The organism is Pantoea sp. MBD-2R (genome assembly GCF_039134845.1).
GTDB lineage: Bacteria > Pseudomonadota > Gammaproteobacteria > Enterobacterales > Enterobacteriaceae > Erwinia.
In genome coordinates, this window is sequence record NZ_CP152417.1 from 2407866 (window position 1) to 2869238 (window position 461373).

A 461373-nucleotide genomic window follows, 5' to 3' on the forward strand; every position below is an offset into this window, starting at 1 on the left:
CGCCAGCAGTTTGGTCATGTTATCCAGCGCTTTCTGAGCGGATGCCATATCAGCCGGTGCCGTTGCGCTTCCCGCCTGGCGAGATTCGACGGCACGCGTCAGTCGGGTAATAAAACGAAAATATTGATCGTTGCCTTTACTGAGCGTCGTCATTTGGTTGACCAGCAGGCGGTCAACTTCATTTCCCTTGCCCAGTGAATTTAATGAGGAAACGCTGTAAATTCCAACCCCGGTCCACATCAGGCAAAACAGCCCGAGAATCCAAAGCATCACGCTGCGGATGGTAAAGTTTTTTAGCAAATTCATAACTACTCCGTAACGATGTAATAAAGCCGATAATGTCGTCCATGAGGTCGGACGCTTACCGAGGATTATCGGCATCATGACAAAAATACTGAGTAATTATTTCTTGATATTCATTATGTTACGAAACGGAAAATAATGTTAAGTCGTTGCTAAATCAGCTTTTTTTGCCGGGTATGGCACCTGGAAAAATCTCCTGGTGAAATTGGTTTGTTAACAATTTAGCGTTTCAGACGCACCATGTGTTTCATTAACAGCCGAAACAGCTGGGTGCGACGACGCATAAAGCGATTTTCCAGCTTCAGGCCCGCCTCGCCTTTTTCGCCAAAACGCATGACTTTATCCGCCCAGGGCTGCCAGGCGGGCCAGCTCAGTTCTCCCGGCAGCTGATGGGAAAAAACACTCGCCTCTCTGGCAAAGTTCAGCCAGTATTCGCTGACCTTTCGGGCAAAAAGACGGTCATTATCGGTAAATGGCCGTTTACCCATCGTCGAGGCAAGCGCATCCAGCGTATTGAATACGTAGGGGATTTCGTTGCCGTGCCAGGTACCCTCAGGATAGATATCCCGCGAGTTTTCTGAAACGTAATCAAAATAGTAACGCCAGACAGGGACCCCAATGCGATGCTGAGAAAGGGCGACGACGTATCCCATCGTGGTAAAAGTGACATCCCTTGCCACCAGCCTGCCCAGCCGATCGTCGTCATAAACGCCGTCGTATAACATACGGATTAGCTTTAACCGCAGTCCCGGACGCCGTGCATGGCGTAGCTCTTTGATTATTTTTCCCGGATTGACGCCAAAATAGTTGAGCACGCTGGCTTCATCACTGTTGCTGCCAATCATCAGCGGCAGCTTTTGCTGACGGGAAGCGTTAAAGACATCCAGCACCGGCTGCGGTAATACCCGATCGCCCGCGATGGCAACCGGCCCGTTAGCAAAAGCGGGATCGAGCGGCCAGAAAGCTTCAGCAGGCAAAGCGCGAAGCTGTTCGGCGGTGGCGTTCGTCAGGTTAAAATGATGACTAAGTTTTTCACCGGTTTTCAGCGCCGTTTCCCGTGGAATATCGGGGAGCGCATAAGGACTTTGCGCAATCCCCTTATGAAACAGGCCGACGGCCAGCGGCGAGGCGAAAAGTGACAGAACGCTGCGGGCGCCGGAGGATTCACCAAAAATAGTGACGTTATGCCTGTCGCCGCCAAATGAATCGATATTGCGTTGAACCCATTGCAGCGCAGCAATTTGATCGAGTAAGGCGAAGTTATTGACGACTTCGCCAACGGGATACTCTTTATCCAACGCCGGATGGGCGAAAAAGCCCAGATGCCCCAGCCGGTAATTCAGGGTAACGACCACCACACCTTGCGATGCCAGCGGCGCGCCAATGTAGGGCGTTAATCCACCCGCCCCGATACTGAAGCCGCCCCCGTGGATCCAGACCATCACGGGCAAAGGCTTTGATGGCTCGGTTTCAGGCGTCCAGACGTTAAGATAAAGACAATCCTCACTGAAAACGCCCGGATCTCCGCCACCCACGGCGACGCAATAATCCCGGTTTTGCCAGCTGGCGGCAGACCACTGGATGGCATCCCGCTCGCCCTGCCATGGCTGAACGGGTTTAGGCGGCTGCCAGCGCAGTTTGCCGGTTGGCGGTGCAGCGTAGGGAATTCCCCGAAAAACAAAAATTCCCTCTTCCAGGCGTCCGCGTAACGCTCCTTCAGCCGTACCAATCCTTAACAATTGCTCGTTTTTCATTATTCTGTCATTACGCCATTAATAGCCTGTCGACTATTATTTGCAGACTGGAAACCTTTGTCCAACACTGGCGGTCATTTACAGATTATGCTTACCCCAGTCTCATTTTTAACTGGGCGGCAGGGAATATAAATCCCGATAATTCAACAGGTTTATCAGCCGGACGCGCTCTGCATCCGGAGACGGACATTCTGCTTTCTCGCCGGTAAAATTACGCCTGCCCGACTCGTGTATGGCCATAACGGCTTTTCGCCAACAGCATCAGCGAGGTCAATACCGCCGGGATCGCCAGGCTGGTAAAGACCTCGGTGATATGCCAGCCCATAGAGAGCATCTGCGCACCGGCAAACGCGCTGAGTATGGCGCCCATTCGCCCTACGCCATGCATCCAGCTGGAACCTGTGGCCCTGGCATGCGTGGGATAATAGCTGGCGGAAAGCGCGTTCATGCCGGTATTGGCTCCGTTCAGACAGAAGCCGCTACAGAAGGCAATCAGGCTGAGGATCAGCGTTTCTGCCGGCGCATAGCCAATGGCGACGGTCGCGATAGCGCCGGTGAAATAGATCGCCGCCAGCGCCAGGTTAGCGTTAAAACGATCCATTACCCAACCGGCAAAGAGCGAACCTACCGTTCCGCCGGCCTGATACATCGCCGTGACCAACGCCGCCTCGGTAACGGTCATCCCCATATCTTTTACCAGCGACGGTAACCAGCTTCCGATCAGATAGACCAGAAACAGCCCCATAAAATAGCTGCCCCACAGCAGCGTACTGCCGAGCAGATAAGGTCGGGTTAACACCAGTTTTACTGCGCCCTGACGCTGGGCTTTTTCATCCATTGCAAATTCACAGTCGTGACGAACCTGACCAGGCGCCATTTTCTCAACGATCTGGCGAATCTGTTGGGGAGGCGCCTGGCGGGCAAGCAGGAAACGCACGGATTCAGGTAGCCATTTCAGCAGCATCGGCACAATCAGCATCGGCAACAGGCCGCCCAGCACCAGCACGGCGTGCCAGCCAAAGTTAGGGATTAACCAGGAAGCCGCAAAGCCTCCACCTGCCGCGCCAAAGGTGAAGCCGCAGAACACCACGGTAATAATGAAAGCGCGTTTGCGTTCGGGAGAGTATTCCGCCACCAGCGTGCCAACATTGGGCATTGCCGCTCCCAGTCCAAGCCCGGTCAGGAAGCGGAACAGCATCATTTGATCGAGATTTTGTGAGAAGGCGGTGGCCAGCGTCCATAAACCAAAGAAAAACACGCTGCTAATAATGATCACCCGGCGACCAAAGCGGTCTGCCAACGGCCCTGCAAACATCGCCCCCAGCGCCAAACCGATCAGCGCAGCGCTGATGACCACGCCCAACTGAGTGGTGCTTACGCCCCATGACGTTTTTAACGCCGGCGCAATAAAGCCCATTAACGCAATGTCCATTCCATCCATTGCTACCACTGCAAAACAGAGGGCAATAATTCTTTGCTGATAGCGGCTGATGCTGCCTTCGTTGATCAAGGCACGCACATCTGTCGCAGCGATACTCTCCACGTTAGCGCTCCATAGCCAGGGTTGCACAGATAAGCTGGCTGTCGGTTCCTGAAAAAAGTGTCGGCTATCATAACGGATCGTCGGGCGCTCTGGCTGCAAAATTATGTGCTTTTCTGCTGCGATTTGGCATAAAAAAGCGAGCATCCTCAAGGACATTGGGGGCATCTATCGCTTTAACTGATGATTTAGCCAGTCAGCTAAGGGTGGAGGTTATGGAAAAGCGGGCTAATGTTAATTAAGTTTTGCAATATGGTTAACATTTATCTTTACAGAGGCTTGCCTGCTACCCGCCTCGCTGACTACTCTGGGATATGGAAAAAAATTATCTGTTTAACCAGCGCATTCGCCTGCGCCATCTGCATACTTTTGTCGCCGTCGCTCAGCAAGGAACGCTGGGGCGTGCCGCAGAAGTCCTTTCTCTCAGTCAGCCAGCGCTTTCTAAAACGCTTAACGAACTGGAAGAGCTGGTGGGAGCAAGGCTGCTTGAACGCGGTCGTTTAGGCGCTCAGCTTACCGTTATGGGCGAGCAGTTTCTCATTCATGCCGTCCGTATTCTGGATGCGCTCAACCATGCCGGACAATCTTTCAGCCCTGCAAAACCGCAGCAGCCTGATGTATTGCGCGTTGGCGTTTTAACCACCGTCGCGCTGGGCATGCTGCCGTCAATCCTTGAACGTTTTCATTTGCAGCAGCCACAGACTGTCGTGCAGGTAGCGACATTGCATAACAATGTCTTGCTGGCTGGCCTGAAGGCAGGCGAGTTTGATGTTGGCATTGGCCGTATGGCCGATCTGGATATGATGGCGGGCCTGACTTATGAACTGCTTTTCCTTGAGTCGTTAAGGCTGGTGGTAGGCCCGGATCATCCGCTCCTGCGTGACAACGTCACGCTCTCACGAGCCATGAGCTGGCCGGTGGTGATCTCACCGGAAGGCACCGCGCCCAGACGGCTGGCGGAAGCGATGCTGGAGGCACAGGGTTGCCAGCTCCCCGGCACGCTGGTTGAAACCTCAGCCACGTCTCTCGCGCGCCAGCTGGCGCTCCGTTATAACTATGTCTGGTTTGTTCCTTCCGGCGCGGTTAAAGAAGATTTGATGCACCGTTCTCTCACCGCCCTGCCGATTGCCTCACACGGGCCTGGCGAACCGGTCGGTATTATCACCCGCTCCGGCGCGCCGCTCAGCCTCAGTGCCGAAGTGTTGATGGCTGTTACCCGTAAAACCTCTGCGGACTGCGCTTAGCGACTGCGCTTGGCATGGCGCTCGCGATTTTCCAGACGCGCCTGCTCGCTTTTTTTCAGGCCAACATAGCAGGCTCCGCTGCCGCCATGATGACGCTGTGCACTGCAAAAGGCTTGCACCTGCTCAAACTGTGGCAGCCAGCGTGCCAGATAGCTGCGCACAATATTGGCATGAGCGTCATCCTCTCGCCCTTTACCATGAATAATCAGTAAGTTACGAAAGTTACCTCGTTGTGCCTGGAGCATGAAACTGTAAAGGGACTGTCGGCAGGTTTCGACCGGCTGACGCAGAAGATTAAGACTGGCATCAAGCGGATATTTCCCCTGCCGCAGCTTATCCAGCACGCCCTGTTGGATCCCCTCCGCTTTGTACTCCAGTGGCAAGCTAAGGGGAATAACATTCAGAAAGCCGCTGGTCAGCGGATTGTCCAGCTGCGCATCATCTTCAAATGCGCGGGGAGATTTTGGTGAGGGGGATTTCAACCAGTGGATATTTGCGCAATCCTTCAGCGGCGTGACGTCTTCCATCGCGTCTTTGAACAGATCTTCATCTTTAAGGCTCATCATACGGGTCCCCCGGTGGCAACAGATAAATGATGATGTGGTGACACAACCCACCGCGGTAGTTTAGCAAAAATTCAGCCCGGAACGCGCGTTGAATACGGCAGATCGTTCGGACAGCGTAAACCGCTGGTTCCGGCAAAAAAGTTGCGATGAAACACTGGTTATGTAACCAATAATCGACAAGCAGAAGGAAAGTTTGTTTTTAGATGGATTTTTAAACGGAATGTCACTAAACATGACATCCCTGGCTTTTCCAGGGATAAATCACGCGTGATGAGTTCACTTTAGTGACTAAAAAGTGTTAAAATTGACCTCAATCAATAATCACTCGAGCCACTACTATGATCCCGGAAAAGCGTGTCATCAACAGACGTATACAGTCTGGCGGTTGTGCGATTCACTGTCAGGATTGCAGCATCAGCCAGCTCTGTATTCCCTTCACGCTGAACGAGCACGAACTCGATCAGTTGGATAATATTATCGAGCGCAAAAAGCCAATCCAGAAAGGCCAAACGCTGTTTAAAGCGGGCGATGAACTCAAGTCGCTGTATGCGATTCGTTCCGGGAGCATAAAGAGCTACACCATTACCGAACAGGGTGATGAGCAGATTACCGGCTTCCATCTTGCCGGTGACCTGGTGGGATTTGATGCTATCAGCGTGGGTCAGCATCCGAGCTTCTCTCAGGCGCTGGAAACCGCGATGGTTTGCGAAATTCCATTCGAAACGCTGGACGACCTCTCCGGAAAAATGCCCAGCCTGCGTCAGCAAATGATGCGTCTGATGAGCGGCGAAATTAAAGGCGATCAGGAGATGATTCTGCTGCTGTCCAAGAAGAATGCGGAAGAGCGTCTGGCGGCCTTTATTTACGGCCTGTCCCGTCGGTTTGGCGAGCGCGGCTTTTCTCAGCGTGAGTTTCGTCTGACCATGACACGCGGCGATATCGGCAACTATCTTGGACTGACAGTTGAAACAATCAGCCGACTGCTGGGCCGATTCCAGAAAAGCGGCATGCTGGCCGTAAAAGGTAAATACATCACCATTGAAAATCACGATGAGCTGTCGATGCTGGCAGGCCAGAGCCGCGCCATCGCCTGATTTTTACTGCCGGGTCGCTCAGATCCGGCACTCCCTTCTCCCTGTTTTCCTCTCCCTCTTCGTTATGTCCTTCTTCAACAGATAAATAAAAATGAACGCTTTCAGTGAGCTTCGAGGTAAGAATGCGAGCCTTATCGCACTCGCCGTCTGAGAGAAGCTTTAATTGTTATAATATTGATCTGACAGTGACTTTTTGTTTCTCCTCCCGCTATGATTGGGCTATCTTTTAATCTGACACGCATAGCGTATGGAGAACCCGTTATGGCTAAGTATCAAAACATTCTCGTGGCGATCGACCCGCAGCAGGACGACCAGCCTGCGCTTCGCCGCGCTGTTTATCTTAACCAGCGTCTCGGTGGCCGCATCACGGCTTTTTTGCCTATCTATGACTTTTCCTACGAGATGACCACGCTGCTTTCCCCTGACGAACGGACTACCATGCGCAAAGGCGTTGTCAGCCAGCGTACTGAATGGATCCGCGAGCAGGCTAAGGCCTATCTTGAGGCAGGCGTAAACATTGAAGTGAAGGTCATCTGGCACAACCGGCCTTTCGAAGCGATTATTCAGGAAGTGCTGGATGGCGGCTACGATCTGTTGCTGAAAATGGCCCATCAGCATGACCGGCTTCAGGCCGTGGTATTTACACCAACCGACTGGCATCTGTTGCGTAAATGCCCTTGCCCGGTCTGGATGGTAAAAGACCAGCCCTGGCCTGAAGGCGGCAAAGCCGTCGTGGCGGTAAACCTGGCGAGTGACGAGCCTCATCACGATCCTCTGAATACCAGGCTGGTGAAGGAGACGCTGGAACTGGCGGAACTGGTCAATCATACAGAGGTTCACCTGGTGGGAGCCTACCCCGTTACCCCCATCAATATTGCGATTGAACTGCCAGACTTTGATCCGAGCGTGTACAACGACGCGATTCGCGGGCAGCACCTGCTGGCAATGAAAGCGTTAAGGCAAAAATTCAGTATTGATGAAAAATACACCCACGTTGATAAAGGACTGCCGGAAGAGGTGATCCCAAGCCTCGCCAGTCATCTTGATGCCGGCGTGGTGGTGTTGGGAACGATTGGACGTACCGGCCTCTCTGCCGCCTTTTTGGGGAACACGGCCGAGCAGGTTATTGACCATCTGCGTTGCGATCTGCTGGCAATCAAGCCTGAAGGTTTTACTTCCCCGGTCGAACTGGACGACGACGAGGACGATTGACGGAAGAAGAAGAAAGGCCGGGGAAAGCCCGGCCTTTAAGGACGTTATAACGCTTTCAGAATAGCGTCGACGGTGGCTTTTGCATCGCCGAACAGCATCTGGGTATTCTCTTTGAAGAACAGCGGGTTTTGCACACCGGCATAGCCGGTATTCATTGAACGCTTAAAGACCACCACGTTTTGCGCCTTCCACACTTCCAGAACCGGCATGCCCGCAATCGGACTACGCGGATCTTCCTGCGCGGCCGGGTTAACGGTGTCGTTAGCGCCAATCACCAGCACGGTATCGGTATCGCTGAAGTCATCGTTGATTTCGTCCATTTCCAGCACGATATCATAAGGCACGCGAGCTTCCGCCAGCAGCACGTTCATATGGCCTGGCAGACGTCCCGCAACCGGGTGAATACCGAAGCGCACTTTAATGCCCATTTTGCGCAGTTTCTCGGTGATTTCGGCAACCGGATATTGCGCCTGTGCCACCGCCATGCCGTAGCCTGGGGTGATAATCACTGATGACGAGTTTTTCAACAGTTCCGCCGTGCCCTGAACATCAATTTCGCGATGCTCACCCACTTCTTCACCCTCACCCGTTGAGCTGCTGTCGGTGCCAAAACCACCGGCAATTACGCTAACAAACGAGCGGTTCATCGCTTTACACATAATGTAAGAGAGGATCGCACCGCTTGAGCCAACCAGGGCACCTGTAACAATCAGCAGGTCGTTGCTGAGCATAAAGCCCGCGGCCGCGGCTGCCCATCCTGAATAGGAGTTCAGCATTGAAACCACCACCGGCATATCCGCACCGCCAATCGACGCCACCAGATGCCAGCCAAAAGCCAGCGCAATCAGCGTCATCAGGAACAGCGCAAAGCCCTGCACGCCGGTACTCTCAGTGCGCACAAAGATAATCAGCAGGCAGAGTGAAACCACCAGCGCCAGCAGGTTAAGCTTGTGACGATGCGGCAACGCCAGGGGGCGAGATGAAAGCTTCCCACACAGCTTTCCATAAGCTACCAGCGAACCGGTAAAGGTAACGGCACCGATAAAGATCCCCACAAAGACTTCGGTCAGGTGGATGTTTTCCAGTACCACATCCAGCCCCGGCTCGTGGTCAAGGTAGCTGTTAAAGCCAACCAGTACCGCAGCAAGGCCAACGAAGCTATGCAAAATCGCCACCAGCTCCGGCATTTCCGTCATTTCGACTTTTTTCGCCAGACGGACGCCGATAGCGCCACCGATCACCATAGCCAGCAGAACCCAGCCAACGCTGCTGCTGTACGGGCCAAGAATGGTTGCCAGCAGCGCGATAGCCATCCCGGCAATACCAAACAGGTTCCCCTGCTTAGAGGTTTCATGCTTCGACAGCCCCGCAAGGCTGCATATAAATAAAATTGCGGCAACAATGTATGCTGCAGTCACTAATCCGCCAGACATTGATTACCCCTTAGTTTTTACGAAACATTTTCAGCATGCGCTGAGTGACGGTGAAACCACCGAAAATATTGATGCTGGCAATCAGCACGGCGATAAACGACAGGAAGCTTACCCAGCCGCCATGGCCAATTTGCAGTACGGCACCGACAACAATGATGCCGGAGATCGCATTCGTTACCGACATCAGCGGCGTGTGCAGCGCATGGCTGACGTTCCAGACCACGTAGTAACCCACCACACAAGAGAGTGCGAAGACGGTGAAGTGTGACAGGAAAGCAGGCGGTGCTACGTTGGCGAACCAGCCAAACAGGATGATAGCCAGGGCGAAAAGCGCATATTTGCGGAAAGGTGAAGCGGGTTTCTCTTCGACCTTATCTGCCGCTTTCGCCGCAGCTGGCGCGGCTTTTGGCGCGGCGGAGACCTGAATGGGTGGCGCAGGCCAGGTAATTTCGCCATCACGGACAACCGTTACGCCGCGAATCACCACATCTTCAAAATCGACGCTGATTTCACCGTTTTTCTCTTTGCACAGCAGCTTCAGCAGGTTGACCAGATTGGTGCCATACAGCTGAGATGACTGGGTCGGCAAACGGCTTGGCAGATCGGTATAGCCAATGATCTTCACGCCGTTGTCAGTGGTCACGATCTTGTCAGCCACCGTCAGCTCACAGTTCCCGCCGGTTTGAGCGGCCAGATCGACAACCACGCTGCCCGGTTTCATTGAAGCCACCATGTCAGCGGTGATCAGTTTCGGTGCGGGTCGGCCAGGGATCAACGCGGTGGTGACAATAATGTCCACCTCTTCCGCCTGAGCTGCAAACAGCGCCATTTCAGCTTTAATAAAGGCTTCGGACATCACTTTGGCATAGCCGTCGCCGCTGCCCGCTTCCTCTTCAAAATCGAGTTCAAGGAACTCGGCGCCCATACTCTGCACCTGTTCTTTAACTTCCGGACGGGTATCAAAGGCACGAACGATGGCGCCCAGGCTGCCGGCGGCACCAATGGCGGCCAGACCGGCTACGCCTGCGCCAATCACCATAACTTTTGCCGGAGGTACTTTGCCCGCTGCGGTAATCTGCCCGGTAAAGAAGCGGCCAAACTCATGCGCGGCCTCAACGATGGCGCGATAACCCGCGATGTTAGCCATGGAGCTGAGCGCGTCGAGCGACTGCGCGCGTGAAATACGCGGCACCGCATCCATCGACATCACGGTCACTTTGCGCGCTGCGAGCTTCTCCAGCAGTTCAGGATTCTGAGCGGGCCAGATAAAGCTCACCAACGTGCTGCCTTCACGAGCCAGCGCAATCTCTTCGTCCGTCGGCGCGTTAACTTTCATCACAATATCAGACTGCCAGACCTCAGCGCTGTCAGTCAGCGTCGCGCCAGCAGCGACATAGGCCGCATCGTCAAAGCTGGCTGCTTTGCCAGCGCCTTTTTCAATGGCCACGCTGAAGCCCAAAGCCCGCAGTTGCTCAACCGTTTTCGGCGTTGCTGCAACTCGCGCTTCGTTGGGCAACCGCTCTTTGGTTATTCCAATCAGCATATTATTCCCTTACATCAGAAGTGATAGAGATGAGTGCACACTGCCCCGAACGGATAGCCGGGGCACAGTCTGTTTCAAACTGTTTATAAACTACTGAAATTATGTCCTTCAATCCAGACGCACCTGGCCCGAATAACGGTTTTAACGGTAAAAAACTGGATACAGATGGCAAATCTACAATTTTCAGTCTTAATTTAGATGACAAACCGGCAGAATCTGCTAGCTGACACGCAGCTTAACGTTTCTGGTGCCGGTTAAAAACCGTAGATTTAACAAAGAATTAACGATATTAGTAATATTAATTACCGCTTTAAGTGTTAAGCAACGAACATGTGCTTTAATTTAACAATTTTTTAATACTCTCACGAGCGAGACTGGCTGCTGGCTGGCTGGACCGCGCAAAATGCCTGAGACAGAACGCATTATTACATGCAATAATCGGCAGCTAATCTGTTACACATCAAGAGTCCAGCACGTTTTCGTACTCATTTTTTGCGTAAGGCGAAGGATTATTTTTATGAAGCTGAAGAACACCATTCTGGCATCAGCCCTGTTGTCACTCACATCATTAACCGCGCATGCGGCACAGGAACTGACCCCGGAAAAAGCGGCATCGCTGAAACCGTTCGATCGCATTGCCGTGTCAGGCCGCTTTAATGCGCTTAACGATGCCAGCGATGCTGTGTCAAAACGTGCAGATGAACTGGGCGCCACCTCCTACTACATTCAGGGCATTAACGACACCAACGGCAACGGCGGAAACTGGCGCGTGGTTGCCGACCTTTACCGTGGCGATGCGCCTAAAGCGGTTAAAAGCACCGATCGCATCATTAACGGTGTACGTGAACTGACCAAGGCTGAAGCTTACAAGCTGGAACCTTTCGACACGGTGTCAATTAGCGGCTTTTATCACAGCCAGCCTGACGTTAACGATGCCATTACCAAACAGGCAAAAGAGAAAGGCGCGGCCTCTTTCTTTATTATTCGTCAGATTGATGCCAACAGCGGCGGCAATCAGTACATCACGGCCTATGTTTATAAAGCCGATGCGAAAGAACGTAAGGTGCAGTCACCTGACCTGATCCCGGCAGATTCACAGGCAGGAAAAGCCGCTGTCGCTGCTGGCGGTGCCGCAGCAAAAACCGTACAGATCCCTGGCGTCGCCTCCTCCGAAACGCCTAGCAACAAAGTCGGCCGTTTCTTCGAAACCCAGTCGTCTACGGGTGAACGTTACACCGTCAGAACGCCAGCGGGTAAAAGCGTGCAGGAAGTGAATGCTATCACCGCCGCGCAAATGCAGCCTTTTGACAGCGTCACCTTTACCGGCCACTTTGGTACACCAACCGAGATCTCGGAAGCGGTTGGCCGTGCGGCGATCGATAAAGGCGCGAAGTATTATCACATCACGCGTCAGTGGTCGAATCAGAGCGGTGGTAACCTTACCGTTTCTGCGGATCTCTTTAAGTAATGTGTTGCGGGAGCGACCACGTCGCTCCCTTTATTGCATAGCTTCCCGCCTTATTTTGCATATTCACTCACTTTTCGCCCGATCGCGCATTGCATCTCACCAGCCCACTCCGTAAAATCGCCGCCGGTTTCAGGAGATTCCTTCACATTTATGCGCAGCTCAGCCCATGAAATGCGATCTAATTCTCCTGCTATGGTTTTTTATTCTGTTTTTGGGATGCATTTTTGGACAAAAAATTAGGTCTTACCGCGCTGACGGCGCTGGTACTGAGTTCGATGCTGGGCGCAGGCGTATTCAGCCTGCCACAGAATATGGCGGCGGTGGCCAGCCCGGCAGCGCTGCTGATCGGCTGGGTAATCACCGGTGTCGGCATTATTATGCTGTCGCTGGCGCTGCTGCTGCTGACCCGTTTCAAACCGGAACTGGACGGCGGTATTTTTACCTATGCCCGCGCCGGATTTGGCGAGCTGGTTGGATTTTGTTCCGCCTGGGGATACTGGCTATGCGCGGTGATCGCCAATGTTTCCTATCTGGTTATTGTTTTTTCGGCGCTGAGCTTTTTTACCGATTCACCCGGCCACGTGGTGTTTGGTGACGGTAACACCTGGCAATCCGCACTGGGAGCCTCTGTGCTGCTCTGGATGGTTCACTGGCTGGTGCTGCGCGGTGTGCAAACGGCAGCCAGCATCAATCTTGTTGCCACGCTCGGCAAGCTCGTTCCACTGGGCCTGTTTATCATTCTGGCGATTGTAGCCTTTAATTTCGACCGCTTCCGCTTTGATTTTACCGGCGTTGAGCTGGGCGTGCCTGTCTGGGAACAGGTGAAAAACACCATGTTGATTACGCTGTGGGTCTTTATTGGCGTAGAAGGTGCAGTGGTAGTTTCAGCCCGTGCGCGTAACAAAAAAGATGTTGGCCGGGCGACGTTGCTGGCCGTCGTTGCCGCGCTGATCGTTTACCTGCTGGTCACGCTGCTGTCACTGGGGATCGTTCCGCGCGCCGAGCTTGCCACGATGCGTAATCCTTCCATGGCGGGCTTGCTGACCAGACTAATGGGTTCCTGGGGTGACGTGGTGATTGCGGCAGGGCTGATTGTCTCTGTCAGTGGCGCTTATCTTAGCTGGACGATTATGGCTGCTGAAGTGCCGCTCCTGGCGGCACAACAGGGCGCTTTCCCCCGCTCGCTGGCAAAACAGAATGCACAGGGTGCCCCTTCCGGCTCACTGTGGCTGACCAATATTAGCGTGCAGGCTTGCCTGATTCTGATTTGGCTGACCGGCTCCGATTACAACACGCTGCTTGGCATTGCTTCCGAAATGGTGCTGGTGCCTTACCTGCTGGTTGGCGCTTATCTGTTTAAGGTGGCCCGCTCGCTGAAAAAGACCGGCGCAGTGGCTATCGCTTGTGGTGCCAGCGCTTACGGCCTGTGGCTGCTTTATGCATCCGGCCCGCTGCACCTGCTGCTTTCGGTCGTGCTGTATGCGCCTGGAATTGCGCTGTTCCTGTGGGCGCGTCGCGACGGCAGAGGAAACGCCCCGCTTTGCGCTATGGAGAAAATGGCGATGGTGCTGCTGGTAATCGGCGCAGCGCCTGCACTGTGGATGCTGGTGCGCTAAGAAACTGCTGCATATTGCCGGTTTATAATCGGCAATATGCACAGACTAGTGGGAAAATGCTGGCATATTGATCGTCAGGCGATCGTCGTGCTGCTCAAGATTGAGCGGCTTTACATATTCCTGGCGAATGGTTTCAAGCTGCTGTTCGGAAAGCGGGTAAGGCAATAAAATATCGAACTGTTCAATATGCTGTTGTTCAGCCAGCGTTATCAATCGCGCGATATTTATTTCGTCACTAACCTGGGTGGAAATAATTTGCAGAGCCAGTGCTTTCAGCCGTTCTGAAGGTGCACCAGGCAAATCCGGTGAATTTTTAGTCACCATGCCGAAGATCGGCATCACGCCATAAATTGCATCGACAAAGCTCCAGCGTTTTTTGCAGGAAGCTGAGAGAAAATCAATGTAATTCAGGCAGATATGGTCACTGTGCACCGCTGTAGCCAGCTCTTTATCAGACACCCTTTTCTCCCCTTTCTCCATTAATCGTTTCCGCTAATCGTCAGGAAACAACCCTGCGAACATAATGGCATATTTTACGCTATTTATACTATACATCGAGAGTTATTTAACATGAACTCGTAGTAGTTAGCCTGAACATTGGGTAATCTTACTTTTCATTTTCAGATAAGCCGCATTATGAACAAAATTGTATTTGTTGAAGATGACCAGGATGTGGGTGAATTGATCGCCGCCTATCTCAGTCGCCATGATATTGAGGTTATTGTTGAAAGCCGGGGCGATCGTGCCGAAGCGACAATAGCCGCTACCCTGCCAGATTTAGTTATGCTGGATATTATGCTGCCGGGAAAAGATGGCATGACGCTGTGTCGCGATTTGCGCGCCAGTTCCGCCTGGTCAGGTCCAATTGTCCTGCTAACGTCTTTGGACAGCGATATGAACCATATTCTTTCGCTGGAGATGGGTGCGAATGATTACATCCTGAAAACCACCCCACCTGCGGTATTGCTCGCGCGGCTGCGGTTGCATTTACGTCAGGCCGTTACGCAAACGCCGGACCAGCCTCCCTCCCTGACCAGCCAGAAAGCGCTGCGTTTTGGAACGTTGTTTATCGACCCGGTCAATCGTCAGATCACCCTTGCTGGCGAAGCGGTTGCCCTTTCCACGGCCGATTTTGATTTGCTGTGGGAGTTAGCGACCCATGCAGGATCGATTTTGAATCGCGATGCGCTGCTGAAAACGCTGCGTGGCGTCAGCTATGACGGTATGGATCGCAGCATTGACGTGGCGATTTCACGCTTACGCAAAAAGCTGATGGACAGCGCGACCGAGCCTTACCGTATTAAAACTATCCGTAATAAAGGGTATCTGTTTGCGCCACACGCCTGGGACGCTGAATAAATGAAGAAACTTTTCATTCAGTTTTATTTATTGCTGTTTGTCTGCTTCCTGGTGATGGCAATGCTGGTTGGGCTGGTTTATAAATTTACCGCCGAGCGGGCGGGACGCCAGTCGATGGACGACCTGATGAAAAGTTCGCTTTATTTAATGCGCAGCGAGCTGCGGGAAATCCCCCCGCGCGACTGGAATAAAACCATCGATAATCTGGAACTCAATTTATCTTTTAAGCTGCATATTGAGCCGATGAGTAATTACCAGCTTGATGCCTCTACGTTACGCCGCCTGCGCGCGGGCGAAATCGTGGCGATGGATGACGAATATACTTTTCTGCAACATATTCCGCGCAGTCACTACGTGCTGGTTGTCGGGCCTATCCCTTATTTATTCTTTTTGCATGAAATGCGCATTCTGGATATTGCGTTACTGGCGTTTATTGGCATTTCGCTGGCGTTTCCGGTCTTTATCTGGATGCGGCCGCACTGGAAAGATATGCTGCGGCTGGAATCCGCCGCACAGCGCTTTGGTCAGGGGCATCTTGACGAACGCATTCACTTTGATAACACCTCAAGCCTGCTTCGTTTAGGCGTGGCCTTTAACCAGATGGCCGACAATATCAACACGCTGGTCGCCAGCAAAAAACAGCTGATTGACGGCATTGCTCATGAATTAAGGACGCCGCTGGTTCGTCTGCGTTACCGACTGGAGATGAGTGATAATCTGGCCGCGAGCGAACGCGCTGCGTTAAACCGCGATATTGGCCAGCTGGAATCGCTGATTGAAGAATTGCTGACCTATGCACGCCTGGATCGTCCCCGCGTGGATCTGAATGTACAGTCGTTAGATCTTGCCGCCTGGCTAAGCGAAAAGCTGGAAGATATTCGTCTGGTGCATCCTGAATTTGCCATCGACCTTGATATGCCGCAGCGGGAGAATTCAGGCATGGCTGATACCCGGCTGATGGAACGCGTGCTGGACAATCTGGTCAATAATGCGCTGCGTTATGCCGAACAGCGACTGCGGGTAGGCCTGTGGTTTGACGGCAACACGGCCTGTTTACAGGTGGAAGATGATGGCCCCGGCATTCCGCCAGAGGAACGTGAGCGCGTGTTTGAGCCTTTTGTCAGACTCGATCCGAGCCGCGATCGCGCGACCGGCGGCTGTGGTTTGGGACTGGCGATTGTTCATTCCATCGCTGCCGCATTTGGCGGCTATGTGCAAATTGACGCCAGCCCGTTAGGCGGCGCCAGCGTTCGCTTTTGCTGGCCGGTTAATTTATTATCTTCCTCTTCTCACCGCGCTGTCTGACAGCGCCCGACAATCAAGGATCGCTATGTCATCTGCCTACGCTAATCTGACGAAGACCTTTACCCGACTCTCCCGCTTCAGTCACCTGTCGGCCATCACCGGCTGGGATATGATGACCATGATGCCACCTGGCGGCAGCAGCGCCCGCGGCGCCGCGCTGGCTGAACTGAGCGTGTTGCAGCATGAAATTCTGACGGACAAGAAGGTGGAACAGTGGTTGAAGGAAGCGTCCGACGCCTCGCTAAATGACGTTGAGCGCGCTAACCTGGCTGAAATGCACCGCGCCTGGCAGCAGGCCGCTCTGCTGCCCGCTTCGCTGGTCGAAGCCAAATCCGTTGCCGGTACGCGTTGCGAACATGCCTGGCGCCAGCAGCGTCCGGCTAACGACTGGCAGGGTTTTGCCACCAATCTGAAAGAGGTGGTCAGGCTTAGTCGCGAAGAAGCGGAAATTCGTGCTCAGGCGAACGGCTGCTCCCGCTACGACGCGCTGCTGGATATTTTTGAACCCGGCATGACCAGCGCCCGCCTGGATAAGACTTTCGGCGATATTAAAGAGTGGCTGCCTTCCCTGCTGAGCCGCATTGTTGAAAAACAGGCACGGCAGCAAGTTGAAGTGCCCGTCGGGCCGTTCGCCGTTGAATCGCAAAAACAGCTCGGCCACGCGCTGATGAAGCTGCTGAACTTTGATTTTAACGCAGGCCGCCTGGACGTCAGCGCACACCCTTTCTGTGGCGGTGTTCCTGAGGATGTCCGCATTACCACGCGCTACAATGAAAACGAGTTTATCAGCGCGATGATGGGGGTGATCCATGAAACTGGCCACGCTAATTACGAGCAGAATTTGCCGAAGCAGTGGGCTGGTCAACCCGTCGCTCTGGCTCGCTCAACGGCGATTCATGAATCGCAAAGCCTGTTCTTTGAAAAACAGCTGGGACGCAGCGCCGAATTCCTCAGCCTGATCCTGCCGCAGGTCAAACAGCTGATGGGCGATCGGCCGGGGCTGGAAGAAGGTAATTTTATTGCGCTTAACCAGCGTGTTAAACCGGGTCTGATCCGCGTCGACGCAGATGAAGTCAGCTATCCTGCGCATATTATTCTGCGCTATGAGATCGAACGAGCGCTGATCGAGGGTGATATTGAGGTCGATGACATTCCTGCACTGTGGCAGGAAAAGATGCAATCTCTGCTGGGTCTGGATACCACCGGCAACTATCGCGATGGCTGCATGCAGGATATCCACTGGACGGACGGCGCTTTTGGCTATTTTCCAACCTACACGCTGGGTGCGATGTACGCCGCGCAGCTGTTCCAGAGCGTGAAAAAAGCGTTGCCACAGGTGAATGACTACCTGCGTGAAGGCAATCTGCAACCGGTATTTGACTGGCTACAGCAAAATATCTGGCAGCATGGCAGCCGTTTCAGTACCCGTACGCTGATTGAAAATGCCAGCGGTGAAGATCTCAACCCGTTGTATTTTAAACAACATCTGGAAAATCGTTATCTGAACGGTCACTGATACAGCCCCCGCCCGGCCTTTAGCTGCCGGGCGTACTCTTCCCCTTCCTGCCCGCTTTGTACATTCGGTAACACAGCGATACCAATCACTCACGGAAGCGCTCATCGCAATCCCTTATATTCTCTTCACCGGCCCCGCAGTGGGCTGAACTTTGAAATAAAATAAACGAGGGTTTTGCAATGAAAAAATTATTTGCTCTGGTTGTAGCCGCTGCTATGGGTATGTCTTCAGTTGCTTTCGCTGCTGAAACCACTGCTGCTCCAGCTACCGCTCCAACGGCTTCTACAACGACTGCAGCGCCAGCTCATGCTACTAAGCACGTTAAAAAGCATAAAAAAGCTGCCGCACAGAAAGCTCAGGCCGCTAAAAAACACAAGAAAGCCGCTAAGAAGCCAGTTGCTCAGAAAGCACAGGCTGCGAAAAAAGTGCATCACAAGAAAGCCGCTAAGCCAGTCGCTCAGAAAGCGCAGGCTGCGAAAAAAGTACACCACAAGAAAGCCGCTAAGCCGGTAGCTCAGAAAGCCCAGGCTGCGAAAAAAGTACACCACAAGAAAGCTGCTAAGCCAGTCGCTCAGAAAGCGCAGGCTGCGAAAAAAGTACACCACAAGAAAGCCGCTAAGCCAGTCGCTCAGAAAGCCCAGGCTGCGAAAAAAGTACACCACAAGAAAGCCGCTAAAAAAGCTTGAGACCGACGTTAAGCAGGATCGAATCCTGAAGGACTCTCACTACAACACCCGGTTTAACCGGGTGTTTTTTTCTGGAGTTGCGGATGATGGTGCGTCGCTATTTATTCGAAATTATCCTGGGTTTTATGATCCTTTGCGGCATCATTGCTGCCAGCTTCTACCTGTAGTTTCCTAGCTTGCTGATATTTCAAATTAAACTCCCTTTTTAATCACTATCCGTCTATAGTTATTGTCACCGTATGGTCGTGATAATTCCTAATAATTCTCCATGTTGAGAGAGATATGCGCCTGACAGCTGTTTTTTTAATGGGGTGTTTAGCCTTATCGTTTTATACCCATGCTGATGACGACGTTCAAAGCGAACAAGAGACGAAAACCCTGTTCTTCGGCAAAGATGACCGCAAGGCCGTGGCAGACACAACCGCCCAGCCCTGGGAAGCCATAGGTCAACTGGAAACCGCCAGCGGTAATCTGTGCACTGCCACCCTGATCTCTTCTCATCTGGCGTTAACCGCCGGACACTGCCTGCTCACGCCTCCCGGAAAAATCGACAAAGTCATTGCGCTACGCTTTATCGCTACTACGGCTGGTGACTGGCGTTATGAGATCCATAATATTGAAACCCGCGTCGATCCTGCCCTGGGGAAAAAGCTTAAAGCTGACGGCGACGGCTGGATAGTTCCTGCTTCTGCGGCACCCTACGATTATGGCCTGGTGATTTTGCATAACCCACCGTCCGGCATCACGCCGGTGCCTTTATTTGCTGGTAGCCGTGGCGATTTGACCGCTGCGTTAAAAGAGGAGCAGCGTCGGGTGACTCAGGCGGGTTATCCGCTGGATCATCTCGATACGCTCTACTCCCATTCCGATTGCCTGATTACCGGTTGGGCACAGAAAGGCGTGCTGTCTCACCAGTGCGATACGCTGCCCGGCGACAGCGGTTCTCCGCTGTTGTTGAAGGTGGATAATGCCTGGCAACTGATTGCCGTGCAAAGTTCGGCGCCTGCGCCAAAAGATCGCTACCTCGCCGACAATCGCGCCATTGCCGTAACGGCTTTCCGCGATAATCTGGAAGCGCTGGCGCAGGAGTAAACTGCGCGTCAGTTTCTGATGAGTACTTTAATAAAGAGAGGGGAGCGAATGCTCCCCTTTGACTTATTGCTCCGGATCTGGCGCGAGGAACACGGGACTGGAACAAAGACGTAAAAATAACGTCCCTTATTCCACGATCTCATCCATCGCCTGCTGAATACGCTTCTCCGAAACCGGATAAGGCGTACCGAGCTGCTGCGCGAAGTAGCTCACCCGCAACTCTTCAATCATCCAGCGAACGGCTTTGACATCCTCATCGTCCTTGCGTACCGCAGGCAGCTTATTGAACCAGCTGCTCCAGGCCTGCTGAATTTTTTCCACCTTCAGCATGCGGGCACGATCGCTGTGCGGATCGACCGGCAATTTTTCCAGCCGCCGCTCAATAGCGTGCAGATAACGCAAGGTATCCGAGAGGCGATTCCAGCCGTTTTGCGTGACAAAACCGCGATAAACCAGACCGCTCATCTGCGCCTTAATATCCGACAACGCCAGCGCCATGGTCATATCAACGCGTCCTTTCAACCGCTTATTGATATTGAAAACCGAGGTAAGAATTTGCTCCACTTTTTTAGCAATCTCAACCACGGTGTCATTCAACTCGGCGCGAACTTTATCGTGCAGCTTGTTGTAACTCTCTTCCTGCCAGGTCGGGCCACCATATTCCGCAATCAGTTTATCAATGCCGCAGGCAATACAGTCGTCGATCAGCTCCAGCACTTTGCCGTAAGGATTGAAATAAAGTCCCAGCTTGGCTTTGTTCGGCAGTTTTTCATGCAGGTATTTTACCGGCGAAGGAATATTCAGTAGCAACAGCCTGCGCTGGCCGCGCCACATTGCCTTTTGCTGCTCGTGCTGAGAGTCGAACAGGCGAATAGCCACGCTCTCTTTTTCATCCACCAGCGCAGGCCAGGCCTTCACGCTATAGTTACCGCGCTTTTGCTCAAAATGGTCTGGCAAATCGCCAAAGCTCCAGATGTGCAGCCCGCGCTGTTCCAGTCCATCGTCAGCTACCTGCGACAGCGTTTCCTGAACTTTACCTTTCAGCGCCTGCTTCAGTTGCGACAGATCGCGCCCTTCACTCAGCTTGCGGTTGTTTTCATCCACCACACGGAACGTCATTTTCAGATGATCGGGCACCTGATCCCACTGCCAGGCCTCGCGCTCTATCGTCACGCCGCTCATTCGACGGAACTCGCGCTCCAAAGCTTCCAGTAACGGCTGTTCAAGCGGCGTTACCCGGCCAAGAAACGCTTCGGCGTAGTTTGGCGCAGGCACAAAGTGACGGCGTAACGGCTTCGGCAGCGATTTAATCAGTGCAATAACCAGCTCGCGGCGCACGCCGGGGATCTGCCATTCAAAACCTTTCTCTTCGACCTGATTCAGCAGCGGCAGCGGAATATGCACCGTGACGCCATCGGCGTCGGTGCCTGGCTCAAACTGATAGCTCAGCTTTAACTTGAGATTTCCCTGCTGCCAGAAGTTCGGGTAATCCAGCTTGCTGACGTTGTCCGCGCCCTGCTTGATCAGCATCTCTTTAGCAAAGTTCAGCTGCTCCGGCTGTTCACGGCTGGCTTTTTTCCACCAGCTGTCAAAATGGCGAGCGGAAATCACATCATGCGGGATGCGCTGGTCGTAAAAACTGAACAGCGTTTCTTCATCAACCAGAATGTCGCGACGGCGTGATTTATGCTCCAGTTCTTCTACTTCTTCCCGCAATTTCAGGTTGGCGCGGAAGAAAGCGTGACGCGTTTGCCAGTCGCCTTCCACCAGCGCATGCCGGATGAAAAGTTCACGCGACAGCACGGGATCGATCTGACCGTAATTGACCTTACGTGCCGCAACAATCGGCAGGCCGTATAACGTGACTTTTTCACTGGCCATCACTGCGCCCTGAGCTTTTTCCCAGTGCGGCTCGCTGTAGCTGCGCTTGATCAGATGCTGGGCGACCGGCTCAATCCATTCGGGTTCAATGCGCGCGGCAATGCGTCCCCAAAGGCGGCTGGTTTCCACCAGCTCCGCTACCATCGTCCATTTCGGCGGTTTTTTAAACAGCCCTGAACCAGGAAAAATGGAGAAACGGGCATTACGCGCGCCGGTATATTCGTGTTTATCCGTGTCTTTCTGTCCAATATGGGAAAGTAAACCGGTCAGTAACGCAGTATGGACGCCACGGAAGTCCGCCGGTTCGCTGTTCAGCGGAATACCCTGCTCGCGAACAACCTGACGCAGCTGAGTATAAATATCCTGCCATTCACGCACGCGTAAATAGTTCAGATAATCGGTCTTGCAGAGGCGACGGAACTGGCTGGATGACAGCGCTTTCTGCTGCTCTTGCAGGTAGTCCCACAAATTAACGAACGACAGAAAATCGGAGTCTTTGTCGGCAAAACGTCGGTGTTTCTCGTCAGAAGCCTGCTGTTTTTCAACCGGACGCTCGCGCGGATCCTGAATAGAAAGCGCTGCGGTGATAATCATCACTTCACGCGTACAGGCATATTTCTGCGCTTCAAGCACCATTTTCGCCAGGCGAGGATCGACCGGCAGCTGAGCCAGCGTGCGGCCGGAAGGGGTGAGTTTATAGTGCTGATTATCCAGCGTAATCGCGCCCAGTTCCTCTAACAGCTTGACCCCATCCTGGATATTGCGTTTGTCAGGCGCCTCCACAAAAGGAAAGGCACCGATATCCCCGAGCCCCAGCGCGGTCATTTGCAGAATGACCGATGCCAGGTTGGTACGCAAAATTTCCGGATCGGTAAACGCCGGACGACTCAAAAAATCATCTTCCGAATAGAGACGGATACAGATCCCTTCCGAAACGCGTCCACAGCGGCCTTTACGCTGATTGGCCGACGCCTGAGAAACCGGCTCAATCGGCAACCGCTGTACCTTGGTGCGGAAGCTGTAACGACTGATGCGCGCCGTACCGGGATCGATAACATATTTAATACCGGGAACGGTCAGCGAGGTTTCTGCAACGTTGGTCGCCAGTACGATACGGCGGCCCGTGTGCGACTGGAATACCCGGTTCTGTTCGGCATTCGATAAGCGTGCATACAGCGGCAGGATTTCCGTATGCGGTAAATCGCGACGGTTCAGCGCATCGGCGGTATCACGGATCTCCCGCTCGCCGCTCATAAAGATCAGGATATCGCCACGGCTTTCCTGGCCCAGTTCATCTACCGCGTCAAAAATGGCCTGTAGCTGATCGCGCTCGGTATCGTCCGCATCTTCAACAACGGGACGATAGCGCACCTCAACCGGATAAGTCCGGCCTGATACTTCAATTACCGGCGCGTTATGGAAGTGACGCGAGAAACGCTGCGGATCGATGGTGGCTGAGGTAATAATAATTTTCAAATCAGGGCGACGCGGCAGCAGCTCGCGCAGATAGCCCAGCAGGAAGTCGATGTTCAGGCTGCGCTCGTGCGCCTCATCAATGATGATGGTGTCGTACTGCAACAGCAGCCGATCCTGCTGGATTTCCGCCAGCAAAATCCCGTCGGTCATTAACTTGACCTGAGTAGTTTCACTGACCTGATCGTTAAAACGTACCTTGTAACCAATGCAGCCGCCGAGCGATGTTTCCAGCTCGTCAGCAATGCGATCCGCAACGGTCCTGGCCGCAAGACGGCGCGGCTGGGTGTGGCCAATCAGGCCGGTGATGCCACGGCCCAGCTCCAGACAGATTTTAGGTAGCTGAGTGGTTTTACCTGAGCCGGTTTCACCCGCGACTATCACTACCTGGTGATCGCGTATCGCCTCGGCAATCTCCTGCTTTTTCTGGCTAACCGGCAGGTTTTCCGGATAACGGATAGCGGGCGTCGCCGCTTTACGCTGTGCAACGCGCTGCTCCGCTATGCTAATGTCCCCGCTAAGCTCTTCAGCAATCGCCTGCTGTGCGGCGGGATTTTTGACTTTTTTTGCCCCGAACAGGCGTTTTTGCAGACGCTGACGATCGCGCAGCATCAGCGCATCGAGGCGAGGTTGCAGCGCCGTCAGCGGCGATTGGGGTAGATCAGACATAAAGTATCAGGCTCGCTAATTGCCAGCAGGCTGGCCAATGAATGCAGATGAAAAAAATTTTGCGTAGTGTAGCACATGCCCAGGCCAGTCTGAGGCTAAAGCAAAATTGCTGGCAGGTGTTGATTCTGTGATAAGAAATTATGCAGTAGTGGGCTGACTGGATTGATGAAAAACACCGTGAAAAAGGATTGCCTGGTCGATTAGCCTGATGCCAGCCGCTGCCGTTGTTCGCAGTACATGGGGGAAGCGTATAACGCGAACCCTTCATGGAAAAATCACCCGTGAAATTGATCATTACATTCATACGCTGGCGCACCAGCCACGCGGTATTAGCGGACAGGCGCAAGCTATAAAACAGATAAAGGCTTCCTGCAGGTCTAAGCACTCGCCAAAGCTCAGCGAGAAATTCATCCAGCCAGGTCAGGTAATCTTCTCCTGTTTCCTACTGGCAATCCTGTGCAGCCGATTTGACCAGATAATTTGGCGGGTCAGTTTTGGTGATTAAGGGGTGCGCCGTAGTGACCACTCTTAGCAGGCTACAACACTTTTAGCGTAACGCAGTTGAATTATTTATATTAATTGCAAATTTTTCGAAGGCGGTGGCGTTGCCGCGTTTAGAGCAATTACCAGGAGGGAGAAAGGAAGTTCCGGTCATGCGATTTTTTATAAAATTAAGCCATGGAAAGAAATTTTCTTATGAATCATAACGACGAAGCATATTCTTTCTTTAAAGATATAAACATTAAAATACATCCATGGATGATGATTTTCTCCTGTCTGTGGTTTGCAGCAACAGCGTGTTATATGTTGTTTGCCTTTTTCGGTCTGATTTTACCTTAGTTTCAGCATGGCCCGTGTCAGGGCCATTTTCTATTCTATATATGAGTGCATCAGAATCTGAACATAAAGGCCGTGCGCGGCATTTTTAGTCTGGGCTTACGATTTATAGCGCGCCTGGAACGTGTCCTCATCCTGCCACGGAGCTGATAACATAAGCATGCTACGCCCCTAACCGGGTAAGCTTGTTCAGTAAATTCGAACATCGGCCTCAGAATATTGCACTATCACTGAGAGATGTTTACCCATAAAGTGTAAAGCATTGAGCGGAAGCCCTTCCGCGTAACGCACAGGAAATTATCATGAGCAAAGTTTTAGTTCTGAAATCCAGTATTCTCGCCGGTTATTCTCAGTCCAACCAGCTGGCTGACCACTTTATTGCAGAGTGGAAAACCGCTCATGGCAGCGATGATATTGTCGTTCGCGACCTGGCCGCCAATCCAATCCCGGTACTGGACGGCGAGCTGGTTGGCGCGCTGCGCCCTTCTGATGCAACCCTGACTCCACGTCAGCAGGAAGCGTTGGATCTGTCGAATGAGCTGATTGCTGAAATTCAGGCTGCTGATACCGTAGTGATCACTGCGCCAATGTATAATTTCAATATCCCTACCCAGCTGAAAAACTATTTCGACCTGGTTGCCCGCGCTGGCGTGACGTTCCGTTACAGCGAAAACGGCCCGGAAGGCCTGATCACCGGTAAAAAAGTGGTGGTCATTTCCAGCCGTGGCGGCATCCACAAAGATACCCCAAGCGATCTGCTGACCCCTTACCTGAAGCTGTTCCTGGGCTTCCTGGGCATGAGCGACGTTGAGTTCGTCTTCGCTGAAGGCATCGCCTATGGGCCAGAAGTAGCGACCAAAGCGGCTAACGATGCAAAAGAAGCGCTGAAGCAGATCGTTGCTGCCTGAGATTTTTCCGTTCCGGGTGCCTGCTTCAGGCAGTTAACCTGAGATGAAGACCGAACCCTCTGCCAGCCCTGCTGTCAGGGGGTTTTTTGCAGGTTATCCTGATTTTTTAACAGCGTTTTTACATCGTCATCCGCTTTAATTCGAATGTCGTGCTCGATTTTGACGTTCATGTTGATGGTAATCGGCTCTTTCGGCGCCGCCACTTCAATACGCGGAACGCAGCCGCTTAGCAGCAGTACGCCGACCGGCATCAGCAGAATGCATTTCATTCAGTGTTTTCCTTGTTGCGATGGCAGAGTGGCGTGCTGCTCCAGCCATGATTGCAAATTATCGCCGTAACGCAGGCTGCGCCAGAGCTGGAAAAGATTTTCCTGCTGCGTATAGTTGAGTGAAACACGCTGGTTTTTATCACTGAAACGACTGGTGCCATTGACCTGCGCCTTCAGGTTCATCAGTCCCAGCCTGGTGATATCAAGCGTGGCCCAGCTGCGGGAAATCTCCATATAGCGCAGCCAGTCCATTGCTGCGCCGGCGGCAATATTATTGGCCGCAAGCGTGTCGGCAAAATCCTTATCCAGCCGAACGGTCAGCGGACCATTATTGGCGATCCAGCCGCCTTCAACCAGCCAGTGCGGATTGTCCAGCCACAGCGGCAGCGCCGCATTGACATGGCCAGACATAGCGATCTGCTTCGGTTTTATTGCCGTTACCAACTCGCTCATACTGATGTTTTTCAGGCGCAACGTCGCCGCTTCCCGCTGCGGCATTTGCAGGCTGACAAGCGTCATCTGCCCACCCAACACATCGACGCTAACGTTCGTTAAACGCAGCGGCTGACGAGCGTTCCATGGATACCAGCCCTGTAAATCGGCGGTGATATTATGCAGGGAGAACTGGTTTTTGACCTCCGCAATACGCAGCGATACCGGCCCTTTGGCGCCGAAATACCACTGGTGGTCTTTAAACCTGAACGGCAGCGAAAAATTGATCCCGTTAATACTGTTATCCGGCATCCACAGGCTGCCGCTGTTCACCACCCAGTGACCGCCTGCGGTAAATCCTTCACTGGCTGCCGAAAACGCCACCTGGGCTTTCAGCGTTCCGTGCTGAATTTTCATTTTTAAATCTTCACTTAGCAGCGACTGAAACGCGGTGAGATCCTGTTGAGGCCACCACGCCTGACCGCGCAGGCGTTCCCCATCCCACCGGCCGCGTACTTTTATCGGGCCGGTTGGCGGTGCGTCCAGATCGCCAGTGAACTGAAAAGTGGAAGGATCGACACCTTTTACGGCAATCAGTAGCGTGGCTGGCATCAGATACCCGCCGTTGCTGAAGTGGGTTTGCTGCGCCTCCAGGCGAAACTTTCCGGTGAATGCAGGATGCTGTTCATTGCGCTGCCAGCGTACCGGCGCGGTCAGGGTTAGCCTTGGATCCTGAACGTTAACGCTGCCGTAATTGATGTGATTAAAGCCGGTTGACAGTGACGCCAGCTCAATCAGCTGGTCCTGCCAGCGTCCCTGACCTTTCACATCCCAGGCTGCCGCCAGCGGCGCCAGTACCCCGTTTCCCCAGTAACGCCAGCGCCATTCACCTTTATCCGGCCAAAAATCGCTGGCCCGGCCATCCAGATGCAGGCGGAACTGGCCCCTCTGTGGGTCGTGCGCGGAAAGAATTGCCTGAAGCCGCCCGTCAATGCCGGCAGAGGAGACGTTGATACCGGAGAGCGGCCAGCGGGCTTCATCCACTTCCAGCGTAGAGAGCATACGTCCGCGCATCCGTAAAAGCGCACCGGGTTTGATATGCAAGAGGGGATCGAGCAGCGGCCCCTGCACGCTGCCCGGTATGCCGGCAAAGAAGAGCAGTCGGGCTAGTTTGCTTTCACCGGTCAGGCGAAACGGCAGCTCGCTGTCGGTCCAGTCCAGGCGGCCAGGCCCCAGCGTTAACACCACGTTCCCCTTTCCGCCGCGCCCCTGGGTCAGGACGTTCAGCCGACCGGTAATCTCAGTCGCAGACAGCCCTTTCTGCCAGTGCTGTAATGCCAGCGTGATGCCGCCCGAGACCGGCTGTGCGGCGTACGGCCAGCGCCATCTCCCCTGATCCAGGGTGATTTTATCCGCAGAAACCTGCCACGGCAGCAATGCCAGCGGTTCCGTCTCATCGGTCGGCTTTAGCATCAGTTCCCCTCGATCCTGCTGCCAGCGCAGCGTGGCTTTTAAGGGTGTGGGGATCTGCTGCAAAGCCAAATCAGCGCTCAAAATGCCGCTGGCGGGAAGCGTGTCAGGAATCTCAGGCAGCATCAGCGTTCCGCTCAGGTTCACAGGCTGCGTGAGCGCAGCAGCCGTTAGCGTTAGCGAGTGCAAAATGAGCTGCTGCCCCTGTAATTCCGCCTCAAGTGACAGGGATTTTCCCCGATAGGTTATTCGCTGCCGATCATCAACGTTAAGCGTCAGGGAACCCGCCCAGGTTTGCCAGGGGCTAACAAGCAGCCGATCGACAGTGACGGTCGCTTTGGGCAGCATCGCCTGCCATTCAGCCAGGGAACGCGGTGCTGTTGGCTGTGAAGGCGTGGCAGGCAACTGGCTGAAACAGGCACTGTTGATCTCGACCTGGCGGGCATGTAACAGCCAGCGGCCCGCTTTATGACTCAGTACCGGCTCGTTTACGGCAGCCAGCTCGCAATCTTTTACCCGGTAGTGGATAGCGGGCAGCTGAAGCCCTGCTGTTCCCCACACCGGGCGGCCCTCCAGGGAGAGCGTTGTTGTGGCAGGCAGCCAAAAACCCGCCAGTCGGGGAAGCCACCAGCTCAGGTTAAAAAAGGCCACCACCGGTAGCATCAAAATCAACAGCGCTGCAATCAGCCCTTTTCCGCCCCGGCTCATGACCGTTAATCCGCCCCATCCGTGAATATCATCAGGGTAAATGATGTCACGTTACGCGCGGCGGGAGAAGTTTTTAACCTGAAATTCATGCGTTAAGCATTAATTTTTCTGGTATAAACCCGGCTTCCACGGCTTAATGAGAACTATTATTAACCTTGAGCCTGGTTATATTTTCTTTACGGTCACAGGAGAGAAAGCATGAAACTCGCGGTTTACAGTACCAAGCAGTATGACCGGAAATACTTTGAGCAGGTGAACGAAAGCTATGGTTTTGAACTGGAGTTTTTCGATTTTCTGCTGACCGAACGTACGGCTAAAACGGCTACCGGCTGTACGGGCGTCTGTATTTTTGTTAATGACGATGGCAGCCGGGCCGTGCTGGAAGAGCTGGCTGCATTAGGGATCACATTTATTGCGCTACGCTGTGCGGGCTTCAATAACGTCGATCTTGATGCAGCGAAAGAGCTGGGGCTAAAAGTCGTACGCGTCCCGGCCTACTCGCCGGAAGCGGTAGCCGAGCATGCTGTCGGCATGATGATGACGCTTAACCGGCGGATCCATCGCGCTTATCAGCGAACCCGTGACGCCAATTTCTCTCTGGAAGGGCTGATTGGCTTTAATATGCATGGCCGTACCGCAGGAATTATTGGTACGGGAAAAATCGGCCTCGCGACTTTACGTATTCTAAAAGGCTTTGGCATGCGGCTGTTAGCCTTTGATCCCTATCCGAATCCTCAGGCGCTGGAGCTGGGCGCAGAATATGTTGATATCAAAACCCTGTTCCGTGAATCGGATGTCATTTCCCTGCACTGCCCGCTGACGCCGGAAAATAACCACCTGCTGAATATGGCGGCGTTTCAGCAAATGAAAGATGGCGTGATGATTATTAATACCAGCCGTGGTGGGCTGATTGATTCACAGGCGGCGATTGATGCCTTAAAACTGCAAAAAATCGGCTCGCTGGGGATGGACGTGTACGAAAACGAACGCGACCTGTTCTTTGAGGATAAATCTAATGACGTTATTCAGGATGATGTTTTCCGCCGGCTCTCTGCCTGCCATAACGTCCTGTTTACCGGACATCAGGCTTTTCTGACGGCGGAAGCGCTGACCAGCATCGCGAAAACGACGCTGGAAAACCTGAAGCAGCTGGAAAAAAATCAGCCTTGTGACAATGAGCTTACCGCTCAGAGCTGACTTACGGGCCGCCGGGCAGAGCCCGCCCAATCATTTTATTGCCGGAAAGCTAGCGGGCGCAGGTGCCGCTGGCGAGGGCATTTTCACCGCAGCGTCGACCATTAGCCAGCTGGCACATCCCAACGGCGCTGCCGTCAAGCTGGCGGGATAACGCCAGCGTGCCCCCGGCGCTGGCACAGGTGCTGGCGGCCAGTTCGGACATCATGACTTTTGGAACGTGCGCGCTGGTAGCCTGTTGCGGCGGTTCGTTGTCGGTATTGCTGCTACAGCCAGCCAGCAACAACGCGCAACCAGCTAACAGAAAGGTCGCTGCTTTCATTCAAAAAACTCCGGGATCAATGGACAGGGCGTGGGTCAGAATAAGCCATGAATTCTTATGGGTCGAGCGCTGTCACGAATATTTACTAAATAAAAAAATTCGAATGCAATAGCCACCGCTCTTATTTTTCCTTACCCTCTTTTAACAGGCTGTAGTTATTGAGTTTTACAACGAACTGAAAAGTCTATTTCAGTACCGGTGAATGTCCGGCAAAGGTATTAACAGTAAAGGAGAACAGGATGACCGATAAACATGTGCGTATCGTGGCGAAATTTACCGCCAGGGCGGGCAAAGCTGAAGAGCTGAAAAAAGTGCTTAATGCTGGCGTCAAACCCGCTCGCGCTGAAGAAGGCTGTGTGCATTACGATCTGTATCGCAGCGTGGAAGATGGCAACGTGTTTCTGTTTCATGAAACCTGGAAAGACGCCCAGGCCGTGGATGTCCATGGCAAACAGGCCCACTTCCTCACCCTGATGGCCGATGCCGAACCGCTGCTGGCCCAGCCGCCTGAAGTGATTAAGTTCTGAAACGTGCCGTCATAAGTGATCAATACGGCAAAACTAACCCCAGCCTGGCTGGGGTTAATTGTTTTATTTCAGCAGACGCGCCCGGCAGGATTTCCCTTTGATTTTCAGCTGCTGTAGCTGATTCATCACCTTACGTACGCTGTCATAACGAATCGCTACGTACGCCTGAGTCGGCCCGATATCAATTTTGCCGATAAGATCGCCGCTCAGTCCCGCTTCACCAGTCAGCGCTCCCAGGATGTCTCCCGGGCGAATTTTTGCCTTACGGCCGCCGTCCAGGCTAAGCGTCGCCATCGCGGCTGGCAACGGTTTTGCCGCCACGGACTTCAGTTCTGACAGGCTGTGCCAGCTCAGCTTTTGCTGTAAGAAATCTTCCAGCGCGTGAGCGCGGATCATTTCATCTGCCGCGACAAAACTTACCGCTGTTCCCTCTTCTCCGGCACGCGCAGTACGCCCGATACGATGAACGTGCACTTCCGGATCGAATGAAAGCTGATAGTTCACCACCATCGCCAGAGACTTGATATCTAATCCGCGAGCAGCAACGTCTGTCGCGACCAGCACACGGCAGCTGCCGTTAGCAAAACGGATGAGCACCTGATCGCGGTCGCGCTGTTCTAAATCGCCGTGCAGCGCCAGCGCGCTAATCTGACTGTTTTCCAGTGCCGCGGCAATATCGTCGCATTCGCGTCTGGTATTGCAGAACACCACGCAGGAAGGAGGCTGGCGATCGCTTAGCAGGCCAATTAGCGCGGTGAGTTTTTCACGCGGGCTTGCTTCATAGAACCGTTGTTCAATGGCGGGCAGATCGGAAACCACGTCCGTTTCCACGCTTAATGGATCGCGTTGAATACGCTGGCTGATTTGTGCAATATCCTGCGGCCAGGTTGCCGAGAACAGCAGCGTCTGACGGGCAGATGGCGTATGGCCGATAATGGCGTCGATGTCGTCGCGGAAACCCATTTCCAGCATGCGATCGGCTTCGTCCAGCACCAGGGTAGTAAGGCTGTTCAACTGTAGCGTTTCACGCTTCAGGTGATCCAGAATGCGTCCCGGCGTACCGACCACGATGTGTGGCGCATGCACCAGAGAATCGCGCTGAGCGCCCATCGGCTGTCCGCCGCAAAGCGTCAGAATTTTAATATTGGCAGTGAAACGCGCCAGACGACGCAGCTCTTTAGTCACCTGATCCGCCAGCTCACGCGTTGGGCAAAGCACCAGCGACTGGGTAACAAATTGGGTGGCGTCAATACGCTGCATCACGCCCAGGCCAAAAGCAGCCGTTTTGCCGCTGCCGGTTTTCGCCTGCGCACGAACGTCTCGCCCTTCGAGGATCGCCGGAAGCGAAGCTGCCTGAATTGGGGTCATGGTAAGGTAGCCCAGCTCGTTCAGATTCTCGATCTGGCTGGCGGGCAATGAAGTCAGGGTTGAAAAAGCGCTCACAAATTACTCTCTGAAAAAACCGGAGGAGGGATTGGCGCTGAGTGTAGCAGAAAACCCCTCCCCGATCGTCACCAACAGCAACTGATTTAGCCTGAAAAAAGTGAGTAGAGTGGCTGCATACAGCATCTTCTGATTACGCTTATTGCCAGATAATGTTCTGTTGCAGCTAAATCAATTCCCGTATTACTACCCGAATGTCTGTCAGATATTTGTCACATCAATAAACATGGCTTTATCGATGTTAGTGGAAGAAACCGTTGCTTCCGTAAACGCGTATTCTTCCCGCTCGCCTTCACGATCCAGCGGCAGATTTTCAAAGTCGAACAGATTGCGATCCGCCAGCTGGCTTGGGCTCACGTTCTGGATAGACTTGAAGACGCTTTCCACCCGGCCCGGATCTTTTTTATCCCATTCGGACAGCATCGCTTTGATTGACTGGCGCTGGAGATTTTCCTGCGAACCGCAGAGGTTGCACGGGATAATCGGGAAGTTTTTCTCTTCCGCATAGCGGATTAAATCTTTTTCACGGCAGTAAGTCAGCGGCCTGATCACCACGTTACGTCCGTCGTCAGAGCGTAGCTTTGGCGGCATCGCCTTCATGCGCGCGCCATGAAAAATATTGAGGAACAGCGTTTCGACGATATCGTCGAGATGGTGTCCCAGCGCGATTTTAGTGGCGCCGATTCGCTCAGCGAAGGAGTAAAGCGTGCCACGACGCAGCCTTGAGCATAATCCACAGGTCGTTTTGCCTTCAGGGATCTTCTCTTTCACCACTGAATAGGTGTCCTTATCGACGATGTAATAAGGAATGTTCAGCGTTTCAAAATAGTCTGGCAGAATGTGTTCCGGGAAACCGGGCTGTTTCTGATCGAGATTAACCGCCACCACATCAAACTTGATGGGCGCAACTTTCTGCAAATTCAACAGGATATCTAACATTGCAAATGAATCTTTGCCGCCGCTCATGCAGGCCATAACCACATCATTTTCTTCAATCATGTTGTAGTCGATGATGGCGTTGCCAACGTTTCTTCTGAGGCGCTTCTGGAGTTTGTTGAACTCAAGCGATTCTTTTCTTGTATCTGTTTGATTCATAGCTAATTTCACAACGACCGATAAAACCGGCTGTAGATTTCCTGGTTAGGCACTAAGTTGGCGCGGATTATACGGGTTTTTCGGAAAGGTGGGAATATCACTGGGTGGCCGGATGCGGATCCGGGGCCGGTTCACAGTATGACGTCAACCGGCCAGCCTTTACTTACATATGCAGCGGTGGATCGGTAATCGGATCCGGGACATCCGGTGGCGGATCGGGCATGGGCTGGGGCGTCGGGATAGGTTCGGGAATCGGAACGGGGTCTGTTGGGACCGGGTCAGACGCGCGTGGATTTTCCAGTGTGCTATATGACATCTCTTCCTCCTCAGACGTGACAGGAATTATAAGCATAGGCACGTCACGGAGCGCTGGCAAATGCGCAAAAAAAAGCCGGCTTGCGCCGGCCTGTATGAATTAAATGTGCTATGCAATAATTCAAAAAAGGAAGTAAGACAATATGGAGCGCAACGCCCATCGCTTGACGTTGCATTCACCTGCGAAAGAGAGTTTGCCTTAGGTGAGCAGGGATTTTATTGATGTCGATCAGCTTTAATCCCCCTTTTCCGCCTTTCGTCGCTTTGCGCCGTCCGCTTTTACAGCCATTTACGTCGATGTAACCACCAGGCAACGCCCATCACCAGTACCACTAACAACAGGCAAAACGTACTGAACCCATAATGCCAGTTGCCGCCCGGAATACCGCCCAAATTCACGCCAAACAGTCCGGTGAGGAAGGTTGTTGGCAAAAATACCATCGCCAGAAGCGACATGGTATAGGTTCTGCGGTTCATCGCTTCTGCCATCACCGTACTAATTTCATCCGCCAGCACGGCGGTGCGGGCTACGCTGGCGTCCAAATCGTCCAGGCCACGCCCGAGCCGGTCGGAAATATCCTGCATCCGGCGACGGTCGTCATCGCTCATCCACGGCAGCCGCTCGCTGGCAATTCGCGAAAACACGTCACGCTGCGGCGCCATGTAACGACGCATGATGATCAGCTGTTTACGAATAAGCGCCAGCTCGCCTCGTGGCGGAACCTGCTGCTCGACAACGGCATCTTCCAGCTCAATTATTTTGTCGTGTAATTCTTCAATGAACTCGCTGGTGTGATCATTCAGCGCATCGCACACTTCAACCAGCCAGCTTCCGCCATTAACCGGCCCATTACCGTTTTGTAAGTCAGTCAGCACTTCGTCGATGGCAAAAACCTTGCGTTGCCGGGTCGACACAATCAGCTTATCGTTAATAAATACCCGAATAACCACCAGCTGATCGGGACGCGACTCGCTGTTGAGATTGACGCTGCGCAAGGTGATCATGGTTCCATCACCCAACCGATTCACACGTGGGCGCATACTGTCGCCCCCTAATGCATCCCGCACCGCATCAGGGATCAGCGGCGTTGACATCAGCCAGTCCGCGCTTTCACGATGGGTATAGTTGAGATGCAGCCAGCACGGCTGGTCACAATTAATCACGTCTTTATCATCAATGGGAATCAACCCGCCTTTGCCATCCAGCTGGCAGGAAATGATGGCATCTGACACCTGTAAAGCTTTACCTTCTATGACGTCCACAGCCGCTCCACGTTTCTTTATTTCAATGAGATACAGTCTAGCCTGACCGACTGCTGATGCAAAACACCCTTCTCACTTGCGAATGTTGAAAAAAAGCGCAACCGGGACATAAAATCCGATCGGGTTCACGGATCGGGCACGTACCGTTATCCATTACTTGTTATTTTCGCGCAGCCAGGGAAATATCCCGTCAGCTAAACAGGATTGTGACTGTTCAATCAGGCAAAACCTAAACCGCTTAGTGTGCCATACCGGCACTGATAAGCGGTTTAGGTTTTTTTTTGCTTTTAATTCAGCAATATACCGCGACATCCGTTTCAGGAGCCTCATTATGGAATATCAGCAGCTGGCCCAACAGATTTTACGAGGCGTGGGCGGCAGGGAAAACGTTCAGTCTCTGGTTCATTGCGCCACACGTCTGCGCTTCAAACTAAAAACAGCGGCAAAAGCAGACACTCAACATCTGAAGCAGAACCCCGGCATTATTACCGTTGTCGAGAGCGGCGGTCAGTATCAGGTCGTCATCGGCAATCACGTTAGCGAGGTCTGGCAGGCGTTATTAAACGAAGGCGTAAGCGAAGGCGACTCCACGACGGAAACACAGGAAAAACAAACGCTGTTTGCCCGTTTTATTGATATCGTTTCCGGGATTTTTACCCCTTTTCTTGGCGTTATGGCCGCTTCCGGTGTTTTAAAAGGGTTGCTGGCACTGGCGCTGGCGACCGGTCTGTTAACCGAGCAGAGCGGCGGATACAAAATTTTGTTCGTCGCCAGCGATGCGCTGTTCTATTTCTTCCCGGTCGTGCTGGGGTACTGTGCCGGCAAAAAGTTTGGCGGCGATCCCTTTATTTGCATGGCGATCGGTGCCGCCCTGATTCATCCAGTCATGCTGGAAGCCTTTGTTCAGGAACAGACAGGCCTGGCACCGATGCGTTTTTTTGGCGTGCCGGTGGTGTTGCTGAATTACGCGTCTTCCGTAATTCCCATTATTTTTGCCGCCTGGACTTCCTGCCTGATCGAGCGGACCATTAACCCACGCATGCCAGGCGCGATAAGAAACTTTGCCACGCCGTTAATCTGCCTGATAGTGGTTATCCCACTGAGCTTTCTGCTGATTGGTCCACTTGCCACCTGGCTTAGCCGCCTGCTGGCCAACGGCTACGTGTTGATTTACGGTCTGAGCCCGCTGGTGGCGGGACTGTTTCTCGGCGGTTTCTGGCAGGTATTGGTGATTTTCGGGCTGCATTGGGGTTTGGTGCCGCTAATGATCAACAATCTCAGTATTCATGGCCAGGATACTATGCTGCCTCTGCTACTTGCGGCAGTAATGGGCCAGGCGGGTGCGACATTAGGAGTGATGCTGCGTACGCGTGATGCAAAATTGAAAGGCATCGCGGCGTCAGCATTTAGCGCCAGCCTTTTCGGCGTCACCGAACCGGCCGTTTACGGCGTAACGTTGCCAAACCGTCGCCCATTTATTTTTGGCTGTATCGGCGGCGCGCTGGGCGCTGCCCTCATTGGCTTTTACCAGACAAAAGTCTTTTCATTCGGCCTTGCCAGTATTTTTAGCGTTTTCCAGAGCGTCCCCAAAGCGGGCATTGATGCAACTGTTTACGCACTTATTGCTGGCTCGACGCTGGCGCTGGTTTTTGCGGCTCTCAGCACTTGCTTCTTTGGGCTAAGCAAAACAGCACCGCAGGCGGGTTCCCCTTCACTCGCCACGCCACGGGGTATGCCAACAGATGCCCTCCTCCGCACCTTATCAATCAGCAGTCCGATAGCCGGCAAAGTGGTGCCTTTGAGCGAAGTGCCGGATGAAACCTTTGCCAGCGGGCTGTTAGGCAAAGGCGTCGGCATCGTCCCCAGCAAGGGGCGGGTCTTGTCGCCGGTTAACGGGAGCGTGGCGTCACTTTTCCGCACCGGCCACGCTATTGGCTTACTTAGCCATGAGGGCGTAGAACTTTTAATCCACGTAGGATTGGATACCGTTAAGCTCGATGGCAAACACTTCACTGTCCACGTCAAACAGGATCAACCGGTATGCTGCGGCGATCTGTTGATTGAATTTGATATCGCCGCCCTTCATCAGGCCGGTTATGAACTGACCACGCCGATCGTTATTACTAACAGTGATGATTATCTGGACGTGCTTCCCGTTAATTCGCAGCAAGAAACCGCAGAAAATATGCCCTTACTAAGCCTGATCGTTTAACCGCTAACAAGGAGTTGCAGATGACCACGCGTTTTCCGGACACGTTTCTATGGGGCGGTGCGATAGCCGCCAATCAGGTTGAAGGTGCCTGGCAGGAAGAAGGAAAAGGCCTGTCGACCTCCGATTTACAACCCGAAGGTATTTTTGGCAAGCGCGTTGAGCGCAAGCCGGGTGATTTCAGTATTAAAGATGTTGCCATCGATTTTTATCATCGCTATCCGCAGGATATTAAGCTATTTGCGGAAATGGGGTTCACCGTGCTGCGTATTTCCATCGCCTGGACGCGTATTTTCCCGCAGGGCGACGAAAGCCAGCCAAACGAAGCGGGCCTGGCATTTTACGATCGTCTGTTTGCCGAAATGGCAAAATACAATATTGCCCCGATGGTGACCCTTTCGCACTATGAAATGCCTTACGGACTGATTAAAAATTATGGTGGCTGGGGCAACCGCAAAACCATTGGCTTTTTTGAGCACTATGCCCGAACGGTATTCCAGCGCTACAAAGACCGGGTTAAATACTGGCTGACCTTTAATGAAATCAACATGTCATTGCATGCCCCTTTTACCGGCGTGGGTCTACCCGAAGAGAGTGACAAACAGGCTGTCTATCAGGCTATCCATCATCAGCTGGTCGCCAGCGCGCGAGCGGTCAAGGCCTGTCATGAAATTGTCCCCAATGGGAAAATTGGCAATATGCTGTTGGGCGGCCTGCTTTATCCGCTCAGCTGTCGTCCGGCTGACATGCTGGAAACGCTGCAAAAAAATCGTGAGTGGCTGTTTTTTGGCGACGTGCAGGTACGCGGCTACTATCCCGCTTACATGAAACGCTTTTTTAAAGAACAGGGCATCACGCTTGCGATCGATGCTGAAGATAAAATCGATCTCCGGGAACCGGTCGATTATATCTCCTTCAGCTACTACATGACGGGCTGCGCCACCGCTAAAGAAAATCAGGATCGGCTGCGCGGTAATATTCTGGATATGGTGCCAAACCCGCATCTGCCCGCCTCTGAATGGGGCTGGCAGATTGACCCGCAGGGCTTGCGCCTGCTGATGAACACCCTTTATGACCGCTACGAAAAACCGCTGTTTATCGTCGAAAACGGCCTTGGCGCGCTTGATAAACAGGAAGCCTGCGGCAGCATTAACGATCATTACCGCATCGCCTATCTTAATGACCACCTGGTCCAGGTCCGCGAAGCTATTGAGGATGGCGTGGAGGTTTGGGGATATACCAGCTGGGCCCCCATAGACCTGGTTAGCGCCTCAAAAGCCCAGCTGTCTAAACGTTACGGATTTATTTATGTCGATCGTGATGACGACGGTAACGGTACGCTCGAACGTAAAAGAAAAAAAAGCTTTTACTGGTATCAGGAAGTCATTAAAAGCCAGGGCGAGTCACTGAAATAGTGTTTTCACGGCAGAATCATCTGCCGTGACCTTAATGGAAACTATTTTATCGGATCTGTTTCTATTTAGCGGATGAGATAAGGAATAATCAATGAAAAGGACCTCGCTAACGGCTTACTCCAGCAATCTTATTGCCTGGACGTTGTTAATCAATCTTTTTACCGCTGGCAGTGCTGTTGCTGATGAACAATGGCAAGGCGTTGCGTTGGGCTTTATGCCGCCGCAAACAGGATTATTGGGTGATATGGCTGGGATAAAACCCATCCTGGAAGAAAACGGCTTTCATTATAACCTCGGCTATTTAAGTCAGGTTTCTTATAATGCCGCAGGAGGATATAACCATGAGCCTCATGCGGCTTATATCGATCAATTTTCACTGACATTCCAGCAGGATCTTGCCGCGTTGACCGGTATTCCTGATGCAAAAATTGAAGGAAATATTGTTAACCGTAATCATGACGACAGCCTGACTACCCGACGATTGCAGGATCCTCGTGCCAATATCAGTGACATTTCTCAGGAAAGTTCAGGTCGCGGTTCTGTAACCCGTCTTGGCTGGCTGACATTTGCGCGCACGTTTAATCATCAGCGTCTTCACTGGCGAATCGGCATGATGAACAAGGTGCAGGATTTTGATCAAATTATCCCCTGTGATTTTCAGCTGCTGTCCCAGTGCGGTGGCAAATCTGCCTACGCTTTAACCTGGTATAACTGGAACGTGCACTATTGGGGAACGACTCTGCAATATAAGCTTAACGATGAACTCACCTTAAAAGCGGGATTGATGGAGCAAAATCCGCACAAGCAGGAACGCAGCCAGGCCTGGAGCGGGTCAACCAGAGGCAGCAAGGGGCTTCTGGTTCCGGTTGAACTGGAATTAAAAACCCATGTAAATGCCTTACCCGGCGCTTATAACCTCGGCCTGTTATTTACCAATGCCGGACAGCAGGATCTTTATAGGGGTAAGTCTGGCAGCACCGGCGCGGACGATCCGCTGGGCTATCGAAACCATAACCGCACCTGGTTTTTTTACGGCGGGCTTAACCAGCAGTTGACCCGCCATGGTGATGATGCGTCACGTGGACTGAGTACCTCCTGGAGCATTGGGGTAAGCGACAAGCGCTCAAACTACCTGCGTCTGAATGTCGCGGCCTCACTGCGTTACCACGGGCTGATGGATGCCAGACCCGATGACTGGATTGGTTTTGGCGCCAGCTGGATTGAAATAAGCGACGATTACCGTCGCGACAGGCAATATCGTAATCAGCTACAGGGTGTAAGTGATTACAGTGACCCACGTTATCTGCCTCTGCCGGGGCACGCATTGAATGCAGAGCTGTATTACCGTGTACAGGCGACAAGCTGGCTGCAACTTCAGCCCGGTATTCAATACTGGCATCGCCCTGGTGGATTTAAAGAAACGCAGGATGCCTGGGTGACAGGCCTCAAAACGGTGGTGAAATTCTGAAGGCTATTCGCAGCGGCATGTCGATGGATACCGCTGCACTTTGCAGCATGAACGTGTGCGTCCCACACATTGCAGGTTGCCACCCATCGCCCGCAGACGTGGTGTGACGAGGGGCATTAGGCCTCATCTTCGCTTTCTTCGAGCGCCAGTGTTTCTTTACGCACACGTTCAATATGGATGGTGAGGAACATGCGTTCTTCCGTGCCAAGCGCGTAGTCATAAGTTTTAATCACATGCCGGTCGATTTTCTCCACGCATCGGTAGGCTTGCGGGTAGCGGCTGCGTACCACGTCATGGAGTGACACATCGTCACTGACCACTCCCTGCTTACCCAATATTCGCTGAGCAAAAAATTTCAGATGCGTAACAAAACGGTTATAGCTGAGAGAGTCCGGCTGATAGGTGATTTGTAGCTGGTATTTTACGATATCGAGGATTTGCTGCATAAAGCGGGTGATATACATCACCTCCGGCATCTCGCTGTGCAGCTGAGCATTGATCAGATGCAGCGCGATAAACCCCGCTTCATCTTCTTCAAGCCTTACGTCTAAGCGCTGAAAAATAATCTCCAGCGCTGCCAGCCCAATCGCATATTCACGAGGATAGAGGGAACGGATCTCCCAGCGCAGCACATTACGCAGAGGGAGGTTTTCCCGCTGGCGCTGCACGGCAAAATTAATATGATCGGTCAGGCCTATCGCCAGGCTTTCGTGGAGATTGCCTGCAAACTCTTTACGGGCAAGCGCGATGATACACTCGCTGGTGGTGACGACTTCGATGGGGATTTCCAGCAGCAGTTCACCCAGTCGGCCGATCAATTCAGAACTTTGCAGCGCAAATGTTTTCTCCACGCACAGTGGGTTAATTTCCTCGCCCGCACTTTTATGAAAAGCCAGCCCGCGCCCCATAACAACCTGTTCCTTTCCCTGTGCGTCATGCACTATTGCAACGTTATTATTCAGTATCTTGATTATTTTCATATCCCGGCCTGCAATGAAAAAAAAACCTGACGCCGGACGTTTATCCGGCTGTCAGGTTTTGCCTGCAGCGAAGCAGTAACAATCCAGCTGCTACCTTAATCCAATCTCATGAGAGCTCAAGCCTCCAGAAATGGAACTGTGATATGCTTCGAAAATTACTGTCTAATCAGCTATGTAGCGTTGCCGGGCATTTTGCTGCTTCCAGCTTTTTCAGCTCACTCATCCGTTCATTCGCATGTTTTTGCGCCAGTCCTTTCGCCACACCGTTGCCAATGCCGAAATCGCCAATAAAGCCAAGAACCGTCAGGCCATCAAATTTTCCTGTTTTGTCAATCTGCGCCTGGATCTCCTGCTGGCTGGCGATCGCCTTCTCTACGGCCGGGCAATCCAGCGTGGTTTTTTGCACCGCGCTAACCGGCGGTGAAGCAGGATAACGTTTTAATGCACAACCCGTGAGCAGCAGTGAAAGACAAAGCAGAGCACACACTTTAACCATAAAACACCTGACCGAAAGAATGAAAACCTTATAGGAAACGCTATTATCAGGCATTTTATTAATAACGATGCGTTACAAAGGCGTATAAAGCGCACGTTAATTAATCAATAACCGATCGGCGCGCCATCCCCGCCCGGGTTAAAATCTTGCCCACAACCGGAGATGACTCACTGATTATGCTTAAGAATGTACATCGTTCGGCTGTAGGCCATATCTTCCGGGTTGGTAATCGGATATCCCTTCACCCATGGCTTGATCAACCGTCCATTGGTGTACTGATATAACGGTGCAATTGGCACCTGGTCAGCAATAATTTTTTCGGCGCGGTTATAGTCCTCATTACGGGAATCGCTGTTAGTTTCACGGCTGGCCTTCGCCAACAGCGCGTCGTACTCCGCACTGTTGAATTTAGCGATATTCCCGCTATGGCTGGCAGTTAGCAGGCTGAGAAAGGTGGAGGGTTCGTTATAATCACCGACCCAGGAAGCACGGATCACATCAAAATTGCCACTGTTGCGGCTGTCAATGTAGGTTTTCCATTCCTGATTTTGCAGCTTCACGTTGACCCCAAGGTTCTTTTTCCACATTGAGGCTACTGCAATGGCGATTTTTTGATTATTTTCAGAGCTGTTGTAGAGCAATATCAGATCCAGCGGATGATCAGGCCCATAGCCTGCCGCCGCCAGCAGCATTTTAGCCTGGGCGTTCAGCTCTTGTTGTGAATGCTGCTCCAGGAAGCCGGGCTGTGGCCTGAAACCGGCCGTGACATCTGGCGTAAAGTGCCAGGCCGGTTTTTCACCGGTGCCTAACACCTTTTCAGCAACGATCTTTCTGTCGATGCTCCATGAAAGCGCCTTACGCACCCGCACGTCAGCAGTTGGACCTTTTACGGTATTGAACGCGTAATAATAGGTGCCCAGCTGATCTGGCGTGTAGACCTCACCCGGGATCTGTTTTTTCAGCAGCGCATACATATTTTTGGGAAATGATTCGGTGATATCAATATCGTTAGCCCGATAACGTTTGGTGGCGCTCGATTCTTCATTGATTGGCACAAAGGTGACTTTATTTAACACGCTGTGAGCGTTGTCCCAATAATGTTCGTTACGCACCAGCACCAGTTTTTCGTTAACAACGCGCTCCTGCAATTTATAAGCGCCATTCCCTACCATATTGCCCGGCTGTGTCCAGGCCTGGCCGGATTTTTCAATCGCCTTTGCCGAAACGGGGTACAGACTGAAATTGGACGTCAGGCCGAGGAAATACGGTACGGGTTTATCCAGCATGACTTTCAGCCGGCGATCGTCCAGCGCCACCACGCCAAGTTTATCGGGTGACATCTCGCCTTTGGTAATCGCGGCGGCGTTTTGCATACCGGCTAATTCAGCAAACCAGGCAAAAGTGGAACCAACTTTCGGATCGACCAGCCGTCGCCAGCTGTAAACAAAATCGTTCGCCGTAACCGGTTCGCCGTCTGACCAGCGTGCATCTTTACGCAGAGTGAAGATCCATGTCTGGTTATCCGTCGTCTGCCATTGCGTCGCCACGCCCGGCACACTATTTCCTTTAGCGTCCTGGTTAGTCAGCCCTTCAAACAAATCACGAATAACCTGAATTTCAGGTAACCCGACAGCTTTCGCCGGATCGAGCGAAGCGGGTTCATCTTTGATATGCCGAACAATTTGTTGTACGGCAGCCAGGTCAGCGCCCGGCGGCACTTCAGCGGCATAAAGTGCGCCACTGGCCGCCATCGCCAGTAATGCCAGAGATAATTGAAAAGAATTGTGCATCAGGAAACCTCGCTAAATGCTTAAGAGCTAACAGTCGCACTTTAACGCAAATCGTTGATCGCCAGACACTCTTTTTCCATTGCTTTGCGCAACGGATCGAACTGCGCTTTTTTTCTGCTGAAATTTAAGCTAGCGTTAGCAAAACTTTTCGGGAGTTAAGTTATGTCGCGGATCCATCCACGTAGCGCGCGGGGAAAGCTGGAGATCGAATGTAAGATTTACGGGCACAGCGTGCTGGGCGCACCGCTGCTTTGGTTCCCAGCCCCCCTGGCAGATAGCGACAGCGGGCTGATCCTGGCTGGCACGCATGGCGATGAGGCCGCCGCAGTCGTCACGCTTTCCTGTGCTTTACGAACTTTGCAGCAGGAACACCGTCGACATCATGTGGTGCTGGCCGTTAATCCTGATGGCTGCCAGCTGGGTTTACGGGCTAACGCCCATGGCGTCGATTTGAATCGTAACTTTCCGGCAGCGAACTGGCAGTCTGGCGAGACGATTTATCGCTGGAACAGTGCGGCAGAAGAACGCGATGTGCGGCTCTCAACCGGCGACCGCGCAGGTTCTGAGCCGGAAACCCAAGCCCTTTGCAGCCTGATTTATCAGCTTAAACCGGCCTGGGTGGTCTCCTTTCATGAACCGCTGGCCTGTGTTGAAGATCCGCACAGCAGCAAACTGGGCGAATGGCTGGCAGAGAATATGTCGCTGCCGCTGGTGACAACCGTAGGCTATGCCACGCCAGGCTCCTTTGGCAGCTGGTGTGCCGATCTGAGCCTGCCGGTGATTACCGTTGAACTGCCGCCGGTTTCTACAGACGAGGCCAGTGAAAAGTACCTTATGGCAATGGTAGATTTACTGAGCAAGCCCTCAGGAGAGGGTTATTCTGCCGCAGCTAAAGGGTAAAGCGGGGTCAACATCCGCCGCGAGCCACGTTGGGCCGTCTAAATCCACGAAGCGAGCCGAGTTTACTAACGGAAGCGCAGCGCTGATTGCACGGGATGTACATAGCATACAGCCGAGCATCACCTCAAAACCGGCGGCTTTTGCCGCCTGCACCAGCGCCAGCGCTTCGGTCAGGCCGCCCGTTTTATCCAGCTTGATATTCACCATCTCATAACGCCCTTTTAGCGCGGGCAGATCGGCTCGCGTGTGGCAGCTCTCATCAGCACAAATGGGTAAGGGATGGATAAAGTTTTCCAGCATGGCATCGTCTGCGGCGGGAAGCGGCTGTTCAAGCATCACCACGTTTAGATCGGCCAGCAGCTGGCATCTCGCCGCCAGCCCTTCACTGTGCCAGGACTCATTTGCATCCACAATCAGCGTAGCTTGCGGTACTGCTGTTCGTATCGCCACCAGCCGCTCGGTGATCAGCGAATTATCGAGTTTGATCTTCAGTAATCGTGCGCCGTTTTGCCACAATGCCAGCGCGCTGCTGGCCATCACTTCCGGCATTTCAATACTAACGGTTTGTGCCATCTCGATAATCGCTGGCGGTGTGGCACCGGTCAGTCGCCACAGGTCGCTATTTAGTTTACGGGCCTGAAGATCCCACAGCGCTGAGTCGATAGCATTACGAGCGCTTCCTGCGGGCAGCAGCGACTGAAGCTGTTCACGCGTCAGCCCCTGCTCCAGCGCATTAATCAGTAAGGCGATTTGCGCCAGCACCGATGCTTCGGTCTCACCATAGCGTGGATAGGGCGTACATTCTCCAATGCCTTTGATCCCTTCCTCTTCCACTTCTACTACCACAACGCCCGCTTCACTGCGCGCGCCACGCGCAATAGCAAACGGCGTATGCAACGGCCATGTTTCCGGATATACCTTCACTGCTCTCATCAACGGATCCTTAAAGAAGAGAAAGAATTGCTACCACAATACCTTAGCCATTGTGGCCGCATTTGCGTAATGAACAAGCTCAGGGCAGGTTTTTTCTGGGTGAGTTAGCCTGTATGGCTTACACTCAGAACAATGTTTACCGTGCATATAAGGAAAGATTATGTCTCAGACAGTACTTTTTCAGGGTAATCCGGTGCCTGTCGCCGGTCAAATCCCCACTCCGGGTCAGGCTGCGAAGCCGTTTACGCTGGTCGCAAAAGACTTTTCCGACGTTCCTCTTTCCCATTTTGCGGGCAAGCGTAAGGTGCTGAATATTTTTCCCAGTATTGATACTGGCGTTTGTGCCGCCTCGGTACGTAAATTTAATCAGCTTGCGGGCGAAATGGATAATGCGGTTGTGCTGTGCATCTCCTCCGATTTGCCGTTTGCCCTGTCGCGTTTTTGTGGTGCCGATGGGTTGAACAACGTCGTGACGCTTTCAACACTGCGTGGTGCGCAATTTAAAGAGGACTACGGTGTGGCGATCAGCGATGGCCCGCTTGAAGGGCTGGCTGCACGTGCGGTAGTGATCCTCGATGAACAGGATCGTGTCTTATACAGTCAGCTGGTTGAAGAGATCGCCACCGAGCCGGATTATGACGCCGCGCTTGCTGCACTAAAGTAAAGCACTAAGGCCAGTCGATGACTGGCTTTTTAAAAAAATTTGATTAACAGAAACAATACGCAAATTTAAATTAGTGAGTCACCGGTTTAACTAAATCAAGGCCAACACCAAGACGCACCGCATGGCGGGCATTGGTTACACCCAGTTTTTTGACAATATTTGCCATATGGAATTTAACCGTTGTCGTTTTAATTCCTAAAATAATTCCCGTTTCAAGATAGGTTTTACCTACGCTTGCCCAGTAAAGGATTTCGTTTTCGCGATCGGTGAAAAGGTTTTTATTAACTGAATGCAATTCGTTATTTTCAGAAAGCATCATCAGCGCCAGATACCGTTCATGTACGGTGGTAAGCAGAATGTTAATATCGCCCCGATGCTTGAAAAGAAAATCCTCGATTTCGTTTCTCCGTTCAGGATCGATAACAAAAGAGAGTGTTGCCATGTTGTTTTTATAATCATGCAAAACAAACGTATAGCCATTTTTCACATTATGATTTTTTGCTTTATCGAATATGCCCGGCGAGCAAAATTTATTATCCGTTTCTGTTTTTTCATCCCACAGGAATGGCGTCAACCGGTTAAGCGCGTTAATAACAACAGGATCGGTAAAGTGCAAACTTTGTTCCTGATAGGTTTTCACCCACTCTTCTGGATAATTGGTTGCAAAAAACTGCACAGACATTTTGTTTTTTGACAGCACAACATATGCCCATGTGAATTCTCCCAGCTTACCTAATGCTGAAGCTAAATTATCTTCAATTACTTTCTGAATATCCATTAACGAAGCTTCTCCCGATAATTCCCTGAATTTACCTGCAACCCAATATTGACTGTCGTACGCCTGAATCAAAGCCCAGGCCTTGCGGCCGGGGCTGTGTCGTTAATCGATATATTATTGCCGGCTGGCATGACGATGCTTTTTACACGGTTTCAGAAAAAAATTTTCCCGCGCTATTTCCCTTCACCCTCGCCTTTCTTCTGGCTCAGACCATATTCACGCAGCTTATTCGCAATCGCGGTGTGGGAAACGCCCAGCCGTTTAGCCAGCTTGCGCGTGCTGGGATAAGAGAGATACAGTCGGGTCAGCACTGACCGTTCAAAACGGCTGGTGATGTCATCCAGCGATCCTTCCATCGCCTCTTCGCCCAGCGGCATATCCGTAGCAAATTCCGGTAGCACGATATCCTGTGGACGCAGTTCATAGCCTTCCAGCTGAGTCAACGCGCGGTAAAGCGCATTTTTTAACTGACGAACGTTGCCCGGCCAGGTGTAGCGGCTGAGAAACGCATTGAGCTGCGCGGAGAGTTTCGGTCGGGCAACGCCCTGCTCGTCGGCAAAGCGAGCGACAAACATTTCCGTTAACGGCAGGATATCCTGGGGACGTTCGCGCAGCGGCGGCAGATTGAGCGTAAGCACGTTAAGGCGGTAAAAAAGATCTTCGCGAAACTCGCCGCGATGCACCATCTCGGTAAGATTTTTTTGTGTGGCGCAGATTACGCGCACATCAACTTTGACCTCATGTTCTTCGCCCACCCGCCGGAAGGTACCGTCGTTAAGGAAACGTAGCAGCTTGGTTTGCATACGTGGCGTCATTTCGCCAATTTCATCCAGCAGAACCGAACCGCCGTTCGCCTGTTCAAAAAAGCCTTTTTTGCCTTCCAGCGCGTTCGGGTAGGCGCCTGCGGCATGACCGAACAGTTCGCTTTCAGCAACGTCATCCGGCAGGGAAGCACAGTTCAGCGCCAGGAACGGTTTCTTACCGCGCGCACTGCGTAAATGACAGGCACGCGCGAGCATATCTTTGCCCGTACCGGTATCACCGACAATCAGCAATGGCGCATCCAGCATCGCCAGCTTGCGCGCCTGATCCACCACCTGACGCATTTTAGGGGTAACCGCAACAATGTGCTGAAACTCGCTGTCGTCATTTACCGCCAGGTTTTGCAGCTGCTGTCCCATTCTGGCCGTTGATTTCAGCATCACCACAGCGCCTACCGGGTTACCCGGCTGCTCATTTTCTCCCGGCGCGAAAATCGGGGTAATTTCCATCAGGAAATCGCGTCCCTGAATCACAACATGGTGGGCCTGAGGCTCAATGCGCTCGCTTTCCAGCCAGCGCTGAAAATTAAAACCAGCAATCAGCGCACCGGCACCAAAATTGCGCATTTTGTCTTCGTTAAGTGAAAACAGCGCCTGCGCCGCAGGGTTTGCCAGCTCCACTTTGCTTTTCAAATCAATGGAGAAAACCGGCTCAGGCAAGGCGATTAGCAGCGCGCTGAGGGCACGATGCTCCCGCTCGGAAGGTAAAAATGCAATGGTGCGCACGTCCGTCACGCTGGGAATACGGCGAATTTCTGCCATCAGCTGGCTGAATTGATCAAACGAAACGGGCGTGAAATTGAGGTAAATACGCCCAATCGGTGCGATCTCGATTCCCCGCAAATCAATGTTTCTTTCTACCAGTAAATCAAGCAGTTCACGGGTCAGACCAAGGCGGTCGTGGCAAAATACTTCCAGACGCATGTAGAGCAACCTTCTTATTGTTCGGGCGATAACGAATAATACTCCATTGGTGCAGGCGTCAGAAGCATTCTGGAATGAAAAGTTGACAGTCGGCTACTTCTGCATCGTTTCTTTCAGCTGGGTAACCAAATCACGCCGAAAATCGCCAAGACGAGGCTTATCATCTTCCAGCCACGGCAGCGGTCGACACAGCTCCATGGTTTTTACGCCCAGGCGTGCGGTCAATAACCCCGCGCCAATGCCCTGAGCCGCTCGCGCAGAAAATCGGGCGGCCAGATCCTGCGACATCCAGTCCATCCCCACTTCACGCACCAGTTCAGAAGCACCGGCAAAAGCCATATTTAACAGCACCAGACGGAATAAACGAAGGCGGCTGAAGTAGCCCAGCTCAATGCCATAGATCACGGCGATACGGTTGACCAGCCGCAGATTACGCCAGGCGATAAACGCCATATCCACCAGCGCCAGCGGGCTGACGGCAATCATCAGGGTTGATTCTGCCGCGCTGCGACCGATTTCACGACGAGCCTGAAGATCCAGCACCGGCTGTACCAGCTGGGCGTAAAGCGCGACGATTTCCCGATCGTTGTGCGTTTCATGAAGCGATGCCTGCCAGCGCTGTAAAGCCGGATGCCCCTGATCCAACCCCGCCTGACGCGCCAGCTTTTCGCAAAACTCGCGCCCTTTTCCCACGCCATGGCTGTGTAACAAATCACGGGCCACGTCGCGTTCTTCTGCTCTTTTACGCAGCCGGTAAAGTCGCCGCCATTCGGCAATTAGCGAACCGGCACCGGCACAAACAACGAGCCCCCCCGCCACGCAGCCGCCCATCGCAATCCAGTCTTGCTGCACCCAGGCGTTATGCGCCCACTGTACGCCCTGCGCAACAATGCTTGCGCCAAATACCGCCAGCCCGGCCTTGACCATTCTTCGCCACAGGCTGCGTTTGGGCCTGAGCGCGGCCTCAACGGCTTTTTCGCCCGCGCCTTCCTCTTCAGCAGGTCGTTCGGGGTCTACTGCAACAAATCGCTCATCCTGTTGGGCAAAAAAATGCGCCGCTTTCAGCGTGTCGGTTTTCTCTGTTTCCAGCGGCTGAGCAAAATCAATCCGTGGTTTAATCGGGCTGTTCATCGCAATTTATCTCCCAGCAAAAATTCCAGCGCCGCATCCAGACGAATGTGCGGTAAAGGACGATCGGCATCCTGTTCCTGTGGCCTGAACTGCTCAAAATGAAATCCCTGCTGCTGCCAGAACGCGTTACCCGGCAGTCGCGGCGGCACTTCGCCGGGATAAACGGTTAGCGGCGCATTATCCGTTAGCCGGTGACCGCGTAACGCAGGAATTTTTTCACCGTTGTGATCCACTAAGCCACTTTGCGTCGCCTGTACCGAAGCCAGCCCAACGCAGTCCATCGTAATGCCTTCGAACGCGGCGTTCTGCCAGGCATCCTGCACCAGCTGTTGCAGGAGCGAAACCAGATTAGCGTGCTGATCGCTGGTAACGTGATCCGCTTTGGTTGCGGCAAATAAGAGCTTGTCGATAACCGGCGAGAACAGCCGACGGAACAGCGTTCGCTGCCCGTAAGAGAAACTCTGCATCAGTTGTGTCAGGGCGAGGCGCATATCATTAAACGCCTGCGGCCCGCTGTTAAGGGGCTGCAAACAGTCCACCAGCACGATTTGCCGATCGAAACGCAAAAAATGATTTTTGTAGAAGCCTTTAACGACATGCTGACAATAATAGTTGTAACGAGCACGTAACATGCCGATGTTGGTACTGGCATCCGCCTGCGCCAGTCTCGACTCGTTAACATCGCGAGTCTGTGGCCAGGGGAAAAACTGTAAAGCGGGCGCACCTGCCATATCGCCAGGCAGCACAAAACGCCCCGGCTGGATAAAGTGCAGCCCTTCCTGCTTACACTTCAGCAGATAATCGGTCCAGGCTGCAGCAATGGCCGCCAGACGGTTTTCGTCTGCCGGTGCGAGCGGATCCAGATCGGCACAGCGTTTTTGCCAGGTCTTCGACCAGTCGGCGCGATCGCCCTGAAGCAGCCCGGTCATTTGCCGTGACCAGCTGAGATAATCCTGCGCCAGCATCGGCAGATCCAACAGCCATTCACCTGGATAATCGACAATTTCCAGATACAGCGTGCCGGTTTCTTTAAAATGGCGCAGCAGGGATTCGCGAGAGCGGTAACGCAGCGCCAGCCGCATCTCACTGACGCCCCGCGTGGGCGTTGGCCAGTCAGGCGGCGAACCATACAGCTGCGATAAGCCTTCGTCATAGGTAAATCGTTGAATGCCCATATCGCGTTGCGGGACGCGCTTCACGCCCAGCAGGCGCTCTTCCCGCACGGCAGAAAACATCGGTAGCCGCGCGCCGGCATTAACGTTCAGAAGCTGGCTGACCAGCGAGGTGATAAAAGCCGTTTTGCCGCTGCGGCTAAGTCCCGTGACCGCCAGGCGCAGATGGCGGTCTGCACCTCTGTTCATTAGCGACAGCAATTCATTTTGAAGTCGTTTCATCCGAGTAACCAATGCCTTTTTTGAGCGAGCTATCCCTTTTTAAACGCCAGGCGTAGCAAATATTTAAAAATAACGCTTGAGGAGCCTTAGCGGTTCCAGCGGGAAGTGACGCCGCGCAGCGCACGACGGATAAGCGGTTCCAACGCCCAGGCCAGCACGATTTTAAGCGGTTTACGGGCGACGGATTTCACCGCCCAGCCGGTCAGGCCTGCGGGGCCGTAATTCAGTGCGCCGATCAGCGCAAATTTTCCGGCCGCCTTTAGCGCGGGCGCGGCATTACGACGAAAACCAGATTGCCAGTTGTGCATATTTCTCTCCAGAAAACTGGCGGCCTGACGCGGCCAGCCAGAGCGGTTACAGCTGACGGAAACGACTCCGCACGCTGAAAGTTTCCGAGGTGACGTAGCGTTCTATTTCACGCAGGTTTGCTTCGCCGCCGTTAAGTTCAGCATCAAGCTTTTCTAACAGCATATGCGCCGTCGGCCTGTTTTCTTCTTCGCGCGCAACGCTTTCAGGCATTTCATCCAGTACAAAAGCCAGCACGAAATAGACGATGGTGGTCACCATGAACAAGCCAAAAATCATCGACAGCACCACGATCACCCGAACCAGGCGTACCGGAATATCAAGGTATTCAGCCACGCCGGCACACACGCCTTTCACTTTACCGCGTGAGGGAATGCGGTAAAGCTTTTTGCCGTTAGCCATCATGACTGCCTCCAGTTCGGATGTTCTGCATCAAGGATCTCCTCCAGCGCCTGAATGCGTTCACGCATGCGCCGGGCGTCCTGAGTTAACTGTTGCAGACGCTGTAGCTCGCTGTTAGACAGTGCCGTATTGCCGCTCTGACGGCTGTAGTGCAGCCACAGCCAGATTGGCGCGACAAAAAGCACGAAAATGGTCAACGGTATAGCCAGAAATAATGCGCTCATTTACTCTCCTTGAAAATTCAGGCAAAGGTCAGTGGGCATCTTCAGCGGATGCCCCACACAGACGTTACTCGCTGCGGTTCATTTTTGCTTTCAGCGCGGCCAGCTGAGCAGAAATTTCATCATCGGCCTGAAGCTCAGCGAACTGCTGATCGAGGTTTTTCTGCTTGCCAAAGCTGTGGCTTTCCGCCTCGGCTTCCATATGATCGATCCGGCGTTCAAACGATTCAAAACGCGCCATCGCTTCATCGATTTTACCGCTGTCCAGCTGGCGGCGTACATCACGTGAAGAGGAGGCAGCCTGGTGGCGCAGCGTCAACGCCTGCTGACGGGCACGGGTTTCGCTGAGTTTTTTCTCCAGCTCACCAATTTCACCTTTCATCCGCAGCAGCGTTTCTTCTACCTGCTCCGCTTCGGTTTTCAGAGAAACGGTCAGATCGGTCAGTTTCTGCTTCTCAATCAGCGCGGCACGCGCCAGATCGTCTTTATCTTTACGCAGCGCCAGTTCGGCTTTTTCCTGCCATTCCGCCTGCTGGTATTCAGCCTGTTCGATACGACGCAGCAGCTGTTTCTTTTCAGCCAGCGCCCGGGCGGACGTGGAGCGGACTTCAACCAGCGTATCTTCCATTTCCTGAATCATCAGGCGGACAAGTTTCTGCGGATCTTCCGCTTTCTCCAGCAGTGAATTGATGTTGGCATTCACGATGTCGGCAAAACGAGAAAAAATACCCATAATCACACTCCTCAATTATTTATTTATGCGCGGTGCGCTGTGAGAAGTAATACAAATAGCGTGCCAGTTTTTATCTTATTGATTTATCAGGATTGACAGAGTTTACACCTCGTCGTCATTCAGATAAGGTGGTGTAAATAACCAATATGTGGTGAATTTCATGAGCGAACAGGAAACGCTGTTAGGCGAATCTAATAACTTTCTGGAAGTGCTGGAGCAGGTTTCACGCCTGGCGCCGCTGAACAAACCGGTGTTGGTTATCGGTGAGCGAGGTACCGGTAAAGAGCTCATCGCCAGCCGTTTGCATTATCTTTCCGACCGCTGGCAGGGGCCTTTTATCTCACTCAACTGCGCGGCGCTGAACGAAAACCTGCTTGATTCAGAACTGTTCGGCCATGAAGCCGGCGCGTTTACCGGCGCGCAAAAACGCCATCTCGGGCGATTCGAACGTGCCGATGGCGGTACGCTGTTTCTGGACGAGCTGGCTACCGCCCCGATGCTGGTGCAGGAAAAACTGCTGAGAGTGATTGAATATGGCCACCTTGAACGCGTAGGCGGCAGCCAGCCGCTTCAGGTCAGCGTGCGGCTGGTTTGCGCCACCAATGCCGATTTGCCGCTGCTGGCGGAACAGGGGCAGTTTCGTGCCGATCTGCTGGATCGGCTGGCCTTTGACGTGGTACAGCTACCGCCGTTGCGAGAACGTCGCAGCGATATCCTGGTCATGGCTGAACATTTTGCCATTCAGATGTGCCGTGAGCTTGGGTTAGCTTATTTCCCTGGGTTTTCCGCTGCAGCGCAACAAATGCTGTTGGACTACGGCTGGCCGGGTAACGTGCGGGAACTCAAAAACGTGGTGGAACGTTCGGTTTATCGACACAGCGAACCAGACGAAGAACTTAATGCCATTATTATCAATCCGTTCCAGCCTCGGCATCCGCAAGCTGCGCCTGCGGATGCCGTGACGGAAACGTCCCCTTCACTGCCGCTGGACTTACGCCGCTGGCAGAATCAGCAGGAAAAGACGCTGCTGGCAAAGAGTTTGCAGCAGGCCCGGTTTAATCAACGTCGCGCCGCTGAACTACTCGGCGTGACCTACCATCAGCTCAGGGCGATGATGAAAAAGCACAATGTTGAGATCAATGGCGAAACATAGCTCTCGCATTAAACAGACAAAAAATGCGCAATTTTATGGGTTTATTGCGACTGGGGTATCAATTTCGCCATAACCCTGTAGGGTGCACTCATCAGTACCCGCAAGCGTGTGCTGGTAAAATGGATTCCCTTTTGTCAGATTTATTGCCCGGTAACGCGGGCCTTTTTAATACCCTTATATTGAACAGGCGAGGTACTCCTACTACCTCGCAAGTGGGATGAAGCCTGCACAGGATGCAGGCTTTTTCTCGTCTGTCTGCATGACCGCAAGGCGCATGTTTATCACCATATTGCCTCTCAAACGCTTCTCTGCCAGCCGCTTATAATCAGGATTGTGCCTTTAGCAGCGACGCGTAAATCGCATAATTTTCCTGTTCAAAGCAGACGATATTAATATGATCAATATTCTCATTTGCCCTTGCTGAAATAACCTCAAGCGCAATTTCCGCCGCTAACGCTTTTGGAAAACGATAAATTCCGGTGCTGATATTAGGAAAAGAAACGGATTTTATCTGGTACTGGGCGATGAGATCGAAACAGCGATTCCAGGCGTTTCTTAACAGCGCCTGTTCTCCGCTTTTCCCGCCGTTCCATACCGGTCCTACGGTATGGATGACATAACTGGCTGGAAGATTGCCTGCGCGGGTAATAACGGCATCGCCCGTTTTGCAACTTCCCTGACGACTGATAATTTCACGGCACTCTGCGAGGATCGTTTTACCCCCAGCCCGATGTATGGCGCCGTCCACGCCTCCGCCTCCGAGCAGAGAAGAGTTCGCCGCATTGACGATCGCTTCAACGGGAATCTGAGTAATATCGCCTTGCAAAAGATTGATTTTACAATTCATAAGCGCTCCTATTCGACAGGCTAAGTATAGTCGATGGCTCGCCCCGCATTCCCTTTTCGCTGTGCGTTTGCGGCCAGCCTGCTTTGCGGTTTTCTGCATCAGCTGCCGGAACAGCTATCGCCTCCACGTCGGGATCTGACATAAAAAAAGCCCGCGCAAGGCGGGCTAAAAATACTGGAAGCAATGTGAGCAATGTCGTGCGTTTCAGCGGTAGAGCCACCGTCGAAGCGCAGGTGAATAATAATCATTCTCAACCAAATTTGTAAAGTACTTTGTTGAGAATCTTTCTCATTTCCATAGCAAGACCAGGCGTATTCTTCATCGCCCGGGCTTTATTAAGCACAGGGTTATTTTGTCCTCAGGTCGTCAACGCGCCTGACTGCTATTTCGCTTTCGCATGAAAAATCGTCACTTGCCCAGGCAAACTTTGGGCGACGCCGCAGAGTGCGGTACACTCTGACTATTGCCTGATATTTCAGATGACTTATGCGCACATTTCTCTCTTTTCTTTTCGCTGGCCTGAGCCTGTTCAGTGCTGCAGTTTGCGCCGCCGCGCCGGATGATATCCGCCAGAGCGGCTTTGTTTACTGCGTTAATGGCGCGGTAACCACCTTTAATCCGCAGATGGCCAGCGGCGGGCTGGTCGTGGATACGCTGGCGGCCCAGCTGTACGATCGCCTGCTGGATGTCGATCCCTATACATACCGGTTAATTCCGGAACTGGCCGAACGCTGGGAGGTGCTGGACGATGGTGCAACTTACCGTTTTCACCTGCGCCACAATGTCGCTTTCCAGAAAACCAGCTGGTTTGTGCCCACCCGGCCATTAAATGCGGATGACGTGGTATTTAGCTTTGAGCGCATTTTTAATCGTAAGTCGCCGTGGCACGACGTCAACGGCGGCAGCTATCCTTACTTTGACAGCCTGCAATTTTCTGATGCGGTGCAAAGCGTCAGGAAGCTGAATAACGATACCGTAGAGATCCGGCTGAACAGCCCCGACGCCTCTTTTCTCTGGCATATGGCAACACATTACGCCCCGGTGCTGTCGGCAGAATATGCGGCGAAGCTGGCAAAAATCGATCATCAGGAACAGCTGGATCGTCAGCCCATCGGCACGGGACCGTTTCAGCTGAGTGAATACCGCACCGGCCAGTATATTCGCCTGGCACGCAATCCAGGTTACTGGAAAGGACTACCACGCATGTCACAGGTAGTGATCGATATGGGCGCTGGCGGTACCGGGCGTCTTTCCAAGCTGCTGACCGGGGAATGTGATGTGCTGGCCTATCCCGCCGCCAGCCAAATCTCTATTTTGCGCGACGATCCGCGTTTGCGGCTAACGTTGCGGCCAGGCATGAACATTGCCTATCTGGCTTTTAATACCCGTAAAGCGCCGCTGGATCGCCCTGAAGTGCGTCAGGCGCTGGCGCTGGCGATTAACAATGAGCGTCTGATGGAGTCTATCTGGTACGGCACGGCAGAAACGGCAGCGTCGATTTTGCCACGTGCATCATGGGCTTATGATAATGATGCTCGGGTGACAGAATATAATCCGCAGAAGGCACGTGAACAGCTGAAGGCGCTGGGGGTCGAAAATTTGCAGCTGACTTTATGGGCACCCTCGGCTTCCCAGGCGTGGAATCCCAGCCCGTTGAAAACCGCCGAACTGATTCAGGCCGATCTGGCTCAGGTGGGCGTGACGGTGAAAATCGTGCCGGTCGAAGGACGTTTTCAGGAAGCGCGCCTGATGGAGATGAATCACGATCTGACCTTAACGGGCTGGGCGACGGACAGTAACGATCCGGACAGTTTCTTCCGCCCGCTGTTAAGCTGCGCCGCAATTAGTTCGCAGACTAACTTCGCGCACTGGTGCGATACTTCCTTTGATGAAACGCTGCACAAAGCGCTCCTCTCTCAACAGCTGGCATCGCGGATTGAATATTACAGCCGTGCCCAGGCGCAGCTGGCACAAAAGCTTCCGGTGCTGCCACTGGCTTATTCGTTGCGCCTACAGGCTTACCGATACGATATTCATGGTCTGGTATTAAGCCCGTTTGGCAATGCATCGTTTGCCGGTGTTTATCGTGATAAAGGCGGGGTGAAATAAAGTGGTTATCTATACGCTACGTCGTCTGGTGCTGTGGCTGGTGACGCTTTTTCTGCTGACGCTGGTGGGGTTCAGCCTGAGCTATTTTACGCCGCATGCGCCGCTTCAGGGTGCGTCGCTGACCGATGCTTTGCTGTTCTGGTATCAGGGGCTGATGCAGTTTGATTTTGGGGTATCAAGCATCAACGGCGAGCCGATTTCCCGGCAGCTGTTGGAAGTGTTTCCCGCCACGCTCGAGCTGTGCATGATGGCTTTCGCGCTGGCGCTGATTGTCGGCATTCCGCTGGGCATTGCCGCTGGCGTGATGCGCAATAAATGGCAGGACAAAACTATCAGCGCGCTTGCCCTGCTCGGCTTCTCCATGCCGGTGTTCTGGCTGGCGCTGTTGCTCACGCTGTTCTTCTCACTCGACTTAGGCTGGCTGCCGGTTTCAGGCCGCTTCGATTTGCTCTACCCGGTCAAAAACATCACCGGCTTTGCGCTGATTGACGTCTGGCTCAGCCATTCGCCGTGGCGGCATGAGATGCTGAAAAGCGCCTTGCTGCATCTGATCTTACCGGTCACAGCCCTGGCGGTGGCACCAACGACAGAGGTCATTCGTCTGCTGCGGATCAGTACCCGTGAAGTCATGGAGCAAAACTATATTAAAGCGGCCGCTACGCGCGGGCTTTCACGGCTGACGATTATTCGCCGTCACGTACTGCACAACGCCCTGCCGCCCGTCATCCCTCGCCTCGGACTACAGTTTTCAACGATGCTGACGCTGGCAATGATCACCGAGGTGGTCTTTAGCTGGCCCGGTCTGGGCCGCTGGCTGGTAGATGCTATACGTCAACAGGACTACGCCGCGATTTCCGCTGGCGTGATGATGGTCGGCGGCCTGGTCATCACCGTCAACGTACTTGCTGATATTTTGGGCGCGATCACCACGCCGCTGAAGCATAAGGAATGGTATGCCCTCCGATAATATCTATGCTGAAAAGCAGCTTCCCAGTCGTTTTCGCCACACCTGGCGTCTGTTTTACCGGGACACCACCGCAATGATCGGTTTTTACACCTTTATTGCGCTGATTTTACTTTGTCTTTTTGGCCGTCTGTTCGCGCCTTATGGCCTTGATCAGCAGTTTCTTGGCTATCAGCTGCTGCCGCCCTCCTGGTCGCGTTATGGTGATGTTTCCTTCTTCCTGGGGACTGACGATCTGGGCCGTGACGTATTGAGCCGGCTGCTCAGTGGTGCAGGTCCAACGGTGGGTTCAGCGATAGTCGTGACCCTGCTGGCTTCATTCTGCGCGATGGTACTTGGCGTCTTTGCCGGGCTGACGCGTGGGCTACGCTCGGCAGTCATGAACCATATTCTGGATACCTTTCTGTCTATTCCTTCGCTGCTGCTGGCGATAATCGTGGTCGCCTTTTTTGGCCCCAGCCTGCCCCATGCGCTGCTGGCGGTGTTTCTGGCCATCATGCCCCGTCTGGTGCGATCCATCTATACTGCGGTGCATGATGAGCTGGAAAAAGAGTATGTGACCGCTGCGCGGCTTGATGGCGCAAGCAGTGCCAACATTTTGCGCTATGCGATTTTCCCCAATATCCTGGCGCTGCTGGTCACGGAATTTACGCGTGCGCTGTCGATGGCCATTTTGGATATTGCCGCGCTGGGCTTTCTTGATTTGGGTGCACAGTTGCCTTCACCGGAATGGGGTGCGATGCTGGGCGATGCGCTGGAGCTCATTTATGTTGCGCCCTGGACGGTGATGCTGCCCGGAGCCGCAATTATGCTTAGCGTACTGATTGTTAATTTGTTGGGTGACGGCGTACGCCGGGCCATCGTTGCGGGAGTTGAATAATGCCGCTGCTCGATATTCGTAACCTGACCATTGAGTTCATGACCTCCGACGGGCCGGTGAAAGCCGTCGATCGCGTCAGTATGACCCTGACCGAAGGCGAAGTTCGCGGGCTGGTTGGCGAATCCGGCTCGGGCAAAAGCCTGATTGCGAAAGCGATTTGTGGCGTCACCAAAGATAACTGGCGCGTGACCGCCGATCGCATGCGCTTTGACGATATCGATCTGCTGAAACTTTCGCCGCGTGAAAGGCGCAGAATTGTTGGTCATAACGTGTCGATGATTTTCCAGGAGCCGCAGTCCTGTCTGGATCCCTCTGAAAGCATCGGCCGTCAGCTGATGCAGGCGATCCCTGGCTGGACTTACAAAGGCCGCTGGTATCAGCGTTTTCGCTGGCGGCATCGTCGTGCCGTCGAGCTGCTGCATCGCGTGGGGATCAAAGATCACAAAGACATTATGCGTAGCTTCCCTTACGAGCTAACGGATGGCGAATGTCAGAAAGCGATGATTGCGATTGCGCTGGCAAATCAGCCTCGCCTGCTGATTGCCGATGAGCCGACAAACGCGATGGAGCCGACTACGCAGGCACAAATTTTCCGCCTGCTGTCGCGACTCAACCAGAACAACAACACGACTATTTTGCTGATCAGCCATGATTTACAAATGTTGAGTCACTGGGCGGACCGCATCAACGTGATGTATTGCGGGCAAACGGTGGAAACCGCCGTAAGTGAGGAGTTGATTGTCTCTCCTCATCATCCCTATACGCAGGCGCTGATCCGCGCGATGCCGGATTTCGGCCTGTCGCTGCCGCATAAAAGCCGCCTGAATACGCTGCCAGGTGCTATTCCTTCGCTGGAACATTTGCCGATCGGCTGCCGTCTGGGACCACGCTGTCCGTATGCACAGAAGAAGTGTATTGAAACGCCTCGCCTGACCGGTGCAAAGTCTCACCTTTTTGCCTGCCACTTCCCGCTGAATATGGAGAGCCAGTGATGGATACCCTGCTGGAGGTGCGCAACCTCACCAAAACCTACCGATACCGCACGGGCCTGTTTCGCCGTCAGCACGTAGAAGCCGTGAAAGATGTCAGTTTTATGCTGCGCGAAAAGCAGACGCTGGCCATTATCGGTGAAAACGGCTCGGGCAAATCGACGCTGGCGAAAATGCTCAGCGGCATGATTGCACCCAGCTCGGGCGCTATTCTGATTGACGATCGTCCGCTGGAATACGGTGATTATGGCTATCGCAGCCAGCGCATCCGTATGATTTTTCAGGATCCGTCGACCTCACTCAACCCGCGCCAGCGTATCGGGCAAATTCTGGATTTTCCGCTGCGGCTTAATACCGATTTATCCTCAGAAGCGCGGGAAAAACGCATTATCGCCACCCTGCGCCAGGTTGGATTGCTGCGCGACCATGCCGCCTATTACCCCCATATGCTGGCACCTGGCCAAAAGCAGCGCGTCGGGTTGGCCAGAGCGCTTATCCTGCAACCTAAAGTGATTGTGGCCGATGAAGCGCTGGCGTCGCTGGATATGTCGATGCGCTCCCAGCTGGTCAACCTGATGTTAGAGTTGCAGGATAAGCACGGCATCTCCTACATCTACGTCACACAGCATCTGGGCATGATGAAACATATCAGCGACATGGTGATGGTTATGCACCAGGGCGAAGTCGTTGAGCGCGGCAGTACTGCCGATGTGCTTGCTTCCCCGTTACATGACCTGACCAAAAGGCTGATCAACAGCCATTTTGGCGAGGCGCTGACCGCCGACGCCTGGCGCAAAGATCGTTAAATTCCCCGTCTGTTTAGCCGAAAATCGCCCGCGCCCATAAAATCGGGCGTTTTTTCGGCACATCCTGCTTACGCCTTCAGCATTATGCTTTTCCGCTATTTATTAGCACCGATTGGTCTTTGGTCGGTTAATTCCCCTAAGCGAGGATAGAGTTGCCCTTCAGACCCGGCGGCCATGCTTCTCTGGCGGCCTTCGGGTCAGTTAACTTGAAAAGGAATGACCATGGAACAGCGCCGATTTGAAGGCAACAGCCACTGGTATCATGAAACGCAATCTACACTGACCACGCAAGCCGCCCCTCTGGTTCCCGAGGCGGCGGATATTGAAGACCGCTTTTTACTTGGTCTGGCCGCGTTGTGTAAAGATGAACTGCAGCAGAATTTGCAAGAGGCGCAGCCTGCGCTGCTGGCATCGAGAGATATTTATCAGCTGCTTTTCCCCCGGCAGCTGGTCACCAGCATGACGCATACGCTGACGCTGTACGATCGGCTCAGCACGGCGCTTACCGTGGCGCAGGTGACAGGCATCCAGCGTCTTTGTAATCATTATGCCGCCCGGCTGAATCCGCTCTCCGGGCCTGACTCTTCCCGCGAAAGCAATCGCCGTTTAACGCAGATTACGGAATACGCCCGTCAGCTGGCAAGCCAGCCAACGCTCATCGATAAAGCGGCATTACTGCGGCTGGATGAAGTCGGCCTGACGTCACCGGACATCATTACGTTTAGTCAGATTATTGGCTTTGTCAGCTACCAGGCGCGCGTGGCGGCGGGGATCAACGCGCTGCTCGCGCTGCCGGTACGCTGGATCCCGGGCGTTACCGTGCCTGATGATGCGGATTCACACCGTTTTGAGCAGCAGGCCAGCTGGCAGCCCGCTTTGGCCCCGGTGGAATTGCGCTATGCTTCGCCGCGTCAGCTGGAAGCCCTGACCTGGTGCCAGCCACAGCAGGCATTAAGTACAAGTGCCTGGCTGCTGGCACACGATGCGGAGGTTTTGTATGGCTGGAGTACGCTTTTCAACACGCTTGAAAGTACCGTTGATTCCCCGGAAGGTGCGTTAGCGGCGGCTGTTGCTGCACGCATCAACGGCAGCCCCGCCTGCTTCAACCGCTATGTCACCCCAACGCTGCGGGAAGCGCTGAAAGAAGGCGTGGACGTGGCAATTGCCGCAGCAGAACCAGTACAGCAGGCGGTGATCCACGCCGCTGCACAACTTACCCGCTCGCCGGAGCGCTTTAACGCCGCGCATCTTCAGCCGCTAAAAGAAGCGGGACTGTCGCCACATGCCGTCTTCAGTGTCATTATGAGCACCGCGCTTTCCAGCTGGAATAACCGCCTGATGCAGTCTCTGGGAGCAAGCTGACAAAACGCCCTTAACGCTCGCTTAACCAGCGGCGTACTTCATCAAAGAAGTGCTGTGAAAGCGGCGTTGCCCTGCCCGGCTCGGCGATCACTACCGCAGCCTGGCGGGTCATCGGCGCTATCGCCAGCGGCCTTGAACAGAGTTCAGGCGTCATAGCCGGCAGCAAATGTCCACGAGGCGAAATCAGACAGCCCAGCCCCACCTGGACACCCTGGATAAGCTGAAACACCGAGGTGGTTTCGAGAATGACGCGCAGCTGAATATCGGCCTCGCGAAAATGCGTGTCCAGATAACGCCGGAAATAGCGCGTTTGCTCCGCCAGGCAAAAAGGGATCGCTTTCAGCGCTGTCAGTTCAAGCGGCTCTTCCCCTTTCAGCTGCGGAAAATGTGCGGGATGGTAAACCACTTCCACTCCGCTGTCCTGCAACGGCTCCGCCTGAAAATGCAGTTCCCGCAGCGTTACCAGTTCAAAAAAACCAATGCCGACATCGACGGTATGGCTGTTGAGCGCATCCAGTAACTGATCGGCGCTCAGTACCGAAACGCGATAGTTAAGTTGCGGATAGCGCTCGCTAATTCCTTTCAGGATCGGCGGCAGAGAGATACTGCACTGCGGCACGACCCCAATTCTTAAGGTGCCGCTGACGCCGTGCTTGAGCGATTCCACTTCAAGTTTAAGCCCCTGATAGACAGAAACAATTTCACGAGCCCAGGTTAACACCCGATCGCCTTCGGGCGTAAAGCCGTCAAAGTTGTTACTGCGATTGATCAGCGACAAACCCAGCTCGCGTTCAAGATTTTTCAGGCGCATAGAGAGCGTCGGCTGGCTGACAAAGCTCGCCTCTGCCGCTCGCCCAAAATGACGCTCACGCTCAAGGTTACACAGATAAATTAATTGTTTGATATCCATTTTTCTTATTTTTCAGAAGGTTATAATTCGTGGATTTTATCAACTTTAAAATTATGTACCCGGCCGTGTACGAAATAAAGAATCTGTATGAGCAATAAAATTTGCTGACCGGACAGGATCTTCAGCCAGCCCGTCAGGGATGTCAATTTAAAGCGCCCTAAAGGATCATTCAACGCGGGTGTAGAGCCGGCTACGGCAGCATTTTTTGTCGTCATTTACTGCTAATGCCAGCAGATACTGGCAGAGTCACTTTGCCCAATTTTGGAGCATGGCAGGAATAAGGCTGGAAATAATACCATCACACCAGCATTTAATATCATTAAAATGCCTTTTATAAAAACATTTCCCTGATTTATAACATCCTGAACGGTTTAGCTGCATGATTCATCAAAACGTATCAAGCATGAAACGATTTACCCCAGAAACTGTTACACTAAGATAACAACAAAAACCCTATGGATTTATAAAATGAAAAACGCCCTGTTTTTTGAAGCAAAAAAAAGTCGTGCTTTCGCCATGATGAAGGCAAAAGGTATGTGGCACAGTACTTATGCTCCACCGTGTCACCGTATTCTATGGAACCTCGGATTCAAGGTCGCCCCGGCGACGCTTGCGCCTTTCTGGACTAACTTTCTCTGTTTTACCGCCGTCTATACGCCTTTCTGGGGTCTGGTGATGTGGTTCGTGTTCTGGGATGCACAATCCGTTGATTTCACGACTGCGTTAGTCACCACCCTGTTGAGTGGCTTGCTTTTCAGTACCGCGATGTCAGTTTTTCAACTGTGGCGCCAAAAAGCTAACCAGCTGCCAGACTGGGAAAGGGTATAACCAGCCCCGCAAGAACGGCACGCAGGCCGTTTTTCCCGGTTCTGTGAGCGACTATCTTTAAATCTTTTTTAATTATTTTAAACCACGCTGAAAATATGCAGTCAACGGTTGCCTGCACGGTGTGAAATAAAATTTAAACCAACACGTTCTCTGCGGAAAATAAAAAATAGTCCCGCTCCGCCATCACCTGTGTCAGCAAACTGCACAGCAACATCGGGTGCCGTTGATTTTCTACCAGACGACAATTTGGGATATTGCTGCTGCTCCGCAATCATCCTTTCTCCGGATGCATTCTTCCCCTCCGAATAAGCGAACACCAGGCCCGCCAGTGCGCTTTTTTGCCTTTAGCCAGGCTAATGGAAGCCTTCCAGCACGCGTCGCAGGGTGCATTCGGAAAATTATTACCTGAAGGGAAGATTAAAATAATTTATTTAGATGGGGACCTGAGCCGCTATTATAGCGGTTCTTTTTATTCCAATAAACCGGCTAAGCTGCCATAGAAAATGACTCGCTTTTTTGCGAGTCATTCCATAACGGCAACAACGATAATCCTTTCATTTAGTTATCAATATCGCTGACCAGCTCATTCATAGTTACATCCAGTGCACCGGCAATCTGATTTATTATCAGCAGTGACGGGTTGCATTTACCGCATTCGATATGACTGATGTAACTTCTGTCAAGATGCGCATCCTGGCTAAGCACTTCCTGACTAAGATGCCTGATTTTTCTGATGTGCTTTACTTTTTTACCAAAGCAGAGCAGCAGGGAAAGGTTGACTCCCGACCCTTTTGCGGCGTTTTTTAAGCTACGCATGAATTTCAAATAAAACGGACATGGTGTTTCGCCTTTATGATGTATAAAACTAATTGTACCACCTCTGTATATTTTTTGTTCAACTCTATTCAGAGTCATGTTCATTTATCGGCGCAGGCTGCAAATTAATATTTTTATCGGCCCGTCGTTGGGTTGTTGTTGCAGGGCCTCTGTGAATTTCACTAAACTCAGCCCTTTGAATATCACCGCATAATTTGATATGACGCTATGCAACATTGAATTACGCTCATCTGAAAATGGAATGACATGACCGACCACCCCGCCGCCCGCCTTTCCCGTAGCGATCTTGCTGACCTGAATGCTTTCAGAGTCGTTGAACGACAGCGCAGTTTCACCCGCGCCGCCGTTGAGCTGGGGATCACCACTTCCGCGCTCAGCCACGCTATCCGCAATCTTGAAACGCGGCTGGGCGTACGGCTTCTCAACCGCACCAGCCGCACGGTCGCCCCGACGGAAGCGGGGTCAAACCTTGCTCTGCGGCTGGATGTTGGTTTTCGGGAAATCGGTGACGCGCTTGACGATATCAACCGGATGCGTGACCGCCCGGTGGGTCGGTTGCGGTTAAACGTACTGAGCGATGGCGCCAGGCTTATCCTCGCGCGCCATCTGCCTAAATTTCTCAACAAGTATCCACAGGTGACGGTTGAAATCAGCGTGGACGATCGCAGGGTGGATATCGTCGCAGAGGGTTTTGACGCGGGGATCCGTTTTGGCGGAACGGTGCCGGAAGAGTTGGTGGCCATCAGGCTGGGTGAGGATCTCCGCTGGATTGCCGTTGCTTCGCCCCGCTACCTGTCTCACCGCTCCGCGCCGGTTATCCCGGAAGAGCTGCGCGAGCATGCCTGCATTCAGCTGAGAACCGGTCAGGGACTTATCGACAAATGGGCATTTTGCAAAGGCAAAGAGCATCGCGTTATTGATGTGCCCGGCCAGGCGTGCGTCAGTGAAACCACGCTGGCGATTGAACTGGCGCTGGCAGGTCACGGAATTGCTTACTGTCTTGAAGATCGGGTTGCCCATCATCTGCGGGCCGGTACGCTACGCGTGGTGCTGGCCGACTGGGCGCACGTAGCGCCAGCCATGTATCTCTACTACCCCGGCCACCGGCAATTACCTCCGGGATTGAAAGAGCTGATTGCATTACTGCGGGAAGAGATAGCCACAGAAAAGCGTTTACCCGAAGCCGCGCTGTGATGCATTAATCAGCGCAGTTTCTCTGCTGCCCTTTTTGTCACCTCAAACCTTTTAGCAATAAAAGCCGCTGATTGCTGTCTGGCCTGCGCAGTCAGTTCTGCCGGGGCGACCCGGGGCGATCCACAAGCAAACGGCGGAGCCGGATCGTATTCCATTTGCAGCTGAATATTCTGCGCAACTTCTGCGCCACGGAGCCGGGCCACCACGCTGAGCGCAAAATCAATGCCGGACGTCACGCCCGCACCGGTGATCCGGTTTCTGTCCTCCACGACACGTTCCGCCACCGGCTGCGCACCGAGCAAAGCAAGCTGGTCGAGCGAAGCCCAGTGGGTGGTAGCTTTGTATCCCTGTAACAGCCCCGCCGCGCCCAGAACCAGTGAACCCGTACACACTGACGTAATCAGGCTGACTTCTTCGCTTTTACGGCGGATAAACGCCAGCGTTTGTTCATCCTCCATCAGGGCTATCTGACCCGGGCCGCCGGGCACACAAAGCACATCCAGTGGCGGACAGCGATCGAAGGTTGTGGACGGTAAAATGGCCATACCCCGGTCGGCCACCACGGGATCGGATGTTTTCCAGATAAGGTGAACCGTAACGCCGGGTGTTCGGGCAAAAACTTCGTAAGGTCCGGTTAAATCGAGTTGCGTGAGGGCCGGAAAAAGTAACAGGCCAACAGATAAAGGGGAGGAAGTCATCTTTTATCGCTCCTTTTGAAAAGCACTATTTATGTCACGGTTTGCAGGTGTTAGCCATTGCCTACAGACAGGCTTTTCAAAAAAAGCGCACAGCTTATTCTGCATTCGCAATTATAAGTTTATTTTATTTTTCCCTGGTGTGCGGATGATTTACCGATGCGGATAAGGCCAGTTATGAACCCAGCCTCCCGCAGAGATTATGCCGGAAGCGATAAACCACACCGCCAGAAAAAGAAAAAGGAAAAGTACAGAAAACTCTATTATATCAGACGCTTTAACATGCTTCATTACTTACCCCTCACGGTTAACGTGGATTAATGACTCAATGCAAAAATAAGATGTTACCGGTAAAACCGCAAGGCGGGCAGGGTTTTAATTTGCATTAATTTTGTTAACTTAAGTTTCAGGCAAAGCATGAAGCAATGTGCAAGAAAGACGAGCCTGTCTGTCCAGGCATGGCTGGAGGGTCTGGTCGCAGCGGCGCGCGCGCGTATAGGCTGATCCGCAGGGCTTCAGGCCACGCCCAATGCCGTTTTGACTTCATGGGCGATTTTTTCCACCTGAGGCCCGTAAATCACCTGAACATCGTGATCGCTGACGCGGTTCACGCCGTTCGCGCCCGTGGTCATCAGCGTCTGGTCAACGACCTCTTTCATCTCTTTGACCCGCACGCGCAGCCGGGTAAAGCAGCAATCGACGTCCTCTATATTGCCCTCGCCGCCCAGCCCGCTAATGATGGTCTGAGTACGCTCATCCGCCGAAACCAGTTTGCGCTCCGGCTCGGCTTCCTCTGACTCTCTTCCCGGCGTTTCCACCCGCCTGCGAAGAATGATCCACTTAAAGCTATAGTAGTAGACCGGCAGATAAATCAGACCCAGCGCGATGCTCCACCACCACTGCGTTTTGCTGCCCCCCAGAATGCCGAACACCACTAAATCGATCGCGCCGCCCTGCACGTTGCCAATCATTAAATGCATCATCGACATCAGCATAAATGACAGGCCGCTGAGAAAAGCATGCAGCAGGTAAAGCACCGGCGAGACAAAAATAAAGCAGAACTCCAGCGGCTCGGTTATGCCGGTGGTAAAGGAGGTCAGCGCACCTGCCAGCACCAGCGCTTTCACCCGTTGCTTATGTTCCGGCCTGGCACAGTGATAAATCGCCAGCGCCGCGGCGGGCAGACCGAACATCATCACCGGAATTTTTCCCTGCGCCAGAAACTGCGTCGCATTGCGGATCGTGTCATCAGGAATCGAGCCCGGGTGCGTTAGCGCCGTATTGAAGATGTTTAGCGCACCGACGACGGTTTGATTATCCACCGTTGCAATGCCGCCAATGGGCGTAAAGCGCACGGTTTCATTGAGGATATGATGCAGGCCGGTCGGGATCAGCAAGCGCTCGCTGGTGCCATAAAGAAACGCGCCATACTGTCCGCTTTTACCAATCAGCTCGCCCACCCAGGCGATGCCCGCGCCGATGGTCGGCCAGATCATCGCCAGCAGGACGCCCACCAGCGGCAGAACCAGTACGGTGACAATAGGCACAAAACGTCGGCCGCCAAAAAAGCCGATCGCCGTCGGTAACTGCGTGGTGTAGAAGCGATTATGGATAACAACCGTCAGCAATCCGGCGATGACGCCGCCAAGCACGCTCATGTTGTAAGTAAAAATCCCTAACATTTCACTGTATTCTGCCGATGTCATCATAGCGGCAGTCTGCGCCATCCCTTTCGCCTGTAATGCTTCTGGCGTGGTGGTGGCGGCAGTTAAGCCCTGAGCGGCAAGCGTGGCACTTACGCCCACATGCATGGCGATAAAGCCAATTACGGCGGCAAAGGCAGCGGTGGGTTTCTCGGCTTTAGCCAGGCCAATCGCGCTCGCAACGGCAAAGAACAGCGGTAAATTAGCGAACAGCGCGCCAGCAACTTTACGGATAAAACCGATAATGAGCTGGGGCGTATGCAGGCTGGCGAAGGCTTCTCCAGTGATGGCAGGGTTCTGCATCGCTGCGGCCACGCCGAGAAAAATACCGGCCGCGGCGATGACCGAAATGGGCATCATCAACGCCTTACCAAAAGCATGAATTTTGCTAGCAAATTCTTTCACGGGCTGCTCCATTGAGGTCGCAAAGCCTAATTATTAGTCAGCTCGCTACGTGATGGAGGCAAAAGCATAACAATACGCATGATTCTTTGAAGCCGTTCACGCTTTAGCGATAAACCACAGCTATCGCATGATTAAAGCAATCAATTAGACAATTTTGTTACCGAGTTGCAGACTTACCGGATAAAAGAAGTAATAACTTCTTAACAACTCATAAACATAATAGACACCTGCGAAGCGATATGAAATTTAAAACTGCAATCAAACCCTACCAGGCGGCGGCGGGCGGCTGGGGCTCACTTGAGGCTACTACCCGTTTCGTTTTTGACAGCAAACAAGTTTTAAAAAATATGCGCAACCTGATGCGCATGAACAAAGCAAAAGGCTTTGACTGCCCGGGCTGTGCCTGGGGCGATGACAACAAAAGTACCTTCAGCTTCTGTGAAAACGGTGCAAAAGCCGTGACCTGGGAAGCGACGCGCCGCTTTATCGACGCCAGCTTCTTTGCTCAGTACAGCGTTTCTGCCCTCTATCAGCAGAGCGACTATTTCCTGGAATATCAGGGCCGCCTGACTGAACCTTTGCGTTATAACCGCGAAACCGACCACTACGAGCCTATCAGCTGGGACGATGCTTTTGCGCTCATCGCGAAGCATATTCAGGCAATGGACAATCCGCATCAGATGGAGCTGTACACTTCGGGTCGCGCCAGCAACGAAGCCTCCTGGCTTTATCAGCTGTTTGGCCGCATGAATGGCAGCAACAACTTCCCTGACTGTTCAAACATGTGTCATGAGGCCAGCGGCTCGGGCCTGAAGCGCAGTATTGGCGTGGGTAAAGGCACCATCCGTCTGGATGACTTTGATCATGCCGATGCCATTTTTGTCTTTGGCCAAAACCCGGGAACTAACCATCCTCGCATGCTACACAGCCTGCGTCATGCTGCTGACCACGGTGCTAAAATTGTCACCTTCAATACGCTGCGTGAACGTGGACTCGAGCGTTTTGCCGATCCACAAAAACCGCTGGAAGTGGTGACCAGTAAAGCCGGTACCATCAGTTCTACCTATTACCAGCCAAACCTCGGTGGTGATATGGCTGCCGTACGCGGCATGGTGAAAGTGCTGGCAGAAAACCATTTTGCGCTGATCGCTGCGGGTGAAAAAGGCCTGTTTGATGAAGTGTTTATCAATGCGAAAACGGAAGGTCTTGATGCTTATCTGGCCGCCGTTGCCGCGACCGAATGGCCGCAGATTGTGCAGCAGTCTGGCCTGAGCGAGCAGCAAATCCGCGAAGCGGCCGCTATTTATCAACATTCTGAGCGCGTGATCTGTACCTGGGCGATGGGGATTACCCAGCACAAACACTCGGTCGATACCGTGCGTGAAATCGTTAACCTTCAGCTGCTGTTTGGCCAGCTGGGCAAAAAAGGCGCTGGCCTCTGCCCGGTTCGCGGCCACAGTAACGTGCAGGGCAACCGTACCATGGGCATTGATGAGAAGCCGACCCAGGCGTTTCTCGACAGCCTGGGCAAGCACTTCAACTTTGAGCCGCCGCGTGAAATCGGTCACAACACGGTTGAAGCGCTGGAAGCGATGCTGCGCGATGAAATCAAAGTGCTGATTGCGCTGGGGGGCAACCTTGCGGCCGCGGCACCAGACAGTCCGCGGACTGAAGAAGCGTTGCGCCGCTGCGGCCTGACCGTACAGATCAGCACCAAGCTGAACCGCAGCCACCTCTGTCCGGGTGCGGTTGACGCGCTGATCCTGCCGACGCTGGGTCGTACCGAGCAGGATATTCAGGCAACCGGCCCGCAGTTTATTACCGTAGAAGACTCCTTCAGCATGGTTCACGCGTCTGAAGGCGTCGGTAAACCGCTGGCGGATACGCAACGTTCTGAAACGGCAATTGTGGCCGGTATTGCTCACGCGGTGCTGGGTTCGGAGAAAGTGGACTGGCTGGGCCTGGCTGCGGATTATAATAAAATTCGTGACCATATCGCCGCTACCATCCCAGGTTTCAGCGACTTTAACGCTAAGTGCGATATTAAAGGCGGTTTCTACCTGGGCAACGCAGCGGCAGAGTTCCGCTTCAATACGCTGAATAATAAAGCGCAGTTCAGCGCGGCTCGCCTGCCGGATTCCCTGTTCCCGCAGCTGGGTGATGTTGAAGTGCCATTCACGCTGCAAACGCTGCGCTCTCACGACCAGTACAACACCACGATCTACGGCCTCGATGACCGTTACCGTGGCGTTTATGGCCAGCGCGAAGTGCTGTTTATCCATCCTGATGATATGGCGAAACTGGGCTTCACCGCGGGCGAAAACGTCGATATCGAAACGCTGTGGAATGACGGTATTACCCGCAAAGTCTTTGGCTTTAAACTGGTGCCTTACAATATCCCTGAGGGCAACCTCGCGGCTTATTACCCGGAGACCAATCCGCTGGTTCCGCTTTCCAGCTTCGGTGACGGCAGCGGGACGCCAACGTCGAAATCTGTCCCGGTGAAAATCACCCGTTCAGAGGCGAAAAGCGACCTGCGTATTGCCTGACGGGACAGCTGTCCGAGTTCTTAAAGCCGGGATTTTCCCGGCTTTTTACTTGCCGCGAAGCGGTTAATCGCGTAAAACTGTCTGCCGCTCTTAGGCCACGAAAACTGTTGAGATTATGTTCCAGGATAACCCGCTGCTCGCGCAGCTCAAAGAGAAACTCCACTCCCAGACGCCGCGTGTTGAGGGTGTGGTAAAAGGCACTGAAAAAGGTTTCGGCTTTCTGGAAGTCGATGCCCAGAAAAGCTATTTCATCCCGCCACCGTTCATGAAAAAAGTCATGCACGGCGACCGCGTGAGCGCGGTGCTGCAAACGGATAAGGATCGTGAAGTTGCCGATCCGGAAACGCTTATCGAGCCTTTCCTCACCCGTTTTGTTGGCCGCGTTCAGCGTAAAGATGACCGTCTGTCTATCGTTCCCGACCATCCTCTGTTAAGGGATGCGATCCAGTGCCGCGCGGACCGTAGCGTACAGCATGATTTCCAGGCGGGCGACTGGGCCGTGGCCGAGATGCGTCGTCATCCCCTGAAGGGCGACCGTACTTTTTACGCTGAGCTGACCGCTTTTATCACCACCGCAGACGACCATCTGGCACCGTGGTGGGTGACACTGTCACGTCATAACCTCGAGCGCGAAGCACCAGAAGCCGTTACCGGCGAAATGAGGGACGAAGGCCTGGTGCGTGAAGATCTGACCGCGCTGGATTTCGTCACTATTGACAGTGCCAGCACCGAAGATATGGACGATGCGCTGTATGTGGAAGAACTGGCCGACGGCCAGCTGCGTCTGACCATCGCCATTGCCGATCCGACCGCGTACGTTGCGGCAGACAGCCCGCTTGATGCCATCGCCGCCGAGCGTTCGTTCACCAACTATCTGCCCGGCTTCAACATCCCGATGCTGCCGCGTCAGCTGTCTGACGATATTTGTTCGCTGCGCCCTAATGAGCGTCGTCCAGTGCTGGCCTGCCGCGTAACCGTAGCGGCTGACGGCACGCTGGGTGAGGATGTCCACTTCTTTGCCGCCTGGATTGAATCCAAAGCGAAGCTGGCCTACGACAATGTTTCTGACTGGCTGGAAAACAGCGGTACATGGCAGCCGGAAAACGACGCTATTGCGACGCAGATCCGTCTGCTGCACAAGCTGTGTCTGGCGCGCGGCGAATGGCGTAAAACCCATGCGCTGGTATTTAAGGATCGTCCTGACTTCCGCTTCCTGCTGGGCGAAAAGGGCGAAGTGCTGGATATCATTGCCGAGCACCGTCGTATCGCTAACCGCATTGTCGAAGAAGCGATGATCACGGCAAATATCTGCGCCGCTGCCGTGCTGCGCGATAAGCTGGGCTTTGGTATCTATAACATTCACCAGGGCTTTGATGCGGTAAACGCTGAACAGGCCGCTGCGGTGCTGGAAAACCACGGCGTGAAAGTAGATCCGGTCGCCATCGCTACGCTGGAAGGCTTCCGCATCATGCGTCGCGAACTGGATGCTCAGCCTACCCAGTTCCTCGACAGCCGTATCCGTCGTTTCCAGTCGTTTGCCGAAATCGGCATCGAGCCAGGCCCGCACTTTGGCCTTGGTCTGGAAGCTTACGCGACCTGGACCTCACCGATCCGTAAGTATGGCGATATGATTAACCATCGCCTGCTGAAAGCGATGATCAAAGGCGAAGCGGCGAGCCGTCCACAGGATGACGTCACGGTCAAAATGAGCGAACGTCGTCGTCTGAACCGCATGGCCGAGCGCGATGTGGGTGACTGGCTGTACTCACGCTTCCTGCAAAAATCTGCCGGAACCGATGAGCGTTTTGCTGCCGAGATCATTGATGTTTCGCGTGGCGGCATGCGCGTGCGCCTGACCGCTAACGGCGCGGTGGCCTTTATCCCTGCCCCGTTCATCCATGCCGTACGTGATGAGATGGTGTGCAGCCAGGAAAATGGCACCGTACAGATTAAAGGCGAAGTGGTTTATCGCGTTACTGACGTGATTGAAGTGACTATCGCTGAAGTCCGTATGGAAACCCGCAGTATCGTCGCGCGCCCGGTGGCGTAACGCGCTTAACAGGCGGGATAATCTTCCTCCCGCCTGTTTTCTTGCCCGCCTGCGTTAAGTTGCACCCTAATCCCCTCCTGCCCGTTCAACAAAAAATTCTTTGCTACCTCACAGATCTCTCCTGATTGGCTTTCATTAACAAATAATTACATTAGTTTTAACATCATCATTAACATTGAGCTGGCTGCGCCAGGGAGTTTGTCATGAGAAATGTTAAAACCGGGGTAATTTGGACGGGCGTCGCACTGATTGGCGCGACTGCCTTTGCCATGCTGGCGCTGAGTCGGGGGGAACACGTTAATGCTCTCTGGCTGGTGGTTGCCGCCGTAGCCTGCTACAGCATCGCGTGGCGCTTTTACAGCCTGTTTATTGCCCGCAATATTTTTGAGCTGGATGACCGCAGGCTGACGCCAGCCGAAAGAAAAAACGATGGTCTGGACTATGTTCCCACCAATAAATGGGTGCTGTTTGGTCACCATTTCGCCGCCATTGCGGGCGCGGGTCCGCTGGTCGGCCCTATTCTTGCCGCGCAGATGGGCTTCCTGCCCGGGACGCTGTGGATATTGATTGGCGTCATGCTGGCGGGAGCCGTACAAGATTTCTTGATCCTGTTTATTTCAACGCGACGTGATGGCCGCTCGCTGGGCGAGATGGCAAAGCAGGAGCTGGGCGCCTTTGCTGGCGTGGTGACGATGCTGGGCGCGCTTGGCGTAATGATCATTATTCTGTCTGCCCTGGCGCTGGTCGTCGTAAAAGCGTTGGCCAATAGCCCGTGGGGATTATTTACCCTTGCCGCCACCATTCCTATCGCGCTGTTTATGGGCATTTATATGCGTTTTCTGCGGCCCGGAAAAATCGCTGAGGTCTCGTTGATTGGTTTTGTGCTGATGATGGCGGCCATTATTTTTGGCGGCAACATCGCACAGCATCCCTTCTGGGGCCCCTTCTTTACCCTGAAAGGCACCACGCTCACCTGGGTCCTGGTAATTTATGGTTTTATCGCGTCGGTGCTGCCCGTCTGGCTGCTGCTGGCACCGCGTGATTACCTTTCTACCTTTTTAAAAATCGGGGTCATTATCGGCCTCGCCGTTGGCATTTTATTTGCCATGCCGGAAATGAAAATGCCGGCGGTGACAAAGTTTATCGACGGCAGCGGTCCGGTATTTTCCGGCAGCCTGTTCCCGTTTTTATTTATTACCATCGCCTGTGGTGCTATTTCCGGTTTTCATGCGCTGGTTTCCAGCGGGACAACGCCAAAACTTGTCGAACGCGAGAGCCATATGCGCCTGATTGGCTATGGCGCGATGTTAATGGAATCTTTCGTGGCTATCATGGCGCTGATCTGTGCTTCGGTCATCGACCCCGGCGTTTATTTTGCGATGAACTCTCCGGCGGCGTTAATCGGAACCACCGTTGAAACCGCCTCGCAGGCCATTAACAGCTGGGGATTCGTTGTTACGCCTGAAATGCTGACGGTTACGGCACGAGACGTGGGCGAAGCCACCATCCTTTCCCGAGCGGGCGGCGCGCCGACTTTCGCCGTAGGCATGGCGCATATCATTACTGACGTCTTTAACAGCCGGGCAATGATGGCGTTCTGGTATCACTTCGCCATTCTGTTTGAAGCCTTGTTTATTCTGACTGCGGTAGATGCCGGAACGCGTGCCTGCCGGTTTATGGTGCAGGATTTGGCAGGGACTATCGTGCCTTCACTGGCAAATAACCGCTCATGGTTGGGAAATCTGGCGGGCACCGCCGTTGCCGTCGCAGGCTGGGGATTCTTTGTTTATCAGGGCGTCGTCGATCCGCTTGGCGGCATCAATACGCTGTGGCCGCTGTTCGGCATCGGTAATCAGATGCTGGCATCCATGGCACTGATCCTCGGCACCGTGGTGCTGTTCCGGATGAAGAAGCAGCGCTATGCCTGGGTCACTATTTTACCGACCGCCTGGCTGTTTATCACTTCAATGACCGCTGGCTGGCAGAAGATTTTCCACGAGAAACCGAGCATCGGTTTTCTGGCTCAGGCACGTAAGTTTTCTAAAGGAGTGGAGGAAGGCGTCATTATTGCGCCCGCTAAAACTCTCGCGGATATGCAGACCATCGTTTTCAGTAATCAGATTAACGCCGCGCTCTGTGGTTTTTTCATGCTGGTTGCCGTGACCATGCTGATCGCCGCGTTTTTTGTTATTCGACGCGCGCTAACGAGCCCAACCCCTACCGTGCATGAATCGGAACAGATCCTGCGAAGTGAGGTGCGTCATGTCTGAGGCCATTTTTGCACGCGCTAAAAGGCGCTCATTGCAGGTGCGGCGTTGCTATCCACTACCGGCAGCGCCAGCGCCGCAGCCCTTTACGCTACGGCTGTTGATTTCGCGGCTGGCGCAAAGTTTTCGACTGATGGTTGGCGTACAGGATTACGGTAATTATGTTCGTCATATGCAGCTAAAACATCCTGATACTCCGCCAATGACGGAGAAAGCATTCCATCGCTACTGTCTTGATGCCCGCTACCCCTCAAAGGCGGGTAAAATAGGAAAATGTCCCTGCTGAATAACGGCCCCGAACATTCGCTCGGGGCCGAATTACTCTATACTTAATTCATTACATAAAAAATATATTACCCCTACGCCTTGAGATTCTGCCGATCGCCGAATACTGTTGCTTACGATGAAAGACCCTTACTACTTAGCATCCCTCAAGGAGATACGTGATGACCAGTGATGAAGGGCAATCATTGCTTTATACCTGGTTTGGAACCAGCAGCCCTCATTGGCGTTTAAAGTCTGACAGCGACGCACTTTTGTTTGCCGAAGATGAACTGGCCAGTACACATGTCGTCATTGCACTAACGCCTTCACAAGCAAATTTATTACGCGCCATGACGGTGATTACATCCAGCGTCAATCTGACGCTAAACCTCTATGGCGAGTCATTATCAATGCATCTTGTTGGACGTAAGGTGAACCAGTCCGAATGGGCTGGTAGTGCTTCCGCATGGGGCGACACTACGGCGGTCGCACGCGATCTGGTTTCGGGACTCTCTTTTGCCGAACAGGTCGTTTCTGAAGCCAATTCGGTGATTGTTATCCTCGATCAGCACGGTAATATTCAGCGTTTCAACCGTAAAAGCGAGGAATATACCGGGCTGAAAGAACAGGAAGTTATTGGCCGCAATGTGTTTCAGCTGTTTATGACACGCCGGGAAGCCGCGGCATCGCGCCGTAACGTCAGCGGTTTTTTCCGCGACGGTAATTCATATGAAGTGGAACGCTGGATTAAAACCCTTCAAGGTCAGCGTTTGTTCCTTTTTCGTAATAAGTTTGTGCACAGCGGCAGCGGCAAGAATGAAATCTACCTGATCTGCTCCGGGACGGATATTACCGAAGAGCGCCGTGCACAGGAGCGCCTGCACGTTCTGGCCAACACCGATAGCGTGACCGGCCTGCCTAACCGTAATGCGATAAATAATGCTATCGCCGAGGCGCTGGCGAACGATCAGCAAGTCGGTATCGTCTATCTTGATTTGGACAATTTTAAAAAGGTTAATGACGCCTACGGACATATGTTCGGCGATAGGCTGCTGCAAATGGTTTCACTGGCGATTCTGAACTGTCTGGATGAGGAGCAGACGCTGGCGCGCCTTGGCGGCGACGAATTCATCGTGCTGTCCAGACAGGCTACTCAGGTTTCGCTGGAAGCGATGTCGTCGCGTATTCTTCACCGGCTCAAAGAACCGTTCCGGCTCGGCCCGATTGAAGTTTACTCAGGCTGCTCAATTGGCATAGCTATCAGCCCTGAGCATGGTGAGGATCGCGAGAGTTTAATCCGTAATGCGGATACGGCGATGTATAGCGCGAAAGAGAACGGTCGGGGGCGGTTCTGCATTTTCTCAGCGGAAATGAACCGACGGGTATTTGAATATTTGTGGCTGGATACCAATTTACGTAAGGCGCTCGATCAAAATCAGCTGCTGATCCATTATCAGCCAAAACTGGACCGTGAAGGGAACGTGAACAGCGTCGAGGCGCTGGTTCGCTGGACATCACCCGAGCGTGGGCTGGTTTCTCCCAGAGATTTTATTTCCTATGCTGAAGAGTCAGGACTGATCGTGCCGCTTGGGCGTTGGGTCATCCATACCGCACTGGCGCAGGTTGTACGCTGGCGGGAAAAAGGCATTAACCTTCGCGTGGCGGTGAATGTTTCGCCGCGTCAGCTTATCGATCAGAATATCTACATCGATCTGAAACTGGCGTTGCAGGAGGCCCGGCTTGCCAGCTGCCCTATTGATATTGAACTGACCGAAAGCTGCCTGATTGAGAATGAGCAACAGGCACTCACGCTGATGGAGCAGTTTCGGCAGCTTGGCGCAGAAGTGCATCTTGACGATTTTGGCACCGGTTACTCCTCGCTTTCCCAGCTGGCACGCATGCCGATTGATACCATCAAGCTTGACCGCAGTTTTGTGCATAATGTTAATAATCAGCCGGTTTCGCAGTCGCTGGTACGGGCGATTGTCGCCGTGGCGAAGGCATTGGATTTAAAGGTGATTGCTGAGGGTATCGAAACCGTTGAAGAGGAAATGTTTATTATGGCGAGCGGTGTAGACGCTCGCCAGGGATTTTTATACGCCAGACCTATGCCCCCCGCTGAACTGGAGGACTGGCTGGCAACCGTTAAAGGTTAGCCCGCTTTACGCATAGCCTGCGCGCTGTGGCGATCCTGCAACTGAACCAGCCGTTCCATATAAGCAATATCTTTCGGCTCAATCGAGAAGGCAAAATCCACCCAGTCTTCGGTTATGTCCATTAATTCGGCCCGCGTCAGTTGAAGCACCCGCTGACGCGCTTTTAACATTGCCCTGACCCCATTCAGTTTCGGCCTCATCGTGTCAATAAAAGTACGCGTGGCCTGATAGCCTTCGCCCGGCTGAAAGAGCCTGTCCACCAGCCCGCGTGCTTCAAACCACTCGGCCGAGTGTGATTCCCCTTCAAAGATTAACTCTTCAGCCACTTTCATTCCTGCGCGACGGGAGACCAGTGAGTAGCCGCCCATCCCCGGAAACAGGTTAAAAGCAATTTCAGGGAAGCCCATTCTCGCCGTATCCTGTGCCAGGATAAAATGGTGAGCCAGTGCCGCCTCGAAACCGCCGCCTAACGCGCTTCCTTCTACCATTGCAATTGAGACGGCGCCGGTGTCAAATCCTCGTGCTGCCGCATGAATGCAATCAACACAAGCCCTGGCATAAGCCCGAAGCGCCTCACGCTGACCATTTTTGATGGACTCAACAAAAAAACGCAGATCGCCACCGGCATTAAACATGTTGGGCACCAGTGAACCCGTTACCCAAAAGTCTATCTGCAGACCTGAGCGTTGCGCGGCATAGCTGAGATTCATAATCTCTTCAATCAGCGCGTGGTTAAAGCTTGGGCGTGGCTGCGCCCTGAGCATCATCCACAGCGTGCGACGCCCTTCTTCATAGTACGCAGTGAGTTGCGTTGTTTGTCCAGCTTCAGTAAACAGCTTACAGGTTGTCTGATTAATTACGGTCATACTCTCATCCTTAGTTTATGGGTGCGCTTAAACGCGGCCCAAGCGTAATGCAGAGAATGACCTTGCTTAACTCAGAGATGATTTTTAAGGTGAAATAATTTGGTTATTACCATAAATACCCTAAAAACAGCAGCCGTAAGAGGAGAGACACCCCCTTACAACCATAAAAAATCGTTATATTACCTAATCTGGTTAATTTACTTCTTCTGACCATACCAGGCGTTGCTGCCGTGCTTACGCAGATAGTGACAGTCAAGTAGGGGTTGTTGGATAGCAGGCAGTTCTGCCGTCAGCTGTTGACTAAAAATGCCCATATAGGCGACCTCCTCCAGCACCACGGCCGCGTGGACAGCTTTTTCAGGTGTTGCCCCCCAGCAAAAAGGCCCGTGTGAATTCACCAGCACGGCGGGTATCGCTAAGGGATCGAGATCGCGTTCCTGGAAGGTTTCAATAATAACCTGCCCCGTTTCCCACTCATATTTTGTCTGAATCTCCTGCGGATACATCTGACGAGTACAGGGAATGGTGCCGTAAAAATCATCAGCATGCGTCGTTCCCCAGGCCGGGATCTCCCTTCCCGCCTGCGCCCAGATAGTGGCGTGCCGGGAATGCGTGTGGACAATGCCACCCACGTCAGGCCAGGCAAGATAGAGCGCCCGGTGGGTGTCGGTATCCGACGAAGGCCGCATATTTCCTTCAATAACCTCACCGCTTTCCAGCGCCACCACCACCATATCGTCTCTTTTCATCTCTTCATAACTGACGCCTGACGGTTTGATTACCATCAATCCGCTGGCGCGGTCGATAGCGCTGACGTTTCCCCAGGTAAACACCACCAGGCCATGGCGGGGTAACGCCAGGTTAGCATCCAGTACGCGTTGCTTCAGTTCTTCCAACATTTTCACTCTCCAGCCTGTTTTTCACTATTGTCACTGCTGGCTGAATATCAGGGTATGGAGGTAATGGCTGGATGCGTGGCAAAAACTGGCTACAGCAACAGAACGTTGCCCGAGAGTGACAGCCTGGGCAGTAATTCGGATTTTTTACCTGTAAAGGTGAACAGTAGTTGTTACAATATATATCTGTAATAGCAACAATAGTGATAATGAGAAGCTAAACTATTACATTCTGACGCAGCGCTGAATGGGCCTGTCGACGAAATTTTACCGCTAAAAATTTCAGTTTAGTGAGATAAATCGCTGTTAAATGCGCTGTTCCCGGGCCGTCATAAACGGACCAGGACTATACTTAAAAAGGTTTTCTGCAGCAGCAATAATGGAGAAGTAACTATGTCAATAAATGCAAAACGCATCACCGCGGGCCTGTTGGCCGCGACTTTACTGCTTTCTCTGGCCGGATGTTCGAATTGGTCTAAACGTGACCGTAATACGGCAATTGGGGCTGGCGCAGGTGCCATTGGCGGCTCCATCCTCTCTAACGGCAGCGGCCTCGGTACCGTAGGCGGTGCCGCAGTCGGCGGCATCATCGGACATCAGATCAGTCGTTAATCTGTCATGATGTTTGCAAGGGCCGCGATTCAACGCGGCCCTGATGTTTCAGCCGCCTGCCAGTTTGACCTTCATCCCTTTCGCTTCAAGCAGCGTTTTCAATAAATCACGCTTATCGCCCTGAATTTCAATGACGCCCTCTTTAACAGCGCCACCGCAACCGCACTTTTTCTTTAGCTCGGCCGCCAGCTTTTCCAGCTCTGCATCGGCCAGATCCACGCCCGTTACCAGGCAGACGCCTTTGCCTTTACGCCCGCTGGTCTGGCGCTGGATGCGCACAATGCCGTCGCCTTTAGGTCGCTGCACGGTTTCTTTCGGTTCGTCAATCCGTCCGGTTTCAGTGGAGTAAACCAGACGGCTGTTGTGATCGGCCATTATGCCTCCTGTAACGATGCAAGGATGCCGTCTAGTGCCGCAGCGGGATCCGCAGCCTGCGTCACCGGGCGTCCAATAACCATATAGTCCACGCCTGCCAGTTTTGCCTGCTGAGGCGTCATAATGCGGCGCTGATCGCCTGCATCGCTGCCGACGGGACGAATGCCAGGGGTCACCAGTTTAAACTCTGCGCCCAATGTCTGTTTAAAACGCGCCGCTTCCTGAGCTGAGCAAACCACGCCATTCAGGCCACAGTTTTGGGTAAGCCGCGCCAGGCGTTCCGCATGATCGGCAGGTGAAAGATCAATTCCAATACCGCGCAAATCTTCCGCTTCCATGCTGGTGAGGACGGTAACAGCGATCAAAAGAGGAGCATCGTTACCAAAGGGAACCAGCGCTTCACGAGCCGCGGTCATCATCCGCGCCCCGCCGCTGGCATGCACGTTGACCATCCACACGCCGAGATCCGCCGCAGCGGCGACCGCGTGAGCCGTCGTGTTGGGAATATCATGAAATTTCAGGTCAAGGAACACCTCAAAACCGCGCTGTTGCAGATCGCGTACCAGCTGAGGACCGAACAGGGTAAACATCTCTTTGCCCACTTTCAGGCGACAGCTGCGTGGATCGATGCGGTCGACAAATGCCATAGCGCTGGCGTGGTCAGCATAATCTAACGCTACCAGGATTTGGGAGCCGTGAGGTGATTGCATGATAAAACCCTCTGAAGATGGAGCACCGCATGGCGCAAGAGATAAACGGCAAGCATTCTACCTGCGACGTTAACAAAATCACAGGTTAGCGACCGGGTTTTCGCAATCCTCGCCTGCCTGACGGAAAACGATACCGTTGCTACTGGCATCAATTGAATCACAGCAATTAGTATGTTGTAACTAAAATAAAGGAAAGCGGTCAGTCATCTTACAATGGTTACTGACCGTCAAGGCCGCGAATCGGTTTAACGGATGACCAGGCACGACAGGAAGGACAGTGCCAGTAGAGAGCATGTGCAGTAAAACCACATTTGTGGCAGCGATAGCGCGGCTTGGTACGGATTTGTTCTCCGACCATATCGCGCAATACCATCAGGCTTTCTTTTGCCCGACCATCTTCCGCTTCGTGAAGATGGTAATCCATCAGGCGATGGAAAACGCGCATAGTGGGATGGCGTTGCAGCTGTCGGTTAATATAAATCTGGGCGACTTCGCCGCCTTCGTCATGTTCAATCACGTCGGACAGATAGAGTTCAGCCACTGCGCCAGTATTTTCTTCAACGCAACGTTTCAAATAATCGGCCCAGGCCGTTGGCTGTTGCAGCTTTGCATAACACGCTTCAAGCATCTCAAGCGTCTCACTGACTAACTCTTTATCCTGCTCTATTACGCGTTCAAACATCCCCACCGCTTTGGCGTAGTCGCCGTTCGCCATGTGGATACGGCCCATCATAATGGAGACGCGTGCGCTTTCCCGGTCGGCGGATTCGCCCTTTTTCAGCAGTCCCATAGCGCGATCCAGGTCGTCGCTGCTCATTGCCTGCAACGCCAGCTCGCAATAAAAATGAGCGATTTCCATTCGCTGTTTGTCTTTGCCGAGCTTGACCAGACGTTCGGCCACCTCAATGGCTTTTGGCCAGTCGCTGGTTGCCTGATGAATAATCAGCAGCTGCTGCAATGCGCCAATGCGGAAATCAGTTTCATCCGTCAGTTGGCTAAACATCTCTTCCGCACGATCGTAGAAACCGGCTGCCATATAGTCGCGGCCCAGTTGCTGAATAGCCAGCAATCGCTGATCGTAAGTCAGAGAGGCGCTCTCCATCAGCGCCTGGTGGATACGAATGGCACGATCCACTTCGCCCCGCGAACGAAACAGGTTGCCCAGGGTGAGATGAGCCTCGACCGCGCCGCTGTCTTCCTTCAGCATTTCCAGAAAGAGATCGACCGCTTTGTCCTGTTGATTAGAGAGCAGGAAGTTCACCCCGGCAACATAGTCACGCGACAGACGGCTGGCTTCTTGTTGCCTGTCCTGCTGCGCACTCCTGCGCCCCATGTACCAGCCATAGGCAGCGGCCACGGGTAATAACAGAAACAGCAGTTCCAACATGTGAAATTATTCCTTAACGGCAGGCACGGACGGCGATGCCTCTTCCGCCTGACCAATCTGATGCTGCAAACGCTTCAGCTTACGTTGTGAGGCTGCCAGCGAAACGCGCAGGCGCAGCCAGAACAGTCCACAAATCGCCCATCCCAGCAAGAAGCCGGCGGCAAACAGCGTCGCCAGCAGCGTGGAGACACGATATTGCCCCTGCGCCAGCAGATAGTTAAATGTGACAACCTGGTCATTATGCGCACCCAGCGTGACTGAGATGATAAAGATCACTAAAACCAGTAAAAAAATCAGCAAATATTTCACAGTCCGTCCCATAGTCTGATGATAATCAGATGAATTATGCCAAAAAATTAGCCCTGTTGCTTGCCTGAAACCTCATCAGCAGCCGATACCGCGAAAAATTTCTCCTGCGTTGATGTTATGGGGACAAATCCCCGGAACACAATCACCGCTCTTCTCGTTCGCTTATTTCCTGCTCTTCCGCTGGTGGAACGGTAAGCGGACCACTGTAGCGCTGCACCAGCCACGTTGCCAGCGTCACCAGCACCCAGCTGATGAGCGTGGAAGTAACAAGATCGCGCGGCCAGTGCATGCCCAGCACCAACCGGCTGGCCATCACCCCAACGGCCCAGAGTACCAACACCGTCAGCGTGACAATACGCCGACGTGGCCACAGCAGACCAACTGCCAACAGCGCCCAGCTTGCTGCAAACATAGTATGGCCGGAAGGAAATGCATAGCCGGTTTCAAATTCCCAGTGCGCTTTCAACCATGCAGGCAGTTGAGGATCGTCATTAATGGCCTCTCGTACCAGTACGCTTCGCTGCTTGCGGGTTTGCTGATAAAAGAATTGCTCATTCAGGCCGTCATACTGTTCCAGCCATACCACATAGGGACGGGGTTCACGCACCTGATCTTTAATAAAGGTTTTGCTGTACTGACCCGCCAGAATCGCTGCAATAACGATAACCAATAAAATAACCGCCGCCTTCAGTCGGTAACGCAGACACCAGAGAAACCAGCCGCAAAGCACGGTACTGGTGACAATGCCCCACGGGCTGGTAACGGTTTCCGTTAACCAAAACAGCAACTTATGACCGAATCCCATCTGCACGGGCTGCCACTGCCAACCGGAAAACCAGACGCCAAGCGGCATAATCAGCAGCAACACGGCACCCAGCGTGGTGCGTTTGGCAATCTCAAACATGGCTTCTCTCCTGGTAGTTCAAAACAAAAAGGTCATTTTCTGCTGACAATATGAGAAAAAATAATAACATACTGATTGAGATGGTGATAATTGTGCGGTATTACAACATTCGCGCTAAGACGTTAACCGCCGCTGCTCTGATTGTGGCAAAATGGCTGGCATTGATGATGCCAGATGGCTGGCAACCAGCGACGATAACTTAGCAACACCTGATGTACTGGAGAGTCACATGCAGCTTAAACGGGTAGCAGAAGCCAAACTGCCCACGCCATGGGGAGATTTCCTGATGGTTGGTTTCGAAGAACTGGCCACGGGCCACGATCACGTCGCGCTGGTTTATGGCGATATTACCGACAGCGAAGCCGTACTGGCTCGCGTGCACTCAGAGTGTCTGACGGGCGATGCCCTGTTCAGCCTGCGCTGTGACTGCGGCTTTCAGCTCGAAGCCGCGCTAAACCACATTGCGGAGGAAGGGCGTGGCGTGCTGCTCTACCATCGCCAGGAAGGTCGCAATATTGGGCTGCTAAATAAAATCCGCGCCTATGCCTTGCAGGATAAAGGCTATGACACCGTTGAGGCCAATCATCAGCTCGGTTTTGCGGCCGACGAGCGTGATTTCACCCTGTGCGCAGATATGTTCAAGCTGCTCGGCGTGAATGAAGTTCGCCTGCTCACCAATAACCCACGCAAAGTTGAGATCCTCAGCGAGGCGGGTATTAATATCGTTGAGCGCGTTCCGCTGATTGTGGGCCGCAACCCGGAGAACGCTCACTATCTCGATACTAAAGCCGCGAAAATGGGTCATCTGCTGTCAAAAGAGTGATATCAGGCATCCCTGCCCGCGCGCGTCCTGGGCCACCGATGGCTCAGGACGCGTTGTTACAGGCCGGCGATCCTCGTCAGCAGCCTGATCGTGCCGCCTAATTCAGCATATTACGAATCACGTAATGCAGAATGCCGTCGTTCTGGTAATAGGTTAATTCGTTGCCGGTATCAATACGGCAGCGAGCCTCCAGCGTTTCGGCGCTGCCGTCTGCACGCGTCAGCGTCACCTGCACCGTTCCGCCGGGTTTCAGTAAGTGAAGGTTTTTCACATCAATCTGTTCATCACCCGTCAGGCCGAGCGTTTTACGGGTTACGCCCTGCGGGAACTCCAGTGGCAGAATGCCCATCCCTATCAGATTCGAACGGTGGATACGCTCAAAGGATTCAGCGATTACCACCCTTACGCCCAGTAAGCGTGGCCCTTTGGCCGCCCAGTCACGGCTCGATCCCGAACCATATTCTTTCCCTGCAATCACCGCCAGCGGCGTTGACTGCTGCTGATATTTCATTGCCGCATCATAAATGGCCAGCTGTTCGTCGCCCGGAACAAAACGGGTAACGCCACCTTCAACCCCCGGAACCATTTCGTTGCGGATACGTATATTGGCAAAAGTACCGCGCATCATGACTTCATGATTTCCCCGTCGTGAACCATAGGAGTTGAAATCACCTCGCTCAACGCCATGATCCAACAGATAACGTCCGGCCGGACTTTCCGCTTTGATGCTGCCCGCAGGGGAGATATGATCAGTAGTGACGGAATCCCCCAGAATGGCGAGGATCCTTGCCCCGCTGATATCTTCAACCGGCTCAGGCTCTCTGCCCATATCGTCAAAAAATGGCGACAGGCGAATATAGGTCGAGCCTTCATCCCAGTCGTAGGTTGCCGCCTCGCTGACTTTAATTTCCTGCCATTCCGGGGTGCCTTCAAAGACTTCGGCATACTCTTTATGGAACATTTCAGTGGAGACCAGCTGTACCGCTTCTGCAATTGCTTCCGGTGATGGCCAGATATCATGCAGATAGACCGGTTTGCCGGTGTGATCTTCACCCAGCGGTTCGGTCTGCAAATTGATGTTCATATTGCCCGCCAGCGCATAGGCTACGACCAGCGGCGGCGAAGCCAGCCAGTTGGTTTTAACGTACGGATGGATGCGCCCTTCAAAGTTACGGTTGCCAGACAGAACGGCACCGACGGTCAAATCACCCTGCTTAATCGCGCTTTCAATCGCGTCGGGTAGCGGCCCTGAGTTACCGATACACGTGGTACAACCGTAGCCCACCAGGTTGAAACCCAGCTTATCCAGATAAGGCGTGAGCCGTGCCGTCGCCAGATAATCGGAAACGACCTTAGAGCCGGGTGCCAGCGACGCTTTTACCCAGGGTTTACGTTTAAGGCCAAGGTTAACGGCGTTTTTAGCCAACAGCCCGGCGGCCATCAATACGCTGGGGTTAGAGGTATTGGTACAGGAGGTAATAGCCGAAATCACCACTGCGCCATCTTCAAGCTGATGCTGCTGGCCGGTTGCCCGATCGCGATAACTTACGGCTTTATGCTGCTTCTGCGCCTGATTAACTTCCAGTTCATTACTTGCCTGGAAAGCCTGGGGTACATCGCCGAGCGACACGCGATCCTGCGGACGTTTCGGTCCGGCCAGACTCGCTTCAACCTCATTCATATCCAGCGCCAGCGAGCTGGTGAAAACCGGGTCATCGCCAGGATTGCGCCACATACCCTGCGCTTTTGCATAGGCCTCCACCAGCGCAACCTGTTCAGGCGATCGTCCGGTCAGGCTCATATAGCCTAACGTGATATCATCTACCGGGAAAAATCCGCAGGTCGCACCATATTCAGGCGCCATATTGGCGATGGTTGCCCGGTCCGCCAGCGGCAAGTCATCCAGACCATCGCCATAAAATTCAACAAACTTGCCCACCACGCCATGCTTACGCAGCATTTGAGTGACGGTCAGTACCAGGTCAGTTGCGGTAATACCCGGTTTTAATTTCCCGCTCAGCTTAAAGCCGACGACATCCGGGATCAGCATCGACACTGGCTGTCCCAGCATCGCTGCTTCCGCCTCAATGCCGCCTACGCCCCACCCTAATACGCCCAGCGCATTGATCATCGTGGTATGTGAATCCGTGCCAACCAGCGTATCGGGGTAAGCCACTTCTTCGCCATCCTGCGTTTCATGCCAGATGGCCTTACCTAAATACTCAAGATTGACCTGGTGACAGATGCCGGTGCCCGGCGGCACTACGCTGAATTTGTTAAAGGCTTTTTGCCCCCAGCGCAGGAAAACATAGCGTTCGTGGTTGCGTTCCATTTCCAGCCGTACGTTTTCTTCAAACGCATCATCATCGCCAAAATGATCCACCGTTACCGAATGGTCAATAACCAGATCGACGGGAGAAAGCGGATTCACTTTTGCAATGTCGCCACCAAGACGCTTGACCGCTTCACGCATCGCAGCAAGATCCACCACTGCTGGCACACCCGTAAAATCCTGCATTAATACACGCGCGGGACGATAAGCGATTTCGCGATCCGCATGCGCCTGTTCGAGCCAACCCGCCAGGGCGGCAATGTCATCAGCCGTCACGGACTCTTCATCCTGCCAGCGAAGCAAATTCTCCAGAAGAACCTTCAGGGATTTGGGCAGGCGGGAAAGATCGCCCAGCTGTTCTGCCGCTTTAGGCAGACTGTAATAGTGATAACGTTGGCCTTTAACATCCAGCGTGGCTTTCGTCGTCTGATGTAGGGTCGCCGACATTACTCCTCCTTCGTTTGTCTTATCATAACCTGAGTAACTATATGGTCTGATTTAAAGATAGTACAAACTGAGTGTAACGTTTTGATAACAACACAAATTGACACAGGCTGAAACAGCCGTATAAACAAAAAAGCCTCACCGGGAAGCGGAGAGGCTCTTTTATATAAATTCTTTTTTTAATCTGCCGATATTAATGCATTACCCTTCGATATTAATGCATTACCATTCCGAGCCAAAGCAGGCTCGACCAGAATAAGGCGGAAAACATCCAGGTGCTGAACCAGGTCATTTGGGTTAAATTCATTATTGCCCTCACTCAGGTCTGACTGACCAAAACGTATTACATCCCGAACTGCGGTTATTACCGGCAGATCTACCGTTTAATGCTGGTATTACATTCAACCCGGTGGCAAAAAACCTGACCAAAAGTATAGCGGTCATTAAAGCTCATTAACTGTTTGAATAACTGGACTCAGTAATAAGATTGAGTATTAATAGCGTGCTTATGAATTTTGATTCTTATCCATCATCATTTCGATGAAGTCGCGCTGCATTTCGCTAAGGCCCCAACTGCCTGGAATAGACGGTTGTTCACTGGCTTTCGCCTGATGGTACTGATCTTTGCTACTACCGGTTTGTTGCGTTTTCTGATTCAAATACTGCAGGTACATCGTTACCCCCAAATATGCCAAATCGCTACTGCAACAGCTCCCCAAAACAGCGCTGAACCCGCGAATACCGCTAACCAGGCTTTGCGTTTCAGATTCTCAGGACGCTGAGCCTTAAGTGCTTTGTGACCGAAGTCAGAACCTACCGTTATTCTGCTAGCCATAGTTTTTGATAATCACTCTCATTGAAACGATTGTTTTAACCAATCAGAAATTAGGATGAATCCTAAACATTTTATGGAGCGAAATCCAGTCATTTTTATTACGCACAACGATTAATTGTATTTATCAAAACAGAACAATTGTATCGATTGTCGTTAATCAAACTGTAGAAGAAAAATGACTCTTTAACACAAATTACCCCATGAATACTCCCGTTTCGGTCCAACCTTTTCTCAATATTTCTTGAGGTTACCTTACAACGCGCCGCGCTCAGCGATGTATAAATTGAGTATGGGAATCTTCCGAAGAACGCGCAAAGTTGCCGGGGCAAAAATGTGCCCTGTTTCGCATTTAATGAATAACAATGAAAAAACATGTGATGGGTCCGTCATTTACAAAAAAGAATAAGAAGATTTAATCGATGGGAGTAATAGACAGGACCAATGATAAAAAAAGGTCGCCTCAGCGACCTTTTTTACTCAATACGAATTCGCGGGCAGCGTTATCGCGCAGGCAGCTTAATATCCTTAAACATCGCTTCAATATCTTCGTTAGAGCGTAAGCCAACGGCCGTATCAACGACATCCCTCGTCAGATGCGGTGCGAAGCGCTGAATAAAATCATACATATAGCTTCTGAGGAAAGTGCTGCGTCGGAAACCAATCTTCGTCGTACTGAAGGTGAATACATCGGTAGCTTCTATTCTGACCAGATCCGGATCCGAGACCGGGTCCACCGCCATGCTGGCGATAACGCCCACGCCCAGCCCCAGCCGCACATAGGTTTTAATCACATCGGCATCAGTAGCGGTAAAGACAATGCGTGGCGTCAGGCCGGCACGGTTAAATGCCGTATCCAGCTCCGAGCGCCCGGTAAAGCCAAAGGTGTATGTCACCAGCGGATATTCAGCCAGCTCTTCAATAGACACTTTTTCTTTGCCAGCCAAAGGATGATCGGGGGTCACGACGATTGCCCGGTTCCAGTGATAACAAGGCAGCATAATAAGATCGTCATAGAGGTGCAGCGCTTCGGTAGCGATGGCGAAATCGGCGTTGCCTTTAGAGACCGCTTCCGCAATCTGCGTGGGCGAGCCCTGATGCATATGCAGCGAAACGCGAGGATAGCGCTCAATAAAACCTTTGATGACATTCGGCAGCGCGTAACGCGCCTGAGTGTGCGTGGTGGCAACATACAAAGACCCTTTATCGGGCCAGGTATGCTCACCGGCGACTGATTTAATCGCCTCAACTTTTGATAACACTTCACGGGCGATACGAATAATTTCCTGACCAGCAGGCGTAACCTGTGTCAGATGCTTACCGCTGCGGGCAAAAATCTGAATGCCTAATTCGTCTTCCAGCATTCGCACTTGCTTACTGATACCGGGTTGAGAGGTGTAGAGTCCTTCGGCGGTTGAAGAGACATTCAGATTATGATTGACCACTTCAACAATGTAACGCAGCTGCTGCAATTTCATGTTTGTTCCGTCCAGGTATGAAGCTATGCGCCGGCTACCCGTGCAGACAGAAACGCGCAGCACTGGAAAGTCCGGTCTAATGCGATTTGATAATAAGGAAAGGCATTTCTATAACAATCATACCAAAGATGACCGGAATGTATAGCACAGTAAAGGAAGGGAGATGAAAAAACGGGCCGGCATGTGCCAGCCCGTGAGATTACTTCTTCGCTGAGGCTTTGGTGGTGACTTCCCACTTGCCGTCAACGTAAAACGCTGACCAGCCGGTTGCCTTACCGTCTTTCTCGGTGCTGACATACTGCTGTTTGGTTTTACGGCTGAAACGCACCACGGATTTGTTGCCTTCATCATCGGCCGCAGGCGCATCCGCCAGATAGGCCAGTTTTTCCGGCAAACGATCGCGGAAGCGCTGTAGCTCTTCGACCAGCGGCGCACGCGTTTCCCGCGATTTCGGGAAGGTGTTTGCGGCCAGGAAAACGCCCGCCGCGCCATCACGCAGAACGAAATAAGCGTCAGACTTCTCGCAGGCCAGCTCTGGCAGCGGCACCGGATCTTCCTTCGGTGGCGCAACATCGCCGTTACGCAAAATTTTACGCGTGTTCTTACAGTCGTCGTTGGTGCAGGCCATGTATTTGCCGAAGCGCCCCATTTTCAGGTGCATCTCCGATCCACATTTTTCACATTCAACGATCGGGCCATCGTAGCCTTTGATGCGGAACTCGCCCTGCTCGATTTCATAACCATCGCAGCTTGGGTTGTTACCACAAACGTGCAGTTTACGCTGGTTATCAATGAGGTAGCTGTCCATCGCCGTGCCGCATTTCTGACAGCGACGGCGGGCGCGCAGCGCGTTGGTTTCGGCATCTTCACCTTCGAGAATATTCAGTACTTCATTCTCAGGGATCAGGTTAATGGTCTGCTTACAACGTTCTTTCGGCGGCAGCGCGTAGCCAGAACAGCCCAGGAAGACGCCGGTGCTGGCGGTACGGATCCCCATTTTTCGGCCACAGGTTGGGCAGTCAATGGAGGTCAGCACCATCTGGTTCGGCTGCATGCCGCCCTCTTCCGGATCCTTGTCCGCTTTTTCCAGCTGCTGGCTGAAATCGGCAAAGAAGTTGTCCAGAACGCTTTTCCACTGCGCTTCGTTGTTGGCAACCTGATCCAGGCTGTCTTCCATTTGCGCGGTGAACTCGTATTTCATCAATTCGCGGAAATTGGCTTCCAACCGATCGGTAACGATTTCACCCATCTTCTCGGCGTAGAAACGACGGCTTTCAACACGGACGTAGCCACGATCCTGAATGGTGGAAATGATTGAAGCATAAGTAGAAGGACGGCCGATACCGCGCTTTTCCAGCTCTCTGACCAGCGAGGCTTCGCTGAAACGCGCGGGCGGCTTGGTAAAGTGCTGGCTTGGCTTCAGCTGCTGGAGCTTCAGCTCCTCACCAACGTCAATCGGCGGCAGCGTACGATCTTCATCGCCCTTACGCAGCGCAGGCATCACTTTTGTCCAGCCGTCAAAACGCAGGGTTCGCCCCTTCGCTTTAAGTTTGAAATCGCCGGCGGTGACGGTCAGCGTTGTCGAATCGTACTGTGCAGGCACCATCTGACAGGCGACGAACTGACGCCAAATCAGCTGATAAAGCTTCTGCGCATCCGCTTCCATATCTTTTAACTGCTCGGCCTGGATAGCGACGTCGGAAGGACGAATCGCTTCGTGCGCTTCCTGCGAATTATCTTTGCTGGCATATTGATTAGCGGCTTTCGGCAGGTATTTTTCACCGAATTCGTTTTCAATGTAGCCGCGAACCATGCTCACCGCATCCTGACTAAGATTGGTGGAGTCGGTACGCATATAGGTAATGTGACCGGCTTCGTACAGACGCTGGGCCATCATCATGGTTTTTTTCACGCCGTAGCCCAGACGCGTGCTGGCCGCCTGCTGGAGCGTAGAAGTAATAAACGGCGCGCCGGGCTTGCTGCTGGTTGGCTTATCTTCACGATCGGCCACGACATAACGGGCTTTTTCCAGCAGGCTGACGGCCGCCTGAGTCTGCTCGCCGTTAACCGGACGGAATGGCTTGTCATGCTGATGCGTGACTTCCATTGGCAGATCGGTGCCTTTAGGCGTATTCAGATCGGCGTGCAGTTCCCAGTACTCTTCCGGCACGAACGCTTTGATTTCACGTTCACGCTCCACGACCAGACGCACGGCAACTGACTGTACGCGTCCCGCAGAGAGGCCACGGGCAATTTTCTTCCACAGCAGTGGAGAGACCATGTAGCCCACCACGCGGTCCATAAAGCGCCGCGCCTGCTGGGCGTTAACCCGATCGATATTCAGTTCGCCCGGCTTTTCAAAAGCCTGACGAATCGCATTTTTGGTGATTTCGTTAAATACGACGCGGCTGAAACGCGAATCATCACCGCCGATCACTTCCCGCAGGTGCCAGGCAATGGCTTCCCCTTCGCGGTCAAGGTCGGTTGCGAGATAGATGTGGTCAGCGTTTTGCGCCAGCGATTTCAGCTCGGCAACCACTTTTTCTTTGCCGGGAAGAATTTGATAATTGGCTTCCCAGCCGTGATAAGGATCGACCCCCATGCGGTTAACCAACGCCGCTTTTTCGTCCTTCTTCACTTTTTTAGTTGTTTTACTGGTTGTAGAGTCAGCGCTCTTTTTAACTGTTGATCCACTGGTCGGCAAATCGCGAATATGACCGACGCTGGACTTCACCACGTAGTCATTTCCGAGATATTTATTGATTGTTTTGGCTTTTGCCGGGGACTCAACTATTACGAGAGCTTTACCCATATTTACCTTTACCTGATTAAAACATCCGAGAGTAAATTGTGCCGTTTGCCCGTAAGCAGTCCAGCGCGTTAAGACGATAACGATCGGGGTAAGCCATGGCAACCCGCCGGTTTATCCCTGTAACAACTTCCTTACCGATCAGCTAACTCGCTGATTAACGACACCTTTTACAACCTGTTAAGTGCATCTCTAACAAAGCGTAAAGCCGAGTTTACGCCCGGAACCCGAAACGCCCACACTCTACCTGATAAAATCTGTTACGCAACTTAATTAGCATCTGCGCCTCATTTACGCCAGATCGTTGATGAAAAAGAGTTACCTGGCGCAAACCGCTTTCCTCATTGAGATTTTGTTGGCGGGAGGCGTAATATACTGGCCAGCAACGCCGTTAATAAAGGAGAGAAATCTGTGAAACAGACTGAAGCTATCGGGAAGGCTGCCCTGCTTCTCAAAGCGAACGAAATGATTGCCGCGCACGAAAATTATTTCGCCGGATTAGCCGCGAGCGATGTGGAACAGAAAGGGGATGTATTGGTATTTCGGGGCGATTATTTTCTCGACGAACAAGGGTTGCCCGGCGAGAAAAGCACGGTGGTATTTAACGTATTTAAATTTCTGGCCGTTGAGCTTTCGCCGCGCTATCACCTTGAGCAATAACGCCCGTCAGACGGGCGTTTTTAAACTCAAAGAAGCGGCTTTTCGCCACGCTGCCAGAGGCGCAGCAGCAGGCGTTCGGCGCTGCTGGCTGCGCTTTGCGTAAAGCGATCCATCATTTTTTTGCGTCGTACGTAATGCACCGCAATGACTTCACGTCCGGCAATCTGATCGATGATCAAATCGTCGCTGGTGCCGATTGCGTCAATCAGCCCTTTTTCCAGCGCCTGACTGCCAAACCAGTGCTCGCCCGTCGCCACGCTGTCGATATCGAGCGAAGGGCGCATCTGATGCACGAACTGTTTAAACAGTTCATGTGTTTCGTTCAGATCTTCGCGGAATTTCTCGCGGCCCTGCTCGGTGTTCTCACCAAAAAGCGTCAGCGTGCGCTTATATTCTCCGGCAGTGTGCAGCTCGACATCAATTTCGTTACGCTTGAGCAGGCGGTTAAAGTTAGGGATCTGCGCCACCACGCCAATGGAACCAATAATTGAAAACGGCGCGGCAACAATGCGATCCGCAACACAGGCCATCATGTAACCGCCGCTGGCAGCGACTTTATCTACCGCAACGGTCAGGCGAATGCCTTTATCGCGCAGGCGCTGAAGCTGCGATGAGGCCAGCCCATAGCCATGTACCACGCCGCCGGGGCTTTCCAGCCGCAGCAGCACTTCATCCTGCGGTTTTGCCACCGCCATGACGGCGGAAACTTCCTCACGCAGCGAGGCGACTTCATGCGCATCCATGCTGCCTTTGAAATCAATCACATACAGAACGGGCCTGCCGCTTTCGCTTTTCAGCCCCTGCTTTGCACGCTGTTTGGCCGTTTTCGCCTCCAGTTTTTCCTGCTTTTTATGCTCTTTATGCCACCGTTTTCTGTCCTGTGGCTTCATCTGCGCCAGCAGCATCTCGTCCTGCATGTCGCGATAATTATCGCCGAGATGCGTCAGCTTTAACTGGCCGCTTTGCGTCCGTTTGCGCATCGCCAGATGGGTAATCAGAATGGCAACGGCCGCAATCGCTACGACCACCGTGACCGTTTTTGCCAGAAAAAGTCCATAGTAAGAGAGTAATTCCACTCATTCCGCCTTATTTAACATCGTATTAGACTATCGCTAGTGTAGCCGAGTCGCTGCCCGCCGTCGCTTAAATCCCGCGCCTGAAAAAGTGTTTTACGTTGAACCGTCGGCAATTTTCAGGCATAAAGCGGATTATTCATTGCGGTCAAAGGATTACCGACTTAAGGTCGCCTTTGCCCCCCTTCATTCCGCCAGAGGATCGCCTCAATGCATTATCAACCCGACAACAATTTGCTGAACGATCGTATCATTCTTGTCACCGGTGCCAGCGACGGTATTGGCCGGGAAGCGGCCGTCAGCTATGCGCGCCATGGCGCTCAGGTTCTGCTGCTGGGACGTAATCCCCAAAAGCTTCAGGCTGTTGCCGATGAAATCGCCGCCAGCGGTAAACCCACTCCGCCCTGGTTTGTGCTGGATTTAGCCACCGCGACGCCTGAACAGTGCAATCAGTTAGCCGCCGAGGTCGCTCAGCAGGTCCCCCGCCTTGATGGCGTATTACATAATGCTGGCTTACTCGGCGACGTGGTGCCAATGGCCGGGCAGGATCCGCTTGTCTGGCAGCAAGTGATGCGCGTAAACGTTGATGCCACTTTCTTCCTGACCCAGTCATTACTGCCGCTGTTGCTGAAATCGGCGAACGGTTCACTGGTATTTACCTCATCCAGCGTTGGTCGTCAGGGACGTGCCGGCTGGGGCGCCTATTCCGTGTCGAAATTTGCCACCGAAGGCATGATGCAGGTACTGGCAGAAGAGTATCGCGACGCGGCGCTGCGCGTGAACTGTATTAACCCAGGCGGAACCCGCACTAAAATGCGCGCCAGCGCCTTCCCGCAAGAAGATGCTGATAAGCTGAAAACCCCTGCCGATATTATGCCGCTCTATCTTTATGTTATGGGCGACGACTGTCATGAAACCGGCGTCAGCTTTGATGCTCAGCCAGGCCGTAAGCCTGGAGCAGCAGAATAATGACGGACGATCGCCATCAGCAGCGTCAGCAGCGGCTAAAAGAAAAGGTGGATGCACGTATCGCGGCAGCAACCGAAACACGCGGCATCCTGATGGTTTTCACCGGTAACGGAAAAGGCAAAACAACTGCCGCTTTCGGAACGGTAACGCGTGCGGTGGGTCATCAGAAGCAGGCGGGCGTTATTCAGTTTATTAAAGGCGAGTGGCCTAACGGCGAACGCAATTTACTGGAACCAGCAGGCGTCGAGTTTCAGGTTATGGCCACCGGGTTTACCTGGGATACGCAAAACCGCGAAACCGATATTGCCGCCTGTCAAAGCGTCTGGCAGCACGGAAAACGCATGTTGCGGGATGCCTCACTGGATCTGGTGGTGCTGGATGAACTGACTTATATGGTCAGCTATGACTATTTATTACTGGACGAGGTCCTGACAGCCTTGCGTGACCGTCCGGCGCATCAAAGCGTCATTATTACCGGTCGTGGCTGTCATCGTGAAATTCTGGCGCTGGCGGATACCGTGACTGAAATGCGTCCGGTAAAACATGCTTTTGATGCAGGCATTCAGGCTCAGCAAGGGATCGACTGGTAAAGAGTGCCAAACGCCAGGCAATAAAAAAACCGCCCCCCGAAATGTCGTTACTGACTTTACATCCGGGGGGCGGTTCGCAACCGTTTCAGCGCTTACTTAACGCTTATTTGCCGGACGACGGCTGCCGTTAAGCTGAGTATGGCGCTTAACAGCGCGACGGATCTGATTCGCTTTAGTACGACGACGATCTTTTTCCACCGCCACTTTACTGGTCGTTTCTGGCTGAAGACCCACCAGTTCACGCAGATAGTTGGTTGGCGCCAACTCCAGCTCGGTGTAACCGCCGCGCGGCAGGCCTTTTGGCAGGTCGATATCGCCGTAACGCGTACGGATCAGACGGCTTACCTGCACGCCTACCGATTCCCAAAGGCGACGCACCTCACGGTTACGGCCTTCGGTCAGCGTCACGCTATACCACTGGTTGATACCTTCACCGCCAGCAAACTTCAGCGTTTTGAACGAGGCCGGGCCATCTTCCAGCTGCACGCCGCGGCTCAGCTGTTTCAGCTTGTCATCATCTACCTGACCAAAGACGCGAACGGCATATTCCCTTTCCACTTCACGGCTTGGATGCATCAGACGGTTTGCCAGCTCACCATCAGTAGTGAACAGCAACAGGCCGCAGGTGTTGACGTCCAGACGCCCTACGGCGATCCAGCGCGCGCCACGCAGCTTAGGCAGGCGATCGAATACGGTCGGGCGCCCTTCCGGATCGTTACGCGTGCAAAGTTCGCCTTCCGGCTTGTAATAAGCCAGCACGCGGCAAACTTCGGTAGTGGATTCGGCGACGGAGACCAGATGGCCATCAATACGAATTTTGAGTGATTTGCTTGGTTCAACGCGGTCGCCCAGCGTTGCTATTTTACCGTCCACGCTGACGCGTCCGGCGGAAATCATGGTTTCAATTTCGCGGCGAGAACCGTGTCCGGCGCGCGCGAGAACTTTCTGTAACTTTTCGCTCATGGAGCTACCTCTTTGTCGCCTTCCCAGGCGTCAGTGATTAAAGGATAAATCCTTTATAAAACAATATGTTAACTCTTTTTCAGTTTGCCATTATACAGGATTAAAACAGTGCTGTAACCTTTAATGTTTCATTCAATTTTGCATGGCAAAAAGCTTTGGCCGTGGCGAGTTCTGCCTAACCTCATCGGCCGCTATAAAAGAAGGGGCGTACAGTTTATCTCTTGCTGATAAGAGAGGCAGGATAAAAAGCTGCCTGGCTTCGGCCAGCAGACAGACGGTAAAAGCAGCCGCACGGGACAAACTTATCACTGAGCAATAAAATTAAACAATTATCATTCGGCGGGCTTAACAGTTAACCTTTTCTGTCGTTGCTTTATATCAAACTGCGCTGTGCCATTATCGGCAATGTTACATGAATGTTTATAGCAATATTCTTTTATTTTATTCGCCTCTTTCTTTGGAAAGTTGCCCCCAAACCCCACCAGAAAGGGAATTGAAACTTAAGTTATCAAATAAAACTTAACGCAGATATAAAAAAACACGTCGAGAATGTTTAATGGATGTTAATAGCAGCATTATACACCAGGGCAGTACCTTAACCCGACTTAACGCAAACTTACGCCAGCTAACGCAGGTAAATGACAACATGCCATGGCTAATTGATTTGAAGATTGAGTTAGTTCATGAATTTTGCTTTTTTAATTATTTACCTGCTTATATTTATTTGCAGCGCTAATAAGATTGTGTAGAATTCACCCAGGCAGAAGAGCGCCATATAAGCAGACTTTGAAGTACACATAATAATTTAATTTAAGTCAGACTTGAGTTTGAGCACTGTATTAAAGTCTAGTCGCTAGCGGCTACACGTTTAAATTGCATTTAAGTAATCTTTAAGTTAAATAAAAATTTAGTTTAAGTTTAAATATAAAAATAGTGATTTTTTTAGTTTAGAAATTAAAAACCGGAGAGATTACCTCTCTGAAATACGCTGACTTACGTCAGCATCGGCCTTGCACGTCATTCATCCTCACCAGGGATTTCCTGACGTGTCCGACTACATGTGACTATTATGAAAAAAATAATGCCCCTCGCGGCGTTAGCATTGCTGACGCTGACCGGCTGCTCTGTAGGCAAATATGAATACAGCAGCGAAGCTATGAAACGTGTCGATATGAATTTTACCGGCATTCCAACCATCCTGGGCATCGGTGCGCTCGGCACCAGCATACCCATTACTCCGGAATACAGCCTCACCGCCGCACACGTCGCTAAGCTCTCCGTGCAGCGCGTTAAGGCATACCATCCTTATTGCGATCTGGCGATTATCTACCATAAAAACGACATTAAAACCTTACCAAAATTCAGTAATGGTGAAGTCGGCGCGCAGGTTAAAATGTATGGCTACAGCTTTATTAGCGCAATGCCGGTGGAATCAACGGGCGTAAATCTGGCGTTGACGGGAATTCGTAATGAATGGAATAAACGTCCTTGTGTCGCAATGGCCTCTAACGCTGGCGTCGTAAAAGGCATGTCAGGCGGCGCTGTATATAATCATGACGACAGCATCAGCGGCGTGATTGTTGGTTTCACCAAAGAGATTAAACGCCATAAGGCAAGCACTGTGCCCCTGAAAGATGTTTCGCTTTATATCCCTTATCAGGACTTTAAAGCGTGGCTGACTCAGACGACAGCGTCGTAACCAGCAACACGGAATAAGTTGACACCTAATGTTTTTAATTGCACTTAAGGCTCACCAGAATTTAACTTGCTGGCGAGCCTGAGTTAATTACAGGAAAGGCTGCACGTCGCCCACGCCTTCACGAATCACTTCTGGCGTATTTTCGGTTAAATCCACTACCGTTGTCGGCTGCTGTCCTAAATATCCGCCATGAATAATTAAATCCACCAGCTTACCTATTTCATCCTGAATCGCTTCCGGATCGGATTCGGTAAAATCATTGCCCGGTAGCATCAGCGATGTTGACATCATCGGTTCATTCAGTGCTTCCAGCAGCGCCAGCGCAATCGGATTGGAAGGAACGCGCAGGCCAATGGTTTTACGCTTATCGTTCATCAGGCGTCGCGGAACTTCTTTGGTCGCCTTCAAAATAAACGTGTAATTTCCTGGCGTGTTATTCTTGATCAACCTGAAGGCGGTGTTATCAACATGCGCATAGGTAGAAAGCTCAGAGAGATCGCGGCACATCAGGGTGAAGTTGTGATTTCCGTCCAGCTGCCGGATACGACAGATACGTTCCATTGCGGTTTTATCTTCCAGCTTACAACCCAGCGCGTAGCCTGAATCGGTCGGATAGACGATAACGCCGCCTTTATTCAGCAGCTCTACAGCCTGTTTCACCAGCCGCTGCTGCGGGTTTTCCGGGTGTATATAGAAAAATTGACTCATAAAAAACCTCATGTTTGCCGCGCAACGGGCGGATCAAACCTGCGTAATTTCCGGGAAGCGTAGCCAGACAGCTTCAACGCCACCCGGAAGCCATAATTTTTTTCCCAGCTCAATCCACGGACAGGGCTGATGGAAGTCCGAACCCTGAGACGCGGCCAGCTGGTAGTCCTGCGCGTATTGCGCCAGCTGCGTTCTTTCATTAGGCGCCTGCTGACACTGTGCGACTTCCATTGCATCGCCCCCGACGTCACTAAAGTGGGCGATCAGACGCTTCAGCCATTTGGCAGATAGCCCATACCGGCCGGGATGCGCCAGTACGCTACGTCCGCCAGAATGATGAATAGCATCAATGGCTTGTTTAATTGTACACCACTGTGGCGGTACATAACCGGTTTTACCGCGCGCGAGATAATTTTTGAAAACCTGCGCCATATTATCGGCTTTACCCTGCGCGATCAGGAAACGGGCGAAATGCCCGCGCGTAATAGCCCCACCGTCGGCCAGCGCCAGCGCACCCGCTAACGCGCCGGGGATATGGGCTTTTTCCAGACGTTCAGCGATGAGCTGCGCGCGCGCCATTCGCCGATCGCTTTGTGCCTGCAAAAAAGCCGTCAGGACAGGATGATGGTGATCCACGCCCAGCCCGACGATATGAATTTCGTGGTTTTCCCACAGCGCAGAAACTTCCACTCCGGCAATCAGCTGCAGCGGCAGTTGGTGTTGGGCAATGGCTTCACGGGCAGGCTCGATGCCATCGACCGTGTCGTGATCGGTAATGGCCAGCACGCCAACGCGCTGTTCAACGGCCCTCAGCACCAACTCTTCCGGCGTCAATAAGCCGTCGGAAGCTCGGGTATGGCTGTGTAAATCGTAAATGGGCCAGGGATTAAGCGGGGTTGGGTCAGTCAAAACGACTCCATAAAGCGCGGAAAATGTCGCAGCATGATAACCAGAATTTTCGCTAAGGGAAAAAGAGTATTGACTTTTTCCTCATGAACTCGTTAACTAGTACGCAAGTTCACACTTATGGGTAGCACGATAATGAAGACGATAAAGGCAATAATGACTGGTTGGTGGCACACTTCTCCCTGAACGGGCGAAGGAGTCTTGCACGCAATCAGTCGTTGCACAGCTACCCAGGCCCGCCCGAAGCGGGCCTTTTTTTTAGCCAAATTCAGAGATGACCTTATGCAATATGCCAAACCTACAGTGAAGTTGATTACCGGCAATGCCCCTTACCGCCAGGATCCTGCGGCGGTTTTTCATCAGCTGTGTGGTGCTCGTCCCGCCACGCTGCTGCTCGAATCAGCGGACATTGACAGCAAACGCAATCTGAAAAGCCTGCTGATTGTCGACAGCGCGCTGCGGATCAAAGCGTTGGACAATATGGTGACTGTTCAGGCGCTGTCAGAAAATGGTCGCGCACTGCTGCCTTTGCTCGATGCGGCGCTGCCTGAAGGCGTCATCAGTACGGTGCGTCCCGATGGCCGCGAGCTGCATTTTCCTGCAAACACCGAGATTCAGGACGAGGATTCCCGCCTGAAGGCAACCTCGGTATTTGATGCGCTGCGACTCATTCCTCATTTGGTCAACAGCCCGGAAGAAGAGCGCGAAGCTGTGCTGCTCGGCGGCCTGTTCGCTTACGATCTGGTTGCCGGTTTTGAAGATTTACCGGCGCTGGATAACGATCAGCGCTGCCCTGACTACTGTTTCTATCTGGCAGAAACGCTGCTGGTTATTGACCATCAGAGCCAGACTGCTCGTCTTCAGGCAAGCCTGTTTACCACCACACCGGGCGAATTTTTACGGCTGCAAAGCCGTATTGAACAGCTGCACGGGCAAATGCTTCAGCCAGCCCAACCGCTGCCGGTTCAGCACGTAGAAAATATGACGCTGAGCTGTAATCAGAGCGACGAAGAGTATTGCGGCGTGGTACGTAAAATGCAGGAAGCGATTCGCATTGGCGAAATTTTCCAGGTGGTGCCATCGCGTCGCTTTTCGCTGCCCTGCCCGTCTCCGCTGGCGGCTTACGACACGCTGAAAAACAGCAATCCCAGCCCTTATATGTTCTTTATGCAGGACCAAGATTTCAGCCTGTTCGGCGCTTCCCCGGAAAGCTCGCTGAAATATTCAGCGGCCAGCCGTCAGATTGAAATTTATCCTATTGCCGGTACCCGCCCGCGTGGCCGTCATGCAGATGGCTCTTTAGATCGGGATCTGGACAGTCGTATTGAACTGGAAATGCGTACCGATCATAAAGAACTGGCGGAGCACCTGATGCTGGTGGATCTGGCTCGCAACGATTTAGCCCGTATTTGTCAGTCTGGCAGCCGCTACGTCGCCGATCTGACCAAGGTTGACCGCTACTCTTTTGTTATGCATCTGGTTTCGCGCGTGGTGGGCCGTCTGCGGGATGATCTGGACGTGCTGCATGCCTACAGCGCCTGCATGAATATGGGCACCTTAAGCGGCGCACCAAAAGTGCGCGCCATGCAGCTCATTGCTGGAGCAGAAGGCACCCGGCGCGGCAGCTACGGCGGCGCGGTGGGCTATTTTACTGCTAGCGGCGATTTGGACACCTGCATCGTGATCCGTTCTGCGTACGTTGAAGACGGTGTCGCCACCGTTCAGGCTGGTGCAGGCGTCGTCCTGGACTCTATTCCTCAGGCTGAAGCGGATGAGAGCCGTAACAAAGCACGAGCAGTGCTGCGGGCAATTGCCACCGCTCATCATTGCAAGGAGATTTTCTGATGGCTGATATTCTGCTGCTCGATAATATCGATTCATTCACTTACAACCTCGTCGATCAGTTACGTGCTTTCGGCCACAACGTGGTGATTTACCGTAACAGCGTACCGACCGAAACCCTGCTTGAACGGCTACAGGATATGGTCAATCCGGTGCTAATGCTGTCGCCAGGGCCGGGCGCACCTTCTGAAGCGGGCTGTATGCCCGAGCTGCTTACGCTGCTGCGTGGCCGCCTGCCGATTATCGGTATTTGCCTCGGGCATCAGGCTATCGTTGAAGCCTATGGTGGCCACGTGGGTCAGGCGGGCGAAATCCTGCACGGTAAAGCTTCTGCTATTGAGCATGATAACCAGGGCATGTTTGCCGGGCTGAGTAACCCGCTCCCTGTGGCCCGTTATCACTCGCTGGTGGGGAGTAACGTTCCGGATGCGTTAACCGTCAACGCGACTTTCAATGGAATGGTGATGGCGGTTCGTCATGATGGCGATCGCGTCTGCGGATTCCAGTTCCATCCGGAATCGATTTTGACGACACAGGGCGCACGCCTGCTGGAACAAACGCTTGCCTGGGCGCTGGCGGAATAATAAGGAGAGACTGATGAACGCTATTTTGGACAAACTTTACCAGGCGCAAGTTCTGACGCAGGCCGAAAGCCACCAGCTGTTTTCAGCGATTATTACCGGCCAGTTGGAATCTACTCAGCTGGCGGCAGCGCTGATTGCGATGAAAGTTCGTGGTGAACGCCCTGAAGAGATCGCAGGGGCTGCTACCGCACTGCTGGAAGATGCGCGACCTTTTCCGCGCCCCGATTACGCTTTTGCCGATATTGTCGGCACCGGCGGCGATGGCAGCAACAGCATCAATATCTCTACGGCCAGCGCCTTTGTTGCAGCAACCTGTGGGCTGAAAGTCGCCAAGCACGGCAACCGCAGCGTTTCGAGCAAGTCGGGTTCGTCGGATCTGCTGGCCGCCTTCGGTATCAGCCTGGATCTGCCCGCAGAGAAAGCGCGTCAGGCGCTGGACGATCTCAATGTTTGCTTCCTGTTTGCGCCGCAATACCACACGGGGTTTCGCCACGCGATGCCCGTCCGGCAACAGCTGAAAACCCGCACCCTGTTTAACGTGCTGGGACCGCTGATCAACCCGGCGCGTCCGCCACTGGCGGTTATCGGTGTTTACAGCCCGGAGCTGGTGCTGCCTGTCGCTCAGGTGCTTAAAATGCTGGGCTATCAGCGCGCTGCGGTAGTGCACGGTGGCGGCATGGATGAAGTGGCGCTGCACAGCGCAACACACGTGGCGGAATTACGTGAGGGGGAAATCACCCGCTATCAGCTGACGCCGGAAGACTTTGGCCTGAGCTATCACCCTCAGGAAGCGCTGGCAGGCGGCACGCCGGAAGAAAATCGTGACATTCTGACGCGATTGCTCCAGGGTAAGGGCGAGCAGGCGCACGAAGAAGCCGTTGCGGCTAACGTGGCGCTACTGCTGAAAATTTTTGGTCAGGAAGATCTACGGGAAAATGCCCAACAGGCGCTGAATGCCATCCGTAGTGGTCAGGCTTACGAGCGCGTTGTCGCACTGGCAGCAAGAGGATAATCATGCAGGAAACCGTACTTAACAAAATTGTGCAGGATAAAGCGGTATGGCTGGCCGAACGCCAGCAGCAACAGCCGCTGTCCGCCTTTCAGAGTGAGATTAAACCGTCCACCCGCAGCTTTTATCACGCGCTTCAGGGCGCCCGGACCGTTTTTATTCTGGAATGTAAAAAAGCCTCTCCTTCGAAGGGGCTGATTCGCGAAGATTTCGATCCGGCAACGATTGCAGGCGTTTATAAACATTACGCCTCTGCCGTTTCGGTACTGACCGACGAAAAATATTTTCAGGGAAGCTTTGATTTCCTTCCTGTCGTCAGCGCCGCGATTACGCAGCCCGTGCTGTGCAAAGACTTTATTATCGATCCTTACCAAATTTATCTGGCGCGTCACTACCAGGCCGATGCGATTTTGCTGATGCTTTCAGTACTGAACGATGAACAATATCGGCAGCTCGCCGCCGTTGCGCACAGTCTGAATATGGGCGTGCTGACTGAAGTGATCAGCGACGAAGAGCTGGAACGTGCGACTCAGCTGGGCGCAAAGGTCGTCGGCATTAATAACCGCGATTTGCGCGATCTTTCCATCGATCTGGATCGTACTCGCCGTCTGGCCCCGAAAGTGGCCCATGGCGTGACGGTGATCAGCGAATCCGGGATTAACAGCTATGCGCAGGTGCGCGAGCTGAGCCATTTTGCCAACGGTTTTCTGATTGGCTCAGCGCTAATGTCCGAAGATGACCTGGCGGCAGCAGTGCGTCGCGTCACCCTGGGTGATAATAAAATCTGCGGCCTGACCCGACCTCAGGATGCGCGCTGCGCGCTGGAAGCGGGTGCTATCTATGGCGGATTAATCTTCGCCGCAGGCTCGCCACGTCAAATCGATGCTGAACAAGCTAAAACGGTAATCGCAGCGGCTGCGTTAAAATACGTGGGCGTGTTTCGTAACAGCAGCATAAGTGACGTTGTCACTATAGCCCGGGAACTCCAGCTCGCTGCCGTTCAGCTACACGGTGACGAAGATCGGGCCTTTGTTGCTGAACTGCGCAGCCAGCTGCCGGCAGAGGTGAAAATTTGGAAAGCTTTCAGCATTAAAGAAGCGCTGCCGGCCCGCAACTGGCCGCATGTCGATCGTTATGTTTTTGATAGCGGCACCGGCGGCAGCGGCAAGCAGTTTGACTGGAGCCTGCTGACCGGACCGCTGGATAATGTGTTGCTGGCTGGCGGACTGGGCGCGGACAACTGCGTATCGGCTGCCCAGCTTGGCTGCGCCGGCCTGGATTTTAATTCCGGCGTGGAAAGTGAGCCCGGCGTAAAAGATGCCTCTAAAATTGCCTCAGTTTTTCAGACGCTGAGAGCCTACTGACCGTTGGGGCCTGAAAATGGCGCCATAAGCGAAAAGAGAAGCGATATGACTTTATTAAATCCCTACTTCGGCGAATTTGGCGGTATGTACGTACCGCAGATTCTGATGCCTGCGCTCAATCAGCTGGAAGAAGCTTTTGTCAGCGCCCAGCGCGATCCGGAATTTCAGGCTGAATTTATCGACCTGCTGAAAAACTACGCGGGTCGTCCGACCGCATTAACGCTGTGTAAGAATTTGACTGAAGGCACTAAAACGCGTCTTTACCTCAAACGAGAAGATTTGCTGCACGGCGGTGCGCACAAGACCAACCAGGTGTTGGGCCAGGCTTTACTGGCAAAACGCATGGGTAAAAAAGAGATTATTGCGGAAACCGGTGCCGGGCAACACGGCGTGGCTTCCGCCCTCGCCAGCGCCCTGCTGGGCCTGAAATGCCGTATTTATATGGGCGCGAAAGATATTGAACGCCAGTCGCCAAACGTCTTCCGCATGAAGCTGATGGGCGCTGAGGTTATCCCTGTGCACAGCGGTTCTGCCACGCTTAAAGATGCCTGTAATGAAGCGCTGCGTGACTGGTCCGGCAGCTATGAGACCGCCCATTATATGTTGGGCACGGCGGCGGGCCCGCACCCTTTCCCCACCATCGTGCGCGAGTTCCAGCGAATGATCGGGGAAGAAACTAAGGTACAAATTCAGGAAAAAGAAGGCCGCCTGCCGGATGCGGTAATCGCCTGCGTGGGCGGCGGCTCTAACGCCATCGGTATGTTTGCTGATTTTATTGACGATGCTTCTGTTGGGCTGATTGGCGTAGAGCCCGCCGGTCACGGCATTGAAACCGGCGAGCACGGCGCGCCGCTGAAACACGGTCGCGTAGGTATCTACTTCGGTATGAAAGCGCCAATGATGCAAACGGAAGAGGGACAGATCGAAGAGTCTTACTCTATCTCTGCTGGCCTGGACTTCCCTTCCGTTGGACCTCAGCACGCCTATCTGAACAGCATTGGCAGGGCGGAATACGTTTCCATTACTGACGACGAAGCCATGGATGCCTTTAAGCTGCTGGCGCGGCGCGAAGGGATTATCCCGGCGCTGGAATCGTCTCATGCCCTCGCCCACGCGTTGAAAATGATCCACGCTAACCCCGAGAAAGAGCAACTGCTGGTGGTTAACCTTTCCGGCCGTGGCGATAAAGACATTTTCACCGTTCACGATATTCTGACAGCTAAGGGAGAGATCTGATGGAGCGTTACGATAACCTGTTTAAACGCCTGGCTGAACGCAAAGAAGGCGCGTTTGTTCCTTTCGTGACGCTTGGCGATCCGACGCCGGAGCTTTCTCTGCAAATTATTGATGCGCTGATTGCTGGCGGTGCCGATGCGCTGGAGCTGGGCATTCCCTTCTCCGATCCGCTGGCAGATGGTCCAACGATTCAGAACGCTACGCTGCGCGCTTTTGCCGCAGGCGTAACGCCAGCGCAGTGCTTTGAATTACTGGCTGCGGTTCGCCAGAAATATCCGGATATGCCGATCGGCCTGCTGATGTACGCCAACCTGGTCTTTTCAGGCGGCATTGACAACTTTTATGCCCGTTGCCAGGAAGTTGGCGTGGATTCCGTGCTGGTCGCCGATGTGCCGGTGGAAGAGTCTGCCCCTTTCCGCCAGGCGGCGCTGAGGCATAATGTCGCGCCAATCTTTATTTGTCCGCCGAACGCCAGCGACGATTTGCTGAGAGAGATCGCCTCTCATGGCCGTGGCTACACTTACCTGCTGTCCCGGGCTGGCGTTACCGGTACAGAAAGCCGTGGCGTCAGCCAGTCTCTCCAGCATCTGGTAACAAAACTGACTGAATATCATGCAGCCCCTCCTTTGCAGGGCTTTGGCATTTCCGAACCTTCCCAGGTCAAAGAGGCGCTGACGGCCGGCGCGGCGGGGGCAATCTCAGGTTCTGCTATCGTCAAAATCATCGAACAGCATCATGCCAACCCTCCGGTGATGCTGGCCGAGCTGGAGGCGTTTGTCAGCCGCCTGAAAGCCGCCACCCGCTAGCTGCCCACTGCCTTATCCGCCCGGATAAGGCAATATTTTCATCTGCCTGCTTTCTTTCATGGCAAATTTATCAACCGCAACTAAGCTTCCCTGTACAGAGTCGTATCGTAATCACTGCTCTGGCTAATTCCACATAACAGGGAGAAAACAATGAAGTTATTCAACGTTGTGACGAGTATGGCTATTGCGGCAGTCGTGGCGCTTTCCGTTAGCGCCTGTGCGCCAACAGCAAAAAAAGAAGGTACCGGCGGCTATCTGGACGACACGGTCATTACCACGAAAGTGAAAACTGAGCTGCTGAAAGATGACTCGCTGAAATCGACTGAGATTAACGTAGAAACCTTTAAGGGACGCGTTCAGCTCAGCGGCTTCGTGACGTCTCCACAGATGGCTAACCATGCCGTTCAGGTGACACGTAGCGTGAAAGGCGTGAAGTCAGTTGCGAATAATATGCAGATTAAATAATTTTTATTCATGACAAAAGGCGCAGATTTTGCGCCTTTTTTGTGCCTGTCGGGTGCTCAGAAACGGTAGCCTGCCCCAAGGAAGAAAGCGAACGGATTGATGTGCGTATCAATGCTCTGACGCTGATCGCCGGCGTTGAAACGCACCTTGGTATTGATATCCATGTACCATACGGAGGCGTTCAGCATCCAGTCCGGCGTAAGCTGGTAATCTAAACCAACCTGACCCGCAATCCCCCAGGAATTCTTCACGCTGAGGTTGCTCAGGCCCGCATCGCGTCCGGTCTGATTAAAATCACTGTCATAAAACATGGTGTAGTTAACGCCGATGCCCGCATAAGGCTGCCATTTACTGGTATTGCCCATAAAGTACCATTGTGCCATCAGCGTCGGCGGAAGCTGATGTACGGTCGCCAGCGTGCCGGTAGAAGCCAGACCAACTTTATGACGGAAAGGCGTCGCACCCAGTAACTCAACACCAATATTATCGGTCGCCATATAGGTGAACGTCAGGCCTAACTGCGTGTTGTTGCTGACGTCAAACTCTCCCAGACCCAGGACATTATCCGATCCCCCCGTTGGACGAACGGTAACAGCGCCCGCGCGCATAAAGAAATCGCCTGCCTGATGAGCAGAGACGACCGCAGGTAATAATGCTGTTACTGCCAGAGCCAACACGTTAAGTTTCATAACCACTCCTTTGCGAGGTGAATAAGCGCATCTGCGCGTTTGTCATTTTTTTCTGCGCAGACTTTACCTTTATTTTCATAAAGATCACCTCATTCGTACCCTCCACAATGGCTAAAAGACAAAACATTGATTTGGATCAAAAATTCACTTATTTCATTAATAAAAATAATAGGATATTTTGCGCTATGTTCTCTTTTCGATTCTGGTCATAGTATTTCCTGAATACGAGAAATGATGCAGTCACATTTTGAGGCTTTGCTTTAAGGAAAGTTGTGTAAGTCAGGGTGCCAGGTTGCCTTCAGACCATGTACAATCGCCGGATCGCTAAATTCGGCTTTTCAAGGAGTGTACATGTCATTCACGGCGGCTTCGTTATACCGTGACACGGGGAATTTTTTTCGTCATCAGCTCATTACTATTGTCCTGATTTCACTGCTGACTTCATTTATTACCGTTCTGATTGGCCACGCGCTGACGCCAGGTGCCGATCAGCTGTCAATACTGACCGATGGCGATAGCGGCGCGGGCATGAGCCTGCTGGAAATGGTGCAAAATATGTCGCCGGATCAGCAGCGTATTCTGCTACGCGCCTCCGCTGCCGGAACATTTGCTTCGCTGGTGGGTAATACGCTGCTGCTTGGCGCGATGTTAAGCCTGATCCCGATGGTTTCGGCGGGAGAACGCGTTAGCGCGCTGCGGGCCATTGGTGCTTCTGCCCCCACTCTGCCTCGCCTGCTGCTGTTGGTCTTTGTTATGACGCTGGTTGTCCAGCTTGGCTTTATGGTGCTGGTGGTGCCGGGCATTTTCTTTGCCATTATGCTGGCGCTGGCACCGGTTATCCAAAGTACGGAAAAAAAAGGCATTTTTGCCGCCATGCGCGCCAGTATGCGCCTGGTCTGGCCTCAGCTTAAAGTGGTGGCACCTGCCGTTGCCGTCTGGCTGCTGGCGAAAATTGCGGTACTGCTGCTGGCCTCTTCCCTGACGGTTCTCCCTGCAAACGTCGCTTCAGTGGTGCTAAATGCCCTGAGTAACCTGGTTTCGGCCATACTGATTATTTATCTGTATCGCCTGTATATGCTGTTACGTTAATCAGCCGCCGTGCGCCTTTGCGCGCACGGCGTTTCGTTTGGTTTGATATCTGGAACCCTTATGAAGCAGTTACTTGATTTCCTTCCTCTTGTCGTCTTTTTCATCTTTTATAAGCTGTACGATATTTTTGTTGCTTCTGGCGCGCTGATTGTCGCCACCGCGCTGGCGCTGGTTATCAGCTGGGTTTTATATCGTAAGCTGGAAAAAATGACGCTGGTCACTTTTGTGCTGGTAACGGTATTCGGCACCCTGACGCTGGTTTTCCATAATGATGAATTCATCAAATGGAAAGTTACCGTTATCTATACGCTGTTCGCCGCCGCGCTGTTGTTTAGCCAGTTTTGGATGAAGCAGCCACTGATCCAAACCATGTTAGGCAAAGAGCTGACGCTACCCGCGTTTGCCTGGCGCAGACTGAACGTTGCCTGGGCGCTCTTCTTTTTCGCCTGCGGCCTGGCAAACATCTATGTTGCATTTTGGTTATCTCAGGAATTTTGGGTTAACTTTAAAGTCTTTGGGTTAACCGGCCTTACCATGCTCTTTACCCTGATCAGCGGCCTGTATATTTACCGGCTGATGCCGCAGGAAGAAAAATAATATTTAGCGCCCGATGGCTTTATCGGGCTGCTTTTCTTTACTTTGGAAGCAAGACAATGAACACAGAGACGCGGATCCCGCAAGGCGAAATGGTGTTGCGGACGCTGGCGATGCCTGCGGATACCAATGCAAACGGCGATATCTTTGGCGGCTGGCTGATGTCGCAGATGGATATGGGCGGCGCGATTCTGGCGAAGGAAATTGCTGGTGGTCGCGTGGTGACTGTCCGGGTGGACGGCATGACGTTTTTAAAACCCGTTGCGATTGGCGATGTGGTGACCTGCCATGCGCGCTGCATTCGTACCGGTAGCAGTTCCATCACTATTAACGTGGAAGTCTGGATTAAAAAAGTGTCGTCTGAACCTATTGGTCAGCGCTACTGCACTACCGAAGCGGTCTTTATCTACGTGGCTGTGGATGCTGAAGGCAAATCGCGCCCGCTGCCGCCGGGTAAAAGCAATTTTATGCATACTGAACAGGACTGACGCCGCGCGGACGCGGCGTGCTCAAAAAGGCGGGCTGAGGTGAACATTCTTTTCTGTGCTTTTCTCAGGCCCGTTTTTATTCGATGCTGGAACCACCGTTGATTTTAAAAACGATATTCATTGTTAAACCGCTGCCTGGCTTATTTGGCTCATAGCGCCATTTTTTCATCGCCTGCTTAACTTCCCGCTCAAACATATTACGTGGTTGCGCTTCAACAATCTGCACGTTCTGCACCTGTCCGGTACTGTCAACGTCAAACCGTACGCGAACCCGTCCTTCCAGACGCAGTGCAAAAGCACGTTGAGGATAGCCTGGTTTACCAATGCTAAGCGCTCTTGGCCCGGTTGAAACCGCGGTTGACGGCGCAGGCGAGGTCTTAGGTGCGGTAGACGGTTTGGCCGCCGTTGCCGTTTTGCTGTTATCCAGCGGCGCTGCCTGACGAGGTTCGCTCTTCGGCTTAACCTCTTTCTTCGGCCTGATCGCCTCTTTTTTCACCGGTTTTGGCTTGGGCTTTGGTACCGGCTTTGGAATCGGCACTGGCTCAGGCTTTGGCGGCTCTGGTGCGGGTTCAGGCTCGGGAACGGGCTCCGGCTCGGGAACGGGCTCCGGCGCGGGTTGAGGCGCCGGCTGCGGCTCGGGCTGGACTTCCGGCGCAACCATCGAAACGCTGATGGGCTGAGACGCTTTTGGCACTTCCACAACCTGGTGAAAAGAAGCATAAAGTATTCCCCCAATCACAACAGCATGCAGTCCGACAGAAAACAGCATGGGTAATGATATACGGCGGGGTAAAGAAGTTTGTGTCAGCGTCGTCATAATCTTTCTGCTGTGAATGTTGAGACGTAAGTGTAAATGCAAATAGCAATCAATTTCAATAAGTCGCCGCGCCACAGGCATCATTTTGTCAGAAAAGAGCGCATCAGCCCGGATAACTATCTTTCATTTGCACAACTGAGAACGATCACTTAACGTGTGACCGACTATTACCGACAGGAGTTGTAAACGTGCTCTACGTAATTTATGCCGAAGATAATGCGGACTCACTGGAAAAGCGTACAGCCGTGCGCCCTGCCCACCTGGCGCGTCTACAGCTTTTACAGGACGAAGGCCGTCTGATTGTTGCCGGGCCAATGCCGACAGTGGACAGTAATGAACCCGGCGTGGCGGGCTTTAGCGGCTCGACAATCATTGCAGAGTTTCCGTCCCTGGAAGCCGCTCAGTCATGGGCGCAGGACGATCCTTACATTGCTGCTGGCGTTTATAAGCAGGTCGCGGTGAAGCCGTTTAAACGCGTGTTTTAATCAAGACGCTTTAAAACCTCGTCAAAACGAGGTTTTCATCAGTAAGCCGGATGACAGCAGAACGGACAGTGATTTTCTGAATTAAACCAGCTGAGTAATAAACAGAATAGAACGGCGCTGCTGCTGGCTTAGCTGGTGGCGAATGGCATGCATACGTCCATAGCGCCTCGACTGCCCTTCAAGCCACCGTGCGCGGCGGCGCTGAATTTGGCGCGACATACGCCAGCGTGCGACTTCATTTCTACTCCGTCTCATTTTACCCTCTACGCTTAAAAAAACTCGCGCCGCATTATAAACACTTCTGCTCTGAGGCCAAGTCCGATGACTTTACAGGAAAAGGTTTCGTCTGCTGTCATCTGCACGTAAACTCCCGTTAATCAAGCGTGAACAGGACTTCCACTTACATGACGACTTTTTATACTCTTATCAGTTGGCTGTTGCTTTTCGGTTACTGGCTGCTGATTGCCGGGGTCACGCTGCGCATTCTGATGAAGCGCCGTGCGGTGCCGTCTGCCATGGCCTGGCTGCTGATTATCTATATTCTGCCGCTTGTAGGGATCATCGCTTACCTCTCTTTTGGCGAGCTGCATCTGGGAAAACGCCGTGCTGAGCGCGCGCGAACCATGTGGCCTTCAACCGCTAAATGGCTCGGTGATTTGAAGTCCTGCCATCAAATCTTTGCCAAAGACAACAGTGATGTGGCGCGCTCGCTGTTTCAGCTTTGTGAGAACCGTCAGGGCATTGCTGGCGTTAAGGGTAATCAGCTACAGCTGCTGACCTCTACCGACGACACGCTTCAGGCTCTGATTCGTGATATCCAGCTCGCGCGGCACAATATCGAGATGGTGTTTTATATCTGGCAGCCTGGCGGTATGGCGGATGAGGTGGCGGAATCGTTGATGGCGGCTGCGCGGCGCGGCGTGCACTGCCGGCTAATGCTTGACTCGGCCGGTAGCGTGACCTTTTTCCGCAGCCCGTGGGCGGCAATGATGCGCAACGCCGGTGTCGATGTGGTGGAGTCTTTAAAGGTAAGTTTGCTGCGTGTTTTTCTCCGCCGAATGGACTTACGTCAGCACCGTAAAGTGGTGTTGATCGACAACTATATCGCTTATACCGGCAGCATGAACCTGGTCGATCCGCGCTTCTTTAAGCAGGATGCTGGCGTGGGACAATGGATTGACTTAATGGCGCGGATGGAAGGCCCCGTCGCCACGACCATGGGCATCATCTACTCCTGCGACTGGGAAATCGAAACCGGTAAACGTATTTTGCCTCCTCCGCCGGACGGTAACGTGATGCCGTTTGAACAGGAGAGCGGGCATACCATCCAGGTGATCGCTTCCGGGCCAGGTTTCCCGGAAGATTTGATTCATCAGGCGCTGTTAACGGCGGTCTATTCTGCCCGCGAACAGCTGATTATGACCACGCCTTATTTTGTCCCCAGCGATGATTTACTGCATGCGATTTGCACCGCAGCACAGCGTGGCGTCGATGTCAGCATCATCGTACCGCATCGTAACGACTCGCTGCTGGTCGGCTGGGCAAGCCGGGCATTTTTCGCCGAACTGCTGGAAGCTGGCGTCAAGATTTATCAGTTTGAAGAAGGCCTGTTGCATACCAAAAGCGTCCTGGTCGACGGGCAGCTGAGCCTGGTCGGAACGGTTAATCTGGATATGCGCAGTTTGTGGCTCAATTTTGAGATCACGCTGGTGATTGACGACGACGGTTTCGGCGGCGACCTGGCCCGCGTACAGGATGATTATATCGCCCGCTCACGGCTGGTAGACGGCAAACGTTGGGCACGTCGTGCTTACTGGCAACGGATTGTCGAGCGACTGTTTTACTTCTTCAGCCCATTACTGTAAAACGAGCGGAGTTGCACAGCGTCCGCAAGGACATTATGGGAAATTTTTATGGATTTAAATAACCGTCTTACCGAAGATGAAACGCTTGAACAGGCTTATGATATTTTCCTTGAGCTCGCAGGCGATAACCTCGATCCGGCTGATATCATTCTGTTTAACCTCCAGTTTGAAGAACGCGGTGGTGCAGAGCTGCACGATCCGGCAGAAGACTGGGCAGAGCATGTCGATTTCGATCTGAACCCGGACTTCTTCGCTGAAGTGGTGATTGGTCTTGGTGAAACCGAGGAAGACCCGGTCACTGACATCTTTGCCCGCGTTCTGCTGTGCCGCGAGAAAGATCATAAGCTGTGTCATATTTTATGGCGTGAATAGCAGATAAGGCCGGGAAATCCCGGCCTTTTTTATTGCCCGACTAGAGCGGATCGACCTTCAGACACGAAACCGCATGGCGAAAACTCCCTTCCAGCAGCGGACGCGTTTTGGCACATTCAGGCCCGGCAATCGGACAGCGCGTACGAAACACACAGCCGGAAGGCGGATTGATGGGTGACGGTAACTCCCCTTCGAGCAGCTGAATGACCTTGTTTTTTTCCAGATCGGGATCGGGGATCGGCACCGCCGACATCAGCGCTCGCGTATAGGGATGCTGAGGATTTTGATAAACCTCGCTGTAGGTTCCCAGCTCTACCGCATGTCCCAGATACATCACCAATACCCGATCGGAAATATGCTTCACTACCGCCAAATCATGCGCGATAAAGATCAGTGAAAGCCCCATTTCGCGCTGCAATTTTTGCAGCAGATTAACGACCTGAGCCTGAATGGAAACGTCCAGCGCGGAAACCGGCTCGTCACAGATAATCAGCTTCGGCTCCAGGATCAACGCGCGAGCAATCCCAATTCGCTGACACTGGCCGCCGGAAAACTCATGCGGATAGCGGTTGATCAGATTCGGCAGCAGGCCAACCTTCATCATCATCGTTTTGACCCGCTCTTTCACTTCCTGGCGCGCCATCTTTGGATGATAGGTCCGCAGCGGTTCAGCGATAATATCGCCAATGGTCATACGTGGATTGAGTGAAGCCAGCGGATCCTGAAAAATCATCTGAATATCGCTGCGGGCTTTGCGCCACTCCTCTTCGCTCTGCCCAAGCAGGTCACGTCCCAGCCAGGCCACGCGCCCTTCCGTTGCTTTCACCAGCCCGATAATGGCCCGGGCCAGCGTGGATTTCCCGCAGCCCGACTCGCCGACCACGCCCAGCGTTTCGCCTTCGTATAAGCGCAGGCTGACGCCATCAACCGCTTTCAGCGTTTTCGATGGCTGCCAGAACCACTGTTTGCCATCTTTAATATCAAAATGCACCTTGAGGTCGGCAATCTCTAACAGCACTTTCTTTTCAGCTACTGCGTTCATACCAGCTCCTCCGCAGGTTTAAAGCAGGCACGCAGCCGTTCTTCGCCAAAAGGCAGTAGCGGCGGCATCGTGGCGCAGATTTCCATTGCATGCGGACAGCGCGGCTGGAACGGACAGCCTTTCGGCAAGCGCAGCAGGTTTGGCGGGTTGCCCGGAATGGTGGTAAGCGAATCGCCTTCTGCATCCAGTCGGGGAACGGCATTCAGCAAGCCGATAGAATAGGGATGCGTCGGCTGATAAAACACATCCCGCGCCTTGCCATATTCCATAGTGCGGCCTGCGTACATCACCAGCACCCGATCGCAGATCCCGGCAACAACGCCCAGATCGTGCGTGATCATAATAATGGCGGTGTTAAATTCGCGTTTCAGATCGTTGAGCAGCGTCATAATTTGTGCCTGAACGGTGACGTCCAGCGCCGTTGTCGGTTCATCAGCAATCAGCAGCTTAGGCCGACACAGCAGCGCCATGGCAATCATCACACGCTGGCGCATGCCGCCAGAAAATTCATGCGGATACATTTTCATTCGCTTACGCGCTTCCGGCATTTTTACCGCATCCAGCATGCGTACAGATTCTTCAAACGCCTGCGCGTTGCTTAAACCTTTATGCAGCTTCAGTACTTCCATCAGCTGCTCGCCAACCCGCATATAGGGATTGAGCGAGGTCATCGGGTCCTGAAAAATCATTGCGATTTGTTCAGCTCGCAGCCTGTTAAGCTGTTTTTCCGGCAGGTTAAGGATTTCGTTACCCTTAAACAGCGCCGAGCCGCCGATGCGCCCGTTACTGGCCAGCAAGCCCATCAGCGCAAACGCCGTTTGCGATTTGCCTGAACCCGATTCGCCAACAATCCCCAGCGTTTCACCTGCCCGCAGGCTAAAGTTGAGATCGTTTACCGCGGTGACGTCGCCATCCGGGGTAGCGAAGGTTACACGCAAATCTTTTACATCCAGCAGAAGCTCGCTTCCCGCTTTTTTTGCCATCGCTGACGGCATTTCAATTACGCTCATCGGGAAACTCCTTAACGATCTTTCGGGTCGAGGGCATCACGCAGGCCATCGCCGATAAAGTTGAAACAGAACAGCGTAACCACCAGAAAACCGGCCGGGAACAGCAGCAGCCATGGGGAAACTTCCATTGAATTTGCGCCGTCGCTAAGCAGAGCGCCCCAGCTGCTTAACGGTTCCTGTGTGCCAAGCCCCAGGAAACTGAGGAAGGATTCAAACAGGATCATGCTCGGCACCAGCAGTGAGGCATACACCACCACCACGCCCAGCACGTTAGGCACGATATGACGCAGTACAATATTGACCGTGGAAACACCACCAACATGGGCCGCTTCAATAAACTCTTTGCGTTTCAGGCTCAGCGTCTGACCTCGTACAATACGCGCCATATCCAGCCAGGAGACCAGCCCGATGGCGACAAAAATCAGCAGAATATTACGGCCAAAGAAGGTCACCAGCAGGATGACGAAAAACATAAACGGGAAGGAGTTGAGGATTTCCAGCAGGCGCATCATCACCGAATCGGTTTTGCCGCCGAGATAACCCGCCAGCGAGCCGTACAGCGTGCCCACTAACACGGCCACCAGCGCAGAAGCCACCCCGACCATCAGGGAAATCCTGCCGCCGATGGCTACCCTGACCAGCAAATCACGGCCGGAAGAATCCGTGCCAAAATAGTGCTTTGAAACGATATCCGGCGCGGCCGACATCATGCCCCAGTCGGTATCGTCGTAGGTAAAGGCCGAAAGCATCGGAGCGAAAACGACAAAAAGTGCAATCAGCAACAGCACGATCAGGCTGGCCAGCGCCGCACGGTTATGGATAAAACGACGGCGGGCATCCTGCCACAGGCTGCGTCCTTCGACCTCCAGCTTTTCGCTAAAGGCATCAAGAGCTGCGCTATTTTTCTTACTCAACATCATGGCAAGCTCCGGGATCAGTAACGGATTTTCGGATCGATGACCGCATACAGCACGTCAACAATCGCATTAAACAGAATGGTCAGTACGCCAACCAGAATTGTCAGGCTGAGCACTAATGAGTAGTCGCGGTTAAGCGCGCCGTTAACAAACAGCTGGCCAATACCCGGCAGGCCGTAAATCGTTTCAATCACCATCGATCCGGTAATGATGCCGACAAACGCCGGCCCTAAATAGGAAAGCACGGGCAACATCGCCGGTTTTAGCGCATGACGCAGTACGATACGATGCATCGGCAAACCTTTGGCGCGCGCGGTACGAATAAAGTTGGAGTGCAGCACTTCAATCATCGAGCCGCGGGTGATGCGCGCGATACTGGCGATGTAAGCCAGCGACAGCGCAACCATCGGCAAAATCATGTATTGCACCTGCCCACCGTTCCAGCCGCCGCCGGGCAGCCATTTCAGCGCAATCGCAAAAATCAGCACCAACAGCGGTGCGACGACAAAACTGGGGATCACCACGCCCGTCATGGCAATGCCCATCACCACAAAGTCCCATTTACTGTTTTGCTTTAACGCCGCGATCACCCCTGCCGTGACGCCAAGAATGATGGCCAGGATAAAGGCAGCCAGCCCGAGTTTGGCGGAAACCGGGAAGGCATGGCCGACCAGATAGTTCACCGAATAGTCTTTGTATTTAAACGACGGGCCGAAATCACCGTGCGCCAGCTGATTCAGATAATCAAGATACTGTTTCCAGATGGGGTCATTGAGGTGATATTTGGCTTCGATGTTCGCCATCACTTCCGGCGTCAGCGTCCTTTCACCGGTAAAAGGACTCCCTGGCGCCAGGCGCATCATAAAGAAGGAGATAGTAATAAGGATTAGCAACGTCGGTATCGCTTCCAGACACCGACGAAATATAAATTTTAACATTGCCCGTACCTGCTGGCCTGTGCTTCAGCACTGCTCAAAATAAACCCACGGGGGAAGGAGCACTTCCCCCAATCTTTGCTGCTTAGTGTTTTATTATGTAGAGATCTTTATCGTAGACGTAATTCAGCGGATCTTTACCGCTGTAGCCGCCGACATAAGGCTTAACCAGACGCGTGTTGGCGTAATAGAACACCGGCGCTATCACCGAATCTTTATCCAGAATCTGTTCAGCCTGGGTGTAAGCCGAGCTGCGCGCTTTATCATCACTGGCTGCCGTCGCGGCCGCCATCGCTTTATCGAAATCAGCGGATTTATAGTGAGAGGTGTTGTTGCTGCTGTCGGACAGCATGGTATTCAGGAAGGAGGTCGGTTCGTTGTAATCCGCACACCAGGCCGCACGGGCAACATCAAAGTTCCCCTGATGACGGGTATCCAGGAAGGTTTTCCACTCCTGATTATTCAGCTTGATATTCACACCGAGATTTTTCTTCCAGATAGACGCGGCGGCGATCGCCAGCTTTTTATGCAGGTCGGACGTGTTGTACAGCAGCTCGAAAGTCAGCGGCTTGTCGGCCGTGTAACCGGCTTCGGCCAGCAGCTTCTTCGCCTCTGCATTACGCTTGTCCTGTGACCAGCTGAACCACTCAGGTTTGGTGACATCAGCGCCGTCAATGGCGGGCGGTGTGTAGCTGTAAGCCGGCTGCTGTCCCTGAGCCAGCACTTTATTGACCATGATGTCGCGATCCAGGCCCAGCTTCAGTGCGGCACGAACGCGAGGATCGGTGAACGGTGCTTTCTGGTTATTGATTTCATAGTAATAGGTGCACAGATAGGGATCGACATGCAGCTCTTTCGGATTATCGCGCTGTAATTTCTTAAACAGCTCAATCGGCAAATTGGTGTAGGTCATGTCGCTGCCGCCGTTGCTGAAATAGCGATTAACGTCACTGACTTCAGACGGAATAGGCAGGAAGGTGACTTTGTCCAGTTTAGTATCGGCGTTGTCCCAGTACTGCGGGTTACGCACTACAACAATACGTTCATTGATAATGTGTTCCTGTAACTTGTAGGCACCGTTGCCCACCCAGTTTTCAGGCTGAGTCCACTTCTCACCAAATTTCTCGATAGCAGGCTTGTAAACCGGCGACATAGAAGGATGGATTAACAGCTTATAGAAATAAGGAACCGATTCGGTCAGCGTGACCTGTAGCGTATGCGCATCCAGCGCCTTCACGCCCAGCTGGTCAGGTTTTTTCTTACCGGCAATGATCTCATCGATATTTTCCAGATGACCATACTGCAAATAGCTGGCGTACGGTGATGCGGTTTTCGGATCGGCCAGACGCTGCCAGCTGTAAACAAAATCCTGCGCCGTAACGGGTTCGCCATTGGACCATTTGGCGTTATTACGCAGATGGAAAGTCCAGACTTTGCCCTCTTTGTTATCCCAGCTCTCCGCCACGCCCGGCACCGGCTGACCGTTGGTATCGTTAATGACCAGCCCTTCCAGCAGATCGTAACTGACGTTAGCTTCCGGGACGCCTTCAATTTTATGCGGATCGAGTGACTGCACTTCATCACCATTACCTTTAATCAGCTCCTGCTTCGCAGCGAGTTCCACCCCTGCCGGCACTGTCGCAGCAATGGCCATATTTCCAGCCAACGCCGTCAGGATGCTCAGTGCAACCAGGCTTTTCTTTGTGATGTTGGTCATTCCACTACTCCAGTTTTTATTATTGCTAATGTTATCTCAGCACACCTGTCTTTCAGGATTCAGCAGGCCGGAACGGAGGCTTACTGAACTGTTGCTGTGTCACTTACTTGCTATCAACACGGTATGGCAAAAACTTAATGCTTTGTAATGTAGAAATATTTCAGGTCAGGCTGGTCCTGAGGATCCTTGCCGGTAAACCCGCCAACCCAGGGTTTGATCAGCCGGGCACTGACACGGTAATAAACCGGAACGATGGCAGAGTCGCGATCGAGCTGTTGTTCAGCTTGCTGATAAAGCGCCGCACGCTGTGAGTCATCAGCGGCTTTGAGCGTTTCTGCCATTAACGAGTCAAATTTCTCGCTGTGATAAAAAGCAGTATTGCTGGAAGAATGGCTCAGCATGGCGTTAAGAAATGTCGAAGGTTCGTTGTAATCGGCGCACCAGGTCGCCCGGGCAACGTCAAATTCACCCTGGTGGCGCGTATCCAGCATCGTCTTCCACTCCTGGTTCTCTAACGTCACCTTCGCGCCCAGGTTTTTTTGCCACATCGATGCGGCAGCGATAGCCTGCTTTTTATTGAGATCGGAGGTGTTATACAACAAGGCGAACGACAGCGGTTTTGCCGCACTATATCCGGCTTCTGCCAGCAGTTTTTTTGCCTGTTCGTTACGCTGTGCCTGACTCCACGTCATCCATTCAGGCTGCGTAAGATGCGCGCCCGAAATAAACGGCGGCGTAAAACCACCCGCAGGTATTTGCCCCTGTCCCATAATTTTATTGGCGATGATGTCGCGATCCAACGTCAGCTTGACGGCCGTGCGTACACGCGGATCGTTAAAAGGCGGCCGTTTATTATTCAGCTCATAGTAAAAAGTACAGAGCAACGGACTGACATGAACCTGTGAAGCGATGCTTTTCTTCAGGATAGGGAAAAGATCGGGCGGCAGCGCGCTGTTGGTCATATCAATTTCACCGCTTCGGTAGCGGTTGACGTCACTCGTTTCAGAAGAAATTGGCAGGAAGGTTGCCGTCTCAATAATGGTTTTGCCATTGTTCCAGTATTGTGGATTGCGCCTGAGCACGATCTTTTCGTTAATCACCCAGTCGCTCAGCGAATAAGCGCCGTTTCCGACATAGTGACCGGGCTGCGTCCAGCTTTCGCCCCACTTCTCAATCGCGCTACGATTAACAGGCTTTAACGAGGAATGCGCCACCAGCGCGATAAAATAAGGGACGGGTTCGCTCAGCGTTACCTGCAAATGGTGGTCGTCCAGCGCCTTTACGCCAAGCGTATCCGGCGCTTTTTTGCCGCTGAGGATGGCGTCAATATTTTCAACGTGAGCATATTGTAAATAGCTCGCGTAGGGGGAAGCCGTTTTCGCATCGACCAGACGTTGCCAGCTGTAGACGAAATCTTTCGCGGTCACCGGTTCACCGTTGCTCCATCTGGCATTACTACGCAGGGTAAACGTCCAGATTTTGCCCTGCTCATTTTGCCAACTTTCTGCAACGCCGGGCACCACCGCTCCCTGATTGTCGGTTGTCACCAACCCTTCGAGCAGGTTCAGGATGATATTACTTTCCGGAACGCCCTCGGTTTTATGCGGATCAAGCGAAGCGACTTCACCGCCATTATTAATCACAATGGTTTGGTGCGCCGCCAGTGCTACCCCCGCCGGTGCGGCGGCGGCAAAAGGAACTTGGGTAAAGACAATCAGACTGCTCAGCAGAATGCGGGTATGACGCCAGGACGAGAACGGAATTTTCATTAAGCGTGAGTAACCTGTATCCGGGAACCTTATAGGTTCAATAAAATCAGCTTGCGGGTAGCGCACGGGATACCTGCACATCTGATGCCAGTTTTCAGCGAATCTTTCGAAAACTAACAGAATGCGGTAGCCCGCGCTAAATCTTATTAACAAAAATGTTAACCAATTCTCTTTTTCGCCAGGGAAAGTTTATAACAGCGCTATTATTTCTGACGCGAATTAACAGTCAAGATATTGATTTTTAATCAAAAATTTACAAATAAATCTCAATAAGACCTTCATCGCTTTCAGTTAAGTTATAAAGTAATCGCAAGCGGCTGTAAAAGCAGACTGGCAGGTAAATCCTCTGCCTATCCACAGATTGCGAGAATAATAGTTTGGATGTGGCGATAGTAGCGGAGATAAACGTTGTGAAGAAAATAACATTTCTGTATTAGCTTCTGAATAATTAGCAGCTTGCAGTAATTACATTAATAAAAGCGAATCGCTGTTAAGATTTAAGAATAATTGCTCTATTTTGGTGCGTAAAAGCCGTAATTCGCACCAGAGTGGTGCGAATTTTTATTAGACATGAGAAAAAAGCGTAGATTGTTCGAAGAATACGGGGTTTTTCAGTGCTTAATTAATGTACCAAACCTGGGAAGAGCGCCCTGATACCGGTGACAACAAACTCAATGCCTAATGCCATCAGCAACAGTCCCATAATGCGCGTGATAACGTTGATCCCGGTCTGTCCCAGCACCCTGACCATTAAAGGGGCCGCACGAAACAGCAGCCAGCAGCAGAAAGCAAACAGCGCAATAGCTACGCTAAATCCCAGCAGATTTTGCCAGCTGTAATAACGGGTGCTCCAGACGATGGTTGAACTGATCGCCCCCGGCCCTGCCATTAAGGGCAACGCAAGCGGAACGACACCAATGCTTTCACGAATAGCCGTTTCCGATTTTTCCTGCTTGTTTTGCTTATCTTCACCCAACTTTCCGCTGATCATCGACATGGCGATTGTCACTACCAGGATGCCCCCGGCGATGCGGAAAGAATCAATGGAAATGCCAAAGGTATGCAGGATGCCGTCTCCCAAAAACAGTGAAGTCCAGAGAATGATAGCCACCGAAAGATTGGCGGTAAGATTAGTTTTGTTACGGGCTGCGGGAGGCAGGTAGCTGGTCATGCTGATAAACACAGGAATAATCCCAACGGGATTGACCAGCGCAAACAGTCCGACAAAAAATTTAATATAGCCTGAAAGGTCCAGTAATGCCGGATTCACGCTCTTCTCCTCTATAGTAATTATGCAAGCCTGACAGGATTATGCAGGCCGTACGGTCTCATCGCCAACGTTGGCTTATTGTGTCAAATTGTTTGCAGTAAATTCACGTCGCATTCTCTTACTGGCGGCTATTTTCCCTGAAAGTATCACCCCCTGTTGCAACCTCAGGCAAACATCTCATAACGCGGCACGTTTGCCGATGCTGAAAGGTGTCAGCTTGGAAAATCGATGATTTAGATCAAAATCCTTCCCCCTCGGAATGCGTAAGATTCACTGCAACAGACGGACTTTTGTAAAGGCAGGCAGGCAGGCCTGGCCGCCAGAGACTCTTTCAGTAAACTTTTAGAACTTGCGACAGTAAAACTTATGTAGATTCTGTGTCTTTTCAGCGTTAACAAGCACGCGAGTCTATAATTGTCAGTTCTCACTTGTTTACTAATAGAGTTTAAACTTCCATCAGGAGAGCATTATGGCCGTTACTAATGTTGCTGAGTTAAACGCATTGGTTGAGCGTGTAAAAAAAGCCCAGCGAGAATACGCCAACTTCACTCAAGAGCAAGTAGACAAGATCTTCCGCGCCGCCGCCCTGGCAGCAGCAGATGCCCGAATCCCGCTGGCGAAAATGGCGGTTGCCGAGTCCGGCATGGGCATTGTCGAAGACAAAGTGATTAAAAATCATTTTGCATCAGAATATATTTACAACGCTTATAAAGACGAAAAAACCTGTGGCATCCTGGATACCGATGACACTTTTGGCACCATCACCATTGCAGAACCTACCGGCCTGATTTGCGGCATCGTTCCTACCACTAACCCGACTTCCACCGCTATTTTCAAAGCCCTAATCAGCCTCAAAACGCGTAACGGCATTATTTTCTCTCCTCACCCACGCGCTAAAGATGCCACCAATAAAGCGGCCGACATTGTGTTGCAGGCTGCTATTGCAGCTGGCGCACCTAAAGATATTATCGGCTGGATCGATGTCCCTTCCGTCGAGCTTTCCAACCAGTTGATGCACCATCCGGATATTAATTTAATCCTTGCTACCGGTGGCCCAGGCATGGTGAAAGCCGCCTACAGCTCAGGTAAACCTGCCATCGGCGTTGGTGCCGGTAATACCCCGGTAGTGATTGATGAAACAGCGGATATCAAACGTGCTGTCGCCTCGATCCTGATGTCAAAGACCTTCGATAACGGCGTTATCTGTGCATCTGAACAGTCCGTCATCGTTGTGGACTCTGCCTATGATGCCGTTCGTGAGCGCTTTGCCAGCCACGGCGGCTATATGCTGCAAGGTCAGGAGCTGAAAGCCGTCCAGGACATCATCCTGAAAAATGGCGGTTTGAATGCGGCAATCGTCGGACAGCCTGCGGTCAAAATCGCTGAGATGGCGGGCATCACTGTTCCGGCCAACACCAAAATTTTAATCGGCGAAGTTCAGCTGGTTGATGAATCAGAGCCTTTTGCTCATGAGAAGCTTTCCCCTACCCTTGCTATGTATCGCGCGAAAGACTTCGAAGACGCGGTAACGAAAGCAGAAAAACTGGTGGCCATGGGCGGCATCGGCCATACCTCATGTTTGTATACCGATCAGGATAACGAGCGCGAGCGCGTTAACTACTTCGGCGACAAAATGAAAACGGCACGTATTCTTATCAATACACCCGCTTCTCAGGGGGGTATTGGCGACCTGTATAACTTTAAGCTGGCACCGTCGCTAACGCTGGGCTGCGGCTCCTGGGGTGGCAACTCCATTTCTGAAAACGTCGGGCCTAAGCACCTGATCAACAAGAAAACCGTGGCTAAGCGAGCAGAAAACATGTTGTGGCATAAACTTCCTAAGTCTATCTACTTCCGTCGTGGCTCTCTGCCCATTGCGATGGAAGAAGTGGCCAGCGATGGCGCGAAACGTGCCTTTATCGTTACCGACCGCTTCCTGTTTAATAACGGCTATGTCGATCAGATTGTTTCTGTACTGAAAACCCACGGTATTGAAACCGAGGTGTTCTTTGAAGTTGAGGCCGATCCAACCCTGAGCGTTGTTCGCAAAGGTGCCGAACAGATGAACTCCTTCAAACCAGACGTCATTATCGCGCTGGGCGGCGGCTCGCCAATGGATGCAGCAAAAATCATGTGGGTGATGTACGAGCATCCTGAAACCCACTTTGAGGAACTGGCGCTACGCTTTATGGATATCCGTAAACGTATCTACAAATTCCCAAAAATGGGCGTAAAAGCCAAAATGATTGCGGTCACCACCACGTCAGGAACAGGTTCTGAAGTGACGCCATTCGCGGTTGTAACCGACGATGCGACCGGCCAGAAATATCCACTTGCTGACTACGCGCTGACGCCTGATATGGCGATTGTGGATGCCAACCTGGTGATGAATATGCCTAAATCACTTTGTGCTTTTGGCGGTCTGGATGCGGTTGTTCACTCACTGGAAGCATACGTTTCCGTGCTGGCAAATGAATATTCTGATGGTCAGGCCCTGCAGGCACTGAAGCTGTTACAGGAAAATCTGCCAGCCAGCTACAACGAGGGTGCAAAAAATCCGGTTGCTCGTGAACGTGTCCACAACGCGGCCACTATCGCGGGTATCGCTTTCGCCAACGCCTTCCTGGGCGTCTGTCACTCAATGGCGCACAAACTGGGTTCAGAGTTCCATATTCCTCATGGTCTGGCTAATGCCCTGCTCATCAGCAACGTCATTCGCTACAACGCCAATGATAATCCAACCAAGCAAACCGCATTCAGCCAGTACGACCGTCCACAGGCGCGTCGTCGCTATGCTGAAATTGCAGATCACCTGCGTCTTAGCCTGCCGGGCGATCGCACCGCTGAGAAAATCGAGCGGCTGCTGAGCTGGCTGGAAGGGATGAAAGCGGAACTGGGTATTCCTAAATCCATCCGTGAAGCGGGCGTTCAGGAAGCTGATTTCCTGGCTAAAGTCGATAACCTGGCAGAAGATGCTTTTGATGACCAGTGTACCGGCGCGAACCCACGTTATCCGCTGATTGCCGAACTGAAACAAATCATGCTCGACAGCTTCTATGGTCGCGACTACACCGAGCTCTTCGCCAATGTCGCTGAGGCAGCTGCCGCTCAGCCAGCAACCGCGAAGAAAGCGGAAAAGAAAGCTAAAAAGGCATAAAAGCTTTTTTATCTGAAACAAAAACCCGCCATATGGCGGGTTTTTTTATCGGTTAAATCTTTAGAAAAATTTATCATCAACAGCCGAAGCTTATCATCCACATTCCAAAGGTAACTATTGTAACCGCATGCGCTAATCAGAGCGGTTGATTGCCTTTTTCACCGTAAACGGCGCGCAGGCACTTCTGTTCAATAGCGGCCTTATAATGTTTACGACAGACGGAGACATAGCGCTCGTTACCGCCTATCACCACCTGCTCCCCTTCATTATAAGGCGTGCCGTTTTCATCCAGACGCAATACCATTCCCGCTTTTCTGCCGCAGTGACAAACGGTTTTTAATTCTACCAGCTTGTCTGACCAGGCTAACAAATAGTGGCTACCGCTAAATAACTCCCCACGAAAATCTGTACGCAACCCGTAGCACAGTACAGGTATATTAAGATTATCAACCACATCAGATAATGCTTTTACCTGATCGCGGGTCAGAAACTGACACTCATCAATCAGCACGCAGTGAACCGGTTCCATTTGCTGTTCTGCTTTAATCTCAGCAAAAAGTGCCGTGTCGTTATTATACAATTTTGCTGGAGAAGAAAGTCCAATTCTCGAGCTCACTTTACCGAAGCCAAAACGGTTATCAATCTCTGCGGTGTAGATTATGGTACGCATCCCGCGTTCCTGATAGTTATATGAAGATTGCAGTAATGCGGTAGATTTGCCCGCATTCATCGCAGAATAATAAAAATAAAGCTGAGCCATCGGGCTTTACTCCGGTTAAAAGGTTGCAGGTATTCATTCCAATTGTATCATAAGCCGCGCCGCGACAGGCACTGACCTCCACCTGTGCTATGGATAGCTGTACTTACGTAACTAAAATAACAGCTAATATTAATGCACCCTATTAAAGTATAGGGGAAGATTAATGCGCATTAATCGATTAAAGAGAGAGGGTTGATATTGATAGGATTCCCAGCCTTTTTCGTACCGCAGTTACTGCTTTTTCAAAGGAATTAATTGAACATGTTATTACCTTAAGTTACGTTTGTAATCGCGGTATCTGACGGAAAATGCAATCTCTGCTTATAGCGTTGACGTTAATAAAACAATAGATTAATAATGATACTCGCATGTCTTTTGCATAAACGATTTAACAGCACCGAAAAAATTAGCTATTGCAGTTCTTAGAGACCCACTCTATTATTATCCAGCAGAACATTCCCCATTATAATTTTTGAGACCAGGACAATGAGCGAAGCCCTTAAAATTTTGAACAACATCCGTACTCTGCGTGCGCAGGCAAGAGAATGCACGCTGGAAACGCTGGAAGAAATGCTGGAAAAGCTGGAAGTCGTTGTTAATGAGCGTCGTGAAGAAGAAAGTCACGCTCAGGCTGAAATTGAAGAGCGTACGCGTAAACTGCAACAGTATCGCGAAATGCTGATTGCTGACGGCATCGATCCTAACGAATTACTGGCAACGCTTGGCGCGACCAACAAAACCACGGCGAAAGCAAAGCGCGCCGCACGTCCAGCCAAATACAAATATGTCGATGAAAACGGCGAAACCAAAACCTGGACTGGCCAGGGTCGTACTCCAGCAGTAATCAAGAAAGCTATCGAAGAACAGGGTAAAAAACTCGAAGATTTCTCGCTGTAATTCAGGCCCACGTGCCTGTTAAAGGCTTTACCTGAGTGAAGACTTTATTTGCTTAACCAGCAGCGTGATATTCGTGTATTAAAAAAAGGAAGCTTTCGCTTCCTTTTTTATTGTTTCATACATCGTCAGACCTGATAAAAAGAACGATACCAGCTGACAAAGTGACTGATGCCCTCTTCCACGCCCGTTTGCGGTTTAAACCCTATCGCCTTTTGCAATGCAGTTGTATCCGCACTGGTTTCCAGAACGTCGCCAGGTTGCATAGGCAGCATATTCTTATCCGCGGTTATCCCTAACGCCTTCTCCAGCGCTTCAATATAGGCCATCAGCGTGACAGGATTGCTGTTACCGATATTATAGACCCGATACGGCGCTGAGCTGGTTGCCGGGCTTCCTGTTTCAACGCTCCACTCCGGATCGGCTTGCGGAATAACATCCTGTAAACGCACGATCGCTTCAGCTATATCATCTATATAGGTGAAGTCGCGGCGCATCTGGCCGTTGTTATAAACATCGATCTTTTCACCCGCAATCATTGCGCGAGTAAATTTAAACAGCGCCATATCCGGGCGTCCCCAGGGGCCGTAGACGGTGAAAAACCGCAGGCCCGTGGTCGGAATACCGTAAAGATGAGAATAGGTGTGCGCCATTAACTCATTGGCTTTTTTAGTCGCCGCATACAGCGAGACAGGGTGATCTACCGAATCATCGGTAGAGAATGGCATTTTGCGATTCAGCCCGTAAACCGAGCTTGAGGAAGCATAGAGCAGATGGCCGATTTTATTATGTCGGCACCCTTCGAGAATATTCAGATGGCCAATAAGATTGGCATCGGCATAGGCTAAAGGATTATCAAGAGAGTAGCGTACCCCGGCCTGCGCGCCCAGATGAATAACACGTTCAAAATGATCTTCGGCAAAAAGACGGGCAATCCCTTCTCTGTCGGCCAGGTCGAGTTGAATAAACGTAAATTCATTGTGAGGTTTGAGGATATCGAGGCGGGCGAGTTTGAGTTTTACATCGTAATAGTCATTCAGGTTGTCGATACCGACAACCTGGTGACCGGCGCTTAACAGGCGTTGTGAGACATGAAACCCAATAAATCCTGCTGCACCGGTAACCAGATATTTCATACTGCCCTCGTTAATTATGCAATTTGAATAGAAGCTCCGCGGCCGATTGCATAATAAACGAAACCGCGTTTGCTGACTCTTTCTGGATCATACAGGTTACGACCATCAAAAATCACGGGTTCTTTCAGAGCATTTTTAATGACGTCGAAATCCGGCGCGCGGAAATTCTGCCATTCAGTACAGATGACCAGGCCATCAGCACCCTGCAGAGCAGCTTCTTTGGTACCCATCAGCTTCAGATCGCTGCGGTGACCGTAGATGCGCTGTGCTTCGTCCATTGCTTCCGGATCGAAAGCCTGAACGGTTGCACCCGCCTGCCATAACGCTTCCATCAGCACGCGGGCTGAGGCTTCACGCATATCATCCGTGTTCGGCTTGAACGACAGGCCCCACAGCGCAAAAGTTCTGCCCTGCAAGTTGTCGCCGAAATGACGTTTGATGAACGTTGGCAGTTTGTTTTTCTGCGAGTCGTTGACGTCTTCTACTGCCTGCAACAGACGAGGCTTGTAGCCAATCTGCTCAGCGGTACGAATCAGTGCCTGCACGTCTTTCGGGAAGCAGGAACCACCGTAGCCACAGCCAGGGTAGATGAAGGAGTAGCCGATGCGGGAGTCAGAACCAATGCCCTGACGCACTTTCTCGACATCTGCGCCCAGGCGTTCAGCCAGGTTGGAGATCTCATTCATAAAGCTGATTTTAGTAGCCAGCATGCAGTTTGCGGCATACTTGGTCAGTTCTGCGCTGCGGATATCCATCAGGATCATACGATCGTGATTACGGTTGAATGGCTCGTAAAGTTCACGTAGCAGCTCAACAACGTCATCATTGTCGGTACCCACAACGATACGCTCAGGACGCATACAGTCATTGACTGCCGCGCCTTCTTTCAGGAATTCTGGGTTAGAAACCACGTCAAACGCGATTTCAACACCACGACCTTTCAGGGTCTCTTCCATGACTGCGCGTACGCGGTCTGCCGTGCCAACAGGAACGGTAGATTTGTCGATCACAACTTTATGATCGCCCATGTGCTGTGCAATAGTACGTGCTACCGCAGTAACATATTTCAGATCCGCAGACCCATCTTCGTCTGGAGGCGTGCCTACAGCAATAAACTGCATAATGCCGTGGTTGACCCCTTCTTCCGCATTGGTGGAAAACTTGAGGCGACCTGCCTCATAGTTCTGCATCACCAGCGGCGTCAGACCTGGTTCAAAAATTGGAATGATCCCTTTCTTCAGATTTTCGACTTTATTTTCGTCGACATCGATACAAAGAACGTCATGTCCGACTTCGGCCAGAACAGCAGCCTGAACCAGACCCACATAGCCGATACCAAATACGGTGACTTTCATTGAATTGTCCCGGTTAAAAATTAAACTTACTTATCGTTGCCAACAGTGCTTTCGAGCCACTCTTTGAAATCAGCGCCGAGCGTGCTGTGACGTACGCCGTATTCGACGAAAGCCTGCATATAGCCCAGTTTGTTACCACAGTCATGGCTGATGCCTTTCAGGTGGTACGCTTCAACGGTTTCTTTGTCCATCAGCATTGCGATAGAGTCGGTCAGCTGGATTTCATCGCCCGCGCCTGGAGGCGTTTTCGCCAGCAGAGGCCAGATGTCAGCAGACAGAACGTAACGTCCCACTACCGCCAGGTTTGAAGGTGCTTTATCCGCTTTAGGTTTCTCAACAACACCTACCATCGGTGCGCTTTCGCCTTCTTTCAGCTCTGCACCCTGGCAGTCAACCACGCCGTAAGCAGTAACATCAGCAACAGGCTCAACCATGATCTGGCTGTGACCGGTTTCATCGAAGCGACGCATCATATCGGCCAGGTTATCTTTAGCCAGGTTTGATTCGTACTCATCAATGATGACGTCTGGCAGGATAACGGCTACAGGCTCGTTACCAACAACCGGGTAAGCACACATCACTGCGTGGCCCAGGCCTTTTGCCAGACCCTGACGCACCTGCATGATAGTCACATGCGGTGGACAGATAGACTGAATCTCTTCCAGCAGCTGGCGCTTAACGCGTTTTTCCAGCATCGCTTCCAGTTCAAAACTGGTATCGAAATGGTTTTCAATAGAGTTTTTAGATGAGTGCGTTACCAGCACAATCTCAGTGATACCCGCAGCGATACATTCGTTAACGACATACTGAATTAACGGCTTATCAACCAGTGGCAGCATCTCTTTAGGAATGGCTTTGGTAGCCGGCAACATACGCGTTCCCAGACCAGCAACAGGGATAACCGCTTTTTTTACTTTGGACTTATAGGCAGACATCTAAGTACCTCTCTTTAGGCCGTTCAAGTTATTACTTGATATGTCGAGTTAAAAAACGAAGTGAGTATATCAGTTGAATCGGGATGGAATTATCCTGGTTGAACCAATTCAGCGTAATTTAAGACAATTACCTAAGTGTAAAGCTTAATGCTGGCCCTGTCGCCGGGGCTCAGCGATTAAAGAGAGGTGAATTGATTACTCAGTAGACAACATCAGACGCAGCCTGCCGCCCGCGCCCCAAACCTGACACTGCCACGCATCGCCACGCTGGCTAATTTGATTAAGATGTGTACTCCCTAAAGTACCAAGAGGCACACCATTACTGAGCTGAATTTGGTGAGAATGAATATTTAACGTGGCGTTTAACCCTGCCGAAACCAGAATCAGGTTTTTTAGCCCCTGATGATAGTAACCGACCAATAAAGGAAACTGACCTTGCAAATTAGCCTGACGCAACAACAGATTGACCTGTTTTAACAGGCCATTTAATTCTGGCAGGCGGTGAGTTTGGCCAGATAATTGATCTTGCAGCAAACCATTAAATAATGCTCTTAACAGCAGGGCGGCAAGCACGCCGTTATCACCAGCTCTGGTGACATCCAGACAATAAAACGCCAGATCTTTTTCAGATAAGGGTGCAATATCCAGTACCAGACCTGGCTGCTCTGCCGTCGTCAGCTGGCGATAATTAATACGACAATTGGAAATAACCTGTTGTACCGGCGGCTGCAACTGCTTCAGAAGTTTCGCTGCGGCCTGCGGATCGCGTACCAGCGCATCCCAGTCCTGAAATAGCTGCTCATCCTCTTCCACCTTTGAGCTGAACATAGAAGGATAGAGACATTCATACACCGCCTCACGCAATCTGTTCAAATCTTTCAGCGGCTTCAACAGTACGTCCTGCACGCCAAAGCGCAGCACGTGAGCGATATCGGACATGTTCTCCGTGGCGGAAATAACCAGAATAGGAACGGCACAGCCTTTGCTGCGCAGATGCTCAACCAGCTCAATCCCGTTCATGCGGGGCATATCAAGGTCGCAGATCATCAGCTCAAAGTCTTGCTGATGCATTTTTTCGAGGGCGTCCACGCCGTCGTCTGCTAATGTCACCGTTGCGCCAAGCGCGCCCAGGAAATTATCCAGCAGAGAGCGGAAAACGACTTCGTCTTCAACGATCAGAATCTGTTTTCCACTTAATGGCTTCTCCATTATCCCCCCTTGTTCGCCAGATAAGACAATAGTGGCTCAAAATCGACAATTACGCATCTCGGATTTGGCTGAAGTGTTGTCATTTATCGCTCCGGCAATGAGTATTGACGAACCAACGGGAGTAATTCGTCCATTTTTTTCTCAACGGCCAGCTTGCCGGCTGCAATCGCTTCATCCGCCCGATGAAAATCCAGCGTCGAGATTTGAGGGCAAAGCGGTTGAATCAGCACATCAGGCGGATCGCCAGCCATCCGGTTGCGCTTCACCCGGTTTTCCAGCACCTGAATGGAGGTGGTCATAATTTCCATGGCACCGGGCGTTTGGTTCATTTTTCTGTGCGTGGCGCGTCCCAGCGTCTGCCGCAGCCTGCCTCGCCAGCTGTTATCCACGATGGCCTCATTATCTTCCGACTGTGGCGTGATGGAGAGCAGATTTTGCTGCATAAGATGCGCATCATGTTGCAGGTCAACGGCAATCACAATATCTGCGCCCAGCGCGCGGGTCAGTGAAATGGGAACAGGGTTAACCACCGCACCGTCTACCAGCCAGTACCCATTCCACTCAACGGGTGCCAGTAAACCGGGCATACTGCAGGAGGCACGCACCGCCTGATGTAAATCGCCTTCCGTCAGCCACAGCTCGCGTCCGGTGCTGAGGTTGGTTGTGACGGCGCCAAACGGTAAATCGCATTGTTCAATGGTTTCGTGATGCATTAAACGGCGGACATGGCTGAAAACACGCTCGCCGCGCAATAACCCGCCGCGACGCCAGGAGAAATCCATCAGTCGAATAACATCCCAATAGCTGAAAGCGCGAACCCATGAGGTGAGAACAGGCAGGCGATTACTGGCATAGGCGGCACCCACCAGTGCACCTACTGAACAACCCGCAACAACATCAACCTTGATACCGGCTCTTTCCAGCGCGTTAATTACGCCGATGTGAGCCCATCCTTTAGCGGCACCCGACCCCAGCGCCAGCCCAATCTTAACCTGTCTCATTCAACCTCTGGTGTTCGTTTAACTAACCAATGGCGCCATTATCGTCGCTCAGTTACCATGACGCCTAAACTCACTCAGCCCTTATGTATTATCCATGGAGTCAACGTGTCGGAACATTGCCCGTGCTGTAGCGGATTGGATTATAGCTTATGTTGCCAGCCCTATCTAAATGACGTGGCTATACCTGATTCACCACAGGCGCTAATGCGCTCACGCTATACTGCTTACGTTCGCAACAATACAGATTATTTAATCGCCACCTGGCATCCTTCCTGCGACCCGGCGCGTTTCCGCGACAGTCTGGAGCAGAGCTACAAAGGGACAACGTGGTTAAGTTTACATATTATTGAAGCCGAAACGCCAGCCGATGAGGGCGAAGGGTTTGTGACTTTCTTCGCCCGATTTTCTGAAAATCAGCAGAGAAGCTTTATCCACGAGCGTTCCCGCTTTCTTCAACTGGCGCAACGCTGGTACTATATTGACGGAACATTCCCTGAGACAGGGCGAAACGATCGGTGCCCTTGTGGCTCCGGAAAAAAATTCAAGAAATGCTGTGGCCAGTGACGGTCCCTTCATTAATTAATGAATTGCTTCGACAGGATTACCATCGCAATGCAAGCGCAAACACTGCAACGAAAAGTTTTAAGGACCATTTGCCCTGATGCTAAAGGTCTGATCGCAAAAATCACCAATATTTGTTACAAGCACGAGCTGAATATCGTGCAGAACAATGAGTTTGTTGATCACCGTACCGGGCGCTTCTTTATGCGTACCGAGCTGGAAGGCATTTTTAACGACACGACGCTGCTCGCCGATCTGGACAGCGCGCTGCCAGCCGGATCGTTCAGAGAGCTTAATTCCGCGGGCCGCCGCCGTATTGTTATTCTGGTCACGAAGGAAGCCCACTGCCTGGGCGACCTGCTGATGAAAAGCACCTACGGCGGGCTGGATGTAGAAATTGCGGCGGTGATTGGCAACCATGAAACGCTGCGCACGCTGGTAGAACGTTTTGACATCCCGTTTATTCTTGTCAGCCACGAAGGCCTGACTCGTGAAGAACACGATAACAATATGGCGGCGGAAATCGATCGCTACCAGCCGGACTACGTTGTTCTCGCAAAATATATGCGCGTCCTGACGCCGGCTTTCGTCCAGCGTTATCCTAACCAGATCATCAATATTCACCACTCATTCCTGCCAGCCTTTATTGGTGCACGTCCTTATCACCAGGCCTATGAGCGTGGCGTTAAGATCATTGGTGCAACGGCTCACTACGTGAATGATAATCTGGATGAAGGCCCGATCATTATGCAGGACGTGATCCACGTCGATCATACCTACACCGCTGAAGATATGATGCGTGCCGGCCGCGACGTTGAGAAAAATGCCCTTAGCCGTGCGCTTTATCAGGTTCTGGCGCAGCGCGTGTTCGTTTACGGCAATCGTACTATTATTCTGTAAGCCATTTCGACCGCCGTCTGTTGCTGCCAACTGTTGTTTTGTCTGACAAAACAACAGTTGGGGCAAAAAAACGGCAAACGGTGTTTTTTAGTGAATTTCGGGGTTTACAGCGTTCCGACATTTGGTATGATGCGCCCCGCTTTAACGAAGAACAGCAAGGCCAGTGGTGGGGTTCCCGAGCGGCCAAAGGGAGCAGACTGTAAATCTGCCGTCATCGACTTCGAAGGTTCGAATCCTTCCCCCACCACCATTAACATGATTCACTCTGTTAATAAGAGGCAGAATTTTTCAGCTTCCCCATGGGGAAGGACGAGAAACTTCGACCTCGAAGGTTTGACCCGAAGGGCACGGAACGCAGTGACGTGAATCCTTCCCTCGCAGTGCTGTTTACCAGACGCTACGAGTTTTAGTTCAGCATTACGCTTCCCCTGGTGGGGTTCCCGAGCGGCCAAAGGGAGCAGACTGTAAATCTGCCGTCATCGACTTCGAAGGTTCGAATCCTTCCCCCACCACCATTTCAGCGACACTCCGCACCAGTAAACCTTGTAAGCACTTTCATATTCCCCACGGGGATGGATGAGAAGCTTCGACCTCGAAGGTTTGACCCGCAGGGCACGGAACGCAGTGACGTGAATCCTTCCCCCACCACCATTTCAGCGACACTCCGCACCAGTAAACCTTGTAAGCACTTTCATATTCCCTATGGGGAAGGATGAGAAGCTTCGACCTCGAAGGTTTGACCCGCAGGGCACGGAACGCAGTGACGTGAATCCTTCCCGCACGGTAGTACCCTTTTCTGCACCATTTCAGCGACACTCCGCACCAGTAAACCTTGTAAGCACTTTCATATTCCCCACGGGGAAGGATGAGAAGCTTCGAGAAGGCTTGCCCCTCAAAAGATGACAGCTTAGGGGACCATCTGCTACCATTCCTCCCTCTTTTTTCTCGTAAACCGGCCCGCGTCATGAAATTTCTTTCTTTTAATATCAACGGGCTGCGTGCCCGCCCGCACCAGCTTGCAGCCATCGTCGAACAGCACCAGCCAGACGTTATCGGCCTGCAGGAAACCAAAGTCCACGACGATATGTTTCCGCTGGAAGAGGTTGCCAGCCTCGGCTACAACGTTTTTTATCACGGCCAAAAAGGCCACTATGGCGTTGCCCTGCTGACGAAAGAGCAGCCGGTGATGGTGCGCCGTGGTTTTCCGGGGGATGATGAGGATGCGCAGCGCCGCCTGATCATGGCTGATATCGCCAGCCCGATTGGCAATATCACCGTTATTAACGGCTATTTCCCTCAGGGAGAAAGCCGCGACCACCCCACTAAATTTCCGGCAAAAGAAAAATTCTACCGCGATCTGCAAAACTATCTTGAACAGGAACAGACACCGGCTAATCCTGTGCTGATTATGGGTGATATGAATATCAGCTCAACCGATCGGGATATTGGCATCGGTGAAGATAGCCGCAAACGCTGGCTGCGCACCGGGAAATGTTCTTTCCTGCCGGAAGAGCGGGAGTGGATGGATCGGTTAATGAACTGGGGACTGGTCGATACCTGGCGCGCACAGAACGGCGACGTCAATGACCGCTTCTCCTGGTTCGATTATCGCTCAAAAGGCTTTGATGATAACCGTGGCCTGCGTATCGATCTTCTGCTGGCAAGCCAGCCGCTGGCAGAGCGCTGTGTGGAGACCGGCATCGATTACGATATTCGCAGTATGGAAAAACCCTCCGATCATGCCCCGGTCTGGGCGAAGTTCACATTGTGATAACGATGCAGCCACGGATCGATGTTGTCGCCGCGCTGATTTACCGTCGTAGCAAGCTGCTGCTGGCGCAGCGTGGAGAAAATGGCGATCAGGCGGGTCTTTGGGAATTTCCGGGTGGCAAAGTAGAAGCCGGTGAAACCCAGCAGCAGGCGTTACAACGTGAGTTACGGGAAGAGTTGGCGATTGATGCGCGGATCGAGCGCTACATCGCCAGTGAAAGCCGCGAAGTCGGCGGGCGGATAATTCATCTGCATGGCTGGCTGGTTACTGATTTTAAGGGCGATCTTAAGCCGAGTTGTCATCAGGCGTTGGTATGGTGCCTGCCCACAGAGGCGCTAACCTACGATCTCGCGCCGGCGGACATCCCCCTGCTTCAGGCCTGGCTGCCCACAATCTGATCGCCATCCGGTCGGTTAAACTTAGCAAAGCTTAACCGACCAAACTATCCCGCGTTTACTTAACGGTTTGCCAGATCAGATTGTTGGTGCCGAAGGATTTTTCATCCCGCACGCACTGAAGCAGCACGCCTTCCATTTTCACTACCGAGCCTTCGGTATAGCTGCGGTTTTGATAACTACAGCAGCGCAGGCAGGGTGGCTGATTATTTTGCCCCTGAGTCCAGACCTCCGGTGGCATATCTACCACCACATCGGCGTTAGTATTGCCACTGCTGGTGCTCTCACGCTCGTCATCATAATCTCGGTTGCTATTATTGCGATAGCGCTGTCCGCTATCGTTTTCATAACCGCGACCGCTCTCGTTCACGCTGTTGGTGTTACCCGTGCTCAGATGCCATCCCTCACTTGCGGCGAGAATCGGCTGGCTGAACAGGATTGAACCTGCCAGGAGGAGTAGTGCACCTGCTTTCATCACTCAGTTTCCTTCGCTTTTGCCGGCTTGCGCCTGGGCTTTTTACGATTATCCGCCGCAGGAAGGCCACGAAAAGCGTGGGCAGCAGGCTGCTGTCTGGCCTGATAAATCAGGTTATGCAGCGTTTCCACCAGCGGCTGCATAAAGTCCTGGTAGCGGCACTGCTTCTCACTGATTTTCGTTAGCGTGGACTCCCAGTGGGCGGTCATATCCGGACGCGCTGCCATTTCTGGTAGCGAGTGGATCAGCGCTCGCCCGGCGGGACTGGCATGAATATAGCGCCCTTTCTTCACCAAAAAGGCGCGTTTGAACAGTAATTCAATAATCCCGGCGCGCGTAGCCTCTGTCCCTAAACCATCGGTCGCTCGCAGTACTTTCTTTAGATCTTTATCCTGAACAAAGCGTGCAATGCCGGTCATCGCCGATAAAATCGTGGCATCGGTAAACGGACGAGGCGGCTGAGTTTGTTTACTGACCACTTCTCCGCGTTCACAAAGCAGTTCGTCGTCTTTGGCGACTACCGGCAGCGGCGTGCCGTCATTGTCTTCATCACGTTCTTTACTGCCCAGCAGCGCGCGCCAGCCCGCTTCGGCAAGAAAACGGGCTTTAGCCACGAATTTCCCACCGGCAATATCCAGCTCAATAACGCATTTACGGTAAACCGCATCCGGGCAAAACTGCATCAGATACTGTGTGGCGATCAGCCGGTAAATATTGCTCTCATTTTCCGTCAGGCGGATTTTGCCACTGCGAGCCGTGGGAATAATGGCATGGTGCGCATCGACTTTTTTATCATCCCAGCAGCGGTTTTTACGATCGCTGTCGAAATCCGCCGGCGGCGTCAAATCGGGCTGATGTGAATTAATCGCGTTTAATACCGCATGACGCCCGGCGAAATGCTCATCCGGCAGATAACGGCTATCTGAACGCGGATAGGTAATCAGCTTATGGGTCTCATAAAGCTTTTGACAGGTATCCAGCACCATCTGCGCGCTGAGGCCAAAACGTTTGGCCGCCTCTATTTGCAACGTGGACAATGAAAAGGGCAAAGGCGCCGTGTCGTTCTCACGCTTGTCATTATAGCTTGTGACCCGTGCAGGCTGACCGCCAATACGCGCGACGACATGCTCGGCCAGCGAGCGCTTAAGTAACCGCCCTTCTTCGTCCTGATAAGGCTCACAGGCGTCGCTGGGCTGCCAGAGCGCCACGAAACGTTCCTCAGCAGGCGTGACGATATGCGCTTTCACTTCAAAGAAATCTTTAGGAATGAAGTTTTCAATTTCCTCATCACGACGCACGACCAGGCCCAGTACCGGCGTCTGGACCCGCCCGACCGAAAGCAGCCCGTCGTAACCGGCATTGCGTCCAAGAAGCGTGTAGGCACGGGTCATATTGATGCCGTACAGCCAGTCTGCGCGGGCGCGAGCCAGTGCGGATACGCACAGTGGAATAAACTCTCTGTTAGCACGCAGACGCCCTACGGCTCTTTCTACCGCCTGGGGATTGAGGTCGTTAATCAGGCAGCGCTGGACATTGCCGCGGATCTCAGCCGGAAGTTCCAGATAATCGAGCACTTCATCCACCAGCAGCTGGCCTTCGCGATCCGGGTCGCCTGCATGAATCACCTCGGTTGCCTGAGCAAGCAGGCCTTTGATCACGTTGAGCTGCTTAGCCACCGAGGGACGAGGCTGGAGCCGCCACTTTTCCGGCACGATAGGCAAATCAGCCAGCGACCAGCGTGCAAAGCGGCTGTTATAGCTGTCAGGCTGCGCCTGCTCCAGCAGATGGCCTACGCACCAGGTAACGACCTGATCGCTGCCACAGGCAATATACCCGTCTCCGCGACGATGCGGCTTGGGCAAGACATCCGCAATGGCGCGGGCAAGGCTGGGTTTTTCGGCAATAAACAAACGCATCCGGCAATCGCTTCCTTCAGGAGATAAATTCAGTCACGGCATGACTGGCGCAGGCGTGCGGCGTCATCACTCTGGCATCAGATGAGGTTTCGCGGCCGCAGCAAACGTTGCGACAGCAGGGCATCAGGTGAAAAGCATCATCGGTCATGGGCAACGCCTCTAAGAATTTACCGGTGTTATGGTAACGCTTTCGGCACGGCGGCGTAAGGCTCTCGCTGTCTGATAGCTCATTAACACGACAACAGAAGAGAGGGGATTTTGGCACACAGACGATTGCTGCACGTGAGGCATGGAGAACATGGGCCGGTAAGAAAGCGTCCTGGGCCATGGACGGCCCAGGCCGAGCTGGCAGGGATGCCGCCTTTTGCGTCTTTCTGGACGGCCCATGTTCTTCATGCAGGCACTGTGTCACCCATCTCAAGGCTGGAAATCGTTAACCCTGTAGAAGAAACAATCAGAAATAACGAACAAACGGAGCGGTATCCGGTGGCAGAAGGGTGGTGGAAGATTTGAGCTGTGGCGTGCCTAAATAGAGAAAGCCCACGATGGCGTCCTGTTCACGGCAGTTAAAGGCCTGACGTACGGCATGATGCTCGGTCCACGCGCCGCTGCGCCAGATGCCGTTAAAACCCTGCGCCTGAGCCGCCATCTGCATAGCCATCACTGCACAGCCTGCTGAAACGACCTGTTCCCAGCGCGGCACTTTATGATGCTCTTCACAGTGGGCCACTACCGTAATGATCATTGGCGCACGAAACGGCGACTTTTTCGCTTTTTCAATCGCCTTGTCTTCCATACGATCGTCACGGGCGGCAGATTCAAGCAGCTGACTGAAACGCTCGCGTCCTTCATCTTCAATAATAATAAAACGCCACGGCTGCAACGTGCCGTGATCGGGTGCGCGCATACCGGCGCGCAGAATATTTTCCAGTGCCTCGCCTTTAGGGGCTGGCTCACTTAAGCGCGATGCGGAGCGGCGATTTACCACCAAATCCAGTGCGTCCATAACTTCCTCCTGATAAACATTCTGTGCAGCTGAAACTAGCACAGGATGATGATTTGTTACAGCATTGCACTTTTTCCTGCTGACAATTCCCCCCCTGCTCTTTAGGATGTCTCCTGACTCACTGGGTTTGGCCTGCCTGTATGCCACAGGCGAGCTTTTTTATTGCGATTATGGAGAGAGTATGCGCACTTTAGGGCGAGCGATCGCGGGTATTTTTAAATGGGCCTGGCGCCTGCTGAATTTCGTCCGGGAATTTATCCTGAATCTGTTTCTGGTGGTGGTGATTGTGATTTGCCTGGCGGTTTACTTCCAGTTCAGCAAATCTTCCACGCCAGCAGAACCTCAAAAAGGCGCACTGATAGTCGACCTGAGTGGCACCGTGGTGGATAAACCTTCCGTGAGCAACAAGCTGAGCAAGCTTGGCCGTCAGCTGCTCGGAACCAGCAGCGACCGGCTGAAAGAGAATTCGCTTTTTGATGTGGTTGACGCTATCCGCCAGGCCAAAACCGATGCCAATATCACCGGCATGGTGCTGGACCTGCGTGACTTCGCCGGAGCCGATCAGCCGTCCCTGCAATATATTGGCAAAGCCTTGCGCGAATTCCGCGACAGCGGGAAGCAAATCTATGCCACTGGCGACAGCTACAGCCAGGCACAATATTATCTCGCCAGCTTTGCTAACAAAATTTATCTCTCCCCTCAGGGCACGGTGGATCTGCATGGCTTTGCAACTAACGGCCTCTACTATAAATCCTTGTTGGATAAGCTGAAGGTCAGTTCACACGTCTTCCGTGTTGGCACCTACAAATCAGCCGTAGAGCCTTTCCTGCGCGATGATATGTCGCCTGCCGCACGCGATGCCGACAGTCGCTGGATTGGCGAACTGTGGCAAAATTATCTGAATACCCTTGCCGCTAATCGTCAGATCACACCAGAACAGCTGTTCCCGGGCGCTCAGGGCGTGCTGGATGGCCTGAAGAAAACCGGTGGTGATACGGCACGCTATGCGAAAGACAACAGGCTGGTGGATGAACTGGCTTCCCGTTCGCTGGTCGATCAGCAGTTAAGCAAAGTGTTTGGCTGGGACAAAGAGGCGAACGATTATAAAGGCACCAGCATTTATGATTACCAGGTGAAAGACAACAGCACGCCAGATGGCAATATCGCCGTCGTGCTGGCCAACGGCGCGATTATGGATGGCGATGAAACGCCGGGTAACGTCGGCGGTGATACCACCGCGATGGAAATCCGTCAGGCACGCCTCGATCCTAAAGTGAAAGCAATTGTACTGCGCGTTAACAGCCCTGGCGGTAGCGTCACCGCGTCGGAGACCATTCGTGAAGAGCTGGCCGCCGCAAAAGAAGCGGGCAAGCCGGTAGTGGTCTCAATGGGCGGTATGGCAGCTTCCGGCGGCTACTGGATCTCCACGCCAGCAAGTTACATTATGGCCAGCCCGAATACGCTGACCGGCTCTATCGGCATCTTTGGCGTGATCAATACCGTAGAAAACTCACTGGATTCGATTGGGGTTCACACCGACGGCGTAGCCACTTCGCCGCTGGCTGACGTTTCTACCACCAAAGCCTTACCGACCGAAGTGCAGCAGCTGATGCAGATGAGCATCGAAAACGGCTATAAAAACTTCCTTGGCCTGGTGGCTGCCTCGCGCGGCAAAACGCCCGAACAGATCGATTCGATCGCTCAGGGCCATGTATGGACCGGAAGCGATGCGAAAAATAATGGGCTGGTCGATGCACTGGGCGACTTTGATGATGCGGTCGCTAAAGCTGCCGAACTGGCAAAATTGCCGCAGTGGCATTTACGCTGGTATCAGGACGATCCGAGCTTTGTTGACATGCTGTTCAGCCAGGTTGATGCCTCCGCCCGGGCGATGCTGCCGGAAGCGCTGAAGGTTTATCTGCCTGCGCCAATGATTGATGTCATGTCAGCGATGAAAGATCAGCCCGGGTTGTTTGATAACCTCAACGACCCGCAAAACCGCTATGCGATCTGTCTGACCTGTGGTCAGGTAAAATAACAGTATTGCAGCCCTTAACCGGGCTGCATTTTTCAAATACCGCGTTTATTGAGTTAACCATGCAAAAGAAATCCATTTACGTCGCCTATACCGGCGGTACCATTGGCATGCAGCGTTCCGAACATGGCTATGTGCCGGTTTCCGGGCATCTGCAAACCCAGCTGGCTAACATGCCGGAATTCCACCGTGCCGATATGCCCGATTTCACCATCCATGAATATCAGCCGCTGATGGACTCCTCGGATATGACTCCGCAGGACTGGCAAACGATTGCGAACGATATCCGGGATAACTATGACGACTACGACGGTTTTGTGATCCTCCATGGCACTGACACCATGGCATTTACCGCCTCGGCGCTTTCGTTTATGTTAGAAAATCTCTCCAAGCCGGTTATTGTGACAGGGTCACAAATCCCCCTGGCCGAACTGCGCTCAGACGGCCAGCAGAATTTATTGAATTCGCTGTACGTCGCGGCGAACTATCCGATCAACGAAGTCGGACTGTTTTTTAATAACACGCTCTATCGCGGAAACCGCACGACCAAAGCCCATGCCGATGGCTTTAATGCTTTCGCCTCCCCTAACCTGTCGCCACTGCTGGAAGCGGGCATTCATATTCGCCGTCTGAATACGCCACCCGCGCCGGCGGGAACGGGCGATCTGGTGGTGCGTTCAATCACTCCGCAGCCTGTCGGTGTGGTCACTATCTATCCGGGTATCTCCTCGGATGTCGTGAGCAACTTCCTGCTGCAACCGGTTAAGGCGCTGATCCTGCGATCTTACGGCGTCGGCAATGCGCCGCAAAACCCCGCCTTCCTGAAAGAGCTACAGGAAGCGACTAACCGCGGCATCGTGGTGGTGAATCTGACGCAGTGTATGTCGGGTAAAGTGAATATGGGCGGCTATGCCACCGGCAACGCGCTGGCGCTGGCAGGCGTAATCAGCGGCTACGATTTGACGGTAGAAGCGACGCTGACCAAGCTGCACTACCTGCTTAGCCAGAATCTGCCCAGTGATGAGATACGCCGCCTGATGCAGGTCAACCTGCGCGGTGAGCTGACGCCAGACGAAAAGTGAGATGCTGAATGACCACACAGCAGGCCCTGATCCTGATCGATTTGCAGAATGATTTCTGCCCCGGCGGCGCGCTGGCGGTTAACGAAGGCGATGACGTTATCGCAGTGGCTAACCAGTACGCCGCAGCGTTTCATCAACGGGGCCAGCCGGTGGTCGCTACGCTGGACTGGCATCCGGCCAGCCATGGCAGCTTTGCCTCAAATGCAGGCGAGGCGCCGTGGAGTCTGGGTGAGCTGGACGGGCTGCCGCAGGTGTGGTGGCCAGATCACTGTATCCAGCACAGTGCTGGCGCGGCACTGCATCCTGCGCTTGAACAGCGCTATCTGAGTGCTCAGATCTGTAAAGGTCAGCAGCCGCAGATTGACAGCTACAGCGCCTTTTACGATAACGGTCATCGGTATCAGACCGCGCTGGACAGCTGGCTGAAAGCGCGCGGCGTCACGGCGCTAACCATAATGGGTCTGGCGACGGATTATTGCGTGAAGTACAGCGTGCTCGACGCGCTTGAACTGGGCTATAGCGTGACGGTGATTACGGCAGGCTGTCGCGGCGTGGAACTGTCACCGGGCGACGCTCAGCAAGCGCTGAATGACATGGCCGCTAAAGGCGCGGTAATTTTATAATTTGGGATGGCAAGCTGAACGGATCGTCAGCAAAAGATCCGTTCAGTTATTCCTCCAGGAATAATTTATTGCAGCGTGATTTGGGTGACATCGTCGTCGCCGATACCAAACTCTTCCTTCAGCTGCTTTTTGCTTTTCATCACCATCTCGCCGCCCTTGCCCACGCTCATATGTTGAGGTTCGTCGTTATGGCGCGCCTGCCAAAGCATGACAAGTTGCAGGCTGTTCTCTTTCTGCTCGGGCGTCAGCGCGACGCCGTCCGCCCATTTTCCCGTTTCAACCGCGGTGGCCAGACGCTGATAGACCTCAGGCGTCATCGCTGCAATCATCTCATCCAGCTCCATAACAGCTATCCTTTAATATTGTTGCCATCATCATCGGTGAAGCTTAACGAGGCAGAGTTAACGCAGTAGCGTTCACCGGACGGCTGAGGGCCATCGGGAAACACATGGCCAAGATGCGCATCGCATTTGCCGCAGCGAATTTCGATCCGCTGCATACCGTGCGAATCATCTTCAATATAGCGAATAGAATCATCGTGATAAGGCTGATAAAAGCTCGGCCAGCCGCAGCCGGAGTCATACTTTGTTTCGGAAAGAAACAGCGGAGAGTTGCAGACCAGGCAATGATAAATGCCTTCGTCTTTGTTGTGCAGCAGCTTGCCCGTGTAAGGCGGTTCTGTGCCACGCTGCTGGGTCACGTAGCGCTGCATCTCGTTTAAATCCGTTTCTGGATTCAGGGGCGTCGGGTGATTAGCCATATTAAGGGTCTCTGGCGAAGTGGATCACAAATTATCGGCTAACATTCTAACAAAGACTTAACAACATCAGGGGATTTTTTCCCTCTCAGTGTTGTCTTAAAGTGCTCCAAAGGTGAATTTGTGATTGAGATCACCCTTTGCATCTAACAGCCCTTTATATTCGGGCCGGAAGGCCCAACATAGGGGGAAGAAGTGAGTCAGGAAAGTCGCTTTTTACAAATTATTCCTGCATCAGGGTTTGATTTGTCGCAACTATTGAAGCGATTCCGCTTGACGCCTGGTAAGGTTTTTGTAATTTTACAGTCAACCTTTTATTCACTAACAACAGCTGGTGGAATATATGACTATCAAAGTAGGTATCAACGGTTTTGGCCGTATCGGTCGCATCGTTTTCCGTGCTGCTCAGCAGCGTTCTGACGTAGAAATCGTTGGTATCAACGATCTGCTGGACGCCGAGTACATGGCTTACATGCTGAAATATGACTCTACTCACGGTCGTTTCGACGGCACCGTGGAAGTCAAAGACGGCCACCTGGTTGTTAATGGCAAAACCATCCGTGTTACCTCTGAGCGCGATCCGGCTAACCTGAAGTGGAACGAAATCGGTGTTGATGTGGTAGCAGAAGCAACCGGTATCTTCCTGACCGACGAAACCGCTCGTAAACACATCGAAGCTGGCGCGAAGAAAGTTGTGCTGACTGGCCCGTCTAAAGATGACACCCCAATGTTCGTCATGGGCGTTAACCACAAAGCTTACGCAGGTCAGGAAATCGTTTCTAACGCTTCCTGTACCACCAACTGCCTGGCACCGCTGGCTAAAGTGATCAACGACAAGTTCGGTATTGTTGAAGCGCTGATGACCACTGTTCACGCCACCACCGCGACGCAGAAAACCGTTGATGGCCCGTCTCACAAAGACTGGCGCGGCGGCCGCGGCGCATCTCAGAACATCATCCCTTCTTCTACCGGCGCCGCTAAAGCCGTAGGTAAAGTGATCCCTGAGCTGAACGGTAAACTGACCGGTATGGCGTTCCGCGTTCCTACCCCTAACGTTTCTGTTGTTGACCTGACTGCACGTCTGGCTAAGCCTGCTTCTTACAAAGAAATTTGTGAAGCAATCAAAGCCGCTGCTGAAGGCGAAATGAAAGGCGTTCTGGGTTATACCGAAGACGAAGTGGTTTCTACCGATTTCAACGGCGAAACGCTGACTTCTATCTTTGATGCGAAAGCAGGTATCGCACTGAGCGACACTTTTGTGAAACTGGTTTCCTGGTACGATAACGAAACCGGCTACTCAAACAAAGTACTGGATCTGATTTCTCACATCGCTAAATAAGCGAGTGGATCTATCCTGAGGGCGACTGCGGTCGCCCTTTTTTTTTGCTCAACAACAGGTCATCTGATGAACGAAAAACTCTTTTCGCTTCCCGTAATTGAACAGATTACCCCTTACATTTCGCAACGTAAGATGGGTGAGCTACCCGTAGTGACGATCGTCCATCCAAAAGTACGCGCAGCGGTAACGTTGCAGGGCGCACAGCTGGTGGCATGGCAGCCCAGCGGCGAAAAACCGGTGATCTGGCTCAGTGAAAAAACCGCCTGGACGCCAGGCAAAGCGATTCGTGGCGGCGTGCCCATCTGCTGGCCATGGTTTGGTCCGGCAGGCGAACCGGCCCACGGCTTTGCCCGCAGTCTTCCCTGGACCTTATCAGCACACGATGAGAACGAAGAGAGCGTAGTACTGACGCTGACGCTGAAAAGCAATGAGCAGACCAAAAAGCTCTGGCCGCATGATTTCACGCTGTTTGCCCGTTTCCGCTTCAGCGACCGCTGCGATATCGAACTGGAAGCGCATGGTGACTTTGAAGCAACGGCCGCGCTACACAGCTATTTTGCGGTAGAAAACATTGCGGGCGTAGAAGTCAGCGGGCTTGGCTCAGGCTTTATTGATAAGGTCAACGATGGGGCGGTAAATACCTCAGCAACCGGCAAGCAAACTTACCCCGATCGCATTGATCGTATTTATACCCAGCCGGAAGATTGCAGCGTGATTACCGACACGGCCGGCAAGCGAACGATTGAAATTTATCATCATTATCACAGTGATGTAGTGACCTGGAATCCAGGGCCGGAACTCTCGTGCAGCATGGGCGATATGGCAAACGAAGGCTTCAAGACGATGGTCTGCGTTGAAACCGCCCACGTTTCATCACCGATGGTCAGTGCAGGCGAATCCCCTGCCCGTCTGGCAACCACCTTCCGGGTGCGTAAAACGGCTTAAAACGTGACTCAGGCGGGCTGACGGCCCGCCTGTTAGTCAGTGCGCTACACCACATCCAGAGGCATTTTACCCGTCGGAGGAGGAAAAGCCTGATTGATGGACGCCAGCTCATCGCTACTGAGCGTTATGTCCAGCGCTGCCGCATTTTCCCGGACGTGTTGCAGTGACCCCGCCTTGGGAATGGCAATCACCCCTTCCTTACGGATAACCCACGCCAGCAGCAGCTGAGCAACACTAATGCCCTTTTGTTGTGCAATCTGATTAAGTAACGGATGAGACATCAGGTCGTGCCGCAACCTCCCGGCCTGCGCCAGGGGGCAGTAGGCCATTAGCGGAATGTTTCTCTGCTGACAGTCGGGGAGTAAATCATATTCAATGCCGCGTGAGGCAAGGTGATAAAGCACCTGATTAGCCGCACAGTTTGCGCCCTCCTCTTCTGCCAGTAATTCGTTCAGGTCATCACTGTCAAAGTTAGAGACGCCCCAGCGCAGGATCTTACCGGCACGGCGCAACGTTTCCATGGCGGCAATGGTTTCCTGTAGCGGAACATTCCCCCGCCAGTGCAGAAGATAGAGATCGAGATACTCTGTTTGCAGCCGACGCAGGCTGCGTTCACAGGCTTCTACGGCATCGACTGCGCCTGCGTTCCACGGGTAAACTTTCGATACGAGAAAGGCCTGCTCACGCCTTCCCTTCAAGGCCTCGCCCGCCACCTCTTCCGCTCCGCCATCGGCATACATTTCTGCGGTGTCTATAAGCGTCAGTCCACTGTCCAGACCGCAGCGCAGCGCATCGACTTCCTGCCTGCGCTGAGCGGCGTTTTCGCCCATATACCAGGTCCCCTGGCCAATAGCGGGCAGTACTTTATGATCAGAAAAAATCACGGATTTTGACATTAAGCCCTCCTGCACTGTTTCAGATCGCCCAAATTATGCAAAAGGGCGCGAAGCGCCCTTAATAAGTGCATAACGTTAAATCAGAAGGTGTAGCTGATCCCGGTCCAGATTGTGACCTGGGAATCGTTATCCACCATCGGACTGTCTTTCACTTCGCTCCCCAGGCGCGTGTATCGGCCTGAGAAAGTAGCGTTCCACTGCTGGTTGATAGCCCACGCTGCCGTCAGTTCAAGATACGGGTTCCAGCTGTCGTCAGCATCGTAGCTGCTCAGTCCGCTACGGCGGGATTCGCTTTTTGATACGCCATAGTAATAGTCGTTCTGGTTTTCGCTGCTGTAGAGCGCACCGATACCCGGCGTAAGGCTAAACTGGCCAAACTGGAAGCGATAAAGCCAGGCCAAATCCCAGATGTAACCATCGCTGTTATCCAGCATGTCAGCCGCCAGCACGGTACGGATAATCCCCCAGTCCGCCACATGCCGATAAGCCAGACCGCCCATCATCGTCATATGACGTTTATCCAACGATTTCAGCTGTTTGTCGCTGGTATCGTCCGGATCGAAATTTTGTGGTGAGCCTAATACCGTCAGAGAAAGCTGATCCTGAGGGTCTTTCCACAGGTAATAACCCGCCTGCAGGCTGTGCAGATAAAAACTATCGCCATCATAATTAATAATTGGAAACGGGTAATAACGATCCTGGCCACTTTTATAAGGGCTTTGGCTGTAAATGACTGAAGCACCAACGGTTAATGGATTGGCTTGCGCCATCGCAGCGGAAAAACCGAGAGGCAATAACACGGCAAGCGCGCTAAATTTGAAATGGTTCACAATTTATTCGTTCCATAAATATAACAATCAGGACAGGCAGTTTATCAGCATGATGGCGTTTGGTTAAAATTTTACATCACCCGCAGCACGCAGAATCAACTTCCCGAATTCAGCGACGCAGCAATTGCGCTGTCTTATTTACAAAATCCATGCAGCCCGCATTCCACAAGGTCATCGCTTAGATGTTTTATGACTTTGTTATTGAAATTGCATTGAAAAAGAGAAGAGGTTCAGGAAATTTCTTAAATGCCAACTAAGCTTTAATGTAAGACGCTAAGTTTGAAGAGCAGAGTAACCATAAGTTTTGTGTATCCCGATAAAAAACGTCAGGTTGGCATGAGGGTTGCTGTACTCACTATAAGTTCCTTCAGGGGCTGTCACTGATTAGGCTCCTGGTACCTGTGCTAAAAATGAAAGGACGGGCATCGCTATGAATATATTCGATCACTATCGTCAGCGTTATGAAGCTGCCAAGGACGAAGAGTTCACATTGCAGGAATTTCTTACCGTTTGTCGGCAAGATCGCAGTGCATACGCCAACGCGGCAGAGAGACTATTAATGGCTATTGGTGAGCCTGTAATGGTCGATACTGCTTTGGAGCCACGCCTTTCCCGACTTTTCTCCAATCGTGTTATTGCGCGTTACCCCGCCTTCGAGGAGTTTTACGGCATGGAAGAAGCGATTGAACAAATCGTCTCTTACCTCAAACATGCTGCTCAGGGTCTGGAGGAGAAAAAGCAGATACTGTATCTGCTGGGGCCGGTCGGTGGGGGTAAATCTTCCCTCGCTGAACGACTGAAATCCTTAATGCAGCGCGTACCTATTTACGTACTTAGCGCTGATGGCGAACGCAGCCCGGTGAACGATCACCCGCTGTGCCTGTTCAATCCTCAGGAAGATGCCAACATCCTTGAGAAAGAGTACGGTGTGCCACGCCGCTATCTTGGCACCATCATGTCACCCTGGGCGGCGAAGCGTCTGCACGACTTTGGCGGCGATATCTCACGCTTTAAAGTGGTGAAAGTCTGGCCTTCCATTCTCGAACAGCTTGCTATTGCTAAAACCGAACCGGGCGATGAAAACAACCAGGATATTTCAGCGCTGGTCGGTAAAGTGGATATCCGTAAACTGGAAAACCACGCGCAAAACGATCCGGATGCCTATGGCTACTCCGGCGCACTGTGCCGCGCCAACCAGGGGATTATGGAATTCGTTGAGATGTTTAAAGCACCTATTAAAGTGCTGCATCCTCTGCTTACCGCCACCCAGGAAGGGAACTACAACGGGACGGAAGGGATTTCTGCCCTGCCGTTTAACGGCATCATCCTGGCTCACTCCAACGAATCAGAATGGGTAACTTTCCGTAATAACAAAAACAATGAGGCGTTCCTTGACCGCGTGTATATCGTCAAGGTGCCTTACTGTCTGCGCGTGTCGGAAGAGATCAAAATCTACGACAAGCTGCTTGATCACAGTGAACTGACCCATGCGCCTTGTGCACCGGGTACGCTGGAGACGCTGGCACGTTTCTCCATTCTGTCGCGTCTGAAAGAGCCGGAAAACTCCAGCACCTACTCCAAAATGCGGGTCTACGACGGTGAAAGCCTGAAAGATACCGATCCTAAAGCCAAGTCCTATCAGGAATATCGGGATTATGCGGGCGTGGATGAGGGGATGAACGGCCTTTCAACGCGTTTTGCCTTTAAAATCTTGTCGCGCGTATTTAACTTCGATCACGCCGAAGTGGCGGCTAACCCGGTACACCTTTTCTACGTGCTGGAACAGCAGATTGAACGCGAACAGTTCCCGCAGGATTTAGCAGAGAAGTACCTTGAGCACTTGAAAGGCTATCTGATCCCGAAATATGCCGAATTTATTGGCAAAGAGATTCAGACCGCCTATCTGGAATCTTATTCTGAGTACGGCCAGAACATTTTTGATCGCTACGTCACTTATGCTGACTTCTGGATTCAGGATCAGGAATATCGCGATCCGGATACTGGCCAGCTGTTTGACCGCGAATCGCTGAATGCGGAACTGGAAAAAATTGAGAAGCCTGCCGGGATCAGCAACCCGAAAGACTTCCGTAATGAAATCGTCAACTTTGTGCTGCGCGCCCGGGCTCATAACAGCGGCCGCAATCCGAACTGGACCAGTTACGAAAAACTGCGCACGGTGATTGAGAAGAAAATGTTCTCAAATACCGAAGAGCTGCTGCCAGTCATTTCGTTCAACGCCAAAACGTCCACTGACGAGCAGAAAAAGCATGATGATTTTGTCGACCGTATGATGGAAAAAGGCTATACCCGCAAGCAGGTTCGCCTGCTGTGTGAATGGTATCTGCGAGTCAGAAAGTCCTCCTGATATCAGCCTCAGAAGTGCCTGAAAGGGGTCAGGGAAACCTGACCCGGCTAGCAACGTATTTGGGGGAGCTCTATGGCCTATTTTATCGATCGGCGTCTTAACGGCAAAAACAAAAGCGCGGTAAACCGCCAGCGCTTTTTGCGCCGCTACAAGTCGCAAATCAAGCAGTCGATCTCCGAGGCCATTAATAAGCGCTCGGTGACAGACGTTGAGAGCGGCGAATCCGTTTCAATTCCTATTGACGATATCAATGAACCCGTATTCCATCAGGGCCGCGGCGGCCAGCGCCACCGTGTCCATCCTGGTAACGACCATTTTGTGCAGAACGATCGGGTGGAGCGTCCTCAGGGCGGCGGCGGTGGCGGCGGTAGTGGCCAGGGCAACGCCAGTCAGGACGGTGAAGGTCAGGATGAATTTGTCTTCAATATTTCTAAAGACGAGTATCTGGATCTGCTGTTTGAAGATCTGGCCCTGCCTAATCTGAAGAAAAATCAGCATCGTCAGCTTAAGGAATATAAAGTTCATCGGGCTGGTTTTACCTCTAACGGCGTGCCTGCGAACATCAGCGTGGTTCGTTCTCTGCAAAACTCGCTGGCCCGACGTACAGCGATGACGGCAGGTAAACGACGTATGCTGGGCGAGCTGGAAGCTTCTCTTGAGGCCGTGCAAAACACCGAGCCAGCCCAGCTGCTGGAAGAGGAGCGCCTGCGTAAGGAGATTGCCGAGCTGCGCGCCAGAATCAAGCGCGTGCCTTTTATCGACACTTTTGATTTACGCTATAAAAACTTTGAGAAACGTCCGGAGCCTTCAAGCCAGGCGGTGATGTTCTGTTTAATGGACGTTTCCGGCTCAATGGATCAGGCGACCAAAGATATGGCCAAGCGTTTTTATATTCTGCTGTATCTGTTTCTCAGCCGGACGTATAAAAACGTGGACGTGGTTTACATCCGCCATCACACCCAGGCGAAGGAAGTGGATGAACAGGAGTTTTTCTACTCACAGGAAACTGGCGGCACCATTGTCTCCAGCGCACTGAAGCTGATGGATGAGGTGGTTAAAGAGCGCTATGACCCAACGCAGTGGAATATCTATGCCGCTCAGGCCTCGGATGGCGACAACTGGGCTGATGATTCACCGCTTTGCCATGAGATTCTGGCCAAAAATATCTTGCCGGTCGTTCGTTACTACAGCTACATCGAAATCACCCGCCGCGCGCATCAAACGCTGTGGCGAGAATATGAACATTTGCAGGCGATGTTTGATAATTTTGCGATTCAGCATATCCGTGAACCGGAAGATATTTATCCGGTGTTCCGGGAACTTTTTCACAAACAGGCTGAAGAATCTTATTAGTAAATCAGGATGGGCAGTCAGAAACGCACGGGTTTCCGGCTGCTTTCCTTCAGGTGTTACGACTCTCTGATACCCTGCTGACTGAATGGGCTTCCTCGCTAAAATAGCGCTTTCTTCGCGTTTTCTTTTTCAATCCCCTGAATAACCCGCAAATCATGCCTTGATGATGGCTTTTACCCGCGGGTAAAATGCGCTATTGTCTTTTTTGGATAAAAAATCTCATTTCGCACTATTCACTATGCCGCTGCCAGGCCATTTGCGGTATTCTTACAACACACTGTTTAAGCAAGTTTTTATTCATTACAGGAGATCGCCCTATTGGAAGCCAGCGCTATTTACAGTCTGTTTATCATTGGTTCCGTGCTGGTCGCTGCAAGCATTTTGCTGAGTTCGTTCTCTTCAAAGCTGGGCATCCCCATTTTAGTCATTTTTCTTGCGTTAGGCATGCTGGCCGGTGTTGACGGCATCGGCGGCATTGCTTTCGATAACTATCCCGCAGCCTATCTCATCAGTAACCTCGCGCTGGCCGTGATTTTGCTGGATGGCGGCATGCGAACCCAGGCCAGTTCCTTCAAGGTTGCGCTGGGCCCGGCGCTGTCGCTGGCGACCGTTGGCGTGCTGATTACCGCAGGCCTGACCGGTATGGCGGCAGCATGGCTTTTCAATCTCAATATGATTGAGGGCTTTTTAGTGGGTGCCATTATTGGCTCTACGGACGCCGCAGCGGTCTTCTCCCTACTCGGCGGCAAAGGGCTTAACGAACGCGTTAGCGCCACGCTGGAAATCGAATCCGGCAGCAACGACCCTATGGCGGTGTTTCTGACCATCACGCTAATTGAGATGATTGAACAGGGCCAAACGGGCCTGAGCTGGATGTTCGTTGTGCATCTCATACAGCAGTTTGGCCTGGGCATTGTATTAGGAATGGGCGGCGGCTGGGCTTTACAGCAGTTGATTAACCGGGTCTCGCTGGCCAGCGGTCTTTATCCATTGCTTGCGGTCAGCGGCGGCATTTTGGTTTTTGCCATGACTACGTTGCTCGAAGGCAGCGGTATTCTCGCCGTCTACCTTTGCGGTTACGTGCTGGGCAACCGCCCGATCCGCAACAGACACGGCATTCTGCAAACCTTTGACGGTATGGCGTGGCTCAGCCAGATCGGCATGTTCCTGGTGTTGGGGTTGCTGGTTAATCCCAAAGACTTATGGAACATCGCGCTGCCGGCGATGCTGCTGTCGATTTGGCTGATCCTGTTTGCCCGCCCGCTTTCCGTATTTGTCGGCCTGCTGCCGTTTCGCGGCTTCACCACCCGTGAGCGATTCTTTATCAGCTGGGTTGGCCTGCGGGGCGCGGTGCCCATCATTCTTGCGGTGTTCCCAATGATGGCTGGTTTGCCGCACGCTTCGCTGTTTTTTAATATCGCTTTCTTTGTCGTGCTGGTTTCGCTGATGGTGCAGGGAACGTCGCTTGGCTTTGCTGCCCGAAAAGCGCGGGTGATCGTGCCGCCCACCGCCTCGCCAGTTTCACGCATTGGACTGGATATTCACCCGGAAAACCCCTGGGAACAGTTTGTTTATCAGCTGGGTGCCGACAAATGGTGCGTGGGTGCCGCGCTTCGTGAACTGAAAATGCCGAGAGAAACCCGCATTGCCGCCCTGTTTCGCGATAACCTGCTGCTGCATCCGACCGGGAATACGCGCCTGCGTGAGGGGGACGTGCTGTGCGTTATCGGCCGTGAAAAAGATCTGCCGGAACTGGGCAAGCTGTTTAGCCAGTCGCCGCCGGTGGCGCTCGACCAACGCTTCTTCGGTGATTTTATTTTGCAGGCCGATGCCCGCCTGCACGATATTTCTGAGATTTATGGTATTGAGCTGGATGAGGACGTCAATGTCCAGGAAACGCTGGGTCATCTGGTGGCCGGCATGATCGGCGGCGCGCCGGTGGTTGGCGATCAGGTTGAATGGAAGCGAATGATCTGGACCGTGGCTGAAAAGCTGGATAATGAAATTATTAAAATTGGCGTGCGCGTGGCGGAAGATAAGGAATAATCCTGGTGCTGATGGCTCGATCTCTGTGAAATAACGACTAACCTTAAAGTTCGTGTCTTTCCAGAAGGGAGAAAATCATGGGTCATGTCGTGAAGATTGGTCGCTATGAAATTATCGATGCGGAAATGGATGCGCAGAATGTCGATACCGTCAGCATTCCCTGTCAGACCAATCCAGGACTGAGCTACCAGCTTGATGGTTGGGACAATGAGACCAGCGTTCCTGCCTGGATTGATGGTGAACCGGTTGACCTGGCCATTGGCCATTATGATAAGCAGGAAGATCGCTGGGTGCTGAAAAAACCCGCCTGATGACTGTTTATCTCTTTAACGCCGCGAATATTCGCGGCGTTAAACGATTATTTTCCTGCCCTCTCACTGTCCTCTTATTGTCATAATTAATTGCTATGGATTTCTTCCTGCGCTTCGCTTAATTATTTCACTCTCTTTTTTTATAAAAAAAGCACTTCTGACATTTTCGGAATTACCCGTATTAACTAACCCAAATAACTTCGGCATACTCATTAAACTGCTTCATGATGAAACGGAGTGTGTTTCATTTATCTTTTGCGTCAAAACGCTGGCAAGAAAAAATAACCGGTTGAAGTTATACAATTTTTTTGTATATCACGACTCCTGAACGCGTGCGTGATCCTCGTCAGGTCACTGATCCTTCTTGAAAAGAGAGCAGGTATTATGGCTAGTACTCTGGTACTGAATGACCGTCGTCGCGCCTTTAGCGGCACCCGAAAAAACATTATTGCCAAAGTGACATTAAGTCTTAGTGATTTAATCTCAATAAATCTGGCCCTGTTTTTATCAGCGGCTACCGTACGGGCTATTTGGGGAAACTTAGATCTCTTTATCCCACCCCAGGAAGTTCAGATCCGTTTTACTGCTCAGTTTGTTATGTCTGTTGTCTGTACCGCGTGGTTTTGGATGCGGCTACGGCATTATACTTACCGCAAACCGTTCTGGTTTGAGCTGAAAGAAATTATTAAAACCCTTGTCATTTTCTCCCTGTTAGATTTAGCGCTGATTGCTTTCTCTAAATGGGACTTCTCTCGCGTGCTGTGGAGCTTTACCTGGGCCTATGCGCTGATTCTGGTGCCCCTGCTGCGTTCAAGCGTTAAGCATGCCATCCTGAAAGCCGGACAGTGGCAGAAACACACCATCATCATCGGCTCAGGTAAGAATGCCCGCGAAGCCTATGCCGCGCTGCAAAGCGAAGAGATTCTGGGTTATGAGGTGAAAGCCTTTATCGCTTCAAACGGCCATAACGGCGCTGAAAGCCTTAACGGCGTCCCAATCATCACCGCAAAAGATATTGTCTGGGATACGGTCGATCTGGAGAACACCCAGTTTATCGTTGCCATGGAATATGAGCAGCAGGCAATGCGTGATAAGTGGCTAAAACTGCTTTCTAAAAAGAAATGCCGTTCGGTTTCGGTGGTGCCAACGCTGCGTGGCGTCCCCCTTTACGGCACCGATATGTCCTTTATCTTCAGCCATGAAGTGATGATCCTGCGGGTCAGTAATAACCTGGCGAAACGCTCGTCACGTTTCCTGAAACGCGTGTTTGACGTGGTGGTCGCTTCCCTGCTGCTGCTGTTCCTTGCGCCCGCTTTCGCGTTGATCTGCTGGATGGTGGGTCGCGATGGCGGCAACAAAATTTACGGGCACGAACGTGTGGGCCAGGACGGGAAGAAATTCAAATGCCTGAAGTTCCGCTCAATGGTGACCAACTCCAAAGAAGTGTTGGAAGAACTGCTGGCCACCAGCGCTGAAGCCCGCGCCGAATGGGATAAAGATTTTAAGCTGAAAAACGATCCGCGTGTCACCAAAATCGGCGCGTTCCTGCGTAAAACCAGCCTGGATGAACTGCCGCAGTTATGGAACGTCATTCGCGGTGAAATGAGCCTGGTGGGGCCACGCCCGGTTATTGAAGCCGAGCTGGAACGCTACGCTGGCGATGTGGATTATTATCTGATGGCTAAGCCCGGTATGACAGGCCTGTGGCAGGTTAGCGGTCGCAATGACATTGACTATGATACTCGCGTTTACTTCGATTCCTGGTATGTAAAAAACTGGGCGCTGTGGACCGATATCGCCATTTTGTTTAAAACGGCAGGCGTGGTGCTGCGTCGCGACGGCGCTTACTGATCTTCAACTTCAGCGTCATGTTGACCCATATCGACATGACGCTGGCCTCTTCGCAAAATTGTGCTTCTTTTTCTTTTCTTTTCTCCCCGTTATCACTACCCTGTGCGGCTTGCTTTTTATTGGATATCGCCTCGCTCAATGCAAAAGTTCACCTTACTTCTTCTCAGCCTGGTGCTGCTTGCACCGCTGGGGATCGATCTTTATTTGCCTACGCTGCCTGAGATTGCGCTGGGGCTGAATACGCCCGTCAGCACAATCCAGACCACTATCCCGCTCTTTTTACTGGTAATGGGTCTGGGACAGATTGTTGCCGGCCCGCTGGTGGATAATTGGGGCAGAAAACCCATCGCGCTGGCGGGTCTGTTGTTGTATGTACTTGGCAGCGTCCTTGCCGCGACGGCAGCCGGGTGGCCACAGTTCCTCTGCGCGCGGATCGTGCAGGGCTGTGCCGTTTGCTGTACCGCCGTCGTTGCCTTCAGCGGCGTACGTGACCGGTTGGACGGCGAAGAAGCGGCCCGTGCCTATGGGTTCCTGAACGGCGCGCTTAATATTGTGCCGGCGCTTGCGCCTATGCTTGGTGGTTTTCTGGCAGATGCCTTTGGCTGGCGTGCGCCCTTCTGGTTCCTGACCTGCTATGCCCTGGTGATTGGCGTGCTGGTAATTTGCTTCCTGCCGGAAACGCGTCCGGCCGGAACGCTGGCGGTAAAAGGTATTCCGCTGCGTCAGTACTGGCAGATCCTGCGTCAGCCGCGCTTTCTGGCTTTTGCCTTTGCAAACGCGGGCGCGCTGGGAATGGTTTTAACCTACGTTTCGCTGGCTCCCCAGGTTCTGATGACCGAAGGGAAACTGTCGGCGCTGCAATTTTCCATCGCCTTTGGTGCGAACGGCTTCTGGATTATGTTAGTCAGCGTGCTGGTGAATAAAATGATCCGCAAAGTGGGCCGTCCTGTCTGTCTGGCAACGGGCAGTTTTGCTATGGCGTTGGGGGCTGTCACGCTGATTGCTGGCGTGATGCTGTTCCCGGCGGCATGGCAGAATAACTGGGCGCTCTATATGCTGCCGGTTGCGATTTCCGTTGCGGGCCTCGCTTTTACCGTAGGCCCGGCCACCAGCTACGCGCTGGAGCCTTATCAGCAACAGGCGGGCGTCGCTTCTGCGCTGGCTGGCTTTATCCAGATGGCGGGCGGATCCTCTGCGGGGCTGCTGATGATGGCACTGCCGCTGCCGGAGAAATCGGCGCTGGCGTTAATGATGGTTGTGGGAGCGGTGCTAACAGGCCTGGCCTGGATGTACAGTAAGAGAGTGCGCGGCACGCTGACCGCGCTGAAATCTTAGTTCTCACCGATCTTAACCGGTACGCGCGGTGCTAAAGCACACATAAGCTCATAGCCTACCGTACCGGCTGCATGGGCAACCTCGTCAATTTTGATATTGTTGCCCCACAGCTCAACCTGACTGCCAATCCCGGCCTGTGGGCAAGGCGTCAAATCCACGGTAATCATATCCATCGAAATCGCGCCGACGGTACGGGTTTTCACGCCATCAACCCATACTGGCGTGCCGGTTGGCGCATGACGCGGGTAGCCATCGGCATAGCCGCATGCCACTACGCCAATCCGCTCCTCGCCGCTGGCACGATAACGAGCGCCATATCCCACGCCCTCTCCCGTTTTCAGCGATTGCACCGCGATAATTTGACTGTTTAGCGTCATGGCCGGTTTCAAACCGCAGCTGGCAATGTCCTGCCATTCACCGCTCGGTGAAGCCCCATACAGAATAATACCGGGACGCACCCAGTTGTAATGGGTTTCAGGATGCCAGAGCGTGGCGGCAGAGTTAGCCAGTGAACGGGGGCATTCCAGTCCTTCCGCTGCACGATTGATACGCTGCATCGGCTCAACGATCCCGTCGCTGTTCTCCGCCTGAGCAAAATGCGCCATAAGCGTAATATCACCGACGTTCTCCAGCGCTCGCAGCGAGCGAAAGGCCTGATGCACCTGCTCCGGCTGGAAGCCAAGGCGATTCATGCCGCTGTTGATTTTCAGATAGATATCAAGCGGAGCGCTCAGTTTAGCTTTTGCCAGCGCCTGAATTTGCCAGTTGCTGTGCACGCTGGTGGTCAGACGATAGCGATCGAGGATATCGAGTTCGTCAGCGTGAAAAAACCCCTCCAGCAGCAGGATGGGCTTATTCCAGCCGCGCTCACGCAGCAGAATGGCTTCTTCCAGATTCAGCAGCGCAAAGCCATCCGTAGCAGATAAACTTTGCCAGACGCGATCGATACCATGCCCGTAAGCATTGGCTTTTACCACCGACCAAAGGCGGGAATGGGGTGCAGCCTGGCGGGCGACCGCCAGGTTATGTCGCAACGCGCTGGTGTCGATGGTTGCGACAATCGGACGAGACATAACTTCTCCTGGGTTTTTAACCAAAAAAACTAACGGGCGCCGTGTAAAACGCTATCGCTTACCGGGTAAAAACCCGGCAGATAACGCATTACCGACAGGTCATCTGCTGCAATGGCTGGCGTACGTCCCGAGATAATATCAGAAAGTAACTGTCCCGAACCGCAGGCCATCGTCCAACCGAGCGTTCCGTGACCGGTATTGAGATAAAGATTTTTTAACGGCGTCCGCCCCACTATCGGCGTACCGTCTGGCGTCATGGGTCGCAGGCCGGTCCAGAACGTCGCCTGCTCGATATGGCCGCCCTGTGGATAGAGATCGCTGACGACCATCTCCAGCGTTTCACGCCGTGCGGTTTTCAGTTTGGTGTTATAACCGACAATTTCAGCCATGCCGCCTACGCGGATCCGATCGTCAAAGCGCGTAATGGCAATTTTATAAGTCTCATCCAACACGGTAGAAACGGGTGCGGCTTGCGCATCTTTGATGGGGATTGTGAGGGAATAGCCTTTCAGGGGATAGACCGGAATATCAACCACCTCCTTCAACAGCGAGGTAGAGTAAGAGCCGAATGCCACTACGTACGCATCCGCAGTGATGATTTCTGTGCCGCATTTCACGCCAGCAATCCGGTTGCCTTCCTGTAGCAACGCATCGACTGGCGTATTAAAACGAAAGGTCACGCCCGCCGCAGCCGCCATTTCCGCAAGGCGTTGGGTAAAGAGCTGACAGTCGCCGGTCTCATCATTTGGTAAACGCAGACCGCCCGTTAATTTGTGGGCAGTTTGTGCCAGCGCGGGTTCCGCATCGGCCAGCTGGCTGCTCTCCAACAATTCATAGGGCACGCCCGCTTCTTTCAATACCGCAATGTCCTTAGTGGCGCTTTCAAACTGTTGCGCAGTGCGGAAAAGCTGTAGCGTTCCTCCCTGACGCCCCTCATAGGCGATACCGGTTTCCTGACGCAGCGTTTTCATACAATCACGGCTATATTCCGCGATCCTCACCATCCGGCTTTTATTTTTTTGATAATGCGACATATCGCAGTTACGCAGCATTTGCCACATCCATTCCAGCTGGAAGCGACTGCCATCAAGCCGAACGGCCAGCGGTGCATGGCGCTGGAACATCCATTTAATCGCCTTCAGAGGCACACCCGGCGCGGCCCACGGAGCCGAGTAGCCAGGGGAAATCTGACCGGCGTTACCGGCACTGGTTTCCAGCGCGACGGCAGGCTGACGATCGATAACCGTGACCTCATGCCCATTCTGAGCGAGATACCACGCGCTCGCCACGCCCACCACGCCACTTCCCAGAATGACAACTCGCATACCCACCCCGCTGGTTACAATAGAAGAATAAACTGCTTATCAGTATGACTTGCGGACGAAAACACCACACCACACAAGCAACAACGCTTTGACAAATATCACATCTTTTTACCCTGGGAGGGAATAAAAACAAGATGCCACTCTTAATTTGGCATGAAATATCGCTTTAAAGCCCCTTAAAGCAGTAAATAATTGCAAAACAGGCATTTCTCACTCTTTACAGCAGAATATGACTGCTACAGATCTTTCTCTTATATACAGAATTTTATTCTGCAAAACAGGACATTATCTGCATTTCTCCCGACGTAAAAATTATTTTCAATTGTCGACTCTATTTTCTACTAAAGATTTCCATTGCATTCGTCAGAGCGATCCTGAAGAGTGAACTATCATTGAAAGACTGGCTTCAATTCCAGGCTTGCCTTCGCTTCGGCAAAAGCAAGTCGACCGGCTGTTGTGGCGTGACAAAGTGACGCTGCAACCCGGTTTTTAAAAAGGGGTGCGCTATGACGACTATCTTTGATGAGCCGATTACCCACGGTCAACGACTCAGCGATGGGCCTGACTGGACTTTCGATCTTCTTGATGTCTATTTAAAAGAGATCGACCGCGTCGCCAAACTTTACCGGCTGGAAACCTATCCGCATCAAATAGAGGTAATTACTTCTGAACAGATGATGGACGCCTATTCCAGCGTGGGGATGCCGATTAATTATGCCCACTGGTCTTTTGGTAAAAAGTTTATCGAAACCGAGCAGCGCTACAAACATGGTCAGCAAGGCCTTGCTTACGAAATCGTTATCAACTCCAATCCCTGTATCGCCTATCTGATGGAAGAGAACACCATCACTATGCAGGCGCTGGTGATAGCGCACGCCTGCTATGGCCATAACTCGTTTTTCAGAAACAACTATCTGTTTCGCAGCTGGACCGATGCCAGTTCGATTGTCGACTACCTGATTTTTGCCCGTGGTTATATCGCTAAATGCGAAGAACGCTATGGCGTAGAAGAGGTTGAGCGCCTGCTGGATTCCTGTCATGCATTGATGAACTACGGCGTCGATCGCTATAAACGTCCACAGAAAATTTCGTTGCAGGAAGAGAAAGCACGTCAGCAAAGTCGCGAGGAGTATCTGCAAAGCCAGGTCAATATGCTGTGGCGTACGCTCCCCCGCCGTGAGAAAGAGTCTGCCCAGGCCGAAGCTGCGCGCTATCCTTCTGAACCGCAGGAAAACCTGCTCTATTTTATGGAGAAAAATGCGCCGCTGCTGGAATCCTGGCAACGTGAGATTTTGCGCATCGTACGTAAGGTTAGCCAGTATTTCTATCCGCAAAAGCAGACGCAGGTAATGAATGAAGGCTGGGCGACGTTCTGGCACTACACCATCCTCAATCACCTTTATGACGAAGGAAAAGTCAGCGAGCGTTTTATGCTGGAGTTCCTGCACAGCCATACCAATGTCGTTTACCAGCCGCCTTATAACAGTCAGTGGTACAACGGTATCAACCCTTACGCACTCGGCTTTGCCATGTTCCAGGACATCAAACGCATCTGCGAGGAGCCAACGGAAGAAGACCGCTACTGGTTCCCGGATATCGCCGGTTCTGACTGGCTGGAAACGCTGCATTTTGCTATGCGTGAATTTAAAGATGAGAGCTTTATCAGCCAGTTCCTGTCGCCTAAGGTGATGCGCGATTTCCGCCTGTTCACCGTAATGGACGATGACCGTAATAATTTCCTGGAGATTGCCGCTATTCATGATGAAGCGGGTTATCGGGCGATCCGCCAGCAGCTGTCGGCGCAGTATAATCTGAGTAACCTGGAACCTAATATCCAGGTTTATGATGTGGATTTACGCGGCGATCGCTCTCTTACGCTGCGTTACGTTCCTCACAGCCGTGCGCCGTTAGACAAAAGCCGCCGTGAAGTGCTGAAACATGTGCATCGCCTGTGGGGATTTGATGTGCATCTGGAACAGCAAAACGAAGATGGCAGCACGGAAATTCTTGACCGTTGTCCGCCTCGTCCATCAACGCTGTAGAGACAAAAAGCCGGTTTGATTAAACCGGCCCAGACGGCTAACGAACGTGAAGCGCGGGGAACACAGGCCTGGAACAAAGCGTCCTGGGCCATGGACGGCCCAGGCCGAGCTGGCATGGATGCCGTATTTTGCGTCTTTGTGGAAGGCCTGTGTTCCCTGCGCCTGCAATGTATTTCAACAAACTCAAGCCGGTTTAATCAAACCGGCTTTTTTTATCGACGCTGTGGCACGGCTTCAGTCGGCATGGTGTTCTGCATTCCATGCCAGAGCGTGCCGCTACGATGCCCATATTCACGAACAATTTCCGTAATTTTCTCAACCTGTTCGTTATGGCAGATAGTCAGTAGCTGCTGATAAAAATCACGCGCCAGCTGACGCGCTTCGGGATTGGAAAAATAGTGGCGGCCAACGCGCGTATAAAGCCCTTTCAGCCCGTTAAGGATTAACCCGTAAATCGGGTTGCCGGAAGCAAATGCCAGCCCACGGAAAATATTGTAATCCAGCTCGGTATAGGCTTCGGCTTTATCTTCGACCTGTTCCACAGCCACCAATACCTCTTTCGCTTTATCCGGATAGTTGCGAATAGCGCGGCGGATAAAGACAGAGGAGATATCGGTGCGTACAGAGAGCAGATTATCAATAAGCTGCGGCACGCTGTCGTGATCGAGACGCGCCAGCGTTTCTAAAATATTGAGACCGGAAGTTTCCCAAAAATTGTTCACTCGCGTTGGCTTACCATGCTGAATAGTCAGCCAGCCGTCTCGGGCCAGACGCTGTAGCACTTCACGCAATGTCGTTCGGGTAACGCCGATGAGCTCGGAAAGCTCGCGTTCTGCGGGCAAGATTGAACCTGGCGGAAAGCGGCTATTCCAGATGCTTTCGATAATATACTCTTCAGCGAAACCCGCAGGGCTCTGCGCCTTAATGACCATAGCGTTTTGTTTCCATTGCGTTCAAACAGGAAAAATTCGGCTCATCATACCAGATGCCCCCGCCATCACATAGATCGTCGGCCGGGTAAACGGCGATCGCGTTACCACTTTTTCAAAAACGACAGATCGCACCCGCTAAGGTGGCAGGGGTCAGGTCAGGCGCAGCCTTTGCCTGAAGAGAAAATTCGGGCGGGTCTGACTATCTAAATCATATTTAAGGTTAAAATTTCTGTCCGACGGCTGGCAGGGGCGGACTTTTGGTTTACACTGCCGCTTTGACGCTCACTACATGGAAAGAATATGTTGCGATATTTGAATAGCTGTTCCCGAGGACGTGGTGCCTGGCTGTTGCTGGCCTTAACGGCTCTGGCTCTTGAAATGACCGCGCTCTGGTTCCAGCATGTCATGTTGCTTAAGCCCTGCGTGATGTGCATTTACGAACGCTGTGCCCTGTTCGGCGTAATGGGCGCCGGACTGGTTGGTGCCATTGCACCAAAAACGCCGCTACGCTGGGTTGCCATCCTGATTTGGCTTTACAGCGCCTGGGAAGGCCTGCGCCTGGCGTGGGAACACACCATGATTCAGCTGCATCCCAATCCGTTTGTCACTTGTGATTTTGCGGCCCGTTTCCCTGGCTGGCTACCGCTGGATAAATGGCTGCCTTCGGTATTTGTCGCCAGCGGGGATTGTTCTGAGAACCAGTGGTCTTTGTTTACGCTGGGCATGCCGCAGTGGCTGATTGGTATTTTCGCCGCCTATCTTTTAATCGCGCTTTTCGTGCTTATTGCTCAACCTTTCAAAGCGAAAAAACGCGATCTGTTCTCTCGCTAGTTTTGCCGTGTAGCCCGCCTGGGGTGGGCTGTGCCGCCAGCCCTCCCTCCTGTCCTGACGTACCGCAGCCGGTTGAAAGAGCGCAGACCAGCAACTACGCTAATAAGACCTCAACATTGTGGAAAGGGATTCAATGAAAAACATTGCCTTAGCACTGTCTCTCGTTTTCTCACTCACCTTACTTGCCGGTTGTGCTCACTGGGGCGAACGCGATACTCACAGTCCGCCGCCCGCCCCTCCAGGCGGGCAACAGCTTCCTGGCGCACCGGGTGGCAGCGGTCCGGTTGGACAACCTCAGGCCTGAGCACCTCAACCACAGGAGCCTGGGCATACTCAGGCTCTTTCTGCCGGGCTTATTAAAACTGCGAACCAGCAACGGCGGGTCTCACGAAGACATCCCTTTATGGATGACATTTAACACTTTACTGAGATCGTCCAGCGCCACCTGACCTGAAGCGGACGCGTCACCAAGTGAGGCAAACGTCAGCGCCGATCCCGACAGCTCCCCACTCATCCTTGTTAATACGCCCGTGTCGCCCATGGCCATGGTTAGCAGCGGCCGCTGCGCAAAGCGCTGATGCATTTCCAGCGTGGCGGAAAGGAGCCGGAGAACGTCGCTGGCGTCGGCGGGCATAGCCGCCAGCTTAAGAATATCGGCTCCGCGCATTTGCTGTTCACGTAAACGAGAAACGATCTCCTCCGCTGATGGCGTGGCGTGAAGTTCATGGCTGGAGAGGATCACATGCCTGCCGCGTTGATGCACAAGATCGATAAGCGGTTCAGTTAAGAGCCGGTCGCGGTACATTTCAATATCCAGCAGGTCAAACTCGCCCTGCTGCAATAACACCTGATAAAGCTGCGCATACTGCCGATCGCTCACCGCTTTTTTACCGCCTTCAGCTTTGGTACGAAAAGTCAGCAGCAGGAGTTTGCCCGGCAGACGTTTGGCGACCTTATGAGAGAGCGTAGCCATAGCCTGACCATCAGTGCCGTTTTCCAGCGAGTCCAGGCGGAGCTCTAACATATGGAAGTCGGTTCTTGCCGCAACGCTATCGACAAAATGCAGCACCTCGGATTCCGTCGTTGCGGTGGTAGGGATAATAATTTTGGGTTCGCCTTCGCCTATCGCAATGCCTTTCAGCTTCAGTACCGGTTTTTGCAGCGTCAGCGGTGGTGATTTTATCTGTGGCGCGTCAGCAGCGCTGCCTGATGAAGACATTAAGGAAAGTGCAATGATGGCGCTTCCAGACCCAATAAAATCTCTGCGATGCATAGCGATCTCTACCCCTGTTTTACTGGTAAAGACTTCAAGCATAGCAAAACATTCCCCGCCCCTGGCCTTGCTACACCCCCGCAGAAATGCAACATCCCTTTGCCGTGCAGATATTGCCCCATTAAAAAAATTAAAAAAAGCCAGAAAGTTGCCGATGTTAAAGCCACTGACGTAATTCCACCCTTGAAGAGGCTTACATGGCAAACAAACATCCCGGCACTTGCCCACACTGCAGAAAAATAGTTTCTCCGCGCGTTCTTGGTGAAAACTTTCTGAGAAGAGACAAATGCGAGTGCACCTCGTGCCAGGGTATCGTCTACGCTTGCCGTACGCCAGGCTGCGGTCATTATGCTAAAGGCAGCGAAGCTTATGATGCCGAGTTTTGCCCGGCATGTGCAAATTCTCTTTCTGAGAGCGTCGCGTCGGTAGCGCAAAGTATTTTAGCTACCATCGCGGCGGGTGCAGCGGCGAAAGCAACCCGTAAGTTTAGCCCGGCAGAAGAGTAAGTTAAGCCTGAAATATCAGAGGCAACGCGACGTAAAAGTATTGCCTCTGTGACAAACCCGGCAAATACACAGATCAAAAAAGTGAAGCGGTGCAGGCTTGTTATAATGACCTTATCAACCGCAAACTTTTGGTGACGTATGCTTTGGCTCGAACAAGGTCTGTACCTGAGGGTAAAAGAGATGGATAACGGTCCTCGCCCTCTGCCCCTGCAAAGCGGTTTTAGTAGCGATACCGCTTATCGGGCGTTGGGCTGTTTTAACCCCTCCGAAACGTCGGACGCCTATTATATTCTTTCTAACGATCGTGACGAGATTTGGTTTATCTGCAATCGTCATCTGCGCACCGTTTGTCTGGCCAGCGCCAGTGATGAATTTCGCATTCCACTGTTAAACAGCCAGCAAATTATCGGTGAGGTGGCAGGCATGGGTATTCGTCACAGCTGACCGGCAATATTGAGCGGCCTGATTTTCACAGGCCGCATTTATTTTAGTGTCTCAATGGTTGAACCGTGAGAATTCATCACGTACACCCGATCCCCCGGATAGATGTACTGATACAGTACGCCGTCCGCTTCTTTGATCCCGGGCATTTTCACGCTGTCTACGTCGTTAATCAGCACGGCAACTGCATCTTCAACCAGTACGCCCTCCCTTTCACTGACCAGAATTTCCTCTTTTTGCAGGGTCTTTGTTTTTTCGGCATCTTCAAAAATGCCGGGCATTACCTCGGCAAAATCAGGATTGGGATGTTCACCGGTAAGCGCCAGTACAAATTCAAAGGTTTCAGAGCCTCGTCTTGCAATGGTGATGCTGCCTACCTCACAGATATGGGTCACTCCGCCAATAATACTTTTTACGGTAAGCATGGTTATCTCCTGCCGTTCATCGCATTCATCCGCTCGCGAGAGCGAGGCCCGATAGCTTTCAGTTTGTCCATCAGCGCTGATCGATCCTTACGTCAGAAAGAGCGCCCTTTCTCGCTGACGGCGTTGCAGCAGCAGATCCGCCTTATTCCCGGCCCGCTTCCATTGCAAAAATTGATCCGCTGCCGCCTGGTAGTTGCTCTGATTAAGCTCACGCAGCAGTGTGGAACCGGTGAATGCAGCTTTCCCCACGTTGAAGACGAAGCTGCACAACGCATCATACTGATTCTGCGTGAGCGGCACCTTCACGTTGCTGCTTATGGCCGCTTCCACCCAGGCCAGATCGTTTCGCAGAATGCTGGTTGACTGGTCCGGGGTGACGGCTATCCCTCTGGCAACAGGTTGCCCTTCTACCGTGCCCGTATGCCCGACACCAATAGTCCAGATGCCGACCGAATCCTGATAAGCCGTAAGACGTTCGCCCTCTTCCTGCTTGATAAAGGCAATACCGTTAGTGCTGATTTTCATAGGTCGTATCTCCTGTCTGCAAAGCTACCCGGCGGGTGCTTTTTGCTGAGCGGGTTAACAAAATGAAAAAAGGCCCACCGAAGTGAGCCTCTGAAGAAGGGATCCAGACAAATGTACCGTGCAGAAACGCAAAAGCCCCGACCGGCAAAGGTCAGGGCTTTCTTTAATTTTATTGCTCAGCTGTCACGAGCTTACCGAAAATATAGAAGTCGCGCGTAACACCTTCAAGTTTTCATGCGATCATTTTGCTGTTCATCACGTTTAGGCAACAGGTTCGCGGCTTTAGCCTTTCAGATGAACGCCGTAATCGTAATGCAGAACAGGTTGTTACGGTTTGTTTTCAAACCCAATTCCGGCAGCTTCGGCAACGTTAGTGAGCCCTTTTTCATCGAGTTCACTGTCTGATTGCTCTACAAGCTTGGATATTGAAAGCAGTTCCTGGAATTCAGCAAGGAGCAACGCTGCATCGGATTTTAAAATCTCGTCTGCCTCAGCAGATTCTATCACCGTATTAATGGCTTTATTAGCGCTCTCCACCATATTGGTGACGCCGCCCCTTTTACCTACGGCTAAAACCAGAGCGCTTATGAGTAAAGATTGAGCTTCGATTCTTGCGGTTAGCTTTTTCGTTTCTGCATCAAGCTTAGAGATTTTAGCAAGCATGCTCAAAATGACATTTTTCATAAACTTTCCCAGGTGCAAAGAGAAAAAGTCTACTCTTCAGAGGAGAAGCCGCAATACAAATAAATCTTAAATTTTCCCTGGTATTCCGGGGGAGGGTCAGATTGATAAAGCGCGGTATTGCTTAAGCGGCCTCTGTGTCAGCCCCAGTCGCTTACGGATAACGCGTAAGTTATTCACAGGCTCCTCCTCAAAACTAAATAATACATTTTGTATATTAATGCATCGAGATAGATATACAAAATGTGTATCGCGCAAAACAATACGGATTGTATTATTCAATCATGAATATGAAATGGAATGAGCTCGCTAAAATCCGCATGCGTGACATGGGGATCGGGCAAGAAAAATTGTCTGAGCACCTTGGCATCACCAAAGGTGCTGTCAGTCATTGGTTAAACGCGCGCAGAGAACCCAGCCTCGAAGATATAGCCAAAATTATGCGCTATCTTGGCCTGAAGGCGTTCGTTGTAAACCATGATGGAACCATAGCGCCAGCAGGTTCCATTAGTAATGTGGGTGGATATAAACCCTATACGCCAGGCAAGCGTTATCCCGTACTGAGTAAAGTGCAGGCCGCAGCATGGGCTGAAGCTTGTGAGCCCGACAATCTCAAGGATATTGACTTGTGGCTTGAGTCAGACGCCTGCCCCCAGGGAGAAGGGTTTTGGCTCGAGGTGGACGGCGATTCCATGACTGCACCGATGGGACTCAGTATCCCGGAAGGTACGTTCGTGCTGTTCGACACCGGACGGGAGCCGATAAATGGCAGCCTGGTCGTGGCCAAACTGGTTGACGATAACCCGGCGACTTTCAAGAAGCTGGTTGTAGACGGCAGTCAGAAATACCTGCGGGGGCTAAACCCGCAGTGGCCCATGGTGCCCATCAACGGCAACTGCCGGATTATCGGCGTGGCGATTGAGACAAAGATGCGGCTTGTTTAGGTTACCGCTTCTAAAGGATGTGGATAGTAAAACTGATTTAAGGAGTATTTTAAATAGCCCGCCACTAAGCGGGCTTTTTTGTGCCTGCGGCTTATCTCCCGCCTGAGATTTGCCCTCTGGAAAATAACCTTAAAAAACGTCACATAGCGTATACACCACAAAATAAACATACATTTCGTATTATGCAGTAAAGTTACATTTTGTATATTAAACCCCATCAGCAGTAAACGAGTGTAGTCAAGCTGAAAGAATGCTCACCGCACCAGAATGGGACGCCAGCAGGCAATAGTGGTTAACCTGCGTGAGAAGGATAAGACAAGGGTTGATACTTCATTGCCCGGCAGATGGGGCACCCTTCATCGCAGATGATTTACAACGTATACGGCAAATAGATGAGCGAGAACAGTCTGGACCAAATTGGTCTTTTAAACGCCAGATTTAGCAGTAATGCCCCACTCATGCCACAGAGTGATGTAAGTTGACCATCAATCTCTTTTAAATCAACTATTTACCGTACCAGCGTGGCTTGTTGATTATGTGATCTTCCCAATCCTGTACTTCGCTTTCGCGCACGGCAATATGCCTGACAGAAATACGGGCTGAATGCATCGCTGCCTTGGAGCCGCTGCGCAGCGGATGCCAGACGGGCAGATTTTTCCCTTCGGCCAGCACACGATAGGCGCAGCTTGGCGGCAGCCAGGAAAAAGTGGGCAGATTGTCACGCGTTAACTTGATGCAGTCCTCTTCTAAATCGAAGCGGCGTTCATAGTTATTGCACTGGCAGGTTTTGATATTGAGCTGGTTGCAGGCCACGTTAGTGAAGTAAATTTCATCCGTGTCAGCATCCTGCAACTTATTCAGGCAGCACTGGCCACAACCGTCACATAAGGATTCCCATTCCTCGTCACTCATTTGTTCCAGCTTTTTCTGCTGCCAGAAAGGGGTATCTGTCATGTTAGTGTCCTGATTAAGTAAAAGCCCGCACCTTATAAACAGTTCGGGCTCCAGTTGCAAGTCTTACAGAACGCGAGTCGACACACCACGGCCGCCCAGCGAGACTTCAAGTTTGTCGCCCGAGACCATTGGGCCAACGCCTTCTGGCGTTCCGGTCAGGATAATATCGCCCGCGCGCAGGGTGAAGAACTGGCTCATATAGGCAATTAACGGCAGGATTTTGTGGATCATATCCTGTGTGCTTCCCTGCTGGCGCACTTCGCCGTTCACCACCAGTTTCAGCTCAACGTCTTGCGGATCGGCATCAAACTCATTCAGCGGAATAAAACCAGAAATTGGGCAGGAATTATCAAAGCCCTTGGCTTTTTCCCACGGCTGGCCAGCCTTCTTACAGCCTGCCTGCACATCGCGTAGCGTCAGATCAAGCGCAACGCCGTATCCGGCAATCGCCTTAGCGACGTGATCTTCTGAAGCGTGCCTGAGCGTTGAGCCAATCAGCACGGCCAGCTCAACTTCATGATGAACGGCCCCAAGACTCTGTGGAATAGATAACGGCTGACGAATATCGCAGAGCGCCGTTTCCGGTTTGATAAATAACACAGGTTCAGACGGCGTTGCACTGCCCATTTCTTTGATGTGTTTTGCATAGTTACTGCCCACGCAGACCACTTTGCTCACCGGATAATCTAACAAAGCGCCCTGCCAGTTATGATGCTGATACATACTGTTCCCCTGCCTGTTATGAGTTGGATGGCCATCGCTGGCCATCATTCCGTTACTGAGAAATCGCATCGGCCATCATGCCGATACTGATGGCAAAATAATATGACCGATTCCAGTGCATGATCACACGGAAATTGTCATAAACCATAAATGCCCGGCCAGGTGCATCATCGGGCGTAATAATCCATGCGCGCTGTGAGGTATCGGGCAATGCCGCATCGCTGTTCATTCGTACGCCAAGCTTTTGCCACTCACCAACGGTTTTTGCCTGACCATTTTTCAGGCCAGCCTGCTCCGGCACAAAATCTACCGGCAGGATCACTTCCCGGCCCCAACTTTGCCCGGGTTTCCAGCCTTCAGTGGCCAGATAATTAGCCGTTGAGGCGAAAACATCATTAATGTTATTCCAGATATCGATTTTACCGTCGCCATCGCCGTCAACGCCGTAGCGCAGGAAAGAGGAAGGCATAAACTGGTTTTGCCCCATCGCGCCCGCCCAGGAGCCTTTCATACGATCTGCGGTAATGTGCTGCTGCTGGATAATCTGCAATGCTGCGTTCAGTTCTTTGGTGAAGAACGCCTCACGGCGTCCTTCAAACGCTAACGTTGCCAGCGCGGAGACAACATCTTCCCTACCCTGGATTTTACCAAAGCTGCTCTCCATCGCCCACAGCGCCACTATATACTGCGGCTGCACGCCATATTGCTGGCTAATCGGCAATAATGCGCTCTGCTGCTGTTGATAATTATCGCGGGCCTGCTGAATTTTCCACTGGGGTAAAACACGGTTCAGGTAATCGCCCAGCGTGACCTTTTTCTCCAGCTGGTTACGATCGGAAGAAATGACATGATCGACGAAATGAACGTTGGCAAACGCGCTGTCGAGAGTCGCCTGATCGATCCCCTGCTGTCTGGCCTGCGTCTTGAGCTGTTCAACATAGGCGGGGAATTCGGCGGGATCGCGACCCTCTGTCGCCAGCGTCGTTTTACCGGCGGTGGCAGATTGCGCCGTCGATTTGGCCGGGGCACTATTTTCAGGCGTGGGCGCGGCGTTGTTTTTACTGGCACATCCGGCCAGTACGAGTGAGAGAATAAGAGTACTGAGGGAAGTAAGCTTCATGCGGGCGGCCTTTTAAGAGATTCCCGCCACAAATTAAATTCAGTTCAGCGTGTCTGCGGCGGGAATATATTCTACAGATGATTCCTAATTAATGTTTTTTCTCTTTTTCCAGATGGATCTTAAGCAGGCTTTCCAGCGGAGGCGGCATTTGCAAATAATACCCCTGCTCTTCCAGTGCCGCTTTAACTTTAGCCAGGTCAGCGTTTGCCAGCCGTTTGCTCCCGTCGAGCGGCAGCATCATTGCCAGCTGGGGTTTGCCAAATCCCTGCATCAGTTCAGCAGGAACGCGTGAGAAATCGTCTTTTTTTTCGACATAAAGATAAGTCTGGTCACGCTTAGGGCTTCTGTAGATCACACAAAACATAGATTTTACTCGAATTAACCTGGATGGTGGCTTGCCTGAATATAGCAGTAACTATAACATGCTTGCAGAACTTCGGAATATTGTCCCGATGCGATTAAACGTCAGCCTGACGGCATTTAAGCATCGGGATTATAAATAACAGGACCGAGCGGGACAGATGTCACAAACGCCAATCGAGTTAAAGGGCAGCGGTTTTACTCTGTCTGTTGTTCATCTACACCACCATGATGCAGAAGTGGTGCGTCAGGCGCTTCAGGATAAAGTCAATCAGGCGCCTGCCTTCCTGAAAAATGCGCCGGTGGTTTTAAACGTGGCCTCCCTGACCAGCGACGTTGACTGGCGGCAAATGCAACAAGCTATTGCTGCCACCGGCCTGCATATCGTTGGCGTCAGCGGCTGCAAAGATGATGCGCTTAAGCGCATCATCAGCCGTGCCGGTTTGCCTTTGCTGTCAGAAGGTAAAGAACAAAAAGCAGGTGCGACTGCCGAACCTGCAAAACCTGTTGAGCTCCCTGCTACCAAAACCCGGGTGGTCAATACGCCCGTTCGTTCCGGCCAGCAAATTTATGCCAAAAACAGCGATCTGATCGTTACCAGCAGCGTGAGTGCCGGTGCCGAGCTGATCGCCGACGGGAATATCCATATTTACGGCATGATGCGTGGCCGTGCCCTTGCGGGTGCAGGCGGCGATCGTGATTGTCAGATTTTTTGCACCAACTTGTCAGCAGAGCTGGTTTCCATCGCCGGTGAATACTGGATTATGGACCAAATCCCTGCTGAATTTTTTGCGAAAGCATCGCGTCTTTGTTTAAAAGACGGTGCTTTGACTATACAGACACTGAACTGAGCCAGGCTCACGAGCCCTTTCTTTTCTTAAGGAAATCATTATATGGCACGCATTATTGTAGTTACGTCAGGTAAGGGAGGCGTGGGGAAAACCACGTCCAGCGCGGCCATCGCTACCGGTTTAGCCCAGAAAGGTAAAAAAACCGTGGTCATCGATTTTGATATCGGTCTGCGGAATCTTGATTTAATCATGGGCTGTGAGCGTCGGGTAGTTTACGACTTTGTTAACGTCATTCAGGGCGATGCTTCCCTGAACCAGGCGTTAATTAAAGACAAACGTACCGAAAACCTGTTTATTCTGCCCGCTTCGCAGACGCGCGATAAAGATGCGCTGACCCGTGAAGGCGTTGAAAAAGTGCTGAACGATCTCACCAGCATGGATTTCGAGTTTATCGTTTGTGATTCACCCGCGGGTATCGAAACCGGCGCGCTGATGGCACTGTACTTTGCCGACGAAGCGATTATCACCACTAACCCTGAAGTCTCTTCCGTACGTGACTCAGACCGTATCCTGGGTATTCTGTCCTCTAAGTCTCGCCGGGCGGAAAACGGGCAGGATCCGATCAAAGAACATCTGCTGCTGACGCGCTATAACCCAGGCCGCGTAAGCCGTGGTGATATGTTGAGCATGGAAGATGTGCTGGAGATCCTGCGTATTCCACTGGCTGGCGTTATCCCGGAAGACCAGTCGGTGCTCAGAGCGTCCAACCAGGGTGAACCGGTGATTCTTGATACCGAATCGGACGCGGGCAAAGCCTATGCGGACACCGTAGATCGTATTCTTGGAGAAGAACGTCCCTTCCGCTTCATCGAAGAAGAGAAGAAGGGTTTTCTGAAACGCCTGTTTGGGGGATAAACCATGGCCTTACTCGATTTCTTTTTATCCCGTAAAAAGAGCACAGCCAATATAGCCAAGGAACGGCTACAGATTATCGTGGCGGAACGCAGGAGGGGCGACAGCGAGCCCCACTACCTGCCGCAGCTGAAAAGGGATATTCTGGAAGTCATTTGCAAATACGTGAAGATCGACCCGGAAATGCTCAGCGTGAAGCTGGATCAAAAAGATGATGACATTTCGATTCTTGAGCTTAACGTCACGCTGCCTGAGGCAGAAGATACGCCGAAATGACCCCATCCTGCGCCTGATCCTCCCCTGCTTTTTGGCAGGGGAAGATTAATGCCTAACAGGCCACAAGGATCTGTTTAACGTCTTCAGCAAGCAGCTCGCCGCGCCAGCCGTCAATCAGTTCCGGTAGCGAAGTCCGTGGCTTCAGGTTCCAGTGCCAGTTCAGTAACTGGTTGATCTGACGACGAGAAGCCAGCAGTTCCTGGCTCACGCCATTTTTTTCCGCTACCTCTGCCATCAGTGCTTTCAGCTCTTTAAAGACCTTTTTATAAGCTGGCTTATCGATCAGGTTCTCAAGCGGCCTGGGCAGTTCGCTCTCATCAAGCTCATTTGCCGCTGCAACCAGCGCCACCAGCGTTTTACCGTGGAAGCGGATTTCCTGCCCTGCCAGGCCAAGATGATCGAGCTCCGCCAGAGAACCCGGCATAAAGCGCGCGACTTTCCAGAGATTCTCTTCACGCACCACGAAATTGACCGCCATGTCTTTCTCACGTGCCAGCTCCAGACGCCATGCCGCCAGCAGACGCAGCGCCGCCAGTTGACGAGGACGTAACTGCCAGGCATTAGTTATCTCGCGCCAGGCTTGTTCTGGTGCTACCACGCGTTGACGTCGCTTACACAGCAAACCGCACTCGTTCAGGGCCGCACCAATTTTGCCGTTCGCCTCGGCTTCGGCCATCAGTTTTTCGGCAATCGGCAGCAGATAAAACACGTCGGCGGCAGCATACTGACACTGTTTTTCGGTCAGCGGACGTGCAAGCCAGTCGGTGCGGGATTCGCTCTTGTCCAGCGCGATGCCGGTAAAGGATTCAACGATAGTCGCGAAGCCACAGGAGAGCGGCCGGCCGGTAAAGGCAGCCAGAATCTGAGTATCGATCATCGGCTCAGGCAGCACGCCATATTCATGCAGAAAGACTTCAAGATCTTCGCTGCCGGCGTGCAGGAACTTGATGATGTTTTTATCAAGGATCAGTTCGCGGAACGGCCCCCACTCGGTGATCGGCAGCGGATCGATTAACGCAATCTGCTGGCCATCGAAAAGCTGGATTAGCCCAAGGGCGGGATAGTAGGTGCGGGTACGAACAAATTCAGTATCCAGCGCCACGGCGGCGACCTGACGGGCGGCATTGCAAACTTCAGCCAGCGCCTCGTTGGTGGTTATCATGGTGTAATTCAAAGTGATCCTCTCGCTGCGGCTTGAACTGCCTCAGTGTGATTCAATAAAAACGCCGGCTTGACCGGCGTTTGTGTATTCTCAGAGCCCGCTAGCTTTAACTGACCTGCGCCGCTTTCAGCGTTTCATCGCGCAGCTGACGTCGCAAGATTTTTCCGACGTTAGTTTTCGGTAAATCTTCACGAAACTCAACGATTTTTGGAATTTTATAGCCGGTCAGATGTTTTTTACAGTGCGCAATCAGCTCATCTTTGGTCAGGGAAGCCTCTTTCTTAACCACGCAGATTTTGACGATCTCACCCGCGACCGGATCGGGTACGCCGATCGCTGCGGCTTCACGCACTTTCGGGTGCAGCATCAGCACATCTTCAATCTCATTAGGATAAACATTGAATCCGGAAACCAGAATCATATCCTTTTTGCGGTCGACAATTCGAATGAAACCTTCCGGATCAACCCTAACAATATCACCGCTGTGAAGCCATCCATTTTTCAGCACTTCATCGGTCTCGGCGGGACGCTGCCAGTAGCCGAGCATTACCTGCGGCCCCTTAATACACAGCTCGCCAGGCTCCCCGTTACTGACCTCATTCCCCCGATCGTCCACCAGCTTAATATCGGTAGAGGGTACGGGCAGCCCAATGCTGCCGCTGTGGTAACGAATATCGTAAGGATTAACCGAAACCAGCGGCGAACACTCGGTCAGGCCGTAACCTTCCAGGAGATAATGCCCGGTCAGCTTTTCCCAACGTTCGGCCACGGCTTTTTGTACCGCCATGCCGCCGCCTGCGGAAAGCGTCAGGCTGGAGAAATCTAACTTCTGGAAGTCGTTATCATTTAATAATGCGTTAAACAGCGTGTTGACACCGGTAATGGCAGTAAAACGGGTTTTAGCCAGCTCTTTTACCATCCCAGGAATATCGCGCGGATTGGTTATCAGCAGATTGGCACCGCCCAGCTCCAGAAACAGCAGACAGTTAACCGTCAGCGCAAAAATATGGTACAGCGGCAGCGCGGTTACTACCGTCTCTTTTCCGTCCTTGAGTAAAGAACCATAGGTCGCTTTAGTCTGTTCAAGGTTGGCCTGCATATTACGATGGGTAAGCATGGCGCCTTTCGCCACGCCTGTGGTGCCGCCGGTATATTGCAAGAAAGCCAGATCGTCATTAATAATTTCAGGCCGCGTATACTGCATTCGATAGCCTTTATGCAGCGCACGCCTGAATGAGATAGCATCCGGCAAATGGTATTTCGGTACCAGACGCTTAATATAGCGAACAACAAAATTCACCAGCGTCGCTTTAGCGGGTGATAACTGGTCGCCTAAACGGGAAAGAATAACGTGCTTAACCTGTGTTTTTGCGACCACTTTTTCCAGCGTGTGCGCAAAGTTAGAGACAATAACAATGGCGCTGGCACCACTGTCATTCAGCTGATGTTCCAGCTCACGAGGCGTATATAAAGGATTAACGTTCACCACCACCATACCGGCACGCAAAACGCCAAATAAAGCAACAGGATACTGCAACAGATTCGGCATCATCAGCGCAACCCTGTCGCCTTTTTTCAACCCTAATCCCTGCTGCAACCAGGCAGCAAAAGCCCGGCTGCGTTCTTCCAGTTTCCGGAAAGTCATTGCCTGACCCATATTGATAAATGCAGGGCGATCGTCATAACGCCTGACGGCCTGTTCAAAAAGATCAACCAGGGACGTATAACGATCGGCGCTGATTTCAGCCGGAACATCGGCAGGATAACGGTTTAACCAAACCTTATTCAAGGAAACACCTCTGAAACGTGTATTTGTTGTCATCGCCACCTCAGCTTAACCGCCGTTAACATTATTTTAACTCAGCGTACCAGTTTGCTGAACACGTCGTTTTGAGGTTGCGAAGCGCATCACTAAATTAATCTCATCCTGAGATAATGGATAAAAAATGACCCGGCGACTGAATTCAGCCGTCGGGTCATAAATGAATTCTGTCTGTCACTATTCAGTGAGAATAGTTTGCACTTCAGCCGGCCCCTGATTATAAAACATCATGCCCGGCGGCGGCCCCCAATATCCACCACGATGGTGGCCACGCGGCGGCCCGTACCAAATCCAGGGATCCATCGGCGGCGGCGCCGATACCACCTGCTGGGTCAAATGCCAGCGCTGATAACCGGTTACGGCAATCGTTACAAACTGATAGGCCGCCTGCCCGACTTCGCCTTGCTCCGTTCCCTTAATGGTGCCAACAACCGTCACCATCTGATTGTTGAAATCAACCGGGTCGACGAAGCCATTGATGTCAGCATAAATGCGGCCGATTGACGGGCTTCCCAGCACCGGCCTGGCGGTTTCGTCCAGACGCATGGCGGCAATTTCCAGCCGGGTGGTGCCATTTTTATTGGTCACCTTCACCACTTTTCCACCAAAACGCGACTCCTGGCCAACATAAATCTGCGGCGCGTTCAACACCCGAACCAAATCCTGCTGTGGCATGGGTGACGAGCCTTTTACGGAATCCGGCACGCTAACACACCCCGACAGCAGCAGCGCAGCCAGCAGTAAACTTCCTAATGGTAACAACATACTTTTACGCATAACGTTCTCCAGGAGACTGCTAACTTTGACTGCAAGCGGGCAGATTAGTTGCTGAAATTACTCACGGCCCGGTAATTTTTTCCATGTCACTTCGTTACGCAGATAAGTGGGTTCCGCCTGCTCCACCGCCACGGTTTTCCCTGCCGCGAAGTCGATAGCCGCCAGCGGCAGCATATCTTCTGCACAAGGTAATTCGACCTCTGTGGCATGAAGTTCCAGCGGGCTGGCTTCAGCCAGCTGTGGATGGGCTTTCCAGCCGGTGCCGACCATCGCCCAGCTGCCGGTAAGCGCAGCCATGCGTGTTAAGGCGTCTTCTGGCTTTAACACCGCTTCGCTTGCTTCTCCCTGCCAGACGCCCTGCTCATCACGCTGATATTCAGCCCAGTAAACTTCCCCCATGCGCGCATCAATCGCCGCAAGCACGCGGCTGGCGCCCTGTAAACGCCAGGCGCTTTGCGCCATGGTTTTCAGCGTTGAAACGCCAATCATGGGCAAGTCAGCACCCAGCGCCATCCCCTGTGCAATGCCTATCCCGATACGTACGCCGGTAAAGCTCCCCGGCCCACGTCCGTAAGCCAGCGCATCCAGCCCGGTTAGCGCCATTTGCTCTTGCTGAAGAAGTGTCTGCACCATCGGCAGAATTCGCTGCGTATGTTCGCGCGCGCAAAGCTCGAAGTGGGCCGTCACGTTCTCATCATTCAGTAAAGCAACGGAACAGGCCTCCGTAGCCGTATCAATAGCTAAAATTCGCGTGGACATACTTATCTCTGAACCTCTGGCGGGAGAAAAATTTTCGGCGCGCAGCATAGCATACTGCGCGAGGAATTACTGCGCTGACGGCGGCTTGAGAAAATCCACAGCCTGCTGGATATCACGCGTGCGCGGTGTCGGCGGCAGGCTGTTAAGAAAGACCGCGCCATAAGGCCGCATCACCAGACGATTATCGCAGATCACCAGCACCCCCCGATCGTCGACATCGCGGATTAAGCGGCCTACGCCCTGCTTTAAGGTAATCACCGCATCGGGCAGCTGAACGTCCGCAAAGGGATCGCCGCCGCGCAGCTTGCAGTCTTCCATCCGCGCTTTTAACAACGGATCGTCGGGTGAGGTAAACGGTAGCTTATCGATGATAACCAGCGAAAGCACATCGCCACGCACATCCACGCCTTCCCAGAAGCTGCTGGTAGCGACCAGCACCGCGTCGCCTGCGGCAATAAACTGTTTTAGCAACTCACCTTTGCTGGTTTCCCCTTGCAGCAATACGGGCAGCGTCAGCATGGCGCGAAACTGTTCGGCCAGATCGCGCATCATTTTATGCGAGGTGCACAAAAAGAAGCAGCGGCCGTTATTGGCTTTAATCAGCGGCAGCAGCATCTGCGCCATCTGCCGGGCGCTGCCGGGCTGATTCGGCGAGGGAATGTTACGCGGCACGCAAAGCAGCGCCTGGCTGGCATAATCAAACGGGCTGTCGAGGATCAGCGTTTTAGCATTTGCGACGCCAAGCCGTTCAACAAAGTGGGTCATCTGCTCGTTTACCGCAAGCGTTGCGGAAGTGAAGATCCAGCTGGCTGGTCGCTCGTCCATCACTTCACGGAAGCGATCCGAGACCGACAGCGGCGTCAGCGCCAGCACGAAGTGCCGTGAGTTGCATTCGTACCAATAGCTGAAACCCGGCTGGGAGACATCCTTCAGCCGCTTTAACCGGCCACGATAGAGCGCCGCCCGCTCAAAAGCCGCATCGAGTAAAGCGGAACGCCCCAACGACAGCTTCGCCACGTCGTAACACAGCTCCAGCGCATCGTCCAGCAACAGCAGCGCACGCTGAATAGTGGGATTGTTTAACACATCGCGCAAATTGCCCCGGAAACCCGGATCGCCCAACGCCAGCCGAAAATCCTGCGCGCTCTGTGCAAGGCGATCGGCAGACTTTTGCAGCTGCTGCGCATCACGGATCTCAGTGCGGTAAGCAATAGTAATATCTTTCGCAAGATCGATAAGCTGCTTGCTGGAAAGCTGCTGGCCGAAATACTGGCTGGCAATATCCGGCACCTGATGTGCTTCATCGAAGATCATCACGTCAGCCTGCGGGATCAGTTCAGCAAAACCGCTCTCTTTAACCACCATATCGGCCAGAAACAGGTGATGATTCACCACCACCACATCGGCATCCATCGCTTTGCGGCGCGCCTTGACCACAAAGCAGTCCTGATACAGCGGGCAGTCGCTTCCCAAACAGTTATCGTTGGTGCTGGTCACCAGCGGCCAGACGGCGCTGTCTTCCGCTACGCCGCCACAGGTGCTGATATCACCATCCACCGTCTCGCTGGACCAGCCGCGCAGATGCACCAGATCGCTCATTGCCTGCGCAGCCAGCTCGCCGCCCGCCATTGACTGCTGCTCCAGCCGTTCAAGGCACAAATAGTTGGAGCGCCCCTTCAGCAAGGCCAGGATGCCTTTGAATTTTAGCGCACGGGCAACGGTAGGCAGATCGCGACTGTAGAGCTGATCCTGAAGCGCTTTAGATCCGGTGGATATGATCACTTTTTTGCCGGATCGTAGCGCAGGAGCAAGATAGGCGTAGGTTTTACCGGTGCCGGTACCGGCTTCGACGACCAGCTCGCGCTTATCATCGATGGCTTTGCTGACCGCATCGGCCATCAGGCGCTGAGGCTCACGTGGTTTAAAACCTGGAATAGCCAGCGCCAGTGCGCCATCAGCTGCAAAATCGTTTACCACATATCCTCACTACCGATGAAAAAACACTGTGATTATGTCAGTATCAAGCCGCGTATGTAAAATGCTAAGAAGCCGCAGTTACGGCGGGACTGACCGTTAAAACTGGCTCAGGTTTTACTCACCGCATAGCTAAAAACCTTTCCTTTATTAAGCTGTACGGTCAGCGTTTTCCCTTCGGTAGTGCTCATTGTTCTGGCCTGACTGTAAGACCACATCATCAGCGTATGCCCTTCCGGATAAGGCGTTTCACTGGTGGGCTGCCCGAACAACGCTATCAGCTGCTGTCGGGTTGTCACGCCGTTATGGATTTTTGTCAGGGCGCTCTCGTCAAAGTTTTTTCCAGAAGAGGCGGCACAGCCCGATAAAATAAACAGGGTACACAAGGTTAACAGTCGTTTTTTCATGTCGTCTCCGGAAAATCCCTGAGGGTTCAGCTCGCGCCACATCCGACGCCTTCACAGTAATTCCAGCTGCCCGCTTTTAGGTTTAGGTTTGGGCCTGACTTTTTTTGCTGGCGCAGGGCGTTTCATCTCCTGACGAAGCCAGTGCAGGATCACCTCAACGGCCCAGGCCTGCTGTTCAGGCGTCATAGCCGTGTGCTGAGGAATACCGTGCCACTGACTTAAACAGCCACGACAGCAGGTGGCGGTAGCATGTTGAGCAATAAAAACGGGGTGCCCGCGCATGGGCGTCTGCTTGCCGTCATTAGCCGGGTCCGCAGGCGCCAGCCTTTCACGAATAAAATCTGCTGCATGCTGCTTTACGCACGCCTCACCCTTCTCTTCGCAATAATGATATTCCGTGTGGCCCAGATGAAACTTCTGGCGGAAAGACGAGCGTGATAAGCGCAAAAAAAGGGCGTGAATAGCAGTCATAGGCGTCCGGTATCGCAGGGTTTCAGGCGCATTATAACATTTGCCGTTCGGTCAGTACCTTTGAGATGACAATCCGCTGTGAATTATGTCAGGCTGTCCGCCTTTTCGTTGCACTTTAAAAAGGAACACTGATGACTATTGAACGTCTTGATCCCGAACATCGCATGTCTGAAGCGGTTGTTCATAACGACACTATTTATTACACCAGCGTGCCCGAGAATCTGGATGACGATGCCGAAGCGCAAACGGCCAACGCGCTGGCGGTGATCGATCGCATTTTAATCCGCCTGGGATCGGATAAAAGCCGCATCCTGGATGCCACTATTTTCCTGGTGCATAAAGAAGATTTTGCCGCCATGAATCGCGCCTGGGATGCCTGGGTTTCACCAGGAAATGCCCCCGTGCGCTGCACGGTACAGGCAGGCCTGATGAATCCTAAATATCGGGTCGAAATTAAAATCGTCGCCGCGAAGTAAACTTATGGGCGCTTTAGCGGCCTGACGCGAAAAGCGCCTGCTTGCCTTCGGCGGAGGGAAATACACAGCTCACCTTATGACCACAGCCCGCCACGATATGCAACTGATGCGGCCCTGGGGGCTTTAATATTTCACTGTCATAACGCGCATAATTTATTCCTCTGTCCAGCCGGTAAAATCCCTGAAGCCTCGCCCCGCAGGATTTATCAAGGATGCGATAGTAGCGCCCTTTTCCTTTACCGCGATCCTCTGCGCCTTCCAGATAAGTGATATTGGCTCTGCGGTAACGTTCGCGCGCCTGAGCTGCCTGAGCTTCCAGCCCAGAAGGCATATTTTCCAGGCCATATTTCCACCGAGATGCTTGTGGACAGAGTGCGGTTGAGCGAACGGCATCAAAATAGAGCCAGCTGCCGGGATCGCTGACCACATAGCGCATTTGCAGCCCCTGCGGCGGCTTTGCAAAGCCTGTGTAATGTTGAACAAATTGCCCGCCAGCGGAAAAACCGGCTATCGTCACCTGCTGTAAATCTGGCCACTTCTGTTTGAGATGAATGAGCAGTTGATCCAGCACCTGAAAAGACCCGATATTTTTTGCCTGATCCAGCCCGCCATCCAGCCATGACTGGCAGTCCCACAGTGCATCACCTGGTGCAGGCGCAGGCAGCCCTGTCGACGAACAACGACCGTTGAGCCGCGCTGGAAGCGGGAAAAAAGGGGCGATAACCGGCACGGAACCTGACGCAGGGACGCTTTTGGCCGCCTGCAACGCAGCGCTTAGCGTATTAAGCGCATCATGCGGATAACCGTGAATCACCACCAATGCTGAAGTGACAATGTCACCTTTTTGGGCGGGTTTTATGAAGTAGTGGCTGTTTCCTGCATTCCTGGCTAACGCGAAGGTTTGCTGACTCACGCCCGCGGGATACGCCAGCAAGCGCTTCTGTTGCGCCGCGATGGGGAAAGAACTGAGAAACCAGCAACACGCCACAAAGAAAAGGCGCACCGGGAATGAGATCGTCACCGAGTCTTGCCGCCGCGCCTTATTCATCGTTATTCGTCTTCGTCTTCTTCTTCGTCTTGTTGATATTCTTCGTTTTCGTCGTCGTCGTCTTCTTCATCCTCAAAGCGCGCGGCGACCATATCGCCGGTATGCGTTTCACGGATTTCCGCCGCCACCAGCTGGATCGCCTGGCCGCTGCTCATTCCTTCCGACATCAGCTGTTGAATACGTTCAACTGCCTGTTCCTGTTGCTCGCGCGAGAGCGCTGGTAAACCTGTAATCATATCTACTCCTGAACGGGTCGCGAAGATTATTCCACGCGTAACAAACAGATGCCAGAGGGGGAAAAATATGTCAGGCTTAGGGCCTGTTATTGTCCAATCTGTTTAAATCATGCCACCTGTTTATTATCCGCTTGAGTATACGCCAGAAAGCCTCGGGGATCTGTTTGCTTGTGTTTCCGACCAGCCCTGGGCGATGTTGCTGCATTCCGGTTTTGCCGAACACAGCGATAACCGTTTCGATATTATGGTGGCGGAACCGCTCACCACGCTAACCACTCGCGGTAAAACGACCCGTATTGCACATAATAACATCGTTACCGAAAGCGAGGCCGATCCGCTGTACCTGCTGCACACTGCCCTGCAACAAAGCGGACTGGTGGCAAACGAGCAGGATGATTATCCGTTTCAGGGCGGCGCCTTAGGGCTCTTTGGTTACGATCTGGGTCGTCGCTTCGAAACGCTGCCCGAAAAAGCGCAGCAGGATCTCTTTACGCCCGATATGGCAATCGGCATTTATGACTGGGCGCTGATTGCCGATCACCATCAGCAGACGCTGACGTTGATTGTGCATGGTGATGTTCAGCAACGCCTGCGCTGGCTCGGTGAATTACGCCAGCCGGCAAGCGAGCCTTTCAGGCTCACCGGTTCATGGTCTTCGAATATGACGCGTGAAGAGTACGGCCAAAAATTTCGTCAGGTTCAGAGCCTGCTGCGCAGCGGCGACTGTTATCAAATCAATCTCGCCCAGCGTTTTCAGGCTTCCTACTGTGGCAGCGAATGGCAGGCCTTTCGCCAGCTGAACCAGCAGAACCGTGCGCCATTCAGCGCGTTTATACGCCTGCCGCACAGCACTATTTTAAGCCTGTCGCCGGAGCGCTTCCTGAAAGTTGCCGGTGGCGCGGTGGAGACTCGTCCGATTAAAGGGACACTTCCGCGCCTGAGCGATCCTGAAGCAGACCGCCTGCAAGCTAAAAAGCTGGCGCAGTCACCCAAAGATCGGGCAGAAAATGTGATGATCGTGGATCTGTTACGTAATGATATTGGCCGGGTTGCCGAGCCGGGTAGCGTGCGCGTGCCTGAGCTGTTTGTGGTTGAACCCTTTCCGGCGGTACATCATTTGGTGAGCACCGTTACCGCCCGGCTGAAAACCTCGCTCAGCTGCTGTGATCTGCTGCGTGCCTGCTTCCCCGGCGGCTCGATCACGGGTGCGCCGAAAGTGCGGGCGATGGAGATTATTGATGAACTTGAGCCTCATCGTCGTAACGCGTGGTGCGGCAGCATTGGCTATCTCAGCGCCTGCGGCAAAATGGATACCAGCATTACTATTCGTACGCTGACGGCAGAACAGGGCCAGCTGTTTTGCACCGCGGGTGGTGGCATTGTGGCGGACAGTGATGAACAGGCCGAATATCAGGAAACGTTCGATAAGGTAAACCGTATCCTTCCCTGCCTGGAATCCGCCGATGACCAATAACGACTACGGGCTTGATCGGTTCCTCAGCCGTTTTGTTTTACAGCGACCGGACAGCCAGCCACAGCCGCTTCCACTCCGTCGGGCAGCAGTATTGGTACCCATAGTCAATCGTGAACGCCCCACCTTGCTCCTGACCCGACGTGCAGCGACGCTGAGGAAACATGCAGGCCAGGTGGCTTTTCCTGGCGGCATGATGGATGAGGAAGACAAATCGCTTATCTTCACCGCGCTGCGTGAAGCGGAAGAGGAAGTGGCCATTCCTCCCGCCAGCGTGCGTGTTATTGGCACCTTGCCTGCTGTCACCAGCAGCACCGGCTTTCAGGTGACGCCTGTGGTGGGTATTGTTCCGGATACCGTACGCTGGCAGGCCAGCGAGGCCGAGGTTGAATCGGTGTTTGAGATGCCGTTGCAGGAAGCTTTGCGCTTAGGCCGCTACTCCCCGCTGGATATTCACCGCCACGGGCAATCTCATCGCGTCTGGCTTTCCTGGTTTGATGATTATTTTATCTGGGGAATGACCGCTGGCATCATTCGCCAGCTGAGTTTGCAGGTCGCGGACTGACATTTCGCACAAAATAGTGCCATTCTGCGCGTACGCCAGTGAGTTCTGTCACTTTTTGAACGAAATGCGCTATTTAAGTGAGTCAAACCTCTTCACAATCGCACCGAATCCTTTATATTGCTGCGCGGATTGCACAGAATACTTTCAGCGCGTCAGTGACTATTTTGCCCTACTCAGGATTGGGCATAAGAATAAGCAAGTTAGCGACCCGACGCGCTTAGCTATAACATTCTTATCCGATCCTGATTAGTTTATTTCATGCGATTATCCATCCCATGAAGATTACCATTATCTAAAATTTATAACGATTGTCTGCGGACCAGGGAGCAGAGTGTGATTAGCGTTTTCGACATGTTCAAAATCGGTATTGGCCCGTCCAGTTCCCATACGGTAGGTCCGATGAAAGCGGGCAAACAATTTATTGATGAGCTGGAAAACCAGGGCAAGCTTACGGATATTACCCGTATCGCCGTGGACGTTTATGGCTCTCTCTCCCTGACCGGCAAAGGTCACCATACCGATATCGCCATTATTATGGGGCTCTCTGGCGCGTCACCGGAAAGCGTGGATATTGATGCCATTCCCGGTTTTATTCGTGATGTGGAAGAGCGTCAGCGTTTGCTGATTGCAAATGGCCGCCACGAGGTCGATTTCCCTCGTGAAGGCGGCATGATTTTCCGTAGCGATAATCTCTCTTTGCATGAAAATGGTATGCAGATCCATGCTTTCGCAGGCGAAACGCTGCTGCTGAGCAAAACCTATTATTCGATTGGCGGCGGTTTTATCGTTGACGAAGAACATTTTGGCCAGTCAACGCTGAATGAAGTCTCCGTGCCCTACTCGTTCAACTCGGCTAAAGAGCTGCTTGCGCACTGTCACGAAACCGGGATGTCGCTTTCCGGCGTGATGATGAAAAACGAACTGGCTTTGCACAGCCGTGCGGAAATTGAAAATTACTTTGCGGATGTCTGGCAAAGCATGCGCGACTGTATTGACCGCGGTCTGAATACCGAAGGCGTCCTGCCTGGGCCGCTGCGTGTGCCGCGTCGTGCTTCGGCGCTTCGTCGCCTGCTGGTTTCTTCCGACAAGCTTTCCAGCGATCCGATGAATGTGATTGACTGGGTCAACATGTTTGCGCTGGCCGTTAATGAAGAGAATGCCGCGGGCGGGCGTGTGGTGACAGCGCCAACCAATGGTGCCTGCGGGATTGTCCCTGCTGTGCTGGCCTATTACGATCATTTTATCGCCTCCGTCAGCCCGGATATTTTTATTCGCTATTTCCTCGCCGCCGGCGCGGTGGGCATTTTATATAAAATGAATGCGTCAATTTCCGGTGCTGAAGTCGGCTGTCAGGGCGAAGTCGGCGTGGCCTGCTCAATGGCTGCGGCTGGCCTGGCCGAGCTGCTGGGCGCCAGCCCGGAACAGGTTTGTGTGGCAGCCGAAATCGGTATGGAACACAATCTGGGGCTGACCTGCGATCCGGTTGCCGGTCAGGTTCAGGTTCCCTGCATCGAGCGTAACGCTATCGCCTCGGTCAAAGCGATTAACTCGGCGCGTATGGCAATGCGCCGTACCAGTGAAGCCCGCGTTTCGCTGGATAAGGTTATCGAAACCATGTATGAGACCGGTAAAGATATGAACGCTAAATACCGCGAAACCTCCCGTGGCGGCCTCGCGATTAAAGTTCAGTGTGATTAATTAAACGAGCTGGCGCTTTTATAAGTGCCAGCTTTTTTATAACGTTATCTCTTCCCGCCTTTTCAAAATGCCCTTTTTCACCCGTTTTTCCTCTGGTCACCCATCGCCCCTTTTCCTGAAAGCTCGCCGCGTTAAGTCGCTGTTTTAATTAATGCCGCTTTTCCGTTTTGTCAGACTAAACTTACCGTTGTGATTGCCGATAACCGATATTTGAATTCTGTGCTCGCGTTTCGCTTAAAGGATGGTTACTGATGCAGGTGTCCCAGGAAGCTTCCGGACAATTTCGCCGCAGGCGTTTAGTTATTGCTGCAGTGGTGGCCGCGTTGGTGCTCATCCTGACACTGGCCTTTCGTTTTGTGGAAGCGAAAAACCACATTGCGCTGCAATCACGGACGTTTGCCAGTGAGGCGATCCAACGCTTCGATCGGTTGTTTTCGCCTTTAGACGTGGCCGCCAATAATACGATGGGCCTTGTTGGGCTCCCTTGCGATCAGGTCCGCTTTCCCTTAGTTGAAAAGCTGGCCTCATTGCAAACCGTCCGCGCTATCGTACTGGTGCAGGATGATGTGATGTATTGCTCCAGCATTTTTGGCAGCAGCAATGTAAATTTCAGCACCGCCTATCCTGAACTGGCGGTCAATAACGAGCGCATGATGCTCAGCACTGATGACCATCTGCTGAAAGGTTCGCCTGTGCTGCTGTTATGGACGGCGCATGACACAGATAATCGTGCCGGGATCCTGCAAATCATTAATATTGAGATGATGAGCAATTATCTGCTGGAGCCAACGCTGCCGTGGGTTGAGCGAGCGGTATTTAATGTCGGTGAGCAGAGTCTGGAATATGGCAATCCGATGATTGAAAAAGCGCGGCCTTCAGAAGATGAAGTCAGCTATCAGGACGCCTCGTTACGCTACCCGTTCACCATTACGCTGTTTGGACCGGCTCCGGCGCAGCTGGCCTTAATGACGCTGCCTTCACAGCTTCCCCTGGCATTATTGCTCAGCCTGTTGACGGGCTATATTGTCTGGCTGGCAACAGCGAATCGCATGAGCCTTTCCTGGCAAATTATCTATGCCATCAATGCCCGTGAATTCAGGGTCTACTGCCAGCCGCTGATTAACGCCCGCACCGGCGGATGTGATGGTATTGAGCTGCTGTTACGCTGGCATAATGCTCGTCAGGGATGGGTTTCACCCGATCTGTTTATTCCCCTGGCCGAACGGCACAATTTAATCGCGCCACTGACGCGCTTTGTGCTCAGTGAAGTTGTCCGTCATCTACCCCTTCTGCCAGCCTGTTCGACCTTTCATATTGCAATCAACGTTGCCTCAAGCCATTTTCATCATCGGGAAATCATCAACGATTTACAGCAGCTTTGGTGGCCTGCCGAGCCTAAACCACAGCTCATTGTCGAGCTGACCGAGCGTGATGCCCTGCCCGAGATGGATCAGCGCGTGGTCACGCAACTGCATGATATCGGAGTAAAACTGGCTATTGATGACTTCGGCACCGGACACAGCTCGCTCTCTTATCTTAAAACGCTCAGCCCGGACGTCTTAAAGATCGACAAAGTGTTCACAGCCGCTATCGGTACGGATGCGATTAATGCCACGGTAACGGATATGGTGATTTCACTGGCCCAGCGTTTGAATATCAGCCTGGTTGCAGAAGGCGTGGAGACCGCGGAGCAGGCAGACTATTTGCGCGAGAAAGGCGTTGATGTGTTACAGGGGTATTTCTTTGCCCGTCCTATGCCGCTGGAAGATTTCCCGCACTGGCTGGAAGAGCGGCAAAACGCGAGCCGGGAAAACCCTGCTGAAAACGGATAAACCTGGCAGGGGCAGAGTGTATACCCTGCCAGGTATCAGCGCGTTACTGCTCTTCTTCGGCGTGAGGACGCTCCCGCGTAACCCGCACCAGATCGATACGGTAGTCGGTAGCTTCCAAAATCTGGAACTTCACTGGCGGTAGCTCAATCACTTCGCCTGGCTGGGGCAGCTGGCCTTTTTGCTCGATCAACAGACCGGCTAACGATGCGTGATCGTCTTCAGAATTAACCAGTACCTGCGTATCCAGCAGCTGCTGCAAAGAGTGCAAATCCGTGCCGCCTTTAACCAGCCATCCGTCGCCGTCCGCCACAATATCTGGCGTTTCATCTTCATCCGGGAATTCACCGGCAATGGCTTCCAGCACGTCCAGCGGGGTGATTAAGCCCTGCACAACGCCAAACTCGCTGGTGACCACCACAAAACTGCCTTTCGCCCGGCGCAACACGCCCAGCAGGTTAATCGGATCGAGCGTCTCAGGTACAATGATGGGTGGCGTGGCCGAAGCAAAAGCGGCAACATCGGCGCCCTGATCCAATGCCACCAGCAGCTCTTTCGCTCGCACTACACCGATAATTTCATCAAGCTCACCACGACATACCGGGAACAGGCTGTGAGGCGTATCAAGCAGCTGCAAGCGGACTTCATCTGTTGGACGCGTCGCATCAACCCAGGAAATTTCTCCGCGCGGCGTCATGATACTGCGAACCGAGCGCGAGGCCAGCGTCAGCACGCCGTTGATCATGTAGCGTTCTTCATCCTTAAAGGCTTCCTGTGGCAATATTTTTGCCATTTCCGTCCCTTCACTGCTGCTGCTTTCCTGGCTACGGCGGCCGCCCATCAGGCGTAAAATCGCTTCGGCCGTTCGCTCACGCATCGGCCTTCTGGCCTGATGACGCATAAAATTAACTCGCGCAATCTGGTTAAACAGCTCAATCAGGATGGAGAAGCCAATTGCCGCGTAGAGATAGCCTTTCGGAATATGGAAACCAAAACCTTCTGCTACCAGGCTAAGACCAATCATCAACAGGAAACTTAAACACAGCACAACGACTGTCGGATGCGCGTTAACAAAATTGGTTAAAGGCTTTGATGCCAGCAGCATAACGCCCATGGCAATAACAACCGCAGTCATCATGATTGCCAGGTTGTTTACCATCCCTACTGCGGTTATGACGGCATCCAGCGAGAAAACCGCATCCAGCACAACGATTTGGATCACTACAGCCCAGAAACTGGCGTAACCTTTGTTGCCGTCTCCGTTATGCTCCCGATTTTCCAGCCGTTCGTGGAGCTCCATCGTGGCTTTAAACAGCAGGAACAGTCCACCGATCAGCAAAATCAGATCGCGGCCCGAAAAAGCAAAATCGCCAACGCTGAACAGCGGACGCGTTAGCGTGACCATCCATGAGATGAGCGAGAGCAGCCCCAGGCGCATTACCAGCGCGAGAGACAGGCCGATCAATCGGGCCTTATCACGCTGTTTAGGCGGCAGCTTATCGGCAAGGATGGCGATGAACACCAGGTTATCGATGCCAAGGACGATCTCAAGGACGACCAGCGTCAGCAGACCTGCCCAAATTGAGGGGTCTAAAAGAAATTCCATCACAGACTCCGGAAAAAGGTACAGGAAGAGAAAGCCAGCGGTCGAATTAACACGCCAAGCAGGGCATTCAGAAGAACAGAAAATGTGCCGTTTAACGGCTGAAACGGGGAAAAACTGGCCGGGTGACCCGGGGGCATTAATGAGCGACTTCGGTGACAGTCCATAGGGAGGGCTGAGGCCCGTTACTCCTGTGTTAAATAAGGATCCCTACTGTAATCACACCGTTGACTGACGTCAAAATATTTTCTTACATTTACATTATCATGCATCATCCTGCGTCCAAAGATGATGCACATGCTGAATTTGCTTATTCCTGCCCGGCCTGGGAGGACTCTGCAATATCACGGGTTCGCTGCCATAAACGCAACGTGAAATCGGTTTCCACTGCAAATTCTGCGGTTGTCGCCAGTACGCCCCACACTTCCGGGCGCGCACGCCATGCGAAAGGCGTCATCTGGAGCAGAGCGGCTGACTCTTCGCTATTGAGCCGCATTGGATAATTCAGCGAATGCTCTTCAACCAGCGTAAAGCCGCCAAGCTGCTCAGGCGTTTCATCGTGCAGTTTAACCTGCTGATAAATCAGCTCTTTGAACTGAATTAGATGGCGTGGCCCGGGCGTAACGGTCAATACATAGCCTCGATCCTTAACCACTCGCGCCAGTTCTTCTGCCTTGCAGGGCGCGTAAATACGCAGTACAGCATCAAACTGGTTATCAGCGAAAGGCAAACGGTGGCTGGAGGCGACGCAAAACTTAACGTTATGGTAGCGCTTAGCGCCAAAGCGCACGGCCACTTTTGACACATCCAGCGCATGTACGTCAGCCGGGCCTTTTTCCTGCATCCGGTTAGCGACCGCATGCGTGTAATACCCTTCCCCACAGCCGATATCCAGCAGGCTTAAGGCGTCGCCTTCCAGTACACGCGCAAAGATATCGCACACTTTTTGCTGCAACGGCTGATAGTGACCGGCATCAAGAAACTCGCGCCGTGCCAGCATCATATCGGCACTGTCGCCCGGCTGTTTAGAGCGCTTATGCTGTACCGGCAGCAGATTAACATAGCCCTCTTTTGCCTGATCGAACTGATGCCGGTTTTCACAGCGCCATGAGGACGCTTGTGATGACAGGGGCTGATGGCAAAGGGGACACTGGTACGACATAACAACTCTCCGGCAATATTGAGGGCGGCAGTTTACCGGAAACCCAGGCGCTGCGGCAGTTTTTCTTCGCGTAACAGAAAAAGCCCTGCCATTTCTGGCAGGGCTTTAAAATTCAGATTCGTGCCTGATTACGCGAGGCAATAACAGGCTCAGATCGAAAATTAGATAGCGGTGACGTTCACAGCAGCAGGGCCTTTCTGGCCGTCCTGAATTTCGAACTCAACGTTCTGGCCTTCAGCCAGAGTTTTGAAGCCATTACCCTGGATTGCAGAGAAGTGTACGAACACATCTTTGCTGCCATCAGCTGGGGTGATGAAACCAAAACCTTTAGACTCGTTGAACCACTTAACCTGACCTTTAATCTTTGCCATTTTGCAAATTCCTTAGAGTGTTAATTCGCCCGAGGGCTTGACGTACAAAAAAATCAGAGACACAACTGCATGAGGCATAAATTAAGGCTCGGCAAGGAAGCGGTATTCAACGTAACGTCTTTACTCAGAACTTCTTTACTGAAGATGCCATACATAAACAGAACTGTACCCCGTTTTACCAAAAGCGTTATCACATATTCGTTTATTAATGGCAAGTCATTTTTAAACAGTGATAGAGATGCTGCACACAATTGAAACGGTAAGTCATGGATCGCACATTATGTATGGATTATCACAAGCGTTAATCGCAAACACCAAATAATGGTGGCCTGAATGCTTCTCAAAACTTAGCCCTATGTTAACCTGCCGGCGCACTGAAGTCCATTGCGCTTTAAAGGCTGGCTTCCATTGTCGGCTGAATTGATTGCAGAAATATGGCATAGCTTACTCAAAAAACTTCATTCAAAAATGGTATTCATTGCTTAAAGAAATGTCAGGCCTGACTGCACAAAAAGAAGCCTTTGGTTCAAAATGAAATTTAAATTGCACCAAAATCAGGAAAATGGTTTTTGCGTTGCCCCATTTATAAGCAAGACGGCCGTCTGCTTATTCCCGACCGAAGCATCAGTCATTTTGGATTAACGGCTCGTACCTCCATCTTTGGCAAGAGTTAAATTAAGCAATTTAGGACTATTCCTAATTAATATTATTTAGTGTAATTTTTGCACCAATTTTCCAGGCGCTGAAACGAATATCATCCAGCCCGGCGGCACGCATCGCCGCTGCTAACACGCGTGGAGGTTCATCAAGCGATTCATCAGCCAGCTCAAAGACTCCCCAGTGAATCGGAATAGTGAGCGGCTGCCCTAAATCGCGATGCAGCGAAACAGCCTGTGTCGGGTCCATGTGTTGCCCGCGCATAAACCATGTAGGAGCATAGGCCCCCACAGGCAACGCCGCAAGATTAAACGGGCCAAGGTTGCGTGGCACAGCAAGAAGGTTCTCGGAGTATCCGCTGTCACCTGTAAACCAGAAACTGAGGGCGGTATTTTTTATCACCCAACCACACCATAGTGAGCGATTACGATCTTTAAGGGTGCGCATACTCCAGTGGCGTGCAGGCACTGCATGCAGCGTTAACCCGGCTGCCTGGGTACTTTCCCACCAGTCCAGCTGCGTAACCTGCTTCGCGCCCCGCTTATCAAACCAGGGCTTCAGCCCCAGCGGCACGACAAACTGCACCTGCGGGAAACGATGAAGAATTTTTTTGATGGTAGGACGATCGAGGTGGTCGTAATGATTATGGGATATCAACACGCAATCGAGAGAGGGTAAATCAGCAATATTGAGGGCCGCTGGCGTTTTACGTTTAGGACCATAAAAACTCACTGGCGACGCTCGCTCCGAAAGTGCCGGGTCGATTAGCGTATATTTTCCCGCCGTTCGTAACAGCAGACAAGCATGTCCCAGCCACCAGACCGCATCATCATTACCCGATAAATCAGCACGCTGCCACCACTGCTGGATAAATTCATCGTAGCCGTGAGCTGGGGGAAAAGGTAAACCCTGCGCCTTACGCTCCTTGCGCCAGCGTTTAAGGTCGCCTTCTTTACGTAATTCAACCTCAGGGTTGCGGAACCCCTCAGGCGTGTGGTGTGCCTTTTGCGGATCGTACCAGGGATTTTGCCAGGCCATCTTTTTTCCTTATTTGAAGTATTAGCGCTCCGGGATCAAACGGGTAAAGTCTTTACTGCCCTCTTCGTCAGACGCTGTTTTTTCTTTCCCGGCCACTGCCTCAGCGAGCCGCATCAGCAACGCATTCTGCCGCTTCTGTTCTTCCAGCAGCGCTTCAAGTAAACGAACCTGCTCATTGGCTCGTACGCTGGCACGGTTGATAAAAAACCAGGCAAGCAGCCCAACAATGATTAATCCAACGATGAAGCCTAAGGACGCCATCCCCATCGCACCGCTTGCTAACTCATTCATCACGACCTCAAAATTTTATGATTACCGGCCTTTTATCGCGGCCAGGGAAGATTTTACCGGCTCAGGCTTAAATTGACAGCCGCCATGCGTAAAATTCAGAACCTTCACGCAGGCGATTTAGAGATAGTTGTGTATGCTTCACTCGTAATGCGTAACGCATCGTAAAAACGTAGTAGCGTGATGGCAGACAGCGTGGAAGTAAAACAGGAAGCTGTCTCTAACAAAAAAGGAGAAAGGATGAAATTTTTAGTGCGTATTGTTGCCTTACTGATCGTGGTCTGGCTTGGCCTGCTGGTAACAGGCTATGGCGTACTGGCAGGCAGCGCTGAGAACGTGGCGGGTATGGGGTTGCAGTGTCAGTATCTGACAGCACACGGCATGACTACCGCTCAGTATCTGCATAGCGATAGCGGCATTGTTGGCGTTACAGATTGCCCGTTACTGAAAAAAATTACAAAAGTTGTCGATAACTGATGTAAAAAAGGCCAGTTTTATACTGGCCTGCTTGTTCAGAAAGGCCAGTCGCGATAGCCCATCTGCTCGGAAATAATGCGTGCAGAGTGGTGCAACATTTTGACGTAGCTACTTTTCTCTTCTTCAGAGAAGCGGATTGTCGGGAAGGAGATGCTCAGTCCGGCAATCACCACGCCGAAACGATCGAATACCGGTACCGCAATACATCGCAGCCCTTCTTCCTGCTCTTCATTGTCCTCGCCAAACCCTTGCGAACGCACCTTATCCAGCTCTGGCAGAAGCGCACTGATGCTGGTTAGAGTACGTGAGGTACTGCGCTCAAACGCCACTTCTGCGAGGATCTGCTCGACTTCTCCACGATCGCGCCAGGCCAGTAAAACTTTCCCAATCGCCGTGCTGTAAAGAGGATTACGGCGACCTATGCGTGAATACATACGCAGGTTATAGAGGGAATCTATCTTGTGAATGTAGACAATGCTGTCTTCTTCCAGCGCGCCCAAATGAATGGTTTCTTTCGTCAGTCGGGATATTTCACGCATTTGCACGTCTGCGCTACGAATCAAATCAACGTTTTGCAGCGCTTTTGCTCCCAGCTCAAACAGCTTTAGCGTCAGGCTGTATTTTTCGCTATCGCCTTCCTGAGAAACGTATCCAAGAGATTTCATCGTCTGCAAGAAACGGTAGACGGTACTTTTAGACATCATGACCCGCTGGGACAGCTCGGTAATACCTTGCGCCCTCTCCTCACCCAGCGCCTTTAAGATGCCGAACACTTTCAGCACCGAAGAGACTGAATCAGGCTGTTTATCCATATCATCCTTCGCCATCATCTAACCTTTATTGTTTTATAAAAAATGGAACACTATTTCTATTATAGATTTTTCGCCGTCGGTGGCGCAACGCTCAGCGTAATAACTTCGACACATTTACTGATGATTAATGTTAACCAAAAATGGCATAGTTATTAAAAAATCATTAGCATAGTGATATTCACTCTTCTGACTACTTTTCCCCATGCCGATAACACCTCCACAAGATGGTTTGCCCATTCCACAGCGTTATGGCGCAATTCTCGCGATTGCGCTTGGCATCACTGTTGCTGTTCTTGACGGTGCCATCGCCAACGTTGCTTTGCCTACGATTGCCCGTGAACTGCATGCCAGCCCGGCAGAATCAATCTGGATCGTCAATGCTTATCAGCTGGCGATTATCGTTTCCCTGCTTTCGTTATCTTTTTTGGGGGATATCCTCGGCTACCGACGTATCTATCAGGCCGGCCTGGTGTTATTTACCTGTACCTCACTGTTCTGCGCCCTGTCCGGCTCGCTAGAGATGCTGACTTTTGCCCGCGTGCTACAGGGTTTTGGCGGCGCAGCTTTGATGAGCGTTAATACAGCACTGATCAGAATTATCTACCCGCAGCGCTATCTGGGCCGGGGCATGGGGATTAACTCGCTGATTGTTGCGGTATCAACCGCAGCCGGCCCGACCGTGGCAGCGGCGATCCTTTCTGTTGCATCGTGGAAATGGCTGTTTTTGATCAATGTGCCGGTTTGCCTGGCGGCGCTTTACCTTGCGCTGCGTTTTTTACCGGATAATCAGCAGAAAGCGCAGGAGCAGCGGTTCGACGTGCCCAGCGCCATAATGAACGCGCTAACCTTCGGTCTGATGATTTCGGCGCTTAGCGGTTTCGCTCAGGGTCAGAGCGGCAAGCTGATTCTGGCAGAAGTTGTCGCGCTGGTTATCGTTGGCGCCGTGTTTATCCGCCGCCAGCTGCGTTTACCTTTTCCGCTTTTCCCGGTGGATTTACTGCGCATCCCTGTCTTTTCACTGTCACTGGGCACATCGGTCTGTTCATTCTGCGCACAGATGCTGGCAATGGTTTCACTGCCCTTTTTCCTGCAAACCGTTCTGCATCGCAGCGAAGTGGCAACCGGACTGTTATTAACGCCGTGGCCGCTTGCCACCATGGTGATGGCGCCGATTGCCGGAAGATTGATTGAGCGCTTTCATGCCGGGCTGCTAGGTGCGGTTGGACTGACTGTTTTTGCCCTCGGACTGTTTGCCCTGGCGCTGCTGCCTGCCACACCCGGTGATGGTGATATAATCTGGCGAATGATCCTGTGCGGTGCAGGCTTTGGCCTGTTTCAGTCGCCCAATAACCATACGATTATCACTTCCGCGCCCCGCCATCGTAGCGGCGGAGCCAGCGGGATGTTAGGAACCGCGCGCCTGCTGGGGCAAACCAGCGGCGCAGCGCTGGTCGCGTTGATGTTTAATCTGTTTGATGCGCGTGGTACTCACGCTTCCCTGCTGCTCGCGGGCTGTTTCTCGACGGTGGCCGCAATCGTGAGTGCAGTTCGTATGACTCAGCCGCGCGCCTGATTTATCTGGCATGAATAACCAAAATTCAGACGTAAAAAAACCGGGCCTGCTGCTGAATATTCAGCCACAGACCCGGTTAGCGTTGATACCTGACGGTTATTTCAGATACTGTCCGCTGCGCAGTGCTTCAATGCGCTTATCCAGCGGCGGATGCGACATAAACAGTTCGCTCAACGATTTCGATTTACCGTTGATGCAGAAGGCCATCATGGTGCTGGCTTCCTGCGGCTCGTAGCTGGTTTTCAGACGCTGCAACGCGGCAATCATCTTCTCACGCCCGACCAGTCTGGCCGATCCGGCATCCGCGTGGAATTCACGGTGACGTGAGAACCACATGGTAATGATGCTGGCCACAATACCGAAGACCAGCTCCAGCACCATCGACACGACAAAATAGACCATCGGATTACCGTTGTTGCTTTCCCCTTCCTCACGATCGCCTGACAGAAAGCCTGCGGCGATCTGCGCAAGAATGCGGGAAATAAAGATAACAAAGGTGTTCACGATCCCCTGAATCAGCGTCATCGTCACCATATCACCATTCGCGATATGGCTGATTTCATGCGCCAGCACGGCTTCCGCCTCGTCGCGGCTCATGTTCTGTAACAGTCCCGTAGAGATCGCCACCAGCGAAGCATCGCGACGGGCACCGGTGGCAAAGGCATTGATATCCGGGGCGTGATAAATCGCCACCTGCGGCATCGCGATGCCTGCCTGCTGAGACTGTTGCGCAATGGTCTGCATCAGCCAGCGTTCTGTTTCGTTACGCGGCTGTTCAATGACTTCACCGCCAACGGAACGCAACGCCATCCATTTGGACATCAGCAGTGAAACAAACGCACCGCCGAAGCCAAACAGGCCTGCCATAATCATCAGACCCTGAACGCTGCTTGACTGGATCCCTGTCAGACTGAGGATCAGCCCAAAAACCAACATCACTCCCAGGTTGGTCAACAGGAAAAGCGCAATACGCATCATAAAATTTCATCTTCCTCGGTTAAAATAGGCGTGTAGCGGATACCTATCCTATGGGCGCGGCAAAACATTTCAAGCGCTGGTTTGTTTTAAGTGTCTAAAAAGACATAACTTTACATTTTGTCGCACTTTCTGACGCCGCAGAGTCAGCGGTTGTCAGTTTGCTGTCAATATATGTTGGCTATAGCGGAGTATGAAAAGTCTGCGGATAAAAAAAACACCCCGTCAGCGTCATGCTGACAGGGTGTAGAGGGCTAACAACGCGCTGGCCGTTTAGTTTGCCGAGGCCTGCGTTTTTTCAAGCTGGGCTAAGTCGTTGGCAATATCCACCGTTTCGTCCAGGTAAGGATCCGGCTCTTTGTAATCCTTTGGCAGATCTTCAAGCTTCGCCAGTGGTTTTTTGCCTTCACGCTGGAAACGCGCGTTAATACGCTCCAGGCGCAGCGCATCATCTTCACGGTTCTCTTTCTCGCGCTCTGCCAGATTGAGGGAAATGATATTGCGCTTATCTTTCATCGCGTTAAAGCGGGCAATGTCTTTCAGGATGTACTGGAATTCAATATCTTTCGCAATACGATCCTGATGCTGCTTCAGCAGCTGCGGCTCTAACGGTTTCAGATCGCCGGTTTTCGTGTAGGAAGCAGCGTTGATGCTGTCCCACGGCAGTGCGTTATCCTCAAACTTCTCACCGGTTTCTACCGCTTCCACGCCGGTTGGCATCAGCAGATCGGGCGTCACGCCTTTACGCTGAGTACTGCCGCCGTTGACGCGATAGAACTTCTGGATGGTGTAAGTAATGGATCCTAACGCAGGCCATTCCGGACGCAGCATCTGATCGTAGATGCGGTTCAGGGAACGGTACTGCTGCACGGTGCCTTTACCAAAGGTTGGCTCGCCCACAATCAGTGCGCGTCCGTAATCCTGCATCGCCGCGGCAAAAATTTCCGATGCCGATGCGCTGAAGCGGTCAACTAACACAACCAGCGGACCTTTGTAGTAAACAATGCCGTCCGTATCGCTGTCTTCGCGCACTTTGCCGTTATTATCACGCACCTGCACGACCGGGCCAGACGGAATAAACAGGCCGGATAGCGAAACGGCTTCGGTTAGTGCGCCGCCCCCGTTGGTGCGCAGATCGATCACCACGCTGTCGACGTTCTGTTTTTGCAGTTTCTGTAGCTGCACTTTTACGTCGTCAGTCAGACCAACGTAGAAACCAGGAATGTCGAGCACGCCAACTTTTTGTTTGCCAACATTGTGCACGGTCATTTTTACCGCACGGTCTTCCAGGCGAATTTTTTCACGCGTCAGGCTGACAATACGGGTTTTCGTTCCCTTGCCTGCTGGCAGAATTTCCAGTCTGACTTTGCTGCCTTTCGGCCCTTTAATCTGTGCAACAACATCGTCAAGACGCCAGCCGATGACGTCAACAACGGGTTTGCCCGGCTGACCCACACCGACGATACGATCGCCAACGGTGATGTTTTTGCTTTTCGCCGCCGGACCACCGGCTACCATGGAATTGATCACGGTATAATCATCATCCATCTGCAATACCGCGCCGATCCCTTCCAGAGAGAGGCTCATTTCCGTATTGAACTGGTCGGTGTTGCGCGGAGAAAGATAGCTGGTGTGCGGATCGATTTCACGAGCAAAGGCGGTCATGGCCAGCTGGAAAACGTCTTCGCTGTTGCTTTGCGCCAGACGGCGGATGGCGAACTGGTAACGCTTGGTCAGAACCTCGCGGATCTCTTTTTCTTCTTTACCGGTAAGCTTGAGGCTCAGTTCGTCATATTTGACTTTGGCATCCCACAGCTTATCCAGTTCGGCGGTGGTTTTTGGCCACGGAGCCTTACTGCGGTCGATATCGATCGACTCGTTCCCGGAGAAATTCATTGGCTTGTTCAGCACCGACAGCGCGTAGTGATAGCGCTCGAAGCGGCGTTTTTGTGCCAGGTTATATAAATCATAAAACACGTCCAGCTGGCCCGATTTTAACTCGTCGCCTAACGTGGTTTTTTTCTGAGCATACTGCTCAACGTCTGAAGCCAGCATGACATTGTGGCTGTAGTCCAGCAGATTGAGATAGCGCGCGAAAATCTTCGCGGAGAAATCTTTATCCAAATCAAACTGGCGATAATGCGAACGGGTGAAGCGCGAACTAACACGCTCGCTTACCGTCGCATGCTGCGGTTCCTGATGAAGCTGGGGGATCTGATCGGCACGCGTAATGGTATCGGCAGCGAAAACGTTCCCGGCAAACAGCAGTCCGGCGATAACGGTGGTTTTAAAAAAGTTGTTCATGCCCTGATTGGCCTCCGTATCAGAACTGCAAGTGTTCTGCGCGTACTATCATTGCCAGGCCGGAAGCCAACTGTACCCGGACGCCATCTTTGGTGATCTCAAGAATGGTTGCATCCATCGCACCTTTGCCCGCGGTGACTTTGATATTCTGACCCACTTGCAATGCTGCGGTATCGGTAACGGGTTTGGTAGGTTGTGGCTGACGCTCTTTAGCAGGAGCGCTGCCAGCATTACGCTGTGGTTTACTGCGAGCCGGTTTAGACTGTTCGCCTTCAGCAGATGCTTTACGCACCGGCTTACGAGGACGACGAGGGGCAGTATCGGTACCCGCTTCGCGTTTTTTCGCCTGCTGCTGTTCGCGCTGTGCCTGAACACGCGCTTTCGCCTCTTCGAGCTGCTTACGAGCATGTTCGACATGCTGCTCGTCGAGAACACCGCAGGCGTTGCCATCCAGGTCAACGCGGATGGCACCCGCTTTGATGCCATACAAATAGCGCCAGCTAGAAGTATACAGGCGCAGTGCGGAACGAAGCTGAGTTTTACTCAGGCTCATTTCACCCTGCACACGTTCGACTAAATCCTGAAAGATTCCGATTTTAAGCGGTCGTGCTTCGCCTTCGGCACTGAAGCATTGTGGGAAACGCTCCGCCAGAAAGGCGATAACTTCTTTGCTGCTATTCAACTTGGGTTGATTTTCCATGAAATTTCCTGATTACAACGGGTTTGCCAATCAGCGCAGGCATGAACAGGCGTCATTATAATGACACCATCGGCAAATGCTACGTGATCCAGCACTTTAGCTGCGTTTCATGTGAATAAATTTTTCCACGTCAGAGCCAGCAAGCACTTCGCTCAGCCCTTCAACAAGGATTGCCAGACCAGCTTCGTCTTCACTGTCGAAGCGATTATAGGTCACGCTGTCGATGTCCAGCACGCCAATTGTCTGGCCGTTAACCACCAGCGGCAGAACAATTTCAGCGTTGCTGGCGGCATCGCAGGCGATATGGCCAGGAAAAGCATGGACGTCATCAACGCGCTGAATAGCGCTTTCGGCTACCGCTGTACCGCACACGCCTTTACCTACCGGGATTCGGACGCAGGCGATTTTGCCCTGAAACGGCCCCAGGACCAGCGTATTTTCTTCGGTTAACAGATAAAAACCCGCCCAGTTCACGCCTTCCAGACGTTCGTACAATAATGCGCTACAGTTACCCATGGCAGCAAGGAAGCTCGTTTCGCCAGCGAGAAGTGCGCGTAAATCACGGTTGAGGTCCGAGTAAAATTCTGTCTTAGTCATTTTTTAACCATTATGAAAACAATTGGCGAAGTCACTGGACTTCGCCGGAGAAAATAAGCATTAAATGTCCAGACGGACAAGGTGAAACATACCACAGGTTAATATAACCTAGCGGTTCTGGAGTTTTAAAAGCATAACAAGAACAGGTCATTCACCGCGGTGGCGACTCATTAAGAACCACCGGCCCAAAACCTGCAACGTCCGGGCAAGCACCTTAATCGGAAATATGAAAATACACGTTATCAGCCATGCTCTGCCTCAGGCACGTTATCAGCGTTGTCCGCAATGCGATACCCTTTTTTCCTTACCAGATGTTAAATCTAACCAGTCTGCGCACTGCCCGCGCTGCAATGCCCGTATTCTGAACGGGCGGGACTGGTCGATGACCAGACTGACCGCGATGGCGGTCACTATGCTGCTGCTGATGCCGTTTGCCTTCAGTGAACCGCTGCTGACCATCCGCCTGCTCGGCACCAACATTCGCGCCAGCCTGATGGAAGGCATAGTGCAAATGGCGCAACAGGGCAACGTGATTACCGCGTCGATGGTGGCATTCTGTACCATCGCTGCCCCTGCAACGCTGGTCGGCTCAATTGCTTACCTGTTTTTTGGCAATAAGCTTGGCATGAATTTACGGCCGGTATTATTAATGCTCGATCGGCTGAAAGAGTGGGTAATGCTGGATATTTATCTGGTCGGTATTGCCGTAGCATCGATTAAAGTCCAGGACTATGCCGACATTACGCCCGGCCCCGGGCTGGTGGCATTTATCTCGCTGGCGGTATTAAGCCTCGTCACGCTAATCCATATGAACATTGAACAGCTGTGGCACCGGTTTTATCCGCAGCCGCAGCCGCATGTCGCACCAGAACGTTTGCGGGTTTGCCTGAACTGCCATCACACCGGCTTGCCGGACGAGCGGGAACGCTGCCCACGCTGCCATACGCCGCTCTACTTTCGGCGCAATTTCAGCCTGCAAAAATCATGGGCTGCACTGATTTCGTCAATCGTGCTGCTTATTCCCGCTAACCTGTTGCCAATATCTGTTATTTATCTGAACGGCGCTCGTCAGGAAGATACCATTCTTTCCGGCATCCTTTCGCTGGCTTCAGGAAACGTTCCGGTAGCGATAGTGGTATTTATCGCCAGTATTCTGGTGCCTTTTACCAAGGTTATCGTGCTGATCACGCTGCTTTGCAGCATTCATTTTAAATGCGAACAGGGCCTGAAAACTCGCGTCCGCCTGCTGCGGGTCGTTACCTGGGTGGGCCGCTGGTCTATGCTGGATCTGTTTGTTATTTCACTCACCATGTCGCTGGTCAATCGCGATCAGCTTCTGGCTTTTACCATGGGGCCGGCTGCCTTCTATTTTGGCTCAGCGGTCATACTCACTATCCTTGCCGTTGAGTGGCTGGATAGCCGTTTACTTTGGGATGCTCATGCAACAGGAAACGCCGACTACACCGACTAACGCACGCATTAAAAGCCGGCGCAGAATTTCGCCTTTCTGGCTGCTGCCGCTTATTGCTCTGCTTATCGCAGGCTGGCTCGTCTGGACCAATTACCAGGAGCGCGGCACGACGGTTACTATTGATTTCGCAACCGCGGATGGCATTGTGCCGGGCCGAACGCCGGTGCGTTATCAGGGTGTCGAAGTGGGTCTGGTGCAGGGGATCAGCATGACTGACGATCTGCGCACTATCAAAATCAAAGCCAGTATCAAAAGTGATATGAAAGATGCGCTGCGTGAGCAGACGCAGTTCTGGCTGGTGACGCCGAAAGCGTCGCTGGCGGGCGTGTCGGGTCTTGATGCGCTGGTGGGCGGTAACTATATCGGCATGATGCCCGGTAAAGGCAAGCCGCGTGAGCAGTTCGTGGCTCAGGATACCCAGCCAAAATATCGCGTTAATACGGGTGAAATGCTGATCCATTTGCACACGCCTGATTTAGGATCGCTGAATACCGGTTCGCTGGTCTATTTCCGCAAGATCCCGGTGGGTCGCGTTTATGATTACAGCATCAACCCTGGCAATCAGGGCGTCACGGTTGATGTGCTGATTGAACGACGCTTTACCAATCTGGTGAAAAAAGAGAGCCGGTTCTGGAATGTGTCGGGCGTAAAAGCGGACGTTGGTCTGAGCGGCGCGAAAGTTCAGCTCGAAAGCCTGGCGGCGCTGGTCAACGGCGCCATCGCCTTCGATTCGCCGCAGCAGTCGCCTCAGGCCAGCAGTGAGGACAATTATCAGCTCTATCCCGATCTGGCGCATAGCCATCGCGGCGTGGTGATCACGCTGGATCTGCCTGGCGGGAAAAACCTGAAAGCAAACAGCACGCCGCTAATGTATCAGGGGCTGGAAGTCGGCACCCTGACCGCCATGAAGCTGTTGCCGAATGGCAGAGTGACTGGCGAACTGACTATCGATCCTTCAGTCACAGGATTAATGCGCACCAGCACCCGCATTGAAATGCGCAGCCCGAAAATCAGCCTGACCGATACCAGCCTCAGCAGCCTGCTTACCGGCGATACGCTTGAGCTGATCCCGGGCGAAGGCGAGCCGGAAGATCATTTTACCGTGCTGCAAAGCAATGAATCCCTGTTGCAGCAGCCCAATGCGCTGTCACTTAAGCTGACCGCACCTGAGAGCTACGGTATTGATGCTGGTCAACCGATTATGCTGCACGGTATGCAAATTGGTCAGGTCGTTAGCCGCAAGCTGAGCGAGCAAGGCGTTGATTTTGTTGTCGCACTGGGCGCTGACTTTCGTCATCTGGTGCATGGCGACAGCAAGTTCATTATTAACAGCCGGCTCGACGTCAAGCTCGGTCTGGACGGCATGGAAGTACTGGGTGCCAGCGCCAGCGAATGGGTAAACGGTGGCATTCGCCTTGAGCCGGGCAGCAAGGGCAACGTTAAGGAAAGCTATCCGCTCTATGCCAATGCCGAAAAAGCGGCGGAAGGCATTACCAGCAATCAGCTTCCGGTCACGTTGACGCTGACCGCCAACAGCCTGCCGGATATTCAGGCGGGTTCGGTAGTGCTTTACCGTAAATTCCAGGTGGGCCAGATTGTTGACGTGACACCGCGAGCAAACGAGTTCGATGTGCGCGTTCATATTAAACCGGAATACCGCAAGCTCCTCACGCCTAACAGCGTGTTCTGGTCAGAAGGCGGCGCACGGGTTCAGCTCAATGGCGCGGGCCTGACGGTACAGGCTTCTCCGCTTAACCGTGCGCTGAAAGGCGCAATCAGTTTCGATAACCTCTCTGGCGCAGGCGCAGGCCTGACCAGCAAAGACAAGCGCGTGCTGTACGATTCTGAAACCGCAGCCCGCGCCGTCGGTAGCCAGATTACGCTGCATACTTATGATGCCAGCAAGCTCTCTTCCGGTATGCCAATTCGCTATCTCGGCATCACCATTGGGCAGCTTGAATCGTTGGCGCTGAATGCGGACAAAAATCAGGTGATCGCCAAAGCGGTGCTTTACCCGGAATATGTAGAGGATTTCGCCCGTCTGGGCAGCCGCTTCTCGGTGGTTTCGCCAGAGATTTCGGCCGCAGGCGTTAATCATCTTGATACGCTGCTACAGCCCTATATCAACGTCGATCCCGGTAAAGGTCGCGCTCAACGTACCTTTGAACTACAGGAATCGACGATTACCGATGCCCGCTATCTTGATGGTCTGAATGTCGTGATGGATGCGCCGGAGGGCGGCTCGCTTTCTGTCGGCACACCGGTACTGTTCCGGGGTATTGAAGTGGGTACGGTCACCGGCACGTCGCTCGGCTCAATGGCGGATCGCGTGCAGATTACCTTGCGCATCAGTAAAAAATACCAGCATCTGGTCCGTAACAACTCGGTGTTCTGGCTGGCTTCCGGCTACAACCTGAAATTTGGGTTGATCGGCGGCGTGGTGAAGACCGGCACCTTCCAGCAGTTCATTCAGGGTGGCATTGCCTTTGCCACGCCGCCAACGGTTCCGCTGGCACCTCGGGCTTCTTCCGGCAAGCATTTCCTGCTGGAAGACGAGGAGCCAAAAGACTGGCGCAAATGGGGTACGGCGCTGCCGAATTAACCCAAAAAGAGGGCATGGTGCTGGCTTGAGGGACACAGGCTGTCCATAAAGACGCAAAAGACGGCATCCATGCCAGCTCGACACGGGCCGTCCATGGCCCGTGACGCTTTATTACCAGCCTGTGTCCCTCCCGCTTTGAGTTCATCATTCGTCTAAAAGGGGTAACTTACCGCCCCTTTTTTCTGCCCACCGCAATTGTGCTAAACTCCCCCCACTTTTTTCCTGCCGGAATTTTTCAGTGTCTTCTTCTTCACGCGTGTACTTCCCGGAACTCTTTTTAGATCAAATGCGCGACCTGCTGCCTGATGCGGCAGAGTTCGATCGGTTTATCGCCTTCAGCCAGCAACCCCTTCGCCGCAGCCTGCGGGTGAACACCTTAAAAATCAGCGTGGCGGATTTCCTGACGCTGGTTGAACCTTATCAATGGGCGCTGACGCCGATCCCGTGGTGCGAAGAAGGATTTTGGATCGCCCGTGACGATGCCGATACGCTGCCGCTGGGCAGTACCGCTGAACATCTGGCGGGACTGTTTTATATTCAGGAAGCCAGCTCCATGTTGCCCGTTAGCGCACTGTTTGCGGGCTGTCCGGCACCACAGCGGGTAATGGATGTGGCGGCGGCACCGGGCTCGAAAACCACACAGATCGCCGCCCGCATGCAGAACCAGGGCGCAATTCTTGCCAACGAGTATTCGGCCAGTCGGGTAAAAGTGCTGCATGCCAATCTCAGCCGCTGCGGCGTAAGCAATACCGCCATGACCCACTTTGACGGTCGCGTTTTCGGTCCGGCGCTGCCTGAACATTTCGATGCGGTTCTGCTTGATGCGCCCTGTTCCGGCGAAGGCGTGATCCGTAAAGATGCCGATGCGCTGCGTAACTGGTCGCCGGAAAGCACAGAAGCGATTGCCGCCACTCAACACGATCTGATTGAAAGCGCCTTTCATGCGCTCAAGCCTGGCGGCACGTTGATCTATTCAACCTGCACGCTTAACCGCAGTGAAAATCAGCAGGTGATTAGCTGGCTGTTGGAGCGTTACCCAGGCGCGGTGGAAATCGAACCCTTGCAGGCGCTGTTTGCCGGAGCCGAACGCGTCAGTACGCCAGAAGGTTTCCTGCACGTGTTCCCGCAAATTTTCGACAGCGAAGGCTTCTTTGTGGCGCGTCTGCGCAAGCTGCAAAGCATCGAGCCGCTGCCCGTCCCCGGTTATAAAGTGGGTAAGCTGCCCTTCTTACCGGTCAGACGCAAAAAAACCGAAGAGATTGCAGCCGCAGCGGCGAAATCTGGCCTGGTATGGAACGCTGACACGCACAGCCTCTGGTCACGTGATAAAGAGCTGTGGTTATTTCCTCAGGCAATCGAACCACTGCTGGGCAAAGTGCGTTTCTCTCGCATCGGCCTGAAGCTGGCGGAAACCTTCCCGAAAGGCTATCGCTGGCAGCATGAAGCGGTGATTGCCCTGGCGCAGCCTCAGGCGAAGAATCGCTTTGAACTCACCCATGCTGAAGCCGAAGAGTGGTATCGCGGACGCGATATTTATCCGGAGCGGGCGTTGCCCGCCGATGAAGTTATCGTTACCTGCCAGCAGCAGCCAGTCGGACTGGCAAAAAAGGTCGGCAGCCGGATCAAAAACAACTACCCGCGCGATCTGGTTCGTGACGGCAGGCTGTTTTCTTCCTGACCGTTATTGAACCTGTTCCAGCGTAAGCTGATTGCCGAACACGGCACCGGTATCAATATAGTGCTGGTTGAAAGCGTGTAGCGCGTTGGGCAGCGGCGTGTGACCGAAGTAGAAATCATCCGCGCCGCTAATCGGTTCGCCCTTCCCCTGCTGGATGCGCTCGATACGGGCGCGGCTCCAGACAACATCGAAAGGATCGACCGGCGCTTCCCATTCATATCTGGCCGCCGGATAGTCGGCATGTGCCACCACAATCAGCCGGTTTTTCAGCTGTAAATGAATAATCAGCGGCATCAGGCGGCAGCGGCTGAGCGCATGCTTCGCCTCAATCATCTTCATGCCTTCCAGCTTATAAAACCAGTCACCGCCGTTGCCAATCCACTGTTGATGATTGCCTTTGCTGAGCGCATTCATCGCCATCTCTTCATGATTGCCACGTACGCTACGAAACCATGGCTGAGTCAGTAGCGCCACGCAACCGGGGCTGTCCGGCCCGCGATCGATCAGGTCGCCGACGCTAATCAACAGATCCTGTTTAGCATCAAAACGCACCGTCTCCAGCCGATCCTGCAATAGCCGCAGGCAACCATGCAAATCCCCCACAATATAAATATGCCGCCAGTTTTCACCATTAAGGTATTGGTATGTCATAGTCGGATCCTGAACTGTTCACGTAAAAGGCGACGGGTAGCGCGGCTAAACAGATAAAGTGTAGTCTGTTAATAACCCTCTCATCGACAGAACGTTGGCATAACAGCGTTAATTTAAGGCGGGAGATAATCGTGGTCCTCAGTGCATAAATCAGTACGATTTTGCCAGCTGAGGACGTCGGTGTTACTGGCTTTTCAGCGCGCGGGGATTTTTTCTGAGAGAAGCGGTCCAGTTAAACTCTTTCACTTCGCTTTCTTTTGCATTAGCCGGTTTACGCGGTTTTTTTGCAATAACCGCTTTGGTGGTCTCTTTTACGACCCGATCTTTCATCACAATACGCTTGGCCTCTTTCAGGATCTCCTTTTCCTCTTTTTTAGTCGGCACATGACCTTTTTTTAGCGTCAGGGCCTTTACCTTAGCGTCTACCAGCGTTTTTTCAGCGTCGGTAAACTGGTCTATCGAAATTTCTTTCTCATTTTTCATCAGGTTGGCTCCAGCCAGAACTTACAGGCGCGATGCTCGCGAGGTGATGCTGCTCATGAGACTAGTGGTTTGACCAGAGATAAACAAGCTAAACACGCGAATTCGAAGCGGGGAGGATCGGTAGTCACCCGGAAACCGCCCGCTTCCTTTACTTTTCGCTGCAAATAACCTTAATTTATCGCACGAGACTGACGCGATTACTGCGATATTTCACCGGTGAAACGGCAAGGTTCTGCTGGAAAATCGCGCAAAAATATTGCGGCGTGTTGTAACCGCATAAGCGGCTGATTTCCGCTACCGGTAATGAGGTGGTCTCCAGCAGCTCTTTTGCCCTCGCCAGCTTTTCAGTTTGAATCGCTTTATGAATAGTCATGCCTGTTTCCAACGTAAACCTTTTATCCAGGTTAGAACGTGAGGTACCAACCGATTCCAGCACATGCTCAACGGTAATACCACGACAGGCGTTTTTACGGATAAACGACAGGGAACGAATAACCATGGTATCAATAACCGAACGGTAATCGGTTGACTGTCTGGCAATCACGCCTTCCGGCGCTATCACCACCGGCGCATCTGGCACAGCGCGCCCGGCCAGCAATCCATCCAGCAGCTTCGCCGCTGAATACCCCATTTTTTGCGTACCCTGCACCACCGAAGAGAGTGAAATGCGTGACAGGTAGCGCGTCAGTTCTTCATTATCAATGCCGATCACACACAGGCTTTCCGGTACGGCAATCCCCAGATACTCGCAGGTTTGCAAAATATGACGTGCGCGGGAATCCGTGACGGCGACGATCCCCGTTTGAGACGGCAGAGATGTCAGCCAGTCAGCCAGATTGCGCTGTGCGCTCTCCCAGGTTTGGCTGTCGGTTACCATTCCTTCAAAGATTTCGCCCGGATAACCTCGCGCGCCCGTCTGGCGCAGAAAGGCCGCCCTTCGCTCCTGTGCCCAGTGCTTATTTGCCGCGGCAGGCAAACCATAGAACGCAAATCGCTCCAGCCCCTTTTCAATCAAATGGTTTAAGGCGCAGGCTACCAGCGCTTCGTTATCGGTGGCGACGTAAGGCACGGAAGGGTAATCCTGACGGTGATGATAGGACCCGCCTACGCCAACCACAGGAACATCAATTTGACTTAGCTGCTGAGCCATTTCCACATCGTCAAAGTCTGCGATAATGCCACGACTTGAAAGGATGTTGTAATTAAAGTGATGCACGCTGAAATCTTCTTCGATATAGATATCCCAGCCACATTTTGAGGAATAAAAATATTCGCCAATACCGGCTATGATTTGCCTGTCGTAGGCTTTATTGGCATTGAAGAGCAGTGAAATTTTCGCCTGGGGTGGCGAGGCGTCATGGCTTCTGTTCATTCAGCATTCCTGACCGGCTACGGATAAGCCAATATAGTGCTTTTTTCATTCTGTCTCATCCGGGTAAGCCATGGCGCGTGCAGAGAGTGTGATCGACAAAAGAGTTTGCGCATTGTTATCGCACAAAGTGAGGGGCAGAGCAGGAAAGCGGCTCCGTCAAAAGAAAGAGCCGGGGAAACGTATTAAGACGACAGAGCTAAACGATGGCGCGGGTCTGTTGATAGAGCTGGTGAAAACGCTGTTGTCGTTGCTGATAAAACGCATGGCGTTCCGCTTGTGGCGTATAGCGATATTCCAGCGGCAGCGCCGGCAGCAAATCCTGCGGTGAAGCTGTGGGATAGCAACTCATTCTTGCCAGCCGCGCGGCGCCCAGAGCCGGCCCCACATCGCCACCGGTACGGTAGTCCAGCGCCATTCCCGTAATATCTGCCAGCAGTTGCCGCCACAAATGGCTTCGCGACCCACCGCCAATCAGGGTAACAGACTCAGGAGTCACCCCGGTAGCATGCAGCGCGGCCATGCCGTCGGCCAGTCCAAAACTTACGCCTTCGAGTACCGCCATCGCCAACGCTTCCGGCCCATGTTGATGTGTCAGCCCCCAGAAAAGCCCGGTGGCATGCGCGTCGTTATGCGGCGTACGCTCGCCGGAAAGATAAGGTAAGAAACAGGGCGAGCGCTCGTCAACGACGGCTTTCTCTGCCAGCATCAGTAAGGCCTGTACCGATGCCTGACCGGTCAGACGAGCAGCCCAGTCAAGACAGGATGCGGCGCTCAGCATCACCGACATCAAATGCCAGGTGTCAGGCAAAGCGTGGCAAAAACTGTGTACGGCCTGCTCTGGATTACTTTGAAAACCCTCACTGACCGCAAAATAGACGCCGGATGTCCCAAGAGAAAGCATCGCCTGCCCCTGACGCCAGATGCCCGCCCCTATCGCCCCGGCCGCATTATCGCCCCCTCCCGCAACCAGCGGAACCTTTGCAGGCAAATGCCAGCGCTGGCAAAGCTCGGGCAGCAGCCTTCCCGTCACCTGATTGCCTTCAAACAGCGTCGGCATCCGATCGCGATCCAGCCCGCATGCCGCCAGCAGACTGTCGCTCCAGTCGCGCTTGCCAACGTCCAGCCACATCGTCCCGGCTGCGTCTGACATATCCGTCGCGAACTGACCGCTCATTCGCCAGCGCAAATAATCTTTCGGCAGCAGCACCCGGTTAATCTGCCGAAAAACAGCCGGCTCGTGCTGCTTCACCCACAGCACTTTCGGGGCGGTAAAACCGGGCATCATTAAGTTGCCGGTAATTCGTCGTGAATCCCTCACGCTCTGTTCGAGTTGACGGCAGGCCGCAGCGCTGCGTCCATCGTTCCACAGGATGGCAGGACGCAAAACCTGCTGCGATCGTCCCATTAGTACGGCACCGTGCATTTGCCCGGTCAGCCCAATAGCGTGAACAGCCTGCAATGAATGCTGCTGCGCCAGAGAAAGCATGGCCCGATCGGCGGCCTGCCACCACATTTCCGGATCCTGCTCTGACCAGAGCGGATGAGGCCGTGAAACCGTCATCGTTTCCGTCTGGCTGGCCAGCACCTGGTTCTCATCATTTAGCAGAACCGCCTTTACCCCGGACGTACCGAGATCGATACCTATATACATGCCCTTTTCCTCTGGCGCTGCCTGGCGTTAGCGATAGATAGCCTGATTAACGATATTTTCCAGCCGCTCCTGCTGGCCGCTGCGATGCGCAGGATAAAGCGCGGCTTTTTCGCTATAGCCTGCCAGATCGTTGAGCGACAGATTACCCGCCAGGATATCCTGCCCCAGCTGGCCGTTCCAGCCCGCATAGCGCGCCTCGCGTGCCTGCTCAAGCCGCCCTTCTTCCATCAGTCTGGCGGCAATCCGCAAGCCCTGTGCCATGACATCCATGCCGCCAATATGACCATAGAACAAATCGGCGGGATCGGTGCTTTGCCGACGCACTTTGGCATCAAAGTTCAGGCCACCGGTAGTGAAACCGCCGGCTTTCAGGATCTCATACATAATCAGCGCATTTTCTTCGACGCTGTTGGGGAACTGATCGGTATCCCAGCCCAGCTGCAGGTCGCCACGGTTAGCATCTACCGAACCGAAGATGCCCAGCGCCGCCGCCGTGGCAATTTCATGTTGAAATGAGTGACCCGCGAGCGTGGCGTGATTGGCCTCGACGTTAACCCGGATCTCATTCTCCAGACCAAACTGCTTCAGGAAGCCATAGACGGTAGCAACATCGTAATCATACTGATGTTTGGTTGGCTCCTGAGGTTTCGGTTCGATCAGCAATGTGCCGGTAAAGCCGATACGGTACTTGTGCTCCACCACCATCTGCATAAAGCGGCCAATCTGTTCGCGCTCGCGCTTCAGGTCAGTATTCAGCAGAGTTTCATAGCCTTCACGCCCGCCCCACAACACGTAGTTTTCGCCGCCTAATTTTTGCGTCGCCGCCATTGCCGCGTTGACCTGTGTTGCAGCCCAGGCAAAAACTTCCGGATCCGGACTGGTTGCCGCTCCCGCACCGTAGCGGGGATGGGTAAAACAGTTTGCCGTTCCCCACAACAGTTTTACCCCCGTTTGCTGCTGTTTTTCCGCCAGCAGATCGGTGATAACCGCGAAATTATGCAGATACTCTTTCACCGAATTTCCCTGAGGCGCCACGTCGGCATCGTGAAAGCAGTAAAAGGGCACGTTCAGCTTGTCGAAAAATTCAAAGGCAATTTCCGCTTTCAGTTTGGCCTGTTCCAGCTCGCTGCCCGCCTTGAACCAGGGACGATCGAACGCGCCCGTGCCGAACATGTCCGTACCGGCCCAACAAAAGGTGTGCCAGTAGCAGGCAGCGAAACGCAGATGATCTTTCATCTTCTTACCCAGAATGATTTCATCCGGATTGTAGAAGTGAAAGGCGAGATCGTTCTGGCTGTCAGCGCCTTCGTAATCAATTTTACCCACGTGTTCAAAATATTCTTTCACCGGAAATTCCTTATTTATTCACTGTCAGGAAATAACACTATGCAAAGTCCGCTTCGCGTCTGACAATTATAAAATCTCACATTGTTATTCTGTAATATCCCATCCATGACCGGGATCACATGACAACACCAGCGTCTATTAAGCCGTTAAAATTTGACATGTGATGGTTATCATAAAAAGCAAAAAGACGGTTACGATTACCATAAATTGTAATTTCCATTGCCACCCGCCAGGCCTATGTTGGGTTCACAACAGCCCACCGTCGTTTATTTGTTGCAAAGCAGAGTATCTGCAAGATGCGGTAGCCTGCGGATAAATAAAAAGGCTCCGCCTGATTCGGTATATTTTATCAAGAGGTAACTATGGCAATATCCCCAGATATCAAAGCCAGCAACCGCTATGTCATTTCCATCACGCTGGTAGCAACATTAGGCGGATTATTATTCGGTTATGATACCGCCGTTATCTCCGGTACGGTTTCATCGCTCGATGCAGTGTTTATTTCTCCAAGGGGGCTGAGTGAATCAGCAGCGAACTCTCTGCTCGGCTTTTGCGTTGCCAGCGCGCTGATTGGCTGTATTATCGGCGGGGCCTGCGGCGGGCCGCTGAGCGCACGCTTCGGCCGTAAAAAAACGCTGATTGTCGCGGCCGTGCTTTTCTTCCTGTCCGCTGTGGGATCGGCTTTCCCCGAACTGGGCCACCGCTCCGTAGATGCAGATAACGGCGTTCCCTGGTATCTTTCCGGCTATCTCAGCGAATTTGTTATTTATCGTATCATCGGCGGTATCGGCGTTGGACTGGCATCAATGGTTTCGCCTATGTATATTGCTGAAATAACGCCGGCAAAAATCCGTGGCAGAATGGTGGCTTGTAATCAGTTCGCTATTATTTTAGGCCAGCTGCTGGTCTACTGCGTTAATTACGGCATTGCGTTATCGGGAAGTGAAACCTGGCTTAATACAATGGGCTGGCGCTTTATGTTTCTTTCCGGCGCCGTGCCGTCGCTCCTTTTCTTTGTATTGCTGTTTGCCGTACCGGAAAGCCCTCGCTGGCTGGCAACAAAAGGATTGACCGTAAAAGCAGCTGAAATTTTGGAAAAACTTGTTGGCAAAGCGCAGAGCGTGATTGAATTACGCAATATTACGCAGTCAGTGAATAATAAAAACGCCTCGCACTCTCTGTTCTCTTTTGGGATGGGTATCATTGTTATCGGTATTTTCTTGTCAGTATTCCAGCAGTTCGTGGGCATTAACGTGGTACTTTATTACGCGCCAGAAGTGTTCCGCTCAATAGGATCCAGTACGGACGTTGCGCTGCTGCAAACCATCATTGTTGGGGTAATTAATTTAATCTTTACCACTATCGCTATTATGACTGTCGATAATTTTGGCCGCAAACCGCTGCAAATTATCGGCGCATTAGGCATGGCGGTAGGGATGTTCACGCTCGGCACTGCGTTTTACAGCAAGCTTTCTGGCGTTGTCGCCTTGGGCGCAATGCTGTTTTACGTCGCCTCATTTGCCATTTCATGGGGGCCAGTATGCTGGGTATTACTGGCTGAAATTTTTCCAAACCGTATTCGCAGTAAGGCAATGTCAATAGCGGTTGCCGCTCAGTGGATTGCAAATTATCTGGTCTCCTGGACTTTCCCGATGATGGACAAAAATAGCTACCTGAATGCGCACTTCAATAATGGCTTTGCTTACTGGCTGTATGGCGTAATGGGCCTGATGGCCGCACTGTTTATGTGGAAATTTGTGCCGGAAACGAAAGGGAAATCGCTGGAAGAGCTGGAAGAGCAATGGCAAAAACCCGCGCCGGAACGCCTTAGCGAGGCCACCGTGAAAGATTAATATTTATCAGGGTAGTGTCCGGTCAAATCGCCGGGGCCATGCATGAATGGGCCCCGGCATCAGGCTAATCCTTTTCGTAAGGATCCTGTTTGTCGTCTTCACTGTCATCCCGGTGGCGAGGGATTTCTCCATGCTGATCGGGAGCGTCCTTCGCCGGATGGTCGTCTTCTTCATAAGGATTTCCCGCCGAAGGTGCCGCCTCCGGCAAGCCTTTATGTACATCACCCTCTTCTTTACGTTTTTCGTTTGCTTTTTTTTCTGACATCTTCCTCTCCTTTTATTTCCAGTCTGTTAAGTGTAGTTGAGGAATTTTTAAGCCGTAAAATAGCCAACATGCTGTTATCAGCTCTGCTCACGTTTGATTTTCAGCGCAGGTCATTAAAAACGCGTGAGTGATGCAAAACCCACTATCTGTAACACATTAATAATAAAGCTTTAATTTATTAATTCTATAATATTGCTTTGTACAATCTGAAAAAAGCTGTACAAGTATAAGAAACATGCTTCACCGGGCCTTATACGCGCCCGGACAACTTTTGATCAGCAGAGGAATGACGCATGCAGCAGAATGGATATCATGCCTTATCGGTTAACAAGATGGCCCATTACTTTAGCAGCGCTTCCCTTCCTTCTCAGCAGGAAACGTTGGGGAGTATCGTTGTTGAAATTTTGCGAGCAGGAAAGTACCTCAACCTTAAATCTGTCTGCACTAAACTTTTGCGTCGTCTGGAAGTTGCCCGCAGTGCAGAAGAAGAGAAACATTACCAGGAGCTGATTCGCCTGTTATTTACGCAATATGCGTAAAACTATTTGCCCCGCGGCTGGCAGGTGCCGGAGTCACTGGGTGATCAACCACTATCCTCGTAAGCAGAGCTCCCCGGCGCTGATGTCAGCGAAATCGCAGCGATGCGGTGCATTTAACATTTTTTCTGCCGTTGTATAAACTTAGTAACTTTCTGAATCTGTATATCGCAGGGAGTTATTATGATTGATCATCTGGACCACCTTGTACTGACGACACGCGACATCGCTTCATGCACGGATTTCTATACGCGCATCCTGGGTATGGAGAGAATCGGCTTTGGCGAAAATCGCCAGGCCTTCATGTTTGGCTCGCAAAAAATTAATATTCATGAATACGGGAAAGAAATTAATCCGAAGGCGCACCTGCCCGTTCCCGGTTCGCTGGATCTGTGCTTTATCTGCTCTCAGCCGCTTGAAGCGGTCATCGCTCACCTGAAAGCGACAAATACTGACATCATTGAAGGCCCGGTTAAGCGTACTGGTGCCCGGGGCAACATCACCTCTGTTTATGTGCGAGATCCTGATTTAAATCTAATAGAATTGTCACGTTACGATGAACAGCAGTCTTAACAGAGGCCGGGGAGCATAATTTTTTACCGCTTCTATTCCCAGAGCGCTAAGGTTACGCTCAGGCAAGCCGATAACCTCAACCTGGAGGCAGTATTGCCTTATTAAGCTTAAACTCTCTCAGGTTGAGGTGTGCATGAACATTACGCAGCGTCTTTTTTTAACATTTGCTATGCTGGCCCTGGCGTTATGCAGCCTGGCCTTTGTTTCGTTCTCGATCATATCCGGCTTTCAGTCGCGATTTGAATACGTGCAAAACAATACTATCCCAAGCATTAAGGATCTTAACAAATCAATCAGTGCAGCCAGCAGTCTGGGCATCTTGCTTTATAAACATCAGTCCGTAATTAATGATGAAAAATTCCCCGAAGCTGAACAGAATATTAATAACGTTCTGGACGAGTTAAAGAAACTCACTGATTATTATAAAAATAATGATATTTCCAGTGAGGAAGACAGCCAAATCACTAATCAGGTTTATCAGGATATTGATGCCGTTCGTGCCGCGCTGCCTGCGTTTTTGGAGGCGTCACGTGCTCATAATCATGCTTTGACAATAGCCCTGCTTCAGGGCGATACCGGCATCGGCAAGGCCGGCAGAAAACTGGCAGCCGACTTAAACAAACAGATTGAATTGAATATCGAAATTGGTAACGCGCTGAAAGGCCAGAACCAGGAGATTTATACCAAAACCATCTGGATTATGTCCGTCAGTGTGGCATTCATTATTATTTTATTAAGCTTCTTTGCGATCAGAACCATTACCACCATCAGGAAAAGCTTAATTAATATTGAAAATACCATGCTAGAGGTGAGCAGTAGTCTTGATTTGACCCGTCGGGCTGATGACACTAAACAGGATGAGATCGGTAAAACCGCATCTGCTTTTAATAAGCTCCTTGGCAAATTTTCTGAGACATTATCATCCGTTAACAGCTCTGCTTTGTCGGTCAGTACCGGCTCATCGCAGATTGCTGCGGGTAACGAAGACCTCTCTTCACGTACTGAAGAACAGGCTGCCTCGCTTGAACAGACGGCTGCCAGCATGGCGGCACTCAGTGAGACGGTTAAAAGCAACTCGCTCAGCGCAGATGAAGCCAGCACGCTGGCTAATACCGCCAATAATCTTTCCGTTGAGAACGGTGCCTCCGTTAAGGCGATGCTGCTGACGATGAACGATATCCGTACAAGTTCAGGCCAGATTTCGGAAATTACCGGCCTGATTGAGAGTATCGCTTTCCAGACCAATATTCTGGCGCTTAACGCTGCGGTTGAAGCAGCAAGAGCCGGCGAGCATGGACGTGGCTTCGCCGTCGTGGCCAGCGAGGTGCGTAACCTGGCACAGCGATCTTCCTCTGCCGCCCGTGAGATTAAAGGATTGATCACTACCTCTGTACAGCATGTAGAGAACGGCACGGCTCAGGCTGCTAACGTGGGTGAGAACTCAGAAAAAGTAACCGAATCCATCAAGCAGGTAGCAACGATTGTGAACGAAATAGCCAGTTCTGCTACCGAGCAGAGCCGTGGCATTGAACAGGTGCATCAGGCCATTGGTCAGATGGATGAAGTGACCCAGCAGAACGCCGCGCTGGTTGAAGAGGCTTCTTCCGCTTCTCATTCACTCCAGAATCAGGCCGAAAATCTCAGTAAACTGGTGTCATCGTTTAAATTGATGTCTGAAGTATATGGTAATCATCAGGCTGAAAAACCCGTTAAGCAGCCGGTAAAACGTCCGGCAAAACCAGTTATCTCGACACAGGATGAAAGCTGGGAAAGTTTCTAATCGGTAAAAAAGGTGCTGTTTACCCGGTTGTAATCAGCACCTTTTGCTCAATTAATTAAAAGTACAATCGCGTCCTGAGGGTGCACCAATAATCCGGGACATTTTATCACAGACAATAACAACCTGGTTTCCCTTCTTCAGCGACATAGCGGCGGCTTTTTGGGAGTCTTTCATTTCCATTCGCGCAGCCATAAACTGGTTATCCGTTTTAAGACTGATAATAATGGAATCGGTGAAATCCTTATCAATCGACTGCACAATCCCTGTTACCGCAACCCGCTTGCCTTTAAGCGCTTCATCCGTTGCCACTTCATTCTCTTCATAAGCATTGAACAGCTTACGAGCGGTAGTTTCATATACCGGTTTTTGTTGCGCTGCCGAGGCTTCAGATTGAGCCGCTGAGTTTGATGAGGTTGCCTGAGAGGTGCTGCCTGATGATGAAGCGTTTTCATCTTTACCAACAAAGAAGCCAAGTAAAATTAATGCAACAACGATGTAAAAAACCCACCTAAAAAACTTTTTCATGGATATCCTTATTTAATCCTAAACAGAGCTTTTAAACTTTAATGTTCCCTTACAGGGCATGGCATTAACACCACAGTGAGAGCTGAATACTTTCCCTGGAATGCTAATTTTCTATCCGGAATGCTGATACGTTACCAGCTTCCCTGATTTTTAACACAGCAGCAACTTTTCAGATCGGCCAAAAATCTGAGACGGATTCAAAGCGCTGTAATGTTATGATTTCACTGGATATCAAACATTGATCGATGTAACAAAAGCCATAAACAATCAGTTTTCCAGCTATTAATTTACCCTTTTTTGTTTCTTAATTTTTTGGCTTACGTTATTCATCGCACTGGTCAGGAAATTTTGGGACTTTATCGGCAGATTTTCACAGTTCATCGAATCACCGTTGTGAGGTTGATAAAATGTTAAAATTACTTACCGCAAGGTGCAGGCGATAAAGTGCGGCCTGGATAGACGGCACAACATCCCGTGGCTGTGCCTGATAAACAGAAACAAGCAGCTTTTATCAAAGATCCTCACGGGTCGTCTCGAACAAAAATATGAATTTTTATCTGGTTGAAACGTCACCTGGTACAGGCGCTTGCGGAACGCTGGCTGAATGAATTTAATAGCGAGACGCTTAATATCGCTGCTCGCGCTCCGGGAAAGACGCAGCATCATGAAATTCATTAATATTTTAAAATATGATCGCCATCACATAATTTCCTGCACCTAAGTTAGTTCTTAAAGCAGCGGTTAACCATGACTTTACCTTAAATGCATCGATATGATTAATCGTAAAATTTATAAATGACAAATTGAATTTATCGTCCCGAACCATTTTACTTTAAATATAATTATTTCTTTTATTAAAAAATGGTTAATAGTATAAATCAACCTCAGGCTTGTTTAACAAACCTCAATACCAGCGGCAATTAAAAACAACACATATAACACTCATCAATGTGAATGGGTTTTAAAAAAGCCCTGTTTTAAATTAAACATTTTGTTGTCTCAACTGGATGCTTTGCGATCGTAACTTCATGTTAAAAATCAGCAAACCACTCAATCCCCGGAGGCGTATTATGGCCACGTTAATCACTCTTAACGTCACTAACATGAACAAAATGGATAAAGATATATTTATCTTTCAAGAACCTTCTTTATATGAAGGAGGCGAAACTCCGTTTGTTAATAGCATTTACACCGGCAAACTTTATAACGATCAAATATTAACGTTTAGAATATATGTGCAATATTATGGTGGCGTGCAAGAAAACAAATCAGAACCAAAAATAAATGAACCCTCAGGCGAAAGATCGGCTATAAAAATTGTTGAGCTTACGCCTAATAACAACGAGGAAGTAAATAACTCTATCAATATGGTGATGGATGATGAGGAAAATTAGTATTTAGAAAACGCTATTTATGACCCAGAAACACAAGCGGGTGCATTTAGAATATCGACGCCGACATATGGGTCTTTCGATAAAGTTTTCTATGCTGGTTGAGCCGTAAGGGCTTCCAGTGGTGAAGTTATTATGTCAAATTTCATCGAAGCAAGCCCTAACAGCAACATGGATTTTCAACCTCAGCTTAAATTCTATGTTCAGGTTGGGAGTTATGAAGCTGGAAATGTAATGGATTTCACAACATCTTCAAAAAATGCAGGATTTTGTGATGCATCAAAGGGAGATTATACATTCAATGTTATCTATACAGACAAAGGTGAATGGGAAGTGACAGCAGATGAAAAAACCTTTGAACCAACAGAAGGTGAGGCTGGCAGTATTAAGATAGAAAAATCCCTCACAGCAGCCTAAAGGTGCCATGCACAGTAAAAATAAAATTAATTTACGGCTTAGCTAAAGGAATGCTGAGCCGTACTTTTAACTTTCATCTTTTATTAAGACGGGTTAAAGATTTTAAATAACCCCCCCTTCGCATCGCCCTGGACTTTATTTATGTCACTTTTCGCTAAGTTAATTACCAGTTAAAAAGTGAAAAATGCTAACACAAAAAATATTGGCACCGATTTATATAGCCAGGGAGTTTAAATGCTTTATGCCGTACATTTTTTTGATAATCCCGCCTGGCTTGAGATACGTATTTACGCCGGAGCGTGCAAGAGGCCGTCACCAATCCAAAAAAAAGACCAAAGACGATTCCTGTCTTTGGTCCAGGGAAATGGCTCGTTGAGAGCCGTGCGCTAAAAGTTGGCATTTATGCAGGCGATGTCGCCTTGCCCTTTAAAAGGTAGTACAGACGTGAGGATTTTCCAGCCAGTTGTAAACAGGGCCAGAGGAAGATGATGACTCTGTGATCGTAACGGCAGAAATGATTACGGCTGGGAAATACCCGGAGGGATCTGCTACCGCGTAAATAGTCACGCGGCGGCAGAGCACAAGTCAGTCACACAGCTTTTGAGCGCGCTCGATAAAGGGTGCGAGGCTCTTTTTCTGGCCCGGCTGCTGAGGATCGTCAATCTGAATCACGCTAATCGGCTGAGCTTTCGCCCGTCCGCTTTTTACCAGCTGCATCGCGATGTCGTTCAGCGGATACTGCACCAGCGTACTGGGATTGATAGCGAAAAGCGCGCCGCCCTTCGCACAGGTGAGCATCACCTCTTCCCGATCAAACGCCCAGTTGTTTTTTCCCATTTCAAAACGGCTGACGGTGATGATTTCCGCCGCCATCGCGCTGGAACAAAAACTTAATGCGATCAATAAACTGGCCAATTTTTTCATGATATTACGATCTCTCTCTGAATAACGCCTGTGCACCAGGCGGTCAATAAAATCAGGCGGGTTCGAGCGTGGCAAAGACGCTGACCAGCAGCAATACCAGCGCAGACAAAAAAACTTCTGCCAGCGTGGTAAGCATAAAAGTGTGCTGCGCCCGCGCGCCGCTACGCTGAAAACGCGGCACCAGTGAATAGCGGTTATAGAGCGCGATGCCGCACATCGTCATCACCAACAATGTCTTGGCGAGCAGCAGCATAGTGTAAGGTTGCAAATGGGTCGGAGGCCATTCGGGAAGCAGTATCATCGCGTTAAGCATACCGGTAATAATCACCAGCGCGACGGCAAGATGCCCCCAGCTGGAAAAGCGCATCATCGTACGGATAGCATCATAACGCGTCGCCAGCTGCCTCGCCTCACGCATCAATAACAGTACCGGCAACAGCCCCCCCGCCCAGAAGGCCGCGGAGAGTAAGTGTACGACTTGGATCCCTCGCTGAATGCCGCCTGCCACGCCATCCAGCATGGCCGCGTGCCCGACAAAAGCCAGGCCGGCCAACTGTCCTGCTGCGCTAAACAACCACGTCAGTTGTTGTAAGCGTCCTTTTAACAGAAGCGCGGCAACGCTAACGGCGGCCATCAGCAGTTGCCATTGCCATGCCTGACCAAAGCGCGTTTGCGCTACCGCCCGCCAGACGCTGAGATTGCTGATATCCTGCCAGCCGTTGCCCATCAGCCCGGTCTGCGCAGCCAGCAGCAGAATCGCAGTGGTCAGCGCAGTCCACGCGCTGAGAGTGAGCAAACGGTGGAACCGGCCAGTGAGCGTTTCTCTGAAGCGTGCAGGAGCCAGCAGCGCGGTATAAAGGCTGCCGCCAGCAAGCGTCATCAGCGCAGTAAAATGCAGCCAGCGACAGAGAATATAAAAGAAGCTAAGTGACATCTCACTTCACGCTGAAGGTATAGTTCCCTTGCGTTTTGTGCCCATCCACAGAGAGCACGTGCCAGCTGACCTGATAATGTCCACTGGTCAGCGGTTTTTCCAAAGGCACAATCATTTGATTATGTTCTCTTGGCGCACGGGCGGCTTTCGCCAGCGGTACAGCCTGATTGTTACCATCGGTGATTTCCACGCCGCTGAAAGCCGGTTCGATATCTTCAGAAAAAGTCAGCGTTAGCGCCTGCGGAGAAGCAGTAACGTTCGCATTCGCCGCGGGATACTGGCTTTTGAGGTGGGCGTGAGCAGAAGCTTGCTGAGAGAAAGCGGCAGCGGCAAATGCCAGCGCCATAACCATAGAGAACTTACGCATAAATCGTATCATCCTGACCAAAGCAGCCCTGAGCTGCGGTAAGGCCGAAAGAATACTCCGCTTAAAATAAGGTGTCGAGTCGTTAACAGCCTGAGCGCCTCATCGTGCTTGCGAAACGTTCGCGACTGCTTTATTTTTGCGGCGATTATCAGGAGATTTTTATGAATTACAATCTGGCCGAACTGACCCAGGAAGAGAAAGACAAGGTAAATGTGGATTTGGCAGCGGCAGGCGTGGCTTTCAAAGAGCGTTATAACATGCCAGTTGTAGCCGAAATGGTGGAGCGCGAGCAGCCCGAGGCGTTGCGTGAATGGTTCCGCCAGCGCCTGGCGAGTTACCGGCAGGCGTCGCTGAGTCTGTCGCGTTTACCTTACGAACCGAGGCAAAAATAGTCGCTGAATTTCGCTTAATTTGCTTGTTTTTCCCTCCCGCTTCGGTTGAGATATCGCCTTAAACCGTCCTACGAGAGAATATATGTCTGTCTGGAGTGTCGCTGCTGCACAATCGGGCTCGCGTCCGGGAGATGTTGACTGGAACATCTCGCATCATCTTGACTTTATCAATCAGGCGGCTGAAAAGCGCGTTGATTTGGTTATTTTCCCGGAGCTGTCCATCACAGGTTACGAACTGGAGATAGCCAGCGATCTGGCAATGCCTGTCGACGATGCCAGGCTGGATGTGTTAGCCGAGGCGGCGACGCGGCATAAAATGGCTATCGTGACCGGCTTGCCGCTGCTGTATGAGGATGAAATCCGCCTCAGCGCCCTGACGTTTTTGCCGGAAGGGACGCGTCTCGCTTACTGCAAACGTAACCTTGTTCCTCAGGAGCAGGCTTTTTTCCAGGCGGGTCAAAGCGTGCCGCTGTTTGGCTATCAGCACCATAATGTTGCGCTGGCAATCTGTGCTGATATTGCGGTAGAAGAGTTCGCTGCCGATGCGGCCAGCCGTGGCGCTAATCTTTATGCCACCAGCGTTTTGCTCTCTGAGAACGGCTACGAAAAGGATTGCGAGTACCTGGCCCGCTGGTCCCGTGAATACAAAATGGCGGTGATGATGGCCAACCATGCCTTGCCTACCGGCGGCTATCAGAGCGCCGGAAAAAGCGCGTTATGGGATGAAAACGGCAACCGGGTAGTACAGGGCGGCAACGGCGAGCAGCTGGTCATCGCCCGCCGTACAGGTAAAGATTGGCAAGGAGAGGTGCATTCGTTACGCTAGCCGTTGGTTTATTGAGAAGGACGAAATATGTTACGCGTGATCGACACCGAAACCTGTGGTTTACAGGGTGGCATTGTTGAAGTGGCGTCAGTCGACGTGATTGACGGCAAAATCGTCAATCCGATGAGCGATTTGATCTGCCCGGATCGCCCAATCAGTCGTCAGGCAATGGCGATTCACCGCATCACCGAAGCGATGGTGATGGGCAAGCCGCCAATAGAACAGGTTGTCAGTCGCTATCACGGCAGTCCTTATTATGTGGCCCACAATGCCAGCTTTGATCGCCGCATGCTGCCCGAAATGCACGGGGAATGGATCTGCACCATGACGCTGGCGCGTGGGCTGTGGCCGGGTAAAAAATACGGTAATCAGGCGCTGCGTGAATCATTACAGCTGAATGTCACCCCTCCTGCCGGGCTGCATGCTCACCGTGCTTTGTATGACTGCTACGTTACCGCCGCGCTGCTGATCCGCATCATGGAATTTTCAGGTTGGGATGCCGCTGAGATGGTTCGCCGGATGCAGGTTCGGGGTTCCAGCGCCACTTTTCCCTTCGGGAAGTATCGCGGCAGCCGGATTGATGATGTCGTGAAGCGCGATCCGGGCTATCTCAAATGGATGCTGAAAAATATCCCGGATCTGAAACCCGACCTGCGCAGCGCAATGGAGCGGGCGTTGTCGGCAGATTAATGTGTGTTGGCCGTGGTCAGCGTCTCCTGAGCCAGGCCAATCAGGAATGCGTATTCCAGCGCGACGCCCTCGTATGATTTAAAGCGCCCCGATTTTCCGCCATGCCCGGCATCCATATCGGTGCAAAGCAGCAGCAGATTCTCATCGGTTTTCATGTCGCGCAGTTTCGCCACCCATTTCGCGGGTTCCCAGTACTGTACCTGGGAATCGTGCAGGCCTGTCGTCACCAGCATATGCGGATAGCTTTGCGCGCTGACACAGTCGTAAGGGCTGTACTGGCGAATGTAGCGATAGTACTGCTCGTCAGCAGGGTTGCCCCACTCGTCATATTCTCCGGTCGTCAGCGGGATAGTTTCATCCAGCATGGTGGTGACAACATCCACGAAAGGCACCTGCGCGACTACGCCATGGAAGCGTGACGGCGCCATATTGATAACGGCTCCCATAAGCAGGCCGCCTGCACTTCCCCCCATCGCATAGAGCTTTTCAGGATTGCCATACCCTTTCTCCACCAGCGCATTAGTGACGTCAATAAAATCATGGAAGGTATTAAGTTTATTCAGCAGTTTGCCATCTTCATACCACTCCTGGCCCAGCTCTCCGCCGCCACGCACGTGAACCAGGGCGTAAACAAAGCCGCGATCCAGTAAACTCAGGCGACTGGCGCTAAAATCGGCATCCATATTGCTGCCGTAGGAACCATATCCGTAAACCAGCATCGGGCTTTTTCCTGGCCTGAAATGCTCTCGATGATAAACCAGTGAAACCGGCACTTCCACGCCATCACGCGCTTTGATCCAATGATGTTCGCTGCGGTAACGGTTTGGATCAAATCCTTTTACTTCAGACTGCTTCAATATCCTGCGCTCTCCGCTGTCCATATCCATTTCAAACAGCGTATCGGGCGTGGTCATTGAGGAATAACCGTAACGGAGTTTTGAGGTCGCCGGATCGGGGTTATACGCCAGCCAGGTGACGTACGCCGGGTCGTCAAAGGCAATCCCGAAATCTTCTCCGGTCTGCCAGTTAATTTGCCGGAGACTGGTCAGCCCTCGCTGCCGCTCTTCCACCACCAGCCAGTCTGCAAACAGCGCGAAATCCTCCAGCCTGATATGGTCGCGAGCAGCAATCACCGTCTCCCACTCCTGTTCATTGAAATGGTCGGTTCGGTACAGACCAAAGTTTTTTCCTTCGCGGTTCGATCTGACATAAAAGTGGTGCTGATAGTGATCGATTGTATATTCGTGATCTTTACGGCGCGGGCTGAAAACCTGCGGTTTAGCATCTGCGAATTCGGCATCCAGCAGTAAAATCTCGCTGGTTGTGCTGCTGGCAAGCGCGATCAGGATAAAGTGTTCAGACGTGGTTTTGTGCACGCTGACATAGAAAGTGTCATCTTTCTCTTCATAAACCAGCTCGTCATCCTGCTGCGAAGTGCCTAACCGGTGACGCCAGACCTGCCATGGCAACAGCGTCTGTTTATCTTTCAGCACGTAGTAAAACGTCTGGCTGTCGTTAGCCCAGACAAAGCTGGAGGAGACGTTTTCCAGCACTTCCGGATACCAGCTGCCGGTTGCCAGGTTACAGAAGCGAATACCGTACACGCGGCGAGACAAAAAATCTTCCGCCAGCGCCATCGTCTGGTTATCGGGGCTGATGCCTAAGCCACCCAGCGTATAAAACTCGCTGTGGGCAGCACGCTGATTACCATCCACAAGGATGTCCCATTGATCCGGCGTAGCGGTCTGTTCCGGCTGGCGGGTGTAAAGCGCGTATTCGTTGCCCTCTTCATAGCGGCGCTGATAACGAAAACCGTTTTTCACGTAAGGAACGGAATGGTCCTGTTGCGGGATGCGGTCAACAATCTCTTTCAGCACGTTATCCTGCAACGCCTGCTGCGTATGCATAATGGCTTTGCCGTAATCATTTTCCGCATGGAGATAATCGAGCATTTCGGTATTGGAGCGTTCATCATCACGCAGCCAGTAGTAATTATCGACGCGTGTTTCGCCGTGAAGCGTCATCTCATAAGGTATTTTTTTGGCGACTGGTGGTTTTATCATTCTCGGCCCCGCTTAATCAGTTACATAGAGTAAGGGTGGCAGCTGTAAGGATGATTGCCAAGGGTAAAGCGAGCGAACAGAGGAATATTATTGGTATCGGGTGGCTGCGCCCCACCCGGGGAACGGGTTAAATTCAGTACCAGTATAAACATTAAGCGGGAAGTTTGGCTTTCTCGGCCTGAATATCCTTTGCCATGCTGTCACGGACATCCTGCGGGATTTTCAGTTCATCGCCCAGCGCCTGTAGATAGCTACGCTCCATAAAGTGGTCCACATCAATGACCAGATTGCTGAGGAAATAGACTTCCAGCGCTTCCTCCTCGTTTTTTACATCATCAGCCAGCATTTTTGGATCGAGCGGCATATTAATCGCGCGCTGGATCAGCTTTTCGCCTTCTGCACCTAAACCGGCCTGATGAATGTGTTCATCGATGGCCTGCCGTTCCTGACCATCAATATGGCCGTCGCTTTTCGCCGCAAAGACCAGTGCCTGAACCAGTCGTTCTGCACGCCGGTCGACGGACGATGATTGCTGACCGAACTGCGCTTCACTTTGATGAGTTTCGTTAACCCGCTGCTTATATTTATTCCACAAAACGGCCGCCGCCGCCGCGCTTCCACCTACAATCAGCGCATTTTTGCCGTATTTCAGAAGCAGATTACGGGAGGATTTACTGGCAATCAGCATGCCTGCCAGACCGCCCAGCGCGCCAGGCGCCAGCATCTTACTCAGGCCTTCCCCGCCGTTGCCGCCCTGCTTGCTGCTACCCAGTACCGTTTGTATTTGCTGTAGCCAGTTACTCATCACCTGCTCCTTTCAGAAAGAAAGTCACCAGCATAGAGCGCTCCACGTCAAGAAGCGTCAAGCCAGGCAAAGCCTGGAAAACCTTCGGCTCCTGCACTTCGTCTGCAAATCTCAACAAATCACTATACTTAGCTCGCCCGTCAGCTTTTCACCGTCTTTTGCAACGTGCAGCGGCGGCATCTGGAAAGGCTGGCAGATAAGAGAATGTTGCATATTTTGATAAGGGGAAAAAAGGATGCGTTTTAACGATAACCCGCTGTTTATCAATACGGTTTTGTTGGGCGGCAGCCCGGAAGAGAAATTACTGGCGGCCGCTCAGGCTGGCTTCAGCCAGGTTGAGCTCTGGCGGCAGGATGTGGAGCAGGCCAGCGGTAGCGCAGTGCAGCTGGCGGAATTGTTTCAACAACAAAAACTGTTGCTAACCGATTACCAGGTGTTGCTGGATTTTGATGGCGCGCCGGATGACCAGCGTCAGGCTAAACGTGATGAAGCAGTGGAAATGATGGATACCGCTCTCAAACTGGGTGCCACCACAATCCTGACGCCGGCTTCAACGCATCATGCCTGCATTGCCGATCGTGAAGAGGAAGATCTGTGCTGGTTAGCAGATGAAGCGGGAAAGCGGGGGCTGCGCGTCGCCTATGAAGCGATGGCGTGGAGTACGCATATCAATACCACCAGCGCCGCATGGCAGCTGGTTCAGCGTATAGATAAGCCAAACTTGGGTCTGGTAGTAGATGCCTTTCATATTTTTGTGCTCGACCGTACCGTTGCTGACCTGGAGGGCATTCCGATGGAGAAGATTTTCCTTGTCCAGCTTTCCGACCTGGCCACAAAGCCTGATAAGGCGCATCTGATCGACACCGCCCGCCACAAGCGTTTATTACCCGGCGAGGGCAACTTTCCGCTGCACACGTTACTGGATTATCTGGCCGGGAAAGGCTACAGCGGGCCGATAGGGCTGGAAGTCTTCAATGACGAAATCCATCGGCAGCCGCCGGTGACAGCCGCGAAAGAAGCCATGCAGGCTTTAAAGACATGCTGCGGAGACGCTTCTTTCAGTCATACTCATTAACCCGCCAGCGCCGGTTTCTGACCTGAACAAACAAGCCCGCAAAGCAGGCTTGTTTGTGCTCCGGTCGGGGCAGTCACAACCCAGGCGGGTAAACTCAGGCCTGCACTTACCGCCCGGCAAACGCTGGCCATAAGCTGCTACGCCGCCTTCACAGCGCGAGGCCCTTTTGCCTTCGCGGAAGAGGGGTTCTCTTCATCTACGCCAGCGGATACCGCTTCGCTCTCCGGCTCTTCTGAAACGGTCGCTGACGATGCTGTTCCTTCGGTAGCGGCTTCCGGCATCTTGCTGGTACGAACGATATGCTGCACGGCATCTTTATGCTCGGCAAGGAACATGCCCAGCGCTTCACGCTGATCTTCTTCCATTGCCAGCGGCGCAGCGCTCAGCCAGTCGCAGAACACTTCGGCCATATCGAGCATTTTGTCGTATGCATCAGCTTCTTTCTTGCTGGCGAAAGTCATCTTTTCCTCACCTTTTCTGACAACAACATATTTGATTTCAACAGCCATGGTCCACACCTCGCTTACCTGTAATTATATACAGTATATCAGCCCACCTTATTTAACTCAAGTTTGCAAATCAGATGAACGCGCAATCGTTTTCGTTTATACTGCGCGCGCATTTTTTTTCATCTCATCAGGTAAAGATTATGACGACTCTTGGTACCGCACTGCGCCCCGCCGCAACCCGTGTAATGCTGCTAGGTTCTGGTGAACTGGGCAAAGAAGTGGCGCTTGAATGTCAGCGTCTGGGTGTTGAAACAATCGCAGTCGATCGCTATGCCGATGCGCCCGCCATGCACGTTGCCCATCGCAGCCACGTCATTAACATGTTGGATGGCGAAGCGCTGAAGGCGTTGGTTGCACTGGAGCGCCCGGATTATATCGTGCCGGAAATCGAAGCCATCGCCACCGATATGCTGATTGAGCTGGAAAAACAGGGCCAGCGCGTGGTGCCAACCGCCCGTGCGGCGCGCCTGACGATGAACCGTGAAGGCATCCGCCGTCTGGCCGCTGAAGAGCTGGCGTTGCCGACTTCGACCTACCGCTTTGCCGATAACGCGGTCGATTTTCATCAGGCAGCTGAAGAGATTGGTTTTCCGTGTATCGTCAAGCCGGTAATGAGCTCGTCAGGTAAAGGGCAGAGCTTTATCCGTGAGGCGCATCAGCTTGATGCCGCATGGGAGTATGCCCAGCAGGGTGGACGGGCTGGTGCAGGCCGCGTCATTGTAGAAGGCGTCGTGAAGTTTGATTTTGAGATCACCTTACTGACTATTAGCGCTGTTGACGGCATCCATTTCTGCGCGCCCATTGGTCATCGTCAGGAAGATGGCGACTATCGTGAGTCATGGCAGCCACAGCAAATGAGCGATCTGGCATTGCAACGCGCTCAGCAGATTGCTGAAAAAGTCGTTCTGGCACTGGGTGGCCACGGTCTGTTTGGCGTTGAGCTGTTCGTTTGTGGTGACGACGTGGTGTTCAGCGAAGTCTCCCCTCGCCCACACGATACCGGCATGGTTACGCTGATTTCGCAGGATCTCTCTGAGTTTGCCCTGCACGTTCGCGCGTTTCTCGGTCTGCCCATCGGCGGCATCCGCCAATATGGCCCTGCCGCTTCTGCGGTGATTCTGCCTGAGCTGAACAGTGACAACGTTCAGTTTGCAAACCTCAACGACGTTCTTGGTGCCGGGTTACAGCTGCGGTTGTTCGGCAAACCTGAAGTTCAGGGCAAGCGTCGTCTGGGCGTAGCTCTGGCAACCGGAAATGACATTGATGAGGCCATTCAGCGCGCGATCAACTGTGCGGCTGGCGTCAAGGTTAGCGGCTAAGGTTAACGCCAGGACGGCGATGGCGCTTGAGGCTTTTTGCCTCATTCCACCAGCGAATGGCGGAGTTTGTTGTGAGGCAGACAGAAGAAAGCGGCTTTGATGGCCTGCGAATCCGGCAAGTCGCAACCTGGAGCGGGGGGAACCCCGCTTTGCCAGGGCTGTATTGGCCAGATGTCGTCACCAGCGCCTTTCATAAAGGACTGTCAGTTTTGGCTGGCAGTCCTTTTTTTGCCGTCGCGGATTAAATCGCCGCGCCTGCTACCGCTTCTTTCGCCAGCTGCGTGATGCGATCGTAATCGCCCGCTTCAAGCGCATCTGCCGGCACCAGCCATGAACCGCCGATGCACAGCACGCTTTTCAGCGCCAGATAGTCGCGATAATTAGCAGGAGAAATGCCGCCCGTTGGGCAAAAACGTACCTGAGGGAAAGGCCCGCCAATTGCCTGTAGCGCTTTAACGCCACCGTTGGCTTCTGCCGGGAAAAATTTAAATTCACGCAGGCCATAATCCAGGCCGGTCATCAGTTCAGAAACGGTGCTGATCCCTGGGATAAGCGGCACCGTGCCCGCTACCGCCGCTTCGAGCAGTGGTTCAGTAATGCCCGGGCTGATAACAAACTGCGCCCCTGCGGCGGTGACCTCTTCCAGCTGCCTGACGTTCAGCACCGTCCCCGCGCCAACGATCGCTTCCGGCACTTCCTGAATCATGGCTTTCAGCGCGTCCATCGCACACGGCGTACGCAGCGTGACTTCCAGCACTCTTACGCCGCCTGCGACCAGCGCCTTTGCCATTGGCACGGCATGTTCCAGCTTGTTCACTACGATAACCGGCACAACCGGGCCAGTTGTCAGAATTGTTTCAGCGCTTGTTTTCCAGTGGGTCATCGTCCTGCTTCTCCTGTCTGGCCAGCCACATCCCCCTGAGGACGAAGCAGGCAAAAAGCGACGCGCGCGGCGTCCGGAAAGTAAATTCGCCACTACCATACATGATTACTGCCCGCGCCGTCCATGCGCTCACCACTTTTTTGAAATGGCGGTTCATTTTTGAATGGTGCTGAATTCAGGGCATAAAAAAACCCGCCGTAGCGGGTTTATTTAAGGGCTTTATTCAAACTCATTCCATGAACGGCCGTCGCGGGTAATCATGGCCACGGAGGCAACCGGTCCCCAGGTGCCGGCCTGGTAAGGCTTCGGCGCTTCGTTATCCGCCGCCCAGGCTTCCATGATGGAGTCAACCCACTTCCAGGCTTCTTCCACCTCATCACGGCGTACAAACAGCGCCTGGATGCCGCGCATCGTTTCCAGCAACAAGCGCTCGTAGGCATCCGCCAGGTGTGACTGGTTGAACGTTTCAGAGAAGCTCAGGTCCAGCTTGGTGGTTTGCAGATTGTGTTTATGATCCAGTCCTGGCACTTTATTCAGGATCTGAATATCAACGCCCTCGTCCGGTTGCAGACGAATGGTCAGCTTATTCTGCGGCAGCTCCTGCCAGGAATCTTTAAACAGATTCAGCGCCGGGTTTTTGAAGTAAACCACCACTTCCGAGCATTTGGTTGGCAGACGCTTACCGGTACGCAGGTAGAAAGGTACGCCAGCCCAGCGCCAGTCGTCGATATCCACGCGAATAGAGACGAAGGTTTCGGTATTGCTGGACTTGTTAGCGTCCTCTTCTTCCAGGTAGCCAGGCACTTTTTTACCCTGGACAAAGCCAGAAGTGTACTGACCGCGCACGGTTTTATCGCGCACGTTGCTGTGGTCGATGCGACGCAGCGAGCGCAGTACTTTCACTTTTTCATCGCGAATACGGTCGGCTGAGAGATCGGCTGGCGGCGACATGGCGATCATGGTCAGAACCTGTAACAGGTGGTTCTGGATCATATCGCGCATCTGGCCCGCTTTGTCGAAGTAACCCCAACGGCCTTCGATGCCCACTTCTTCTGCAACGGTAATCTGCACGTGATCGATGGTGCGATTATCCCAGTTGGAAGCAAACAGCGAGTTGGCGAAACGCAGCGCCAGCAGGTTAAGCACCGTCTCTTTACCCAAATAGTGGTCAATGCGGAAAACCTGGTTCTCTTCGAAATATTCGCCAACCTGATCGTTGATTTCCTGAGACGTTTCCAGCGAGGTGCCCAGCGGCTTTTCCATCACTACGCGAGCAGGCTGTGCGTTAAGCTTCGCCAGGCCGAGACCTTTACAGATTGCGCCGAACGTTCCCGGCGGCATGGCAAAATAGTTGATGGTTACGCGCTTCTTCTGATCGAGCATTTTGCCCAGTTTAGAGAAATGCGACGCGTCATTAACATCAAGATTACAAAAATCGAGTCGGCTGCTGAGCTTATCCCACAGCGCTTCGTCGATCGTTTCCTTCATGAAGGTTTCCAGCGCTTCACGCACCACCTTGGTGTAGGCTGCTTTATCCCACTCTGCACGGCCCACGCCGATAATGCGTGATTCTTCGTGAATCTGACCGGCTTTTTCCAATTGATACAGGGAAGGCAACAGTTTCCGGCGTGCAAGATCGCCTTTGGCACCGAAAATCACCAGATCGCATGCCTGGGCTGTTTGTGTAACCGCCATTTTATTCTCCTCGTTGCAGGATAAGCCTGACCTGCCGATTCCTTGCACAGTCAGACTCTTATTGTAATTTTCTTTCATACAATGTACTGCTTTTGTCGGGTCCGCGTAAACCTGACAGGCACTGCGTAGCACAGAGTAGACCGATTAAATCGGCTCCGCCGCTGCCCGAGCGTACAGTTTGTGCGTAATTTTCCTTCTTTTTTGTTACTGTGTTCGACCGGGTGAAAATCAGACACCGCTCAAATAATGGTAAAAAAAGCAGGGAAACGTCGCGATGTCGCTGCCTGCGGGCAATTCGCACGCGGTATATTCTCTACAACTTGCTATCGGTTTCTCCACTGAATGAAATCGACAAAATGTATGAGTGACGATGTTATGACTATGCTGGAAAAAATTCAGGCTAGCCTGGAAACCCTTAGCAAATCCGAGCGGAAAGTAGCCCAGGCGATCCTCGCCGTACCTGGCGAGGCCATTCACGCCAGTATCGCTACGCTGGCGAAGCAGGCTGACGTCAGCGAACCCACCGTCAATCGTTTTTGCCATCGCATGCAGACTAAAGGCTTTCCGGACTTCAAGCTCCAGCTGGCGCAAAGTCTGGCTAACGGCACACCCTATGTCAGTCGTGATATCGATGAAAACGACAGCGTAGAGGTCTACAGCGGCAAGATCTTCGAGTCCGCGCTGGCGGGTCTGGATCGTGCCAGAAGCACGCTGGACGCAGCCAACGTAAACCGTGCCGTCGACCTGCTGACCCAGGCAAAGAAAATCGCCTTTTTCGGCCTGGGCGCTTCAGCCGCTGTCGCCCACGATGCGATGAATAAATTTTTTCGCTTCAATGTGCCTGTCATCTGTTCCGATGATATTGTTATGCAGCGGATGTGCTGCATCAACAGCACCGAAGGCGACGTTATGGTGCTGATTTCCCATACCGGCCGCACTAAAAATTTAGTCGAACTTGCGCAGCTTGCGCGGGAAAATGATGTCTCGGTTTTGGCCATTACCTCGCCGAATTCGCCGTTGGCTCGCGAAGCCACGCTGGCGCTGACGCTGGATGTGCCGGAAGATACCGATATCTATATGCCGATGGTATCCAGGCTGGCTCAGCTGACGCTTATCGATGTGCTTGCGACCGGCTTTACGCTGCGCCGTGGCGCTAAATTCCGTGATAATCTCAGACGCGTTAAGCTCGCGCTGAAAGAATCGCGCCTGGATAAAGAAGATCTGGCCGCAGTGCGGCTTTAGTATTGCTATCAGGGAGATAGCGGCCTGACGCCCGGCCGTTATCAGATAAAACAGTAACAGCCTTTCGGGAATTGCGCTGGCAATATCCTTTCAAAGTCAACGGAGTTACACATGTCCAGACGTTTAAGAAGAACCAAAATTGTCACCACCCTCGGACCCGCTACCGACCGCGACAATAACCTCGAAAAAATCATCGCCGCCGGTGCCAACGTCGTTCGTCTTAACTTCTCTCACGGCACGCCAGAAGATCATATGCAGCGCGCCAACAATGTCCGTGCTATTGCGGCAAAATTAGGCCGTCACGTTGCCATTCTTGGCGATCTTCAGGGCCCCAAAATTCGCGTGTCCACCTTCAAAGAAGGCAAAGTCCTCCTGAGCATTGGCGATCGCTTCCTGCTGGACGCCAGCCTGGGCAAAGGCGAAGGCGATAAAGAGAAAGTGGGGATTGATTATAAAGGCCTGCCAGCGGACGTGGTGCCGGGCGATATCCTGCTGCTGGACGACGGTCGTGTGCAGTTGAAAGTGCTGGAAGTTCAGGGCATGAAGGTCTTTACCGAAGTCACGGTGGGCGGCCCGCTGTCGAACAACAAAGGCATTAATAAGCTGGGCGGCGGCCTTTCAGCCGAAGCGCTGACGGAGAAGGATAAAGCCGACATCATTACCGCTGCGAAAATCAACTGCGATTATCTGGCCGTTTCATTTCCACGCTGCGGCGAGGATTTAAATTACGCGCGTCGTCTGGCTCGTGAAGCGGGCTGCGAAGCAAAAATCGTCTCTAAAGTGGAACGCGCTGAGGCCGTAGCCTCGCAGGAAGCGATGGATGATATCATCCTGGCTTCTGACGTGGTGATGGTTGCCCGAGGCGATTTGGGCGTGGAAATTGGCGATCCTGAACTGGTCGGTATTCAGAAAGCGCTGATCCGTCGCGCTCGTCAGCTGAATCGCTCGGTGATCACCGCCACGCAGATGATGGAATCGATGATCACCAACCCCATGCCAACCCGCGCGGAAGTCATGGACGTGGCGAACGCCGTGCTGGACGGTACCGATGCGGTCATGCTCTCGGCAGAAACCGCGGCCGGGCAGTATCCGGCAGAGACCGTTACCGCCATGGCCAAAGTGTGCCTTGGCGCGGAGAAAATCCCCAGCATCAACGTTTCCAAGCACCGCCTGGACGTGCAGTTCGATAACATTGAAGAAGCTATCGCGATGTCCGCCATGTACGCGGCTAACCATCTTCAGGGCGTCACGGCGATTATCACCATGACCGAGTCGGGCCGTACCGCGCTGATGACCTCCCGCATCACTTCTGGCCTGCCGATTTTTGCCATGTCGCGTCATGAGCGTACGCTGAATTTGACCGCGCTTTATCGCGGCGTAACGCCCGTCTTCTTCGACAGCAACAACGATGGCGTCGTTGCCGCACACGATGCGACCAATCTGCTGCGCGATAAAGGTTTCCTGATGTCTGGCGATCTGGTCATCGTGACGCAGGGCGACGTGATGAGCACCACCGGCACCACCAACACCAGCCGCGTGCTGCGCGTAGAGTAACCTCTGAGAGCTGAGAGGCTTAAACGAGAGAATATTCATCCAGCTGGCATAAAAGTGGTGTATGTTGGCGCGGTCGCTTCGGCGGCCGCGTTTTTTTTATCTTTTTTTTGCTGGAAGGAGCCTGCATGGCCTCATTTGTTCCGGTGTCGAGCTTAACCCGCCGTCACCTGATTTTTCCACTCTGTCTGGTGCTGTTTGAATTTGCCACCTATATCGCTCATGACATGATCCAGCCCGGCATGCTGCTGGTGACCAGCGAATTTAAGGTCGGGCCGGAATGGGTTTCGGCCTCGCTGACGGCTTACCTGGTTGGCGGTATTGTGTTGCAGTGGCTACTTGGCCCGCTTTCTGACAAATTTGGCCGTCGTCCGGTAATGCTCGCGGGCGTAGCATTCTTTATGCTGACCTGCTTCGCCACCCACTGGGTACAAAGCATTGAGCAGTTTATCCTGCTGCGATTTTTGCAGGGTACCAGCCTCTGTTTTATCGGTGCTGTAGGCTATGCCGCGATTCAGGAGGCGTTTGATGAGTCGCTAAGCGTGAAAATGATGGCGCTAATGGCCAATGTCGCGCTGATTGCGCCGCTGGCAGGCCCGCTGGCGGGCGCGGCTTTTTTATCATTCAGCGACTGGCGCACCATGTTCTGGCTGTTTGGTGCCGTTTCCGCCATTGCCCTGCTCGGTTTATGGCGAACTATGCCGGAAACGGCGGGCGATAGCGCAACGTCGCTGGCGCTAAAATCTCTGGCGCGCGGCTACGGTTCTTTGCTGAAAGACCGGCAGGTGATGGGCGGTTCGGCGGCCATCGGGCTGGTGACCATCCCCTGCCTGGCCTGGGTCGCGCTGTCGCCGGTGATCCTGATCCATGACGAAGGCCTGACCCGGCTGGATTATGCCCTGCTACAGCTGCCGGTGTTTGTCGCGATGATCGCGGGCAATCTGGTGCTCAGCCGTTTGGCGGGACGCATGCCGATTGAGCAACCGCTGCGCATGGCGGCATGGCCAATTTTAATCGGCCTGGCGCTGGCCGCGCTCAGCACCGGGATCAATGCGCACAGCTACTTATGGCTGACGGCCGGACTGAGCCTGTATGGTTTTGGCACTGGTCTGGTAAATGCGGGACTCTATCGCCTGACCCTTTTTTCCAGCGAGGCAGGCAAAGGCAGCGTCGCGGCGATACTGGGCATGATCAGTATCCTGGTCTTTGCGCTGGGCATTGAACTGGCAAAAGGCGCTTACTTTCATGGCGGCAGCTTCTGGTTCAGCCTGGTCAATCTGGGTAGCGGCCTGCTGTGGTTCTGGCTGGTACGGGGGTTTCTGCGTGAACGCAAGCGACGTGCCACGCGGGTTTCGCTGGAGTAATTTGCGGTACAGGAGACCAGCCACAATCGTTTGACGATAGCGGCTGGTCTCCTTAAAGGCGCAATGCCTTACTTCTTGCGGAAGAGATCCTTGCGTCGGTAAGGCTCGATATCGCCCTCTTTGCGGGTCTTCAACAATTTGAGGATCCAGGTGTACTGTTCCGGATTGGGCCGCACGAGGATTTCAACTTCCTCGTTCATCCTGCGCGCCAGCGTCTTGTCATCAGCTTCCAGCAGATCGTCCATCGGTTCACGAAGGTGGATATCCAGGCAATGCGTTTTGCTGTTGTAGACCGGGAACAGTGGCACCACGCGAGCGCGACAAACCTTCATCAGACGGCCTACTGCCGGTAACGTTGCTTTATAGGTTGCAAAGAAATCGACAAACTCGCTGTGCTCAGCGCCGTGATCCTGGTCGGGAAGATAATAACCCCAATAGCCCTGACGCACTGAACTGATAAAAGGCTTGATGCCGTCGTTACGGGCGTGCATGCGGCCACCAAAGCGGCGGCGGATGGCGTTCCAGACGTAGTCCATCAGCGGGTCGCGCTGGTTATGGAACATTGCCGCCATTTTCTGCCCTTCCGAAGCCAGTACCATTGCGGGAATATCCACTGCCCAGCCATGCGGTACCAGGAAGATAATGTTCTGATTTTCTGCGCGGATCTGTTCGATGATCTCTCTATTGTGCCAGGTAATGCGCTTACGGGCATGCTCGGGGCGCATCGCCAGTTCGGCCATCATCACAATAGACTGCGGTGCGGTAGCAAACATCTCATCGATGATGTTTTCCCGTTCGGCTTCAGCGACTTCAGGCATGCAGTAAAAGAGGTTGATTTGCGCGCGACGGCGGGCGCTTTTGGCATACTTTCCTGCAAAACGCCCGAGCGCGCCCAGCAGCGGATCGCGCATTTTTGCCGGGAGCCAGGCCATACCGGCGCAGAGTCCAATGGCCAGCCAGCTTCCCCAGTGACGCGGTAATAAAAAAGACTTCTGAAAGGTGGGAATAAACTCATTACTGCTTTTCTTGTTTTCCATGCACTCGCCTCAAACTTTAACCGGCTAATGATAGTGCTGACGGGCTATTTTGCAATGCCCGTTTCCTGTTGCGGATAAAAGAAAAGCCGACGGGCGATGCCGTCGGCTTCAGCGTGCAAAAATCAGGCGGGTTATTTCAGGCGTAGCTGAGGCACAACCTCGCGTACCTGCGCCAGATAGTCGCTGCGATCTTTACCGGTCAATCCTTCCATGCGCGGCAGTTTTGCCGTAAGCGGATTCACTGCCTGGTTATTGATCCAGATTTCAAAGTGAAGATGCGGCCCGGTGGAGCGACCGGTATTGCCGGTCAGGCCAATACGCTCGCCACGTTTTACTTTGTCGCCGGGTTTCACCAGCAGTTTCTTCATGTGCATATAGCGGGTCATATACTGACGACCGTGACGAATAGCCACGTAGTTGCCCGCCCCGCCGCTGCGTTTTGCCACGATCACTTCACCGTCGCCCACGGCCAGTACGGGTGTACCAAGCGGAATGGCAAAATCCACGCCTTTATGCGGCGCAACGCGGCCCGTGACCGGATTCAGACGATGTGGATTGAAATTGGAAGAGACACGATATTGTCTTGCCGTTGGGAAGCGCATAAAGCCGTGCGCGAGGCCTGCACCGCTGCGATCGTAGAATTTTCCATCGGCAGCGCGAATAGCATAGTAATCTTTGCCGCTGGTTTGCAGACGCACACCCGCCAGCTGGCTCTGCTGGCTCTGGCCGTCCAACACTTCGCGTGACATTAATACAGCGAATTTGTCGCCGTTACGCAGCTTACGGAAGTCCATCTGCCACTGTAATGACTTGATGACTGCGCTAATTTCACCGCTGCTCAGTCCGGCGGCTTTGGCACTACTGACGAAGCTGCCGTTAACCGTACCGGTCAGTACGCTGTTCTGCCACTCGCCTTTCTGGATTGCCGCAGAGGACTTGAACGTATCGCCAGAGCGATCGTAAGTGCGGGTTTCACGGCGTGAAGCTTCCCAGGTCAGGCGCTGAAGCTGCCCGTCATCGGTCAGTGTCCAGGAGAGCTGCTGGCCAATTTGCAGGTTGCGCAGATCTTTATCGACTTTGACCAGCTGATTGATATCCCCCATATCAATGCCATACTGATTAAGCACGCTGCTTAACGTATCGCCTGATGACACCACGTAATCATGCGTGCCGGTTTCGTTGGGAACATCCTGATCTAATTCATCTTTTGGCACATCATCATCAGGGGAAGGCATGTCCTGATCGATCGGCTCACTGGCTTCGGGCAAAAGCGTCCGCAGCTGGTTTTTATCCAGCTCGATGCTTTTAACAATCGCATTTTCGCCCGTGGTGGCGGGATGATAAACAAACGGCCGCCAGACGGAGACGGCCAGTGTGACAACGGTAAGCGAACCCAGCATAACGCGGTGGGTTCTTGGCAATGTGTTAAACGCCATGGCGACAGCGCGGGCAATCTGCTGCACGTATATATTCCTCTAGGCTCCTTTCAGGCAGCTCGTGTACTGGCTGGACAGCTGTGAGAGGAATTTCACGTAGCTATCCCGGTCCACGGCGATGTTCGTTCCCAGCGGATCCAGCGTTCCAGTACGGACCTGAGTTCCCCGGGCGACGGCATCAATAACGGCTGGCCTGAACTGTGGCTCAGCAAAGACGCAGGTCGCCTTATGCTCAACCAACTCTGTTCGAATTTGATGTAATCGCTGAGCGCCAGGCTGGATTTCAGGGTTAACGGTAAAATGACCCGTTGGAGTCAGACCGAAATGTTTTTCAAAGTATGTGTAAGCATCGTGAAAAACGAAATACCCTTTGCCCTTAACCGGCGCAAGCTGAGTTCCTATTTGCGTATCAGCCGTGGCCAATTCTGCCTCAAAATGCTGCAGGTTCGCGTCAAGTTTGTCTCTGCTTTGCGGCATAAGTTCCAATAATTTTGCGTGGATTGCAACCGCAGATTGCCTTGCGATTTCAGGGGACATCCACAAGTGCATATTATATTCGCCATGATGGTGATGATGTGCCTCTTCTTCCTGCGCAGGGTCGACTGCGTTGTGCTCATGTTCATCATCGTCTTCACCACGAATTAACAGCGGCTTAACTGTTGGCAGCTCAGCGAGTTCGAGCGACTTTTGCACCGGCAATTGTGCTACCGCTTTCGGCATAAACGCTTCCATTTCAGGGCCTACCCAGACAACAAGATCCGCGCCACGCAGGCGTTTGATGTCGGAGGGACGCAGCGAATAATCGTGTTCAGAAGCGCCATCGGGCAACAAGACTTCTACCGGCGTAACCCCATCGGCGATAGCGGCGGCAATAAATCCCAGCGGTTTAACGGAGGCAACCAGCGCGGCATGAGCAGGCGTGGCAAGCGAAGCGGCAAATCCGAGCGTAGAAAGCAGGGTCAATAAGGGCTTATTTTTATGTAACATAATGCTTCATTCCATCGTGACAGGTCGATGGATTGTGATATTATAACATTCTAAAACTTCTGCAACCTGTAATCGCTATGTCCTCATTGATTTGCCTTGATAAAATTTCCGTCAATTTCGGCCAGCGACCCGTGCTCTCCGAGATCTCTTTGACCTTGCAACCCGGCAGGATCCTGACGCTGCTTGGGCCTAACGGTGCCGGTAAATCAACGCTGGTTCGTGTGGTGCTGGGTTTGATTCAGCCAGATCGCGGTAAGCTGCATCGTCCCGCTGGCCTGCGCATTGGCTATGTCCCGCAAAAAATTCACCTGGACGCCACGCTGCCCCTGACCGTTGAGCGCTTTATGCTGCTGCGCGGCGGCGTGAAGCGCGCCGATATTTTGCCAGCGTTGAAAAGAGTTCATGCCGCACAGCTGCTCAATTATCCACTGCAAAAGCTTTCCGGCGGCGAGATGCAGCGTGTGCTACTGGCGCGTGCCCTGCTCAATCAGCCTCAGCTGCTGGTGCTTGATGAGCCTACACAAGGTGTGGACGTTAACGGTCAGGTCGCGCTCTATGATTTAATCGATCAGCTACGTCATGAGCTGAACTGCGGCGTGCTGATGGTTTCCCACGATCTGCATCTGGTTATGGCGAAAACCGACGAAGTGCTGTGCCTGAATCAGCATATCTGCTGCTCGGGAACGCCTGAAGTGGTGTCGAAGCACCCTGAGTTCATCTCGATGTTTGGAACGCGCGGCGCGGAACAGCTGGCGATTTATCGTCATCACCATAATCATCGTCACGATCTACAGGGACGAATTGTATTACGCAGAGGACAAGCTAAGTGATTGAATTGTTGTTACCCGGCTGGCTGGCGGGTTTCCTGCTGGCGCTGGCTGCCGGTCCGCTCGGCTCTTTTGTCGTCTGGCGCCGTATGTCCTACTTTGGCGATACGCTGGCTCACGCTTCCCTGTTGGGGGTCGCCTTCGGCCTGCTGTTAAATATCAGCCCTTTTTATGCCGTTATCGGCATTACGCTGCTGCTGTCGTTGCTGCTGGTCTGGCTGGAACGCCGCCCGCATCTGGCCATTGATACGCTGCTGGGCATCCTTGCGCACAGTGCATTGTCACTGGGGCTGGTGGTGGTCAGTTTAATGTCTGGCGTACGGGTGGATTTGATGGCGTATCTGTTTGGCGATCTGCTTGCGGTGACGCCAACCGATCTCTATACCATTGCCGCTGGCGTCGTCGTGGTGCTCGGCGTGCTGGTCTTTAACTGGCGTGCACTGTTATCGATGACCATCAGTCCGGAACTGGCGCAGGTGGACGGGGTCAATATTCAGCGAACAAAGATGGTGCTGATGCTGGTGACGGCGCTAACGATTGGGGTGGCGATGAAGTTTGTCGGCGCGCTGATTATCACCTCGTTGCTGATCATTCCTGCCGCTACGGCCCGCCGCTTTGCCCGTTCTCCCGAGCAGATGGCCGGCTTTGCCGTGATAGTCGGGATTCTGGCGGTTACGGCCGGACTGACCTTCTCGGCCTTTTATGATACGCCAGCTGGCCCGTCGGTGGTGTTGGGCGCCTCGCTGATGTTCATGCTGAGCATGGTAAAAAGGCCGGCGGTATAATAGCTAACAGCGTGCTGGCTCAGGGCGCATGCACAGGCAAAAAGCGCTCTCGCTAATAGCGGGCCGTCCATGGCCCGTGATGCTTTGCTCCGGGCTCGCTTCAGGTTTATCACCTGCCTGAGCGGCCTGAGTAGCAATCACTCTTCCCGCGTAATCCCAAAATGCTTGTAGGCATGCTGCGTAGCCATACGGCCACGTGGCGTACGCTGAATAAAGCCCTGCTGGATCAGATAAGGTTCCAGCACGTCTTCAATGGTTTCACGCTCTTCACCAATGGCCGCAGCCAGGTTATCCAGACCCACCGGACCACCGGTAAACTTATCGATAATCGCCAGCAGCAGCTTGCGGTCCATGTAGTCAAAACCTTCCGTATCGACGCTCAGCATATCCAGTGCTCTGGCGGCGACGTCGCCACTCAGGCTGCCAGCCGCACGCACCTCGGAAAAGTCTCTGACGCGGCGAAGAAGGCGGTTAGCGATGCGTGGCGTACCGCGCGAACGACGGGCAATCTCCAGCGCGCCCTCTTCACTCAGCGGCAGCCCCAGACAGGCGGCGCTGCGGCCGACGATGTGCTGAAGATCTTCAACACGGTAAAACTCCAGGCGCTGAACAATGCCAAAACGATCGCGTAAAGGTGAAGTCAGTGAACCCGCGCGGGTGGTCGCGCCAATCAGCGTAAACGGCGGCAGATCCAGTTTTATTGAACGGGCAGCCGGCCCTTCACCAATCATAATATCCAGCTGGTAATCTTCCATCGCCGGATACAGCACCTCTTCCACTACAGGGGAAAGACGGTGGATTTCATCGATAAACAGCACGTCGTGCGGCTCGAGGTTGGTAAGCATTGCCGCCAAATCGCCCGCTTTTTCCAGCACCGGCCCGGAAGTGGTGCGTAAATTCACGCCCATTTCGTTGGCGACAATGTTCGCCAGCGTGGTTTTTCCCAACCCTGGCGGGCCGAAAATCAGCAGATGATCGAGCGCGTCGCCGCGCATTTTGGCCGCCTCAATAAATATTTCCATCTGCTCGCGAACAACCGGCTGGCCGACATATTCTTCCAGCAGCTTAGGACGGATAGCGCGGTCGATAATCTCTTCTTCGCTGACGGTTCCCGGCGAGACCAGGCGATCGGCTTCAATCATGCTTTACCTCAAATAGCTGCGCGCAGAGCTTCGCGGATCAGCGTTTCACAATCGGCCTGCGGGCGGCCCACTTTGCTAATCATCCGGCTGGCTTCCTGAGGTTTATACCCCAGCGACACCAGCGCGGCAACGGCTTCTGCTTCAGCATCGTTCGCCGCATCGGCGGGTTGCACTTCACTGGTCAGTGCAAACGGCGCATCGGCGGCGAACAGATCGCCATGCATGCCTTTAAAGCGATCTTTCATCTCGACAACCAGACGCTCGGCGGTTTTCTTTCCGACCCCTGGCAGTTTAACCAGCGCGGCAATCTCCTCACGCTCAACGGCCGTCACGAACTGCTGAGCGGACATGCCGGAAAGGATCGCCAGCGCCAGTTTAGGCCCAACGCCGTTTACTTTGATCAGCTCACGGAACAGCGCCCGCTCCTGCTTGCTGTTGAAGCCAAACAGCAGCTGTGCGTCTTCACGCACCACGAAATGGGTAAAGATTACCGCTTCGTGATTCAGTTCAGGAAGCTCATAAAAGCAGGTCATCGGCATATGGATTTCGTAGCCCACGCCACCCGTTTCCAGCAGCACCAGCGGCGGCTGTTTTTCCAGAATATTGCCTCTCAGACGACCAATCACGTTAGCTTCCTTCGGAATAGATTTAATGCGGGGGTTATATCATAAAAAAAGCTGGATGGATATCCAGCTTATCAGGAACGTAGCCGACCCCGGGCCAGGTTTAGCTTTCCTTCGCCCATCCGGTTAGCGTTCTGGCTAACGTGACAATGGGTGATGGCGATAGCCAGCGCATCGGCGGCATCGGCTTGAGGATTGGCAGAGAGTTTCAGCAAGGTTCGCACCATGTGCTGCACCTGGCTTTTCTCCGCGCTGCCGATGCCGACCACGGTTTGCTTAACCTGACGCGCAGCATATTCAAAGACCGGCAGATCCTGGTTCACCGCCGCGACGATAGCGGAGCCGCGCGCCTGGCCCAGCTTCAGCGCTGAATCGGCATTTTTCGCCATAAAAACCTGTTCGATAGCGAAATAGTCGGGCTGAAACTGGGTAATGATCTCCGTTACGCCGGCGTAGATCAGCTTCAGTCGCGTCGGCAGATCGGTAACGTTAGTGCGGATACAGCCGCTGCCAAGATAGGTCAGCTGACGGCCAACCTGACGAATAATGCCGTAACCGGTGATGCGCGACCCCGGATCGATACCTAAAATGATCGCCATCACGCACCTCCGGCCAGCGGGTTTTGCAGGGACAACGCCATTACAGGGTTGCCGCAACCTCGTCAGAGATCTCACCGTTATGGTAGACTTCCTGCACGTCGTCACAGTCTTCCAGCATGTCGATCAGACGCAGCAGTTTTGGTGCTGTTTCTGCATCCATATCCGCTTTGGTCGATGGGATCATGGTGACTTCGGCTTCATCAGCATTAAGACCCGCCGCAGCCAGCGCGTCTTTCACTTCACCCAGCGATTCCCAGGCAGTGAACACATCAATCGCACCGTCGTCGTAAGTCACAACGTCATCTGCACCCGCTTCCAGCGCGGCATCCATTACCGTATCTTCTTCCAGGCCCGGTGCAAAGGAGATCACGCCTTTACGGGTAAACAGATAGGCGACGGAGCCATCGGTCCCCAGGTTGCCGCCTGTTTTGGTGAAGGCGTGACGCACTTCGGAAACGGTACGGTTACGGTTATCACTCAGGCACTCAACCATGACAGCGGTGCCGCCAGGGCCGTAACCTTCATAGATGATGGTTTCCATGTTGCTGTCATCTTCGCCGCCCACGCCGCGTGCAATAGCACGGTTCATGGTGTCACGGGTCATGTTGTTAGACAGCGCCTTGTCCATTGCCGCGCGCAGACGTGGGTTTGAACCCGCATCACCGCCGCCCAGCTTCGCTGCTGTTACCAGCTCACGAATGATTTTGGTGAAGATCTTACCGCGTTTGGCATCCTGAGCTGCTTTGCGGTGTTTGGTGTTTGCCCATTTACTATGACCAGCCATTAATTAATTCTCTCCTCGATCCCTCACAGGCTATCTTACTGGTGATTTTGTCCGCTGGCAGTACTCAGAATCCTCACGTACCAAAAGTACGCTGCGGTTCTTGCGCGCTGGCAGCGAACAAACTCACTGCGACGATGACGCCTGGAAGTTTAACTAAGCCGATATCGTCCTGATTGAACGATCGTTATTCAAAAAACGTTATTGTACAAATTCTTCAATTGCCTGGCGGTTACTCCAGGACTTGGTCAGCGCTGCGCCCGCGTGTGGCGGCAGCCACTGATAAGCCAGGTGCTCGCTGAGGGAAATCTCCCGCTCGCGGGGTAGCGCCAGACAGAACCAGTGTTCGCTGTTATGCGTCACGTCCGGTGCGTAGCGATGGCGGAAATGGGCAAAGATTTCGAATTGTATCTGACGCTGGCAATCCACTAATGTGAGCTGCTCGGCGTTGATGTCAATTCCCACTTCTTCACACACTTCCCGCCGTGCGGTTTCGGCCAGCGTTTCACCCGCTTCCTGACTGCCGGTAACGGATTGCCAGAACGCGGGATCGTCGCGCCGCTGTAACATCAGCACCCGCCCGGTATCACGGGCGAAAATCACCACCAGCACCGAGACGGGATACTTAAATGCCATCAGTTGCTCTCTGAGCCGTCTTCAGCAGCGCGCTGATACTTCGCCATCACTTCAATGCCCAGCTCGGACAGCGAGGTCGGGTTGGCGAAGTTTGGCGCTTCGGTCATCAGACAGGCTGCCGCAGTAGTTTTCGGGAACGCGATAACGTCACGAATATTGTCGGTGCCGGTTAACAGCATAACCAGGCGATCCAGACCGAAAGCTAAACCTGCATGCGGTGGCGTACCGAATTTCAGCGCGTCCAGCAGGAAGCCGAACTTCTCACGCTGTTCGTGCCCGGCAATACCGAGGATACCAAAGACGGTCTGCTGCATCTGGCCGTTGTGGATACGTACTGAGCCGCCCCCTACTTCGTAACCGTTAATCACCATATCGTAAGCATTGGCAATCGCCGTTTCCGGCGCGGCTTTCAGTTCATCTGGCGTCATATCGCGCGGCGCGGTGAACGGGTGGTGCATCGCCGTCAGGCCACCTTCACCGTCGTCTTCAAACATCGGGAAGTCCACTACCCACAGCGGCGCCCAGGCGTCGTTATTGGTAATGTTCAGATCGCGACCCAGCTTCAGGCGCAGCGCGCCCAGCGCATCGGCCACCACTTTCGCGTTATCCGCACCGAAGAAAATCGCATCGCCGTCCGCAGCGTTGGTACGGGTCAGGATCTCTTCGATGATTTCCGCCGTCATAAACTTCGCCACCGGGCTGCTGATGCCTTCCAGGCCTTTCGCGCGCTCGTTGACTTTCATCCATGCCAGGCCTTTCGCGCCGTAGATTTCCACGAACTTGCCGTATTCATCAATCTGTTTACGGCTGAGCTGGGCGCCGCCCGGTACACGCAGCGCGGCTACGCGACCTTTAGCATCGTTAGCCGGGCCGGAGAAGACTTTAAATTCAACCTCTTTCAGCAGATCCGCAACGTCCACCAGCTCCATTGGGTTACGCAGGTCCGGCTTGTCCGAGCCATAACGGCGCATCGCTTCGGCAAAGGTCATGGTTGGGAAATCGCCCAGATCAACGCCCTTCACGTCCAGCCACAGCTCGCGCGCCATCCGCTCCATGATTTCACGCACCTGAGGCGCGGTCATAAATGAAGTTTCGACGTCGATCTGGGTAAATTCAGGCTGACGGTCAGCACGCAGGTCTTCGTCGCGGAAACATTTAACAATCTGATAGTAGCGATCGAAACCGGACATCATCAGCAGCTGCTTGAACAGCTGTGGCGACTGCGGCAGCGCATAGAATTTGCCTTTATGCACGCGGCTCGGCACCAGATAGTCGCGCGCGCCTTCTGGCGTGGCTTTGGTCAGCATTGGCGTTTCAATGTCTAAAAAGCCATTATCATCCATAAAACGGCGCACGAAGCTGGTGATTTTGGCACGCGTTTTCAGGCGCTGCGCCATTTCCGGGCGACGCAGGTCCAGATAACGGTATTTCAGGCGTGCTTCTTCGCTGTTAACGTGGTTTGAGTCCAGCGGCAGCGCCTCTGCGCGGTTGATAATGGTCAGATCGGTCGCGAAGACTTCAACTTCACCCGTTGCCATATCGCTGTTTTTGTTCTTTTCGTCGCGTGCACGCACGGTACCGGTGAGCTGAATGCAAAATTCGTTACGCAGCTCAGAAGCCAGTTTGAATGCGTCCTGACGATCCGGATCGAAAAACACCTGTACGATACCTTCACGGTCACGCATATCAATGAAGATCAGGCTACCCAGATCGCGGCGGCGATTAACCCAACCGCACAGTGTCACTTGTTGGCCTACGTGAGACAGGTTGATCTGTCCGCAATACTCAGTACGCATAACGATATCCTTTTAACTTTGCGGCGCACGGGCGGCATCATTACACAGCCCGTCAGGCGATGATGCCGCCGCGAAAAATGGCGGCCATTATAATGGAAAAACCCCGGCGCGATAAGGGGTGCATCCGCATCTGCGCCTCAAGCGCGGGCAAAATCACCATAATCTTCCCGCATCTCACAAAAGCTAACAAATTTCACGCTTTCCGAACATTGTTGTTATCGCTATCCACAGCGGCTAGCCTGTATTCTTACTGATTTCCCTGTTGACCGGAGAAACTATGTTAGAGATTAACGCTGCCACCACCGCGCTGGTACTGATTGATTTACAGGAAGGCATTCTTCCTTTTGCTGGCGGCCCCTATCAGGCGGCGGATGTGGTAACCCGTTCGGCTAAGCTGGCTGAAAAATTCCGCGCCGCTAATGCACCGGTTGTGCTGGTGCGCGTAGGCTGGGCAAAAGATTTTGGTGATGCCCCTAAACAGCCGGTCGATAACAGCCACAGCGGTGCGCTGCCGGAAAACTGGTGGGACTACCCTGTCGCGCTGAACAAGCAGGAGAGCGACATCGAAGTGATTAAACATCAGTGGGGCGCTTTTTACGGCACCGATCTGGAGTTGCAGCTGCGTCGTCGCGGTATTGATACCATCGTGCTGGGCGGGATTTCCACCAATATCGGTGTGGAATCGACCGCTCGCAACGCCTGGGAGCTGGGCTTTAACCTGATCGTGGCGGAAGATATCTGTGCCGCAGGCAGCACCGAAGAGCACAACGGCAGCTTTAAGCATATCTTCCCGCGCCTGGGCCGTGTGCGTACCTCTGACGAGATTATTGCTGCGTTGTAATGAGGCGGACGCCCAGGCTTTAACCGTCAGGTTGCGCTCCCGCTGCCATGCCGCTACATTTCAGCCCAGCGGTATTAACGGGGAGCGCAATAATATGAAGCCTTTTTATCTTGGCCTGCCGCAGTGGCAACATCCGCACTGGAAGAAACTGGGCATGGAAACCCTGGCCGACTACGCGCGCTATTTTAACTGCGTCGAAGGCAATACCACGCTCTACGCCCTGCCGCGTCCTGAGATTGTGCAGCGCTGGCGCGATATGACGCATGATGATTTCCGCTTCTGTTTTAAATTTCCCGCCACCATTAGCCACAAGGCGGCGCTGCGCAACAGCGGCGATTTGACCGCCGAATTCTTTGCCCTGCTGGCTCCGCTCTCTTCCCGTATTGGTCAGTACTGGCTACAGCTGCCTGCGACGTTTGGTCCGGCGGATTTACCCGCGCTCTGGTCATTTCTTGATGGGTTACCGAAAACATTCAGCTATGGCGTTGAAGTACGGCATCCCGAGTTTTTCGCCAAGGGCGAGGCTGAGCAGGCGTTGAACCGCGGCCTGCATGAGCGCGGCGTTAATCGGGTGATTCTCGATACGCGCGGCGTCCATTCAGCCATTGCCAGTAATCCGGCAATTATTGAAGCACAGCGTAAAAAACCGCACCTTCCCGTTCATGCCGTCATGACCGCTGACCAGCCGATGATCCGCTTTATCGGCAGCGATAATGAAACGGCGAATCTGAAGTGGTTTCAGGCCTGGCAGCAAAAATTACCGCTGTGGCGCGAGCAAGGCCAGCCGTGGTTGTTTATTCACACGCCAGATATCGCTTTTGCGCCCCGGCTGGTGCAGGCTTTGTGGCCTTCGCTCCGGCAGGCGATCCCCGAGCTTGGCGCAGCGCCGGACTGGCCGCAGCAGACCAGCTTGTTCTGATTTTGTGCGGGTCCGGATTTGTTCACTATGACAGCGTAACAACAATAGCTATGATGGCGCCTGAAATTTTCAGCGCGTTATGGAGTCCGGATGGTCAGCGCCTTGTATGTCGTGCTCGGAGCACTGGTTTTAATTAAATTTTCCTTTGATGTGATACGGCTGCGTCGTCAGTATCGCGTCGCTCATGGTGACGGCGGCTTCTATGAGTTGAAGGTCGCCATTCGCATTCATGGCAACGCCGTAGAATATATTCCCATTGCCGTTTTTCTGCTGGTGATGATGGAGATGAACGGTGCCGATATCTGGATGGTGCATCTGGTCGGGCTGTTTTTCTTTCTTGGCCGCTGTCTGCACAGTTACGGCATGCGCACCAGCACCCTGTTGTGGCGCAAGAACGGCATGGTCATTACGCTGTTGTCGCTACTGGGAATGATTATCTTTAACCTGATTTTCCTGCCCTGGGATCTGGTTCTGACGCTGAACTAAGCCAGTTTTTATCGCAGAGTGGCAGAAAGGGTGCAGCCTGCGCCGCTTTCTGCCAAAATACCGCCTTTCCGTTTTTCTCCCGGACTTACCATTATGTCTAACCGCGATACGCTGTTCTCCGCGCCGATTGCCAAACTGGGCGACTGGACGTTTGACGAGCGCGTGGCTGAAGTTTTTCCCGATATGATCCAGCGCTCGGTGCCTGGCTATTCGAATATTATTTCTATGATCGGCATGCTGGCCGAGCGTTTTGTTCAGCCCAACAGTCAGGTTTACGATTTAGGCTGTTCGCTGGGCGCCGCCACGCTGTCGGTGCGCCGCAATATCAGGGCTGAAGGCTGCAAAATTATCTCCGTGGATAATTCCCCGGCGATGGTTGAACGCTGCCGCCGTCATATTGACGCCTTCCGCGCCGATACGCCGGTTGAGGTAATCGAGGCGGATATTCGTGATATCGCCATTGAGAATGCCTCGATGGTGGTGCTGAACTTTACCCTGCAATTTTTAGAGCCTGACGAGCGTCAGAATTTGCTCAATAAGGTCTGGCAGGGTTTGCGCCCGGGCGGCGCGCTGGTGCTTTCCGAAAAATTCAGCTTTGCCGATGCCGACGTTGGCGAACTGCTCTTCAATATGCACCACGATTTTAAACGGGCTAACGGCTACAGCGAACTGGAGATCAGTCAGAAGCGCAGCATGCTGGAAAATGTGATGCTGACCGACAGCGTGGAAACGCACAAAGCCCGTTTACGCACTGCTGGATTTGAACACGCTGAGCTGTGGTTCCAGTGCTTTAATTTTGGCTCGCTCATCGCACTGAAGGCAGGAACTGACTGATGGAGTTCGGCAATTTTTACCAGTTAATCGCAAAGAGTCCGCTTTCCCACTGGCTGGAGACGCTTCCGGCACAGATCGCAACCTGGCAGCGTGAGCAGCTGCACGGTCATTTTAAAAACTGGGATCGCTCGGTTGAATACCTGCCGGATTTGACGCCTGAAACCTTAGATTTGCTGCACAGCGTTACCGCCGACAGCAGTCAGTTGACCGAGCGTCAGCGCGGCGGCATTGAAAAGCTGCTGCGCAATCTGATGCCGTGGCGCAAAGGCCCCTATTCCCTGTACGGCGTGAACATCAACACCGAATGGCGTTCGGACTGGAAGTGGGATCGCGTGCTGCCGCATATTTCTCCGCTGGCGGGCCGAACCATTCTGGACGTGGGCTGCGGCAGTGGTTATCACATGTGGCGGATGGTTGGCGCAGGTGCAAACCTCGTGGTGGGCATCGATCCGATGCAGCTGTTCATTTGCCAGTTTGAAGCGGTGCGCAAGCTGTTGGGCAACGATCAGCGTGCGCATGTGCTGCCGCTGGGCATTGAGCAGCTGCCGGAGCTGAAAGCGTTTGATACGGTGTTTTCGATGGGCGTGCTCTATCACCGTCGTTCGCCGCTGGATCATCTGTTGCAGCTGAAGAATCAGCTGGTAAGCGGCGGCGAGCTGGTGCTGGAAACGCTGGTGATTGCCGGTGGCGACCAGGAAGTGCTGGTGCCGGGCGAACGCTATGCTCAGATGCGCAACGTCTACTTTATTCCCTCTACGGGCGCGTTGAAGAACTGGCTGGAGAAATGTGGTTTTGTCGATGTGCGCATCGCCGACTATTCCGTGACCAGTACAGAAGAGCAGCGCCGTACCGACTGGATGACCAGCGAGTCGCTGGCGGAGTTTCTCGACCCGCTGGATTCGAATAAAACGATAGAAGGTTATCCGGCACCGCTGCGCGCGGTACTGGTGGCACGGAAGCCATAAGGTTTTGGGTTAAATGCTGACCCGCCAGCTGCGGTCGGTAAAAAGACGCAAGGCCAACGGCGGATCCGGCGTCTGTCGCCAGTGAGGGGCAGAACACCGGGCCGCCGCTCGGCGGCTTAACCGGCGCGTCCCTGCGCCCGATATCCGGTTTATCTTCCCTGGCTGCCGCCCGCAGACCCTTGCGTTGTTGGCAGAACAGGTTGCCAATAACTACGCTATTCACAACAGATACTTGCTCAATAGCGACTTGTTCTAAAACACTGCCCCTTCAGCGATAGAGACAAATCAGGCTTTTTCCTTTAATCCCGCGTTTAATCAAGCCCACCGCCCGAAAACAGGCCAGGCTATAATCCGTACGACATCTTTTTCATTTACCTGAAAGGAGTCCCACATGAGTAAATTTGTTTTCTCTTCACCGCGTAAATATGTTCAGGGTGCTGGCGTTCTGGCACAGCTTGGCGAGTATGTGGCGGAGTTAGGCAATAGCGCCTTTGTGGTTGCGGATGAAATCGTCTGGGGGCTGATTGGCAAAGAGGTTCAGGCCTCGCTGCAACAGCATAAAATCGAATTTCATTATCAGCAGTTTAATGGCGAAGCCTCCAGCAACGAAATCACCCGTCTGGCAGGACTGGCGAAAAATCAGGGTGCCCGTTTGGTGGTAGGTCTTGGCGGCGGCAAGACGCTGGACACGGTCAAAGCCGTTGCCGATGAGCTGAAACAGCCGGTGGTTATCGTGCCTACCATAGCCTCAACTGATGCGCCTTGCAGCGCGCTTTCGGTGATCTACTCCGACAGCGGCGTCTTTGAAAGCTATCGTTTTTACAGCAAGAACCCGGATCTGGTACTGGTAGATACACAGGTCTGCGCCCGCGCGCCAGTCCGACTGTTTGCTTCCGGCATTGCCGATGGTCTGGCAACCTTTGTTGAAGCCCAGGCAGTGAAACGCTCACACAGCAAATCGATGGTGGATGGCGATCCGACCATTGCCGGTATGGCGATTGCCGAAGCCTGCGAAAAAACCTTACTCACCTACGGATTCAGTGCGTACCAGGCGGTCGCGCAGAAGCTGGTGACGCCAGCGGTGGAAGCGGTAGTGGAAGCGAACACGCTGCTTTCCGGTCTCGGATTTGAAAATGCCGGGCTGGCTGGCGCGCATGCTATCCATAATGGTTTTACCGCCATTGACGGCGAAATCCATCATCTGACCCATGGCGAAAAAGTGGCTTACGGAACGCTAACGCAGATGGTGCTGGAGCAGCGTCCGGACGAAGAAATCGCGCGCTATATTCGTTTTTATCGCGCCATTAAGATGCCAACCACGCTGAAAGAGCTGCATCTGGACAATGAAAGCTGGGAAAATTTGGTCAAAATCGGCGAACTGGCAAACAGCGAAGGCGATACGCTGAAAAACCTTAATCCTCATCTCAGCGCGGAAGACGTTGCCAGCGCGATTCTGGCCGTGGATGCTTTCAGTCAGACCATCAAGTAAACCTGCGGTACGATTTGTCAACCAACGCCGGGTGCCTCCTGCGCACCCGCTTTCCTGCCGTGCTATTGCCCTTCCTCCTTGCTGTTATCCCAATATTCAAACTTATAGGCGGCACTGATATTACGCAGAATTTCACCTTGCGCGAAAACTTCCTTTTCGCGTGAGTAACTGAGCGTACAGTTATCATGATCGTCCCAAAGCTGGCACTCATCAACGGCCGTCAGTTCGCTGTTCTCATTATGCGTTTGGGTCGAAAGGCGCTGCTCTCGGTTCTGCTTATCGTACAGCCAGCTCATCTTACTGCTGGCGGATGTGCTGGCGATCAGCTGATCTTTCTCGTTCCACTGGTAACGATATTCACCGTTCGTTTGCCGATCCGATCCGCGAGCCACGCTCTTAATCAACCTCGATCGCGGGTCGTAACTGTTGGTTGTTTCCGTAAAGCCTTTCTTTCCCTGCAACAAAAACGCGTCGGTGGAACTGGTGATGGTGCCCTGTTTGCCGGTCAGGAAATTGATTTTCCCCTGCTTGCGATTGACCTCCACCGGCTGCCCGCTTTGCATGACAAAAACCGACATGTCATACACCGCTTCCCACCCGCTGGTAACACGGACAATGCTCTGCACCATCTTCAGCAGCATATTACCTTCGGCCTTATCAAAACTGACGTCCGCGCGCAGCAGTGAGCCGCAGCGGTCAAACTCACCCAGGATCCGTTTCTGCTGATTAACGTCTTTGCCAAACTCGCCCATAACCACCTGCTTTATCGGCCCTTTGGCTGTTCCGCCGAGCAGCAAAATGCTGTTGCTGTCGTTGATCAGCTGGGCATTGGGTGGGCAGGCTGTTGCAGACGAGGCTATGCCGGAAAAAAACGCGGTGAACAAAGCAACAGATCCAACAGCCAGATTGAGGATGTTCATCAGGAGTCTCATCAACATTGAAAGAACAAAATAAGTGTAAAGCAAACCACGGGAGATGGCGGAAAGGCTTGTTCTGCACCCGAATTTATCAAGAAAAAAAGCCCCATCAAAACGATGGGGCCTGGTACTTGCAAACATCACGTCGCTGAACTGGCGTGCTGCGCGGCAAAATCGGATTCAGGCGACTCTGACGGGAGAACTGAGCGCCAGGGAAGCTTTCATTGCCTCCACCATATCACTATCTACGCAAGGACGGCTAAATTCATCTGTTTCCGCTACGGAACTCATCGATACCCCGGCTTTACGATAGCGCATTGGTGAAGCGACACGCTGGCTGGCCGAGCTGTGAACCTCGCTCAAACCGGCCTCAACAAACTTCTGCAAATTGCTGAGGCGAACACCAGCACCCGCCATGATGATTGGACCACGCGTGTTGCGAGTTAGTTCCTTTAATAAAGGTAATCCACTTTCGGCGCTTTGCTGCTGTCCGGAAGTTAAAATACGGGCGACCCCTAAATCGGTGAGCTGTTGCAGCGCCATCAATGGACTGTGGCACAGATCAAAGGCGCGATGAAAAGTCACCGCCATGCCTTCACAGAGGGCCATGACCTGCTGCATCCGGGCCATATTAATATGGCCGTCCACGTCCAGCATGCCGACCACCACGCCAGGAAAGCCCAGTTCACGGATAAAGGCGATATCCGACTTTATCTCATTAAACTCGCCGTCGGTGTAGCAAAAATCACCTCCGCGTGGGCGCACGATAGGATGTACGGGAATAGTAATACTGTTGCGGGCCTGTTTTAAGCTCCCTGCGGAAGGCGTTAATCCTCCTTCTGACGGCGCTGAACAAAGTTCAATCCGATCGGCACCGGCTTTTTCAGCGGTAAGGGCACAATCGACTCCAAAGCAGCATACTTCCAGTTTTAGCATTCCATCCTCCTGTTTAATGACTGCTGGCGGGTTGTGTGAATGAATTCCGCTGTATTAGTCTGGTATGACACGCTAAGAATAATTTTAACGGGAATCGCTAACATGACATGTAATTTTGACCAGCGGATAGATCGCCGTCACAGCGATAGTCTTAAATGGCAGAAATATGGTGCGCGGGATATCCTGCCACTGTGGATAGCGGACACGGATTTTCGTTCGCCGGATTGCGTTATTGATGCTCTGAAACAGCGTGTTGAGCATGGAATTTTTGGTTACGGCAGCTCGCCGGTAGAGTTGGCCGACGCGATAATGATGCGCATGGCCGAGCGTTATCAGTGGCAAATTAAAGCTGAATGGCTGGTTTTTTTACCCGGCGTCGTGAGCGGGCTGAATATCGCCGTTCGCGCTTTTACCGACGCGCATCAGGGCACCATTGCCCCTACGCCCATTTATCCGCCTTTTCGCTCTGCGGCAAAGCTGGCAAACCGCAGACAAATTAATGCCCCGCTCCAGCTTGAAGATCGACGCTGGGTGATCCGGCTGGACGAGCTTGAAGCGCAAATGGACGGTAATGAAAAGCTGCTGATGCTCTGTAACCCACAAAATCCCGGGGGCACAGTGTACCGCCGGGAAGAGTTGGAAGAACAGCTCAGCTTCGCTCAGCGCCACGATCTGATCGTCTGTTCTGATGAGATCCACTGCGATCTGCTGCTTGAACCGGGCGTGAAACATATTCCTTTCGCCAGCCTGAATGAGGATGCCGCACGGCGTTCGGTGACGCTGGTCTCGCCGTCCAAGACCTTTAATATTGCCGGGCTTGGTGCTTCCGTGGCGATCATCCCGGATAAAACCTTACGCGAGCGATTTAAGGCAATACGTCAGGGCATCGTTCCGCCAGTGGATATTCTGTCGCTGGTGGCCGCCAATGCGGCCTGGCGTGACGGTCAGGCCTGGCTTGACGAACAGCTGGCCTATTTACAGAAGTCGCGCGATCTTTTGGTAAAACGCATCAATGCTATCGAGGGGCTTTCCGTTGTCGCGCCGGAAGCCAGCTATCTTGCGTGGATTGATGCCAGCAAGCTCAACGTCGCCAGCCCGGCGCTGTTTTTTGAACGACACGGGCTGGGCTTTTCGCCGGGACGGGATTTTGGAGATGACGGCTTCGTCCGCTTCAATTTTGGCTGCCCGCGCGACCTGATTGATGAAGCTATAAAAAGGATGGAAAAGGCAGTGCGTACCCTGCCTCTCCGGGTCGTTTTATAACTCGCTTTCCACAATCTCTTTCAGGCTCCAGGGATGGAACTTGATGGTGACGGTACCGTTTGAGACGGCCAGCGTCGGGTTCGGCAGGCGCTCGCCCTCGCCTTTTGGCGCGCTGTTTTTGATCGACAGACCTGGCTTACTCAACCCTTCATCGGCAAACAGCGCCAGCGCCCTGGCGCTCAACGTATGCGGATCGCCGCTTAAAACAATCTCAACGTGCTCCCAACCTTCATGCCGGTAGACCTTTTCACCCGGCCAGGGCAGCTCAACCACACTGATTTCCCATGGCCCTACTTTTAGCGGCGTTGTTAACTCAAACAGCGCAATTGGGCGCCCGTGAATCGCTTTTTCAGAAAACAGCACACCATGCTGTAAAAAGCCTTTTTTCCAGCGTTCTGCGGTGGCGGACTGATGACAACGCACGGCGATATGGTCAGCTTTCAGCGCATCCAGCTGTAGCCCTAACCGGTCCGCCAGATCGTAAAGAGATCGTAAAAAACGTGATGAATCATTAGCTAAATCGGCTAATTCTTCCGCGAAATGACCTTCAAACATCTTTTAACCTCGCGCTTACTGTAATTATCTTAATCATTGTGAATTTTATACTCCGCTTGTTCGGGCCAGCTATTCTGTTGAATATTTAAATATCCACCAGTAAAACTTATAAAAAATTGGAAAAAACTGCCTTTTATTGAGTTTAGATTGGCTTTGTTTCAGCGATTTTTCTGAAAAAGAGTTTTTAACTTTCTGTTTTGGTTTAGTTAAATTTATACAATGCGACTATTCTTAAATCGCTGGCCCTGACTTGTAGGGTATTCTTGTTCCTTATAGATTTGTCCCGCTACTTACACAAGGAATAGCAAAATGCTTATGTTGATGCTCGTCGCAGTGCTCATCGTAATGATGGGCTTTGCTCTGGTGCGCCACTGGAAGGTACGCGGTAAAACGACTATTACCAGTCCTTACCGCCCTGGTCGTCGTCGCTCCTGAATATTCGCAGGAAACGACCGTTTCCTGCGCCCCTGTGCCCTTCAGTCCATCAGGCACCTGGATAATCCACTCTGAAATGCAGTATACTTTTCCCCTTCTTTTTTGAGCAGTGCCAGTGTACAGCAGATCGCTCTGCTGGCGGGCGCTGACGGAATGACCGCCTGCGATTATCCCCGCAGGCATTTCAGCATATAAGGTAACTCGGTGAATATTCAGGCTCTTCTTTCAGATAAAGTCAGTCAGGCGATGATCGCAGCAGGGGCTCCGGCCGGTTGCGAATCGCAGGTACGGCAGTCAGCCAAAGCACAGTTTGGTGATTACCAGGCTAACGGCATCATGGCGGTAGCAAAGAAACTGGGTAAAGCCCCGCGACAACTGGCTGAAGAAGTCCTGAACCATCTCGATCTGCAAGGTATTGCCAGCAAAGTCGAAATTGCCGGCCCGGGCTTTATTAATCTGTTTCTGGATGCCAAATGGCTTTCAGCGCAGGTGGATAACGTCGTTAATGCGCCGCGCCTTGGCATTACGCCAGTAACGCCGCAAACCGTTGTGATTGATTATTCTGCGCCAAACGTCGCGAAAGAGATGCACGTAGGGCATGTGCGTTCGACCATTATTGGCGATGCTGCCGTCCGTACGCTGGAATTCCTTGGTCATAATGTCATCCGCGCTAACCACGTGGGTGACTGGGGCACGCAGTTCGGTATGCTGATTGCTTTTCTGGAAAAACAGCAGAATGAGCATCATGAAGAGATCGCGCTGGCCGACCTGGAAGTGTTCTATCGTGAAGCCAAGCGCACTTATGATGAAGATCCGGCCTTCGCTGAACGCGCGCGCGGCTACGTAGTGAAGCTTCAGGGCGGTGATGAATACTGCCGTAAGATGTGGAAAAAGCTGGTCGACATTACGATGTCGCAGAACCAGAAAATTTATGACCGCATGAACGTGACGCTGAGCCGTAAAGATGTGATGGGCGAAAGCCTGTACAACGATATGCTGCCCGGCATTGTGGCCGATCTGAAAGCGAAAGGCCTGGCGGTCGAGAGCGAAGGCGCGACCGTGGTCTTCCTGGACGAATACAAGAACAAAGACGGCGAGCCGATGGGGGTGATCATCCAGAAAAAGGATGGTGGCTATCTCTATACCACCACCGACATCGCCTGCGCCAAATATCGCTTTGAGACCCTGCATGCGGATCGCGTGCTCTATTACATCGATTCCCGCCAGCACCAGCATCTGCAACAGGCGTGGACTATCGTACGCAAAGCCGGTTACGTGCCTGAATCTGTACCGCTGGAGCATCACGCATTCGGCATGATGCTGGGCAAAGACGGCAAGCCGTTCAAAACCCGTGCGGGCGGCACGATCAAATTATCCGATCTGCTTGATGAAGCGGTCGAACGCGCCACGCGTCTGGTGAGCGAGAAAAACCCCGATATGCCTGCTGAAGAACTTAAGCAGCTGGCAAACACCGTTGGGATTGGCGCAGTGAAATACGCCGATCTCTCCAAGAGTCGCACCACGGATTACGTGTTCGACTGGGACAACATGCTGGCGTTTGAAGGTAATACCGCGCCTTATATGCAGTATGCCTACACCCGCGTGCTGTCGGTGTTCCGTAAAGCGGGTATCAACGAAGCTGAAGTTCAGGGTAAAACTGCCATTACCGAAGATCGTGAGGCAGCGCTGGCCGTACGCCTGTTGCAGTTCGAAGAGACCATCACTCAGGTTGCGCGTGACGGTACGCCGCACGTGATGTGTGCTTATTTATACGATCTGGCCGGTTTGTTCTCCGGATTCTACGAGCACTGCCCAATTCTGTCTGCGGAAGACGAAGCCACGAAGCAGAGCCGCCTGACGCTGGCGCTGCTGACGGCAAAAACGCTGAAGCAGGGTCTGGAAACGCTGGGTATCGAAACCGTAGAACGTATGTAACGCACAGCGCATTCTGTTAACGCTCAGGGGACGATTTTCGTCCCCTGAGCTTATTGACATAGTGCAGGCACGAGGAACACTGGCCTTCCACAAAGACGCAAAAAGCGGCATCCGTGCCGGCTCGGCCCGGGCCGTCCATGGCCCAGGACGCTTTGTTCCAGGCCAGTGTTCCCCGTGCTTTGAGTTTGTCAGCCGTCTGAGGGGATGATTTTCGTCCCCTTTTTGATGGGTAAATCCTTTAACTCCCCAACCACACCGCCTCCCTTCGCATCAACTTGTAAACCATAGTCTATGATTGAGTTCGTATATCGCCTGTTATTTAAACGTTTAGCGAGGCAATCGAATGGAGTCCAGAGCGTTTCTTAAAAGTTGGGGGGCCGATTATGCGGCCGCCGATACCGTTCGCTTTCGTGTCTGGGCAACCGGCCAGCAAAAAGTGACACTGCAACTTTCCGGCAAAGCGCACGAGATGCGTCGCAATGAAGAGGGCTGGTTTGAACTCGAGGTACCCGGCGTGGTCCCCGGTTCGGAATATAATTTTGTTCTCGCCGATGGCCTGGTGTTACCCGATCCGGCTTCACGGGCGCAAAAGGCCGACGTCAACGGCCCTTCTCTGGTCATCGATCCTACGGCTTATCGCTGGCAAACCAGCGCCTGGCAGGGTCGCCCCTGGGAACAAACCGTTGTCTATGAAATGCACATCGGCACTTTTACGCCAGAAGGCACTTTTCAGGCTGCCATAGAGAAGCTGCCCGCGCTGGCCGAACTTGGCATCACGATGCTTGAGATCCTGCCGGTCTCCCAGTTCGGCGGTAATCGTGGCTGGGGTTACGATGGCGTGCTGCTTTACGCCCCGCACTCCGCCTATGGCTCGCCGGACGATTTCAAAGCTTTTGTTGATGCCGCGCATTCCCATGGCCTCTCTGTCGTACTGGATATCGTCCTCAACCATTTTGGCCCGGAAGGCAATTATCTGCCGCGGCTGTCGCCCGATTTTTTCCACAAGGAACGGATGACGCCGTGGGGGGCGGGTATCGCTTATGATGTGGATGCCGCCCGCCGCTATATTGTCGAAGCCCCGCTCTACTGGCTAAAGGAATATCATCTTGACGGTCTGCGTTTTGATGCCATCGATCAGATCGAAGATATTTCTGATAAGCACGCGCTGATTGAGATTGCAGAACGCATTCGTGCAGAGATTACCGACCGCCCCATTCATCTGACTACCGAAGACAGCCGTAACGTTATTTTTCTGCATCCGCGCGAAGCAGACGGTGCCGTGCCGCTGTTTACCGGCGAATGGAATGACGATTTCCACAATGCCGTGCACGTCTTTGCTACCGGCGAAACCCAGGCCTATTATCGCGATTTTGCCAACGCGCCGGAAAAGCTTATCGCTCGCATTCTGACGGAAGGCTTTGCCTATCAGGGCGAGGTTTCGCCCCAGTCAGGCAAAAAACGCGGCGTAAAAAGCACCGACCAGCCGCCAGTGGCTTTTGTGGATTTCATTCAGAATCACGATCAGGTCGGCAATCGCGCGCAGGGTGAAAGGCTGATTACGCTGGCCGGTGCCGAACGCACGAAAGTTCTGCTTGCCCTGCTGCTCTGTTCACCGCATATCCCGCTGCTGTTTATGGGCGAGGAGTATGGCGAGACTCATCCTTTCCTGTTTTTCACTGATTTTCATGGCGATCTTGCCAAAGCGGTGCGTAAAGGACGGGCGGAAGAGTTTGAAGGTCATGATGGCGAAGACGTGCCCGATCCCAACGCAAAAAGTACCTTTGACGCCTCGAAACTGAACTGGCAGGCGCTGGAAACGGAGGACGGCAAAGCGTGGCTGGCCTTTACCCGTAAGCTGTTAACGCTGCGTCAGCAGCATATCGTGCCGCTGCTGGCAACCGCTGGCGGTAACTCGGGCAGCGTACTGAAAACGGCGGAAGGTTTTGTTGCCGTTAGCTGGACGTTCCCGCAGGGTACGCTGTCGCTGGCGCTGAATATTGGCGCAACGCCGCAGCCGCTGCCTGACCTGCCTGGCGAAACGATTTTTGCCTGGCCGGAAGTGAAAAACGGGCTGCCACAAAATGCCATTATTGTCCGTCTTGATGCGGGAGAGAAAAAGTGAAAGTACCAACATCGACTTACCGTATCCAGTTCCGTAACGGCATGACCTTTGATCGTGCCGTCGGCCTGATCCCTTATTTACAGCGGCTCGGCATCAGCCATTTTTACGCCTCGCCGATTTTTACCGCGTTGTCCGGCTCCACTCATGGCTATGACGTCACCGATGCTAACGAGATCGATCCGGCGATCGGTGGCCGTGAAGGATTTGATCGCCTGGCTAACGCACTGAAAGAGGCTGGCATTGGTCTGATTCTGGATATTGTGCCGAATCATATGGCCTCGTCGCTGGAAAATGCCTGGTGGTATGACGTCATCGAACACGGCGAGAACAGCCGTTACGCACACCATTTCGACATTGACTGGTCGCGTCGTCTGACCTTGCCGTTCCTCGGCGATACCTTTGAGCAGGCGCTGGAAAACGGCGAAATCGCGATAAAACCCGATCCCAAAACCGGCAGACCGGCTTTAGCCTGTTACGACGCTTTCTATCCGCTGGCACCTGAAAGCTGGCAGGACGACCCGGACGGCGTGCTGCAAATAACGGATAAAGCGAAAATCGCTGAACTGCATGACCGTCAACCCTGGCGGCTGATGTCCTGGCGGGATGCGCCGCACGATCTCTCCTTCCGCCGATTTTTTGAAATCACCGGACTGGTCGGCGTGCGCGTTGAAGATCCGACCGTTTTTGATGATACCCATCGCTTGATCCTTGAGCTGGTTCACGCCGGCGCGGTTAACGGTCTGCGGATCGATCATGTCGACGGCCTGGCCGATCCCAAAGCGTATCTTGAGCGGCTTCGCCAGCAGGCAGGTGAAGCCTGTTATATCACGGTGGAAAAAATCCTCGGTGAAGGCGAACAACTTCCCGCTGACTGGCCCATATCCGGTACGACCGGCTACGAGTTTATCGCCTCGCTGTCTAACGCGCTGGTTGACGGGCAACAGCTTGCCGCGCTGCGCGACGCCTACAGTGATGAGCTTGGCAAGCCGGTGAATATTTCTGCCGAACTGCGGGCGGCTAAGCTGCTGATGGTCGGCAAGAATTTTGAAGGCGAATTTACCCTCCTGCTGCGGCTGGCGGCGGCGATCGCAGAAACCGAAGGCGTGACGTTAGAAGAAGAGACGCTGGGTAAAGCCCTGCGTGAACTGCTGGTGGCTTTCCCGGTCTATCGCACTTACGGCACCGCAGCCGGTTTGCCACCCGCGGACAGTGCGCTGCTGCAAAAGATTGCTGACAAGGTCAGAGCGGGCGTAAATGCGCCTGATGCCGACGCGCTGGATTTCCTGCTGCGCCTTCTCGCCGGTGAAATTTCTGCCGCTGTTGCAGACAAGGCGACGACGTTCCGCACCAAATTCCAGCAGCTTACCGGCCCGCTGATGGCGAAATCGGTGGAGGATACGCTATTTTTCCGGCAGAACATGGCGCTGGCGCTGAACGAAGTGGGTGCCGAGCCGGTACCGCGGACTTTCTCAACCGCACTCTTCCATGCAGAAATGCAAACGCGCCTTGAACGGCAGCCGGATGCCCTCTCCGCCACCTCCACGCATGATACCAAGCGCGGCGAAGATGCCAGAGCGAGGCTTTATACGCTGACCGAAGCGCCGGATCTTTGGGCGGAGTATGTTAGCCGCTGGCGGGAGATGAACCATTCGGCGGTCAAAGCGCTTGAGGATGGTGTGGCGCCCAAACCCAGCGTGGAGTGGATGCTCTATCAGGCGCTGGCGGGCCTCTGGCCACCGCGTCTTCAGCCGCAGGATAAAGCTGCGCTGAAAGCGCTGGAAGAACGGTTTTTACCCTTTGTGGAAAAAGCGCTGCGGGAAGCCAAATCACGCACCAACTGGGGCGACAGCAACGATCCTTATGAAGAAGCGGTGCTCGGTTACGCCAGCCACCTGCTCTCGCCGGACAATCAGGCCTTTTTGCAGGATTTTCACCAGTCGCTCCAGCCGTTTATCCGCGCCGGTCTTGTCAACACGCTTACCCAAACCCTCGTTAAGCTGACTGCGCCGGGCGTACCCGACATTTACCAGGGTAGCGAAGGATTGAATTACAGCCTGGTCGATCCGGATAACCGCCGTGAACCAAATTATTCCGCGCTTGAGCAGCAGCTTGCCGCACAGGCAAAACCTGATTTCAGTCATGAAGAAGCGTGGTTTAGCGGTCAACTGAAGCAGCAGGTTATTGCGCAGATTTTACACGCGCGTCAGCAGCAGCCCACGCTGTTTCGTCACGGCGACTATCTTCCGCTCGACGCAAGCGGTGAGCAGGCTGAACGGGTGCTGGCTTTCGCCCGCACGCTAAACGACACGGTGCTGATCGTGGTCACGCCTCGCTTAGTCTTTAGTACGGAGGAAGTGCCCCTCTCCAACCCGAAACGCTGGGCAGAGACGGCAATCGCGCTGAGTGGCGCGCTGGCTAACCGGGAGTATCGCGACCTTCTTAGCGGAGAAAGGCGGAGGGTCGGCGACACGTTAGATTTGGCTTCTGGCACGGGCCACGCACTCGTTTTGCTGAGCGAGTCGCCCTAGCGGTAATTGACCATCACTTCGTTACTTAACACACGGAGCGCCTGATTCAGGCGCCCTTTGCCCTGTATGCCGTAAATAAAATGCAGGCTCTCTCCCGCCTGGATATTAGTCAGTCCACGGGTCGAACCGCTGGCGCCTTCCAGCGGCACGCAGCGGCTTTCCGCACAGAGATGCACCACCAGCCCGGACGGTGCCGGGCCGGTCAGCGCATAGCGCCAGGCGATCTCAGTCATCACGCCTTTAACCGGCTCAGGCGGGTTAAGCGCCGGAGAAAAGGCCTGCATGCCACGATTCACCAGGCCCGGGCCCGTTGCCGACGCGTGCCATGCGCCGCCTGCCATGGCAAAGCCAGGCAGACAGAGCAACAGCAGCAGCATTTTTTTCATTAATGCCCACCAATGGTAGAGGTCATGCGGATCTGACGGTTATCGGTCAGCTCCAGGTTGGAAATCACCATCAGCTGCGGCAGATTGCGACGCAGGAAGCGGGCCAGCAGCGCACGCAGAGGATGGTTAACCAGCAGCACCGGTGGCGCACCCAGCGCTTCCTGCTGAGCAAGGGCATTCTGTGCCTGAGCCAGCAGACGATCGGCCAGGCCCGGCTCCAGTCCGCCACCGCCCTGTAATGCCTGAAGCAGCAGACGTTCAAGCGTGGTATCCAGCCCGATAACCTGCACTTCACCATTGCCCGGATACCATTGCTGAGTAATCGCCCGGCCCAGCGCCACACGCACAACTGACGTCAGCTCATGCGGATCGGTCTGCACGGTGGCATGTTCGGCCAGCGTTTCAATAATGGTGCGCATATCGCGGATAGAGACTTTTTCTGCCAGCAGATTTTGCAGCACTTTGTGCAGCGTAGTCAGCGTGATCACGCCCGGAATCAAGTCTTCTGTCAGCTTCGGCATCTCCTGCGTCACGCGGTCCAGCAACTGCTGCGCTTCCTGACGGCCAAACAGCTCGCTGGCGTACTGACCAATCAGGTGATTCATATGGGTCGCCACCACGGTACTGGCTTCCACGACCGTAAAGCCCTGAATCTGCGCCTGCTCTTTCAGCGCGCTGTCAATCCAGATAGCGGACAGACCAAAGGCGGGATCCACCGTGACTTCACCCGGCAGAGTTCCTGCGGCGGTGCCTGGGTTAATCGCCATCCAGCGGCCCGGATAAGCATCACCACTGCCAATCTCCACCCCTTTCATCAGGATCCGGTAGCGCGCTGGCGGCAGATCCATATTGTCCCGGATATGCACCACCGGCGGCAGGAAGCCCATCTCCTGGGCGAATTTTTTACGGATGCTGCGGATACGGCCCAGCAGTTCGCCATCCTGAGTATTATCCACCATCGGGATCAGACGGTAGCCCACTTCCATGCCCAGCGAGTCTTCCAGCTGAACGTCGGTCCAGGAAGCTTCAACGTTAGCCGGGGTTTCGGTGGGTTTAACCATGCTGCTCTGCGGCGCGGCTTTTGGCTTGCTCTCTTTACCGCGCAGATACCAGGCGAGGCCCAGCAACGCAGCGGTAAACATCAGGAACACCAGGTTAGGCATGCCGGGAACCAGACCAAGCAGGCCCAGAACGCCCGCACTTAGCATCATCACGCGAGGGTTTTTGAACAGCTGAGTGACCATCTGTTCGCCAACGTCCTGATCGGTGGCCACGCGGGTTACGATAACACCTGCCGCGGTCGAGATAACCAGCGCCGGGATCTGCGCAACGAGACCGTCACCGATGGTCAACAGCGTATAGGTTTCCGCCGCGTGCCCGACGTCCATGCTGTGCTGCACAACACCCACCAGCAGGCCGCCAATGACGTTGATGACCATGATCATGATACCGGCGACGGCATCCCCACGAACGAACTTACTTGCACCGTCCATTGACCCGTAGAAATCCGCTTCCTGGGTCACTTCGGCACGGCGTTTCTTCGCTTCGTCCTCACCAATCAGACCGGCATTGAGGTCAGCGTCGATCGCCATCTGTTTGCCGGGCATGCCATCCAGCACAAAGCGCGCGCCCACTTCAGCAATACGGCCAGCACCCTTGGTGATAACCATAAAGTTGATGATAACGAGGATGATAAACACCACGATACCGATGGCGAAGTTGCCGCCAACAAGGAAGTGGCCGAAAGCTTCAACCACCTGGCCGGCAGCGGCGGCCCCCGTATGCCCTTCCATCAGGATAATACGGGTAGAGGCCACGTTCAGCGCCAGGCGCAGTAAGGTGGAGAACAGCAGAATGGTGGGGAAAGCGGCGAATTCAAGGGTTTTCTGGGTGAACATCGCCACCAGCAGCACCATGATCGACAGCGCAATATTAAAGGTGAATAACAGATCGAGGATGAAAGGCGGCAGCGGTAGCACCATCATCGACAGGATCATCAGGATCAATACCGGCCCGGCCATTACCTGCCATTGGGTATCTTTCATATTCGGTAACCGTAATAAAGCGGCCAGGTTCGCCATCAGTCTTTCTCATCAGGAACAAAGTCCAGCGCTTCCGGCACCGGTAAATTGTTTGGTTTTTTCGGAGCCAGGCCACCCTCAAGCTTCCAGCGACGGAGCTGCCAGACCCAGGCCAACACTTCTGCTACAGCCGCATATAACGTACCAGGAATATGCTGACCAATTTCACTATGTCGATAAAGCGCACGCGCCAGCGGCGGTGCTTCCAGAATCGGAACGCGGTGCTCTTTACCTAATTCACGGATACGCAGGGCCACTTCACCTGCCCCTTTCGCCACCACTTTTGGCGCGCTCATTTTGCGTTCGTCGTACTTAAGCGCCACGGAGAAGTGTGTCGGGTTAGTTACAATCACGTCAGCTTTTGGCACATCGGCCATCATGCGGCGGCGAGCGGCGGCGCGCATTTGCTGACGGATACGCCCTTTAACGTGCGGGTCGCCTTCCTGCTGTTTGTGCTCGTCACGGATATCCTGACGAGTCATGCGTAATCCTTTGAAGTAGCTGTAGAGCTGCCAGAACACGTCAAAACCCACCATCGGCGACAGGCCCAGAATCACCAGCATGCAGCACATGGCAATCATGTTCAGCGAGCTGGCCAGCGCGGTATAAGGCGATTCGCTGACTAACCGCAGCATTTCTGGCCAGTTGTGCTTGATAAAAATCCAGGTCACACAGCCAACCAGAATGGCTTTCAGGATCGATTTCACCAGCTCGGTGGCGGTCTGTGCGGAAACCAGCTTCGCCAGCCCTTTAATCGGGTTCATCTTGCCGAAATCGACCTTGATCGCTTTCCCGCTAATCAGCACGCCGCCTAACAGCATCGGGGCTGCGATAGCAACCACCACCAGCCCGGCCATAATCGGCAGTAGCGAGTAAACAGCCTGAAGAAACAATGAACTGATCAGCCGCAGCATCTGGCTGGTATCGCTGACCACTGAGTGATCGAAGTTAAGACCCTGAGCCAGCAAACGGCCGATTTTACGGGCCATTGATTCGCCACCCATCCACAAAATACCGAAGCCCGCCACCAGCATCAACACGGATGTCAGTTCGCGCGAGCGCGGAACCTGACCTTCTTCTCGTGCTTTTTCTATTCGGTGGGCGGTTGCGGATTCGGTCTTTTCCTCTTCGCTATCTCCAGACACGGCAAACTCACCTTCAGGATGAAATTTCAGGTGTCAGAATGCCAAATTCGCGCAGGGATGAAGCCACGAGTAAACGCGTAAAAAGGGGGTTATTTGAGGGATAGTAAAAAAGGGCCGGTAAAAACCGGCCCCGGAGGGCATGTCGAACTTAAAACCCGAGGCTGTCCAGCAGGTCGTCGACCTGGTCCTGATTGGCGACCACGCCAGGCGCTTCGCCATTAATCTGCGGACCGTTCTTCAGGCTGTCGGCATCTTTCTTCGGCCGTACAGGCTGTTCCGGCATGTTTTCCAGCAGCACCATCAACAGCTGACGCTCAATTTCCTGGATCACATCCATCATGCGTTTGATGACCTGACCAGTCAGATCCTGGAAGTCCTGCGCCATCATGATTTCCATCAGTTGGGCGTTGGTAAAACCCGTATGCTCAGGGACGGATTCCAGATATCCACGGGTATCCGAAACCAGTGAGCGGGCATCTGCCAGTTCGATAGGATTCTCAAACCACTCATCCCAGCGGCCTTTCAGTGCTTTAGCTCCATTCTCCATTTCGGCCTGACGTGGCTGCGCAGCTTCTACACAGTTCAGGGCGCGCTCGGCCGCCTGCGCGGTCATTTGCACAACGTAATCCAGGCGATCGCGGGCGTCGGGAATGGCTTCCGCCGCTTCAGCAATGGCCTGATCCAGTCCCAGCTCACGCAGGCTGTCGCGCAGCATCCGCGTCAGCGAACCAATTCGGGAGATTATTTCGTTTGCTGAAGCTGCATCTGTACTTGGTTTCGAAAGTTCGCTCATCTCGGCTCCTTACATACCCAGCTTTTCGAAGATCTTGCCTAATTTTTCTTCAAGGGTCGCTGCGGTAAAAGGTTTAACGACATAGCCACTGGCACCCGCCTGAGCAGCCGCAATAATGTTCTCTTTCTTCGCTTCTGCCGTCACCATCAGCACCGGGAGTTTACCCAGCGTGCTGTCGGCGCGAATAGTTTGCAGCAGTTGCAGACCGTCCATGTTCGGCATGTTCCAGTCGGAAACCACGAAGTCAAAACCACCGGTACGCAGTTTGGCCAGTGCATCAACACCGTCCTCTGCTTCTTCAACGTTATTGAAGCCGAGTTCTTTCAGCAGGTTACGGACGATACGACGCATCGTGTTGAAGTCGTCGACCACCAGAAACCGCATATTTTTATCAGCCATAAATACTCCTGTTTGTGTAGCCCCGCGGGACGGGCGCTGCGTTAGATACGTAATGCCTGTCCGGCGCTAATTTTTGCCAGCATGTGCTGGCTGATTTGGTGGAGATCCACCACCTCACTGGCTCCCCCGAGCGCAATTGCTTCACGGGGCATACCAAATACTACGCAGCTCGCTTCGTTCTGGGCGATGGTCCAGGCACCGGCTTTGTTCATTGCCAGCAAACCTGCCGCACCGTCGTTGCCCATACCGGTCAGAATCACGCCTACGGCGTTACGACCGGCATACTGCGCGACTGACTTAAAGAGCACGTCCACCGAGGGTTTATGACGATTCACCGGTGGGCCGTCGTGTAATTTCACCTGATAGTTTGCGCCGCTGCGCGTCAGCTCCATATGCATCGCCCCTGGCGCGATATAGGCATGACCCGGCAGAACACGCTCGCCATCTTCCGCTTCCTTCACCGTAATCTGACACAGCTTGTTCAGGCGCTCGGCGAAAGAGCGGGTAAAACCTGGCGGCATATGCTGCGTGATTAACAGCGCCGGACTGGTTGCCGGCAGCGGTTGCAGCACGTGCCTGATCGCTTCGGTGCCGCCGGTAGACGCACCGATGGCAATCAGCTTTTCACTACTGAGCAGCGGGCCTGCCTTAAGCATCACCGGTGAAGGCGATGGCCTGCGCGTATGCAGCTTCGCTCGTGAAGCCGCACGTACTTTGTCGCCAATCATCTGGCTGTAGGCCAGCATGCCTTCCCGGATACCCAACGACGGCTTGGTCACAAAGTCCACCGCGCCCAGCTCCAGTGCCCGAAGCGTGATCTCCGACCCTTTGCCGGTAAGTGATGACACCATCACCACCGGCATCGGACGCAGACGCATCAGTTTTTCCAGAAAATCCAGCCCGTCCATTCGCGGCATTTCGACATCCAGCGTCAGTACGTCGGGATTGAATTCTTTAATCAAATCTCTGGCGACCAGCGGATCGGGGGCCGTTGCCACCATCTCCATGTCCGAATGACTGTTGATGATTTCGGTCATCAGCTGACGCATCAGCGACGAATCATCAACACATAACACTCTGATTTTGCCCATTATCTTTCCTTAGTCAGCCCGTAGACCGTCTGGCCGCGCAGGTAAAACTCTTTACTGATCTGGCTGAAGTTCTCGGAGTGACCGGCAAACAAAATGCCGCCCGGTTTCAGCATCGGTACAAAACGCCGTAGAATTTTTTCCTGCGTTTCTTTATCAAAGTAGATCATCACGTTGCGGCAGAAGATCGCATCAAAGGGTCCCGGCAGCGCCCACTCGTTACCCAGCAGGTTCAGCTGAGCAAAGGTGATGGCATTCGCCAGTTCAGGCCTTGCCCGCACCATGCCTGAATGGGGGCCGGTGCCGCGAAAGAAGAAGCGCTGAAGCTGCTGAGACGACAGCGTGCGCAACTCTTCCTGGCGATAGACGCCCGACAACGCTTTTTCCAGCACCTGAGTGTCGATATCGGTAGCGTGGATCTGAAATTTACCCGGGCCGTTACCCAGCGTTTCTGCCAGCGTCATGGCGATGGAGTAAGGCTCCTCACCGGTAGAGGCAGCGGCGCACCAGACGTTGAAGCTGCCACCACGACGTTTGGCATGATCGGCCAGAATCGGGAAGTGATGCCCTTCACGGAAAAACGCCGTCAGGTTAGTGGTCAGGGAGTTAATAAACGCCTGCCACTCTCCGCTATTTGCGTCCGCTTCCAGCAGCGCAAGGTAACGACCAAAGTCATCGATTCCTAATGTCCGCAGACGGCGTACCAGGCGGTTGTAAACCATTTCACGCTTGTGATCGCCGAGCACGATGCCCGCGCGCTGATAAATCAGCTGGCTGATGCGCTTAAAATGTGTGTCGGATAACGGCAGGCGCTGTACCATCTGCGACAGCATCGTGGCGTTCTCCGGCGGTGCTAACAACGTTGACTTTTTCATCCAGATCCACCCTGCAAAGTACTGATAAAGGGGTTAAAACAATATTATTTTCCCTGTGAGCCTGCGCAGTGACCTGGTCAGAGCCCCCGACACATGCAGTGCTGAGGGCTTTTACTTCAGTGTGTCAGCGTCTGGGGCTGCTGCCGCTTCCTCTACCAGCGCGGCGATCTGTTAGTAAACTCTTTGCTGAGGGTTCCGGCGACTGCCTGAACTCATTCAAATTGCTTAACTACTTTATCGGCAGAAATTCACGCTTCCTGAGACTTATTTTGCGTTGTCGTGAACATCGTTAAAACGTTTCCCAGTTATCGTTTGACGGTGCTGCCGCAACGACTTTGCGTGGTGCGGCCGCCGGTGCTTTACTGACGATCGCCTGCGCGACGCTGTCTTTACGGATACGGAACACGGCTACGGCCTGATTCAGACGGCTCGCCTGCTCTTCCAGCGCTGCGGCAGCGGCGGCAGATTCCTCTACCAGCGAGGCGTTCTGCTGCGTGACGCGGTCCATTTCAGTGACGGCGATGCCGACCTGATCGATACCCCGGCTTTGCTCGCCCGATGCTGAAGCGATTTCGCCCATAATGTCAGTCACACGCGTGACCGCACTGACGATATCCGCCATCGTTTCACCCGCGCTCTCGACCAGCTGCGAACCGGTGTCGACACGCGCTACGGAATCTTCGATCAGCCCTTTAATTTCTTTCGCTGCCTGAGCACTACGCTGTGCCAGATTACGCACTTCGCCTGCCACTACCGCAAAGCCACGACCCTGCTCACCGGCACGGGCTGCTTCTACTGCGGCGTTCAGTGCCAGAATGTTGGTCTGGAAAGCAATACCGTCGATTACGCTGGTAATATCCGCGATTTTCTTCGAGCTCCCGGCGATGTCGCTCATGGTTTTCACCACGCCATCCACCACTTTCCCGCCCTTCTGCGCGGTTTCCGACGCGCTCAGCGCCAGCTGGGAAGCCTGACGGGCGTTTTCGGCATTCTGCTTCACGGTCGCCGTCAGCTGTTCCATACTGGCCGCGGTTTCTTCCAGAGAGGCAGCCTGCTCCTCGGTACGGGAAGAGAGATCGTTGTTGCCGGCAGAGATTTCGCTGGCGCCGGTATAGATAGCATCAGAACCGTCGCGCACGTCGCTTACCGTACGCACCAGCGACTGCTGCATTTCACGCAGGCTGTCTGCCAGTTGGGTCATTTCGCTACGGCCTTCTACCTCAATCGTCTGCGTCAGGTCGCCGCTGGCGATATGGCGAATATGATCGATGTTGGTTTTCAGCGGCTGAAGCAGCAGGGTACGAATGCCGCTCCAGGCCAGGGCGATGACCACAGCAGAAACCAGTAACACGCCCAGCAACAGCCAGATGCTCTGATGATACGCTGCATCATTCGCCTTAATGCCCTGCTCTGTCAGGCCGTTGATGACCGCCAGCCAGTGGTTATAAGCCTGCTGGAACTGCTCCTGATAGCTCTGAGTCGGCTGAGCCACAAAGTCGTTGAAGCGTCCGGTCTGCATCATGACAATCAGATCGGCCAGCGCGTCATGAAACTGCTTGTAGCTGGCCAGCAGCGCCTGAACATCCTCTGCCTTCTTGCCCTCTTCGCTAAGATTGGCATTAAAGAGTTCCAGCGACTTATCTGCCGTCGCCAGGTCAGTCTGTGCCTGAGCCATCAGATCGTTTAATGAAGAACCCGCACCGGAATGGTTGGTGTCCATCACATAACGCAATCCTGCACGGTTCAGCGTGTTACGCGCCTGCACCATGGATACCCAGGAATTGCCCATTGACTGTTGCAACAAGCTCATCTGCTGGCTGAATTCAAAATTCTGCTTATCGCTCTGAACGGTTTTAAAAAACAAACCGCCCGTTCCTAACTGCAATACAGCAAATAACACCAGCACACTAACCAGGCCGGTTACTACTTTCATACTCTTGAACATAACTACCTCAGTAAGGGGCTATTTGATTTAGTTATCGGCTGGTTTTTGGGGAACTTTATGTGGAATTTTTTAAATGTTTCGTCACGGTAAAAAGTCGTTCAAACCCTGGCCGGAATAATTAAAAGGCAATAAGAATGCGTTTTTTAAACGGGAAAAGCGGGTAGAAACCGAAAAGAGACGGATTAACAGGAAAAGCCGTTTTAAATAAAAAACGGCAGGCTGCTGGCGATCACAGTTAAAGCATTCGGTAAATTTTTACTGAATAACGACGCTACGGTAAAAACAGGAGGCCCAGGGAACGGTAATAAAGCGTCACGGGCCTGGGATGGCCCATGACGCGCTGGCAAGGACGCCGCTTTTTGCGTCTTTACAGACGGTTCATGTCCCTCTCGCCAGCACTCTTTTTCTCAACAGCAAGAATTAAAACGTTTCCCAGTTGCCTTCATCGGCCACTGGCGCTGCGGCTTTACGCGCAGCAGGTTTAACGGTGCGTGCAACCGGCGCAGCAGCGCGAGCGCCCTGGTCCTTACGAACACGGAACACGGCAACAGCCTGAGTCAGACGGCTGGCCTGATCTTCCAGCGCGGCCGCTGCGGTAGCGGATTCTTCCACCAGCGAGGCGTTCTGCTGTGTTACACGGTCCATCTCGGTGACAGCGGTGCCCACCTGATCGATACCCCGGCTCTGCTCATCAGAAGCAGAAGCGATTTCGCCCATGATGTCGGTGACGCGGGTTACGGCGTTAACGATATCGTTCATCGTTTCACCCGCCGTGCCCACCAGTACGGAACCACTGTCCACACGCGCCACGGAATCTTCGATCAGCCCTTTAATTTCTTTCGCTGCCTGAGCGCTACGCTGTGCCAGATTACGCACTTCGCCTGCCACTACCGCAAAGCCACGACCCTGCTCACCGGCACGGGCAGCTTCTACTGCGGCGTTCAGTGCCAGAATGTTGGTCTGGAAAGCAATGCCGTCGATCACGCTGGTAATATCCGCGATTTTCTTCGAACTTCCGGCGATGTCACTCATGGTTTTCACCACGCCATCCACCACTTTCCCGCCCTTCTGCGCGGTTTCCGACGCGCTCAGCGCCAGCTGGGAAGCCTGACGGGCGTTTTCGGCGTTCTGCTTCACGGTTGCCGTCAGCTGTTCCATACTGGCCGCGGTTTCTTCCAGAGAAGCAGCCTGCTGTTCAGTACGGGCAGAAAGATCGTTGTTACCCGCAGCGATTTCGCTGGCGCCGGTATAAATAGCGTCAGAGCCGTCGCGCACGTCGCTTACGGTACGCACCAGCGACTGCTGCATCTCAAGCAGGCTGGCAGCCAGCTGGGTCATCTCGTTACGGCCTTCAACAGCAATCGTGTGCGTCAGGTCGCCGTTAGCGATATGGCTGATATGTTCGATATTGTCCTGCAACGGTTTGATCAGCACAGAACGCAGACCGAACCAGCACAGCGCAATCAGCCCGACAACCAGCACCATCACGCTGCCAATTACCCACAGCATTTTGGTATAGGCGCTTTCGTTATCCGCCACGCCCTGTACGGTCAGCACGTTTTGGGCAGTACGCCATGACGTATAAACGTCCTGCATAGTATTTTGCTTCTCTTCGATGTTGAGCTTAAACATCTCCGGCAGCTGTTTGTTTTCCATTAATACGATCATCTGTCCCAGCGTTTTGGAATAGATCTCGTAATTTTTTTCCAGATTGTCGACCAGAACCGGGTCGACGCCTTTGGTGTCTGGAATGCCCTGGTAGCGCGCGTAAGATTTATCCGCGCTGGCCAGCAGGCTTTTGGCCTGATCGCTGATGGCGGTCAACGAGCTGCTGTTAATGCTGTTTGCCGTATCACTCTGCAAGCGCAGCATTCCGCGGTTAATAGCAATGCGAGACTGGTTCAGGGAAACCCATGCATCAGTAAACGCAGAGACGTTTTCGCTGGAATTCTGAGCGATTGAAAAGTTAGTTTTATCGCTGGTCAGCGCGTGGATAAATAATCCTCCCGCCAGCAGCTGAAGCGAGCCAAAAACCAGCAGGACCAACAGCAGGCTGGTGACGACCTTAATGCGTTTAAACATAGGATACCCTTGGTGTAGTAAAAGTGATTCAACACTCGATCTATCGGCGCAGATCGATGGAACTTTATGCAGTCAGAAGAGAGATTTACTAAAGTGATACTTTAGTAGCTAAATTAATTTTGCTGCTTTTTTACAGATAGCGAGCATAAAAAAAGACCGATCCGCAGATCGGTCTTTCTACGCAATAAAGCTCAGATTATGCGCTGCGCAGCGTGTCCATCAGGGCCATTTCGTCGCTGTTCAGCAGCTTCTCAATATCAACCAGAATCAGCATACGCTCACCCAGTGCCCCCAGGCCCGTCAGGTATTCTGTTGACATCGTGACCGCGAACTCCGGCGAAGGTCGGATTTGATCGGTGGTCAGCGACAGCACGTCAGACACACCATCCACCACAATACCTACCACGCGGTGCTCAAGATTCAGCACGATAACCACCGTGTTGTCGTTATAGTCCACATCAGGCTGCGCGAACTTAATACGCAGGTCGATGATAGGTACAATAACGCCGCGCAGGTTGGTGACGCCTTTAATGAATGCCGGCGTGTTCGCGATACGCGTCACCTGATCGTAACCGCGGATCTCCTGCACTTTTAAAATATCAATGCCGTATTCTTCATGTCCCAGTGTAAACACCAGGAACTCCTGACCGACAGTTTCGCCAGCGAGTTTTGTTGCCATTCCAGTCATAGTTTTACCCTTAATCGGTTAAAGTCAGGCTGCGGCTCCCGCCACACGCTTTTCACGGTTGAGAGACGGCAGAGCCGAGACATCGACGATCAGCGCGACGCTGCCATCCCCGAGGATGGTCGCCGCCGATATGCCCGGGACTTTGCGATAGTTACTTTCAAGATTTTTTACCACTACCTGGTGCTGACCAATCAGCTGATCCACCAGCAGTGCATAACGTTTTCCAGCGCTTTGCAGGATCACCACGATGCCCTGCGTCGCCTCGGTTTTCGCACCCTGAACGTCAAACACGTTCCACAGCTCAACCATCGGCAGATATTCACCGCGAACTTCCAGCACGCGCTCACCACCGGCCAGCGGATGCAGATCGGCTGACAGCGGTTGCAGTGATTCCATTACGGCATTCAGCGGCAGAATAAAGACTTCGTTAGCGACCCGCACTGACATGCCGTCAAGAATTGCCAGCGTCAGCGGCAGCAGAATACGGATCGTGGTGCCTTTGCCCTGCTTAGAGGCAATCTCAACGTGTCCACCCATTTCCTGGATGTTACGTTTCACCACGTCCATGCCCACGCCACGCCCGGAAACGTCCGTCACCTGCTCCGCCGTAGAGAAGCCCGGTGCGAAGATCAGCATGCCGACTTCTTCATCGCTCATCGATTCGCTCACCGGCAGGCCCGAAGAGAGCGCTTTTGCCAGGATACGTTCGCGGTTCAGACCGGCACCATCATCAATCACTTCGATACAGATGTTGCCGCCCTGGTGTTCAGCGGAAAGGGTCAGATTACCGACGCCGTTTTTACCCGCAGCAACACGTTTTTCCGGTGACTCAATACCGTGGTCCAGACTGTTACGCACCAGGTGCGTTAACGGATCGATAATGCGTTCAATCAGGCTCTTATCCAGTTCGGTCGAGCTGCCTTGCAGGGTCAGCTCCACTTCTTTGCCCAGCTTGCTGGCCAGATCGCGCACCAGACGTGGGAAGCGGCTGAAGACATATTCCATTGGCATCATACGAATGGACATCACCGATTCCTGCAAATCGCGGGCGTTACGTTCCAGCTGTCCCATGCTGTTTAACAAATCGCCATGGGCGACCGGGTCCAGTTCGTTAGAACGCTGGGCCAGCATCGACTGGGTAATGACCAGCTCACCTACCAGGTTGATCAGCTGATCGACCTTTTCTACCGCAACACGGATACTGGTTGATTCACTGGCTTTCGCCGCCGGCTTTTTCGCTGCTTCGCGTTTTGCTGGCGCTTCGCTAACCGCAGCAGGCTGTGGCTCTGGTGCGGCAACAACCGCTTCAGCTACCACGGCAACCGGTGCTGCCGGTGCTGCCGGTGCAGAAGCCTGATCCAGGAACTTGATTTGCGACTCTTCAATCACAAAGCACAACACCGCAACGATATCGTCCTGGCTCACCGACGAGTCCAGCGTCAGTTCGACAGACGTCTCGCCTTTAACCACGTCAGAAACCGTACCCAGATTGCCCAGCTCTTCCACCATCAGCGGAATTTCAGAAGGCTTCAGGTCGACCAGCGCAAGGCGTAAGCCTCCCGCGGCGGCGACCGGCGCGGCTTCTACAGCCGGTGCAGAGGCTGTCGCGACGGGGGCTGCAACTTCACCTTTGGCTTCCAGAGCCAGCTGGCGCAGCGCCTGGCAGATGTATTCAAACGTCGCGGCATCGGGTTCCGTGGCGGTTTTATAGGCATCCAGCTGTTCCTGCATAATATCTTTGGTTTCCAAAAACAGGTTGATGATATCGGTGCTCAGCTGCATTTCGCCGCGGCGCGCACCGTCGAGAATGTTTTCCAGAATGTGCGTGGTTTCCTGCAGGACAGTAAAACCAAAAGTCCCCGCTCCGCCTTTAATTGAGTGGGCCGCACGGAAGATAGCATTAAGCTGTTCCGAATCCGGTTCCTGCGGGTCTAACCCCAACAGGTGTTGTTCCATGTCGGCCAATAATTCATCGGCTTCATCGAAGAACGTTTGATAAAAATCGCTGATATCCATGCTCACGGTATCACCTCTGCTGTGAGTCGCGATCGGTCTGAGCCGCTGGAGCCGGTGACGCCGGGGCTGCTGCCTTCGGTGTCGCCTGACTGCCAGGCTGCTCAGCCTGTGAGGGTTGAGGGTCTGGTGTTTTTGTGCCAGCGGTCGGTACGGCCGGTGCCACGATTTGCTGCAAATTATTCATATCGCTGTCGCTGACTTGTACCGCGTCGCTTTCTGAGTTCTCTTTTTCAATCTGCGCTTCGGTGTCATGGTTCAACACCAGCAGGCTGATTCGACGGTTAACGGCATCATCGCCACCGCGGTTTTTCAATTTCATGGTGTCTGCCATCCCGACTACGCGCAGCATCTTGTCACTCGCCAGGCCGCCCATGATCAGCTCGCGACGCGAGGCGTTAGCACGATCGGCGGAGAGCTCCCAGTTGCTGTAGCCGCGCAGGCCATTGGCATACTGAATATCATCGGTATGGCCAGAAAGGCTGATCCTGTTCGGAATATCGTTCAGGATCGGCGCAATTGCCCGCAAAATGTCGCGCATGTAAGGTTCGACTTCTGCGCTACCGGTTTTAAACATCGGCCGGTTCTGGCTGTCGATAATCTGAATACGCAACCCTTCCTGCACCATGTTAATAATCAGGTGCGGACGCAGCGCTTTCAGTCGCGGATCGGCTTCAATCAGCTGATCGAGCTTTTCACGCAGACGGTTCAGGCGGATTTCATCCAGCTTGCGTTTCTGCGCGTCCATATCAACCACCTTCTGAACTTCCCCTTTTTTCTGCGTCGGATCTTCTCCGCCACCAGGAATAACGCTAACGCTTTCACTGCTGCGAGAGCCGCCGGTCAGGGCAACTCTCAACGGCGTCTTAAAGTAATCGGCAATCCCCGACAAATCCTGAGGCTTGGCGATCGCAATCAGCCACATCACCATAAAAAAAGCCATCATTGCGGTCATAAAGTCGGCATAGGCAATCTTCCAGGAGCCATGAGCGCCCCCGTGACCGTTATGCTTTTTCTTCTTAACAACAATAATGGGGTGATTTTCGTGCTTCATGCGTCCTGACCTTTCGCTGGTGATTTCGCGTTACGAACATGCTCTTCCAGCTCGCTGAACGACGGTCGCTCGGTGGAGTACAGCGTTTTACGGCCAAACTCGACGGCGATCTGTGGTGCATACCCGTTCAGGCTGGAAAGCAACGTCACTTTAATGCACTGCATCATCTTGGTGCTTTCGGCACATTTCTGACGCAGCACGCTGGACAGCGGAGAGATAAAGCCGTAAGCCAGCAAAATCCCCAGGAAAGTTCCCACCATGGCATGCGCGATCAGTTCGCCCAGTTCCGCCGGTGGACGATCTGCCGAAGCCAGGGTGTGAACCACGCCCATTACCGCTGCCACAATACCGAAAGCGGGCAGAGAGTCCCCTACTGCACCCAGCGCCGCTGCCGGCACTTCGCATTCGTGTTCGTAGGTTTCGATCTCTTCATCCATCAACGCTTCAATTTCAAATGCGTTCATGTTGCCGCTGACCATCAGGCGTAAATAATCGGTAATGAAGTCCACTAATCTTTTATCGGCAACAATGCGCGGGTAATTAGCAAAAATTTCACTTTCCTGCGGACTTTCAATATCGCTTTCCAGAGAAAGCATGCCCTGCTGACGTGATTTGGCCATCAGGCGATAAAGCAGCGCCATCAGATCCATATAAACTGCTTTATTGTATTTTGAACCGCGCATTAATAACGGCAGTGCTTTCATCGTGGCTTTAATGGCTTTGCCATTATTCCCCACCAGAAACGCACCAATGCCCGCCCCACCGATAATGATCAGTTCAGAAGGTTGATAGAGAGCGCCAAGGTGGCCGCCTACCATTGCGTAGCCACCCAACACCGACCCGAGAACCAGGATATACCCCAAAATAACTAACACAATAAATCCTTACGTCTGGCGACGTGTGGGTTGAAGATGAACCAGCGATCGGGTTATTTCACCGGTCGTGGGCAAAAAAAAAGCAGCGGTTAAAAACCGCTGCTGGATTCATTCCACGTGGTGAACATTTAAACGGCAAGTTTTACCTGTTCATCCAGCAGTTGTGAAATGTTATCGGCACTATCTTCAATAAGTTTACGTCTTTTTACCGCTCGTGAAGGCGGCTGGCAAAGGCTACAGGTAAAGCTACCAACCGGCTGGTGAGCGTGGTTAATAAAGCTTCCGCCACAGCATTTGCAGTCGGATAATTCGAGCATGCCGCTCTCAACAAACCGGACTAAGGTCCAGGCACGGGTCAGTGCCAACAGCGGGCCTTCGTCCTGTTGCGGGCACTGCTCCAGGTAAAGACGATAAGCTTTAATTACCGCTTCCACGCCCTTACTCTGCCCGCTTTTGAGTAAAAACTGCCAGGCATTGCAGAACATTGAAGAGTGAATGTTCTGTTCCCACGTCATAAACCAGTCGGTGGAAAAAGGCAGCATGCCTTTTGGCGGCGGGCTGCCGCGCAGTTCTTTATACAGCTTAATTAAGCGACCGCGACTCAGCTGCGTTTCGCTTTCTAACATTTGCAGACGAGCGCCCAGCGTAATTAATTCAATCGCCAGCTGAATATCGCGAGCTTCCTGAACAATACTTTTTTCTGTCATTAACTCGCCCTCTTTTTCGGTTGCTCGTCGTTTTTCGCAGACACGTTACGTAATAAGCGGCTGGATAACAGAATACCGGCATGGATTTGCTGTAAATCATCCACACGCGATTCCTGAGTTAAGCGGCTAATTGTCGCACTGTCGGTGAAACGAAACTGGCACACCAGCTGATTTGTCTCGGCCAGCTTGACCATATCAGGCAGCGTCAGCGCAGAGAGGGCGTCAGCCATTGATTCATCAATACCCAGACGAAACATGGCAGAAGCTTTTTCCTGGTTAATAAGGCGTTGAGCAAGTAATAAATAAGACAAGTTGATATCGTAAATATGTTTTAGTAATTCTGATGTACCCATTTTTTTTCCGTCCTGACTGACACGACTTAAACGTTGGCGGATTGCGCCGCTACCTTTGTTGCTGCTGGTAAATCTTATTGTGGCAAAAAATTAAGTGGCAGAAGCCAAACGTTTGCGAAGCTCCAGGCGGTCCTAAAGGCGGCCTGCAGAAAGTAGTCATTAACTCATTTTGCCGGTTACTGCTCCGTCGTTTTCGTGCGCTTCCCTGACGCTTTCCCTTGGTTTTTACTGCTCTGTTTTAGGACTATTCCGAAAACAAGGCAACTTTATATGCTCTGTTTTCTGGATACAACGTGGGCCAGGTGAAATTTTAGATAAAGTGTGATCTACGTCACACTTTTAGGGGTAATTTAACTAAAATATTCTTCAGAAACATTGTTGATTAGTTCACTAACTAATCATTTTCCGCTTTTTTTGTTAAATTTTAACCTCACGCGATCATTTACCTCATAAAACATTCCCTTTTACGGCGATTGAATCGCTATGGAGTGTGTTTTAGCTATTAACCAGACAAATATGTTTATAAAAGAGAAATTTGCGGCATAAAATATCGATTTATCTATGTTGCACGTGTGTAAATCGTAATCACTAAGAGTGACTATCATCCTTAAGAAGGATTATCAGAATGTGACGCAATGCAGGTTTTTATCAGGAAGTGTTTAGCTAGTGTAAGCCGCACCAGGTCTGTGTTCAGGGGGTGCCAACACATGTAACGAGGAGTAACATTAGAGGTGTGAATGTATAAGGGGATTTTTACCTTTCATCGGTAAGTATCGGCACCGGTTCAGTTTTCTTTAGAAAAAAGCCAAAATTTTCGGTTTTTTTCTATTTATTGGTCCTTTTATTGGCACCATCTGTCTCCTTTTTACTCAATGAAGACAAAAAAAAGGGCGATCGTCGATCGCCCTTGATTTTATTGGCATGAGTTATGCCAGACGGGGGAATGCCGCCACTTTACTGTTCTGTGCCCGATCTTCACTTCGGGCCGATAATGCCTGTAAATCCTTGAGATAGGTCTTGCGCCAGTTGGTGATGTCATTCTTACGCAGCACGGCCATCATGTCGTTGTAACGCGAGATTCGCTCATTTAATGGCATCGTCAGCGCCTGATTTAACGCTGCGGCCACTTCATCACGATCGTAAGGGTTCACAATCAGCGCGGAAGTCAGCTCGTTAGCCGCACCCGCAAAGCGGGACAATACCAGCACGCCAGGATCTTTAGGGTCCTGAGCGGCGACATATTCTTTAGCAACCAGGTTCATCCCATCGCGCAGCGGTGTGACCAGCCCAATGTCGGTCAGGCGGAAAATTTTCATCAGCAGGCGACGGTCAAAGTGTTGGTTGAGGTAGTAGAGCGGCGTCCAGCCCAGCGTGCCATATTTGCCGTTGATGCGCCCCGCTTCTGTTTCCAGCTGGTGGCGAATATCCTGATAAGCCTGCACGTCGCCACGGGAGGTCGGTGCAATCTGCGAATAACGGATTTTGCCGTGATGCTCCGGATAGTTCTCCAGCAGCGCTTCGTATGCCAGGAAACGTTCCGGCAGGCCTTTGGAGTAATCGAGACGCTCACAGGAGATGATGTTTTGGGCATCGCCGAGATCTTTCTTCATCGCCGCCATTTTTGGCGGCAGCGGCCCTTCGGCCATCTCTTTAATGCTGTCCGGCTCAATGCCGATGGGATAAACCTCGGTGGCAAAATGATTGCCAAACGCCAGATGTTTTTTCCCATCGCTCTGTACCTGGGTCAGCAGCGACAGGCATTCCAGGAAAGCCATACGATCGCTTTCCGTCTGGAAGCCCAGCAGATCGTAATCGCACATCATTTCCAGCAGTTCATTGTGCGGCGGCAGCGCATTGAAAATTTCAGGCGTTGGGAAAGGAATATGCAGGAAGAAACCGATGCGGTTATTGACGCCCAGCTTGCGCAGCGCGGCGGCAAAAGGCAGCAGATGATAATCGTGGATCCACAGAACATCATCAGGCTTCAGCAGCGGCAGCAGGCGTTTGGCCAGCATGGTATTAACGTTACAGTAGCCATCCCAGGCTTCGCGCTGGAAATTGACCAGATCGAGACGGTAATGGAAGGCTGGCCAGATCACCGCATTGGAGAATTGCAGATAGTACAGATCGTAATCATTTTGGTTCAGACCAAAAGAGGCATAGGTTACGCTGTCTTTTTCAAACAGCTCCATTTCCTCATCATCTTCACCAATTTCGTTAATTTCACCGTTCCAGCCAAACCACATTCCGCCGGTAGTTTTTAGCGCATCCATGATGCCCACGGTCAGACCGCCAGCGCTGGTCTTTGACCCATCGGGTACAGCGATGCGATTAGATACGACTACTAAGCGACTCATAACCTTGACTCCTTAATGACGTTTTTTCGTCTTGATCTAGTTGTAATAATGATTGTTCAAGCCAGTGATACACGCCTTCCACATCCGGCAAACGACAAATTGCCTCGGTTGCGCCCTCACCGACTTTAATTGAGATACCGTCCATAGCATTGACCGTCTTAAACCCTGCTTCGTCGGTCAAATCGTCACCGATAAAGACCGGGGTGCGCCCGGCAAAAGGAGCCTGTTGCATAAAGTCCTGGATTGCGGCTCCTTTGTTAACCCCTTTTGGTTTCAACTCCACCACGCATTTTCCCGGCTGTAGTTGAAGCATGGGAAAACGGGCAGTCATCTCCTGCGCCAGATCCATGATCGCCTGCTGATAGTGTTCAGCACGGCGATAGTGCAGCGCGAAAGCCATCCCTTTGGTTTCCAGCTGCGTATCCGGCATTTTTGCTACGGCTTCTTTTAACAGAGCAGAGAGCGAATCGGCCACGTCCGTGGGCAAAGAGAGGCGTTCAATTTGGTTGTTGGCGTCACGACGTTCTGCGCCGTGGACGCCAGCAAGAGGAAAGTGTAAGGGAGCGGCCAGCGCATCCAGTTCGCTCATCGGGCGACCGGAAACCAGGGCAACTGCGCCTTCGCTCAGCTGAGCCAGGCGTTGCAGATTGGCGATAACCTGTTTGGGGATGAAAACTTCATCGGGACGTGACTGGATCGCCGCCAGCGTTCCATCAACGTCAAAGAAAAATGCGTAGCGTCCGCCATGCTGTAACGGGGGGGCAGAATCATTCCGGGTGTTCACAACTATTCCTCCTGATTATGTGTGTCACGACGATACGGGCAACAGGCTGTTTAGCCCACTGAGCTAACGTGGTTCAGATCGCGTATCTGAACTATCCACAACGCTTGAGGAAAAGGGCACAATGCGGCGCGACATCAAGTCGCCAGAGGGAGATGAGAAGGACGATACGGTTCAAATTTCGCTCTTGAGTCGGGTCTGCTTCCTTCTCCATTTAGTCCGCACTGTTCGTGCAGTACGCCTCACCTCGTTGCCACATGCGTAACAACATCAGCATCAGTATAGACGCTGATAGCGGGCCTGCCAGACGTAATAGCCGGATTGCCTCTTTTCTGACGCTGAAAGGGTGACAAATTCTTCCAGAAAAAGACATAGGAGAAAGGTGAAATGTGACTAAGATGTTTAATAGATAAAACGGTGAGGTAAAAAGCGGCGGGAGAATGTGAATCGCAGCCGGGAATCAGCCTCCCGACCACGGCACGCCTTCAGGCAACAGGCTTTAACCAGAGCAAGTCCAGATTCATTTTTGCCCAGACGTTATTCTCTTCCGGGCCGACAATGCTGTCCCAACAATAACGATCGGCCAGATCGACCGTTTCAGGACGCAGCATGCGGCTGGCCGAAAGCGAATAAAATACGCATACTTTTGGTAACAGCAGAGAGTCCTGACCTGGTTCAACCACGACCGCTATGCGTCCAGAAGCCAGCCGAACAACCGATCCTACCGGATATATCCCCACCGCTTTTACAAAAGCGTAGAAAATTTTTTGATCGAAATGCCCTTCCCAACTGGCCATCTGGCTCATCGCGCTGGCCGGGTTCCAGCCAGCTTTATACGGCCGGTTTGAGGTTACAGCATCATAAACGTCGCAAATTGCGGCCATGCGGGCCAGTTGGGAAATCGCCTTTCCCTTTAATCCATGCGGATAACCGCTGCCGTTGATTTTTTCATGGTGGTGCAGGGCTACATCCAGTACCGCATCGCTGCCGCCGCTTTTGCGCAGCAGCGCTTCACCGAATACCGGGTGCTGCTTCATTATGTCAAATTCTTCAGCGGTCAGCTTACCCGGCTTATTGAGAATATCGATGGAGATACCCGCTTTGCCCACGTCATGCAGCAAACCGGCAGTTCCCGCCAGGCGCGTTTGCGCATCATCAAGGTTAAGCTGCCGGGCCAGGGAAACCATCAGTGCGCAAACCGCCACTGAGTGCAGATAGGTATAATCATCATGCGTTTTCAGGCGCACGACGCTAAGTAAAGCCGCTGGATGCCGGCTGAGAGATCCGCCGATTTCATCCACCAGCGGCAGCGTGCTGTCGGTATCGATGGTTTTGCCCAATCGCGCATCACTGAACATACTCATGACCTGCCCTTTGGCATTCAGGCAAATAGCCTGCGCCTGCATGATCTCTTCATGCATGCCGGTCAGCCCCTTTGCCACCGACTGCTGGGGGTGCGCTTGTGCTTCTGCCGGCGCGATATCAGGCCCGCGCCCTTTTTCCAGGTCGATCCAGACTTCTTGAATACTGCTTTCTGTAACGGTATCGATTTGCTGTTGCGTGGTCAGCAGCATAGCGTTATGCACGAGCGGATGCTTCAGCCAGAAAACTTCCAGCTTATGGACATACATCCCGATACGTAACTCGTGTGTTTGAATTTTTATGATCATTCCACCTCTCCAGCTTCATGCACCGTCCTCCATTCAGCACAGGTATCGGCGTCTCATCTGAAACCTTCATAGTTGGCGGCGGGTTTTATCAATTTTTTACATTTTTCCCTGCCTCAACGCGGGCAGCGGCTGCGGTAGCGTTGCTTCTGCTGTCAGATAAGGCCTCTTTTGTGACAGGTGTGACAGGAAGCCACTATGCGGTCGATGGCGGGCGGGTTCGCGATTAACACGCTGCCCTTTATGCTACGCGCTGAAATTAAGACGGAAGGCGTTTTCTCGCACGAGAGAATAATAAGCCACCTATCCATTAAGTGGCTTTATAATTATCAGGGTTTTTCCTGCTGCAAATAATCCGTCAGGAAATACTGCGCATTACCTTCACGTGACAGATTTTCACTGTAGTATACCGCGTAGCTTTCTTTCTCGCCGGGAAGATATACCTCGCCACCGCTGTAGCTGTTAACGATTAACACGACATATTTTTTACCCTCTACTTCTATTGAGTAATCCCGACGCTTGCCTTTCTTCTCCACGTTCGCCAGCTGGATTTTGCGGTTCCAGGGATGATCAATCTGGGTAATTTGCACCAGGGCTTTATGATCCTGCGGCGGCCCGTAACGCAGCGTCCAGACCTGCATGCCCTGCTCACCAGACCAGGCCTGAACGTTCTCCGCCACTTCGGGCCTCTCTGCGGCTGGCGCCACGTTGCTCCAGCAAAGCGCGCCTGCCAACACTATCCAGAAAATCTTCCGTAACATACCTTCTCCTTTAATATATATAGAATAGAATCCCTACAAGCTTATTACCTATACGCGCTTGCGGTTAACATTCCTGACGCGTGCAGAAAAACCGCTCGCTTAAAGAAAAACACAAGCTGATGGTAAAATAAATATTTTTTTTTGAGAAACTCGAGACATCTTCAAAAATATTATCTGCGGATGACTAACGCACTTACAATTTCACATTATTTAATTAAGTAACAATGCGTCATTACAACCGTTCTAAAAACGGTGGTAATCTAACGGATGTAATATCACCATCAGGCTTATATTTATAAAGTGGCGGATAAACCGGAACGTGTTCGTGAAATAAATCACCGCTTCAGCAGCAGGCTTGCGAAAGGGGGGAATTCAGACAGCCTGCGAAGACAGGGCAATGAAAACAGGATTTGGATCAGTGAAAAACACTGTCGTCGTCGGCCGGGCGACGCGTAAATCCATCATGGGCGGAAACCTGGGTATTTCGCACTTCTCTGATAGCGGCCAGGCAGGCTTTGCGGCGGGCGTCATCGGGTTCTCTGGCGGCAAGGACTCTGAGCTGACGAAGTAGCGCCGTATTGTTAAGCGGACGCTGTTGTTCCAGAAGCGCAAGCGTCGCTTCTCCCAGCATAATGTCTCTTAACTTATCGGTGTCGTGATTGTCCATGAAGGCTTCTCTGTCTCGGTGGTACATAGTGTGTCAATCAGTCTTTCACTCGCGCTTCCTGTGCTGCTGATTACCGGCTCCTGAAAAGGAAAGCGGTTGACACATGCTATGGACAGTCAATATTCGGTACAGAACCAGCTTTCGTCACTTATGACTCACGTCCAAACAGCATAGCAATCAGTTCATGATGGTGTTGTTCAAGATGGGAATGTTTATCGTTTGACATTCGGCTCAGTAATCTGGCGCAGATCGACTGTCGGTTTACCGTCATACCCGATTTCAAAATCTCCATCACCACTTCACCCATTGTTTCCTGATGTGAAGGGACAGCCCGATCAGATACGCTAAAATAGAGGGAAACATCGCTCTCTGTTTTTGGATTGAAACTGTTCTGACGCATAAGTGATCCTTTTAAGCATGGGGGACGTTGCCCGAAGGGGATGAAAACACCTTTCCTGTACAGCTTTCATAACTGTGTACAGTATCATAAAAATTTGCGCAGTTTTTTTTGTGCAAAAAATGCTTTTTCTGGCAACTTTGTGACGCGTTTGCTCACAAAATTAACGGTAAGACGCTGATTATTAGCGAAGGGGTGGATAAAAGGCGGGTTTTGTACAGGTAGCCGATAGCTGTACAACTTTTCTTAATAACAGCATCGGTCTAAAAGGCGGCCACGGGCCGCCATCAGCAGAGGTCAGCTTTTCGGCTTGTTCTTTTCAATTTCAATCGGTGGCACTGAGCCTAAATCGGTTCCGGTGACCGGGTTCAGACTCGGGTCGGAAGCGGTTCTTAAAGCCAGGCTATCCAGATTCGCTTTCTGCTCTTCCGGCAGGCCGATGCTTGCCAGACCGTCTCCGCCATCTACCGCAGGTTGCGGATCGGCGACATAGGTAAAGTTCTCGTCAGAATTCCAGCTGCCGCGTACTTCCCCGCCTTCTGACATGTTGTAATAGACGTTGGCGTACTTCTCGATTGGCGGCAGTTTGCCCGGCGGGAAGTTATTACGGATAGAATACAGCGCTTTCTCAAACGACATCTGGTGCGCGACTTCACGCGTCATCAAAAAGCCCAGCGCATCCTTAACACCCGGATCATCAGTCATATTAATCAGGCGCTCATACAAAATTTTGGCGCGGGCTTCAGCGGCGATGTTTGAACGTAAATCGGCAGTCACTTCGCCAATAGTATCAATATAGGCCGCCGTCCACGGCACGCCACCAGAGTTAGTCAGTGCCGGACCGCCACCATACAGCAGCGAAGTCAGATGGCTGTCATTCCCTTTACCGGTGATAGAGCGGTACAGCTCACCCTCTTCCTCAGTACCTTCGGCCAGATCGCCTTTTGCGCCTTTATTGAGCATCCCTACCATCGTGCCGATGATTTCGAGGTGGCTCAACTCCTCAGTCGCGATGTCCATCAGCATATCTTTGCGGCCGGCATCTTCATCGGCCAGTCCCTGCGTAAAATAGCGACAGGCGGCGGCAAGTTCTCCTTGCGGCCCACCAAACTGTTCCAGAAGCAGATTAGCTAATCCCGGATTTGGGGCCGCGACGCGAACGGTATATTGCAGTTGTTTTACGTGTCTGAACATAGCTCACTCCAGTGTATAAAAAAAACGAACAATGGGCTGACAGAATCGTCATGCCGTTAAAATAAAATAATAATTACGCTTACTATTTTTACTTTAACAGCCGGATATTTAGCAGGATAGAATGTCAATCCCGTTAAGCTTAGTTGTCTTTCTTAATATCACGACAAAAAGAAACGCATAATGGATGAATTAAGAATCCTCCTGGCTATGACTTTTAACGAAAATAACGCAAAAAATAATTTATTACTTTAGTCAATTGCGCTGTGAGCGCCGACTTATCGCTATTTTCTTCTGACAGTTGCCTTAAATAATCCTGTTAAAGATGGAACTGGATGAATTTAATGGTTTACAACAGAAAGGAAATATCGCTACGGCGCAGCGTTGTCTCGTCTGGCTGCTGACAAGAACGGGCATCACCTCGCCGATTGTCGGCAACCGCACCGAAAAGCCTTGCAGGGCGATCTGGCAGCGGGCGGTCTGCTACTGCCCCCGGTTGCGAGCATCCGCTGTGGAAAAATAGCGGTGACCGCGCACCATTATTTATTGCTCATTCATATAGCAAATCAGATACGTGTCTGGCGCGTTTTCGATTTGTAGCGAGCTGTAGGTGTAGGGACTAATCTCGCCGTTTTTATCAACGATCGCTTTTTTACCCGTTCCCATTTTCCCGACTTCATGATAATTCCACATTTTAGTGAACTCCTCACTTCTGGCCATCAGATCCTCAATAACAGATTCAAACTTTTCCGGCCTGCTGCTGGAGGCATAATAAGCCCGAAATGACGCCAGAGTATGTTTGGCCGCTTTTTCCCAGTCATGGATCCTTTGCTTATATTCCTCGCTAATAAACATCAGCTTAAGGGAATTCCTGTCGGCCACCGGCACTAATGACCAGTTAAAGATGTTATCTTCCGTGGCTTTATTCCAGTAAAGCAAATCCATATTTTCGTGGCGGACAAAAGCAGGATAAGGATTAAGCGCGTCCACCATCCTTTTGATTTCCGGCTGCAATTCTGCCGGTTTGTTTTCACTTACGTCACCGCCAAAAACAATAGCGGTCAGGTATTCCTGCTCAACGTTCGACAGCTGAAGCACCCTGCCAATGCGTTTTAACGCCGCGGGCGAAATACGAATCGATCTCCCCTGCTCAAGCCACGTGTACCAGCTTACGCTGACCGCAGCCAGCTGAGCCACCTCTTCGCGCCGCAGTCCTTTGACGCGCCGGTTGAGCGCGCTAAAGCCGTAATCCTCAGGGTTTAGCTTCGAGCGGTGCTTGAGCAGGAAGCTTTTGACATCTTCGTTTTTCATCATTCTGTTCCTGGGTGTGACCTGTAGTCATAGGATAATCCACCCTATTTTTGCGTTAAAACTTTAGCAGTAGAATGGCGGTATTGATAAATGAGTTCAATAAAAGATTAAGGCTGAAATAACATTAATTATCTGGCGACTGATATTTTATTCGCCTGTTTTATCTGTTTGTTTTTCCTTAAGCTAAATTTGCACAACAAAATTATTTTCATTACAGGGCAAAAAATGTCGCCGTTAAAAAAGAGTATTATCACTATGCTTACCGGTCTGCTGACGCTGGTGGCCGTTATGGGGATTGGCCGTTTTTCGCTGACCCCGCAAATTCCGCTGATGATGCATGATGGCTATCTGTCGCTGTCGACGGCGGGCATTCTGGCAGCAATGAATTATGTCGGCTACCTGCTTGGTGCTGTTCACGTCAGCCGCCTGCAAAAAAACCATGCGCTCTACCTTAAAGCGGGGATTGCCGCTACGATACTGGTCACGCTGCTTTCCGGGATGACGTCGCAGTTTGCTTTGCAGTGCCTGTATCGTTTTATCTCTGGCGTGGGTGGCGCATGGGCGTTGATTATCGTGACGTCATGGACTCAGCATAATCTTGCCGCGCATTCTCCCCGGCTTTCAGCGGCGGTATTTACCGGCCCGGGCGTGGGTATTGCACTGACCGGCGTGCTGGCCTGGGTGATGTCTGCCCATCATCTGGATTCAGCCCATAGCTGGACTGTTTATGGCGCGGTGGCGCTGGTGGTTAGCCTGGCTATCTGCCGTTATTTACCGGCGGAGTTTACCGCTGTCCGCCCCGGTGCAGGAAAAAATGAACCGATCGGTGGCCAGCTGAAAAAGCTGGTGCTTATCTATACGCTGGCGGGTTTTGGCTACATTTTGCCTGCCACGTTCCTGTCGCAGATGGCCCATGCGGTATTGCCTAATCCCAACCTGGCGGCATTTTTCTGGCCGCTGTTCGGTCTCTCTGCCGTGGCGGGCGTCCTGCTGGTGATTCTGTTTTCAGGCCGGTTTAATACCCAGGCAAGCCTCGCTTTTGCGATGATTTTGCAGGGCTCGGGCGTGGCGGCAGCGGTCGCTTTTCCGGGTGCATGGGGGCTGCTCTTTTCAACTCTGCTTACCGGGCTCGGTTTCCTGTCCATCATGCAGCTCACCATGAAGTTTGCCCGTGAGATTTCGTCAATTTCCGTTTCCCGTACCGTGGGGCTGTTAACGTCGGGCTACGCCACCGGACAGCTGATCGGCCCGCTGATCTCCTCCGCCAGCGTCTGGTTTTTTGGTTCGCTGCAACCGGCCATTATCATTGCGGCTATGGGCCTTGTTGCGGGGGGAAGCGCGGTCATGACCCTTAACCGGCAGAAAGTCCGGGCCGCGGCACAAGGACGGTAAGAGCGTCGACGGCCAGAACATGGATGGTTCCCTTCAGCGTGAACGCTGTGTTGCCAGCGCTTTTGACCACCGTTCACGCTGGCACCTTGGGCAGACCAGCCGCTGTTGCGCGTTTAATCGCTGAGTCAGCCCGCAGTGGTTACAGGCGTATAATGCTTCCTCCGGCACTATGACAAAATCCTGTCGGTGCTCCGGCGGGAGCACCGACAGGCCCGGGCGGACAGCATCGCGATCGTAATAGTAGATGCTGATGTCGCCATCCAGCTCAATCAGCGCCAGGCGAATTTGTCCAAGGTGCTCCACGCCTTCCTGACGCAGCTCCATAAAAAACTCATCTTCAGAAATGTTCAGCCCGTCGAGACTGTCGAGTTTGTACAAGCCGTTCTGAATCAGCGTAATCACCTGGCCTTCAATGAGTTTTGAAAAGCGGGCGCTGCGTGCGGTCAGAAACGTGGTCAGCCGATACAGCACCAGCAAGACAACAAACACCATGGTAACGGGCAGAACAGGCACATCATCATAGAAGGTGACGTCACCCGATGCCGATCCCAGCGTCAGCACAATGACCAGTTCAAAAAGTGACAGCTGGCGGATACCCCGCCTGCCGGAGACTTTCAGGAAGATAAAAACGATCAGGTAAGCGAAAAAAACGCGCGCCGCGACTTCTATCAAAAAAGTCAGTTCGAGGTCATTAAGCAGAAAGCGATGCCAGTCAAAGGAAGACATAATTGCAGGATTATCCCGGGAAAATGAAGCGCTAAAATTTATCAGCAATTTTTATCATTGTACGACAGTTTATACGGCAAAAAACGTGCGCCAGAATAAATAGTGCCTTTCTGACGCTATTTTCAGCCGTTCATTGCACGCTTAATACGCATTCACGCTTCGCGTCTGTTGAGATAAATTGATAGTTCAGGCGTGCGGTGTTCTGCGTTTTGCTAATACCGTTGGCGTTAAGTCAGATTATTCCCCTGTTTTTAAACCGCTTAAAAAAAGAACCTCTCACCGCACAAAAATAACTAAATTTCCAGTGACTTCAAGCGCTTCGTGGAATTTTCACCTCAATGTCTTGATTGATGTGCGCATTCAACGATACTGTATATATACACAGTTAATTTGGATATTTTCTTATGCAGCCGATCCGTCCTGCTGATTTTATGGAAGAAATTCCTTTGCCGCTTTTTATTGAGCGCGTCTCCTGCGGCTTTCCAAGCCCTGCACAGGACTACGTTGAAGAGAGGCTGGATCTTAATAAAATGGTGATCCGTCATCCCAGCGCAACCTATTTTTTAAAGGTGAGCGGTGATTCAATGATTGAGGCAGGCATTGGCGATGGCGATTTATTAATCGTCGATCGTTCACTGTCTGCGGATCATGGCGATATTGTTGTCGCCGCCGTGGCGGGTGAATTTACCGTCAAAGAACTGCGCACTCGCCCTCTTCTCCAGCTGGTGCCGCATAATCGCCACTATTCGCCGATTATTTTTCACAGCGAAGAGGAACTGGAGATTTTCGGCGTTGTGACTTTCATCTTAAAAGCCACTAAAAATGTTCGCGCTGGTTGATGTCAACAGTTTCTATACCTCCTGCGAGACTGTTTTCAGGCCGGATTTAAAGGGCAAACCCATCGTGGTCGTTTCAAATAATGACGGCTGCATTATTTCACGCTCCGCAGAGGCGAAGCGGCTGGGAATAAACATGGGTGAGCCCTATTTCAAAATAAAAGAGGCGTTGAAACAGCGTCAGGTGCAGGTCTTCAGCTCCAATTATACGCTTTACGCCGATATGAGTTATCGGGTGATGTCGATTTTGACAGAGATGGCGCCCGCAATGGAAATGTATTCGATCGATGAAGCTTTTATTAACTTATCCGGCGTGAGCAACTGCGTTTCCCTTGAGGCTTTCGGGCGGGAAATCCGCCAGCAGATCCTGAAACAGACCGGACTGACCGTTGGCGTGGGTATCGCACCCACCAAAACGCTGGCCTTATACAGTGATCAATAATTTTTAAATGGCCATGATACTGTGGCCTCTCAAACTTGTGCCAGTAGCATATGTATTTAACGGGGAGCAGGTCACCTATCAGGTGCTGGATGACTTAACCCGGCAGCTGATAGGCAAAGAGGCGGACTATTCTCGAATCGTGGCAAGGCTTGCAGGCCGCTACGGAAAGAGGCCTGAAGACGCGAAACGATGAAAGGAAATACCACAATAGTGAAACCTTTAGAGCAATGGAGCCGGTCTTCATATGAATACATAAATGGTCTCCTGAAGGTCCAGGAAAACATCAGCACTCCTCGGGCATCCGATCTATACTGGCCTGGCAGGAAATTCAGGCAATACATCACATAATGTGTCCAATGTTGAAAGCATGGATGCAGGGAATAATAAGCTCCAGTAACATTTTGAACTTCCGCATCGCTTCAGGCACATAATGGTGCATAAACCTCATAAACACATTTTTACTACTGCACATCATGTAAGCTGGTTGAAGCCCCGGCTGCCTGCATGAATTTTATTCAAGGATAAAAAAATGAAATTATTACGCTGGGCATTGGATGCATGTAGAAAATTAGAGGCCTGCCTGATCAGAATGCAGCCTGATGAAGAGACTGCGCCAGATTACGGCTTTACTGCGCTTACACCAAAAAAAATTCCCCTGACTCCTTCTAATGAATACTTCAGGGCGCTGAAATTTGCCCTTTCACAGAAAAGCGTCAGAAATATAGCCGTTACGGGTTCTTATGGAGCAGGGAAAAGTACCGTCATAAATTCCTATCTCGAGGAATATGAAAAAGGGCATTTTATAAACGTCTCACTTGCGGGTTTCGATATGCCGGGGAATGGCGATCCCGCAAAGTCGCAAGAAGTTGAACTGAGTATTCTGCAGCAGATACTCTATAAAAAAAACAGAGATGCGCTCCCTGATTCAAGGATAGATCGCATCTTGAACAGAAATAAAGCTCATATAGGTCGTGTTTTTTGGGCATCGCTCAAAATCCTTCTTCCCTTATGCGGGGTTTTATTTCTCTTATTCCACGAGAAAGTACACCAGTCTACCGGTGTGCCTGATTATATATACAATATAATCAATTCATTACCTTACGGTAAAATAGCTGCTCTGTTTATCCTATCTCTTGCAACGCTTTATTATATTGTAGAATGTGCCTCAAAAGTTGGAATTTTTGATAAAAAAATAAAGCTCAACAAGGTCGGACTGCTCAGTGGTGAAATGGAGCTCGACAGCAGGGAGGCATCGTCACTACTCAATAATTGCCTGGATGAGATAGTCTATTTTTTTTCAAAGCTTGAAGAATACCGCATCGTTATTTTCGAAGACCTAGACAGGCTTAAAAACCCTGAAATATTTGTCAAACTGAGAGAAATAAACAAGATCGTCAATAATAACCTGTCAGATGACAAGCCACTGCGCTTTATCTACGCTGTACGCGACGACATATTTTCTGGTGCGACCTCGCGTACCAAGTTTTTTGATTTCATTGTGCCCATTGTGCCGGTTATGGACAGCAGGAACGCATTCTCGTTGCTTAACACAAGGATGAGCGAGATGATCCCTGGAGGCGAAGAGTGCCTGCGCGGCACAGCTACGTATATAAGCGATATGCGCTCGCTACAGAATATTGTGAATGAATATCGTATATTCAGTGCGACGGTTGATAACCATAATCGTCAAGTCAGCCTTTACGCCATGGTGTTCTATAAGAACATTTTTGCGCATGATTACAGCCTCATTGATAGAAATATAAGCTTACTTTACCGATTTGTATACCAGTACCGTACACAAACTCTTCATGAGCAATATTTTACCGGCCTTGATGATCGCATTGATTCCCTAAGCCGAAAACTGACTGAGATCCGTAGTGAAAAATCCAGCACTGCTGAGGACGTCAGAAGAAGTTTAATTTATTTATATCTGCCGGAGAAGTTAACGGGGATGGTTCATTTCTTTAAAAAAACAAAAACTGTCGGATATCACCAACCCGCACCTCAGCAGGCTGATACGAACCAGCTCATTAGCGATGAGTCTGTATTCGAGAGTTTTTTTTCCAGCACAGGTATCTCACTAGGCTACATATCCCAAAATAGGTATATTACTCAGGAATTAACTGACGCTGAGAGAACTAAAATTTCTGACAGTTATCAGCGCCGAAAAGAACTTGTCGGTGAAGAAAGAGAGAGAAATTATATCAGGGTTCAGGGCGAGCTGAAGCAGGCCCGCGAAGATAAACGTCGCCGGAATGCCATCACCTTGGCAGAATTAGTTAAGCTGCTGCAAAAAAAGAAGTTTGACGCCATTGCTTCACAATATATGGATGATATTGATACGCATGATTTCCTCAGTGCAGATCATAAAAAAGCCGTCAGGGATGAAATGCGGTACGGCGGCTCAGATGCGCTTTATCTGCTGCTGTCACGGGGCTATCTCGACCAGGATTTCATGCGTTCTCGTTCCGTTTTCCATGAGGGCGGCCTGTCTGTAAACGACAATGAGTTTATCAAAAACGTGGCCCTCGGCCTGTCCGCCGCCAGTGCTAACGAGGATATCGCATTAGATGATGTGAGTGGTGTCATTCTCGAAATTGGCGCGCAGCATCTTCTGCACCATGATGCGAGCCTGCATCATCAGATAGTCGCTCACATGCTTAAAACCGGCGATAGGCACCTCAATGAAATGCTTGCCACGCTTTTCACTAAATCAAGGAAGCATGTTCTTGACCTGATGGTGACGCTGGATTCCCGTTTTGCTGAGCCTGATACTTTTGCCTCACTACTTGTGCAGGCCCTGGATAAAAACCGCTACCTGGATGTTCTGGTTGCACATCTCAACGAGGCGGGTAATGGCGGGTCATATCTCCGGATCGCTGCAGCTGTTATCTCTCACATAGAGCCCGATCGCGCAGAAAATCGCAGTGACTATCGGCGTTACGTGGAGTCGCTTGGCAGCGGTATTGCTGATTTCCTTGAGCCTGGGGAGAGTCAGTCGTTTATGACTCATATCGCAAGCCTTGAGGTAAAATATGAAAGCCTGAGTGTTCCTCTTTCGGACGCCGAACAGGACTTCGTCCGATTTATCGGTGAGAATTCGCTGTATCGTCTCACCGGAGAAAACGTGGGGATAGCGCTTGCCGCACAGTTGTCTGACGGGCAGGCTACCAATGAAGAGTGCAGAGCTTTGCCCTGGACGACCGCACAGGTGCATGCGCTTCCTGCGCTCGCGTACTTCAGGGAGAATGCTGACGAATTCGTGGAATCGGTGTTCCTCAGCTCACAGGAACAGGGACAGGCCGTCACAGACGTACTCGCACTGGAAACGCTGAGTGATAAAATGAAGATCAGGATTGTCAGTGAAATGAGCTTCTGCCTGAATAGCCTTTCGGAAGTATCTCCCGAACCCGCCCTCACGGAAGCGAGCCCGCAGATGTCTTTCCATGACTTATTCTATAATCACGATCGGATCAAGGCCGGATGGCCGGAACTGCTCTCATACATCAGTGAAGACTGCAACATGCAAGTTCTGACCGCATTTATGACGCGACACGCCGGTACGTTATCACTCTCCAGCCCGGAGGTAAGTCAAGGCGATATTTACGAATTACTTTATAAGAAGGTTATCTGTAACGCGGAATTCAGCAGCGAAGATTATAGAAAGATTATGACTCACGTCGAAATCAATACGTCCTGTTTCGATGAAGATATCGGTAAAGATCGGCTTGTTTACCTGCTAGAAATGAATAAAATACCCTTGTCAGAAGAGAATTTCTCTCACGTAATTAAAAATGTATCCGAAACTGACCGCAAATTTTGCATGGCACTCGCAGGCTGGTTCTGCCGATATCAGGATGTCTTTATGACAGCAGCCGATTTATATCTGCATAAAGAAGAGATCGAGGAGGTATTTACCAACCTACTGGGCCAGCTTATGCATTCTCCCTTATTTTATAGTGTTAATAAAATGGCGCTGTATCTTCACTATGAGGAGCATTATTTAGATGGCGACGAATGTGATATTAACCTGCCGCAGGATATAAAAATATCCGCTTTCTCTGCCACCACGTCTCAGGAAATGAAGATGCGTTTAATGACTTCACTCATCGCCAAAAACTACCGTGATAAAAAAAGGCTGGCCGAGATGGCGGGAAAAATGGACGAAAGCGAATTGCAAAAAATATTCACTCAGAGCACCGCAGCCACCCTTACGCTTAATGACCGGGATACATGCGTGCCGCTGCTTGATGTATTACGGGAAGCCGCACTAATTAAAGGCTACGAGTTCAGGGACGATGGGAAAGTTTTTGTGACCATCAGGCGTTCGGTATCTGAAAATGAAGAGTAAGCACGCAGGGGGACCGGCAGCCGCCCGATAAGAGAAAATGGGCAGATTACGAGCAGGCGGCGCTATGTGAAATTTGAGGAAGTGTTAGGGGTAAAAAATCTCGCCAGAATTCACGCAGCATTGCCAGCGCATAAAGAGGGTTTATGCCGCTACCGGTATTAAATGGCCAGTATGGTGTGGGTATCCGATGGATTCGCTTCAGAGCTCCGCGAGCGTCTGCAGCGTTTCCGGGTTCTGCTGCACCATACGGATCAGTAGAACAGCCTGAGCATTAGGTTTAGCACGGCCCCGCTCCTAGTTTTGATAGGTGCTCTCCCCCGTATGGAGATAATGTGCAAAAACTGCCTGTGAAAGATTAAGTTTTTCGCGCACGTCGCGCAGCTCCTGCGGCGCAATAGTGTCGGGTTCGCGCTTGCTTACCTTACAGGTCTTGAGCGTGAGATTTCCGTCCTGATGGTCTTGAAGCTCCTGCATACCCGCCATCAGTTCACTGAAAATGTAGCGTTCAGTCATGTCTCAGCCCCTTCTTAATCACGTTCAGCGTCTCTGGGAGGGCATAGCGCTGCTGCTTGGTCAAATCGTCACACTGACTTTTATCATGGACGGTAAACAGAATAAACTGACTTTTCGTTTGTACAACAATAGATAACTCTGATCTCGTCTCTTGAGCCCGTGTTCCGCCGCTCGCCACTGAACCGAGCTTTATGCAAGCTGAGTAATTGCATATTACTTGGCGATCATTTGCATTTTACTTGACCATCGCCAACAAAATTTTCCGCTCCGCTGATGGGCTGAGTGATGCCTATTTGAGCGGGGGCTATGTGCCAAAAGTGGACATTGATAACATTGAGATATGTTAACTTATGGGGAGCAGGTCAAGCTAGTTACGAAAAATAGAAATTAACTAGATTAGTATAATGCTCGTTGTTATAATTAATTTTTAAAGTAGCGCTAGATCTTTGAGGGTAAACGAGATACTAGGCATTCAGAGAGCGTGTGTATATTTTCAAAAAGATAGGGTTTCGTTAAAGGATAAATCAAAGGAGCGGGAATGGTTTATGTAACAATAGATGGAGATGATGTGGGGCAGAAAATTTCAGCATCATATCTTTTTAATAATGTTGATGAGTTGATTAAAATTAATGAGTTGGTTAATTTTGCGACTTTAGAGATATCAAGAATTTTAGCAGAATATGGATTTGAAATAATCTTCCGTGCTGCAGATGGCGTAGCGGGAACGATAGCTAATAATTTTATCGATCTCAATGAAGTATTCAATAAGATTCAAACCATCTCCTGTGAGGATATCACATTTTCGATGGGGTCAGGTAGCACTTTGAAAGATTCATATGTGGCTTTAATCACGGCAAAAAGCAATGGGAAAAACCAGCATTATAGCTTAGTGGCTTGGGGTGAGAATGTTTAGAATTATCAATTTTATTAAGTTGTTAAGGATATCAGCATTATTTACAACTATTGTTAGTATTTTTAGTTATCAATTTCTTCATCGTTTTTGGGATAACGACCTACCATTAATTAAAGTAATTAGTATCACTCCTTGGGTTAGTTTTGTGATCGTAATTCTACTTACAACTGCCACAACATCAAGATTTTTCTGGAGGGTGCTGCGGTACTTTAAAAAGGACTTGTATCCAGATTTAAACGGAAGCTGGATTGGGGAGATTACAACTGAAGGAAACATAGTTATCCAAGCTAAAGCAACAATAAAACAAACCTTGATCAAAACTGAAATCATACTTCATACAGAGACCTCTAAATCAGAAACGCTAGAAACGACCCCTTCAATGGATAATGGTCAGTGTAAGCTTTATTATGTATACAGGTCTATCCCAAAAGACCCTTCAAGGCAACCTTACACAGGCTCTACAATATTTGATATTAGAACTAAAATCGCAGGAACATCTTTTATTATGGAACTTTCGGGATCATATTTTACAGACAGAAAAACAATAGGTCGCGTAAGGCTAGAGCAGGAAAGTAATAATGTCCATAAGGATGTTTCGTTCTATTGAACGATTTTTTATAACATGCTTTGCTAGCAACTATCAATCTACTCAAAGCCTAAATGGATCCCTTCGCCTCCCGGCTTAGCCGGGTAGTCAGCCCGAATAGGTCGCTTAGTTTCGCCGAACCGTGCGAGTGCATTTTGGGCCTGCTGTTGAGATCTGCTTTCCCTTGATTAATACGCAGCTGCGTCAGCAACGTCTGCTATTGGCAGAAAAGCAGACTCTTAGCTAAAAGTCTGCCCCGTTTATCTTCACTTTTTACTTTAGAGTTACTTTATTTTTAGGATATATTTTATTCTCGTTTTGTAGCGCGTTAACTGCATTTCACGTTCCTTTCAAATACTTTTAAATAAAATCTTTCATTGATCAGTGATTGGCATATTAAGCATAAAAATCCGAAAGAAAATAACAGCGTTATTATTATTTTTTACGACGCTTTGATTTTACGTCCCAGAAGTCATAAAGAAGGTTACTTTCTGAATCTTCAAGTCCTTTGATATTTTCCGATAACATTTCATCCAGACTTTTATCCTGAAACTCTCTTGGAAGTTGATCGTGGGAGTCTTTCATTAAATGCAGAGCCTCTGAAAAGCTAGAGACGTTATTACGCTGTGTTCTTGCGATGTTTATGAGACATCTTTTTTGTAGAAAAAAAGCCTCTAAGGTGTTTTTTATATTATCATCCTCTAAATTCTCTCGGTAAACATCTGACACATCGCTCCACTTTTCTTTTTCCAGAAGAAGGCTTTCAAAATCAACAGGAAGAGCATTTTTGAAAGTTATTAACCTTTCACCATTTTCGCGATTAAAAATATTTATTCCAATATTTCTAAAGACTACGTCGGCGAACTGAGAGCAGAAAAGAGATTTTTCATTTTCTCTGAGAATGATACCTTTGTTATACGTCTTATGCATGTGAAATATTGCAATTTTTTTTACTTGATCTTCGATCTCGTCTTTCACCTCACTATGTCTTATGACTCTCCAATTACCTCCTGATTTATTAATCAACTCAGAGAAGAAAATCAAATCAACACCACAAGACTTGTCAGCGTGTATAAATCCGCCCTCTCCTAAACTCAATGCAATGTGGGTCGTGTTTACGGATTTTTGTAGGCGCAAAATCTTTTGACCAAAAATGTTACCCCGCGTTCGATTGTTTACTAAAAGAATATCACCCGCATTTAGGCCAAAAATAGACATTTCTTCTCCTTTTGTTAGTCAGTTACCCAATTATGCCATTCACTGTGAACTATAAATCTTTTGTATTTATTATTAAAGTTTCATTTATGGATCATAGTTAAAACGTGCATGGTGAGGACAGAAATGTTTCCTGCTGCGACCCATTCCCAAAGTGTCATGGCTTGGTATTATGCGGATCCAGCGGGTCGAGGGCGGCACAGAAGTAGTTTTCTTAAACCATGGGGGATAGCAAAGGACCTCTGCCTGAACTTGGTACCAGTTCGACGTATAGAGATTTTCTTCCGACTATGACAGCAAGCATGGGCCGCTTATCTAGACGATTCTCTGATAAGTTTTTCCACTCTGATCTATCGAGGCCAGAAGGATGTGGATGATCTTCCGGATGGGTATGCCATTCACCCAGATAACGTATTGTTCCTTTACTCGCAGTCCATCGAGACAAAGCAATGGTATCGTGACCAAATGGCATCCGCTCGAAAAGGTTACGAAACCGCTTGTCCCATTCAGTGGGGAAAGTAGCTTGCTCGATAATCATATGGTTTCCATGAACGGAACCCAACAGAAGCCCTCCTGCTTCGCAGTCGGAGTCGCAGTTCTGAATATGCTGACAGAATGTTCCTAGCGCTGCTGTAGAAAAATACAGCAATGTTCTTTTATCATGGGTCCCCCATGAGTCTAAAAATTGCATAGAGGGCACTCCGGGTCATTAAATGGATCGCAATCGGGCGTGGCAAGCTGCTCTATCTGATCGATCAATCGGGTGCGCAATGCAGGAGAATAAGTGCCATTAACCCAATCAAGCGCCATTTCAGTTCCTAAGCTTGCAGCATGCACTGAGACCGAAGCGGGAAACGGAACATATAAGCCCTCACATCCATGACCCGCCAAGATGATAGGAGGATGTTCAACCGTGGAGCGCAGTTCGCCTCTCCTATTGCTATGCCAAAGACATCGGTAGCAGGCACCTGATGCAGTTGTTCTAATGAGAGCACGTACAGTAGTCCCCGGGCCTTCAATCCAGACTGAAAGCATGGGCGTTGGATGTGGATAGTGACCGCAAAGCCAATGTCCTAGAGATTCTTCCCCTGTTGCATCTATGAGTAGGTCTGGCTTTCCCAGTTGGGCTTGCCTGACATCCACGGGTAGCGCACGGATCTCAGTGCTTGGTGCCAAGCGCCTAAGTTCCTTCGACATCGCCTCGGCTTTGTTCGATAGAAGATCGGGAAATCCCAGTCGATGACGACCAATGTTTTGTGGGAGAAGGTAGTCGAAATCTACTAGGGTGAGCTTCCCGCCTAATGTCCCCGCACCAGCCTTGACAAGCATGTCAGCAAGATAGCCCCCGATCGTTCCGCATCCAATGACGGCGATGTTCTTACCTGCCAGAGTCTTGGAGTTCGGAATGTTCCTCTGGGCAAGGTAGCCATCATCAATTCTGACTACGGAGATGGGCATCACTTTCAACTGATAGCTAAAATCCCTACGATCTACGTGCTTCTTCTTTCTAACCAAATTTTTACGGTCATAGAAAACTGCAAAACCATACGTCATCAATGGAGATTCAATAAAGATCAAGCTACCATTGGCTTTTTTCTTTTCTCCTTCTTTAATACGTCCGTGAATTTTACGCCGACACTGAGGGTCAAGAATGCTCTGCCATTCCAATATATCTCCAACTGTTTTAGGCGGCCAATGGCTTGTCAGAGGACGTGGTTGAGTTTTTGTCTTTACACGATAAGTTAGCACCGTTTTATCGGTAACTTGGTAGCCCAGAGACTTGAGTTTCTTAGCTGTTCGACTCTCATCATCGGTAACGAAGTACAACGATCTCTCATTTGCTTGCGCGACTAAACAGTTTTGTTCTCCTAAGTCTTTACTCTGCATGTCTACGAAGCAAAATAAACCATTCCAGTAGGCGAAGAATTCTTCCGCAAGATCTTCAACCAACTGACCATCCAGTATCTGCCCTAACACAACTGCTGCGCGCTCCAAGCATGCCAGAGACTGTCCTACAGGGTCGTAGATGTCTAACACGACCGTGCCTTTGGCTATATAGCAAAGCCCACCATCAGCACCAAGATGAGGAACCGTGGCGGGCAATTCTGGTGGGATTTCCAGCAGCCGGATGCGAGGCAAGTCGAAGAACGAGGGGTCGAGTTGAAGTTCACACAGATAACCCTTGTCTGCTTGGGGAGGGGTCAACCGTCCGTGTAGCCTTAACCAGCCGTCATTCGTATTTCCGACAAATACGAAACCTTTCTGTTCGAAGACCTCGACCACACCTGCAACAACATTGGTATTTTTCATCCAGCTTTTGTTCGCCCGATAAGTTCACTCGGACCGGCAGTTGCGGGAGCCGCAGCAATGGTGGCAGCGACGGATACGACTTTGACCCGATTAGGCTCATTCGGAAATCGGGGGCCGAATGAGCTCTGCATCCAACTGCATGCCTGTGAAGGACTGCCAGCATCAGTAGCTCCGCGAAGAACCTTTTCAAATTCTTCGAAGGCCTCTGCTGCCTCTTCAACTCCGGTCTTGCCCAGCCGTGTAGTAAGCGACTCAGCCCCTTCCACTGGATTGTCTACTCCTGCACGTAGCCGCGCTGGCAGTGCCGCAACAACATCTAACAAGGCAAGATCGTCACGTCGATCACGTTTCTCAAATAGTGGTGCCGCAGCAGCCATCAACAAGATCGAGGTAGGTCCACCGCTAGGCCACCGCCAATCGCGGAACGCTTTCAAATAACGAACTACTCGGCGTAACTGTTCACCCTTTGCCTCTATTTCGCCCAAGAACCACTCTTTAACAGGCCTAGGATCTGAGGCCATCCAGTTGCGCTCGCGGTGAGCCAGTAGCACTTTATCTGCAGGCAACGCTGTCCAAACGTCCCGTTCAGCAATGTTTATTGCTTTCGCTAATGAGTCATATCCATAACTTTCCATTGCGGCTCTTAGAGTGGCAAACTCCTCATCGGGGATAGCATACAGCGGGATGTCAATGTGGGCATAGGTTGAAATGACAATGCGGATGCAAGTCGGTTTGTCGGTGACAAGCGTCCACCGCTTTGTATCAATTAGCGGTTTCAAGGCTTCTTCTGCAGCATGAAAGAACACTGTCGCTGCGGTACTAGGGCGCTTTGTCTGCGAGACGAAACTCAATGGCAAATAGCAACCATAATCGACATCTGCTTGTTGGGGCCGCTGTGCCGGAGAGTTCAACGTCTTGTATGCCCACGAACCTTGAGTGAAGAAACGTGGTTGAGGTATATCTTCTGTGTAGCCGAGTTCATTTAGCACCCGTGGAATACCGGTGCGCAGACAGTCCCTGACATCCTTGCGGGCACTGGCGATCCAATCTCGTTGCTCTGGCGATAAATCCAGTTCGTCGTGCATACAGGATTCGTCATCAACGGTGGTAAAAAAAAGTGGGCTAAGGTTCAGCATGTAGCCTCCGATGCGTTCTTGTTAGGGCCGTGATAGAAGATGGGTATGCCGGCCTGATGCGTTCGAAATGGTTTAAATAGTGGATCGCCGAGAGCACGCTGTGCCGCATGCTTGCCTCGATCTTTAAGCGTATTGGTGGCACCGATTGAAACCCGATCCAGCGCTTTAATATCTTTGCTCTGATCGGGTGTTGCTTTATCGTCAATCTGAAAATATTTGTCTCCCAACGACTGTCGCAGCATATAGTGCACGGATGACTCCTGCGCAGAAATAACCAAGTCAAATAGCCCCCCGCGCCACTTGCCGAATCCGCGATCTAAGTTGGCATTGCCACGGATAGTTGCACCGATTGTCATTGTGCCAATCGAGAGAACTCGAATTAGAGCATTTTGGTCAGGTGTTAGGAACGTATTAACTTCATGCAACCCAAAAAGGCCAGGAGCGTTGCCTACCAACCCTCCGTCTGCGAAAACACCACTGTTATTGCGGGCCAACGGAAAATAGACGGGGGCAGCTGCGGTCGCCAATGCCACATCAACGATCCTCATGTGATGATCTAACTCGAAGGAAGGATGGTGAGGTGTCTTGAAAAATTGCCCGCACCCTGTTGAGTAATTGACTGCTGGTACGAGAACTCGATGCTTCAGGTTACCGATCGTGATGTCTTGGAAACGTTCGCTAAGCACCTCTTTCAATCCCTTCGAATCATGCTTCGCGTTCAACCAAAACCCCAGAAGTCGCCTTGAAAGACTGCGGCAACCGAAGATACGATTGCCTTCGTCTTCAAACATTGCCTTGAGTTCTTGAGCCGGTATTTCTGCAGCTAGCCCCAAAGCGAGCATACCTCCTGCAGATGTGCCGCAAATAAGATCGAAGTGCGAAGCTATAGGGCGGCCTAGCGCGATTTCGAGTTCGGCGAGAACTGTAGCCGTATAAAGGCCTCGATAGCCTCCACCCGAAAGGGCGAGCACATGATAAGTGGGGATGTCTGCCATAGTACTTCAGCCTCTGGGGGGAAGAAATCGTTACCGTAACAAGCGTCGTTAAAGGGCTTGTTGTAAGCACTCCAGTTGGAGATCCTGGACCTCTTTTTATCCACCGGATTGCCTGTATTGTCAAGGGGATGTGTGCTCTACTCCAGCTACTGAACAAAAGTTCGATTTATCCGACAGAGTCTAAAAAAACAGCATAAAAAACAAACTTAACATAGCTTACTGCTTACACGGTAAAACCTAAATTTCTCGTAACTTCAAACGGTTCCAAAAACCTGCTTAGAAGAAGGTTGAACGTGCGAAAAATTCAGAGATACTGTATATAAACACAGTTATATTGAGTTTCTCATTATGCAGCTTTTTTATCCCATAGAGATTGCCCTCTCTATCCCTCTTCCTCTTTTTACGGAGCGAGTACCTTGTGGTTTTCCTAGTCCTGCACAAGACTATGTCGAAGATAGGCTAAATCTCAATACACTACTGATCGCTCATCCTAGCGCCACATATTTTATTAAAGTAAGCGGTGACTCTATGACTGGCGCTGGAATTGGGGATGGTGATCTTCTGGTAGTTGATCGTTCGCTGTCGGCAAGCCATGGCGATATTGTGATTGCTGCTGTAGCTGGCGAGTTTACCGTCAAGGAACTACGTACACGTCCTGCCTTACAACTAGTTCCGCACAATAACCATTACTCACCCCTTACGTTTCATAATCCAGAAGATCTAGAAATATTTGGTGTAGTGACATTTTCAGTGAAGTCACATAAATGACGATGTTTGCTTTGGCCGACGTCAACAGCTTTTATACTTCCTGTGAAACGGTATTTCGCCCAGATTTGAAGGGGAAACCCGTGGTGGTGGTTTCTAACAACGACGGCTGCGTAATTTCGCGTTCAGCAGAGGCAAAAGCGCTCGGCATCGCTATGGGAGAGCCTTTTTTCAAACTGAGAAATAAAACTTTCTTATCTTCAGTGCACGTATTTAGCTCAAACTATGCCCTTTATGCTGACCTCAGCGCGCGAGTTATGCAGACGCTGGCAGAGATGTCGCCGGCCATCGAGATCTATTCAATCGATGAAGCCTTTATCGACTTATCTGGCGTAGCCAGCTGCATGTCGCTGACAGATTTTGGCAAAACCGTGCGAAGCCAGGTGCTTAAAAATACTGGGCTCACGATCGGGATCGGCGTTTCGCAAACAAAAACGCTAGCAAAATTAGCAAATTACGCAGCAAAAAGATGGCCTGCTACGGAAGGCGTGGTTGATTTATCCGACATATCACGTCAGCGGAAGCTGTTAGAGCGCGTACCTGTAGAGGAGGTATGGGGGGTAGGAAGGCGCATCAGCAAAAAACTGAACGCGATGGGGATCAGTACAGCGCTGGACTTAGCCAATAGCTCGCCGTGGGTAATCAAAAAGCATTTCAACGTTGTTCTGGAAAGAACGTTGCGTGAACTGCGTGGTGAACCGTGTCTGGAGCTTGAGGAATTCGCGCCAAATAAGCAACAGATTATGTGCAGCCGCTCTTTTGGGTATCGTATTACCGAGTATGCCGATATGCGTCAGGCTGTCTGCACCTATGCGGAGCGCGCTGCAGCAAAATTGCGTAGCGAACACCAGTTTTGTGCTTTTGTTAGCGTTTTTCTACGCACCAGCCCGCACGCAGATAATGAAATTTATTATGGAAACCAATCGTCGGTGAAATTACTGACACCCTCTGATGATACGCGTGACATCATACGTGCCGCGACAGAGTCATTGGATCGAATATGGGTCGATGGTTACCGTTACATGAAAGCGGGAATTATGCTGGCTGATTTTTTTAGTCGTGGCACAGCACAGCTTAATTTGTTTGACAGTTTCGCCCCGAAAGCTAATAGCACGGCACTCATGACGGTAATTGACGGTATTAACGCTTCAGGAAAAGGAAAGGTCTGGTTTGCGGGCCAGGGCATTGAGAAGCCCTGGGCAATGAAACGTGAGATGCTGTCACCAGCTTACACTACGCGCTATTCAGATCTGCCTGTCGCTAAATGAAAATGAATGTTTGCCTTACAGGTGCGGTAGCTGCAGTGACAGTATTTTATCTCGCAGGTTTCTATTCTGTATTTCACAGTTTTCAAGCTCACGTTCAAGCAAAATAATCTTCGCTATCAGGGCTGTTTTGCTCTTACTCGCAAGGAGATAAGCTCTACGTAATTCTGACGCCGTTGGATTATTAAGCTCAGAGCCCGGAATGGTACGTTTTTTCTGGCTACTGCCGCTCAGTGTTGTGTGCTTTTTGTATAGTTCGTGACATTGCCTGTTCCGCAAGATAGTAGAAGAAGATACGCCTTTTCCCGCAGGATCTACGCTTTTTGAAGCTAGAACAATCGTTGTCAGGCTGATCCTCAGCTTCTCTGCTAAAAGTTCATCAATAGCACGCTTGACTAGCGATAAACTATTCTCAACGCGCTTTCTTTGCCAGGTATAAATACCGCTCATGTTTTTCTTTGTCATACCGTCAACCTCTCGTGAGTCAGGATGAGGACTGCAGGTTACGCTTAATGGTATCTACCTGCTCAATCAAATCCATTTCTTCCAGCATGTCGTCACAGCTGCCAATAATTTCGTGAGCTTTTCTCTTTTCTGCTGGCAAATTCTGCTGCCCGGCAAGCTCAGCCATCTTTACCCAGGCATCTCTGTACACCAGGACGTCACCGCGTCTGGCGGGATCGGGGGCATTCCCTGCACATCCAATACAGGCAAACTTGGCCGGGCACGCATTCGCAATCGTGCAACATCCGCCTGTAACAGGGATTAGCGCTCCAACCTTACCGACAGCCTCTGTCAGTTGCTGAGCAATATCGCCTTTCGTGCGAATATGCTGCCTGGAAAAGTCATGCCGCTGAGTGAAAATTTGTTGTTGCAGTTCGACCAACTGAGAGGGTGTATGCCTGGCATAATATTCCGTAACGTTGACATCTTTTTGCTTCATCAACAAAGCCAATACGTCGAGTGGCGTATTAAGTGTACGCATTTCTGTTGCAAAGCTATGTCTGAGCAGATGACTAGTGACTTTTATAGATTGACCCGCGGGCGTTTTCAAGGAAAGCCCATGGAGCATAACGGAAAGTGCGCCGTTAATGTCTTTCTGTGTAAAATGTTTTTCATCGTTTTGCCAGAGGTAACTTGCAGGTTTTAATTTTGGCCCCAGGCATGCTGCTGCTTTAATTACGGGGAATGTCTGCGATCTACTTCTCTGATAACTCCACCATTCATAAAGACTTTCCATGCACTTATTATCAATATAAAAGGGCTCCTCTTTTAATCTTCCTTTGGGAACAGCATTAAATAGAATGCACTCTTTATTTTCTGCCAGATTGATCCGATAAAGATGCTCTGGGACTAACCTTATCTGCAAAAACTCATGTGCCCGAGCCCCTGTCTTTGACATGATCTGTACAACAGAATGCGCCAACAGCGCATCAATCATCAAAATTTCAACAGGAATAAATATCAGTCCCAAATCTTTACTCAATAAGTGTTGCCACCGGCTGGTTGTATATCCGTAGGGAGTAGTAATAGGGCCCTGAAAAGACGCCTTTGATACTCCGTATAGGTCAGTGATTTCAGCCGAAGGAGAGCCCGTGAGTGCGGCAAGCGTGATCAGTTCAGTGAACCACAGACCTTCAACGGGTTGGTGATGTTTATCGTAGCTTCCCTCATAAGTAGTGAATCTTGCATCCGAATCATGAATAGTATGATGCGGATTAGTATCACGATGTCGATAGGTTCTGGCCTCAGCGACATGCTCATGTGCCTGCCTCAATAGCCTCGCGTCCCAGACTTTAAACTTGTGCGTATATGCCTGTTCGCCTCTGTTTTCCATGACCACAGATTCTGTATACTCAAAAACCAGCGGTGTCTTTTTCTCCGAATTTTCAAATCGCTTAAACGCCTTTTGTATCTCCTGATGTAGCCTGTTAATCTGCAACTTTCTTCTTTCCACAAAATCGCGAAGAAAATAAAACTTCTGGTGCAGGACAGCTGTTTTGGATTTTCTTTTGTTTTTTTGTTCGTGTGAGACTGTTCTGTGCAGGGTGGATTTTTTCCAGAATAAATCGTCGGACACGCGCGGTAGTGCGAAGGGGGTAAATTTTTCTCGCTGGTCTGTGTTAAGTTTGCTGAAGTAATCTCCTTGTTTAACGAGTAACCGAAAATACGCCTGAATTATTCTAGCCCGTTGTCCTATGTTGTCTTCAGGGATAAGATCTCCTTGATGATATGCTTTGAAAAAGGTCTCGCAGTCAAACTGATCTATGTCATTCGAGCCAGTTGCGTTAAGAAACCGGGGCATGTAATAAAAAAAAGTAATGTCATTTCTTCTGTTACTGTAACAGGTCGCCATAATAAAAAATGCCATGTTTCTCAGTCCCTGCTGCTTAATCTCGTAAATCATACGTATCTGTGCATTGGTCATTGGTCTACCTGTTGTAGGCGAGTCCAGAAACGTCAGCGGTATTGTATGAAGAACCGGGTCGAGTGTGGCGATTAGCTCATCCAGAGAGATTGTCTTCCATGCATCTTTTTTCACCAATTTAGTATCCGTGCGTTTCTCCCATTGAGCCACCACTCTTTTAACCAGTCGATGATCAAGGCAGACCAATGTGGTTATTTCTGAAAATGTCATCTCACGTTTATTTCGGCTTAAATAATCAATGGCAAGAGTCACTTTTTTCTCACTGATTTCTTTTGCTCTTGCTGTATTTTGCAGTGAGTACCTGAAGGTCGTTACCGTTCTGTTCCATTCAAAGTAGGCCAAATCATCAGAAACATCTTCGTAAAGAAGAAGATCAGCCAGTTCGCTAACGTAACAGCGCCCATATCTGGATATGGTATGTAAGTCTATGCCGGATTGATCTGACATTTCTGAGGTTTTAAAAGATTCAGCCTTTTTTTTATAAAAGTCGTATAATTTATAAATGACCTTTTTACGCTCATTCGGAGGCAGGCGTAAAATGGAAGCAGAGAATGAAGCAGGTTCGGTAACAGGTTCCTTTATCTTAATTTTTTCAACAATGCTGAAAATATCTTCATCTGTAGCGCAACACTGCTGTCTTATTTTTAATACATACTCTTCATTGTTATTTCTGAGTCCATCCTCAATGCAATAAATAATGTACCGGTATTTAATCTCCAGTGCATATCTGCTGCTTCGGATGAAAAAGTCAAATGTCAGATACTGCCGCTCCCATGCGAGGAATATCTGATGAGACATGGGTGTGGTACCCAGCAGCTGAGCCATAACATTATCAATGTAAGGCATCAACGCTCTTTTCAGTGCAGGCCGTCCGGTGCGGGTGCCCGGTAAATCTTCAATCCTGAACCAGTCTCCCCGTTCTTCACGCTGAGTAAGTTCAAAAAATAATGTATGACTGCGCTGTGCAACAGGTTGAGTATCAACGCTCATAGTTTCCCCTCCAACATTTCTTTCAGCATCAGCGAGCCCTGACTTTCCTTGTCATCGGGCACATCACAAGCAGCTTGAGCCTCTAACTGCTTGTCTTCGATGTACGTGTGTATTGCACTCGCCAGCAAAGGTAAATCATGGCGCTGCCGGGCTTGATCATAGGCTGGCAACATATCGGATCTCCATCCCATTAATACCTGCAGGGCGCTGCGTTTCTGCAGAAGATCAGCCTCTGAGCCGGCGCTACGGTGGATCTCGTTCAGTGCCATTGTGACAAACCAGTGTCGAACTTGATGGGTGCGTATCCTTAGCCCGGCAGCCGCCAGCACAGGCGTCCACCGGTAACGCCTAAAGTTGTCCGGTGTCAGTGGATGGCCTCTTTTTGTACAGAAAAGGGGGAGTAGGTAAACATTTTCGGGAGGCAAAGCGGTGCGCCCGTTGAGATATGGCAGCAGTTCAGGCCTGTCATTTCTGATATAGCGCAGCAGCACCTTCAGCGTTTTATCCGTGATGATAATATTCTTGACCCGCTTCCCACGACTGCCTTTACTCAGCGACATGAACATGTTGCGAAAACCACTGACCTTCCAGTCATGCATGGTCAGCGCGCAGGCCTCGTGTATTCTGCAGCCCGTATCGAAAAGTATTCTCACGAGTGCTATATCCTGTAGGTTCCAGCCGCCCTGTTCGCCGGAGGCCAGCACATGCCCCATGAGTTCCGGATCATCCAAATACTCAGGGATCCATTCATTATCTTTAATTCTGTAATACGAAGAGGTAAGTCTGAGAGGACGCCAATGGTCAATGCCGCTGTCTGATGGCATCGGCGGTCGCTGATTTATTCTCACAAAATCATCAAGATGCTGTTGCCGAATTTCGGCAATCATATTTTTGGCTTGGGGTAAATCAAGAGGATGAAGATGGGGATACAGCTGCATCGAGATGAGCAACTGATAAAAAGATCGCAGCGCAGCTAACAAATGATTTATCCGGTGAGCTTTTCCCCAAGTAACCTGCACCTTGCGAATATCTTCTCCTGACAGGTCGCGCGCGAAAAACAGAGTACAGTGCAGCTGGGTTGTCAGGAAATGTTCGAGTACAGCACGTACCTGACTACTGTTGCCCAGCAAATCCCAATGCTGGCGTTTCACGGTTTCATCCTGCCCAGCCCACGAAAAAAATGCCAGAAGATGCCTGAGATAAGCCTTAACTGTAGCTGGTGAATGGTACCTGTCGGCTCGGCACGCATAAACCGTCAACGGTAAATGTGGCAACCCCTGGGAATCTGTTACATGAAAGAAAAAATCACCGCTACCGCGACGTAACCGAAACATATATACCTCTCCTCTAATGCTGGCAGCATATGGCAGATGTACTGATGTAACTGGATTTTTGATTGAGTGTAGAACAGCAGTGTTACATAGCAAAGCTGGCTAACTATGCCGCGAAAAAATGGTCGGCAACCGGGGGCGTTGTCGATCTGTCCAACGTTGAACGGCAGCGTAAGTTAATGGCGCTGGTTCCCGTTGAGGAGGTCTGGGGTGTGGGCCGGCGCATCAGTAAAAAGCTTAACCAGATGGGCATAGAAAAAGCCCTGCATCTGGCCGAATGTTCCAGCTGGGTTGTCCGCAAACATTTCAATGTGGTGCTGGAAAGAACCGCGCGGGAGCTGCGCGGCGAACCTTGCCTGGCGCTGGAAGAGTTTGCGCCGACTAAACAACAAATTGTCTGTAGCCGCTCTTTCGGGCACCGCATCACGGCTTATGCAGATATGCATCAGGCGGTCTGCACTTACGCCGAACGGGCAGCCGAAAAGCTGCGCGGCGAACATCAGTATTGCCGCTTTATCAGTGTCTTTATCCGCACCAGCCCGCATGACGATAACGCCTCTGGCTATAACAATCAGGCCTCCGGCAAACTGCTGTTACCCTCAAATGACACGCGCGACATTATCCGCGTGGCGATCGACGCACTGGATCGCATCTGGCTCGAAGGCGAACGCTATATGAAAGCTGGCGTGATGCTGAGTGACTTTTACAGCGATGGCGTGGCGCAGCTGGACCTGTTCGACGAACCCCGCGTGCAGCCAAACAGCGAAGCCTTAATGAAGGTCATTGACCAGCTGAATCAGTCGGGAAAAGGCAAAGTCTGGTTTGCAGGCCAGGGTATTCAAAAGTCCTGGGCGATGAAGCGAGAAATGTTATCCCCCGCATATACCACGCGTTATGCGGACTTGCCGATCGTCAAATAGCCTGGGGCGCTGAGGGAGCCTTCGTTGATAATAGCGCGGCGATGGCGGCCTTATCGCTGTTACATTTATCCAGTGCCAGATGAAGACGAGCCACATAATCTGGATAATCTCCCCAGCGCTGTACGTCAAACCGTGGCACCGGACAGGGAGTCAGCAGCGCTGCCGGAATAAAATCATTGGGGCAGGCGCGGAGCGGCACTGAGGGCTTCTCGCTGCAAGCGGATAACATCATCAGGCACAGACTCAGCAGCACAGGCGTCGTGCTGTAATAGCGTGCGTAGCTGCTTGCGAATAACATCGCTCTCTTTCTCCAGTTGCTGTTGTTGTAAATTTTGCGCTATCAGGACGCCAGACAGCCGGTCCAGCTGCGTCGCCAGTTCATTGATACGCTTAGCATAAGCGCCGTTTTGTTCTTTCAGCGATTGATTATGTTGTTGTAGCTGCTGCTGCCGGTGATGCTGATGGCGCAGCCAAAGCCCGCCGAGGGCAAGACCACATAACAAAAAGATGATGCCGCCTGTACGAAACCAGGATAATAAAAACACGCTTCCTCCGGTATTAACCTCATTGCCGAAAGCAATATATCACCACGCGGATAATAACAGGATTGCAATTATTGAATCAGAAGCGGGAAGAATTAGATGTTGCCGTGAAAAATATCACCTTAAATAAATTAGCACCCTTACTTTTCGTGTTAAAATCACCACTCAAAGTGTTAATAATAACAATGCCTTTGCTATTATAATGTTGTTTTCAATCGTAAAAAATGAATAAACAAAAACTAAAGAGGGCATATTTTGATTAAATATAGCGTGATGTACCCCAATACAGAAAATGGCCACTTTGACCATGATTACTACCGTGACGTTCATCTGCCATTGATAAAAGAGCGGATGGGAGACGCGCTGGTTTCTTATTCCATTGAGAAAAATATTGTCACGCCGGAAGGTGACCCTGCACCCTGGATTGCAGCCTGTCATCTGTTTTGTCATTCAGTGAGTGATTTACAGAAAGGAATGGCAGGTCATATTGAGGAGATCGTGGGGGATGTAGCGAACTTCACGAATATTCAGTCGGTGAAATGGATTGCTGATGTCGTGGTGTAGGCGGTAAAAAGAGGCGGGCAAGTCCCGCCTCAACGCATTTACAGCAGGTTCTTTTCAGCCAGCTCAAGAGCATAGTAGGTAAAGATCAGATCGGCACCCGCGCGCTTAATGGCACCAAGGCTTTCCAGCACCACATCCTGTTCGTTGATTGCGCCCGCCTGCGCAGCAAATTTCAGCATCGCGTATTCACCGCTCACCTGATAGGCGGCCAGAGGCAGTTCGCTGCGCTCGCGCACGTCGCGGATAATGTCCAGGTAAGCGCCAGCCGGTTTGACCATCAGCGCATCTGCCCCTTCGGCCTGATCGATCAGGGATTCACGGATCGCTTCACGACGGTTCATCGGGTTCATCTGGTAGGTTTTGCGATCGCCTTTCAGCGAGGTTCCCGCCGCTTCACGGAACGGGCCATAGAAGGAAGAAGCAAACTTGGTGGAGTAAGACATAATAGCGGTATCGGTAAAGCCCGCTTCATCCAGCGCACGGCGGATTGCCCCTACCTGCCCGTCCATCGCGGCCGATGGCGCGATAAAATCAGCACCTGCTCGCGCGGCGGCAACGGCCTGACGGCCAAGGTTGACCAGGGTTGCATCGTTATCCACACCGTGCTCATGCAGCACGCCACAGTGTCCGTGCGTGGTGTATTCACAGAAACAGGTATCGGACATCACGATCATTTCCGGCACGGTCTCTTTGCAGATGCGTGACATCCGGGAGACCAGCCCATTTTCCTGCCAGGTATCGCTGCCATCCGCATCGGTATGATGGGAAATACCGAAGGTCATTACCGAGCGGATACCCGCTTTGGCAATACGCTCGATTTCATACGCCAGCCGCTTTTCCGGGATACGCATAACGCCAGGCATCGCCTGGATAGGTTTGTAATCATCAAGACCTTCCTCAACAAAGATCGGCAGCGCCAGATCGTTAATGCTGAGTGAGGATTCCTGAAACAGCGAGCGGAAGGATGGGGTCTGACGCAGACGTCTTGGGCGATGGGCAGGTGAATAAATGGACAAAACAACCTCGATTTAGCGGATAACCGCTGGCGAAGAGAAAACGGCCAGCGAGAAAAAATGAGTCTGTTAACAGTATACCTCTGAACGCTTTCTGACAATGATTGCGATAATTCTTAGCCACTAACGGCACAGAATGCCTGGTTTCACAACGCCTCTGCCCTGCACATTTTCCCAAAAATATGCCTTTTCAAGCAGATATCCTGCTGTGACCTTATTTAGCGTCCATAATTAAGCCTTAAACACCAGAGGAGTAGAAATGGGCTTTCTTGGCTGGACCGCCGCAACTGGCGGATTATTACTGTTAATGACGCTGGCATCGGGCTGGATCAAACGTGGCCCGGTGACGGCTTTTGCGCTTTATCTGGCCGCTGGCGTGCTGTGTGGCCCGTGGGTACTGAATCTGTTACAGGTTGATATTGCGGCTCACGCCGAGCTGACCGCTCACCTGACTGAAATTGCCATGGCGGCGTCACTGTTTATTACCGGCCTGAAGCTGCGCCTGCCTTTATCACATCAGGGCTGGCGCATTGGCTTACGGTTAGCGTTTCCTGGCATGCTGCTAACCGTTGGCGGAATGACGCTGGCAGCACATTATTTGGCGGACCTTTCCTGGCCGATGGCTTTAGCGTTCAGCGCCATCGTTGCGCCAACCGATCCGGTATTGGCCAGCCTGATCTCGGTTAATGATGCCAGCGATAATGACAACCTGCGGGTGTCGCTCTCCAGCGAAGCGGGCATGAACGACGGCAGCGCGCTGCCGCTCCTGATGCTGGCAGTGATGCTGCTGACCGGCCATGAAGAACTGTCGCTGAATATGTTCGGCCACTGGGCGCTGGTGGATGTGCTGTGGGCAATTGCAGGCGGTATGGGCATTGGCTTTGTGCTGGGCCGTTTCGTCGGTCAGTACGCGACTCACCTGCGCCATACTCATCAGGATGTCGCACCTAATGATTTTCTGGCGCTGGCACTGATTGCCTTGAGCTATGCCGCCGCTCAGGCGCTGGACGCTTCCGGCTTCCTCGCGGCCTTTGCTGCGGGCGTGGGCCTGCGCCGGGCAGAAATGCGGGTTATCAGCCGCCAGCCTGCTGATGACTTTTCCGACAGTGAACACCGGCCACCCGCCGAGGTGTTGGTAAATCCCCATATTCGCCACTCGGCTGGCGAAACCAATCCTGCCAGTTCGGTGGGGCTGGTGGTAGGTGACGCACTGTCATTCGGCGATACCGTAGAGCGTCTGTTCGCCGCAGGCATTATCATTGTGCTTGGCATTACGCTGGCCCAGCACTGGGATCTTGCCGGGCTACTGATGGCGGGCCTGCTATTTCTGGTGATCCGCCCTGCGGCGGTATTTATCGGTACCACCGGTATTAAAGCGCCCTGGCAGCAAAAGCTAATTATTGGCTGGTTGGGTATTCGCGGTATCGGCAGTATCAACTATATCGCCTGGGCCTATACCCACGGCCTGGCGGGAGAAGAAGCCACGCATATGGCGAATATGGCTATTACGCTGATCGTTGCCAGCGTGGTGCTGCACGGTATGACGGTCACGCCGCTGCTCAGCTGGCGACAGGCAAAAGCGGCAGCCAGAGAGCGTAAAAAAGAATAAGCGTACTAAATCAACCGGTCGCGCAACCGTTGCCCGCCTGAAAGCGATATTTCGGATTTATGCTAGCCTCAATAGAGGACTACGGTATTGCTGTCAGGCAGCGCGGGTTGATAAAAAACATGAAAATATCAGAGAGTTTTCGCAGTCATTTTATTCGTGAAGTGCTTATCCCTCTCATACTGGTATTACTGGTTACTTTTCTTGCCGCTTCATTTACCGTCTGGTGGGCCACGGCAAAAAGTAATGAAAATGCCGCAGCCGAACAGCAGCAAATCATTCAGACCACGCTCACGCAAAGCCTGAATGAGATGATCAAACAGCATCGCAGCCTGGCGCTGTGGCAGCCGCTGGGTCGACGACTCACGCGCGCGCCTCAGGATACAATCTGGCTTAATCAAAACGTCGGCTCATGGCTTTCTGACATGTTCGGGCATCAGCTGGTATATATCCTTGATGCGAAGAACCAGCCCATCTACCGCTGGGAAAACGGTAAAAATGTGCCGCTGGCGCGGTTTTCCCATCTTCAGCAGCCGGTTACGACGTTAATGGGCAAGCTCAAAGTGCCCTATAGCAGTACCGATCATCACCGCGAAACCATTGACTATGCGCTGATTGACAATCGCCCGGTTGCGCTGGCGGCTGGCACCATTGCCGGTGAAAATGGCCTGAGCGCCGGCTTTACCCTGATCAGCGTTAAATATCTGGATGACCAGTATCTTAGCGCCCTTTCCGAACGCAGCCTGCTACGTGGATTACGCTATGCCGACGGACACCCCGCTGGCGCGGGTGCTAACTATCTGCTGAAAAACAGCGAAGGGAATTCGCTGGGTTATATCAGCTGGCAGCCTTACGCGCCGGGTACAGAAATGCTGCATGTTATCGGGCCGGTGGCGCTGGCGGTGGTGCTGATCATTAGCCTGATTTGCGGGGTGATGATCCGCCGTTTATGGCTCTCTTCACTCACGCTGTCGCAATCGCTCCTGCAACTGAGCGCCAGCGAAGCCCAGGCGCAACATTTGGCTTTTCATGATGTGCTGACCGGATTACCCAATCGGGCGCTGGTTGAAGACCGTCTGAACCAGGCACTGGGCAGGCGGATGCATAATGAGGAACAGGTTGCCCTGCTGTTGCTGGATCTGGATCGTTTCAAACTGGTGAACGATACCTACGGCCACCATGCGGGTGACGATCTCATTATCAGTGTCGGGCATCGCCTTACTGAATTGGTTAAAGATACGGATACGGTGGGCCGGTTAGGCGGAGACGAATTTGTGGTGATCGTGCAAGGGATTCGCTCTCCTCGCGAAGTTCAGCAGCTGTGCGAAAGCATTATCGAATCTCTGGCACGGCCCTTTACGCTGTTAGGCTGTGAAACCTGGATCGGCGTCAGTATTGGCGTGGCGACGGCACCGGACGATGCATCCGATCGCACCGAGATGATGCGTAAAGCGGATATCGCGCTCTACGAGGCAAAAAGCCACGGACGCGGACAATATCGCGTGTTTGAAGGGGTAATGGATGAGTCGGTAAAAACCCGGCAGCAGGTTGCCGCCGATTTGCGTATCGCGCTGCAAAACAAACGCGAGCTGGCGGTTTACTATCAGCCGTTGATGGATATTTCCGGCCAGCAGGTGGTGGGTCTGGAAGCATTGATGCGCTGGCATCATCCGGTTCACGGGCTGATCTCGCCCAACGAGTTTATTCCGCTGGCGGAAGAGATGGGGCTGATTATTCAAATTGGCGAATGGGTGCTGCGCGAAGCGTGTCGGGTATCGCTGGCCTGGCCCGATCTCTCCATCGCAGTCAACGTTTCGCCGCTCCAGTTCCGCGCGGCAGGTTTTGTTGAGCGCATTAAAGCGATTGTGAAACAGGAAAAAACCCTGCCCACCCGCATTGAACTGGAAATTACCGAAGGCGTGCTGATTGAAGATGAAAAAGGGGCGCAGGAAATCATGAGCAAGCTGCGTCAGGCGGGCTTTAAGATCGCGCTGGACGATTTCGGCACCGGCTACTCAAGCCTGAATTACCTTAGCCACTTCTCGGTCGATAAAATCAAAATCGACCGTTCATTTACCCAGTCGCTGGGCGTGACGGAAAATTCAGTGGCGATTATTGAATCGGTGGTCAGGCTGGGTCAGGCGATGGGGCTGACCGTAACCGCCGAGGGCGTGGAGACCGACAGTCAGATGGCGGCGCTGGCGGAAGCGGGATGCAATCAGCTTCAGGGATTCCTCTTCTCGCAGGCGGTACCGGAAGCGCGTATCGCCGATTTGCTGAGCCACAGAAAAGCGGGTTGAGCACAGCGACAAACTGCACCTGAGCCGCCAGACATTGACTACCGGCTTAGCAGGCGGCATCCATGCCAGCCCGACAAGGCCGTCCATGGCCGTGACGCTTTATTACAGGCCCCTGCCCCTCACGCTTTGATAAAAGTGTTGTCTGTCGGTAAAAACAACACCTCAGGTCAGCACCGGTTTACTGTCAGAAAAAGCCCAGCGGCTGCACGCTATAGCTGACCAGCAGGTTTTTTGTTTGCTGATAGTGGTCGAGCATCATTTTATGCGTCTCCCGCCCAATACCGGATTTTTTGTAGCCGCCAAACGCGGCATGCGCCGGATAAAGATGATAACAGTTGGTCCAGACCCGCCCGGCTTTGATTGCCCGCCCTACCCGATACGCCCGGTTGATATCGCGTGTCCACAAGCCCGCGCCAAGACCGTAGATAGAATCGTTGGCGATGGCAATCGCTTCTTCTTCATCCTTAAAGGTGGTGATGCCGACCACCGGCCCGAAAATTTCCTCCTGGAAAACGCGCATGCTGTTGTTGCCTTTCAGCAGGGTTGGCTGAATGTAATAACCGGTGGAGAGCTCGCCTTCGAGCTTTTCGATGCCGCCGCCGGTCAGGATCTCGGCCCCTTCCTGCTGCGCAATGTCCAGATAAGAGAGGATTTTATCAAATTGCTGCTGTGAAGCCTGCGCGCCCACCATGGTCTCGGTATCCATCGGGTCGCCACGTTTAATCGTTTTTACTCTTTTCAGAACCGCTTCCATAAAGGGCGCATAAATAGATTCCTGCACCAGCGCCCGTGAAGGACAGGTACAAACTTCACCCTGATTTAAAAAGCCCAACACCACCCCTTCCGCCGCTTTCTCAATAAAGGAGGGTTCCGCCTGCATAATATCCTCAAAGAAGATATTGGGTGATTTCCCGCCCAGTTCGACGGTGGAAGGGATCAAGTTTTTAGCCGCCAGTTCAAGGATATGACCGCCGGTTGCGGTAGAGCCGGTAAAGGCGACTTTAGCAATACGCGGATTGCCTGCCAGCGCTTCCCCCGCCTCGCGACCGAAGCCATGGATCACGTTCAGTACGCCCGGCGGTAAAAGATCGGCGATTAATTCCACAAACAGCGTAATCGACAGCGGCGTCTGCTCAGCCGGTTTCAGCACCACGCAGTTACCTGCGCCGAGGGCCGGGGCGAGTTTCCACGCGGCCATAAGCAATGGGAAATTCCACGGAATGATTTGTGCAACAACGCCAAGCGGTTCATGAAAATGATAGGCAGCGGTAAACTCGTCAATCTCGGCGGCAGAGCCTTCCTGCGCGCGCAGGCAGCCGGCAAAATAGCGGAAATGATCGACCGCCAGCGGCAGATCGGCAGCCAGCGTTTCGCGAACCGGTTTGCCGTTATCCCAGGTCTCATTGACCGCCAGATATTCCAGATTTTCTTCCAGCCGGTCAGCAATTTTTAACAACGTCAGCGAACGTGCCTGGACTGACGTTTTGCCCCAGGCAGAGGCCGCCGCGTGCGCCGCATCCAGCGCTTTTTCCACATCCTCCTTACCAGAACGCGGAAACTTACCGATGACCGAGCCGTTTATCGGTGAGGTGTTAGTAAAGTAATCTCCATTGAGCGGCGCAACGAATTCACCGTTAATAAAATTGCCATACTGCGATTGCAGGGTAATCAGCGACGCTTTGTTGCCCGGATATGCATAACGCATCATCGTTCTCCTGTGAGGTAGCCCCACCAAAAGTTAACAATAAACAAACCAACGCTTAACATTATTGATAACAGCGAGAATGTCAGGTGTACAAAGTGGAAACTGTGATCGCGACACAAGGAAGGGAAGAATTTTACAGGTTGTGAGGTAAAGCACGACGGAGGATAAATATTCGCGCCGCGCGATGGGAAGCTGCGGCGCGGTGAGCGAGTTTAGCCGGACAGAGCACCCGATGCTGTACGTTTTTCTGGGCGCTGTTGCTGCCAAAAAGCCTGAAGCAGCTGAAGCGGCCAGACGGGTTCAGACTGATGCGTTAACAGACTGCTGGTGGCGTCATCATGCTGACTGTTTTGCAAACAGGCCGTCATGATGGTGCCGGTAAATTCCGGGTGGAACTGGAATGAGAGGGCCTGCTGGCTGTAGCGAATAATCTGGCACTCATCCATTGCCGAGGTTGCCAGCACCTGAGCGCCCTCCGGGGCTTGCAGCACTGACTGCTGATGCGAGAGCCACGCCGAAAAGTGCGGAGGCAACGAGCTCAGCAACGGATCTTTCTCGCAGCCGGGTTGCGTTGCGATCCTCTGCTGTCCCCGTTCCACGCCGCGCGGATTGTCATCCACCAGCCCGCCCAGCGCATAAGACATCAATTGATGACCATAGCAGACGCCAAGCAGCGGCAGCTGGTGGTCCATTGCGCTGCGGATCCAGGCGGCCGTGCGCTCACTCCAGTCGGCATGATCGGTCACCATCGCCCAGGAGCCGGTCAGAATAGCCGCAGACAACGAAGCGGGATCCGGCAGGGCTTCGCCCAGATCGGGTCGGATGACGCGATATTCATCCGGCTGCAAATCCAACGCCGCAACGAACCAGTGCTGCTGTTCACCCACGCTTGCCACCACGCCTTCAGGCGGCGTTTCCAGCTGAATAATCGCTAACGGAAGAGAGGCGTTCATTGACCATCCTTATGTAAGTTGCATCCTGCTCACTGACGGCAGGCGTCAGTGAATTATCATCGCATGGGGTGTACCGGCTGTCACAGAACTTTTTCTGCAACTGACACCCTAAAAAGTCATATCAGCAGGAGAAAAATGGTGAGCGGATGCGTAAAACAGGGGCAATTCATGCCATGATAAAAAGCTCACGCTGACTTTAAGGATTGCTCCGTGGCTTTGCGTCATTTTTTCCTGATTTTGCTGGTGGTCACTACCTGGGCCTTTAATAACATTGCGGTAAAATGGGGGCTGGTCGATCTCCCGCCGCTGTTTCTGACGTTGATGCGCTTTGTGGTGGTCGCGCTGATCCTTATTCCTTTTACTCGAATCACCCGCGATCAGCTGCGTTATCTGATCCCGCTGGCTTTTACCTTCGGTTTTCTGCATTTTTCACTGCTGTTTGTCGGCCTGAAATATACCGATGCCGGAACAGGCGCCATTGTCGTGCAGCTGGGGACACCGTTTGCCATGGTGCTGGCGATGATTTTCCTTAAAGAAAAACTGTCGCTGGTGCAGATGCTCGGCATTGCGATTTCGCTTTCAGGCGTCGTGGTCTTATCGGGCAGCCCGACCATTCCCGCCTGGTGGGTACTGTGCCTGCTGCTGTGCAGCGCGGCAGGCTGGGCAATCAGTAATTTGATCGTCAAAAAATCGCCGTCAATCAAGCCGCTAACCCTGACTGCCTGGCTGTCGTTTTTGGCCATCCCGATTGTGGGGACCGCTTCGCTGCTGCTGGAATCCGATCAGCTGACCAGTCTTGCGCATGCTTCCTGGCGCGGCTGGTTTGGCATTTTCTACAGCGCAATTTGCTCTTCCATCATCGCTTATTCTTTATGGTATGGCCTTCTGCGCAGTTACAACGTCAATCTGATTATGCCCTACTCGCTTCTGACCCCCGTATTATCAGTCATCATGGGCGTGCTGGTGCTGGGCGATAGCATGAACAGCTTTAAAATTATCGGCTCGCTGCTGGTGGTTGCCGGTACGGCGCTTGCGGTTATCAACCTGCGTAATCTGCGCATGCATGCTCGCCTGCCCAAACGTCGACGCCTGCGTTAGCAAAAGGCGAAAGACCCGTTCCCTTGCTACTTTTAGAGTGAAAAAAAGGGGGGAAACAATGACTATTCGGGGAGGATAATGCGGGTCGGTTCAAATATCGTCAGATAAAAGCAACATATGCGAGGCTTTTCGCAGACCTTTACGTCTTAACGAAAAACCTCTGGCTGACTGCCGGTTACTACTCTTCTTCATCCTCGGCCAGTTCATCGCGCATTGCCTGAAGCGCTTCGCGGCTCAGCGCCGCCAGCGTGCGGTAAAACGCGGTGCTGGCATGTGCTTCGACTTTTCCGAGGAACTGGCCGCACCACGGCAGCAGATAGTCATCAAACAACATGATTTGCGCCTGCGCCTCGTCGGCTTCCGACTGATCTTCCAACCATGATGAAGCCAGCAGCAGCGCGCCAAAATGGTCAGCAGGCGCATCGCCGAGCGGCATACCACGGCTTTGCAGAAACGCACGAACTTCACTCTCCTGCGGGCCATTTTCCCACTGCGAACCATAAGGCGGCACCTTACAGTCGCTGCCGACGAACAGCGCATTGTAATCGGTGGCCAGCGCCAGCGGATCGCTGTTTTGCTGTAAACGCGTCAGCAGTTCATCCTGCTCCAGCGGCCAGTGCTGCTGTAATTTGCCTTCACGCAGCAGGGTAAACAGCGGCACCAGCAGCGGATCCTGCGGCTGGCGATTGTAGAGCGAGCCAAGGATACGGCAGATGATTGAAAATTCATTCATAACGGTCAGTCCATTCAGAGATTAATTGTGACAGGGTCACATATTGGCAAATTCAGTAATCGTTTTGCCCATGGGCGGTTTGGATTGCTGGAAGTATAAATGACCTGCCGTTATAAATGCTAAATCATTAGCAATGATGGAGTGAGAAATGTTGAATAAAAAATCTGCTCTCCGTGAAGAAGTAAAGATAAGTTATAACCACACTAAATTAATGGGTATAAAAGATACCAGGGGAGTAGATTTACACCATCAAATTTCTGTTAAAATACCGAATTTTAGAAGGATAAGTACCGGGTGCTGTAGTGAACATCATGGTTAAACAAGATGTAAGTTTACAAGCCGCATGGCGTGTCTATCGCAACCTGTCTCAGCAATATATTGCTGAAAAATTAAGCGCCACTACAAATACCCTTTCTCGGCTGAACGGATTGAGAGTTAACCACAGAAGAAAACCCGTGAACGCTTTGCGAAGAATTATAAGTATTGCCCATAAGGCCTAATTCTTTCAGAAAAATGCCCCCTACCCAGCCATACCCAGCCATACCCAGCCATACCCAGCCATACCCAGATTAATTTTATTACGAATAGTGAACACCTGTATAATTTATTAGTAAGCTTTCAGAAAACACATCTTGAAAGGAATCTAATTCATGCAAAAATATATTAAAAATTAAAAGACCGCCTTAAGGCATTAACAAAACTCAAAGCAACTTTTATTTTCATTCGTTATAGGGTAAAATACAAAAGCATCAAAAGTTAGAAAAAATCAATTAAAAAGGGAATAAATATGCGTGGGATCGCAAAATCTCTTGAGATTTTTTGCTCTAAAAAATCCTTTCAAGATCGCATGACTGATGACATGCGCTATGGCGACATATCAGAAAAAACACTAAAGCAAAAATATGGACTTATTGCAGTATCAGACCGTGTTGATCCTTATAGCTTCAAGAAACTGCATCTTCCCGCTTATGGCAATATGCCGATCTTAAGCCGCGAGGAAACTGCCGCTATCCTCTTTGAACAGCTACAATTTGAAGCTGCTCGCTTTGCATTTTGGGGTCCTTACAAAAATATTATTAAAAAAGTATTTAACCATATGCAATTAAATGATGGACGTGATTTCTATGATGCAGAAATGAGCCAGGCATATAAAAGGATGATAGAGAGCGATATCTCTGTTACCAGTACAAAAATGGCAATTATTAACACGCTTAATACCTTCAACAAATGGAACAGAGGATTATCAGCCAGGGATTTCTCTCAAAATATTTCGCAATCGCATCTACCGATATTTAAAAGGCCCACTGACAGAATAAATGGTCTTGGAATAAGCATTCACCAGATAAATAGCACAAAAATAATAATTGAACGGCTTCAATTCGAAGGGAACAAGTATACTGCGACGTTACTTTTTAGAGGGCAGGATCATTTCGGTTTGGACACTACTGATATTCAGGATGTCAGATTTAAGTACCTTCAAATTTTCAGAATCTGGTTTGTTTTACAACGTTACGAAAAATTAGCATATAAACCTTTTTTTACTAACATGGAAGCGCGTATTAACATCACCGGTGAAAATAATGTTTAATAAGCAAACAATTCAGATTACAGCTTTTGCTGTTATATTAATCACAATGGTAATTTTTATTAGCCAGCAAGCTAAAGAAACAAAAATAGTGGCCGTCATTGACGGCCTGGTCTTTGTTGAAAACGCGCCTGATAACAGTGAAAATAAAATTACATGGTGGAACAATAACAAATCGTTACTACAAAACAAATACCACCTTATCCCTGAGAACGACTACTTCACTCTTCCAATAATGAACTTTGGTGACGGTTACGTAAAACTTCCGCACGCTAATTTTTTATCAGGCGACAATGAAGGAGATTATATATGTGATAACTCGATAAAAAATGAAAAGCGCTGCATCAAGAAAGAGACCAGTTTTACAGTGATGGGTGAAATGAAGAGTAGCCTGTTTATCTCCATTAATGGTGAAATGTATAAACAAAATAAGACTGATAAAAGTAAGTTCTCACCTGTGCCTTGAAGCGATCGTTTTCGCTCAGACAGGATACTTAAATTTCTATAGATCATACTCTGCGGTAATTTCTTGCACCTGCTTATCTCCAGGGTACTTTTTTTGCAACTGCTTCTGTTGTTTACGAGCGGCACCACAATATTTATCAACTGAAGCCTCGATTTGCTCCTGCTCAGATTTTAACCAATAGCTATCCCATTCACCCGCGAAATGCTGACAATCCTCAGCATTGTTCTGGAAAGCTTCAACATCAGCAGGTAGTGCATTAGTCTGTACGGCAGAGCAACCTGCTGAAAATAGTAAAATTGCCAATGGCGTAAACTTAATTTTCATTTTATCTCCCATCTGTAGACCAGTGTGTCTTATCACCATCGCCGCCATAAAATTTGATCACTCTACATGCAGACGGGACATGCCATAAGCTGCAACCATAGCACTGGCTGCATATAAACCTGGTTGTCGTGCTTACCTGAAATTTATGCACCCAGTTTGCACCACTCAGCGCCTCCCTCTCTTTCTCTCTATTATTAAAAATAAGGCTATTTCAGACACCGTGAAGGTTAAAACAACTACGGCGGATTGAAACGATTATCTCAGGAAAAACCTTTTCAATATCCGTCGAATAAGGTTTTAGAAATAGCGCCGTTATCATCTGTGAAGCAGATAGCAGTCACACCACAATCCAGTCTCAAAATCAGCGGTATGCGAATTCTGCTCAGGGCATAACCGTTGCCCCGAACGGATCTCGCCTGAATTGCTCAGTCTTTTACATGTAAAACTTTGCCAAAAATATAGCGGCAAAATTCTTTCTTAACATGATATGGCCAGTGTGGCGGATCGGTAACAACGGTTCCCAGCAATGCCATTTCTTGATGTTTCTCTGCTTTACGCTCTTTGTACTCCTCAGAGTCATAGCCCATGGTTTCGATCACCAGCGCTACCGCTTCGCTTTCTCCAGGCGGCGTTACATAAAGCATAAAGTCGGGTCTAACCGTTAGCTTTTCTCCTTCATCTTCAATGTCCATATCTAAAATCGGCTTAATGAGATTCAGACGATCTGGCGGCGTGATATTTTCATTGTTGCTCAGCCATTTGCTCATCTTAATGATATTTTTCAGCGTTTCCCTTTCCCTGTTACTGTCTACAGGAACAGGACACCCCATATCAAAAGCCGCACAGGCAAAACCTTTGTAACAGATAACTTTCCCCTCCCGGTTTCGTCTGAATTCCAGGATGGCCCAGTATGGAGGGCGACACCCTTCCGCACCGGTGCCCTCGGCGTTGATAGTCATTCTCTGAGAGGGCGAAAACCGATAAAACGTCCCTTTTACTTTGCAACTGACAGTTTCCCTGTCGAGCTCCTGAGCCAAAACAATCAGATAAAAGCAGACTGCTTTACGGCTGTCCCAGTCACTTTCTTCAAGGCTGGTCATCAGTTCCTCACGCGCCTTATCGCTCATCCAGGGGGTGAAGTGGATAATCTCCGAAAGTTTACGTTCCTTATAAAAGCAGTGCTGCTCTGTTACTTTCTTTAGCGCGTTAACCGCATTCATCATGGAGAGGTTAGTCGCGTCAGGATATAAACAAAGCTCATTAATACGGGCAGCATCAAGTAGCGTTAACAGGGTCCGTCCAATGGCTGGAATTCTTTTGGCTGGTGCGCGTTTGCGTTCACCCTCACTTCCGGTGCCGCCACTGATACGCGCTGGTTTTTCTGCTTCCGGTAAAAAATTACTGAAGCTTACCGGGCGTAATACTACGGCTTCGGGTTCGGCCTGAGTTTCAGTGCCAGATTTTTTCAGGCGAAATAACGGGCATCCTGAAAGATGAACCCCCGAAGAAGGAACACGCCGGATAAAGGCTCCTTTTACAGAAGTGTTTAGTGCGGGTGAGTCAGCGTTGCAGTCGCATTGCAAAAAAAGTTTACGCTCCCGCATTTCGTCAAGGATCTTTTCAACTGAGGCTTTTTCGCCATAGCGTTCTTTCCGCCCGCTTCCACAGACATTAAAAATCGCCTGCTTCTCTTCCGGTTCAAGTTCTCGTTCTTTATGGCCTCGTGGATTTTCTTTCCATACAAGTTTCAAACTCCCTCCATTTGCTGCCATCCATTCGGCAGCATTACTTTATACGGTTCGCTCATCAGAAACGCCAGCTGATGCCAGCGCCATTGCCCTGCCCTTAAAAGCTCATAACTACAGTATTGTGTTTATCTGAATAGCGCAAGAATCGGTCAGGCGGCGCGCATATTCACAAAATGCCAGTAATGCGGCGCGTCCGCCATATCCGGGCCATGATCGGTTATCGCCAGCAGCTTAATGCCATAAGTCTGCGCCTGCTGCGTGTCGTCTCGCAGCGTGCTGTAGGCGTGCGTGCTGGCAATCGTGTGCATATGAAGGTCAGCGGGATACCTATTTCTCTCCTGAGTTAAGCAGGAATAGCCGCGGTGACGTTAATAGCCCCGACTGAGGTCAACGCGGCCAGCCGGCATCTCACCCGCTTCACGCTGTTGAATCGCGTGAGCAAGATAGTCCATCGCTTCATCAGGTAATGTGACGGCCGCATTGTGCGGCGTGATCGCAATCGCCGGATGCGCCCAGAAAGGATGATCTCTCTTTAGCGGCTCTTCAACGAAAACGTCCAGCGCAGCTCCTTTGACCTCACCCGCCTCAATCGCCGCCAGCAGGTCTTCCTCAACCAGATGCGCGCCACGCGCCAGGTTGATCAGATAAGCTTCGGGCTGGAGTTTGCTGAGTAACTGACGGTTAAGGATGCCCTCGGTCTGAGGCGTGTTTGGCAACAGATTGATCAGCACTTTGCTACCGGAAAGAAACGCATCCAGCTGGTCTGCGCCATGAAAACTGGTAACGCCAAGTAAATCTTTCGGTGAACGGCTCCAGCAACGCACCGGAAATCCCCAGAAGCGCAGGCTTTCGGCCACGCTGCTGCCCAGTACACCCGCGCCGAGAATACCGATACTAAACGCCTCACGCGAGTTGTTCGTCAGGTGCTGCCAGCGGGCCTCGGTCTTCAACTGCTGATATTCATTGAAGCGACGGAACCAGCCCAGCACGTGCCAGACGGCATATTCCTGCATCTGACGGCCCATTCCGGTATCTTCCAGCCGGAACAAAGGCACATTTTCAGCCAGCATGGTCGGATGCTGACGCAGCTGGCTGAGAATATCGTCCACGCCGGCCCCTAAAGCAAATACGCCTTTCAGCTCGCTACGTCCTTGCAGCATTTCTAACGGCGGCTGACGGACCAGCGCGTAATCCGCATGCGCCTCATCACCTGGCTGCCAGACACGAACGCGAGCGTTCAGCCGCTGCTGTAATCCATTAATCCACTTTTCCGCTTTAAATGAAGGATGATAGAAAATGATGTCCACGTTTGCTCTCCTGTTTTTCTCAGGCTCTGAGAAAAAGCCGCCGCTGGCAAGAAATAATTGGTTGTATGCTTATAATATCGCACACAATTATTAGCGTGATGTACTTATCAGCTTGCGCAACAGCGGCATCAGCATCAATAAAATCAGCCCCGTCGCTGCACTGCCCCAGCCAAGCAGACTGAAAATATGACTGTAGCCAGGATTGGTTAGGGCAGGAGAACTGCCGCTGTTTTCCGGCATCATTCCAGAAACGTAGCCAGACAGCACCGAGGCGACGCCCGTTACCATCATCCAGCCGCCCATCATCACGCCCTGATAGCGGGCCGGAGCCAGTTTGCCAATCATCGCGTAGCCCACCGGAGAGATCAGCAGTTCGGCGATACTCTGCAAAATGTAGCTGATAACGATCCACTTAAACGCCACCATGCCGTCAGCACCCGCAAACATAATGCCCAGCGGCAGTACCAGCATGCCCAGTCCGATGCAAAAAAGTGAAGAAGCGAACTGTAGAGGAATATCAATCCGCCAGCCGCGTTCCCGCAGATTGCGGAAACCCACAGCCAGCAGCGGCCCGCCGAAGACAATTACCAGGGTGTTGATATTCTGTATCCACTGCGGCGATATCTGAATGCCATAGACATGGCGCATAATGTTGTATTCGGTAAACAGCATCAGGCCCATCGGCGCCAGCTGATAGAGCGTCCAGAACACCAGCGCACCCACCGCCAGCATCAGATAGGCCGTCATACGACGCTGTTCGTCACGCGGGCGATGCCGTAGCGTGATAAAAGCAAGTAGCAGGAAAATCGCCGCGCCGACCACCAGCACAAAGCTGCCGGTGAAATCAGCATGAGTCAGCAGCAGCCTGATAATCGGCACCAGTACCACTAAAATTGCCAGCCCGGCCAGCATTCTCTGGCGAAACTGGCTGCGGTTTACGTGTAATAAAGGCGTATTGATATCGGCTAACATTCGCCAGCGCAGCAGCGTAATCGTGATGGCTACTATGTTGCCAAGCGTGGCAAACAGGAACAGCGCCTGATAATGCTCGCCGATCTGGAAATAACCTGCGCCGGTAAAACCAATAAAGAAACCGAGGTTCATGCCCGCATAATTCCAGAGAAAAGCGCTTTCGCGGCGATTATCATCCGGCGTAAAGCGCTGGGTCAGCATCATGTTAATGCAGGTGACGTTCAGGCCGCTCCCGGTCAGAAACATTGCCAGCCCCCAGTACAACCCCTCCGCGCTTTGCCCGGAAAGGATCCAGCAGCCGATAATTTGCAGGATCATGCCTAACACAAAAAGATTGCGGTTGCTGAGATAGCGCCCGCCAAGATAGCCACCAAACAGGTGCAGGCCATAGTTAAACGCCCCGAAGACGCCCATCATGGTATTGGCCTGTGCTTCACTAAATCCCAGGCGCTTGGTGGCGTACAGCACCAGCGTCGAATAGAGCACGGCGAAACCCAGCGTGGCGAAGATTTGCATAAAGAACAGCGAGCCGGTGCCGGTTGGCGCGGCAGGCGGGGTTTTTCTTGTCACGGTATCCACTACTTACCTCATGATTTTTCTGTCGGCAGAAGTGCATTATTATGCACGTTGTGCCGCATATTACTCTCCCGTAAAAGTGTTTTGCCGTCAGAAATGGTTTTTTTGCCGATTAAAGCAGCAAAGTGGTTTAAAACTGGCTGAACGAACAGAAAAGTATTGAAAGAGTGTTGACCGGCGAACAACTTTTCCCTACATTACCGGCCACGCAACCGAGGTTGCGGAACAATACGGTGAGGTGTCCGAGTGGCTGAAGGAGCACGCCTGGAAAGTGTGTATACGGCAACGTATCGGGGGTTCGAATCCCCCTCTCACCGCCATATTTAACGAGAAAGCCTGAGCGAAAGCTCAGGCTTTTTTGTTGTTGTCATTGTGCTGACTCATGTTCTTCGCGTTTTTCAGCTGAAAGCTCAGGTTTTATCACTATTTGAGCTCCATTGCGGCTTTCATGGTATAGAACAGATCGGTTTGATCGGTCAGACCCACGACATTCGCGGCGTGCGGGCCATAAGCGGCAATGCGCAGTTGTGTACCGGTATGTCCCTGTGACTCTTCTTCTGAGTTACCGTAGCTGATGGTCATTGGGCTACCTTCTTTAGTCATCAGCTTCTGCGTCAGTCCCGGTGCTTTACTGTCATTAGCGATAATCTGGCTGGAGTGCGCATGGTCGGCAGTAACAATAACCAGCGTATTGCCGTCTTTACGTGCAAATTCCAGCGCTTTTTGCACCGCTTCATCCAAATCAACCGTTTCGCCAATCTGTCCACACGGATTAGCAACGTGGTCCTGCTTATCAATGGAAGCGCCTTCCACCTGCAGGAAGAAGCCGTTCTGATTTTTGCTTAGCAGTTCAATGGCTTTATCGGTCATCTGCGCCAGTGTCGGAGTCGATGCCGGACGCTCGCTGTTCACTTCACAGCTCACCGCTTTATCCTCCAGATTGCCATGATAAGTGGCTTTCGGTCCTTTCCAGCGTACCGGCATATTGCCTTCAGCAAACAGCCCTAATATTGGTTTGTCATGCGTCGCTTCCTTCAGCGCATTCATCCCATCAAGATTGTTAACCAGCTGATAACCGCGCAGCTTCGCCTGCTCCTCCAGGGTTTTGCCCTGCCATTCGCCTGCTTTTGCCGTTTCGCCAAAAGTCTTTCCTCCGCCGCCAAAGGTTACATCAGCCCTGGCGTTTAACAGCTGTTCGGCAATCGATCCTTTGCCGCCCTTCTCTAACGCGTTGCTGGCACAGATTTCAGTGGTTTTTTCCGGGCCATAACATTTTCGTGATGTCACGTGCGCAATCTGGGCGGCTGGCGTTGCATCTTCAAGTTCAGCCGTTGAGACGTTGCCGGTCGCTTTGCCTGCGGCTTTCGCGATTTCCATAATAGTAGGATGATCGTGGCCGTTAACGTCTACCCCGATTGCGCCATTATACGATTTTACGCCGGTGCTCCAGGCCGTGGCGGAGGCCGCGGAATCAGTAACATAGTCAGGTTTGTGGGTTTTCTTATCAAGCGCGTAGTGAGTGTACTGACCGGTGAGCGGCAGTGCGTCGATGCCCTTGAAAAAACCGCCCGCCCCTTCGGCATAGTTACGTGCGGCGGTAATTTCAGAATCGCCCATGCCGTCGCCAATCAGCAAGATGACGTTTTTAGCCTGATTGCTGTTTAACGACGCTTTCAATGCGGCCGTTTGATCTTCCGTGAGGCGACGGGCGCCCCCGGGCTGAGTGATATCACCCTGCGCGGCGCGAGCGGCAGTGTCTGCCCAGGTCGGGGAAGAGACGAGGCTGGCAAGCAAAGTTAATGCAAAAAGATTCCGGGATTTCATCAGACTAACGCTCCATAAGAAAATATGACCAAAGATTTCAGGCCTTCAGTCTGCGACACAACCATGACAATTTTGTGTCGGCCGGATGTTGCTAAGATGACAGGCGACGCTACGCCGCTGGCAGAATAAGCGGATGTTGTATGCTGCTTAAGCGGCCAGAATAAAAAGAAAAATCTTCTTGACCCGACGGGGCCGACTCCCTATAGTAGCGCCCCGTCGCCCAGTGAGGCGGAGAAGTAGAAAAACGTGGTGAGGTGTCCGAGTGGCTGAAGGAGCACGCCTGGAAAGTGTGTATACGGCAACGTATCGAGGGTTCGAACCCCTCTCTCACCGCCATAATTTAACGAGAAAGCCTGAGCGAAAGCTCAGGCTTTTTTGTCTGCCTGTTTCCCGGAGTGAGGGTGAGCCACCGGCACTAACGGCCTGAGACATGCCTCTCACGTCGTTATTATTCGATCAAAAAAGCCCGGAACACAGTCCGGGCTTGCTATAAAATTTTAAGCAGCTAGTTATAAGCCGCCAGCGTGCGTTGACAAAGCACAGAACGCACGCAGTCATCTTTCCCAAAACGCACCACGCTGACCATTCCGTCGTCCTCAAAGCGCTCAAGCGCATCGGCGAGGCCCGACTTCACGTGCGGCGGCAAATCACACTGGGTGATATCACCGTTAACAATCACCGTGACGTTTTCCCCAAGGCGAGTCAGGAACATTTTCATCTGGGCGGCGGTGACGTTTTGCGCCTCATCAAGTATCACCACGGCATTCTCAAAGGTACGTCCGCGCATATAGGCAAAGGGGGCAATTTCTACCTTGCCGATTTCGGGACGCAGGCAGTACTGCATAAAGGAGGAGCCAAGACGTTTAACCAGAACGTCATAGACCGGGCGAAAATACGGGGCGAATTTCTCTGAGATATTACCGGGCAGGAAGCCCAGATCTTCATCCGCCTGTAGCACCGGACGCGTGACAATTATCCTGTCGACATCCTTGTTTATCAGGGCCTCTGCCGCTTTCGCAGCGCTAATCCAGGTTTTACCACAACCTGCTTCGCCGGTGGCGAAAATCAGTTGCTTGCACTCTATGGCTTTTAGATAGTGCGCCTGAGCTTCATTTCGGGCAGAAATGGGCGAATGGTCACGGGTATCGCGAGCCATGCCAATTGCATCTAACCCACTCATATGCACCAGCGAGGTGACCGATTCGTCTTCACGCTGACGATGACTGCGTGAATCGCTACGAAGCACACGTTTCGCTTCCCGACGAGCTTTGATCACTGCTTTCTGTCTTCCCATAGTGACACCTTACAGTTGGTTTCATTTCCCGCATTTTGCAGCAATGCGATTACGTGAACGCTTTAGAGGTTTCAGTGGCTTCCTTGTAAGCCTTTTCTGGCCGTTGAGAATGGCGCGCGGCAGAGCCTGGCACCGGATTGCATAGCATTGAGAATACTGGCGGTTTGAAGGGTAAAGTAACAGAGAGGCTTGGTGGCAGTCGCACCTTCACGAAGAACGGCGATAAATGTATTTTGACACTGGTATCCATTAGCGGACTTTGTCATGGCGATCTCCGTGTTGAACACTGAACGACCTTTGGCAACTGCTGTTAATAACATTTGCATAATCTATAACTAAATTGCAACATCTATTTTTGCGTACGCAGCAAAAAAAAACCAAATAGCGGCCGCCACCTGGTGATTTTATATATTATATGCTTTAAAACAATGAGTTAATTATTCCGCTAAAGGGCGAAATGCCCGTGTGAATTTTTAGATTTAAGAAAAACCTGGCGGATGAATAATATGATTAAAAAACAACCTGCCGCACGCGACAGGCTGAGAGAGATAATCATCAGGCCTGCAATAATGCCTGCCCAAGAAAATGTTTATCGTCAATGACGCCGGGCAGCACAAAGAAATAACCGCCGCCGACCGGCTTGATATATTCCTCAAGCGCTTCGCCATTAAGCCTTTTTTGCACGGCCAAAAATCCCTTCTCTAAATCGTGCTGATAACAAACAAAAAGCAGGCCCATTTCTAACTGCCCCGCATTGGAAACGCCCAGCGAGTAGCTGTAGCCACGACGCAACATCAGGTTCTCTTGCGTTTCAGGCGTGCGGGGATTTGCCAGCCGGATATGCGCATCCATGGGGATGACGGCCCCTTCAGGATCGCTGGCATAGTCAGGCACATCACGTTCATTGTGCATGCCTAATGGCGCGCCGCTGTGCTTCACCCGGCCGAAAATGTTTTCCTGTTCGCGCAGCGGCGTTCTGTCCCAAAATTCCACGCGGAACTGAATAATGCGCGCAGCCTGATAGCTGCCGCCCACCGCCCAGGCGGGTTCGTCCTGATCCGCCGTCACCCACAGAATTTTATCCATCAGTGTCTGGCTGGCCGAATCCGGGTTGGCCGTCCCGTCTTTGAAGCCCAGCAGATTGATGGGCGTTTCCTTCCCTTTACTGCGCGCGGCATGATCGGAAATAAAACCTTCACGCCGCCAGCGCACGCTGAGTAAATCCGGCGAGTGCTTGATGATATCGCGCAGCGCATGAATGACCGTGTCATTGGTATTGGCACAGATTTGCAGCAGTAAATCGCCGTGACACAGTTTGCTATCCAGCGCATCGTTAGGAAAACGCGTCATCGCCTGCAATTTCTGCGGTTTCAGCGCCTGCAAACCGTAGCGTTCGTCAAACAGCGAATGACCAACCGATACGGTGATGGTCAGGTTATCGGGCCAGATATTATCGCCAAGAATGCCGGAATCCATTGGCGGCAGCTGTGGATTAGTCACCAGCGGTGCTTTACCGCCCTGAGTCAGAAAAGCAATGCGTTCGGTGAGTAATCTGAACAGCCGCTCCAGGTCTGTTTTATCCGTTGCCAGCACATCAAAAGCCACGATCATCATCGCCGCCTGCTGTGGCGTCACGATACCCGCCTGGTGCGCGCCGTAAAACGGCTGGGCTTCCTGCCGGGAATTCGGTGATAAGGCACCGGGTGAGAACGATTTTTCCTGCGCCTGAACCGGACAGCCGCCGCCAACGGCAAGGGCACCGCTAAGGATGCCCATGCCTTTCAATAAACGACGACGCGACGGTTCAGGCGCGTCGTCTGCTAAATGCCTTGCCATAAAAAATCAGTCCAGTCCCAGCGTACCGCGTAGCTTAGCGAGATCTTCGGCCAGCGTGGTAATCGGCCCTTTCATCGCGTTGCGGTCGGCATCGGTCAGTTTGTCGTAAGACTCGTAGCCTTCATGGGTGCGGTATTTGCTTAAAATCACGTCAACTTTTTTGAAGTTCGCATCTACTCTGCCCAACAAGGTGGCATCGGCTTTTTGCAGCATCGGACGCAGCAGGTCGACAATTTTTTGTGCGCCGTCAACGTTCGCCTGGAAGTCCCACAGGTCGGTGCGGCTGTAGCGATCTTCTTCACCGGAGATCTTGCTGGAGGCGACTTCTTCAATCAGATCGGCCGCGCCGCCTACCACTTTGCCCGGTGGGAAAGCCAGCTCGTTAATCCGTTTTTGCAGATCCAGCGTATCGGCATAGAGCTTGTCGGCGTAAGGCTGCATGCCCTGCGTGCTGTTATCGCCAAACAACGCCTTTTCCAGACGGTGGAAACCGGTGAATTTCGGATCGGCGGCTTTTTTCTCGTAGTCGTCTTCACGCGCATCAATGCTGCCATCGAGATCGGAGAAGAGTTCAGCGATAGGTTCAATGCGCTCATAATGGCGGCGAGTAGGTGCGTACAGCGCTTTTGCTTTGGCAATGTCGCCCACTTTTATTGCATCGGTAAAGGCTTTGGTGCCCGCCACCAGCTCCGTTACCTGCTGGGTAACCCAGGTTTTGTAGTCGGTAATCGGCGCGGTCAGTTGCAAAATATCCGGCTTGCCGTTAGCCGGTGCGCTGTTGCCTTTCACAATCAGCTTGCCTTTCGCGTTGCTCAGCAGGCCGCAGGTCATCTCATATTCGCCCGCTTCCAGATTAGCGGTCAGCTTTTGCGTAAAGCCAGGCGCGATGTTCTCACGCTCTTCCACGACCATTACGCCCTTCAGAATTTCCCATTCCAGACCTTTCTGGCTGTGGTTCTGAATAATGAACTGCGTCTTTCCCGCATTAACGGTGACGGTCATTGGATCGCACTGCTTATCGTTGACGCTGATTTTAACCTGCGGCACATCGGCCGCGACGGCAGAGCCGGATAATAACGCGAGAAGCGCCGCTTGCAGTGCGGTATGACGGAAACGATGAATCATAGTCAATCCCTGTAAAAGTTGACGTGCCTGCAATCAGGCACGGACAAAAGCTTAACGCGTGGTGCGTAATGTGGAAGCGGGCGGGCGCGCAGGCATAAAGAACAGCAGCAGCGCCGGTATTAAGTAAATCAGCCAGGCCGCCACTTCACTGACGCTGGGGGCTTCCTGATAGCCGAAAAAGCCTTCAAGTAAGGTGCCTGTCAGGGTGCTGGTCGAAAGCGTGTTGCTGAAATCGAAGGCGACAGACTGGAACGCATTCCACAAACCGGCCTCATGGAAAGCCCGAATAGCGCCCGCCGCCAGCCCGGCCGCCACGAAGAGGATAAACAGGCCGGTCCATTTGAAAAATACCGCCATGTTGAGCCGCACGCCGCCCCAGTAAATCAGCATGCCGAGCACAATGGCCGTTGCCAGACCCAGTATGGCGCCTACGGGAGGTGCAATGCCCACATCCTGCTGAAATGCCGCCAGCAGGAAAAACACCGATTCCAGCCCTTCACGCGCAACGGCAAGAAAAACCATCACGATCAGTGCCCAGCCGCTGCCTTTGCCTTTCTGCAATGCGTTGTCGACCGCCCCTTCGAGCTGGACTTTAATATTGCGCGATACTTTGCGCATCCAGAACACCATCCAGGTAAGAATACAGACGGCAATGGTCGCCACGATGCCTTCAAACAGCTCCTGCTCTTTTTGCGGGAATTCGCCGGTCGTTGCGTTAATAAAATAGCCGAGACCCAGGCAGAGCGTGGCGGCGACAAAGACGCCAAGCCACATTGCACCAAACCACTCGCTGCGCTGAGTGCGCTGGAGATAGCTGGCAATCAGGCTGACGATCAGCGCGGCTTCCAGCCCTTCACGTAACATAATCAGAAAAGGGACAAACATAGATACCTTCAAGCGTGACGGGCGTTAAGCACCGGTAAAGAAGTGTAAATACAAACGATACCGATTATCATTATCGCCACAAAAAATACAAGTGGCCCGGAAAGGTATTTTCGCGATTTGCCTCGCGCCGGGCGCCCTGGCGAGACAGCTGCACGGGCAATCGCTCTGATTCACCCATTAAAAAGGCCCGCCGGAGCGAGCCTGCAAAAAGACACCCATTTTAAAGCGCGAGGGACACGGGACTGAAGTAGGCCATGGACGGCCCGTGTCGAGCTGGCAAAGATGCCGCTTTTTGCGTCTTTACGGAAGGCCCGCGTCCCTGCGCCGTGTTTACGATCGCAAAGCAAGCAGATTAATGCGTATTGAATTCCGCTTCCGCAGTTTCAAAACGCTGTATCGCCGCGGCGGAAGGTTTACTACCCAGCAGGCTGAACACCACAATGCCGAGGCTGGCAAAGACGAAACCAGGAATGATTTCGTACAGATCCAGCCAGGCGTAATGCTTCCAGATCAGCACGGTCGCCGCACCGATAACGATACCGGCCAGCGCGCCGTTGCGGGTCATGCGTTTCCACATCAGCGAGAAAATCACGACCGGCCCAAAAGCGGCACCGAATCCTGCCCAGGCATAGCTCACCAGACCCAGCACGCGGTTTTCCGGGTTAGAAGCCAGCGCGATAGCAATAACCGCAACCAGTAAGACCATCAGACGCCCTACCCATACCAGCTCACGCTGGGTGGCATTTTTGCGCAGGAAGTTTTTATACAAATCTTCGGTCAACGCGCTGGAGCACACCAGCAGCTGGCAGCTCAGCGTAGACATAACCGCCGCCAGGATCGCGGAAAGCAGAATACCGGCAATCCATGGGTTGAACAGAATGCGCGCCAGCTCAATGAAGATTCGCTCGCCGTTTTCGGTTACGCCTGCTGCCTGCTCAGGATGGTTCTGGAAATAAGCGATGCCAAAGAAGCCCACGGCAACCGCTCCCGCCAGGCACAAGACCATCCAGGCCATACCAATACGGCGTGCGCTGCGGATAGACCGGTGGGAATCCGCCGCCATAAAGCGCGCCAGAATATGCGGCTGGCCGAAATAGCCCAGACCCCAGCCCAGCAGTGAAATCACCGCGACAAAGTTCATATTTTTCAGCATATCGAGATTTTCGACGCTTTTGGCCTGAATAACCTGAAGGGAATCGCTCAGGCCGCCCACGGCAAAAATGACAATCACCGGCGTCAGGATCAGCGCAAAAATCATCAGGCTGGCCTGCACGGTATCGGTCCAGCTGACCGCCAGGAATCCCCCGACAAAGGTATAGATGATGGTGGCTGCTGCACCTGCCCACAGTGCCGTCTCGTAACTCATCCCGAAGGTGCTTTCAAACAGACGCGCACCGGCCACAATCCCTGAAGCGCAATAAATGGTGAAGAAAACCAGAATGACCAGTGCGGAAATCACCCGCAGGATTTTACTGTTGTCTTCAAAACGGCTGGAGAAAAAATCCGGCAGCGTTAGCGCATTATCATGATGCTCGGTTTGCACGCGCAGGCGTCCGGCGACGATTTTCCAGTTCAGGTAAGCGCCCAGCGTCAGGCCAATGGCGATCCAGCTTTCTGAAATACCGGAAAGAAAAATGGCACCAGGCAGGCCCATCAACAGCCAGCCGCTCATATCAGAAGCCCCTGCTGACAGCGCAGTGACCAGGGCACCCAGACTTCGTCCTCCCAGGATATAGTCGTCAAAATTCTTGGTCGAGCGGTATGCCATAAAACCGATCAGCACCATGCCGAGGATATAGACGCAAAAGGTCACCATCATTGGTGTACTTACTGTCATTCAGGTTCTCCACTTATTATTGTTAATGTGCAGCCGCCGGGTTGCACCCTGACCACGCTGGAACGGCGCGCGGTCACTTATTGCAAATCCGGGCGGGGTATCCTGCCGTAAACCGCCGATACGTACAACTTTCACTGACGGTTTAACACAATTGCTACATATAATTCACTTTTCTTCTCGTCTGGCGATCTGACAGGTTGCACTGGATCACACTTACCCGGTAACACCTGCTGAAAGCCCTACTAACGCCAGGTTTTATCGCGATTTACAACCTGGCCGGATTCTTGCAGCAATAAACATGCCGCTTTTATCAGAGGCGGCTTTTCACTCTGCAAACTGCGTCACATTTAACATGGTTGCACAAAGTTGCAACTTAAGTGATATTGCTTGCCAAACACGTCATTCATCTGCAAGGAGTTTCAGGCATGGGTACAACCACCATGGGTGTTAAGCTGGACGAAGCCACTCGCGAGCGCATTAAACGCGCCGCGGGCCAAATCGATCGCACCTCTCACTGGCTGATTAAACAGGCTATTTTCAACTATCTGGAACAGCTGGAAAGAGGCGATGCCCTGCCGGAAATTCCTTTGCAGGCGAGTACGCAGGAAGGGGAAGAGCTCCCTGTGGAGGAACAGCATCAGCCGTTTCTGGAATTTGCTGAACACATTCTGCCGCAGTCCGTTACCCGCGCCGCCATTACCTCAGCATGGCGTCGCCCGGAAACGGAAGCGGTGCCCATGCTGCTCGATCAGGCCCGCCTGCCAGCACCTTTGGCTCAGCAAACGCAGCAGCTCGCTCACAAGCTTGCCACGGCCCTGAGGCACCAAAAAGGGGCATCAGGTCGCGCCGGAATGGTGCAAAGCCTGCTCCAGGAGTTCTCTTTGTCCTCGCAGGAAGGTGTGGCGCTGATGTGCCTGGCGGAAGCGCTGCTGCGTATCCCTGATAAACCAACCCGCGATGCGCTCATCCGCGACAAGATCAGTAACGGTAACTGGCATTCCCACCTTGGCCGCAGCCCTTCACTGTTTGTCAATGCCGCAACCTGGGGTCTGCTGTTTACCGGTCGTCTGGTGGCTACGCACAATGAAGCTAACCTGTCGCGCTCGCTTAACCGCATTATTGGTAAAAGCGGCGAGCCGCTCATCCGCAAAGGCGTGGATATGGCAATGCGTCTGATGGGCGAGCAGTTTGTCACCGGTGAAACCATCTCCGAAGCGCTGGCCAATGCCCGCAAGCTGGAGGACAAAGGCTTCCGCTACTCTTACGATATGCTGGGTGAAGCGGCACTGACGGCAAAAGATGCCGAAGCTTACCTGGTCTCTTACCAGCAGGCGATTCATGCCATCGGTAAAGCTTCTAACGGCCGTGGTATTTACGAAGGCCCGGGGATCTCCATCAAGCTTTCTGCGCTGCATCCCCGCTACAGCCGTGCCCAGTATGAGCGCGTGATGAGCGAACTCTACCCTATTCTTAAATCGCTGACGCTGCTGGCCCGCTCTTACGATATCGGTATTAATATCGATGCGGAGGAAGCCGATCGCCTGGAGCTGTCGCTCGATCTGCTGGAAAAACTTTGCTTTGAACCTGAGCTGGAAGGCTGGAACGGCATCGGCTTTGTGATTCAGGCCTACCAGAAACGCTGCCCGATGGTGATCGATGCGTTGATTGATATCGCCCAGCGCAGCCGTCGCCGCCTGATGATCCGTCTGGTGAAAGGTGCCTATTGGGATAGCGAGATCAAACGTGCGCAGATGGAAGGTCTGGAAGGTTATCCGGTTTACACCCGCAAGGTTTATACCGATATTTCCTATCTGGCCTGCGCCCGTAAATTACTGGCGGTGCCGAACCTGATCTATCCGCAGTTCGCCACGCACAATGCCCATACGCTGGCGGTGATTTATCAGATGGCCGGCAACAACTACTACCCTGGCCAGTATGAATTCCAGTGCCTGCACGGCATGGGTGAGCCGCTCTACGAACAGGTGGTGGGAAAAGTCGGCGACGGCAAGCTTAACCGTCCATGCCGTATTTATGCACCGGTGGGCACTCACGAAACGCTGCTGGCTTACCTCGTTCGCCGCCTGCTGGAAAACGGCGCCAATACTTCCTTTGTTAACCGTATTGCCGATAACACCTTGCAGATTGAGGACCTGATTGCCGATCCGGTAGAAGAAGTGGAAAAACTGGCCCGTACCGAAGGTGCCGTTGGCCTGCCGCATCCAAAAATCCCGTTGCCGCGCGATCTGTATGGCGAGAACCGTCAGAACTCCGCCGGGCTGGATATGGCTAATGAACATCGCCTGGCGTCGCTTTCCAGCGCCCTGCTGAACAGCGCCATTGAGCCTGGCATGGCTGCGCCGATGATTGACGGCGAAGCCGAACAGGGCGAGCAATTGCCGATTGTTAACCCGGCAGAACCGGGCGATATCGTCGGCTACGTTCGTCACGCCAGCGAAACAGACGTGTCAAAAGCGCTGGACGCGGCGGTTAGCGCCGGTCCAATCTGGTTCGCCACGCCGCCGGCCGCTCGCGCAGAAATTCTCTCTCGCGCGGCGATGCTGATGGAAGGTCAAATGCAGCGTCTGCTCGGCATCCTGGTGCGCGAAGCGGGTAAAACCTTTAATAACGCCATTGCCGAAGTGCGCGAGGCCGTCGACTTCCTGCATTACTATGCCGGACAGGTACGCGATGACTTCGATAATGAAACGCACCGTCCGCTGGGACCGGTGGTCTGTATCAGCCCGTGGAACTTCCCGCTGGCGATCTTTACCGGACAAATTGCTGCGGCGCTGGCGGCAGGCAACAGCGTGCTGGCGAAACCTGCGGAACAAACGCCGCTGATTGCCGCCGAAGCCGTTGCGCTGCTGCATGAGGCCGGCGTGCCGGCGGGCGCGCTCCAGCTGCTGCCTGGCCTGGGTGAAACCGTGGGTGCGCAACTGACCGGTGACGATCGTGTTCGTGGCGTGATGTTTACCGGCTCAACGGCCGTCGCTACGCTGCTGCAACGCAATCTGGCAGGTCGCCTCGATCCGCAAGGCCGGCCAACGCCGCTGATTGCCGAAACGGGCGGGATGAATGCGATGATCGTCGACTCTTCCGCCCTGACCGAGCAGGTGGTTATCGATATCGTCGCTTCCGCTTTCGACAGCGCCGGACAGCGCTGCTCCGCACTGCGCCTGCTGTGTGTGCAGGAAGACGTGGCCGACCATACGCTGCAAATGCTGCGTGGTGCCATGGCGGAATGCCGCATGGGCAACCCGGAACGGCTTTCTACCGACATCGGCCCGGTTATCGACGCCGAAGCAAAAGAGAATATCGAACGCCATATCCTGTCGATGCGCAGCAAAGGCATGAAAGTGTACCAGGCGGCATTCAGTCATCCGCAGGATATCAGTGAATGGCAAAGCGGAACCTTTGTGCCGCCAACGCTGATTGAGCTGAATAGCGTGGCGGACCTGGACAAAGAAATCTTTGGTCCGGTGCTGCATGTGGTGCGCTATACCCGCAACACGCTGCCGCAGATTATCAATCAGATTAACGCATCCGGTTATGGTCTGACGCTGGGCGTACATACCCGTATTGATGAGACCATTACCCAGGTCACTAACAGCGCGAAAGTCGGCAACCTGTACGTTAACCGTAATATGGTCGGCGCGGTAGTTGGCGTCCAGCCGTTTGGCGGTGAAGGCCTTTCTGGTACGGGCCCGAAAGCAGGCGGCCCGCTTTATCTCTACCGTTTGCTCTCCAGCCGCCCGGATGGCGCGCTGCGCGTTACCCTGGATCGCCAGGATGGCAGGCTGCCGGTTGATTCCGCGCTGCGCCCTGGGCTACTGACTGCACATCAGGCGTTAACTGAATGGGCAAAAGCGAAACCGGCACTGGCGGAGCTTTGCACTCGCTATGCCGAGCTGGGACAAGGCGGCACCGTACGTCTGCTGCCAGGACCAACGGGTGAGCGTAATACCTTTGCCCTGCTGCCGCGTGAGCGCGTTCTTTGTCTGGCAGACAATGAAGAAGATGCACTGATCCAGCTGGCGGCCGTCACCGCTGTGGGCAGCCGTGCGCTGTGGCAGGATGATGAACTTCATCACAGCCTGGCGCGCCAGCTGCCTGCCGGGGTACAGACCCGTATTGATTTTGCGGCCAGACCGCTGGAACAGCACAATGAGTTTGATGCGGTGATTTACCATGGCGATGCCGATCAGCTGCGTTTTGTCTGTGAAGCGATAGCCGAACGTGAAGGCGCCATTGTTTCCGTACAGGGTTTTGGCCGTGGAGAAACCAATCTGCTGCTGGAACGTTTACTGATTGAGCGTTCACTCAGCGTTAACACCGCAGCCGCAGGCGGTAACGCCAGCCTGATGACCATTGGGTAAATAAAGCGTCACGGGCCATGGACGGCCCGTGTCGAGCTGGCATGGATGCCGCCTTTTGCGTCTTTATGGACGCCCCGTGTCCCCTTCACCTACACCTACACCAGACTAAACAACAACCTTAATAACGCGCTTTTTTCTCTCTTTGGCCCGGTAGTAATCAGGCTTTAACCCGCAGCAGGCTTGGGTAGATAAACAGATTTCGTCCCACGCCTCGGTTAAGCAGCGACCATACCCCTACCGAACAGCTGGCGCACAGCACCACCATCGCTATCGGGAAGCCGACAGCCCACAGCAGCGAAAACGCTTTGTTGGCAAACAGCTGATGATGTTCAGCAAACAGAATGGCCGACATGCCAAAGAATTCGATAAAGATGCGGTGCAGAACATAAATTTGCAGCGTGTTTCTGCCAAGCCAGTTTAACCAGCTCAGCGTGAAATAACGGTTTAAAATCCGACAGGCCGCGACCGACAACAGAATAGCCAGCGTGCAGAGAAACAGGCTGCGGGTCATCCCCAGCTTGATATGGATAAACGACAGCACCAGCAACAGAGCCCAGGGCATCAGGTTGCTGCGATGCCATTCACTCCATCGCAGCATTGTACTGCTGTAGAAGGTGCCCAGCAGGAAGAAGATCAGATACTGTGCAACGCTTTCTGGCCCCCAGCCTGGAATGACTTTTGTTATCGCAGCGTAGTTAAGCACCACGGCAATCGTCATCATCGCCAATTTTTGCCCACGAAACAGTTTGGCAAAAACAAAGAACAGCCCCAGCGCATATAAATACCAGGAAGAACTCATTGCCAGCAGCATCAGCTCAATGGATTTTAAGGGCGTCTCGGCCCATGCCGCATTGGTATTATTGGAGAGCTGTTCTCCCATCACTTCATTAGAAACGCCCCGGATCATCAACCACTGAATGATGCCCCAGAGAAAATAGAGATAGAAAAGATTAGTCACCCTGCTGGTAAAGACCTGCTTCCAGGGACGGTTAATAATACCGTTAGTGGCGAGCAAACCTGAAACAAAGAAAAACGCAGGCATTCGTAAAGGAGAAAGCGTGTTATTAAAGGCCAGCCATAATTTAGCTGGCAGGAACCCGGCAACCAGATGGCCAATCATTTCAGCATAGCCGGGCAGAACAACATGATATAAAACAACCAGTAATATGCATATACCTTTCAGGCTGTTTACCCAGGCAATATCTTTGTTTTGAGTAGTATTCATTATATTACTCCGAATGATATTCACATATTGATAATGAAAAGGTGGGCTTTCTTCCTGCAGGAATAGAACAACCTTAACCTGAAAAGATAAACCGTGTTAACGAATAATTAATATTGGCCTTATAACTTCAGCACAGGAAAATCTGAAAATCACAGCGGAAAATGAAAAAAGAGTAGGTATAGCACTGTCCGCAACAGAATGCGTTGAGATTTATCTCAGAGGAAAGAGAGCGTAATTAAGATAATCCTTAAGAAAAAATAATGCCCTGACTTAAGCTAAACTTTTAAATTAATCCGCTAAGGATTTTTGAGAGAGAGATCGTTAAAAGCTGGCAATGAAACGAAGACGCGATTTTCGTCCACTGCCAGTACAGCCCGTATTCGCCCGGTGGCGGATTGACCTTTTCCCGAGAAATAACGCGTTAAATCAAGCGTTAAGGAATTTCTCCAGAAACTGACGGGTACGCGGATGCTGCGGATTAGCAAACAACGCTTTGGCGCTACCCTGCTCGACAATCCTGCCCTGATCCATAAAAATCGCCCGATCGGCAACGTCGCGAGCAAAACTCATCTCATGCGTGACAATCACCATGGTACGATTCTCTTCCGCCAGCGCCCGAATAGTGTTGAGAACTTCCCCCACCAGCTCCGGGTCCAGCGCCGAAGTCGGCTCATCAAACAGGATCACCTCTGGCCGCATCGCCAGCGCCCGCGCAATAGCAACACGCTGCTGCTGTCCGCCGGAAAGACGACGTGGATAGCTCTCTTCTTTACCTTGCAGCCCTACCTTTTCCAGCAGCTGGCGAGCACGCGCTGTCGCTTCCGCTTTTGACTCACCTTTGACGATGGTCGGGCCTTCAATAATATTTTCCAGCACCGAGCGGTGCGGAAACAGATTAAAGCTCTGGAAGACAAAGCCCACCTGCTGACGCAGCTGACGAACCTGCTCTTTTTGTCGGTTCATGCCCGCTGCGGCATCAATCAGGATATTGCCGACCTTAATAGTGCCGCTGTCCGGCGTTTCCAGCAGGTTGATACTGCGCAGCAAGGTGGTTTTCCCCGATCCGCTTGGGCCAATGATGGCCACCACTTCACCGGAACTCACCTCCAGATCGATACCATGCAGCACCGTCTGCCCGTTGAACTTCTTTACCAGCTGGCTAACTTCTATCGCGCTCATTTTGCCTCCCGATCCTGGCGGTTAACGTGATTTTCCAGCTTGCTTTGCAGGATCGACAGTAGCGTAGCCATAATCCAGTAAATCAGCGACGCAGCCAGATACATGGTGAAAACTTCCAGCGTGCGTGAAGTAATCAGCTGTGCCTGGCGGAACAGTTCGGGTACCTGAATGGTCGCCGCCAGCGAGGTGTCCTTTACCAGGCTGATAAAGCTGTTGCCCAGCGGTGGCAAAGCGGTGCGCGCGGCCTGCGGCAGAATGACCCGACGCAGCGTCTGCCAGCGCGTCATGCCTATGCTGGCTGCCGCCTCCCACTGACCACGTTCAATCGCCGCAATGGCGCCCCGCAGCGATTCAGACGCGTAAGCGGCGGTATTCAACGACAGGCCAATCATCGCCGACGGGATCGGATCCAGCTCAATGCCAAACTGTGGCAGGCCGTAATAGATCATAAACAGCTGGGCAATCAGCGGCGTACCACGAAAGATCGAGACGTAAATCCGTGACAGCCAGGCAACCGGCCAGAAGTACGACAGGCGCATCATCGCCAGCAGAAAGCCCAGCAGCAGGCCAAAGAACATGCCGCCAATACTCAGCTGTAGAGTGAAGACCGCACCTTTTAAAAGAAAAGGTGCTGAATCCAGCACCAGTTGTAAACTTTCCTGCATTATTTAGTTACGTCCGCGCCAAACCATTTTTCGGAAATTTTGGATAGGGATCCATCCTGCTGCATCTCGCCAATTGCTTTGTTGATGGCCTGCTGAAGCTGAGCGTTGCCTTTACGCAGCGCAACACCCGATTCCTGACGCGAGAACGCCGGGCCGGCAACCGCCAGCGTATCGTTAGTTTTCTTCACCAGGTCCAGCGCCGCCAGACGATCGACCAGAATCGCGTCAATCCGTCCTACGCGCAGATCCTGATATTTTGTTGGGTCATCATCATAAGTACGGATATCCACACCTTTGACGTTTTCACGCAGCCACTGCTCGTAGTTAGAGCCCAGGCCGACACCGACTTTCTTACCGCTCAGATCGGCCGGTTTGGTGATGCTCGCCGCATTGGCTTTTTTGGTCAGCGCCTGGATCCCGGAAATAGTATAAGGCGTGGAGAAGTCATATTTTTTCTGACGTTCGGGAGAGATAGTTACCTGGTTGATCGCCACGTCGATACGTTTAGAATCCAGCGAGGCCAGCATACCGTCCCATTTGGTGGGTTTCAGGCTGGCTTTAACGCCCAGATGAGCCGCCAGCGCCTGCGCAAACTCGACCTCAAAACCGGTCAGCTTGCCGTTTTCGTCCTGAAAGCTGAATGGCGGATAGGTGCCTTCCAGCCCCACCAGCAGCGATCCGCGCTCTTTGACTTTGGTCAGCAGATTTTCTTCTGCCGCAAAGGCATTCGTTGTCACACCAGCAACCAGCGCCAGTGACGCCATACCCATCACCAACTGGCGACGAACCAGAGAAAATTTCATAAAGGCTCCAAAAGTTTATCCACTACGGGAATAGACGACTGTATGTGTGTAATCGGTTGATTATACTCAGACCAGAGGATGATAAGCGAACAACGCGGGCGAACCACCGGTATGAATAAAGGCTATCGGCCCTTCGCGTTTAAAACGCTGTTGCGTAATGCCATCAATTAATCCAGCCATAGCTTTGCCAGTATAGACCGGGTCGAGGAAAATCCCCTCAAGCCTGGCCAGCAGCTTAATCGCCTCCAGCCCTTCTTCATTCGGCACGCCATAGCCTGGCGCAAAATAGTCATCCCAAAGGGTGATATCGGCTGAAGCCGTTAGCTCAAGTGAGGCCGCCAGTTCCTGCTGGATGGTCACCACCTTCGGGCGTTGCTCTGCTGCTTTACGCGAGACGGTGACGCCGACCAGTTCGGTTTCCGGCAGCAGCTGCTCTAGTCCGACGGCAAGCCCGGCATGGGTTCCCGCGCTGCCAGAAGCCACCACGACGGCAGCGAAATCAACCACGCCTTCGCTCTGATGAGCAATCTCTTGCGCGCACTCAACATAGCCCAGTGCGCCTAAAGCATTAGATCCGCCAACGGGAACAATATAAGGACGGAAGCCCTGAGCTTCGAGGCGGGTGGCCTGCTCGTGCATTTGTGCGGCCGGATCGGTGAGCGCATCAACCATCACCACGTCGGTCGCCATCAGTTCAAGCAGCAGGCGGTTGCCATTGGAAAGGTAATTTTCGGCAGACGTGCCAACAGGATTTTCGAGCAGCGCAACGCATTTCAGGCCGAGCTTTGCGGCCACGGCAGCGGTCTGTCGAACGTGATTAGACTGAATAGCGCCGGCGGTCAACAGCACGTCAGCACCCTGACGCAGCGCATCCGCCGCCAGGAATTCCAGTTTACGCAGCTTATTGCCGCCCAGCGCTACAGGCGTGACATCGTCACGTTTGATAAAGATGTCGCGACCCAGATAGTCGGACAAGCGGGGCAGATGCTCAAGGGGCGTAGGCGCACCAAGCAGTTCCAGCCGGGGAAAAGAGTGTAAAAGATGTAAGGACAACGCAGCCTCCACAGCAGCAGTGAGTCATCCTTACATTTTTACAGAAGATCGCCAAAAGGTAACGTTAATTGCAATTATCATTACCGGCTTAATTACGCTGCCAGCCCAAAAACTGATCGTATTTGCGCAATGCGATGCGATAATTATTGTTGCCCGCATCAGGTAAATCATTCTCCAGACATTCGTGCCAGCTGTTCCCGCTTAATTTTTCCGCCGGGAAATTACGGGCCGACAGCATATCGTCAAGTCGACGCAGGCGAACAACATATTCGCGGATCGTGCTGTGGCTCATCTCAGTTTGCTCAAACAAATATTGTTTAAACGCCATGATGTCAAAATAGGTCGGATGGGTATTGCAAAAAATATCGCTGCAAAAACGGCATAAAGCAGTCAGCTCTTGCTGAAGCTTTAACCAAACCTGATCGTCGATCGGCTGGTCCATCCGGGCAATAGCTTCTTTATTAATTATTTGTCCGCGAAAGACCAGCGCCATTCGGTCCAGTACTTTCCCGCAATGTGAACAATTACTCTGGCTGTGTTTAAAATCTTTCAAATAGCGGCTCAATGGCCTCATTTTAATTTTGGATCCCATCAGAGAGTCCCCGGTTGGTGTTGAGAGTGCTAAACTGACTCCGTCAGCGCGCTCCCGTTAACCGGGCGCGCAGGCGTTTAATCGCCTGACTGTGCAGCTGGCTAACCCGGGATTCCCCGACTTCCAGCACTGCGCCAATCTCTTTCAGATTCAGTTCTTCCTGGTAATAAAGCGTCAGCACCATTTTTTCGCGGTCGGGCAATGCCTCGATCGCTTCCATGACGCGTTCGCGAAGATTCCCTTCCAGCAGCTGGTGTAGCGGGTTAGCCTCTTCGTGGCCTTCCGTCACCAGCTCTGCGCTGTCACCATGCTCCTCACGATATTCATCGTAAGAAAACAGCTGACTATTATTGGTATCCAGCAGGATCTGCCGGTACTCTTCTAATGACACATCAAGCTGTGCTGCAACTTCCTGCTCGCTGGCGGTTCTGCCCAGCGTTTGCTCTACCCGATGCATTGCACCAGCCACCTGGCGCGCATTACGTCGCACGCTACGTGGAGCCCAGTCGCGGCTGCGCAACTCATCCAGCATCGCGCCGCGAATTCGCTGCACTGCATACGTCGTAAAGGCTGTGCCCTGTAGCGCGTCGTAACGCTCTACGGCATTTAACAGCCCGATGCCCCCTGCTTGCAGGAGATCATCCAATTCGACGCTGGCAGGCAACCTGACCTGTAAGCGCAGCGCTTCGTGACGCACCAGCGGCACATAGCGCTGCCACAGCGAATTTTTATCCATCACGCCATCAGCGGTATATAGATCGTTCACTCTGACTATCCTGCGTTAGTTAAGTTATCGGCACGATTATCTGTTTCTGTAGTGAATATTGATTGGCGGAATAGCGGTAATAAAGGCGGGTTATTTAATCTTTGTTGAAGAAAAGCGTCCTCTCAGCCGCGAACACGGGTAAGAGGACGGCTGTTTACGGCTTGAGGGTCAGACGCTGGCGGGTTTTTTCCGGAACCTGCGCCCAGAGCGCACAAACCTTCCCTTCCAGCGCCTGATAGAACGGCGCCAGTAATGCATCTTCTTTCAGTAGATGACGAAAACGCACCTGCCCCGTTTGCGGATCGATGCTTAAACGACGACTGATAAATAAGCGTTGTAAATCACTGCGCAGAAATAAACCGTTATCAACACTGTTATCCAGTAAGAAACCCTGTTCATTTTCACGCATATCAATGTGGCAGGCTTCTACCCAGGGCCAGGCGTGTTCGTCGGTTAGCAAGGTACCGGTGATCACGCAGGCGCCATAGCGTTCGCGCACGGCTTTACCAAACTCATGCTGGCTGGCCCGCTGCCATAAGCGCGCCTTGACCCGACGCCCGACCTGAGTACCGGGGATAACGCCTGCCGGTGGCGGCAACAGCGGCGAGGTCAAAACCACAATAAATTGCAGCTGGCGGGAATACTCAAAACAGGGTTTTGACTGGTTGTCATACAGCTGCCAGTATTCGTCTTCATCTTCGGTACGCAGCAGCGTTAGCGTGTAGCCGCGCTGTTGCAGCAGGCTTTGCGCCATGATCGACGCGGGATCCAGCATCGCGACAACTTTACTTTCCCCCATGACTTTCCAGGTATTCCACAACGCCGGCTGGGCCGGGCGGCGAAAATAGAGAAAGCTCTCCTGGCGCTGTAAATAGTGCTCAAAGCGCTGCAGGTAATTTTTACGTTCATTATCATTGGTAATGAACAGCAAATCTTCCAGCGGGATTTCACTGTCTTTACTGGCAAACACGGCGCGTATGGTCCAGTTTTTGCTGGAGGTCGACGGGCTGAGTAACCCTCGGGTCGTCAGGGATTTATCATCGGGATACTTCTGGCTGTAGCGCTCGCTGATTTCATCAAACGACAGCACTTCTCCCGGTAGCAGGTCATAATTGAAGCGCATGTAACACTCCGCAGTCAGGATCGAAACAATTTGTTATAGAAAATGATTATCGGCCTGGCAGGTCAAAACTACAGCGTTGTTACGGATAAAAGCGGTGAAGGGATTAAAAGTGTTTTGATCGTGAAATAACAGGCCAGCCGCACGGGTAACACTGACTGGCCTCAGGCTTAACAAACGCTATGCGGCACGGCAACAGCAAAACGCCTTTTCAGCGTATTTAGCTCTCTTTTAACCGCGTCATGCGAAACCACCGGAAACTCCGGCGGTAAGCACCCATGCTTCTCTTTAAAATACGTCGCAGCAACCAGGCTAATGGCGCGAGAAGAGAGTTTGCCGGAAATGGTAGACTGTTGCGGGCTCCAGCCCTCATCACCCAAATAATCGCCTGAATTTTCAATATCCGGGAAATAGTGATAAGACGGGTGAAGTCCGGCTTTGATAATGCCGTAGGTATGATCCAGATGTTCTACCGCATTGTAGTAGATTTCATCCATCAGTCCGGCCTTCTCAAGACAGGCTTTAGAATAATAGCAAAACGCGCCGACGCAAGCGGGATAAAGCGGCATGTAAAAATCACCGTAATTCATTACGTAGCGAGGACGCGGCTGGCCATCAGCAGTGATATTTTTATCGCCATGCTGGCTGAAGTTGAAATGCTGAACGCCGGTGCGTGCCGATAGCGTAATATAGCGTTCGAAAACCGCCGGGTTTTTAACGTAAATATCATCTTCAATCAAAAAGAAATGGTCGACCTGCTGCTCTTGCAGATAGCGCAACGCAATATTTTTACTGCGCCCCACCCCCTGATTAACCTCATTATGATGTAAATGACAGTCCAGCGTTGCCAGCTCTGGATAATAGTCGCCGTCATTCACCACAATCAGCGTATCTATAATGTCGCGAGGCAGCGACTGATAAAGTTTAAGCAAACCGGGTTTACGGTTGTAGGTCACAATGCCTACGCCAATTTTTTTACCCTCAAACATCCCACACCTCGTCTATCTCGATCTTTGTTTCAACTCATCAGCGGAAGGCTGCAACCCCTTCCGCCCACTAACTAAAGAAAAGCGGTATAGCCTGGTAGCCAACCGGCTTACCGTGGTAGCCAAACCGGCTTACCGTGGTAGCCAGGCGCTCTGCCAGTCCAGCAGCCCTTCGTCGCGCAACATCCAGTCACGGAACACGCCTTCGCGCAGCGCATCACCGCGCGCCGCCAGCGCATCCATATCCGCCAGATGCTCACGAATCGCATTCATCCAGTCTTTATATCGGTTAGTTACGCGCGAAACCGGTAAATCACAACGGTAAGGTTCAATGTCGGTACAGATCACCGGCACGCCGCAGGCACCCAGTTCCAGCAGGCGCAGGTTACTTTTGCACTCGTTGAACAGGTTCATTTCCAGCGGCACCAGCGCCAGATCCAGGTTAAGCGTCGCCAGTTTTTCAGGATAGAACTCGAACGGTACGCCCAGATGGAATTCGCACTTCACGTTTTGCGGCTTCATGCCCATGAAGACCCACTCCACCTCGTTCTCCAGCTCTTTCATAAAGGGCAAGAGGATCTCCAGATCGCCCGCATGACTGCTGCCGCCCGCCCAGCCAACACGCGGCTTTTTACCCTGACGACGCAGGCTGTTCAGACCGACCCACTGATCGTCGAGGCGGTTTTGTGCCACGCGAATATCGTGATGGAAAGACGCATAAGCTTCGGCCAGCGGCTGAGTAGACACCACCAGCCAGTCCGCCTGCTCGACTGAGCGACGCAGCTGGCGAACGATATCTTTCGGTATCGCATGACGGAAACCGTTTTTCAGCGGCAGATTAGGAATATAGTCATCATATTCCATGATGATTTTCGTATTGCTAACCTGACGGAACTGCTTCACACGCTCAGGAATGGAGATATCCGTGACCAGCTCCAGCAGCAAGGTATCCGGCTGGATCTCGGCGACTTCCATTACGGCAGGCAGGCCGTGCGTCAATCCACCTTCCAGAACCAGCTGCCCTTCCAGCGCTTTAAACGGCTTGATCACCCGATAGTTACCGCAGCCCGTCAGGTTTTTATGACAGGCCATCATTACCGGCAAAGGACGGCCCGGCAGCGGCTGCTGATAACGGCCCTGGCGCGTGCCTAACTGGAAATTCCCGCCAACCTTGGTCAGCTGACGGTTGTAGCTGATATCCACGCTTAACTGCCCACGCCATTTTTCACGCAGCGTATCAAACACTTCAGGGCCAACGTGCGATGCAACGCCCAGCTCTTCGCCGAGGACGCGGGTCGCGCCGCCCATGTGCAACAGACGTGCATACGGCGTCCAGACGGTAAGATAGCCGGCCTGACGCGCTTTCAGCGCAAAATCAACGTCGCCCAGGTAAACCGGGAATTCGCTATCGCTAAACCCACCTAATTCAGTGAACACCTCTTTGCGAACCATCATGCAGGAAGCGCTGACCGCGGTAACGTTACAAATCGCATCAAGGCGCAGCATATAACCGGTGCTGTCGCCTTTCACGCCTTCATAGACCGGCGACACGCCAAGCCCAACGCCGGCAACCATGCCCGCATGCTGAATACGCCCGTCATGAAATTCGAGGCGTGCGCCAACAATGCCCACTTCCGGGCGCATACCGTGCTCAACCATCGCGCTCAGCCACTGGCTGTCGATGACTTCAATATCGTTGTTCAAAAACAGGAGCAGTTCGCCACGGGCATGTTGGGCAGCAAAATTGTTGATTGCGGAGAAGTTGAACGCTTCTGGCCAGCGCAGAATACGGATTTGCTCAATGCCCAGCGCGTCCAGCTGCGCCAGATAATCTCTCGCCGCCGGATCCTGCGAACCGTTATCCACCACCAGTAATTCGTAATTCACCCAATGCGTTTTTTCCATCAGGGTTTCGATACAGCGACGCAGTAACGGCAGGCGATCGCGCGTTGGGATAATGATGGAGACCTGCGGCTGTGAAGCGTGTTCAAAGCGAACGCGTTGCAGTCCAGGCTGCAAGCCCGCTTCAACGGCGGCGGCAAGGCCGCAGCGCGCCAGATGTGCTTCGGTGACAGCCCGGCTTTCGGCAATAATATCCGCTTCGCTCAGCCAGTCGGCGAAAGGTTGCGTAACATACATCAGCGTATCGGCAATATGACCCACCGCCTGCGCGCCACGGGTTTCGATAAATTTCCATGCGAGATCGATGCCGCCGAGTCGCTGATAACGGCCATCAAACCCGCCCACTTCTTTTGCAGCGGCCACGTTGATTAACAGCTGCTCACCCAGATAAGGTTCGCTACGCAACAGGTCAATATTCAGTTCGGGTCTAAACAGCGATTCTGCGGTCAGCAGGGTTTCGCCATTAACGCTGTCGCAATACCAAAGCGCCGCATCGGGCTGACGCAGACAATGTTCGGCAAATACCAGCAGCGCCTGAGGCATTAATTCTGTGCCGGCGGTCACCAGCAGCAGCGAGCTGGCGCGGGTGTCGTTAAAGAGTGCCGCCACTTTCTGACTGTCGCCGCCGCTAACCACCTCAACCAGTGCGGGTTGCAGATACTGTGCCACCAGCGAAGCGCGTGTCGTTTCCACTGCGGCGCTGTCGTTGTTAGCATCCAAAATCACCAGGCCGATATTGCCCGTTTCCGGCATCTGGTTAATAAAGGAAAGCAGCACGCTGATGCGTGCCTCAGAAGGCAGACGGGTTTTCAGCCAGCTCTCCAGGATTTTCGACTGTTCCGCATCATTGGCAATCACCCGACGATGAAGCGTCAGGCTGGTGGCTTCACCGGCGCTGATGGAAAGCTTATCGGCCGCGGGCAGACGCGCCAGCAGCGCATCAATCAGGCTGGTAAGTGACCATTGCTGTAGCGCCTCTTCCCGGTAGCCCTGCGCCCAGTGCCAGGCATCGACAAAAGGTTCGACGATCTCTTTAGCCCACTCTGCCGGACTTTGGTGCGGCGTACCGCCGTAATCGGCGAGGAAATGGCTGTCGAGCGCGGTGTCCAGCGTTTCATCATTAACGTAGCCTGCGCCATAGACGGTATCGGTTATATAAGCCGGAATACCCGCAGCCATCGCCTGCACCACACTGCGTGAATGCCCCATCACCACCTGATAAGCGGCGAGAAATTCTGGCGTCAGTTCAATTTCACGACGGGTGGAGCTGATGTGATCGAGCTTAATGCCCTGTTCGGCCAGCAGCGTGCGCAGCGTGTTAACGTCTTCACTCTGTTCGGCAGAGATCAACAGGATACGGGATAATTCAGGCACACCGACCACGGGCGTGACCTGGTGAAAACGGTCACCGATGGAAAGAGGAAATATTTGCAGTTTGCGCTGGTCAATCCCTTTCAGCGCGAGTTTCGCGTAGGAAATCGCGGAAACGGCAAGGCTGCGGGCAGCCAGTTTATTTTCCAGGGCTGCGCCATACGGCAGATCCTGGTCAGCATACGCGTAATAGTGCTGGAATACGCAAACGCCAGATATTTCGCCTTTCTCCAGGGCTGAGATCATTTTCAGACTCATGTAACCCTGACAAATCCAGATTAAATCATAGTGAGCGGCGAGCGGATGCTCATCTTCCGTAAAACACTGAGCGTTGCCGCTTTTTTGCAGGACGTTAAAACGTCTGAGATAGCTCCCTTCGATCAGGCGGGTGACTAAATCAACCTGCCAGCCCAAATGATGGAAGTGTTCGACCAGATCGATCAGGGTCGTTTCTGTATCAGTTAACCGGTTAAGCTTATCAATCGTAATTAAGAGACGTTTCATCTGTATTCTCCGCGCCATCGTGTGTGGGCTGGATCCAAAAAAAACCCGGCCTTGGCCGGGTCGAGATAAACGTGCCGAAGAACTTACTGCAGCAGAGACAGAACGCCCTGTGGAACCTGGTTGGCTTTTGACAGCACGGAGGTACCCGCCTGCTGAAGGATCTGCGCCTTCGACATGTTAGAAACTTCAGTTGCATAGTCAGCATCCTGAATACGAGACTGTGACGCGGTCAGGTTGGTCACAGAGGTGTTCAGGTTGTTGATGGTAGATTCGAAACGGTTCTGAATCGCACCCAGACCAGAACGTGCGGTATCCACATTTTTGATACGCGCGTCGAGGTCAGACAGGTCGCCGCCGGTGACGTCGAAAGTCGCGCCCAGGCCAGTGGTCTGGAAGCCAGCACCTGACAGGTCGATGCTGATGACGTTAGCGTCGGTAGCGTCGTTAGCGCCAACCTGGATGCTTACGCTGCCGGTGGTATCAAAGATTGCCGTGCCGTTAAAGGTACTTGCTTTACCGATACGGTTGATTTCAGCCAGACGTGCGTCAACTTCTTTCTGGATTGAGTCGATATCGTCAGCGCTGTTGGTGCCGTTTTTCGCCTGAACAGTCAGTTCACGAATACGCTGTAAGTTGGTGTTCATTTCGTTCAGAGAGCCTTCAGCTGTCTGAGTCAGAGAGATACCGTCGTTAGCGTTACGTGCCGCCTGAGTCAGACCTTTGATCTGCGAGTTCATGCGGTTAGCGATGGCTTCGCCAGCGGCATCATCTTTTGCGCTGTTAATACGCAGGCCGGAAGAAAGACGCTCGATCGCGGTGCTCAGAGAAGCCTGTGATTTATTCAGGTTGTTCTGAGTCGTCAGAGACATAATGTTAGTGTTGATTACGGACATAATAGTTTCCTTCAAAATCAGTTGGTTTAGTAGGCTGAGCCTTCACGCTCACGGCATCTGTCACCGTTACTGATGTTATCGGTTGGCTTAATCTGAACTTTAGAAAAAAAGTTATTGTTAATTTAACTTATTGAAATTTAATTTATTTCCAGCCAATTAAAACAACCTGCCTATTATTCCGCAAAAGAAAAATCACGTTAATCCGCCCTTTGCCGACAACCTAAGAATAGTAGAAGAAGAGATAAAACGATCCCGGTAATTACTGGCAAATCCCGCTTCTGTTCTGGCTATTAAAATTTTTACAACGGCATAAACTTTTATCTTCTTTGGCCGATATCTCATTGGTACATTTCTCACTTAAGGATTTCCCATGGCCAGTGTAAGCTCGCTCGGAGTCGGTACCAGCCTCGACCTGGACACGCTGTATACCAATTTAGAAACCGCCGAAAAAACCAAACTAACGGCGATTACCGATCAGGAGACCACCTATAACTCTAAGCTCAGCTCCTACAGCAAGCTACAGAGTTCAATGGCGGCTCTGGAAACAGCTACGGCTGCGCTGACCAAAACAACCGCGTTCAGTGCGACTTCCGTCACCAGTACCAATACTGCGTTTACGGCCACCACGGATGCGACAGCGTCAACCGGTGATTACAGCGTTAACGTAACGCAAATTGCTAAAGCTCAGACGTTGATTTCTGGCTCTATCAGCAGCAACAGCACCGCGTTAGGCGCGACGACGTCGGGTAACAGCCGTACCCTGACCATTGCTCAGGGGGGATCGTCCACCCCGCTGACGCTGACGCTGACCGACAGCCAGACTTCGCTCACCGGCATTGCCGATGCGATCAATAAAAGCGCCGGTAACATCAGCGCCAGCATTATTAAGGCCAGCAGCGGCGACTATCGCCTGATGCTCAGCTCTAAAACCACCGGCACCGACAGCGATATGACCATCAGCGTTACCGGTGATGACACGCTGCAAAGCGCAATTGGCTACGATGCCAGCGCGACCGGCACGCAGAATATGTCCGTACAAACCGCTTCGCAAAACGCCAAACTCAGCGTTAACGGCGTGGCTATTGAGCGCAGTAGCAATACCATCAGCGATGCCCTGACCGGCGTGACGCTGAATCTGAAAGCAGCAAGCACCGATTCCAGCGGTGAAACACTGACGGTTTCCCGTTCAATTGATGACACTAAAAAAACCATCAATGCGTTTGTGACCGCTTATAACTCGCTGAAATCAACCATCGCTTCGGTAACGAAATATACCGCCGTGACGGCAGGAACTTCGCAGTCGAGCAGCAACGGTGCGCTGTTAGGTGATGCGACAGTGCGTGCGGTTGAAAGCAAAATGAACTCAATGCTGACCACGGTGCAGAGCGGTTCTTATTCGATTCTGGCGCAGATGGGCATCACTATCGATCCCAGCACGCAAAGCGATGGCTCAACCGGCGCGTTGACGGTAGATGACACGAAACTGACTGCCGCGCTGACCAATAACCCGCAGGCCGTCAGCCAGTTCTTTATCGGTGATGGCTCGACTACCGGCTTCGCCACCCAGTTCGACAGCACCTTAACAGCCATGCTGAGCACCTCAACGGGCAAAGAAGGCATCATTAAAAATGCGCAGGATGGCATTAACGCCACCCTGAAAGAGCTGGGCACACGTTACGACACGATGAGTGACCAGATTGACGCAACCATGGCGCGTTACAAAACGCAGTTTACGAACCTGAGTACGCTCGTGAACTCGCTGACGAACACGTCAACCTATCTGACATCACAGTTCTCATCGTCAGATAGCTAACCGGAGAGAGAGTCCATGTATAAAAGTTCAGGGGCACAGCTCTACCGCAAGGTAGGGCTTGAAAGCAGCGTCCTGGGTGCCAGCCAGCATCAGTTAACAACTTTGTTGTTCGACGGGGCGCTTAGCGCCCTGGTTCGCGCACGCCTGTTTATTCAGGATGGTCAGATCGAGGGCAAAGGCAATGCGCTCTCAAAAGCCATCAATATCATTGAAAACGGTCTGAAAGCAGGCATTGCCGATGAAAGCGGCGACGAGCTGGCCGACAACCTGATTTCACTGTACGAATATATGACACGACGTCTCCTTCAGGCTAACTTGCAAAATGATGTCGCTGCCGTTCAGGAAGTGGAAGATCTGCTGCGTAACATCGCTGATGCCTGGAAAGAGGTTATTGCTACCACTGCCCTTCAGGATGCCGTTTAATGAAAATAGCACCGCCACTGCTCGCGCTTTACCAACAATTACTGGAACTCAGTCAGTCCATGTTGCGCCTGGCCACCGAGGGCAGTTGGGACGAATTGATTAGTATGGAAGTCAATTATGTCAATACGGTAGAAAGGCTGGCGGAATGCACGCGTCAGTACCCGGTTCCGGCTAATGCCCAGCATCAGCTGCGTCCCGTCCTGCGTCATATCCTTGATAATGAAGCAGAAGTTAAAAGCCTGCTGCTGGCGCGGCAGGAAGAACTTTCGTCGCTGATCGGTCAGACAATCCGGCAGAAAAGCGTGAATAAAGCTTACGGCGGCATGTCTGGGGTGATCCTTTTCCCACAAAGCTGAACCAAACGATAACGTTCTCTTTAGTATGAATTTTTATACACTCCTCTCCGTGTCAGAGCGGCATAAAATAATTACGCTCTGACACGCGCTTTTCTTACCGCCTGGTCAATACTTCAAATTCCTCACTGTCGAATATTGGAGCAAGGACATGCGTAATCCCACTTTGTTGCAGTTTTTTCACTGGTACTATCCGCAAGGCGGCAAGCTGTGGCCTGAAGTCGCCGAACGGGCGCAGTGGCTGGCCGAGACAGGCATTACTGATGCCTGGCTGCCCCCTGCGTATAAAGGCAGTTCAGGAGCCGCCTCACCGGGCTATGACACTTACGATCTTTTTGACCTGGGGGAGTTCGATCAAAAAGGATCGCGGGCGACGAAATATGGCGATAAGGCGCAGCTGCTGGCGGCGGTTCATGCGTTGAGAGAGCATCAGATTGGGGTAGTAATGGATGTCGTGGTGAACCACAAAATGGGCGCCGACGAAAAAGAAAGGATTCTGGTCAACCGGGCAAACCCGGAAAACCGTGAAGAGATTGATGAGGAAGCGTTCGAAGCAGATGCCTGGACGCGGTTTAACTTTCCGGCGCGTGCGGGCAAGTACTCGAAGTTTGTCTGGGATTATCGCTGTTTTAACGGTGTCGATCAGATCGAAAACCCCGACGAAAACGGCGTGTTTAAAATCGTTAACGACTATACCGGCGACGGCTGGAATGAACAAGTCGATGATGAACTGGGGAATTTTGATTACCTGATGGGGGCGAATATCGATTTCCGTAACCGTTCCGTTACGGAAGAGCTGAAGTATTGGGCGCGTTGGATGATGAACGAAATCCCCTGCACGGGTTTTCGTCTTGATGCGGTCAAACATATCCCGGCGTGGTTCTATAAGCAGTGGATTGACCATATTCAGGAAGTTGCGGAACAGCCGATGTTTATCGTGGCCGAATACTGGTCGTATGAAATTGATAAATTGCAGAACTATATTCATCAGGTGGAAGGCAAAACCATGCTGTTTGATGCCCCCCTGCAAATGAACTTCCACCATGCTTCCCGCGAGGGGGCCAGTTACGACCTTACCACCATCTTTAACAATACGCTGGTAGAGCACGATCACTGGCACGCGGTGACTATCGTCGCAAATCACGACACACAGCCCTTACAGTCCCTCGAAGCGCCGGTTGAGCCCTGGTTCAAACCGCTGGCCTACGCGCTGATCCTGCTGCGTGAACAGGGTGTTCCCACCGTTTTCTATCCCGATCTGTTTGGCGCCAGCTATGAAGATTTTGGTGGCGATGGCGAGCAGCATCAGATTGAAATGCCGGTTATTGAGGATTTGGAAAAGCTGATCCGCGCGCGCCAGCTGTATGCTCACGGCGTGCAAACTGAATGGTTTGACCATCCTAACTGCATAGCATTCGCCCGTAGTGGAACCGAGGAAGATCCGGGGTGTGTGGTGATTATGTCTAACGGTGATGAAGGGGAGAAAACACTTCAGCTGGGAGAAAGCCTGGCGGGTAAAACCTGGCGGGACTATCTGGAGCATCGCGAAGATCGTATTACTACCGATGAGGAAGGTAACGCGACCTTCCACTGTAATGCAGGCAGCGTCAGCGTCTGGGTGCTGGAAGATTAATATCAAGCCCGAACAACAAAAGCCACGCGCCCTGGTGAATTGACGGCATGAAGTCGGACAGTTAATCAGGCAGGTTGTTGGAACGTCGTAGTACCTGAGTTCGGGACTCTACCGGACTCAGGCCTTCACCACTTTATGCTGGTGCTTTCTCCTTCGTTGCGTCTCTGACTTCAGCCCTGAGTTCTTGCAAGATGAATTAGTACATTGATCTCAGACAACTTTTCGAACAATTTAAGCCAGTAAACTCGAATTCCCTTATCGATTAAAAGGACTTTCAGAAATGGCTATACCTGTATATTTATGGCTTACCGACGACGCAGGAAACCAGGTAAAAGGCTCTGTCGATATTAATGAGCGTGAAGGTAGCATTGAGATTGTTGAACTGATGCATTCCGTTAGTTTACCCACTGACGACAAAACGGGGGAAATAATATCCCGGCGTATTCACAGTGATTATGCTCTTATCAAAGAAACAGATAACGTCTCACCTTATCTTTATCAGGCTGTGACAACAGGGAAATATTTCAAAAAAGCCGAACTAAAATTCTACAAAATTAATGATAACGGTCAGGAAGCACAGTATTTTACCACCACACTCGAAAACGTACGCGTAAACGAAATTGAACCTTTTATGCTGGATACAAAATACCCTACCTTTGCGCGACATAATCATCTCGAGGCGGTATATCTCAGTTATGAGAAAATCACCTGGCATTATAACGATGGTAATATTATTTACTCGGATTCAGGAAACTCAAGGAAAAGCGCATAATGGGATGGATTTATAACGTCAATTCTAAAAGTTTTTATCTCAATAATACTTACCAGTTTTCTGCAAAATATTCTGGAAGACCAGGTTATAAAGATGACAGTGCAAATGAGTGTGTAAAGAGTAAAGGCCCGATTCCACGCGGTCAATATACAATCGGCGATCCTTTCTACCACCCCAAAATACGTGCATGGACTATGCGCCTTACCCCTGCCACCTCTAACCACATGTGCGGACGCGACGGCTTCATGATCCACGGCGAAAGTTCAAAGCATCCGGGCGAGGCTTCAGATGGTTGCATCATTCTCGGTTTGCCCGGGCGAAAAGCAATAGCTGCCAGTGGCAATCGTTCACTCACGGTGGAATAGCACAATGAAAATAATCTGTATGATTAGCCTTATCGCCATTCCTGCACTTTCGTGGGCTAATGTTGATACTGGTTGCGCTAAGGTTGGCGCGTCTGTGTATCTTGATTTAGCTGATGCCATTGTGCACGATTTACATATTGACCGTACTACACTGCACGAAAACAAAACTACTGTTGAGGTGTTGGATATTTTTCCGGTTTCGAAACTGTTCGCTGAACAAATGGCGGATACTGACTATAATAAACAGACCGGGCTCAAGCTGAAGAAAGAGGACTTCTTCGAAAGCTATTACACAAACGGGGCAAAAAGTATTACGGCGAAGTACACTTTTACGAATAAAAAAGGCCAGCGCAATGTTTTCATCGTTTCCAGCCTTCAAAATAATGATGAGTGTTCAATCCGTTTAAATGGATATTTGACGCTATCACGCGAATTTTAAATGTTAATATAACGGGCAAGATAATACTTCTTTGAAGGCCGGAGAGTACGGGAAGATTAATATCAATCCCGAACAAAAAAAGCCACGCGCTTTACCGCACGTGGCTTTTTTACATCAGAACTTTTCGCTTTTCATCATCGCTTTATGATGCGTTTTACTTTTAGCGGTAGCGGCTTTTTTGGCCTGTACCACTTTGTCATTTTCATGTGCCAGCGCATTCTGACACCCGGCGGTGGGCTGATGGACACGCTGCAAAACCAGTTTGTCATAATGCAGCTCATTGCCTTCTAAGGTTAGCGGCATCACGCGAACCTCATTATTGACATTCACCCAGTCCCCGGAAAACTGGGTGACTTTACCCGGCTTGGCAATGACGCGCTGCCACTCACGGCAGTCAAGCGTGTCGCCCTGAGCGGTGATAATCAGGCTGGCGATAGCGTCTTTGCTCACCAGACCTTTTTGCGGCCCCATTGTCTGCCAGTTGCCCACCAGGTTTGCTGGCGGCGCTGTTTTTACCGCGCTCTGGTAATTCGGTATCTGCGCACAGCCTGCCAGCGCAACAGCACCCGCTAAAATCCACTTTTTCATTTTCAATTCCCGACTCCTCGACCAGGCGGTACGTTATAACCTTTTGCCAGTATAATTCAAGCCTGACCCTCTGAGGTGCAGACAAAGAGGTGCTCATTCGTTCGCGTCCGTATACACTAGCGCGCATTATTTTTTGTTGGACTGATTATGAAAACTATCGAAGAGTATTACACCGCTGCCACCGCCCTGTTCCTTGAAGCCCACCCCGACATCAAATCAGGTATTGCAACGCTAAGTGAAGAAGATGCGGCAAAGATGGGCCTGAGCCTGCCGCAACTGCAGCGGATGCAAACCGATCGCGCTTACGCGGCGTTTACCCGCGAGAAAAAGCTGGATGGCATGCTGTTCGCTATCCAGCTGGCCGAACCGGATAAAGAAGTTGCTGCTCAGGCCATCGAAGCCTACCTGCGTGAACATGCCGCTGCGCTGGGAATGACCTGGGAAGCGTTTTGTATTAAAAACGAACTCTGATGCCCTGTCGGTAACTCATAGCTGCGTCGGCGAAGGCTGGCGCTAATCATTCCGGTTATTTTTTCCCCTCACCTGCCGCGTTCCCCACATCTTTCCCTGAAGTTTTTAGGGCCTTTTTAAACAAGAATCCGGCCTAACCAAAACTGGCCGCAATAAACATCGAGTTAACTGGAAATTTTAAGAGTGAATTTTCCGATTTTTCGATTGGTTTAACGCGCCTTAGTTAAGGTTAATTAACCTTCCGAACGATTGAATTTAACGATTCACAAAGTTATTCTTTACGCGCGCTAAACACGTAAAAAAAAAAATTTGTTACGGCTTGATGAACGGCCGTGCGCCTCTTTATGGTTCAAACAGTTGCACTTAAAACACCGTTAAGCCTGTTCCGGCCCGCAGCCAGCCTCTGTCTTGTCAGCGTCGCTTCCTGCCAGCATTGCCCTGAATGAAACTTGAGCAACAGAAATGCCATTAAGCCAATACAAAAACCAGGTCCTTTTTCTTTTTATCATCACCTTACTTTTAGCCACGCTGGGTTTATATTGCCGTACCAATGCCGCCCTCTCGCTGTTCTGGCCTTGTAACGCTTTCCTGCTGGGTTTGCTGGTCCGTTTTCCACAGCTTTCCACCCCCCTGACTTTTCCGGCAATCTATGCTGCGATGGTAATAGCCGACGTGATGTTCGGCACACCACTGAACGCCTCGCTGGGCATGGACGCGGCTAATCTTTCGTTTATTATCACGGGAATGGCCGTCGTTTTATCCCGCTACTTTAGCCCTTATCCGCGGCGGCTTCAGGCATTAAACCGCGTTTTCCCCGCCTCGCTTCTGGGGGCAGCCGTCTGCGCGGCTCTTGGCGCAACGGCCAGTCAGCACTACTTTCATGACGATCTGATGAAAGGCTGGATCTCGTGGTTTTGCGAGCAGTTGTCCACCTCCATCCTGCTGCTACCGGTGGTGATTACCGTGCCCCGCAGCGACGAGCTGCGCCAGCTAAGTAAAGATCTACAGGAAAGCTCGCTAATGCCGCTGGCATTGCTGGTGGTTTCACTGGCCGTCGGAATTTATGTTGGGGGCGGCGGCAGCCTGATTTTCCCTCTGCCTGCCCTGCTCTGGTGCGCCATCCGTTATCCGCTGTTTATCAGTTGCGTACTGACGCTGTTAACAGGAATTGCCGAAATTATTCTGGTTGCCGGCAACATTCAGACCATTCAGGGCAAAGATGATTTTTTTATGATCGACAGTCTGGCATCGGCACGGCTGGGCGTGGCGGCGATGACCATCAGCCCGCTGATTGTGGCGCTTAGCAGCACGGCCAATAAAAAGCTCATTGCGCGTATTACCCGACGTGCTGATTATGATTTTCTTACCGGCGCGCTCACGCGCAGTGGACTGGCAGCGCAACTGGATGCCATGGCGGCGCGGCGGGAAAACGCTTTTTATGGCGCTGCGTTTGTTATTGATATCGATCGGTTTAAAAGTATTAACGATACCTGGGGTCATGCAGCAGGTGATTATGTGCTGGCAAAAACGGCCGAGCGTATCCGCCAGACACTTCTGCAAACCGCGATTGTCAGCCGGATGGGTGGCGAGGAATTTTTGGTGTTAATCGAAGGGATTTCTTTGCCCCGTGCCTGGCTGTTGGCCGACAGACTGCGGCAAAGTATCGAGCAGCACAGCATCATTTTTAACGATCAGGATCTTAGCGTAACGGTCAGCATCGGCATCAGTACGCTCAATATTATTGATGCCACCAGCCTGGACGAATCGATTAAAATTGCAGATGAGCAGCTTTATATTGCCAAGAGCAGCGGCAGAAACCGCGTTTGCCCTGAGTTTGTGGTGTAACGATGGCTGTGCCTGATGTGGGTCCAGGCGGGGGGAGGATCCTGCCCCTGATAAGGGACAGGAGATGGACATCAGGCTTCGTTATCAATGCGGTTAGCTTCGATCTCAATATCCTGGATAGTTTTATCCAGCTCATCAAGCAGCCCGCCCTGCTGGGTCAGCAGATCGTTGATGCGTTCGGCAAAGGCCTGATGTTTGTATTCCCCCTGATCGAACGCCAGCCAGTGGGTTGAAAGCGTTTCTGTATTGGATTGTGCATAGTGGCGCATTTCTTTTAGCTGCGATGTCACATCACGTAAATGTTCGGTCGGAGATTTGCGTTCTTCGTTATCGCTCATGCCTTGATCCTTTTAGAGTTAAAAAAGTACTCATTGGTGTGACCCTGCGCATAGCGAGAAGTTCATTAACACTTTTTTAACCCCACAAAAACAAAAAAAGCCGCCATTGCTGGCGGCTAAAGCCATATTACTGGCTAAAAGTAAGCAATTTTACGGTCTGTACCGTTAATATTGACCGTGACATAGCCTGCCGGCGTCGTGGTCGAAGGTGCTGTTGCAGTGGTGGTGGCCACCGTCAGCACGCCTTTCTCGTTAGCTCCTACACCTGCAAGTCCGTTATGCAGGCTCATGCGGGCGTTCACCGCCGTGGTTCCTAACGTACTGGTATCCGTTACTTCTGTCAGGCTTGGCAGGAAGAAGCAGCACTCACCTGAATCAAAGCGACTTGGACCGGTTGCCTTCAGGCTGAATGAGGTATCACCGCTGTTGGCTTTCACCTGGATAAAGACTTCAGCATAGGTGATACCCAGGCGGTTCAGTTTAACGTCCAGTACGGATGGCAGCCCCTTGTGTTGGATATCGCCGTAAATGCCATCCCAACAGCGGGAGACGTTCAGCCAGGTCATGCAGGAACCGGTCGAAGTGGTCGGGTTCCCGGCCGTAACGTTCAGCGCTTCCGTGCTGCGCTTGCCAACAATTTCAAAGATCCACTGCAGGTTATCTTTCGGGAAGTTGATTTTACCCAGCTTGAACCACTTATCACTGCTGGTGTTGTTCGTTACGCGATAGCCTGAGTACCAGCCTGGGCGAATCGAACCGTTCAGCGAGATACCGTAGTTCTCCTCACGACGCCAGCCATACTCATAAATGGACAGCCATTTATTTGCGTCATCATAATTCAGGTTCAGGTTACTGCCGGACTGCAGGTTAATCTGGCGCAGCTGCACGCGACTGTTGGTCATATCCAGCGGGTTAGGACAGTCTTCCACGCTCAGCGCATCGACAATCCACTGCCCCTCACTTAAGTTACCGGGGAAACGTGAATGCTCGATCCATACGTTGTGGATCACGCCCTGAGTCACACGCGGCATATACAAGCAGGCATCACCGTAGCTGTACTGGAAGTTAGCATTGGTTAACTCAACGGCAGTGGAGTGATCCCAAACGCCTTTCGCTGTACCTGACCAGCCCACATCAAATACCCTGCCGTAGGTCGTCGTGGTATAAATCTGGTTAAATTTAGTATCCAGCGTATCCAGCAGCTTGATTACCGTACCACCACAGTTGTTAGCGCGGAAACCGTCAATCAGCACGGATTGCCCCGCAACGATGGTATTTTCAAAGAACGGCTGCACGTTGGAACACATCGCCGCGGTAATAGCCCCTTTGTTGGTGTTGATATCTGCCGAGGTCTGACCGTTCCAGGCAATCCCTTCAATGGTGGTTCGGCGAGCCTTAACCTTGAACACCGGCGATGTTGATTTATCGGAAACAATCGTGGTGCGGGGAATGCCGCCATGGGGGTTGTGATCCCCATAAATGTAGAAGAACGGGATTTCAGTTGCTGAAATATCAATCGGTTTCACCAGGAAGTTACCCGCTGGGAAACGCACGGCGATATCGCGCATACTGGTGTTATAGTTCTGCGCCCAGGTCAGACAGTTCTTCACCGCGGTGGTGTCGTCCGTTACGCCATCCCCTCTTGCGCCGAAGTGGAACAGATGAACTTCCGCCGGATCGTCGACCACACGCCGCCAGTAAAAGCCGCTACCCACGGCAATAGTACCGCCATTATCAGCAGGGGGCGTAGTGGTAACATACCCTACGAAATCACCGCCTCCACGATAATAGTTATCGTTATTATAATAACGACGCAGCTTGGCAAGATCGCCTGTTTTCGTTGGCGCAGTCGTTTTCAATTCAGCAAAAGAGTTAACTTCAATCATAATAACCTCCGCGACAATAAGCACATGCAAATTGCCATCATTAATTAAATTATTAAGGGAATTTATCTTATTTAGTTCATCCTTTATTTTTATACACCACCCATTCCATAGATGTAGTTATTTCACTTTATCCTTATTGGATGCGCAGACCTTATTCCACATGTCATTATGCACATTGATTTCCTTTACCGTCCTGATGTCCATTAACTTCCAATCCTGACCGTAGGTTCGGATTGGAAAAAAAAGCGTACAAGATGAATCGGCGATTAATTTCGGACTATTGTTCGTTGTTGAATCCCGACTGGCGCAGCTTATTGCGAGCGTCGTCGTCAGTAAGAGCATTATTAGTGGTCTGAACATTTTTCGCCTCCTCGATATTTTTTGCCTGCTTCTCGGCTACGGCAGAAATCTGTGCGGATTCAAGTTTTGCGGCTTTGACATCTGAGCGTGCTCTTTCCTGCACCTTGCCGGTTTTTTTTCCGCCGAACCAGCTGGCAGCCACTGCTGCCACCGCGACGCCGATACCGGCAACGATATGCCAGCTGCCACCAAATAAATTTAAAAGCGTATTCATGATTTATCTCCCGTGGTTGGCGGCTGAGGCGGCTCCGCCGCAGGCGGTGGAGTGGAGCCTTCTGGCGGCGGAGTGGAGCTCCCTGTTGGGACTGCCTTTGGTGCCGCCGCTGGCGCCGTTATGGGTGCCGCCGTGGTTACTGCTTTTGGTGCCGCTATGGGTGCCGCCGCGATTACCGCTGGCAGCTCCTTCACTAATTTTTTCTGCCGGATAAATTGCGCAATAACTGCCATTGCCACCATAAATGCCGCGCCTAATCCGAGAAAATGCTGTGGAATAAAAGACTTAACATCTTCAGGAAGCCCTTCCCAGGCATTTGATGCCGAATCAGGAAATGACTGCACCCACGCACCTACTGCCGACCCCGCAGAAGCTAACCAGACGGACCAGGTTTTAAACAGCAGTCTGGCATGAGCAACAATCTCAATTTTTCCGCCCCGGCTTATCCGCCAGACGATAAATATCACTGCGAGCACAAACAGAATAAAAATAATGAATCTCATATAACCCCCTGCCATGCATCATAAGTTCCGCTACGCATCGCCTGAGCGTGACGTTTAGCTCGTGCCGGGGTTTGCTTCGCCCAAAGACTACTCAGCATGCCTTCTGCTGCCCCTTCGAAATTACCGTTGGCGATCATTAAAAGCGTATTTTTAAAAGCGGCCAGACCGTCAACGCCAAGTTGATAAGCCATGCTGTAAAGCACATCGGTCCGGACGGAATTGCACTGTTTCAATGCTGCCACCAGCACAGGTCGGTTATTAATTTGTTTAACTTTTTCATCCAGTAACTGCTGCATCCAGACGTTTCCTACGCTTCTGGGCAGGCTGAATTGATAATGAGACAACGGCGTATCTTTTGGTCCTATTAAGATCCCGCAACCTATTGTTGGATAACCTTCTGTGTCAATATATGGTTTTTCTTTATAACCTTCTTCAAAAGCTAATATATCAATTATCTTACTCATTTCTCACCCCTGTCATCGTAATAACCGCAACTGCGGAATTTAAATTTGAAAGGTTCCCCGGTGAAAATGAATAGCGCCTTAATCCTGGCGGTCTAAATTTCCTTTCTAACACACTAGAACTGAATTTGCGTACGCAGCCACTTTTTTTAGAAAAATTATCAATCGATAGTTAAAATAAGCAATTGCCTGATTTTTTTCTTATTGAATTTAAAAAGATTTACTGATTAGCTGGGAGAATTAATTATTTTCACATTCAAGCTCAATATCCAGCGCGCTCAACACCCCTTCGACAAATCCTTCCGCTGTTTGCAGATCTTTTCGAATGGTGCCGTCAGCACAATGTCGTCGGCGGGCAATCGAACGGAGTGAAATTCGATAATGATAATGGGCAACCAGTAACGCGTGTTCTTCCGGGTGATCAACCTTCAGCCTGCTGATGCAGCTGTCGAGGATCATCCCGTCGTTATCACTACAGATGGGTCGATTGGAAGGTGCTGAGGTGATTAAACCCCGAAAGCCAGCCGCGATGTGAGAATAACTGACACCGCTCTGTTCTGTCGCCGCCCAGCCGCCCCACATTTCCAGTAAACGTTTAATGTTGCGCATTGTATGTTCCCCCTTACACAGTAATTGAAGCACAGGATGCAAGAACTTTACGGCACTTTTCTTTAACACCTGCTAATTTCAAAACGGTACTGATTTTGCGCAACGTGTTGAAAAAGTCAGCACCGTTACGCTTTCTCCTGGTAAAGGGTTGCCAGCGATTAGACTGGGCGGCCAGATTGATAAAGAGCGGGTTGCTGATAGCCTGAGAGAATGATTTTTTATCCGCTTGAGTATCAGCACACCTTAATTAATAGCAAAGGTTATTAAACATGGCAATAGCAAAGCGTGTTTGACGAAAAATACGCGTCGCTATAAATTCTGGTATATGAAACCGAATACACTCGCCTACCGACTGAACATGGCTATGTCCATGATGGGAATCACCCAGGGTGCTTTAGCTAAAGCATCGGGCGTATCACAACCTACGATCTGGCGTCTGACTAAAGGCGAGGCTGAGGGGTCTCGCAAACTTGTTGATATCGCCAGGGCTTTGGATGTCAACGTGCAATGGCTGGCCAGCGGCGAAGGAGAGATGCGTGGAGCATCCTCCCTCAGCGCTGTGGAAAAAGTAAAGAGTGGTACTACTATCCCTGTTTGGGGGCCGGAAGGCAAAACAGGAGAGATAGTCTCTGCACCCAATGGTGTAAAGGCGAAGAGAACCTGGCGCGCCTACATTCTGGACAGGAATAGCGGCTGTTCAGAGGCTACCGCAGGCAGCATTATTATCATTGATACTGACGTACCACCTGAATCTGGAGATTTGGTGATGGCCAGGGTAAATTCACGCATCTCTGTCTACCGCTATCTTGAAGGTCCCTCCAATGGTTTTTTAACCGTCGACGACCCCCGACTCCCCGCCGTGGAGTTGTCGGAAGAGTCAGAACTGATTGGCGTTGCAATCTTTTTGATTCGTGATTTAAGGCGATAAGTACTGACATCCTGCCCTGGCAGAATGGTTTCCTTGTAACGCCCTCCAGACACTCTGTGCAGCACAGATATCATCAGCTTATCCTCGCGAAAACCCGCCCTCTGTAACAGTTAATCTGCGCAGAGGCTTTGGCGCATTGATTCAACTGAATAGATTAGTAAAGCTTTTAATAACATCGCCAGAATAAAGCGTAAAAAAAGCGTTAAGAAAATAATTAATCCTTTTAAAACAATAGATTACGTTAATAACAAAAGTTATAGCGCCAATACCTATTGATATTAATAATAACTATGGCTATTGTTTTTAATGTCGGACAAATTTCTGACGCTAACGTATCAGTCTGCGGCAATTCAAGCGGCTGGAAATCCTACTAAATTGCTCCTGCCCGGGGGTTTTATGACCACTATCATCTGGAAAAAACATCAGCCTAACGGTACCTGTAAGAGCCGTTATAAAGCGCGCCGCGCGCAAGCCCTTGCTCTGCTTGAACAAGAAAAGCAGCTGGCCCGCCGGGTTGCCCGGATGTTGTCAGGGTGCAGTCCAGGAGTTTTAAAAGCGCTGCATAAATAACCATAACCACCATTTCCTTTAATTAATACTGGATGCATATACAGTATTATTTTTTTCCAGGGTCGATCAAGTTTTTTCCAGCGGAAAGTCACGATAGCCCAGCCTTTCGTACGAATCTGCGAGGGTTGGGCAGTTTTGAGATGCAGGAATGCCCACAGCGAGAGGCTGCGGAATGGGGAGTCAGGAGAGGATGTCAGAATGGGGAAGCGATCGGTCTGTTTGTAGGGTAGAGGCGATCGCTGTCAGGAACAAACCCGGGCCAAAACTGGCTGGATATCAGCCTGCGATGACTTTGTAGCTTACCGTCATAGAAGATCTGCAAAAAATGCAGTTGGCTCCATGGGGGTTTTTAGGCGTGATGTTATAGATTGAGAAGCGATACTGACATCCGTGGCATGCCGGACATTTGAATTTAATATTTATAGTTTTTACCTTCAAAAAAATGTTTCGAGCGACCAACCTAACACTCTGAGAGCTGCTTGTCTGGTTTTTCTCGCCTATTTCAACAATGAGTTACCTCACCTGCTGTAAACTTTTCTCCCCTGTCACTGGCAAGCACTGGCATGCAGATATGCACTCCCCTGCTAAAACCTATAAGAGGGAGGAATGTCATGGCGTAACGAAAAGCAGAGATCGAACCGATCCCACCTGTTGGTCCCCCATCTGCTGGCGCTGGATAAACGCCTCGCCAGCCAAATGGGTCACTCAGATAGCGCGTTGCGTTTACTACACCTGCATATTCATCATACCGAGGTGTGATTTTGAAAGGTTGGTGTAGTTCAGGTTGATTCAGGGTTTATCAGAGACATACCGCAAGGCAGAATCCATCACATGGGTTGTTTTAAGCTGCTTTGCGGTATTTTTTTGTGCTACAGGTGTGCTACACCCAAAATTAAGCTCGTGAAACACTCTGTGAGCTGTAAAGCATGTAACCACGCATCTGCGTCATGTAAGCTTAAAATCGTCCTCAAAGTCTTCTGACTGCCTTCTGACACTGTCCAGGCTCAACAGATACAGTATCCCAACCGACAGCGATGTCGGCCGCTCAAACTCAAGCCAGAAACAGTCCGAATATGCCCGGCCCAGCCACCAGCCGCCGCCGCAATGTTTCGGGCGCTGGAAAAATACCCATTCGCCCTCTCGCGTGAACAGGAGCGACTCGCCCCGGTAAACCACTTTGTAATTGTCGTCTTTGCCGCCCATGCGCCACCTCACATAAATACTGTTTTTATATACAGTAGTTAAGCGTTAGTGAACTGACAACTGCATTTTGGTATAGTACTGCCCCATCGAAAACTGGCATCAGCTCAAGACGCTCATAACGGATAAGCAATGATAAAATTATTCTCCCGGTATATGTCTGTTGGGATTTTAAATACGGCTATACACTGGGGTGTCTTCGCCCTTCTGATGCATGAAGGCAATAATCAATCCCTGTCAAATTTCGCTGCATTCTGCGTTGCTGTAACGTTTTCATTCTTTGTTAACGCGAAGTGGACTTTCAGCTCAGAGGCCACAGCTATCCGCTATGTGCTTTATGTATTTTTTATGGGCTCGGTGGCAGCTTTAACCGGTTATTTAGCTGACGCGGTGGGACTACCTCCTGTTTTGACGCTATGCATTTTTTCAGGAATAAGCCTTGTTGCTGGCTTCATATATTCAAAATTTTTCGTTTTCAGGAATTAGGCTATGAAAATATCCCTGGTTGTTCCGGTTTATAATGAGGAAGATTCTATACAGCTTTTTTGCGGTAGTGTATTTAGGAATCTTTCTGATTACGAAGTAGAAATAATTTTTGTTAATGATGGAAGCACCGACTCTACCGAATCTATTATTGACGGATATGCAAATGATTATGATTTCATCAAAGCAATATCTTTCACAAGAAACTTTGGGAAAGAGCCTGCTCTTTTTGCAGGAATTGAGCTTGCCACTGGGGACGCAGTAATTCCAATTGATGTTGATTTGCAAGATCCAATATCACTAATACCTGAAATGATAAAAGCATGGCAGGATGGCGCCGACGTGGTTCTGGCAAAAAGGTCTGATCGAAGTTCGGACAGCCATATGAAAAGCAAAAGCGCCCAACTTTTCTATCGCCTACACAATAAAATTAGCAAGCCAAAAATAGAAGAGAACGTAGGCGACTTTAGATTAATGTCTCGCGAAGTTGTCGAAAACGTCAAACTAATAGGCGAAAAAAACCTTTTCATGAAAGGCGTATTGAGCTGGGTGGGCGGAAAAACCGTAATCATTGAATACAAAAGAGCTGAGAGATATGCCGGTAAAACCAAGTTTAATGGATGGAAGCTTTGGAATCTTGCTCTTGAGGGAATTACATCTTTCTCAACATTCCCTTTAAGGGTATGGACATATATTGGTTTTGTTGTTGCGTTAATATCATTTCTATATGGCGCTTGGATGATTATAGATAAAATGATATGGGGTAATCCTGTTCCTGGCTATTCATCAATTTTCGTTTCAATACTATTTTTAGGTGGCGTTCAGCTTATTGGTATTGGTGTTCTTGGTGAATATATAGGAAGGATATACATTGAGACTAAAGGCAGGCCGCGTTACATAATAAAGGGTAAAGCAAAAGGGGATGGTTCGCATGATTAATACAAAAGGAAATATCAAATGGATATTGATTTTCTGTGGAATTTTTTTGGCTATCATGTCAAGAAGGCCAGACATAATACTTTCAGCCCAGCCATGGGCTGAGGATGGGAAAATATGGATGGAGGGCATATATAACAAAGGTTTTTGGAATACAGTTATTTTGCCACAGAATGGTTACTACCAGACCATATCAATACTGGCCTATGGCATAGGACTTTTTTTTGGGGTTGAGCACGCTTCATTTACAGCAAATGTTATTGCCATCTCTATAAGATGCTTCTTCCTGATGTTTATCTTATCAAGCAGATTCGATTTCATTAAGATGAGATACAGAGTTGCTGCTGCACTCTATTTCCTTTTGATGCCTAACCTTGTAGAGGGTTACGTCAATATAACGAATGCTCACTGGTATCTCTCAATGTACCTTATGGCTATCGTAATGACAGATGATGCTAAAACTAAAGCGTGGAAAGCACATGATTACGCCTTGATTATCCTTAGCGGACTCAGCGGCCCGTTTATAGCCTTCATTGCCCCAGGGTTGCTAATTAAGCGCCTTTATCAAAGGAAAGGCATTTTAAACACGCTGAAAGGGATTAACACTTTTGATGTGTTGTTTACGCTTTGCTTCTTGATTCAGGTTGCAGCAATTATACACTCATCAGGCGCTGACAGATCATCTGCTCCACTTGGAGCAACCTTCCCATTACTTGCTGATATAATTAGCTTTAGGGTTGTTGGCGGCTCATTCTTCACAAATGATTTGATATCTTCATTAAGAGAGAAGACAGCAATCAATATTGTTGTATTTCTGATTCTTTCTTCTTTGATAATTTACAACTTTATTCGCTCTGACTGGCGATTCAAGGCGGCCTGCCTACTGCCTATACTGATGATAGGTTTTGCGCTAGCTAAGCCAATGATGAGTCCTACCGAACCGCAATGGCCAGTATTCCTGATGGGTGGCGCAGGGGAACGTTATTTCTTTGTAACTAACTTTTCTTTGTTCTGCTTTATTTTATTCATGCTGAGCAAAGTCGATAAGTACTCAAAGATAATTTTACCTCTGCTGGCCGTCATCGTCTTGCCAGTATTGATATCCAGCTTCAAGATAAAGCCATTAGATGAGGTTGGTTATATGAAGGATATCGAAAAGTTTAAAACCATTCCTGACGGTCAGGAAATGGAGATTCAGATAAACCCTCCAGGATGGGCGATGAATCTGATTAAGAAGTAAAACAAAAGGGGCGAAAGCCCCTTTTATACAAATCACATCCCTGTCGCTTCGTAATCCACCCTCGCATTTACCCCGCTTGAGCCATTCACAAAGAAACCAGTAAACCCTGAAGCCGTTCGAGAAGTTATGATTACCGGAACCTGACTTGATCCTGAATCCCCGTTAACAGCAACAATGCTTACAATAGAATTAGGGAACGGGGCGCCAAAGCTGATGGAGAAAGAACCTCCTGTTCCAAGCGCCGCAGTCTTGGATCCGGACTTCTTGATGTATTTCCCAACGCTGTATGATGACTCTCCATTTAAGTCATAGGCGATGGCCGTGTTTGTTGCGGAGTTGCTCGACGTGTTCGCGTACTCGCTACCGCCCAGCACGATATTGTCTTTTTGCTTACAGTATGACGATGTTCCGGCAAATACGACACCGTAGGCGCCAGCAGGCACTTTGATATAGTTGTTATGCACATCCACATATGAGCTTGAACCAACTACAGACACGCCATTAATCGAGGTATGGATCGGCCGTGATTCCATAAAGTTGTCGGAAACAACTGAATGGTTCACATCTGTGATTGTTATGTGATTAATTGCAGAGTCGGCCGTTGCGTCAGCATAAAAAAGGCTGTTAGTAATGCTGAGCATCGCAAGGTGGTTTGCAGAAACCCCGCGTTGAATATATTCAAACTGGCTTTTGTCAATGAAGAGCTGCGGAGGATAATAGCTGGAATTCCCGGTGTCAGCTGCAAGTGCCTGAGCATTAACGCCGATATTTGTGCTGTTCATGTTGCATTCAGAGATTATTGCACCCTCAATGCCTGGTGTTCCGCTCGATCGAAGCCAGATGCCGTTATTTACATTATTAGCGAAGCAGTTCCTGAAGTTTGCGAAGAATACACCCTGCTTGGCATCAATCCTGAATCCGGAGTTGATCAGGTTGCTTTTGGCTACCGATGTCGCTCCGCCAATGCCAAAGAAATAGCAATTTTCAATTACCGGATAAACAGGGTTGACCAAAACCGCCAATCCGTCGCCCCAGTAGCCAGCTGATGCTGTCCCTCCAACCGCGCTTCCGAATGCGTTAATCTCCTTCAAGATAATGCTCTTAGGCGATCCGCTATTGCACGTTACTTTGATTGCCGGAGCCGTAGTGACAATATTTGCTACCAGCGTCAGGCCTTCGGCAAAAAACTGTGCGACCGGAGTGGATGAACCACCTTCAAGCCCTGCGCTGACAGCCTTTGTAGTCCATTGAATTACGCTCGCACCAGACCCGGCACCCAGCAGATATATCTGGCTTGATGCTCCTTCCCAAACAATCTTTTTCGTCAGGTTATATGAGCCAGGGTTGCACCACAATACAGCGCCACGAGGTTGTGATGCTGCCCAGTCGAAAGCTGCCTGAATAGCCGCGGTGTCATCTGTGGAGCCATCAGCTTTTGCACCAAAGCTTTTAAGTGACCGGTACTGCCCTACCCAATCTCCTAAGCTTAAATTAGAAAAATGGCTAAGATCTATGGCGGATGCTTTGTTAATATCTTCTACATTTACAGTGTTTTTATCATCGGTTGTAGAAATTTGGTCGACACGTAATTTACTCATTAAATCCTCTCTTATTAATTAGCGCGCCCTGCGAGCACGAATATAACCCGTTCCATTTACCGTGCCGGATGTTCCAAAATTAACGAACGTCGTCAGATAAAAAGTTGTGTTTGCAGAAATATTGATTCTTCTTTGCGGTACTACTACGGAGTTATAACCCGTTATCGATACTGACTGATGCACCCTGTTGGGGAAGTCAGCAATTGCTGTTGCGTTGTTATTGATGCTTCCCACCCAGGTAGATATGGTTGCTCCTGACGGCTCGTGCAACATCGTGGCGGACACATCCCAGTCGCCAGGCGTAAGGTTTATTGAAACCAGTGATTTTGCAGTGCCCGATGTTAAGGCCGTGGCCGTTCCGTTAGCCTCAATAACTTCGCCAATGCTACCAGCAGCAGCCGACGAACCATCCTTCACGCCGGTTATTGAGGTGACTTTTTGAAGGCTTGTGATGTCACTGTTTGCACCAGAGGCGGCAGCACCAAGGCTTGTCCTTGCGCCGTCTTTCGTATTGGCACCAGTGCCGCCATGTGCGATGTCATTGACCTTGCTTTCCTCAGTCGTCACTCGATCGCCAAGAGCATCAACCTGAGCCTGCAAGCTTGTTATTTCACTTTCAGATGCCAGGCTTGCCACCTGCACCACTTTACTTCCGTCCGAAGTGGTTATCTGGTCAGCAATAACGTTATGCAGATCGGCGTCTTCAACTGCTCGGCCGTTGGCTACAGTCCATGATGAGTTTTCACCAATGGTCACCACCTGCCCCGGCGAGATGCCCAACTGCTCCCCGAAAGACCAGGCGTTTTTATTTGCCGGGATTTCAATACTGCTGTCAACCGTTTGGTCGTGCCAACTGATCACCGAGAACGCGCTGGCTTCGAGCGGCACTTCGCCTGTAAGCTGCCGCTGAATATTAGCGTCAGCCTCAGCTCGTGCGTTGGTTTCAAGGTTATCCGCCGCCTCTCTGATTTGCGCTTCTTTTGCCAGCTGCTGATCGGTGTATGAACTGGCACCAGAACCTATAGCGTCCGCATAGTTTTTGTTGATAGCGTCAGCACCATCTTCAGGCGGTGCAACATTGGCGATCCGATTCTGTTCAGCATCGTAATATGATGCGAACACGCTGGGCCGCTTTAATGCCAGTGAGTCAAATTTCCAGCCGCGCTCTTGAATGAGCATCGTTAGCTTATCCAGGGCCGCTTCATGTGACGCGGCCGGAAACTTACCGTTCTCGTAATATTTAGTTTCCTGTGTTGCTGGCGGGTCGCGGTACAGGAGGATGTTGTATCCTGAGGGGTATGCTGTGTTGAATGTAACTACCCCGCCATCGCCCCCGGCACCTGATACGCTAAAGTCGGCGCCGTTAGTTGGTGTGGAAATGTTGCCATCAGAATCAGCAACCATTACCGAGATATCGCCGTTTTGCAGGAACCTGAACGGGATGGAGAAAACTTTAGTGCTGCCGTCTCCGGCATACTCTATGTGGCTTTGCGTTGATGATACGGTCATCGGGTTTTCTCCGGACATAAAAAAACCCGCCGAAGCGGGTTGTGTGATTTATCGTTTGTTATTGGCCTAACGGCTTGGTGTATTCGCCAACGCCTGGCGCGCTGAGACTGCCGGATGGGTCGTAAAAATACTGCTGCCCTTTCTGATCTGCGTACTTCCTCAGGCGGCGCTGATAGCCTGGGTTTAATGCTTCGGCCGCGTCGTTAAAGAAGAGGTGGTCGACTGCGGCTTTCGTATACCAGTAATTTAGCGGGGCAATCTGCTGACGGCCAAAACGAATAGCCATGTATCCGGCCTTACTGGGGTCTGTGGGTGCCGTAAATGCAATTTTGCCAAGCGTACCGAGGTCGCCGAATATCGGAACCGCGCTGGAGCTGTGGCCGCTGTTGTCCCCGCTCACCGCGTCATACATGCTGGTGATCAAATCCTGAACCATTGCAAAACCACCAGCCACCGCCATCGCCCGGCCCACGGTGCGCCAGTCATCCAGTGGCGGAGGGTTCTGGCCATTGGTAAGCGCCTGCGCCGCGAGCGCCATGTACCCGAAACCGAGCGACGTTGCGGCTGTAGCGGCCACATAACCGACGCGCGTGCTTCCTGATTTCCTGCTCAGGCGATCGAGCATGTGCGCTGTTTGGATGGCCCCGGCGTTTTTAAACAGCATGACCTGCTTCGTCAGTGCGTTTGTCCGCCCGCCAGCGCTCATGATGGTTTGTGCGGTCAGGTTATGCTCTGACGTAACGATGTCGCCGCCCATACGTACGAAACCCATCATGCGTGATTGCAGGCGCATGGAGTCGTCCGGGTTAAGGCCAAGCGCCGATACGTCCGATACATCGTGAATATCCTGACCTCGTAACGACTGCCGCGGCAGATTAACAATGTGCGCCCAGTCCTGCTCCGTGATACCAGCATTGTTTAGAAGCGCGCGCTGGCTGTCGTCAAGCTTACCCCACCCACGCTTAGACCAGTCAGCCAGGGCGAAAGCATGCGACGTTTGCCCGGCCCGGCGCGCGGCGTTTGTCCACGTATCCAGTAGCGTATATTTCATCGTTGCCTGGGCGTAACGGCTCATTGCATTGCCGATATTGAAGCGGCCCTGCGTCATGATTCGCTCTGCGCCCTGCCGTGCCGCCAGCGTGGCCACCTCAGCACCGATGCCGAATTGTGCCGCCTCTTTCGGGCTGAAGGCCGTCCGGAGTATTGTGCCGATATTCCCGAGCTGGCCAACATCAGCCATGTTCAGCAGGATGCCCGGTGTGTCCTGGAAAGGTGCTCGTAGCGCCGTGCTGGTTAGCTTCGTGGCTGCCTGGTAAGCGGTCAGTGCGCTACTGATCCGATCAAACGTGGTAAAGTCGTTATTGTTGTTAGCCATCTGCCGGAAATAGGCGTCAGGGCTGAACGCGCCACGTGTCGCGCCCTTCACACTGCCATCACCATCAAATACGGCGCCCGGCATCTGACTGTCGCGCTTTAGCGCCGTATCGCGCAGGGTGGCAAACGTCATGCCGGGGTTAGGCCCCAGCTCGTTGATCATTGCGGAGTCGCGTGCTGCGCGGTTTAAGTGTGAGAAGAACGAAGAACCCAGTGAGCGATCACTGAACTGGCGGTTGTATTCAACCACGGCGTCAGCGTCACGTAGGTGAATCTCACGATGGCTTGCATTCAGAGACCGAGCAATGTTCGAACTACCGAAGCCGACAGATACATCCTGAGCCAGCCCTTGGTCATCTAACGATATTTTATTAACGCCATCAGTAACCAGCGTGTCGTACATTTTATCGACCACGCCTTGCAAAGACGCTTCATCCAGTTGCTGGCCTGAATCGCTGAGATACTGTTTGCGGTCGAGGTTCTTCATCATGAAGCCAACCCATGAATCCTTTCCGATCCGCTGCATAACGGTTGGGTCGTGGGCCTGCGGGGCGTAATTGTCCAGCTTTCCTACCGTCCCTCCAGCGCGATTCCTCGCTTGCCGGTATCCTTCCATAGAGTCCGACCACTTTTGCGCAAAAGCTCTGGCGCCAGCGTTACCGGTATTCTGGCCGTAAATCTCCTTCACCACGTCGCTGAAGTACGCATCGCTGCGGCGGTTGCCGAAATCCACACCCAGCCCGCCGACCTTGGCCTCTTTCAGCATGTCGCCGAATCCGCGCACCGCTACCTGCTCAGCGCCGCGCAGCGTGTTATCCACGCCTTCCAGCACGTCTATCAGCGCATTGCTCCATTTGCCGGGCTTGTCCTTGCGAGCAGCTGCCAGGTCATTCATCCGGTTAGCCGCATCGGAGATTGCCGCAATCTGCCGGAGCTTGCTGCGCGCTACGCTGTCGGCCTGAATCTGCTCCTGGTCCCGAACCCAGTTGCCGATCGCAATCGTGCGCTCGTCCGGCGACATACCTTGCCACGCCGCGCGGTCGCGCCGGGCCAGAACCTTGGCGCCCTCATACATCCGGGAGTCGATGCGGTCAATAGCCGCCTTCGTCAGCTTTTCCGGCTTTCCGCTCAGTTTTGACAGGTGCTCTTCAACGGCCTGTATGCACTGTGGTTTCATATCAATTCCCGTATTTCAGCGCGCACGTGGCGGCCACATCGTAAACCTGTGAGTTTTGATGCGCTGCTGTGTGCTCTGCTTCGATAGATTCAAGGTGTGGCGCGATCGTGTCAGCCAATTCCGGGTGCGTTTCTCGCAATGCCTGAACCTGTTCACGAACGGTTTCGAATGGCCTTTCGTTGAACTCACTGATTACACCTGGGCGAGGTTCATTGGTCTGCGGCTGCGGGATAGCCTGCTCATCAGATGCCTGGGCGATCCGGTCGATTCGCTGAGTAGCGTTATCGCTCAGCTGGCCGCGCTCAATGTTTCCCGTGTCGATATCATTTTTCGCGAGAAAGGTTCGCTCTTCATTGATGTGTTCTGACACATCCACAGACTTTCCTGCGTGGATGGATTCGTTAGCAGAATCCATAGCCCTGACGTGACCGGCTTCTGTTGAGGCGTCAGTAGCCAATCCTGGTGCTGATTCAGTGACGTAATGGTCATGAATAAGGTGAGCTGTCGCGGCATCCTCATGTACGCTGGTAACGGAGTTGGCATGCTCTTCGCGCAAACGTTGATCAATCCTTGATAACTCTGCTTTAGCTTCGAAGAGTTTGCCCCCCGGGGAGTGCTCCGCCAGGGTATCTCTGGCATCACTCAGGCGTGAATTTGCCTGAGCTATCTGCCGGTCGATATCAGATAATTGCGCTGACCTTGCCGCCCTTGCTTGCGAAAGTGACTTACCAGACCCTTTTATCTCAGCGTTTGCGACCTGATTTCTCTGCTGAGAAAGCCTGTCAATTATCCTCTGGCTATTTGCAACCTCGGACTGCCAGACTTTACGATCTCCTCGCGATAAAAGCTGCGATGCTTTTTCTTGCAAGCTGTCGACATATGCGCTGTATGGAGGTTGGTCAGCACTGGCCGGAGATGCAGTCGTTCTAAGATCAGTAACCTCAGGGGAGATTTTTGGTGAAGCCACTTCATCGTGATGCCTGCTCCGCCCCCCAATCAGTCCAAAAGCGCCACCCAACGCAAATTCGGTCACGCGGCTGGCCGCATCTGCCTGGCGCATTTGTCTTGCCTGATCGTGAAACCCAGCATCATCCAGAATGGCCGCACGCCCCCAACGGTCAATTTCGCCGGTAGCACTGTTTTCCGCGCCGCCGAGCAGGAAGCGAGAACCGTATAAAACAGCGCCCTTGCCGAAACCAGCAAAGCCGGGAATAGCCGCACCAGCACCTGCGGTGAGGCCACCGACCGCGCCATAGTTTTCAAGGTCTTCACCAGTAAGACCGATTTTAGCTCCTTCAGCGTGCGCCTCCGTCTGCCCCTGAGCAGCAGCCAGCACGATACCTGCTACTGGGTTCGCAACCATAGCAGCCAGCGATGGCGCCTGTTGAGCCAGTCCGCCAAGGATTGTGCCTACCGTACCGACCTGCTCGCTGTCGAAATTTTTATATTGTGGCAGCTGTGCTTCCGTTGGCGGTGCGGCTTCGGCAGACTCAAGCCCGGCGCGCTGGGTTTCGTCGCTGCCGGTGATAGCAGCGCCCGCCAGCATCTGCGCGCCAGACACCCGCATCTGCGCATTACCAGTATTAGCTGCGATGCGCTCCAGAGACGTGCCGGCGTTGCGTAGCCCGGTAGACAAACCGATGCCGATCCCCTGAAGAGCACCAGCATCAATTTTCTTCAGGCTTTCACCGCCGTTCTGCGCCAGTGTATCGTCAAGCTGCTTGTCGTATAACAGGCTCATTTGCTTACCTCAATGACTACCGGTCGCCCATCGCTGCCAACAACCTTTCGCTGAGAAGCGGCATTTATCAGCACCTGGTTGCCATCTACGTCAGGGGTAAATGTGTAGGTGCCATTGCGAAGACCGTTGTTGACGCTTTGCGCATATTCACCCAGGCGCTTTATTCCGTTATTGATGCTGTCCTTGAAGGTGTTTTCGCTGATGCCTGGCGGCGCGATGATAGCTGCGCTTCCGATCTTTACAGGCGTGCCGATGATTTTATGCAGCGCGTCACCATCCGGCGGACGATTAAGGTCGCCGCCGCTTCCCGCGTGGTATGACTTAACCACTGGCAGTAGTTGCTGGATTTGCGACACGCTCAGGCCAGGGTATTCGCTTTTGATTTTGGACATTGTGTCCTCTTCAAATCCTGCGCCAAACTTCACCTTTGCCGCACCATCGACTGGGTTAATCAGGCGATTACCCCGATCTACTGCCAGCGCTGCGGTATAACCCGCAGGCGTGTTTGCCAGACTGGCCACCGCAGAAACCTGCAAGGAGTCGCCGCCTACCTCGCGCGCCAGACGTGTTGCTATCGCCGGTGAGCTACTGGCCTGCGTGTTGCGCCAGAACTGGATACGCTGATCCGGCGTCATACGGGCGTATGCGTCCTGTGTGTTGTGAAGTTCGTCAGGCGTCATCAGGTTTTTACCGGCTGTAGGGCCATACTTCTGTGCCAACGAATCAGAGTTAACCATTCGTTGCATGAGCTGCTGCCCCCATGTGCCGGGCTGATCAATAGCATCGCCAGCGTTTAGGGGCTGAAGTGGCTGACCTGAATCGAGCGCGCCTACAGCCTGCGGATTTTGCTGAATATCTGTACGGCGTTTGTCGACACCGCGCTGCACAGCATCGAGCACTTTGTACTCGGTTTCAGATCCGCCATTCTGCTTCAGGTCAAGACGCATGGTATCCAGCTGCTGCTGAGCCAGCGACGGTGGCAGATTCATTAGCTGCTGAGTTTTAACCATGGCACCACGGAGTACCTCGGCCGCGCCGTCATACTGCGTACCCTGGACTGTGGTGGTGTAATTCTGCCAGTCAGTTTGTGAAGGAATTTCACCGCTGGCGATCCGGTTCTGCATGATGTCGCTGGCGTGTGATGCAGCTGTTTCGCGTTTAGCTGCCAGCGCGGCCTGTTGCGTCTGCTGAGCGATCTGGAAAGCAATTGCCCTGTCATTGTTAGCCTGGGCCATGCGATACAGGGACTGGGTTTGCTCCATCGATAAATGCCCGGTATTGACCCCAGGAGCTAATGCTGCGGGGTTGTCTACCGCATTCCATGCCCTGCTTGCCTGGCCGTCGTCAATTTCTCCGCCGTAGCCTTCCTGTTTCGCCATCGCTTTTGCAACGCTGGTCAGCTGCTTCGCATCGCTCGGGTTGAGCTTAGCGTCAACCGGAATGCCTGTTGCGCTGCTAACAGCCTGGGCGTACTGAGTAGGATTGTTGTTATCTGACTGTGGCGCCCAGCGGTTAATCAGGGATGTCAGCGTGTCGTCGCCGTTGTTGATGTGGTTGCGGATCAGCTTAAGGCCAGCGCGCAGACCATGCTCCGGTGTATCAAACTGCTCGAACCCTGTGCCGTTGTCGCCACCTTTTCCCAGCCAGCTGTTACTGGTGGAATAACGAAGGTTTAGCGGGTTGTTGTTGCGTGTGGCCAGCGTGCCGGAAGAACCTTTTGCCGCAGCGTTATCAAGCTTCTGCGCCTGTATCTGGCTCATCAGATGCTCAGATGCGTTATTCGCTGCCCACAGCCCTTTAGCGTACTCCCATGAATTCAGGCCTTTCTGCTGCATCTGCGCCTTTATGGCTGGTGGCAGGTCGCTGTCGTTAACACTCTGTAACCAGCTCTGCTGTAGCGCCTGCGAACCATTCGGATTCTGGAGGATTTGCGATCCGATCTGCGATGCAGTGTCTTCAAAGTTACTGAGCTTTATCTGCGTCGCCTGGCCCTGCCCCCAGTTAATGGCCTGATTCTCTACCTGCCCGCGAGCCTGCGCCCAGCGAAGGGTGTAATCCTGCTTTTCTGATTCGCTAAGCTCGGGGTGGTTGGAAAAGAAATCCTGCTCATGCTGCTTTGCGATCTGCTGTGCTGCGGGGATGTAGTCGATGCCTGTCTGCGATTTCTGTTGTGCATCATTCAGGGACTGGCTTAGCGCCGACTGCGAGTTAACGAAGTCGGTCATGTACTGCGTGTTTTTAACAGCGGCCTGCTGCTGCCCAAGGCGGATAGCTGCATCTGCGAAAGAGTTAACGCCCTGTAAAACCATCTGGCTATCGGTTGATTGCGTTGGCGTGTTGATGGTGGACGGGCCAGCCGCGCGAATGCCAACCTGCTGCTGATAAACCGGGATTCTCGCCATCGTTCAACCTTATTTTTTAAACAGTGATCGGGTGCTGTAGAAAGAGCCGGCAGTGGATGCCGCGCCGCCGAGCAGGCTTAGTAACCCTGCCTGCTGGGATTTGGCAGAAGTTCGCAGCGCACTGGCCTGATTGTTCAGGTTGGCAATTTGCGTGCGTCCATTGTAATCAGCGTTCGCTGCGTCCATCTCAGTATCGATGGCGGTGGATCGCTGTATCAGGGCATTGGTGCCGCCGGTGCCGGTGCCGTTGTCAGCGAATGCGGCAGACTGACCGGCAAGAGCCTGCTCGCCCTGCCTGCGAACCTGAGAAACCTGCGACCCGGTTTGCAGCGCAACGTTTCCAGCCTGCTGGTCGAGAAGATTGGCGTTTAGTCGGCTTTGTGATGCGGCACTGTTCGCGCCGCTTATATTGCTCAAAGCGCCTAATCCTGCCGCGCCACCGGCAACCCACGGTAATGCTGCTGCTGCCATTATTGCCTCACTATGCTGTAAGATTTGGCATCCGTGCCGCCTGGCATAACCCGGCGCAACGTGCCTTCATATTCGAATCCGAGCAGCTCAAGCCATCGGTCAGCCTCTGGCGTGATGCTAAGCGTTTCAATGCGATCGTAATCATCTCGAACAGCGCCAATCAGTCGGGACGCCGCGCGATAGAGTTTCGTCCACTGGTGCGGCATCCCTTCCGAAACAATCATGTGCAGGTAGGCCCGGCCATCACTGACCGGTAACAGCCCGCCTATTGCAACCACTTCGCCAGCGTGAATACCGGTAAAGCAGTTGCCCGTCATCAGGTATTCGCCATAGGCAATGGTCAGATCGAGGTATTGCTGGCAAGCCTGCGGCTTGATGCTCAGTACATGCTCTGGCCTGAAGTCGATTATTTTCATTCGCCTGATGTCCATGCGCGCGGGTATACCGCACAGATTGTCATTGGCAGCGGTTGAGCCTGAGATATTTTCAGGCATCCGCTGAGGTTGTAGTCGCCTGGCCAGTCGATGGTTTTTATCTCCGAGTACGCACCGGGAGCCTTGTCCATCTTGTCGCTGTAGTCGCGGGTTTCGATGGTGTCAGCATGTCGTCCATCCTCATCAGAAACCTTGCCGCCCAGAGAATTGACGAACAGGATCGCCGCCTTATTGACGCGCTTAATTTTGGAGTCCTGGAAAGGAAGCGTTACCAGCTCGGAGGTAAAAGGCAGGCCAGCATTTACGATGGATGACGGCCACTGTAGCGAGATAGCACCTTTCGTAACGACCACGTCCGGGTGCGCTGCGCCGTCGGTAGTAACCGTGACCGTTTCACCTTCAAGGTGTGACAGCCCGCTAACAGAACTCACTGCGTCGCCCTTATAGGTAAGCCCGCAGTCCACGTAAAACGACTCGGCCAGCGACTGGGTATAGACGTCCCATGCTGGCTTCATGAATTCCACGTAGCGCCGCGACACGCCGTTAATAGTGCGCCGCACGACCAGCCAGAGGTCATCGCGGTTACCGTCCGGATCCGGGATTGTCGTGACCGACTCAACCACGCCGCCAACGTTATGCCGGTGCCAGCCGATAACTTCCTGTTCGGCATTGTAGGTAAGCGCCACCAGCTCGCCGTTGGTCAATACCACCCACACCACATTGTCCGGCTCCTGTTGCCAGGCGAAATCGACAATGCCGGTTGAGGTAATGTGCTCCGCCAGGACAGACAGGTCGGTCGAGCTGTACGATCCGCTCTGGTAATCAGCAGTAACTGCTCGCACTTTCCTGCCAGCGCGCTGCACGAACAAAACGGTATTACCCACCACGATCGCGTTAATGCCTTTCGAGCCGTATTTCGATTCCTGGACGATCTGGATGTTATCGGGGCCAAAGGCGCTGGTAGTCGTAGAAGGCGAGCACGTAAGCTCACTGCTGGCTGTGCCGATGATTAACGAGCTGCCGGAGGCCATCCACTGAATTGTGCTGGTAGAATCTGCCTCGATCTGCACGTTAATGCCGTCATCTGATTGAACCTCGAAGCCATTACTCATCGCCGTGAAATTTTCAAAATCAGAGGCCACAGAGAACCAGAGTTTATTGCTACCCGCAAACACCAGGCGGCTTTTGTAAAACGTAACCTTCGTTGGGAAGCCGTTAGATTCTGACCAGTCCGATGCTGCCCAGCGAGATGTTGCAAAACCCGAGTTCGCGACCGAAGCCGGTAGCTCCTGAATTACTTTTCCAACTGCGGTGCTTGCACTGGTAACAGAGGTTATAAGCACCGTCCCCCAGCCACCGGTAGCATATCGCCATGGCACGCCGCCTCGACCATCGTAATGAACACCAGACGTCCAGGTGGGTTGCGTTGAGCCTGTGCTCCCACCCTTCATGCACTCATAATATTTCCCATCTGAGCGGCAATAGTCACCAGTGGCAAAGCTTTTCCCCTGCTCCCACGCATCAATCAATTGCGGTACTGAAGCGCTGTAATCAACGCTGGCCTCGATATAGAAAAGCGATCCAACCATGCCGCTGCTAAAAATACTGCTGTTGGCGGTTATTGTGCAGAGCTGGCTGGTTGTAGGCGTGCCGTCCGGACTGGTTGCTCCAGTGGGTGACCACGGACGCCATGCATTCGTATAGACTGTGATGTTTCTGGATGGGTTTACATTTGCAAACGGGCCTCCCGATGCGCCGTAATCTAAGGGCGTCAGGCGCCAGTCGGTGTTGCTGTAACGGCTAAGCTTGTATGGAGGTATCTGCCCCGTGTAACAGCAGATATAAATCACATCTCCACTTTGCACCATTGACAGGCCAAAGCCGCCATCGTCGTTTGTCAGATCGTCCGCGCCATACGGAGAGGTTATCTCCATCACGCCACCAGAGCCGTTAAGCGCTACTCCGTGGTCTGAATAAAAGCGGACATACCCTGGCCCGAATTCCATCACAAATGCCTGGGTCGTATTGTATTCAAACCGCGCAAGCCACGCCCTTTGCCCTGAGTTCTTCAGTTCGCTGACAAAGTACGTTCCGCCGCGGCGCTCGGCCGGGCCTTGAGAGCGAGGGATAAAGTTCAGCAGCTTTTTGCATCCGTTCTTCCACTTCTGAAAGTCGGTCTGCGCCAGCATGAGGGGAGAAAACTCACCAGCGTTAAAGCTGTTTATTGCAGGGGTGGCTGATGGCATCACAACCTCGCTGTATACCAGGACGTTTCCTGTTGCTGAATGGGTGGGCGCTCAATGGCGCTAACCTGACGAGCCTGGCGGATCGCCATATCGTAGCCCTGTAACGCGGCCTGTTTCTTGGTGGATGATTGCGTTATCGACTCGCAAATTTCTACCGACAGCGCGCAGGCAAAGGCTTCTGCGAATGCCGAATCGTAGATGGATGGGTCAGTCATGCGCGCGCCGTAGCGTAGGTGAAGCGGCGCTTCCATATCAGCAAGTATCTTGCGCCCTTCAATCTGATAGCGCGGAGTCGGCATATGCCAGTCGCATTGCCAGTCCTGGCGGATCGCATCAGACACCATATCGATGCGCAGGCAGTCAGCCGGCAGCTGATACTGGAATGCGTACCCATATGCAGGCTTGTCGGTCAGCGCTGGGAGTTCGGCGCGCTTAATTGCGAACGACCATCGATACACTCGGAGCAGGTTATCAAGGACGCCATCATAAACAGCCTCAATCGCGCGCGAGGCCGCATTGTTGTCAGTCTCGCTCATTAGCCTTTCGCTACCCAGCTTGGTCAAAGCCCGGTTTATGATGATTATCTTTGTCGTCATATCCCACCAAAGAAAAAGGGGCCTAAGCCCCTGTGTTATTTCAAAAAAATGAAGTTAAACTTTGAAGGAATCCACCACTGCCTTAAACAGGTAATCCTTCGTTCGCTGCTCAAGCGGAAGCTCTTCATAGGGAATGAAACATGGGTGTTCTTTTTTTGCTACATCCTTTTCAGGCCCATATTTCCAGCCATCCGTTTTTTTCTGCGCCAGCCAGCTATTGTGTGAGTCTGCTGGAGAGCGATCACCGCTAAGGTGGAAATCAACACCGAGCAATGCACTATCCTTCTGCCATTGAGGAGCATTTCCCCAAGTGGATTGGGTGTCATCGCCAATGCTTTGACAAAATGCTCTGTTAACATTGTGCGCAATTTTGGCAATTAATAATTTATCCATTAGATCCCCATTAGGGGCCGAAGCCCCTGTGATTAAACGCAACAACTTAAACGGTGTAGTTGCGGTTATAGGCGCGCCATGCCGCAATATCTTTCACCAGAAACGCGGAGAAAGCGCCGGCGGTCAGCGGGCCGGTCGATACGTTGTAACGCACGCCGAGGTAGCGCAGGTACGTGCCGGATGGCAGCTTAACCATGGTTAGGGTCTTGCCTGCGGTCAGGTCTGCCAGCTGCCAGGTTGGGCTGGTGTAGTGAACGGTCGAACTGGTCAGGCCTGCCGCGGCTGAAGATTCCAGCGTAACGGAGACGGTAGCCGCGCCAGCAGCGGTGGCGGCAACGTCGGTCTGGATAACCAGATAGACGTCTTCGCCGGTGCCGATATCAACGCCTGAGTTGTAGTTAAACGCCGGGTTCAGATCGGCGACATTGGTAGAGATAGCGGTCGCGGTGACCGCCTGGCTGTCGGAAAATTCGAGTTGCTTATCAACGTACATGGTCGCTCCTTAAACGATGCGGGATTCAGTGGTGTTCAGGGCGTCAATGCGACGGAACGGGATGCCACTGAATACAGTCGCAGGACGGCCACCGACGTCTTCATAGGTCAGCGTGCCGCTAGCAACCTTGTTAACTGTCTGGCGGCGCAAAATTGAGCCGATGGTACGGTTGCCGTAGTAAACCGGCGTAACACCACTCAGGCTGTGAATTTTCTCGGCTGCCTGTGTCATCAGGTCAATGACGTCAGCCCCGGCAGAGGCGTTCTTACTCAGAGTGGCGGTATCGATATTCGCGATACGAACCACGTAGCGCCAGTCGTGCAGAGCGATGCCGCATTTCCACTGGTATTGGTCCATATAAGCACGGTAGCGCTTACCCTCTGCATCGAAACCGTCACCTTCACCAAGGTCGTTATGGATCAGGCCAGCCTTCGAGCCTTTTGGATAAATCCCGTGAACGGTATTGGCGCCCCAGCCCACCAGCCAGATCGACGTCAGGTTAGAACCGGTGCCGCCTGCGTCAATGATGTTAGCCTTGTTTGCGCCACCAGCTGCGATGGCACCAAAGCGCGGGCCAAGGCCGGTGAACGCTTCAGGAGTGCTGTTCACGTCACCATAGAGGATGGTGTTCTGCATGCGCTGGTTCATTGCTTCAAGGAAAGACGTAGCTTGAAGCAGGCGGAAAGATCCGGTGTTGCCATTCAGCATGGCCAGGTCTTTATCGATTTCGGAGCGAGCTTCCAAAATGCCGCAGGCTTCATCAATCTGAGCCGTTGATGCCTTACTTGGCGGAACACCAGCGTTGATTTTACGGAAAAAGACATCCGGCAGGCCGGTGCGTGTAGTGATGCGGTGTCCGGTAGGCAGATTACCTTCATACCACGGCATGTCATTCAGCATTTCGTTGGACTGGTTCAGTAGCTCTGCAACTGCCGCCGTACCGCCATTCGGATCCAGTGTCTTTGCCACGTCGAGCAAAGTGTACTTTCCGGATAGTGTAGCCATTAATAATTCTCCAATTTTCGTTATTGCATGTCAGGCCAAAGGCGCTGAGCGAGTGAAGTCTCACCGCCTTGCGGAGAGCTTTTTGCTGCTACTGATTTGTCTTCGTTAATGGCCGCGCCGATCTTCAGGAACATCTTTGCGATAACGGGACTGTTGATGAGGCCGGATTTGTCCAGCATCTCAATGAATTCAGGCGGGGCGAACGTGTTGACGGCTTTCGCCATCACAGCCTTGTTCTCGTCGAACTGAGCGCCCCATTCCTGCTTGATCGTCGTCAGGTCGGTTTCGGCCTGCTTGGTGACGGCGGCCTGCTGTGCTTCAGCCTGCAGGGCCTGGTGTGCGTTCCACTTTTCCGCCAGGCCCTGCGCCTGCTGCTTGTTGAGGCCAAGCTCATGCATCCAGCTGGAGGTCTGTTTAGCGAATGCGCCATCCTGACCCTCTGGCACTGGCAGCTCATAGCCGTCTGCGCTCTCAGGGCGGCCCAGCTTGGCATAAAGCGCTGACCATGCCTCGTTGTCGCCATCTTTCGGTAGCTCCTTCAGGAATGGCTCTGGTGCGGCTTGCTGTTGCTCCTGCTGTTGATCGCCACCAAGTAGAGTCGCACCTTGCTGTGCAGCTTCAGTGGATTGTGATTCTGTTGCGGCTTCGGTACCCGCGGCTGCTGACTCTGCGCCAGCCAGGTCTCGTTTGACGTTGAAGAAGTCTGATAGCTTAAACATTCTCGTTCAGTGCCTCGCTGAGCTTTCCGATCGCCTCAAGAATCTGGACGTCATCGAGCGTGGTGTAATTGATGATTCGGTGCGCCATTTCCCGCCTGCCCTCTGCGAGCATCGTTGCGTGCGTATCGACTGAGCCGCTGACCTTTGAGATGGCCACAGAGCTTTTCAGGAGCTTTGCAAAGTCCATCAGGTCAGCCAGTACGCGCTCCTGTTCAGGCGTTCGTTTGCCATGCTCACCAAACACAGTCCGGTAAGCGCGGAGCAAAAGGAGTTCGCGCCTGTGTGAAAACAGACGTTCTTTCAGGGTTGCCATGAGTTATCTCTTACTGAGGTGCGGGGAGTGGTGAGTTAAATTTTTGCTGGGCTGACGCCAGACTGTCGGCTGCCTGCGCCAGCGGCTGTGCTGATTGCAGGACATTTTGCAGCTGCTGCTGCTGAATCTGCTGAGCCTGCATCTGAGCTTCTTCGTCGGCATCCATGATGAGCGACTTAGGCATGCCATTGATGTCGCCAAACTCGCGCAGAATGTCACCCATCTTAAACAAGCCCATGATTTTAGGGTCTGACTGAGCCAGCGATGCGGCCACCTGCAACGTCTGAGCGATACCGGTGCCTTCGTCAGCTCGCTGCATACGAATGAGCGGCGACTTATAGTCGATGTCGAACTCAGCGCCCGCGTCAATCAGCTGCTGCGGCGGATCCGGGAAAAGGCCCATGCGCGCACAGATATCCACTTCACGCTCAATCATCGGCCCGAGCTGCTCTGACATAATGCGCCCCATCGTCGGGGCCAGAAGCTGCCCCTTCTCCTGAGCGCGCAGCATTGCCTCGGTAGCGGTCATCTCTGTGTTCTGTACCAGAATCTGGAACAGTGTCACCAGAAACACGTCGTTGATCAGCTGGCGCTTCTGCTCCATCATTTCCATGCCGAGCTGCGGCTGCGCGCCGACATTGAACGGAATGGCCAGCGCATTACCCTGAGCGCTCACAGCACCGGAGTTAATGCTGCCGGGCACCAGAGAGAAAGCATCAAGCGCCCCATCGTCAGCCACCAGCACCGGCGGCCGGTTGGCGAGCTGCGCGCCGATCAGCGTCTCTTTATTCATCTCGTTCAGGACTTTGATGTCAGGGAGCGCCGTCATGCCAGGCCCGCGACCGTAGGTTTCGCCTGGCGATTTGTAGTAGCGGCCAATGCAGTACGGCATGGTGTGATAGCCACCCTTGCGCACGATCTTATTGCCGGACACGCTGATGTAGAGTGACGACCACGGCATGCCATCGGGGCCGGGAACTGGCTCACCGTTGACGTAGCGCACGTTGTCGTTAGGGCCGACGCGGTGCAGAAAGTCGTAACGCTCCATTGGGGTATTCTCAGCCGCGCGCTGAATGTTGTCCGGCAGAGCATCCTTGCCAAACTGCTGTACTGCCTGTCTGGCGGTCAGGGTGAATTTTCGATGAACGAGATCAACAATCCCCTGATAGTTTTCTTCGAAATAGATTTCCTGAAGCGGGTAGCAGATGTAGCGCGTGCCTTTGCCGGGCAACTCGTCAACGAAGATGCAGCCGTTACCGAACGCGCCTTGAGACACGTAATTCTCGCTCATCTGGTTAGCAAAGTTGGCCGCCGGTGAATAGCGAACGCGAAACAGGATTCGGGTGCATTCTTCGAAATACTCCTGCACCTCGTTGTCATCAGCAAAGCGCTCGTTTTGAAGCCCGTGCCACATCTGCGTGCGTGGCGTCACAACTGACTCCACAGCAGCTGCGAATCGCTCCAGCGCGAGGATAGGCGTTGAGTCGATTGCTTTCTCTGAGCGCTTGGAGCCGTCCTGTTTCTTCTTGCTGAAGCCAGAAGCACGGGGCAGGCAACGCTCGGCAACCTCTTCCCAGTGCTGCTCCCAGGTCTTGCGCGACTGCTCCATCGAGTGCTGATCGCGCATCACCTGTTTGATGAGTTCTTCCTGGCTTTTATCCATGTTACCCACCTAAAAGTGATTTCTGTCCTGACGAGCTGGCTGATACCGAACTGTCACCACCGGCACCGGTCAGCAAGTTAGCGTTAACGCCTTTGCGCTGGCGGCGGCGGAGAAGCTCATCAGCCTGGCTTAGTGCGGAATCGGTATTGACCGGATCCGCTGTTGTGATAGTTGTTGAGCCTGCGTTGCTGCCCAGGCCAATAGCTGAAGTGACTCCGCCGATGACGGAGCCGATTGCTTTAACTGCTTCACCCATAAGTCACCCAAAGAGGTCGTAGTCAGTGTTTGCCATGCGAGCTTTCTTGCGTGGCGCGTTAATCTGGAATCGCTGACGAGCCATGCGGCGCATCATGTAGGCGTAACGGACGGCGTCGAGAACGTCGTCGCTGGTTTTCACTATCTTCCCGTGGTCGTCACGGTGGTACATGCGGAACTCTTCGAAGAAGTCCGGACAGGTGCTGAACACCTTGAATTTCCCGTCAAGCATGCGCTCGCGTATTTCGTGGATGCCAGGCTCAACCTTGTTACCGCCGTCTGGCCACGTTGCGTGTTCTCCCAGCATTCTGAAGCCTTCAGCCTTGTATTGCTCTTTCAGCTGCTGGCCGCCACCCTTCTCATGCTGCAATCCGTCGTGCGGCCACGCTACAGGGATGTGTTCAGCCCACGGCTTAACGAGGCGCCATGCTTCATCGGCCTTTTTGTTCTTGGCCTTCCACACATGGGCGACGTAGATAATGTCGGCGTCCCGATCTTCCCATAGCTGAATATGGGCCTGCGGGTGATCCCATCCAAAGTCCTGCCCGTTTATCACGAAGAAGTGCTCAGGACATGCAAATGGCTGGCACATAATCTCGTCATCAGCGATGTCATAGATTCGGCCATGCCCCAGCATTGGAATGCCTTTGGTTCGCATGTCGCGCTGGTGCGCCGGGAAGGAGGCCAGTAGCTCTGTTTTAACCTTTTCGCTCAAGTGCGGAGCGTCATCCCAGCCTACGTTCATGCACGTTTGCGCCGGGCTTGGGTTATCCATGAAGCCGATAACCAGATCGGTGCGCCCGTTCTCTGGCGTGAAGGTCAGAATGCCGCGACCGCCGTTACCTTTGTCGCCGGTAGCGGTACGCGTCAGAACCTGCGGGAAGATGTCCGGGTCTTTTGGCTCCTCATCGATATGGAACCAGTCGACGCTGTCACCCATCAATGCGTGCTGTCCCTGCGAGTACGACCAGAACTGAATCTTTGCCGTGCCGCCAGACTTGTGTTTGATGTAAACAGAACGGACGGCATTTGGCGTACCGGTCATAGCCTCAACACCAACAATCAGGTCGCCGGGTATCAACCCACCTTCCCATCCGTTATCCGTCTTGCGTCCGATGATTGGCGTTTGCAGAAGGTCGCGGCATTTCTCGCCAGAGTAGCCCAGCACCCATATCAGCGGAGCGTGGTCGAACTTATGGCCCGGCCATCCTTCAGGGTAATCACCCATTGCATGAATGGCGTCGATATAGGTCGCTGTCTCGGTCTTGCCAACACGGTTAGCTGCGATGAGAGCTGATTGCGAGTATTCGCTGGTGCTTGCGATGAAGCGCTTTTGCCAGGGGTGACGAGTGGAGAAAAAGTCACGGTAGCGATACACGCTGATGCGGCGCTGCTTTTCCTCAAGGATGGCGATCAGCTCAATCTTCTGCTCGCGTGTCAGATTGTCCATTCACCAGCCTCGCGAGTTTTTCGTTCAGCTCTGCGTCAGTCATTGTGTTAATGCCGCCAGAGTGCTCAACCTTGTCAGTGAAAATCTTCAGGTGCTTGCCAAGGAGTTCATATCCCTTCAGCGCAGAAGTGGATTCATATCGAAACACTGCTGCAACTTCGCCATCTTCGGTTTCACACATAACCGGATCGCCGTTTGGGTGCTTCACCCGCTCTGCCTGCTCGCACCGACGGATGTTTCTTACAATGCCTTCGATAACAAACTGAGCACTCAGGCCTACAGCCTCGTTGCGTTCTGCTGCCAATTCTTTGACCCGCTGCCGAATGTTCGGCTTTGACAGGTTTTCACTCGCTATTTGCCTGGCAGAGGTTTCGCTGTACCCGGCCCTGATTGCTGCCTGAGTACCGTTCAAATCGACAATGTACTCATGGCAGAAACGCTCTTGCTGGTCGTTTAAGTCCGCCATTTGGAATTTCCTGCTGGTTGGATAGATATAACCCTCGGCAATGCCGTAACTGGCAACCGATGATTCAGTGAGAATGTTCTGTCAAAGGCACTCAGTGAATGCCTTTTGCAGAGCTTTATAAATCAGGATGAATATGCATGCGCAGCTATACCGATAGCCAAGCCGCATATAACTAACAGCCAAGCATAAACCCTGTATTTATTGCACCTCTTCCATGCGGCTGATGACTGATGCATTGCCGCTACAATCCCAACCCCGTTCGCATAGCAGTGCTGACACAATCCAGCTGTAAAAACGAGAAATGCCAGTACATAAAGAGCTGCAACCATATTTATCTCCTTTGCCATTATCGATGGCCCTCGGCGAAGGCCATCTGTAATGCTTACTTGTCGTCTGAGGTGACGTCAGGATAAATAACCCCTTCGTACACTTCTTTCAGGCGCTGAATGCGCGCGCTGATATCGTCAGGATTGATGCCTGGCGTTTTGGCCAACTCCAGTGCTGCTTCGTGCAGAGCTTCCTGAATCATCTTCTGCTGCTCTTTCTTTTCTGCTGCTGTTGCCATGATCGCTCCTTAAGAGATAGAGGCGGCAGTTACTGAGCCACCGGAGATAGTTAGCGTGATTTTTCTGGTAGCGGTGCCGATGGTTAATGCAAGGCCGGTCGTTACAGGAATGGATAGCACCTGCGTGTTAGTAACGATGGCGGTCGAGTCAGGCAGCGACACGGAGTTAATCGCGCTTTGGCTGATGCTCGCTGTGCCGTTAGCCGTCACGGTGCCGGCGCTGTTCTTCACAGGCAGCACCTGACCGTTATCAACTATCGACTGATAGGCGTTAACGTCGACGTTGGTTCCCTGATACATCATCTGGTAGAAGTCCTGCTGATCGTTGTTCGTGATGCGCAGGTATCCCATTGGCTGCCAACCGGCAGAGAGTGCAGATGTGAGTTGCTGATTCATTCCGCCATAGTCGTTGGCGTGTAATATTTGACAGGCAGTAATAGCCATTGGTGAGCCTCCGTTTTAAAAAAGGATTCTCCCTGGTGGTAAAGCATTATCAGAGCCACTCATTAAATGGCTCTTGTAATGCTAATCGCCTTTAAGCTGAAGCTTCAGCGCTTGTGGTCGCGCTGTCCGCTCCGCTTTCGTCGGCTGCTTCGTCACCGGCGCTGGCTGGCTCAGTGCTGTTAGATTCGATACCGAGGCTTTTGTACTGTGCCGTTAAAGCAGCGGCCAGCCCTTCAGTTTTCTTTTCTGCCAGCTTGCTGACGATCAATGCCTGGACATCGGCATCTTGCAGTACGGTTTTCAGTTCGTCTGAAGTCACTTCTACGGCCATGGTTTCTCCCTAACCCAGCTTTTTAGCCAGGGCAATCAGATCGTCGATTACGGCGTGCGCCTGAGCGCCCGCGGCTTCCACCAGCTTCTTCAGGCGGGCCAGCACGGCGTCGGTGTTGTCAGTGCTCACGGCAGTGGTTTGCGTTACTGTTGGCTGCACGGTGGTTGTGCCTACAACAGGTTCAGCAGTCGCGGTGGTGTCGGTTACGGTGTCGGTCACGGGGGCTTCCTTTGATTGCGGCTCCGCTTTAGTCAGGAGCCATTTGATGGGGTTCATTTTGCTTCTCCGCAAACGCGGGTGTAGGTGTCGTTGTGCGTGTTGATTTCGCGGACGGTGCGGATATCCATCACGTCAGCGTCTTTGCCGTAGGTGTAGATCGGGCCAAACAGCGTGCAGCTGGAATCAGCTACAGTCGTGGGGTTACTCTGGCCGATTGAAACTGGACTGGCGCAGCTTTGCACGAGCATCGCTGTCACTGAGAGCAGAATTAGTCGCCTGAACATCTTTCACCACCTTCACGTTTTCTTTCTGCTTTTCAGCCACTGCGGCGACCTGTGCGGATTCGACTTTTGCTGCCGTTACGTCAGCTTTAGCCTGTGTCTGCGTGGTGCCGATTTTCTTGCCGCCAAAGTAAGCACTCAGGATTGCGGCGATGAACGCCAGGCCAGCGAGGATTTCAGTCCACCAGTTAGCGATAAGGCTCATGGCTGCACGTCCATCTGTTGTTTCCGGTCGAGTAGCTTGCGCTGGCGCACGAACTGCGAGACAACGGCCATTGCAACCATGAAAGCGCCGATCATGCCGAGGTAGTTCTGCGGCAGGAACGATTTAATATCAGGTGGCAGCATGTTCCAGGCATTCATTGCGGCGTCCGGAAACGACTGCACCCAAGCGCTCAGTGCGGAACCGGCGGAAGCCAGCCACACCGACCAGGCTTTAAACAGCAGCCGTGCATGCGAGACGAATTCGAGGGAACTGTATTTGCGGACCAGCAGCAACACGACGACGGCCACCAGCACGACGAGAAGCCAGATGATGAACGTCATATCAGCCCCTTGTAGATGTCGTAAGTGCCGGTTCGCATCACTTCAGCGTGGCGCTGGGCGCGTTTAGGTGTCTGCTTTGCCCACAGGCTTTGCAGCATGCCGCTGGAGCCGCCGGTAAAGTTACCATTGGAGATCATCACCAGCGTGTTCCGGAAGCTGGCCAGACCGGCAACGCCCATTTGATACGCCATGCTGTAAATGATGTCGGCTCGTGCCGGGTTGCATTGCTGTAACGCGGCGTAGATAAGAGGATTGGCCCGGCACTGCGTGATGACCGAATCGACGAACACCTGTAACCAGATGTCACCGACCTTTTTCGGCACGGTAAAAACATAGTTTGCCAGGTCTGCGCCTTTCGGGCCGATCTTGATGCCGCAGGCCACCGTCGGGAAACCTTCGGTATCGCGGTACGGTTTTTCGCGGTAGCCCTCTTCGTAAGAGAGAATGCCGATAATCTGACTCATTAGCGCCTTTCCTCTTTCAGGGCCTGTTTTAATTCTGGCTGCGTAGGCAGATTGTCTACCTTTCGCTTGATTTCGTTAACCACCCGATCGCGCGCATCAGCCTTGGCCAGATACTCGCCGCGAAAATAAAAATAACCGGAGACAACTCCGCACGCATAAATACCGAGCGTTGTTGCAATGATGACGACAAGCATCTGCCAGGTGATTACAGGCTCGCCATTCTTATCTTTAATCATCGCGAGACCCTCATTTCGTTACGCATCTCAGCGATCTGAGATACAAGGTTCATATTGGAAGTGGTCAGCTCTTTAACCTGATTCTTCAGGCTTTCGTTCTGCTCTTCCAGGTGCTTCTGCGAGCTTTCGATAATCTGCAAGCGCGCCTGTGTGTCAGCGATGGTTTTCCAGTACTGCCGGATTGTTTCATCCTTCGCAGCATTGTCCGCCCGCAACTCGTTATTGGTTTTCTCCAGGCGCTCGATGTATTTTTCCTGCTTGTCGAGCATATCGATTTGCTGATTGTCGTTAGCGTTCCGCGCTTTGTTGCTGATCCAGTACCGGCTGAATGCCAGCCAGCCATTGATACCTACCGACAGGGCACCGCCCAGGCCAAGGAGTATCTCTTTTGAAAAGTATTCTGCTGCCATAAGCCGTCTCCGGCGATCCCGGTAAGACCGGCTCTTTTGCTGTAGTTTGAAGAAAGTGCGCCGACCCGACAGTTTCTCAGGGGAAATCTAAAGTGATTCGGGGGCGCAAAAGAGAAAGGCCCACCGAAGTGAGCCCCTAAGCTGTTTAAATAAAAAGCAATACGGAATATATTGGACGCTTCTCTAATCACTTAAAACGAGGTAACTATGAGCAGCATGTTAGATCCGCAGAAATATAATGCAGAAAAGCGTCAAAAAGATATCGATTTAACAATTCAAGCTATGGGGCCAACTAACGAAAAATCAGCGTTCCTTCTGGCTGTTCTTGCGAAACAATCTGATGACCCTATTGCCTATTTGAATGAAATTGGTAAATACATTGATGCTGTTTATGCTGCTGGTGAAAACACCGACACAGCAATTGGCTCGACCTTTAGTTCCATGCAAGACATGTATAGAGGTGCCCGCAGCATCTACGAGAAAATAAAAAACATCTAAACAAAAAAGCCCCGGCGATTAGGCCAGGGCTTCTTCAATTCTGTTGCTCAACTACTTGTGTCACGAGCATATCAGAAAAGTACCAGGCTCACGTCTCGTTTTCAAGTTATTTTTGCAATATTTAGCATTTAAGCAGCAATTTTGTGAATTTTCCCATTCATTTCCTGCATTATCGAGTGATATACGGACGCCTCAAGCAGCTCACGGCACCACCTAATGCGCTTCCTGCTGGATTCAACATGGATACCTGTCAGGCGAGATAGCTCATACGCAATATCTTGCGAGCATTTGCGCTCGCAGTAATGCTTAATAGCCACATGCCGGATCGGATTATCTGGTGCGAATATCCGGGCGATAATGGATTCCACAAGGTCGGCATCTTCCTGTTCGTTGGCGCGGTCGAGAAGATTGCTGACTGAGTTTTGCGGGTTAATGATCTGCTGGGCCTTCAGGAAAAGTTCGTTCCCCTTGTAGCCCTGCTTGTGCAGGTTATCGACCACTTCCATAATGCGGGCTGATTCCCGGTCGTTCCACTCTTTACGAACCATCAAACGACCGATGACGCTGGTCTTTCCGCTGTCTGGCCCGACGCTGCCGCCGTACTTTTCGCCCCATACATCCAGCAGGCAACGTACCCAGGCGGATTGCAGTGGAGTAATCAGCTTTACCGGCTTGAGGTATCGCTTCTTAAGATCGGATTTGCGCATTACCTGGGCGAGTTGTGCGAGTGCGTCGCTATTCATGCTGACCTCCTGCTGAGCCTTTTTAACACCTGATATTTGCTAATAAATCGATGACCTTTATTTATGGCCCTGAGCGATCGCATCCGCTTTTTATGCCTCAGATATCTGCGCGGCAACCATACGAACAGGAAAAATGCCCAGGCAAACAATGTGAAAGCCACATCCCATTTCATGCTGCCTCTCTTTGTTTAATCAGCGCCCGCAATTTAGCCCTGTACAACGCACGTAGCGCGTCCAGTTCTTCGCGGGTGTATCGGTGAGGGTTGTTGTCAGATTCGAGCGCTACGACGCGCTGAAGGCCGATTTTTTCGATAAGGTTGATGCGGTATGGCCCGATGTTGCCGGAGTGGTGTGTATTACAAGCTGCGCATTGTGAATGGCAGTTGTCCTCGTTGAATCTGAGCTGCGTTGCCGCCTTAGTAGTCCGGTAATGCCCGGCGTGATAGCTGATCGCCGTTGTGCTGCCGCAGCTGATACAGACTTCCCCGTCCCGCGCCCGGATGTAGTCGTTGAATGCTCGCTGGGTCATGCTCATCCAGTGACTTAACGGCTTCACATCGGCCTTACGCTTATTCCATTCCGCGCGCTGCAACTTCTCCAGGCGTTTTTGCTTGCGCTCGGATTGCTGGCTGGCGAGTTGGATGGCGCATTTAACTGAGCAGGTAGTGTGAAGGCTGTTGCGGGGTGTGAATCTTGTAGGACAGCATTTGCATTTACGGGGTTTCGGCGGTTTCGGCTTGATGCCTTTAGCCATCATCGTCTCCATACCCATTGGGATCGGTCATTTCAAAGAACGCTGCACAATCATCGCAAACATGGCACTCATCGGGTGATAGCGGTATTGCGCACTCTGCGCAGAGTTGATCAGGCGGCTGTATCACGGCTTTCCTCCTGATATTTTTCGAACCAAAAAACAACCGGCTTTTCGACAACTTCAATAAGTCCAAATCGTTCAGCAGTGCGAAAGTTAACGCTGCTCCTACGCCCTCTATCGGCCTGCAATGACACCTGCTTCCTGAACATCTCAAGCGAGTAGGAGGTTTTGAGAAGGTTGCATGGCGCACATGCCGGAAACAAATTGTCCAGACAATCCGCTCCTTGATTGAAAACTTCACCTGTGGCCTTCAGCTTAAAAATGCCTTTTGCTGCCGCCTTCATGCATTGCTCTGAAACACGTAGAACCGCTTCAACGTGATCGGCGTGCCATCCCTTTTCCGGCAACTCGCATCCGCAATATGCGCAACGGCCGCCGAATTTTAAACGCAGCTCTGCCCTTTGTTTTTTTGTTAGCTTCACCGTGCTTTCCTCCGGTTCCATTTGGCCTGCAACAGCCCCCAGACATAATCGAATGTCTGTACCTGGCTGGCGGGTGGGATGGGTTTTCGTTTGCCGCGGCTGCGGGGTATAGGCTGGAATATCAGGTTGTCGAGGGCTTTCTGGGTTGGGCTAACTTGTCGCCGCATTGCGTACCCCGCGTAGCATCTGGTCAATTGAACTCAGCGAGCTGTTTCGCCTGGACTGGGTGAAGATGTCTTCGTGAGCTGGCTTGGCTGGTCTTTCTGATGGTTTACGATTACATAACGCCAGATGGCTGTGACTTTCTATCGCGATAAGGGTGCGGCGACTTGGCTTGTAATCAGGGTTGATTTGATATCGCGCACCCTGCGTTACTCCAAGCCTGACAAGTTCACCGCGACGGTACATGCGTGAAAGCTCTACCTTGACGCTGTTTAGCGTGTATCCCAAACCTGTTAAATGCTTGTAGATATTCCTGGACGGTACGAATTGTTCATGTGATTTTATGAAATCACCTATCAAAATTCTTGCTGATGACATATCAGGCCACCTGTTTTTGTCTGAGTTGGTTGTATTCGCTATCGGCCGGAATCGTCAGCCTGCATCCCACGTTCAGCGCCCATGCTTCCACCTGAGTGAGATAGTGATGCATGTCGCCCGTGTCGAGGTCTGCCGTATGCCGTAGCGTCTGTATCTGAGTCCGATCACCCGTTATCACATCGACCATTTCCCGCGTTTCGTAGCCCAGATAGGTGTGCTTCATCGCATCCTTAACCCATGCCGGAGACGCAAAAGACTTGCCACGCCTGATTAGATAAGCGCTGAGTTCTGCGTACCACATGTGCTGTAAAGAGTTCTGAGGGATGCTGCGTTGATCACGCCATTCGGTGAATTTGATGCGGTATTTTTTGCCGGAAGATACGAGGTCGAAGATTAACTTAGTGAACTGGCCCAGGGTTGATTTGTGCAAACAGAAGTCCTGCACGGCTCACCTCCGGTTTAGCTGCTCCTGCGCTTTCTGAATGTCGTCTGTCATCTTCGCCATAATCAGACGGATAGTCAGATCGCTATAGTCGTTTGCACGGTGAAACATCTTCAGCAGCTCAAGGCCATTGCTGACTTCCTGCAAATGGTCTGGTTTGTTAATGGGGATAATTTCAGCTGTCATGATTTACTCCATGCTTAACAAAACGTAGCCAGGCAGATAACTACCGACGTCGGCAACGTGGATAACCGTTCTTACCACTGACTGGCCGGTGTAGGTTCCTTCATGCCATTCGCGCAACACAATGACGTCATCAACTTCAAACCCTCTATCGTTATTGCGTAGTTCTGCTGTCTTATGGCGTGTAAAGACTGGCTTGTAATGCTCAGGCGTTATCTTCAGTTCATGCGTTGCCATCATTGCTCTCCTGTTTGGCACGGGCGCATCGCCAGACTATCCATGCGGTCTGGACGGTGAAGTTGACGTAATTTCCGTAATCTACGTGCAACTCATTAAATCCAAGCTTGCGAATTAGCTCCTCAAACGCCTTCCGCTCAAGCTCTTCGTTCATCGGATATACCCCGCGAAGCTCATAAGCCACAGCGCCACAGTCACCGATCCGGCCACCAGCGCAACGCCTTTGCATAGTTGTTGTGTTTTCATAATCCGTTCCCCTTCTGGTTGCCGGCTGCCCGGTCAAGGCGTTCGATTTCCGCCACAATCAAGGCTGCAGCCCTTACTAAATTTTCTCTTTGCCCTTTCGGTTTGTAGGTTGCCGTATCCCAGGGCCAATAGCGCTGCGCGTATCCCGCATCACCGACAGCAAAAAGATAAGTCACAGCAGCCCATTGCAGCTGTTCGGCCGAATACTTGTCATCGCTGCTTGGTGTCCATCCCTCAACGGATATCTGCCGTTTTCGCTCAGCGGTTACATCCTGAATTGCTTTACTCATCAAAATCCCCCTTTCTTTGGCTTGCCCTGCTGATCAGCCAAGTAGTCCTGTAAAATATCCAGCGCTAAACCAACGTTTTCTTCTGCGATATCGCGAAGAGTTAGGCTATTTTCATCAGCAACCCGGATGCCCCTTATGACATCGCACAGGTTAAGAAGGTGATTTCTGGCCTCTTCAACAGCGTCTGGCTCTTGGTGTAACGAAATGACGTCGCCCATCAGAACCCCCTCAAAGCGAACTCTGCGCGTAATGCCGCTGAAGCAGCTATACGCATAGCTTTTTGTCTGCTGTACTCCTGCTCTTCATCTTTTATCGGAGAAAGAGCGGCCAGCGTTGCGGTTATGGCCAGTAAAGCTCCATGAGCATCTTCCAAAGCGAGCTGGTCTGGTGTTTTTGAATGTGTCGTCATACATCTGCCCCTCTTGAGTAACGGCGACCTTGTGATTGCTCCTGATGCTGTCCACGCCTGCAAACATTCTCGGCTTCCTGCTGATTTGTGGGTTTGAAATGCCCGTGGCGGAACTCCTGAAATACAGTTCCCAGCTGCCCAAATCGGTTTTTGGTCACGATGATTTCGGCGTATTTTGCTGCCGGAGACTCTTCGTCATAGACGGCCTCGCGGTAAAGCATGATGATGCTGTCGGCATCCTGCTCAATGCTGCCGGAGTCCCGCAGATCTGCGTTGGTCGGGCGGCGCTGGCCTTTTGGTCTTTTCTCAACATCACGGGATAACTGGCTAAGGGACATGACTGGCGTCTTCAGATCCTTTGCCATTCGCTTCAGGCTTCCAGAGATATGGGCAATGGCCAGGTCATTACGATCGGCCTTGGGTTTATCTATCAGGCCCAGATAGTCGACCAAAATCAGAGAAAGCGCCGGGTAGGTACGCTTGTGGCGTTCAGCGATGGCGCGGATTTGCTCAACGTTCATCTTGCTGGCGTCGACAATCCACACATCCAGATTCATGAGCCGACCCAGGCCGTTCGTCACTTTTGCCCAGCCTTCATCGTCCATCTTCGCCGGATTACGTAGCGCTGAAACAGGAAGGTTCCCGGCCCCGGCAATCTGCCGCTCGACGATCTGGTTAGCGTCCATCTCCATGCTAAAAATCAGTACGCCTCGATTCTGGCTTGTGTTCGGCAACTTCTGGCTGGCCACCCCCTCGGCAACGGTCAATGCGAACTCTGTTTTGCCCATACCAGGACGCGCAGCAACAATTACCAGGTCAACGTTGTTTATCCCGCCTGTAATGCTGTCCAGCTCCGGGATTCCGGTCTTCAGGGTGTCTGAATCCTCTCCCTGACGAACTCGCTTATCCAGCAATTCGCTATACCCTTCCAGCACATCACGGATGTGCATTGGGCGAACCTGATCTCCTGGCCGGTCGATATCACTTAGCGATGCGATGAACTCACTGATGTGGTTCATTGCAATTTCATGGTTGCCAGAAGTGCTGATTGCGTCCTGCCCCCTGGCCAGCAACTCGCTGAAGCGTCGCACCGTAGCGTACTCACTGACGACACGGGCATATCCCTTCAGGTTTGCGGCACTCGGACAGCTACGCATAGTTTCCATGACATGAGCGAAATTTCCATTGCCCATGGCTTCAGCAACCATAAGGCCGTCAATCAGACCGCGCTGCTTTGCCTGGCGCTTAATTTCCCGGAAGGTTTCCCGGTACAGACCAATGGTGAACGCTTCTTCGTCCAGGGTGGCGATCACATCGCTGGCATCTGGCGTGTATCCGCCAATCAGCAGGCCGCCAATCACACTGGCTTCAATATCGGTATTAATCATGCTGGATCCTTATGGTCTGCAAACTTGCCTTCCCGAACGCCGGTTAGCGTTGAATCTCTCAGCAGGAAATCAAGGTCTGCTGACCAGCCAGTGTTGTTATCGCCGAAGTAAAACGGCTTTGCCTGGCACACGAAAGCGCGAACGTATGACCGGAACCCGGCGACGTTTGGCGTTTTCAGTTGGGGGATTAACTTTTTGAGTCGACGACGACGCTGGTCATTGGCTGATATGGCGTGGGGAAGTTTCTCACCAACCTCGTCGTTATAGGCCATGAGGTAAGATTCAAAATCGATGCGCTCTGCCTTCCGCTTTTCAGGCTTAGCCTGCTCGCCTTCCCGATCCCCCTCTGGGGGTATGGGGGTATTTTCTTTTGTCTTTTGTATATTGTCTTTTGTGGTTAGCAACTTCTGCGAAGGTCTGTTAGCAGCTTCTGCTAAGGTTTTCTTAGCAGGTTTAGCTAATGTTTTGCAGAATCCGTTATTCTTCGTTTCCCACTCAGAAATGTTGGTATTCATCCCAACTTTACGCCCTTCCTGAAGCAGGACTTTCTTCCTGACCAGATTGTTTTTAGCAGTAGAGCAATGGGTCAGATGCTTGCCGATCATGTCCTGCAACTGCTCGTTGCTAATCCAGTCCATTTTCTTACTGTATCCGTATGTTTTGCGCCATACGGCCATCAGGATGCAGAGTTCAGTTTCCGGCAGACCGGAGCTCATGGTTGCATCAAGGAGTTCGTTGGCCAGGCGCAAGAAACCATCTTCAAGCTGCGCCACTTTCTGCTCTCTTGCCTCCTGAAGAGGCTTTATCGGATGAACGGTTGCCAGATTGCTCATTTCCCCTCCTCCTTGCGCCGGTGCTCTTCCAGCATCTCTTTCAGCTTTTCTGCCAGAATCGGACTGCACGAACGTAAGTACCGAGATCGGGTAATGATTTTGTGTGTTCCTGTTTGGTTCACATGCTTTCTCATGTATAATCACCATTAGAAATTGATCGTGATTTGTGAATCAGCCTCGGTTGCCGCCGGGGCTTTTTTATTTGTCAGCACAGCAGCAAACCGCCGCGCCAGTTCGACTATCTCCGTGTCGTCTACCCCGTACTCCAGGATCGCCAGCATCATGCTTGCCTTACTGATAAAGTCCTCTTTCATCCTGCTTACCTGCGACTCATGGCAACCCATGAACTTTGCAAATTTGGCCTGACCAAATACGGCCAGCTTTCCGAGTAATTGCGTCTCTATCCGCATGGCTTTCTTGCGGGTACTTGTGATTTCCATCTTGCATAATGTCCGTGTTGAATAGTTAGTTACGTGTCGGCACCGTGGGGTGCCACATTTGGTTTTCCCTGGTATTCCGAGGGAGGGTCAGATTGATAAAGAGCGGTGTTGCTTAAGCTGCCTTCTTACCTTTGTTACCGTACATCAACCAGATGGGGTCACATTGGAGAGCGGCAGCTAGTTCAAACAGGAAGCGCGGTCGCTTGGTGCTACCAGATTCAATTGACTGGATAGATTGCTGTTTCATGCCAGCTTTCTTAGCCAATTGCGCCTGGGTCATATTCAGAGCCAGACGCTTCTGTTTGAGGCGTTGAGAAATTGTATCCATTAACTCACCTCCACAGTTTTATCTGTATTCTCTAACAGACAAATCTGTTTGTCAAATACAGTTTTAACTGTGAGGATTGAAGGAAATGGAGAGGAGCCTATGAGCCTTGCAGAAAGAGTAAAAAAACGAAGACTGGAATTAGGTCAGTCACAGGCAGAAGCAGCAGAAAAGGCAGGCATTAAACAGCAGTCCTGGGCTAGTATTGAAGATGGTAAAACCCTTAAGCCTCGCAACATTGTCGGTATTGCTGAAGCGCTTAAATGCGATCCTGCATGGCTGATGAATGGCGGTTCATTTCTGCCAGTTAACGAGGTGAATACAAGGAGGATTCCATTGATCAATTATGTTCAGGCAGGAGAGTTTGCATCTAAAAGCCCTATTGAGGCTTTGGATGGTAACTTTGAATATGTGATGACAGACATGGACTGGTCTCAGTATACGTTTGCACTACGCATTACAGGCGACTCTATGGAGCCAGACTTCAAGACTGGCGATGTGATTATCGTTGATCCTGAAATAGAGCCAACGCCAGGGGAGTTCGTGGTCGCTAAAAATGGAGAGCATGAAGCAACTTTTAAAAAATATCGCCCTACGTCAATTTCTCCGGAAGGTAGTCAGCATTTTGAGTTAATCCCTCTTAACAATGACTACCCCACAATGAGAAGCGAGGAGCGTCATATTGATATCATTGGAACAATGGTTGAGCATCGCATCTACCGCCGCAAACGTTAATCCCTCCAAATTTTAAAGACCGCCTCTTTGGCGGTTTTTTTTCGCCTAAACAAAAATAAATCTGTTTCACATACAGAGGCATACAGTTTTATCGAAAAATAATACAGTTTTACCTGTTGACCATTTAACAGTTTTATCTGTATATTTTATCCCATCAGCACGACATACCGCTACACAGTCTACTGATTCTGCTCTTTAACAATATGACCCTGTGAATACACAGGCCGAGGCGAGTGCTTCGGGGTCAGGTGAAATGCAGCGTGAAAAAGCGCAACCGTGAAGATCAGCATCACGGCACCCTACCGCCCAAGCACTCATTGAGGAAAACCCATGAACAGAAATCAACGCCGTATGGCTGCCTTTAACGCCAAGAAATCAGCTGAGCAGATCGGGCAGCAGCGTTTTGAACGCAAACTGACGCAGGCTATGACAGGCTGCTCCGATCGAGTACTGAAAGCAGTTACCCAGGCGCCGAACTGGCGCGTTAAGGATCAGCCAAGCGCTGACAATATCTGCCTGGGCGATGTGGCTATCTACAACGCCGGGTTCCGCAAGCCAACAGAGACAGTAACAGCGAGGTGAGTATGAGTACTCAGCTGAAATACGCAGAAGAATGCCATTCAGAATTTGTCCGCTACCGCGATAAATGCAGATCAACAGTTCGCGGCGACGGCATACACGACCTATGGGTCAAGCTAGCCTGGCGTAACAGGCAGCAAGCCCGCCAGTGGGCACATCAGGCCGCATAAGCGGCTTTTTTTACGCCTGAATAAAGCGGCCTTGCCGTATGGAGGGAGAAGTGGAAGAGAACAAGTTCCGATGCACTGGAATGTGGAACGGCGAGAAGTTCGAGCGTGTTATTGAGGCCGAAGATGAAGGTGATGCTCGTGACCACTGGTTCTATTGGTCTTGGGTTGCGAATGCATCGCTGGAAAACCTTGAAGTAAAAAGGGTCGTTCACTGATCGGATTTTTTACGCCCAAAATCGGAGCACAGCATGATTCAGGTACGAGGTGAGAAAGTAAAGGTGGTGCGCATGGCGTGTGGCTACAGATTCAAACTGAGGCCTGAATATGCTGGCGTCACCGGAAAGGTGGGGAGTGTGGTTAATCGTGATCAGCTGGAAACGGCGGTCAGGGAATATTATCTGGAGGGGAAATGAGTAAAGAAACAGGTGGCCCAGCTTACCCGCTACCGTTAGGTAGCGTGACGGTAGAAGGTCAAGAAGGCATGACGCTGCGCGACTATTTTGCAACTAAGGCGATGGCCGCTTACATCAGCACCGCGGGCGGGCCGTGCATTATTGGAGGTTTGGATGGTGCAGAAGACCACCTTGCTGACCAGTCATATGCAATGGCCGATGCCATGCTGGAAGCCCGCAAATAACCCTGTAAGGAGAGATGATGACCAAAAAGGAAAAACAGTTTATTGATGACATGATTCGCTGTCGTGGTATCGAATTCGCACGGATCGGCATGATGGTTGAGGTTTACGGTGATATTGGGACTATTGCCGGAATGAATGGCAGTGCAAATCTCGATGTTGTTTTCGCAAACCAACAGAAATACGGGAAGCACAAGCATAATTGCCACCCCACATGCTCTATTAAATATTTCGACAGTGATGGAAAAATCATCGCCGAATATGCCTGAGTAACAACCCAATGCCGCCACTATGACGGCATGACGATGCACTCAACCACCGCTGACCTATTTGCCCGCCACTGCGCGGGCTTTTTTTCGCCCATAACAAAGCGGCTTCACAGAGGCCTCTCCGTTATGCAACCAAATAACCAAGGAATAGCTATGCAACAGTTTGCCGTTGCAGGGTGGCCTGTTGCTGGCCGCTCTGAATCACTACTCGAAACTATTACCCGTCGCCTTCGCACAGGATGGCGAAACCTTATCGACGCTTTAATGCAGCCCGGGAGGCCGTAAATGACCATTGTTCCAGTAGCGGGGACGATTTACGTCACCCAGGGAAACACTGAATTCAAAAAGGTGTACGAGGAATCATTCCCGGACACCAAAGAAGGCATGAAGAAAGCTTTTGACTGGGCGACAACAATCGCTCTTGGCTGGCATGACTGCCAGGACTCAGATTGGGATAAACACCATGCAGCATGATGCAGAAGACGAATATTTCATCAACATGATGAAAGCCATCCTGCCAGATGAAATGACGCAGGAGATGGCGCAGCAGGAAGCGAACGCAGATCACCGTACAGAACGTCAGCAGCAGATGATGGGAGGCTGGTATGAAGGTTTATAAGGCAATCAGCATGGTGGCCAAGGATATGGCAGAACAAGGCATCAGCAAGGATCGTCGTAATGCTCAGCAGGGATTCAACTTCCGCGGCATTGACCAGGTTTATAACGCCCTCGCGCCTGCACTTGTAAGACATGGCCTGCTCATCCTCCCTCGCATCACTGAACGCATCGTCACAGAGCGCACTACGCAGAAAGGCGCCGTACTGTTCTATGTGGTCGTCAAGGCGGAGTTTGATTTCGTCTCAACCGAGGATGGCAGCAAACATACCGTGACAACGTACGGCGAGGCTATGGACAGCGGCGACAAGGCTACGAACAAGGCCATGTCTATCGCATACAAATACGCGGCATTTCAGGCGTTCTGCATCCCTACTGAAGAGACAGCAATTGACGCCGACTCTGAGGTGCATAACGTTGCTCCACTCAACCCGGATCAGCTGCTTTCGGCCTTCACTGAATTTGCCGGGCGGGCTACCGGAGAAAAAGAACTTAAGGACGAGTATGCAAAAGCCTGGGCTGCCTTGAGCGGATACCCAGAGCATCAGGAGAAGTGCAAGGACGTTACCGGAATCCGCATCAAAGAACTGAAGCAACCAGCCTAACCAACAGGAAACTGACCATGCCCCATAACAACCCTCATCAGAGGGTCGCATCGTTGCGCCCTAAATCTGAGCGCGAGCAGGAGCTGGACCGGATAGCCGCTGATTGTGTGGTGGCATGGCAGGCGGCTAAGGATGGCGAAGAACACTCAAGACACTTCAACCAGGTGGAAAACAGAGGGCGCGCAGAAACAGTCCGAATGGCCCGCGAGACGGCAAATTATCCTCAGTTGCCACAAATCATTGTCACTCAGCCAGTTGATGTCGAGGCCGGATATAACGACTTCATGACGCGTCGTTACGGCCTGGGCGGCGCAGAGAAGCAGGAATAACCCTACCCGGCCATCTGGCCCAACAGGAGCAGGTATGACTCATGTCGTTAGTTTCTCAGGCGGCAGGACGTCTGCCTATCTCGTTTACTTAATGGAGCAGCGGAGAAAGGCCGGTGAAGATGTTCACTACATTTTCATGGACACTGGCGCAGAGCACCCCATGACCTACCGGTTTGTGCGGGAAGTCGTGAAATTCTGGGATATCCCACTCACCTGCTTACAGGTCGAGATAAACCCGGAGCTTGGAGAGGGGAACGGCTACACAGTATGGGAGCCGAAGGATATTCAGACCCGCATGCCAGCCATGAAGCCATTCATGGATATGGTCAAAAAGTACGGCACGCCTTACATCGGCGGCGCATTCTGTACTGACCGGATGAAGCTCCAGCCGTTCAGGAAATATTGCGAGGATACTTTCGGTAAAGGGAATTACACGACGTGGTTGGGCATCCGGGCAGATGAGCCACGCCGCCTGGCAAAAAAGGATGGCATCCGTTTTCTGGCTGAAATTTCCGACTTCGAGAAACAGGATGTTCTCGACTGGTGGAAAACCCAACCTTTCGATCTGCAAATACCCGAGCACCTCGGCAACTGCATTTTCTGCATCAAAAAATCCACCCACAAACTTGGCCTGGCAACGAAAGACGAGCCGGGAATGAAGCTGCTTTTTGAGAAATGCGTAACCGGCCGGCACGTTCGTGACGGGCATCGCGCAACGCCGAAAGACGTTATGTACCGCGGACACCTGTCGCTCGACGGCATCGCCAAGATGTATGCCGACCACGATTACAACGATCTGCTTGAACGCATGATCCGCGCCAAGAAGCTGGACACTGGCAGCTGTTCGGAGTCTTGCGAGGTATTTTCAAGCCAGTTAGAACTCGAATTTTAGGAGCTATGAAATGACACAGTTAGATTTGCAGCAGAGATTAGAGCAGACGGAAACAGAACGCGAGGCCCTTCAGCAGCAGGTGAACGCGCTGGCGGCTGAAAATCTGGCGCTTAAAAAATTCGCATGGGATGAGGCGGTACTTGCTGACAATGAAAAGCAGGACCGATGGATGATGGAGTGTACTGGAGCAAGGGACAGATTCAGGGATCTCGAAACCCCGGCCACCGACGCCATCAGGCGCCAGTGGATGGCTGATGGTGTTGATGAGTTTGCCAGTGAGCAAAAAATGATAGCAGATTCTACTGACGGAGATTATCAACGTTTTTCACGGGCGGCACAGTGCCGGGCTGAGTTTTTTGCAGAACAGCTCCGACAGCCAGAGGAGAGCGGCCAATGAGTAACTATGCACCGTATTTGCGCCATCTTGCTAATGGAAGTATGCAGCTATCTCAACTGGGACTTGAAGAGATTGCTGACAGTTTTGAAGCCCTGGAAGCGCGGGTGAAAGAGCTGGAAATTAAGTACGCCCAAGAGGTAATCGATCACCGTGACACAACATCAAGGATGCACAAAGCAGAAGAAGAGCTGGCGGCGCAGCGGGATTGGGTTAAATGTGTTGAAGCCGAACGAGATAAAGCCATCCACTGGCATTCATCCCTGCGTAGAAAATACGAACAGTTAACACAACCCTCCCCGGTTGCTCCAGCAGTTACGGCTTCTATCGAAATCAGTAAGCACGTCGCTATTGTTGAAAAAGTTAACAGGGATTGCAGTTTGCTACCGGGCGCTACATTCGCAAACGCAGCTGAATTTACAATCGACGAATTGTTAAAAGCACTCAACGCTAGCGGGGAGATTGCAGAATGACTACCGAAGAGGAAAAGGCGGCACTGGTTGCTCATGCACAGGCATGGATTCGGGATGCCGAAGCGACGCGCGATGAAATACCTTTTGGGTTTGACGATGATACGGAAAAAGAGTTATCGCTGATGAAAATAGCCCTGGCATCGCTGACGGCAGAGCCGCGCGGTTACATAGATGCTGGTACGCCTCGAGATGAAATCAACATTCTTACAGAAAACAAAATACTTCAAAGTGACATTGCTCTTTACGCCACCCAGCCAGCGGCAGACAGCTCGAACTCTGCGGTAATTCCGGATAGTTGGAGGCTGGTGCCGGTAGAGCCGACACCGGCCATGATGGTTGCTGGTACATTGGTTAGTGAGTTCCAAGAGGTTCCTGGAGAAATGTATCGGGCCATGATCGCCGCAGCCCCCACCCCATGATAGCCATCAACCTCGCATTCATAGGCCTGATAGTGTGGGCCGTGTGGAAGGATTGAGCGGCGTGATATATCTTTTGTAGGCAGGAATGGCCTGCATAAGGAGATAAAATTTAAGATGAGAAAAAACACAAGTATCACAGTTGATATAAACGGGATCACCTATTCAGCAGAGGCTATAGATAGGGTAGCTTCAGATAATAAAAAGGTAATCGTTGGTACAACCATTGTAATCACTACAGTAGACCAAGACTGCTCACAATTGGATAATTTAACCGTAGGAAGCACGGACACCATTACAGACAAAGGAGTTCCTGGATATTATACCGGAAATTATATTTATAGTGGAAGCAACGATAAGCAGCATATATTTGAAAGAAAAGATTAATTAAAATTACCTAACCTGCTCCGGCAGGTTTTTTTTACGCCCAAATTTCAGGAGTTACCCATGTGTGATATCGCAGATGAAGCCTTTGAACGTGAAGAATGGGAGCGCGAACTGGCGCTGAAGAATCGCAAATTACCGGATCCGCCGTCGCCGGTTTGTCGCAACGGTGACTGTGGCGAGAAGTCGCAGCCAGGCACAAGCTATTGCTCGCCGGAGTGCCGGGAAGATGCAGAACGGCTGGCGCGGGCTGAGAGGCAGCGGAGAGTTGCTTAATGGACGCGCCGACTGAAAACGCGTTGCGGTCAGTTGCCCGGGCTTGCCGGGGTGAGATAGTCAAAGCTACCAAAGGAAAGCCCCGTTCAGAGCACGACCGCATAACAACACTTCTGTTAAACAAATACACAAAACTAATCACCGCGCTGCCGCCTGGCAAATTCCGACCTCGGGACTGGCTGGCTTATTACGTGCGCGTGGTGGATAAGGAGATGAATAATTGAGTGAGGCAACCATTTTAGATATGTGCTGCGGCTCCCGCATGTTCTGGCTGGATAAACAGGACAGCAGAGCTGTTTTTTCTGATGTACGCAGCGAAAGCCATACGCTCAGTGACGGCCGGCTTCTCAATATCGCGCCGGACATGATCGCTGATTTTCGCAAGTTGCCATTCCCTGCCGAAACTTTCGCCCAAGTCGTTTTCGATCCACCGCATCTCGAACGCGCAGGAGAAAATGGCTGGATGCGCAAAAAGTACGGCGCGCTGAACAAAGAAACATGGCGCGATGATATCCGCGCCGGGTTCGCTGAAGCATTCCGAGTCTTGCGGCCACACGGCACACTGATATTCAAATGGAACGAAACGCAGATACCGGTTAGCCAGGTCATCGCCCTGACCGATCAGAAACCGACTATCTGGCAGCGCACCGGTAAGGGCGACAAAACGCACTGGATTTTATTCCTGAAACCTTAATCACCCTCCCCCACATCATCGCAACCAAAGAGGCAGTATGGAAAATATAATCCAGCTCGTACCGGGCAAGTGGGTCGCTGAGTCCGTGCTTATTGCGATCACCGGAATGAAGAAAAATACCATTAAAGCGGCCCGTGATCAGTCATGGATGGAGGGCCGGGAGTACAAGCATGTGGCAGCAGATGGGCAGCCGCGGGATAACAGCATGTGCTTTTACGACTGGAAGGCTATCGAGAAATGGATTGAAAGGCAGCCAGCAGCGATTCCACGGCGCAAATCTGCTTAAATGCTTCGACATTTAGCACAGGAGAAAGTGATGACAAAGTATCCGACCGGCGTAGCCCCTAACAAGGGGCATTTGCGGATTTGGTTTATGTACGATGGGATCAGGCGATGGGAAACTCTTGGTGTGCCGGACACGCCTAAGAATCGCAAAATGGCAGGAGAATTACGCGATAACATCGTATACCGAATCAAAACAGGAACTTTCGATTATCGGTCGCAGTTCCCTGGATCGCCACTGTTCAAAGGTGAGATGGAAAAGGCTAAGGCCGTCTCTATTCGAGAGATTGCTGACATATGGCTACGACTGAAAAAGCCTGAGCTGGCTCACAGCTCGTACACTGTTACTGAGCGGCGTATCAGAACAACGCTGGAAAAAATCGGAGAAGGCGTAGACATCAGATCGATAAAGCATCAGGACTTGATGAGTCTCCGTGTGGAACTTCTAACCGGGAGCTACTTTGTTGGCCGAGGAATGGATATTGAGAAGAAAGGGAGAACCGCGGCAACGGTCAATGCTGCGATGGGCGATCTTTATGGACTCCTGAAATTTGCGCATGGAAATGGATATATCGATGCCAACCCTATGGCGAACATGAGTCCGCTGAAGCGTGTTAACAAAAAACCCGACCCTATAACCAGAGAGGAATATCCACGGCTTATCGGTGCATGCAGATCGCGTCAGGTGGCAAACATTTGGTCGCTGGCCATTTTAACCGGCATGAGGCACGGAGAGCTATGTGCGCTGGCGTGGGAAGATATCGACCTGATAGCGAAAACAATTACTGTTCAGCGCAATCTCACCCAGCAGGGCTTGTTCACACCCCCAAAAACAGAGTCTGGTATTCGCGTGATAGGCATGGTTGACGCAGCCGTTAATGTTCTTCGAGATCAACTGGAACTGACGCGCATGTTTCCTCAGATGCTCTTCAGATTGCACACGCGTGAATTCGGCCAGACGCTAACTGACCAGAAGACGTTCGTGTTTAATCCGCGGGTGAATGCCACAAACGGGCGCTGTGGCTCTCACTATGCTGTCGATTCTTTGGGCCAGACATGGGATCTGGCACTGAAAAGAGCTGGCCTGCGGCACAGGAAGGCATATCAGTCGCGACACACTTATGCTTGCTGGTCATTGTCTGCCGGCGCAAACCCAAACTTCGTCGCATCACAAATGGGTCATGCTGACGCCCAGATGCTTTACCGGATCTATGGGTCCTGGATGGAAGAAAATAACCACCAGCAATTGGTGCTTATGAACTCGAAGCTTAATGAGTTTGTGCTACATACGTGCTACCACAAGGAGGCCATGTAGCATTTCCACCATTTAACAACGACTTACCCCCTTAAACCTGCATATTCATCATTTCCTGATAGGCGCTGACCAGCTTGTTACGCACCTGAATGCCCATCTGCATGGAAACAGAGGCTTTCTGCATATCCACCATCACATCGTTCAGGTTAACGCCGGGTTTACCCATCTCGAAGTCCTGCGCCTGCGTACGGGCTGCGTTCTGAGTATCACTGATTTTATTCAGCGCTTCTTTTAACTGTCCTGCGAAATCTGACTGACCTGCTGCTTCATTACTCTGACCGCTCGCCTGAAGTGCTGCGGTCTGTAACTGCTGCATTACGCTCTGAATGCCTTGAATTGACATGGTTTGCCTCGATAGGTTTATGACAACGATTTTTGTTGATGGAAAACTTAACACAATGTCAATAAGACAAAGCCGCTAAATGAACGCAAAAATCATGGCTTATCCACCCATCGAAATTTGCGTTTCGACAAATAATGGCAGCCATCAGAGTTGAACAAATTTTTAGTCAGTACATCAGGGAGTCAGATTTGTTACGACACTACACGAAACAGTCCGGTCAACTGTCAGGCGGGAAAGAGTCATGAATGCAACTGTCACGCAGGATCAACCAGAGAAGAAAGGTTTGAACGACCTTTTTACTCGCTTAAAGGCAAATCCTCGCATCCCGATTATCATCGCTGCGGCGGCTGCCGTTGCCATTATTATCGCCATGGTGCTGTGGGCTAAACAGCCTCAGTACCAGGTGCTTTATAACAATCTCAGCGATGAGGATGGCGGTGCCATCATTACTCAGCTTACCCAGATGAATGTGCCTTATCAGTTCGATGATAAAGGCGGCGCGCTGATGGTTCCCGCTGAGAAAGTGCACGAGCTGCGTCTGCGTCTGGCGCAACAGGGTCTGCCAAAAGGCGGCGCTGTTGGCTTCGAGCTGCTGGACCAGGAAAAATTCGGCATCAGCCAGTTCAGCGAGCAGGTTAACTACCAGCGTGCGCTGGAAGGCGAACTGGCACGCACCATCGAATCGCTGGGCCCGGTGAAAAACGTTCGCGTTCACCTCGCTATGCCTAAGCCGTCACTGTTTGTGCGCGAGCAGAAATCGCCAACGGCGTCTGTAACCTTAACGTTGCAGCCTGGCCGTGCACTGGATCAGGGACAGGTTGGCGCTATCGTTCATATGGTTTCCAGCAGCGTTGCTGGTCTGCCGCCGGGCAATGTGACCGTTGTCGATCAGGCCGGTCATCTGCTGACCCAGTCTGATAATGCAGGCCGTGACCTGAACGATGCTCAACTGAAATACGCGACCGATGTGGAAAGCCGTTTCCAGCAGCGCATTGAAGCGATCCTGAACCCGATTGTAGGCAACGGCAACGTACATGCTCAGGTTACCGCGCAGATTGACTTTAACTCTCGCGAGCAGACTGATGAGACGTATCAGCCAAACAGCGACCCGTCAAAGCAGGCTATTCGTTCACGTCAGTCGAGCAACAGCGAGCAGCTAGGCGGTGCAAATCAGGGTGGTGTTCCAGGCGCCTTGTCTAATCAACCAGCGCCAGCTAACACCGCGCCGGTGACAACGCCGAATACCAATAACCAGAATGGTGCCAATGCAGCCAACGGCGCGAATAACGCAGCGGCTAATCAAAACACCAGCACGGCGAAAACCGGTCCATCGAACACCCGTAACGATGACACCACCAATTACGAAGTAGACCGCACCATCCTGCATACGAAGATGAATGTGGGTGAAGTACAGCGTCTGTCAGTGGCCGTAGTTGTGAACTACAAAACGGACGCCGCAGGTAAGCCTGTTGCGCTGACCGATGCACAGCTGAAGCAGATTGAGAACCTGACCCGTGAAGCCATGGGCTACTCGGACAAACGCGGCGACAGCCTGAACGTGGTTAACTCACCGTTCAACGAAACCGCAGACACCGGTGGCGACCTGCCGTTCTGGCAGCAAGAGTCCTTCATCGAGAAGATGATGGATGCCGGACGCTGGGTACTGGTACTGATTGTGGCCTTCATCCTCTACCGCAAGCTGGTTCGCCCACAGCTGAAGCGTAAAGCGGATCAGGAGAAAGCCGTGGCCGAAGCCGTCGCGCTTGCCAAACAGGCACGCGGTGAGGACGAAGACGAAGCAGTATCGGTCAAGCTGTCTAAAGACGAACTTGATCAAGAACGTAAGTCACAGCACCGCATGAGTGCTGAGGTAATGAGCCAGCGTATTCGTGACATGTCTGAAAATGACCCACGCGTGGTGGCTCTGGTTATTCGCCAGTGGATGAAGGACGAGCTATGAGTCTCACCGGTACCGAAAAAAGCGCCATCCTGATGATGACAATTGGCGAAGACCGCGCCGCCGAGGTGTTCAAACACCTCGGAACCCGCGAGGTTCAGCACCTGAGTGCAGCCATCTCCAGCATGCGTCAGGTTTCACACAAGCAGCTGACCGACGTGCTGCGTGAATTTGAAGTGGATGCCGAGCAGTATGCGGCACTGAACGTTAACTCTAACGATTACCTGCGCACGGTACTGACCAAGGCGCTGGGCGAAGAGCGAGCGTCCAGCCTGCTGGAAGATATTCTCGAAACACGCGAAACCACCTCCGGGATGGAAACGCTCAACTTTATGGAACCGCAGGCGGCTGCCGATCTTATTCGCGACGAGCATCCACAGATTATCGCGACGATCCTGGTGCACCTCAAACGCTCCCAGGCCGCCGACATTCTGGCGCAGTTCGACGAGCGTCTGCGTCACGATGTGATGCTGCGTATCGCGACATTCGGCGGCGTACAGCCAGCCGCACTGGCAGAACTGACCGAAGTACTGAACGGTCTGCTGGATGGCCAGAACCTGAAGCGTGCGAAGATGGGCGGCGTGAGAACCGCAGCGGAAATCATCAACCTGATGAAGACGCAGCAGGAAGAAGCCGTTATCGAAGCCGTTCGCGAATTCGATGGCGAACTGGCCCAGAAAATCATCGACGAGATGTTCCTGTTCGAAAATCTGGTGGAAGTCGACGACCGCAGCATCCAGCGCCTGTTGCAGGAAGTGGAGTCCGAATCGCTGCTGGTGGCTCTGAAAGGTTCCGAACAGCCGCTGCGCGAGAAATTCCTGCGCAACATGTCTTCGCGTGCGGCAGATATCCTGCGCGACGACCTGGCAAACCGTGGCCCAATGCGTATGTCGGCGGTCGAGAGCGAGCAGAAAGCAATCCTGCTTATCGTTCGTCGTCTGGCAGAGAGCGGCGAGATGGTGATTGGCGGCGGCGAGGAACAGTATGTCTGATAAATCATCGCTGCCCTGGCAGCGCTGGATGCCCAACGATCTTGGGCAGCCAGACAAGCCTCTGATGGAAACATTTGACGAGCCACCTTCACTGCCTGTGACCGACGATCCGTTCAGTCTGCAACAGTTCGAGCTGGAGCAGATGCAGAGCCAGGCGCGCAGTGAGGCTCAGGGCCAGGGCTATACTGAGGGTTATCAGAAAGGGTTTAACGAAGGTCAGAAAGCGGGCTACGACGCCGGTTTTCAGCAGGGCATGGCGGAAGCGCAGCAGCAGCAGGCGCCTTTACAGGCGCGTATGCAGCAGCTGGTTTCAGAGTTTAACCACACGCTGGAGGCGCTGGACAGCGTGATCGCCGCGCGTCTGATGCAGCTGGCGCTGGAAGCGGCACGCCAGGTGATTGGCCAGGCGCCGCACGTAGACGGCACCGCCCTGCTTCGTCAGATTCAGGGCATGATCCAGCAGGAGCCGATGTTCAGCGGCAAACCCACGCTGCGCGTCCATTCTGATGATTTACAGCGCGTTGAACAAACATTAGGCGCAACGCTCAGCCTGCACGGCTGGCGCCTGATGGCCGATACCTCCATCCATCCCGGCGGCTGCAAAGTCAGCGCTGAAGATGGCGATTTAGACGCCAGCATCGCCACTCGCTGGCATGAACTGTGCCGCCTGGCTGCACCTGGAGAACTGTAATGACCACTCGCCTGTCGCGCTGGCTTGGCGCACTCGATTCATTTGAACAACGTCTGGATAAATTGCCGGACGTTCGTCGATATGGTCGCCTGACCCGTGCCACCGGTCTGGTGCTGGAAGCGACGGGCCTGCAACTGCCGCTGGGCGCAACCTGCGTGATTGAGCGTATGGACGGCAACGGGATTGCAGAAGTCGAAAGCGAAGTGGTGGGCTTTAACGGCCAGAAACTGTTTTTGATGCCGCTGGAAGAAGTCGAAGGCATCTTACCTGGCGCACGCGTGTATGCCCGCGTGGCAGGAGACAGCCAGCACAGCGGTAAACAGCTGATGCTTGGCCCGGAATTGTTAGGTCGCGTGCTCGATGGCAGCGGCCGTCCGCTTGATGGTTTGCCGTCGCCGGAAACCGGCTATCGCGCGCCGCTTATCACCCCACCGTTTAACCCCTTACAGCGCACGCCGATCACCGAAGTGCTGGATACCGGCGTCCGGGCCATTAACGCCCTGCTGACGGTAGGTCGCGGCCAGCGTATGGGCCTGTTCGCCGGTTCCGGCGTAGGTAAAAGCGTGCTGCTGGGCATGATGGCTCGCTACACCAAGGCGGACGTGATTGTGGTTGGCCTGATCGGCGAACGTGGTCGTGAAGTAAAAGACTTTATTGAAAATATTTTGGGCACCGAAGGCCGCGCGCGTTCGGTGGTCATCGCTGCACCTGCGGATGTGTCACCGCTGCTGCGTATGCAGGGTGCGGCTTACGCCACGCGTATTGCTGAAGATTTTCGCGACCGTGGCAAGCACGTGCTGCTGATTATGGATTCTCTGACCCGCTATGCCATGGCACAGCGTGAAATCGCGCTGGCCATTGGCGAACCTCCGGCGACCAAAGGCTATCCACCTTCCGTATTCGCTAAATTGCCCGCGCTGGTGGAACGTGCCGGCAACGGCGTGGACGGCGGCGGTTCGATTACCGCTTTTTATACCGTTCTGACCGAAGGTGACGATCAGCAGGATCCGATCGCCGACTCCGCCCGAGCGATTCTGGATGGCCACATCGTGTTGTCACGTCGGCTGGCCGAGTCGGGCCACTATCCGGCCATTGATATTGAAGCCTCAATCAGTCGTGTGATGTCGCACCTGATTGATGACACGCATTACGCGCGCGTCCGCCAGTTTAAGCAGTTGCTGTCGAGCTATCAGCGTAACCGCGATCTGGTCAGCGTGGGTGCTTACGCCGCCGGCAGCGACCCGACGCTGGATAAAGCGATCAAAATTTACCCCGAACTGGAAGCGTTTCTGGCGCAGGGCATGTTTGAACGCAGCACCTTTGATGATGCCTGCCTGCATTTGCAGGCGATATTTGGTTAACACCGGGGCAGATGAAGTATGGCTAAACAAGTATCACCCATCGAAACCCTGTGTGGTCTGGCGCAAAAAGATTTGGAAAAAGCCGCCATCTCGCTGGGTGACGTGCGTCGGGGTCAGAAGCAGGCAGATGAGCAGCTTAACATGCTGCTTAATTATCAGGATGAATACCGCAAGACGCTGAACAACACCATGTCGGAAGGCATCAACAGCACCCGCTGGTACAACTATCACCAGTTTATTGAAACGCTGGAAAAGGCCATTGAGCAGCATCGCCAACAGCTGGCGCACTGGAATGGTCGGGTAGAAAACGCATTACGCCTGTGGCGGGATAAACAACAGCGGCTTCATGCCTATGAAACGCTGCAATCCCGGGCGCTGGCCAACGCATTATTACAGGAAAACCGTCTCGATCAGAAACGGATGGATGAATTTGCCCAACGGGCATCATTGAGGAAAGGTGAATGATCACTTTACCACTGGTTACCAGCGCGACTAAGGTCGCCAGCGCTTCGACTTCCGGCTCAACGCAGGCTTCTGCCGACGTTGGCACCGACACAACGACCACAGCTTCCGGCGTTGCTGGCGAAACCGCTCAGACCGGCGGAGAAGGTTTTCTGACTCTGCTTGGCAATAAATTACTGACGCTCGCGCAAAAAGGCGACGCGGCAGCGAAAACAGGCGTCGCAACCACGACAGCAACGCTGACCGAAACCAGCGAAACGGATCCCTCGCCGAAAGCGAAGCTGAATGCATTGCTCGCGGCACTGGATAAGCCTGAGACATTAAACGCCCTGCTGAAGCCCGCATCAGTAAAAGAAGGCGACAGCATCAAGAGCGAAAAAGCCACTGATGAGAGCGAGACAACAGCGGCAGCGACGACCACGCTGAGCAGCAGCGATATGCAATCGCTCCAGGCGTTGTTTGCTATGTTGCCGCCAACGACGCAGCAACCTTCCCTTACCGCAAAAGCCGGTGAAACCCTGGAAGGCGACGGTAGCATTAAAGGCAGTAAACAGGCGACGCTTGCCTCTCTGCTCTCCTCCGATGCCAAAACCACGGGCAGCGAAGATGAAGCAAAAAATAGCGACAACAATGACAAACTCGTCGGGGCTGCTACTCTGAGTACCACGACCTCTACGCAGAAAGCCTCTTCGGATACGGCTGCGTTGAATACGGCGTTCCAGCAAGTGCTGGGTCAGGTCAATAAAGACAACGATAAAGAAAATTCAAGTTCTTCTTCAACACCGACGATAACCAGTAATGTCATCAGCGCTGCATCTGCCGCCATGACGCCAACCACAACTTCGGTTGTGACAGCGCCGGCCGCGCCACAGCTTAGTTCTCAGCTTGGCAGTCCGGAATGGCAGCAGGCACTGAACCAGCAGATTGTGATGTTTAGCCGTAACGGACAGCAAACCGCCGAGCTGCATTTGCATCCGCAGGATCTGGGCAGTATCCAGATCAGCCTGAAGCTGGACAGCGATCAGGCGCAGCTGAGCATGGTGTCGAATCACAGTCAGGTTCGTGCTGCGCTGGAAGCGGCTATGCCACAGCTGCGTACTGCACTGGCGGAAAACGGTATCAACCTTGGTCAGGCTAATGTCAGCAGCGACGCGTTCCAGCAGGGGCAGAGTTTTGCCGGTCAGCAGGAACAGCAGAAAAATAACAGTCGCGGCAACACCTTTAGTCTGGCAGCTGAAAATGACAGCGATGTGACCGCAATTGCCGTTCCAGCCGCGCTGCAAGCGCGTGCCGCCGGTTCCAGCGCGGTTGATATTTTCGCCTGACGACAACAAACGCATAAGCTAGCGGCAAAACCCGCGTCTTTTCTGCCTATTGTTTGGCGGGCGATGCGGGATAATCTGCCCATAACGTCGTCAGAGAGCGGTAGACCGCCTCTCGGAAATACTCACAGGAATTATCGCTCGTATGACTGATAAGAAAGCAAAAAGCGGCAAACGCAAACTTTTAATACCTCTGATTCTGCTGGTTGTACTGGCGGCGGCAGGCGTAGGCGGCTACATGGTCTGGCATAAGATGAAGGGTCCTGCTGATGCGGCTGAAGCTGCAAAACCAGTTCCGCCTCCGGCGCCCGTCTTTTTCGCCATGGACACGTTTACCGTTAACCTGATTAACCCGGATAACGACCCTGACCGTGTGCTCTATGTAGGCTTTACTCTGCGCCTGCCGGATGATGAAACCCGTCAGCGCATCACGGATTATCTGCCGGAGGTGCGTAGCCGCTTGCTGCTGCTGCTCTCCCGCCAGGATGCTGCGGCGCTGGGCAACGAACAGGGTAAGCAGGAACTGGTTAAGCAAATCAAAGCCGTTCTCGCGCCACCGCTGGTGCAGGGTCAACCTCCGCAGACAGTGAGTGACGTATTGTTCACTGCCTTCATTTTGAGGTAAGGCGACATGGGCGACAGCATTCTCTCACAGGCGGAAATTGACGCGCTGCTTAATGGCGACAGCGACAGCGCGGCAGAAGAAAAGGTTAGTAGTGCGGGCGACAGCAACATTCGTCCTTACGATCCCAACACCCAGCGTCGCATGGTTCGCGAACGTCTGCAGGCGCTGGAGATCATTAACGAACGTTTTGCACGTTCATACCGTATGGCGCTGTTTAACCTGCTGCGTCGTAGCCCGGACATCACGGTCGGTGCGATTAAAATTCAGCCTTATCATGAATTTGCTCGCAACCTGCCGGTGCCGACTAACCTGAACCTGATCCACCTGAAGCCACTGCGAGGCACCGCGCTGGTGGTGTTTTCACCCAGCCTGGTCTTTATTGCAGTTGATAACCTGTTTGGCGGTGACGGCCGTTTTCCGACCAAGGTTGAGGGTCGCGAGTTTACCGCTACCGAACAGCGCGTAATCCGCAAAATGCTGAAGCTGGCGCTGGAAGGTTACAGCGATGCCTGGAAGCCAATTTATCCGCTGGATGTGGAATATGTTCGCTCGGAAATGCAGGTGAAGTTTACCAACATCACCACCTCGCCGAACGATATCGTGATTACCACGCCGTTCCAGGTCGAAATTGGCAACCTGGTGGGTGAGTTCAACATCTGTATTCCGTTCAGCATGATTGAACCGCTGCGCGAAACGCTGGTGAATCCACCGCTGGAGAACTCGCGCCAGGAAGATCATAACTGGCGTGAAACGCTGGTTAAGCAGGTTCAGCACTCCGAACTGGAGCTGATAGCTAACTTTGCCGACGTGTCGATGCGGATTTCGAAGCTGCTGTCACTGAAGCCTGGCGACGTATTACCGATTGATAAACCGGATCGCATTATCGCTCATGTCGATGGCGTTCCGGTATTAACCAGCCAGTACGGCACCCTGAACGGGCAGTACGCGCTGCGAGTTGAACATCTGATTAACCCGATTTTGAATTCGATGAATGAGGAACAGCCCCATGAGTGACACCAATAAGCCGTCCGAAGACGACATCTCCGCGGACGACCTGTGGGCTGACGCGCTGAATGAGCAGACCAGCACCAGCAGCGCGTCATCTGAAGGGGTGTTTAAATCTCTGGAAAGTAACGACATTGCCGGATCGTTGCAGGATATCGATCTGATTATGGATATCCCGGTCAAGCTGACTGTGGAACTGGGCCGCACCAAAATGACCATCAAAGAGCTACTGCGTCTGACGCAAGGTTCCGTGGTCGCACTGGAAGGCCTGGCCGGTGAGCCACTGGATATTCTGATTAACGGTTATTTGATTGCTCAGGGTGAAGTCGTGGTCGTTGCCGACAAATACGGCGTACGCATCACCGATATTATCACCCCGTCTGAACGTATGCGCCGTCTGAGCCGCTAAATGAAGACAACGAGCCAGGTGACACAGCAGCCGGTTGGTCAACCGGCTATTTCAACCGGATCGATGCTGACTCAGGTCAGTAGCGTACTGGCCGTGATTATTCTGTTAATCCTGGCTTGTGCCTGGATAGCCAAACGCATTGGCTTCGTACCCAAGCGCGGCGCTCGCGGACAGCAAGACCTGTCCGTTAGCGCCAGCTGCCAGGTGGGTCAACGCGAACGTGTGGTGATTGTTGATGTCAAAGATGCACGTCTGGTATTAGGCGTTACAGCACAGCAGATCACCCATTTGCACACCCTGCCGCCTTTGCCCGAGCAGGAAAATCCGGAACCTCCGGCTGCGACGGCAGATTTCCGTCAGGTGTTACAGACCTTACTCAAGCGCCCCGGAAAGTCATAATGAAACGCATTCTTCCCCTGCTGGCTCCGCTTCTTCTTCTGCTGCTGGTGCCTGACGTTCACGCTCAGCTTCCCGGCCTGATTAGCCAACCCACGGCTAACGGCGGACAAAGCTGGTCACTGCCGGTGCAGACGCTGGTGTTTATCACCTCGCTGACTTTCCTTCCGGCCATCATGCTGATGATGACCAGCTTTACGCGCATCATTATCGTTTTTGGCCTGCTGCGTAACGCGCTGGGTACGCCCTCTGCGCCGCCAAACCAGGTGCTGGTTGGTCTGTCGCTGTTCCTGACCTTCTTCATTATGGGGCCGGTGTTCGACAAAATTTATCAGGATGCCTATCTGCCGTTCAGCGAAGACAAGATCAGCATGCAGGATGCGATTGATAAAGGTGCTCAGCCACTGCGCGAATTTATGCTGCGCCAGACGCGTGAAGCCGATTTAGCTTTGTTTGCTCGCCTGGCAAATACGCCACCGTTGCAGGGGCCGGAAGCGGTACCCATGCGTATTCTGCTGCCCGCTTATGTCACCAGCGAGCTGAAAACGGCGTTCCAGATTGGCTTTACCGTCTTTATTCCTTTTTTGATTATTGACCTGGTTGTCGCCAGCGTTCTGATGGCGTTGGGGATGATGATGGTGCCGCCCGCGACCATCTCGCTCCCCTTTAAGCTGATGCTGTTTGTGCTGGTTGACGGCTGGCAGCTGCTGATAGGGTCGCTGGCCCAAAGTTTCTATTCATAAAGATTGCGCGGACGTGTCCGCCACAAGCAATAACCTCGCTTCAGCGACGCCAAAAGTCGTCCAGCGAAGAATTTAACCTACTATTTTTTTGCTGGAGTCGTTATGACACCTGAATCGGTAATGGTTATGGGGCAAGATGCGCTGCACGTTGCGCTGGCGTTAGCCGCCCCGCTGTTAGTTGCAGCGCTGGTCAGCGGACTGGTGATCAGCCTGTTGCAGGCTGCAACGCAAATCAACGAACAAACCCTGTCGTTTATCCCTAAAATTCTTGCCGTTGTTGCCACCATCGTGGTTGCCGGCCCGTGGATGCTGAATCTGATTCTGGATTACATGCGCACCCTCTTCAGCAATCTGCCTAATATCATCGGTTAAATGATTAACTTCGACAGCAGTCAATTAGTGTTATGGATGGGGCAATTGTTCTGGCCCCTGGCGCGCGTGCTGGCGTTGATCATGACTGCTCCGCTGTTAAGCGAAAAATCCATCAGCAAAAAGGTCAAGCTGGGCCTCGGTCTGATGATTACCTGGGTGCTGATCCCAACCCTGCCGCCGGTCAACGTGAGTATTTTCTCAATTGGCGGCTTCTGGCTGCTGATTCAGCAGATTCTTATTGGCGTGGCTATCGGTTTTACGATGCAATTCGCCTTCGCCGCGGTCAGAACCGCCGGGGAAGTGATTGGGTTGCAAATGGGACTTTCTTTCGCCACCTTTTTCGATCCGGCCAGCCGCCTGAACATGCCGGTGCTGGCGCGTTTTCTGGATATGCTCGCCATGCTGCTGTTTTTGTCTTTCAACGGACATCTGTGGCTAATCTCAATGGTCGCAGACAGTTTTCAAACGCTGCCGATCGGCGGCAATCTGATCAATGGCAATGCGTTTCTGGCTTTAACGAAGGCAGCCGGTTTAATTTTCCTTAATGGCATGCGATTAGCGCTACCGTTGATAACCTTGTTACTTACCCTTAACCTGGCCCTGGGTTTGTTAAACCGTGTTGCATCTCAGCTGTCGGTTTTCGCCATTGGTTTTCCCATCACCTTATCGATCGGAATCATCTTTATGAGCCTGATGATGCCGCTCCTTGCCCCCTTCTGCGAGCACCTGTTCAGCGAAGTATTTGATTTGCTCGCTGGAATTTTGAGCGAATTGCCATCCAGATAAACTTAAGTATTGTGTACTGGTGATAATATCATTGGTAAGCAGGTAGAATGTTTTTGTGCATTTTTCAAACCGGTTTTACCAGAATAGTCTTAAGGAAAATCTGATAAATCGCCTCGCGCAATGAAAATTATTCTTATTAAATCGATGTTAGCGTATTTTGTTTAACGAAACGGGTTGATTGTTGCGAATAAGTTAAAGTTGACGTTTCGCAAAACTAACTGTTTTTAATGGAAATTTTATTTTTTGTTGTTTCCCTTGTATCAAACCGCGTTTTACGGCATTGTCAGCAACACTTTTCGCGATACACATTCGCAGAGTGAATGTTTTTTAGGAATCGTCCTATCAGATTTTTCCGCGTTCTGCGCGATAGTGGCTCGGTTCACAAAAACAAAGCTACATGCTGTGCTAAGACAAACCGTCAGCCGGATCCTCCGTTCTGACTGTTTTCGGTGCTTTGGTTGTGCGTTATGTCGCCCAAACTTAACGGTAATATCAAGCATGGATGGAACGTGCTAACGCTGCGGATTCAGTACTAAGTACATATAATAAAATTGAAAACAGAACATATTACTCTCGTAACTATACAAACGCGTAATTCATCGTTGATTTAAACGGATAACAATTTGGTGAGGGTCGCTATTATGCCAACAATTATAATGGATTCATGCAGCTATACACGACTAGGGCTTACAGATTATATGTCAGTAAAGGGAGTGAAAAAGAAAAATATAACTTCCGTAAATGATATCGATCAGTTACAAACGAAATGCCAACAGCTTCAGCCGGGTGTGGTTTTTATTAACGAGGATTGCTTCATTCATGAAGCAGACGCCAGCCAGCGCATAAGAACCATTATTATGCAGCACCCTGATACACTGTTCTTTATCTTTATGGCTATCTCCAATATCCATTTTGAGGAATACCTCTACGTTCGTAAGAACTTGATTATTACGTCAAAATCGATCAAGCCAGCAACTCTGGATAATTTATTAATTTCCTATTTTCAAAAGAAACTCAATGTTTCCCCTCGTTACTCTGCAGGCTTCGATGTTCACCCATTGACGCTGAGCCAGACCGAGTCAAACATGTTGAAAATGTGGATGTCTGGCCACGATACGATTCAAATATCGGACAAGATGCAAATTAAGGCCAAGACGGTTTCCTCGCATAAAGGAAACATTAAACGTAAAATTAAAACACACAACAAACAAGTTATTTATCATGTGGTTCGCCTGACTGACAACGTAACCAGCGGTATCTACGTTAACGTTCGATGAATCTGAAGAAAGCCGGCGCAAGCCGGTTTTTTTTGCCTGCTCATAAGGCAAATGAATAACTGAACCTGATTCGGTAAAAAGAATAAGGGGCGAGTTAAATCGCCCCTTTACCTGAATTGTCTGTGCGCTGTCAGCTCTGGGCATGCGGTTCTACAAAAATTCCGTCCGCGTGACCTGTCTCATTAAAGAACCAAACTCCCTGCGGATAATCTTCCAGCGAAACCAGATACATTGTTCCCTCACTGAAATCTTCTACCGCCAGTACCGTTCCCGGACGGCGCGGTCCGCCATCCGTTTTGACCGTCACACGATCGTTTACTTTCATTTCACCCTCTCCATTAATCCATCAGGTTCTGATAAAACGCATCAGCGTGGCTTAACGGCGTGCAATTACCCATACGGCATGCACGATGCCTGGGATATAACCGCACAGCGTCAACAAGATATTTAACCAGAAGGCACCGCCGAAGCCAACCTGCATAAAAACGCCCAGCGGCGGTAAAAGAATAGCAATAACGATACGTAAAAAATCCATGTCGCCTCCATAGCGTGGACAATCAGTTTATTTTGTAATCGGTTGATAAGTATAGCGGTTATGTTGCAATTTGCGCGAAATGGCGTGTAAAACAACGTAATGTTAACGGGGTGACTTCCTTTTCGTTTTTTTAACGTTTTCTGGTGAGACTTTTGACAACCTGAAAGCCTACACTGTCCCCACTGCACCAACCCCAAAGGGGCAGTCAACCTAAAAAGTAACAAGGATTTTTGCCCGCGCAGCGCGGGCTTTTTTTTGCCTTTTTCCAGCCTGTTATTCCTCCTCTCCTCTTGTTAACGCTAAAAACGCCAGCAGCGCATGCGGATGGCTCTATACTTTCTGATTATCCTGCATTTTTTAACGGCATGAGGAGGTAAGGCGATGCCAAAACTACATGACCCGCTAATGATAGTGACGGATTTGGATGGCTCATTGCTGGATCATCACTCCTACAGCTGGCTACCCGCGCAGCCATGGCTGAATCGCCTTACCCGCGCAGATGTGCCTTTGGTGGTTTGCTCCAGCAAAACCGCCGCAGAAATTGTGCCGTTGCAGCGCTCGCTGGGAATAGTAGGCGCGCCTTTTATTGCTGAAAACGGTGCCGTTGTTAAGCTGGAAGGCCAGGTTCAGGCAAAGTCTGCCAGAAGTTATGACGATATTTGCCACGTTTTGCAGCGCTTGCGCGACCAGCACGGTTTCAAATTTACCGGTTTTTCCGATGTGACTGAAAAAGAGGTGGCGGAATGGACAGGCCTGACGCCGCATGACGCCACGCTTGCCCGAGCACGTGAAGGTTCAGAAAGTGTGATCTGGCGGGATACTACGGAACAGTTTACGGCTTTCCAGCAGGCGCTGGCCGCCGACAGTCTGGAACTGGTGCAGGGCGGAAGGTTCTGGCACGTGATGAGCCAGGGCAGCGGCAAAGGTGCCGCGCTGGAATGGCTGTTAACGCATTACGCCCATCCGACCGGTCAGCGCTACATTACCATCGGTTTAGGTGACGGGCCAAACGATGCGCCGATGCTGGATAAGGTCGATTACGCCGTGGTGATTAAGGGCTACAGTAAAAACAGCGTTGAATTAAAAAGAGAGGATAAAGACCGTGTTTTTTACAGTACAGGCTTTGGTCCTGAAGGATGGAGCGAAGGCCTGACACATTTTATCCAGGATTAACGTGACGATATCCGGTGATTTCAGGCGGATTATAAGGGGAACGCGATGAGTGATTTTTTCCAGAACGGCGTTATAACGAATTTTCACAATCTCACCGCCCGCCCGGTAGAGGAGCTGGAGAAAGATCTGGTTCGCTTTGCCAGACGGCGCAAAATGGGACTGATCCTGCCGTCGCTTTTTTCGGAACTGGAAGGCCCGGCACTGGGCCATATTGTTGATGAACTGGCTAAAGTTCCCTATCTGGAGGAGATCGTTATCGGGCTGGATCGCGCTGACCGCGACCAGTTTCTTTACGCTCGGGAATTCTTTTCACGCCTGCCGCAGCGTCACCGCATTTTATGGAACGACGGCCCACGCCTGAAAGCGATTGATGCCGAGCTGGACAAAGAGGGTCTGTCCCCTTCTCAACCCGGTAAAGGCCGCAACGTCTGGTTTTGTACCGGCTACACGCTGGCCTCAGAACGTTCAGCCTGCGTCGCGCTTCATGACTGTGACATCGTGACGTATGAACGAGGCATGCTGGCACGCCTGCTCTATCCGCTGGCAAATCCGGCGTTTCAGTATGAGTTTTGTAAAGGCTTTTACGCCCGCGTTGCAGATAACAAGCTTAATGGCAGAGTGGGAAGATTATTGGTTGGCCCGCTGCTGCGTTCGCTGCAAAAAGTTTATGGTCACTCCGAATACCTGGAATACCTTGCCAGCTTCCGCTACCCCCTTTCCGGCGAGTTTGCGATGCGTACTCACGTGCTGAATAACATTAAAATACCCGGCGACTGGGGGCTTGAAATAGGCGTGCTGTCGGAGATCTACCGCAACTATATTACCCGTCAAAGTTGTCAGGTAGAGATTGCGCATCACTATGACCACAAACATCAGCCGCTTTCGGAAGAGGACGGCACCGGCGGTCTGCGCCGCATGAGTAACGATATCGTGCAATCGCTGCTGCGTAAAATGGCGACGATGGGCGTCAATATCACCAGCGACTCCTTCCGCGTCCTGAAAGCAACCTACTACCGTAACGCGCTGGATATGATGGAGATCTACAGCCATGATGCTGCGATGAACGGCCTGAAATTCGACCAGCACGCTGAGGAAGCGGCCGTGGAAATGTTTACCCAGTCGATTCTGGAAGCCGGACAGTCGTTTATTGAACGCCCTAACGAAAAGCCGTTTATTCCCAGCTGGAGCCGCGTACAGTCCGCTTTCCCGGATATTATGCAGCGCATCTATCAGGCAGTCGAAGAGGACAACGAGGGGAAAGTATAACTGAGCGACAGGGGTACAGGCGGGAGATGAAAAGAAACAGGACGGAAGTATCGTCCTGTTCAGTGTGGGCTAGCTGGCAAGTTGAGTTTGCTCCGGGTTCAGAGCGCAAAGCTCATTTTCATGGAAGGCCTCCCGCCTTACGCTATAGCCGTCGTACCAGCGGCACTCGACCATTCCGCTGGCATAGCCGGTAACAATCATCGATGGCCCACCTTCTTTAAGCTGCACTTCCTCACTGACCAGAATCATCTTTCATCTCCTGCGCTGAGCGTACTATTTGCGGGCGGAAATTAAGGTATAGCAGCCGCTCCGCATTTATTCCGTTAATTGCAGGTAAAAGTTTTGTTAAATAAAAATATGCAGTTGAAAATGCGAAAAATAAAAAAAGCGAGTAAAGTTCATTACTCGCTTTGAAAGGCAGTTAGATTTTGCAACCTTCGCAGTCAGCTTCATCGCCTAAATCAGCCGGGACTTCGCTGGCTTTTTTCTCGGCATTGGCTTCCGCCTGTTCCAGTTCGGCATCAATATCGAATTCAAAAATATCGTCTTTCATCATTGCTCCAGGTTACTTAGCACTTGAGGGCTGCCTTTATACTGATTGTTTTCGCAGTTTACCAGCCAGATTTACCGCAAAAAGCACAATCGATCCCACGATGAATCCCAGCACCAGGTTGGCCAGGTTGCTGATAAGCGAGGCGATCATTCCGCTAAAGCCTGCACTGACGTGCTCAATGTAGTGATGCAGCAGCGGCACGCCGTGGGCGATAATGCCGCCACCGACCAGGAACATTGCCAGCGTGCCGACAACGGACAGCACCTTCATCATTTTTGGTGCCAGCGTCAACAGCAGACCACCCACGCCTTGTGCCAGCGCGGAGGACTTCTCTTTCAGCCACAGGCCCAAATCGTCAATTTTAACGATACAGGCTACGATGCCATACACCCCAACCGTCACCAGAATGGCGATGCCTGCCAGTATAACGACCTGATTCAGTAGCGGCGCGTCGGAAACAATACCCAGGGTGATTGCGACAATCTCCGCGGAAAGAATAAAGTCGGTGCGCACTGCGCCTTTGATTTTTTTCTTTTCATAGACGGCGGCTTCCTGCGGATTGAGCTTGCGGATGCGTTGCTCTCTGGCCTCAGGCGTTTTCGCGTTTTCATCCTTATGCAGGCTGTGGAAGACTTTTTCCACCCCTTCATAGCAAAGATAGGCACCACCCAGCATCAGCAAAGGCGTAATCGCCCAGGGTGCCAGCGCGCTAATGACCAACGCCAGCGGCACCAAAATCAGCTTATTCAGGAAAGAGCCTTTCGCCACGCCCCACACTACCGGCAGTTCGCGATTAGCCTTTACGCCGCTAACCTGCTGTGCATTTAGCGACAGATCGTCACCCAATACGCCAGCGGTCTTCTTTGCCGCCACTTTTCCCATCACCGAAATATCATCCAGCAGCGTGGCAATATCATCCAGTAATGTCAGTAAACTACTTCCTGCCAAAATTTCCTTCCTTATTTAGTCATGCTGACAGCAGGGACAAACCTGCACTTCGGCTACCGAGATATCGGCAATACCGTCACAATCCCACTCTACGCGAACCGGCCCTTCCGCTTGTGCGTGATGCACATATTTACTGACCGGGCTTTCGGTTTGACCCGCGATCTCTTCTGTCGCCACCAGCGTGTTGCCCACAAAAATGCGCGCGGTAGCCGTGGTGTTGACCATTCGTTCGCCGCTGATTTTATACAGTCGTCTGACTGTGAGTTTGATACTGGCCATAATCCACCGTAGACAGAAGATGTTAAAGAGTGTGATCTAAGCAATTATGAACGAGGGATGCAAATTATGTGATCTGAATCGTCCTGATTGGCAAAAAAAGCGAGATTTCATCTGGTTGAAATCTTTTTTTAACGCTAACGTAGCGCTCTTTATCCGGCTTCAGGAAAAATTATGTTACGCCGCGCGCCTGCCCTGCTTCCACTTCTGGCCTCATTGTTCGCCCTCTATTTTATCTGGGGATCGACCTATTTCGTGATCCGTGTCGGGGTGGAAAGCTGGCCCCCAATGATGATGGCCGGGCTGCGTTTTCTGCTGGCAGGGGTAATTCTTACAGCCTTCTTATTGCTGCGCGGCGACAGGCTTCCCAGCTGGCGTCAGGCCGGGAATGCCGCGCTGGTCGGCATTATGCTGCTGGCTGCCGGTAACGGCGCGGTTACGGTGGCCGAGCATCAGAATGTCCCGTCCGGCATTGCGGCTGTGATGGTCGCGACCGTGCCGCTGTTCGCTATGTGCTTCAGCCGCCTGTTCGGCATTGCAACCCGCTGGATTGAATGGTTAGGGATTGCCGTTGGGCTGGTGGGCATTATCCTGCTGAACAGCGGCGGCCATCTTGGCAATAATCCGTGGGGCGCATTGATGATCCTGGCCGGCTCGCTAAGCTGGGCGTTTGGTTCGGTCTGGGGATCGCGTATTAATTTGCCCACAGGCATGATGGCGGGCGCGATTGAGATGCTGGCAGCGGGCGTGGTTCTGCTGACGGCCAGCCAGCTAAGCGGCGAAAAGCTGCATGCCGCCCCTGCATTACCGGGTTTTCTGGCGCTGGGCTATCTCAGCCTGTTTGGCTCGATCATCGCCATCAATGCCTATATGTTCCTGATTCGCAACGTTAGCCCGGCTATTGCCACCAGCTACGCCTATGTAAATCCGGTTGTCGCCGTGCTGCTGGGCATTAGTTTTGCGGGCGAAAGCCTCACCCCGCGCGAGTGGCTGGCGCTGGCAGTTATCGTTCTGGCGGTAATTCTGGTGACGTTGGGAAAATATCTCATTCCCTGCAAACCGGTGATCAAACCGGTCACTAAAGCGGACTAATTCTCTTGTGGCAGGCAGGGATCAGCTCAGAGGGCGAACTCCCTGCCCGTCGATTTCGGCATTGCCTTCTGCGGCAAACAGCCACTCTTCCAGGCGGGCGCCTAGCGCTTCTGATGCCAGTTTAGTTTTTCCGCGCAGTGCGCACTCCCATACCACCAGTACCTTCCAGCCCGCAGCGCTCAGTTCAGCAACCGCGCGTTTATCGCGCTCAACGTTGCCGTCTATTTTTTCCATCCAGAAAGCGGTGCGGGTTGCAGGTACTTTAAAGAGATGGCAGTGGTGGTGATGCCAGAAACAGCCATGCACAAAGACAATCGCCTGATGGCGATCCAGCACAAAATCGGGCCGTCCAGGCAGGCTTTTGTCCTGCACGCGATAGCTGAAACCCAGCTCGGCCAGCTGTTCGGCCAGCCGGTTTTCAATCGCCGTGTCCCGCGTGCGTATGGCCCGCATGTTCTTGCTACGAATTATCGATGAGTGAACGTCAGCCATACTGTCTCCTTGAGGGTCAGGCGTTCTAATTCCCCTGCCGCGCCTGCACCGCCTGCTTAATCCACGGCAGCAGCAGTTTCGCTACCGCCGCAAACGCCGGCACAACCACTGAGTTACCAAACTGGCGGTAAGCCTGACTGTCTGAAACGGGAATACGAAAGCGCTGGTCTGGCTTTTCAAAGCCCATCAGGCGTGCACATTCCCTCGGCGTCAAACGACGTGGACGGCGCTGCTGATTGTCCGCATCATCAAAATCTCTTTCACCCAGCTGGCGATCCCAGCCACGGTCAATAAGAATTTCCGATCCGTCTTTGTAATAACGCGCGGAGAGCGTACGCACCACGCCATTTTCCAGCTGCGGATCCACCAGGCCGTAGCCAAAGCCATTACCTTTAGCCTGATGTTTCTTCGCATAATTATAGAGGTATTTCCACAGCACGGGCGTCAGGATGTATTTAGCATCCACCGCGGGCTCCAGCAGATCGCGCAGCGGCGTTCGCTGCTGAGGATAGAGCGTTTTCAGCGCGCTGAGGCTGAATTGCGGCAGTTTTAAATCACGTCGAAACCCCACCAGCACAATGCGCTCGCGGTGCTGCGGCAAAAAATGTTTCCCGTCGATGATTTTAGGATCGGCTGCGCCGCTGGCATCAGCATCCGCCACGTCATAACCCAGTTCGTCCAGCGTCTCCATAATCACGCGGAAGGTATTGCCTTTATCATGGCTCTTCAGATTTTTGACGTTTTCCAGCACAAAAATGGCCGGTTTTTTAGCGGTGATAATACGGGCCACGTCAAAAAACAGCGTGCCCTGCGCTTCACACTCAAAGCCGTGAGCCCGGCCCAGCGCGTTTTTTTTCGACACGCCCGCCAGCGAAAAAGGCTGGCAGGGGAAACCCGCCAGCAGCACATCATGATCCGGCACCTGCCGGTTAATATGCTGGTAAGCCTCCTGCTCGCTGACGTCAGGCTTTGCGCTTAAAGTGACATCACGAATGTCCTGATTGAAAACGTGACTTTCTGGATCGCAATACCAGTTCGCGCGGTAAGTTTTTACCGAGTACTTGTTCCACTCACTGGTAAACACGCACTGACCCCCAATCGCTTCGAAACCGCTGCGAATGCCGCCAATACCGGCAAAGAGGTCAATAAAACGGAATGCATAATGCGGATGATGAGCGGGCGGCGCAGGCAGCAGGTTGTCCAGTGCCGTTATTTCGGCCTCGGTCAAAACCGTCATGGCGCTGCTGCCTTTAACCCAGCGGCTAAGCGTGTCGCGTGTCCAGGCAGACTGGCCGGCCTGCTGTAACGTTGCCGCCAGCGTTTTCAGATCGTAGATTTCCAGTAATTGCTCTACTCGCTGACGATCCTGCTGATATTTTTGCTGCGCCTGCAGAGGTGCTTCGCCGCTACTGTCGAACTCGCTCATAGTCACTCATCAATAAGGATTGAGCCTGGCAGTTTATCACTTCACTGCATCAAAGCCAGGCGCTAACTGACTCAACTGGCGATTTACACAGCAGCCGGGGCACAATCCGTGACATCCTGCGAGCCTGAGCTTAAACTTGCTCTGTTTTTTTGACCCATTCATGGAGCCTGACGTCATGAGCGACATCTCACGCCCGCCCCTGAGCCTGCCAAACGGTGCCAGTAAACTGCTGCTGCACTCGTGCTGTGCGCCCTGCTCTGGCGAAGTCATGGAGGCCATTGCGGCCGCCGGGATTGATTACACCATTTTCTTCTACAACCCGAATATTCATCCACAGAAAGAGTATCTGTTGCGTAAAGAGGAGAATATCCGCTTCGCAGAAAAGAACGGCGTGCCTTTTGTGGACGCTGATTATGATACGGATAACTGGTTTGAACGCGCAAAAGGAATGGAGTGGGAACCCGAACGCGGCGTACGTTGCACCATGTGTTTCGACATGCGCTTTGAACGCACCGCGCTGTATGCTCATGAACATGGTTTTCCGGTTATTTCCAGCTGTCTGGGGATCTCCCGCTGGAAAAACATGCAGCAAATTAACGATTGCGGCAAACGCGCCGCCGCGCCTTACGATAATCTGACCTACTGGGATTACAATTGGCGGAAAAAAGGCGGTTCAGCACGCATGATTGATATCAGCAAGCGCGAACGTTTTTATCAGCAGGAATATTGCGGCTGCGTCTACTCGCTGCGTGACACTAATCTTCACCGTAAAAGCCAGGGCCGCCAGCTGATTAAGCTGGGCGTCCTCTATTACGGTGATGATGAGCAGGCATGATTCCGTCGATTGCTGACTGACCCCATCCTGAGGATGGGGTAACACTATTTTTTCTTTTTCGATTTTTTCAGCAACGCACGGATTTGCTTAAGTTCACTGGACGTTAATTGCGCATCGACCTCTTCGGACGTATCCAGGTTATCCACGGTGGGATGCGGATACGTTGTCAGGCTACTGTGCAGACGCTGACTAACCTCCTGACTGAGCGAAATTTGATTTTCCGTGGCCAGCGTTTTCAGCGTTTCTTTCAGATTTGGATCGATTTTTATTGTTAAGCTAACGGTGTCGGTAGTCATGTCCGAATCTCCTGATAAATGACCGCAACACCCTCGCATGAAAGCTTGTGCATAACCATACTGTCACAAAAATTTAATATTTTAGTGACTCGTGGCAAACGCCTGTAATACATCCTGATCCAGCGCGCAAAAATCCCCGTTCAGCTCGGCGCACAGCTTTGCCATGTAGGTCACCAAAAAATCGGCATTATGACGCGCCAGCCGGCGCCCCTCTTCGGTATGCATGGTCTCAGGCAGCTTAAGTAATTTTTTCTGAAAATGATCCAGCGCCCATTCCGCATCGTTTAAAGGCCGCTCCTTACCCAAGGGGTCGAAGCTGTCAAACAGCGAACGTCCCAGCGCACCGGAAACATAAAACACGCGAGCCAGTCCTATTGCGCCTAATGATTCCAGTCGATCGGCATCCTGCACGATTTGCGCTTCTAACGTTTCTGCTACCACACCCGCGCTAAAGCTGTGAGCGTGAACGGCATGCGATACCGCATCATGTTTCTCTTCAGGAAAATCAGGGAAAACGTCCAGCAGGATCCGACGCGTCTCAACGGCGGCCTTTGCGGAAGCCAGGTGACGCTCTGGATGATTTTTAGGCAGGTTAACGATGTCATGAAAATAACACCCGGTAAGCACAACCAGCTCATCAGCCGGTGTGTCTTTCATAATACGCTGGGCAGTCAGCCAGACTCGACGTAAATGCGCGACGTCGTGAGCTTTATCATCCTGAGGCCATGTCGCATGCAGCCAGCTTTCAAAGCGGCGTTGCCAGTGATTAAGAGTCATAGACTTCTCCTTATAGTTTGAACTTGTAGAGATGTCAGTGGGTTAACGCTCATCCACTGTAGATAAGGGCAGCGGGCCCGATGCCACCCTTCTCTGTTTATAGCGCTTATCTTCACATTTTCGCAATGCGTTTTGGTTTTTCAGGTTTTTACCCAGCCTTTAATTGCTGATTTTTTATGCAAATGGTTAAACATTAATAATGTACTTTTTGTAATAAGTTATCGGCATTTTGACGCACAGTAAGTTAGAATCATCATCAACCCACAATCGATTCTGGCAGCGGAGCGTCGTAACAGTAACAGATTGTCTCAGGCTGCTGTTAACGTAAGAGATTGTAAAGACGGCATATGTCAAATTTATGATCGCGAGGATTGTTGGGCCTGAACCCGCAGGTCAGACCTGCGAAAATGCCGCCCTTGTCCCTGAAGAGTACAAGGCGGAACAGGTAGCTTAAATAAAAAAGCTCAGCTTATGTTTCATTTGATTTAAAACACACACAGTTCCACGCAGGCTAAAGTTCAGATTAATCTGTATTGTCATTTAAGTAATGGCTGCGATCGGTGCCTTAACCAAATAAGTAACAGGGGTCAAACCATGAAAGAACGCCCGATTTTGTTTAACGATCAACGGGTGCGAGCACTGCTCTCAGGCCAACAGAGCCAGACCCGGCGCATTATGAAATCCCAACTCTTTGGACCAGGACAAGATAACCACGAAGGCTGTTATGGCATTGATGTCTTAAACAACCACCTCCAGGGCAACCGCGTAATGGGCATGGGAAACTTAAGTTACCACTGTCCTTTTGGGCAGCCCGGCGACCGTTTATGGGTGAGAGAAACCTGGCGAGGCCCGGTAATTCCCCCGGAAGAAATGGCCGAATACGAACGTAATCCCGAACGGTTTAAAACGCCTGACTATTGTCAATATCGTGCCGATACCGGAACCTTTTCCAGCGCCGCTGAGGAAGACGATCAGTTCGGCTGGCAGGCGGGCATCCATATGCCGCGCTGGGCAAGCCGCATCAATTTGCTGGTAACGGCGGTGCGGGTTGAGAAGATTCAGGACATCAGCGATGACGATATTTTTGCTGAAGGCGTGCAAACTGACTCTCACTTCCTGAATAACTTTTTCACTATGCACAATGAAGTGATCTCCCCGAAAGACAGCTACCGCAAACAGTGGGCGCTGCAGTATGGCGGCACAAGCTGGGAAGTGAATCCCTGGGTTTGGGTCATCGAATTTAAACGCGTCTGATGACGTTCATCCCGGCTGAGATCGCCAGCCGGGATGCTTATTTTGCTCCTCACCCACCTGCGATCACAGATTCTCTCTGAATTTACTGATTAAATTGCCGCTCTGCGTCCATACGCGAAAACGTTTATCCTATTGCCGAATGTAACAGTTGCGGTTAACAGTATGCTGCGGCATGGTAATACCTCCTCCACCGAATTGGGTTGCATGATGATCAAATGGCCCTGGAAAACCAAAACGGCTGATAATCTGCCCTGGCAGCAGGCACTGGCAATCCCATTGCTGCAAACGCTAAGTGAGAGCGATCGGCAAAAGCTCATCCAGCTTGCCCAGCGCTTTCTGCAACAGAAACGGCTGCTGGCTTTGCAGGATTTCGTTCTCGACGATGTGAAATCTGCGCGTGTCGCCCTGCTTTTTTGCCTGCCCGTGCTCAATCTCGGTTACGAATGGCTCGATGGTTTTCATGAGGTGCTGATCTATCCCGCTCCTTTTATGGTGGACGACGAGTGGCAGGATGAATTTGGCCTTGTGCACCGCGAGCGTATGGTCCAGTCAGGTCAAAGCTGGCAGCAAGGCCCCATCGTGCTGAACTGGCTGGATGTGCAGGACTCATTTGATCTTTCAGGTTATAACCTGATTATTCATGAAGTGGCCCATAAACTGGATGCCCGGGGCAGCGACTACGCTAATGGCGTGCCGGCAATGCCGCTGCGCGACGTGGCCGGCTGGGAGCGCGAGCTGAACGCGGCGATGACCAGTATTCAGGATGAAATAGATTCGGTAGGCGAGAACGCGGCAACTATCGATGCCTACGCGGCCAGCGATCCGGCCGAGTGCTTCGCCGTGCTGTCGGAATACTTCTTTAGCGCGCCTGCTTTACTGGCGGAACGCTTTCCTCAGCTGTATGAACGGTTTTGCCGCTTTTACCGCCAGGATCCCAGGCGTGCTGGCCGGGAAGCTGAATCGAGGCAAAATGGCAGCATCGTTCATTAACTGTGCGGATTGAGTTATTCCCAGCCAGTTGAAAGCTATCGGGTTTTTTAGTGTTGACACGCCGGGCCTGCCCCGCTAATATGCGCCCCATCAACCGATTCCTCTGTAGTTCAGTCGGTAGAACGGCGGACTGTTAATCCGTATGTCACTGGTTCGAGTCCAGTCAGAGGAGCCATATTAGAGAAGCCCGCTTAAGGAAACTTAAGCGGGCTTTTTGCTTTTCCGGTTCGCACAATACGTGAAGGCTCAAAAGCCTGTCGACATATTTTGCGTGGTCATTTTTATTTTCGGCTGGCTAAAAAGGCATCATAATAACAATCAAAGTTTGCACCGATGCGCTGGTAGTGCAGACAATACCGCTGCTGAAAGCCGCTTTTTAACGATGTACGGTAGCTTTTTAGGTGAGCGGCGTTGAAAATAGCGCCTTACTGCGCTAATTAACGGATATATAAGGGGTTATGACATGCAACAAGGACCACTGACGGCGGACGAACTGGAGTGGCTGGACGATATCCTGATGAACCACGGCAATGATGATGCGGTTATCGACGCATCGGAGCTGGATGGTTTACTGACCGCCGCGCTTACCGGGCCTGGGCAGATCAAGCCAGAAGATTTACAGGCCGCGATCTGGGGCGGTAAAGGGCACGATCCGGAATGGGCATCGCCTCAGGAGCATCAGCGCTTTGTCGATCTGGTCTCTCAGCATATGAACGATATTGCTGAACGCCTGCGCGATTATCCCGACCAGTTTGACCCGCTATTTGGCACCAGTACTGAACAGGGTCAGGAAGTGACCATCGTTGAAGAGTGGTGTATTGGCTATCTGAAAGGGATGACGTTAAAAGACTGGTCGTCTTTGCCGGATAATCTTCAGCCCGCGCTGGAAGCGATTGAACTGCATGGTCGCGAAGAAAACCACGCCCGGTTCGAACAGATGTCCGCCGAAGCGTTTGAACAAAGCCTTGATGCTATCCGTCAGGCGGCGCTGAACCTGTACGCTGACTGGCCGCTGCATTAAAGCATTGCAGGCAAATGAAATCTGGGTACCTTTACAGATACCCGGTTCGAAAATCAGTCAGGAGCGCACAGTTCATTCCAGTAGCAGAAGCGGAGCGTCAGGCGATAGCGGTTATTTTTCACTGAAGGCCCTCGCGCGCAGATAACTCATCTCGAAGCCATACAGCTGGCTGATCGGCAGCAGAGACTCACTCAGCCTTGAGGGATCAACGCTCTCTTCCAGCGGCAGCGGCGAGGAAAGCCAGTCGGTGAGAGTAGCAAATAACTTTTTCAGGCCCGAGGGTTTCATGACGTTCTCCTGCAATTCTGTGAATGGATATTTGCGGTAAGACAGTTTTAACCTCAGGCACCCCGTGAGGGGAAATATCATATTCTTCCGTCTTTAGCCGGAATCTGGCTTTAGGCTGCGGCCAGACGGCGGATTCGCGGTGAATAGCGCAAATCTCACCGGCGATTTATGGTATGATTATCTGTTCAAGTTACTTACATGGCCCCGCCACATCTCGGATTATCTGACCCGCTATGCCAGCTATCATCAAGCGAAAAAACGACCCGGAAGGGTTAAAGAAACGTATCCTTGCCGGTGCGCTTGCGACTTTTGCCGAATTTGGCTTACAGGGCGCACGCATGGAACAGATTGCCGGACATGCGCAAACCACCAAACGCATGGTGGTTTATCACTTCAGCAATAAAGAAAATTTGTACATGGCAGTGCTGGAGCAGGTTTATCAGGCTATTCGTCAGCATGAGACCCGTCTGAATCTTGCCGAGATGCCGCCGTTGCTGGCCATGCAGAAACTGGCCGAAGCCAGCTTCGATTACCATATCTCACATCCCGATTTTATGCGGCTGGTGTGCAGCGAAAATCTGATGCGCGGCCGCTATATTAGCCAGTCGTCACGCATCAAAGAGCTGAATCAGAGCGCGCTCGACGTGTTGGAGAACATCCTGATACGTGGCAAAGCCGCCGGCGTCTTCAATGCTGATGCCGACACGGTGGACGTGCACCGTCTGATCAGCAGCATCTGTACGCATAACGTTTCGAACCGCTACACCTTTCACACGCTGTTTGGCGGCGACGAAAACGAGCAGCAAAGTATTGCCCGAAATCGCCAACTGGTGGTTGATGCCACGCTGCGTTATTTAAGACCTTCCTGAATAAACCTGTACAATACCGAAACAGAGTGTACAGTTTTTTTCACCCTGAAGCCTGACGTTCCGGGGCAATTCAGCTACCCTTATTGGGGTTTAATCACGAAAGCTCGTTTCCGCGCTTTTCACGTTTTTTAGCCATATACCAGGAGTTAATTAATGGCACGCGAATATGCCGGCTATCCCCGCCGCCACCCTAATGCCGAAGACGGCAAAGTATGGAACTGGGCACAGAACGCCACGCTTGCGGTAAAAAATGCCGTGAGCATTCCGGAAAACGAAAAAGAGTTGCAGCAGCTGATTGCGACCAGTACCGGTAAAATCCGTATTATGGGCAGTCGCATGTCGCCAGGCCGTATGCTGGCGCTGGCAAACAAGGGCGACACTCTGGTTGATATGAGCCGTTTACGCGGTCTGATTAGCCTTGACGAACACAGCGCCACGTTTGCGGGCGGCACGCTGATGCATGAAGTGTACGAAGTGCTGACTGCCGAAGGCAAAATGTTGCCCTCTTCGCCCGGGGTCATCGCCTCGCAAACGCTGGCAGGCGCGCTGGCAACCGGTACACATGGTCAGGGTTTACAGCAAAGCTCTATTGCCGACGAAGCGTTAAGCATCCGCATGGTGCTGGCGGACGGCACGGTTGCCGATTTCGATCGTCAACACCCCAAGTTTCATGCCGTACAACTGGGTCTTGGCAGTTTAGGCGTGGTGACTCAGGTGACGCTGCGCACGACCCCTTCGCTGATTTATACCTGTTACAAAAATGCGGTAAGCGGCGATACGCTGGAACAGGATATTTATGACTGGAACCAGAATTATGCGCTGAGTAAAGCCTGGTGGTTCCCAAACGAAAACCAGGTGCACGTCTGGGCCGCACGTGAAGCCAATAGCGAAGAAGTTGCGCAATACCACGCCAACAATAGCGAGCTGATCAAGCAGGAAGAAACCAGCGATGCGATGAATGAAACGATTGAACAGACGCTGGAGCATATGCGCAGCGACACAAAAATCGTGGATGAAAACGGTAAACCCTTCCGTACCGTAACGCGGTTTAAAGATTTTTCCGACGTCACCGGTGACGTTTACCAGGTCTTTTGCCGGGGCATCGCCACGCCGCAAATCAATGTCGAAATCGGCATTCCTTTAGCGCGTACGGCCGAGGTGATCCGTAAGATTAAGCAGTGGCACAGTGAAACACAGCCGCATATGCATTATCCCATAATTTTACGCTGCACTGGCCCGTCGGACGCCTGGCTCAGCCCATCGTATGGTGCGGATACCTGCTTCTTTGGCTTTGTGGTTTATTATGCTGAGGACGGCTCGCTTTCTGAAGAGGGTGTCAGTTTCCTGCAGGCGATTGAAAAAGTGTTAGCCGCTGAAGGCGGCAGACCGCACTGGGGAAAATATTTTGACGCTGCGCTTTATAACTGGCCAGAAATTTATCCTCAGTGGGACGCGTTTCGCCAGGTGCGGGACGAACTCGACCCGCAGCGTAAATTTGACAATGCGTTTACCGCAGAATTATTAGATTGATTGAGGAGAGTGCCAATGAAGGCATGGGCAACCCTGCTGACGCAGCCGGGCTATTTGATCGGCGTTCAGGCGCTGCAAAAGTCGCTGAAAAAAGTCGGCAGCCGCTATCCGCTGGCGGTAATGGTCACGGAAAATATTGATGCCCGCAGTCGCCAGACGCTGGAGAACGAAGGCTGTCTGGTGCGCGAAGTTCAGCCTGTCAGTCCGAACAGCAGCCTTGAGCATAATTATGCCAACGCGCGCTTTTCCGAGGTGTGGACCAAGCTGGCGGTCTGGCAGCTGACCGAATTTGAACGCATTGTCTTTCTCGATGCCGACATGTTGGTCATCCAGAATATGGATGAATTATTTACGCTGCCGCTGGCGGAGGACGAAATTGCCGCCTGCCACGCCTGCCGCTGCAATCCGAACAAAATTCCCAGCTATCCAAAAAGCTGGCGGCCAGAAAACTGTTTCTACAGCTACTGCCGGTCGGTCGACCACACCGAACAGCTGGATGAGGTGGATAACTACCTCAACGGCGGTTTCCTGGTATTACGCCCGGACCGTGCGGTTTATGAAGATATGCTGGAAAAGCTGGCGGAACTTAGCGATCTCTCGCGCTATCTGTTTGCAGAACAGGATTTCCTCAACGATTATTATCATCAGCGCTGGAAACCCCTGCCCTATATTTACAACGCACTGAAAACGTTACCCTTCCAGCATGCTGCTATGTGGGAAATGGGCGAAGTGAAGAACGTTCACTATATTATCGATAAGCCATGGGAAAAGCGTCCTGAAACGGGTGACCGTTACTATCCGCTGAATAAACTGTGGTGGGATGTAATGGATGCCTGATTCAGCCGCGGCACGCCTTTAATCATCAGGTGTGGCGTTAAGGGCGAATGGATTTGCCCTTTTCGACGCAGGCTCAGCGACCCGCCTGTTCAGCAGACCTGAACATGGGTTGTATGTGGCAGAGCCATCATCTTGTCTTCGCAGGTGAAAATCAGATCGACGTTGCCCCGCGCCTCGTCGCGCAGATAACGTAATACTCCCTCAGGCAGACGCGGTGCTACAGCACGCTTTTCCAGCCGACCCGGGCCGCTAAGACGTAGCGTCAGGCCCCCGTTCAGCGCAGTAACCTCAACAATCACCGTAGCCGCTTTTCCTGATTCTTTTTGATGAGGTCGCAGGCTGTCTGACAGCGAATTGACCAGAGATAACGGATTAACATAAAGCGGCGTATCGCGATCCACCAGCGTCATCTGCACGGCGAGAGCGGCTGGAGATGCCTCTCCCCCTGACGAACGTGGCAGAGAAACCACCACGCCCGGTTCGCTCATTGCTTTCTGGATCAGGCGGAAAGCCCGCTGTGAGTCAGCAACCGGATGCGTAAAGCTGGCCAGTAAAGTCATCGTTTTATCTCTTATCAGGTCGTTTGATTAACGATCAGCATGCAGAACGAATATGACAAGCAGGTGACTTCAGGATGGCTATAAGATGAATTCACGATAAAAACAGCTTTCGTTCACGCTCGCGGCGAGGCAGCAGAATACTGGTCGCGCTGCCCGCGCGTTTCCACATCAGAAAAGCATCAGCTGCTCCCTGATAATCACCTTCGTTCAGTTTTCGCCTTACGGTGGAGCCGGAAAAAGCGCCGGTGCCAATATTAAAAATCAGGCTGCACAAGGCATCGTACTGATTTTGCGTTAACGCCATTGTCACCTGTCGCTTAATGGCCCGTTCGACCACATCAAGATCGAGTAGCAGCAGCTCGGTCGATTTTTCCGCATCGATTTTCATTCCAACACTGACCGCGATGCCGTCTACGGTACCCGTATGGCCTACGCCAATCGTAGGAATGCCGACCACATCAAGATAGCCCGTTAATCTTTCGCCCTCTTCTGCTTTCAGAAAGCGAATCCCTTTATCACTAATGTTCATGATATTTCCCAACGTTGTTGCCCTCTCTTTTCCATGGACACTAACAACATCATTAATCTGATTTAAAATAAAAAGGCCAGATCCCCCTGGCCTTTACGCTATGGCTGTCTACTGATGACGTTAAATCACTTCACGCCACAAAGAATCTTCCAGGCCAGGTGCCCAGTCCGGTGAGTAAGAAATATGGGTCACTAAAGCCACCCAGTTTCTGCCCAGGTTACGTACAATCTGCCCCACCTGATAAGAACCACCCAGCACCCATTGTGGGTAATCGCTGTCGGCGTCATCGCCGCTGTCATTGCTGGCTGCGGTGGTGATGCTCAGCACATTACTCGGTACAGAAAGCTGACCTGCGGCGTTCTCTGCTGCCACGAAGTAACGGTAGGTGGTTGCTTCCTGTAAACCAGCATCGGTGTAGCTCAGCTGAGAAGCCGGCACACGTGCCACTTCATTGCCATCGCGGTAGATGATATAGCTGCTAACTGAACCGGTAGACGAGCCCCACATCAGCGCAACACTGTTAGTGGTAACTGACATGCTGTGTAACTGCACCGGTGCAGTAGGTGGTGTACCTGGCAGGATCACCGCACTGGTACGGGCTGAAACAATCTGGCTACGTGCAGACTCTTGACCGGCCGCATTCACCGCGCTGACGGAATAGCTGTAAGCCGTATCTTCCTGCAGGCCGTTGTCGGTAAAGCTCAACTGAGAACCCGTAAACACCGGGTTGCCATTACGGTACAGACGATAGGTCACGCCAGCGGTAACGGAGGCATTCCACGCCATAGTGATGCTGTTGGTGGTCGTAGCGCTTGCACGCAGGCCGGCAGGTACAACCGGGTCGTTATTGTCTGGCGTAACGCTACCGGCGAAATCCAAATCGATAACCTGGTAGAAAGCATTCCCTGTATCGGCAACTTCCCATACGGCCAGCAGAACGTGATAACCGTTACGCTGTGGCAAAGGCACATCGTGCGTGGTCGGGCCGGTTGGGCGCAGCACGCTACCGTGGCTCCAGAAAGGCTGTTCAGTGAACTCAACCTTAAAGAACGGCTCTGATTCAAACTGCGCACGGCTCAGCGGCAGGTTTGGATTCCAGTCTTCACGGGTAATAAAGTAGTTATAACGACGCGTGGTATGTGCCGCCGTGTAAGTCCAGGTAAACTTCATCACCTCGGATGACGCAACGGTATGTTTTTTCCAGTGTGTACCTGGCTCATCCAGGAACAGACCATCGCCCTGGTTTGCGCTGGCAATTTTGCCATCCGGCGGCGGCAGAGCATTGGTAGAATCCGTTGGCGCTACGATATCGAACAGGCCGCGGTCAAGGGCAGGGAAAAATTTACCGGCTTCACGCTGGTTTAGCTGGCCCGCATTAAGACGGCCTTCCTGCCAGGCGAAATAGGCACGTGATGCAGGGGTGGCGATATGACCATGGCGTAATGCCGGTTTTACTTGCGCACCAGATGAATCTGACATTGTTTTAAATCCTGTGGTCATTTTGGATGTATTCAGTACCTGCCATAGCGAAGTGGCTAACGCCGGTGTCCAGTAAATATTTGAGGTGTGCTGCATTACGCAAATGTAATCCTGAGAGATCCAGCTCACTTTCGCGCCGTCGTTATAACGCACACCGGCCTGCCATTCGGCATAGCCCGGCGTTGGCTCAGGCGTTGGTTCTGGAGTCGGTTCTGGAGTCGGTTCCGGTGCTGGCTCAGGGGTCGGCTGTGGTTCTGGTACAACGCCATCACCCGCCAGATAGCCATAACGACGAATAAATTCCCAGTCGTAGGCGTTGCCTTCAACGCTGGTGCCTGCATCCCAGTTAACAGACCAGGTCATCAGGCCCGCGATGGGCAGACCCGCCGCCTCAAGACGCGCCAGCGCTTTATAGACAGCCTCAGGATCAACGACGTAGCCAGTGGCAGCAGCATCGTTATTGGTTGGCAGGCCGATAATAAATTTATCGTGCGGGATCTTCAGGAAATTACGGGTACCGGTGACTAAACTCTCAGTCAGGTAAAAAAGAAAATCTTCTTTCATCGCATCATTACTCTGCGAAACCCAGCTGGAGATTTCATCAACCCATACACCATCGCCGCCCTGATTGTAGAACTGCGGAGCGATGTAATCGTAATAGCCTTCGAGGCCGTTGATATAAGGGCTGTAATGACCGCTCTGGCTCAGATAAGGGAATTCTGGCGCCATACTGATGATGAAGTTTTTATTCTGCAGACGATAATGATCTTTAACCATTTTCAGTGCGGCAGGGATCACGGTCTGGTTATCAGCTGCGGTAATAGCCGCCTGCTCCAGATCGATATCCAGGCCATCGAAACCAAACTTATCCGACAGCGTAATAATACGTGCGGCAAGCGCCTGTTCATCACCCGCGTGCAGTTCAATGTGTGCATCAGCGCCGCCCAGTGAAATCAGGACTTTACGACCCTGAGCATGGACCATATCGACCTGCTGACGAAACTCGGCATCGCTACCTTTGTAAGGTTTGAAATCAGGAATACGATCGTTGAGATCCAGCACTTTCATAAAGGCTACAGCGATAACGTTATACTGTACTGGAATGTCGGACAGTGCCATTTCCAAAAAACGGCCGCCTTTATACCCCTGGCCATTTTCTGCTGGCCAGTTGTGCCAGAAACCCATTACAATTTTATTTGTCATTATTTCTATTCCACTTATCAATAATAAAGTCATTGTGAATGCAATGACGGAGAGAACAATCTGCACAACGATTGCTTGACGACAGGTATTTTATTTGAAGTGGCTAAAGACTCAATCGCAATAATTAAGCGACACCGCTACAAATTAACAATCATATGAAATAAATGAGTTTATTTCCTGGGGTAAAATACTTATTAAAACCGTTTAATTGCCATTTATTTAAGCTTTTGTTTTTATTGCTATAATAATTTATTCTGGCCTCATAACGACCTCTTTAAATTACACTCCTCCACGAATAAACTTCCATATTGCCATTTACCCAACGGGCAAAGATCAAACGTTTTAAGCCGTAGTTAAATAACGCTGACAACGCACTAAAGCCCAAAAAAAGCCGACCTGTCGGGGCCGGCTTTTATTAAAAATGAGCGTTATGGTTTAATTGATCGGTCTTAACTCAATCCCGTAAGCACGCCCGTTTACCATTACGCGCAGGCACTCTGTGGCGTTTCCTACGGCCGTCGTATTGACGACCCGGCTACGCATTAACAAATCGTTGTTATGGTTATAGCCGAAGCCGACATTTTCATTACCGGACCAGTGCTGTTTAAACGCAGTATCTGCCTCTGCATCCAGTGCAGCCGCTTCTGTCGTGGACAGCATGGTATAGGATTTATCGAAGCGGAAATGCACGCCACGAGCAAAACGGTCAAAACAGTTGGTGGTAATCAACGCTATAGAAAAGCCGGTAAACTTGGCGATCTTAACGTAAATACTGGCTTTGCTGCTGCCCAGGTTTTTAACAATGACTCGTGTTACCGGGCAAGAGCCTTCACCGGCCCACGAAGTAATAAATTGCCCATTAACATTCTGAATCGAAATTTTCGCTTCGCCTTCCGGTGTACGGGTAGAGTAATCATTTTGGGTCTGGGGCATGGCCGCAAACTGAGAAGACCCAATAATGCGCATCTGTAGCTGAGTCGTCCATTCCGGCGCTTCGATATCGCCAACTTTAAACCAGGTTTCAGCATCACGGCGGTTATCCATCCGATCTGGCGAGGTGATGTACTGATAGTTTAGCGAACCCTCGAGTTTCAGCCCGTGGTTCTCAATCCAGGTCTGGCCACTTTCATAGGCTGACAGCCAGCGATCGCCGGTTTCTGAAAGATCCATACCCGCCCCATCATGCACATTGAGCATGGTAGAGATGATGCGTGTATGGTGGCATTTCAGCGGATTGGTATTGTCTTCAAGGTTCAACGCCTGAATGGACCACTGTCCGTTAGAAATGTTACCTGGAAACTCCGTATGCTCGATCCAGCCGTTGTTAATAATGCACTGTGTCGCACGCTGGAGATCGATCATCTCTGATTTAGTGCCGTACTGGATATTAAAATTAGTCAGTTCAATCGCGGTAAGATGATCCCATGAACCGGCTGCACGGTCCGACCATCGGCCATAAATTACCGTCCCGGCACAGCGACTGGCGTACCACTGGTCAATCTTACAGTCCAGGGTATCCAGCAGATCCAGCCCGCGGCCCCCCAGATTATTAAACTGCATGCCGGTCACGCGGAGATACTGACCACCCTGAATGATGTTTTTAAAGAAGCCTTTCGTTTTCGTATTATCCTGGCCTTCAACACCAATACCGTGGATTGAACACCACCGCGCGTTGACGGTGAACATATACTCGCCGTCTTTCTGATCGGAGAAGAGTTTGGTAGCAGGGAAGTAGCCAAAGTTAACGTGGCTGCCGGTCAGGCGGAAACGGCTGGCCTCGGTGGCAGAAATATCGAATTTAGAAATGAAAAAGTGCCCCGCCGGGAAATGAATACCGATATTTTCGTGTGGGCGAGTATTGGTTTTTCTGTCCAGCTTACGTGACCAGTTCCACATGCGGGTGACGGCTTCAAGGCAATCCGTTTTTCCATCGGGAATCGCACCAAAATCAACAACGCTCAGTACTGAAGGATGCGCCACATAACGGACCCATCTTGCCCCCCTGGCAGTCACGATGGTCACGCCAAAATCTTCAACGTTAACTTTGTCGTTTAAGTCATAGGTAAAGATCCCGCCGCCGTATCCTGTTCCTTCATCATAAGAGAGGACGACCGCTATTTCACCATGCGTATTGGGTTCAAGAGAACGTAATTCGCTGACAGACTGGAGCGTAACAAAGTCTTTCGGTTCACTTATTTTAGACTGAAGCTCAATAGCTATTTTCTCAAAGTCAATACTTTTGCCGTCTTTATCAATTACGTTTAATTTGGCGGCCGTTTCATTTAGGTTACTTAGCGCAGTTGTTAACTTATTAGCGCTATTGTCATTTACATTGCTCATTTAAAGCCTCTTTATTAAAAGATATTTGCGTTTTGGTGTTGAAATTTAATGAATTGAAAACTTGATATTAAAAATTATAGTTTTTTCCGTCAGAAATAGCGCATAAAGCGATATATTTTGCTGAATCTTGAAGGTTGTGGAGAATAATAAGCAAATGGTAAATGGGCAATTTCAAAAATTAACCACAGGAAGTAAAAAATAGCATCTACATGAATAACCTCAGTAAAACAGTATTATTGCCCCGATCCCCCCCTCACCGTAACAATGATAAGTATGCTATATTTTTCATTAATTTACGTAGTATTAACATCTAAGGCACCGGCGGGGGGTTGTATGTTCTTATCATCAAATCTTAAGTGTTTCATTGTATTAGCCAGAGAAAAGTCACTGAAAAAAGCCTCAGAATTCCTTTTTGTTACCTCATCACCCATATCAAGAAGAATTAAAATACTGGAAGATGAGTTAGGTTTTAAATTGTTTTCCAGAAACGACCATGATTTCACGCTCACCAAAAAAGGACTCGAACTTTATGAAAAAATCATGCCCTACTATAATAAAATGACAGAGCTGGAAGATTTTTTCTCCCAGAAAAAAACTAACGTTAATATTAAACGCAATCTGATGATTGGTGTGGAAAACCTCAATCCATTTTTGTTTAATTTATTGGTTAAAACCAAAAAGAAAACGGAAAGCGTCTCCTACTGTGCATGCGATATAAAAAACTCCATGGAAGCTTTGCTGGCAGGCGAAATTCACGGAATTATTTCGCATCGACAAATAGCAGAAAACGGTATTGTCTCTATGGATTTTTTTAGTGAACCAGCCTGTTATCTTTTCTCGAACAAATACCCCGACTTTCAGATTAGTGATAACAAAAACATCCCGATCATTATTCCCAACAATGGTTTTTATGACTCTTACATAAAAAATGCGCACACCCGGATCCTGACACTCAGCCCGACTGCGCAAGTTATTATTGTTGATGATATTTCTGACTATCTGACTCTTATCAGTAGCGGGGAGGCTGTTGGCCTGATCAGCCAGTCCATGGTTTCATTTTATAAAAGTAAAATAGACAATTTCAATGAAATCAATTACAGGACAGAATCGATCTTTCCCGAGCTCAAAACCTACATTTATTATCTTAAAGAGAGAGAAAACTCGGTTAAATTAGCGATCGTCAGTAGCAGCGAGAGTCGCATCGCTTCCTGAAACCACAGCTGCACTGTCGTTGGTTTAATCATTCAGCAGTACGCTCTCTCCCGCCGGGTTCAGGAAGCACTGAATAACGGGTTTATAGTGGGGAAAAGTGACAGGTATTCTGAGCTGGCCAAAGGATGGCCTACCCGACCTCTCAGTCAGGCAAGGCGCATGAGTCAGTAAATCAGAATTCAACCTGGGTATGACGGGAAATCAACGAGCGCAGCGGCACGCTGCTTTTAATAATCGGTGATTTAATAACGATATAGCTGAAGTATTTATCAATACCAATTTTTGCATCCAGCAATGCCTCAATCACTTCCTGATAATGCTCAATACTGCGGGTAATAAAACGCAACAGATAGTCGTAGCCCCCGGTAATCAAATGACATTCCATCAATTCGTCAACCTCACGTATCGCTGCTTCAAAACGCATAAAGTCTTCACGTCGATGACCGCTTAGCGTTACTTCAGTAAAAACTGAGACCGAATCGGTGATTTTAGGAAGATTGATATGCGCCTCATAGCCGGTGATAAACCCTGCGCTTTCAAGGCGTTTAACCCGCTGCAGGCAAGGGCTGGGGGAGAGTCCAACGGCATCGGCAAGGTTCACGTTACTGATGCGGCCATCTTTTTGCAGCTGCACCAGGATGTTGATGTCGATGCGGTCCAGTTTCATTAAGCCGTTCATAACACCCCTCATTGTTACCAGATTGTCACCAGTAACGAAGGTATAACACGCTTTCCGCCGGCTGCGCCAGCGTTTTACCCGGTTACACCTTCGCCGGTGATTAGCAATAAATGTAAGAATATCAATGAGGAATAATCGGTCAGCCCAACCGTCCACTGGCACGCGCCAGCGCAATATCAAAAATATGCAGCGCTTCTTCCAGCTGTGAATCGCTGGTAACCAGCGGTGCAAGAAAGCGAATGGTGTTGCGCTGTACGCCACATTTAATTAACAGCAATCCTTCCTGACAGGCGCATTCGAGGATTTTTTGTGTCAGCGCGGCATCCGGCTTTCCGCTCTCGAAATCGATAATTTCTACCGCCTGCATCAGACCAATGCCCCGTACGTCGCCAATACAGGCATATTTTTCCGCTAACAGCCGCAGCCGGCCGGCGAGCTGGCTGCCGAGCTGGTTAGCTCGCGCCAGCAGGTTGCCTTGCTCCAGTAAATCCAGCACCGCCAGTGATGCCGCGCAGGCCAGCGCATTGCCGCCATACGTTCCTCCCAGCCCGCCGGGCAGCGGGGCTTCCATCACCTCAGCTTTGCCCACTACCCCCGAAATCGGCAGACCCCCGCCAAGACTTTTGGCTACCGTCACCAGATCCGGCACGATGCCGGTATGCTGAAAACCAAACATCTTGCCGGTACGGCCAAACCCTGTTTGTACTTCATCGCAAATCAGCAGGATGCCGTGACGGTGGGTAATCTCACGTAACGCCTGCATAAAAGTGGCAGAAGCAGGAAGGAAACCGCCATCGCCCTGCACCGGTTCAATAATAATTGCCGCCACGCGTTCCGGGGCAATCTGCACCGCAAACAGCGTGTCCAGCGCTTTCAGGCAATCCGCTTCGCTAATCTTATGAAACGCATTTGGAAACGGCACGCGATAGATGTCGCCGGGGAATGGCCCAAAATTTTGTTTGTAGGGCTGGCTCATGCCGGTTAGCGTACAGCCTAATAAAGTGCGGCCATGAAATGCGCCGTCAAAGGCAATAATGCCGGGACGATTCGTGTAGGCGCGGGCAATTTTCACCGCGTTTTCAACCGCTTCTGCGCCGCTGGTAAAAAAAACGCTTTTGAATTTTTCTTCCGTGCTAATCAGCCTGTTCAGCCGTTCGGCCAGTTCGATATAGCCTGGATAGGCCGCTACCTGGAAACAGGCATGCGTAACCTGTTGCAGCTGCTTTGTGACGGCCTCGATCACCGCAGGATGGCTGTGTCCCACGTTGAGCACGCCGATGCCCGCAACAAAATCCAGATAGCGATTGCCTTCCACATCCCACACTTCCGATCCTTTTGCTTTCGCAATGACCAGCGGATGTGCGGTGACCACGCCGCGCGGTACGTGCGCTTCGCGGGCATCCAAAAATAGTGCGTTATCTACAAATGTGTGCTGCTCGTCCAGTAAATTATGCATCTCTCTTCCTCAATGAATGACGTTAACTCAAGTATCGCAATAAGCCTTTTCCCGCCGCTGCCGAATTAACGGCGGCGGCAGCATTACCTGTCGAAAAGCGAGTGGATCCGTGGATTAAATGTTTACCGGCATGGTGGTGCGAACGACTTCGCAAAACCAGGCCACGCCATAAGGGATCACGGCGTCGTTAAAGTCATAGGCGGAATGATGCAGCGGCTGGCTGTCACCTGAGCCCAGCCACAGATAGGCGCCGGGGCGCGCCGCCAGCATAAAAGAGAAATCTTCAGACGTGAGCGCCGGGCTGGCGGCGGCAGAGGCTTGCAGACCTGCCCGGCCCGCCGCTTGCAGCGCAATTTGCGCCTCCGCTGGCGAGTTAATGGTGGCGGGATAATAGCGGTTATAGGCCACGGTCGCCTGCAGCCCATGCGCGGCGGTAACATGTTCAGCCATCTCGCACAGGCGCTTCTCGATAGTGTCCTGCACGGCCAGGCTGAAGGTGCGTACCGTACCGGTGATGCTGGCGCTGGCCGGGATCATATTGTGGGAAAAGCCGCCCTGAATGCGCGTTACCGTCAGCAAAGCGGGCTCGCAGGGATCGACCGCGCGGGCAACGATAGTGTTGAGCTGCACCACCAGTTCGCTGGTTGCCAGCAGCGTATCCGCGCTCAGATGCGGTTGTGCTGCATGGCCGCCACCCCCGTTAACGGTAATATCAAACCGGTCGGCCGCTGCCATAATCGGCCCGGCACGCGTTTGCGCGGTGCCCAGCGGCAGCTCAGGCCAGTTGTGTATGGCATAGACCGCGTCACAGGGGAAGCGGCTGAACAGACCGTCTTCAATCATCGCGCGCGCGCCGGCCAGCCCCTCTTCCGCAGGCTGAAAGATAAAAATAACGGTGCCGTCAAACTCTTGCGAAGCAGCCAGCTTACGTGCCGCTCCCAGCAACATAACGGTATGCCCATCGTGGCCGCAGGCGTGACAGCGACCGGCGTGCAGGCTTTTCCAGGATTGCGTCCCGGCATCGTCCATCGGCAGCGCGTCCATATCCGCGCGCAAACCAACACTCCCCGGACCTGTTCCGCGGCGCAACACGCCGACCACGCCGGTTTTACCGATATTGCGATGCACCTCAATACCCAGCGCAGCCAGAAAATTGGCCACGATATCCGCCGTGCGGTGCTCATCGAATCCCAGTTCGGGATGGGCGTGCAGGTCTCGTCGCAATGCCGTTAAGTCATCCATCTCAGTATCCTCGCTCTCTGTCCACCACGCCCGTCATCGTTTCGCCACGTTCGAAACGGCGGAGGTTATCCAGTAACGCCTGAACCGCGCTTTCCGGCTGCGTCTGGCTGGCAATATGCGGCGTCAGCCAGATGGCGGGATGCTGCCAGAACCGATGACCGACAGGCAGCGGCTCGGGCGAGGTCACGTCAATCACCGCCGCCGACAGCTGTCCGCTATCCAGCGCGGCCAAAAGATGATCGTGTTGCAGATGTTTGCCTCGTCCCACCTGAACCAGTGAGGCACCCTGCGGCAGCTGGTTAAACAGTTCGGCGTTCAGGATCCCTTCGGTAGCGGCCGTTAACGGCAGAAGGCAGATAAGGATATCGGTGCGGGCCAAAAAATTGCCCAGTTCACCCTGCCCGACAAAGCTCTTTACGCCAGCAAGGTTTTTGCCTGTGCGACTCCAGCCCGCGCAGTCAAAGCCCAGCTGTACAAGCGGCTGCAACACCGCCTCGCCCAGCGTTCCCATGCCCATCACGCCGACGCGGCTACGGGAAGCAGGCCGGCCTGGGTGCTCAAGCCAGACCTGCTGGCGCTGCTGTTGCAGATAGCGCGGCATATTGCGATGCAGCCCCAGCACGGCAAACGTGACATATTCCACCATGCCGCGGGTCAGGCCGGGCTCGACCATGCGCACTACCGGCAAACTGGCCGGCAGGCTGGCATAATCGAACTGATCGACGCCCGCGCCCACCGAAAAGAGCACTTTCAGATTGGGAAAATGCTGCATGATATTGTCTGGCGGCTGCCAGGCGATCAGGCAGTCAACCTGCTCAGGATCGACGATATCGGGCCAAAGCTGGAAACGAATGTCCGGCGCCTGCTCCGCCAGTAAACGCTGCCAGCGGCGTCCGCGTTCGGGTTCAGATTTATAGACGATATTCATCAGGCCATCGCCTGTGACATCAGGCCAAAGGCGCGGACGTCTTCGGGCTGCCAGGGTTTGCCGCGAACCATCGTGGTTGGGCGATCGACCTGCGCTAATCCCAACGTGTTCAGCCAGTCGCCCAGCCCGTATTCGCTGTCGGTATCAATACGGATAAACTGTCCCGACAGGCCGGACAGGAGTTCGCTGACCAACACTTTTGCCTGCGGCAGGCTGCGGCAGATAATCGGGCCAATGGCGTAGCCATGACCGAAGCGGCGCAGGCAGGCAAATCCCTCTACATTGCCCTGTTCTTCCAGCACGATAAAACGTTCTGCGCAGTCCAGCAGGCTGGCGATGAGTGCCGGACGATGCAGTCCATGCGCCTGGGTATCCAGCGCGGTCAACGCGGGGGTTTCCTCTGCATGTGCAGGACGAAGCCGCTGACCTTTGCCGGGTATAACAGCGGTAAAATCTGCCAGCTCACGACACTGATGCTGGGCAATTTCGCCACAGGTAACGAAGCCCAGTTTTTCGTACAGCCCTTTGCCCATTTCGGTGGCATGCAGCCGCAGGTTGATGCCTTCCAGCTTTGCCATGGCCGTCTGCATCAGCTGCCTGCCCAGGCCTTTGCCCTGCGCTTCCTCAGCGACGATGACCAGCCCCAGCGTGGCGTAATCGCCCCAGCGCCAGAAAAGCAGCGTGCCCAACAGCTGGCCCTCTTCCACGGCGGCCAGCCCTTCGCCCAGCGCCAGCGCCTGCTGCCAGTCGGCCAGTCGGTGCGGCCACTTCAAACGCTGAGTCAGCGCCACTGCGCGCTCCAGATGCGCGTCACTCATTGCAACGATGTCAATCATGCTTTTCTCCTTTACATCATGCCCGGCGTGGCAAGGTCGGAACCATCCACCAGCCGCGAATAGCGATAGGGTGTGGGATCGACAACGGGTGTGGCATCCATCGCCAGATCGGCGGCAAGCCGGCCAGAACCGGGGCCAATGCCAAAACCGTGGCCGCTGAATCCGGCGGAAACGATCAGTCCGGGAAGTTTGGCTATTTTAGAGATAACCGGCACCGCATCCGGCGTGCTGTCAATCATCCCGCCCCAGGCCTGCTCCACCCGCAGTGCGCCCATGGTTGGATATTCTCTGCGCATCGCGGCCAGTCCTTCCTGTACCAACCCCCGATCGGCCGCCGGATCGAGAATACGCACTTTTTCAAACGGCGACACGCCGTCAAACTGCCAGCGGGCCAGCGATTCCGGGCCGGTCATAAAGGCCGCCAGGCCCAGATCGATCTTCAGATTTTTGCGTCGCGCCTTGAAGGTGGGATAAAACTGACGTGCATAGCGTAAGCCCTGCACGCCGGGCGTCAGGCGGCCGCGTCCCGAAACCGACACGGTGTAGCTGCCGTCGGCCTGCGGGCGGCAGGCGAAACCCGGTGTATAGAGCGGCATACTAATAGCCTGCTCTACCGGCGAAGTGCGAAAAGCGGTGCCAATTACGTTCCCCAGCGGCAAATCTATCCCATGGCGGCGGCAGAACATGGATGTCCAGGCACCGCCCGCGCAAATCACGCGTGAGGTTTTGATCGGGCCGCGTTCGGTTATCACGCCGCTGACCTTACCGGCAGAAATATCCAGACCGCGCACGGCGCACTGTTGAAAGATGCTGGCACCCAAACGCTGAGCGGCAATAGCTATACCGGCCGAGGCTAGCGCCGGTTCCGCATGACCATCGGTGGGCGAGGAAACGCCGCCCAGCCATCGGCTGGTACTGCCTGGCGTCATCGCTTTCGCCTGTTCCGCAGTGAGAATATCGCTGCGCACGCCGTAGCTTTTCGCCATTTTCCCCCAGTTATCCCAGGCATCAATTTCGCTTTGATTGCCGGTAGCGTAAACCAGTCCGCTGCGGCGAAAGCCTAAATCCTCGCCGGTCTCTTTGGTGAGTTCTTCCCAACGCTGAAGCGCATGAATAATCAGCGGCAGCTCCCGTTCGTCACGGTTCTGCTGGCGGCACCAGCCCCAGTTACGGCTGGACTGCTCGCCGCCCACCAGGCCTTTTTCAATCAGCACCACGCTGACACCGCGCTTAGCCAGTTCGTAAGCAGCGACCGTCCCGGCAATACCGGCACCAATAATGACGACATCTGCCGCTGGCGGAAAATAGCGGCTGTCCTGAACGTAGCGAATCAATGCGGGCATAGTGTTTCCTCGTGATGCGTCTTAAAGCGCAATATCGTTAGCGTCATGTTCATCCAGCCAGCCCTGGCGAAGTTCTGGAACGGCACGTTTCAAACGTTCGTAATAGAGTTCGGTAGAGGGTTTATCGTAGTCGGCGCGCGCGACCTGCGTCACCATGCGCCCGTTTTTTACCACCATAATTTCGTCACAAACCGAGCGAACGGCATGCAGATCGTGGCTGATAAAAATTACCGATAAGCCCAGCTCGCGGCGCAGGTCGGTAATCAAATCCAGCACCGCCGCGGCCACCACCGTATCCAGCGCAGACGTGACCTCGTCACAAAGTATCAGATCAGGCTCCGCTGCCAGCGCGCGCGCAAGGTTCACACGCTGTTTTTGCCCCCCTGACAGCGCCCATGGCCTGCGCCACAAGACGCTGCGCGGCAGCCTGACCAACTCCAGCAGCTGGTGCAGCCGCTTTTCAAGCGCTGCGCCGCGCAGACCGTGAAACAGCTTCAGCGGCCGGCTGAGAATAGTGGCAATGCTATGCGCCGGATTCAGCGCGGTATCCGCCATCTGGAAAACGTACTGAATGCGGCGTAATTCATTTTCCGGGCGCGCGCGCATGTCCCCCTGAATATAGTGACCGTTGAACAGAATGTGGCCACTTGCAGGTGGATTCATCCCGGCTATCGCGTGGGCCAGGGTGGTTTTCCCGGAGCCGGACTCGCCGATAATGCCCATTGCCTGACCGCGGAACAGACGCAGATTGATATCATGCAGGATCGGAATTTTTGGCATGCCCTGACTGTCAACCGGGCCATAACCGGCAAACAGATCGCGGACTTCCAGCATCGGCTGGACGGTCGCGTCTTCAGGCTGCCAGGGCGTCGCCCGCATTTTTTGCTTTGCGGCATCCAGCAGCAGCCGGCTGTATTCCGCCTGCGGCGCACGCAGCAAGCTTTCCGTGGTGCCATATTCCGCAATCGCGCCCTTCAACAGAACTAAAATCCGATCTGCCATCTGTGCGACTACCGCCAGATCGTGACTGACGTAAATAGCGGTCATGCCGCGCTGTCTGACCACGCGACGAAACGCTTTCAGTACCTCGACCTGGGTGGTGACGTCCAGCGCCGTGGTGGGTTCATCGAGGATCACCACTTCCGGATCGCTAATCAGCGCCATTGCGGTCATCAATCGCTGTAGCTGCCCGCCGGAAACCTGATGCGGGTAGCGCTGGCCAATGGTGTCGGGGTTGGGCAGCGCCAGCTCGCGAAACAGCTCAACGGCTTTTTTTTCCGCTGCCGCCCGTTTCATCACCCCATGGATCACCACCGGTTCCACCACCTGATCCATAATTTTCATCGCCGGATTAAACGAGGCGGCGGCGCTCTGCGCGATATAGGCCACTTTGTTGCCACGAAACTGGCACTGCTGTTTTGCTGTTAATGAGGTGACGTCGGTTCCGGCAACGTGGATCGTGCCTTCGGCAATTTTACAGCCGTGACGTGCATAGTCCATCAGCGCCAGCGCGATGGTGGTTTTGCCCGAGCCGGACTCGCCAATCAGCGCCAGCACTTCGCCTTTCTGTACGGTAAAATGGATATCAGAAACCAGCGAGATTTCGCGGCCATCATCGCCATATGCGACCACCCGCAAATTGTCCACCGCCACAACCGGGCGGCTACTGTGTAACGTGACGCTCATGCAACCCCCTTCGCCGCGCTGAGCGGACGCATTGCCTGCAGGCTGTCGATAAACAAATTGGCGCCGATAGTCAGGCTGGCAATCGCGATGGCCGGCATCAGCACCGCCGGAGAGCCATCAAACAGGCCCTGTAGATTTTCACGCACCAGCGTGCCCCAGTCGGCATAGGGCGGCTGTACGCCCAGGCCTAAGAAACTCAGGCCGCTAAGCAACAGCACGATATACACAAACCGCAGGCCGAAATCGGTCAGCATCGGATGCAGCATGTTTGGCAGGATATCGTGAATGGCAATATAGAAGCGGCTTTCACCCCGCAGTGCCGATGCGCGAACGTAGTCCATTGAGCGCAGGCTGGAAGCCATCGCCCACGCAATACGAAACGCGCCGGGCCAGTAGGTGAAAACCGCGGTGATAACCAGCATCGGCAGTGAGGAACCGAATACCGCGACAATCATCAGCGCAAGAATTTTCCCCGGCAGAACCAGCATCGCATCGTTAATGCGGCCGAGAATCTCTTCCAGCCAGCGCCCGGCGACGGCGGCCAGCAGCGCCAGCAGCGTACCGGTCAGGCTGGCCAGCAGCGCCGCGCCCAGCGCCAGACCGATGGAGTAGCGGGCGCCATACAGAATGCGGCTGAACATATCGCGGCCCAGATAGTCGGTGCCAAACCAGAATTCCCGGCTGAAGCCGCCGAACATAGGGCCGCCGCCGATATCCTCCAGATTATGCGGTGCCAGCCCGGTGCCGAATATCGCCAGAAAAATCCACACCAGCGTCATCAGCAGGCCAATTCGCCCGCTTACGGTTAGCGACATAAAGAAGCGCCACGGTAGGGTTAGTGCGTTCATCAGCCTCTCCATTTTGGATTAAATGCAATGGTCAGGATGTCGGCCAGCAGCAGCAGAACCAGATAACAGCTGGCGAACAGCATCACGCAAAGCTGTACCACCGGCAGATCGCGGTTGCTGACCGCATCGACCAGCTGGCTGGCAAGCCCCGGATAGCTGAAAATGCTCTCGATAATAATCACCCCGCCAAACAGATAGGAGAGGCTCAGCGAAATCGCGTTGGCTATCGGGCCAACGGCATTCGGCAAGGCGTGACGCAGCATGGCACGCAGCGGTGAAACGCCTTTCAGCAGCGTCATTTCCAGATAAGGACTGTCCATCTGGTTAATCAGCGCCGAGCGGGTCATTCGGGCCATTTGCGCGACCAGCACGCAGCACAGGGTCAGTACAGGCAGCGCATAGGTTTTCAGATAACTGACAAAATCCAGCGCGGGCGTGCCTAACGACATAGCCGGAACCCAGTGCAGCTTCACGGCGAAGACAATCACGGCAATGGTGGCCACCAAAAACTCGGGCACGGCGACTACGGCCATGGTGGCCATCATCAGGCCGCGATCGAACAGCGATCCGCGTTTCATGGCGGCCGTCAGGCCAATCAACAGCGCCAGCGGAACCGAAACCAGGGTGGTGATCGCCGCCAGTTCAAAGGTGGCGGGCATGCGCGCGGCCACCAGTTGAGAGACCGGCAGATGGCTGGCGAACGAGGTGCCGAAATCGCCCTGAACCATCCCGCCCAGCCAGTGCAGATAACGCAGCAGCAGCGGCTGATCAAGCCCCAGCTGCTGCCGCAGCGCCGCGACCGTTTCCGGCGTGGCGCTCTGCCCCAGCACCATTTGCGCGGCATCGCCCGGCAGCATGCTGGTGATAAAAAACACCACGGCGGAGACAATCAGTAAGGTCAGGATGCCCGCGCCACAGCGGCGGGCAATCAGAAAAAGCATGTAACGGTTCATCGCCTTTCTCCTTATCAGGTCAGCCTGACGACGTGCTAATCAGGCGGTGAGCCAGGCAAACTCGTGGAAGCGGTAGCCCATCATCATGCCTGTCGGCCAGGCCTCCACGCCTTTCACCTTGTTGCTGTGACCGTCCAGCGAACTGATAAAGGTTGGGATCAGCGTGCCGCTGTGGTCATAAATCAGCTGCTGCATATCGCCATACATCTGTTTCCGCCTGGCGGCATCGCGTTCGCCGCGCGCGGCGACCACCAGCTGATCGAACTGCGCGTTCTTCCAGCCCGATTCATTGTTGGGCGCATCGGAGAGATAAAACTGCGAGAGCAGCAGATCGACCGTTGGGCGGGGATTAATTGAGCCGTAGCCAAGCGGATCTTTCGTCCAGTGCGTTGACCAGTAGCCGTCGTAAGGTACACGGCGAACCTGGAAATTCATCCCTGCCGAACGGCCCAGCTGCTGGATCAGCTGACCGCCTTCAACCGAGCCTTCAATATTCTGCGTGGTAATGATCTCGGCGCTGGCCCCCGCCATCCCCGCTTTTTTGAAGTGATATTTCGCTTTTTCGATATCCAGCGGACGCTGTGGAATATCTTTGTTAAACATCGGATGCCACGGCGGCACCGGCGTATCGTTCGCCACCTGGCCGAAGCCCTGCATCACGGTTTTCACCATGATTTCGCGCGGCTGGAGATACTTCATACCCAGCACAAAATCTTCGTTGCTGCCGGGCTTCATATCGGTTCGCA

448 protein-coding genes, 5 tRNA genes, 1 other RNA gene, 9 pseudogenes and 1 other annotated feature (2 of these 464 running past the window's edge) are annotated in these 461373 nt (G+C 52.2%); of the genes and pseudogenes, 194 read left to right on the forward strand and 269 right to left on the reverse strand.

The window, feature by feature from the left end:
- From AAGQ96_RS11025 to AAGQ96_RS11035, 3 genes are all read right to left on the reverse strand, one after another.
- A protein-coding gene (locus tag AAGQ96_RS11025; protein ID WP_147198031.1) for a methyl-accepting chemotaxis protein crosses the window boundary here: on the reverse strand, positions 1–306 show its 5' end (the start). Its footprint begins 1347 nt before the window's first position; the window shows 306 of its 1653 coding nt (coding positions 1–306); the start codon lies at positions 304–306; its stop codon lies off the left edge, out of view.
- A gap of 218 nt (positions 307–524) precedes the next feature.
- Complete coding sequence (locus AAGQ96_RS11030) at positions 525–2057, reverse strand: carboxylesterase/lipase family protein (protein WP_342753563.1); 1533 nt, start codon at positions 2055–2057, stop codon at positions 525–527.
- Positions 2058–2268: 211 nt separating this feature from the next.
- Positions 2269–3600 (reverse strand): aromatic acid/H+ symport family MFS transporter, encoded by a 1332-nt coding sequence (locus tag AAGQ96_RS11035; protein WP_147198035.1) that lies wholly within the window; start codon positions 3598–3600, stop codon positions 2269–2271.
- 311 nt (positions 3601–3911) lie between these two features.
- Here AAGQ96_RS11035 and AAGQ96_RS11040 point away from each other — a divergent pair, with 311 nt between their 5' ends.
- Positions 3912–4841: a LysR substrate-binding domain-containing protein gene (locus AAGQ96_RS11040; RefSeq protein ID WP_147198037.1), complete on the forward strand. Its 930-nt coding sequence runs from the start codon at positions 3912–3914 to the stop codon at positions 4839–4841.
- On the opposite strand, the gene smrA is transcribed toward AAGQ96_RS11040, so the two are convergent.
- Positions 4838–5404, reverse strand: a complete 567-nt coding sequence (smrA, locus tag AAGQ96_RS11045; protein ID WP_342755553.1) for a DNA endonuclease SmrA — start codon at positions 5402–5404, stop codon at positions 4838–4840. The two genes, AAGQ96_RS11040 and smrA, sit on opposite strands and share 4 nt — an antisense overlap.
- A gap of 341 nt (positions 5405–5745) precedes the next feature.
- Here smrA and AAGQ96_RS11050 point away from each other — a divergent pair, with 341 nt between their 5' ends.
- On the forward strand, positions 5746–6501 hold the full coding sequence (locus AAGQ96_RS11050) for an FNR family transcription factor (protein WP_147198039.1): 756 nt from the start codon (positions 5746–5748) through the stop codon (positions 6499–6501).
- A gap of 261 nt (positions 6502–6762) precedes the next feature.
- Positions 6763–7713, forward strand: coding sequence for a universal stress protein UspE (uspE, locus tag AAGQ96_RS11055; protein WP_342753564.1), 951 nt, complete (start codon positions 6763–6765; stop codon positions 7711–7713).
- 44 nt (positions 7714–7757) lie between these two features.
- Here the strand turns inward: uspE and pntB are convergent, their stop codons facing one another.
- Together pntB and pntA are read right to left on the reverse strand one after the other, a co-directional pair.
- Complete coding sequence (gene pntB, locus AAGQ96_RS11060; RefSeq protein WP_342753565.1) at positions 7758–9146, reverse strand: Re/Si-specific NAD(P)(+) transhydrogenase subunit beta; 1389 nt, start codon at positions 9144–9146, stop codon at positions 7758–7760.
- A 10-nt stretch (positions 9147–9156) separates the two neighbouring features.
- Entirely contained in the window at positions 9157–10689 is a 1533-nt protein-coding gene (gene pntA / locus AAGQ96_RS11065) for a Re/Si-specific NAD(P)(+) transhydrogenase subunit alpha (protein ID WP_147198045.1), read from the reverse strand.
- 517 nt (positions 10690–11206) lie between these two features.
- On the opposite strand from pntA, the gene ydgH reads away from it, so the two are divergent.
- Positions 11207–12157 carry a DUF1471 family protein YdgH gene (ydgH, locus tag AAGQ96_RS11070; protein ID WP_342753567.1) on the forward strand — a complete coding sequence of 317 codons (951 nt, stop codon included), beginning with the start codon at positions 11207–11209 and terminating at the stop codon, positions 12155–12157.
- A gap of 224 nt (positions 12158–12381) precedes the next feature.
- Positions 12382–13773, forward strand: a complete 1392-nt coding sequence (locus AAGQ96_RS11075) for an amino acid permease (RefSeq protein ID WP_342753568.1) — start codon at positions 12382–12384, stop codon at positions 13771–13773.
- Positions 13774–13818: 45 nt separating this feature from the next.
- On the opposite strand, the gene AAGQ96_RS11080 is transcribed toward AAGQ96_RS11075, so the two are convergent.
- The gene (locus tag AAGQ96_RS11080) at positions 13819–14232 is read right to left on the reverse strand and encodes a hypothetical protein (protein ID WP_147198051.1); all 414 of its coding nucleotides are present in this window, start codon (positions 14230–14232) and stop codon (positions 13819–13821) included.
- A gap of 177 nt (positions 14233–14409) precedes the next feature.
- Between AAGQ96_RS11080 and rstA the strand changes: the two genes are divergently transcribed.
- From rstA to AAGQ96_RS11105, 5 genes are all read left to right on the forward strand, one after another.
- Positions 14410–15132, forward strand: a complete 723-nt coding sequence (gene rstA, locus AAGQ96_RS11085) for a two-component system response regulator RstA (RefSeq protein WP_147198053.1) — start codon at positions 14410–14412, stop codon at positions 15130–15132.
- Positions 15133–16437: a two-component system sensor histidine kinase RstB gene (gene rstB / locus AAGQ96_RS11090; RefSeq protein WP_342753569.1), complete on the forward strand. Its 1305-nt coding sequence runs from the start codon at positions 15133–15135 to the stop codon at positions 16435–16437.
- A 25-nt stretch (positions 16438–16462) separates the two neighbouring features.
- On the forward strand, positions 16463–17953 hold the full coding sequence (locus AAGQ96_RS11095) for a carboxypeptidase M32 (protein WP_342753570.1): 1491 nt from the start codon (positions 16463–16465) through the stop codon (positions 17951–17953).
- Positions 17954–18132: 179 nt separating this feature from the next.
- A complete protein-coding gene (gene asr / locus AAGQ96_RS11100) occupies positions 18133–18639 on the forward strand; it encodes an acid resistance repetitive basic protein Asr (RefSeq protein WP_342753571.1) in 507 nt (168 codons plus the stop codon).
- A 282-nt stretch (positions 18640–18921) separates the two neighbouring features.
- Entirely contained in the window at positions 18922–19731 is an 810-nt protein-coding gene (locus AAGQ96_RS11105) for a serine protease (protein WP_342753572.1), read from the forward strand.
- A gap of 126 nt (positions 19732–19857) precedes the next feature.
- Here the strand turns inward: AAGQ96_RS11105 and hrpA are convergent, their stop codons facing one another.
- Complete coding sequence (gene hrpA, locus AAGQ96_RS11110) at positions 19858–23754, reverse strand: ATP-dependent RNA helicase HrpA (protein WP_342753573.1); 3897 nt, start codon at positions 23752–23754, stop codon at positions 19858–19860.
- A 1139-nt stretch (positions 23755–24893) separates the two neighbouring features.
- Here hrpA and AAGQ96_RS11115 point away from each other — a divergent pair.
- A complete protein-coding gene (locus AAGQ96_RS11115) occupies positions 24894–25499 on the forward strand; it encodes an FMN-dependent NADH-azoreductase (protein ID WP_147198068.1) in 606 nt (201 codons plus the stop codon).
- A gap of 74 nt (positions 25500–25573) precedes the next feature.
- Here AAGQ96_RS11115 and AAGQ96_RS11120 read toward each other — a convergent pair whose 3' ends face one another.
- Together AAGQ96_RS11120 and AAGQ96_RS11125 are read right to left on the reverse strand one after the other, a co-directional pair.
- Positions 25574–25768 (reverse strand): YnbE family lipoprotein, encoded by a 195-nt coding sequence (locus AAGQ96_RS11120; protein ID WP_147198070.1) that lies wholly within the window; start codon positions 25766–25768, stop codon positions 25574–25576.
- The gene (locus AAGQ96_RS11125) at positions 25769–28378 is read right to left on the reverse strand and encodes a YdbH family protein (protein ID WP_342753574.1); all 2610 of its coding nucleotides are present in this window, start codon (positions 28376–28378) and stop codon (positions 25769–25771) included.
- A gap of 198 nt (positions 28379–28576) precedes the next feature.
- Here AAGQ96_RS11125 and AAGQ96_RS11130 point away from each other — a divergent pair, with 198 nt between their 5' ends.
- Complete coding sequence (locus AAGQ96_RS11130) at positions 28577–29575, forward strand: 2-hydroxyacid dehydrogenase (RefSeq protein ID WP_147198074.1); 999 nt, start codon at positions 28577–28579, stop codon at positions 29573–29575.
- Between the two features lie 49 nt (positions 29576–29624).
- Here AAGQ96_RS11130 and AAGQ96_RS11135 read toward each other — a convergent pair whose 3' ends face one another.
- Positions 29625–29894 carry a DUF333 domain-containing protein gene (locus AAGQ96_RS11135; RefSeq protein WP_147198076.1) on the reverse strand — a complete coding sequence of 90 codons (270 nt, stop codon included), beginning with the start codon at positions 29892–29894 and terminating at the stop codon, positions 29625–29627.
- A gap of 239 nt (positions 29895–30133) precedes the next feature.
- Here AAGQ96_RS11135 and AAGQ96_RS11140 point away from each other — a divergent pair, with 239 nt between their 5' ends.
- Entirely contained in the window at positions 30134–30421 is a 288-nt protein-coding gene (locus AAGQ96_RS11140) for a putative quinol monooxygenase (protein ID WP_147198078.1), read from the forward strand.
- 63 nt (positions 30422–30484) lie between these two features.
- On the opposite strand, the gene dbpA is transcribed toward AAGQ96_RS11140, so the two are convergent.
- From dbpA to zntB, 4 genes are all read right to left on the reverse strand, one after another.
- The gene (dbpA, locus tag AAGQ96_RS11145) at positions 30485–31864 is read right to left on the reverse strand and encodes an ATP-dependent RNA helicase DbpA (protein ID WP_342753575.1); all 1380 of its coding nucleotides are present in this window, start codon (positions 31862–31864) and stop codon (positions 30485–30487) included.
- Between the two features lie 201 nt (positions 31865–32065).
- Complete coding sequence (gene ttcA, locus AAGQ96_RS11150; protein WP_147198081.1) at positions 32066–32959, reverse strand: tRNA 2-thiocytidine(32) synthetase TtcA; 894 nt, start codon at positions 32957–32959, stop codon at positions 32066–32068.
- Between the two features lie 163 nt (positions 32960–33122).
- On the reverse strand, positions 33123–33275 hold the full coding sequence (locus AAGQ96_RS11155; protein WP_342753576.1) for a hypothetical protein: 153 nt from the start codon (positions 33273–33275) through the stop codon (positions 33123–33125).
- A 278-nt stretch (positions 33276–33553) separates the two neighbouring features.
- Complete coding sequence (gene zntB, locus AAGQ96_RS11160; RefSeq protein WP_147198083.1) at positions 33554–34537, reverse strand: zinc transporter ZntB; 984 nt, start codon at positions 34535–34537, stop codon at positions 33554–33556.
- 331 nt (positions 34538–34868) lie between these two features.
- Between zntB and bglF the strand changes: the two genes are divergently transcribed.
- The 3 genes from bglF (at position 34869) to AAGQ96_RS11175 (ending at position 39629) form a co-directional block, all read left to right on the forward strand.
- Positions 34869–36749 (forward strand): PTS beta-glucoside transporter subunit IIABC, encoded by a 1881-nt coding sequence (bglF, locus tag AAGQ96_RS11165; RefSeq protein WP_342753577.1) that lies wholly within the window; start codon positions 34869–34871, stop codon positions 36747–36749.
- Positions 36750–36769: 20 nt separating this feature from the next.
- Entirely contained in the window at positions 36770–38161 is a 1392-nt protein-coding gene (gene ascB / locus AAGQ96_RS11170; protein WP_342753578.1) for a 6-phospho-beta-glucosidase, read from the forward strand.
- A 91-nt stretch (positions 38162–38252) separates the two neighbouring features.
- Positions 38253–39629 carry a carbohydrate porin gene (locus AAGQ96_RS11175; protein WP_342753579.1) on the forward strand — a complete coding sequence of 459 codons (1377 nt, stop codon included), beginning with the start codon at positions 38253–38255 and terminating at the stop codon, positions 39627–39629.
- Positions 39630–39745: 116 nt separating this feature from the next.
- Here the strand turns inward: AAGQ96_RS11175 and AAGQ96_RS11180 are convergent, their stop codons facing one another.
- From AAGQ96_RS11180 to AAGQ96_RS11190, 3 genes are all read right to left on the reverse strand, one after another.
- Complete coding sequence (locus AAGQ96_RS11180) at positions 39746–40609, reverse strand: PRD domain-containing protein (RefSeq protein ID WP_147198093.1); 864 nt, start codon at positions 40607–40609, stop codon at positions 39746–39748.
- A 166-nt stretch (positions 40610–40775) separates the two neighbouring features.
- Positions 40776–41105 carry a hypothetical protein gene (locus tag AAGQ96_RS11185; protein ID WP_147198095.1) on the reverse strand — a complete coding sequence of 110 codons (330 nt, stop codon included), beginning with the start codon at positions 41103–41105 and terminating at the stop codon, positions 40776–40778.
- Between the two features lie 167 nt (positions 41106–41272).
- Entirely contained in the window at positions 41273–42895 is a 1623-nt protein-coding gene (locus tag AAGQ96_RS11190) for a peptide ABC transporter substrate-binding protein (protein WP_342753580.1), read from the reverse strand.
- Positions 42896–43057: 162 nt separating this feature from the next.
- Between AAGQ96_RS11190 and mpaA the strand changes: the two genes are divergently transcribed.
- Positions 43058–43795 carry a murein tripeptide amidase MpaA gene (gene mpaA / locus AAGQ96_RS11195; protein ID WP_342753581.1) on the forward strand — a complete coding sequence of 246 codons (738 nt, stop codon included), beginning with the start codon at positions 43058–43060 and terminating at the stop codon, positions 43793–43795.
- Here mpaA and ycjG read toward each other — a convergent pair.
- Entirely contained in the window at positions 43760–44728 is a 969-nt protein-coding gene (ycjG, locus tag AAGQ96_RS11200) for an L-Ala-D/L-Glu epimerase (RefSeq protein WP_342753582.1), read from the reverse strand. The two genes, mpaA and ycjG, sit on opposite strands and share 36 nt — an antisense overlap.
- Positions 44729–44888: 160 nt before the next feature.
- Between ycjG and tpx the strand changes: the two genes are divergently transcribed.
- Entirely contained in the window at positions 44889–45392 is a 504-nt protein-coding gene (gene tpx / locus AAGQ96_RS11205) for a thiol peroxidase (protein WP_147198102.1), read from the forward strand.
- 70 nt (positions 45393–45462) lie between these two features.
- Here tpx and AAGQ96_RS11210 read toward each other — a convergent pair whose 3' ends face one another.
- The 8 genes from AAGQ96_RS11210 to pspA form a co-directional block, all read right to left on the reverse strand.
- Entirely contained in the window at positions 45463–46170 is a 708-nt protein-coding gene (locus tag AAGQ96_RS11210) for a LuxR family transcriptional regulator (RefSeq protein WP_342753583.1), read from the reverse strand.
- Between the two features lie 173 nt (positions 46171–46343).
- A complete protein-coding gene (gene tyrR, locus AAGQ96_RS11215) occupies positions 46344–47915 on the reverse strand; it encodes a transcriptional regulator TyrR (RefSeq protein WP_342753584.1) in 1572 nt (523 codons plus the stop codon).
- Between the two features lie 93 nt (positions 47916–48008).
- Complete coding sequence (locus AAGQ96_RS11220; RefSeq protein ID WP_342753585.1) at positions 48009–49046, reverse strand: YcjF family protein; 1038 nt, start codon at positions 49044–49046, stop codon at positions 48009–48011.
- Positions 49043–50440 carry a YcjX family protein gene (locus AAGQ96_RS11225; protein ID WP_342753586.1) on the reverse strand — a complete coding sequence of 466 codons (1398 nt, stop codon included), beginning with the start codon at positions 50438–50440 and terminating at the stop codon, positions 49043–49045. Before AAGQ96_RS11225 ends, AAGQ96_RS11220 begins: the two co-directional genes overlap by 4 nt.
- Positions 50441–50526: 86 nt before the next feature.
- Positions 50527–50748: a phage shock protein PspD gene (gene pspD / locus AAGQ96_RS11230; protein ID WP_147198113.1), complete on the reverse strand. Its 222-nt coding sequence runs from the start codon at positions 50746–50748 to the stop codon at positions 50527–50529.
- Positions 50749–50794: 46 nt separating this feature from the next.
- A complete protein-coding gene (pspC, locus tag AAGQ96_RS11235) occupies positions 50795–51148 on the reverse strand; it encodes an envelope stress response membrane protein PspC (RefSeq protein ID WP_147200607.1) in 354 nt (117 codons plus the stop codon).
- The gene (gene pspB, locus AAGQ96_RS11240) at positions 51148–51372 is read right to left on the reverse strand and encodes an envelope stress response membrane protein PspB (protein WP_147198115.1); all 225 of its coding nucleotides are present in this window, start codon (positions 51370–51372) and stop codon (positions 51148–51150) included. Before pspB ends, pspC begins: the two co-directional genes overlap by 1 nt.
- 64 nt (positions 51373–51436) lie before the next feature.
- On the reverse strand, positions 51437–52102 hold the full coding sequence (gene pspA / locus AAGQ96_RS11245; RefSeq protein ID WP_147198117.1) for a phage shock protein PspA: 666 nt from the start codon (positions 52100–52102) through the stop codon (positions 51437–51439).
- A 160-nt stretch (positions 52103–52262) separates the two neighbouring features.
- On the opposite strand from pspA, the gene pspF reads away from it, so the two are divergent.
- Positions 52263–53255 (forward strand): phage shock protein operon transcriptional activator, encoded by a 993-nt coding sequence (gene pspF / locus AAGQ96_RS11250; RefSeq protein WP_342753587.1) that lies wholly within the window; start codon positions 52263–52265, stop codon positions 53253–53255.
- A gap of 325 nt (positions 53256–53580) precedes the next feature.
- On the opposite strand, the gene AAGQ96_RS11255 is transcribed toward pspF, so the two are convergent.
- Positions 53581–54102 (reverse strand): O-acetyl-ADP-ribose deacetylase, encoded by a 522-nt coding sequence (locus tag AAGQ96_RS11255; protein ID WP_147200608.1) that lies wholly within the window; start codon positions 54100–54102, stop codon positions 53581–53583.
- Positions 54103–54588: 486 nt separating this feature from the next.
- On the opposite strand from AAGQ96_RS11255, the gene sapA reads away from it, so the two are divergent.
- The 6 genes from sapA to AAGQ96_RS11285 all read left to right on the forward strand — a co-directional run bounded on the left by sapA (position 54589) and on the right by AAGQ96_RS11285 (position 61212).
- Entirely contained in the window at positions 54589–56211 is a 1623-nt protein-coding gene (sapA, locus tag AAGQ96_RS11260) for an ABC transporter substrate-binding protein SapA (protein WP_147198121.1), read from the forward strand.
- A 1-nt stretch (position 56212) separates the two neighbouring features.
- Positions 56213–57178, forward strand: coding sequence for a putrescine export ABC transporter permease SapB (gene sapB / locus AAGQ96_RS11265; RefSeq protein ID WP_147198123.1), 966 nt, complete (start codon positions 56213–56215; stop codon positions 57176–57178).
- Complete coding sequence (gene sapC / locus AAGQ96_RS11270) at positions 57165–58055, forward strand: putrescine export ABC transporter permease SapC (protein ID WP_342753589.1); 891 nt, start codon at positions 57165–57167, stop codon at positions 58053–58055. The genes sapB and sapC overlap by 14 nt, the downstream gene beginning before the upstream one ends.
- Entirely contained in the window at positions 58055–59047 is a 993-nt protein-coding gene (sapD, locus tag AAGQ96_RS11275; RefSeq protein WP_147198127.1) for a putrescine export ABC transporter ATP-binding protein SapD, read from the forward strand. Before sapC ends, sapD begins: the two co-directional genes overlap by 1 nt.
- Positions 59047–59850 carry a putrescine export ABC transporter ATP-binding protein SapF gene (gene sapF / locus AAGQ96_RS11280; RefSeq protein WP_147200609.1) on the forward strand — a complete coding sequence of 268 codons (804 nt, stop codon included), beginning with the start codon at positions 59047–59049 and terminating at the stop codon, positions 59848–59850. Before sapD ends, sapF begins: the two co-directional genes overlap by 1 nt.
- A gap of 222 nt (positions 59851–60072) precedes the next feature.
- A complete protein-coding gene (locus AAGQ96_RS11285) occupies positions 60073–61212 on the forward strand; it encodes an oxidoreductase (protein ID WP_342753590.1) in 1140 nt (379 codons plus the stop codon).
- Positions 61213–61222: 10 nt separating this feature from the next.
- On the opposite strand, the gene AAGQ96_RS11290 is transcribed toward AAGQ96_RS11285, so the two are convergent.
- Positions 61223–62122 (reverse strand): LysR family transcriptional regulator, encoded by a 900-nt coding sequence (locus tag AAGQ96_RS11290; RefSeq protein ID WP_147198131.1) that lies wholly within the window; start codon positions 62120–62122, stop codon positions 61223–61225.
- 468 nt (positions 62123–62590) lie between these two features.
- Between AAGQ96_RS11290 and AAGQ96_RS11295 the strand changes: the two genes are divergently transcribed.
- Positions 62591–62950: a DUF6404 family protein gene (locus AAGQ96_RS11295; RefSeq protein WP_147198133.1), complete on the forward strand. Its 360-nt coding sequence runs from the start codon at positions 62591–62593 to the stop codon at positions 62948–62950.
- A 101-nt stretch (positions 62951–63051) separates the two neighbouring features.
- Here the strand turns inward: AAGQ96_RS11295 and AAGQ96_RS11300 are convergent, their stop codons facing one another.
- Together AAGQ96_RS11300 and AAGQ96_RS11305 are read right to left on the reverse strand one after the other, a co-directional pair.
- Positions 63052–63225, reverse strand: coding sequence for a hypothetical protein (locus tag AAGQ96_RS11300; protein WP_342753591.1), 174 nt, complete (start codon positions 63223–63225; stop codon positions 63052–63054).
- A gap of 283 nt (positions 63226–63508) precedes the next feature.
- Positions 63509–63871, reverse strand: coding sequence for a helix-turn-helix transcriptional regulator (locus AAGQ96_RS11305; RefSeq protein ID WP_342753592.1), 363 nt, complete (start codon positions 63869–63871; stop codon positions 63509–63511).
- 162 nt (positions 63872–64033) lie between these two features.
- Here AAGQ96_RS11305 and AAGQ96_RS11310 point away from each other — a divergent pair, with 162 nt between their 5' ends.
- The gene (locus AAGQ96_RS11310) at positions 64034–64981 is read left to right on the forward strand and encodes a LysR family transcriptional regulator (RefSeq protein WP_147198134.1); all 948 of its coding nucleotides are present in this window, start codon (positions 64034–64036) and stop codon (positions 64979–64981) included.
- A gap of 8 nt (positions 64982–64989) precedes the next feature.
- Here AAGQ96_RS11310 and AAGQ96_RS11315 read toward each other — a convergent pair whose 3' ends face one another.
- Together AAGQ96_RS11315 and AAGQ96_RS11320 are read right to left on the reverse strand one after the other, a co-directional pair.
- Entirely contained in the window at positions 64990–65679 is a 690-nt protein-coding gene (locus AAGQ96_RS11315; protein WP_342753593.1) for a DJ-1/PfpI family protein, read from the reverse strand.
- Positions 65680–66191: 512 nt separating this feature from the next.
- Positions 66192–67784 carry a PTS transporter subunit EIIC gene (locus AAGQ96_RS11320; protein WP_342753594.1) on the reverse strand — a complete coding sequence of 531 codons (1593 nt, stop codon included), beginning with the start codon at positions 67782–67784 and terminating at the stop codon, positions 66192–66194.
- A gap of 239 nt (positions 67785–68023) precedes the next feature.
- On the opposite strand from AAGQ96_RS11320, the gene AAGQ96_RS11325 reads away from it, so the two are divergent.
- The 5 genes from AAGQ96_RS11325 (at position 68024) to pdeR (ending at position 77070) form a co-directional block, all read left to right on the forward strand.
- Positions 68024–70333: an FdhF/YdeP family oxidoreductase gene (locus AAGQ96_RS11325; RefSeq protein WP_147198140.1), complete on the forward strand. Its 2310-nt coding sequence runs from the start codon at positions 68024–68026 to the stop codon at positions 70331–70333.
- A 115-nt stretch (positions 70334–70448) separates the two neighbouring features.
- A complete protein-coding gene (locus tag AAGQ96_RS11330) occupies positions 70449–72383 on the forward strand; it encodes an exoribonuclease II (protein ID WP_342753595.1) in 1935 nt (644 codons plus the stop codon).
- A gap of 203 nt (positions 72384–72586) precedes the next feature.
- Positions 72587–74653, forward strand: a complete 2067-nt coding sequence (locus tag AAGQ96_RS11335; RefSeq protein ID WP_342753596.1) for a carbon starvation CstA family protein — start codon at positions 72587–72589, stop codon at positions 74651–74653.
- On the forward strand, positions 74646–74936 hold the full coding sequence (locus AAGQ96_RS11340) for a CstA-like transporter-associated (seleno)protein (RefSeq protein ID WP_147198146.1): 291 nt from the start codon (positions 74646–74648) through the stop codon (positions 74934–74936). Before AAGQ96_RS11335 ends, AAGQ96_RS11340 begins: the two co-directional genes overlap by 8 nt.
- A gap of 160 nt (positions 74937–75096) precedes the next feature.
- Positions 75097–77070 carry a cyclic di-GMP phosphodiesterase gene (gene pdeR / locus AAGQ96_RS11345; protein WP_342753597.1) on the forward strand — a complete coding sequence of 658 codons (1974 nt, stop codon included), beginning with the start codon at positions 75097–75099 and terminating at the stop codon, positions 77068–77070.
- Here the strand turns inward: pdeR and AAGQ96_RS11350 are convergent.
- Positions 77067–77936, reverse strand: a complete 870-nt coding sequence (locus tag AAGQ96_RS11350) for a crotonase/enoyl-CoA hydratase family protein (protein WP_147198150.1) — start codon at positions 77934–77936, stop codon at positions 77067–77069. The genes pdeR and AAGQ96_RS11350 overlap by 4 nt on opposite strands.
- A gap of 197 nt (positions 77937–78133) precedes the next feature.
- Positions 78134–78835: an L-ribulose-5-phosphate 4-epimerase gene (locus AAGQ96_RS11355; RefSeq protein WP_147198152.1), complete on the reverse strand. Its 702-nt coding sequence runs from the start codon at positions 78833–78835 to the stop codon at positions 78134–78136.
- 390 nt (positions 78836–79225) lie between these two features.
- Between AAGQ96_RS11355 and osmB the strand changes: the two genes are divergently transcribed.
- Positions 79226–79444, forward strand: a complete 219-nt coding sequence (gene osmB, locus AAGQ96_RS11360; protein WP_147198154.1) for an osmotically-inducible lipoprotein OsmB — start codon at positions 79226–79228, stop codon at positions 79442–79444.
- Positions 79445–79492: 48 nt separating this feature from the next.
- On the opposite strand, the gene yciH is transcribed toward osmB, so the two are convergent.
- The 5 genes from yciH to pgpB form a co-directional block, all read right to left on the reverse strand.
- Positions 79493–79819, reverse strand: coding sequence for a stress response translation initiation inhibitor YciH (yciH, locus tag AAGQ96_RS11365; protein ID WP_147198156.1), 327 nt, complete (start codon positions 79817–79819; stop codon positions 79493–79495).
- Positions 79819–80529, reverse strand: a complete 711-nt coding sequence (gene pyrF, locus AAGQ96_RS11370; RefSeq protein ID WP_147198158.1) for an orotidine-5'-phosphate decarboxylase — start codon at positions 80527–80529, stop codon at positions 79819–79821. Before pyrF ends, yciH begins: the two co-directional genes overlap by 1 nt.
- 217 nt (positions 80530–80746) lie before the next feature.
- Complete coding sequence (lapB, locus tag AAGQ96_RS11375) at positions 80747–81916, reverse strand: lipopolysaccharide assembly protein LapB (RefSeq protein ID WP_147198159.1); 1170 nt, start codon at positions 81914–81916, stop codon at positions 80747–80749.
- 6 nt (positions 81917–81922) lie between these two features.
- Positions 81923–82225 (reverse strand): LapA family protein, encoded by a 303-nt coding sequence (locus tag AAGQ96_RS11380; RefSeq protein ID WP_147198161.1) that lies wholly within the window; start codon positions 82223–82225, stop codon positions 81923–81925.
- A 142-nt stretch (positions 82226–82367) separates the two neighbouring features.
- Positions 82368–83129 carry a phosphatidylglycerophosphatase B gene (gene pgpB, locus AAGQ96_RS11385; protein WP_342753598.1) on the reverse strand — a complete coding sequence of 254 codons (762 nt, stop codon included), beginning with the start codon at positions 83127–83129 and terminating at the stop codon, positions 82368–82370.
- Positions 83130–83358: 229 nt separating this feature from the next.
- On the opposite strand from pgpB, the gene ribA reads away from it, so the two are divergent.
- Entirely contained in the window at positions 83359–83952 is a 594-nt protein-coding gene (gene ribA, locus AAGQ96_RS11390; protein ID WP_147200611.1) for a GTP cyclohydrolase II, read from the forward strand.
- A 97-nt stretch (positions 83953–84049) separates the two neighbouring features.
- Here ribA and acnA read toward each other — a convergent pair whose 3' ends face one another.
- From acnA to topA, 5 genes are all read right to left on the reverse strand, one after another.
- The gene (acnA, locus tag AAGQ96_RS11395) at positions 84050–86731 is read right to left on the reverse strand and encodes an aconitate hydratase AcnA (protein ID WP_342753599.1); all 2682 of its coding nucleotides are present in this window, start codon (positions 86729–86731) and stop codon (positions 84050–84052) included.
- A gap of 503 nt (positions 86732–87234) precedes the next feature.
- Positions 87235–87402: a hypothetical protein gene (locus AAGQ96_RS11400; RefSeq protein ID WP_168199622.1), complete on the reverse strand. Its 168-nt coding sequence runs from the start codon at positions 87400–87402 to the stop codon at positions 87235–87237.
- Positions 87403–87404: 2 nt separating this feature from the next.
- On the reverse strand, positions 87405–87563 hold the full coding sequence (locus AAGQ96_RS11405; protein WP_147198166.1) for a YmiA family putative membrane protein: 159 nt from the start codon (positions 87561–87563) through the stop codon (positions 87405–87407).
- A 500-nt stretch (positions 87564–88063) separates the two neighbouring features.
- Positions 88064–89038, reverse strand: a complete 975-nt coding sequence (gene cysB / locus AAGQ96_RS11410; protein WP_147198168.1) for an HTH-type transcriptional regulator CysB — start codon at positions 89036–89038, stop codon at positions 88064–88066.
- A gap of 199 nt (positions 89039–89237) precedes the next feature.
- Positions 89238–91850 (reverse strand): type I DNA topoisomerase, encoded by a 2613-nt coding sequence (gene topA / locus AAGQ96_RS11415; RefSeq protein ID WP_147198170.1) that lies wholly within the window; start codon positions 91848–91850, stop codon positions 89238–89240.
- Positions 91851–92312: 462 nt separating this feature from the next.
- Here topA and AAGQ96_RS11420 point away from each other — a divergent pair, with 462 nt between their 5' ends.
- Positions 92313–92507 carry a DUF2498 family protein gene (locus AAGQ96_RS11420; RefSeq protein WP_254446355.1) on the forward strand — a complete coding sequence of 65 codons (195 nt, stop codon included), beginning with the start codon at positions 92313–92315 and terminating at the stop codon, positions 92505–92507.
- A gap of 26 nt (positions 92508–92533) precedes the next feature.
- On the opposite strand, the gene sohB is transcribed toward AAGQ96_RS11420, so the two are convergent.
- Positions 92534–93583: a protease SohB gene (gene sohB, locus AAGQ96_RS11425; protein WP_147198174.1), complete on the reverse strand. Its 1050-nt coding sequence runs from the start codon at positions 93581–93583 to the stop codon at positions 92534–92536.
- A 207-nt stretch (positions 93584–93790) separates the two neighbouring features.
- On the opposite strand from sohB, the gene AAGQ96_RS11430 reads away from it, so the two are divergent.
- Positions 93791–94549: a YciK family oxidoreductase gene (locus AAGQ96_RS11430; protein WP_342753600.1), complete on the forward strand. Its 759-nt coding sequence runs from the start codon at positions 93791–93793 to the stop codon at positions 94547–94549.
- Positions 94549–95139, forward strand: a complete 591-nt coding sequence (gene cobO, locus AAGQ96_RS11435) for a cob(I)yrinic acid a,c-diamide adenosyltransferase (protein WP_147198178.1) — start codon at positions 94549–94551, stop codon at positions 95137–95139. Before AAGQ96_RS11430 ends, cobO begins: the two co-directional genes overlap by 1 nt.
- 96 nt (positions 95140–95235) lie before the next feature.
- Here the strand turns inward: cobO and rluB are convergent, their stop codons facing one another.
- Entirely contained in the window at positions 95236–96102 is an 867-nt protein-coding gene (gene rluB, locus AAGQ96_RS11440) for a 23S rRNA pseudouridine(2605) synthase RluB (protein WP_147198181.1), read from the reverse strand.
- A gap of 1069 nt (positions 96103–97171) precedes the next feature.
- Between rluB and AAGQ96_RS11445 the strand changes: the two genes are divergently transcribed.
- Positions 97172–97801 (forward strand): trypsin-like peptidase domain-containing protein, encoded by a 630-nt coding sequence (locus tag AAGQ96_RS11445; protein ID WP_147198183.1) that lies wholly within the window; start codon positions 97172–97174, stop codon positions 97799–97801.
- Between the two features lie 87 nt (positions 97802–97888).
- On the opposite strand, the gene AAGQ96_RS11450 is transcribed toward AAGQ96_RS11445, so the two are convergent.
- Complete coding sequence (locus AAGQ96_RS11450) at positions 97889–98509, reverse strand: L-threonylcarbamoyladenylate synthase (RefSeq protein WP_342753601.1); 621 nt, start codon at positions 98507–98509, stop codon at positions 97889–97891.
- 33 nt (positions 98510–98542) lie between these two features.
- Complete coding sequence (locus AAGQ96_RS11455) at positions 98543–99418, reverse strand: PHP domain-containing protein (protein ID WP_342753602.1); 876 nt, start codon at positions 99416–99418, stop codon at positions 98543–98545.
- A gap of 156 nt (positions 99419–99574) precedes the next feature.
- Positions 99575–99674 (forward strand) — a sequence feature (Trp leader region).
- 23 nt (positions 99675–99697) lie between these two features.
- Between AAGQ96_RS11455 and AAGQ96_RS11460 the strand changes: the two genes are divergently transcribed.
- The 6 genes and pseudogenes from AAGQ96_RS11460 (at position 99698) to AAGQ96_RS11485 (ending at position 106721) form a co-directional block, all read left to right on the forward strand.
- Positions 99698–101260, forward strand: a complete 1563-nt coding sequence (locus AAGQ96_RS11460; RefSeq protein WP_342753603.1) for an anthranilate synthase component 1 — start codon at positions 99698–99700, stop codon at positions 101258–101260.
- A pseudogene (gene trpD, locus AAGQ96_RS11465) lies at positions 101260–102853 on the forward strand (bifunctional anthranilate synthase glutamate amidotransferase component TrpG/anthranilate phosphoribosyltransferase TrpD). The gene AAGQ96_RS11460 and the pseudogene trpD overlap by 1 nt, the downstream one beginning before the upstream one ends.
- 2 nt (positions 102854–102855) lie before the next feature.
- Positions 102856–104214 carry a bifunctional indole-3-glycerol-phosphate synthase TrpC/phosphoribosylanthranilate isomerase TrpF gene (trpCF, locus tag AAGQ96_RS11470; RefSeq protein ID WP_342753604.1) on the forward strand — a complete coding sequence of 453 codons (1359 nt, stop codon included), beginning with the start codon at positions 102856–102858 and terminating at the stop codon, positions 104212–104214.
- A 45-nt stretch (positions 104215–104259) separates the two neighbouring features.
- Positions 104260–105450, forward strand: coding sequence for a tryptophan synthase subunit beta (gene trpB, locus AAGQ96_RS11475; RefSeq protein ID WP_147198197.1), 1191 nt, complete (start codon positions 104260–104262; stop codon positions 105448–105450).
- Positions 105450–106256, forward strand: a complete 807-nt coding sequence (trpA, locus tag AAGQ96_RS11480; protein WP_147198199.1) for a tryptophan synthase subunit alpha — start codon at positions 105450–105452, stop codon at positions 106254–106256. The genes trpB and trpA overlap by 1 nt, the downstream gene beginning before the upstream one ends.
- Positions 106257–106406: 150 nt before the next feature.
- On the forward strand, positions 106407–106721 hold the full coding sequence (locus AAGQ96_RS11485) for a BON domain-containing protein (protein WP_147198201.1): 315 nt from the start codon (positions 106407–106409) through the stop codon (positions 106719–106721).
- A gap of 56 nt (positions 106722–106777) precedes the next feature.
- Here AAGQ96_RS11485 and ompW read toward each other — a convergent pair whose 3' ends face one another.
- Positions 106778–107410 (reverse strand): outer membrane protein OmpW, encoded by a 633-nt coding sequence (gene ompW / locus AAGQ96_RS11490; protein WP_342753605.1) that lies wholly within the window; start codon positions 107408–107410, stop codon positions 106778–106780.
- A 351-nt stretch (positions 107411–107761) separates the two neighbouring features.
- On the opposite strand from ompW, the gene AAGQ96_RS11495 reads away from it, so the two are divergent.
- The 3 genes from AAGQ96_RS11495 to yciA are packed head-to-tail and all read left to right on the forward strand — an operon-like array spanning position 107762 to position 109581.
- Entirely contained in the window at positions 107762–108499 is a 738-nt protein-coding gene (locus tag AAGQ96_RS11495; protein WP_147198206.1) for a YciC family protein, read from the forward strand.
- 60 nt (positions 108500–108559) lie between these two features.
- Positions 108560–109096, forward strand: coding sequence for a septation protein A (locus AAGQ96_RS11500; RefSeq protein WP_342753606.1), 537 nt, complete (start codon positions 108560–108562; stop codon positions 109094–109096).
- A 56-nt stretch (positions 109097–109152) separates the two neighbouring features.
- The gene (gene yciA, locus AAGQ96_RS11505) at positions 109153–109581 is read left to right on the forward strand and encodes an acyl-CoA thioester hydrolase YciA (protein WP_147198211.1); all 429 of its coding nucleotides are present in this window, start codon (positions 109153–109155) and stop codon (positions 109579–109581) included.
- Between the two features lie 76 nt (positions 109582–109657).
- Here the strand turns inward: yciA and tonB are convergent, their stop codons facing one another.
- Positions 109658–110398: a TonB system transport protein TonB gene (gene tonB / locus AAGQ96_RS11510; protein ID WP_342753607.1), complete on the reverse strand. Its 741-nt coding sequence runs from the start codon at positions 110396–110398 to the stop codon at positions 109658–109660.
- A gap of 188 nt (positions 110399–110586) precedes the next feature.
- Here tonB and AAGQ96_RS11515 point away from each other — a divergent pair, with 188 nt between their 5' ends.
- Positions 110587–110883, forward strand: a complete 297-nt coding sequence (locus AAGQ96_RS11515; protein ID WP_147198216.1) for a YciI family protein — start codon at positions 110587–110589, stop codon at positions 110881–110883.
- 81 nt (positions 110884–110964) lie between these two features.
- Here the strand turns inward: AAGQ96_RS11515 and AAGQ96_RS11520 are convergent, their stop codons facing one another.
- The gene (locus AAGQ96_RS11520) at positions 110965–111138 is read right to left on the reverse strand and encodes a YciY family protein (protein ID WP_125287735.1); all 174 of its coding nucleotides are present in this window, start codon (positions 111136–111138) and stop codon (positions 110965–110967) included.
- A 149-nt stretch (positions 111139–111287) separates the two neighbouring features.
- Here AAGQ96_RS11520 and cls point away from each other — a divergent pair, with 149 nt between their 5' ends.
- Entirely contained in the window at positions 111288–112748 is a 1461-nt protein-coding gene (gene cls, locus AAGQ96_RS11525; protein ID WP_342753608.1) for a cardiolipin synthase, read from the forward strand.
- A 42-nt stretch (positions 112749–112790) separates the two neighbouring features.
- Complete coding sequence (locus tag AAGQ96_RS11530) at positions 112791–113120, forward strand: HI1450 family dsDNA-mimic protein (protein WP_147198220.1); 330 nt, start codon at positions 112791–112793, stop codon at positions 113118–113120.
- 40 nt (positions 113121–113160) lie between these two features.
- Here the strand turns inward: AAGQ96_RS11530 and oppF are convergent, their stop codons facing one another.
- From oppF to AAGQ96_RS11565, 7 genes are all read right to left on the reverse strand, one after another.
- Positions 113161–114162, reverse strand: coding sequence for a murein tripeptide/oligopeptide ABC transporter ATP binding protein OppF (gene oppF / locus AAGQ96_RS11535; protein ID WP_147198222.1), 1002 nt, complete (start codon positions 114160–114162; stop codon positions 113161–113163).
- The gene (locus AAGQ96_RS11540; RefSeq protein ID WP_342753609.1) at positions 114159–115172 is read right to left on the reverse strand and encodes an ABC transporter ATP-binding protein; all 1014 of its coding nucleotides are present in this window, start codon (positions 115170–115172) and stop codon (positions 114159–114161) included. The genes oppF and AAGQ96_RS11540 overlap by 4 nt, the downstream gene beginning before the upstream one ends.
- 11 nt (positions 115173–115183) lie before the next feature.
- Positions 115184–116092 (reverse strand): oligopeptide ABC transporter permease OppC, encoded by a 909-nt coding sequence (oppC, locus tag AAGQ96_RS11545; RefSeq protein ID WP_147198226.1) that lies wholly within the window; start codon positions 116090–116092, stop codon positions 115184–115186.
- A 14-nt stretch (positions 116093–116106) separates the two neighbouring features.
- On the reverse strand, positions 116107–117027 hold the full coding sequence (oppB, locus tag AAGQ96_RS11550; RefSeq protein ID WP_147198228.1) for an oligopeptide ABC transporter permease OppB: 921 nt from the start codon (positions 117025–117027) through the stop codon (positions 116107–116109).
- A gap of 82 nt (positions 117028–117109) precedes the next feature.
- On the reverse strand, positions 117110–118741 hold the full coding sequence (oppA, locus tag AAGQ96_RS11555; protein ID WP_147198230.1) for an oligopeptide ABC transporter substrate-binding protein OppA: 1632 nt from the start codon (positions 118739–118741) through the stop codon (positions 117110–117112).
- Between the two features lie 134 nt (positions 118742–118875).
- Positions 118876–120510 (reverse strand): ABC transporter substrate-binding protein, encoded by a 1635-nt coding sequence (locus AAGQ96_RS11560; RefSeq protein WP_342753610.1) that lies wholly within the window; start codon positions 120508–120510, stop codon positions 118876–118878.
- Between the two features lie 622 nt (positions 120511–121132).
- Complete coding sequence (locus AAGQ96_RS11565; protein ID WP_147198234.1) at positions 121133–121780, reverse strand: YchE family NAAT transporter; 648 nt, start codon at positions 121778–121780, stop codon at positions 121133–121135.
- A gap of 469 nt (positions 121781–122249) precedes the next feature.
- On the opposite strand from AAGQ96_RS11565, the gene adhE reads away from it, so the two are divergent.
- Positions 122250–124937 (forward strand): bifunctional acetaldehyde-CoA/alcohol dehydrogenase, encoded by a 2688-nt coding sequence (gene adhE, locus AAGQ96_RS11570; RefSeq protein ID WP_147198236.1) that lies wholly within the window; start codon positions 122250–122252, stop codon positions 124935–124937.
- Positions 124938–125073: 136 nt separating this feature from the next.
- Here the strand turns inward: adhE and tdk are convergent, their stop codons facing one another.
- A complete protein-coding gene (gene tdk / locus AAGQ96_RS11575) occupies positions 125074–125697 on the reverse strand; it encodes a thymidine kinase (RefSeq protein ID WP_147198238.1) in 624 nt (207 codons plus the stop codon).
- A gap of 486 nt (positions 125698–126183) precedes the next feature.
- Here tdk and hns point away from each other — a divergent pair, with 486 nt between their 5' ends.
- Positions 126184–126594: a histone-like nucleoid-structuring protein H-NS gene (hns, locus tag AAGQ96_RS11580; protein ID WP_147198240.1), complete on the forward strand. Its 411-nt coding sequence runs from the start codon at positions 126184–126186 to the stop codon at positions 126592–126594.
- 125 nt (positions 126595–126719) lie between these two features.
- Here hns and AAGQ96_RS11585 read toward each other — a convergent pair whose 3' ends face one another.
- The 5 genes from AAGQ96_RS11585 to rssA form a co-directional block, all read right to left on the reverse strand.
- Complete coding sequence (locus AAGQ96_RS11585) at positions 126720–127727, reverse strand: NAD-dependent epimerase (RefSeq protein WP_342753611.1); 1008 nt, start codon at positions 127725–127727, stop codon at positions 126720–126722.
- 14 nt (positions 127728–127741) lie between these two features.
- The gene (locus tag AAGQ96_RS11590; RefSeq protein WP_342753612.1) at positions 127742–129082 is read right to left on the reverse strand and encodes a UDP-glucose/GDP-mannose dehydrogenase family protein; all 1341 of its coding nucleotides are present in this window, start codon (positions 129080–129082) and stop codon (positions 127742–127744) included.
- Positions 129083–129108: 26 nt separating this feature from the next.
- Complete coding sequence (gene galU, locus AAGQ96_RS11595) at positions 129109–130017, reverse strand: UTP--glucose-1-phosphate uridylyltransferase GalU (RefSeq protein ID WP_147198246.1); 909 nt, start codon at positions 130015–130017, stop codon at positions 129109–129111.
- A 195-nt stretch (positions 130018–130212) separates the two neighbouring features.
- Positions 130213–131226, reverse strand: a complete 1014-nt coding sequence (gene rssB, locus AAGQ96_RS11600) for a two-component system response regulator RssB (protein WP_147198248.1) — start codon at positions 131224–131226, stop codon at positions 130213–130215.
- Positions 131227–131309: 83 nt separating this feature from the next.
- Positions 131310–132227 (reverse strand): patatin-like phospholipase RssA, encoded by a 918-nt coding sequence (gene rssA, locus AAGQ96_RS11605; RefSeq protein ID WP_342753613.1) that lies wholly within the window; start codon positions 132225–132227, stop codon positions 131310–131312.
- A 105-nt stretch (positions 132228–132332) separates the two neighbouring features.
- Between rssA and AAGQ96_RS11610 the strand changes: the two genes are divergently transcribed.
- From AAGQ96_RS11610 to AAGQ96_RS11640, 7 genes are all read left to right on the forward strand, one after another.
- The gene (locus AAGQ96_RS11610; RefSeq protein ID WP_342753614.1) at positions 132333–132791 is read left to right on the forward strand and encodes a YchJ family protein; all 459 of its coding nucleotides are present in this window, start codon (positions 132333–132335) and stop codon (positions 132789–132791) included.
- Positions 132792–132839: 48 nt separating this feature from the next.
- Positions 132840–133688, forward strand: a complete 849-nt coding sequence (gene purU / locus AAGQ96_RS11615) for a formyltetrahydrofolate deformylase (RefSeq protein WP_147198252.1) — start codon at positions 132840–132842, stop codon at positions 133686–133688.
- Positions 133689–133853: 165 nt separating this feature from the next.
- Positions 133854–133938 (forward strand) — tRNA-Tyr (locus AAGQ96_RS11620).
- A gap of 180 nt (positions 133939–134118) precedes the next feature.
- Positions 134119–134203 (forward strand) — tRNA-Tyr (locus AAGQ96_RS11625).
- A 40-nt stretch (positions 134204–134243) separates the two neighbouring features.
- Positions 134244–134339: non-coding RNA, RtT sRNA (locus AAGQ96_RS11630), on the forward strand.
- Positions 134340–134652: 313 nt separating this feature from the next.
- Positions 134653–135459: an exodeoxyribonuclease III gene (xthA, locus tag AAGQ96_RS11635; protein ID WP_147198254.1), complete on the forward strand. Its 807-nt coding sequence runs from the start codon at positions 134653–134655 to the stop codon at positions 135457–135459.
- 5 nt (positions 135460–135464) lie between these two features.
- A complete protein-coding gene (locus tag AAGQ96_RS11640; protein ID WP_342753615.1) occupies positions 135465–135857 on the forward strand; it encodes a pyrimidine (deoxy)nucleoside triphosphate diphosphatase in 393 nt (130 codons plus the stop codon).
- A gap of 55 nt (positions 135858–135912) precedes the next feature.
- On the opposite strand, the pseudogene AAGQ96_RS11645 reads toward AAGQ96_RS11640, so the two are convergent.
- The 4 genes and pseudogenes from AAGQ96_RS11645 to AAGQ96_RS11660 all read right to left on the reverse strand — a co-directional run.
- Positions 135913–136131, reverse strand: a pseudogene (locus AAGQ96_RS11645) (DUF1496 domain-containing protein); the annotation flags it as partial.
- Between the two features lie 197 nt (positions 136132–136328).
- Positions 136329–138245 carry a DNA topoisomerase III gene (locus tag AAGQ96_RS11650; RefSeq protein ID WP_147198257.1) on the reverse strand — a complete coding sequence of 639 codons (1917 nt, stop codon included), beginning with the start codon at positions 138243–138245 and terminating at the stop codon, positions 136329–136331.
- A 16-nt stretch (positions 138246–138261) separates the two neighbouring features.
- Positions 138262–138393, reverse strand: a complete 132-nt coding sequence (locus AAGQ96_RS11655) for a hypothetical protein (RefSeq protein ID WP_256377166.1) — start codon at positions 138391–138393, stop codon at positions 138262–138264.
- Between the two features lie 306 nt (positions 138394–138699).
- Positions 138700–139251, reverse strand: a complete 552-nt coding sequence (locus AAGQ96_RS11660; protein ID WP_342753616.1) for an NAD(P)H nitroreductase — start codon at positions 139249–139251, stop codon at positions 138700–138702.
- A gap of 181 nt (positions 139252–139432) precedes the next feature.
- Between AAGQ96_RS11660 and sppA the strand changes: the two genes are divergently transcribed.
- From sppA to pncA, 3 genes are read left to right on the forward strand one after another with little or no spacing between them, the layout of a single operon-like run.
- On the forward strand, positions 139433–141289 hold the full coding sequence (gene sppA / locus AAGQ96_RS11665; protein ID WP_342753617.1) for a signal peptide peptidase SppA: 1857 nt from the start codon (positions 139433–139435) through the stop codon (positions 141287–141289).
- A 59-nt stretch (positions 141290–141348) separates the two neighbouring features.
- A complete protein-coding gene (ansA, locus tag AAGQ96_RS11670) occupies positions 141349–142368 on the forward strand; it encodes an asparaginase (protein WP_342753618.1) in 1020 nt (339 codons plus the stop codon).
- An 8-nt stretch (positions 142369–142376) separates the two neighbouring features.
- Positions 142377–142991: a bifunctional nicotinamidase/pyrazinamidase gene (pncA, locus tag AAGQ96_RS11675; protein WP_147198265.1), complete on the forward strand. Its 615-nt coding sequence runs from the start codon at positions 142377–142379 to the stop codon at positions 142989–142991.
- A 65-nt stretch (positions 142992–143056) separates the two neighbouring features.
- On the opposite strand, the gene AAGQ96_RS11680 is transcribed toward pncA, so the two are convergent.
- Both AAGQ96_RS11680 and msrB read right to left on the reverse strand, forming a co-directional pair.
- Entirely contained in the window at positions 143057–143335 is a 279-nt protein-coding gene (locus AAGQ96_RS11680) for a DUF1315 family protein (RefSeq protein WP_147198267.1), read from the reverse strand.
- Positions 143336–143340: 5 nt separating this feature from the next.
- A complete protein-coding gene (gene msrB / locus AAGQ96_RS11685) occupies positions 143341–143751 on the reverse strand; it encodes a peptide-methionine (R)-S-oxide reductase MsrB (RefSeq protein WP_147198269.1) in 411 nt (136 codons plus the stop codon).
- A gap of 340 nt (positions 143752–144091) precedes the next feature.
- On the opposite strand from msrB, the gene gapA reads away from it, so the two are divergent.
- Both gapA and AAGQ96_RS11695 read left to right on the forward strand, forming a co-directional pair.
- Positions 144092–145087: a glyceraldehyde-3-phosphate dehydrogenase gene (gapA, locus tag AAGQ96_RS11690; RefSeq protein ID WP_168199624.1), complete on the forward strand. Its 996-nt coding sequence runs from the start codon at positions 144092–144094 to the stop codon at positions 145085–145087.
- A gap of 66 nt (positions 145088–145153) precedes the next feature.
- Complete coding sequence (locus tag AAGQ96_RS11695; protein ID WP_342753619.1) at positions 145154–146032, forward strand: D-hexose-6-phosphate mutarotase; 879 nt, start codon at positions 145154–145156, stop codon at positions 146030–146032.
- 44 nt (positions 146033–146076) lie between these two features.
- On the opposite strand, the gene AAGQ96_RS11700 is transcribed toward AAGQ96_RS11695, so the two are convergent.
- Both AAGQ96_RS11700 and AAGQ96_RS11705 read right to left on the reverse strand, forming a co-directional pair.
- Entirely contained in the window at positions 146077–146928 is an 852-nt protein-coding gene (locus AAGQ96_RS11700; RefSeq protein ID WP_342753620.1) for an aldo/keto reductase, read from the reverse strand.
- An 80-nt stretch (positions 146929–147008) separates the two neighbouring features.
- The gene (locus tag AAGQ96_RS11705) at positions 147009–147758 is read right to left on the reverse strand and encodes a MipA/OmpV family protein (RefSeq protein ID WP_342753621.1); all 750 of its coding nucleotides are present in this window, start codon (positions 147756–147758) and stop codon (positions 147009–147011) included.
- A gap of 430 nt (positions 147759–148188) precedes the next feature.
- Here AAGQ96_RS11705 and yeaG point away from each other — a divergent pair, with 430 nt between their 5' ends.
- From yeaG to AAGQ96_RS11735, 6 genes are all read left to right on the forward strand, one after another.
- Positions 148189–150123, forward strand: a complete 1935-nt coding sequence (gene yeaG, locus AAGQ96_RS11710) for a protein kinase YeaG (RefSeq protein WP_147198279.1) — start codon at positions 148189–148191, stop codon at positions 150121–150123.
- Between the two features lie 72 nt (positions 150124–150195).
- On the forward strand, positions 150196–151476 hold the full coding sequence (locus AAGQ96_RS11715; RefSeq protein WP_342753622.1) for a YeaH/YhbH family protein: 1281 nt from the start codon (positions 150196–150198) through the stop codon (positions 151474–151476).
- A gap of 318 nt (positions 151477–151794) precedes the next feature.
- Entirely contained in the window at positions 151795–153522 is a 1728-nt protein-coding gene (locus AAGQ96_RS11720) for a potassium/proton antiporter (RefSeq protein ID WP_147198284.1), read from the forward strand.
- Between the two features lie 77 nt (positions 153523–153599).
- Positions 153600–153833: a DUF1480 family protein gene (locus AAGQ96_RS11725; protein ID WP_147198286.1), complete on the forward strand. Its 234-nt coding sequence runs from the start codon at positions 153600–153602 to the stop codon at positions 153831–153833.
- Positions 153834–154217: 384 nt separating this feature from the next.
- Positions 154218–155684 carry an undecaprenyl-phosphate galactose phosphotransferase WbaP gene (gene wbaP / locus AAGQ96_RS11730; protein ID WP_147198288.1) on the forward strand — a complete coding sequence of 489 codons (1467 nt, stop codon included), beginning with the start codon at positions 154218–154220 and terminating at the stop codon, positions 155682–155684.
- 138 nt (positions 155685–155822) lie between these two features.
- Complete coding sequence (locus tag AAGQ96_RS11735) at positions 155823–157019, forward strand: multidrug effflux MFS transporter (protein WP_342753623.1); 1197 nt, start codon at positions 155823–155825, stop codon at positions 157017–157019.
- On the opposite strand, the gene dadX is transcribed toward AAGQ96_RS11735, so the two are convergent.
- Both dadX and AAGQ96_RS11745 read right to left on the reverse strand, forming a co-directional pair.
- Positions 157016–158092: a catabolic alanine racemase DadX gene (gene dadX / locus AAGQ96_RS11740; RefSeq protein ID WP_342753624.1), complete on the reverse strand. Its 1077-nt coding sequence runs from the start codon at positions 158090–158092 to the stop codon at positions 157016–157018. The genes AAGQ96_RS11735 and dadX overlap by 4 nt on opposite strands.
- 29 nt (positions 158093–158121) lie before the next feature.
- Positions 158122–159417, reverse strand: a complete 1296-nt coding sequence (locus AAGQ96_RS11745) for a D-amino acid dehydrogenase (protein ID WP_342753625.1) — start codon at positions 159415–159417, stop codon at positions 158122–158124.
- Between the two features lie 506 nt (positions 159418–159923).
- On the opposite strand from AAGQ96_RS11745, the gene AAGQ96_RS11750 reads away from it, so the two are divergent.
- Positions 159924–161459 (forward strand): SpoVR family protein, encoded by a 1536-nt coding sequence (locus AAGQ96_RS11750; protein ID WP_147198296.1) that lies wholly within the window; start codon positions 159924–159926, stop codon positions 161457–161459.
- Between the two features lie 212 nt (positions 161460–161671).
- On the opposite strand, the gene fadR is transcribed toward AAGQ96_RS11750, so the two are convergent.
- On the reverse strand, positions 161672–162391 hold the full coding sequence (gene fadR / locus AAGQ96_RS11755) for a fatty acid metabolism transcriptional regulator FadR (protein ID WP_147198298.1): 720 nt from the start codon (positions 162389–162391) through the stop codon (positions 161672–161674).
- Between the two features lie 300 nt (positions 162392–162691).
- Here fadR and dsbB point away from each other — a divergent pair, with 300 nt between their 5' ends.
- Both dsbB and AAGQ96_RS11765 read left to right on the forward strand, forming a co-directional pair.
- The gene (dsbB, locus tag AAGQ96_RS11760; protein WP_342753626.1) at positions 162692–163222 is read left to right on the forward strand and encodes a disulfide bond formation protein DsbB; all 531 of its coding nucleotides are present in this window, start codon (positions 162692–162694) and stop codon (positions 163220–163222) included.
- A gap of 133 nt (positions 163223–163355) precedes the next feature.
- On the forward strand, positions 163356–163526 hold the full coding sequence (locus tag AAGQ96_RS11765; protein WP_168199625.1) for a hypothetical protein: 171 nt from the start codon (positions 163356–163358) through the stop codon (positions 163524–163526).
- Positions 163527–163607: 81 nt separating this feature from the next.
- Here AAGQ96_RS11765 and aroD read toward each other — a convergent pair whose 3' ends face one another.
- On the reverse strand, positions 163608–164537 hold the full coding sequence (gene aroD / locus AAGQ96_RS11770; protein ID WP_342753627.1) for a type I 3-dehydroquinate dehydratase: 930 nt from the start codon (positions 164535–164537) through the stop codon (positions 163608–163610).
- A gap of 602 nt (positions 164538–165139) precedes the next feature.
- On the opposite strand from aroD, the gene AAGQ96_RS11775 reads away from it, so the two are divergent.
- A complete protein-coding gene (locus AAGQ96_RS11775; RefSeq protein WP_147198306.1) occupies positions 165140–165445 on the forward strand; it encodes a hypothetical protein in 306 nt (101 codons plus the stop codon).
- A 38-nt stretch (positions 165446–165483) separates the two neighbouring features.
- Here the strand turns inward: AAGQ96_RS11775 and AAGQ96_RS11780 are convergent, their stop codons facing one another.
- The 3 genes from AAGQ96_RS11780 to iraP form a co-directional block, all read right to left on the reverse strand.
- Positions 165484–165867 carry a hypothetical protein gene (locus AAGQ96_RS11780; RefSeq protein WP_147198308.1) on the reverse strand — a complete coding sequence of 128 codons (384 nt, stop codon included), beginning with the start codon at positions 165865–165867 and terminating at the stop codon, positions 165484–165486.
- An 87-nt stretch (positions 165868–165954) separates the two neighbouring features.
- Positions 165955–166392 (reverse strand): lysozyme, encoded by a 438-nt coding sequence (locus AAGQ96_RS11785; protein ID WP_147198310.1) that lies wholly within the window; start codon positions 166390–166392, stop codon positions 165955–165957.
- A gap of 327 nt (positions 166393–166719) precedes the next feature.
- On the reverse strand, positions 166720–167076 hold the full coding sequence (iraP, locus tag AAGQ96_RS11790; RefSeq protein WP_147198312.1) for an anti-adapter protein IraP: 357 nt from the start codon (positions 167074–167076) through the stop codon (positions 166720–166722).
- 281 nt (positions 167077–167357) lie between these two features.
- On the opposite strand from iraP, the gene AAGQ96_RS11795 reads away from it, so the two are divergent.
- Both AAGQ96_RS11795 and AAGQ96_RS11800 read left to right on the forward strand, forming a co-directional pair.
- Complete coding sequence (locus AAGQ96_RS11795) at positions 167358–168017, forward strand: S24 family peptidase (protein ID WP_342753628.1); 660 nt, start codon at positions 167358–167360, stop codon at positions 168015–168017.
- Between the two features lie 329 nt (positions 168018–168346).
- Positions 168347–168499, forward strand: a pseudogene (locus tag AAGQ96_RS11800) (site-specific integrase); the annotation flags it as partial.
- 22 nt (positions 168500–168521) lie between these two features.
- Here AAGQ96_RS11800 and AAGQ96_RS11805 read toward each other — a convergent pair.
- From AAGQ96_RS11805 to AAGQ96_RS11820, 4 genes are all read right to left on the reverse strand, one after another.
- Positions 168522–168971, reverse strand: a complete 450-nt coding sequence (locus tag AAGQ96_RS11805; protein ID WP_147198320.1) for a YcgN family cysteine cluster protein — start codon at positions 168969–168971, stop codon at positions 168522–168524.
- 63 nt (positions 168972–169034) lie between these two features.
- Positions 169035–169694: a fumarylacetoacetate hydrolase family protein gene (locus AAGQ96_RS11810; RefSeq protein WP_342753630.1), complete on the reverse strand. Its 660-nt coding sequence runs from the start codon at positions 169692–169694 to the stop codon at positions 169035–169037.
- A gap of 52 nt (positions 169695–169746) precedes the next feature.
- Positions 169747–170814 (reverse strand): lytic murein transglycosylase, encoded by a 1068-nt coding sequence (locus AAGQ96_RS11815; RefSeq protein WP_342753631.1) that lies wholly within the window; start codon positions 170812–170814, stop codon positions 169747–169749.
- Positions 170815–170902: 88 nt separating this feature from the next.
- Positions 170903–171178, reverse strand: a complete 276-nt coding sequence (locus AAGQ96_RS11820) for a YcgL domain-containing protein (protein ID WP_147198326.1) — start codon at positions 171176–171178, stop codon at positions 170903–170905.
- Between the two features lie 157 nt (positions 171179–171335).
- Between AAGQ96_RS11820 and minC the strand changes: the two genes are divergently transcribed.
- Genes minC through minE form a run of 3 tightly spaced genes read left to right on the forward strand, consistent with a single transcriptional unit; the run spans position 171336 to position 173153 of the window.
- Positions 171336–172025, forward strand: a complete 690-nt coding sequence (minC, locus tag AAGQ96_RS11825; protein ID WP_342753632.1) for a septum site-determining protein MinC — start codon at positions 171336–171338, stop codon at positions 172023–172025.
- A 42-nt stretch (positions 172026–172067) separates the two neighbouring features.
- Complete coding sequence (gene minD, locus AAGQ96_RS11830; protein ID WP_147198330.1) at positions 172068–172880, forward strand: septum site-determining protein MinD; 813 nt, start codon at positions 172068–172070, stop codon at positions 172878–172880.
- 3 nt (positions 172881–172883) lie between these two features.
- Positions 172884–173153 (forward strand): cell division topological specificity factor MinE, encoded by a 270-nt coding sequence (minE, locus tag AAGQ96_RS11835; protein ID WP_147198332.1) that lies wholly within the window; start codon positions 172884–172886, stop codon positions 173151–173153.
- Positions 173154–173205: 52 nt separating this feature from the next.
- Here minE and rnd read toward each other — a convergent pair whose 3' ends face one another.
- The 7 genes from rnd to AAGQ96_RS11870 all read right to left on the reverse strand — a co-directional run bounded on the left by rnd (position 173206) and on the right by AAGQ96_RS11870 (position 180525).
- Entirely contained in the window at positions 173206–174315 is a 1110-nt protein-coding gene (gene rnd / locus AAGQ96_RS11840) for a ribonuclease D (RefSeq protein WP_342755554.1), read from the reverse strand.
- Positions 174316–174421: 106 nt separating this feature from the next.
- Entirely contained in the window at positions 174422–176104 is a 1683-nt protein-coding gene (gene fadD, locus AAGQ96_RS11845) for a long-chain-fatty-acid--CoA ligase FadD (protein WP_342753633.1), read from the reverse strand.
- 210 nt (positions 176105–176314) lie between these two features.
- The gene (locus AAGQ96_RS11850) at positions 176315–176914 is read right to left on the reverse strand and encodes a Slp family lipoprotein (RefSeq protein WP_342753634.1); all 600 of its coding nucleotides are present in this window, start codon (positions 176912–176914) and stop codon (positions 176315–176317) included.
- Positions 176915–176971: 57 nt separating this feature from the next.
- Positions 176972–177673: a tRNA (adenosine(37)-N6)-threonylcarbamoyltransferase complex dimerization subunit type 1 TsaB gene (gene tsaB, locus AAGQ96_RS11855; protein ID WP_147198337.1), complete on the reverse strand. Its 702-nt coding sequence runs from the start codon at positions 177671–177673 to the stop codon at positions 176972–176974.
- 66 nt (positions 177674–177739) lie between these two features.
- A complete protein-coding gene (locus AAGQ96_RS11860) occupies positions 177740–179650 on the reverse strand; it encodes an ATP-dependent DNA helicase (protein ID WP_342753635.1) in 1911 nt (636 codons plus the stop codon).
- 107 nt (positions 179651–179757) lie between these two features.
- A complete protein-coding gene (locus AAGQ96_RS11865; protein WP_342753636.1) occupies positions 179758–180054 on the reverse strand; it encodes a hypothetical protein in 297 nt (98 codons plus the stop codon).
- Positions 180055–180105: 51 nt separating this feature from the next.
- The gene (locus AAGQ96_RS11870; RefSeq protein WP_342753637.1) at positions 180106–180525 is read right to left on the reverse strand and encodes a DUF4186 domain-containing protein; all 420 of its coding nucleotides are present in this window, start codon (positions 180523–180525) and stop codon (positions 180106–180108) included.
- 131 nt (positions 180526–180656) lie between these two features.
- Between AAGQ96_RS11870 and AAGQ96_RS11875 the strand changes: the two genes are divergently transcribed.
- Positions 180657–181001, forward strand: a complete 345-nt coding sequence (locus tag AAGQ96_RS11875; protein ID WP_342753638.1) for a RidA family protein — start codon at positions 180657–180659, stop codon at positions 180999–181001.
- A gap of 13 nt (positions 181002–181014) precedes the next feature.
- On the opposite strand, the gene AAGQ96_RS11880 is transcribed toward AAGQ96_RS11875, so the two are convergent.
- Together AAGQ96_RS11880 and AAGQ96_RS11885 are read right to left on the reverse strand one after the other, a co-directional pair.
- On the reverse strand, positions 181015–182022 hold the full coding sequence (locus AAGQ96_RS11880) for a hypothetical protein (RefSeq protein WP_342753639.1): 1008 nt from the start codon (positions 182020–182022) through the stop codon (positions 181015–181017).
- Between the two features lie 29 nt (positions 182023–182051).
- Positions 182052–182285, reverse strand: coding sequence for a YoaH family protein (locus AAGQ96_RS11885; RefSeq protein ID WP_342753640.1), 234 nt, complete (start codon positions 182283–182285; stop codon positions 182052–182054).
- Between the two features lie 109 nt (positions 182286–182394).
- On the opposite strand from AAGQ96_RS11885, the gene pabB reads away from it, so the two are divergent.
- The 4 genes from pabB to AAGQ96_RS11905 all read left to right on the forward strand — a co-directional run bounded on the left by pabB (position 182395) and on the right by AAGQ96_RS11905 (position 187851).
- Entirely contained in the window at positions 182395–183759 is a 1365-nt protein-coding gene (gene pabB, locus AAGQ96_RS11890) for an aminodeoxychorismate synthase component 1 (RefSeq protein ID WP_342753641.1), read from the forward strand.
- Complete coding sequence (locus AAGQ96_RS11895) at positions 183749–184321, forward strand: CoA pyrophosphatase (RefSeq protein ID WP_342753642.1); 573 nt, start codon at positions 183749–183751, stop codon at positions 184319–184321. Before pabB ends, AAGQ96_RS11895 begins: the two co-directional genes overlap by 11 nt.
- 333 nt (positions 184322–184654) lie before the next feature.
- A complete protein-coding gene (gene sdaA, locus AAGQ96_RS11900; protein WP_147198351.1) occupies positions 184655–186019 on the forward strand; it encodes an L-serine ammonia-lyase in 1365 nt (454 codons plus the stop codon).
- A gap of 251 nt (positions 186020–186270) precedes the next feature.
- Entirely contained in the window at positions 186271–187851 is a 1581-nt protein-coding gene (locus AAGQ96_RS11905) for an EAL domain-containing protein (RefSeq protein ID WP_342753643.1), read from the forward strand.
- 43 nt (positions 187852–187894) lie between these two features.
- On the opposite strand, the gene AAGQ96_RS11910 is transcribed toward AAGQ96_RS11905, so the two are convergent.
- The 5 genes from AAGQ96_RS11910 to AAGQ96_RS11930 all read right to left on the reverse strand — a co-directional run bounded on the left by AAGQ96_RS11910 (position 187895) and on the right by AAGQ96_RS11930 (position 192970).
- Positions 187895–189454: a TerC family protein gene (locus AAGQ96_RS11910; protein ID WP_342753644.1), complete on the reverse strand. Its 1560-nt coding sequence runs from the start codon at positions 189452–189454 to the stop codon at positions 187895–187897.
- 307 nt (positions 189455–189761) lie between these two features.
- Positions 189762–190613, reverse strand: coding sequence for a 23S rRNA (guanine(745)-N(1))-methyltransferase (gene rlmA / locus AAGQ96_RS11915; RefSeq protein WP_342753645.1), 852 nt, complete (start codon positions 190611–190613; stop codon positions 189762–189764).
- A gap of 161 nt (positions 190614–190774) precedes the next feature.
- Positions 190775–190984 (reverse strand): transcription antiterminator/RNA stability regulator CspE, encoded by a 210-nt coding sequence (gene cspE, locus AAGQ96_RS11920; RefSeq protein WP_001062678.1) that lies wholly within the window; start codon positions 190982–190984, stop codon positions 190775–190777.
- Positions 190985–191680: 696 nt separating this feature from the next.
- On the reverse strand, positions 191681–192679 hold the full coding sequence (locus tag AAGQ96_RS11925; RefSeq protein ID WP_342753646.1) for an MBL fold metallo-hydrolase: 999 nt from the start codon (positions 192677–192679) through the stop codon (positions 191681–191683).
- A gap of 21 nt (positions 192680–192700) precedes the next feature.
- Positions 192701–192970 (reverse strand): YebO family protein, encoded by a 270-nt coding sequence (locus AAGQ96_RS11930; protein ID WP_147198356.1) that lies wholly within the window; start codon positions 192968–192970, stop codon positions 192701–192703.
- Between the two features lie 237 nt (positions 192971–193207).
- On the opposite strand from AAGQ96_RS11930, the gene AAGQ96_RS11935 reads away from it, so the two are divergent.
- Positions 193208–193444, forward strand: a complete 237-nt coding sequence (locus tag AAGQ96_RS11935; RefSeq protein ID WP_342753648.1) for a YobH family protein — start codon at positions 193208–193210, stop codon at positions 193442–193444.
- Between the two features lie 35 nt (positions 193445–193479).
- Here AAGQ96_RS11935 and kdgR read toward each other — a convergent pair whose 3' ends face one another.
- Entirely contained in the window at positions 193480–194271 is a 792-nt protein-coding gene (gene kdgR, locus AAGQ96_RS11940; protein ID WP_147198358.1) for a DNA-binding transcriptional regulator KdgR, read from the reverse strand.
- Between the two features lie 187 nt (positions 194272–194458).
- Here kdgR and AAGQ96_RS11945 point away from each other — a divergent pair, with 187 nt between their 5' ends.
- Positions 194459–195829: an MFS transporter gene (locus AAGQ96_RS11945; protein ID WP_342753649.1), complete on the forward strand. Its 1371-nt coding sequence runs from the start codon at positions 194459–194461 to the stop codon at positions 195827–195829.
- Between the two features lie 96 nt (positions 195830–195925).
- On the opposite strand, the gene htpX is transcribed toward AAGQ96_RS11945, so the two are convergent.
- From htpX to AAGQ96_RS11965, 4 genes are all read right to left on the reverse strand, one after another.
- A complete protein-coding gene (htpX, locus tag AAGQ96_RS11950; RefSeq protein ID WP_342753650.1) occupies positions 195926–196807 on the reverse strand; it encodes a protease HtpX in 882 nt (293 codons plus the stop codon).
- Between the two features lie 270 nt (positions 196808–197077).
- Positions 197078–199108: a carboxy terminal-processing peptidase gene (prc, locus tag AAGQ96_RS11955; protein WP_147198361.1), complete on the reverse strand. Its 2031-nt coding sequence runs from the start codon at positions 199106–199108 to the stop codon at positions 197078–197080.
- A gap of 19 nt (positions 199109–199127) precedes the next feature.
- Positions 199128–199808, reverse strand: a complete 681-nt coding sequence (proQ, locus tag AAGQ96_RS11960) for an RNA chaperone ProQ (protein ID WP_147198362.1) — start codon at positions 199806–199808, stop codon at positions 199128–199130.
- Between the two features lie 96 nt (positions 199809–199904).
- Positions 199905–200405 (reverse strand): GAF domain-containing protein, encoded by a 501-nt coding sequence (locus AAGQ96_RS11965; RefSeq protein WP_147198363.1) that lies wholly within the window; start codon positions 200403–200405, stop codon positions 199905–199907.
- Between the two features lie 226 nt (positions 200406–200631).
- Here AAGQ96_RS11965 and yebS point away from each other — a divergent pair, with 226 nt between their 5' ends.
- From yebS to rsmF, 3 genes are all read left to right on the forward strand, one after another.
- Positions 200632–201876 (forward strand): membrane integrity lipid transport subunit YebS, encoded by a 1245-nt coding sequence (gene yebS / locus AAGQ96_RS11970; RefSeq protein ID WP_342753651.1) that lies wholly within the window; start codon positions 200632–200634, stop codon positions 201874–201876.
- Complete coding sequence (locus AAGQ96_RS11975; RefSeq protein ID WP_147198365.1) at positions 201845–204478, forward strand: PqiB family protein; 2634 nt, start codon at positions 201845–201847, stop codon at positions 204476–204478. Before yebS ends, AAGQ96_RS11975 begins: the two co-directional genes overlap by 32 nt.
- Positions 204479–204764: 286 nt before the next feature.
- On the forward strand, positions 204765–206156 hold the full coding sequence (gene rsmF, locus AAGQ96_RS11980) for a 16S rRNA (cytosine(1407)-C(5))-methyltransferase RsmF (RefSeq protein WP_342755555.1): 1392 nt from the start codon (positions 204765–204767) through the stop codon (positions 206154–206156).
- 3 nt (positions 206157–206159) lie between these two features.
- Here the strand turns inward: rsmF and AAGQ96_RS11985 are convergent, their stop codons facing one another.
- The 5 genes from AAGQ96_RS11985 to xylA all read right to left on the reverse strand — a co-directional run bounded on the left by AAGQ96_RS11985 (position 206160) and on the right by xylA (position 211660).
- Positions 206160–206807 (reverse strand): metallophosphoesterase, encoded by a 648-nt coding sequence (locus AAGQ96_RS11985; protein ID WP_342753652.1) that lies wholly within the window; start codon positions 206805–206807, stop codon positions 206160–206162.
- Positions 206808–206990: 183 nt separating this feature from the next.
- Positions 206991–207290, reverse strand: a complete 300-nt coding sequence (locus AAGQ96_RS11990) for a hypothetical protein (protein ID WP_342753653.1) — start codon at positions 207288–207290, stop codon at positions 206991–206993.
- A 175-nt stretch (positions 207291–207465) separates the two neighbouring features.
- On the reverse strand, positions 207466–208662 hold the full coding sequence (locus AAGQ96_RS11995; protein WP_342753654.1) for a XylR family transcriptional regulator: 1197 nt from the start codon (positions 208660–208662) through the stop codon (positions 207466–207468).
- Between the two features lie 196 nt (positions 208663–208858).
- On the reverse strand, positions 208859–210313 hold the full coding sequence (gene xylB / locus AAGQ96_RS12000; protein WP_342753655.1) for a xylulokinase: 1455 nt from the start codon (positions 210311–210313) through the stop codon (positions 208859–208861).
- Between the two features lie 27 nt (positions 210314–210340).
- Positions 210341–211660, reverse strand: a complete 1320-nt coding sequence (xylA, locus tag AAGQ96_RS12005; protein ID WP_147198370.1) for a xylose isomerase — start codon at positions 211658–211660, stop codon at positions 210341–210343.
- Between the two features lie 362 nt (positions 211661–212022).
- Here xylA and xylE point away from each other — a divergent pair, with 362 nt between their 5' ends.
- Positions 212023–213513: a D-xylose transporter XylE gene (xylE, locus tag AAGQ96_RS12010; RefSeq protein WP_342753656.1), complete on the forward strand. Its 1491-nt coding sequence runs from the start codon at positions 212023–212025 to the stop codon at positions 213511–213513.
- 64 nt (positions 213514–213577) lie between these two features.
- On the opposite strand, the gene AAGQ96_RS12015 is transcribed toward xylE, so the two are convergent.
- Entirely contained in the window at positions 213578–213778 is a 201-nt protein-coding gene (locus AAGQ96_RS12015; protein ID WP_147198372.1) for a hypothetical protein, read from the reverse strand.
- A 293-nt stretch (positions 213779–214071) separates the two neighbouring features.
- Here AAGQ96_RS12015 and ycgZ (AAGQ96_RS12020) point away from each other — a divergent pair, with 293 nt between their 5' ends.
- The 3 genes from ycgZ (AAGQ96_RS12020) (at position 214072) to AAGQ96_RS12030 (ending at position 216667) form a co-directional block, all read left to right on the forward strand.
- Positions 214072–214317 carry a regulatory protein YcgZ gene (ycgZ, locus tag AAGQ96_RS12020; protein ID WP_147198373.1) on the forward strand — a complete coding sequence of 82 codons (246 nt, stop codon included), beginning with the start codon at positions 214072–214074 and terminating at the stop codon, positions 214315–214317.
- 180 nt (positions 214318–214497) lie between these two features.
- Positions 214498–214887, forward strand: a complete 390-nt coding sequence (locus AAGQ96_RS12025) for a VOC family protein (protein WP_342753657.1) — start codon at positions 214498–214500, stop codon at positions 214885–214887.
- 133 nt (positions 214888–215020) lie between these two features.
- On the forward strand, positions 215021–216667 hold the full coding sequence (locus AAGQ96_RS12030; RefSeq protein WP_342753658.1) for a methyl-accepting chemotaxis protein: 1647 nt from the start codon (positions 215021–215023) through the stop codon (positions 216665–216667).
- 51 nt (positions 216668–216718) lie between these two features.
- Here AAGQ96_RS12030 and AAGQ96_RS12035 read toward each other — a convergent pair whose 3' ends face one another.
- A complete protein-coding gene (locus AAGQ96_RS12035; protein WP_342753659.1) occupies positions 216719–217192 on the reverse strand; it encodes a hypothetical protein in 474 nt (157 codons plus the stop codon).
- Between the two features lie 1070 nt (positions 217193–218262).
- Between AAGQ96_RS12035 and AAGQ96_RS12040 the strand changes: the two genes are divergently transcribed.
- Together AAGQ96_RS12040 and AAGQ96_RS12045 are read left to right on the forward strand one after the other, a co-directional pair.
- Positions 218263–218586 (forward strand): hypothetical protein, encoded by a 324-nt coding sequence (locus tag AAGQ96_RS12040; RefSeq protein WP_342753660.1) that lies wholly within the window; start codon positions 218263–218265, stop codon positions 218584–218586.
- A gap of 132 nt (positions 218587–218718) precedes the next feature.
- Complete coding sequence (locus AAGQ96_RS12045; RefSeq protein WP_342753661.1) at positions 218719–219000, forward strand: hypothetical protein; 282 nt, start codon at positions 218719–218721, stop codon at positions 218998–219000.
- A gap of 585 nt (positions 219001–219585) precedes the next feature.
- Here the strand turns inward: AAGQ96_RS12045 and AAGQ96_RS12050 are convergent.
- Genes AAGQ96_RS12050 through yobA form a run of 3 tightly spaced genes read right to left on the reverse strand, consistent with a single transcriptional unit; the run spans position 219586 to position 221225 of the window.
- A complete protein-coding gene (locus tag AAGQ96_RS12050) occupies positions 219586–219924 on the reverse strand; it encodes a YebY family protein (protein WP_147198418.1) in 339 nt (112 codons plus the stop codon).
- Positions 219925–219976: 52 nt separating this feature from the next.
- Positions 219977–220858 (reverse strand): copper homeostasis membrane protein CopD, encoded by an 882-nt coding sequence (gene copD / locus AAGQ96_RS12055; RefSeq protein WP_342753662.1) that lies wholly within the window; start codon positions 220856–220858, stop codon positions 219977–219979.
- A 1-nt stretch (position 220859) separates the two neighbouring features.
- Positions 220860–221225, reverse strand: a complete 366-nt coding sequence (yobA, locus tag AAGQ96_RS12060) for a CopC domain-containing protein YobA (RefSeq protein ID WP_342753663.1) — start codon at positions 221223–221225, stop codon at positions 220860–220862.
- Between the two features lie 161 nt (positions 221226–221386).
- Between yobA and AAGQ96_RS12065 the strand changes: the two genes are divergently transcribed.
- From AAGQ96_RS12065 to exoX, 3 genes are all read left to right on the forward strand, one after another.
- Positions 221387–221617 carry a DNA polymerase III subunit theta gene (locus tag AAGQ96_RS12065; RefSeq protein ID WP_147198421.1) on the forward strand — a complete coding sequence of 77 codons (231 nt, stop codon included), beginning with the start codon at positions 221387–221389 and terminating at the stop codon, positions 221615–221617.
- Positions 221618–221699: 82 nt separating this feature from the next.
- On the forward strand, positions 221700–222443 hold the full coding sequence (locus tag AAGQ96_RS12070; RefSeq protein WP_342753664.1) for a carbon-nitrogen hydrolase family protein: 744 nt from the start codon (positions 221700–221702) through the stop codon (positions 222441–222443).
- Between the two features lie 27 nt (positions 222444–222470).
- The gene (gene exoX, locus AAGQ96_RS12075) at positions 222471–223133 is read left to right on the forward strand and encodes an exodeoxyribonuclease X (RefSeq protein WP_147198423.1); all 663 of its coding nucleotides are present in this window, start codon (positions 222471–222473) and stop codon (positions 223131–223133) included.
- On the opposite strand, the gene AAGQ96_RS12080 is transcribed toward exoX, so the two are convergent.
- A complete protein-coding gene (locus tag AAGQ96_RS12080; protein WP_342755556.1) occupies positions 223130–225193 on the reverse strand; it encodes a prolyl oligopeptidase family serine peptidase in 2064 nt (687 codons plus the stop codon). The two genes, exoX and AAGQ96_RS12080, sit on opposite strands and share 4 nt — an antisense overlap.
- A gap of 154 nt (positions 225194–225347) precedes the next feature.
- A complete protein-coding gene (locus AAGQ96_RS12085) occupies positions 225348–226001 on the reverse strand; it encodes a DUF533 domain-containing protein (protein WP_342753665.1) in 654 nt (217 codons plus the stop codon).
- Positions 226002–226236: 235 nt separating this feature from the next.
- On the opposite strand from AAGQ96_RS12085, the gene AAGQ96_RS12090 reads away from it, so the two are divergent.
- Positions 226237–227076 carry a sugar phosphate isomerase/epimerase family protein gene (locus AAGQ96_RS12090; protein ID WP_342753666.1) on the forward strand — a complete coding sequence of 280 codons (840 nt, stop codon included), beginning with the start codon at positions 226237–226239 and terminating at the stop codon, positions 227074–227076.
- A gap of 137 nt (positions 227077–227213) precedes the next feature.
- Here AAGQ96_RS12090 and AAGQ96_RS12095 read toward each other — a convergent pair whose 3' ends face one another.
- Positions 227214–227585 (reverse strand): YebG family protein, encoded by a 372-nt coding sequence (locus tag AAGQ96_RS12095; RefSeq protein ID WP_342753667.1) that lies wholly within the window; start codon positions 227583–227585, stop codon positions 227214–227216.
- A gap of 140 nt (positions 227586–227725) precedes the next feature.
- Here AAGQ96_RS12095 and purT point away from each other — a divergent pair, with 140 nt between their 5' ends.
- Positions 227726–228904 (forward strand): formate-dependent phosphoribosylglycinamide formyltransferase, encoded by a 1179-nt coding sequence (gene purT / locus AAGQ96_RS12100; protein WP_342753668.1) that lies wholly within the window; start codon positions 227726–227728, stop codon positions 228902–228904.
- Positions 228905–229145: 241 nt separating this feature from the next.
- Here the strand turns inward: purT and AAGQ96_RS12105 are convergent, their stop codons facing one another.
- Together AAGQ96_RS12105 and zwf are read right to left on the reverse strand one after the other, a co-directional pair.
- Positions 229146–229787: a bifunctional 4-hydroxy-2-oxoglutarate aldolase/2-dehydro-3-deoxy-phosphogluconate aldolase gene (locus tag AAGQ96_RS12105; RefSeq protein WP_147198428.1), complete on the reverse strand. Its 642-nt coding sequence runs from the start codon at positions 229785–229787 to the stop codon at positions 229146–229148.
- 219 nt (positions 229788–230006) lie between these two features.
- Positions 230007–231482 carry a glucose-6-phosphate dehydrogenase gene (zwf, locus tag AAGQ96_RS12110; protein ID WP_342753669.1) on the reverse strand — a complete coding sequence of 492 codons (1476 nt, stop codon included), beginning with the start codon at positions 231480–231482 and terminating at the stop codon, positions 230007–230009.
- A gap of 375 nt (positions 231483–231857) precedes the next feature.
- On the opposite strand from zwf, the gene AAGQ96_RS12115 reads away from it, so the two are divergent.
- The 3 genes from AAGQ96_RS12115 to AAGQ96_RS12125 all read left to right on the forward strand — a co-directional run bounded on the left by AAGQ96_RS12115 (position 231858) and on the right by AAGQ96_RS12125 (position 235639).
- Entirely contained in the window at positions 231858–232724 is an 867-nt protein-coding gene (locus AAGQ96_RS12115; protein ID WP_342755557.1) for a MurR/RpiR family transcriptional regulator, read from the forward strand.
- Between the two features lie 111 nt (positions 232725–232835).
- Positions 232836–234278, forward strand: a complete 1443-nt coding sequence (gene pyk / locus AAGQ96_RS12120; protein ID WP_342753670.1) for a pyruvate kinase — start codon at positions 232836–232838, stop codon at positions 234276–234278.
- Positions 234279–234403: 125 nt separating this feature from the next.
- Positions 234404–235639, forward strand: coding sequence for an MFS transporter (locus AAGQ96_RS12125; RefSeq protein ID WP_342753671.1), 1236 nt, complete (start codon positions 234404–234406; stop codon positions 235637–235639).
- Positions 235640–235707: 68 nt separating this feature from the next.
- Here AAGQ96_RS12125 and lpxM read toward each other — a convergent pair whose 3' ends face one another.
- From lpxM to znuA, 3 genes are all read right to left on the reverse strand, one after another.
- Positions 235708–236676, reverse strand: coding sequence for a lauroyl-Kdo(2)-lipid IV(A) myristoyltransferase (lpxM, locus tag AAGQ96_RS12130; protein WP_342753672.1), 969 nt, complete (start codon positions 236674–236676; stop codon positions 235708–235710).
- A 131-nt stretch (positions 236677–236807) separates the two neighbouring features.
- Positions 236808–238139, reverse strand: coding sequence for a murein DD-endopeptidase MepM (mepM, locus tag AAGQ96_RS12135; RefSeq protein ID WP_342753673.1), 1332 nt, complete (start codon positions 238137–238139; stop codon positions 236808–236810).
- A gap of 12 nt (positions 238140–238151) precedes the next feature.
- On the reverse strand, positions 238152–239099 hold the full coding sequence (gene znuA / locus AAGQ96_RS12140) for a zinc ABC transporter substrate-binding protein ZnuA (protein WP_147198434.1): 948 nt from the start codon (positions 239097–239099) through the stop codon (positions 238152–238154).
- A gap of 77 nt (positions 239100–239176) precedes the next feature.
- Between znuA and znuC the strand changes: the two genes are divergently transcribed.
- Together znuC and znuB are read left to right on the forward strand one after the other, a co-directional pair.
- On the forward strand, positions 239177–239929 hold the full coding sequence (gene znuC, locus AAGQ96_RS12145; protein WP_342753674.1) for a zinc ABC transporter ATP-binding protein ZnuC: 753 nt from the start codon (positions 239177–239179) through the stop codon (positions 239927–239929).
- Entirely contained in the window at positions 239926–240711 is a 786-nt protein-coding gene (znuB, locus tag AAGQ96_RS12150; protein ID WP_147198436.1) for a zinc ABC transporter permease subunit ZnuB, read from the forward strand. The genes znuC and znuB overlap by 4 nt, the downstream gene beginning before the upstream one ends.
- Before the next feature lie 137 nt (positions 240712–240848).
- Here znuB and ruvB read toward each other — a convergent pair whose 3' ends face one another.
- The 6 genes from ruvB to aspS all read right to left on the reverse strand — a co-directional run bounded on the left by ruvB (position 240849) and on the right by aspS (position 246288).
- On the reverse strand, positions 240849–241853 hold the full coding sequence (gene ruvB, locus AAGQ96_RS12155; RefSeq protein ID WP_147198437.1) for a Holliday junction branch migration DNA helicase RuvB: 1005 nt from the start codon (positions 241851–241853) through the stop codon (positions 240849–240851).
- 8 nt (positions 241854–241861) lie between these two features.
- Complete coding sequence (gene ruvA / locus AAGQ96_RS12160) at positions 241862–242479, reverse strand: Holliday junction branch migration protein RuvA (protein ID WP_147198438.1); 618 nt, start codon at positions 242477–242479, stop codon at positions 241862–241864.
- 71 nt (positions 242480–242550) lie between these two features.
- On the reverse strand, positions 242551–243075 hold the full coding sequence (gene ruvC, locus AAGQ96_RS12165) for a crossover junction endodeoxyribonuclease RuvC (protein ID WP_147198439.1): 525 nt from the start codon (positions 243073–243075) through the stop codon (positions 242551–242553).
- 40 nt (positions 243076–243115) lie between these two features.
- Positions 243116–243859: a YebC/PmpR family DNA-binding transcriptional regulator gene (locus tag AAGQ96_RS12170; RefSeq protein WP_147198440.1), complete on the reverse strand. Its 744-nt coding sequence runs from the start codon at positions 243857–243859 to the stop codon at positions 243116–243118.
- Positions 243860–244057: 198 nt separating this feature from the next.
- The gene (nudB, locus tag AAGQ96_RS12175; protein WP_342753676.1) at positions 244058–244492 is read right to left on the reverse strand and encodes a dihydroneopterin triphosphate diphosphatase; all 435 of its coding nucleotides are present in this window, start codon (positions 244490–244492) and stop codon (positions 244058–244060) included.
- Entirely contained in the window at positions 244492–246288 is a 1797-nt protein-coding gene (gene aspS / locus AAGQ96_RS12180) for an aspartate--tRNA ligase (RefSeq protein WP_342753677.1), read from the reverse strand. The genes nudB and aspS overlap by 1 nt, the downstream gene beginning before the upstream one ends.
- Positions 246289–246565: 277 nt before the next feature.
- Here aspS and AAGQ96_RS12185 point away from each other — a divergent pair, with 277 nt between their 5' ends.
- The 6 genes from AAGQ96_RS12185 to AAGQ96_RS12210 all read left to right on the forward strand — a co-directional run bounded on the left by AAGQ96_RS12185 (position 246566) and on the right by AAGQ96_RS12210 (position 251822).
- Positions 246566–247129, forward strand: a complete 564-nt coding sequence (locus AAGQ96_RS12185; RefSeq protein ID WP_147198443.1) for a hydrolase — start codon at positions 246566–246568, stop codon at positions 247127–247129.
- A 94-nt stretch (positions 247130–247223) separates the two neighbouring features.
- Positions 247224–248048 (forward strand): DUF72 domain-containing protein, encoded by an 825-nt coding sequence (locus tag AAGQ96_RS12190; protein WP_342753678.1) that lies wholly within the window; start codon positions 247224–247226, stop codon positions 248046–248048.
- Between the two features lie 90 nt (positions 248049–248138).
- Positions 248139–248534, forward strand: coding sequence for an MAPEG family protein (locus tag AAGQ96_RS12195; protein WP_147198445.1), 396 nt, complete (start codon positions 248139–248141; stop codon positions 248532–248534).
- Between the two features lie 93 nt (positions 248535–248627).
- Entirely contained in the window at positions 248628–249368 is a 741-nt protein-coding gene (gene cmoA, locus AAGQ96_RS12200) for a carboxy-S-adenosyl-L-methionine synthase CmoA (RefSeq protein WP_147198446.1), read from the forward strand.
- Positions 249365–250333, forward strand: coding sequence for a tRNA 5-methoxyuridine(34)/uridine 5-oxyacetic acid(34) synthase CmoB (gene cmoB / locus AAGQ96_RS12205; protein WP_147198447.1), 969 nt, complete (start codon positions 249365–249367; stop codon positions 250331–250333). Before cmoA ends, cmoB begins: the two co-directional genes overlap by 4 nt.
- A 391-nt stretch (positions 250334–250724) precedes the next feature.
- Positions 250725–251822 carry a glycerol dehydrogenase gene (locus tag AAGQ96_RS12210; protein WP_342753679.1) on the forward strand — a complete coding sequence of 366 codons (1098 nt, stop codon included), beginning with the start codon at positions 250725–250727 and terminating at the stop codon, positions 251820–251822.
- Between the two features lie 62 nt (positions 251823–251884).
- Here AAGQ96_RS12210 and AAGQ96_RS12215 read toward each other — a convergent pair whose 3' ends face one another.
- Complete coding sequence (locus AAGQ96_RS12215; protein WP_254446241.1) at positions 251885–252742, reverse strand: hypothetical protein; 858 nt, start codon at positions 252740–252742, stop codon at positions 251885–251887.
- Positions 252743–252919: 177 nt separating this feature from the next.
- On the reverse strand, positions 252920–253675 hold the full coding sequence (gene cutC / locus AAGQ96_RS12220) for a copper homeostasis protein CutC (RefSeq protein WP_147198449.1): 756 nt from the start codon (positions 253673–253675) through the stop codon (positions 252920–252922).
- Between the two features lie 102 nt (positions 253676–253777).
- Between cutC and AAGQ96_RS12225 the strand changes: the two genes are divergently transcribed.
- Positions 253778–254938 carry a PatB family C-S lyase gene (locus AAGQ96_RS12225; protein ID WP_147198450.1) on the forward strand — a complete coding sequence of 387 codons (1161 nt, stop codon included), beginning with the start codon at positions 253778–253780 and terminating at the stop codon, positions 254936–254938.
- Here AAGQ96_RS12225 and AAGQ96_RS12230 read toward each other — a convergent pair.
- Positions 254933–255493 (reverse strand): VOC family protein, encoded by a 561-nt coding sequence (locus AAGQ96_RS12230; RefSeq protein ID WP_147198451.1) that lies wholly within the window; start codon positions 255491–255493, stop codon positions 254933–254935. The genes AAGQ96_RS12225 and AAGQ96_RS12230 overlap by 6 nt on opposite strands.
- 309 nt (positions 255494–255802) lie before the next feature.
- Here AAGQ96_RS12230 and AAGQ96_RS12235 point away from each other — a divergent pair, with 309 nt between their 5' ends.
- The 4 genes from AAGQ96_RS12235 (at position 255803) to treY (ending at position 262513) form a co-directional block, all read left to right on the forward strand.
- The gene (locus tag AAGQ96_RS12235; RefSeq protein ID WP_256377168.1) at positions 255803–255928 is read left to right on the forward strand and encodes a hypothetical protein; all 126 of its coding nucleotides are present in this window, start codon (positions 255803–255805) and stop codon (positions 255926–255928) included.
- A gap of 204 nt (positions 255929–256132) precedes the next feature.
- On the forward strand, positions 256133–257863 hold the full coding sequence (gene argS / locus AAGQ96_RS12240; protein ID WP_147198452.1) for an arginine--tRNA ligase: 1731 nt from the start codon (positions 256133–256135) through the stop codon (positions 257861–257863).
- Between the two features lie 343 nt (positions 257864–258206).
- Complete coding sequence (gene treZ, locus AAGQ96_RS12245) at positions 258207–259985, forward strand: malto-oligosyltrehalose trehalohydrolase (RefSeq protein WP_342753680.1); 1779 nt, start codon at positions 258207–258209, stop codon at positions 259983–259985.
- Positions 259986–260026: 41 nt separating this feature from the next.
- Positions 260027–262513: a malto-oligosyltrehalose synthase gene (gene treY / locus AAGQ96_RS12250; RefSeq protein WP_342755558.1), complete on the forward strand. Its 2487-nt coding sequence runs from the start codon at positions 260027–260029 to the stop codon at positions 262511–262513.
- On the opposite strand, the gene AAGQ96_RS12255 is transcribed toward treY, so the two are convergent.
- The 23 genes from AAGQ96_RS12255 to AAGQ96_RS12365 all read right to left on the reverse strand — a co-directional run bounded on the left by AAGQ96_RS12255 (position 262510) and on the right by AAGQ96_RS12365 (position 288132).
- Positions 262510–262899: a flagellar protein FlhE gene (locus AAGQ96_RS12255; RefSeq protein WP_342753682.1), complete on the reverse strand. Its 390-nt coding sequence runs from the start codon at positions 262897–262899 to the stop codon at positions 262510–262512. The two genes, treY and AAGQ96_RS12255, sit on opposite strands and share 4 nt — an antisense overlap.
- Positions 262899–264980, reverse strand: coding sequence for a flagellar biosynthesis protein FlhA (flhA, locus tag AAGQ96_RS12260; protein ID WP_342753683.1), 2082 nt, complete (start codon positions 264978–264980; stop codon positions 262899–262901). The genes AAGQ96_RS12255 and flhA overlap by 1 nt, the downstream gene beginning before the upstream one ends.
- Positions 264980–266125 (reverse strand): flagellar biosynthesis protein FlhB, encoded by a 1146-nt coding sequence (gene flhB, locus AAGQ96_RS12265; RefSeq protein WP_147198457.1) that lies wholly within the window; start codon positions 266123–266125, stop codon positions 264980–264982. Before flhB ends, flhA begins: the two co-directional genes overlap by 1 nt.
- A gap of 148 nt (positions 266126–266273) precedes the next feature.
- Positions 266274–266918 (reverse strand): protein phosphatase CheZ, encoded by a 645-nt coding sequence (gene cheZ / locus AAGQ96_RS12270; RefSeq protein ID WP_147198458.1) that lies wholly within the window; start codon positions 266916–266918, stop codon positions 266274–266276.
- 9 nt (positions 266919–266927) lie between these two features.
- Entirely contained in the window at positions 266928–267317 is a 390-nt protein-coding gene (gene cheY, locus AAGQ96_RS12275; protein WP_147198459.1) for a chemotaxis response regulator CheY, read from the reverse strand.
- Positions 267318–267358: 41 nt separating this feature from the next.
- Complete coding sequence (locus tag AAGQ96_RS12280; protein WP_147198460.1) at positions 267359–268408, reverse strand: chemotaxis response regulator protein-glutamate methylesterase; 1050 nt, start codon at positions 268406–268408, stop codon at positions 267359–267361.
- Entirely contained in the window at positions 268408–269280 is an 873-nt protein-coding gene (gene cheR, locus AAGQ96_RS12285; RefSeq protein WP_147198461.1) for a protein-glutamate O-methyltransferase CheR, read from the reverse strand. Before cheR ends, AAGQ96_RS12280 begins: the two co-directional genes overlap by 1 nt.
- A 289-nt stretch (positions 269281–269569) precedes the next feature.
- Positions 269570–271225: a methyl-accepting chemotaxis protein gene (locus AAGQ96_RS12290; RefSeq protein ID WP_342753684.1), complete on the reverse strand. Its 1656-nt coding sequence runs from the start codon at positions 271223–271225 to the stop codon at positions 269570–269572.
- A gap of 420 nt (positions 271226–271645) precedes the next feature.
- Positions 271646–273307, reverse strand: coding sequence for a methyl-accepting chemotaxis protein (locus AAGQ96_RS12295; protein WP_147198463.1), 1662 nt, complete (start codon positions 273305–273307; stop codon positions 271646–271648).
- Between the two features lie 196 nt (positions 273308–273503).
- Positions 273504–273995, reverse strand: a complete 492-nt coding sequence (gene cheW, locus AAGQ96_RS12300; RefSeq protein WP_147198464.1) for a chemotaxis protein CheW — start codon at positions 273993–273995, stop codon at positions 273504–273506.
- A gap of 24 nt (positions 273996–274019) precedes the next feature.
- Complete coding sequence (gene cheA, locus AAGQ96_RS12305) at positions 274020–276011, reverse strand: chemotaxis protein CheA (RefSeq protein ID WP_342755559.1); 1992 nt, start codon at positions 276009–276011, stop codon at positions 274020–274022.
- 10 nt (positions 276012–276021) lie between these two features.
- A complete protein-coding gene (gene motB, locus AAGQ96_RS12310) occupies positions 276022–277062 on the reverse strand; it encodes a flagellar motor protein MotB (protein WP_147198466.1) in 1041 nt (346 codons plus the stop codon).
- Entirely contained in the window at positions 277059–277937 is an 879-nt protein-coding gene (gene motA, locus AAGQ96_RS12315; RefSeq protein WP_147198467.1) for a flagellar motor stator protein MotA, read from the reverse strand. Before motA ends, motB begins: the two co-directional genes overlap by 4 nt.
- 128 nt (positions 277938–278065) lie before the next feature.
- Entirely contained in the window at positions 278066–278644 is a 579-nt protein-coding gene (flhC, locus tag AAGQ96_RS12320; RefSeq protein ID WP_147198468.1) for a flagellar transcriptional regulator FlhC, read from the reverse strand.
- Positions 278644–278997, reverse strand: coding sequence for a flagellar transcriptional regulator FlhD (gene flhD, locus AAGQ96_RS12325; protein ID WP_147198469.1), 354 nt, complete (start codon positions 278995–278997; stop codon positions 278644–278646). The genes flhC and flhD overlap by 1 nt, the downstream gene beginning before the upstream one ends.
- 926 nt (positions 278998–279923) lie before the next feature.
- Positions 279924–281354, reverse strand: a complete 1431-nt coding sequence (gene otsA / locus AAGQ96_RS12330; RefSeq protein WP_342753685.1) for an alpha,alpha-trehalose-phosphate synthase — start codon at positions 281352–281354, stop codon at positions 279924–279926.
- Entirely contained in the window at positions 281329–282138 is an 810-nt protein-coding gene (otsB, locus tag AAGQ96_RS12335; protein WP_147198471.1) for a trehalose-phosphatase, read from the reverse strand. The genes otsA and otsB overlap by 26 nt, the downstream gene beginning before the upstream one ends.
- Positions 282139–282620: 482 nt before the next feature.
- Positions 282621–283805, reverse strand: a complete 1185-nt coding sequence (locus tag AAGQ96_RS12340) for an HD-GYP domain-containing protein (RefSeq protein WP_147198472.1) — start codon at positions 283803–283805, stop codon at positions 282621–282623.
- A gap of 326 nt (positions 283806–284131) precedes the next feature.
- Positions 284132–284563: a hypothetical protein gene (locus AAGQ96_RS12345; protein WP_147198474.1), complete on the reverse strand. Its 432-nt coding sequence runs from the start codon at positions 284561–284563 to the stop codon at positions 284132–284134.
- 415 nt (positions 284564–284978) lie between these two features.
- On the reverse strand, positions 284979–285230 hold the full coding sequence (locus AAGQ96_RS12350; protein WP_147198475.1) for a hypothetical protein: 252 nt from the start codon (positions 285228–285230) through the stop codon (positions 284979–284981).
- A 148-nt stretch (positions 285231–285378) separates the two neighbouring features.
- On the reverse strand, positions 285379–285630 hold the full coding sequence (ycgZ, locus tag AAGQ96_RS12355; protein WP_147198476.1) for a regulatory protein YcgZ: 252 nt from the start codon (positions 285628–285630) through the stop codon (positions 285379–285381).
- A gap of 294 nt (positions 285631–285924) precedes the next feature.
- Entirely contained in the window at positions 285925–286821 is an 897-nt protein-coding gene (locus tag AAGQ96_RS12360; protein WP_147198477.1) for a manganese catalase family protein, read from the reverse strand.
- Between the two features lie 540 nt (positions 286822–287361).
- On the reverse strand, positions 287362–288132 hold the full coding sequence (locus AAGQ96_RS12365) for a helix-turn-helix transcriptional regulator (protein ID WP_147198479.1): 771 nt from the start codon (positions 288130–288132) through the stop codon (positions 287362–287364).
- Between the two features lie 222 nt (positions 288133–288354).
- On the opposite strand from AAGQ96_RS12365, the gene AAGQ96_RS12370 reads away from it, so the two are divergent.
- Positions 288355–289521 (forward strand): YbfB/YjiJ family MFS transporter, encoded by a 1167-nt coding sequence (locus AAGQ96_RS12370; RefSeq protein WP_342753686.1) that lies wholly within the window; start codon positions 288355–288357, stop codon positions 289519–289521.
- A 33-nt stretch (positions 289522–289554) separates the two neighbouring features.
- Here AAGQ96_RS12370 and AAGQ96_RS12375 read toward each other — a convergent pair whose 3' ends face one another.
- Complete coding sequence (locus tag AAGQ96_RS12375; protein WP_147198481.1) at positions 289555–290247, reverse strand: YetF domain-containing protein; 693 nt, start codon at positions 290245–290247, stop codon at positions 289555–289557.
- Between the two features lie 404 nt (positions 290248–290651).
- Between AAGQ96_RS12375 and umuD (AAGQ96_RS12380) the strand changes: the two genes are divergently transcribed.
- The 3 genes and pseudogenes from umuD (AAGQ96_RS12380) to AAGQ96_RS12390 all read left to right on the forward strand — a co-directional run bounded on the left by umuD (AAGQ96_RS12380) (position 290652) and on the right by AAGQ96_RS12390 (position 295876).
- Positions 290652–291086: a translesion error-prone DNA polymerase V autoproteolytic subunit gene (gene umuD, locus AAGQ96_RS12380; protein WP_342753687.1), complete on the forward strand. Its 435-nt coding sequence runs from the start codon at positions 290652–290654 to the stop codon at positions 291084–291086.
- A pseudogene (locus AAGQ96_RS12385) lies at positions 291070–291507 on the forward strand (DNA polymerase V subunit UmuC); the annotation flags it as partial. The gene umuD (AAGQ96_RS12380) and the pseudogene AAGQ96_RS12385, both read left to right, overlap by 17 nt.
- A gap of 547 nt (positions 291508–292054) precedes the next feature.
- On the forward strand, positions 292055–295876 hold the full coding sequence (locus AAGQ96_RS12390) for a P-loop NTPase fold protein (protein WP_342753688.1): 3822 nt from the start codon (positions 292055–292057) through the stop codon (positions 295874–295876).
- Positions 295877–296074: 198 nt separating this feature from the next.
- On the opposite strand, the pseudogene AAGQ96_RS12395 reads toward AAGQ96_RS12390, so the two are convergent.
- A pseudogene (locus tag AAGQ96_RS12395) lies at positions 296075–296389 on the reverse strand (type II toxin-antitoxin system MqsA family antitoxin).
- A gap of 538 nt (positions 296390–296927) precedes the next feature.
- Between AAGQ96_RS12395 and AAGQ96_RS12400 the strand changes: the two are divergent.
- Entirely contained in the window at positions 296928–297302 is a 375-nt protein-coding gene (locus AAGQ96_RS12400; protein WP_342753689.1) for a mCpol domain-containing protein, read from the forward strand.
- A complete protein-coding gene (locus AAGQ96_RS12405) occupies positions 297295–297909 on the forward strand; it encodes a hypothetical protein (protein ID WP_342753690.1) in 615 nt (204 codons plus the stop codon). Before AAGQ96_RS12400 ends, AAGQ96_RS12405 begins: the two co-directional genes overlap by 8 nt.
- Before the next feature lie 414 nt (positions 297910–298323).
- On the opposite strand, the gene AAGQ96_RS12410 is transcribed toward AAGQ96_RS12405, so the two are convergent.
- The 5 genes from AAGQ96_RS12410 to AAGQ96_RS12430 all read right to left on the reverse strand — a co-directional run bounded on the left by AAGQ96_RS12410 (position 298324) and on the right by AAGQ96_RS12430 (position 303544).
- Positions 298324–299106: a YiiX/YebB-like N1pC/P60 family cysteine hydrolase gene (locus tag AAGQ96_RS12410; RefSeq protein ID WP_342753691.1), complete on the reverse strand. Its 783-nt coding sequence runs from the start codon at positions 299104–299106 to the stop codon at positions 298324–298326.
- 211 nt (positions 299107–299317) lie between these two features.
- Positions 299318–299794: a Mov34/MPN/PAD-1 family protein gene (locus AAGQ96_RS12415; RefSeq protein ID WP_342753693.1), complete on the reverse strand. Its 477-nt coding sequence runs from the start codon at positions 299792–299794 to the stop codon at positions 299318–299320.
- Complete coding sequence (locus AAGQ96_RS12420) at positions 299782–301413, reverse strand: ThiF family adenylyltransferase (RefSeq protein WP_342753694.1); 1632 nt, start codon at positions 301411–301413, stop codon at positions 299782–299784. Before AAGQ96_RS12420 ends, AAGQ96_RS12415 begins: the two co-directional genes overlap by 13 nt.
- Positions 301410–302549, reverse strand: a complete 1140-nt coding sequence (locus AAGQ96_RS12425; protein ID WP_342753695.1) for a CBASS cGAMP synthase — start codon at positions 302547–302549, stop codon at positions 301410–301412. Before AAGQ96_RS12425 ends, AAGQ96_RS12420 begins: the two co-directional genes overlap by 4 nt.
- On the reverse strand, positions 302543–303544 hold the full coding sequence (locus tag AAGQ96_RS12430; protein WP_342753696.1) for a CBASS cGAMP-activated phospholipase: 1002 nt from the start codon (positions 303542–303544) through the stop codon (positions 302543–302545). The genes AAGQ96_RS12425 and AAGQ96_RS12430 overlap by 7 nt, the downstream gene beginning before the upstream one ends.
- A 348-nt stretch (positions 303545–303892) precedes the next feature.
- On the opposite strand from AAGQ96_RS12430, the gene umuD (AAGQ96_RS12435) reads away from it, so the two are divergent.
- Together umuD (AAGQ96_RS12435) and umuC (AAGQ96_RS12440) are read left to right on the forward strand one after the other, a co-directional pair.
- Positions 303893–304312: a translesion error-prone DNA polymerase V autoproteolytic subunit gene (gene umuD / locus AAGQ96_RS12435; RefSeq protein WP_342753697.1), complete on the forward strand. Its 420-nt coding sequence runs from the start codon at positions 303893–303895 to the stop codon at positions 304310–304312.
- 2 nt (positions 304313–304314) lie between these two features.
- A complete protein-coding gene (gene umuC / locus AAGQ96_RS12440) occupies positions 304315–305577 on the forward strand; it encodes a translesion error-prone DNA polymerase V subunit UmuC (RefSeq protein ID WP_342755560.1) in 1263 nt (420 codons plus the stop codon).
- A 15-nt stretch (positions 305578–305592) separates the two neighbouring features.
- Here umuC (AAGQ96_RS12440) and AAGQ96_RS12445 read toward each other — a convergent pair whose 3' ends face one another.
- The 3 genes from AAGQ96_RS12445 to AAGQ96_RS12455 are packed head-to-tail and all read right to left on the reverse strand — an operon-like array spanning position 305593 to position 310326.
- The gene (locus AAGQ96_RS12445) at positions 305593–306039 is read right to left on the reverse strand and encodes a hypothetical protein (protein WP_342753698.1); all 447 of its coding nucleotides are present in this window, start codon (positions 306037–306039) and stop codon (positions 305593–305595) included.
- Between the two features lie 19 nt (positions 306040–306058).
- The gene (locus AAGQ96_RS12450) at positions 306059–308992 is read right to left on the reverse strand and encodes a site-specific integrase (protein ID WP_342753699.1); all 2934 of its coding nucleotides are present in this window, start codon (positions 308990–308992) and stop codon (positions 306059–306061) included.
- Entirely contained in the window at positions 308989–310326 is a 1338-nt protein-coding gene (locus tag AAGQ96_RS12455) for a site-specific integrase (protein WP_342753700.1), read from the reverse strand. Before AAGQ96_RS12455 ends, AAGQ96_RS12450 begins: the two co-directional genes overlap by 4 nt.
- Positions 310327–310412: 86 nt before the next feature.
- Here AAGQ96_RS12455 and umuC (AAGQ96_RS12460) point away from each other — a divergent pair.
- A pseudogene (umuC, locus tag AAGQ96_RS12460) lies at positions 310413–311243 on the forward strand (translesion error-prone DNA polymerase V subunit UmuC); the annotation flags it as partial.
- On the opposite strand, the gene AAGQ96_RS12465 reads toward umuC (AAGQ96_RS12460), so the two are convergent.
- Positions 311236–311475: a hypothetical protein gene (locus AAGQ96_RS12465; protein WP_342753701.1), complete on the reverse strand. Its 240-nt coding sequence runs from the start codon at positions 311473–311475 to the stop codon at positions 311236–311238. The pseudogene umuC (AAGQ96_RS12460) and the gene AAGQ96_RS12465 sit on opposite strands and share 8 nt — an antisense overlap.
- On the reverse strand, positions 311417–311788 hold the full coding sequence (locus AAGQ96_RS12470; protein ID WP_342753702.1) for a hypothetical protein: 372 nt from the start codon (positions 311786–311788) through the stop codon (positions 311417–311419). Before AAGQ96_RS12470 ends, AAGQ96_RS12465 begins: the two co-directional genes overlap by 59 nt.
- Before the next feature lie 252 nt (positions 311789–312040).
- Between AAGQ96_RS12470 and AAGQ96_RS12475 the strand changes: the two genes are divergently transcribed.
- A complete protein-coding gene (locus tag AAGQ96_RS12475; protein WP_147198486.1) occupies positions 312041–312349 on the forward strand; it encodes an EthD family reductase in 309 nt (102 codons plus the stop codon).
- A 38-nt stretch (positions 312350–312387) separates the two neighbouring features.
- On the opposite strand, the gene hemB is transcribed toward AAGQ96_RS12475, so the two are convergent.
- Positions 312388–313365 (reverse strand): porphobilinogen synthase, encoded by a 978-nt coding sequence (hemB, locus tag AAGQ96_RS12480; protein ID WP_342753703.1) that lies wholly within the window; start codon positions 313363–313365, stop codon positions 312388–312390.
- Positions 313366–313621: 256 nt separating this feature from the next.
- Here hemB and AAGQ96_RS12485 point away from each other — a divergent pair, with 256 nt between their 5' ends.
- Complete coding sequence (locus AAGQ96_RS12485) at positions 313622–314971, forward strand: sodium:proton antiporter (RefSeq protein ID WP_342753704.1); 1350 nt, start codon at positions 313622–313624, stop codon at positions 314969–314971.
- A gap of 119 nt (positions 314972–315090) precedes the next feature.
- Positions 315091–317268: an EAL domain-containing protein gene (locus AAGQ96_RS12490; protein WP_342753705.1), complete on the forward strand. Its 2178-nt coding sequence runs from the start codon at positions 315091–315093 to the stop codon at positions 317266–317268.
- A gap of 184 nt (positions 317269–317452) precedes the next feature.
- On the opposite strand, the gene AAGQ96_RS12495 is transcribed toward AAGQ96_RS12490, so the two are convergent.
- Positions 317453–318973: an aldehyde dehydrogenase family protein gene (locus AAGQ96_RS12495; RefSeq protein ID WP_147200618.1), complete on the reverse strand. Its 1521-nt coding sequence runs from the start codon at positions 318971–318973 to the stop codon at positions 317453–317455.
- Between the two features lie 212 nt (positions 318974–319185).
- Positions 319186–319926 (reverse strand): glutamine amidotransferase, encoded by a 741-nt coding sequence (locus tag AAGQ96_RS12500; protein WP_147198490.1) that lies wholly within the window; start codon positions 319924–319926, stop codon positions 319186–319188.
- Between the two features lie 210 nt (positions 319927–320136).
- On the opposite strand from AAGQ96_RS12500, the gene AAGQ96_RS12505 reads away from it, so the two are divergent.
- A complete protein-coding gene (locus AAGQ96_RS12505) occupies positions 320137–321024 on the forward strand; it encodes an EamA family transporter (protein ID WP_147198491.1) in 888 nt (295 codons plus the stop codon).
- Between the two features lie 178 nt (positions 321025–321202).
- Here the strand turns inward: AAGQ96_RS12505 and AAGQ96_RS12510 are convergent, their stop codons facing one another.
- On the reverse strand, positions 321203–321757 hold the full coding sequence (locus AAGQ96_RS12510; RefSeq protein ID WP_147198494.1) for a molecular chaperone: 555 nt from the start codon (positions 321755–321757) through the stop codon (positions 321203–321205).
- Positions 321758–322544: 787 nt separating this feature from the next.
- Here AAGQ96_RS12510 and AAGQ96_RS12515 point away from each other — a divergent pair.
- Together AAGQ96_RS12515 and AAGQ96_RS12520 are read left to right on the forward strand one after the other, a co-directional pair.
- Complete coding sequence (locus tag AAGQ96_RS12515) at positions 322545–323345, forward strand: DUF3289 family protein (protein WP_342753706.1); 801 nt, start codon at positions 322545–322547, stop codon at positions 323343–323345.
- Positions 323338–323808, forward strand: a complete 471-nt coding sequence (locus AAGQ96_RS12520) for a DUF943 family protein (protein WP_342753707.1) — start codon at positions 323338–323340, stop codon at positions 323806–323808. The genes AAGQ96_RS12515 and AAGQ96_RS12520 overlap by 8 nt, the downstream gene beginning before the upstream one ends.
- Before the next feature lie 36 nt (positions 323809–323844).
- On the opposite strand, the gene AAGQ96_RS12525 is transcribed toward AAGQ96_RS12520, so the two are convergent.
- The 5 genes and pseudogenes from AAGQ96_RS12525 to AAGQ96_RS12545 form a co-directional block, all read right to left on the reverse strand.
- Positions 323845–324132 carry a hypothetical protein gene (locus tag AAGQ96_RS12525; protein ID WP_342753708.1) on the reverse strand — a complete coding sequence of 96 codons (288 nt, stop codon included), beginning with the start codon at positions 324130–324132 and terminating at the stop codon, positions 323845–323847.
- 425 nt (positions 324133–324557) lie between these two features.
- Complete coding sequence (locus AAGQ96_RS12530) at positions 324558–325883, reverse strand: hypothetical protein (RefSeq protein ID WP_342753709.1); 1326 nt, start codon at positions 325881–325883, stop codon at positions 324558–324560.
- Between the two features lie 155 nt (positions 325884–326038).
- A pseudogene (locus AAGQ96_RS12535) lies at positions 326039–326188 on the reverse strand (phosphatase); the annotation flags it as partial.
- Positions 326189–326248: 60 nt separating this feature from the next.
- On the reverse strand, positions 326249–327187 hold the full coding sequence (ghrA, locus tag AAGQ96_RS12540; RefSeq protein ID WP_342753710.1) for a glyoxylate/hydroxypyruvate reductase GhrA: 939 nt from the start codon (positions 327185–327187) through the stop codon (positions 326249–326251).
- A gap of 90 nt (positions 327188–327277) precedes the next feature.
- A complete protein-coding gene (locus AAGQ96_RS12545) occupies positions 327278–328675 on the reverse strand; it encodes an oligopeptide:H+ symporter (protein WP_342755561.1) in 1398 nt (465 codons plus the stop codon).
- Positions 328676–328967: 292 nt separating this feature from the next.
- Between AAGQ96_RS12545 and AAGQ96_RS12550 the strand changes: the two genes are divergently transcribed.
- A tRNA-Ser gene (locus AAGQ96_RS12550) sits at positions 328968–329055 on the forward strand.
- A 103-nt stretch (positions 329056–329158) separates the two neighbouring features.
- Here the strand turns inward: AAGQ96_RS12550 and phoA are convergent.
- Entirely contained in the window at positions 329159–330559 is a 1401-nt protein-coding gene (gene phoA, locus AAGQ96_RS12555; RefSeq protein ID WP_147198500.1) for an alkaline phosphatase, read from the reverse strand.
- A 248-nt stretch (positions 330560–330807) separates the two neighbouring features.
- Here phoA and AAGQ96_RS12560 point away from each other — a divergent pair.
- Positions 330808–330895 (forward strand) — tRNA-Ser (locus AAGQ96_RS12560).
- 169 nt (positions 330896–331064) lie between these two features.
- Here the strand turns inward: AAGQ96_RS12560 and phoH are convergent.
- From phoH to putP, 5 genes are all read right to left on the reverse strand, one after another.
- Complete coding sequence (phoH, locus tag AAGQ96_RS12565) at positions 331065–331853, reverse strand: phosphate starvation-inducible protein PhoH (protein WP_147198501.1); 789 nt, start codon at positions 331851–331853, stop codon at positions 331065–331067.
- Between the two features lie 555 nt (positions 331854–332408).
- Positions 332409–333689: an iron uptake transporter deferrochelatase/peroxidase subunit gene (gene efeB / locus AAGQ96_RS12570; protein ID WP_342753711.1), complete on the reverse strand. Its 1281-nt coding sequence runs from the start codon at positions 333687–333689 to the stop codon at positions 332409–332411.
- A gap of 6 nt (positions 333690–333695) precedes the next feature.
- A complete protein-coding gene (efeO, locus tag AAGQ96_RS12575) occupies positions 333696–334814 on the reverse strand; it encodes an iron uptake system protein EfeO (RefSeq protein WP_342753712.1) in 1119 nt (372 codons plus the stop codon).
- A 51-nt stretch (positions 334815–334865) separates the two neighbouring features.
- Positions 334866–335699, reverse strand: a complete 834-nt coding sequence (efeU, locus tag AAGQ96_RS12580; RefSeq protein WP_147198504.1) for an iron uptake transporter permease EfeU — start codon at positions 335697–335699, stop codon at positions 334866–334868.
- Between the two features lie 352 nt (positions 335700–336051).
- Positions 336052–337536, reverse strand: a complete 1485-nt coding sequence (gene putP, locus AAGQ96_RS12585) for a sodium/proline symporter PutP (RefSeq protein WP_147198505.1) — start codon at positions 337534–337536, stop codon at positions 336052–336054.
- Between the two features lie 425 nt (positions 337537–337961).
- On the opposite strand from putP, the gene putA reads away from it, so the two are divergent.
- Positions 337962–341912, forward strand: a complete 3951-nt coding sequence (gene putA / locus AAGQ96_RS12590) for a trifunctional transcriptional regulator/proline dehydrogenase/L-glutamate gamma-semialdehyde dehydrogenase (RefSeq protein WP_342753713.1) — start codon at positions 337962–337964, stop codon at positions 341910–341912.
- Between the two features lie 157 nt (positions 341913–342069).
- Here the strand turns inward: putA and AAGQ96_RS12595 are convergent, their stop codons facing one another.
- From AAGQ96_RS12595 to AAGQ96_RS12645, 11 genes are all read right to left on the reverse strand, one after another.
- The gene (locus AAGQ96_RS12595; protein ID WP_342753714.1) at positions 342070–343137 is read right to left on the reverse strand and encodes an acyltransferase family protein; all 1068 of its coding nucleotides are present in this window, start codon (positions 343135–343137) and stop codon (positions 342070–342072) included.
- A 426-nt stretch (positions 343138–343563) separates the two neighbouring features.
- Positions 343564–344316 (reverse strand): L-cystine ABC transporter ATP-binding protein TcyN, encoded by a 753-nt coding sequence (gene tcyN / locus AAGQ96_RS12600; protein WP_147198508.1) that lies wholly within the window; start codon positions 344314–344316, stop codon positions 343564–343566.
- Positions 344313–344981 (reverse strand): cystine ABC transporter permease, encoded by a 669-nt coding sequence (gene tcyL / locus AAGQ96_RS12605; RefSeq protein ID WP_342753715.1) that lies wholly within the window; start codon positions 344979–344981, stop codon positions 344313–344315. Before tcyL ends, tcyN begins: the two co-directional genes overlap by 4 nt.
- Positions 344981–345784, reverse strand: coding sequence for a cystine ABC transporter substrate-binding protein (gene tcyJ / locus AAGQ96_RS12610; RefSeq protein WP_147198510.1), 804 nt, complete (start codon positions 345782–345784; stop codon positions 344981–344983). The genes tcyL and tcyJ overlap by 1 nt, the downstream gene beginning before the upstream one ends.
- Before the next feature lie 66 nt (positions 345785–345850).
- Positions 345851–346837 (reverse strand): D-cysteine desulfhydrase, encoded by a 987-nt coding sequence (locus AAGQ96_RS12615; RefSeq protein ID WP_147198511.1) that lies wholly within the window; start codon positions 346835–346837, stop codon positions 345851–345853.
- Positions 346838–346925: 88 nt separating this feature from the next.
- Positions 346926–347429 carry a flagella biosynthesis regulatory protein FliZ gene (gene fliZ, locus AAGQ96_RS12620; RefSeq protein ID WP_147198512.1) on the reverse strand — a complete coding sequence of 168 codons (504 nt, stop codon included), beginning with the start codon at positions 347427–347429 and terminating at the stop codon, positions 346926–346928.
- Between the two features lie 43 nt (positions 347430–347472).
- Positions 347473–348195, reverse strand: coding sequence for an RNA polymerase sigma factor FliA (locus tag AAGQ96_RS12625; RefSeq protein ID WP_147198513.1), 723 nt, complete (start codon positions 348193–348195; stop codon positions 347473–347475).
- A gap of 154 nt (positions 348196–348349) precedes the next feature.
- On the reverse strand, positions 348350–349318 hold the full coding sequence (locus AAGQ96_RS12630; protein WP_342753717.1) for an HNH endonuclease signature motif containing protein: 969 nt from the start codon (positions 349316–349318) through the stop codon (positions 348350–348352).
- 167 nt (positions 349319–349485) lie between these two features.
- Complete coding sequence (locus tag AAGQ96_RS12635; protein ID WP_147198515.1) at positions 349486–350304, reverse strand: glycosyltransferase subfamily GT2 protein; 819 nt, start codon at positions 350302–350304, stop codon at positions 349486–349488.
- A gap of 129 nt (positions 350305–350433) precedes the next feature.
- Positions 350434–354078 (reverse strand): glycosyltransferase, encoded by a 3645-nt coding sequence (locus AAGQ96_RS12640; protein WP_342753718.1) that lies wholly within the window; start codon positions 354076–354078, stop codon positions 350434–350436.
- An 83-nt stretch (positions 354079–354161) separates the two neighbouring features.
- Positions 354162–354971 carry a flagellin gene (locus AAGQ96_RS12645; RefSeq protein ID WP_147198517.1) on the reverse strand — a complete coding sequence of 270 codons (810 nt, stop codon included), beginning with the start codon at positions 354969–354971 and terminating at the stop codon, positions 354162–354164.
- Between the two features lie 370 nt (positions 354972–355341).
- On the opposite strand from AAGQ96_RS12645, the gene fliD reads away from it, so the two are divergent.
- From fliD to AAGQ96_RS12680, 7 genes are all read left to right on the forward strand, one after another.
- Positions 355342–356784 (forward strand): flagellar filament capping protein FliD, encoded by a 1443-nt coding sequence (gene fliD, locus AAGQ96_RS12650; protein ID WP_342753719.1) that lies wholly within the window; start codon positions 355342–355344, stop codon positions 356782–356784.
- A 15-nt stretch (positions 356785–356799) separates the two neighbouring features.
- Complete coding sequence (gene fliS / locus AAGQ96_RS12655) at positions 356800–357207, forward strand: flagellar export chaperone FliS (RefSeq protein WP_147198519.1); 408 nt, start codon at positions 356800–356802, stop codon at positions 357205–357207.
- On the forward strand, positions 357207–357563 hold the full coding sequence (fliT, locus tag AAGQ96_RS12660; protein ID WP_342753720.1) for a flagella biosynthesis regulatory protein FliT: 357 nt from the start codon (positions 357207–357209) through the stop codon (positions 357561–357563). The genes fliS and fliT overlap by 1 nt, the downstream gene beginning before the upstream one ends.
- Before the next feature lie 148 nt (positions 357564–357711).
- Positions 357712–359193, forward strand: a complete 1482-nt coding sequence (amyA, locus tag AAGQ96_RS12665) for an alpha-amylase (protein ID WP_147198521.1) — start codon at positions 357712–357714, stop codon at positions 359191–359193.
- Positions 359194–359473: 280 nt separating this feature from the next.
- On the forward strand, positions 359474–359965 hold the full coding sequence (tssD, locus tag AAGQ96_RS12670) for a type VI secretion system tube protein TssD (protein ID WP_342753721.1): 492 nt from the start codon (positions 359474–359476) through the stop codon (positions 359963–359965).
- Positions 359965–360330, forward strand: a complete 366-nt coding sequence (locus AAGQ96_RS12675) for a tlde1 domain-containing protein (protein ID WP_342753722.1) — start codon at positions 359965–359967, stop codon at positions 360328–360330. The genes tssD and AAGQ96_RS12675 overlap by 1 nt, the downstream gene beginning before the upstream one ends.
- Before the next feature lie 4 nt (positions 360331–360334).
- Positions 360335–360769: a Shiga toxin A subunit gene (locus AAGQ96_RS12680; RefSeq protein ID WP_342753723.1), complete on the forward strand. Its 435-nt coding sequence runs from the start codon at positions 360335–360337 to the stop codon at positions 360767–360769.
- Between the two features lie 114 nt (positions 360770–360883).
- On the opposite strand, the gene yedD is transcribed toward AAGQ96_RS12680, so the two are convergent.
- Positions 360884–361357, reverse strand: a complete 474-nt coding sequence (gene yedD / locus AAGQ96_RS12685) for a lipoprotein YedD (RefSeq protein ID WP_147198525.1) — start codon at positions 361355–361357, stop codon at positions 360884–360886.
- Positions 361358–361504: 147 nt separating this feature from the next.
- Here yedD and AAGQ96_RS12690 point away from each other — a divergent pair, with 147 nt between their 5' ends.
- The gene (locus AAGQ96_RS12690) at positions 361505–361828 is read left to right on the forward strand and encodes a DUF6388 family protein (protein WP_147198526.1); all 324 of its coding nucleotides are present in this window, start codon (positions 361505–361507) and stop codon (positions 361826–361828) included.
- A 462-nt stretch (positions 361829–362290) separates the two neighbouring features.
- On the forward strand, positions 362291–363673 hold the full coding sequence (locus AAGQ96_RS12695) for a GGDEF domain-containing protein (RefSeq protein WP_147198527.1): 1383 nt from the start codon (positions 362291–362293) through the stop codon (positions 363671–363673).
- 71 nt (positions 363674–363744) lie between these two features.
- Here the strand turns inward: AAGQ96_RS12695 and AAGQ96_RS12700 are convergent, their stop codons facing one another.
- The 6 genes and pseudogenes from AAGQ96_RS12700 to AAGQ96_RS12725 all read right to left on the reverse strand — a co-directional run bounded on the left by AAGQ96_RS12700 (position 363745) and on the right by AAGQ96_RS12725 (position 368044).
- Positions 363745–364011 (reverse strand): hypothetical protein, encoded by a 267-nt coding sequence (locus AAGQ96_RS12700; protein WP_147198528.1) that lies wholly within the window; start codon positions 364009–364011, stop codon positions 363745–363747.
- 134 nt (positions 364012–364145) lie between these two features.
- Complete coding sequence (locus AAGQ96_RS12705) at positions 364146–365897, reverse strand: glycosyl hydrolase family 28-related protein (protein WP_342753724.1); 1752 nt, start codon at positions 365895–365897, stop codon at positions 364146–364148.
- A gap of 277 nt (positions 365898–366174) precedes the next feature.
- Complete coding sequence (locus AAGQ96_RS12710; RefSeq protein ID WP_147198530.1) at positions 366175–366471, reverse strand: hypothetical protein; 297 nt, start codon at positions 366469–366471, stop codon at positions 366175–366177.
- A gap of 191 nt (positions 366472–366662) precedes the next feature.
- Positions 366663–366974 (reverse strand): annotated as a pseudogene (locus AAGQ96_RS12715) (hypothetical protein); the annotation flags it as partial.
- Positions 366971–367438, reverse strand: a complete 468-nt coding sequence (locus AAGQ96_RS12720; RefSeq protein WP_147198531.1) for a glycoside hydrolase family protein — start codon at positions 367436–367438, stop codon at positions 366971–366973. The pseudogene AAGQ96_RS12715 and the gene AAGQ96_RS12720, both read right to left, overlap by 4 nt.
- A gap of 237 nt (positions 367439–367675) precedes the next feature.
- Entirely contained in the window at positions 367676–368044 is a 369-nt protein-coding gene (locus AAGQ96_RS12725; RefSeq protein WP_342753725.1) for an antiterminator Q family protein, read from the reverse strand.
- Between the two features lie 370 nt (positions 368045–368414).
- Here AAGQ96_RS12725 and AAGQ96_RS12730 point away from each other — a divergent pair, with 370 nt between their 5' ends.
- Positions 368415–368972, forward strand: coding sequence for a LexA family transcriptional regulator (locus AAGQ96_RS12730; RefSeq protein WP_254446243.1), 558 nt, complete (start codon positions 368415–368417; stop codon positions 368970–368972).
- Positions 368973–370487: 1515 nt separating this feature from the next.
- Here AAGQ96_RS12730 and AAGQ96_RS12735 read toward each other — a convergent pair.
- Positions 370488–370745 (reverse strand): lF-82, encoded by a 258-nt coding sequence (locus AAGQ96_RS12735; RefSeq protein ID WP_342753726.1) that lies wholly within the window; start codon positions 370743–370745, stop codon positions 370488–370490.
- A gap of 129 nt (positions 370746–370874) precedes the next feature.
- On the opposite strand from AAGQ96_RS12735, the gene AAGQ96_RS12740 reads away from it, so the two are divergent.
- Genes AAGQ96_RS12740 through AAGQ96_RS12750 form a run of 3 tightly spaced genes read left to right on the forward strand, consistent with a single transcriptional unit; the run spans position 370875 to position 373401 of the window.
- Positions 370875–371228, forward strand: coding sequence for a GtrA family protein (locus AAGQ96_RS12740; protein ID WP_342753727.1), 354 nt, complete (start codon positions 370875–370877; stop codon positions 371226–371228).
- 3 nt (positions 371229–371231) lie between these two features.
- Positions 371232–372164 (forward strand): glycosyltransferase family 2 protein, encoded by a 933-nt coding sequence (locus tag AAGQ96_RS12745; protein WP_342753728.1) that lies wholly within the window; start codon positions 371232–371234, stop codon positions 372162–372164.
- Positions 372157–373401: a glucosyl transferase gene (locus AAGQ96_RS12750; RefSeq protein ID WP_342753729.1), complete on the forward strand. Its 1245-nt coding sequence runs from the start codon at positions 372157–372159 to the stop codon at positions 373399–373401. Before AAGQ96_RS12745 ends, AAGQ96_RS12750 begins: the two co-directional genes overlap by 8 nt.
- Before the next feature lie 32 nt (positions 373402–373433).
- On the opposite strand, the gene AAGQ96_RS12755 is transcribed toward AAGQ96_RS12750, so the two are convergent.
- The 22 genes from AAGQ96_RS12755 to AAGQ96_RS12860 all read right to left on the reverse strand — a co-directional run bounded on the left by AAGQ96_RS12755 (position 373434) and on the right by AAGQ96_RS12860 (position 395322).
- Entirely contained in the window at positions 373434–374999 is a 1566-nt protein-coding gene (locus AAGQ96_RS12755) for a glycosyl hydrolase family 28-related protein (protein ID WP_342753730.1), read from the reverse strand.
- Positions 375000–375017: 18 nt separating this feature from the next.
- Positions 375018–376508: a hypothetical protein gene (locus AAGQ96_RS12760; RefSeq protein WP_342753731.1), complete on the reverse strand. Its 1491-nt coding sequence runs from the start codon at positions 376506–376508 to the stop codon at positions 375018–375020.
- A 58-nt stretch (positions 376509–376566) separates the two neighbouring features.
- Positions 376567–379059, reverse strand: coding sequence for a hypothetical protein (locus tag AAGQ96_RS12765; RefSeq protein ID WP_342753732.1), 2493 nt, complete (start codon positions 379057–379059; stop codon positions 376567–376569).
- A gap of 1 nt (position 379060) precedes the next feature.
- The gene (locus tag AAGQ96_RS12770; RefSeq protein ID WP_342753733.1) at positions 379061–380800 is read right to left on the reverse strand and encodes a hypothetical protein; all 1740 of its coding nucleotides are present in this window, start codon (positions 380798–380800) and stop codon (positions 379061–379063) included.
- Positions 380797–383202, reverse strand: coding sequence for a hypothetical protein (locus AAGQ96_RS12775; protein WP_342753734.1), 2406 nt, complete (start codon positions 383200–383202; stop codon positions 380797–380799). The genes AAGQ96_RS12770 and AAGQ96_RS12775 overlap by 4 nt, the downstream gene beginning before the upstream one ends.
- A gap of 9 nt (positions 383203–383211) precedes the next feature.
- Positions 383212–383673: a hypothetical protein gene (locus AAGQ96_RS12780; RefSeq protein WP_342753735.1), complete on the reverse strand. Its 462-nt coding sequence runs from the start codon at positions 383671–383673 to the stop codon at positions 383212–383214.
- Entirely contained in the window at positions 383673–384089 is a 417-nt protein-coding gene (locus AAGQ96_RS12785) for a hypothetical protein (protein WP_342753736.1), read from the reverse strand. The genes AAGQ96_RS12780 and AAGQ96_RS12785 overlap by 1 nt, the downstream gene beginning before the upstream one ends.
- Positions 384086–386041, reverse strand: coding sequence for a hypothetical protein (locus AAGQ96_RS12790; RefSeq protein WP_342753737.1), 1956 nt, complete (start codon positions 386039–386041; stop codon positions 384086–384088). The genes AAGQ96_RS12785 and AAGQ96_RS12790 overlap by 4 nt, the downstream gene beginning before the upstream one ends.
- A 311-nt stretch (positions 386042–386352) precedes the next feature.
- Positions 386353–386889: a hypothetical protein gene (locus tag AAGQ96_RS12795; RefSeq protein ID WP_342753738.1), complete on the reverse strand. Its 537-nt coding sequence runs from the start codon at positions 386887–386889 to the stop codon at positions 386353–386355.
- Between the two features lie 114 nt (positions 386890–387003).
- Complete coding sequence (locus AAGQ96_RS12800; protein ID WP_342753739.1) at positions 387004–387342, reverse strand: RyR domain-containing protein; 339 nt, start codon at positions 387340–387342, stop codon at positions 387004–387006.
- Positions 387343–387388: 46 nt separating this feature from the next.
- On the reverse strand, positions 387389–387835 hold the full coding sequence (locus AAGQ96_RS12805) for a Bbp16 family capsid cement protein (RefSeq protein ID WP_342753740.1): 447 nt from the start codon (positions 387833–387835) through the stop codon (positions 387389–387391).
- A 9-nt stretch (positions 387836–387844) separates the two neighbouring features.
- Positions 387845–388840 carry a major capsid protein gene (locus AAGQ96_RS12810; RefSeq protein WP_342753741.1) on the reverse strand — a complete coding sequence of 332 codons (996 nt, stop codon included), beginning with the start codon at positions 388838–388840 and terminating at the stop codon, positions 387845–387847.
- 20 nt (positions 388841–388860) lie between these two features.
- Positions 388861–389559, reverse strand: a complete 699-nt coding sequence (locus AAGQ96_RS12815) for a hypothetical protein (RefSeq protein ID WP_342753742.1) — start codon at positions 389557–389559, stop codon at positions 388861–388863.
- Entirely contained in the window at positions 389552–389872 is a 321-nt protein-coding gene (locus AAGQ96_RS12820) for a hypothetical protein (protein WP_342753743.1), read from the reverse strand. Before AAGQ96_RS12820 ends, AAGQ96_RS12815 begins: the two co-directional genes overlap by 8 nt.
- 10 nt (positions 389873–389882) lie before the next feature.
- Entirely contained in the window at positions 389883–391535 is a 1653-nt protein-coding gene (locus tag AAGQ96_RS12825; RefSeq protein WP_342753744.1) for a portal protein, read from the reverse strand.
- 1 nt (position 391536) lies between these two features.
- Positions 391537–391791, reverse strand: coding sequence for a hypothetical protein (locus AAGQ96_RS12830; RefSeq protein ID WP_342753745.1), 255 nt, complete (start codon positions 391789–391791; stop codon positions 391537–391539).
- A 3-nt stretch (positions 391792–391794) separates the two neighbouring features.
- Positions 391795–393240: a terminase family protein gene (locus AAGQ96_RS12835; RefSeq protein ID WP_342753746.1), complete on the reverse strand. Its 1446-nt coding sequence runs from the start codon at positions 393238–393240 to the stop codon at positions 391795–391797.
- Positions 393209–393706: a terminase small subunit gene (locus AAGQ96_RS12840; RefSeq protein WP_342753748.1), complete on the reverse strand. Its 498-nt coding sequence runs from the start codon at positions 393704–393706 to the stop codon at positions 393209–393211. Before AAGQ96_RS12840 ends, AAGQ96_RS12835 begins: the two co-directional genes overlap by 32 nt.
- 382 nt (positions 393707–394088) lie before the next feature.
- On the reverse strand, positions 394089–394271 hold the full coding sequence (locus tag AAGQ96_RS12845; RefSeq protein ID WP_342753749.1) for a hypothetical protein: 183 nt from the start codon (positions 394269–394271) through the stop codon (positions 394089–394091).
- Positions 394272–394280: 9 nt separating this feature from the next.
- Positions 394281–394715 carry a hypothetical protein gene (locus AAGQ96_RS12850; RefSeq protein WP_342753750.1) on the reverse strand — a complete coding sequence of 145 codons (435 nt, stop codon included), beginning with the start codon at positions 394713–394715 and terminating at the stop codon, positions 394281–394283.
- 91 nt (positions 394716–394806) lie between these two features.
- Complete coding sequence (locus AAGQ96_RS12855) at positions 394807–395046, reverse strand: hypothetical protein (RefSeq protein ID WP_342753751.1); 240 nt, start codon at positions 395044–395046, stop codon at positions 394807–394809.
- A gap of 9 nt (positions 395047–395055) precedes the next feature.
- Positions 395056–395322, reverse strand: a complete 267-nt coding sequence (locus AAGQ96_RS12860) for a hypothetical protein (protein ID WP_342753752.1) — start codon at positions 395320–395322, stop codon at positions 395056–395058.
- Positions 395323–395357: 35 nt separating this feature from the next.
- On the opposite strand from AAGQ96_RS12860, the gene AAGQ96_RS12865 reads away from it, so the two are divergent.
- Complete coding sequence (locus AAGQ96_RS12865) at positions 395358–395483, forward strand: hypothetical protein (RefSeq protein WP_342753753.1); 126 nt, start codon at positions 395358–395360, stop codon at positions 395481–395483.
- On the opposite strand, the gene AAGQ96_RS12870 is transcribed toward AAGQ96_RS12865, so the two are convergent.
- Genes AAGQ96_RS12870 through AAGQ96_RS12890 form a run of 5 tightly spaced genes read right to left on the reverse strand, consistent with a single transcriptional unit; the run spans position 395467 to position 397202 of the window.
- Complete coding sequence (locus AAGQ96_RS12870) at positions 395467–395751, reverse strand: hypothetical protein (protein WP_342753754.1); 285 nt, start codon at positions 395749–395751, stop codon at positions 395467–395469. The genes AAGQ96_RS12865 and AAGQ96_RS12870 overlap by 17 nt on opposite strands.
- Positions 395748–396092, reverse strand: coding sequence for a hypothetical protein (locus tag AAGQ96_RS12875; protein WP_342753755.1), 345 nt, complete (start codon positions 396090–396092; stop codon positions 395748–395750). The genes AAGQ96_RS12870 and AAGQ96_RS12875 overlap by 4 nt, the downstream gene beginning before the upstream one ends.
- Complete coding sequence (locus AAGQ96_RS12880) at positions 396089–396556, reverse strand: lysozyme (protein ID WP_342753756.1); 468 nt, start codon at positions 396554–396556, stop codon at positions 396089–396091. The genes AAGQ96_RS12875 and AAGQ96_RS12880 overlap by 4 nt, the downstream gene beginning before the upstream one ends.
- The gene (locus AAGQ96_RS12885; protein ID WP_342753757.1) at positions 396556–396792 is read right to left on the reverse strand and encodes a hypothetical protein; all 237 of its coding nucleotides are present in this window, start codon (positions 396790–396792) and stop codon (positions 396556–396558) included. The genes AAGQ96_RS12880 and AAGQ96_RS12885 overlap by 1 nt, the downstream gene beginning before the upstream one ends.
- The gene (locus tag AAGQ96_RS12890) at positions 396789–397202 is read right to left on the reverse strand and encodes a hypothetical protein (protein ID WP_342753758.1); all 414 of its coding nucleotides are present in this window, start codon (positions 397200–397202) and stop codon (positions 396789–396791) included. The genes AAGQ96_RS12885 and AAGQ96_RS12890 overlap by 4 nt, the downstream gene beginning before the upstream one ends.
- Positions 397203–397409: 207 nt before the next feature.
- On the opposite strand from AAGQ96_RS12890, the gene AAGQ96_RS12895 reads away from it, so the two are divergent.
- Positions 397410–397700: a hypothetical protein gene (locus AAGQ96_RS12895; protein WP_342753759.1), complete on the forward strand. Its 291-nt coding sequence runs from the start codon at positions 397410–397412 to the stop codon at positions 397698–397700.
- 128 nt (positions 397701–397828) lie between these two features.
- On the opposite strand, the gene AAGQ96_RS12900 is transcribed toward AAGQ96_RS12895, so the two are convergent.
- The 16 genes from AAGQ96_RS12900 to AAGQ96_RS12975 form a co-directional block, all read right to left on the reverse strand.
- Positions 397829–398443, reverse strand: a complete 615-nt coding sequence (locus tag AAGQ96_RS12900; protein ID WP_147195984.1) for a hypothetical protein — start codon at positions 398441–398443, stop codon at positions 397829–397831.
- 169 nt (positions 398444–398612) lie between these two features.
- The gene (locus AAGQ96_RS12905; RefSeq protein WP_342753760.1) at positions 398613–399197 is read right to left on the reverse strand and encodes a recombination protein NinG; all 585 of its coding nucleotides are present in this window, start codon (positions 399195–399197) and stop codon (positions 398613–398615) included.
- Between the two features lie 110 nt (positions 399198–399307).
- Positions 399308–399739 (reverse strand): HNH endonuclease signature motif containing protein, encoded by a 432-nt coding sequence (locus AAGQ96_RS12910; protein ID WP_342753761.1) that lies wholly within the window; start codon positions 399737–399739, stop codon positions 399308–399310.
- Positions 399736–399906: a NinE family protein gene (locus AAGQ96_RS12915; protein WP_342753762.1), complete on the reverse strand. Its 171-nt coding sequence runs from the start codon at positions 399904–399906 to the stop codon at positions 399736–399738. The genes AAGQ96_RS12910 and AAGQ96_RS12915 overlap by 4 nt, the downstream gene beginning before the upstream one ends.
- Positions 399890–400279 (reverse strand): hypothetical protein, encoded by a 390-nt coding sequence (locus AAGQ96_RS12920; RefSeq protein ID WP_342755609.1) that lies wholly within the window; start codon positions 400277–400279, stop codon positions 399890–399892. Before AAGQ96_RS12920 ends, AAGQ96_RS12915 begins: the two co-directional genes overlap by 17 nt.
- Before the next feature lies 1 nt (position 400280).
- Positions 400281–400673, reverse strand: coding sequence for a hypothetical protein (locus tag AAGQ96_RS12925; RefSeq protein ID WP_342755562.1), 393 nt, complete (start codon positions 400671–400673; stop codon positions 400281–400283).
- 54 nt (positions 400674–400727) lie between these two features.
- Entirely contained in the window at positions 400728–400907 is a 180-nt protein-coding gene (locus AAGQ96_RS12930; RefSeq protein ID WP_342753763.1) for a hypothetical protein, read from the reverse strand.
- Between the two features lie 3 nt (positions 400908–400910).
- Entirely contained in the window at positions 400911–401144 is a 234-nt protein-coding gene (locus tag AAGQ96_RS12935; protein WP_342753764.1) for a DUF3850 domain-containing protein, read from the reverse strand.
- Complete coding sequence (locus tag AAGQ96_RS12940) at positions 401128–401295, reverse strand: hypothetical protein (protein ID WP_342753765.1); 168 nt, start codon at positions 401293–401295, stop codon at positions 401128–401130. The genes AAGQ96_RS12935 and AAGQ96_RS12940 overlap by 17 nt, the downstream gene beginning before the upstream one ends.
- A gap of 88 nt (positions 401296–401383) precedes the next feature.
- Positions 401384–401677, reverse strand: a complete 294-nt coding sequence (locus tag AAGQ96_RS12945) for a hypothetical protein (RefSeq protein ID WP_342753766.1) — start codon at positions 401675–401677, stop codon at positions 401384–401386.
- Complete coding sequence (locus AAGQ96_RS12950) at positions 401677–401895, reverse strand: hypothetical protein (protein WP_342753767.1); 219 nt, start codon at positions 401893–401895, stop codon at positions 401677–401679. The genes AAGQ96_RS12945 and AAGQ96_RS12950 overlap by 1 nt, the downstream gene beginning before the upstream one ends.
- Positions 401895–402086 (reverse strand): hypothetical protein, encoded by a 192-nt coding sequence (locus tag AAGQ96_RS12955; RefSeq protein ID WP_246758359.1) that lies wholly within the window; start codon positions 402084–402086, stop codon positions 401895–401897. The genes AAGQ96_RS12950 and AAGQ96_RS12955 overlap by 1 nt, the downstream gene beginning before the upstream one ends.
- Entirely contained in the window at positions 402083–403471 is a 1389-nt protein-coding gene (locus AAGQ96_RS12960) for a replicative DNA helicase (RefSeq protein WP_342755563.1), read from the reverse strand. The genes AAGQ96_RS12955 and AAGQ96_RS12960 overlap by 4 nt, the downstream gene beginning before the upstream one ends.
- Entirely contained in the window at positions 403471–404307 is an 837-nt protein-coding gene (locus AAGQ96_RS12965) for a replication protein (protein ID WP_246758358.1), read from the reverse strand. Before AAGQ96_RS12965 ends, AAGQ96_RS12960 begins: the two co-directional genes overlap by 1 nt.
- A 146-nt stretch (positions 404308–404453) precedes the next feature.
- On the reverse strand, positions 404454–404747 hold the full coding sequence (locus AAGQ96_RS12970) for a CII family transcriptional regulator (protein WP_342753768.1): 294 nt from the start codon (positions 404745–404747) through the stop codon (positions 404454–404456).
- Between the two features lie 112 nt (positions 404748–404859).
- Positions 404860–405075 carry a helix-turn-helix transcriptional regulator gene (locus tag AAGQ96_RS12975; RefSeq protein WP_342753769.1) on the reverse strand — a complete coding sequence of 72 codons (216 nt, stop codon included), beginning with the start codon at positions 405073–405075 and terminating at the stop codon, positions 404860–404862.
- 99 nt (positions 405076–405174) lie between these two features.
- Here AAGQ96_RS12975 and AAGQ96_RS12980 point away from each other — a divergent pair, with 99 nt between their 5' ends.
- The 19 genes from AAGQ96_RS12980 to AAGQ96_RS13070 all read left to right on the forward strand — a co-directional run bounded on the left by AAGQ96_RS12980 (position 405175) and on the right by AAGQ96_RS13070 (position 414134).
- Positions 405175–405807: a LexA family transcriptional regulator gene (locus AAGQ96_RS12980; RefSeq protein ID WP_342753770.1), complete on the forward strand. Its 633-nt coding sequence runs from the start codon at positions 405175–405177 to the stop codon at positions 405805–405807.
- 330 nt (positions 405808–406137) lie between these two features.
- Entirely contained in the window at positions 406138–406389 is a 252-nt protein-coding gene (locus AAGQ96_RS12985; protein WP_342753771.1) for a hypothetical protein, read from the forward strand.
- Positions 406390–406606: 217 nt separating this feature from the next.
- Positions 406607–406771: a hypothetical protein gene (locus AAGQ96_RS12990; protein WP_342753772.1), complete on the forward strand. Its 165-nt coding sequence runs from the start codon at positions 406607–406609 to the stop codon at positions 406769–406771.
- Between the two features lie 194 nt (positions 406772–406965).
- Complete coding sequence (locus AAGQ96_RS12995; RefSeq protein ID WP_342753773.1) at positions 406966–407193, forward strand: hypothetical protein; 228 nt, start codon at positions 406966–406968, stop codon at positions 407191–407193.
- 14 nt (positions 407194–407207) lie between these two features.
- On the forward strand, positions 407208–407459 hold the full coding sequence (locus AAGQ96_RS13000) for a hypothetical protein (RefSeq protein WP_342753774.1): 252 nt from the start codon (positions 407208–407210) through the stop codon (positions 407457–407459).
- A gap of 153 nt (positions 407460–407612) precedes the next feature.
- Complete coding sequence (locus tag AAGQ96_RS13005) at positions 407613–407744, forward strand: protease FtsH-inhibitory lysogeny factor CIII (protein ID WP_147195942.1); 132 nt, start codon at positions 407613–407615, stop codon at positions 407742–407744.
- Complete coding sequence (locus AAGQ96_RS13010; protein ID WP_342753775.1) at positions 407745–407933, forward strand: DUF5444 family protein; 189 nt, start codon at positions 407745–407747, stop codon at positions 407931–407933.
- On the forward strand, positions 407923–408078 hold the full coding sequence (locus tag AAGQ96_RS13015; RefSeq protein ID WP_342753776.1) for a hypothetical protein: 156 nt from the start codon (positions 407923–407925) through the stop codon (positions 408076–408078). Before AAGQ96_RS13010 ends, AAGQ96_RS13015 begins: the two co-directional genes overlap by 11 nt.
- On the forward strand, positions 408065–408679 hold the full coding sequence (locus AAGQ96_RS13020; protein ID WP_342753777.1) for an ERF family protein: 615 nt from the start codon (positions 408065–408067) through the stop codon (positions 408677–408679). Before AAGQ96_RS13015 ends, AAGQ96_RS13020 begins: the two co-directional genes overlap by 14 nt.
- Positions 408680–408696: 17 nt before the next feature.
- Entirely contained in the window at positions 408697–409008 is a 312-nt protein-coding gene (locus AAGQ96_RS13025; RefSeq protein WP_342753778.1) for a hypothetical protein, read from the forward strand.
- A 34-nt stretch (positions 409009–409042) separates the two neighbouring features.
- On the forward strand, positions 409043–409900 hold the full coding sequence (locus AAGQ96_RS13030) for a phosphoadenosine phosphosulfate reductase family protein (RefSeq protein ID WP_147195936.1): 858 nt from the start codon (positions 409043–409045) through the stop codon (positions 409898–409900).
- Positions 409901–409910: 10 nt separating this feature from the next.
- A complete protein-coding gene (locus AAGQ96_RS13035; protein ID WP_342753779.1) occupies positions 409911–410297 on the forward strand; it encodes a hypothetical protein in 387 nt (128 codons plus the stop codon).
- Positions 410294–410767 (forward strand): hypothetical protein, encoded by a 474-nt coding sequence (locus tag AAGQ96_RS13040; RefSeq protein ID WP_342753780.1) that lies wholly within the window; start codon positions 410294–410296, stop codon positions 410765–410767. The genes AAGQ96_RS13035 and AAGQ96_RS13040 overlap by 4 nt, the downstream gene beginning before the upstream one ends.
- Entirely contained in the window at positions 410764–411186 is a 423-nt protein-coding gene (locus tag AAGQ96_RS13045; RefSeq protein WP_342753781.1) for a hypothetical protein, read from the forward strand. Before AAGQ96_RS13040 ends, AAGQ96_RS13045 begins: the two co-directional genes overlap by 4 nt.
- A 114-nt stretch (positions 411187–411300) precedes the next feature.
- Complete coding sequence (locus tag AAGQ96_RS13050; RefSeq protein ID WP_342753782.1) at positions 411301–411570, forward strand: hypothetical protein; 270 nt, start codon at positions 411301–411303, stop codon at positions 411568–411570.
- Positions 411571–411630: 60 nt separating this feature from the next.
- Positions 411631–411843: a hypothetical protein gene (locus tag AAGQ96_RS13055; RefSeq protein ID WP_342753783.1), complete on the forward strand. Its 213-nt coding sequence runs from the start codon at positions 411631–411633 to the stop codon at positions 411841–411843.
- A gap of 220 nt (positions 411844–412063) precedes the next feature.
- The gene (locus AAGQ96_RS13060; protein ID WP_342753784.1) at positions 412064–412537 is read left to right on the forward strand and encodes a class I SAM-dependent methyltransferase; all 474 of its coding nucleotides are present in this window, start codon (positions 412064–412066) and stop codon (positions 412535–412537) included.
- 37 nt (positions 412538–412574) lie between these two features.
- Positions 412575–412823: an excisionase family protein gene (gene xisR, locus AAGQ96_RS13065; protein ID WP_342753785.1), complete on the forward strand. Its 249-nt coding sequence runs from the start codon at positions 412575–412577 to the stop codon at positions 412821–412823.
- 30 nt (positions 412824–412853) lie between these two features.
- Complete coding sequence (locus AAGQ96_RS13070) at positions 412854–414134, forward strand: DUF3596 domain-containing protein (protein ID WP_342753786.1); 1281 nt, start codon at positions 412854–412856, stop codon at positions 414132–414134.
- Between the two features lie 31 nt (positions 414135–414165).
- On the opposite strand, the gene fliE is transcribed toward AAGQ96_RS13070, so the two are convergent.
- Positions 414166–414477: a flagellar hook-basal body complex protein FliE gene (gene fliE / locus AAGQ96_RS13075; RefSeq protein ID WP_147198576.1), complete on the reverse strand. Its 312-nt coding sequence runs from the start codon at positions 414475–414477 to the stop codon at positions 414166–414168.
- 241 nt (positions 414478–414718) lie between these two features.
- On the opposite strand from fliE, the gene fliF reads away from it, so the two are divergent.
- From fliF to rcsA, 14 genes are all read left to right on the forward strand, one after another.
- Positions 414719–416437 (forward strand): flagellar basal-body MS-ring/collar protein FliF, encoded by a 1719-nt coding sequence (gene fliF, locus AAGQ96_RS13080; protein ID WP_147198577.1) that lies wholly within the window; start codon positions 414719–414721, stop codon positions 416435–416437.
- Positions 416434–417426 carry a flagellar motor switch protein FliG gene (gene fliG / locus AAGQ96_RS13085; protein ID WP_147198578.1) on the forward strand — a complete coding sequence of 331 codons (993 nt, stop codon included), beginning with the start codon at positions 416434–416436 and terminating at the stop codon, positions 417424–417426. The genes fliF and fliG overlap by 4 nt, the downstream gene beginning before the upstream one ends.
- The gene (gene fliH / locus AAGQ96_RS13090) at positions 417419–418117 is read left to right on the forward strand and encodes a flagellar assembly protein FliH (RefSeq protein WP_147198579.1); all 699 of its coding nucleotides are present in this window, start codon (positions 417419–417421) and stop codon (positions 418115–418117) included. The genes fliG and fliH overlap by 8 nt, the downstream gene beginning before the upstream one ends.
- Positions 418117–419478, forward strand: coding sequence for a flagellar protein export ATPase FliI (fliI, locus tag AAGQ96_RS13095; protein ID WP_147198580.1), 1362 nt, complete (start codon positions 418117–418119; stop codon positions 419476–419478). The genes fliH and fliI overlap by 1 nt, the downstream gene beginning before the upstream one ends.
- An 18-nt stretch (positions 419479–419496) precedes the next feature.
- Entirely contained in the window at positions 419497–419943 is a 447-nt protein-coding gene (gene fliJ, locus AAGQ96_RS13100) for a flagellar export protein FliJ (protein WP_147198581.1), read from the forward strand.
- Positions 419940–421265 (forward strand): flagellar hook-length control protein FliK, encoded by a 1326-nt coding sequence (locus AAGQ96_RS13105; RefSeq protein WP_147198582.1) that lies wholly within the window; start codon positions 419940–419942, stop codon positions 421263–421265. The genes fliJ and AAGQ96_RS13105 overlap by 4 nt, the downstream gene beginning before the upstream one ends.
- A gap of 142 nt (positions 421266–421407) precedes the next feature.
- On the forward strand, positions 421408–421887 hold the full coding sequence (gene fliL / locus AAGQ96_RS13110; RefSeq protein ID WP_147198583.1) for a flagellar basal body-associated protein FliL: 480 nt from the start codon (positions 421408–421410) through the stop codon (positions 421885–421887).
- A gap of 6 nt (positions 421888–421893) precedes the next feature.
- The gene (gene fliM / locus AAGQ96_RS13115; RefSeq protein WP_147198584.1) at positions 421894–422901 is read left to right on the forward strand and encodes a flagellar motor switch protein FliM; all 1008 of its coding nucleotides are present in this window, start codon (positions 421894–421896) and stop codon (positions 422899–422901) included.
- The gene (gene fliN / locus AAGQ96_RS13120) at positions 422894–423301 is read left to right on the forward strand and encodes a flagellar motor switch protein FliN (protein ID WP_147198585.1); all 408 of its coding nucleotides are present in this window, start codon (positions 422894–422896) and stop codon (positions 423299–423301) included. Before fliM ends, fliN begins: the two co-directional genes overlap by 8 nt.
- On the forward strand, positions 423302–423700 hold the full coding sequence (gene fliO / locus AAGQ96_RS13125; RefSeq protein ID WP_147198586.1) for a flagellar biosynthetic protein FliO: 399 nt from the start codon (positions 423302–423304) through the stop codon (positions 423698–423700).
- On the forward strand, positions 423700–424440 hold the full coding sequence (gene fliP / locus AAGQ96_RS13130; protein WP_147198587.1) for a flagellar type III secretion system pore protein FliP: 741 nt from the start codon (positions 423700–423702) through the stop codon (positions 424438–424440). Before fliO ends, fliP begins: the two co-directional genes overlap by 1 nt.
- Positions 424441–424542: 102 nt before the next feature.
- A complete protein-coding gene (gene fliQ, locus AAGQ96_RS13135) occupies positions 424543–424812 on the forward strand; it encodes a flagellar biosynthesis protein FliQ (protein ID WP_147198588.1) in 270 nt (89 codons plus the stop codon).
- Positions 424813–425598 carry a flagellar biosynthetic protein FliR gene (fliR, locus tag AAGQ96_RS13140; protein ID WP_147198589.1) on the forward strand — a complete coding sequence of 262 codons (786 nt, stop codon included), beginning with the start codon at positions 424813–424815 and terminating at the stop codon, positions 425596–425598.
- Positions 425599–426239: 641 nt separating this feature from the next.
- On the forward strand, positions 426240–426875 hold the full coding sequence (rcsA, locus tag AAGQ96_RS13145; protein WP_147198590.1) for a transcriptional regulator RcsA: 636 nt from the start codon (positions 426240–426242) through the stop codon (positions 426873–426875).
- Between the two features lie 130 nt (positions 426876–427005).
- Here rcsA and dsrB read toward each other — a convergent pair whose 3' ends face one another.
- Together dsrB and AAGQ96_RS13155 are read right to left on the reverse strand one after the other, a co-directional pair.
- Positions 427006–427200, reverse strand: coding sequence for a protein DsrB (gene dsrB / locus AAGQ96_RS13150; RefSeq protein ID WP_147198591.1), 195 nt, complete (start codon positions 427198–427200; stop codon positions 427006–427008).
- Between the two features lie 51 nt (positions 427201–427251).
- Positions 427252–427410, reverse strand: coding sequence for a YqaE/Pmp3 family membrane protein (locus tag AAGQ96_RS13155; RefSeq protein ID WP_017800079.1), 159 nt, complete (start codon positions 427408–427410; stop codon positions 427252–427254).
- A 381-nt stretch (positions 427411–427791) separates the two neighbouring features.
- Between AAGQ96_RS13155 and AAGQ96_RS13160 the strand changes: the two genes are divergently transcribed.
- Together AAGQ96_RS13160 and AAGQ96_RS13165 are read left to right on the forward strand one after the other, a co-directional pair.
- Entirely contained in the window at positions 427792–428583 is a 792-nt protein-coding gene (locus tag AAGQ96_RS13160) for a mannosyl-3-phosphoglycerate phosphatase-related protein (protein WP_342753787.1), read from the forward strand.
- A 45-nt stretch (positions 428584–428628) separates the two neighbouring features.
- Positions 428629–429849 (forward strand): glycosyl transferase, encoded by a 1221-nt coding sequence (locus tag AAGQ96_RS13165; RefSeq protein WP_147198593.1) that lies wholly within the window; start codon positions 428629–428631, stop codon positions 429847–429849.
- Between the two features lie 69 nt (positions 429850–429918).
- Here AAGQ96_RS13165 and AAGQ96_RS13170 read toward each other — a convergent pair whose 3' ends face one another.
- The 4 genes from AAGQ96_RS13170 to AAGQ96_RS13185 form a co-directional block, all read right to left on the reverse strand.
- Positions 429919–430098 carry a DUF2158 domain-containing protein gene (locus AAGQ96_RS13170; protein WP_342753788.1) on the reverse strand — a complete coding sequence of 60 codons (180 nt, stop codon included), beginning with the start codon at positions 430096–430098 and terminating at the stop codon, positions 429919–429921.
- A 172-nt stretch (positions 430099–430270) separates the two neighbouring features.
- A complete protein-coding gene (locus tag AAGQ96_RS13175) occupies positions 430271–430402 on the reverse strand; it encodes a hypothetical protein (protein WP_013202694.1) in 132 nt (43 codons plus the stop codon).
- A 36-nt stretch (positions 430403–430438) separates the two neighbouring features.
- A complete protein-coding gene (locus AAGQ96_RS13180; RefSeq protein WP_147198595.1) occupies positions 430439–431350 on the reverse strand; it encodes a DUF808 family protein in 912 nt (303 codons plus the stop codon).
- 15 nt (positions 431351–431365) lie between these two features.
- Positions 431366–431629, reverse strand: coding sequence for a hypothetical protein (locus tag AAGQ96_RS13185; protein ID WP_147198596.1), 264 nt, complete (start codon positions 431627–431629; stop codon positions 431366–431368).
- Positions 431630–431800: 171 nt separating this feature from the next.
- On the opposite strand from AAGQ96_RS13185, the gene yedA reads away from it, so the two are divergent.
- Positions 431801–432718, forward strand: coding sequence for a drug/metabolite exporter YedA (gene yedA, locus AAGQ96_RS13190; protein ID WP_147198597.1), 918 nt, complete (start codon positions 431801–431803; stop codon positions 432716–432718).
- A 21-nt stretch (positions 432719–432739) separates the two neighbouring features.
- Here the strand turns inward: yedA and vsr are convergent, their stop codons facing one another.
- Both vsr and AAGQ96_RS13200 read right to left on the reverse strand, forming a co-directional pair.
- Positions 432740–433210 carry a DNA mismatch endonuclease Vsr gene (vsr, locus tag AAGQ96_RS13195; RefSeq protein WP_147198598.1) on the reverse strand — a complete coding sequence of 157 codons (471 nt, stop codon included), beginning with the start codon at positions 433208–433210 and terminating at the stop codon, positions 432740–432742.
- A 25-nt stretch (positions 433211–433235) separates the two neighbouring features.
- Positions 433236–434636, reverse strand: coding sequence for a DNA cytosine methyltransferase (locus tag AAGQ96_RS13200; RefSeq protein ID WP_342753789.1), 1401 nt, complete (start codon positions 434634–434636; stop codon positions 433236–433238).
- A 175-nt stretch (positions 434637–434811) separates the two neighbouring features.
- Here AAGQ96_RS13200 and AAGQ96_RS13205 point away from each other — a divergent pair, with 175 nt between their 5' ends.
- Positions 434812–435471 carry an epoxyqueuosine reductase QueH gene (locus AAGQ96_RS13205; protein WP_147198600.1) on the forward strand — a complete coding sequence of 220 codons (660 nt, stop codon included), beginning with the start codon at positions 434812–434814 and terminating at the stop codon, positions 435469–435471.
- A 44-nt stretch (positions 435472–435515) separates the two neighbouring features.
- Here the strand turns inward: AAGQ96_RS13205 and AAGQ96_RS13210 are convergent, their stop codons facing one another.
- Both AAGQ96_RS13210 and AAGQ96_RS13215 read right to left on the reverse strand, forming a co-directional pair.
- On the reverse strand, positions 435516–435767 hold the full coding sequence (locus AAGQ96_RS13210; RefSeq protein WP_147198601.1) for a hypothetical protein: 252 nt from the start codon (positions 435765–435767) through the stop codon (positions 435516–435518).
- 81 nt (positions 435768–435848) lie between these two features.
- Entirely contained in the window at positions 435849–436544 is a 696-nt protein-coding gene (locus tag AAGQ96_RS13215; RefSeq protein ID WP_147198602.1) for a phosphohydrolase, read from the reverse strand.
- A gap of 594 nt (positions 436545–437138) precedes the next feature.
- On the opposite strand from AAGQ96_RS13215, the gene AAGQ96_RS13220 reads away from it, so the two are divergent.
- The 4 genes from AAGQ96_RS13220 (at position 437139) to AAGQ96_RS13235 (ending at position 439809) form a co-directional block, all read left to right on the forward strand.
- Positions 437139–437798 (forward strand): hypothetical protein, encoded by a 660-nt coding sequence (locus AAGQ96_RS13220; protein ID WP_147198603.1) that lies wholly within the window; start codon positions 437139–437141, stop codon positions 437796–437798.
- Between the two features lie 207 nt (positions 437799–438005).
- Positions 438006–438788: a DgsA anti-repressor MtfA gene (gene mtfA, locus AAGQ96_RS13225; RefSeq protein WP_342755564.1), complete on the forward strand. Its 783-nt coding sequence runs from the start codon at positions 438006–438008 to the stop codon at positions 438786–438788.
- Between the two features lie 99 nt (positions 438789–438887).
- Positions 438888–438963, forward strand: a tRNA-Asn gene (locus tag AAGQ96_RS13230).
- A 288-nt stretch (positions 438964–439251) separates the two neighbouring features.
- Positions 439252–439809, forward strand: a complete 558-nt coding sequence (locus AAGQ96_RS13235; RefSeq protein WP_342753790.1) for a UPF0149 family protein — start codon at positions 439252–439254, stop codon at positions 439807–439809.
- A 111-nt stretch (positions 439810–439920) separates the two neighbouring features.
- On the opposite strand, the gene AAGQ96_RS13240 is transcribed toward AAGQ96_RS13235, so the two are convergent.
- Positions 439921–440097 (reverse strand): hypothetical protein, encoded by a 177-nt coding sequence (locus AAGQ96_RS13240; RefSeq protein WP_168199633.1) that lies wholly within the window; start codon positions 440095–440097, stop codon positions 439921–439923.
- A gap of 233 nt (positions 440098–440330) precedes the next feature.
- Between AAGQ96_RS13240 and AAGQ96_RS13245 the strand changes: the two genes are divergently transcribed.
- From AAGQ96_RS13245 to AAGQ96_RS13255, 3 genes are all read left to right on the forward strand, one after another.
- Positions 440331–440966 carry a TetR family transcriptional regulator gene (locus tag AAGQ96_RS13245; RefSeq protein ID WP_342753792.1) on the forward strand — a complete coding sequence of 212 codons (636 nt, stop codon included), beginning with the start codon at positions 440331–440333 and terminating at the stop codon, positions 440964–440966.
- A 153-nt stretch (positions 440967–441119) separates the two neighbouring features.
- Positions 441120–442496, forward strand: coding sequence for a D-arabinono-1,4-lactone oxidase (locus tag AAGQ96_RS13250; RefSeq protein ID WP_147198671.1), 1377 nt, complete (start codon positions 441120–441122; stop codon positions 442494–442496).
- A gap of 15 nt (positions 442497–442511) precedes the next feature.
- Positions 442512–443333: a glycosyltransferase family 8 protein gene (locus AAGQ96_RS13255; protein WP_147198672.1), complete on the forward strand. Its 822-nt coding sequence runs from the start codon at positions 442512–442514 to the stop codon at positions 443331–443333.
- An 89-nt stretch (positions 443334–443422) separates the two neighbouring features.
- Here AAGQ96_RS13255 and AAGQ96_RS13260 read toward each other — a convergent pair whose 3' ends face one another.
- The 5 genes and pseudogenes from AAGQ96_RS13260 to AAGQ96_RS13280 all read right to left on the reverse strand — a co-directional run bounded on the left by AAGQ96_RS13260 (position 443423) and on the right by AAGQ96_RS13280 (position 449444).
- Positions 443423–443893, reverse strand: coding sequence for a phosphonate C-P lyase system protein PhnH (locus tag AAGQ96_RS13260; RefSeq protein ID WP_147198673.1), 471 nt, complete (start codon positions 443891–443893; stop codon positions 443423–443425).
- A gap of 91 nt (positions 443894–443984) precedes the next feature.
- Positions 443985–444422, reverse strand: a complete 438-nt coding sequence (locus tag AAGQ96_RS13265) for a lysozyme (protein ID WP_342753793.1) — start codon at positions 444420–444422, stop codon at positions 443985–443987.
- 120 nt (positions 444423–444542) lie between these two features.
- Positions 444543–445922 (reverse strand): lytic polysaccharide monooxygenase, encoded by a 1380-nt coding sequence (locus AAGQ96_RS13270; RefSeq protein ID WP_342755565.1) that lies wholly within the window; start codon positions 445920–445922, stop codon positions 444543–444545.
- A gap of 15 nt (positions 445923–445937) precedes the next feature.
- Positions 445938–447137: pseudogene (locus tag AAGQ96_RS13275) on the reverse strand (glycosyl hydrolase family 18 protein); the annotation flags it as partial.
- A 402-nt stretch (positions 447138–447539) separates the two neighbouring features.
- Positions 447540–449444, reverse strand: coding sequence for a hypothetical protein (locus AAGQ96_RS13280; protein ID WP_342753794.1), 1905 nt, complete (start codon positions 449442–449444; stop codon positions 447540–447542).
- 333 nt (positions 449445–449777) lie between these two features.
- On the opposite strand from AAGQ96_RS13280, the gene AAGQ96_RS13285 reads away from it, so the two are divergent.
- Entirely contained in the window at positions 449778–450656 is an 879-nt protein-coding gene (locus AAGQ96_RS13285) for a LysR family transcriptional regulator (protein WP_342753796.1), read from the forward strand.
- Positions 450657–450828: 172 nt separating this feature from the next.
- Here AAGQ96_RS13285 and AAGQ96_RS13290 read toward each other — a convergent pair whose 3' ends face one another.
- From AAGQ96_RS13290 to AAGQ96_RS13335, 10 genes are all read right to left on the reverse strand, one after another.
- Positions 450829–451335: an Lrp/AsnC family transcriptional regulator gene (locus AAGQ96_RS13290; protein ID WP_147198677.1), complete on the reverse strand. Its 507-nt coding sequence runs from the start codon at positions 451333–451335 to the stop codon at positions 450829–450831.
- A 139-nt stretch (positions 451336–451474) separates the two neighbouring features.
- Positions 451475–452791: a 4-aminobutyrate--2-oxoglutarate transaminase gene (gene gabT, locus AAGQ96_RS13295; RefSeq protein ID WP_147198678.1), complete on the reverse strand. Its 1317-nt coding sequence runs from the start codon at positions 452789–452791 to the stop codon at positions 451475–451477.
- Between the two features lie 114 nt (positions 452792–452905).
- Entirely contained in the window at positions 452906–454033 is a 1128-nt protein-coding gene (locus AAGQ96_RS13300; RefSeq protein WP_342753797.1) for a M20 aminoacylase family protein, read from the reverse strand.
- A gap of 1 nt (position 454034) precedes the next feature.
- Positions 454035–454961, reverse strand: coding sequence for a glyoxylate/hydroxypyruvate reductase A (locus tag AAGQ96_RS13305; RefSeq protein ID WP_342753798.1), 927 nt, complete (start codon positions 454959–454961; stop codon positions 454035–454037).
- Positions 454961–455797: a GNAT family N-acetyltransferase gene (locus AAGQ96_RS13310; protein WP_342753799.1), complete on the reverse strand. Its 837-nt coding sequence runs from the start codon at positions 455795–455797 to the stop codon at positions 454961–454963. Before AAGQ96_RS13310 ends, AAGQ96_RS13305 begins: the two co-directional genes overlap by 1 nt.
- Before the next feature lie 11 nt (positions 455798–455808).
- Complete coding sequence (locus AAGQ96_RS13315) at positions 455809–457140, reverse strand: FAD-binding oxidoreductase (protein WP_342753800.1); 1332 nt, start codon at positions 457138–457140, stop codon at positions 455809–455811.
- 21 nt (positions 457141–457161) lie between these two features.
- Entirely contained in the window at positions 457162–458826 is a 1665-nt protein-coding gene (locus AAGQ96_RS13320) for an ABC transporter ATP-binding protein (RefSeq protein ID WP_342753801.1), read from the reverse strand.
- Complete coding sequence (locus tag AAGQ96_RS13325; protein WP_147198684.1) at positions 458823–459674, reverse strand: ABC transporter permease; 852 nt, start codon at positions 459672–459674, stop codon at positions 458823–458825. The genes AAGQ96_RS13320 and AAGQ96_RS13325 overlap by 4 nt, the downstream gene beginning before the upstream one ends.
- Positions 459674–460627, reverse strand: coding sequence for an ABC transporter permease (locus AAGQ96_RS13330; RefSeq protein ID WP_147198685.1), 954 nt, complete (start codon positions 460625–460627; stop codon positions 459674–459676). Before AAGQ96_RS13330 ends, AAGQ96_RS13325 begins: the two co-directional genes overlap by 1 nt.
- A gap of 39 nt (positions 460628–460666) precedes the next feature.
- Positions 460667–461373, reverse strand: partial view of an ABC transporter substrate-binding protein gene (locus tag AAGQ96_RS13335; protein WP_342753802.1) — the final stretch only. The gene runs 898 nt beyond the window's last position; the window shows 707 of its 1605 coding nt (coding positions 899–1605); its start codon lies beyond the right edge, outside the window; it ends in the stop codon at positions 460667–460669.

Bases quoted from the DNA above. Each gene is read 5' to 3' on its own strand.
- AAGQ96_RS11030 (WP_342753563.1), bottom strand. From the start codon at position 2,057: ATGAAAAACGAGCAATTGTTAAGGATTGGTACGGCTGAAGGAGCGTTA.
- AAGQ96_RS12190 (WP_342753678.1), top strand. From the start codon at position 247,224: ATGAAGCCTTTTTATCTTGGCCTGCCGCAGTGGCAACATCCGCACTGG.
- AAGQ96_RS12640 (WP_342753718.1), bottom strand. From the start codon at position 354,078: ATGAAACGTCTCTTAATTACGATTGATAAGCTTAACCGGTTAACTGAT.
- fliJ (WP_147198581.1), top strand. From the start codon at position 419,497: ATGGCTAAACAAGTATCACCCATCGAAACCCTGTGTGGTCTGGCGCAA.
- cysB (WP_147198168.1), bottom strand. From the start codon at position 89,038: ATGAAATTGCAGCAGCTGCGTTACATTGTTGAAGTGGTCAATCATAAT.
- AAGQ96_RS13330 (WP_147198685.1), bottom strand. From the start codon at position 460,627: ATGAACCGTTACATGCTTTTTCTGATTGCCCGCCGCTGTGGCGCGGGC.
- AAGQ96_RS12635 (WP_147198515.1), bottom strand. From the start codon at position 350,304: ATGTTTGAGGGTAAAAAAATTGGCGTAGGCATTGTGACCTACAACCGT.
- cheY (WP_147198459.1), bottom strand. From the start codon at position 267,317: ATGGCTGATAAAAATATGCGGTTTCTGGTGGTCGACGACTTCAACACG.
- AAGQ96_RS12775 (WP_342753734.1), bottom strand. From the start codon at position 383,202: ATGGCGAGAATCCCGGTTTATCAGCAGCAGGTTGGCATTCGCGCGGCT.
- cheR (WP_147198461.1), bottom strand. From the start codon at position 269,280: ATGAAAAAGTCAACGTTGTTAGCACCGCCGGAGAACGCCACGATGCTG.
- AAGQ96_RS12425 (WP_342753695.1), bottom strand. From the start codon at position 302,549: ATGCTGAACCTTAGCCCACTTTTTTTTACCACCGTTGATGACGAATCC.
- AAGQ96_RS13025 (WP_342753778.1), top strand. From the start codon at position 408,697: ATGCCCCATAACAACCCTCATCAGAGGGTCGCATCGTTGCGCCCTAAA.
- AAGQ96_RS12805 (WP_342753740.1), bottom strand. From the start codon at position 387,835: ATGTACGTTGATAAGCAACTCGAATTTTCCGACAGCCAGGCGGTCACC.
- AAGQ96_RS11935 (WP_342753648.1), top strand. From the start codon at position 193,208: ATGAAATTTTTAGTGCGTATTGTTGCCTTACTGATCGTGGTCTGGCTT.
- AAGQ96_RS12735 (WP_342753726.1), bottom strand. From the start codon at position 370,745: ATGGGCGGCAAAGACGACAATTACAAAGTGGTTTACCGGGGCGAGTCG.
- lapB (WP_147198159.1), bottom strand. From the start codon at position 81,916: ATGTTGGAACTGCTGTTTCTGTTATTACCCGTGGCCGCTGCCTATGGC.
- AAGQ96_RS11930 (WP_147198356.1), bottom strand. From the start codon at position 192,970: ATGAATGAGTTAGCAAGCGGTGCGATGGGGATGGCGTCCTTAGGCTTC.
- smrA (WP_342755553.1), bottom strand. From the start codon at position 5,404: ATGAGCCTTAAAGATGAAGATCTGTTCAAAGACGCGATGGAAGACGTC.
- fliT (WP_342753720.1), top strand. From the start codon at position 357,207: ATGAAAATAGCACCGCCACTGCTCGCGCTTTACCAACAATTACTGGAA.
- htpX (WP_342753650.1), bottom strand. From the start codon at position 196,807: ATGATGCGTATTGCGCTTTTCCTGTTGACCAACCTGGGAGTGATGTTG.
- hrpA (WP_342753573.1), bottom strand. From the start codon at position 23,754: ATGTCTGATCTACCCCAATCGCCGCTGACGGCGCTGCAACCTCGCCTC.
- tyrR (WP_342753584.1), bottom strand. From the start codon at position 47,915: ATGCGTCTGGAAGTATTTTGCCACGACCGCCTTGGTCTGACCCGTGAA.
- AAGQ96_RS12430 (WP_342753696.1), bottom strand. From the start codon at position 303,544: ATGGCAGACATCCCCACTTATCATGTGCTCGCCCTTTCGGGTGGAGGC.
- rnd (WP_342755554.1), bottom strand. From the start codon at position 174,315: ATGATAACCACCAACGAGGCGCTGGCTGAAGTTTGCAATGCCGCCCGT.
- pyk (WP_342753670.1), top strand. From the start codon at position 232,836: ATGTCCAGACGTTTAAGAAGAACCAAAATTGTCACCACCCTCGGACCC.
- AAGQ96_RS11725 (WP_147198286.1), top strand. From the start codon at position 153,600: ATGGGTCATGTCGTGAAGATTGGTCGCTATGAAATTATCGATGCGGAA.
- rcsA (WP_147198590.1), top strand. From the start codon at position 426,240: ATGCCAACAATTATAATGGATTCATGCAGCTATACACGACTAGGGCTT.
- sapA (WP_147198121.1), top strand. From the start codon at position 54,589: ATGCGCACATTTCTCTCTTTTCTTTTCGCTGGCCTGAGCCTGTTCAGT.
- AAGQ96_RS12890 (WP_342753758.1), bottom strand. From the start codon at position 397,202: ATGGCAGCAGAATACTTTTCAAAAGAGATACTCCTTGGCCTGGGCGGT.
- AAGQ96_RS12915 (WP_342753762.1), bottom strand. From the start codon at position 399,906: ATGCGGCGACAAGTTAGCCCAACCCAGAAAGCCCTCGACAACCTGATA.
- rluB (WP_147198181.1), bottom strand. From the start codon at position 96,102: ATGAGCGAAAAGTTACAGAAAGTTCTCGCGCGCGCCGGACACGGTTCT.
- AAGQ96_RS12495 (WP_147200618.1), bottom strand. From the start codon at position 318,973: ATGCGTTATGCATATCCGGGCAACAAAGCGTCGCTGATTACCCTGCAA.
- AAGQ96_RS11155 (WP_342753576.1), bottom strand. From the start codon at position 33,275: ATGTCATATAGCACACTGGAAAATCCACGCGCGTCTGACCCGGTCCCA.
- AAGQ96_RS12360 (WP_147198477.1), bottom strand. From the start codon at position 286,821: ATGTTCAGACACGTAAAACAACTGCAATATACCGTTCGCGTCGCGGCC.
- AAGQ96_RS11700 (WP_342753620.1), bottom strand. From the start codon at position 146,928: ATGTCAAAATCCGTGATTTTTTCTGATCATAAAGTACTGCCCGCTATT.
- rlmA (WP_342753645.1), bottom strand. From the start codon at position 190,613: ATGTCGTACCAGTGTCCCCTTTGCCATCAGCCCCTGTCATCACAAGCG.
- AAGQ96_RS12025 (WP_342753657.1), top strand. From the start codon at position 214,498: ATGATTGATCATCTGGACCACCTTGTACTGACGACACGCGACATCGCT.
- ascB (WP_342753578.1), top strand. From the start codon at position 36,770: ATGACCACGCGTTTTCCGGACACGTTTCTATGGGGCGGTGCGATAGCC.
- AAGQ96_RS11450 (WP_342753601.1), bottom strand. From the start codon at position 98,509: ATGAGTCAATTTTTCTATATACACCCGGAAAACCCGCAGCAGCGGCTG.
- AAGQ96_RS12745 (WP_342753728.1), top strand. From the start codon at position 371,232: ATGAAAATATCCCTGGTTGTTCCGGTTTATAATGAGGAAGATTCTATA.
- AAGQ96_RS12820 (WP_342753743.1), bottom strand. From the start codon at position 389,872: ATGGCAACCCTGAAAGAACGTCTGTTTTCACACAGGCGCGAACTCCTT.
- sapF (WP_147200609.1), top strand. From the start codon at position 59,047: ATGGATACCCTGCTGGAGGTGCGCAACCTCACCAAAACCTACCGATAC.
- oppF (WP_147198222.1), bottom strand. From the start codon at position 114,162: ATGAACGCAGTAGCTGAAAAGAAAGTGCTGTTAGAGATTGCCGACCTC.
- ycgZ (WP_147198476.1), bottom strand. From the start codon at position 285,630: ATGCGTCAGAACAGTTTCAATCCAAAAACAGAGAGCGATGTTTCCCTC.
- cobO (WP_147198178.1), top strand. From the start codon at position 94,549: ATGACGGACGATCGCCATCAGCAGCGTCAGCAGCGGCTAAAAGAAAAG.
- fliF (WP_147198577.1), top strand. From the start codon at position 414,719: ATGAATGCAACTGTCACGCAGGATCAACCAGAGAAGAAAGGTTTGAAC.
- AAGQ96_RS12740 (WP_342753727.1), top strand. From the start codon at position 370,875: ATGATAAAATTATTCTCCCGGTATATGTCTGTTGGGATTTTAAATACG.
- AAGQ96_RS13315 (WP_342753800.1), bottom strand. From the start codon at position 457,140: ATGCCCGCATTGATTCGCTACGTTCAGGACAGCCGCTATTTTCCGCCA.
- AAGQ96_RS13045 (WP_342753781.1), top strand. From the start codon at position 410,764: ATGACTACCGAAGAGGAAAAGGCGGCACTGGTTGCTCATGCACAGGCA.
- AAGQ96_RS12800 (WP_342753739.1), bottom strand. From the start codon at position 387,342: ATGGATAAATTATTAATTGCCAAAATTGCGCACAATGTTAACAGAGCA.
- dadX (WP_342753624.1), bottom strand. From the start codon at position 158,092: ATGTCTCGTCCGATTGTCGCAACCATCGACACCAGCGCGTTGCGACAT.
- AAGQ96_RS13300 (WP_342753797.1), bottom strand. From the start codon at position 454,033: ATGGATGACTTAACGGCATTGCGACGAGACCTGCACGCCCATCCCGAA.
- umuC (WP_342755560.1), top strand. From the start codon at position 304,315: ATGTTTGCTTTGGCCGACGTCAACAGCTTTTATACTTCCTGTGAAACG.
- ansA (WP_342753618.1), top strand. From the start codon at position 141,349: ATGCAAAAGAAATCCATTTACGTCGCCTATACCGGCGGTACCATTGGC.
- gabT (WP_147198678.1), bottom strand. From the start codon at position 452,791: ATGCATAATTTACTGGACGAGCAGCACACATTTGTAGATAACGCACTA.
- AAGQ96_RS12485 (WP_342753704.1), top strand. From the start codon at position 313,622: ATGGGCTTTCTTGGCTGGACCGCCGCAACTGGCGGATTATTACTGTTA.
- AAGQ96_RS13015 (WP_342753776.1), top strand. From the start codon at position 407,923: ATGCAGCATGATGCAGAAGACGAATATTTCATCAACATGATGAAAGCC.
- AAGQ96_RS11175 (WP_342753579.1), top strand. From the start codon at position 38,253: ATGAAAAGGACCTCGCTAACGGCTTACTCCAGCAATCTTATTGCCTGG.
- asr (WP_342753571.1), top strand. From the start codon at position 18,133: ATGAAAAAATTATTTGCTCTGGTTGTAGCCGCTGCTATGGGTATGTCT.
- AAGQ96_RS11680 (WP_147198267.1), bottom strand. From the start codon at position 143,335: ATGGAGCTGGATGAGATGATTGCAGCGATGACGCCTGAGGTCTATCAG.
- AAGQ96_RS13030 (WP_147195936.1), top strand. From the start codon at position 409,043: ATGACTCATGTCGTTAGTTTCTCAGGCGGCAGGACGTCTGCCTATCTC.
- ycgZ (WP_147198373.1), top strand. From the start codon at position 214,072: ATGCAGCAGAATGGATATCATGCCTTATCGGTTAACAAGATGGCCCAT.
- putP (WP_147198505.1), bottom strand. From the start codon at position 337,536: ATGACAGTAAGTACACCAATGATGGTGACCTTTTGCGTCTATATCCTC.
- AAGQ96_RS11040 (WP_147198037.1), top strand. From the start codon at position 3,912: ATGGAAAAAAATTATCTGTTTAACCAGCGCATTCGCCTGCGCCATCTG.
- otsA (WP_342753685.1), bottom strand. From the start codon at position 281,354: ATGAGTCGCTTAGTAGTCGTATCTAATCGCATCGCTGTACCCGATGGG.
- AAGQ96_RS13005 (WP_147195942.1), top strand. From the start codon at position 407,613: ATGCAACAGTTTGCCGTTGCAGGGTGGCCTGTTGCTGGCCGCTCTGAA.
- pabB (WP_342753641.1), top strand. From the start codon at position 182,395: ATGCCACCTGTTTATTATCCGCTTGAGTATACGCCAGAAAGCCTCGGG.
- AAGQ96_RS12065 (WP_147198421.1), top strand. From the start codon at position 221,387: ATGAATTACAATCTGGCCGAACTGACCCAGGAAGAGAAAGACAAGGTA.
- tpx (WP_147198102.1), top strand. From the start codon at position 44,889: ATGTCTCAGACAGTACTTTTTCAGGGTAATCCGGTGCCTGTCGCCGGT.
- AAGQ96_RS12785 (WP_342753736.1), bottom strand. From the start codon at position 384,089: ATGAAAATAATCGACTTCAGGCCAGAGCATGTACTGAGCATCAAGCCG.
- AAGQ96_RS11295 (WP_147198133.1), top strand. From the start codon at position 62,591: ATGAAAAACGCCCTGTTTTTTGAAGCAAAAAAAAGTCGTGCTTTCGCC.
- AAGQ96_RS12720 (WP_147198531.1), bottom strand. From the start codon at position 367,438: ATGAGTAAGATAATTGATATATTAGCTTTTGAAGAAGGTTATAAAGAA.
- AAGQ96_RS13240 (WP_168199633.1), bottom strand. From the start codon at position 440,097: ATGAAACCCTCGGGCCTGAAAAAGTTATTTGCTACTCTCACCGACTGG.
- AAGQ96_RS13165 (WP_147198593.1), top strand. From the start codon at position 428,629: ATGAGTGATTTTTTCCAGAACGGCGTTATAACGAATTTTCACAATCTC.
- umuD (WP_342753697.1), top strand. From the start codon at position 303,893: ATGCAGCTTTTTTATCCCATAGAGATTGCCCTCTCTATCCCTCTTCCT.
- AAGQ96_RS12340 (WP_147198472.1), bottom strand. From the start codon at position 283,805: ATGATCATAAAAATTCAAACACACGAGTTACGTATCGGGATGTATGTC.
- znuC (WP_342753674.1), top strand. From the start codon at position 239,177: ATGTCCTCATTGATTTGCCTTGATAAAATTTCCGTCAATTTCGGCCAG.
- AAGQ96_RS13185 (WP_147198596.1), bottom strand. From the start codon at position 431,629: ATGGCCAGTATCAAACTCACAGTCAGACGACTGTATAAAATCAGCGGC.
- AAGQ96_RS11120 (WP_147198070.1), bottom strand. From the start codon at position 25,768: ATGAAATGCATTCTGCTGATGCCGGTCGGCGTACTGCTGCTAAGCGGC.
- AAGQ96_RS13210 (WP_147198601.1), bottom strand. From the start codon at position 435,767: ATGACTACCGACACCGTTAGCTTAACAATAAAAATCGATCCAAATCTG.
- dsrB (WP_147198591.1), bottom strand. From the start codon at position 427,200: ATGAAAGTAAACGATCGTGTGACGGTCAAAACGGATGGCGGACCGCGC.
- umuD (WP_342753687.1), top strand. From the start codon at position 290,652: ATGCAGCCGATCCGTCCTGCTGATTTTATGGAAGAAATTCCTTTGCCG.
- ribA (WP_147200611.1), top strand. From the start codon at position 83,359: ATGCAGCTTAAACGGGTAGCAGAAGCCAAACTGCCCACGCCATGGGGA.
- AAGQ96_RS11495 (WP_147198206.1), top strand. From the start codon at position 107,762: ATGTCATTCACGGCGGCTTCGTTATACCGTGACACGGGGAATTTTTTT.
- yedD (WP_147198525.1), bottom strand. From the start codon at position 361,357: ATGAAAAAGTGGATTTTAGCGGGTGCTGTTGCGCTGGCAGGCTGTGCG.
- AAGQ96_RS11285 (WP_342753590.1), top strand. From the start codon at position 60,073: ATGGAACAGCGCCGATTTGAAGGCAACAGCCACTGGTATCATGAAACG.
- AAGQ96_RS12900 (WP_147195984.1), bottom strand. From the start codon at position 398,443: ATGAATAGCGACGCACTCGCACAACTCGCCCAGGTAATGCGCAAATCC.
- AAGQ96_RS11290 (WP_147198131.1), bottom strand. From the start codon at position 62,122: ATGGATATCAAACAATTAATTTATCTGTGTAACCTTGAGCGTGAGCGT.
- cheZ (WP_147198458.1), bottom strand. From the start codon at position 266,918: ATGAGCGAACTTTCGAAACCAAGTACAGATGCAGCTTCAGCAAACGAA.
- AAGQ96_RS13265 (WP_342753793.1), bottom strand. From the start codon at position 444,422: ATGAACATTAGTGATAAAGGGATTCGCTTTCTGAAAGCAGAAGAGGGC.
- vsr (WP_147198598.1), bottom strand. From the start codon at position 433,210: ATGGCTGACGTTCACTCATCGATAATTCGTAGCAAGAACATGCGGGCC.
- AAGQ96_RS12195 (WP_147198445.1), top strand. From the start codon at position 248,139: ATGGTCAGCGCCTTGTATGTCGTGCTCGGAGCACTGGTTTTAATTAAA.
- xylE (WP_342753656.1), top strand. From the start codon at position 212,023: ATGGCAATATCCCCAGATATCAAAGCCAGCAACCGCTATGTCATTTCC.
- AAGQ96_RS11875 (WP_342753638.1), top strand. From the start codon at position 180,657: ATGACTATTGAACGTCTTGATCCCGAACATCGCATGTCTGAAGCGGTT.
- AAGQ96_RS11460 (WP_342753603.1), top strand. From the start codon at position 99,698: ATGCAATATGCCAAACCTACAGTGAAGTTGATTACCGGCAATGCCCCT.
- AAGQ96_RS12885 (WP_342753757.1), bottom strand. From the start codon at position 396,792: ATGATTAAAGATAAGAATGGCGAGCCTGTAATCACCTGGCAGATGCTT.
- fliL (WP_147198583.1), top strand. From the start codon at position 421,408: ATGACTGATAAGAAAGCAAAAAGCGGCAAACGCAAACTTTTAATACCT.
- wbaP (WP_147198288.1), top strand. From the start codon at position 154,218: ATGGCTAGTACTCTGGTACTGAATGACCGTCGTCGCGCCTTTAGCGGC.
- AAGQ96_RS12545 (WP_342755561.1), bottom strand. From the start codon at position 328,675: ATGCAAATCTTCGCCACGCTGGGTTTCGCCGTGCTCTATTCGACGCTG.
- cls (WP_342753608.1), top strand. From the start codon at position 111,288: ATGACGACTTTTTATACTCTTATCAGTTGGCTGTTGCTTTTCGGTTAC.
- AAGQ96_RS12280 (WP_147198460.1), bottom strand. From the start codon at position 268,408: ATGGGCAAAATCAGAGTGTTATGTGTTGATGATTCGTCGCTGATGCGT.
- AAGQ96_RS12950 (WP_342753767.1), bottom strand. From the start codon at position 401,895: ATGGGCGACGTCATTTCGTTACACCAAGAGCCAGACGCTGTTGAAGAG.
- ttcA (WP_147198081.1), bottom strand. From the start codon at position 32,959: ATGAATCAAACAGATACAAGAAAAGAATCGCTTGAGTTCAACAAACTC.
- AAGQ96_RS11990 (WP_342753653.1), bottom strand. From the start codon at position 207,290: ATGAAAAATGAGAAAGAAATTTCGATAGACCAGTTTACCGACGCTGAA.
- AAGQ96_RS13170 (WP_342753788.1), bottom strand. From the start codon at position 430,098: ATGATTCTGGTCAGTGAGGAAGTGCAGCTTAAAGAAGGTGGGCCATCG.
- phoA (WP_147198500.1), bottom strand. From the start codon at position 330,559: ATGAAATCCCGGAATCTTTTTGCATTAACTTTGCTTGCCAGCCTCGTC.
- tonB (WP_342753607.1), bottom strand. From the start codon at position 110,398: ATGACGACGCTGACACAAACTTCTTTACCCCGCCGTATATCATTACCC.
- AAGQ96_RS12850 (WP_342753750.1), bottom strand. From the start codon at position 394,715: ATGGCTATTACTGCCTGTCAAATATTACACGCCAACGACTATGGCGGA.
- AAGQ96_RS11850 (WP_342753634.1), bottom strand. From the start codon at position 176,914: ATGCGTAAAAGTATGTTGTTACCATTAGGAAGTTTACTGCTGGCTGCG.
- AAGQ96_RS12710 (WP_147198530.1), bottom strand. From the start codon at position 366,471: ATGAATACGCTTTTAAATTTATTTGGTGGCAGCTGGCATATCGTTGCC.
- aspS (WP_342753677.1), bottom strand. From the start codon at position 246,288: ATGCGTACTGAGTATTGCGGACAGATCAACCTGTCTCACGTAGGCCAA.
- AAGQ96_RS12070 (WP_342753664.1), top strand. From the start codon at position 221,700: ATGTCTGTCTGGAGTGTCGCTGCTGCACAATCGGGCTCGCGTCCGGGA.
- AAGQ96_RS13160 (WP_342753787.1), top strand. From the start codon at position 427,792: ATGCCAAAACTACATGACCCGCTAATGATAGTGACGGATTTGGATGGC.
- AAGQ96_RS11400 (WP_168199622.1), bottom strand. From the start codon at position 87,402: ATGTACCTGCAGTATTTGAATCAGAAAACGCAACAAACCGGTAGTAGC.
- AAGQ96_RS12860 (WP_342753752.1), bottom strand. From the start codon at position 395,322: ATGAACCCCATCAAATGGCTCCTGACTAAAGCGGAGCCGCAATCAAAG.
- AAGQ96_RS12295 (WP_147198463.1), bottom strand. From the start codon at position 273,307: ATGTTTAAACGCATTAAGGTCGTCACCAGCCTGCTGTTGGTCCTGCTG.
- AAGQ96_RS11335 (WP_342753596.1), top strand. From the start codon at position 72,587: ATGAGAAATGTTAAAACCGGGGTAATTTGGACGGGCGTCGCACTGATT.
- AAGQ96_RS13000 (WP_342753774.1), top strand. From the start codon at position 407,208: ATGATGACCAAAAAGGAAAAACAGTTTATTGATGACATGATTCGCTGT.
- AAGQ96_RS11135 (WP_147198076.1), bottom strand. From the start codon at position 29,894: ATGAAAGCAGCGACCTTTCTGTTAGCTGGTTGCGCGTTGTTGCTGGCT.
- AAGQ96_RS12350 (WP_147198475.1), bottom strand. From the start codon at position 285,230: ATGGACAATCACGACACCGATAAGTTAAGAGACATTATGCTGGGAGAA.
- AAGQ96_RS12730 (WP_254446243.1), top strand. From the start codon at position 368,415: ATGATGGGAATCACCCAGGGTGCTTTAGCTAAAGCATCGGGCGTATCA.
- AAGQ96_RS12630 (WP_342753717.1), bottom strand. From the start codon at position 349,318: ATGCGCTTCAATTATGACCTGCTACCGGGAGAAGTGCTGTCGTTTGAT.
- AAGQ96_RS12840 (WP_342753748.1), bottom strand. From the start codon at position 393,706: ATGGCGGACTTAAACGACCAGCAAGAGCGTTTCTGCCATGAGTACATT.
- AAGQ96_RS12045 (WP_342753661.1), top strand. From the start codon at position 218,719: ATGTCAAATTTCATCGAAGCAAGCCCTAACAGCAACATGGATTTTCAA.
- sapC (WP_342753589.1), top strand. From the start codon at position 57,165: ATGCCCTCCGATAATATCTATGCTGAAAAGCAGCTTCCCAGTCGTTTT.
- AAGQ96_RS11540 (WP_342753609.1), bottom strand. From the start codon at position 115,172: ATGAGCGTAATTGAAATGCCGTCAGCGATGGCAAAAAAAGCGGGAAGC.
- AAGQ96_RS11715 (WP_342753622.1), top strand. From the start codon at position 150,196: ATGGCCTATTTTATCGATCGGCGTCTTAACGGCAAAAACAAAAGCGCG.
- AAGQ96_RS13220 (WP_147198603.1), top strand. From the start codon at position 437,139: ATGAAAGAACGCCCGATTTTGTTTAACGATCAACGGGTGCGAGCACTG.
- rstB (WP_342753569.1), top strand. From the start codon at position 15,133: ATGAAGAAACTTTTCATTCAGTTTTATTTATTGCTGTTTGTCTGCTTC.
- AAGQ96_RS13200 (WP_342753789.1), bottom strand. From the start codon at position 434,636: ATGAGCGAGTTCGACAGTAGCGGCGAAGCACCTCTGCAGGCGCAGCAA.
- AAGQ96_RS11310 (WP_147198134.1), top strand. From the start codon at position 64,034: ATGACCGACCACCCCGCCGCCCGCCTTTCCCGTAGCGATCTTGCTGAC.
- AAGQ96_RS12935 (WP_342753764.1), bottom strand. From the start codon at position 401,144: ATGATGGCAACGCATGAACTGAAGATAACGCCTGAGCATTACAAGCCA.
- kdgR (WP_147198358.1), bottom strand. From the start codon at position 194,271: ATGGCGAAGGATGATATGGATAAACAGCCTGATTCAGTCTCTTCGGTG.
- AAGQ96_RS11185 (WP_147198095.1), bottom strand. From the start codon at position 41,105: ATGGTTAAAGTGTGTGCTCTGCTTTGTCTTTCACTGCTGCTCACGGGT.
- AAGQ96_RS12445 (WP_342753698.1), bottom strand. From the start codon at position 306,039: ATGACAAAGAAAAACATGAGCGGTATTTATACCTGGCAAAGAAAGCGC.
- AAGQ96_RS12050 (WP_147198418.1), bottom strand. From the start codon at position 219,924: ATGAAAAAATTGGCCAGTTTATTGATCGCATTAAGTTTTTGTTCCAGC.
- AAGQ96_RS12830 (WP_342753745.1), bottom strand. From the start codon at position 391,791: ATGGGTGAAGCAGTTAAAGCAATCGGCTCCGTCATCGGCGGAGTCACT.
- putA (WP_342753713.1), top strand. From the start codon at position 337,962: ATGGGTACAACCACCATGGGTGTTAAGCTGGACGAAGCCACTCGCGAG.
- AAGQ96_RS12725 (WP_342753725.1), bottom strand. From the start codon at position 368,044: ATGCGCAACATTAAACGTTTACTGGAAATGTGGGGCGGCTGGGCGGCG.
- AAGQ96_RS11105 (WP_342753572.1), top strand. From the start codon at position 18,922: ATGCGCCTGACAGCTGTTTTTTTAATGGGGTGTTTAGCCTTATCGTTT.
- osmB (WP_147198154.1), top strand. From the start codon at position 79,226: ATGTCAATAAATGCAAAACGCATCACCGCGGGCCTGTTGGCCGCGACT.
- pncA (WP_147198265.1), top strand. From the start codon at position 142,377: ATGACCACACAGCAGGCCCTGATCCTGATCGATTTGCAGAATGATTTC.
- AAGQ96_RS11125 (WP_342753574.1), bottom strand. From the start codon at position 28,378: ATGAGCCGGGGCGGAAAAGGGCTGATTGCAGCGCTGTTGATTTTGATG.
- AAGQ96_RS11180 (WP_147198093.1), bottom strand. From the start codon at position 40,609: ATGAAAATAATCAAGATACTGAATAATAACGTTGCAATAGTGCATGAC.
- gapA (WP_168199624.1), top strand. From the start codon at position 144,092: ATGACTATCAAAGTAGGTATCAACGGTTTTGGCCGTATCGGTCGCATC.
- efeB (WP_342753711.1), bottom strand. From the start codon at position 333,689: ATGGCAAGGCATTTAGCAGACGACGCGCCTGAACCGTCGCGTCGTCGT.
- AAGQ96_RS12875 (WP_342753755.1), bottom strand. From the start codon at position 396,092: ATGACGTTCATCATCTGGCTTCTCGTCGTGCTGGTGGCCGTCGTCGTG.
- oppA (WP_147198230.1), bottom strand. From the start codon at position 118,741: ATGACCAACATCACAAAGAAAAGCCTGGTTGCACTGAGCATCCTGACG.
- yebS (WP_342753651.1), top strand. From the start codon at position 200,632: ATGAAAATACACGTTATCAGCCATGCTCTGCCTCAGGCACGTTATCAG.
- AAGQ96_RS12815 (WP_342753742.1), bottom strand. From the start codon at position 389,559: ATGTTTAAGCTATCAGACTTCTTCAACGTCAAACGAGACCTGGCTGGC.
- AAGQ96_RS11655 (WP_256377166.1), bottom strand. From the start codon at position 138,393: ATGACCGATGATGCTTTTCACCTGATGCCCTGCTGTCGCAACGTTTGC.
- AAGQ96_RS11255 (WP_147200608.1), bottom strand. From the start codon at position 54,102: ATGAATTGTAAAATCAATCTTTTGCAAGGCGATATTACTCAGATTCCC.
- cheA (WP_342755559.1), bottom strand. From the start codon at position 276,011: ATGGATATCAGCGATTTTTATCAAACGTTCTTCGATGAAGCCGATGAA.
- AAGQ96_RS13325 (WP_147198684.1), bottom strand. From the start codon at position 459,674: ATGAACGCACTAACCCTACCGTGGCGCTTCTTTATGTCGCTAACCGTA.
- fliP (WP_147198587.1), top strand. From the start codon at position 423,700: ATGAAACGCATTCTTCCCCTGCTGGCTCCGCTTCTTCTTCTGCTGCTG.
- AAGQ96_RS12105 (WP_147198428.1), bottom strand. From the start codon at position 229,787: ATGACCCACTGGAAAACAAGCGCTGAAACAATTCTGACAACTGGCCCG.
- mtfA (WP_342755564.1), top strand. From the start codon at position 438,006: ATGATCAAATGGCCCTGGAAAACCAAAACGGCTGATAATCTGCCCTGG.
- pdeR (WP_342753597.1), top strand. From the start codon at position 75,097: ATGACCAGTGATGAAGGGCAATCATTGCTTTATACCTGGTTTGGAACC.
- AAGQ96_RS11330 (WP_342753595.1), top strand. From the start codon at position 70,449: ATGTTCCAGGATAACCCGCTGCTCGCGCAGCTCAAAGAGAAACTCCAC.
- AAGQ96_RS12895 (WP_342753759.1), top strand. From the start codon at position 397,410: ATGAGCAGCATGTTAGATCCGCAGAAATATAATGCAGAAAAGCGTCAA.
- AAGQ96_RS12780 (WP_342753735.1), bottom strand. From the start codon at position 383,673: ATGGCAGCAGCAGCATTACCGTGGGTTGCCGGTGGCGCGGCAGGATTA.
- ruvB (WP_147198437.1), bottom strand. From the start codon at position 241,853: ATGATTGAAGCCGATCGCCTGGTCTCGCCGGGAACCGTCAGCGAAGAA.
- AAGQ96_RS13260 (WP_147198673.1), bottom strand. From the start codon at position 443,893: ATGACTTTACTGGCCAGCTTTACGCATCCGGTTGCTGACTCACAGCGG.
- ruvC (WP_147198439.1), bottom strand. From the start codon at position 243,075: ATGGCGATCATTTTAGGTATCGATCCGGGGTCGCGCATCACCGGTTAC.
- AAGQ96_RS12760 (WP_342753731.1), bottom strand. From the start codon at position 376,508: ATGACCGTATCATCAACGCAAAGCCACATAGAGTATGCCGGAGACGGC.
- AAGQ96_RS12980 (WP_342753770.1), top strand. From the start codon at position 405,175: ATGAGCCTTGCAGAAAGAGTAAAAAAACGAAGACTGGAATTAGGTCAG.
- AAGQ96_RS11945 (WP_342753649.1), top strand. From the start codon at position 194,459: ATGCCGATAACACCTCCACAAGATGGTTTGCCCATTCCACAGCGTTAT.
- AAGQ96_RS12845 (WP_342753749.1), bottom strand. From the start codon at position 394,271: ATGGCAACAGCAGCAGAAAAGAAAGAGCAGCAGAAGATGATTCAGGAA.
- dsbB (WP_342753626.1), top strand. From the start codon at position 162,692: ATGTTGCGATATTTGAATAGCTGTTCCCGAGGACGTGGTGCCTGGCTG.
- AAGQ96_RS12225 (WP_147198450.1), top strand. From the start codon at position 253,778: ATGACATGTAATTTTGACCAGCGGATAGATCGCCGTCACAGCGATAGT.
- AAGQ96_RS13040 (WP_342753780.1), top strand. From the start codon at position 410,294: ATGAGTAACTATGCACCGTATTTGCGCCATCTTGCTAATGGAAGTATG.
- yeaG (WP_147198279.1), top strand. From the start codon at position 148,189: ATGAATATATTCGATCACTATCGTCAGCGTTATGAAGCTGCCAAGGAC.
- AAGQ96_RS11805 (WP_147198320.1), bottom strand. From the start codon at position 168,971: ATGACAGATACCCCTTTCTGGCAGCAGAAAAAGCTGGAACAAATGAGT.
- AAGQ96_RS12920 (WP_342755609.1), bottom strand. From the start codon at position 400,279: ATGTCATCAGCAAGAATTTTGATAGGTGATTTCATAAAATCACATGAA.
- AAGQ96_RS12795 (WP_342753738.1), bottom strand. From the start codon at position 386,889: ATGAGCGAGACTGACAACAATGCGGCCTCGCGCGCGATTGAGGCTGTT.
- trpA (WP_147198199.1), top strand. From the start codon at position 105,450: ATGGAGCGTTACGATAACCTGTTTAAACGCCTGGCTGAACGCAAAGAA.
- AAGQ96_RS12370 (WP_342753686.1), top strand. From the start codon at position 288,355: ATGTCGCCGTTAAAAAAGAGTATTATCACTATGCTTACCGGTCTGCTG.
- AAGQ96_RS11560 (WP_342753610.1), bottom strand. From the start codon at position 120,510: ATGAAAATTCCGTTCTCGTCCTGGCGTCATACCCGCATTCTGCTGAGC.
- AAGQ96_RS11225 (WP_342753586.1), bottom strand. From the start codon at position 50,440: ATGAAACGACTTCAAAATGAATTGCTGTCGCTAATGAACAGAGGTGCA.
- AAGQ96_RS11885 (WP_342753640.1), bottom strand. From the start codon at position 182,285: ATGATTACAGGTTTACCAGCGCTCTCGCGCGAGCAACAGGAACAGGCA.
- AAGQ96_RS12030 (WP_342753658.1), top strand. From the start codon at position 215,021: ATGAACATTACGCAGCGTCTTTTTTTAACATTTGCTATGCTGGCCCTG.
- rssB (WP_147198248.1), bottom strand. From the start codon at position 131,226: ATGGAGAAGCCATTAAGTGGAAAACAGATTCTGATCGTTGAAGACGAA.
- lpxM (WP_342753672.1), bottom strand. From the start codon at position 236,676: ATGGAAAACAAGAAAAGCAGTAATGAGTTTATTCCCACCTTTCAGAAG.
- mpaA (WP_342753581.1), top strand. From the start codon at position 43,058: ATGTCGCGGATCCATCCACGTAGCGCGCGGGGAAAGCTGGAGATCGAA.
- efeU (WP_147198504.1), bottom strand. From the start codon at position 335,699: ATGTTTGTCCCTTTTCTGATTATGTTACGTGAAGGGCTGGAAGCCGCG.
- AAGQ96_RS12810 (WP_342753741.1), bottom strand. From the start codon at position 388,840: ATGGCTACACTATCCGGAAAGTACACTTTGCTCGACGTGGCAAAGACA.
- xisR (WP_342753785.1), top strand. From the start codon at position 412,575: ATGGAAAATATAATCCAGCTCGTACCGGGCAAGTGGGTCGCTGAGTCC.
- AAGQ96_RS12520 (WP_342753707.1), top strand. From the start codon at position 323,338: ATGTTTAATAAGCAAACAATTCAGATTACAGCTTTTGCTGTTATATTA.
- nudB (WP_342753676.1), bottom strand. From the start codon at position 244,492: ATGGCATTTAAGTATCCCGTCTCGGTGCTGGTGGTGATTTTCGCCCGT.
- AAGQ96_RS12415 (WP_342753693.1), bottom strand. From the start codon at position 299,794: ATGCAATTTTTAGACTCATGGGGGACCCATGATAAAAGAACATTGCTG.
- phoH (WP_147198501.1), bottom strand. From the start codon at position 331,853: ATGGGAAGACAGAAAGCAGTGATCAAAGCTCGTCGGGAAGCGAAACGT.
- AAGQ96_RS13245 (WP_342753792.1), top strand. From the start codon at position 440,331: ATGCCAGCTATCATCAAGCGAAAAAACGACCCGGAAGGGTTAAAGAAA.
- AAGQ96_RS13270 (WP_342755565.1), bottom strand. From the start codon at position 445,922: ATGACCACAGGATTTAAAACAATGTCAGATTCATCTGGTGCGCAAGTA.
- pspA (WP_147198117.1), bottom strand. From the start codon at position 52,102: ATGGGTATTTTTTCTCGTTTTGCCGACATCGTGAATGCCAACATCAAT.
- msrB (WP_147198269.1), bottom strand. From the start codon at position 143,751: ATGGCTAATCACCCGACGCCCCTGAATCCAGAAACGGATTTAAACGAG.
- AAGQ96_RS11925 (WP_342753646.1), bottom strand. From the start codon at position 192,679: ATGGCCTGGCAAAATCCCTGGTACGATCCGCAAAAGGCACACCACACG.
- AAGQ96_RS12870 (WP_342753754.1), bottom strand. From the start codon at position 395,751: ATGAGCCTTATCGCTAACTGGTGGACTGAAATCCTCGCTGGCCTGGCG.
- minD (WP_147198330.1), top strand. From the start codon at position 172,068: ATGGCACGCATTATTGTAGTTACGTCAGGTAAGGGAGGCGTGGGGAAA.
- AAGQ96_RS11300 (WP_342753591.1), bottom strand. From the start codon at position 63,225: ATGATTGCGGAGCAGCAGCAATATCCCAAATTGTCGTCTGGTAGAAAA.
- AAGQ96_RS12705 (WP_342753724.1), bottom strand. From the start codon at position 365,897: ATGATTGAAGTTAACTCTTTTGCTGAATTGAAAACGACTGCGCCAACG.
- cspE (WP_001062678.1), bottom strand. From the start codon at position 190,984: ATGGCAAAGATTAAAGGTCAGGTTAAGTGGTTCAACGAGTCTAAAGGT.
- fliS (WP_147198519.1), top strand. From the start codon at position 356,800: ATGTATAAAAGTTCAGGGGCACAGCTCTACCGCAAGGTAGGGCTTGAA.
- motB (WP_147198466.1), bottom strand. From the start codon at position 277,062: ATGAAGCACGAAAATCACCCCATTATTGTTGTTAAGAAGAAAAAGCAT.
- AAGQ96_RS11775 (WP_147198306.1), top strand. From the start codon at position 165,140: ATGCTTTGGCTCGAACAAGGTCTGTACCTGAGGGTAAAAGAGATGGAT.
- AAGQ96_RS11445 (WP_147198183.1), top strand. From the start codon at position 97,172: ATGAAAAAAATAATGCCCCTCGCGGCGTTAGCATTGCTGACGCTGACC.
- AAGQ96_RS12410 (WP_342753691.1), bottom strand. From the start codon at position 299,106: ATGTCTATTTTTGGCCTAAATGCGGGTGATATTCTTTTAGTAAACAAT.
- pspD (WP_147198113.1), bottom strand. From the start codon at position 50,748: ATGCACAACTGGCAATCTGGTTTTCGTCGTAATGCCGCGCCCGCGCTA.
- AAGQ96_RS12210 (WP_342753679.1), top strand. From the start codon at position 250,725: ATGAGTAAATTTGTTTTCTCTTCACCGCGTAAATATGTTCAGGGTGCT.
- AAGQ96_RS11745 (WP_342753625.1), bottom strand. From the start codon at position 159,417: ATGCGAGTTGTCATTCTGGGAAGTGGCGTGGTGGGCGTGGCGAGCGCG.
- AAGQ96_RS11995 (WP_342753654.1), bottom strand. From the start codon at position 208,662: ATGAACAGAAGCCATGACGCCTCGCCACCCCAGGCGAAAATTTCACTG.
- AAGQ96_RS11750 (WP_147198296.1), top strand. From the start codon at position 159,924: ATGACGACTATCTTTGATGAGCCGATTACCCACGGTCAACGACTCAGC.
- AAGQ96_RS11520 (WP_125287735.1), bottom strand. From the start codon at position 111,138: ATGAGACGGAGTAGAAATGAAGTCGCACGCTGGCGTATGTCGCGCCAA.
- AAGQ96_RS12115 (WP_342755557.1), top strand. From the start codon at position 231,858: ATGACTATGCTGGAAAAAATTCAGGCTAGCCTGGAAACCCTTAGCAAA.
- AAGQ96_RS12680 (WP_342753723.1), top strand. From the start codon at position 360,335: ATGAAAATAATCTGTATGATTAGCCTTATCGCCATTCCTGCACTTTCG.
- tsaB (WP_147198337.1), bottom strand. From the start codon at position 177,673: ATGTCCACGCGAATTTTAGCTATTGATACGGCTACGGAGGCCTGTTCC.
- topA (WP_147198170.1), bottom strand. From the start codon at position 91,850: ATGGGTAAAGCTCTCGTAATAGTTGAGTCCCCGGCAAAAGCCAAAACA.
- AAGQ96_RS12405 (WP_342753690.1), top strand. From the start codon at position 297,295: ATGTTTAGAATTATCAATTTTATTAAGTTGTTAAGGATATCAGCATTA.
- AAGQ96_RS12975 (WP_342753769.1), bottom strand. From the start codon at position 405,075: ATGGATACAATTTCTCAACGCCTCAAACAGAAGCGTCTGGCTCTGAAT.
- AAGQ96_RS11905 (WP_342753643.1), top strand. From the start codon at position 186,271: ATGCAGGTGTCCCAGGAAGCTTCCGGACAATTTCGCCGCAGGCGTTTA.
- AAGQ96_RS12765 (WP_342753732.1), bottom strand. From the start codon at position 379,059: ATGAAACCACAGTGCATACAGGCCGTTGAAGAGCACCTGTCAAAACTG.
- AAGQ96_RS13310 (WP_342753799.1), bottom strand. From the start codon at position 455,797: ATGATTGACATCGTTGCAATGAGTGACGCGCATCTGGAGCGCGCAGTG.
- AAGQ96_RS11765 (WP_168199625.1), top strand. From the start codon at position 163,356: ATGAAAAACATTGCCTTAGCACTGTCTCTCGTTTTCTCACTCACCTTA.
- AAGQ96_RS12510 (WP_147198494.1), bottom strand. From the start codon at position 321,757: ATGAATGAATTTTCAATCATCTGCCGTATCCTTGGCTCGCTCTACAAT.
- AAGQ96_RS13255 (WP_147198672.1), top strand. From the start codon at position 442,512: ATGAAGGCATGGGCAACCCTGCTGACGCAGCCGGGCTATTTGATCGGC.
- AAGQ96_RS11585 (WP_342753611.1), bottom strand. From the start codon at position 127,727: ATGAAATATCTGGTTACCGGTGCAGCAGGATTTATTGGGTTTCATGTC.
- AAGQ96_RS12095 (WP_342753667.1), bottom strand. From the start codon at position 227,585: ATGGCTGTTGAAATCAAATATGTTGTTGTCAGAAAAGGTGAGGAAAAG.
- cmoA (WP_147198446.1), top strand. From the start codon at position 248,628: ATGTCTAACCGCGATACGCTGTTCTCCGCGCCGATTGCCAAACTGGGC.
- tdk (WP_147198238.1), bottom strand. From the start codon at position 125,697: ATGGCTCAGCTTTATTTTTATTATTCTGCGATGAATGCGGGCAAATCT.
- AAGQ96_RS11895 (WP_342753642.1), top strand. From the start codon at position 183,749: ATGACCAATAACGACTACGGGCTTGATCGGTTCCTCAGCCGTTTTGTT.
- AAGQ96_RS11795 (WP_342753628.1), top strand. From the start codon at position 167,358: ATGAATATGAAATGGAATGAGCTCGCTAAAATCCGCATGCGTGACATG.
- AAGQ96_RS11965 (WP_147198363.1), bottom strand. From the start codon at position 200,405: ATGACTAAGACAGAATTTTACTCGGACCTCAACCGTGATTTACGCGCA.
- trpB (WP_147198197.1), top strand. From the start codon at position 104,260: ATGACTTTATTAAATCCCTACTTCGGCGAATTTGGCGGTATGTACGTA.
- AAGQ96_RS13290 (WP_147198677.1), bottom strand. From the start codon at position 451,335: ATGAACGGCTTAATGAAACTGGACCGCATCGACATCAACATCCTGGTG.
- acnA (WP_342753599.1), bottom strand. From the start codon at position 86,731: ATGTCGGCGACCCTACATCAGACGACGAAAGCCACGCTGGATGTTAAA.
- AAGQ96_RS11220 (WP_342753585.1), bottom strand. From the start codon at position 49,046: ATGAACAGCCCGATTAAACCACGGATTGATTTTGCTCAGCCGCTGGAA.
- fliE (WP_147198576.1), bottom strand. From the start codon at position 414,477: ATGTCAATTCAAGGCATTCAGAGCGTAATGCAGCAGTTACAGACCGCA.
- AAGQ96_RS12255 (WP_342753682.1), bottom strand. From the start codon at position 262,899: ATGAAAAAAATGCTGCTGCTGTTGCTCTGTCTGCCTGGCTTTGCCATG.
- AAGQ96_RS12015 (WP_147198372.1), bottom strand. From the start codon at position 213,778: ATGTCAGAAAAAAAAGCAAACGAAAAACGTAAAGAAGAGGGTGATGTA.
- AAGQ96_RS12750 (WP_342753729.1), top strand. From the start codon at position 372,157: ATGATTAATACAAAAGGAAATATCAAATGGATATTGATTTTCTGTGGA.
- AAGQ96_RS12345 (WP_147198474.1), bottom strand. From the start codon at position 284,563: ATGTTACGGAAGATTTTCTGGATAGTGTTGGCAGGCGCGCTTTGCTGG.
- AAGQ96_RS11140 (WP_147198078.1), top strand. From the start codon at position 30,134: ATGACCGATAAACATGTGCGTATCGTGGCGAAATTTACCGCCAGGGCG.
- AAGQ96_RS11095 (WP_342753570.1), top strand. From the start codon at position 16,463: ATGTCATCTGCCTACGCTAATCTGACGAAGACCTTTACCCGACTCTCC.
- cheW (WP_147198464.1), bottom strand. From the start codon at position 273,995: ATGACTGGAATGGCAACAAAACTCGCTGGCGAAACTGTCGGTCAGGAG.
- AAGQ96_RS12595 (WP_342753714.1), bottom strand. From the start codon at position 343,137: ATGAATACTACTCAAAACAAAGATATTGCCTGGGTAAACAGCCTGAAA.
- AAGQ96_RS13155 (WP_017800079.1), bottom strand. From the start codon at position 427,410: ATGGATTTTTTACGTATCGTTATTGCTATTCTTTTACCGCCGCTGGGC.
- fadR (WP_147198298.1), bottom strand. From the start codon at position 162,391: ATGGTCATTAAGGCGCAGAGCCCTGCGGGTTTCGCTGAAGAGTATATT.
- AAGQ96_RS13010 (WP_342753775.1), top strand. From the start codon at position 407,745: ATGACCATTGTTCCAGTAGCGGGGACGATTTACGTCACCCAGGGAAAC.
- yedA (WP_147198597.1), top strand. From the start codon at position 431,801: ATGTTACGCCGCGCGCCTGCCCTGCTTCCACTTCTGGCCTCATTGTTC.
- AAGQ96_RS11815 (WP_342753631.1), bottom strand. From the start codon at position 170,814: ATGAAGCTTACTTCCCTCAGTACTCTTATTCTCTCACTCGTACTGGCC.
- AAGQ96_RS12365 (WP_147198479.1), bottom strand. From the start codon at position 288,132: ATGATGAAAAACGAAGATGTCAAAAGCTTCCTGCTCAAGCACCGCTCG.
- tcyJ (WP_147198510.1), bottom strand. From the start codon at position 345,784: ATGAAATTTTCTCTGGTTCGTCGCCAGTTGGTGATGGGTATGGCGTCA.
- minC (WP_342753632.1), top strand. From the start codon at position 171,336: ATGTCACAAACGCCAATCGAGTTAAAGGGCAGCGGTTTTACTCTGTCT.
- AAGQ96_RS11350 (WP_147198150.1), bottom strand. From the start codon at position 77,936: ATGACCGTAATTAATCAGACAACCTGTAAGCTGTTTACTGAAGCTGGA.
- AAGQ96_RS13070 (WP_342753786.1), top strand. From the start codon at position 412,854: ATGACAAAGTATCCGACCGGCGTAGCCCCTAACAAGGGGCATTTGCGG.
- AAGQ96_RS11810 (WP_342753630.1), bottom strand. From the start codon at position 169,694: ATGTATCAGCATCATAACTGGCAGGGCGCTTTGTTAGATTATCCGGTG.
- AAGQ96_RS13105 (WP_147198582.1), top strand. From the start codon at position 419,940: ATGATCACTTTACCACTGGTTACCAGCGCGACTAAGGTCGCCAGCGCT.
- AAGQ96_RS11500 (WP_342753606.1), top strand. From the start codon at position 108,560: ATGAAGCAGTTACTTGATTTCCTTCCTCTTGTCGTCTTTTTCATCTTT.
- xylB (WP_342753655.1), bottom strand. From the start codon at position 210,313: ATGTATATAGGTATCGATCTCGGTACGTCCGGGGTAAAGGCGGTTCTG.
- AAGQ96_RS11695 (WP_342753619.1), top strand. From the start codon at position 145,154: ATGAACGAAAAACTCTTTTCGCTTCCCGTAATTGAACAGATTACCCCT.
- adhE (WP_147198236.1), top strand. From the start codon at position 122,250: ATGGCCGTTACTAATGTTGCTGAGTTAAACGCATTGGTTGAGCGTGTA.
- sppA (WP_342753617.1), top strand. From the start codon at position 139,433: ATGCGCACTTTAGGGCGAGCGATCGCGGGTATTTTTAAATGGGCCTGG.
- AAGQ96_RS12170 (WP_147198440.1), bottom strand. From the start codon at position 243,859: ATGGCTGGTCATAGTAAATGGGCAAACACCAAACACCGCAAAGCAGCT.
- pspF (WP_342753587.1), top strand. From the start codon at position 52,263: ATGAGCGAACAGGAAACGCTGTTAGGCGAATCTAATAACTTTCTGGAA.
- AAGQ96_RS13175 (WP_013202694.1), bottom strand. From the start codon at position 430,402: ATGAAAGACGATATTTTTGAATTCGATATTGATGCCGAACTGGAACAG.
- purT (WP_342753668.1), top strand. From the start codon at position 227,726: ATGACGACTCTTGGTACCGCACTGCGCCCCGCCGCAACCCGTGTAATG.
- AAGQ96_RS12675 (WP_342753722.1), top strand. From the start codon at position 359,965: ATGGGATGGATTTATAACGTCAATTCTAAAAGTTTTTATCTCAATAAT.
- AAGQ96_RS12940 (WP_342753765.1), bottom strand. From the start codon at position 401,295: ATGAACGAAGAGCTTGAGCGGAAGGCGTTTGAGGAGCTAATTCGCAAG.
- AAGQ96_RS12490 (WP_342753705.1), top strand. From the start codon at position 315,091: ATGAAAATATCAGAGAGTTTTCGCAGTCATTTTATTCGTGAAGTGCTT.
- AAGQ96_RS11050 (WP_147198039.1), top strand. From the start codon at position 5,746: ATGATCCCGGAAAAGCGTGTCATCAACAGACGTATACAGTCTGGCGGT.
- ydgH (WP_342753567.1), top strand. From the start codon at position 11,207: ATGAAGCTGAAGAACACCATTCTGGCATCAGCCCTGTTGTCACTCACA.
- treZ (WP_342753680.1), top strand. From the start codon at position 258,207: ATGGAGTCCAGAGCGTTTCTTAAAAGTTGGGGGGCCGATTATGCGGCC.
- iraP (WP_147198312.1), bottom strand. From the start codon at position 167,076: ATGAAAAATGTCATTTTGAGCATGCTTGCTAAAATCTCTAAGCTTGAT.
- AAGQ96_RS12420 (WP_342753694.1), bottom strand. From the start codon at position 301,413: ATGAAAAATACCAATGTTGTTGCAGGTGTGGTCGAGGTCTTCGAACAG.
- AAGQ96_RS13305 (WP_342753798.1), bottom strand. From the start codon at position 454,961: ATGAATATCGTCTATAAATCTGAACCCGAACGCGGACGCCGCTGGCAG.
- tssD (WP_342753721.1), top strand. From the start codon at position 359,474: ATGGCTATACCTGTATATTTATGGCTTACCGACGACGCAGGAAACCAG.
- AAGQ96_RS12500 (WP_147198490.1), bottom strand. From the start codon at position 319,926: ATGAACGCCTCTCTTCCGTTAGCGATTATTCAGCTGGAAACGCCGCCT.
- fliG (WP_147198578.1), top strand. From the start codon at position 416,434: ATGAGTCTCACCGGTACCGAAAAAAGCGCCATCCTGATGATGACAATT.
- AAGQ96_RS12375 (WP_147198481.1), bottom strand. From the start codon at position 290,247: ATGTCTTCCTTTGACTGGCATCGCTTTCTGCTTAATGACCTCGAACTG.
- hns (WP_147198240.1), top strand. From the start codon at position 126,184: ATGAGCGAAGCCCTTAAAATTTTGAACAACATCCGTACTCTGCGTGCG.
- AAGQ96_RS13215 (WP_147198602.1), bottom strand. From the start codon at position 436,544: ATGACTCTTAATCACTGGCAACGCCGCTTTGAAAGCTGGCTGCATGCG.
- galU (WP_147198246.1), bottom strand. From the start codon at position 130,017: ATGTCTGCCTATAAGTCCAAAGTAAAAAAAGCGGTTATCCCTGTTGCT.
- AAGQ96_RS12085 (WP_342753665.1), bottom strand. From the start codon at position 226,001: ATGAGTAACTGGCTACAGCAAATACAAACGGTACTGGGTAGCAGCAAG.
- znuA (WP_147198434.1), bottom strand. From the start codon at position 239,099: ATGTTACATAAAAATAAGCCCTTATTGACCCTGCTTTCTACGCTCGGA.
- AAGQ96_RS12215 (WP_254446241.1), bottom strand. From the start codon at position 252,742: ATGAACATCCTCAATCTGGCTGTTGGATCTGTTGCTTTGTTCACCGCG.
- AAGQ96_RS11985 (WP_342753652.1), bottom strand. From the start codon at position 206,807: ATGACATACCAATACCTTAATGGTGAAAACTGGCGGCATATTTATATT.
- cutC (WP_147198449.1), bottom strand. From the start codon at position 253,675: ATGCTAAAACTGGAAGTATGCTGCTTTGGAGTCGATTGTGCCCTTACC.
- AAGQ96_RS11115 (WP_147198068.1), top strand. From the start codon at position 24,894: ATGAGCAAAGTTTTAGTTCTGAAATCCAGTATTCTCGCCGGTTATTCT.
- AAGQ96_RS13050 (WP_342753782.1), top strand. From the start codon at position 411,301: ATGAGAAAAAACACAAGTATCACAGTTGATATAAACGGGATCACCTAT.
- fliR (WP_147198589.1), top strand. From the start codon at position 424,813: ATGATTAACTTCGACAGCAGTCAATTAGTGTTATGGATGGGGCAATTG.
- trpCF (WP_342753604.1), top strand. From the start codon at position 102,856: ATGCAGGAAACCGTACTTAACAAAATTGTGCAGGATAAAGCGGTATGG.
- AAGQ96_RS11325 (WP_147198140.1), top strand. From the start codon at position 68,024: ATGAAATTTAAAACTGCAATCAAACCCTACCAGGCGGCGGCGGGCGGC.
- fliH (WP_147198579.1), top strand. From the start codon at position 417,419: ATGTCTGATAAATCATCGCTGCCCTGGCAGCGCTGGATGCCCAACGAT.
- pgpB (WP_342753598.1), bottom strand. From the start codon at position 83,129: ATGTTTGAGATTGCCAAACGCACCACGCTGGGTGCCGTGTTGCTGCTG.
- copD (WP_342753662.1), bottom strand. From the start codon at position 220,858: ATGTCACTTAGCTTCTTTTATATTCTCTGTCGCTGGCTGCATTTTACT.
- fliO (WP_147198586.1), top strand. From the start codon at position 423,302: ATGAAGACAACGAGCCAGGTGACACAGCAGCCGGTTGGTCAACCGGCT.
- AAGQ96_RS12770 (WP_342753733.1), bottom strand. From the start codon at position 380,800: ATGAGCCTGTTATACGACAAGCAGCTTGACGATACACTGGCGCAGAAC.
- pspC (WP_147200607.1), bottom strand. From the start codon at position 51,148: ATGGCTAACGGCAAAAAGCTTTACCGCATTCCCTCACGCGGTAAAGTG.
- AAGQ96_RS12790 (WP_342753737.1), bottom strand. From the start codon at position 386,041: ATGGAGATAACCTCTCCGTATGGCGCGGACGATCTGACAAACGACGAT.
- bglF (WP_342753577.1), top strand. From the start codon at position 34,869: ATGGAATATCAGCAGCTGGCCCAACAGATTTTACGAGGCGTGGGCGGC.
- zwf (WP_342753669.1), bottom strand. From the start codon at position 231,482: ATGGCGGTTACACAAACAGCCCAGGCATGCGATCTGGTGATTTTCGGT.
- AAGQ96_RS12390 (WP_342753688.1), top strand. From the start codon at position 292,055: ATGAAATTATTACGCTGGGCATTGGATGCATGTAGAAAATTAGAGGCC.
- AAGQ96_RS12465 (WP_342753701.1), bottom strand. From the start codon at position 311,475: ATGATGTTATCCGCTTGCAGCGAGAAGCCCTCAGTGCCGCTCCGCGCC.
- AAGQ96_RS12125 (WP_342753671.1), top strand. From the start codon at position 234,404: ATGGCCTCATTTGTTCCGGTGTCGAGCTTAACCCGCCGTCACCTGATT.
- AAGQ96_RS13285 (WP_342753796.1), top strand. From the start codon at position 449,778: ATGTTCTTATCATCAAATCTTAAGTGTTTCATTGTATTAGCCAGAGAA.
- purU (WP_147198252.1), top strand. From the start codon at position 132,840: ATGCAAGCGCAAACACTGCAACGAAAAGTTTTAAGGACCATTTGCCCT.
- rssA (WP_342753613.1), bottom strand. From the start codon at position 132,227: ATGAGACAGGTTAAGATTGGGCTGGCGCTGGGGTCGGGTGCCGCTAAA.
- AAGQ96_RS12040 (WP_342753660.1), top strand. From the start codon at position 218,263: ATGGCCACGTTAATCACTCTTAACGTCACTAACATGAACAAAATGGAT.
- AAGQ96_RS11640 (WP_342753615.1), top strand. From the start codon at position 135,465: ATGCAGCCACGGATCGATGTTGTCGCCGCGCTGATTTACCGTCGTAGC.
- rsmF (WP_342755555.1), top strand. From the start codon at position 204,765: ATGCGCGACCTGCTGCCTGATGCGGCAGAGTTCGATCGGTTTATCGCC.
- AAGQ96_RS12955 (WP_246758359.1), bottom strand. From the start codon at position 402,086: ATGACGACACATTCAAAAACACCAGACCAGCTCGCTTTGGAAGATGCT.
- aroD (WP_342753627.1), bottom strand. From the start codon at position 164,537: ATGCTTGAAGTCTTTACCAGTAAAACAGGGGTAGAGATCGCTATGCAT.
- AAGQ96_RS11315 (WP_342753593.1), bottom strand. From the start codon at position 65,679: ATGACTTCCTCCCCTTTATCTGTTGGCCTGTTACTTTTTCCGGCCCTC.
- AAGQ96_RS11190 (WP_342753580.1), bottom strand. From the start codon at position 42,895: ATGCACAATTCTTTTCAATTATCTCTGGCATTACTGGCGATGGCGGCC.
- AAGQ96_RS12400 (WP_342753689.1), top strand. From the start codon at position 296,928: ATGGTTTATGTAACAATAGATGGAGATGATGTGGGGCAGAAAATTTCA.
- pyrF (WP_147198158.1), bottom strand. From the start codon at position 80,529: ATGCAATCACCTCACGGCTCCCAAATCCTGGTAGCGTTAGATTATGCT.
- yobA (WP_342753663.1), bottom strand. From the start codon at position 221,225: ATGCGTAAGTTCTCTATGGTTATGGCGCTGGCATTTGCCGCTGCCGCT.
- AAGQ96_RS12230 (WP_147198451.1), bottom strand. From the start codon at position 255,493: ATGTTTGAAGGTCATTTCGCGGAAGAATTAGCCGATTTAGCTAATGAT.
- pntA (WP_147198045.1), bottom strand. From the start codon at position 10,689: ATGCTGATTGGAATAACCAAAGAGCGGTTGCCCAACGAAGCGCGAGTT.
- proQ (WP_147198362.1), bottom strand. From the start codon at position 199,808: ATGGAAAATCAACCCAAGTTGAATAGCAGCAAAGAAGTTATCGCCTTT.
- AAGQ96_RS11975 (WP_147198365.1), top strand. From the start codon at position 201,845: ATGCAACAGGAAACGCCGACTACACCGACTAACGCACGCATTAAAAGC.
- fliI (WP_147198580.1), top strand. From the start codon at position 418,117: ATGACCACTCGCCTGTCGCGCTGGCTTGGCGCACTCGATTCATTTGAA.
- xthA (WP_147198254.1), top strand. From the start codon at position 134,653: ATGAAATTTCTTTCTTTTAATATCAACGGGCTGCGTGCCCGCCCGCAC.
- AAGQ96_RS13035 (WP_342753779.1), top strand. From the start codon at position 409,911: ATGACACAGTTAGATTTGCAGCAGAGATTAGAGCAGACGGAAACAGAA.
- fliZ (WP_147198512.1), bottom strand. From the start codon at position 347,429: ATGGGATCCAAAATTAAAATGAGGCCATTGAGCCGCTATTTGAAAGAT.
- yciH (WP_147198156.1), bottom strand. From the start codon at position 79,819: ATGGCCGATCACAACAGCCGTCTGGTTTACTCCACTGAAACCGGACGG.
- treY (WP_342755558.1), top strand. From the start codon at position 260,027: ATGACCTTTGATCGTGCCGTCGGCCTGATCCCTTATTTACAGCGGCTC.
- AAGQ96_RS12645 (WP_147198517.1), bottom strand. From the start codon at position 354,971: ATGTCCGTAATCAACACTAACATTATGTCTCTGACGACTCAGAACAAC.
- oppB (WP_147198228.1), bottom strand. From the start codon at position 117,027: ATGTTAAAATTTATATTTCGTCGGTGTCTGGAAGCGATACCGACGTTG.
- fliD (WP_342753719.1), top strand. From the start codon at position 355,342: ATGGCCAGTGTAAGCTCGCTCGGAGTCGGTACCAGCCTCGACCTGGAC.
- AAGQ96_RS12825 (WP_342753744.1), bottom strand. From the start codon at position 391,535: ATGGATAAAAGCCAGGAAGAACTCATCAAACAGGTGATGCGCGATCAG.
- flhA (WP_342753683.1), bottom strand. From the start codon at position 264,980: ATGGCGAACCTGGCCGCTTTATTACGGTTACCGAATATGAAAGATACC.
- AAGQ96_RS13055 (WP_342753783.1), top strand. From the start codon at position 411,631: ATGTGTGATATCGCAGATGAAGCCTTTGAACGTGAAGAATGGGAGCGC.
- AAGQ96_RS11210 (WP_342753583.1), bottom strand. From the start codon at position 46,170: ATGGATATTCAGAAAGTAATTGAAGATAATTTAGCTTCAGCATTAGGT.
- tcyL (WP_342753715.1), bottom strand. From the start codon at position 344,981: ATGCAGGAAAGTTTACAACTGGTGCTGGATTCAGCACCTTTTCTTTTA.
- AAGQ96_RS12945 (WP_342753766.1), bottom strand. From the start codon at position 401,677: ATGAGTAAAGCAATTCAGGATGTAACCGCTGAGCGAAAACGGCAGATA.
- AAGQ96_RS12970 (WP_342753768.1), bottom strand. From the start codon at position 404,747: ATGGAAATCACAAGTACCCGCAAGAAAGCCATGCGGATAGAGACGCAA.
- AAGQ96_RS12855 (WP_342753751.1), bottom strand. From the start codon at position 395,046: ATGGCCGTAGAAGTGACTTCAGACGAACTGAAAACCGTACTGCAAGAT.
- AAGQ96_RS12690 (WP_147198526.1), top strand. From the start codon at position 361,505: ATGAAAACTATCGAAGAGTATTACACCGCTGCCACCGCCCTGTTCCTT.
- AAGQ96_RS12880 (WP_342753756.1), bottom strand. From the start codon at position 396,556: ATGAGTCAGATTATCGGCATTCTCTCTTACGAAGAGGGCTACCGCGAA.
- AAGQ96_RS13320 (WP_342753801.1), bottom strand. From the start codon at position 458,826: ATGAGCGTCACGTTACACAGTAGCCGCCCGGTTGTGGCGGTGGACAAT.
- AAGQ96_RS12835 (WP_342753746.1), bottom strand. From the start codon at position 393,240: ATGGACAATCTGACACGCGAGCAGAAGATTGAGCTGATCGCCATCCTT.
- AAGQ96_RS12995 (WP_342753773.1), top strand. From the start codon at position 406,966: ATGAGTAAAGAAACAGGTGGCCCAGCTTACCCGCTACCGTTAGGTAGC.
- fliM (WP_147198584.1), top strand. From the start codon at position 421,894: ATGGGCGACAGCATTCTCTCACAGGCGGAAATTGACGCGCTGCTTAAT.
- flhD (WP_147198469.1), bottom strand. From the start codon at position 278,997: ATGGGTACATCAGAATTACTAAAACATATTTACGATATCAACTTGTCT.
- fliN (WP_147198585.1), top strand. From the start codon at position 422,894: ATGAGTGACACCAATAAGCCGTCCGAAGACGACATCTCCGCGGACGAC.
- yciA (WP_147198211.1), top strand. From the start codon at position 109,153: ATGAACACAGAGACGCGGATCCCGCAAGGCGAAATGGTGTTGCGGACG.
- efeO (WP_342753712.1), bottom strand. From the start codon at position 334,814: ATGATTCATCGTTTCCGTCATACCGCACTGCAAGCGGCGCTTCTCGCG.
- AAGQ96_RS11130 (WP_147198074.1), top strand. From the start codon at position 28,577: ATGAAACTCGCGGTTTACAGTACCAAGCAGTATGACCGGAAATACTTT.
- AAGQ96_RS11820 (WP_147198326.1), bottom strand. From the start codon at position 171,178: ATGTTTTGTGTGATCTACAGAAGCCCTAAGCGTGACCAGACTTATCTT.
- AAGQ96_RS12450 (WP_342753699.1), bottom strand. From the start codon at position 308,992: ATGAGCGTTGATACTCAACCTGTTGCACAGCGCAGTCATACATTATTT.
- sapD (WP_147198127.1), top strand. From the start codon at position 58,055: ATGCCGCTGCTCGATATTCGTAACCTGACCATTGAGTTCATGACCTCC.
- AAGQ96_RS12930 (WP_342753763.1), bottom strand. From the start codon at position 400,907: ATGACAGCTGAAATTATCCCCATTAACAAACCAGACCATTTGCAGGAA.
- AAGQ96_RS12290 (WP_342753684.1), bottom strand. From the start codon at position 271,225: ATGTTCAAGAGTATGAAAGTAGTAACCGGCCTGGTTAGTGTGCTGGTG.
- AAGQ96_RS12455 (WP_342753700.1), bottom strand. From the start codon at position 310,326: ATGTTTCGGTTACGTCGCGGTAGCGGTGATTTTTTCTTTCATGTAACA.
- pspB (WP_147198115.1), bottom strand. From the start codon at position 51,372: ATGAGCGCATTATTTCTGGCTATACCGTTGACCATTTTCGTGCTTTTT.
- AAGQ96_RS11420 (WP_254446355.1), top strand. From the start codon at position 92,313: ATGATTGCCGCGCACGAAAATTATTTCGCCGGATTAGCCGCGAGCGAT.
- AAGQ96_RS11590 (WP_342753612.1), bottom strand. From the start codon at position 129,082: ATGAAAGTCACCGTATTTGGTATCGGCTATGTGGGTCTGGTTCAGGCT.
- flhC (WP_147198468.1), bottom strand. From the start codon at position 278,644: ATGACAGAAAAAAGTATTGTTCAGGAAGCTCGCGATATTCAGCTGGCG.
- AAGQ96_RS13250 (WP_147198671.1), top strand. From the start codon at position 441,120: ATGGCACGCGAATATGCCGGCTATCCCCGCCGCCACCCTAATGCCGAA.
- AAGQ96_RS12755 (WP_342753730.1), bottom strand. From the start codon at position 374,999: ATGAGTAAATTACGTGTCGACCAAATTTCTACAACCGATGATAAAAAC.
- pntB (WP_342753565.1), bottom strand. From the start codon at position 9,146: ATGTCTGGCGGATTAGTGACTGCAGCATACATTGTTGCCGCAATTTTA.
- oppC (WP_147198226.1), bottom strand. From the start codon at position 116,092: ATGATGTTGAGTAAGAAAAATAGCGCAGCTCTTGATGCCTTTAGCGAA.
- AAGQ96_RS12515 (WP_342753706.1), top strand. From the start codon at position 322,545: ATGCGTGGGATCGCAAAATCTCTTGAGATTTTTTGCTCTAAAAAATCC.
- fliQ (WP_147198588.1), top strand. From the start codon at position 424,543: ATGACACCTGAATCGGTAATGGTTATGGGGCAAGATGCGCTGCACGTT.
- AAGQ96_RS12965 (WP_246758358.1), bottom strand. From the start codon at position 404,307: ATGAGCAATCTGGCAACCGTTCATCCGATAAAGCCTCTTCAGGAGGCA.
- AAGQ96_RS12700 (WP_147198528.1), bottom strand. From the start codon at position 364,011: ATGAGCGATAACGAAGAACGCAAATCTCCGACCGAACATTTACGTGAT.
- AAGQ96_RS12090 (WP_342753666.1), top strand. From the start codon at position 226,237: ATGCGTTTTAACGATAACCCGCTGTTTATCAATACGGTTTTGTTGGGC.
- AAGQ96_RS13280 (WP_342753794.1), bottom strand. From the start codon at position 449,444: ATGAGCAATGTAAATGACAATAGCGCTAATAAGTTAACAACTGCGCTA.
- AAGQ96_RS11870 (WP_342753637.1), bottom strand. From the start codon at position 180,525: ATGACTGCTATTCACGCCCTTTTTTTGCGCTTATCACGCTCGTCTTTC.
- AAGQ96_RS11735 (WP_342753623.1), top strand. From the start codon at position 155,823: ATGCAAAAGTTCACCTTACTTCTTCTCAGCCTGGTGCTGCTTGCACCG.
- AAGQ96_RS13205 (WP_147198600.1), top strand. From the start codon at position 434,812: ATGAGCGACATCTCACGCCCGCCCCTGAGCCTGCCAAACGGTGCCAGT.
- exoX (WP_147198423.1), top strand. From the start codon at position 222,471: ATGTTACGCGTGATCGACACCGAAACCTGTGGTTTACAGGGTGGCATT.
- AAGQ96_RS12905 (WP_342753760.1), bottom strand. From the start codon at position 399,197: ATGGCTAAAGGCATCAAGCCGAAACCGCCGAAACCCCGTAAATGCAAA.
- AAGQ96_RS12695 (WP_147198527.1), top strand. From the start codon at position 362,291: ATGCCATTAAGCCAATACAAAAACCAGGTCCTTTTTCTTTTTATCATC.
- AAGQ96_RS11305 (WP_342753592.1), bottom strand. From the start codon at position 63,871: ATGAACATGACTCTGAATAGAGTTGAACAAAAAATATACAGAGGTGGT.
- prc (WP_147198361.1), bottom strand. From the start codon at position 199,108: ATGAACAACTTTTTTAAAACCACCGTTATCGCCGGACTGCTGTTTGCC.
- rstA (WP_147198053.1), top strand. From the start codon at position 14,410: ATGAACAAAATTGTATTTGTTGAAGATGACCAGGATGTGGGTGAATTG.
- uspE (WP_342753564.1), top strand. From the start codon at position 6,763: ATGGCTAAGTATCAAAACATTCTCGTGGCGATCGACCCGCAGCAGGAC.
- AAGQ96_RS11405 (WP_147198166.1), bottom strand. From the start codon at position 87,563: ATGGCTAGCAGAATAACGGTAGGTTCTGACTTCGGTCACAAAGCACTT.
- AAGQ96_RS12185 (WP_147198443.1), top strand. From the start codon at position 246,566: ATGTTAGAGATTAACGCTGCCACCACCGCGCTGGTACTGATTGATTTA.
- ompW (WP_342753605.1), bottom strand. From the start codon at position 107,410: ATGAAACTTAACGTGTTGGCTCTGGCAGTAACAGCATTATTACCTGCG.
- AAGQ96_RS12235 (WP_256377168.1), top strand. From the start codon at position 255,803: ATGCTTATGTTGATGCTCGTCGCAGTGCTCATCGTAATGATGGGCTTT.
- AAGQ96_RS11355 (WP_147198152.1), bottom strand. From the start codon at position 78,835: ATGTTGGAAGAACTGAAGCAACGCGTACTGGATGCTAACCTGGCGTTA.
- AAGQ96_RS11340 (WP_147198146.1), top strand. From the start codon at position 74,646: ATGTCTGAGGCCATTTTTGCACGCGCTAAAAGGCGCTCATTGCAGGTG.
- tcyN (WP_147198508.1), bottom strand. From the start codon at position 344,316: ATGAGCGCGATAGAAGTTAGCCAGCTGGTAAAGAAGTTCAACGGGCAG.
- amyA (WP_147198521.1), top strand. From the start codon at position 357,712: ATGCGTAATCCCACTTTGTTGCAGTTTTTTCACTGGTACTATCCGCAA.
- ycjG (WP_342753582.1), bottom strand. From the start codon at position 44,728: ATGAGAGCAGTGAAGGTATATCCGGAAACATGGCCGTTGCATACGCCG.
- AAGQ96_RS11485 (WP_147198201.1), top strand. From the start codon at position 106,407: ATGAAGTTATTCAACGTTGTGACGAGTATGGCTATTGCGGCAGTCGTG.
- AAGQ96_RS11650 (WP_147198257.1), bottom strand. From the start codon at position 138,245: ATGCGTTTGTTTATTGCCGAAAAACCCAGCCTTGCCCGCGCCATTGCG.
- AAGQ96_RS11430 (WP_342753600.1), top strand. From the start codon at position 93,791: ATGCATTATCAACCCGACAACAATTTGCTGAACGATCGTATCATTCTT.
- AAGQ96_RS11660 (WP_342753616.1), bottom strand. From the start codon at position 139,251: ATGGACGCACTGGATTTGGTGGTAAATCGCCGCTCCGCATCGCGCTTA.
- minE (WP_147198332.1), top strand. From the start codon at position 172,884: ATGGCCTTACTCGATTTCTTTTTATCCCGTAAAAAGAGCACAGCCAAT.
- AAGQ96_RS11780 (WP_147198308.1), bottom strand. From the start codon at position 165,867: ATGCTTACCGTAAAAAGTATTATTGGCGGAGTGACCCATATCTGTGAG.
- AAGQ96_RS11785 (WP_147198310.1), bottom strand. From the start codon at position 166,392: ATGAAAATCAGCACTAACGGTATTGCCTTTATCAAGCAGGAAGAGGGC.
- AAGQ96_RS12525 (WP_342753708.1), bottom strand. From the start codon at position 324,132: ATGAAAATTAAGTTTACGCCATTGGCAATTTTACTATTTTCAGCAGGT.
- AAGQ96_RS13020 (WP_342753777.1), top strand. From the start codon at position 408,065: ATGAAGGTTTATAAGGCAATCAGCATGGTGGCCAAGGATATGGCAGAA.
- AAGQ96_RS13235 (WP_342753790.1), top strand. From the start codon at position 439,252: ATGCAACAAGGACCACTGACGGCGGACGAACTGGAGTGGCTGGACGAT.
- AAGQ96_RS11865 (WP_342753636.1), bottom strand. From the start codon at position 180,054: ATGAAAAAACGACTGTTAACCTTGTGTACCCTGTTTATTTTATCGGGC.
- AAGQ96_RS11910 (WP_342753644.1), bottom strand. From the start codon at position 189,454: ATGGAATTTCTTTTAGACCCCTCAATTTGGGCAGGTCTGCTGACGCTG.
- AAGQ96_RS12035 (WP_342753659.1), bottom strand. From the start codon at position 217,192: ATGAAAAAGTTTTTTAGGTGGGTTTTTTACATCGTTGTTGCATTAATT.
- AAGQ96_RS12985 (WP_342753771.1), top strand. From the start codon at position 406,138: ATGAACAGAAATCAACGCCGTATGGCTGCCTTTAACGCCAAGAAATCA.